The sequence below is a fragment of the Nocardioides aromaticivorans genome, assembly GCF_013408525.1.
Classification (GTDB): domain Bacteria; phylum Actinomycetota; class Actinomycetes; order Propionibacteriales; family Nocardioidaceae; genus Nocardioides; species Nocardioides aromaticivorans.
On the sequence record NZ_JACBZM010000001.1, the window covers coordinates 2377757 to 2827363 of the forward strand.

General features: G+C 72.7%; 438 protein-coding genes, 9 tRNA genes, 1 other RNA gene, 2 pseudogenes and 3 riboswitches (2 of these 453 only partly in view). Of the genes and pseudogenes, 291 read left to right on the top strand and 159 right to left on the bottom strand.

The window, feature by feature from the left end; all coding sequences use genetic code 11:
- From BJ993_RS25850 to BJ993_RS11220, 10 genes are all read right to left on the bottom strand, one after another.
- Positions 1-1100, bottom strand: the 5' portion of a protein-coding gene (locus BJ993_RS25850; RefSeq protein ID WP_179648862.1) for an SAM-dependent methyltransferase. The gene continues 367 nt to the left of window position 1, outside the view; the window shows 1100 of its 1467 coding nt (coding positions 1-1100); it begins with the start codon at positions 1098-1100; the stop codon falls past the left edge of the window.
- Complete coding sequence (locus BJ993_RS11180; RefSeq protein WP_179648863.1) at positions 1097-2374, bottom strand: class I SAM-dependent methyltransferase; 1278 nt, start codon at positions 2372-2374, stop codon at positions 1097-1099. Before BJ993_RS11180 ends, BJ993_RS25850 begins: the two co-directional genes overlap by 4 nt.
- The gene (locus BJ993_RS11185) at positions 2371-4497 is read right to left on the bottom strand and encodes an FAD-dependent oxidoreductase (protein WP_179648864.1); all 2127 of its coding nucleotides are present in this window, start codon (positions 4495-4497) and stop codon (positions 2371-2373) included. The genes BJ993_RS11180 and BJ993_RS11185 overlap by 4 nt, the downstream gene beginning before the upstream one ends.
- A gap of 1 nt (position 4498) precedes the next feature.
- Positions 4499-5269 carry an anti-sigma factor gene (locus BJ993_RS11190; protein ID WP_179648865.1) on the bottom strand — a complete coding sequence of 257 codons (771 nt, stop codon included), beginning with the start codon at positions 5267-5269 and terminating at the stop codon, positions 4499-4501.
- Positions 5266-5871, bottom strand: coding sequence for an ECF RNA polymerase sigma factor SigK (gene sigK / locus BJ993_RS11195; protein WP_036543641.1), 606 nt, complete (start codon positions 5869-5871; stop codon positions 5266-5268). The genes BJ993_RS11190 and sigK overlap by 4 nt, the downstream gene beginning before the upstream one ends.
- A 41-nt stretch (positions 5872-5912) precedes the next feature.
- A complete protein-coding gene (locus BJ993_RS11200; protein WP_179648866.1) occupies positions 5913-6590 on the bottom strand; it encodes a fasciclin domain-containing protein in 678 nt (225 codons plus the stop codon).
- Between the two features lie 101 nt (positions 6591-6691).
- Positions 6692-8191, bottom strand: coding sequence for a molybdopterin-dependent oxidoreductase (locus BJ993_RS11205; protein WP_179648867.1), 1500 nt, complete (start codon positions 8189-8191; stop codon positions 6692-6694).
- 42 nt (positions 8192-8233) lie between these two features.
- Positions 8234-8983 carry a hypothetical protein gene (locus tag BJ993_RS11210; protein WP_036543635.1) on the bottom strand — a complete coding sequence of 250 codons (750 nt, stop codon included), beginning with the start codon at positions 8981-8983 and terminating at the stop codon, positions 8234-8236.
- A 53-nt stretch (positions 8984-9036) separates the two neighbouring features.
- Positions 9037-9996: a succinylglutamate desuccinylase/aspartoacylase family protein gene (locus BJ993_RS11215; protein WP_218864675.1), complete on the bottom strand. Its 960-nt coding sequence runs from the start codon at positions 9994-9996 to the stop codon at positions 9037-9039.
- Positions 9983-10495, bottom strand: coding sequence for an ATP-dependent zinc protease family protein (locus BJ993_RS11220; protein WP_051932026.1), 513 nt, complete (start codon positions 10493-10495; stop codon positions 9983-9985). The genes BJ993_RS11215 and BJ993_RS11220 overlap by 14 nt, the downstream gene beginning before the upstream one ends.
- Positions 10496-10541: 46 nt before the next feature.
- On the opposite strand from BJ993_RS11220, the gene BJ993_RS11225 reads away from it, so the two are divergent.
- Both BJ993_RS11225 and BJ993_RS11230 read left to right on the top strand, forming a co-directional pair.
- Positions 10542-11729 carry a RimK family alpha-L-glutamate ligase gene (locus BJ993_RS11225; RefSeq protein ID WP_036543632.1) on the top strand — a complete coding sequence of 396 codons (1188 nt, stop codon included), beginning with the start codon at positions 10542-10544 and terminating at the stop codon, positions 11727-11729.
- 176 nt (positions 11730-11905) lie between these two features.
- Positions 11906-12667 (top strand): enoyl-CoA hydratase-related protein, encoded by a 762-nt coding sequence (locus BJ993_RS11230; protein ID WP_179648868.1) that lies wholly within the window; start codon positions 11906-11908, stop codon positions 12665-12667.
- Positions 12668-12670: 3 nt separating this feature from the next.
- On the opposite strand, the gene BJ993_RS11235 is transcribed toward BJ993_RS11230, so the two are convergent.
- Positions 12671-13255, bottom strand: coding sequence for an LOG family protein (locus BJ993_RS11235; protein ID WP_179648869.1), 585 nt, complete (start codon positions 13253-13255; stop codon positions 12671-12673).
- A gap of 9 nt (positions 13256-13264) precedes the next feature.
- Positions 13265-15202 (bottom strand): oxidoreductase, encoded by a 1938-nt coding sequence (locus BJ993_RS11240; RefSeq protein WP_218864677.1) that lies wholly within the window; start codon positions 15200-15202, stop codon positions 13265-13267.
- Positions 15203-15247: 45 nt separating this feature from the next.
- Here BJ993_RS11240 and BJ993_RS11245 point away from each other — a divergent pair, with 45 nt between their 5' ends.
- Positions 15248-16138: a TIGR03619 family F420-dependent LLM class oxidoreductase gene (locus tag BJ993_RS11245; RefSeq protein ID WP_218864678.1), complete on the top strand. Its 891-nt coding sequence runs from the start codon at positions 15248-15250 to the stop codon at positions 16136-16138.
- A gap of 12 nt (positions 16139-16150) precedes the next feature.
- On the opposite strand, the gene BJ993_RS11250 is transcribed toward BJ993_RS11245, so the two are convergent.
- The gene (locus BJ993_RS11250) at positions 16151-16771 is read right to left on the bottom strand and encodes a TetR/AcrR family transcriptional regulator (RefSeq protein WP_036543627.1); all 621 of its coding nucleotides are present in this window, start codon (positions 16769-16771) and stop codon (positions 16151-16153) included.
- 146 nt (positions 16772-16917) lie between these two features.
- Here BJ993_RS11250 and BJ993_RS11255 point away from each other — a divergent pair, with 146 nt between their 5' ends.
- Genes BJ993_RS11255 through BJ993_RS11270 form a run of 4 tightly spaced genes read left to right on the top strand, consistent with a single transcriptional unit; the run spans position 16918 to position 20607 of the window.
- On the top strand, positions 16918-19140 hold the full coding sequence (locus BJ993_RS11255) for a HelD family protein (RefSeq protein ID WP_036543625.1): 2223 nt from the start codon (positions 16918-16920) through the stop codon (positions 19138-19140).
- Positions 19141-19159: 19 nt separating this feature from the next.
- Positions 19160-20026: an oxygenase MpaB family protein gene (locus tag BJ993_RS11260; protein WP_036543623.1), complete on the top strand. Its 867-nt coding sequence runs from the start codon at positions 19160-19162 to the stop codon at positions 20024-20026.
- Between the two features lie 9 nt (positions 20027-20035).
- The gene (locus BJ993_RS11265; protein WP_051932021.1) at positions 20036-20257 is read left to right on the top strand and encodes a hypothetical protein; all 222 of its coding nucleotides are present in this window, start codon (positions 20036-20038) and stop codon (positions 20255-20257) included.
- A gap of 44 nt (positions 20258-20301) precedes the next feature.
- Positions 20302-20607 carry a hypothetical protein gene (locus tag BJ993_RS11270; RefSeq protein WP_179648870.1) on the top strand — a complete coding sequence of 102 codons (306 nt, stop codon included), beginning with the start codon at positions 20302-20304 and terminating at the stop codon, positions 20605-20607.
- A 75-nt stretch (positions 20608-20682) separates the two neighbouring features.
- Here BJ993_RS11270 and BJ993_RS11275 read toward each other — a convergent pair whose 3' ends face one another.
- Both BJ993_RS11275 and BJ993_RS11280 read right to left on the bottom strand, forming a co-directional pair.
- Complete coding sequence (locus BJ993_RS11275) at positions 20683-21081, bottom strand: arsenate reductase ArsC (RefSeq protein WP_179648871.1); 399 nt, start codon at positions 21079-21081, stop codon at positions 20683-20685.
- Positions 21078-21794, bottom strand: coding sequence for an aquaporin (locus BJ993_RS11280; protein ID WP_179648872.1), 717 nt, complete (start codon positions 21792-21794; stop codon positions 21078-21080). Before BJ993_RS11280 ends, BJ993_RS11275 begins: the two co-directional genes overlap by 4 nt.
- Positions 21795-21832: 38 nt before the next feature.
- Between BJ993_RS11280 and BJ993_RS11285 the strand changes: the two genes are divergently transcribed.
- A complete protein-coding gene (locus BJ993_RS11285) occupies positions 21833-22531 on the top strand; it encodes an arsenate reductase/protein-tyrosine-phosphatase family protein (RefSeq protein ID WP_179648873.1) in 699 nt (232 codons plus the stop codon).
- A gap of 34 nt (positions 22532-22565) precedes the next feature.
- Positions 22566-23390, top strand: a complete 825-nt coding sequence (locus BJ993_RS25395) for a sulfite exporter TauE/SafE family protein (RefSeq protein WP_218865043.1) — start codon at positions 22566-22568, stop codon at positions 23388-23390.
- A gap of 285 nt (positions 23391-23675) precedes the next feature.
- Here BJ993_RS25395 and BJ993_RS25855 read toward each other — a convergent pair.
- Positions 23676-24641: pseudogene (locus BJ993_RS25855) on the bottom strand (MFS transporter); the annotation flags it as partial.
- A complete protein-coding gene (locus BJ993_RS11295) occupies positions 24565-25899 on the bottom strand; it encodes an NAD(P)-binding domain-containing protein (protein WP_179648874.1) in 1335 nt (444 codons plus the stop codon). The gene BJ993_RS11295 and the pseudogene BJ993_RS25855, both read right to left, overlap by 77 nt.
- Positions 25900-25992: 93 nt before the next feature.
- Between BJ993_RS11295 and BJ993_RS11300 the strand changes: the two genes are divergently transcribed.
- The 3 genes from BJ993_RS11300 to BJ993_RS11310 all read left to right on the top strand — a co-directional run bounded on the left by BJ993_RS11300 (position 25993) and on the right by BJ993_RS11310 (position 28174).
- The gene (locus BJ993_RS11300) at positions 25993-26352 is read left to right on the top strand and encodes an ArsR/SmtB family transcription factor (protein WP_308645541.1); all 360 of its coding nucleotides are present in this window, start codon (positions 25993-25995) and stop codon (positions 26350-26352) included.
- A 176-nt stretch (positions 26353-26528) separates the two neighbouring features.
- Positions 26529-27980, top strand: coding sequence for a fatty acid desaturase (locus BJ993_RS26340; RefSeq protein WP_179648876.1), 1452 nt, complete (start codon positions 26529-26531; stop codon positions 27978-27980).
- Positions 27980-28174: a ferredoxin gene (locus BJ993_RS11310; RefSeq protein WP_036544220.1), complete on the top strand. Its 195-nt coding sequence runs from the start codon at positions 27980-27982 to the stop codon at positions 28172-28174. Before BJ993_RS26340 ends, BJ993_RS11310 begins: the two co-directional genes overlap by 1 nt.
- A 176-nt stretch (positions 28175-28350) precedes the next feature.
- Here BJ993_RS11310 and BJ993_RS11315 read toward each other — a convergent pair whose 3' ends face one another.
- From BJ993_RS11315 to BJ993_RS11325, 3 genes are read right to left on the bottom strand one after another with little or no spacing between them, the layout of a single operon-like run.
- Positions 28351-29586: a PucR family transcriptional regulator gene (locus tag BJ993_RS11315; protein ID WP_179648877.1), complete on the bottom strand. Its 1236-nt coding sequence runs from the start codon at positions 29584-29586 to the stop codon at positions 28351-28353.
- 18 nt (positions 29587-29604) lie between these two features.
- Positions 29605-31527: a linalool dehydratase/isomerase domain-containing protein gene (locus tag BJ993_RS11320; RefSeq protein WP_179648878.1), complete on the bottom strand. Its 1923-nt coding sequence runs from the start codon at positions 31525-31527 to the stop codon at positions 29605-29607.
- A complete protein-coding gene (locus BJ993_RS11325) occupies positions 31524-32105 on the bottom strand; it encodes a hypothetical protein (RefSeq protein WP_179648879.1) in 582 nt (193 codons plus the stop codon). Before BJ993_RS11325 ends, BJ993_RS11320 begins: the two co-directional genes overlap by 4 nt.
- A gap of 100 nt (positions 32106-32205) precedes the next feature.
- Here BJ993_RS11325 and BJ993_RS11330 point away from each other — a divergent pair, with 100 nt between their 5' ends.
- Positions 32206-32814 (top strand): TetR/AcrR family transcriptional regulator, encoded by a 609-nt coding sequence (locus tag BJ993_RS11330; RefSeq protein WP_179648880.1) that lies wholly within the window; start codon positions 32206-32208, stop codon positions 32812-32814.
- 11 nt (positions 32815-32825) lie between these two features.
- Here the strand turns inward: BJ993_RS11330 and BJ993_RS11335 are convergent, their stop codons facing one another.
- The 6 genes and pseudogenes from BJ993_RS11335 to BJ993_RS11360 form a co-directional block, all read right to left on the bottom strand.
- Positions 32826-33536 carry an alpha/beta fold hydrolase gene (locus tag BJ993_RS11335; protein ID WP_218864679.1) on the bottom strand — a complete coding sequence of 237 codons (711 nt, stop codon included), beginning with the start codon at positions 33534-33536 and terminating at the stop codon, positions 32826-32828.
- Positions 33533-33943, bottom strand: coding sequence for an SCP2 sterol-binding domain-containing protein (locus BJ993_RS11340; RefSeq protein ID WP_179648881.1), 411 nt, complete (start codon positions 33941-33943; stop codon positions 33533-33535). Before BJ993_RS11340 ends, BJ993_RS11335 begins: the two co-directional genes overlap by 4 nt.
- A 42-nt stretch (positions 33944-33985) precedes the next feature.
- Entirely contained in the window at positions 33986-35386 is a 1401-nt protein-coding gene (locus tag BJ993_RS11345; protein WP_179648882.1) for an aldehyde dehydrogenase family protein, read from the bottom strand.
- Positions 35387-35399: 13 nt separating this feature from the next.
- Complete coding sequence (locus BJ993_RS11350) at positions 35400-36227, bottom strand: SDR family oxidoreductase (RefSeq protein WP_179648883.1); 828 nt, start codon at positions 36225-36227, stop codon at positions 35400-35402.
- A 7-nt stretch (positions 36228-36234) separates the two neighbouring features.
- A complete protein-coding gene (locus BJ993_RS11355; protein WP_179648884.1) occupies positions 36235-37533 on the bottom strand; it encodes a wax ester/triacylglycerol synthase domain-containing protein in 1299 nt (432 codons plus the stop codon).
- Between the two features lie 7 nt (positions 37534-37540).
- A pseudogene (locus BJ993_RS11360) lies at positions 37541-38503 on the bottom strand (PDR/VanB family oxidoreductase); the annotation flags it as partial.
- A gap of 147 nt (positions 38504-38650) precedes the next feature.
- On the opposite strand from BJ993_RS11360, the gene BJ993_RS11365 reads away from it, so the two are divergent.
- The 14 genes from BJ993_RS11365 (at position 38651) to BJ993_RS11430 (ending at position 53778) form a co-directional block, all read left to right on the top strand.
- Positions 38651-39943, top strand: coding sequence for a cytochrome P450 (locus BJ993_RS11365; RefSeq protein ID WP_179648886.1), 1293 nt, complete (start codon positions 38651-38653; stop codon positions 39941-39943).
- A gap of 21 nt (positions 39944-39964) precedes the next feature.
- On the top strand, positions 39965-41515 hold the full coding sequence (locus BJ993_RS11370; RefSeq protein WP_179648887.1) for an acyl-CoA synthetase: 1551 nt from the start codon (positions 39965-39967) through the stop codon (positions 41513-41515).
- 25 nt (positions 41516-41540) lie between these two features.
- Positions 41541-42092, top strand: coding sequence for a TetR/AcrR family transcriptional regulator (locus BJ993_RS11375; protein ID WP_036543595.1), 552 nt, complete (start codon positions 41541-41543; stop codon positions 42090-42092).
- A 173-nt stretch (positions 42093-42265) separates the two neighbouring features.
- Positions 42266-44038: a GMC oxidoreductase gene (locus BJ993_RS11380; protein ID WP_179648888.1), complete on the top strand. Its 1773-nt coding sequence runs from the start codon at positions 42266-42268 to the stop codon at positions 44036-44038.
- Positions 44035-44895, top strand: coding sequence for an MlaE family ABC transporter permease (locus BJ993_RS11385; protein ID WP_257026863.1), 861 nt, complete (start codon positions 44035-44037; stop codon positions 44893-44895). The genes BJ993_RS11380 and BJ993_RS11385 overlap by 4 nt, the downstream gene beginning before the upstream one ends.
- A 7-nt stretch (positions 44896-44902) precedes the next feature.
- Complete coding sequence (locus BJ993_RS11390) at positions 44903-45721, top strand: MlaE family ABC transporter permease (RefSeq protein ID WP_242530442.1); 819 nt, start codon at positions 44903-44905, stop codon at positions 45719-45721.
- A gap of 7 nt (positions 45722-45728) precedes the next feature.
- Positions 45729-46919 carry an MCE family protein gene (locus BJ993_RS11395; protein ID WP_179648889.1) on the top strand — a complete coding sequence of 397 codons (1191 nt, stop codon included), beginning with the start codon at positions 45729-45731 and terminating at the stop codon, positions 46917-46919.
- Positions 46916-47971, top strand: a complete 1056-nt coding sequence (locus tag BJ993_RS11400; RefSeq protein WP_179648890.1) for an MCE family protein — start codon at positions 46916-46918, stop codon at positions 47969-47971. Before BJ993_RS11395 ends, BJ993_RS11400 begins: the two co-directional genes overlap by 4 nt.
- A complete protein-coding gene (locus tag BJ993_RS11405) occupies positions 47968-48960 on the top strand; it encodes an MCE family protein (protein ID WP_179648891.1) in 993 nt (330 codons plus the stop codon). The genes BJ993_RS11400 and BJ993_RS11405 overlap by 4 nt, the downstream gene beginning before the upstream one ends.
- Positions 48957-50030 carry an MCE family protein gene (locus BJ993_RS11410; RefSeq protein WP_179648892.1) on the top strand — a complete coding sequence of 358 codons (1074 nt, stop codon included), beginning with the start codon at positions 48957-48959 and terminating at the stop codon, positions 50028-50030. Before BJ993_RS11405 ends, BJ993_RS11410 begins: the two co-directional genes overlap by 4 nt.
- The gene (locus tag BJ993_RS11415; RefSeq protein ID WP_179648893.1) at positions 50027-51307 is read left to right on the top strand and encodes an MlaD family protein; all 1281 of its coding nucleotides are present in this window, start codon (positions 50027-50029) and stop codon (positions 51305-51307) included. Before BJ993_RS11410 ends, BJ993_RS11415 begins: the two co-directional genes overlap by 4 nt.
- Positions 51308-51315: 8 nt before the next feature.
- On the top strand, positions 51316-52665 hold the full coding sequence (locus BJ993_RS11420; RefSeq protein ID WP_179648894.1) for an MCE family protein: 1350 nt from the start codon (positions 51316-51318) through the stop codon (positions 52663-52665).
- A 1-nt stretch (position 52666) separates the two neighbouring features.
- Entirely contained in the window at positions 52667-53185 is a 519-nt protein-coding gene (locus BJ993_RS11425; protein WP_179648895.1) for an Rv1363c family protein, read from the top strand.
- A complete protein-coding gene (locus BJ993_RS11430) occupies positions 53182-53778 on the top strand; it encodes an Rv1363c family protein (RefSeq protein ID WP_179648896.1) in 597 nt (198 codons plus the stop codon). The genes BJ993_RS11425 and BJ993_RS11430 overlap by 4 nt, the downstream gene beginning before the upstream one ends.
- Positions 53779-53944: 166 nt before the next feature.
- On the opposite strand, the gene BJ993_RS11435 is transcribed toward BJ993_RS11430, so the two are convergent.
- From BJ993_RS11435 to BJ993_RS11450, 4 genes are all read right to left on the bottom strand, one after another.
- Positions 53945-54535, bottom strand: coding sequence for a GNAT family N-acetyltransferase (locus BJ993_RS11435; RefSeq protein ID WP_179648897.1), 591 nt, complete (start codon positions 54533-54535; stop codon positions 53945-53947).
- 349 nt (positions 54536-54884) lie between these two features.
- A complete protein-coding gene (locus BJ993_RS11440) occupies positions 54885-55802 on the bottom strand; it encodes a carbohydrate kinase family protein (RefSeq protein ID WP_036544189.1) in 918 nt (305 codons plus the stop codon).
- Between the two features lie 5 nt (positions 55803-55807).
- A complete protein-coding gene (locus BJ993_RS11445) occupies positions 55808-56473 on the bottom strand; it encodes a class II aldolase/adducin family protein (protein ID WP_179648898.1) in 666 nt (221 codons plus the stop codon).
- On the bottom strand, positions 56470-57144 hold the full coding sequence (locus tag BJ993_RS11450; RefSeq protein ID WP_179648899.1) for a TetR/AcrR family transcriptional regulator: 675 nt from the start codon (positions 57142-57144) through the stop codon (positions 56470-56472). The genes BJ993_RS11445 and BJ993_RS11450 overlap by 4 nt, the downstream gene beginning before the upstream one ends.
- A 70-nt stretch (positions 57145-57214) precedes the next feature.
- Here BJ993_RS11450 and BJ993_RS11455 point away from each other — a divergent pair, with 70 nt between their 5' ends.
- Both BJ993_RS11455 and BJ993_RS11460 read left to right on the top strand, forming a co-directional pair.
- Positions 57215-58714, top strand: a complete 1500-nt coding sequence (locus BJ993_RS11455; RefSeq protein ID WP_179648900.1) for a flavin monoamine oxidase family protein — start codon at positions 57215-57217, stop codon at positions 58712-58714.
- A complete protein-coding gene (locus BJ993_RS11460; RefSeq protein WP_179648901.1) occupies positions 58711-59748 on the top strand; it encodes an SMP-30/gluconolactonase/LRE family protein in 1038 nt (345 codons plus the stop codon). Before BJ993_RS11455 ends, BJ993_RS11460 begins: the two co-directional genes overlap by 4 nt.
- Before the next feature lie 126 nt (positions 59749-59874).
- Here BJ993_RS11460 and BJ993_RS11465 read toward each other — a convergent pair whose 3' ends face one another.
- On the bottom strand, positions 59875-61131 hold the full coding sequence (locus tag BJ993_RS11465; protein ID WP_179648902.1) for an MFS transporter: 1257 nt from the start codon (positions 61129-61131) through the stop codon (positions 59875-59877).
- Positions 61132-61210: 79 nt separating this feature from the next.
- On the opposite strand from BJ993_RS11465, the gene BJ993_RS11470 reads away from it, so the two are divergent.
- From BJ993_RS11470 to BJ993_RS11495, 6 genes are all read left to right on the top strand, one after another.
- Positions 61211-61723: a MarR family winged helix-turn-helix transcriptional regulator gene (locus tag BJ993_RS11470; protein ID WP_036543585.1), complete on the top strand. Its 513-nt coding sequence runs from the start codon at positions 61211-61213 to the stop codon at positions 61721-61723.
- 94 nt (positions 61724-61817) lie between these two features.
- The gene (locus BJ993_RS11475; RefSeq protein ID WP_036543584.1) at positions 61818-62138 is read left to right on the top strand and encodes a WXG100 family type VII secretion target; all 321 of its coding nucleotides are present in this window, start codon (positions 61818-61820) and stop codon (positions 62136-62138) included.
- A complete protein-coding gene (locus BJ993_RS11480; RefSeq protein ID WP_036543582.1) occupies positions 62138-62443 on the top strand; it encodes a WXG100 family type VII secretion target in 306 nt (101 codons plus the stop codon). Before BJ993_RS11475 ends, BJ993_RS11480 begins: the two co-directional genes overlap by 1 nt.
- Complete coding sequence (locus BJ993_RS11485) at positions 62440-63783, top strand: WXG100-like domain-containing protein (RefSeq protein WP_179648904.1); 1344 nt, start codon at positions 62440-62442, stop codon at positions 63781-63783. The genes BJ993_RS11480 and BJ993_RS11485 overlap by 4 nt, the downstream gene beginning before the upstream one ends.
- A gap of 2 nt (positions 63784-63785) precedes the next feature.
- On the top strand, positions 63786-64097 hold the full coding sequence (locus BJ993_RS11490; RefSeq protein WP_179648905.1) for a hypothetical protein: 312 nt from the start codon (positions 63786-63788) through the stop codon (positions 64095-64097).
- 6 nt (positions 64098-64103) lie between these two features.
- On the top strand, positions 64104-64388 hold the full coding sequence (locus BJ993_RS11495) for a hypothetical protein (protein WP_036543579.1): 285 nt from the start codon (positions 64104-64106) through the stop codon (positions 64386-64388).
- Positions 64389-64495: 107 nt separating this feature from the next.
- On the opposite strand, the gene BJ993_RS11500 is transcribed toward BJ993_RS11495, so the two are convergent.
- On the bottom strand, positions 64496-64777 hold the full coding sequence (locus tag BJ993_RS11500) for a LuxR C-terminal-related transcriptional regulator (protein ID WP_036543576.1): 282 nt from the start codon (positions 64775-64777) through the stop codon (positions 64496-64498).
- A gap of 46 nt (positions 64778-64823) precedes the next feature.
- A complete protein-coding gene (locus tag BJ993_RS11505) occupies positions 64824-65213 on the bottom strand; it encodes a hypothetical protein (RefSeq protein WP_036543575.1) in 390 nt (129 codons plus the stop codon).
- Positions 65214-65496: 283 nt separating this feature from the next.
- On the opposite strand from BJ993_RS11505, the gene BJ993_RS11510 reads away from it, so the two are divergent.
- The 3 genes from BJ993_RS11510 to BJ993_RS11520 all read left to right on the top strand — a co-directional run bounded on the left by BJ993_RS11510 (position 65497) and on the right by BJ993_RS11520 (position 67049).
- Complete coding sequence (locus BJ993_RS11510) at positions 65497-65907, top strand: hypothetical protein (RefSeq protein WP_179648906.1); 411 nt, start codon at positions 65497-65499, stop codon at positions 65905-65907.
- Between the two features lie 72 nt (positions 65908-65979).
- A complete protein-coding gene (locus BJ993_RS11515) occupies positions 65980-66570 on the top strand; it encodes an RNA polymerase sigma factor (protein ID WP_218864681.1) in 591 nt (196 codons plus the stop codon).
- Positions 66567-67049: a hypothetical protein gene (locus BJ993_RS11520; RefSeq protein ID WP_179648907.1), complete on the top strand. Its 483-nt coding sequence runs from the start codon at positions 66567-66569 to the stop codon at positions 67047-67049. Before BJ993_RS11515 ends, BJ993_RS11520 begins: the two co-directional genes overlap by 4 nt.
- 263 nt (positions 67050-67312) lie before the next feature.
- Here the strand turns inward: BJ993_RS11520 and BJ993_RS11525 are convergent, their stop codons facing one another.
- The gene (locus BJ993_RS11525; protein ID WP_179648908.1) at positions 67313-68749 is read right to left on the bottom strand and encodes a S8 family peptidase; all 1437 of its coding nucleotides are present in this window, start codon (positions 68747-68749) and stop codon (positions 67313-67315) included.
- Positions 68750-69177: 428 nt separating this feature from the next.
- Between BJ993_RS11525 and BJ993_RS11530 the strand changes: the two genes are divergently transcribed.
- From BJ993_RS11530 to BJ993_RS11545, 4 genes are all read left to right on the top strand, one after another.
- Positions 69178-71364 carry a CHAT domain-containing protein gene (locus BJ993_RS11530; protein ID WP_179648909.1) on the top strand — a complete coding sequence of 729 codons (2187 nt, stop codon included), beginning with the start codon at positions 69178-69180 and terminating at the stop codon, positions 71362-71364.
- Between the two features lie 162 nt (positions 71365-71526).
- The gene (locus BJ993_RS11535) at positions 71527-73443 is read left to right on the top strand and encodes an anthranilate synthase family protein (RefSeq protein WP_179648910.1); all 1917 of its coding nucleotides are present in this window, start codon (positions 71527-71529) and stop codon (positions 73441-73443) included.
- Between the two features lie 70 nt (positions 73444-73513).
- Positions 73514-74059: an anthranilate synthase component II gene (locus BJ993_RS11540; protein ID WP_179648911.1), complete on the top strand. Its 546-nt coding sequence runs from the start codon at positions 73514-73516 to the stop codon at positions 74057-74059.
- 15 nt (positions 74060-74074) lie between these two features.
- Positions 74075-75319 carry an anthranilate synthase component I family protein gene (locus BJ993_RS11545; protein WP_179648912.1) on the top strand — a complete coding sequence of 415 codons (1245 nt, stop codon included), beginning with the start codon at positions 74075-74077 and terminating at the stop codon, positions 75317-75319.
- Here the strand turns inward: BJ993_RS11545 and BJ993_RS11550 are convergent.
- The 6 genes from BJ993_RS11550 to BJ993_RS11575 all read right to left on the bottom strand — a co-directional run bounded on the left by BJ993_RS11550 (position 75309) and on the right by BJ993_RS11575 (position 80816).
- Positions 75309-75884: a hypothetical protein gene (locus tag BJ993_RS11550; RefSeq protein WP_179648913.1), complete on the bottom strand. Its 576-nt coding sequence runs from the start codon at positions 75882-75884 to the stop codon at positions 75309-75311. The genes BJ993_RS11545 and BJ993_RS11550 overlap by 11 nt on opposite strands.
- Positions 75881-77296, bottom strand: coding sequence for a sensor histidine kinase (locus BJ993_RS11555; protein WP_051931990.1), 1416 nt, complete (start codon positions 77294-77296; stop codon positions 75881-75883). The genes BJ993_RS11550 and BJ993_RS11555 overlap by 4 nt, the downstream gene beginning before the upstream one ends.
- 18 nt (positions 77297-77314) lie before the next feature.
- Positions 77315-78028, bottom strand: a complete 714-nt coding sequence (locus tag BJ993_RS11560) for a response regulator transcription factor (RefSeq protein ID WP_036543556.1) — start codon at positions 78026-78028, stop codon at positions 77315-77317.
- A 63-nt stretch (positions 78029-78091) separates the two neighbouring features.
- Positions 78092-79450 (bottom strand): hypothetical protein, encoded by a 1359-nt coding sequence (locus tag BJ993_RS11565; RefSeq protein WP_179648914.1) that lies wholly within the window; start codon positions 79448-79450, stop codon positions 78092-78094.
- Positions 79451-79475: 25 nt separating this feature from the next.
- Positions 79476-80342: a fructosamine kinase family protein gene (locus tag BJ993_RS11570; protein WP_179648915.1), complete on the bottom strand. Its 867-nt coding sequence runs from the start codon at positions 80340-80342 to the stop codon at positions 79476-79478.
- A 9-nt stretch (positions 80343-80351) separates the two neighbouring features.
- Positions 80352-80816, bottom strand: a complete 465-nt coding sequence (locus tag BJ993_RS11575) for a phage holin family protein (RefSeq protein ID WP_179648916.1) — start codon at positions 80814-80816, stop codon at positions 80352-80354.
- Between the two features lie 103 nt (positions 80817-80919).
- Between BJ993_RS11575 and nhaA the strand changes: the two genes are divergently transcribed.
- Positions 80920-82338 carry a Na+/H+ antiporter NhaA gene (gene nhaA / locus BJ993_RS11580; RefSeq protein WP_218864682.1) on the top strand — a complete coding sequence of 473 codons (1419 nt, stop codon included), beginning with the start codon at positions 80920-80922 and terminating at the stop codon, positions 82336-82338.
- On the opposite strand, the gene BJ993_RS11585 is transcribed toward nhaA, so the two are convergent.
- The 6 genes from BJ993_RS11585 to BJ993_RS11610 all read right to left on the bottom strand — a co-directional run bounded on the left by BJ993_RS11585 (position 82269) and on the right by BJ993_RS11610 (position 88412).
- Positions 82269-83045 carry a maleylpyruvate isomerase family mycothiol-dependent enzyme gene (locus BJ993_RS11585; RefSeq protein WP_218864683.1) on the bottom strand — a complete coding sequence of 259 codons (777 nt, stop codon included), beginning with the start codon at positions 83043-83045 and terminating at the stop codon, positions 82269-82271. The genes nhaA and BJ993_RS11585 overlap by 70 nt on opposite strands.
- A complete protein-coding gene (locus BJ993_RS11590; RefSeq protein ID WP_179648917.1) occupies positions 83042-83683 on the bottom strand; it encodes a TetR/AcrR family transcriptional regulator in 642 nt (213 codons plus the stop codon). Before BJ993_RS11590 ends, BJ993_RS11585 begins: the two co-directional genes overlap by 4 nt.
- A gap of 82 nt (positions 83684-83765) precedes the next feature.
- Positions 83766-84185: a pyridoxamine 5'-phosphate oxidase family protein gene (locus BJ993_RS11595; protein WP_308645542.1), complete on the bottom strand. Its 420-nt coding sequence runs from the start codon at positions 84183-84185 to the stop codon at positions 83766-83768.
- An 89-nt stretch (positions 84186-84274) separates the two neighbouring features.
- Positions 84275-86251, bottom strand: coding sequence for an acetate--CoA ligase (gene acs / locus BJ993_RS11600; protein WP_308645543.1), 1977 nt, complete (start codon positions 86249-86251; stop codon positions 84275-84277).
- Between the two features lie 137 nt (positions 86252-86388).
- Positions 86389-88029, bottom strand: coding sequence for a monocarboxylic acid transporter (locus BJ993_RS11605; RefSeq protein ID WP_179648919.1), 1641 nt, complete (start codon positions 88027-88029; stop codon positions 86389-86391).
- Positions 88026-88412 carry a DUF485 domain-containing protein gene (locus BJ993_RS11610; RefSeq protein WP_308645544.1) on the bottom strand — a complete coding sequence of 129 codons (387 nt, stop codon included), beginning with the start codon at positions 88410-88412 and terminating at the stop codon, positions 88026-88028. Before BJ993_RS11610 ends, BJ993_RS11605 begins: the two co-directional genes overlap by 4 nt.
- Before the next feature lie 259 nt (positions 88413-88671).
- Between BJ993_RS11610 and BJ993_RS11615 the strand changes: the two genes are divergently transcribed.
- From BJ993_RS11615 to BJ993_RS11685, 15 genes are all read left to right on the top strand, one after another.
- The gene (locus BJ993_RS11615; RefSeq protein ID WP_179648920.1) at positions 88672-90150 is read left to right on the top strand and encodes an alkaline phosphatase PhoX; all 1479 of its coding nucleotides are present in this window, start codon (positions 88672-88674) and stop codon (positions 90148-90150) included.
- Positions 90151-90258: 108 nt separating this feature from the next.
- Positions 90259-91737 carry a pyridoxal phosphate-dependent decarboxylase family protein gene (locus BJ993_RS11620; protein ID WP_179648921.1) on the top strand — a complete coding sequence of 493 codons (1479 nt, stop codon included), beginning with the start codon at positions 90259-90261 and terminating at the stop codon, positions 91735-91737.
- Entirely contained in the window at positions 91734-93044 is a 1311-nt protein-coding gene (locus BJ993_RS11625; protein WP_179648922.1) for a lysine N(6)-hydroxylase/L-ornithine N(5)-oxygenase family protein, read from the top strand. Before BJ993_RS11620 ends, BJ993_RS11625 begins: the two co-directional genes overlap by 4 nt.
- A complete protein-coding gene (locus BJ993_RS11630) occupies positions 93041-95431 on the top strand; it encodes a GNAT family N-acetyltransferase (protein ID WP_179648923.1) in 2391 nt (796 codons plus the stop codon). Before BJ993_RS11625 ends, BJ993_RS11630 begins: the two co-directional genes overlap by 4 nt.
- Positions 95428-97431 carry a penicillin acylase family protein gene (locus BJ993_RS11635; RefSeq protein ID WP_179648924.1) on the top strand — a complete coding sequence of 668 codons (2004 nt, stop codon included), beginning with the start codon at positions 95428-95430 and terminating at the stop codon, positions 97429-97431. The genes BJ993_RS11630 and BJ993_RS11635 overlap by 4 nt, the downstream gene beginning before the upstream one ends.
- A complete protein-coding gene (locus BJ993_RS11640) occupies positions 97428-97973 on the top strand; it encodes a GNAT family N-acetyltransferase (protein WP_179648925.1) in 546 nt (181 codons plus the stop codon). Before BJ993_RS11635 ends, BJ993_RS11640 begins: the two co-directional genes overlap by 4 nt.
- Positions 97974-98019: 46 nt before the next feature.
- Positions 98020-98511 carry a DUF6924 domain-containing protein gene (locus BJ993_RS11645; RefSeq protein WP_036543518.1) on the top strand — a complete coding sequence of 164 codons (492 nt, stop codon included), beginning with the start codon at positions 98020-98022 and terminating at the stop codon, positions 98509-98511.
- Positions 98512-98626: 115 nt separating this feature from the next.
- Positions 98627-99976, top strand: coding sequence for an HNH endonuclease (locus tag BJ993_RS11650; protein ID WP_179648926.1), 1350 nt, complete (start codon positions 98627-98629; stop codon positions 99974-99976).
- Between the two features lie 292 nt (positions 99977-100268).
- Positions 100269-101852, top strand: a complete 1584-nt coding sequence (locus BJ993_RS11655) for an MFS transporter (RefSeq protein WP_179648927.1) — start codon at positions 100269-100271, stop codon at positions 101850-101852.
- Positions 101853-101953: 101 nt separating this feature from the next.
- The gene (locus BJ993_RS11660) at positions 101954-104041 is read left to right on the top strand and encodes a molybdopterin oxidoreductase family protein (protein ID WP_179648928.1); all 2088 of its coding nucleotides are present in this window, start codon (positions 101954-101956) and stop codon (positions 104039-104041) included.
- A gap of 124 nt (positions 104042-104165) precedes the next feature.
- Complete coding sequence (locus BJ993_RS11665; RefSeq protein ID WP_179648929.1) at positions 104166-105713, top strand: FAD-dependent oxidoreductase; 1548 nt, start codon at positions 104166-104168, stop codon at positions 105711-105713.
- 3 nt (positions 105714-105716) lie between these two features.
- A complete protein-coding gene (gene nirB / locus BJ993_RS11670; RefSeq protein WP_179648930.1) occupies positions 105717-108299 on the top strand; it encodes a nitrite reductase large subunit NirB in 2583 nt (860 codons plus the stop codon).
- Entirely contained in the window at positions 108296-108685 is a 390-nt protein-coding gene (nirD, locus tag BJ993_RS11675; protein ID WP_179648931.1) for a nitrite reductase small subunit NirD, read from the top strand. Before nirB ends, nirD begins: the two co-directional genes overlap by 4 nt.
- 2 nt (positions 108686-108687) lie before the next feature.
- A complete protein-coding gene (locus BJ993_RS11680; protein WP_179648932.1) occupies positions 108688-109806 on the top strand; it encodes a uroporphyrinogen-III synthase in 1119 nt (372 codons plus the stop codon).
- Entirely contained in the window at positions 109803-110513 is a 711-nt protein-coding gene (locus tag BJ993_RS11685) for a sirohydrochlorin chelatase (RefSeq protein ID WP_179648933.1), read from the top strand. The genes BJ993_RS11680 and BJ993_RS11685 overlap by 4 nt, the downstream gene beginning before the upstream one ends.
- Here BJ993_RS11685 and BJ993_RS11690 read toward each other — a convergent pair.
- Positions 110503-111192 carry an LpqN/LpqT family lipoprotein gene (locus tag BJ993_RS11690; RefSeq protein ID WP_179648934.1) on the bottom strand — a complete coding sequence of 230 codons (690 nt, stop codon included), beginning with the start codon at positions 111190-111192 and terminating at the stop codon, positions 110503-110505. The two genes, BJ993_RS11685 and BJ993_RS11690, sit on opposite strands and share 11 nt — an antisense overlap.
- Before the next feature lie 108 nt (positions 111193-111300).
- Positions 111301-111747: a MarR family winged helix-turn-helix transcriptional regulator gene (locus BJ993_RS11695; RefSeq protein WP_036543505.1), complete on the bottom strand. Its 447-nt coding sequence runs from the start codon at positions 111745-111747 to the stop codon at positions 111301-111303.
- Positions 111748-111901: 154 nt separating this feature from the next.
- Between BJ993_RS11695 and BJ993_RS11700 the strand changes: the two genes are divergently transcribed.
- Together BJ993_RS11700 and BJ993_RS11705 are read left to right on the top strand one after the other, a co-directional pair.
- A complete protein-coding gene (locus BJ993_RS11700) occupies positions 111902-113092 on the top strand; it encodes an MFS transporter (RefSeq protein WP_179648935.1) in 1191 nt (396 codons plus the stop codon).
- 28 nt (positions 113093-113120) lie between these two features.
- The gene (locus BJ993_RS11705; protein ID WP_179648936.1) at positions 113121-113942 is read left to right on the top strand and encodes an aldo/keto reductase; all 822 of its coding nucleotides are present in this window, start codon (positions 113121-113123) and stop codon (positions 113940-113942) included.
- A gap of 84 nt (positions 113943-114026) precedes the next feature.
- On the opposite strand, the gene BJ993_RS11710 is transcribed toward BJ993_RS11705, so the two are convergent.
- Genes BJ993_RS11710 through BJ993_RS11725 form a run of 4 tightly spaced genes read right to left on the bottom strand, consistent with a single transcriptional unit; the run spans position 114027 to position 117781 of the window.
- Positions 114027-115544, bottom strand: coding sequence for a sodium/solute symporter (locus tag BJ993_RS11710; protein WP_179648937.1), 1518 nt, complete (start codon positions 115542-115544; stop codon positions 114027-114029).
- The gene (locus BJ993_RS11715; protein ID WP_179648938.1) at positions 115541-115918 is read right to left on the bottom strand and encodes a hypothetical protein; all 378 of its coding nucleotides are present in this window, start codon (positions 115916-115918) and stop codon (positions 115541-115543) included. Before BJ993_RS11715 ends, BJ993_RS11710 begins: the two co-directional genes overlap by 4 nt.
- Positions 115919-115931: 13 nt before the next feature.
- Positions 115932-116663 carry a LytR/AlgR family response regulator transcription factor gene (locus BJ993_RS11720; RefSeq protein WP_179648939.1) on the bottom strand — a complete coding sequence of 244 codons (732 nt, stop codon included), beginning with the start codon at positions 116661-116663 and terminating at the stop codon, positions 115932-115934.
- Positions 116660-117781, bottom strand: coding sequence for a sensor histidine kinase (locus BJ993_RS11725; RefSeq protein WP_179648940.1), 1122 nt, complete (start codon positions 117779-117781; stop codon positions 116660-116662). Before BJ993_RS11725 ends, BJ993_RS11720 begins: the two co-directional genes overlap by 4 nt.
- Before the next feature lie 132 nt (positions 117782-117913).
- Here BJ993_RS11725 and BJ993_RS11730 point away from each other — a divergent pair, with 132 nt between their 5' ends.
- Positions 117914-119524 carry a calcium-binding protein gene (locus BJ993_RS11730; protein WP_179648941.1) on the top strand — a complete coding sequence of 537 codons (1611 nt, stop codon included), beginning with the start codon at positions 117914-117916 and terminating at the stop codon, positions 119522-119524.
- A gap of 98 nt (positions 119525-119622) precedes the next feature.
- On the opposite strand, the gene BJ993_RS11735 is transcribed toward BJ993_RS11730, so the two are convergent.
- On the bottom strand, positions 119623-120573 hold the full coding sequence (locus tag BJ993_RS11735) for a class I SAM-dependent methyltransferase (RefSeq protein ID WP_036543488.1): 951 nt from the start codon (positions 120571-120573) through the stop codon (positions 119623-119625).
- A gap of 82 nt (positions 120574-120655) precedes the next feature.
- On the opposite strand from BJ993_RS11735, the gene BJ993_RS11740 reads away from it, so the two are divergent.
- Positions 120656-121390 carry an oxidoreductase gene (locus tag BJ993_RS11740; protein WP_179648942.1) on the top strand — a complete coding sequence of 245 codons (735 nt, stop codon included), beginning with the start codon at positions 120656-120658 and terminating at the stop codon, positions 121388-121390.
- Between the two features lie 292 nt (positions 121391-121682).
- Here BJ993_RS11740 and BJ993_RS11745 read toward each other — a convergent pair whose 3' ends face one another.
- Positions 121683-122492 carry an HAD family hydrolase gene (locus BJ993_RS11745; protein ID WP_036543483.1) on the bottom strand — a complete coding sequence of 270 codons (810 nt, stop codon included), beginning with the start codon at positions 122490-122492 and terminating at the stop codon, positions 121683-121685.
- A 130-nt stretch (positions 122493-122622) separates the two neighbouring features.
- On the opposite strand from BJ993_RS11745, the gene ssd reads away from it, so the two are divergent.
- From ssd to BJ993_RS11780, 7 genes are all read left to right on the top strand, one after another.
- Complete coding sequence (gene ssd, locus BJ993_RS11750; protein ID WP_179648944.1) at positions 122623-123711, top strand: septum site-determining protein Ssd; 1089 nt, start codon at positions 122623-122625, stop codon at positions 123709-123711.
- Positions 123711-124877, top strand: coding sequence for a TadA family conjugal transfer-associated ATPase (locus BJ993_RS11755; RefSeq protein ID WP_373366965.1), 1167 nt, complete (start codon positions 123711-123713; stop codon positions 124875-124877). Before ssd ends, BJ993_RS11755 begins: the two co-directional genes overlap by 1 nt.
- Positions 124877-125647, top strand: coding sequence for a type II secretion system F family protein (locus BJ993_RS11760; RefSeq protein WP_179648945.1), 771 nt, complete (start codon positions 124877-124879; stop codon positions 125645-125647). Before BJ993_RS11755 ends, BJ993_RS11760 begins: the two co-directional genes overlap by 1 nt.
- Positions 125648-125650: 3 nt before the next feature.
- Positions 125651-126376, top strand: a complete 726-nt coding sequence (locus BJ993_RS11765) for a type II secretion system F family protein (RefSeq protein ID WP_179648946.1) — start codon at positions 125651-125653, stop codon at positions 126374-126376.
- A gap of 170 nt (positions 126377-126546) precedes the next feature.
- Entirely contained in the window at positions 126547-126723 is a 177-nt protein-coding gene (locus BJ993_RS11770; RefSeq protein WP_179648947.1) for a DUF4244 domain-containing protein, read from the top strand.
- Complete coding sequence (locus tag BJ993_RS11775; protein ID WP_179648948.1) at positions 126720-127103, top strand: TadE family type IV pilus minor pilin; 384 nt, start codon at positions 126720-126722, stop codon at positions 127101-127103. The genes BJ993_RS11770 and BJ993_RS11775 overlap by 4 nt, the downstream gene beginning before the upstream one ends.
- Positions 127100-127462 carry an Rv3654c family TadE-like protein gene (locus BJ993_RS11780; RefSeq protein ID WP_308645546.1) on the top strand — a complete coding sequence of 121 codons (363 nt, stop codon included), beginning with the start codon at positions 127100-127102 and terminating at the stop codon, positions 127460-127462. The genes BJ993_RS11775 and BJ993_RS11780 overlap by 4 nt, the downstream gene beginning before the upstream one ends.
- A gap of 16 nt (positions 127463-127478) precedes the next feature.
- Here BJ993_RS11780 and BJ993_RS11785 read toward each other — a convergent pair whose 3' ends face one another.
- A complete protein-coding gene (locus BJ993_RS11785; RefSeq protein WP_179648949.1) occupies positions 127479-127805 on the bottom strand; it encodes a hypothetical protein in 327 nt (108 codons plus the stop codon).
- A gap of 172 nt (positions 127806-127977) precedes the next feature.
- The gene (gene sftH, locus BJ993_RS11790; RefSeq protein ID WP_373366951.1) at positions 127978-130362 is read right to left on the bottom strand and encodes a DEAD/DEAH box helicase; all 2385 of its coding nucleotides are present in this window, start codon (positions 130360-130362) and stop codon (positions 127978-127980) included.
- 146 nt (positions 130363-130508) lie between these two features.
- Between sftH and BJ993_RS11795 the strand changes: the two genes are divergently transcribed.
- The 9 genes from BJ993_RS11795 (at position 130509) to BJ993_RS11835 (ending at position 143699) form a co-directional block, all read left to right on the top strand.
- Positions 130509-130850, top strand: coding sequence for an STAS domain-containing protein (locus BJ993_RS11795; RefSeq protein WP_277987687.1), 342 nt, complete (start codon positions 130509-130511; stop codon positions 130848-130850).
- 198 nt (positions 130851-131048) lie between these two features.
- Complete coding sequence (locus BJ993_RS11800) at positions 131049-133388, top strand: sodium-translocating pyrophosphatase (RefSeq protein WP_179648950.1); 2340 nt, start codon at positions 131049-131051, stop codon at positions 133386-133388.
- A 34-nt stretch (positions 133389-133422) separates the two neighbouring features.
- Complete coding sequence (locus BJ993_RS11805; protein WP_179648951.1) at positions 133423-134916, top strand: DUF7059 domain-containing protein; 1494 nt, start codon at positions 133423-133425, stop codon at positions 134914-134916.
- Positions 134917-134947: 31 nt separating this feature from the next.
- A complete protein-coding gene (locus BJ993_RS25405) occupies positions 134948-136027 on the top strand; it encodes a DUF2510 domain-containing protein (RefSeq protein WP_218864684.1) in 1080 nt (359 codons plus the stop codon).
- A 284-nt stretch (positions 136028-136311) separates the two neighbouring features.
- On the top strand, positions 136312-139014 hold the full coding sequence (gene topA, locus BJ993_RS11815; RefSeq protein WP_179648952.1) for a type I DNA topoisomerase: 2703 nt from the start codon (positions 136312-136314) through the stop codon (positions 139012-139014).
- Positions 139015-139217: 203 nt separating this feature from the next.
- Complete coding sequence (locus BJ993_RS11820; protein WP_308645547.1) at positions 139218-140294, top strand: SLAC1 family transporter; 1077 nt, start codon at positions 139218-139220, stop codon at positions 140292-140294.
- Positions 140291-140953, top strand: a complete 663-nt coding sequence (tmk, locus tag BJ993_RS11825; protein WP_179648954.1) for a dTMP kinase — start codon at positions 140291-140293, stop codon at positions 140951-140953. Before BJ993_RS11820 ends, tmk begins: the two co-directional genes overlap by 4 nt.
- Positions 140950-142107, top strand: coding sequence for a DNA polymerase III subunit delta' (locus BJ993_RS11830; protein WP_036543453.1), 1158 nt, complete (start codon positions 140950-140952; stop codon positions 142105-142107). The genes tmk and BJ993_RS11830 overlap by 4 nt, the downstream gene beginning before the upstream one ends.
- 35 nt (positions 142108-142142) lie before the next feature.
- On the top strand, positions 142143-143699 hold the full coding sequence (locus BJ993_RS11835; RefSeq protein ID WP_179648955.1) for an alpha/beta hydrolase: 1557 nt from the start codon (positions 142143-142145) through the stop codon (positions 143697-143699).
- Between the two features lie 57 nt (positions 143700-143756).
- On the opposite strand, the gene BJ993_RS11840 is transcribed toward BJ993_RS11835, so the two are convergent.
- Positions 143757-144674, bottom strand: a complete 918-nt coding sequence (locus tag BJ993_RS11840) for a LysR family transcriptional regulator (RefSeq protein ID WP_179648956.1) — start codon at positions 144672-144674, stop codon at positions 143757-143759.
- 140 nt (positions 144675-144814) lie between these two features.
- Here BJ993_RS11840 and BJ993_RS11845 point away from each other — a divergent pair, with 140 nt between their 5' ends.
- Together BJ993_RS11845 and BJ993_RS11850 are read left to right on the top strand one after the other, a co-directional pair.
- Complete coding sequence (locus BJ993_RS11845; protein ID WP_036543448.1) at positions 144815-145030, top strand: hypothetical protein; 216 nt, start codon at positions 144815-144817, stop codon at positions 145028-145030.
- 68 nt (positions 145031-145098) lie between these two features.
- Positions 145099-145171 (top strand) — tRNA-Thr (locus BJ993_RS11850).
- Between the two features lie 34 nt (positions 145172-145205).
- Here the strand turns inward: BJ993_RS11850 and BJ993_RS11855 are convergent.
- Positions 145206-145793: a hypothetical protein gene (locus tag BJ993_RS11855; RefSeq protein WP_257026865.1), complete on the bottom strand. Its 588-nt coding sequence runs from the start codon at positions 145791-145793 to the stop codon at positions 145206-145208.
- A 124-nt stretch (positions 145794-145917) separates the two neighbouring features.
- Here BJ993_RS11855 and BJ993_RS11860 point away from each other — a divergent pair, with 124 nt between their 5' ends.
- The gene (locus tag BJ993_RS11860) at positions 145918-146487 is read left to right on the top strand and encodes a TetR/AcrR family transcriptional regulator (RefSeq protein ID WP_179648957.1); all 570 of its coding nucleotides are present in this window, start codon (positions 145918-145920) and stop codon (positions 146485-146487) included.
- 9 nt (positions 146488-146496) lie between these two features.
- Here BJ993_RS11860 and BJ993_RS11865 read toward each other — a convergent pair whose 3' ends face one another.
- Both BJ993_RS11865 and BJ993_RS11870 read right to left on the bottom strand, forming a co-directional pair.
- A complete protein-coding gene (locus tag BJ993_RS11865) occupies positions 146497-146865 on the bottom strand; it encodes a hypothetical protein (RefSeq protein ID WP_179648958.1) in 369 nt (122 codons plus the stop codon).
- 32 nt (positions 146866-146897) lie between these two features.
- Complete coding sequence (locus BJ993_RS11870; protein ID WP_179648959.1) at positions 146898-147260, bottom strand: nuclear transport factor 2 family protein; 363 nt, start codon at positions 147258-147260, stop codon at positions 146898-146900.
- A gap of 103 nt (positions 147261-147363) precedes the next feature.
- Here BJ993_RS11870 and BJ993_RS11875 point away from each other — a divergent pair, with 103 nt between their 5' ends.
- Entirely contained in the window at positions 147364-148476 is a 1113-nt protein-coding gene (locus BJ993_RS11875) for an acyl-CoA dehydrogenase family protein (protein WP_218864685.1), read from the top strand.
- Between the two features lie 46 nt (positions 148477-148522).
- On the opposite strand, the gene BJ993_RS11880 is transcribed toward BJ993_RS11875, so the two are convergent.
- Positions 148523-149851: an FAD-dependent oxidoreductase gene (locus tag BJ993_RS11880; protein WP_179648960.1), complete on the bottom strand. Its 1329-nt coding sequence runs from the start codon at positions 149849-149851 to the stop codon at positions 148523-148525.
- A 71-nt stretch (positions 149852-149922) separates the two neighbouring features.
- Here BJ993_RS11880 and BJ993_RS11885 point away from each other — a divergent pair, with 71 nt between their 5' ends.
- The 15 genes from BJ993_RS11885 (at position 149923) to BJ993_RS11955 (ending at position 165513) form a co-directional block, all read left to right on the top strand.
- Complete coding sequence (locus BJ993_RS11885; protein WP_179648961.1) at positions 149923-151557, top strand: MFS transporter; 1635 nt, start codon at positions 149923-149925, stop codon at positions 151555-151557.
- Positions 151554-152354: an SDR family NAD(P)-dependent oxidoreductase gene (locus BJ993_RS11890; RefSeq protein WP_179648962.1), complete on the top strand. Its 801-nt coding sequence runs from the start codon at positions 151554-151556 to the stop codon at positions 152352-152354. The genes BJ993_RS11885 and BJ993_RS11890 overlap by 4 nt, the downstream gene beginning before the upstream one ends.
- On the top strand, positions 152351-154342 hold the full coding sequence (locus BJ993_RS11895) for an oxidoreductase (RefSeq protein WP_308645549.1): 1992 nt from the start codon (positions 152351-152353) through the stop codon (positions 154340-154342). Before BJ993_RS11890 ends, BJ993_RS11895 begins: the two co-directional genes overlap by 4 nt.
- Before the next feature lie 107 nt (positions 154343-154449).
- Positions 154450-155238, top strand: a complete 789-nt coding sequence (locus tag BJ993_RS11900) for an enoyl-CoA hydratase/isomerase family protein (protein ID WP_179648963.1) — start codon at positions 154450-154452, stop codon at positions 155236-155238.
- Positions 155239-155304: 66 nt separating this feature from the next.
- On the top strand, positions 155305-155721 hold the full coding sequence (locus BJ993_RS11905; RefSeq protein ID WP_179648964.1) for a Zn-ribbon domain-containing OB-fold protein: 417 nt from the start codon (positions 155305-155307) through the stop codon (positions 155719-155721).
- Positions 155718-156872: a thiolase family protein gene (locus tag BJ993_RS11910; RefSeq protein WP_179648965.1), complete on the top strand. Its 1155-nt coding sequence runs from the start codon at positions 155718-155720 to the stop codon at positions 156870-156872. The genes BJ993_RS11905 and BJ993_RS11910 overlap by 4 nt, the downstream gene beginning before the upstream one ends.
- Complete coding sequence (locus BJ993_RS11915) at positions 156869-158062, top strand: acyl-CoA dehydrogenase family protein (RefSeq protein ID WP_179648966.1); 1194 nt, start codon at positions 156869-156871, stop codon at positions 158060-158062. The genes BJ993_RS11910 and BJ993_RS11915 overlap by 4 nt, the downstream gene beginning before the upstream one ends.
- The gene (locus tag BJ993_RS11920) at positions 158062-159054 is read left to right on the top strand and encodes a phosphotransferase family protein (protein ID WP_179648967.1); all 993 of its coding nucleotides are present in this window, start codon (positions 158062-158064) and stop codon (positions 159052-159054) included. Before BJ993_RS11915 ends, BJ993_RS11920 begins: the two co-directional genes overlap by 1 nt.
- A 43-nt stretch (positions 159055-159097) precedes the next feature.
- Complete coding sequence (locus BJ993_RS11925; RefSeq protein WP_179648968.1) at positions 159098-160321, top strand: acyl-CoA dehydrogenase family protein; 1224 nt, start codon at positions 159098-159100, stop codon at positions 160319-160321.
- Positions 160318-161073, top strand: a complete 756-nt coding sequence (locus BJ993_RS11930; RefSeq protein WP_179648969.1) for an SDR family NAD(P)-dependent oxidoreductase — start codon at positions 160318-160320, stop codon at positions 161071-161073. Before BJ993_RS11925 ends, BJ993_RS11930 begins: the two co-directional genes overlap by 4 nt.
- Positions 161073-161840: an SDR family NAD(P)-dependent oxidoreductase gene (locus BJ993_RS11935; protein WP_179648970.1), complete on the top strand. Its 768-nt coding sequence runs from the start codon at positions 161073-161075 to the stop codon at positions 161838-161840. The genes BJ993_RS11930 and BJ993_RS11935 overlap by 1 nt, the downstream gene beginning before the upstream one ends.
- Positions 161837-162919 (top strand): alcohol dehydrogenase catalytic domain-containing protein, encoded by a 1083-nt coding sequence (locus tag BJ993_RS11940; protein WP_308645550.1) that lies wholly within the window; start codon positions 161837-161839, stop codon positions 162917-162919. Before BJ993_RS11935 ends, BJ993_RS11940 begins: the two co-directional genes overlap by 4 nt.
- Entirely contained in the window at positions 162916-164430 is a 1515-nt protein-coding gene (locus BJ993_RS11945) for a class I adenylate-forming enzyme family protein (protein WP_179648971.1), read from the top strand. The genes BJ993_RS11940 and BJ993_RS11945 overlap by 4 nt, the downstream gene beginning before the upstream one ends.
- Positions 164431-164486: 56 nt before the next feature.
- Positions 164487-165107, top strand: coding sequence for a TetR/AcrR family transcriptional regulator (locus BJ993_RS11950; RefSeq protein ID WP_179648972.1), 621 nt, complete (start codon positions 164487-164489; stop codon positions 165105-165107).
- A gap of 79 nt (positions 165108-165186) precedes the next feature.
- A complete protein-coding gene (locus BJ993_RS11955) occupies positions 165187-165513 on the top strand; it encodes an EthD domain-containing protein (RefSeq protein ID WP_179648973.1) in 327 nt (108 codons plus the stop codon).
- A 14-nt stretch (positions 165514-165527) separates the two neighbouring features.
- On the opposite strand, the gene BJ993_RS11960 is transcribed toward BJ993_RS11955, so the two are convergent.
- Positions 165528-166277, bottom strand: a complete 750-nt coding sequence (locus BJ993_RS11960) for an SDR family NAD(P)-dependent oxidoreductase (protein ID WP_179648974.1) — start codon at positions 166275-166277, stop codon at positions 165528-165530.
- A 32-nt stretch (positions 166278-166309) separates the two neighbouring features.
- The gene (locus tag BJ993_RS11965; protein WP_179648975.1) at positions 166310-166786 is read right to left on the bottom strand and encodes a MaoC family dehydratase; all 477 of its coding nucleotides are present in this window, start codon (positions 166784-166786) and stop codon (positions 166310-166312) included.
- 138 nt (positions 166787-166924) lie between these two features.
- On the opposite strand from BJ993_RS11965, the gene BJ993_RS11970 reads away from it, so the two are divergent.
- From BJ993_RS11970 to BJ993_RS11990, 5 genes are all read left to right on the top strand, one after another.
- Positions 166925-167977 carry an extracellular solute-binding protein gene (locus tag BJ993_RS11970; RefSeq protein WP_179648976.1) on the top strand — a complete coding sequence of 351 codons (1053 nt, stop codon included), beginning with the start codon at positions 166925-166927 and terminating at the stop codon, positions 167975-167977.
- Between the two features lie 89 nt (positions 167978-168066).
- Positions 168067-169761, top strand: a complete 1695-nt coding sequence (locus BJ993_RS11975) for an ABC transporter permease (RefSeq protein ID WP_179648977.1) — start codon at positions 168067-168069, stop codon at positions 169759-169761.
- A 43-nt stretch (positions 169762-169804) separates the two neighbouring features.
- Positions 169805-170929 (top strand): ABC transporter ATP-binding protein, encoded by a 1125-nt coding sequence (locus BJ993_RS11980; protein WP_257026866.1) that lies wholly within the window; start codon positions 169805-169807, stop codon positions 170927-170929.
- 2 nt (positions 170930-170931) lie between these two features.
- Positions 170932-172239 carry a DUF1214 domain-containing protein gene (locus tag BJ993_RS11985; RefSeq protein WP_179648979.1) on the top strand — a complete coding sequence of 436 codons (1308 nt, stop codon included), beginning with the start codon at positions 170932-170934 and terminating at the stop codon, positions 172237-172239.
- Positions 172236-173594, top strand: a complete 1359-nt coding sequence (locus BJ993_RS11990) for a DUF1254 domain-containing protein (protein ID WP_179648980.1) — start codon at positions 172236-172238, stop codon at positions 173592-173594. Before BJ993_RS11985 ends, BJ993_RS11990 begins: the two co-directional genes overlap by 4 nt.
- A 6-nt stretch (positions 173595-173600) precedes the next feature.
- On the opposite strand, the gene BJ993_RS11995 is transcribed toward BJ993_RS11990, so the two are convergent.
- Genes BJ993_RS11995 through BJ993_RS12005 form a run of 3 tightly spaced genes read right to left on the bottom strand, consistent with a single transcriptional unit; the run spans position 173601 to position 175229 of the window.
- Entirely contained in the window at positions 173601-173879 is a 279-nt protein-coding gene (locus BJ993_RS11995; protein WP_179648981.1) for a DUF202 domain-containing protein, read from the bottom strand.
- Entirely contained in the window at positions 173876-174259 is a 384-nt protein-coding gene (locus BJ993_RS12000) for a YidH family protein (protein ID WP_179648982.1), read from the bottom strand. The genes BJ993_RS11995 and BJ993_RS12000 overlap by 4 nt, the downstream gene beginning before the upstream one ends.
- On the bottom strand, positions 174249-175229 hold the full coding sequence (locus tag BJ993_RS12005; RefSeq protein ID WP_179648983.1) for a zinc-binding dehydrogenase: 981 nt from the start codon (positions 175227-175229) through the stop codon (positions 174249-174251). The genes BJ993_RS12000 and BJ993_RS12005 overlap by 11 nt, the downstream gene beginning before the upstream one ends.
- A 59-nt stretch (positions 175230-175288) precedes the next feature.
- On the opposite strand from BJ993_RS12005, the gene BJ993_RS12010 reads away from it, so the two are divergent.
- The 5 genes from BJ993_RS12010 to BJ993_RS12030 all read left to right on the top strand — a co-directional run bounded on the left by BJ993_RS12010 (position 175289) and on the right by BJ993_RS12030 (position 180384).
- Positions 175289-176320: an NADP-dependent oxidoreductase gene (locus BJ993_RS12010; protein WP_179648984.1), complete on the top strand. Its 1032-nt coding sequence runs from the start codon at positions 175289-175291 to the stop codon at positions 176318-176320.
- A 45-nt stretch (positions 176321-176365) separates the two neighbouring features.
- Positions 176366-177133, top strand: a complete 768-nt coding sequence (locus BJ993_RS12015) for an SDR family NAD(P)-dependent oxidoreductase (RefSeq protein WP_179648985.1) — start codon at positions 176366-176368, stop codon at positions 177131-177133.
- 88 nt (positions 177134-177221) lie between these two features.
- Positions 177222-177328: riboswitch (glycine riboswitch) on the top strand.
- A riboswitch (glycine riboswitch) is annotated at positions 177329-177421 on the top strand. It abuts the riboswitch before it with no gap.
- 45 nt (positions 177422-177466) lie between these two features.
- Complete coding sequence (gene gcvT, locus BJ993_RS12020; protein ID WP_179648986.1) at positions 177467-178597, top strand: glycine cleavage system aminomethyltransferase GcvT; 1131 nt, start codon at positions 177467-177469, stop codon at positions 178595-178597.
- Positions 178598-178617: 20 nt separating this feature from the next.
- Positions 178618-178989 carry a glycine cleavage system protein GcvH gene (gene gcvH / locus BJ993_RS12025; protein ID WP_179648987.1) on the top strand — a complete coding sequence of 124 codons (372 nt, stop codon included), beginning with the start codon at positions 178618-178620 and terminating at the stop codon, positions 178987-178989.
- A gap of 24 nt (positions 178990-179013) precedes the next feature.
- Positions 179014-180384, top strand: a complete 1371-nt coding sequence (locus tag BJ993_RS12030; protein ID WP_179648988.1) for an L-serine ammonia-lyase — start codon at positions 179014-179016, stop codon at positions 180382-180384.
- Between the two features lie 12 nt (positions 180385-180396).
- On the opposite strand, the gene BJ993_RS12035 is transcribed toward BJ993_RS12030, so the two are convergent.
- Positions 180397-181284 carry a LysR family transcriptional regulator gene (locus BJ993_RS12035; protein ID WP_179648989.1) on the bottom strand — a complete coding sequence of 296 codons (888 nt, stop codon included), beginning with the start codon at positions 181282-181284 and terminating at the stop codon, positions 180397-180399.
- Between the two features lie 83 nt (positions 181285-181367).
- Here BJ993_RS12035 and gabT point away from each other — a divergent pair, with 83 nt between their 5' ends.
- The 12 genes from gabT to BJ993_RS12090 all read left to right on the top strand — a co-directional run bounded on the left by gabT (position 181368) and on the right by BJ993_RS12090 (position 187803).
- Positions 181368-182714, top strand: coding sequence for a 4-aminobutyrate--2-oxoglutarate transaminase (gene gabT, locus BJ993_RS12040; protein ID WP_308645551.1), 1347 nt, complete (start codon positions 181368-181370; stop codon positions 182712-182714).
- Positions 182711-183997: a Glu/Leu/Phe/Val family dehydrogenase gene (locus tag BJ993_RS12045; RefSeq protein WP_218864686.1), complete on the top strand. Its 1287-nt coding sequence runs from the start codon at positions 182711-182713 to the stop codon at positions 183995-183997. Before gabT ends, BJ993_RS12045 begins: the two co-directional genes overlap by 4 nt.
- Complete coding sequence (locus BJ993_RS12050; protein WP_036543424.1) at positions 183994-185460, top strand: NAD-dependent succinate-semialdehyde dehydrogenase; 1467 nt, start codon at positions 183994-183996, stop codon at positions 185458-185460. The genes BJ993_RS12045 and BJ993_RS12050 overlap by 4 nt, the downstream gene beginning before the upstream one ends.
- Before the next feature lie 237 nt (positions 185461-185697).
- Complete coding sequence (locus BJ993_RS25870) at positions 185698-185820, top strand: hypothetical protein (RefSeq protein ID WP_257026867.1); 123 nt, start codon at positions 185698-185700, stop codon at positions 185818-185820.
- Positions 185821-185943: 123 nt separating this feature from the next.
- A tRNA-Trp gene (locus BJ993_RS12055) sits at positions 185944-186016 on the top strand.
- A 167-nt stretch (positions 186017-186183) separates the two neighbouring features.
- Positions 186184-186270, top strand: a tRNA-Leu gene (locus BJ993_RS12060).
- 1 nt (position 186271) lies between these two features.
- Positions 186272-186354, top strand: a tRNA-Leu gene (locus BJ993_RS12065).
- Positions 186355-186512: 158 nt separating this feature from the next.
- Positions 186513-186875 (top strand): WhiB family transcriptional regulator, encoded by a 363-nt coding sequence (locus tag BJ993_RS12070; protein ID WP_179648990.1) that lies wholly within the window; start codon positions 186513-186515, stop codon positions 186873-186875.
- Between the two features lie 65 nt (positions 186876-186940).
- Positions 186941-187012, top strand: a tRNA-Arg gene (locus BJ993_RS12075).
- A gap of 115 nt (positions 187013-187127) precedes the next feature.
- Positions 187128-187201, top strand: a tRNA-Gly gene (locus tag BJ993_RS12080).
- 46 nt (positions 187202-187247) lie between these two features.
- Positions 187248-187697, top strand: a complete 450-nt coding sequence (locus tag BJ993_RS12085; protein WP_179648991.1) for an HNH endonuclease — start codon at positions 187248-187250, stop codon at positions 187695-187697.
- A 35-nt stretch (positions 187698-187732) separates the two neighbouring features.
- Positions 187733-187803 (top strand) — tRNA-Cys (locus BJ993_RS12090).
- A 37-nt stretch (positions 187804-187840) separates the two neighbouring features.
- Here the strand turns inward: BJ993_RS12090 and BJ993_RS12095 are convergent.
- A complete protein-coding gene (locus tag BJ993_RS12095) occupies positions 187841-188629 on the bottom strand; it encodes an IclR family transcriptional regulator (RefSeq protein ID WP_036543420.1) in 789 nt (262 codons plus the stop codon).
- Between the two features lie 140 nt (positions 188630-188769).
- On the opposite strand from BJ993_RS12095, the gene BJ993_RS12100 reads away from it, so the two are divergent.
- From BJ993_RS12100 to BJ993_RS12140, 9 genes are all read left to right on the top strand, one after another.
- Positions 188770-190152, top strand: coding sequence for an NAD-dependent malic enzyme (locus tag BJ993_RS12100; RefSeq protein ID WP_242530656.1), 1383 nt, complete (start codon positions 188770-188772; stop codon positions 190150-190152).
- Between the two features lie 14 nt (positions 190153-190166).
- Positions 190167-191765, top strand: a complete 1599-nt coding sequence (aceB, locus tag BJ993_RS12105) for a malate synthase A (RefSeq protein WP_179652225.1) — start codon at positions 190167-190169, stop codon at positions 191763-191765.
- Positions 191762-193015, top strand: coding sequence for a DUF6986 family protein (locus tag BJ993_RS12110; RefSeq protein ID WP_179648993.1), 1254 nt, complete (start codon positions 191762-191764; stop codon positions 193013-193015). Before aceB ends, BJ993_RS12110 begins: the two co-directional genes overlap by 4 nt.
- A gap of 61 nt (positions 193016-193076) precedes the next feature.
- Positions 193077-193544 (top strand): helix-turn-helix domain-containing protein, encoded by a 468-nt coding sequence (locus BJ993_RS12115; protein ID WP_036543408.1) that lies wholly within the window; start codon positions 193077-193079, stop codon positions 193542-193544.
- A 125-nt stretch (positions 193545-193669) separates the two neighbouring features.
- Positions 193670-194182 carry a 2-oxo-4-hydroxy-4-carboxy-5-ureidoimidazoline decarboxylase gene (uraD, locus tag BJ993_RS12120; RefSeq protein ID WP_179648994.1) on the top strand — a complete coding sequence of 171 codons (513 nt, stop codon included), beginning with the start codon at positions 193670-193672 and terminating at the stop codon, positions 194180-194182.
- A complete protein-coding gene (uraH, locus tag BJ993_RS12125) occupies positions 194179-194517 on the top strand; it encodes a hydroxyisourate hydrolase (protein WP_036543403.1) in 339 nt (112 codons plus the stop codon). The genes uraD (BJ993_RS12120) and uraH overlap by 4 nt, the downstream gene beginning before the upstream one ends.
- A 1-nt stretch (position 194518) precedes the next feature.
- Positions 194519-195424, top strand: a complete 906-nt coding sequence (gene pucL / locus BJ993_RS12130) for a factor-independent urate hydroxylase (RefSeq protein WP_179648995.1) — start codon at positions 194519-194521, stop codon at positions 195422-195424.
- Between the two features lie 10 nt (positions 195425-195434).
- A complete protein-coding gene (locus tag BJ993_RS12135) occupies positions 195435-196883 on the top strand; it encodes a nucleobase:cation symporter-2 family protein (protein ID WP_179648996.1) in 1449 nt (482 codons plus the stop codon).
- Between the two features lie 21 nt (positions 196884-196904).
- Positions 196905-197630 (top strand): IclR family transcriptional regulator, encoded by a 726-nt coding sequence (locus tag BJ993_RS12140; RefSeq protein ID WP_051931958.1) that lies wholly within the window; start codon positions 196905-196907, stop codon positions 197628-197630.
- On the opposite strand, the gene BJ993_RS12145 is transcribed toward BJ993_RS12140, so the two are convergent.
- From BJ993_RS12145 to BJ993_RS12170, 6 genes are all read right to left on the bottom strand, one after another.
- Positions 197631-198947 (bottom strand): guanine deaminase, encoded by a 1317-nt coding sequence (locus BJ993_RS12145; protein WP_179648997.1) that lies wholly within the window; start codon positions 198945-198947, stop codon positions 197631-197633.
- Positions 198944-199792: a xanthine dehydrogenase accessory protein XdhC gene (xdhC, locus tag BJ993_RS12150; protein ID WP_051931956.1), complete on the bottom strand. Its 849-nt coding sequence runs from the start codon at positions 199790-199792 to the stop codon at positions 198944-198946. The genes BJ993_RS12145 and xdhC overlap by 4 nt, the downstream gene beginning before the upstream one ends.
- A gap of 5 nt (positions 199793-199797) precedes the next feature.
- The gene (xdhB, locus tag BJ993_RS12155; RefSeq protein WP_179648998.1) at positions 199798-202188 is read right to left on the bottom strand and encodes a xanthine dehydrogenase molybdopterin binding subunit; all 2391 of its coding nucleotides are present in this window, start codon (positions 202186-202188) and stop codon (positions 199798-199800) included.
- On the bottom strand, positions 202185-203651 hold the full coding sequence (locus BJ993_RS12160; RefSeq protein WP_179648999.1) for a xanthine dehydrogenase small subunit: 1467 nt from the start codon (positions 203649-203651) through the stop codon (positions 202185-202187). The genes xdhB and BJ993_RS12160 overlap by 4 nt, the downstream gene beginning before the upstream one ends.
- Positions 203648-205588, bottom strand: coding sequence for a 2-oxo-4-hydroxy-4-carboxy-5-ureidoimidazoline decarboxylase (gene uraD, locus BJ993_RS12165; RefSeq protein WP_179649000.1), 1941 nt, complete (start codon positions 205586-205588; stop codon positions 203648-203650). Before uraD (BJ993_RS12165) ends, BJ993_RS12160 begins: the two co-directional genes overlap by 4 nt.
- Before the next feature lie 147 nt (positions 205589-205735).
- Positions 205736-207268 (bottom strand): PucR family transcriptional regulator, encoded by a 1533-nt coding sequence (locus BJ993_RS12170; RefSeq protein ID WP_179649001.1) that lies wholly within the window; start codon positions 207266-207268, stop codon positions 205736-205738.
- Positions 207269-207426: 158 nt separating this feature from the next.
- Between BJ993_RS12170 and BJ993_RS12175 the strand changes: the two genes are divergently transcribed.
- The 10 genes from BJ993_RS12175 to BJ993_RS12220 all read left to right on the top strand — a co-directional run bounded on the left by BJ993_RS12175 (position 207427) and on the right by BJ993_RS12220 (position 218443).
- Positions 207427-208152: an aspartate/glutamate racemase family protein gene (locus BJ993_RS12175; RefSeq protein WP_179649002.1), complete on the top strand. Its 726-nt coding sequence runs from the start codon at positions 207427-207429 to the stop codon at positions 208150-208152.
- Positions 208153-208188: 36 nt separating this feature from the next.
- A complete protein-coding gene (locus BJ993_RS12180) occupies positions 208189-209721 on the top strand; it encodes an NCS1 family nucleobase:cation symporter-1 (protein ID WP_179649003.1) in 1533 nt (510 codons plus the stop codon).
- A gap of 140 nt (positions 209722-209861) precedes the next feature.
- Positions 209862-210698: a hydroxypyruvate isomerase family protein gene (locus BJ993_RS12185; protein WP_179649004.1), complete on the top strand. Its 837-nt coding sequence runs from the start codon at positions 209862-209864 to the stop codon at positions 210696-210698.
- A gap of 25 nt (positions 210699-210723) precedes the next feature.
- A complete protein-coding gene (locus BJ993_RS12190; RefSeq protein WP_179649005.1) occupies positions 210724-211620 on the top strand; it encodes a 2-hydroxy-3-oxopropionate reductase in 897 nt (298 codons plus the stop codon).
- Position 211621: 1 nt separating this feature from the next.
- Positions 211622-213397 carry a glyoxylate carboligase gene (gcl, locus tag BJ993_RS12195; protein ID WP_179649006.1) on the top strand — a complete coding sequence of 592 codons (1776 nt, stop codon included), beginning with the start codon at positions 211622-211624 and terminating at the stop codon, positions 213395-213397.
- An 11-nt stretch (positions 213398-213408) separates the two neighbouring features.
- Positions 213409-214557, top strand: a complete 1149-nt coding sequence (locus BJ993_RS12200) for a glycerate kinase (protein ID WP_179649007.1) — start codon at positions 213409-213411, stop codon at positions 214555-214557.
- Positions 214554-215423: a fumarylacetoacetate hydrolase family protein gene (locus BJ993_RS12205; protein ID WP_179649008.1), complete on the top strand. Its 870-nt coding sequence runs from the start codon at positions 214554-214556 to the stop codon at positions 215421-215423. Before BJ993_RS12200 ends, BJ993_RS12205 begins: the two co-directional genes overlap by 4 nt.
- Positions 215424-215492: 69 nt before the next feature.
- Positions 215493-216836: an allantoinase AllB gene (allB, locus tag BJ993_RS12210; protein ID WP_242530459.1), complete on the top strand. Its 1344-nt coding sequence runs from the start codon at positions 215493-215495 to the stop codon at positions 216834-216836.
- A gap of 2 nt (positions 216837-216838) precedes the next feature.
- The gene (locus tag BJ993_RS12215) at positions 216839-217675 is read left to right on the top strand and encodes a bifunctional allantoicase/(S)-ureidoglycine aminohydrolase (protein ID WP_179649009.1); all 837 of its coding nucleotides are present in this window, start codon (positions 216839-216841) and stop codon (positions 217673-217675) included.
- 24 nt (positions 217676-217699) lie between these two features.
- Complete coding sequence (locus tag BJ993_RS12220; RefSeq protein WP_179649010.1) at positions 217700-218443, top strand: SDR family oxidoreductase; 744 nt, start codon at positions 217700-217702, stop codon at positions 218441-218443.
- Here the strand turns inward: BJ993_RS12220 and BJ993_RS26345 are convergent.
- Entirely contained in the window at positions 218385-219404 is a 1020-nt protein-coding gene (locus BJ993_RS26345) for a phosphatase PAP2 family protein (RefSeq protein ID WP_179649011.1), read from the bottom strand. The genes BJ993_RS12220 and BJ993_RS26345 overlap by 59 nt on opposite strands.
- Positions 219405-219553: 149 nt before the next feature.
- Here BJ993_RS26345 and BJ993_RS12230 point away from each other — a divergent pair, with 149 nt between their 5' ends.
- Both BJ993_RS12230 and BJ993_RS12235 read left to right on the top strand, forming a co-directional pair.
- Entirely contained in the window at positions 219554-219823 is a 270-nt protein-coding gene (locus BJ993_RS12230) for a hypothetical protein (RefSeq protein WP_179649012.1), read from the top strand.
- Positions 219824-219827: 4 nt separating this feature from the next.
- A complete protein-coding gene (locus BJ993_RS12235) occupies positions 219828-220544 on the top strand; it encodes a hypothetical protein (protein WP_179649013.1) in 717 nt (238 codons plus the stop codon).
- On the opposite strand, the gene BJ993_RS12240 is transcribed toward BJ993_RS12235, so the two are convergent.
- The 6 genes from BJ993_RS12240 to BJ993_RS12265 form a co-directional block, all read right to left on the bottom strand.
- Entirely contained in the window at positions 220531-221772 is a 1242-nt protein-coding gene (locus tag BJ993_RS12240) for an HNH endonuclease signature motif containing protein (RefSeq protein WP_179649014.1), read from the bottom strand. The genes BJ993_RS12235 and BJ993_RS12240 overlap by 14 nt on opposite strands.
- A 388-nt stretch (positions 221773-222160) precedes the next feature.
- Complete coding sequence (gene pyk, locus BJ993_RS12245; RefSeq protein WP_308645552.1) at positions 222161-223585, bottom strand: pyruvate kinase; 1425 nt, start codon at positions 223583-223585, stop codon at positions 222161-222163.
- A 38-nt stretch (positions 223586-223623) separates the two neighbouring features.
- Positions 223624-224811 carry a GAF domain-containing sensor histidine kinase gene (locus BJ993_RS12250; RefSeq protein ID WP_179649016.1) on the bottom strand — a complete coding sequence of 396 codons (1188 nt, stop codon included), beginning with the start codon at positions 224809-224811 and terminating at the stop codon, positions 223624-223626.
- Positions 224812-224815: 4 nt separating this feature from the next.
- Complete coding sequence (locus tag BJ993_RS12255; RefSeq protein ID WP_179649017.1) at positions 224816-225994, bottom strand: MFS transporter; 1179 nt, start codon at positions 225992-225994, stop codon at positions 224816-224818.
- A complete protein-coding gene (locus BJ993_RS12260) occupies positions 225991-226830 on the bottom strand; it encodes an alpha/beta hydrolase family protein (protein WP_218864687.1) in 840 nt (279 codons plus the stop codon). The genes BJ993_RS12255 and BJ993_RS12260 overlap by 4 nt, the downstream gene beginning before the upstream one ends.
- 4 nt (positions 226831-226834) lie before the next feature.
- On the bottom strand, positions 226835-227515 hold the full coding sequence (locus BJ993_RS12265; RefSeq protein ID WP_179649018.1) for a type 1 glutamine amidotransferase family protein: 681 nt from the start codon (positions 227513-227515) through the stop codon (positions 226835-226837).
- Between the two features lie 112 nt (positions 227516-227627).
- Here BJ993_RS12265 and BJ993_RS12270 point away from each other — a divergent pair, with 112 nt between their 5' ends.
- Entirely contained in the window at positions 227628-228257 is a 630-nt protein-coding gene (locus BJ993_RS12270; RefSeq protein WP_179649019.1) for a GTP pyrophosphokinase, read from the top strand.
- 2 nt (positions 228258-228259) lie between these two features.
- Here BJ993_RS12270 and BJ993_RS12275 read toward each other — a convergent pair whose 3' ends face one another.
- Both BJ993_RS12275 and BJ993_RS12280 read right to left on the bottom strand, forming a co-directional pair.
- Complete coding sequence (locus BJ993_RS12275) at positions 228260-228892, bottom strand: CoA transferase subunit B (RefSeq protein WP_179649020.1); 633 nt, start codon at positions 228890-228892, stop codon at positions 228260-228262.
- A gap of 1 nt (position 228893) precedes the next feature.
- Positions 228894-229658: a CoA transferase subunit A gene (locus BJ993_RS12280; RefSeq protein ID WP_036549897.1), complete on the bottom strand. Its 765-nt coding sequence runs from the start codon at positions 229656-229658 to the stop codon at positions 228894-228896.
- A 128-nt stretch (positions 229659-229786) separates the two neighbouring features.
- Between BJ993_RS12280 and BJ993_RS12285 the strand changes: the two genes are divergently transcribed.
- A complete protein-coding gene (locus tag BJ993_RS12285; RefSeq protein WP_308645553.1) occupies positions 229787-230608 on the top strand; it encodes an IclR family transcriptional regulator in 822 nt (273 codons plus the stop codon).
- On the opposite strand, the gene BJ993_RS12290 is transcribed toward BJ993_RS12285, so the two are convergent.
- Complete coding sequence (locus tag BJ993_RS12290) at positions 230565-231383, bottom strand: arylamine N-acetyltransferase family protein (protein WP_179649021.1); 819 nt, start codon at positions 231381-231383, stop codon at positions 230565-230567. The two genes, BJ993_RS12285 and BJ993_RS12290, sit on opposite strands and share 44 nt — an antisense overlap.
- Before the next feature lie 71 nt (positions 231384-231454).
- Here BJ993_RS12290 and BJ993_RS12295 point away from each other — a divergent pair, with 71 nt between their 5' ends.
- Both BJ993_RS12295 and BJ993_RS12300 read left to right on the top strand, forming a co-directional pair.
- A complete protein-coding gene (locus tag BJ993_RS12295) occupies positions 231455-232189 on the top strand; it encodes an SDR family NAD(P)-dependent oxidoreductase (protein WP_179649022.1) in 735 nt (244 codons plus the stop codon).
- A gap of 7 nt (positions 232190-232196) precedes the next feature.
- The gene (locus BJ993_RS12300) at positions 232197-233111 is read left to right on the top strand and encodes an LLM class flavin-dependent oxidoreductase (protein ID WP_218864688.1); all 915 of its coding nucleotides are present in this window, start codon (positions 232197-232199) and stop codon (positions 233109-233111) included.
- On the opposite strand, the gene BJ993_RS26350 is transcribed toward BJ993_RS12300, so the two are convergent.
- The 3 genes from BJ993_RS26350 to BJ993_RS12310 form a co-directional block, all read right to left on the bottom strand.
- On the bottom strand, positions 233095-233622 hold the full coding sequence (locus BJ993_RS26350; protein ID WP_179649023.1) for a gamma carbonic anhydrase family protein: 528 nt from the start codon (positions 233620-233622) through the stop codon (positions 233095-233097). The two genes, BJ993_RS12300 and BJ993_RS26350, sit on opposite strands and share 17 nt — an antisense overlap.
- Positions 233623-233648: 26 nt before the next feature.
- Entirely contained in the window at positions 233649-233783 is a 135-nt protein-coding gene (locus BJ993_RS25890) for a hypothetical protein (protein ID WP_257026870.1), read from the bottom strand.
- Between the two features lie 141 nt (positions 233784-233924).
- Positions 233925-234968: an enoyl-CoA hydratase/isomerase family protein gene (locus tag BJ993_RS12310; protein ID WP_218864689.1), complete on the bottom strand. Its 1044-nt coding sequence runs from the start codon at positions 234966-234968 to the stop codon at positions 233925-233927.
- Between the two features lie 76 nt (positions 234969-235044).
- On the opposite strand from BJ993_RS12310, the gene BJ993_RS12315 reads away from it, so the two are divergent.
- Both BJ993_RS12315 and BJ993_RS12320 read left to right on the top strand, forming a co-directional pair.
- The gene (locus BJ993_RS12315; RefSeq protein ID WP_179649024.1) at positions 235045-235881 is read left to right on the top strand and encodes an SDR family NAD(P)-dependent oxidoreductase; all 837 of its coding nucleotides are present in this window, start codon (positions 235045-235047) and stop codon (positions 235879-235881) included.
- Positions 235882-235913: 32 nt separating this feature from the next.
- Positions 235914-237305 carry a VWA domain-containing protein gene (locus tag BJ993_RS12320; RefSeq protein ID WP_257027393.1) on the top strand — a complete coding sequence of 464 codons (1392 nt, stop codon included), beginning with the start codon at positions 235914-235916 and terminating at the stop codon, positions 237303-237305.
- Between the two features lie 62 nt (positions 237306-237367).
- Here BJ993_RS12320 and BJ993_RS12325 read toward each other — a convergent pair whose 3' ends face one another.
- Entirely contained in the window at positions 237368-240172 is a 2805-nt protein-coding gene (locus BJ993_RS12325; RefSeq protein WP_308645554.1) for an FAD-binding and (Fe-S)-binding domain-containing protein, read from the bottom strand.
- Between the two features lie 205 nt (positions 240173-240377).
- Between BJ993_RS12325 and BJ993_RS12330 the strand changes: the two genes are divergently transcribed.
- Entirely contained in the window at positions 240378-241196 is an 819-nt protein-coding gene (locus BJ993_RS12330) for a crotonase/enoyl-CoA hydratase family protein (protein ID WP_036549910.1), read from the top strand.
- Here BJ993_RS12330 and BJ993_RS12335 read toward each other — a convergent pair.
- The 4 genes from BJ993_RS12335 to BJ993_RS12350 all read right to left on the bottom strand — a co-directional run bounded on the left by BJ993_RS12335 (position 241183) and on the right by BJ993_RS12350 (position 243844).
- A complete protein-coding gene (locus BJ993_RS12335) occupies positions 241183-241479 on the bottom strand; it encodes a DUF4031 domain-containing protein (RefSeq protein ID WP_179649027.1) in 297 nt (98 codons plus the stop codon). The genes BJ993_RS12330 and BJ993_RS12335 overlap by 14 nt on opposite strands.
- A 91-nt stretch (positions 241480-241570) precedes the next feature.
- The gene (locus BJ993_RS12340) at positions 241571-242134 is read right to left on the bottom strand and encodes a C40 family peptidase (RefSeq protein WP_179649028.1); all 564 of its coding nucleotides are present in this window, start codon (positions 242132-242134) and stop codon (positions 241571-241573) included.
- A gap of 379 nt (positions 242135-242513) precedes the next feature.
- The gene (locus BJ993_RS12345; RefSeq protein WP_036549912.1) at positions 242514-243215 is read right to left on the bottom strand and encodes a hypothetical protein; all 702 of its coding nucleotides are present in this window, start codon (positions 243213-243215) and stop codon (positions 242514-242516) included.
- 71 nt (positions 243216-243286) lie between these two features.
- The gene (locus BJ993_RS12350; RefSeq protein ID WP_179649029.1) at positions 243287-243844 is read right to left on the bottom strand and encodes a TetR/AcrR family transcriptional regulator; all 558 of its coding nucleotides are present in this window, start codon (positions 243842-243844) and stop codon (positions 243287-243289) included.
- 77 nt (positions 243845-243921) lie between these two features.
- On the opposite strand from BJ993_RS12350, the gene BJ993_RS12355 reads away from it, so the two are divergent.
- Together BJ993_RS12355 and BJ993_RS12360 are read left to right on the top strand one after the other, a co-directional pair.
- Positions 243922-244647: an SDR family NAD(P)-dependent oxidoreductase gene (locus BJ993_RS12355; RefSeq protein WP_179649030.1), complete on the top strand. Its 726-nt coding sequence runs from the start codon at positions 243922-243924 to the stop codon at positions 244645-244647.
- Positions 244648-244685: 38 nt separating this feature from the next.
- Entirely contained in the window at positions 244686-245741 is a 1056-nt protein-coding gene (locus BJ993_RS12360; protein WP_036549920.1) for an LLM class F420-dependent oxidoreductase, read from the top strand.
- A gap of 103 nt (positions 245742-245844) precedes the next feature.
- On the opposite strand, the gene BJ993_RS12365 is transcribed toward BJ993_RS12360, so the two are convergent.
- Complete coding sequence (locus BJ993_RS12365; RefSeq protein ID WP_036549922.1) at positions 245845-247284, bottom strand: glyceraldehyde-3-phosphate dehydrogenase; 1440 nt, start codon at positions 247282-247284, stop codon at positions 245845-245847.
- 123 nt (positions 247285-247407) lie between these two features.
- On the bottom strand, positions 247408-247905 hold the full coding sequence (locus tag BJ993_RS12370; RefSeq protein WP_036549924.1) for a VOC family protein: 498 nt from the start codon (positions 247903-247905) through the stop codon (positions 247408-247410).
- Between the two features lie 60 nt (positions 247906-247965).
- Between BJ993_RS12370 and BJ993_RS12375 the strand changes: the two genes are divergently transcribed.
- Positions 247966-248430, top strand: coding sequence for a MarR family winged helix-turn-helix transcriptional regulator (locus BJ993_RS12375; protein ID WP_036549927.1), 465 nt, complete (start codon positions 247966-247968; stop codon positions 248428-248430).
- Positions 248431-248449: 19 nt separating this feature from the next.
- On the opposite strand, the gene BJ993_RS12380 is transcribed toward BJ993_RS12375, so the two are convergent.
- From BJ993_RS12380 to BJ993_RS12405, 6 genes are read right to left on the bottom strand one after another with little or no spacing between them, the layout of a single operon-like run.
- Positions 248450-249991, bottom strand: coding sequence for an FAD-dependent oxidoreductase (locus BJ993_RS12380; protein WP_179649031.1), 1542 nt, complete (start codon positions 249989-249991; stop codon positions 248450-248452).
- A 19-nt stretch (positions 249992-250010) separates the two neighbouring features.
- Positions 250011-250961 carry a CobW family GTP-binding protein gene (locus BJ993_RS12385; RefSeq protein ID WP_179649032.1) on the bottom strand — a complete coding sequence of 317 codons (951 nt, stop codon included), beginning with the start codon at positions 250959-250961 and terminating at the stop codon, positions 250011-250013.
- A 38-nt stretch (positions 250962-250999) separates the two neighbouring features.
- Positions 251000-251122, bottom strand: a complete 123-nt coding sequence (ykgO, locus tag BJ993_RS12390) for a type B 50S ribosomal protein L36 (protein ID WP_036549929.1) — start codon at positions 251120-251122, stop codon at positions 251000-251002.
- Positions 251119-251304: a 50S ribosomal protein L32 gene (gene rpmF / locus BJ993_RS12395; RefSeq protein WP_036549932.1), complete on the bottom strand. Its 186-nt coding sequence runs from the start codon at positions 251302-251304 to the stop codon at positions 251119-251121. Before rpmF ends, ykgO begins: the two co-directional genes overlap by 4 nt.
- On the bottom strand, positions 251304-252365 hold the full coding sequence (locus BJ993_RS12400; protein ID WP_179649033.1) for a GTP-binding protein: 1062 nt from the start codon (positions 252363-252365) through the stop codon (positions 251304-251306). Before BJ993_RS12400 ends, rpmF begins: the two co-directional genes overlap by 1 nt.
- Complete coding sequence (locus tag BJ993_RS12405) at positions 252362-252619, bottom strand: type B 50S ribosomal protein L31 (protein WP_179649034.1); 258 nt, start codon at positions 252617-252619, stop codon at positions 252362-252364. The genes BJ993_RS12400 and BJ993_RS12405 overlap by 4 nt, the downstream gene beginning before the upstream one ends.
- A 75-nt stretch (positions 252620-252694) precedes the next feature.
- Here BJ993_RS12405 and rpmB point away from each other — a divergent pair, with 75 nt between their 5' ends.
- The 5 genes from rpmB to BJ993_RS12430 are packed head-to-tail and all read left to right on the top strand — an operon-like array spanning position 252695 to position 255764.
- Entirely contained in the window at positions 252695-252931 is a 237-nt protein-coding gene (rpmB, locus tag BJ993_RS12410) for a 50S ribosomal protein L28 (protein WP_036549941.1), read from the top strand.
- A gap of 1 nt (position 252932) precedes the next feature.
- On the top strand, positions 252933-253103 hold the full coding sequence (rpmG, locus tag BJ993_RS12415) for a 50S ribosomal protein L33 (RefSeq protein WP_036549943.1): 171 nt from the start codon (positions 252933-252935) through the stop codon (positions 253101-253103).
- A gap of 4 nt (positions 253104-253107) precedes the next feature.
- Positions 253108-253413: a 30S ribosomal protein S14 gene (gene rpsN / locus BJ993_RS12420; RefSeq protein WP_036549946.1), complete on the top strand. Its 306-nt coding sequence runs from the start codon at positions 253108-253110 to the stop codon at positions 253411-253413.
- Between the two features lie 18 nt (positions 253414-253431).
- Positions 253432-254673, top strand: coding sequence for a YibE/F family protein (locus BJ993_RS12425; RefSeq protein ID WP_179649035.1), 1242 nt, complete (start codon positions 253432-253434; stop codon positions 254671-254673).
- A gap of 59 nt (positions 254674-254732) precedes the next feature.
- Positions 254733-255764 (top strand): hypothetical protein, encoded by a 1032-nt coding sequence (locus BJ993_RS12430; RefSeq protein WP_179649036.1) that lies wholly within the window; start codon positions 254733-254735, stop codon positions 255762-255764.
- A 246-nt stretch (positions 255765-256010) separates the two neighbouring features.
- Here BJ993_RS12430 and eccCa read toward each other — a convergent pair whose 3' ends face one another.
- The gene (gene eccCa, locus BJ993_RS12435) at positions 256011-260069 is read right to left on the bottom strand and encodes a type VII secretion protein EccCa (RefSeq protein WP_308645555.1); all 4059 of its coding nucleotides are present in this window, start codon (positions 260067-260069) and stop codon (positions 256011-256013) included.
- A 186-nt stretch (positions 260070-260255) separates the two neighbouring features.
- On the opposite strand from eccCa, the gene BJ993_RS12440 reads away from it, so the two are divergent.
- The 6 genes from BJ993_RS12440 to BJ993_RS12465 all read left to right on the top strand — a co-directional run bounded on the left by BJ993_RS12440 (position 260256) and on the right by BJ993_RS12465 (position 266614).
- On the top strand, positions 260256-261608 hold the full coding sequence (locus tag BJ993_RS12440; RefSeq protein ID WP_179649037.1) for a hypothetical protein: 1353 nt from the start codon (positions 260256-260258) through the stop codon (positions 261606-261608).
- A 125-nt stretch (positions 261609-261733) separates the two neighbouring features.
- Complete coding sequence (locus BJ993_RS12445; protein ID WP_036549952.1) at positions 261734-262054, top strand: WXG100 family type VII secretion target; 321 nt, start codon at positions 261734-261736, stop codon at positions 262052-262054.
- A gap of 47 nt (positions 262055-262101) precedes the next feature.
- Positions 262102-262413: a WXG100 family type VII secretion target gene (locus tag BJ993_RS12450; protein ID WP_051932801.1), complete on the top strand. Its 312-nt coding sequence runs from the start codon at positions 262102-262104 to the stop codon at positions 262411-262413.
- 136 nt (positions 262414-262549) lie between these two features.
- Complete coding sequence (gene eccD, locus BJ993_RS12455) at positions 262550-263935, top strand: type VII secretion integral membrane protein EccD (RefSeq protein WP_179649038.1); 1386 nt, start codon at positions 262550-262552, stop codon at positions 263933-263935.
- Between the two features lie 13 nt (positions 263936-263948).
- Complete coding sequence (eccB, locus tag BJ993_RS12460) at positions 263949-265385, top strand: type VII secretion protein EccB (RefSeq protein WP_036549958.1); 1437 nt, start codon at positions 263949-263951, stop codon at positions 265383-265385.
- A complete protein-coding gene (locus BJ993_RS12465) occupies positions 265382-266614 on the top strand; it encodes a S8 family serine peptidase (RefSeq protein ID WP_179649039.1) in 1233 nt (410 codons plus the stop codon). The genes eccB and BJ993_RS12465 overlap by 4 nt, the downstream gene beginning before the upstream one ends.
- 20 nt (positions 266615-266634) lie before the next feature.
- Here the strand turns inward: BJ993_RS12465 and BJ993_RS12470 are convergent, their stop codons facing one another.
- The 3 genes from BJ993_RS12470 to BJ993_RS12480 all read right to left on the bottom strand — a co-directional run bounded on the left by BJ993_RS12470 (position 266635) and on the right by BJ993_RS12480 (position 269101).
- On the bottom strand, positions 266635-268095 hold the full coding sequence (locus tag BJ993_RS12470; RefSeq protein ID WP_179649040.1) for an NAD(P)/FAD-dependent oxidoreductase: 1461 nt from the start codon (positions 268093-268095) through the stop codon (positions 266635-266637).
- An 89-nt stretch (positions 268096-268184) separates the two neighbouring features.
- The gene (locus tag BJ993_RS12475) at positions 268185-268877 is read right to left on the bottom strand and encodes a CatB-related O-acetyltransferase (protein ID WP_051932803.1); all 693 of its coding nucleotides are present in this window, start codon (positions 268875-268877) and stop codon (positions 268185-268187) included.
- 139 nt (positions 268878-269016) lie between these two features.
- Positions 269017-269101, bottom strand: a tRNA-Ser gene (locus tag BJ993_RS12480).
- Positions 269102-269227: 126 nt separating this feature from the next.
- Here BJ993_RS12480 and ffs point away from each other — a divergent pair.
- The 7 genes from ffs (at position 269228) to BJ993_RS12515 (ending at position 275689) form a co-directional block, all read left to right on the top strand.
- An RNA gene (gene ffs / locus BJ993_RS12485) (signal recognition particle sRNA small type) lies at positions 269228-269318 on the top strand.
- A gap of 67 nt (positions 269319-269385) precedes the next feature.
- Positions 269386-271533 carry a DNA polymerase III subunit gamma and tau gene (locus BJ993_RS12490; protein WP_179649041.1) on the top strand — a complete coding sequence of 716 codons (2148 nt, stop codon included), beginning with the start codon at positions 269386-269388 and terminating at the stop codon, positions 271531-271533.
- A 53-nt stretch (positions 271534-271586) separates the two neighbouring features.
- Positions 271587-271994 carry a YbaB/EbfC family nucleoid-associated protein gene (locus BJ993_RS12495; protein WP_036549964.1) on the top strand — a complete coding sequence of 136 codons (408 nt, stop codon included), beginning with the start codon at positions 271587-271589 and terminating at the stop codon, positions 271992-271994.
- Positions 271995-272007: 13 nt separating this feature from the next.
- Entirely contained in the window at positions 272008-272604 is a 597-nt protein-coding gene (gene recR / locus BJ993_RS12500) for a recombination mediator RecR (RefSeq protein WP_036549966.1), read from the top strand.
- A gap of 17 nt (positions 272605-272621) precedes the next feature.
- Positions 272622-273266: a DUF5063 domain-containing protein gene (locus BJ993_RS12505; RefSeq protein ID WP_179649042.1), complete on the top strand. Its 645-nt coding sequence runs from the start codon at positions 272622-272624 to the stop codon at positions 273264-273266.
- Between the two features lie 102 nt (positions 273267-273368).
- Complete coding sequence (locus BJ993_RS12510; protein WP_179649043.1) at positions 273369-274649, top strand: aspartate kinase; 1281 nt, start codon at positions 273369-273371, stop codon at positions 274647-274649.
- Entirely contained in the window at positions 274646-275689 is a 1044-nt protein-coding gene (locus BJ993_RS12515) for an aspartate-semialdehyde dehydrogenase (protein ID WP_179649044.1), read from the top strand. The genes BJ993_RS12510 and BJ993_RS12515 overlap by 4 nt, the downstream gene beginning before the upstream one ends.
- A gap of 111 nt (positions 275690-275800) precedes the next feature.
- Here the strand turns inward: BJ993_RS12515 and BJ993_RS12520 are convergent, their stop codons facing one another.
- The 3 genes from BJ993_RS12520 to BJ993_RS26355 all read right to left on the bottom strand — a co-directional run bounded on the left by BJ993_RS12520 (position 275801) and on the right by BJ993_RS26355 (position 278084).
- On the bottom strand, positions 275801-276886 hold the full coding sequence (locus BJ993_RS12520) for a hypothetical protein (protein ID WP_179649045.1): 1086 nt from the start codon (positions 276884-276886) through the stop codon (positions 275801-275803).
- 94 nt (positions 276887-276980) lie between these two features.
- A tRNA-Pro gene (locus BJ993_RS12525) sits at positions 276981-277054 on the bottom strand.
- Between the two features lie 97 nt (positions 277055-277151).
- Positions 277152-278084 carry a metallophosphoesterase gene (locus BJ993_RS26355; RefSeq protein ID WP_179649046.1) on the bottom strand — a complete coding sequence of 311 codons (933 nt, stop codon included), beginning with the start codon at positions 278082-278084 and terminating at the stop codon, positions 277152-277154.
- Between the two features lie 36 nt (positions 278085-278120).
- Here BJ993_RS26355 and BJ993_RS12535 point away from each other — a divergent pair, with 36 nt between their 5' ends.
- On the top strand, positions 278121-278579 hold the full coding sequence (locus tag BJ993_RS12535) for a GatB/YqeY domain-containing protein (protein ID WP_036549977.1): 459 nt from the start codon (positions 278121-278123) through the stop codon (positions 278577-278579).
- Between the two features lie 80 nt (positions 278580-278659).
- On the opposite strand, the gene BJ993_RS12540 is transcribed toward BJ993_RS12535, so the two are convergent.
- Positions 278660-281002, bottom strand: a complete 2343-nt coding sequence (locus tag BJ993_RS12540) for a transglycosylase domain-containing protein (RefSeq protein WP_179649047.1) — start codon at positions 281000-281002, stop codon at positions 278660-278662.
- A gap of 249 nt (positions 281003-281251) precedes the next feature.
- On the opposite strand from BJ993_RS12540, the gene BJ993_RS12545 reads away from it, so the two are divergent.
- Positions 281252-281533: a WhiB family transcriptional regulator gene (locus tag BJ993_RS12545; protein WP_036549983.1), complete on the top strand. Its 282-nt coding sequence runs from the start codon at positions 281252-281254 to the stop codon at positions 281531-281533.
- Position 281534: 1 nt separating this feature from the next.
- Here the strand turns inward: BJ993_RS12545 and bagB are convergent, their stop codons facing one another.
- The 6 genes from bagB to BJ993_RS26360 form a co-directional block, all read right to left on the bottom strand.
- Positions 281535-282713 carry an ArsA family ATPase gene (gene bagB / locus BJ993_RS12550; protein ID WP_179649048.1) on the bottom strand — a complete coding sequence of 393 codons (1179 nt, stop codon included), beginning with the start codon at positions 282711-282713 and terminating at the stop codon, positions 281535-281537.
- A complete protein-coding gene (bagA, locus tag BJ993_RS12555; protein ID WP_179649049.1) occupies positions 282713-283711 on the bottom strand; it encodes an ATPase BagA in 999 nt (332 codons plus the stop codon). Before bagA ends, bagB begins: the two co-directional genes overlap by 1 nt.
- Before the next feature lie 36 nt (positions 283712-283747).
- Positions 283748-286171, bottom strand: a complete 2424-nt coding sequence (locus BJ993_RS12560; RefSeq protein WP_179649050.1) for an FtsX-like permease family protein — start codon at positions 286169-286171, stop codon at positions 283748-283750.
- A complete protein-coding gene (locus BJ993_RS12565; protein ID WP_179649051.1) occupies positions 286171-286953 on the bottom strand; it encodes an ABC transporter ATP-binding protein in 783 nt (260 codons plus the stop codon). The genes BJ993_RS12560 and BJ993_RS12565 overlap by 1 nt, the downstream gene beginning before the upstream one ends.
- A 126-nt stretch (positions 286954-287079) precedes the next feature.
- A complete protein-coding gene (locus BJ993_RS12570; RefSeq protein WP_036549989.1) occupies positions 287080-287751 on the bottom strand; it encodes a response regulator transcription factor in 672 nt (223 codons plus the stop codon).
- Entirely contained in the window at positions 287748-288908 is a 1161-nt protein-coding gene (locus BJ993_RS26360) for a sensor histidine kinase (protein WP_179649052.1), read from the bottom strand. The genes BJ993_RS12570 and BJ993_RS26360 overlap by 4 nt, the downstream gene beginning before the upstream one ends.
- A 113-nt stretch (positions 288909-289021) precedes the next feature.
- Here BJ993_RS26360 and BJ993_RS12580 point away from each other — a divergent pair, with 113 nt between their 5' ends.
- Positions 289022-289174 (top strand): hypothetical protein, encoded by a 153-nt coding sequence (locus tag BJ993_RS12580; RefSeq protein ID WP_179649053.1) that lies wholly within the window; start codon positions 289022-289024, stop codon positions 289172-289174.
- Positions 289175-289183: 9 nt separating this feature from the next.
- Here the strand turns inward: BJ993_RS12580 and BJ993_RS12585 are convergent, their stop codons facing one another.
- The gene (locus tag BJ993_RS12585) at positions 289184-289594 is read right to left on the bottom strand and encodes a hypothetical protein (RefSeq protein ID WP_036550587.1); all 411 of its coding nucleotides are present in this window, start codon (positions 289592-289594) and stop codon (positions 289184-289186) included.
- A gap of 64 nt (positions 289595-289658) precedes the next feature.
- Between BJ993_RS12585 and sp36 the strand changes: the two genes are divergently transcribed.
- From sp36 to BJ993_RS12610, 5 genes are all read left to right on the top strand, one after another.
- Positions 289659-289814 (top strand): Sp36 family protein, encoded by a 156-nt coding sequence (gene sp36 / locus BJ993_RS12590; protein WP_162851546.1) that lies wholly within the window; start codon positions 289659-289661, stop codon positions 289812-289814.
- A gap of 3 nt (positions 289815-289817) precedes the next feature.
- Positions 289818-290279 (top strand): RidA family protein, encoded by a 462-nt coding sequence (locus BJ993_RS12595; RefSeq protein ID WP_036549990.1) that lies wholly within the window; start codon positions 289818-289820, stop codon positions 290277-290279.
- Positions 290280-290344: 65 nt separating this feature from the next.
- On the top strand, positions 290345-291202 hold the full coding sequence (locus tag BJ993_RS12600; RefSeq protein ID WP_308645556.1) for an NUDIX hydrolase: 858 nt from the start codon (positions 290345-290347) through the stop codon (positions 291200-291202).
- Between the two features lies 1 nt (position 291203).
- A complete protein-coding gene (locus BJ993_RS12605; RefSeq protein ID WP_242530464.1) occupies positions 291204-292022 on the top strand; it encodes an MBL fold metallo-hydrolase in 819 nt (272 codons plus the stop codon).
- 62 nt (positions 292023-292084) lie between these two features.
- The gene (locus tag BJ993_RS12610; protein ID WP_242530465.1) at positions 292085-292852 is read left to right on the top strand and encodes a helix-turn-helix domain-containing protein; all 768 of its coding nucleotides are present in this window, start codon (positions 292085-292087) and stop codon (positions 292850-292852) included.
- Between the two features lie 56 nt (positions 292853-292908).
- Here BJ993_RS12610 and BJ993_RS12615 read toward each other — a convergent pair whose 3' ends face one another.
- Positions 292909-293586 (bottom strand): Crp/Fnr family transcriptional regulator, encoded by a 678-nt coding sequence (locus BJ993_RS12615; protein ID WP_036549995.1) that lies wholly within the window; start codon positions 293584-293586, stop codon positions 292909-292911.
- Positions 293587-293724: 138 nt separating this feature from the next.
- Between BJ993_RS12615 and nth the strand changes: the two genes are divergently transcribed.
- The 7 genes from nth (at position 293725) to BJ993_RS12650 (ending at position 299772) form a co-directional block, all read left to right on the top strand.
- Positions 293725-294441 carry an endonuclease III gene (nth, locus tag BJ993_RS12620; protein WP_179649055.1) on the top strand — a complete coding sequence of 239 codons (717 nt, stop codon included), beginning with the start codon at positions 293725-293727 and terminating at the stop codon, positions 294439-294441.
- Positions 294441-295076, top strand: coding sequence for a TlpA family protein disulfide reductase (locus BJ993_RS12625; protein ID WP_179649056.1), 636 nt, complete (start codon positions 294441-294443; stop codon positions 295074-295076). The genes nth and BJ993_RS12625 overlap by 1 nt, the downstream gene beginning before the upstream one ends.
- A complete protein-coding gene (locus BJ993_RS12630) occupies positions 295073-295816 on the top strand; it encodes an NUDIX hydrolase (protein ID WP_308645557.1) in 744 nt (247 codons plus the stop codon). The genes BJ993_RS12625 and BJ993_RS12630 overlap by 4 nt, the downstream gene beginning before the upstream one ends.
- The gene (locus tag BJ993_RS12635) at positions 295816-297000 is read left to right on the top strand and encodes a MarP family serine protease (RefSeq protein ID WP_179649057.1); all 1185 of its coding nucleotides are present in this window, start codon (positions 295816-295818) and stop codon (positions 296998-297000) included. Before BJ993_RS12630 ends, BJ993_RS12635 begins: the two co-directional genes overlap by 1 nt.
- Before the next feature lie 21 nt (positions 297001-297021).
- On the top strand, positions 297022-298284 hold the full coding sequence (locus tag BJ993_RS12640) for an acyl-CoA dehydrogenase family protein (protein WP_257026873.1): 1263 nt from the start codon (positions 297022-297024) through the stop codon (positions 298282-298284).
- A gap of 24 nt (positions 298285-298308) precedes the next feature.
- Positions 298309-299079, top strand: a complete 771-nt coding sequence (locus BJ993_RS12645) for an enoyl-CoA hydratase/isomerase family protein (RefSeq protein ID WP_179649058.1) — start codon at positions 298309-298311, stop codon at positions 299077-299079.
- A 120-nt stretch (positions 299080-299199) separates the two neighbouring features.
- Positions 299200-299772, top strand: a complete 573-nt coding sequence (locus BJ993_RS12650) for a hypothetical protein (protein ID WP_179649059.1) — start codon at positions 299200-299202, stop codon at positions 299770-299772.
- Here the strand turns inward: BJ993_RS12650 and BJ993_RS12655 are convergent.
- Entirely contained in the window at positions 299753-300676 is a 924-nt protein-coding gene (locus BJ993_RS12655) for an oxygenase MpaB family protein (protein WP_179649060.1), read from the bottom strand. The two genes, BJ993_RS12650 and BJ993_RS12655, sit on opposite strands and share 20 nt — an antisense overlap.
- Positions 300677-300736: 60 nt before the next feature.
- Here BJ993_RS12655 and BJ993_RS12660 point away from each other — a divergent pair, with 60 nt between their 5' ends.
- The 12 genes from BJ993_RS12660 to BJ993_RS12715 all read left to right on the top strand — a co-directional run bounded on the left by BJ993_RS12660 (position 300737) and on the right by BJ993_RS12715 (position 314691).
- Positions 300737-301942 carry an oxidoreductase gene (locus BJ993_RS12660; protein ID WP_308645558.1) on the top strand — a complete coding sequence of 402 codons (1206 nt, stop codon included), beginning with the start codon at positions 300737-300739 and terminating at the stop codon, positions 301940-301942.
- Positions 301943-302102: 160 nt separating this feature from the next.
- Entirely contained in the window at positions 302103-303215 is a 1113-nt protein-coding gene (locus tag BJ993_RS12665) for an NAD(P)H-dependent amine dehydrogenase family protein (protein WP_179649062.1), read from the top strand.
- On the top strand, positions 303212-304036 hold the full coding sequence (locus BJ993_RS12670) for an SDR family oxidoreductase (protein ID WP_179649063.1): 825 nt from the start codon (positions 303212-303214) through the stop codon (positions 304034-304036). The genes BJ993_RS12665 and BJ993_RS12670 overlap by 4 nt, the downstream gene beginning before the upstream one ends.
- A gap of 10 nt (positions 304037-304046) precedes the next feature.
- A complete protein-coding gene (locus BJ993_RS12675; protein WP_179649064.1) occupies positions 304047-305120 on the top strand; it encodes an MBL fold metallo-hydrolase in 1074 nt (357 codons plus the stop codon).
- Position 305121: 1 nt separating this feature from the next.
- A riboswitch (TPP riboswitch) is annotated at positions 305122-305228 on the top strand.
- On the top strand, positions 305220-306281 hold the full coding sequence (locus BJ993_RS12680) for a thiamine ABC transporter substrate-binding protein (protein ID WP_179649065.1): 1062 nt from the start codon (positions 305220-305222) through the stop codon (positions 306279-306281). Its footprint overlaps the riboswitch before it by 9 nt.
- 7 nt (positions 306282-306288) lie before the next feature.
- Positions 306289-307953 (top strand): ABC transporter permease, encoded by a 1665-nt coding sequence (locus tag BJ993_RS12685; RefSeq protein ID WP_179649066.1) that lies wholly within the window; start codon positions 306289-306291, stop codon positions 307951-307953.
- A complete protein-coding gene (locus BJ993_RS12690; RefSeq protein ID WP_179649067.1) occupies positions 307953-308783 on the top strand; it encodes an ABC transporter ATP-binding protein in 831 nt (276 codons plus the stop codon). Before BJ993_RS12685 ends, BJ993_RS12690 begins: the two co-directional genes overlap by 1 nt.
- Before the next feature lie 10 nt (positions 308784-308793).
- Positions 308794-309879 (top strand): phosphatase PAP2 family protein, encoded by a 1086-nt coding sequence (locus BJ993_RS12695; protein WP_308645559.1) that lies wholly within the window; start codon positions 308794-308796, stop codon positions 309877-309879.
- Between the two features lie 250 nt (positions 309880-310129).
- Positions 310130-311395 carry a C40 family peptidase gene (locus BJ993_RS12700; protein ID WP_179649068.1) on the top strand — a complete coding sequence of 422 codons (1266 nt, stop codon included), beginning with the start codon at positions 310130-310132 and terminating at the stop codon, positions 311393-311395.
- Positions 311396-311424: 29 nt separating this feature from the next.
- Positions 311425-313410, top strand: coding sequence for an acyl-CoA dehydrogenase family protein (locus tag BJ993_RS12705; protein ID WP_179649069.1), 1986 nt, complete (start codon positions 311425-311427; stop codon positions 313408-313410).
- 1 nt (position 313411) lies between these two features.
- Positions 313412-314101, top strand: coding sequence for a class I SAM-dependent methyltransferase (locus BJ993_RS12710; RefSeq protein ID WP_179649070.1), 690 nt, complete (start codon positions 313412-313414; stop codon positions 314099-314101).
- Positions 314101-314691, top strand: a complete 591-nt coding sequence (locus tag BJ993_RS12715) for a TetR/AcrR family transcriptional regulator (protein ID WP_179649071.1) — start codon at positions 314101-314103, stop codon at positions 314689-314691. Before BJ993_RS12710 ends, BJ993_RS12715 begins: the two co-directional genes overlap by 1 nt.
- 14 nt (positions 314692-314705) lie before the next feature.
- On the opposite strand, the gene BJ993_RS12720 is transcribed toward BJ993_RS12715, so the two are convergent.
- The 3 genes from BJ993_RS12720 to BJ993_RS12730 form a co-directional block, all read right to left on the bottom strand.
- The gene (locus BJ993_RS12720) at positions 314706-315095 is read right to left on the bottom strand and encodes a VOC family protein (RefSeq protein ID WP_036550023.1); all 390 of its coding nucleotides are present in this window, start codon (positions 315093-315095) and stop codon (positions 314706-314708) included.
- Positions 315096-315112: 17 nt separating this feature from the next.
- Positions 315113-315904: a helix-turn-helix transcriptional regulator gene (locus BJ993_RS12725; protein WP_179649072.1), complete on the bottom strand. Its 792-nt coding sequence runs from the start codon at positions 315902-315904 to the stop codon at positions 315113-315115.
- 112 nt (positions 315905-316016) lie between these two features.
- Positions 316017-316508, bottom strand: a complete 492-nt coding sequence (locus BJ993_RS12730; RefSeq protein WP_036550602.1) for an inorganic diphosphatase — start codon at positions 316506-316508, stop codon at positions 316017-316019.
- A 179-nt stretch (positions 316509-316687) separates the two neighbouring features.
- On the opposite strand from BJ993_RS12730, the gene dacB reads away from it, so the two are divergent.
- The 14 genes from dacB (at position 316688) to BJ993_RS12800 (ending at position 329265) form a co-directional block, all read left to right on the top strand.
- Positions 316688-318178 (top strand): D-alanyl-D-alanine carboxypeptidase/D-alanyl-D-alanine endopeptidase, encoded by a 1491-nt coding sequence (gene dacB, locus BJ993_RS12735; RefSeq protein WP_179649073.1) that lies wholly within the window; start codon positions 316688-316690, stop codon positions 318176-318178.
- Positions 318179-318214: 36 nt separating this feature from the next.
- Entirely contained in the window at positions 318215-319282 is a 1068-nt protein-coding gene (locus BJ993_RS12740) for an Rv3626c family coenzyme F420 biosynthesis-associated protein (protein WP_242530470.1), read from the top strand.
- 11 nt (positions 319283-319293) lie between these two features.
- A complete protein-coding gene (tilS, locus tag BJ993_RS12745) occupies positions 319294-320274 on the top strand; it encodes a tRNA lysidine(34) synthetase TilS (RefSeq protein ID WP_179649074.1) in 981 nt (326 codons plus the stop codon).
- Positions 320275-320279: 5 nt separating this feature from the next.
- Positions 320280-320831, top strand: a complete 552-nt coding sequence (gene hpt, locus BJ993_RS12750; protein ID WP_179649075.1) for a hypoxanthine phosphoribosyltransferase — start codon at positions 320280-320282, stop codon at positions 320829-320831.
- Positions 320832-321008: 177 nt separating this feature from the next.
- Positions 321009-323066 carry an ATP-dependent zinc metalloprotease FtsH gene (gene ftsH, locus BJ993_RS12755; protein WP_179649076.1) on the top strand — a complete coding sequence of 686 codons (2058 nt, stop codon included), beginning with the start codon at positions 321009-321011 and terminating at the stop codon, positions 323064-323066.
- Positions 323067-323116: 50 nt separating this feature from the next.
- Entirely contained in the window at positions 323117-323695 is a 579-nt protein-coding gene (gene folE / locus BJ993_RS12760; RefSeq protein WP_308645707.1) for a GTP cyclohydrolase I FolE, read from the top strand.
- A 213-nt stretch (positions 323696-323908) separates the two neighbouring features.
- Entirely contained in the window at positions 323909-324754 is an 846-nt protein-coding gene (folP, locus tag BJ993_RS12765; RefSeq protein WP_179652245.1) for a dihydropteroate synthase, read from the top strand.
- Entirely contained in the window at positions 324751-325158 is a 408-nt protein-coding gene (gene folB, locus BJ993_RS12770) for a dihydroneopterin aldolase (protein ID WP_179649077.1), read from the top strand. Before folP ends, folB begins: the two co-directional genes overlap by 4 nt.
- The gene (gene folK, locus BJ993_RS12775; RefSeq protein WP_036550036.1) at positions 325155-325724 is read left to right on the top strand and encodes a 2-amino-4-hydroxy-6-hydroxymethyldihydropteridine diphosphokinase; all 570 of its coding nucleotides are present in this window, start codon (positions 325155-325157) and stop codon (positions 325722-325724) included. The genes folB and folK overlap by 4 nt, the downstream gene beginning before the upstream one ends.
- Positions 325725-325742: 18 nt before the next feature.
- Complete coding sequence (locus tag BJ993_RS12780; protein WP_308645560.1) at positions 325743-326252, top strand: DUF3180 family protein; 510 nt, start codon at positions 325743-325745, stop codon at positions 326250-326252.
- Positions 326253-326410: 158 nt separating this feature from the next.
- On the top strand, positions 326411-327004 hold the full coding sequence (locus BJ993_RS12785) for a hypothetical protein (RefSeq protein WP_179649078.1): 594 nt from the start codon (positions 326411-326413) through the stop codon (positions 327002-327004).
- A gap of 65 nt (positions 327005-327069) precedes the next feature.
- Complete coding sequence (locus BJ993_RS12790; RefSeq protein ID WP_179649079.1) at positions 327070-328194, top strand: hypothetical protein; 1125 nt, start codon at positions 327070-327072, stop codon at positions 328192-328194.
- Positions 328187-328900 (top strand): glycosyltransferase family 29 protein, encoded by a 714-nt coding sequence (locus tag BJ993_RS12795; protein WP_218864690.1) that lies wholly within the window; start codon positions 328187-328189, stop codon positions 328898-328900. The genes BJ993_RS12790 and BJ993_RS12795 overlap by 8 nt, the downstream gene beginning before the upstream one ends.
- Positions 328897-329265, top strand: a complete 369-nt coding sequence (locus tag BJ993_RS12800) for a hypothetical protein (RefSeq protein WP_179649080.1) — start codon at positions 328897-328899, stop codon at positions 329263-329265. The genes BJ993_RS12795 and BJ993_RS12800 overlap by 4 nt, the downstream gene beginning before the upstream one ends.
- A gap of 95 nt (positions 329266-329360) precedes the next feature.
- Here the strand turns inward: BJ993_RS12800 and BJ993_RS12805 are convergent, their stop codons facing one another.
- The 4 genes from BJ993_RS12805 to pseB are packed head-to-tail and all read right to left on the bottom strand — an operon-like array spanning position 329361 to position 333885.
- On the bottom strand, positions 329361-330143 hold the full coding sequence (locus BJ993_RS12805; RefSeq protein ID WP_179649081.1) for an SDR family NAD(P)-dependent oxidoreductase: 783 nt from the start codon (positions 330141-330143) through the stop codon (positions 329361-329363).
- 1 nt (position 330144) lies between these two features.
- On the bottom strand, positions 330145-331758 hold the full coding sequence (locus tag BJ993_RS12810; RefSeq protein ID WP_179649082.1) for an aldo/keto reductase: 1614 nt from the start codon (positions 331756-331758) through the stop codon (positions 330145-330147).
- 8 nt (positions 331759-331766) lie between these two features.
- Positions 331767-332891, bottom strand: coding sequence for a DegT/DnrJ/EryC1/StrS family aminotransferase (locus BJ993_RS12815; protein WP_179649083.1), 1125 nt, complete (start codon positions 332889-332891; stop codon positions 331767-331769).
- 4 nt (positions 332892-332895) lie between these two features.
- Positions 332896-333885, bottom strand: coding sequence for a UDP-N-acetylglucosamine 4,6-dehydratase (inverting) (gene pseB, locus BJ993_RS12820; protein WP_036550045.1), 990 nt, complete (start codon positions 333883-333885; stop codon positions 332896-332898).
- Between the two features lie 104 nt (positions 333886-333989).
- Here pseB and BJ993_RS12825 point away from each other — a divergent pair, with 104 nt between their 5' ends.
- Genes BJ993_RS12825 through BJ993_RS12835 form a run of 3 tightly spaced genes read left to right on the top strand, consistent with a single transcriptional unit; the run spans position 333990 to position 337741 of the window.
- Positions 333990-335042 (top strand): PseG/SpsG family protein, encoded by a 1053-nt coding sequence (locus BJ993_RS12825; RefSeq protein ID WP_179649084.1) that lies wholly within the window; start codon positions 333990-333992, stop codon positions 335040-335042.
- A 12-nt stretch (positions 335043-335054) separates the two neighbouring features.
- Positions 335055-336728, top strand: coding sequence for a hypothetical protein (locus BJ993_RS12830; protein WP_179649085.1), 1674 nt, complete (start codon positions 335055-335057; stop codon positions 336726-336728).
- Positions 336725-337741, top strand: coding sequence for a hypothetical protein (locus BJ993_RS12835; RefSeq protein WP_036550050.1), 1017 nt, complete (start codon positions 336725-336727; stop codon positions 337739-337741). The genes BJ993_RS12830 and BJ993_RS12835 overlap by 4 nt, the downstream gene beginning before the upstream one ends.
- A gap of 159 nt (positions 337742-337900) precedes the next feature.
- Here BJ993_RS12835 and pseI read toward each other — a convergent pair whose 3' ends face one another.
- Both pseI and BJ993_RS12845 read right to left on the bottom strand, forming a co-directional pair.
- On the bottom strand, positions 337901-338956 hold the full coding sequence (gene pseI / locus BJ993_RS12840; RefSeq protein ID WP_179649086.1) for a pseudaminic acid synthase: 1056 nt from the start codon (positions 338954-338956) through the stop codon (positions 337901-337903).
- Entirely contained in the window at positions 338953-339489 is a 537-nt protein-coding gene (locus BJ993_RS12845; RefSeq protein WP_179649087.1) for a GNAT family N-acetyltransferase, read from the bottom strand. Before BJ993_RS12845 ends, pseI begins: the two co-directional genes overlap by 4 nt.
- 71 nt (positions 339490-339560) lie before the next feature.
- On the opposite strand from BJ993_RS12845, the gene BJ993_RS12850 reads away from it, so the two are divergent.
- From BJ993_RS12850 to BJ993_RS12895, 10 genes are all read left to right on the top strand, one after another.
- Complete coding sequence (locus BJ993_RS12850; RefSeq protein WP_036550057.1) at positions 339561-339812, top strand: phosphopantetheine-binding protein; 252 nt, start codon at positions 339561-339563, stop codon at positions 339810-339812.
- On the top strand, positions 339809-341035 hold the full coding sequence (locus tag BJ993_RS12855) for an AMP-binding protein (protein WP_179649088.1): 1227 nt from the start codon (positions 339809-339811) through the stop codon (positions 341033-341035). The genes BJ993_RS12850 and BJ993_RS12855 overlap by 4 nt, the downstream gene beginning before the upstream one ends.
- Positions 341028-341774 (top strand): SDR family NAD(P)-dependent oxidoreductase, encoded by a 747-nt coding sequence (locus tag BJ993_RS12860; RefSeq protein ID WP_036550059.1) that lies wholly within the window; start codon positions 341028-341030, stop codon positions 341772-341774. The genes BJ993_RS12855 and BJ993_RS12860 overlap by 8 nt, the downstream gene beginning before the upstream one ends.
- 70 nt (positions 341775-341844) lie before the next feature.
- Positions 341845-342297 (top strand): hypothetical protein, encoded by a 453-nt coding sequence (locus BJ993_RS12865; RefSeq protein ID WP_179649089.1) that lies wholly within the window; start codon positions 341845-341847, stop codon positions 342295-342297.
- A gap of 156 nt (positions 342298-342453) precedes the next feature.
- Complete coding sequence (locus BJ993_RS12870) at positions 342454-343407, top strand: Rossmann-like and DUF2520 domain-containing protein (protein ID WP_179649090.1); 954 nt, start codon at positions 342454-342456, stop codon at positions 343405-343407.
- Positions 343404-344294, top strand: a complete 891-nt coding sequence (panC, locus tag BJ993_RS12875; protein ID WP_179649091.1) for a pantoate--beta-alanine ligase — start codon at positions 343404-343406, stop codon at positions 344292-344294. The genes BJ993_RS12870 and panC overlap by 4 nt, the downstream gene beginning before the upstream one ends.
- 37 nt (positions 344295-344331) lie before the next feature.
- Positions 344332-344751 (top strand): aspartate 1-decarboxylase, encoded by a 420-nt coding sequence (gene panD, locus BJ993_RS12880; protein WP_036550064.1) that lies wholly within the window; start codon positions 344332-344334, stop codon positions 344749-344751.
- 13 nt (positions 344752-344764) lie between these two features.
- Positions 344765-346462: an L-aspartate oxidase gene (locus tag BJ993_RS12885; protein ID WP_179649092.1), complete on the top strand. Its 1698-nt coding sequence runs from the start codon at positions 344765-344767 to the stop codon at positions 346460-346462.
- Entirely contained in the window at positions 346459-347379 is a 921-nt protein-coding gene (gene nadC, locus BJ993_RS12890) for a carboxylating nicotinate-nucleotide diphosphorylase (RefSeq protein WP_308645561.1), read from the top strand. Before BJ993_RS12885 ends, nadC begins: the two co-directional genes overlap by 4 nt.
- A 3-nt stretch (positions 347380-347382) precedes the next feature.
- Positions 347383-348156 (top strand): type III pantothenate kinase, encoded by a 774-nt coding sequence (locus BJ993_RS12895; protein ID WP_179649093.1) that lies wholly within the window; start codon positions 347383-347385, stop codon positions 348154-348156.
- A gap of 37 nt (positions 348157-348193) precedes the next feature.
- Here the strand turns inward: BJ993_RS12895 and BJ993_RS12900 are convergent, their stop codons facing one another.
- Positions 348194-350296 carry an acyltransferase family protein gene (locus BJ993_RS12900; protein ID WP_179649094.1) on the bottom strand — a complete coding sequence of 701 codons (2103 nt, stop codon included), beginning with the start codon at positions 350294-350296 and terminating at the stop codon, positions 348194-348196.
- A gap of 156 nt (positions 350297-350452) precedes the next feature.
- Between BJ993_RS12900 and BJ993_RS12905 the strand changes: the two genes are divergently transcribed.
- Both BJ993_RS12905 and BJ993_RS12910 read left to right on the top strand, forming a co-directional pair.
- Positions 350453-350794 (top strand): histone-like nucleoid-structuring protein Lsr2, encoded by a 342-nt coding sequence (locus BJ993_RS12905; protein WP_036550068.1) that lies wholly within the window; start codon positions 350453-350455, stop codon positions 350792-350794.
- Between the two features lie 130 nt (positions 350795-350924).
- A complete protein-coding gene (locus BJ993_RS12910; RefSeq protein ID WP_036550071.1) occupies positions 350925-353489 on the top strand; it encodes an ATP-dependent Clp protease ATP-binding subunit in 2565 nt (854 codons plus the stop codon).
- Between the two features lie 72 nt (positions 353490-353561).
- Here BJ993_RS12910 and BJ993_RS12915 read toward each other — a convergent pair whose 3' ends face one another.
- Positions 353562-353888 carry a DMT family transporter gene (locus BJ993_RS12915; protein WP_036550075.1) on the bottom strand — a complete coding sequence of 109 codons (327 nt, stop codon included), beginning with the start codon at positions 353886-353888 and terminating at the stop codon, positions 353562-353564.
- An 80-nt stretch (positions 353889-353968) separates the two neighbouring features.
- Here BJ993_RS12915 and BJ993_RS12920 point away from each other — a divergent pair, with 80 nt between their 5' ends.
- On the top strand, positions 353969-354547 hold the full coding sequence (locus tag BJ993_RS12920; protein WP_179649095.1) for a TetR/AcrR family transcriptional regulator: 579 nt from the start codon (positions 353969-353971) through the stop codon (positions 354545-354547).
- Here BJ993_RS12920 and BJ993_RS12925 read toward each other — a convergent pair.
- Positions 354532-355425 carry an HhH-GPD family protein gene (locus BJ993_RS12925; protein ID WP_179649096.1) on the bottom strand — a complete coding sequence of 298 codons (894 nt, stop codon included), beginning with the start codon at positions 355423-355425 and terminating at the stop codon, positions 354532-354534. The two genes, BJ993_RS12920 and BJ993_RS12925, sit on opposite strands and share 16 nt — an antisense overlap.
- Positions 355426-355522: 97 nt before the next feature.
- On the opposite strand from BJ993_RS12925, the gene BJ993_RS12930 reads away from it, so the two are divergent.
- Entirely contained in the window at positions 355523-356314 is a 792-nt protein-coding gene (locus BJ993_RS12930) for a hypothetical protein (protein ID WP_179649097.1), read from the top strand.
- A gap of 242 nt (positions 356315-356556) precedes the next feature.
- Here BJ993_RS12930 and disA read toward each other — a convergent pair whose 3' ends face one another.
- Positions 356557-357630 carry a DNA integrity scanning diadenylate cyclase DisA gene (disA, locus tag BJ993_RS12935; protein ID WP_036550086.1) on the bottom strand — a complete coding sequence of 358 codons (1074 nt, stop codon included), beginning with the start codon at positions 357628-357630 and terminating at the stop codon, positions 356557-356559.
- Between the two features lie 97 nt (positions 357631-357727).
- Positions 357728-359167 (bottom strand): DNA repair protein RadA, encoded by a 1440-nt coding sequence (radA, locus tag BJ993_RS12940; protein ID WP_179649098.1) that lies wholly within the window; start codon positions 359165-359167, stop codon positions 357728-357730.
- Between the two features lie 65 nt (positions 359168-359232).
- Here radA and BJ993_RS12945 point away from each other — a divergent pair, with 65 nt between their 5' ends.
- On the top strand, positions 359233-360264 hold the full coding sequence (locus BJ993_RS12945; protein WP_036550095.1) for a LacI family DNA-binding transcriptional regulator: 1032 nt from the start codon (positions 359233-359235) through the stop codon (positions 360262-360264).
- Between the two features lie 49 nt (positions 360265-360313).
- Positions 360314-361843, top strand: coding sequence for a S8 family peptidase (locus tag BJ993_RS12950; protein ID WP_179649100.1), 1530 nt, complete (start codon positions 360314-360316; stop codon positions 361841-361843).
- Positions 361844-361885: 42 nt separating this feature from the next.
- Here the strand turns inward: BJ993_RS12950 and BJ993_RS12955 are convergent, their stop codons facing one another.
- The 3 genes from BJ993_RS12955 to BJ993_RS12965 all read right to left on the bottom strand — a co-directional run bounded on the left by BJ993_RS12955 (position 361886) and on the right by BJ993_RS12965 (position 364090).
- Positions 361886-362590: a class I SAM-dependent methyltransferase gene (locus BJ993_RS12955; protein WP_179649102.1), complete on the bottom strand. Its 705-nt coding sequence runs from the start codon at positions 362588-362590 to the stop codon at positions 361886-361888.
- A 10-nt stretch (positions 362591-362600) separates the two neighbouring features.
- Positions 362601-363239, bottom strand: coding sequence for a VOC family protein (locus BJ993_RS12960; RefSeq protein ID WP_036550101.1), 639 nt, complete (start codon positions 363237-363239; stop codon positions 362601-362603).
- A gap of 74 nt (positions 363240-363313) precedes the next feature.
- Positions 363314-364090: a DUF3109 family protein gene (locus tag BJ993_RS12965; RefSeq protein WP_179649104.1), complete on the bottom strand. Its 777-nt coding sequence runs from the start codon at positions 364088-364090 to the stop codon at positions 363314-363316.
- Between the two features lie 59 nt (positions 364091-364149).
- On the opposite strand from BJ993_RS12965, the gene BJ993_RS12970 reads away from it, so the two are divergent.
- The 5 genes from BJ993_RS12970 to BJ993_RS12990 are packed head-to-tail and all read left to right on the top strand — an operon-like array spanning position 364150 to position 368010.
- Positions 364150-365088 (top strand): Ppx/GppA family phosphatase, encoded by a 939-nt coding sequence (locus tag BJ993_RS12970; RefSeq protein ID WP_036550106.1) that lies wholly within the window; start codon positions 364150-364152, stop codon positions 365086-365088.
- A complete protein-coding gene (locus tag BJ993_RS12975) occupies positions 365085-365930 on the top strand; it encodes a sugar phosphate isomerase/epimerase family protein (RefSeq protein ID WP_036550108.1) in 846 nt (281 codons plus the stop codon). Before BJ993_RS12970 ends, BJ993_RS12975 begins: the two co-directional genes overlap by 4 nt.
- Positions 365927-366517: a TetR/AcrR family transcriptional regulator gene (locus BJ993_RS12980; RefSeq protein WP_179649106.1), complete on the top strand. Its 591-nt coding sequence runs from the start codon at positions 365927-365929 to the stop codon at positions 366515-366517. The genes BJ993_RS12975 and BJ993_RS12980 overlap by 4 nt, the downstream gene beginning before the upstream one ends.
- Before the next feature lie 27 nt (positions 366518-366544).
- Positions 366545-367267, top strand: coding sequence for an ABC transporter ATP-binding protein (locus BJ993_RS12985; protein WP_179649108.1), 723 nt, complete (start codon positions 366545-366547; stop codon positions 367265-367267).
- A complete protein-coding gene (locus BJ993_RS12990; protein WP_179649110.1) occupies positions 367264-368010 on the top strand; it encodes an ABC transporter permease in 747 nt (248 codons plus the stop codon). The genes BJ993_RS12985 and BJ993_RS12990 overlap by 4 nt, the downstream gene beginning before the upstream one ends.
- 51 nt (positions 368011-368061) lie before the next feature.
- Here BJ993_RS12990 and BJ993_RS12995 read toward each other — a convergent pair whose 3' ends face one another.
- Complete coding sequence (locus tag BJ993_RS12995) at positions 368062-369114, bottom strand: TerC/Alx family metal homeostasis membrane protein (protein ID WP_179649112.1); 1053 nt, start codon at positions 369112-369114, stop codon at positions 368062-368064.
- 243 nt (positions 369115-369357) lie between these two features.
- Here BJ993_RS12995 and BJ993_RS13000 point away from each other — a divergent pair, with 243 nt between their 5' ends.
- Both BJ993_RS13000 and proC read left to right on the top strand, forming a co-directional pair.
- Positions 369358-370290 (top strand): proline dehydrogenase family protein, encoded by a 933-nt coding sequence (locus BJ993_RS13000; protein ID WP_179649114.1) that lies wholly within the window; start codon positions 369358-369360, stop codon positions 370288-370290.
- Between the two features lie 13 nt (positions 370291-370303).
- Positions 370304-371104, top strand: coding sequence for a pyrroline-5-carboxylate reductase (proC, locus tag BJ993_RS13005; RefSeq protein WP_207008504.1), 801 nt, complete (start codon positions 370304-370306; stop codon positions 371102-371104).
- Between the two features lie 16 nt (positions 371105-371120).
- On the opposite strand, the gene BJ993_RS13010 is transcribed toward proC, so the two are convergent.
- A complete protein-coding gene (locus BJ993_RS13010) occupies positions 371121-371834 on the bottom strand; it encodes an HAD family hydrolase (protein ID WP_036550624.1) in 714 nt (237 codons plus the stop codon).
- 225 nt (positions 371835-372059) lie between these two features.
- Between BJ993_RS13010 and BJ993_RS13015 the strand changes: the two genes are divergently transcribed.
- The 4 genes from BJ993_RS13015 to BJ993_RS13030 all read left to right on the top strand — a co-directional run bounded on the left by BJ993_RS13015 (position 372060) and on the right by BJ993_RS13030 (position 375053).
- Positions 372060-372275, top strand: a complete 216-nt coding sequence (locus BJ993_RS13015; protein WP_036550118.1) for a helix-turn-helix domain-containing protein — start codon at positions 372060-372062, stop codon at positions 372273-372275.
- A 274-nt stretch (positions 372276-372549) separates the two neighbouring features.
- Positions 372550-372651, top strand: coding sequence for a 30S ribosomal protein bS22 (locus BJ993_RS13020; RefSeq protein ID WP_008356322.1), 102 nt, complete (start codon positions 372550-372552; stop codon positions 372649-372651).
- A gap of 61 nt (positions 372652-372712) precedes the next feature.
- Positions 372713-373774 carry an NAD-dependent epimerase/dehydratase family protein gene (locus BJ993_RS13025; RefSeq protein ID WP_051932846.1) on the top strand — a complete coding sequence of 354 codons (1062 nt, stop codon included), beginning with the start codon at positions 372713-372715 and terminating at the stop codon, positions 373772-373774.
- Positions 373767-375053, top strand: coding sequence for a lysophospholipid acyltransferase family protein (locus tag BJ993_RS13030; RefSeq protein WP_179649116.1), 1287 nt, complete (start codon positions 373767-373769; stop codon positions 375051-375053). Before BJ993_RS13025 ends, BJ993_RS13030 begins: the two co-directional genes overlap by 8 nt.
- 133 nt (positions 375054-375186) lie before the next feature.
- Here BJ993_RS13030 and BJ993_RS13035 read toward each other — a convergent pair whose 3' ends face one another.
- From BJ993_RS13035 to BJ993_RS13045, 3 genes are all read right to left on the bottom strand, one after another.
- Positions 375187-376284, bottom strand: a complete 1098-nt coding sequence (locus BJ993_RS13035; protein WP_257027403.1) for a DUF5667 domain-containing protein — start codon at positions 376282-376284, stop codon at positions 375187-375189.
- Positions 376285-376423: 139 nt separating this feature from the next.
- The gene (locus tag BJ993_RS13040) at positions 376424-377227 is read right to left on the bottom strand and encodes a sigma-70 family RNA polymerase sigma factor (RefSeq protein ID WP_036550122.1); all 804 of its coding nucleotides are present in this window, start codon (positions 377225-377227) and stop codon (positions 376424-376426) included.
- Between the two features lie 161 nt (positions 377228-377388).
- A complete protein-coding gene (locus BJ993_RS13045) occupies positions 377389-378276 on the bottom strand; it encodes an HAD family hydrolase (RefSeq protein WP_179649120.1) in 888 nt (295 codons plus the stop codon).
- 69 nt (positions 378277-378345) lie between these two features.
- On the opposite strand from BJ993_RS13045, the gene BJ993_RS13050 reads away from it, so the two are divergent.
- From BJ993_RS13050 to hemB, 13 genes are all read left to right on the top strand, one after another.
- Positions 378346-379956, top strand: a complete 1611-nt coding sequence (locus tag BJ993_RS13050) for a class I adenylate-forming enzyme family protein (RefSeq protein WP_179649122.1) — start codon at positions 378346-378348, stop codon at positions 379954-379956.
- On the top strand, positions 379953-380210 hold the full coding sequence (locus tag BJ993_RS13055) for a glutaredoxin family protein (RefSeq protein WP_036550129.1): 258 nt from the start codon (positions 379953-379955) through the stop codon (positions 380208-380210). The genes BJ993_RS13050 and BJ993_RS13055 overlap by 4 nt, the downstream gene beginning before the upstream one ends.
- A 30-nt stretch (positions 380211-380240) precedes the next feature.
- Positions 380241-380792 carry a hypothetical protein gene (locus tag BJ993_RS13060; RefSeq protein ID WP_179649124.1) on the top strand — a complete coding sequence of 184 codons (552 nt, stop codon included), beginning with the start codon at positions 380241-380243 and terminating at the stop codon, positions 380790-380792.
- On the top strand, positions 380789-382282 hold the full coding sequence (locus tag BJ993_RS13065; RefSeq protein ID WP_179649126.1) for a hypothetical protein: 1494 nt from the start codon (positions 380789-380791) through the stop codon (positions 382280-382282). Before BJ993_RS13060 ends, BJ993_RS13065 begins: the two co-directional genes overlap by 4 nt.
- 78 nt (positions 382283-382360) lie before the next feature.
- Entirely contained in the window at positions 382361-383416 is a 1056-nt protein-coding gene (locus BJ993_RS13070) for a glycosyltransferase family 2 protein (RefSeq protein WP_179649128.1), read from the top strand.
- 29 nt (positions 383417-383445) lie between these two features.
- Complete coding sequence (locus BJ993_RS13075; RefSeq protein ID WP_308645708.1) at positions 383446-383892, top strand: GtrA family protein; 447 nt, start codon at positions 383446-383448, stop codon at positions 383890-383892.
- A 117-nt stretch (positions 383893-384009) separates the two neighbouring features.
- Positions 384010-384708: a redox-sensing transcriptional repressor Rex gene (locus tag BJ993_RS13080; RefSeq protein ID WP_036550135.1), complete on the top strand. Its 699-nt coding sequence runs from the start codon at positions 384010-384012 to the stop codon at positions 384706-384708.
- Positions 384705-386012, top strand: a complete 1308-nt coding sequence (locus BJ993_RS13085; protein ID WP_179649130.1) for a glutamyl-tRNA reductase — start codon at positions 384705-384707, stop codon at positions 386010-386012. The genes BJ993_RS13080 and BJ993_RS13085 overlap by 4 nt, the downstream gene beginning before the upstream one ends.
- Positions 386009-387040 carry a hydroxymethylbilane synthase gene (hemC, locus tag BJ993_RS13090; protein ID WP_179649132.1) on the top strand — a complete coding sequence of 344 codons (1032 nt, stop codon included), beginning with the start codon at positions 386009-386011 and terminating at the stop codon, positions 387038-387040. Before BJ993_RS13085 ends, hemC begins: the two co-directional genes overlap by 4 nt.
- On the top strand, positions 387037-388698 hold the full coding sequence (locus tag BJ993_RS13095) for a bifunctional uroporphyrinogen-III C-methyltransferase/uroporphyrinogen-III synthase (protein WP_179649134.1): 1662 nt from the start codon (positions 387037-387039) through the stop codon (positions 388696-388698). The genes hemC and BJ993_RS13095 overlap by 4 nt, the downstream gene beginning before the upstream one ends.
- A 132-nt stretch (positions 388699-388830) precedes the next feature.
- Entirely contained in the window at positions 388831-389358 is a 528-nt protein-coding gene (locus tag BJ993_RS13100; RefSeq protein ID WP_179649136.1) for a SigE family RNA polymerase sigma factor, read from the top strand.
- Positions 389352-390701 (top strand): hypothetical protein, encoded by a 1350-nt coding sequence (locus BJ993_RS13105; protein WP_179649138.1) that lies wholly within the window; start codon positions 389352-389354, stop codon positions 390699-390701. The genes BJ993_RS13100 and BJ993_RS13105 overlap by 7 nt, the downstream gene beginning before the upstream one ends.
- Before the next feature lie 21 nt (positions 390702-390722).
- On the top strand, positions 390723-391718 hold the full coding sequence (gene hemB, locus BJ993_RS13110) for a porphobilinogen synthase (protein WP_179649140.1): 996 nt from the start codon (positions 390723-390725) through the stop codon (positions 391716-391718).
- A gap of 211 nt (positions 391719-391929) precedes the next feature.
- Here hemB and BJ993_RS13115 read toward each other — a convergent pair whose 3' ends face one another.
- Positions 391930-393174 (bottom strand): lytic murein transglycosylase, encoded by a 1245-nt coding sequence (locus BJ993_RS13115; protein ID WP_051932852.1) that lies wholly within the window; start codon positions 393172-393174, stop codon positions 391930-391932.
- 321 nt (positions 393175-393495) lie between these two features.
- Here BJ993_RS13115 and hemL point away from each other — a divergent pair, with 321 nt between their 5' ends.
- The 6 genes from hemL to ccsB are packed head-to-tail and all read left to right on the top strand — an operon-like array spanning position 393496 to position 399399.
- Entirely contained in the window at positions 393496-394830 is a 1335-nt protein-coding gene (hemL, locus tag BJ993_RS13120; protein WP_242530480.1) for a glutamate-1-semialdehyde 2,1-aminomutase, read from the top strand.
- Entirely contained in the window at positions 394827-395525 is a 699-nt protein-coding gene (locus tag BJ993_RS13125) for a histidine phosphatase family protein (protein WP_179649142.1), read from the top strand. The genes hemL and BJ993_RS13125 overlap by 4 nt, the downstream gene beginning before the upstream one ends.
- Positions 395522-396085, top strand: coding sequence for a TlpA disulfide reductase family protein (locus BJ993_RS13130; RefSeq protein WP_179649144.1), 564 nt, complete (start codon positions 395522-395524; stop codon positions 396083-396085). The genes BJ993_RS13125 and BJ993_RS13130 overlap by 4 nt, the downstream gene beginning before the upstream one ends.
- 13 nt (positions 396086-396098) lie before the next feature.
- On the top strand, positions 396099-396863 hold the full coding sequence (locus BJ993_RS13135) for a cytochrome c biogenesis CcdA family protein (protein WP_036550156.1): 765 nt from the start codon (positions 396099-396101) through the stop codon (positions 396861-396863).
- Positions 396860-398416, top strand: coding sequence for a cytochrome c biogenesis protein ResB (gene resB / locus BJ993_RS13140; protein ID WP_308645562.1), 1557 nt, complete (start codon positions 396860-396862; stop codon positions 398414-398416). Before BJ993_RS13135 ends, resB begins: the two co-directional genes overlap by 4 nt.
- Positions 398413-399399: a c-type cytochrome biogenesis protein CcsB gene (gene ccsB / locus BJ993_RS13145; RefSeq protein ID WP_179649146.1), complete on the top strand. Its 987-nt coding sequence runs from the start codon at positions 398413-398415 to the stop codon at positions 399397-399399. The genes resB and ccsB overlap by 4 nt, the downstream gene beginning before the upstream one ends.
- An 86-nt stretch (positions 399400-399485) precedes the next feature.
- Here ccsB and BJ993_RS13150 read toward each other — a convergent pair whose 3' ends face one another.
- Positions 399486-399722, bottom strand: coding sequence for a hypothetical protein (locus BJ993_RS13150; protein WP_036550166.1), 237 nt, complete (start codon positions 399720-399722; stop codon positions 399486-399488).
- 83 nt (positions 399723-399805) lie between these two features.
- Between BJ993_RS13150 and BJ993_RS13155 the strand changes: the two genes are divergently transcribed.
- Entirely contained in the window at positions 399806-400066 is a 261-nt protein-coding gene (locus BJ993_RS13155) for a DUF4229 domain-containing protein (RefSeq protein ID WP_036550169.1), read from the top strand.
- A 330-nt stretch (positions 400067-400396) separates the two neighbouring features.
- Here BJ993_RS13155 and BJ993_RS13160 read toward each other — a convergent pair whose 3' ends face one another.
- The 6 genes from BJ993_RS13160 to BJ993_RS13185 form a co-directional block, all read right to left on the bottom strand.
- Positions 400397-401278 (bottom strand): 1,4-dihydroxy-2-naphthoate polyprenyltransferase, encoded by an 882-nt coding sequence (locus tag BJ993_RS13160; protein ID WP_179649147.1) that lies wholly within the window; start codon positions 401276-401278, stop codon positions 400397-400399.
- 169 nt (positions 401279-401447) lie between these two features.
- A complete protein-coding gene (locus BJ993_RS13165) occupies positions 401448-402737 on the bottom strand; it encodes an MFS transporter (RefSeq protein ID WP_179649148.1) in 1290 nt (429 codons plus the stop codon).
- A gap of 10 nt (positions 402738-402747) precedes the next feature.
- Complete coding sequence (locus BJ993_RS13170; RefSeq protein ID WP_179649149.1) at positions 402748-403428, bottom strand: gamma-glutamyl-gamma-aminobutyrate hydrolase family protein; 681 nt, start codon at positions 403426-403428, stop codon at positions 402748-402750.
- Positions 403425-403820 (bottom strand): MAPEG family protein, encoded by a 396-nt coding sequence (locus BJ993_RS13175; RefSeq protein ID WP_036550175.1) that lies wholly within the window; start codon positions 403818-403820, stop codon positions 403425-403427. Before BJ993_RS13175 ends, BJ993_RS13170 begins: the two co-directional genes overlap by 4 nt.
- Entirely contained in the window at positions 403817-404803 is a 987-nt protein-coding gene (locus BJ993_RS13180) for an ATP-grasp domain-containing protein (RefSeq protein WP_179649150.1), read from the bottom strand. The genes BJ993_RS13175 and BJ993_RS13180 overlap by 4 nt, the downstream gene beginning before the upstream one ends.
- Entirely contained in the window at positions 404800-405777 is a 978-nt protein-coding gene (locus tag BJ993_RS13185; protein ID WP_179649151.1) for a glutamate-cysteine ligase family protein, read from the bottom strand. The genes BJ993_RS13180 and BJ993_RS13185 overlap by 4 nt, the downstream gene beginning before the upstream one ends.
- A 54-nt stretch (positions 405778-405831) precedes the next feature.
- Between BJ993_RS13185 and BJ993_RS13190 the strand changes: the two genes are divergently transcribed.
- On the top strand, positions 405832-406308 hold the full coding sequence (locus tag BJ993_RS13190) for a MarR family winged helix-turn-helix transcriptional regulator (protein ID WP_179649152.1): 477 nt from the start codon (positions 405832-405834) through the stop codon (positions 406306-406308).
- On the opposite strand, the gene BJ993_RS13195 is transcribed toward BJ993_RS13190, so the two are convergent.
- Positions 406271-407569: an MFS transporter gene (locus tag BJ993_RS13195; RefSeq protein ID WP_179649154.1), complete on the bottom strand. Its 1299-nt coding sequence runs from the start codon at positions 407567-407569 to the stop codon at positions 406271-406273. The two genes, BJ993_RS13190 and BJ993_RS13195, sit on opposite strands and share 38 nt — an antisense overlap.
- Before the next feature lie 37 nt (positions 407570-407606).
- On the opposite strand from BJ993_RS13195, the gene BJ993_RS13200 reads away from it, so the two are divergent.
- The 6 genes from BJ993_RS13200 (at position 407607) to BJ993_RS13225 (ending at position 414542) form a co-directional block, all read left to right on the top strand.
- On the top strand, positions 407607-408671 hold the full coding sequence (locus tag BJ993_RS13200) for an AMP-binding protein (protein ID WP_308645563.1): 1065 nt from the start codon (positions 407607-407609) through the stop codon (positions 408669-408671).
- 17 nt (positions 408672-408688) lie between these two features.
- A complete protein-coding gene (locus BJ993_RS13205; RefSeq protein WP_218865096.1) occupies positions 408689-409618 on the top strand; it encodes an o-succinylbenzoate synthase in 930 nt (309 codons plus the stop codon).
- On the top strand, positions 409615-411240 hold the full coding sequence (gene menD / locus BJ993_RS13210; RefSeq protein WP_179649161.1) for a 2-succinyl-5-enolpyruvyl-6-hydroxy-3-cyclohexene-1-carboxylic-acid synthase: 1626 nt from the start codon (positions 409615-409617) through the stop codon (positions 411238-411240). The genes BJ993_RS13205 and menD overlap by 4 nt, the downstream gene beginning before the upstream one ends.
- 5 nt (positions 411241-411245) lie before the next feature.
- Positions 411246-413117, top strand: coding sequence for a Na+/H+ antiporter (locus BJ993_RS13215; RefSeq protein ID WP_179649163.1), 1872 nt, complete (start codon positions 411246-411248; stop codon positions 413115-413117).
- Positions 413118-413147: 30 nt separating this feature from the next.
- A complete protein-coding gene (locus BJ993_RS13220) occupies positions 413148-413786 on the top strand; it encodes an MBL fold metallo-hydrolase (RefSeq protein ID WP_036550195.1) in 639 nt (212 codons plus the stop codon).
- A gap of 69 nt (positions 413787-413855) precedes the next feature.
- Positions 413856-414542, top strand: coding sequence for a hypothetical protein (locus tag BJ993_RS13225; RefSeq protein ID WP_179649165.1), 687 nt, complete (start codon positions 413856-413858; stop codon positions 414540-414542).
- Positions 414543-414573: 31 nt separating this feature from the next.
- Here the strand turns inward: BJ993_RS13225 and BJ993_RS13230 are convergent, their stop codons facing one another.
- The gene (locus tag BJ993_RS13230) at positions 414574-415551 is read right to left on the bottom strand and encodes a L,D-transpeptidase family protein (RefSeq protein ID WP_242530484.1); all 978 of its coding nucleotides are present in this window, start codon (positions 415549-415551) and stop codon (positions 414574-414576) included.
- A 64-nt stretch (positions 415552-415615) separates the two neighbouring features.
- Between BJ993_RS13230 and BJ993_RS13235 the strand changes: the two genes are divergently transcribed.
- The 19 genes from BJ993_RS13235 to BJ993_RS13325 all read left to right on the top strand — a co-directional run bounded on the left by BJ993_RS13235 (position 415616) and on the right by BJ993_RS13325 (position 434917).
- Complete coding sequence (locus BJ993_RS13235) at positions 415616-416305, top strand: demethylmenaquinone methyltransferase (protein WP_036550198.1); 690 nt, start codon at positions 415616-415618, stop codon at positions 416303-416305.
- 23 nt (positions 416306-416328) lie between these two features.
- Entirely contained in the window at positions 416329-416796 is a 468-nt protein-coding gene (locus BJ993_RS13240) for a hypothetical protein (protein WP_179649167.1), read from the top strand.
- A 262-nt stretch (positions 416797-417058) separates the two neighbouring features.
- Positions 417059-417415: an NADH-quinone oxidoreductase subunit A gene (locus tag BJ993_RS13245; RefSeq protein WP_036550201.1), complete on the top strand. Its 357-nt coding sequence runs from the start codon at positions 417059-417061 to the stop codon at positions 417413-417415.
- A gap of 19 nt (positions 417416-417434) precedes the next feature.
- Positions 417435-417992 carry a NuoB/complex I 20 kDa subunit family protein gene (locus BJ993_RS13250; protein WP_036550203.1) on the top strand — a complete coding sequence of 186 codons (558 nt, stop codon included), beginning with the start codon at positions 417435-417437 and terminating at the stop codon, positions 417990-417992.
- Positions 417989-418729 (top strand): NADH-quinone oxidoreductase subunit C, encoded by a 741-nt coding sequence (locus tag BJ993_RS13255; protein WP_036550205.1) that lies wholly within the window; start codon positions 417989-417991, stop codon positions 418727-418729. Before BJ993_RS13250 ends, BJ993_RS13255 begins: the two co-directional genes overlap by 4 nt.
- A complete protein-coding gene (locus BJ993_RS13260) occupies positions 418729-420069 on the top strand; it encodes an NADH-quinone oxidoreductase subunit D (RefSeq protein WP_036550207.1) in 1341 nt (446 codons plus the stop codon). Before BJ993_RS13255 ends, BJ993_RS13260 begins: the two co-directional genes overlap by 1 nt.
- Entirely contained in the window at positions 420066-420782 is a 717-nt protein-coding gene (gene nuoE / locus BJ993_RS13265) for an NADH-quinone oxidoreductase subunit NuoE (protein WP_179649169.1), read from the top strand. Before BJ993_RS13260 ends, nuoE begins: the two co-directional genes overlap by 4 nt.
- A complete protein-coding gene (gene nuoF, locus BJ993_RS13270; RefSeq protein ID WP_179649171.1) occupies positions 420775-422085 on the top strand; it encodes an NADH-quinone oxidoreductase subunit NuoF in 1311 nt (436 codons plus the stop codon). The genes nuoE and nuoF overlap by 8 nt, the downstream gene beginning before the upstream one ends.
- On the top strand, positions 422082-424517 hold the full coding sequence (locus BJ993_RS13275) for an NADH-quinone oxidoreductase subunit G (protein ID WP_179649173.1): 2436 nt from the start codon (positions 422082-422084) through the stop codon (positions 424515-424517). The genes nuoF and BJ993_RS13275 overlap by 4 nt, the downstream gene beginning before the upstream one ends.
- A complete protein-coding gene (gene nuoH / locus BJ993_RS13280) occupies positions 424514-425821 on the top strand; it encodes an NADH-quinone oxidoreductase subunit NuoH (protein ID WP_051932859.1) in 1308 nt (435 codons plus the stop codon). The genes BJ993_RS13275 and nuoH overlap by 4 nt, the downstream gene beginning before the upstream one ends.
- Positions 425814-426422, top strand: coding sequence for an NADH-quinone oxidoreductase subunit NuoI (gene nuoI / locus BJ993_RS13285; RefSeq protein ID WP_051932860.1), 609 nt, complete (start codon positions 425814-425816; stop codon positions 426420-426422). Before nuoH ends, nuoI begins: the two co-directional genes overlap by 8 nt.
- The gene (locus tag BJ993_RS13290) at positions 426419-427327 is read left to right on the top strand and encodes an NADH-quinone oxidoreductase subunit J (RefSeq protein ID WP_179649175.1); all 909 of its coding nucleotides are present in this window, start codon (positions 426419-426421) and stop codon (positions 427325-427327) included. Before nuoI ends, BJ993_RS13290 begins: the two co-directional genes overlap by 4 nt.
- Positions 427327-427626 (top strand): NADH-quinone oxidoreductase subunit NuoK, encoded by a 300-nt coding sequence (nuoK, locus tag BJ993_RS13295; RefSeq protein WP_179649177.1) that lies wholly within the window; start codon positions 427327-427329, stop codon positions 427624-427626. The genes BJ993_RS13290 and nuoK overlap by 1 nt, the downstream gene beginning before the upstream one ends.
- Positions 427627-427635: 9 nt before the next feature.
- Positions 427636-429582 carry an NADH-quinone oxidoreductase subunit L gene (gene nuoL, locus BJ993_RS13300; protein WP_179649179.1) on the top strand — a complete coding sequence of 649 codons (1947 nt, stop codon included), beginning with the start codon at positions 427636-427638 and terminating at the stop codon, positions 429580-429582.
- On the top strand, positions 429582-431114 hold the full coding sequence (locus BJ993_RS13305; protein WP_036550218.1) for an NADH-quinone oxidoreductase subunit M: 1533 nt from the start codon (positions 429582-429584) through the stop codon (positions 431112-431114). Before nuoL ends, BJ993_RS13305 begins: the two co-directional genes overlap by 1 nt.
- A complete protein-coding gene (gene nuoN, locus BJ993_RS13310) occupies positions 431114-432715 on the top strand; it encodes an NADH-quinone oxidoreductase subunit NuoN (RefSeq protein ID WP_179649181.1) in 1602 nt (533 codons plus the stop codon). The genes BJ993_RS13305 and nuoN overlap by 1 nt, the downstream gene beginning before the upstream one ends.
- Positions 432712-433734 (top strand): polyprenyl synthetase family protein, encoded by a 1023-nt coding sequence (locus tag BJ993_RS13315; RefSeq protein ID WP_308645564.1) that lies wholly within the window; start codon positions 432712-432714, stop codon positions 433732-433734. The genes nuoN and BJ993_RS13315 overlap by 4 nt, the downstream gene beginning before the upstream one ends.
- A 112-nt stretch (positions 433735-433846) precedes the next feature.
- Positions 433847-434359 carry a flavin reductase family protein gene (locus BJ993_RS13320; RefSeq protein WP_036550222.1) on the top strand — a complete coding sequence of 171 codons (513 nt, stop codon included), beginning with the start codon at positions 433847-433849 and terminating at the stop codon, positions 434357-434359.
- A 153-nt stretch (positions 434360-434512) separates the two neighbouring features.
- Entirely contained in the window at positions 434513-434917 is a 405-nt protein-coding gene (locus tag BJ993_RS13325; protein WP_036550223.1) for a hypothetical protein, read from the top strand.
- Positions 434918-434933: 16 nt separating this feature from the next.
- Here BJ993_RS13325 and rarD read toward each other — a convergent pair whose 3' ends face one another.
- From rarD to BJ993_RS13340, 3 genes are all read right to left on the bottom strand, one after another.
- On the bottom strand, positions 434934-435842 hold the full coding sequence (gene rarD / locus BJ993_RS13330; RefSeq protein ID WP_179649183.1) for an EamA family transporter RarD: 909 nt from the start codon (positions 435840-435842) through the stop codon (positions 434934-434936).
- Between the two features lie 373 nt (positions 435843-436215).
- On the bottom strand, positions 436216-437340 hold the full coding sequence (locus tag BJ993_RS13335; protein ID WP_179649185.1) for a 2-oxoacid:ferredoxin oxidoreductase subunit beta: 1125 nt from the start codon (positions 437338-437340) through the stop codon (positions 436216-436218).
- Positions 437337-439343, bottom strand: a complete 2007-nt coding sequence (locus BJ993_RS13340; RefSeq protein WP_051932948.1) for a 2-oxoacid:acceptor oxidoreductase subunit alpha — start codon at positions 439341-439343, stop codon at positions 437337-437339. The genes BJ993_RS13335 and BJ993_RS13340 overlap by 4 nt, the downstream gene beginning before the upstream one ends.
- 317 nt (positions 439344-439660) lie before the next feature.
- Here BJ993_RS13340 and BJ993_RS13345 point away from each other — a divergent pair, with 317 nt between their 5' ends.
- From BJ993_RS13345 to BJ993_RS13365, 5 genes are all read left to right on the top strand, one after another.
- Entirely contained in the window at positions 439661-440692 is a 1032-nt protein-coding gene (locus BJ993_RS13345) for an extracellular solute-binding protein (protein ID WP_036550231.1), read from the top strand.
- A complete protein-coding gene (cysT, locus tag BJ993_RS13350; RefSeq protein ID WP_036550233.1) occupies positions 440689-441558 on the top strand; it encodes a sulfate ABC transporter permease subunit CysT in 870 nt (289 codons plus the stop codon). Before BJ993_RS13345 ends, cysT begins: the two co-directional genes overlap by 4 nt.
- Positions 441551-442399 (top strand): sulfate ABC transporter permease, encoded by an 849-nt coding sequence (locus BJ993_RS13355; protein WP_036550239.1) that lies wholly within the window; start codon positions 441551-441553, stop codon positions 442397-442399. The genes cysT and BJ993_RS13355 overlap by 8 nt, the downstream gene beginning before the upstream one ends.
- Complete coding sequence (locus tag BJ993_RS13360) at positions 442396-443391, top strand: sulfate/molybdate ABC transporter ATP-binding protein (RefSeq protein WP_179649187.1); 996 nt, start codon at positions 442396-442398, stop codon at positions 443389-443391. The genes BJ993_RS13355 and BJ993_RS13360 overlap by 4 nt, the downstream gene beginning before the upstream one ends.
- Before the next feature lie 70 nt (positions 443392-443461).
- Positions 443462-443920: a hypothetical protein gene (locus tag BJ993_RS13365; protein WP_036550244.1), complete on the top strand. Its 459-nt coding sequence runs from the start codon at positions 443462-443464 to the stop codon at positions 443918-443920.
- Here the strand turns inward: BJ993_RS13365 and BJ993_RS13370 are convergent.
- The gene (locus BJ993_RS13370) at positions 443868-444356 is read right to left on the bottom strand and encodes an SRPBCC domain-containing protein (RefSeq protein WP_179649189.1); all 489 of its coding nucleotides are present in this window, start codon (positions 444354-444356) and stop codon (positions 443868-443870) included. The two genes, BJ993_RS13365 and BJ993_RS13370, sit on opposite strands and share 53 nt — an antisense overlap.
- Positions 444357-444396: 40 nt before the next feature.
- On the opposite strand from BJ993_RS13370, the gene BJ993_RS13375 reads away from it, so the two are divergent.
- Positions 444397-445431: a maleylacetate reductase gene (locus BJ993_RS13375; RefSeq protein ID WP_218864694.1), complete on the top strand. Its 1035-nt coding sequence runs from the start codon at positions 444397-444399 to the stop codon at positions 445429-445431.
- 19 nt (positions 445432-445450) lie between these two features.
- Here the strand turns inward: BJ993_RS13375 and BJ993_RS13380 are convergent, their stop codons facing one another.
- From BJ993_RS13380 to BJ993_RS13405, 6 genes are all read right to left on the bottom strand, one after another.
- A complete protein-coding gene (locus tag BJ993_RS13380; RefSeq protein WP_308645565.1) occupies positions 445451-446212 on the bottom strand; it encodes a lytic transglycosylase domain-containing protein in 762 nt (253 codons plus the stop codon).
- 24 nt (positions 446213-446236) lie between these two features.
- A complete protein-coding gene (locus BJ993_RS13385) occupies positions 446237-446881 on the bottom strand; it encodes a hypothetical protein (RefSeq protein WP_179649191.1) in 645 nt (214 codons plus the stop codon).
- 149 nt (positions 446882-447030) lie between these two features.
- Positions 447031-447411 (bottom strand): hypothetical protein, encoded by a 381-nt coding sequence (locus tag BJ993_RS13390; RefSeq protein ID WP_179649193.1) that lies wholly within the window; start codon positions 447409-447411, stop codon positions 447031-447033.
- Between the two features lie 135 nt (positions 447412-447546).
- The gene (locus BJ993_RS13395; RefSeq protein WP_179649195.1) at positions 447547-448644 is read right to left on the bottom strand and encodes an ABC transporter permease; all 1098 of its coding nucleotides are present in this window, start codon (positions 448642-448644) and stop codon (positions 447547-447549) included.
- 62 nt (positions 448645-448706) lie between these two features.
- Positions 448707-449372 carry an ABC transporter ATP-binding protein gene (locus tag BJ993_RS13400; protein WP_179649197.1) on the bottom strand — a complete coding sequence of 222 codons (666 nt, stop codon included), beginning with the start codon at positions 449370-449372 and terminating at the stop codon, positions 448707-448709.
- Positions 449369-449607, bottom strand: the 3' portion of a protein-coding gene (locus BJ993_RS13405) for a hypothetical protein (protein WP_179649199.1). The gene runs 139 nt beyond the window's last position; the window shows 239 of its 378 coding nt (coding positions 140-378); its start codon lies off the right edge, out of view; the stop codon is at positions 449369-449371. Before BJ993_RS13405 ends, BJ993_RS13400 begins: the two co-directional genes overlap by 4 nt.

A 449607-nucleotide genomic window follows, 5' to 3' on the forward strand; every position in this document is an offset into this window, starting at 1 on the left:
ACGAGCACCCGGCCGCCGGGGCGAACGGCGTCGTGCAGCACCTGCGCGTAGGTGGCGTAGTTGGCCTGTCCGACGTGCTCGCCCATCTCGAGGGAGGCGACGGCGTCGTACAGAGCCTCCGTCCCCCGGCGCCCGTCTGCTGCGCGCCGCGATGCGGGCGCGCTGACTGCGTTGCCGTCGGTCGACGGTGCAACCAGACCGCCTTCGCTCCGGCGCCTTGCCATCGCACCCGCCTCACGGCGCTCGCGACGACGATCGCCGGCGGACGGAGGCTCCGCGCCGCGGTGGGGCACCGCGTCGCGGTAGTCGCAGAGCCGGAACTCCACGAGGTCCGTCAGCCCGCGGCGGCGTGCGGCCGCCTCGGCGAAGCGCTTCTGCTCCGCCGAGATCGTCACGCCGACGACCCGCGCGCCGAACTGCTCGGCCGCGTGCAGCGAGAGCGAGCCCCAGCCGCAGCCCACGTCGAGCAGGCGCATCCCCGGCTCGAGGCCGAGCTTGCGGCAGACCAGGTCGAGCTTCGCGTGCTGCGCCTCGGCGAGCGGCTGGTCGGCGGAGGCGTGGTAGCCGCACGAGTACGCCATCGTCTCCTCGTCGAGGATCAACGAGTAGAAGTCGGCGGTCGTGTCGTAGTGGTGGCTGATCGCGCTGCGGTCGCGGTCCTTGCTGTGCAGCCGGCCGCGGATCCGTGCCTGGGTGGCCGGGGGAGCGGGCGGACGGCCGATGAGGTCCAGTCCGAAGGCCGTCCGCACCGCTCCGGCCAGGGCGCGCACCGGAGGACGGCGGCCCGACAGGCCCCGCTCCTTCGCGACGGCGAACGCGTGGGTGAGCGCGGCGTCGAGGTCGCCGGGCACGTCCAGCTCCCCGGTCACGTAGGCCTGCGCGGCGCCGAGCTCGCCGGGGTGCCACAGCAGGCGGCGCAGCGCCTCGGGGGAGCGCAGCTCCACCACGGGGGAGTCCTCGGGCCCGGCGACCGAGCCGTCCCAGGCGACCAGCCGGACGGGCAGGTCGCCGCCGATGAACGGCCGCAGCGCCTCCTCGAGCCGCGCCGCGACGCCGTCCGTCGCCGGGGCGTGCGGGCGGTGGTGCAGCACGCTGGTCATCGCGCCTCCCGGGTGAAGGTCAGCTGGTGGTCGTCGATGTAGCCGGCGGCGAAGCCTCCGCGGCAGTACTCCAGGTAGAAGTGCCACATCCGCACGAAGGTCTCGTCGAAGCCGAGCGCGGCCACCCGCTCCCGTGCGGCGAGGAAGGCGCGGTCCCACCGCTGGAGGGTCGGCGCGTAGTGGGCACCGAAGGCCAGCTCGTCGCTCACCCGCAGCGAGGTGTGGCGTCGTACGACGTCGTGGATCGCCTCGACCGACGGCAGCGCGCCGCCCGGGAAGATGTACTTGGTGATGAAGGTGTGCGTCGACCGGGTGGCGAGCATCCGGTCGTGCGGCATCGTGATCGCCTGGAGGGCGACCCTCCCGCCGGGCGCCAGGACGTGGTCCAGCGTGCGGAAGTACGTCGGCCAGAACTCCCAGCCGACGGCCTCGATCATCTCGACGGACACCACGGCGTCGTACCCGCCGGCGGGCTCGTCGAGCAGCGCCCGGTAGTCGCACAGGTCGACCCGCACCCGGTCGGCGTGCCCGGCCGCGGCGATCCGCTCGCGGGCCAGCTGCTGCTGCTCGACGGACAGCGTGATGCTGCGGACGTCGGCGCCGCGGGCGGCCGCACGGATCGCGAGCTCGCCCCAACCGGTGCCGATCTCGAGGAGCCGGGTGCCGGGGCCGACACCGGCCTGGTCGAGGAGCCGGTCGATCTTGCGGTGCTGGGCAGCCGCGAAGTCCTCGGTGAGCGCCGTCTCCAGGTCCTCGAAGAGCGCTGCCGAGTAGGACATCGTCGGGTCCAGGAAGGCGGCGAAGAGGTCGTTGGACAGGTCGTAGTGGTGGGCCACGTTGGACTGCGTGTTCTCCCGGGTCCCGCGGTGGCTGCGCGGCAGCCGCGGCGAGACGAGGGCCCGGAGGCGCTGCAGCGACGGCGGCACCAGGTGCGCGACGTCGGCGGCGAGCACGGTCAGGAAGTCGCCGAGGCTGCCGTCGCCGGGCACGCCGTCCTCCGACCAGGCGCCGGTCATGTAGGCCTCGCCGAAGCCGATCAGCTTGTCGCGGCCGATCCGGGCGAAGAGCTCGGCCGGCCGGTGCACCACGACGGCCGGGCCGCCGAGGCCGAGCTCCTCGGTGGTGCCGTCCGGGTGCGCGAGGCGCACGGTGACGTGGAGGCGGCCGATGGCCGAGCGGAACAGCCGCTCGGCGATCCGGGACGACAGGCCGCCGGTGGGCGGCTGACGGAGGCTGGCCCACGGGGCCGTCGTACGGGCGTCGGTGACGGTCATCGGAGGGGACCTTCCTGGAGCTCGCGGGCGGGGACATCGGTGCCGGTGGCGGTGCCGGTGGCGGTGCGGGGCTGCACGGGCAGGCGGCGCGCCCACAGCGCGATGCCGTGGGCCCGGATCAGCGCGGCGCCGCGCAGTCCGGCGAGGGGCAGCAGGGGCGGCGGCGCCGGCTCGCCGGTCAGCCCGGCGTCGAAGCGGGCGCCGTCGGCGGTCCGGAGCCCGACGGCCAGCCGCAGCTGCCCGGTGGTGGCGTCCGGCGGCGGGGCGACCACCTCGTAGTGCCCGTCGGTGCCGTGGAACGGCGAGACGTACAGCGCCTTGTCCACCACGGCGCGCCCCCGTTCGTCGGTGTCGAGCAGGTAGGCGTGCCGCCCGCCGTAGGTGTTGTGCACCTCGACGACGGTGGCTGCGGGACGGCCGCTGCCCTCCCGGTCCCAGCACCAGTGGACCGTGATCGGGTTGAAGCAGTGGCCGAGCATTCGGGGTTGCGCAGCCATCAGCGCGCGGCCGCCCCGCAGGTCGATGCCGTGCGCGGCCAGGAAGCGGTCGAGGCCCTCGCGCACGGTGGTGGTGTCGCCGTCGAAGTGGTCGCGGCCCAGGAACCGGCCGCGACCACCCGGGACACGCCCGCGCTGGTCGACGGCGTCGAGGTCGACGACCCAGAGGCGGGTCCGGTGCTCGAAGCGGTTCTCGATCGGCTCGCGCCGCTGGTGCACCAGGGTGGTCCGGTAGGCCTGGACGGCCTTCCCGCCGCGGATCGTCGCGGCGGCCGGGTTCGGGCCTGCCGGGTCCTCTCCTGGCTTCCCGGCAGGCCCGGGCGCTGGGCCGCCCCACAGCAGGCCCAGTCGTTCGGTGGCGCGCAGCCCGGAGCGCGCGCCGTCCTCGTGGAAGCCCCAGCCGTGGTAGGCCCCCGCGAAGACCAGCCGGTCGCTGTCGATCTCCGGGAGGTGGCGCTGCGCGGCGACCGAGGACGGCGTGTAGAGCGGGTGCGCGTAGTCGCGGCGCACGATGACCGAGTCGGGGTCGACGAGGTCCTCCCCGCCGAGCGTCACGAGGTAGCGGATGCCCGTGGGCAGGCGCTGCAGCCGGGTCATGTCGTAGGTGACGAGCACGCCGGCGCGCTCCGCGGCGGGTCGCCGGAAGTTCCAGGATGCGTGCGCGTCCTCGGCCCGCGGCATCAGGCGGGCGTCGGTGTGCAGCAGGGCGGTGTTGGCGCTGTACGGGATGGCACTAAGCACCTCGCGCTGCGCGGCGGTCGGCTCGGTCAGCATGCCGAGCGCCTGCTCCGGGTGGGCGGCGACGACCACGGCGTCGTACACCTCGGGGCCGGTGGGGGTGACCACCTCGACCCCGCCGGTCGTCTCCCGGACGGAGACGACCGGCGCGCCGGTGCGGATGTCGCCACCGCGCCCCCTGACCGCGGCGGCGATCGCATCGACGTAGGTGCGGGAGCCGCCGGTCACCGTGCGCCAGGTCGGCGATCCGAAGACCTGCAGCATCCCGTGGTGGGACAGGAACGAGAAGAGGTACGCCGCCGGGTAGTCCAGCGCCGTCTCCGGGTCGCACGACCACACCGCCGCCACCAGCGGCTCCATGAAGTGCCGCCGGAAGTACGGCGAGAAGCGGCCCCGGTCGAGGAAGGCGGCCAGGGTCGTCGGGTCGGCCGCCGGGTCCTCCGCCTCGGCGAGCAGCCGGCGCGCGCGCCGGTGGAAGCGCGGGACCTCGCGCAGCATCCGCAGGTAGGCGGGGTTGCGGTGGTTGCCCGCCCCGGCCGGGAAGATCCCGCGCCGGCCGAGCGCGCCGGCCCACTCCAGGCCGGTCACCTCGTCGCTGATCGACATCGACATCTCCGACTCCTGGGTCGGTACGCCGAGCTCGTCGAAGATCCGCAGCAGCACCGGGTAGGTGCGCCGGTTGTGCACGATGAAGCCGCTGTCGATGCGCAGGGTGCGCCCGGTCGCGTCGGTGACGTCGTGGGTGTCGGCGTGCCCGCCGAGCCGGTCGTCGGCCTCGAGGAGCGTGACGTGGGCGCCGTTGGCGGGGTCGGAGGCGACGTACGCCGCGGTGAGTCCGGCGACGCCGGAGCCCACCACGGCGATCCGCCGTGGTGTCGGGGTGGCCATGTCAGGCTTCCAGTGCCAGGACGGCGATCGGTGTGGTCGTCGGCAGCGGCGAGCCGCCGTCGGGCTCGACGGTGATCCCGACCGCCTTCGCCTCCGAGGCGTCCCCGTCGAGGAGGATCTCGTTGTCCGCCTCGTCGGGCATCAGCCCGGCCGGCACCATGGCGCCCTGCGGGGTCTGCAGCCACAGCTCGTAGACCTTGCCCGTCGGGGCGAGGGCCATGTCCTCGGTCTGGATCACGGCGCGACCCTCGCTGCGCGAGACCGTCACCGTGGCTCGGGAGCCGTCGGGGAACTCCTTCTCGACGCTCGTCGCGTCGGCGGCGGTGAGCACCCGGTCGATGGCAGACAGCCTCGGCTCGTCCGTCCGGTTGTCGGCCCACGGCCGCACCAGCGCGGTCCCGACCGCGAGCAGCAGCACCACGGCGGCGGCGACCAGGAGCGGCGTCCGGGCCAGGCGCTGCGCCAGCGAGCGACGGGTACGACGGGCGGCGAGCTCGTCGCCGGAGGTCGGGGTGGCCGTGGGTGTGGTCTCGGACGTGACCGGCGGGAGCGGACGGATCGACGCGATGCCAGCGAGGACGGAGTCCCGCACCGAGCTCGGGGGCTCGACCGGGTCGGTGCCGAGCAGGGCGGCCGCCTCCTGGAGGCTGGCCACCTCCTCACGGCAGTCGGCGCACGTGGCGAGGTGGGCCTCGAAGCGGGCCCGCTCGTCGGCGTCGAGGGCATCGACGGCGTACGCGCCGGAGAGCGCGTGCTGGTCGTGATCGGTCATCGTCCTACTCCGATCGAGTCGCGCAGCCTGATCAGGCCGTCACGGATCCTTGTCTTCGCGGTCCCGACCGGTAGGTCGAGGAGGGCGGCCACCTCCGTGTGGGTGTAGCCGCCGAAGTACGCCAGCTCGATCGCTTCGCGCTGGACGTCGGTGAGGTGGTCGAGGGCGGCGCGGACCCGCCGCGCCTCGAGCGATGCGTGCGCCGCCTCGGCGGTCACGTCGTGGTCGGGCACCTGGTTGCGCTGCTCGTAGGCGACGTCGCGCCGGGTGGCGGCCTCGGCGCTGCGGACCCGGTCGACCGCCTTGCGGTGCGCGATCGTCATCAGCCACGCCAGCGCGCTGCCGCGCGCGTCGTCGTACCGGCTGGCCTGGCGCCAGACCTCGAGGAACACCTCCTGGGTGACCTCCTCGGCCTGGGCCCGGTCGCGGACGACCCGCAGCACGAGTCCGTGGACACGGGCCGACGTGGCGTCGTACAGGGTGGCGAACGCGGCCTGGTCGCCGCGGGCGGACCGCTTCAGCAGGGCCGCCAGGTCGGCGACCGCGCCGGCCGGCGCCCCCTCGTGGGGAGCGCCGGCCGGGTTGCCGGGGACCGGATCCATGGTGCTGATCCTTCCGGAGGAGAGGTGGTCCTGACGAGGGGTCACTTGACCCCGGTCAGCACCTTGTCGATCACGTAGACGGTCGCGTTGGCGGTCGGGATGTTGCCGCACAGCACGTTGGCGGTGACGGTGCCGTCGGAGACGGTCATGCCGGACTCCGGGTCACCGGCGACGGTCAGCTTGTCGCCCGCGAGGGTGTCCTGCTTGCCGGCCACGGCGTCGGCCTTCTCGTTGGCGCCGACCACGTGGTGGGCGAGGATCTTGTAGAGGGCGCTCTTGTCGCCCTTCTCCTTGCCCTCCATGACCAGGCCGTTGAGGTCGGCCTCCGGGATCTCGGCGAAGGCGTCGTTGTACGGCGCGAACACGGTCAGCGCCTCGGCGCCGTTGAGGGTGTCGGCGAGGCCGTCGATGCTGGTGACGGCGGTGACCAGGGTGCTGAGCAGCGGGTTGTTGCTCGCGGCCGTGGCGACCGGGTCCTTGACCATGCCGTCGAAGGAGCCCTTGCCGGAGGTCGGGATCGCCGAGCAGCCGGGACCGAAGGTCTCCGCGCCGGCGCCCTCGGCCATCGGGCTGTCGGAGGAGTCCGACGACTGCGAGGACGTGTCGTCGGAGCCGCTGGTGGGCTCGTCGTCCTCGCTGCTGCACGCGGCGAAGGTGGCGCTCATGGCCAGGATCGCGATGCCGGCGCCGGCGGAGCGGCGGATCTTCTGGAGCTTCATGGTGGTGCCTTCCGTAGGGGGCGTTGGTGTGTCGTCGGGGGTGATTCGGTGCCGGTTCGGGCCCGGATTGCCCGGAAGTACGGTCTTTTTCGAGGTGCGCGTCACTTCACGGTGACGAGGAGCTCGTGGATGCCGCTGGCGCCGTTCGGGAACGGCTCGGCGCGGACGGCGGTCTGGGGCTCGCCGTCGCCGGAGACGGCGCGCACGGCGATCCGGTGCGACCCGGACTTCGCCGGCCACTTGTGGAACCACTGCCGCCAGTAGTCGTCGCCACCGTCCGGCCCGAGCTGCGCGTCCTCCCAGCCGCCGCCGTCGATGCGCACCTGCACCTTCGCGATCCCGCCGCGCTCCTGCGCCCAGGCGACCCCGCCGATGACCACGTCGCCGGGGTCGAGCTGCGCCAGCGCCTTGGGGGTGTCGATGCGCGCGGAGATCTTGATCGGGGCGTCCGTGGCCCAGTCCCGCTCCGTCCAGTAGGCCTTCTGGTCGTCGTACGTCGTCAGGGTGAGCCGGGTGACCCACTTGGTCGCGCTGATGAAGCCGTAGAGGCCCGGGATGACCATCCGCACCGGGAAGCCGTGCTCGCGGGGCAGCTGCTCGCCGTTCATGCCGACGGCGAGGATCGCGTCGCGCCCGTCGGTGGCGAGGTCGAGCGGGGTGCTGATCGTCATCCCGTCAAAGTCCGTCGAGAGGATCTGGTCCGCCTTCGTGCGGTCGATGCCGGCGAGGTCGAGCACGTCGGTGAGTCGTACGCCGAGCCAGCGGGCCCCGCCGACGTACGGGCCGCCGACGCTGTTGGAGACGCAGGTCAGCGTGATGTCGCGCTCGATCATCGGCATGTCGAGCAGCTCGTCGAAGGTCAGCGTGACCTCCTTCTGGACGTCGCCGTCGATGGTCAGCGTCCAGTCCTCGCTGCTGACCACGGGCGTGTCGAGGCGGGTGTCGACGCGGTAGAAGTCCTTGTTCGGCGTGCGGAACCTCGTGATGCCGGGGACCTGGTCGTCGAGGCCGCGCGGCAGCGCCTTCGCAGGCTCCGCGGGCGTCGGCAGGGCGATGTCCTCCGGCCGGGTCCGCAGCGAGGTGACCACCCGGCCGCCGAGGCCGCCGACCGCCGCTGCGGCGGTCAGTGCCGCGCCGGTCAGCAGCAGGGTGCGCCGGCTCCCGTCGGCCTCCGCCTGCTGGTGGGTCCGGGCCAGCAGGCGGAGGGCGACCGGCCCGATGACGGCGGCGACCAGGCTCGGGAGGAGGTCGAGGGGCTCGGCGCTGGGCCGGCTCAGGGCGGCCACCGCGGCGATGGCCACGAGGGCGAGCAGGATGCCGGCCCCGAGGGCCAGCCGGCGGCGGGCGACCAGGCCGGCCACCGCGGCGAGCAGGAGGACGCCGGCCAGCACGGAGCCGACGAGGATGGTCTTGTCGGCGCTCCCGAACTGCCGGATCGCCCATTCCTTCATCGGGGTGGGGGTCAGGTCGATCACGGTCGACCCGACGGCCAGCACCGGTGAGGCGGCAGGGTCGGTCAGGGCGGCGGCGAGGTGGGCGAGGCCCACGGCGACCAGGGTCGCCAGGACGCCGTACGCGGCCCAGGGGAGTCGTGCCTTCATGGGGGTTGTTCGGAGCCACCCCCGTCAGCGGATCGGTGCGGCTCAGCAGCGCTCGACGACGACCGGCGTCGCCGACTCCGTGACGCACACCGTGCCGAGGTCCTCGGCCACCAGCCGCGGGTCGAGGTCGTCCGTGCCGCCGCCCTCGCCGGGGCCGCTGACCGCCCAGCGGTAGAGCCGGTACTGGTCCGGCCTGCCGGTCGCGACGCGGGTGAAGGCCTGTCCGGCCGCGTCGAACCAGGTCCGGCGCGTCCCTCCCTCGGGGGTGAAGCCGCCACCGAGGTCGGGGTCGCCGGGCGTCGGGGTGGCGGGCACCAGCCTGCCGGCGCGGATCACGTACACCGTCAGCCGTGTGGAGTCGCCGCCCTCGTGGCCCACGACCCAGCCGGCGCCCGCCTGGCCGAGCTCGAGCTGCACGTCCAGGAGGTACGGCGTGTCCGCGTCCTCCGGGATCGTCGCCGTGACCACGTCGGAGCCGTTGCGGACCTGCAGCTGGTCGCGGCCGCCACGCTCGACGAGCTCGGCGGTGATCCCGGTGCCGTCGTCGGCGACGGTGGGGGAGCCCGCCCGGAGCTCGGCGACCTGCGCCTCGGTGAAGATCGCGACCAGGTCCGCGGGCCCCTCGACCGTGGGCGCCTGCGTCACCTGCGTCTCCTGCTCGCTGGCCGGGGTGGAGGCCTGCGTGGGCGACGGGTCGGGCGCGGCGGCGGGCTCGTCGCCGCAGCCGACGAGGCCGAGCAGGGCGAGGGACAGGACGGCGGTGAGGGCGGCAGGGCCGAGAGTGCTCTTCATGCCGGGGTGGACGCGCGAGCTCGCCCGCCGGTTGGCAACGCGTGCCGGCGAGCTCAGACCGGGGTCGCCACGTGGACGAGCGCGTCGCCCGCGTTGACGATCGGCGCCCGGGTCAGGCCGATCGCGATGCCGGGACGGTCCGCGTGCACGAGGCGCACCCGGCGGCCGAAGGTGTCCGACAGCCCGCCGAGGCGCTGGCCCTCCTCGACCCACTCGCCGAGGTGGACGTCGAGGTGCAGGATGCCGGTGCCGCGCGCGCGGACCCAGCTGCTCGCCCGGGCCTCGACCACCTCGACGGGGGCCTCGGTCGCCGGTTCGTCGTCGATCATGCCGAGCGAGGCGAGCACCCGTCGTACACCACGGACGCCGACGGCGATCGCGTCCTCGTCGAAGCGCAGCGCCTCACCGGCCTCGTAGAGCAGCACCGTCGCGCCGCGGTCGCGCGCGGCCTGGCGCAGCGAGCCGTCGCGCAGCCGGGCGTGCAGCATCACGGGCGCACCGAACGCCTCGGCCAGCCCACGGGTGCGGGGGTCGTCGAGGTCGGCGCGGATCTGCGGCAGGTTGGCGCGCCGGTCGGCCGCGGTGTGGAGGTCGAGGCCGACGTCGCACTTGCTGACGACCTCGGTCATGAACAGGTGCGCGATCCGGCTGGCGAGCGAGCCACGGGCCGAGCCGGGGAAGGACCGGTTGAGGTCGCGGCGGTCCGGCAGGTAGCGGTCGCCGGTCATGAAGCCCAGCACGTTGACGACGGGTACGGCGACCAGCGTGCCCCGGAAGGTACGGGCCGACAGCGTCGCCATCGCCTGGCGGATCACCTCGACCCCCATCACCTCGTCGCCGTGGATCGCCGCGTTCACCCACACGGTCGGGCCGTCCTCGCGGCCGTGCACGACACGGACCGGCAGGCTCACGTCGCCACCGGTGACCAGCCGCGTGATCGGGAGCTCGACCTCCTTGGTCGAGCCGGCGCGGACCCGGACGTTGCCGATCGCGAAGGACTCACGCAGTGCCACGCCCGGACCCTCCCGTCGCGACGCCGCGGTTCTTGCGGCGGACCTTCCGCGGCGGCCGGCCGCCGAGGTAGGAGTGACCGGAGTCGACGACGAAGCCCTGGCGCAGCGCCTCGCGGCCGACGAGCATCCGGAAGCCCATCTCGTCGCGGCGGGTCAGGGTCACCTCGGTCGTGATGGTGCGGCCGAGCAGCTCCAGCTCGGTGAGGACCACGAACCGCTCCTGGGTGTGGCCCGTGGAGCTCCGGATCGTCCGGCGGTCGTGGACCGGGCACTCGACGTACACGGCATCGTCGGCCGAGCGCTGCCACGGGTGCACGGAGAACCGCACCCAGGTGGCGCCGTCGCGCTCGAAGCGGGTGAGGTCGAACGCGTGCAGCGCGGAGGTGCGCGCGCCGGTGTCGAGCTTCGCCTTCACCGGCCCCACCCCGAGCGCCGGGAGCCGGACCCACTCTCGCCAGCCGGCGACCACCGGCGTGCTGCTTGAATGGGAGCTGACCACGTCACCATCCAATCAGGTCCCATCCGCCAGTCCGATCAGGTCGGGAATGAAGCTCGCGATCCTCTCCCGCGCTCCGCGGTCCTACAGCACGCAGCGCCTCCGCACGGCAGCCCTCGACCGGGGCCACCAGGTGAAGGTGCTCAACACCCTCCGCTTCGCCATCGACCTCTCCGGGGACGAGCCGGACCTACAGTTCCGCGGCAAGCAGCTCTCCGACTACGACGCCGTGCTGCCGCGGATCGGCAACTCGATCACGTACTTCGGCACCGCCGTCGTGCGGCAGTTCGAGCAGATGGACGTCTACACGCCGTGCACCGCCAACGGCATCTCGAACTCGCGCGACAAGCTGCGCGCCTCGCAGATCCTGTCGCGGCACAACATCGGCATGCCGGCGACCACCTTCGTGCGCGACCGGGCCGACGTGATCCCCGCGATCGAGCGGGTCGGCGGTGCGCCCGTCGTGATCAAGCTGCTCGAGGGCACCCAGGGCATCGGCGTCATCCTCGCGCCCAGCATCAAGGTCGCCGAGGCGATCATCGAGACCCTGCAGAGCACCAAGCAGCAGGTGCTGATCCAGCGCTTCGTCAAGGAGAGCCGCGGCCGCGACATCCGCGCGCTCGTCGTCGGCGACCGGGTCGTCGCCGCGATGCGCCGGGTCGCCCAGGGCGACGAGTTCCGCTCCAACGTGCACCGCGGCGGCAGCGTCGAGCCGGTCGAGCTCGACGAGGACGCCGAGCGGATCGCCGTACGGGCCGCGCAGATCATGGGCCTCAAGGTCGCCGGCGTCGACATGCTCGAGGCCGACGAGGGCCCGCTGGTCATGGAGGTCAACTCGTCCCCGGGCCTCGAGGGCATCGAGCAGGCCACCAAGCTCGACGTCGCCGGCGCGATCATCGACTACATCGACAACCAGGTCGCCTTCCCCCAGATCGACGTCCGCGAGCGGCTGTCCGTCTCGACCGGGTACGGCGTCGCCGAGCTCGTCGTCCACGGCGACGCCGACCTCGTCGGCAAGTCCATCGGCGACTCCGGCCTGCGCGACCGCGACATCACCGTGCTGACCCTGCACCGCGGCACGATCGTCATCCCGAACCCCTTCCCGCACCACGTGCTGGAGGCCGAGGACCGGCTGCTGTGCTTCGGCAAGCTGGAGGAGATGCGGTCGATGATCCCGGCGCGGCGGAAGCGGACCCGGGTGAAGAAGCTGCCGAAGAAGCCGATTCATTCCGATTAGCCGAGCGTGTCGCCGATCGCGGGCTGCGGACGGACCCTCCGGGCCCGCCCTTGCCCGCGATGCGCTGCGCGCGGGGCGCCACGCTGCCGGCTCGCGGTCGAGGCGGGCGACACCAGCGCTCGCCTGGCGGCAAGACGCCGGAGCGGTGGCGGAGCGTGTCCGGTTGAATGCATCTCATGACTGACGCACCTGCGGAGCTCGTCCACCTCGACGTCGCCGACGGCGTCGCGACGATCACGCTCGACTCGCCCCACAACCGCAACGCCCTCTCCCGCCAGCTCGTCACCGAGCTGGTCGCCCACCTCACCACGGTGGACGCGGCGGACGACGTGCGCGTGGTGCTGCTGAAGTCGTCGGGCCGGGTCTTCTGCTCGGGCGCGGACCTCTCGGAGGCCTCGACCGTCCCGATGCAGGAGGGGGCGCGGGCGATCGTCGGCGTGCAGCGCCAGATCGTGGCGCTCTCGAAGCCGGTGGTGACTGTCGTCGAGGGTGCGGCGCGGGCCGGCGGCATCGGGATCGTGGCCGCCTCCGACGTGGTCGTCGTCGCCGAGGACGCCACCTTCGCGCTGACCGAGGTCAAGCTCGGCCTCACCCCGGCCGTCATCTCGCTGACGGTCTTCCCCCGGCTCACGCCGCGCGGGCTCGCGTGGACGGCGCTGGGGGGCGAGGTGTTCACGGGCACGGAGGCGGTGGACTACGGGCTCGCCACCTTCGCCGTACCGGCCGGTGACCTCCAGGCCAGGGTCGACGACGTCGTCGCCAAGATCGCCACGGGCGCGGCCCAGGGCCTGCGCGAGACGAAGAGGCTCGTCGGCGCGGAGCTGCTCGAGCGGATCGACGCGAAGGGCGAGGAGCTCGTGGAGCTCAGTGCCCGGCTGTTCGGGTCCGACGAGGCCCGCGAGGCGATGATGGCGTTCCTCAGCCGCAAGAAGGGTTGAGGCTCAGGTCCCGCTGAGCTTGTCGACGTACGCCGCACCGGCCCGGTCCGCGAGGCCGGCCAGCGCGGCGTCGAGGTCGGCGGTGACGACGGCGTCGTCGAGCACCGCCTGGCGGACGAAGCCGGCGTCGACGAGGCCCTGGAGCGCGCCGAGCAGGGGCTGCCAGAACCCGCCCACGTCGTAGAAGCACACCGGGTCGGCGTGGAAGCCGAGCTGGCGCCAGCTCCAGACCTCGACGATCTCCTCGAGCGTGCCGATGCCGCCGGGGAGGCAGAGGAAGCCGTCGGCGAGCTCGGCCATCAGCGCCTTGCGCTCGTGCATGGTCTCGACGACGTGCAGCTCGGTCAGGTCGTCGCGACCCCACTCGCGCTCGACCATGCTCCGCGGGATCACGCCGACCACTTCGCCGCCCGCGTCGAGCGCGCCCTGCGAGACCGCGCCCATCAGGCCGTGCCCGCCGGCGCCGTACACGAGGCCGAGGCCGCGCTCAGCGAGACCGCGCCCGACGTCGTACGCCGCGTCCACGAGCGCTGGGTCGTTGCCGGGCGCAGATCCGCAGAAGACGGCGATCCGCCGCAACGTGGTCATGGCCCGAGGTTAGAGCGAAGCCACGAGTGCCGCCGCGGCAGCGGTCGCGCCGCGGATCAGGCCGAGCCCGTTCGCGTCCCCGACGGTCCGTACGTCGACGGCGGGCAGCTCCCGCGCCAGCTCCTCGGCCAGGGCCGGGTCGGCGACCACCTCGCCCGCGAGCACGACCGTGTCGGCGGGCAGCTCCCGAGGGGTGCCGTGGGCGGGCGTCCATGCGACGCCGGTGGGCGTGATCGCGGAGACGGTGCAGCCGACGTGGCTGGTGATCCCGAGCCGGTCGAACCGGTCCATGTGCTCCTTGCGCCGCTTGGACCCGAACTCGGGCGCGAGCTCGGGGCCGGTCGTCAGCAGCGCGACGAGTGCGCCCTCGCCGGCCAGCGTCTCGGCGAGCTCGACGGCCGCGCCCCGCCCGCCGACGACCACCACCCGGTGTCCGGCGGCGGGTGCGGCGGTGTCGATGCCGTGACGGACGTGCGGCAGGTCGGCGCCCGGCAGGTCGGGCAGCTCCACGCGGCCGCCGGTGGCCACGACCACCAGGTCGGGCTCGAGCGCCCGGACGACGGCGGCGTCGGCCGGCGCCGCCAGCCGCACGGAGACCGACGACGCGGCGACCTCGGCGAGCAGCCAGTCCAGGTAGGGCCGGTTCTCCTCGTGCACGACCGAGGCGTCGCACAGGGCGCCGCCGAGGCGGTCGCTCGCCTCCAGCAGGGTGACGTCGTGGCCCGCGGCCGACGCGCGGACCGCCGTCTCCAGGCCGGCCGGTCCGCCCCCGACCACGACCACCCGGCGGACCGCGGCCGCCGGGGCGGGCGCGGGAGCCCGGTCCAGGTCGTGCCCGGTCAGCGGGTTCACCGCGCACTCGGTCGACAGCTTCTCCTCGAGGGTGTCGATGCAGTTCTCGCACGAGATGCAGCGGCGCACCCCCGCCGCACCGCCGCCCCAGCCGCCCAGCTTGCGCGGCAGGTCGGGGTCGGCGAGCAGCGGCCGGCCGAGCGCGACGAAGTCGGCCCGGCCCTCGGCCAGCACCCTCTCCGCCAGCGCGGGGTCGTGCAGCCGCCCGACCGCGATGACCGGTACGTCGACGACCTCCCGCACCGCAGCGGCGCCGCCGACGTTGAGCCCGTCGCCGTCGTCGGCCGCGTTGACCATCCCGGTCACCAGCCGGTCGATGACGCCGCCGCTGACGTGGAAGGCGTCGACCCCGGCCTCGACCAGCAAGGGCGCCATGGCGGCGGTGTCCCAGACCGGCCGGCCGGCGGCGACCCGCTCGTAGCCGGAGATCCGCAGCGTCAGGGGGAAGTCCGCCCCGACCTCCGAGCGGATGGCGGCGAGCGCCTCGAGCACCACGCGGATCCGGCCCTCCACCGAGGTGCCGCGGTAGCGGTCGCCGCGCCGGTTGCGCTGCGGCGCCAGGAACGAGCCGAGGAACATGTACCCGTGCGCGGCGTGGAGCTCCAGACCGTCGTACCCGGCCTCGCGGACGCGGACGACCGCCGCGCGGAACTGGTCGAGGACCGCCGCGATCTGCTCCTTCGTCGCCTCGGCGGACGGCCGTCCGGTGAGGTACGACGGGATCACGGACGGTCCGAGCGAGGTGACGCCGAACATCTCCGGGCCCAGCCCGTCCGGGCCGGCGTGCACGACCTGCGGCTGGATCCGGGCGCCGTGCGCGTGGACCGCCTCGACCAGGCGCCGGTGGGCGGCCACGGCCGCATCGGTGCCGATCTGCAGCCCGCCGGGCGTCTCGGGGTGCTGCGGGTCGATCCCGGTCGCCCCGACGGTGACCAGCCCCGCGCCGCCTTCCGCGCGCCGGGCGAAGTGGGCGACCGTCCGGTCCGAGGGGTGGCCCTCCGGCGTGCCGTACATCGTCTCCATCGGCGACATGACGATCCGGTTGCGCAGCTCCATCGAGCCGATCCGGCCGGGCGCGAGCAGGTGGGAGAACACGCGATGAGGCTAGAACCTGTTCTATTTCCTGACTAGGGTCAGCCCGTGGACTTCGCGATGGTGACCGCCTACCAGCCGATCGACCAGCTGGTGGCGCTCGCGCGCGCCGCCGAGGAGGCCGGCTTCCGCGCGCTGAGCATCGCCGACCACGTGGTCGACCTCGAGACGGTGCGCACCCCCTACCCGTACACCCCGACCGGCGAGCGCCGCTGGACGCCCGACGTCGACTGGCCGGACCCGTGGGTCACCGTCGGCGCGCTCAGCCAGGTGACCACCCGACTGGAGTTCTTCACCTCGATCTACGTCGCCGCGATGCGCAACCCGTTCGTCGTCGCGAAGGCCGTCGGTACGGCGGCCGCCCTGTCCGGGGGCCGGGTCGCCCTCGGCGTGGGCGTCGGCTGGTGCCGGGAGGAGTTCGAGCTCCTCGAGCAGGAGTTCGCGACCCGCGGTCGTCGCACCGACGAGGCGCTCGACCTGATGAAGGCGCTCTGGGCGCCGGGCTGGACGGAGTTCTCCGGCGAGTTCTACAGGTGCGAGCGGCTCGCCATGAGACCGGAGCCGCCCGGTCCGGTGCCGGTGTGGGTCGGCGGCCTGTCCGACGTCGCGATGCGCCGGGCCGCGCGCCACGACGGCTGGGTGGGGGACATGGCGACGGTCGACGAGGCGATCGCGATCGCGGAGCGCCTCCGGCAGCTGCGCGTCGAGGCCGGCCGCGACCCGGGCGAGCCCTTCGACGTCGTACCGGCGCTCACGGACGCGCTCGCGCCCGAGGACTTCCTGCGCGCCGCCGAGGGCGGCGTCACGATGTGCATGACGATGCCGTGGATGTACTACGTCGGCCAGCACGCCCCGCTGGAGGACAAGCTCGCCGCCGTCCGGAGGTTCGGTGACGAGGTCATCGCGCCGGTCCGACAGCTGGCAGGCCTCGAGACCTAGCTGACATCACACCTAGCCCTCCAGGTAGGCCGTCAGCATCGTCACCATCGCCTGGTGCGCCCGGTCGATGTCGACGTGGGTGCCGAGCAGCTGCTCGTTGCGCAGGCTGCGCAGCATCGCCGGCATCACCTCGGACATGGCCGTCCGCCGCTCCTCGTCGAGGCCCTCCAGGCCGTCGAAGAAGTGGACGAACGCCAGCGAGGCGAGCTCGTCGAGGCGGCGGATCGACGCGGCCGTGCGCGGATGGGTCTCCGCGAGCACGTCGAGCGGGCGCGGGAGCGCCCAGCGCATCGTCTCCACGCTGACGGCGTACGGCGACTCGAGCACCGCGCGGTAGAGCTCGGCGATCTCGGCGACCCGTCCGGCGATGGTCGTGCTCGTCGGCTTCGCCCAGAGCTCCGGGCCCACCTCGGCGACCTGGTCGGCGACCGCGGACCAGAAGCCGTCGGAGTCCCCGAAGAGGTTCTGGACCGAGCCCCAGCTGAGGCCGGCCTCCTTGGCGACGAGGTTGATCGAGACGGACTCGGGCTTCCCCTCGCCCAGCAGGCGCAGGGCCGTGGACAGGAGCTGCTCCCGGGCCGCCACTCCTCGGCGGTTCGGCTTCCGTGTCGATGCTGCTGGCGTCGTTGTCATCTAGCCCCCCTAGCTGCGATGCCTCCCACCATCTAAGCACCCTTCTCAGCCCTGTAGAGTTGACTGCTTGCTGCGCGGGACCGAGCGGGACCAAGGTCCCCCGGGCGGCAGATCGGACAACGGAGCGGACGGCAGGGGTCACGTCGGTGGCAGACGAGCTGGTGGAGCGCGAGGTCGCGGCAGAGCAGGCCTTCGTCGACCGGGTCTACCGGCAGCTGGGTGAGGCCGGGAAGGCCGCACAGCAGCTGGCGAAGGAGGGGCACTCGCGCGGCCGGATGGGCCACGAGGGCGGCCTCGTCGAGCGCGACGCGATGGTCTTCCAGGCGGCGAAGCGGATCGCGCAGCTCGACGCCGCGCAGGAGGGCCTCGTCTTCGGGCGCCTGGACCTCGACGCGACCGTCGACGCCGAGCCGCGCTACGTCGGCCGGATCGGCCTGCGCGACGACAACCGCGACTCGCTCCTCATCGACTGGCGCGCGCCGGCGGCCGCGGTCTTCTACCAGGCGACGGCGGCCGAGCCGCACTCCGTCATCAGGCGCCGGGTGCTGCGCAGCGCCGGCCAGCGGGTCGTCGGCGTCGAGGACGAGCTGCTCGACGCGGAGGCGCTGAGCGCCGCCGAGGAGCAGGGCCGCGACCTGCCCATCGTCGGCGAGGGCGCGCTCATGGCGCAGCTCTCCCGCGCCCGCGACCGCTCCATGCACTCGATCGTGGCGACCATCCAGGCCGAGCAGGACAAGGCGATCCGCGCCCCCTCCAAGGGCGTCGTGAGCATCTCCGGTGGTCCCGGCACGGGCAAGACGGTGGTCGCGCTGCACCGGGCGGCGTACCTCCTCTACACCGACCGCCAGCGCTACGAGCGCGGCGGCGTGCTCGTGGTCGGCCCGTCCGGCGTCTTCATGCGCTACATCGAGCGCGTCCTGCCCTCGCTGGGCGAGACCGCCGTCGCGCTGCGCAGCCTCGGCGAGGTCGTCGACGACGTCCGCGCCACCCGCCACGACGAGCCGGCCGTCGCCGACGTCAAGGGCTCGGAGCGGATGGCCGAGGTGATGCGCCGGACCGCGCGCCAGCAGGTGCCGGGCAGCCCGCGCGAGTACCGCGTCTTCTGGCGCGACGACCGCCTCGTCCTCGACCGCGGGCGGCTCGGCCAGATCCGCCGCCAGCTGATGTCGCAGGGCCTGCGCAACAAGCAGCTGCCGCGCGTCTCCAACGCGCTGCTCGACGCGATGTGGCGCCAGGTCCGCGGCGAGCGCGGCCGCGAGCAGGGCCGCGAGAAGTTCAACGACGAGATGCTCTCGCGCCAGGACTTCCTCGACTTCGCCCACGGCTGGTGGCCGCCGCTCGACGCGCCCACCGTGCTGTGCTGGCTGCGCGACCCGGAGTTCGTCTCGCGGGTCGCCGACGGCGTGCTCTCGCCCGAGGAGCAGCGCCTCGTCGCCAAGTCGTGGAGCCACCTCGACCCCGAGCGCCCGATCGGCCCCCAGATCTCGATCGAGGACGTCCCGCTGCTCGACGAGCTGCGCTACGCCCTCGGCGACGTGCCGCAGAAGGCCGACGACGAGCGCGACGACCCGCTCGCGGTCATCGAGGGCGCGGTCAACGTGCAGGAGCTGATCACCGCCTCCGACCGCGAGTTCGCCACCGGCCCGGCGTGGCGGGCGCCGGTCAGCAGCATCGAGGACGACGGCTACGCCCACGTGCTCATCGACGAGGCGCAGGACCTCACGCCGATGCAGTGGCGGATGGTCGGCCGCCGCGGCCGTACGGCGTCGTGGACCATCGTCGGCGACCCCGCCCAGTCCTCGTGGCCGGCCCCCGCCGAGGCGGCTGCGGCGCGGGGTGCGGCGCTGGAGCGCAAGCAGCTGCACGAGTTCCACCTGTCCACGAACTACCGCAACTCCGCGGAGATCTACGCCCACGCGGCGGCCTACGCGGAGCGGGTCGGCCTCGGCGCCGACCTCCCGGACGCCGTGCGCCGCACCGGCGAGGAGCCGAAGGAGGTCGTCCTGCCGGCCGGCGGCGACCTCGAGTCGGCGACGCGCGAGGCCGTGCTGGAGCTGGCCGGCCGGGTCTCCGGCACCGTCGGCATCGTGGTCCCCGTCGCCCGCCGCTCCGAGGTCAACGCCTGGCTGGCGTCCTGGCCCGAGCTCGCCGACGACGCCCCCGGCGCCCGCGCCTCGGTCGACTCCTCGGTCACCCCCTCCGGGGAGGACCGCGTCGTCGTCCTGACCGGCCTGGACACCAAGGGACTCGAGTTCGACGGCATCGTCGTGGTCCGGCCGCAGGAGATCGAGGACGAGTCCGCGACCGGACGGGCGACCCTGTACGTCGTGCTCACGCGGGCGACGCAGCTGCTCACGACCATTTCCTGACCCCCGGCACACTGGGGGGATGACGGATCTCTCCGGTCTGCGCGACCGGCTCGGGGGCGCGATCTTCCACCGCGTCGCCGGGCCTGACGGCGCGCGGCACCGCGACCGGATCCACCACACGCCGGGGCCGCGGTGGTTCGAGCCGGGCAGCCCGATCGCGCAGGTGCACGGGGACGCCTCCATGTTCGTCGGCGGCATCCGGGCGCTGCTGCTGCAGAGCCTCCATCCGGCGGCGATGCGGGCGGTCTCCGAGCACTCCGGCTACCGCGGCGACATGTGGGGCCGGCTCGCCCGCACCAGCCGCTTCCTCGCCGTCACCACCTTCGGCACCGCAGCCGACGCGCAGCAGGCGGTGGACGCGGTGCGGGCGATCCACGACCGGATCACCGGCACGATGGCCGACGGGTCGTCGTACGCCGCGTCCGACCCGCACCTGCTGCTGTGGGTGCACGTCGCGGAGGTCGACAGCTTCCTGCGCGCGCACCAGGCCTACGGCGCCGAGCCGCTGGACCAGGCGGGCCGCGACCGGTATGTCGCGCAGACCGCGGAGGTCGCGCGGCGGCTCGGTGTCCTCGACCCGCCGACGACCGAGGCCGGGCTCGCCGACGTCCTCGCCGGCTTCCGGCCCGAGCTCCGCGGGACGCCCGAGGCACGCGAGGCGGTCGGCTACGTCCTGCTGAGGCCGCCGCTCCCGCTGCTGGCCCGACCCGCCTACGGGGTGCTCGCCGCAGCCGCCGTCGGGCTGATGCCGGCGTGGACCCGCGTCCCCCTGCGGCTGCCGTGGCTCCCGGTCGCGGAGCGGACCGTCGTCCGCGTGCTCGGTGGTGCGGCGGTCGGGACCATCCGCTGGGCGATGTCCGCGCCGGTGCCGCCCCCTGCGGCGTAGCCTTTCCGCATGGACCCGGAGGATGACGAGTCGACCGCGTGGGAGCGGGGTGACCACCTGCCCACCGACGCGCGGCGGATGGGCCTGAGCCCGCTCGTGCCCGACGGCGCGATCCTCGAGTTCGCCGGCTCCCTCGACAGCTCGAAGCTCTCGCACCGCCTCGTCGCCTGGGTGCTGCTCGTGGCGTTCACGCTGCCGGTGCTGTTCACGGTGCTGCGCCTGCTGGGCTGAGCCGTTCCCGTTTGAACAGGCCTGCCGTCGGCGAGGATGGGCGCGTGCACGTCTACATCCGCCCCGCCCAGCGCTTCCTCTCCTGCCAGGTCTGCGCGTGCCTCGTCTTCTCCCAGCGCGAGATCAAGATGACCACGACCGGGATGACCTTCATGGACCTCGACTGGCTGAACAGGTCCGCCGACGGGGCGATCTGCGTGCGCTGCGGGTTCGTCCACACGTTCATGGGCGACGCCCACCAGTGGGTCGCGCCGGAGGACGTGAAGGAGGGCGACCTGCCCGAGGACCCGCTCGCGGGTACGTCGATGCCGGTCAGCCCCGACGACCTGCGTGGTGGCCTGCTCGGCTGAGGTCGCCTGCCCGAGTCGTGTGCCTGGCACAGCGGACATGCGCTGCCTCGGGCACACGACCCGCCTGCGGGGAGCTCAGCCCACCAGCTCGGCGACCAGCGCCTCCACCCGTCCGCGGATCTCGTCGCGGATCGGCCGCACGGCCTCGATGCCCTGCCCGGCCGGGTCGTCGAGCACCCAGTCCTCGTAGCGCTTGCCCGGGAAGTAGGGGCACTCGTCGCCGCAGCCCATCGTGATCACGACGTCGGCCTCCTGGACGGCCGACGTCGTGAGCACCTTGGGCTGCTCGGACGCGATGTCGATGCCCTCCTCGGCCATCGCGGCGACCGCGACCCGGTTGACCTGGTCGGCGGGCTGGGAGCCGGCCGAGAGGACCTCGACCCGGTCACCCGCGAGGTGCTGGAGGTAGCCGGCGGCCATCTGGGAGCGGCCGGCGTTGTGGACGCAGACGAAGAGCACGGTGGGACGGGTCATCGGGACTCCTGGGTGACGGACGGGACCGGCGGTGCGGACGGGTGCAGCAGGCGTACGACGAGCAGGCCCGCCAGGCCGCCGAGGACCTGCATCGCCACGAAGGCGGGGACGGACGACGGGGCGATCCCGGCGAACGTGTCGGAGAGGGTCCGGGCGAGGGTCACGGCCGGGTTGGCGAAGCTGGTCGAGCTGGTGAACCAGTACGCCGCGGCGATGTAGCCGCCGACGGCGTACGCGACCGTCTCGACCCGCTCCGAGCGCAGCGCACCGAAGACGACCAGCACGAGGCCGAGCGTGGCGACCACCTCGGCGACCAGGAGGCCGGACCCGGTGCGGTCGTGGCCGGAGACCTCGACGGCGGGCAGCTCGAACATCAGGTTGGCGACGACGGCCCCGAGCGCGCCGCCCGCGAGCTGGGCGGCCACCAGCGCGCCCGCCTCGGTCGGCCGCACCCGCCCCAGGCCGGCCTCGACCAGGGTGACGACCGGGTTGAAGGACGCCGACACCGGCTGGAACGCGATGATCAGGGCGACCAGGGCGGCGCCCGTCGCGAGGCTGTTCTCGAGCAGCTGCAGCCCGGTGTCGCCCGGTGAGAGCCGCTGCGCGGCGATGCCGGATCCCACTACCGTGGCGACGAGGAAGGCCGTGCCGAGCAGCTCGGCCAGCAGGCGGCGCGACAGTCGGTGGGGTGCGGGAGTGCTCACGGCAGACATCTTGACGATCCGGAGATTACTCAGTCAACATTGAGGCAATGAACGCTGAGCGAACTGCCACGCTGCAGCAGCGCGCCGCCGTGTACGCCGCGCTCGCGGACCCGACCCGGCTGCAGGTGGTCGATGTGCTCACCGTCGGCGACGCGGCGTCCTCGGAGCTGTCCTCCCGACTGGGGACCCCGTCGAACCTGCTCGCCCACCACCTGAAGATCCTCGAGGGCGCCGGTGTGGTCGAGCGGCGCCGCTCGGAGGGTGACCGCCGGCGCAGCTACTGGCGGCTGGTCCACGGTGTCGTCGGCACGCTCGTCGGCCCGCTCACCGGGCCGGCGCTCAAGGCGCCCGGGCGGGTCGTCTTCGTCTGCACCGCCAACACGGCGCGCTCCCACCTCGCCGCCGCGCTCTGGCGGGCGACGAGCGACATCCCGGTGACCTCCGCGGGCACCCACCCCGGCGACCGCATCGCGCGAGGAGCGCTCGCGACGGCCGGCCGGCACGGTCTGGACCTCCCCGACATCGCCCCGCGGCGGCTGGACGAGATCGGCCGGCCGCCCCGTGGTGGCGACCTGCTCATCACCGTGTGCGACCGGGCGCACGAGGACCTCGCCGGGGCGGACGACCTGCACTGGTCGGTCCCGGACCCGGCGGCCGGCGGCACCCGCGCCGCCTTCGACCGTGTGCACGACGAGCTCGCCGACCGGATCCGGGTCACGACGCCACTGCTCCGCCGGGCGTCCTGAGCCCGCTGCGCCGGTCCGCCAGACTGACCCGGTGATGACGGGCGAGGAACCAGCGGCACCGGTCCGCGGGCGTCGTGACGGGGTCGCGTGGCCGCTGGCCGCGGGCGCCGCCATCGGCGTGCTGGGTGGCCTGATCGGCCTCGGCGGGGCGGAGTTCCGGCTCCCGCTGCTGATGGCGCTCTTCGGGTTCGCCGCACTGCAGGCCGTGATCGTCAACAAGGCGATGAGCCTCGTGGTCGTCGTCGCTGCCCTTCCGGCGCGCGCCTTCGCGGTCCCGTGGGGCGATGTGGCCGACCACTGGTGGATCGTGGTCAACCTGCTGGCGGGTTCGCTCGTCGGGGCCTGGCTCGCTGCCGGGTGGGCCGTCCGGTTGCACGCCCGCGCGCTCCACCGCACCCTGGCGGCATTGCTGGTCGTGATCGCCGTGGTCCTGGCGGGCACCCACTACGCCGAGCTCGGCACCCTGGACCTGCCCGTCGTCGTACGTGCCGTCGCCGGCGTGGTCGCGGGCGTGCTGATCGGGATGGTCGCCGCCTTCATGGGCGTCGCGGGCGGGGAGCTGCTGATCCCGACGATCGTCCTGCTCTTCGGGGCCGACATCCGGCTGGCCGGCAGCCTCTCACTCCTGGTCTCGCTGCCCACCATGCTGGTCGGCTTCGCCCGCTACAGCCGGGACAGCTCGTTCGAGGTGCTCCGCGGCAACCTCAGGTTCGTGCTGCTGATGGGTGCCGGGTCCGTCGCGGGTGCCGTCGTCGGCGGCGCGCTGCTGCCGTACGTCGCCGGGCCCGCCCTCATCGGCGCCCTGGCGCTGATCCTGCTCGCCTCGGCCGTCAAGGTGTGGCGCCACGCGGACGACTGAGCCCCGGCCTGCGGTCGCCGCCAGGCCGGCACTCGCCAGCGCGAGGAGCCCGAGCACGGCGAACAGCGCCGGGTGGCTGCCGGTCCAGGCCGCCACCGCGGCGCCGAAGGCCGGCGACAGGGCGGCCGCGACGCCGAGGGGCGCGTTGTAGACGCCGTTGAGGGCGGCGTACCGCTCCGTGCCCCAGTGCTCGCTGACGACCGTCGCGCTGACGAGGGTGAACAGGCCGCGGGCGGCGCCGCTGAGGACGGCCACGGCGACGAGGAGCGCGGCCGGGCCGGGGACGGCGGCCAGCAGGAGGAGGCTCGCCGCGAGCACGCCGATCACCAGCACGGCCCGGGCGTGCGGTCCGAGCCGGCGGTCGAGCCGCGGGTAGAGCAGTCGCCCGCCGACCTGCCCGGCGCCGCTCAGGCCGAGTGCCCAGGCGGCGAGCTGCACGTCGAGCCCGCGGTCGAGGAGCAGCGGGACGAGGTGGACGAGCGAGGTGTACATCGCGAGCGAGGCCAGCGCCCCGGACGCCGTGACCACGAAGAACGTCCGGCTGGTCAGGATCGTGCGGTCGGTGGCCCGCGCCGATGCCGGGCCCGGGCCGGCCGCGGGCCGCCACGGCCGGGCGAGCCCCACGGCGTGCGCGGGCCCGGTGGCCAGCAGGACGCCCGCCAGGACGCCGTACGCGCCGCGCCAGCCGAGCTGGTCGCCCAGGACCGCGGTGAGCGGGGCGAAGACGGTCGAGGCGAAGCCCGCCACGAGGGTCAGCGCGGTGATCGCGCGCACCCGGTGGGCGCCGTACCACTCGGTCAGGGCGGCGAAGGCCGGTGCGTAGAAGGTGCCCGCGCTCGCCGCCCCGGCGAGCAGCCAGCCGGCGACGAACACCGGGAGGGCCGGCGCCGTCGCGACCACCACCATCGCCGCCGCGCCGAGGACGCTGCCGGTCGTCATGACCAGGCGTGGCCCGCGGCGCTGCAGCAGCCGCCCGGCGACAATGCCCGCGACGGCGCCGAAGAGGCTGCCGGCCGAGAACGCCGTCGTGACCGCGGTCGTCGACCAGCCGGTGTCCTCGGCGATCGCGGGGGAGAGGACGGTGAAGGCGTAGTAGAGGACGCCGTACGCGACGGTGACCGTCACGCACAGCGTGACCAGCACCCGGCGCGCGCCGGCGTCCTCCGCGCGACCCTCAGGCGCCGACAGGAGCCCGGCCGATCTCGAGCAGCTCGGTCGGTGCGGCGACCGCGGGTGCGCAGCAACCGCCACCGGCGCTCTCCGGGTCGTCGAACACGCCGGCCCCGCCGCACACGCCGGTGTCGGGCAGGACCAGCTCGACCCGGGCCGCGGCCTCGTGGTCGCCCGCGAGGGCCGCCACGACGCTGCGCACCTGCTCGTAGCCGGTGAGCGCCAGGAAGGTCGGCGCCCGGCCGTAGGACTTCATGCCCACGAGGTAGAGGTCGGTCTCGGGCTGCGCGAGGTCCGCGGCGCCGGTGGCCTGCACCGACCCGCAGGAGTGGATGTTGGGGTCGATCTCCGCGGCGATCCGCCGCGGTGCCTCGAGGGTCGGGTCGAGGTCGAGGCGCAGCTCCGAGAGGAACGAGAGGTCCGGCCGGAAGCCGGTCAGCACGACGACGGTGTCGGCGGCCGGGAGCTCGCGCCCGTCCTCGCCGACCAGCACCGCCCGCTCGCCCTCGCGACGCACCTCCGCCGTCCGGAAGCCGGTCACGAGCTCGACCGCACCGGACTCCACCGCCCGCCTCGCCCGCTGGCCGAGCGCCCCGCGCTCGGGGAGCTGGTCGGCAGCGCCGCCGCCGAAGGTGCCGTCGCCGACCACCCGGCGGATCGCCCAGGTGACCCGCGTGCCGGGGTGCTCCTGCGCGACCTGCACCAGCTCGTGGATCGCGTTGAACGCCGAATCGCCGGCGCCGACGACCACGGTGTGCCGGCCGGCGTAGCGCTCGGGCGCCGACCGGTCGGGGACCTGGTAGGCGATGAGGTCCGCGGCCGCGCGCTCGCCGAGGGCCGGTACGCCGTCGGCGCCGGCCGGGCTGGGGCGGCGCCACGTGCCCGAGGCGTCGATGACTGCGCGGGCCTCCAGCCGCGACTCGCGCCCGAGCGCGTCGCTCACGTGCACGGTGAAGGGCTGCTCGGCCCGGTCGGCGTCGACCAGCCGGTCGCGGCCCTTGCGGGACACCGCGATCACCCGGGCGTCGTACCGCACCCGGTCGCCGAGGGCGGTGGCCAGCGGCGCGAGGTAGCGCTCGATCCACGCGGCGCCGGTCGGGTAGCCGGACTCCGGGCGCTGCCAGCCGGTCGGCTCGAGCAGGCGCGCGGACGCGGCGTCGACCAGCTCGGGCCAGGCCGAGAACAGCCGGACGTGCCCCCACTCGGCCACCGCCGAGGCGGGTCCGGCGCCGGCCTCGAGCACGAGCGGCTCCAGGCCGCGCTCGAGCAGGTGCGCCGCCGCGGCGAGGCCCTGCGGACCGGCGCCGATCACGACGACGGGGAGGGTGCTGTCGTTCATCTCGTCATTCCACCATTCGTATAGACGTTTGTCGATGGGTCAGATCCTGACCAACGCATCGACAAATGTCAATGGATGAGTCAGAATGGCCGCGTGCCCTCCCCGCTGCCGGTCCTCCAGCCCGACGAGCTCGCGGCCTGCTGCTCGCCGGTCACCGCCGGGGTGGTGTCCGACGACGCCGCGGAGGCGCTGGCGCGGATGTTCAAGGCGCTCGGCGACCCGACCCGCGTGAAGCTGCTGTCGATGATCGCCGCGGCGCCTGGGGGCGAGGCGTGCATCTGCGACATGACCGAGCCGGTCGGCCTCAGCCAGCCCACCGTGTCCCACCACATGAAGCTGCTCGTCGAGGCGGGCCTGGCGACCCGCGAGCAGCGCGGCCGGTGGGCCTACTACCGGGTCGCGCCGGAGGTGCTGCGCGCCCTGGCCGGCGCCCTGTCGCCGATCGCCGGCTGAGCCCGGGGGCTGCCCTCGGGCGGCACGCCGACCTGCGGCTCGACGCGTCGTGTTGTGCAGGCTGCCAACGACCATAACTCAACTTGTGCAGCACGCCCGAGACCCGGGAGGGCCTCCGGAAGCACCCTTGAGGGGTACCAGCGACCTAGTGGTCGCACCACCCGAGGAGGCATCCGATGGCGAAGTACGCAACACAAGGAGCTGACGGCCAGACCGTCGCGTGGCGCGACAAGAAGCGCTATCTGTGGGTCCTGGGACTCGTCGTCCCGCTGACCCCCATCGTCGGGATCGGCCTCTTCGAGGCGACCGACCACGCCCTCTTCTTCTGGCTGACGCCGGTCGTCTTCTTCGGGATCATCCCGCTGATCGACCTCGTCGCCGGGTACGACGACACCAACCCGCCCGACGACGTGATCGAGGCGCTCGAGAACGACAAGTACTACCGCTGGGTGACCTACCTCTACCTGCCGGTCCAGTACGGCGGCTTCGTCGCCGCGATCTGGTACCTCGCCACGACCGACATGTCGGTGCTCGCCAAGGTCGGCCTCGCGATCTCGGTCGGCGTCGTCGGCGGCGTCGCGATCAACACCGCCCACGAGCTGGGCCACAAGCGCGAGTCGGTCGAGCGCTGGGCGTCCAAGATCGCCCTCGCCCAGACCTTCTACGGCCACTTCTACATCGAGCACAACCGCGGCCACCACGTCCGGGTCGCGACCCCCGAGGACCCCGCCAGCGCCCGGATGGGCGAGAGCGTCTACCGCTTCTGGCCGCGGACCGTCGCCGGCTCGCTGAAGAGCTCGTGGGAGCTCGAGGCCAAGCGCTACCAGCGCAAGGGCACGCACCCGTTCCACCTCGGCAACGACGTGCTCAACGCCTGGCTGATGACCGTCGCGCTGTGGGGCGGCCTGATGCTCTGGCTCGGGCTCGCGTACGACGTCAACCCGCTCTCGCTGCTGCCCTATCTCGTGCTGCAGGCCGTCGTCGGGTTCTCCCTGCTCGAGGTCGTCAACTACATGGAGCACTACGGCATGGTCCGGCAGAAGGTCGGCACCCCGGGCAAGATGCGCTACGAGCGGGTCACCCCGGCGCACTCGTGGAACTCCAACAACATCGCGACCAACGTGCTGCTCTACCACCTGCAGCGCCACAGCGACCACCACGCGAACCCGACCCGTCGCTACCAGACGCTGCGCGACTTCAAGGACGCCCCGGTCCTGCCGACCGGCTACACCGGCATGATCGTCGTCGCGATGTTCCCGCCGGCCTTCCGGGCCCTCATGGACAAGCGCGTCATCGCCCACTACGACGGCGACCTGCGCCTGGCCAACCTCCACCCCGCGAAGCGCGAGAAGCTGCTGCGCACGTACCCCGTCCCCGCCGAGAAGCTGGCCGCCGAGGCCGGGCTCCGCGCCGACACCAGCGCCCACGAGTTCGAGGGCGAGGTGCTCGCCGCGCAGTGCCCGGGCTGCCAGTACACCTACGAGGTCGCCGAGGGCAACGAGCTCGAGGGCTTCGCCGCCGGCACCGCCTGGAAGGACATCCCGGACGACTGGTGCTGCCCCGACTGCGGCGTCCGCGAGAAGGTCGACTTCAAGGCCGTCGAGCCCCGTCACAAGGTCGGTGCGTGATGCACATCGTCGCGGACCTCGGGAAGTGCGAGGGCCTGGGGATGTGCGAGTCCATGGCCAACGACTACTTCGAGGTCGACGAGGACGAGGAGCTGGTCACCGTGCTCGACGCGAACCCGCCGGAGTCCGACCGGGCCCACGTGTACGCCGCCGTCCAGGCCTGCCCCGTGCTGGCCCTGACCCTCGAGGGCTGACCCCGCCCTCGACCTCCCGAACCACTGGGGACGTGCTCACCTGCCGGGCACGTCCCCAGTGCCGTTCCCGGTGCCGTCCCCGGTGCCGTCCCCAGTGCCGTCCCCGGTGGTCGAGGAGGTTGCGCAGCAACCGTCGCGAGACCCCGGCCCCGGGACGGCGACCGTGCCGGTCAGGCTCACGCGCCGCGGTCTCGGTGGAACAGCTCGTGGTGTCGCAGCGCCGTCGCGAGCTCGGGGCTGATCTTCGCCACCGGGCGGCCGAGCAGCTCCTCGGCCTGGCCGAGCCGGTAGCGGATCGTGTTGCGGTGGACGACCAGCGCCCGGGCGGCCTCCTCGGCGCTGCCGCCGCTGCCCAGGAAGGCGGTCAGGGTCTCGCGGATGCGGGCCATCGCCTCGTCGTCGCCGACGAGCGGGCCCAGCTGGCGGGCCATGAACCGGTCGACCTCCGGCGAGCAGCCGAGCAGCACGGGGAGCTCCACCTCGTCGTACCGGGTCAGCCAGGTGGTGTCGCCGGGGGCGGCGACGCGCAGGGCGCCCAGCGCCTCGCGGTGGCTGGCGACGAGACCGGCGATGCCGCTCGTCGAGGTCCCGACCCCGACGCAGGTGTCGACGCGGGCGGCCGAGGCGTTGGCCCCCGCGAGGCCGTCGAGGTCGAGCGGGTCGCGGGTGCCGATCCACATCCACAGCTGGCGGCCGCCGGGCTTGACGATGAGCGGGTTGCTGGCCCCGACGGCGCGGACCAGGTCGGCGGCGAGGGTCTCCAGGCCGCCGGCCCGCTCGGCGTCTCCGACCGACAGCACGAACGCCGTGTGGTGGACCGAGATCGGGTAGCCGCCGAGGGCCGAGGACGCCTCGCGGGCGTCGGTCAGCTCGCCGGCGAGGATCGCCTTCACCGACTCGTAGCGCTGGGCCGCGGCGCCGGCGAGCACCCGGCTGCGGGCGCCCTGGTAGATCTCGATCGACGCGCTGATCGACCTGTCGAGCCAGACGCCGGCGCGGTTCCAGAAGTACATGAGCAGGTCCGCGCGGTCGAAGTCGCTCGGTGGCAGGTCCTTGATGACCTCGCTGACGTAGTCCCAGACCTCCTGCTGCGCGACCCGGTAGAACTGGATCAGCAGCTCGAGCGGGATCTGCAGGTCGGCGACCAGCGTGGACAGCCGCTCCGCGGCGTCGACCAGGTGGAAGTGCTGCGCCGGCTGCGCGAAGTCGGCGAGGAAGGCCACCCAGTGCTCGCGGACGGTGATCCGCAGCAGCTCGTCGAGGCCGTCGAAGGCGCGGATGTCGGGCATCTCGGTGAGGATCGCGTTGGTGACCCGGTCGACCCACGCGTCGACCTGTGCCGGCTGGGCCTGCTCGGCGACGTAGGCCAGGAGCCAGGGCTCGATCCCGTTGGGCACGCCGTCGTTGCTCACGCGCCCAGACTAGGAGCCTCAGGTCGAGGGGCGCACCCGCACCGCCGTCCGCCCGCCGAGGTCCAGCTCGAGCTCCGCCCGGCCGGCCGCGTCGGCGACCAGCCGGTCGCGGGCCGCCCCCTCGACGTCGTACGACGCCCCGGGGCGCAGCTGCGCGAGCCGCAGCGTCGTGCGGACCGGCCCGGCGCCGGGCACCAGCACGAGGTCGAGCGCCGCACCGTCCGACACGGCCCGGGCCACCAGCACGTCCGGGTAGGCGGCCTCGTCCAGCACCGGTCCGTCGCGCCAGGCTGCGGGCGGCCCGAAGGCGACCAGGTCGCGCAGGCCGTCGTGCCGCCCGAAGCGGCCGAGGTTGAGATAGGAGTTGGCCAGGCCGCTGGCGTCCGCGAACCGCTCGGCGCCGTTCTCGACCTCGAGCCGCTCGCGCTCGGCGAGGGTCCGCTCCGCGGCGAGCGCCGTCTCCTCGTCGCCGATCTCCCGGGCGGCCATGGTCGTCACGGCGAGGCTGAAGGTGTCGCTGCGGATCTGGTAGTTGCCGGGGTCCAGGCGGCTGACCAGTCCGCGCGGCGTGCGCACCCGGCCGTCCTCGACCTGCAGCCAGCCGTCGCGGATCAGCCACCAGGTGCGGTGGGCGAGGTCGGGCATCCCGGGGTGCATCCAGTACGTCGTCGCGAGCTGGACCGACGGGCTGGACCAGAAGTTCCAGGACAGCCCGAGGTGGGACGACCGCACGCCGACGATGCGGCCGTCGGGGCGCAGGAACTCCTCCTCGTAGGCGCGCCGGAGCCGGGCGCGGACGTCGTCGGCCTCGTGCGAGGCCTCGAGCTGCTCGTCGACGAGCACGGTGTTGAGGCCGAAGGTGTTGCAGATCGTGTAGATCCAGTTGGGCTCGCACGGATAGAGGCTGAAGTCCGAGCGCCGCACGTTCTCGCGGACGTTGGCCGCCATGCCCTTGAGGTCGTGGGCGAAGGCCGTGTCCCGGTCCCAGCGGAAGGTGAGCGCGCCGGGCTGCCGGTAGCGGTCGTCGTTGAGGACGGAGTACATCCCGACCTGCAGGCCGTGGAAGCCGGTGAGCATCACGTTGCCGCCGAGCGGCACCGGGTCCTTGTCGCGACGCAGGTTGCCCCATGCGTTCTCGAGCGCCCAGTAGCCCCAGATGCGGCGGTCCAGGACCTTCTCGACCAGGTTGCGCTGCGCCTCGGCGAGGTAGCCGCGGAAGGCCGGCGTGCGGGTGAACTGCGCCATGGCGAGCCCGTAGCCGACGGCATTGATCTGGTACCGCAGGGCGCCCTCGCGGAACTGGTCGAGCCGGGTGAAGCCGGCCAGCCCGTCGACCGGCTGCAGCCCGATGTCGAGCGCCGCGCGCAGCCGGCGCAGGTCGGTGTCGGTGTGCTCGACGACCGGGACGCCGGTCGCGATGTCCGGCGGCCCGCTGATCGTGAAGGAGACCCGACGCAGCCGCTCGTTGATCGCCGCCCCACGACGGGCCTGCGCCCGGTGCCGCAGCGCATGGACGGCGAGCGAGCCCACCAGCAGCGCCGGTACGACGACCAGCACCGCCGTCGCACCACCGTCGCTCACCTCCGGCCGGTCCAGCAGCACCGCGGGCAGCACGGCACCGGCCACCCAGGCGAGCGGCGGCAGCACCGTCGGGCCGGCGGCCCACCACACGAAGACCGCCACCAGCAGCCCGGCCAGCACGAGCAGGCCGCCGACGACGTGGCCGGTCGCCAGCAGCCCGCCGCCGGGGAGCGCCAGCCCGAGGCCGGCGACCTGCCACCGGGCATCCAGCCCGAGCAGGAGCGGCAGCAGGGCGGCGAGCCACAGGACGGCGTACCCGGTGACGCTGCGGAGCATCGCCCGCCGGGTGGCCCGCGGCAGGAGCGGCAGGTCCTGCGGGAGCAGGACGGTGGTGCCGGTGGGGGCTGCGGTCGTCGTCATGCGGATGCCGCCTTCGTAGAGGGGTGGAGGGAGGGTCGGCGCCGGAGGAGGCGGGGGACCAGGACGGCCAGCACGAGGAGCCCGCTGCCGTGGAACAGGACGTCGAGCAGCACCGGGGCGGTGCGGAACTCGAACAGGCCGAGCACGTGCATGTCGACCAGGCCGAGCTCGGTCCAGGCCGCGGCGGCGCCGGCCAGCGCCCAGGACCGGTCGGCGCCGTCCTGCCGGGTGCGCAGGGAGCCGAGCGTCGCGGCGGCCGCGACGACGGCGAGCCCGGTCGCGCGCAGCGACCATGCTCCGTCGAGGGCCCGGGTCGCCGGGGTGGCGAGCAGGGCGGCCACCGCGACGGCGTACAGAAGGGTGCCGGCGGCGATGCCGGCCAGCAGCCCGGCGGTGCCCCGTCGTCCGCGGGACAGGGTGGCGGCCGGTGGGGCGGTCGCGACGAGGGGCCCGGCGCCGAGCGGGCGCCGGGCGGGCGGGGCGAAGCCGGCTTCGACCGGCCGGGCCCCGGGGACGACCCGGAACCACGCCGAGCGGAGCACGCCGATGACGAGCGCGATCGCTGCGCAGCAGGCCATCCGCCTCGCCTCCTCAAATCTGTTACGGCACCGTCACAGAATTTAGGACGGCGCGCGAGCCACGTCAATGGCCGCCGTGGCGGTGCGCGAGGATGGCCCCATGGCAGCGACCCCCCGCCCCTACGGCGGCATCAGCGCGGCCGAGCGCCAGTCGACCCGCCGGGCGCGGCTGCTCGAGGCCTGCCGCGACCTCGTCGGCCGCGAGGGCGTGGCCGGCGTGACGGTCGAGGCCGTGTGCGGCGAGGCATCGCTGGGCAAGCGGTACTTCTACGAGAGCTTCGCGACGCGCGACGAGCTGCTCCTCGCCGTCGCCGACGCCTTCTTCGTCGGCCTCCGCTCGCGGATGGAGGAGGCGCTCGCCGGTGTCGACCCCGCCGAGCGGCCGGTCGTGGTCGTCCGCACCCTCGTCGGTGCCCTGCGCGAGGACCAGCGCGAGGCGCGCCTGTACGTCGAGAGCCCGGCCGTGCCCGTGCTCGCCGCCCGCCGGGAGCAGGCCGTCGCCGACTACGCGGCGTTCGTGGCCGAGGTCGTGCTGCCCGACCCGCCGCCCGAGCAGCACGCGATCGTGCGCCGCCGGCTCGCCAGCCGCCTGCTGGTCGCGGGCACGACCGACCTCGTGACCAGCTGGCTCGCGGGGGACGTCGAGGGCGACGTCGACGACGTCGTCGACGCGATCGTCGCGGTCGGCCGGGGCGTCCTCTCCGCCTGAGCGGGGTCCGCCTAGGGGCTCGTCACCTCGAGGATCGTCCGCGCCACCAGACTGGGATCGTCGGTCATCGGCACGTGCCCGACGCCGCGCAGCCGGACCAGCTCCGCGCCCGGCACCAGCGTGCGGAACACCACGCCGTGGTGGCGCCACGGGATGGTGCGGTCGTGCAGCGGCCACGCGATCCGCGCGGGCACGCCGCCCACGTCGAAGGGCGCCAGCGGACCGTGCTGCTCCATCCAGCGCACCAGCGGCGGGAGCGCGGTGCAGGCGCGGGCGTCGGCGAGCAGCGGCGACAGTCGGGCAGCGCCCGGCAGCCGCGAGATGCCCGCGATCAACCGCAGCTTCGCCAGCAGCAGGTGGTACGACGGCCGCCCCGTCCAGGTGCCGGCAGGGGAGAACGCCACCACCGACGATGCCCGCCCGCGCCGCGCGAGCTCGAGGGCCAGCCACCCGCCGAGCGAGTTGCCGACGACGTGGGCCCGCTCCCAGCCCGCGGCGTCCATTCGCTCCTCGACCGCCTCGACCAGCGGACCGATCCCGATCCGGCCGGCCGGCCACGCCGGTCCGCCGCGGTGGCCGGCCAGCGTCGGTGCGAGCACCTCGTGGTGGGCCTGCAATCCGGCGAGCACGGGCTGCCACGCGTGCCACGACATGAACAGCCCGTGCAGCAGCACCAGCGGCGGACCGGAGCCTCCGCGGAAGGCGGGGCCGGTCGGGGTCACGCGATCAGGTCCGCCCGTCCGTCGGCGGCCAGCGTGGCGACGTACCGCTGCTGGATCGGCTTGGCGCTGGGCAGCAGCGCGATCAGCTTCGGCAGCGCGCCGCCGAGCTTGATCTGGCCGCGCGCGACGGCGAGCGGGACGCTGACCTTGCCCTGCCAGAACCGGTTGGCGGTGTCGGCGGTCAGGCCGAGGGTCATGTTCGCCTCGGGAGCCCCACTGTCGCTGTCGCCGGTGTGGATGGTCTGGTTGACGAGGTCGACGGTCATCACCAGTTCGGGCTCGGTGACGTCCATCCGCAGCACCAGCCCGGACTTCGCGAGCGCGGGACTGATCTCCGGGTCGTCGAAGCCCGCCTGGAAGACGCTGGCGAGGTAGTGCGTGGCGTCGGCGGTGTCGGTGAAGGGCATGGCGGTTCTCCTCGGTTTAGGGGGGGCGTTCGGGGACGGGGATCAGAAGATGAGGCGGAGCAGGCGCCGGGTGAGCGGTCCGTAGGGCGGGTAGACGACGCGCGGGTCGATCCGGGCCGATCGCGCGAGGTGCGCCTTGCGGTGGCTGAAGGCCTCGAAGCCCCAGCGCCCGTGGTAGGCGCCCATCCCGCTGTTGCCGACGCCGCCGAACGGCAGCTCCGGGCAGAGCACGTGCATCGCGGCGTGGTTGGTGACCACCGCCCCGGCCGGCACCTCGGCGCGGAAGAGTCGCTCCTCCTCGCCCGACTCGCTGAAGAGGTACGCCGCCAGCGGCTTCGGTCCCGCGTTGACCCGCTCCACGGCCTCGGTCACCGAGTCGACCGTCACGACCGGCAGGATCGGCCCGAAGATCTCCTCCTGCATCAGCGCCGCGTCGGCGGCCGGGTCGAGCACGACGGTGAGGTCGTGCCGCCGGTCGGCGGGAGCGGAGCCACCGCCGAGCAGGATCTCGCCGCCGTGGCCCTCGAGCAGGCCGGCGAGCCGGGCGGCGTGCCGCGCGGTGACGATCGGCAGGTCGCGCCCGCCCCTGCCGTCGGGCGCCATGTCGCGGAAGGCCCGCAGCAGGGCGGCGACGAACTCGTCGCGCACGGAGCGCTCGACGAGCACGTAGTCGGGCGCGATGCAGGTCTGGCCGGAGTTGAGCAGCTTGGTCCACGCGATCCGGCGCGCGGCGACGTCGACCACGGCGTCGGACGAGACCACCGCGGGGCACTTGCCGCCGAGCTCCAGGGTGACCGGCGTGAGGTGCGGCGCGGCAGCGGCCATCACGGCCTTGCCGATCTCCGGGCCGCCGGTGAAGAAGGCGTGGTCGACACCCTGCGCGAGCACGCCCTGGGTGACCTCGGGACCGCCGTTGAGCACGGTGAAGGCGTCGGGGTCGAGGTACCGCGGCACCAGCCGGGCGAGGGCGTCGGCGACGGCCGGCGCGTGCTCGGACGGCTTGAGGACGGCGCAGTTGCCGGCCGCGATCGCTCCGACGAGGGGTCCGAGGGTGAGGTAGACCGGGTAGTTCCAGGGCCCGATGACCAGCACCACCCCGAGCGGCTCGAAGTCGAACCATGCCCGGCCCGGTCGCTGCGAGAGGGGCAGGCCCACCCGCTGCGGCCGACGCCACCGCGCGAGCTTCCTCAGCGCGAAGCGCACCTCCGCCAGGGTCGGTGCGATGTCGCCGAGGAAGCTGTCGTTCGCGGGCCGGCCGAGGTCGGCGAGCAGGGCGGCGGCGAGCTCGGCCTCGTTGTCGACGAGGAGCCGCTCCAGGCCGCGCAGCTGGGCGAGCCGCCACTCGTCGGGCCGGGTGCGTCCGGCGCGGAAGGTGGCGCGCAGCCGGGCCACCTCGGTGACCTCGAGCGCGCCGTCCGGGGTGGTGGCGATGGATGTCGTCATGGCAGGACCCCCTTCAGGACTGGCTGATCCGGTCGTCGTAGCCCGCGCGCTGGCCACGGTCGAAGTGCAGGAAGGTGTCGTAGGCGCCGAGCCGGCGGCTCATCGCGTCGCGCAGGCGTCGGCCCAGCAGTGGCTGGGTCCGCAGCAGCGGGCCGATCATCCGGGGCACGAAGACGTCCTTGCGCCGGTGCACGATGGCCTCCGCGATCGCCGCCGCCACGTCCTCGGGCTGCACGACCGGGACCAGCCGGGTCGCGGTCGTGCCGGCGATCAGCTCGGTGTTGGTGAAGTGCGGCATCACGCAGGTGAAGTCGACCCCCGTGCCGTCGTACTCGACCCGCGCGGTCTCGGTCAGCGCCACCACCGCGGACTTCGTGGCGCAGTAGGCGATCCCACCCGGGACCGGGGTGCGCCCGGCGGTCGACGCGACGTTGACGACGTGCCCCGAGCCGCGCTCGACCATGGCGGGCAGCGCGAGCTGCAACCCGTTGAGGCAGCCGAGGACGTTGACGTCGAGCGCCCGGCGCAGCGTGGCGGGCGACTGCTCGACGAGCGGGCCGATCGGCATGATGCCGGCGTTGTTGACGAGCACGTCGAGCGGCCCGTCGACGGTCGCCGCCTCGAGGAAGGCGGCGTACGACGCGTGGTCGGCCACGTCCAGCGCGAGCCCGGCGACGTCCGGCCCGATGGAGGCGGCCGCAGCGGCCGCGATGTCGCCGTCGAGGTCGCCGACGACGACGGTGGCACCCCGATCGTGGAGCAACCGGGCGGTGGCCAGGCCGATGCCGCGCGCGGCTCCGGTGACGGCGATCCGCCGGCCGGCCAGGGAGTTGGTGGTCATCGATTCCTCATCTCTCGGGGGTGGGGTCGGCGGTGCTGAAGGCGGCGAGGAGGTCGTCGGCCGCCGCCCGGATGTCGTCGACGAGCCGGGTGCCGTCGGGCAGGCGGCGTGGGTCGGTGGTGACGGAGAAGGTGAGCCGGCCGGCGTAGCTGAGAACCGCCACGGTCAGCGCGTGCCTGCGGGTGAGCGGGGTGGCCCCGAGGATCAGCTCGAGCTCGCGGCCCAGGAAGTGCACCGGCACCGGCGGGCCGGGCACGTTGGTGACGGTCAGGTTGAACAACCCGGCCCGGAGCTGCAGGACGCGGTTGAGGACACCGGCCAGCGGCGCCGGCGCCAGGCCCAGCGCCGACATCAGCGTCGCCGTGGTCGACGGCTGGTGGCCGCGCACGGCCTCGGTGGAGGAGCGCTGGACGAGCGCCAGGCGCTCCCGGGCGGTCATCACCCCGACGGGCAGCGCCGGGTAGGTCATCGCGATCTGGTTGCCGAGCCGGCCGCGGTCGTCACTGGCGCGCCGGTTCACCGGGACGAACGCGTGCACCCGGTCGACCTCCTCGCCGCGCCGGTGGAGGTAGCGCTCGAGCCCGCCGGCCACGACCGTCAGCACCACGGTGTTGAGGCTGGCCTCGGCGGCCTGCTGCACCGCCCGGAGGTCGTCGAGCGGGAGCGTCGCGTAGCGCGTGCGCCGGGTGGGACCGGACGGGCCCGCGTTGAGCGCCGAGCGTGGCGCCTGGCCGAGCATGGCGAGGGTCCCGCCGACCCGGTGGCGCAGCGACGTGCCGGCGCGGGCGGCGGCGGGCCGCGACGTCCCGACGGGCCGCGCCACCACGGGCAGCGGGTCCACCAGCGCCCCGAAGATGTCCATGATCGACAGGCCGTCGACCATGCAGTGGTGCACCTTCAGCGAGATCGCGAAGCCGGCGCCGACGCCCTCGACCAGGCCCAGCTCCCACACCGGCCGGCGCAGGTCGAGCGGCGCGGTCGTCAGCTGGTCGATGTGCGCCTCGACCTCGGCCTCCCCGCCGGGAGCGGGGAGTGCGACGTGTGAGAGGTGGTAGTCGAGGTCGAAGGCCGCGTCCTCCACCCAGCGCGGACGACCGAGCCCGAGGACCGAGCCCGCCAGCCGCTGCCGGAAGCGGGGCAGGTCGAGGAGGCGCCCCGCGACGGCGGCCCGGAAGTCGTCGTACGACGGCGCGGGGCCCTCGAAGAGCAGCATGCCGGCGAGCTGCATCCGGTTCTCCGCGTCCTCGACCTGGAGGAAGGCCGCGTCGAGGGCGCTGAGCCGCTGGCTGGCGGGTCGGCCGGTCATCCCCGGCTCACAGGTCCAGCACGAGGCGGTCGGAGCAGGCCCGCGAGACGCACGGCATGAAGCAGCCCTCGGCGCGGTCGTCGTCGCCGAGCACCGAGTCGCGGTGGTCGGGCTCGCCGTCGAGCACGACGGTCTCGCAGGTGCCGCACACGCCCTCGCTGCACGAGCGCACGACGAACACGCCCTCCGCGGTGGCGACGTCGAGGATCGAGACGCCGGCGGGCACGGTCGCGGTCACGCCGGAACGGGCGAACTCGACCTCGAACTCGGTGTCGACCGTGTCCGGGTCGACGGCCCGCGGCGCGAACCGCTCGAGGTGGAGGCTGCCGGCCGGCCAGCTCGCGCAGTGCTGCTCGACCGCGTCGAGCAGGACCTCCGGGCCGCAGCAGTAGACCGCGGTGTCCTCGCGCGGGGTGCCGAGCACGGAGGCCAGGTCGAGCAGGCCGTCGGTGTCGGCGGGCTGCACCCTCACCCGGTCGCCGTACGACGCCAGCTCGGCCAGGTAGGCCATGGACGCCCGGCTGCGACCGCCGTACAGCAGGTGCCAGTCGGCGCCTGCGGCCTCGGCGGCGCGGACCATGGCGAGGATCGGGGTGATCCCGATGCCGCCGGCGATGAACTGGTAGCGGGGCGCCTCGACGAGCGGGAAATGGTTGCGGGGGCCGCGGACCTGCAGCGTGGTGCCGACCGCCAGCTCGTCGTGGACGTAGGCGGAGCCACCGCGGCCGTCGGTCTCGCGCAGCACGGCGACCCGCAGGTAGCGCCGGTCGGCGGGGTCGCCGCACAGGGAGTACTGGCGGGCCAGGTCGGGGCCGAGCAGGAGGTCGACGTGGGCGCCCGGTCCCCACGGCGGCAGCGTCGAGCGCGCCTTGAGGACCAGCTCGACGACGCCCTCGGAGAGCGGGCGCTTCTCCTCGAGGGTGAGGGTCAGGTTGAGCTCGGTGCTGGGCTGGACGGCCGGCGGGGCCGGGGCAGTGGTGGTCACGGTTGCTCCTCTCAGGGGCTGCTCGTGAGACATAACATAAGTTACATTACAATCCTCCTGTCAAGGGGTTGACGGATCCCGACGCAGATGTAATGTAAGTCGTATTACATTTGACTCGAGGAGGTGGCTCCCATGCCGACCCTTGCTCCGAACAGCGTCTCCGCGACTCCCGCCGGCGCCCGCCCGCACGACCCGATCGAGCTCTCGAGCGAGTCCTTCTGGGCGCAGACCGCCCGCCAGCGCGACGAGTCCTTCGCCGTGCTGCGCCGCGAGCGACCGGTCTCCTGGCAGCCGCCGGCGTACGGCTCCCTCATGCCGGACCCCGACGACACCGGCTACTGGGCCGTCGTCGCGCACGAGGACGTCGTCGCCGTCAGCAAGGCCCACGACGTCTTCTCCTCCGCGCCCGAGAACGGCGGCGTGATGTTCGAGGACGTCCCGGCGCCGCTGCTCGAGGAGACCCAGTCGATCCTCGCCATGGACGAGCCCCGGCACGGGATCACCCGCAAGCTGGTGCACGCCGCGTTCAGCCCGCGCCAGATCCGCCGGATCGAGGAGCAGATCAGGCAGCAGGCCGGGGCGATCGTGACCGACTTCCTCACCGAGGGGCCGCGCGACTTCGTCGAGCAGGTCTCGATGCGGTTGCCGCTGTGGACCATCTCCGGGATGCTCGGCGTGCCCGACGACCTGCGCGAGCGCATGGTCAAGGCGGTGGACGACATGGTCGGCCACAACGACCCCGAGTACATCGGCGAGTCCGGCGACCCGTTCACCTGCCTGCTCGGCGGCATCGCCGAGCTGCACGACATCGCGCAGACCCTGATCGACGCCCGCCGCTCGCACCCCACCGACGACCTGATCAGCGACCTGGTCGCCGCCGAGATCGACGGCCACCGGCTCACCGACGACGACATCCGGTCCTACTTCTGCCTGCTCGCCATCGCCGGCAACGACACGACCCGCAACACCACGAGCCACGGGATGAAGGCGCTCAGCGACCACCCCGACCAGAAGGCCCTGCTGACGGAGAACTTCGACCGCGCCATCCCCGGCGCGATCGAGGAGTTCGTGCGCTGGGGCAGCCCGGTGATGACCTTCCGTCGTACCGCCACGGTCGACGCGGTCGTCGGCGGCGTCGACGTGGCGGCCGGCGAGAAGGTCGTCCTGTTCTACTCCTCGGCCAACCGCGACGAGTCCGTCTTCGTGGACCCGTGGCGCTTCGACATCACGCGCAATCCCAACCCCCACGTGGGGTTCGGGGGCGGCGGGCCGCACTACTGCCTCGGCAACCACGTCGCCCGGCTGCAGCTGCGGGCGCTCTTCCGCGAGCTGCTGACCCGCGTCCCGACGCTGGAGCTCGGCGAGCCGGAGCTGGTCGGCGGCCACTTCATGCACGCCGTCAAGCGGATGCCCTGCACCTTCTGAGCCCCTGAGGAGTCCACACCGATGTATCCCGGCACCCACGCCCGGACCACCCCGGACAAGCCGGCCGTCGTGATGGCCGGCAGCGGCCGGGTCGTCACGTACGCCGAGCTCGACGACGGCTCGCGACGGCTGGCCGTCGCGCTGCACGACCTCGGGCTGCGCCGCGGCGACGTCGTCGCGATGCTCAGCGACAACGCCGCCGAGTGCTTCACCCTCTACTGGGCGGCGCTGCGCTCGGGCCTCTACCTGACGGCGATCAACCACCACCTGACCGCGGGCGAGGCGGCGTACATCGTCGACGACTGCGACGCCCGGGTCCTCATTGCGTCCGGCCGGCTGGCCGGCCTGGCGGCCGAAGTGCGGGCGCAGGCGCCACGAGTCGAGCACGCCGTCGCCTTCGGCGGCGCCGTCGACGGCTTCGGCTCGTACGACGACCTGCTCGCCTCCGCCGGCGAACGGCAGCTCGACGAGCAGCCGCGCGGCAGCGACATGCTCTACTCCTCGGGCACGACCGGCCGGCCCAAGGGGGTCAAGCCGCCGCTGCTGCCGATCGCCGTCGACGAGCCCGGCGACCCGCTGACCGGCCTCGCCGGCGCCGCCTTCGGCTTCGGCCCCGACGACGTCTACCTCTCGCCCGCGCCGATCTACCACGCGGCGCCGCTGCGCTGGTGCGGCGTCGTGCACGCCCACGGCGGGACGGTCGTGGTGATGGAGCGCTTCGACGCCGTCGAGGCACTGGCCGCGATCGAGTGGCACCGGGTCACGATCACGCAGATGGTGCCGACGATGTTCGTGCGGCTGCTCCAGCTCGACGAGGCCGACCGGGCGGCGTACGACGTCGGGAGCCTGCGGCTCGCGATCCACGCGGCCGCGCCCTGCCCGGTCGACGTGAAGCAGGCGATGGTCGAGTGGTGGGGGCCGATCCTGGTCGAGTACTACTCCTCGACCGAGAGCGCCGGACTGACCCTGATCACCACGCCCGAGTGGCTCGAGCGCCGGGGCTCCGTGGGCCGCAGCATGTTCGGCCCGGTGCACATCTGCGACGAGTCGGGCGCCGAGGTCCCGGCGGGCGAGGTGGGCGCGGTGTACTTCGAGCGCGAGGTGCGGCCCTTCGAGTACCACAAGGACCCCGACAAGACCCGCGCCGCCGAGCACCCCGAGCACCCGACCTGGACCACGGTCGGCGACCTCGGCCGGGTCGACGAGGACGGCTACCTCTACCTGACCGACCGCAAGTCCTTCATGATCATCTCCGGCGGCGTGAACATCTACCCGCAGGAGGTCGAGGACGCGCTCACCCTCCACCCCGCCGTGTACGACGTCGCGGTGATCGGTGTGCCGGACCCGGAGATGGGCGAGCAGGTGAAGGCCGTCGTCCAGCTCCGCGCGGGCGTCACCGGCACCGACGAGCTGGCCGCCGAGCTGGTCGGTCACGTCAGGGAGCGGCTGGCGTCGTACAAGGCGCCGCGGAGCGTGGACTTCGTCGACGACCTGCCGCGCACGCCGACGGGCAAGCTGGTGAAGCGGACCCTGGTCGAGCACTACCGCGCGCTCGCCGGCGCGGGCGCCTAGGTCGAGGTCGGGATAGCGTTGCGCCGTGCGACTGCTGGTGACCCGCGACGACTACTTCGCCTCGGCGATGGACCTGCTCGCGACCGAGGGCGCGGGCCGGCTGAAGATCGCCGTGCTCTGCAAGCGGCTGAAGGTCACCACGGGCTCCTTCTACGGCTACTTCGGCAGCTTGGACGGCTTCGTCGAGCAGTTCCTCGAGTACTGGGAGGAGGAGCAGACCAACCGCATCGAGCGGCTGGTGGCGGCCTCCGAGGACCCGCTCGAGCGGGTGCTGGTGATGAAGAGGCTCGTGGCCACGGTCCCGCACGCGGCCGAGGCGGCGATCCGCGGGTGGGCGCACACGAACGCCGCGGTCGACGTCGTGCAGAAGCGGGTCGACGAGCACCGGGTCCGGGCGCTGCAGGACGTGCTCGCCTCCGTCATCCCGGACGCCGCGGAGGCGCACCGGCTCGCCGTCATGGGCATCACGCTGCTCGTCGGCCTGCAGCAGTGGCGCTCGCCGGTCACCCCGGCCGACTTCGACCTCGTCTTCGACAGCTACGAGCAGATGGTGCTCGCCCGGGTCGCTCGCGGCTGATCCCCCGCGGGCCGCGCCTGTCGAGCCCGTTGTGCAGCCGGACAATCCGTCCGGCGAGCGTTGGACCTTCGCCACGAGCCTGTGACGGTCGTCTCCCGGTCTCATGGACCTCCACCGGAGATGGCGTCCGAGCAGGGGGACGTCGCCCGGCCAGCTCCGAAGGATGTGCCGCCGTGGCCCAGACGCGTGCCGACCACGACTACGACGTCCTCGTCGTCGGATCGGGCTTCGGCGGCTCGGTGACCGCCCTCCGGCTCACCGAGAAGGGCTACCGGGTCGGCGTCCTGGAGGCCGGCCGCCGGTTCGCGGACGAGGAGTTCGCCAAGACCTCCTGGGACGTGCGGAGGTTCCTCTACGCGCCGCGCCTGGGCTGCTTCGGCATCCAGCGGATCCGGCTGCTGCGCGACGTCGTCGTGCTCGCCGGCGCGGGCGTCGGCGGCGGGTCGCTCGTCTACGCGAACACCCTCTACGAGCCGGCGTCCGACGCGTTCTACAACGACCCCCAGTGGCGGCACATCACGGACTGGAAGGCCGAGCTGGCGCCGTACTACGACCAGGCGAAGCGGATGCTCGGCGTCGTCCAGAACCCCACCGTCACCGCCTCCGACGAGATCATGAAGGAGGTGGCCGACGAGATGGGCGTCGGCCACACCTACCGCCCCACCCCGATCGGCGTGTGCTTCGGCGCCGGCGGCGAGAAGCAGCCCGGCGCCGCCGTCCCGGACCCCTATTTCGGCGGAGCCGGCCCCGAGCGGCGCGGCTGCATCGAGTGCGGCGAGTGCATGACGGGCTGTCGCCACAACGCGAAGAACACGCTGCTCAAGAACTACCTCCACCTCGCCGAGAAGGCCGGTGCGGAGGTGGTCGAGCGGACCACGGTCGACGCGATCACGCCCCGCCCCGACGGTGGGTACGACGTCACGACCCACCGCTCGGGCCGCTCGGCCCGCCGCAAGCAGGTCCTCAGCGCCGGCCAGGTCGTCCTGGCCGCCGGCACCTGGGGCACCCAGGAGCTGCTGCACGGCATGCGCCGCTCGGGCGACCTGCCCGGGCTCTCGGACCGGCTCGGGTTCCTCACCCGCACCAACTCCGAGGCGCTGTGCGCGTCGAGCACGAAGATGCGCAACAAGGGCTCCTACGACTTCCACCACGGTGTCGCGATCACCTCGTCGATCCACCCCGACCCGGTGACCCACGTGGAGCCGGTCCGCTACGGCAAGGGCTCGGGCCTGATGGGCATGCTGCTCACGGTCATGACCGACGGCGGCGGCCGCACCCCGCGGTGGCTGCGCTGGATCGGGCAGGCGCTGCGCCACCCGCTCCTTCTGCTGTCCTGCCTGGGCGGCCTCGGCAGCTGGCCGGAGCGCACGATCATCGCGCTGGTCATGCAGACCAGCGACAACTCGATCACCGTCCGGCCCAAGCGCGGCCGCGCCGGCAAGCGGGCGCGGCTGACGTCGGAGCAGGGCCACGGCGAGCCGAACCCGACCTGGATCCCGGCAGGCAACGAGGTGGTCCGCAAGATCAGCGAGCGGATCGACGGCGGCTCGTACTCCACGGTCGGCGAGATCTTCAACATCCCCATGACGGCGCACTTCCTCGGCGGCTGCGCGATCGGGGAGAGCGCCGGGACCGGCGTGATCGACCCCTACCACCGGGTCCACGGCCACCCCGGGCTCCACGTCGTCGACGGCGCCGCGATCTCGGCCAACCTAGGCGTCAACCCGAGCCTGACGATCACGGCGCAGGCCGAGCGGGCCATGTCGCTGTGGCCCAACAAGGGCGAGCCGGACCAGCGTCCGGCGCCCGGCGCCGCCTACCAGCGGCTCTCGCCGGTGGCGCCCGTGCGCCCGGCCGTCCCGCCGACCGCGCCCGCGGCGCTGCGCCTCCCGCTGTACGTCGTCCCGAGCCCGGCCACGAAGCAAGCAACGGAGGCCACCGCATGACCCTCGCTCCCGAGCGTCCCGTCGAACCGAAGGGCGCCGGCCCGGCCGGCATGTCCCCGGGCTCGCGGAAGATGGCCGACGACGCGCTGCGCGGCACGCTGCCGTTCAAGGCGCTGTCGACCTTCGGCGACTTCTACACCTTCGTCGGCAAGGTCTTCCGGACTATGTTCACGACGCGCTTCCGGTTCGCGGAGTTCATCTCGCAGGCCTGGTTCGTGACCACGGTGTCCTTCGGCCCGGCGCTGCTGGTCTCGATCCCGTTCTGCGTCGTGATCATCTTCCAGGTCAACCAGCTGCTCATCCAGATCGGTGCGGTCGACCTCGCCGGCGCGGGTGCGGCGGTCGCGGTCGTCCGCGAGATCGGGCCCATCGTGTCGGTGCTCGTCGTCGCCGGTGCCGGGGCGACCGCCATCTGCGCGGACCTCGGCTCCCGCAAGATCCGCGAGGAGATCGACGCGATGGTGACCCTCGGGATCGACCCGATCGAGCGCCTCGTCGTACCGCGGATCGTGGCGTCGACCCTCGTCGGCGTGGCGCTCAACGGCATGGTGACCGTGGTCGGGCTCGTCGGCGGCTACTTCTTCTCGGTCGTGCTGCAAGGGGCCACACCAGGGCTCTACCTGTCGGACCTGACCCTGCTCGTCGGCCTCCCCGACTTCCTCGCCTCCGAGGCGAAAGCCGCGATCTTCGGCCTGCTGGCCGGCCTGACGGCCTGCTATCTCGGGCTCAACGCCAAGGGCGGCCCGAAGGGCGTGGGCGAGGCCGTCAACCAGACCGTCGTCTTCGCGTTCATGCTGCTCTTCGCCGCCAACAGCGTGATCAGCGCCCTGTTCCTCCAGATCAAGCTGGGAGCGTGAGGTAGTCGTGCCCATCAAGCAGCTCGCCAGGCCGACCACGGCCCTGCGCAACCTGGGTGACCAGCTGAGCTTCCACGGTGACGCCTACTCGCACATGCCGCGGGTCATGAGGCACTACCCGAAGGAGGTCGTGCGGCTGCTGGCCGAGGTCTCCCTCGGCACCGGTGCGCTCGCGCTCATCGGCGGCACGGTGCTGGTGATCGGCTTCCTCACCGCCGCCTCCGGGATCGAGGTCGGCCTGCAGGCCTACACGTCCTTCGACAACATCGGCGTCTCGACGCTCTCGGGCTTCTTCTCGGCGTACTTCAACACCCGCGAGGTCGCGCCGATCATCGCCGGCATCGCACTCACCGCGACCGTCGGCGCGGGCTTCACCGCGCAGATCGGCGCCATGCGGGTGAGCGAGGAGATCGACGCGCTCGAGGTGATGGCGGTGCACCCGGTGCCCTTCCTGGTCACCACGCGGATCATCGCCGGGATCATCGCGGTCGTCCCGCTGTTCGCCATCGCGCTGATGATGTGCTGGCTGGCGACGTACCTCGTCGTGACGGTCGGCTACGACCAGGCGCCGGGCACGTACCTGCACTACTTCGACACCTTCCTCATCCCGAGCGACCTCTTCCTCGCGATCATCAAGGTCGCGTTGATGGCGCTCGTGATCGTGTCGATCTGCTGCTACCACGGCTTCCGCGCGTCCGGCGGTCCGGCCGGCGTGGGCAAGGCGGTCGGCAAGGCGGTCCGCTCCGCGCTGATCTGCACGATGTTCATCGACCTGATCTTCGCGATCGCGATCTGGGGTGGGCCGTCGGTCCACATCGCGGGGTGAGCGGCCGATGAGCACCTCCTCCGCGGGCCACGCGCACAGGATCGACCGTCAGGTCGTCTACGGCTTCGTCTTCCTCGCCCTCATCGTCGCGCTCATCGCCGGCACGATCGCGAAGTACCGCGGCGCCTTCGCGGACACCGTCGAGGTCACCGTCCAGGCCGACCGCGCCGGGCTGACCCTCGCGTCCGGGGCGCCGATCAAGCTGCGCGGCGTCGAGATCGGCACCGTCAGCGACATCGAGACCGACGGCAGGCAGGTCACGATCACCCTCGAGATCGACAAGGACAAGGTCGACCGGGTGCCGGCCGACGTCACGGCGCAGATCGTGCCGCCGACCGCCTTCGGCGCGAAGTACGTCCAGCTCACGCCGGCGAAGGAGGGCGGCCCCACGATCGAGGCCGGCGCGGTCATCCCCGCCGACAAGGTGACCGTCGAGGTCGACGAGGCGTTCGAGAACCTCACCAAGGTCCTCGACGTCGCGCGGCCCGCCGAGGTCAACTCGGCGCTCACGGCGGTGGCCGGTGCCCTCGACCAGCGCGGCCGGCTGATCGGCGACCTGATCTCGCAGACCGACGCCTATCTCGTCTCCTTCAACCCGTCCCTGCGCACGCTCAGCGCCGACCTGCGGGTTGCCGACGACGTCGCCGACGTGTACGACGTCGCGCGGCCCGACCTCGTCGCGGCGCTCAGCCAGGCGGGCACCGTCTCGCAGACGCTGGTGCGCCAGCAGGCGTCGCTGCGGGCGCTCGAGCGCAGCCTCACGGGCTTCAGCGACGAGGCGGACTCGCTGCTCCGCAGCTCGCAGCAGGGACTCGTCACGACGCTCGAGCTGCTGGGCCCGGTGACCGAGGTGCTCGATCGGTACTCGCCCGAGCTGCCGTGCCTCGTGCTCGGCCTGGCCCGGACCAACGAGCTGGCGGAGGCGGCCGTGGGTGGTACGCACCACGGCATCACCACGATCACGCGGATCGTGCCCGGTCGGGACCCGTACACCTACCAGGAGAACCTGCCGCTCGTCGGCGACGACCGCGGCCCCGCCTGCTACGGGCTGCCGGTCATCAGCGCGAAGGAGGCGGCCCAGCAGCCGCCGCGCTTCCGCACCGGCGCCAACCCGTACGTCGGCCCGCAGCCCACGCCCGACCAGGCAGTCCTCGACACCCTGCTCGGCCTGATCAAGGGAGGGACGCAGCTCCGATGAGCCGTGCAGACCGGATCAGCCCGGAGAAGCGCCGCGAGCGCAACGACCTGATCAAGTTCAGCGCCTTCCTCGCGATGGCGGCCGCGTTCACCCTGTGGGTCGCCGCCGTCACCGGCGAGGTCCGGCCCGGCGACCGCGAGGACTACAAGGCCGTCTTCAACGACGTGTCCGGCCTCGCGGTCGGCGACGAGGTGCGGATCGCCGGCGTCGACGTCGGGAAGGTCCGCGAGATCGACGTCCAGCCCGACAACACGGTGCTGGTCACCTTCGACGTCCGCAAGGGACAGCGGCTGACGACCGGGACGCACGCGACGATCCAGTACCGCAACCTGATCGGCGACCGGGTGATCCAGCTGACCCGCGGCGAGGAGGACTCGGGGGAGACGCTCGCCGTCGGCGGCACGCTCCCCGCGGCCCAGACCGCCTCCGCGCTCGACCTCGACACCCTGCTCAACGGCTTCAAGCCGCTGTTCGCCGGGCTCAGCCCGACCCAGGTCAACGAGCTGTCCGGGCAGCTGGTGCAGGTGCTGCAGGGCCAGCAGTCCTCGGTGGCGACGCTCGTCGACAGCGTCGCGTCCTTCACGACCACCATCGGCAACCGCGAGGAGCTGATCGGCCAGGTGGTCCGCAACCTCAACAGCGTGCTCGGCACGGTCGACGACCGGAGGGCGACCGTCGGGCTGCTGCTCGACCGCCTCGACGCCCTGCTCACCGGGCTCGACAGGCAGGACACGCAGGTGCTCGACGCGGCGGCGCGGATCAGCGGCTTCGCCGACCGTACGGCGACGCTCGTCGCCCGGGCGAGGGGCGACCTCCGCTCGGACCTCCAGGGCCTGGCGGTCACCGCCCGCGGGCTCAACAAGCGCCGCGACACCCTCGACGCGCTGGTCAAGAAGCTCCCGAGCCACTACGAGACGCTGCAGAACACCGCGTCGTACGGCAACTTCTTCAACTTCTACCTCTGCGGGGTCCGCATCCAGACCGGCCTGTCGGCCGACCAGCCGGTCCTCACCCCCTGGATCTACTCCGACGCCCCGAGGTGCCAGCGATGAGCCGCGACATCACCCCCGACCGCCTCGCGGTCCGCGGCATCATCGGCACCCTCGTCCTGGTGCTCGCCGTGATGGCCGCGATGAACATCAACAAGCTGCCGCTGATCGGCAACAACGACGTCATCGAGGTCGACTTCGCCGAGGCCGGCGGCCTCAAGGGCGGCGACGCCGTGATGATCTCCGGCGCCCAGGTCGGCAAGGTCCGCGAGGTCGGCATCGACGGCGACCACGTCACCGCCGAGATCGTGCTCACCGACGACTCGGTGAAGCTCGGCGACCTCACCGAGGCGCGGATCATCACGATCACCCTCCTCGGCCGGGCCGCGGTCGAGCTCGAGCCGCGCGGCAGCGGTGACCTGCAGGCCGGTGACACGATCCCGGTCGAGCGGACGTCGTCGCCGTACAACCTGACCGCGACGCTCAACGAGCTGACCGAGACCACCGCCGAGATCGACAAGTCGCAGCTCGCCGCGGCGCTCGACCAGGCGTCGAGGACGCTCAACGCCAGCAGCCCCGACCTCGGTCCCGCGCTCGAGGGCATCACCGCCCTGTCCCGGGCGGTCTCCTCCAACGACGACGAGCTGCGCTCGCTGCTCGCCCACGCCAACGGGGTCACCGAGGTGCTGGCCGGCCGCGACGAGCAGATCGCCTCACTGCTCGGCTCCGGCCGCTCGCTGCTCACCGAGCTCGACGCCCGGCAGAAGGTCGTCACGAACCTGCTGTCCAGCGCCCGTGAGCTGTCGACGGCGCTGCGGACGCTGCTGAAGGACACCGACGACGTCCTCGGCCCGGCGCTCGACGAGCTGGACGGCGTGGTGGGCCTGCTGAACAGGAACCGGAAGAACCTGCAGGCGACGATCACCGGACTGCGCGGCTACGCGACCGCGTTCGGCGAGGCGGTCTCCACCGGGCCGTGGTTCGACGCCTACATCCAGAACCTCACCTCGCCCGCGACCCTCGCCCCGATCATCTCCGGAGTGATGCCATGAACACCCTCGTCACGGGCCGCCGCATCGTGACCCTCCTCGTCGTCGCGGCCGTCGCGCTCGGCCTCCTCGCGTGGAACCGCGACACCAGCAGTACGACGGTGCACGCGATGTTCTCCAGCGCCGAGGGGCTCAACAAGGGCGACGACGTGAAGGTGCTCGGCGTCCGCGTCGGTGAGATCACCGGCATCGAGAACAAGCCCGAGGGCGTGCTGGTCACCATGACGGTCGACTCCGGCCAGCCGATCCCGGCCGACGCGCACGCCGCGATCGTGTCGCCGAGCCTGGTCAGCGGGCGCTTCGTGCAGTTCGAGCCCGTCTACACCGGCGGCGACGAGCTGGAGGACGGCGCCACGATCGCGCTCGATAAGACGGCCGTGCCGGTGACCTTCGACGACGTCAAGCAGCAGCTGACCGACCTCGCCACCACCCTCGGCCCCGACAAGGGCAAGCGGAACGGCCCCCTCGCCGACGCCATCACCGCGATCGAGAAGGGCCTGCGCGACGGCAACTCGACCGACCTGCGGCAGGCGATCACCGAGCTGCAGGGCGCCGCGACCGCGCTGTCCGACGGCCGCTCCGACCTGTTCAGCACGATCCGCAACCTCAACACCTTCACGAAGAACCTCGCCCTCAACGACGCCGCCCTGCGCGGCGTCACCACCGAGCTCGACGACGTGAGCGGCGTGCTGGCGGCCAACCGCAGCAACCTGAGCGGCGCGATCCGCGACCTGGCCGCGGTCCTGCCCGTCGTGGAGAAGTACTTCAGGAAGCACCGTGGCCGGATCAGGGAGTCGGTCACCGACCTGAACACGCTCGCGGCCACGCTGGCCGACCGGTCCAACGAGCTGGCGGGCATCCTGCACCTCGCACCGCACGCGATCGTCGACCTGAGCAACACGATCGAGCACGAGGCCATCACCGGACGCGCGACGCTCAGTGGCCTGGACAGCGCCGCTCAGCTCCTCTGCGGAGCGGTCCTCGGTGCGGGTGGGACCAGCGAGCAGTGCACGCAGGCCCTCCAGCCGTTGCTCGGCCTGCTCGGACTCGACGACCTGGGGAGCGCGCAGTGAGCACGAAGGGGATGCGGGGCCGTCGTACCCGCGGGGCGGTCGGGGCGCTGCTGGTCGGCGCCGCACTGCTCGGCTCGGGCTGCGACATCCAGCCCAACGACAACACGCTGCCCGGCCAGGTCGCCGTCGGCGACGACGGCTACACCGTCACGGTCCACTTCGACCAGATCGAGAACCTGGTGCCGAACTCGACGGTCCAGAAGGACAACGTCGTGATCGGCACGGTCGGCGAGATCGACGTCGAGGGCTGGGAGGCGGTCGTCCAGCTGCACCTGCTCGAGGACGTGCCGCTCCCGAGGGACGCCATCTTCTCGATCGGACAGAAGACCCTCCTCGGCGCGCAGTACGTCGAGGTGTCGGTGCCCGGCTCGGGCGACGGCCGCTCCGACGTCGGCGCCGACGAGGTCGCGCTCGCCGCCGCCGACACCGGTGCGACCGGTCCGGTGCTCGGTGAGGGCGACGTGATCGGCGTGGAGCAGACCGGCACCTACCCGGCGACCGAGCAGGTCCTCGGCGCGGTCGCGCTGCTGCTCAACAACGGCGGCCTCTCCCAGATCAGCACGATCACCGGCGAGCTCTCCACCGCGCTGCGTGACAGGGTCCCGGACACCCGCGGCCTGATCCGTCACGCCAACGAGCTGCTGGCCGTCCTCGACGCCAACAAGGGCGAGATCGTGTCGGCGCTGGAGTCGCTCAACAGCCTGTCCGCGGGGCTCCGCAAGGACGAGACGACGATCGCCACGGCGATCGACCGGATCACGCCCGGGCTCGAGGTGCTCGAGACCGAGCGGGCGCGGCTGGTCAAGGCGCTCACCCATGCCGGCCGGGCGGGCGACCGCGCGGTCCGTGTCGTCGACGCCAGCGAGAGCGCGCTGCTCGCCAACCTGGACGCGCTCGGGCCGATCCTCAGGAACCTCGGCGAGGTCAGCGAGACCCTGCCGGACGCGCTGAAGATCGGCATCACCATGCCCTTCCCCGCCATGACGACCTCGGACGCCGTCCGCGGCGACTACGCCAACCTGTTCGCCACCCTCGACCTCACCACGACGGCGCTGTCGGGCACCTGGCTGGGCGGCGTCGCACCTGCCCTGCAGGCCGGCGACCCGGTCGAGAACCCGCTCGCCGAAGTGCCGGACGGTGCCGCCGCCGAGGGCAGCGACGGGGACCACGGCTCCGACGGTGCGGCTCCGTCCGACAGCGACGAGCCGGCGACCCCGGCACCGACCGACGAGCCGACGAAGAACGGCTGCCTGCTCTCGATCCTGGGCCTCTGTTAGGAACGCCGATGCTGCTCACACCCCTCATCAAGCGCCAGCTGCGCATCTTCGCGGTCCTCGCGACGCTCGCCCTCGGCCTCGCGTTCATCCACTACGCCCGGGTCCCCGCGATGCTCGGCGTCGGCGTGTACGACGTCACGGTCGACTTCGAGGACGCCAGCGGCCTCTACCCGAAGGCCGCGGTGACCTACCGGGGCGTCAACGTCGGCCAGGTCTCCGACTTCGACGTCACCGACAGCGGGGCCGTCGCGACCCTGCGCATCGACAACGGCACCGACATCCCCGCCGGCGTCTCCGCCGAGCTGCACAGCACGTCCGCCATCGGTGAGCAGTACGTCGACCTGGTGGACCCGTCCGGCAAGGACACGGGCAAGGACACGAGCAGTGGCGAGCTCCTCGCCGACGGCGCCGCGATCCCGCGCGAGCGGGCGGTCGGGATGCCCCAGATCACGCCCGTGCTCGACTCCCTCAACCGGCTCCTCGAGTCGGTGCCGAAGAAGGAGACGAAGGCCGTCCTGGACCAGGTCGACGAGGGCCTGGGCGGGTCCGGGCCCGAGCTCAGCGAGCTCGTCGACTCCTCCGGCAGGCTGCTGACCGAGGCGCAGGCGGAGATCGACGCGACCACGTCCCTGATCTCCGCGCTGGAGCCGGTCCTCGGCACCCAGGCCGACCTCGCGCCGGAGACGCAGGGCTACGCCGACTCCCTCGACAAGGTCACCGCCGCGCTGGCGAAGGGCGACAGCGCCGACCTGCGCGCCCTGCTGGAGCGGGCGCCCGGCGGGCTCGACGCGGCGACCGCGACGGTCACCGACCTGCAGCCGGTGCTGCCGATGATGCTCGCCAACCTGACGACCAACGCGCAGGTGCTCAACACCTACCTGCCACACGTCCGGCAGATCCTCGTGGTCTACCCCTCCGAGGTCGCCCGTGCCCTCACCGTGCTGCAGCCGCGGGCCGGCCAGGGCGACGTACAGCTCGACCTGCGCGGGGCGCTCAACAACCCGCCGTCGTGCCAGTCGGGCTATCTCGCGCCGACGCAGCGACGCAGCCCGCGGGTCACGACCACCCGCAAGGTCGACCGGCTCGCGCACTGCGAGGCGCCGGTGGACAGCCCGGTCGGCGTCCGGGGCGCGCGGAACGCGCCCTGCCCGCAGTCCAGCGCGCGCGGACCGCTCCCGGCGGCCTGCGGCCTGACCTTCCGCGGCGGGGTGTGGCCCGCCTCCAGCGGCACGGTCGCCTACGACCTGGCGGTCGGGCGCGGCGACGACACCGCCGCCAAGGACGTGACGACAGGCAGGTCGGCGAAGGCCGACGACCTCTGGAAGATCCTCGTGCTCGCACCCCTGGAGGCGAACTGACATGACCAGCCTGACCCGCGAGCGCCGCAGGATCGCGCTCCCCTCGATCAGTCGCGGCCTGGTGGCGACGACGCTCCTGGTGCTGGCGCTGCTGGCCCTCGCCGGCTGGCGTGGCCTGGCCTGGCAGGACGCCCGCGACCGGATCGCCGACGAGAACGCCGCGGCGGCGGCCGCCAGCGCCGAGGTCGAGGGCCTGATCGACATCAGCGGCGCCACCTCCGACGCCGACATGGCGAAGCTGCTCGACGGCGCCACCGCCGACTTCCGCTCCGAGCTCGAGGCCCAGGCGGACCGCCTGCAGAAGGCGCTCGCCGCCAACAAGGTCAAGGCCACCGGCGAGGCGGTCTCCACCGGCGTCGTGAAGCTGGACGGCGACAGGGCGACCGTGATCGTCGCAGCCACCGGCACCGTGCAGAACAAGAGCACCAAGGCCGCCGAGCCGCGCAACTACCGGCTGAAGATCGACCTGGTCAGGAGCGACGGCGACTGGCTCGTCTCGGGACTGGAGTTCGTGGCATGACCACCCTGACGAACCTGACGAACCCGACGAACGTGACGAAGGAGAGCGCCGTGGGCGACGGGACCACCGCGGACGGCGCGGTGCAGGACGGAGGGCCGGCCGGGAGGACGGCGACCAGCGCGGGTCGGGGGGCCCGCCTGGTCGCCGTGGGAGCCGTCCTGCTCGCCGCGGCCGCGGCCCTCCTCCTGGGCGTCCAGGCCCACCGGGCCGCCGCCGAGGCGGACGCCCGCACGGACGCCCTCGCCGCGGCCCGGGAGCGGGTGCCCGAGCTGCTCGGCTACGACAGCGCCACGCTCGACGAGGACCTCGCCGACGCGCTCGCCCAGACGACGGGAAAGTTCACCTCCGACTACGGCGCGATCCTCGACGACGTCGTGAAGCCGCAGGCGAAGGCGCGCCGGATCAGCACGGTGGCGCGGGTGAGCGCGGCCGGCGTGGTCCGCGGCGACGCCGACCGGGTCGTCGTACTCCTGTTCCTGACGCAGACCACGACCAGCGGCGGCGACGGCGAGACCGTCGCCGGCAGCCGGGTCGAGGTGACCATGGAGCGGGCCGGGGACGACTGGAAGATCGCCGGCCTCCGCCCGGTGTGACCCGGTCGTCGAGGAGGTCGCGCAGCGACTGCCCGGTCGTCGAGGAGGTCGCGCAGCGACTGCCCGGTCGTCGAGGAGGTCGCGCAGCGACTGTCACGAGACGCCTAGCTCCGGTGCACCCGCTGTGCCCATCACCCCGCCACACCACCCGGTCCGTGCGCCGGCCTCAGTCCGGCAGGTTGAACTCCACCTGCGCGAGCAGCGGGTCGCGCAGGCCGGTGGCGTCGTGCTCCCACCACACGTCGCGATAGACCACCCGCCCGGTCATCCACGGCTCGTGCCCCGGCAGAGCGACGACCTGGAAGGCCGGGCGGGGGATCCGCGGTGAGGGCGCCTCGATGCCGTACGACGACGCGGGCTGCCACCCGTGCCGGGCGTAGTAGCCGGGGTCGCCCTCGAGGACGACGACCGGTGCGCCGAGCCGCGCGGCCTCCTCGACCGCGGCCGCGAGCAGGGCCGCGCCGATGCCGGTGCGCTGGCGGTCCGGGGCGACGCTGAGCGGACTGAGCACCAGGATGTCGAGCAGCTCGGAGCGGGCGTCGAGCCAGCCGTGGCTGAGCCCGACGTGCCCCACGACCTCGTCGCCGTCGACGGCGACCAGCTGCGCCCGGTCGAGCCCGCGCGCCACGACGTCGGCCCACAGGTCGACGATCGCGCTGCCCTCGTCCCCGAACGCCGCCGCGATGACGGCAGCCGCCCCGCCTCGGTCCGCCTCGGTCAGGGGTCGCACGGCTGCGGTGCTGGTCGCTGCGCTCATGGGCCCAGCATGCCGGACCGTGGGAGTCGTCGCCCCCGCGTTGCGTCATGCGTTTCGGTCGTCGGGACGGCCGTTTCGTATGACGTCGACGGCGGGGCGACCTCGGCGCCTGTGTTGCGTCATGCGTTTCGGTCGTCGGGACGGCCGGTTCGTATGACGTCGACGGTGGGGCGACCTCGGCGCCTGTGTTGCGTCATGCGTTTCGGTCGTCGGGACGGCCGGTTCGTATGACGTCCCCGGTGGGGCGACCTCGGCGCCTGTGTTGCGTCATGCGTTCCGGTCGCTCGGGCGGCCGCTTCGTATGACGCAACCCCGACGCGAGCCCCCGGACCGCGCCGCAGGAGACAGCTCAGCGCGAAGCGGCGAGCTCCTGGACCGCCGCGAGGTCGTAGGACCCCGCATCCGTGCCGAGTCCCTGCGCGACCTGGGCCGCGGTCGCGCACCCGAGCCGGGCCGCCTCGGCCGGAGCCAGCCCGAGCGAGAGCCCCCGCAGGAAGCCGGCGGAGAAGGCGTCGCCGCAGCCGGTGGTGTCGACGACCTCGATCGGGAAGGCCGGCACCTCCACGACCCCCGAGGCCGTGGCGACGAGCGCGCCCTTCGCGCCCTGGGTGACCGCGACGCAGCCGACCCCGCGCTCGAGCAGGGCCTGCGCGCCCTCGGCGAGCGTGGCTGCGCCGGTGAAGCCCAGCACCTGCTCGTCGTTGGGCAGCAGGAAGTCGGTGTGGGGGAGGGCGTCTGCGATCCAGGCGAGCATGTCCGCGTCCCCCGGCGCGAGTACGTCGACCGAGGTGGTCACGCCCGCGGCGCGGGCCCTGCCGAGGAGCTGCCCGGCGGCCTCGCCGCCGAGGAACTCGGGGCCGCCGAGGTGGAGGTGGGTCACGCCGTCGAGCAGGTCCGCGGGCAGGTCGTCGAGCGTGAACGCGCCGTTGGCCCCGATGCAGTGCCACGCCGGGCGGTCGCCGTTCGGGCGCACGGGGAGCACGGACGCGGACGTCTGCGCCTCGGCCTTGCGCACCAGCCCGTCGACCTCGACGCCCTCGCGGGCGAGCAGTGCGAGCAGGGTGTCGCCGACGGGGTCGGTGCCGACGGCGCCGTACGACCGCACCTCGGCGCCGAGCCGCGCGAGCACCACCGCCGTGCCGCCGGCCGTCCCGGCGGGCGACATCCGGATGGTCTCGACGAGCTGGCCCTCCGAGCCGTCCGGGATCGACTCGATGCCGAGGACGTGCGTGTCGAGGACGTGCACGCCGACGGCGGCGACGGTCATGGTGGTCACTGGGGGTTCTCCTTGGTGGTGCCGTAGTCGCGCTCGATGGCGACCCGGATGACGTCGGCCTGCTGCTCGGCGGTGAGCACGCGCGGCGTGCCGAGCGCCGAGGCGCGGTGGTGGAGCTGGCAGAGCCACTCGAGCAGCACGGCGTTCTCGACCGCCTTCTCGAGGGTCGCGCCCACGGCGACCGAGCCGTGGTTGGCCATCAGCGCGGCGCTGCGGCCCTCGAGCGCGGTGCGGACCGAGGCGGCCAGTGCGTCCGTCCCGAAGGTCGCGTACGACGCCACGCGGACCTCGCCGCCCAGCGCGAGCTGCTGGTAGTGCAGCACCGGGAGCTCGTCGAGGACGCAGGCCACCGCGGTGGCGAAGGGCGCGTGCGTGTGGACGACCGCGGCGACGTGGGGGCTGTCGTCGTACACGCCGAGGTGGAGGGCGAGCTCGGAGGTGGGCGCCAGCCGGCCCTCGACGACGGCGCCGGAGCGCGAGACCACGGTGACGTCGTCGGTGGTGCAGGCGCCGAGCACGACGCCGGTGCCGGTCACGGCGACCAGGTCGCCCGCGCGGGCGCTGACGTTGCCGGCGGTGCCGACGAGGAGGCCGGCCTCGGCGAGCTGCCGGGCCGCCGCGGCGACACCGGCCCGGAGGTCCCCGGCCCGGGGGAGGCTCACCGGGCGGTGACCTTCTGGAGGTAGCCCGCGACCAGGTCGATGGCCTCGTCGATGAGGAACTCGTCGCCGTGCGGGTCGCGCTCGAAGGCCAGCTGGAAGGCGCGGTCGCCGAGCTCGACGGCGAGCTCGCCGATCGCGGTCAGCTCGGCGTCGGAGTAGCTGCCCTGGTCGATCAGGCCGAGGTCGGCGGCGTAGGCGAGCAGGTTCTCGGTGATGCGCTTGTTGTGGTGGCGGCCGTAGTCGTAGACCGCGGTGTTGGTGCGCCCCCGCATCCAGATCTGCATGAAGGCCGGGCGGCGGTGGTAGACCTTCACGAACGCCCGCATGGACGTCTCGACGAGGCCGGCCATCGTGAGCTCGCCGGCGGCGGCGAGGTCCTCGGCCACCTGCTCGTCCATCTCGGCCATGTCCCGCTCGCACAGGGCGAGGAGCACGGCCTCCTTGTCGGCGAAGTACTGGTAGAGCGAGGCCACCGGGAGGCCGGCGGTCTCCGCGATGGAGCGCGTGGTGAGTCCCTCGACGCCGTCGGCGACGACCAGCTGGGCGGCCGCGTCGAGGATCCGCTCGACCCGTTCGCGCGAGCGCGCCTGGGTGGGCAGCCGGCGACGGGTGGGCCCGACAGCACCCGGCACCGGGTCGGTCGTTGATCCCTCGACGCTGGCGGAAGTCATGGCCGCAGTGTAGCCTCCCAAACCAGAAACTGACACAGATTCACGTTTGTCGCCGGCGAAAGGTGTTCCCTTGCTCTCCTCCGACGCACTCGCCCTGGGTCGCCGCGGCCTGCTCGCCGGTGGCGCGGTCGCCCTCGGGGCCCTCGCCACGGACGCCCTCGAGGCCGAGGTCAACGCCGCCACCCTGAGCGGCTCGCTGCCCCGCAAGGTCGACGTCGTGGTCGTCGGTGGCGGCATCGCCGGCCTGGTGACCGCCGACCGGATCGCCCGCCGCGGCCGCTCGGTCCTCGTCGTCGAGGCCCGCGACCGGGTCGGCGGCCGGGTCCTCAACCACGGCCTGCGCACCGGCGGCACCATCGAGGCCGGCGGCGCCTTCATCGGCCCCACGCAGAACCACATCAAGGCGCTCGCCGACGAGCTCGGCATCGCCACCTTCAAGGAGTACGTCGACGGCAACAACGTCTACGTCTCGTCGAACCCGCTGGTGGGACGCCAGGAGTTCAAGGGCACCGTGCCGCCGGACCCGACGATCCTGCTCGACGCCGCGCTCGCGCTGACGCGGCTCGACGAGATGGCCGCCGAGGTGCCGGTCGACGCGCCCTGGGCCCACCCCAAGGCCGCCCAGTGGGACGCGATCACCCTCGGTCAGTGGCTCAGCAGCAACACCCTCAACAGCAAGGGCATCGACAACCTGATCAAGTCGTGGACCCAGCCCGGGTTCGGCGCCGACCCCGACCAGCTCTCGCTGCTCTACGTCCTGCACTACATCGCCTGCTCGGGCAACGAGACCCACGTCGGCACCTTCGAGCGCAACTCCGACACCGCCGGTGGCGCGCAGGAGAGCCGGTTCGTCGGGGGCTCCCAGCGGGTGCCGCTCGCCCTCGCGCGCAAGCTCGGCGACCGGGTCGCGCTGGCGGCCGCGGTCACGCGGATCGAGCACGTCGACGGCCGCGCCGTCGTGCACACCACGCGCGGGCGGGTCGCGGCCCGCCGGGTCGTGGTCGCCGCCCCGCCGAAGCAGGTGCTCGACATCGCCCTGCCCGGCATGCCGGCCGGGCGTCGTACCCTCCTGTCGAAGATGCAGATGGGTCGCCTGATGAAGTGCGACGCCGTCTACGAGAAGCCGTTCTGGCGCGAGGACGGGCTCAGCGGCTTCGGCCTCGCCGACTCCGGCGCGGTCCGGGTCGCCTTCGACAACGGCGTGCGCAACACCGGCCACGGCATCCTGCTGGCGTTCGTCGGCGGCTCGACGTGGCGGCAGTACGGCTCGCTCTCGCGCGCCGAGCGCCGTGCGGCCGTGCTGCAGGGCTTCGCGCGGATGTTCGGCGACAAGGCGCTCAAGCCCATCGAATACACCGAGCACGACTGGACCCACGAGCGCTGGACCCGCGGCGGCCCGGTCGCGATCTACCCGCCCCGCGTGATGGCGACCTACGGACACCACATCCACCGGCCCTACGGGCGCGTGCACTGGGCCGGCACCGAGACCTCGACCTACTGGACCGGCTACATGGACGGGGCCGTGCGCTCGGGCAAGCGTGCGGCCGTCGAGGTGCTGGAGAAGCTGTGATCCGTCGTACGACGCTGCTGGCCCTGCTCGCCGTGCTGGTCGCGGTCGGGCTGGTCCCCGCGCACGCCGCCGAGCGCGCGCCCGGCACCGCCCGGGTCTTCGCGAAGGTCCAGTCGCCCGGCTTCCCGGCGTACGTCCACGTCCACCCCAACGGACGCGTGTACGCCGGCACCTACACCAACCCGTCCGGTGACTCGATGCGCTCGCGGGTCTTCGAGTACACCGCGGGCGGCACGCTGCTGCGCTCCTGGACGGTCCCCGGCCAGGACCTCGCCAAGCCGCGCGGCGTCCAGGTCGCGGCCAACGACGCCCGCGGCCGGCTGGTCCTGCTGGAGAAGTCGCGGGCGCGGGTGCTGACCCTCGACGTGCGCACCGGCAGGTTCCAGGTGCAGGCGACGATCCCCGACCTCCCGGGTGGTGGGCACCCGATCCCCAACTACGCGACGTGGGGCCCGGGCGGGGCGCTCTTCGTCAGCGACTACGGCCAGGCCGTCATCTGGCGGATCCCGGCTGCCGGCGGCACGCCACGTGCGTGGTTCCGGTCGACCAAGCTGGAGGGCGTCGCCGGGTTCGGTACGACGGGCCTCGTCTACCAGCCCGCGACCCGGTCGTTCCTGGTCAGCCAGCAGACCAGCGGCGACCCGCTGGAGCTGTTCCGCGGCCACCTCTACCGGCTCGCCGTGCGCGCGGACGGAAGCCCGGGCGCGCTGTCGACGGTGTGGACCGCGGGCGGAGCGCTCGACCTGCCCGACGGCTTCGGTGTCGCCAGGTCCGGCAACATCTACCTCGCCCTGCTCGGCGCCAACAAGCTCGTCAAGCTCAGCCCCACCGGCAAGGTGCTCGCCCGGTGGTCCGCCACCGGGTCGGCGGTCCCCTTCGACAGCCCGTCGAACGCGACCTTCCTCGGCACCCGGGTGCTCGTCGCCAACCAGTCGGCGATCCTCGGCGAGGCCAGCCACCACGTGATCCTCGACGTGGAGGTCGGCGAGCGCGGCGCGCCGGTCGTCGTACCGAAGGGGTCCGTGCTGCGCTGACGGGCGGTGGGTGGGCTGCGATGTAACACGCTGTTCGGCCATCTGCCCGCCGCTCTTCAGGGCGATGGGGGCCGATTCACGGCGTGTCGCCCCTGACTTCCGCCGACCAGATCGACGAACAGCGTGTTACATCGACGCCGCCGGAGCCGCCCCAGCCGCCCCGGCCGCCCCAGCCGGATCGAGCTCCGGCCGGCGCCTCAGCCCGCGCACCGAGGGTGCTGCCAGCGCGGCCAGCGAGCTCACCCCCATCACGCCGGCGACCACGACCAGCCAGCGGTCGGTGCCCACGACGCCCGCGACGGGGCCGGTCAGCGCGAGCCCCAGCGGCCGGCAGACGAACGAGCCGACGAGGTCGAAGGCGTAGACCCGGGAGAGCTTGTCCTCGGCGACGTTCTCCTGGATGGCGAGGTCCCAGCTGACGCTGAACAGCTGCAGGCCGATGCCGTGCACGGCCGCGCCGGCGAGCACCAGCCAGAGCTGGTCGGCGAGCGCCATCGCCAGCGGGAACGCGGCGGTCAGCGACAGCAGGACCACGCCCGAGCGGAGCAGGTGGCGCGGGCGCCAGCGCAGCGCGACCAGCCCGCCGATCACGAAGCCCGCCATGAGTGCGGCCATCGCGCCGCCCCAGGCCTCCTCGCCCCAGGTGTCGCCGACGACGATCGGGCCGAGCACGCCCTGGGCGCCGCCGAAGCACAGGTGGTAGAGCAGCGCCTGCCCGATCAGCAGCCACAGCCAGGTGTGCCGCAGCACCTCGCGCGCGCCGTCGGCCAGCTCGGCCAGCAGCCGCTCGCCCCCGGCGGTCGTCGGGGCCGCGACCCGGATCATCGCGAAGCACCCCGCGGCGACGGCGTAGGTCAGCGCGTCGACCGCGATCGCCCAGCCCGGGCCCGCGGTCGCGACGACGATGCCCGCGAGCGCGAACCCGATCGCGTACGACGTCTGGCTGGCCAGGCTGCGCACGACCACCGCCCGCGGCAGCTGGGCCTCGGCCACGGTGAAGCGGGTCATCGAGTTGGACGCGGGCTGCGCGAGCGCCCCGAGGCAGCCGTTGACGACACCGATGAGGGCGAGGAAGAGGATCGAGCCGTGGTCGGTGACGAGCACCGTCGCGCAGATCGCCTGGCTGACGCAGGTGGCCGTGGCGGAGCCCTGCATCAGGAGCTGGCGGGGGAGCCGGTCGCCGAGTACGCCGCCGTACAGGGTCGTGACGACGTCGGCCAGGGCGAAGGCGGCGATCACGAGGCCGAGCTGGCTCGCCGACCCGCCGAGGTCGAGGACCGCGAACGCCAGCGCCACCGGGGTCATCGCCGAGCCGAGGCCACTGACCGCGATGCCGGACACGAGCCACCGGAAGTCGGGGGAGGTGAGCGGGGAGGCGGGCATGCCGACCAAGATAGTTCGCTGGCTAAGTATTCGACAACTAAGTATTCGCTGGCGAAGCGGTCGCCACTACCCTGACGCCATGCCCGAGGACTGGACCGACCGCCACGTCGCGCGGTGGCGGGACCACTGGCTCGACATCGCCTTCGACGACCAGGTCGAGGCGGCCTTCGTGCGGATCGGCCGGATCGACCGCTACCTGCGCCACGCCAAGCAGCACGCGGTCGCCGAGGTCGGCCTGACCGACTTCGAGTACGACACCCTCCACGTGCTGATGATCCGCGACACCCCGGGCTCGGCCTCGCCGACCGAGCTGGCCGCGGAGCTCGCCGTCTCCGGAGCCGGCATGACCGGCCGGCTGGACGGCCTCGAGAAGGCCGGCTGGATCCGGCGGATCCCGTCGGTCGACGACCGGCGCCGGGTGATCGTCGAGGTCACCAAGGCCGGCATCGAGATCTGGCGCCGCGCGATGGACATCCGCGGCGAGGCGGAGAACGACCTCGCCGACGCCCTCACCGAGCGGGAGCTCGCGACGCTCAACCGGCTGCTGAAGAAGGTCACCGTGCGCACCGAGGAGCGCGGCGCGGGCAGTTGATCTGCGCGGTGCCGGGTCGGCGCGTTTTCGGTCGGCGAGTCCGGGCAAGAGGGGAGTCCCCAGCCCACACCGACATGAGCCCTCGGGAGGACTCGTGAACCTCGGACTCGTCCATGCCGCCCTCGACCGGGGCAAGGAGGACATCGTCACCGCCGCGACCGAGCTGCGGGCCACCCGCGACCGCATCGACCGGAGGGTCCACGACCTGCTCGGGAAGGGATGGACCGGGGACGCCGCCGAGTCCTTCCTCCCGATCTGGGCGGACTGGCTGGCCGGAGCCACCGACGCGGAGGAAGGGCTGGTCGCGATGCGTGAGCTCATCGACGCCTTCCACCGCGACATCCGCCAGGAGGACGCCGAGAGCCAGGCCAACCTCGACCAGATCTCCGCCCACATCATCGAGCGGCTCGGCTGATGGAGAAGTCCGACCGGTACTCCCTCGACTCCGACGAGCTCGACGAGCTGGTCCGCGAGCTGACGACCTGCCACGCGAAGATCGACCGCAGCATCACCGACTTCCGCCGCCAGATGCGGATCCTGGAGTCGGAGTGGGAGGGTCTCTCCGCCGAGGCGCAGAAGCTCGCGCGCGCCGAGCTCGACAAGGGACTCGACGCGATGGCGCTGGCCCTCTCGGACCTGATCGCCGAGAACAACGACGCGCACGGCCTCTACGTCGCCGCCTGGCAGGCCAATGTCGACATGTGGCGGGCCGTCCAGTGACGCGCGTCGACGTCGGCGGCACGGGCTACGACGACGCCACCGAGGCGCTGATCTCCGTCAACCAGCGCGCGGCCATCCACTACGAGACGCTCACCTCCGACCTCGCGGGACACGGCGGGATGGCCGGCGACGACTCGACCTCGCACGACTTCGCCGTCGAGTACGACCCCGGTGCCCAGGGAGCGGTCGACGCGCTGCGCGACTTCGTGGACGCCGCCGGCAACCTCGGCGTCCTCACCGCCCTGTCGATCGAGAACCACCGCAAGGCCGACAACGGAGCCGTCTACGGCGCCCCGCCCCTCGTGTACGACGGCAGCCAGTCGCTCAGCGGAGCGGGCGAGATCGACGTACCGTCCTTCTCGGTGCCGTCCGCCGAGGGCGGCGACGCCGGCGGCGCACCGGAGTTCTGGGACCTCGTGGTGGACCACCTCGAGGGCTTCGTGTGGCCCAACGCCGACACCGGCAGGCTGCGCCAGGCGGCGAACACCTGGCGCACCGCACAGCGCTCGGTCGCCCTGCTCCCGGGCACCTGCGACAGCGCCATCGGGCTGCTGGAGGCGCAGAAATCGCCGGAGATCCCGCTGGCGGTCAACGCCGTCACCGAGCTGAAGGACGCCGCCGTCGACCTCGCCGAGGCGTTCGGCGAGCTGGCCTCGGCCTGCGACGGCTACGCCGACGTCGTCGACCAGCAGCGTGAGGTCATCAAGGGGATCCTCAAGGAGCTGGCGATCGAGCTCGGGATCACCGCCACCATCGGGGTCATCACCAGCTTCTTCACCTTCGGGGGCGGCGGCGCGGTGGCCGCCGGCGTCGCGACGGCCCGGGCCATCAAGTTCGCGAAGCGGATCATCAAGGCCATCGACGACATCCGTGACCTCGCGAAGGCAAGGGCCCTGCTCGCGCTCGGCCGGGTCGGCACGAAGGTGAAGGGCCTGGGACCCGTCCTGCGGCGGCTGGCGACCAAGTCCCGCAACTCCTTCAAGGGCTTCAAGGGCCCCAAGAAGCCCCCGAACGCCAAGGAGATCGCCGACATCGGCAAGAAGGTGAGCCGCCAGAAGCAGGCCCGCCACGTGAAGGACACCCCCGAGTGGGTCAAGCGCGGCAAGGGTGGCTACTTCAACAGCGAGAAGGACGCGCAGGACGTCCTCGACGCGCTGCACTCCGGGAAGGCCAAGATCGTCGGGTACGACAAGCACGGCCACCCGATCGTGCGCCACAACGACGTCACGGGGTACAACAACAACCCGCTGGCCGGCTACCACGACCAGCCGACCCACGTCTTCATCATCAAGGGCACGAAGCCGCCGAGCGTCGTACCGACCAGTCCCACCAAGGGGTGAGCATGAGCCAGCACCTGGATCTCGAGAACACTGTCGTCCTGGCCGCCGTGCAGGCACTGATCGGCGCGGTGACGCCGTCGATGGCGGCGATCTCCGTGGAGGTCGACGCCGAGGCCGAGACGGCGGTCCTCCACGTCGCCCTGCAGTACGCCGACAACACGATCGCCTCGTTGCTCGAGGAGGTCGCCGACGACATCAACCAGTACTCCGACGACGCGGTCGCCGTGTCCGTCACCACCTGGGTGGGCGAGGACTGGTCCGCCGACTGGCCCGGCCGGCACCACCGCATGGTCTTCGCGGCCTTCAGCAGGTAGGCGGACGTGGACACCTTCGAGGAGTACACCGGCGACCGCGCCGCCGCCCGGCAGATGCGGGAGGGCCTCACGGTCCTCGCCGGCCGGTACGCCGGCACCCCGCTCGGCGACCAGATCTCCGACACCCTGGCCGGCCGCACCTCGATGCGGGAGCTGGCCGACGACCCGGAGTTCGCCACCCTGGCCCTGCAGGGGGCGAGGGAGTACCTCGACGCCTGGCGGGAGCTGAGCCCCGAGCAGCGGGCCGAGATCAACCGGCAGGCGCGGGAGATCGACGCAGCGGACGACTGAGGCGGCCGGACGCGACAAGGGGTGGCCCGCCCCGGAAACGGACCACCCCTTGCGGTGTGCGTCATCAGGCCCCCCACTGGCCCGAGAACGCGGGAAGTGCCGCGGTCTCAGTGCGCCGCGTCCCGGGAGCGGGCTCCCGTGGCCCCGGCAGGGGCCTGGCGCAGGGTGAGGACCGCGAGCACACGCCGGCTGAGGTACGGCGAGGGCTCCAGCCCGAGCTTGTCGAAGATCCGCGTGCTGATCTCCTCGGTGGCCAGCGGCGAGAGGCCGAGCTGGCGCCCGATCGCGGCGTCGGACTGGCCGTGGGCGATGAGCTGGAGCACCTGGCGCTCCTGGATCCCCAGCCGGTCCAGCCGGCTGGTGGCGGCGACGTACGTGAGCTCGAGCATGGCGTCGTACCCCTTCTCGTCGGTTCCCGTCGGTCCGTGCTGCCGGTCAGACCGGCAGCACGGGGCCGCGGAGGTGCAACCGACGGGCCCGCGCGAGGGAGGGAGCGGGGCGCGGGCCCGTCAGTGTCAGGAGGTCCACCGCTGCCGCGGCCGCGTGGGCGGCGTCGGCGCGCTGGAGGATCGCGAGGATCGCGGACTGGGTGCGGCGCAGGCGCGTGTAGGCGTCCTGGAACTGGTCCTCGCCGTCCTGCACGTCGAGCTGGGCCTCGCACATGTGCTGCCAGCGGGCGCGGAGTGCGGCGACCAGGCCGTGCGGGCCGCTGAAGTACTGGTTCCACTCCTCCCGCCAGGGGAGGGCGCCGCTCATGTCGACCGCGGCGGCGGCCTCGACCTCGCGGATGATGCGGGTGCGTTCGTGGGTCTCGTTCCAGGTCATGACGATGTTCCTTCCGGGAGCTGCGCGGCGGGGAGTTCGCCGCTTCGGCTTGACGGAGGGAGGAGCGCTCGGGATCGGGTCCTGATACACGGGGACCCAGGAAAATTCCGGTGCTGGCGTACGCCGCCGGGCTCGGGGCAGGATCGGCGCCATGACCGATGCCGGCCCGCCGCCCTATCCCGCCCCGCCGTCGCACGACTTCGGTCCGCCGGCGCCCTTCGGCTCACCGGGGCCCGGATCGCCGGGTTCGTCCGGCTTCCCGGGCTCTCCGAGGCGCCGGTCGATGGTGTTGCGCCACATCGTCGGTCCTCTGGTCGCGCTCGTGGCCACGCCGATCGGGCTGGCCCTCGTGGACTACGGAGCCGAGAAGTACCTCCGCAACGTCTACGCCTTCGCCGACTCCGGCTGGTCCGCGGAGCTGTTGTGGCTGTTCGGCGGCGGGATCTTCCTGACCGTCGCGGCCCTGTCCGCCCGACTGTCCGGGCTCGGCCCGGTGCTCGCCGCGATCGTGTGGGGGCTCGCCCCGTTCCTGTGGTTCGTGTCCGACGCGGGCAGCTTCTACGACTTCTCCCAGGACCTGCCCTCGACCCACTTCTGGTTCGGCTACGCGCCGGTCGAGTTCCCGCTCCTCGGCGCCCTGCTGCTGGGCGCCGGGATCGCGGGGCGGTGGCGCGGGCGCGTCGTACCTGGCTGAGTACCTGGCTGAGGCGGATTCGACGTATCAGCGGTACTGGCTCGCGGGTCCTCGATGCGGGACGATGCAACCGTGCCAGAGCCGCTGTCCACGCTCGTCCCCGCAGCGCGGGAAGGAGACCAGCATGCGTGGGACGCGATCGTCGATCGTTTCCTGCCCCTGGTGGGCGCGATCGTTCGCGGCCACCGGCTCTCGGAGGTGGATGGGGACGACGTCAGCCAGACGGTGTGGCTGCGACTGGTGGAACACCTCGGTGACCTGCGGGAGCCGGACGCCCTGCCGGGCTGGATCCGTACGACGACCCGCAACGAGTGCCTGCGCCTGCTCGCCGCGCGGGGCCGGGTCCGCCCGGTCGACCCGCAGGAGGACGGTGCGGCCGGCGGCCTGGACGCCGTCGAGGACGACGTGGCCGGCGACGACCTGCTCGCCGCCGAGCGCCGCCAGCTGCTGCGCGACGCGCTCGACGAGCTCCCGGCGGGCCGTCGCGACCTGCTCCTCCTGCTGCTCGAGGACCCGCCGGTCGGCTACGAGGAGATCAGCCGCCGGCTCGGGATCCCGATCGGCAGCATCGGACCGACCCGCGCCCGGGCGCTCGACCAGCTGCGTCGTACCCGGTCCCTGCGGGGCCTGGGACCTGATCTCGTGGGAGGGGAGAGGTCATGAGTGAGTGGGACGACCTGAGCAAGCTCGACGACGACGCGCTGATGGCGCTGCTCGACGAGGCGGTCAAGGAGGCGGACGCCGTCCCGGACCGCCGCCGTGAGGCCGCCCGCGCCGCCTTCACCTGGCGCTCGGTGGACGACGAGCTCGCGGAGCTGCTGCACGACTCCGCACTGGACGCCGGTGCGGCCGTGCGCTCCTCTGCCGGTGCCCCACGCTCGCTGGCCTTCGGCCGCAGCGGGCTGACCCTCGAGGTCGAGGTCGACGGCGACCAGGTGCTCGGCGAGGTGATCGCCTCCGGCGTCGCCATGGAGGCCGAGGGACTCACGTCGGTGACCCTGCAGCGCCCGGAGGCCCCCGATGTCACCACCACCGTCGACGGAGCCGGCTTCTTCCGGTTCGCCGGGGTGGGGACCGGTGCGGCGCGGTTCGTGGTCGAGCGGGGTGGGTGGTCGCTCACCACGCCCTGGGTCACCCTCTGACCGCTCGGGATCTCGTTCGGCGCCTCGTGGGGCGGCTCGTTCGTGGATGGCCGGGTTTGCGTCATACGAAGCGCGCGCTGGGGCGGCCGTTTCGTATGACGTCCCGGGCTGGCCAGGTGGGTGCCGGCGGGGACGTCATACGAATCGAGCCTTCGAGCGACCGTTTCGTATGACGTCCCGCCGCGGCCTGCCTCAACGGTGGTCGAGGGGGTTGCGCAGCAACCGTCACGAGACCCCCGGGCCCGTGCGCCGGGCGCCACCACTCAGGTCAGCGGACCGACGATCTGGATGTCCTCACCGATCCGGGCGTCGTACTCGGTGATCGCGGTCTGCCGTACGACGTCCCACGCCGCTCGCGCGGTGAGGCCGTTGTCGCGCATCTCGGCGGCGATCAGCCCGGTGACGATCGGGGTCGAGAAGGACGTACCGCTCCACTGGGCGAGCCCGTCGAACTGCCGGACCTGCCCGGCGTTGGGCGGCTCGTGGCAGGTGTAGGTCCCCTTGGGGAAGGCATTCACCAGGTTGCGGCCACGGGCGTAGATCGATACCCAGTCCTTGCCGAAGTTGGAGAAGTCGGAGACCTTCTTGTCGGGGTCGACGGAGCCGACGGAGACCACCCAGTCGAAGGCGGCCGGCCAGAACGGCTTGTTGCTCGAGTCGTTGCCGGCCGCTGCGACGATCAGGACGTCCTCGCGCTCCGCAAGCTTGTTCTCGGTGCCGAGCACCTCGAACGCCACTGAAGTGAAGTCGTCCCGTGTGTGGGTGCCGGCAGAGATGCTGATGATCTGGGGATGGTCGTCGTCGTTGATCGCCTGGTGGAGCTGCTCGACGATCTCAAGCTCGAACACGGCGCCACCCTTCGTGAGCACGCCCTCGACCTCGACGCGGGTGTCTGGGGCGAGGCAGCTGATGACCCCGGCCACGAACGTGCCGTGGCCGGCGTACGGGTGGATGTTGTCGAAGTCGACTACCTCGACATCGTCGAGATCGGCGAGGACGTCGCCCTTCTCCAACCAAGGAGACTCCGGGCTGTCCAGCGCCTCGACCCACAAACCGGTGTCGACAACCGAAACACGAACTCGGTCCTTGTCGGCAACGTCTGTCCGAGAGCGTTTCGGCGGCGGCCACGGCGTAGCCCGGCGGGAGCGAGGTGTCTCGGGCTCGGTCGCGGGGCAGAGCTGTCCGCGCGGCGTCACGTAGACCACGTGGTCCGGCGTTGCGGAGCCGCGCTCCAGAACCTTGGATTCCTCCAGCTCGGCCAGCGTGGCGAGTACGTCGTCCCGTTGGTCGACTCGTGCCGGCAGAGCGGCCAGGACCAGACCGGGTACGCGGGTCTCGCGGCCTTCCAGGCGTCCGGTGAATCGTTCACGATTCTCATCCGCGCTGAAGTACTTCTCGAGCTTTCCGAAGTCTCTCCGTCGAACGAGTGCGTGCCCCGTCCGGTAGAGGTAGTGGACGTCGGCGTCGTCGGTCGGGGGTTCGATGCCCTCCACGGGACCGCCGGACACTGGTAAGCCGGCCTCTTCGAAGGCTCGGCGGACGATGCCGACCTGAATGCGCAATCTTTCCGCTGCGTCCTTGGAATCCGGCCGTGGTCCCCCTTCGCCGGGCCGAATTCCACCCGGGCGGGGAAACCGCCACTTCCGGATCAGGTCGCGCAGGATGCCGATGGGGAATGCGGGACGCGCAGGTTCTTCCATGACCGCTCCTCAGCGTGGAAACGGACGGCACGTGGCCGGCCGGCGGCGCTAACGTAGTGCTGCTCGGCCGGTCGCGTAAAGGAGCAGATCCTGTGGAGGAGCTGTTGGCGCTGGCGCTCGAGAATCCGGATGAAGCGGTGCTGCAGGCGGAGCAGGTTCTTGCCACGAGGGCGGACCCGTGGGCGCGGTCCTTTGCCAACCAGTGCCTCGGAATCGTCTACCGGGACAGGGGATTGACCGAGGAATCGGTGCGGAGACTCCGGGATGCGCTGTCGGACGCGGCCGCTGCCCACTCGCCAGACCGGCGACGGGATGTCCGCGCGACCTACGCCGGCGCGCTCGCATATGCCGGTCGGACCGCGGCCGCGCTCCACCAGTTCGCGAGGGCGTTGGACGGCGCGAACGGTGAGCTGGAAGCAACGATCCGGATGAGGAAGGCAGGCGTGCTGGCGCTCATCGGCCGCCACGCCGACGCGGTCCCCGAGCTGGTCCGCGCACTTGAAGTTTTGCCCGCGACGTCGAGCGTCGAATGGCAGGCCAGGACCCGGATCTGGCTCGGTTACCTGCAACTCTGCCTGGGTCATCTCGACGTTGCGGAACGGGAGGTGCTGCGCGCCAAGGAGATGCTCCGAGGTTCGGAAGCCAGCATGCTCAGGCTGACGGCAATCGAGAACCTCGCCGAGATCGCCGTCGCAGGGGGAAACCTGGCGCGGGGCCTCCAACTCTTCGGGGACGCGTTGGCCGAGTACGCGCAGGTGGGCGCAGTTCCTCGATTCGTGGTCGTCGACCTCCTGGCGGCGACCTACCTGTCCGCGGGGCTCGTTGCGGACGCAGCGGACCTGCTCGACAAGTTCGTCGGTACGCCGCTGCCGGTCGTTGAGCAGGCCGAGCTCCACCTCCGGCAGTCCAGCACTCTCCTGGCTGCTGGAGACCTCAGTCGAGCTCACGACATCGCAATCCGCTCGGCCGAGATGTTCCAGAAGCAGGGGCGTACTTGGTTCGAGCGAAGGGCACGACTCGTCGCGGCGGCTTCCGGGCACGATGACCCAGACCAGGTCATCTCCTTGGCTCGGGCGCTCGATGCAGAATCGGCGCGCGAGGCGCCGATGGCCCTGACGCTGGCCGGCCGCCTGTCCCGCCCGCAGGATCGCCTCGCGCTCTGGACCCGTGCGGCGTCGTACCGCACCCACCCCAACGCCCTCGTCCGAGCCGCCGCCTGGCACGCCCAGTCCCTCGCCCACGAGGAGCAGCACCACCGCGGCGGCGTCCTCCGCGCGGCCGCCGCGGGCCTCGACGCGATCGACGAGCACCGCCGCCTGATCGGGTCCTCCGAGCTCCGCGCCCTCGCCACCACCCACGGCCGCGACCTGACCACGATCGCCCTGCGCCATGCCGCCACCGACCCGCGCACGCTGCTGAGGTGGAGCGAGCGCACCCGCGCGACCGCCCTCGCCCAGCCGCCGGCGACCTCCGACGCGGCGACGATCCCCGCCTCCCTCGCCGCGCTCCGCGACAACGGCCGGCGGCTGGCGGAGGCGCGGGCCGAGGGGGAGCCGACGGACGCGCTCGAGCGCGAGCGGCTGCGGCTGGAGCGGGCGGTCCGCTCCGAGAGCCACACGCTGTCCGCGACGACCGCCGAGCAGCAGAAGCCCCCGACCGTCGAGGAGATCGTTGCCGCGGTCGGTGACGGGTGCCTCGTGGAGCTCGTCGACGTGGACGGGACCGTGCACGTGCTGGTCACCCACGCCGGCCGTGTACGACGAAAGGTGGCCGGCTCCACCGAGGAGATCGCCGCGCTGCTCGGCCCCACGCAGATGCTGCTGCGCCGGGCGTCCCGCGGCCGGGCGACCGACATGAGCGCGCTGGGCGGGCAGTTGCAGGAGGCGATCCTCGGCGACGCGGTGCGCCTCATCGCCGACGGACCGGTCGTGCTCGCCCCGACGGCGCGGCTCCACGGCCTGGCCTGGCCGTTGCTCCCGGTGCTCGGGGACCGGCCGTTCAGCGTCGTACCGTCGGCCGGGCAGTGGCTGCGCGCCCGCGCCACCCCCCGCCCGGCCGCCACGAGACGCCGGACGGTCCTCGTCAGCGGCCCCGGTCTCGCCACCGGCGGCGCCGAGGTGCCGCTGCTCGCTGCCAGCCACCCCGACGCGACGCTGCTGGCCGGCAGGGACGCGGCGCTCGAGCGGGTGCTGGACCAGCTCGACGGCGCCGACCTCGTCCACCTCGCCGCCCACGGCAACTTCCGCGCCGACAGCCCGCTGTTCTCCGCGCTCGACCTCGCGGACGGGCCGCTGACGGTGCACGACCTGGAGCGGGTGCGCCGGGCGCCGTACCGGGTCGTCCTGTCGGCCTGCGAGTCCGGGGTCCTCGCGCCGGTGGGGGCGGAGGAGCTGCTGGGCCTCGCCGCCGCCCTCTTCTCGCTCGGCACCGCCGGCCTGGTCAGCAGCGTCGCCGAGGTCAACGACACCGCCACCGCCGACCTGATGGTCGAGCTGCACGCATCCCTCGCGAGCGGTGCCGACCCCGCGACCGCCCTCCACCGGGCGCGCCGGCAGGCGGCCGACGACCCGGTCGCCGCCGGTACCGCCGCCGCCTTCCTCGCCCTCGGCGTCTGAGGCCCCTGTGCGGTAGTCCCTGACGAAAAGCACCGAGATCCTGCCGATTCCGGTGCTTTTCGTCAGGGACTACCGCAGCGGGGCGACGGGAGGGACCACCCCGAGCGGCCGCTGGGCGAAACTCCCTCCAGCCCTCCCGGCCGCCCCGCATAGGCTTCGCCCATGACTGAACAGCGCCTCACTGCCCGGGAAGCCATCACGGCCGTCCAGGGGCACGAGGCGTGGGCGATCATCCGGCGCTCCACCCGCGCGGGCGACCGCGACACCGTCGGCGTCCTCGGCGGCTCCCGCAGCGTGGTCGAGTCGATCATGGACATCCCGTTGGAGACCGGCGTGCCGGAGCCGGGGCACATCTGCGACCGGCTCGTCGCCGTCCCCTTCCGCCAGGTCTCCGAGCGCGGCTTCGAGGCCCACGACGACGGCACCCCGCTCGTGGTGGTCGACGTGCAGACCGAGCACGAGTTCTCCGTGGCCGAGGTGGTCGACGCGATCGACCCGGTGCCGGTCGAGTTCACCGACCGCGGTGGCTTCGAGACGAACGACGAGGACTACGGCAAGCTCGTCGCGCAGATCATCGGCGAGGAGATCGGCCAGGGCGAGGGCGCCAACCTCGTCATCGGCCGCAACTACCGCGCGGTCGTCGCCGACTTCGGCCCCGACGTCGCGCTCACCGTCTACCGCCGCCTCCTCGAGCGCGAGCGCGGTGCGTACTGGACCTTCGTCTTCTTCACCGGCGACCGCTTCCTCATCGGCGCCAGCCCCGAGCGGCACGTCTCCGTCCACGGCGGCGACGTCCGGATGAACCCCATCTCGGGCACCTTCCACCTGCGCCCGCCGGCCGGCGAGACCCGCAGCACGGAGGCGCGGATGCGGGAGTTCCTCAAGGACGAGAAGGAGATCTACGAGCTCTTCATGGTCGTCGACGAGGAGCTCAAGATGATGTGCGACATCTGCACGGAGGGCGGCCAGGTGCTCGGCCCGTTCCTCAAGCCGATGACCCACCTCATCCACACCGAGTACCTCCTCGCCGGCCGCACCAGCCGCGACGTCCGCGAGGTCCTCCGGGACACGATGTACGCCGCCACGGTCACCGGCTCCCCGGTGGAGAACGCCTGCCGGCTGATCAAGCAGTACGAGCCGGAGGGCCGCGGCTACTACGCCTCCGCGCTGGCCCTCTTCGGCCGCGACGAGGCCGGCGAGCCGGTCCTCGACAGCCCGATCATCCTGCGTACCGCCGACGTCTCGCCCGCCGGTGAGCTGAAGGTGACCGCCGGAGCCACGCTCGTGCGCGACTCCGACCCGGCGTACGAGGTCGCCGAGACGCACGCCAAGGCCGGCGGCATCCTCTCCGCCTTCGGCCTCGTGCCGCCGGCCCCGGTGCCGACGACGGACATCGCCACCCTCGTCGCCGACGAGGAGGTGCTGATCGCGCTCAACAGCCGCAACAACCGGCTCTCCAGCTTCTGGCTCGCCGACCAGGCCGGCACCCCCGTCGACCCGCGGCTGATCGGGAAGACCGCGGTCATCCTCGACGGCGAGGACGACTTCGTGAACATGCTGCGCCACATGCTCACCCGGATGGGCGTGAGCTCGTCGGTCGTCCGCCACGAGGAGTACGTCGACGGGGCGCTCGACGGCTTCGACCTGGTCATCGTCGGGCCGGGCCCCGGTGACCCCCGCGCCGACGACGACCCCAAGATGGCCAAGCTCCGCGCGGCCGTGCGGTGGCTGCTCGACAACGAGGTGCCGTTCCTCGCGATCTGCCTGGGCCACCAGGCGCTGTGCCACACGCTCGGCATCCCGCTGGCCTACAAGGACATCGTCTTCCAGGGCACCCAGGCCACCGTCCTGCTCGACGGCCGCCCGGAGAAGGTCGGCTTCTACAACACCTTCGTCGGCCGGGTCGGCGACGGCGTCGAGCTCCCCGAGGGCGTGAGCGTCGACGCGGACGCCGACACCGGCGACATCAACGCCGTGCGCGGCCCGCACTTCCGCGGCGTGCAGTTCCACGCCGAGTCGATCCTGACCGAGCACGGCTTCGTGATCGTGCACGACCTGGTGTCCGACGTCCTGCTGTGACCCGGCGCCCGGTGGTTTCGAGGCTCGCTGGCGCTCGCACCTCAACCAGCGGGCGCGAGGAGGTCGTGCGGTGAGCACGCCCGACGTGGTCGTGGTCGACCACCACGACTCCTACACGTGGAACCTGGTCCACCTCGTCGCGGAGGTCTCGGGGCGGCTGCCGACGGTGGTGCAGTGGGACGACCCGGTCGACCTGGCGGCGTACTCCCACATCGTGCTGTCCCCCGGGCCCGGGCACCCGGGCGAGTACCGCTGGGGCTTCGACGAGGGTCGGCCGACCCTGGGGGTGTGCCTCGGCCTGCAGGGGATGGTCGTCGCCTTCGGCGGCGAGGTCGGCCGCGTCGAGCCCGCGCACGGCACCGTCGAGCCGGTGACCCATGACGGGCGCGGGATCTTCGCCGGCGTACCCACCCCGTTGGACGCCGTGCGCTACCACTCCCTGGCAGCGGTCCGGTTGCCCGACGAGCTCGAGGCGACGGCGTGGGCGGCCGACGGCACCGTGATGGGCGCGCGCCACCGGTCGCTGCCCATCGAGGGCGTGCAGTTCCACCCCGAGTCGGTGCTCTCCGAGCACGGGGCGCGGCTGGTCGCCAACTTCCTCGCCATGGGACGCTGACCGGATGGTGTCCCGATGGTGACCCAGGGCGACCCGGTCGAGGCGTTCGCCCGGCTGCAGGCGCGCCACGCCCGCTGCGTGTGGCTCGACGGCGGCGGTGCGCGCGACTGGTCGCGCCGGCGCTCGATCCTCGGCTGGCTCGACGACGACGACGTCTCCCTGTCGTACGACGCCGCCGCGCGCGAGGTGACCCGCCACGCCGGCGGCCGGTCGACCGTCGTGGGCGACGACCCGTTCACCGTGCTCGAGCAGGAGCTGGCCGACGGCCGCCCGAGCGACCAGTGGTTCGGCTACTTCGGGTACGCCGCCCGCCCCGACCTGCCGGCCGATCCCGATCCCGACCTGCCCGACGCGGTGTGGCTACGGCCCTCCCACCTGCGCGAGTACGACCACCCGGTGCTGACCCCGGCGGCGACCGGCGCGCTCGGCGGCGCGCCCCTCGACGGGGTGCCGCCGACCTATGCCGCCGCCTTCGCGCAGGTCCAGGAGCACCTCCACGCCGGCAACTCCTACGAGGTCAACCTGACCTACCGCACGCGCACGCCGAGCACGCTGAGCCCCGCGGGGGCCTATCTCCGGCTCCGGTCGGCCAACCCGGCGCCGTACGCCGGCTTCCTGCAGCACGACGTGCCGGGCGCGCGCGCCTGGCTGCTGAGCTCCTCGCCCGAGCGCTACGCGCTGGTCACCGAGGACCGCGTCCTCGAGACCAAGCCGATCAAGGGGACGACGGCGCGGGGCGCCACGCCCGCGGACGACGAGGCGGCCCGGGCGCACCTCGCGGCCGACCCGAAGTTCCGCGCCGAGAACCTGATGATCGTCGACCTGCTCCGCAACGACCTCGCGATGGTCTGCGAGGTGGGCAGCGTCGAGGTGCCGGTGCTGATGGACGTCGAGTCCTACGCCTCGGTGCACCAGCTGGTCTCGACGGTGCGCGGCCGGCTCCGCGACGACGTCTCCACGGTCGGTGCGTTGCGGGCGCTCTTCCCCGCCGGGTCGATGACCGGCGCGCCGAAGCTGCGCACGATGGAGATCATCGGCGAGGTCGAGGCCACCCCGAGGGGTGCCTACAGCGGGGCGTTCGGCTGGATCTCCGGCGACGGGCGGGCCGACCTCGGTGTCGTGATCCGCACCCTCGTCACCGCGGGCGAGGACTACGTGCTCGGGACCGGCGGCGGGATCACGGTCGCCAGCGACGTGGACGAGGAGTGGGCGGAGACCGGCTGGAAGGCGGCGCGCCTGCTCGCGGCGGTCAGCCCGTAGGGCTGGCCGATGCCCGGCCGGCGTCCTTCGCGTCGGCGTGCTCCGCCAGCGCGGTCAGCGTGGCGGTCACGCCCCGCACGTCGCGCTCCTTGTCGAAGGGCGCGGGGTCGACGACGTTGACGACCTGGTAGAGGAACCCGGTCTGCACGAAGCCCGTGACGTAGAGCTGCTTCTCCACGACCGACACCACGATCCGGGCCGCGTCGGCGCCCTCGATCTCCGGCTCGCGGACGTCCGCGTCCTCGGGCTGGCCCATCTGCTTCCAGAGCTCGTCGAGCGTGCCGCCGTACTGCTGGTAGTTCGCCTGCACCACCGGCTCGCCCGAGGACTCCTCCGGCGCGAACCGGCAGTCCGGCGAGGTCGGCGTGCCGTCGTCCTCGGTGACCGTCGCCCCGAAGTGCTTCTTGATGAACGCCGCGTCCAGCGCGTCGCAGGGGTTCCACAGGGCCGGCGTCTCGCTCGGCAGGTCCGGCTTCGCCCCGGTCGCGCCGTCGTCGCCGCAGGCGGCCAGCGCCAAGGCGGGTACGACGACCAGCGCGGCCGCGCTGCGCAGTGGATGGGTCATGAGGGGTTGTTCTCCCGTCCCGGCAGGCGCAGCACGAGCCGTGCGCCGCCGCTGGCGTTCTCGGTGGCGTGCACGGAGCCGGAGTGGCGCTCGGCGACCTGGCGCACGATCGCCAGGCCCAGCCCCGACCCGGGCATGGTGCGGGCGTCGGGGGAGCGCCAGAACCGGTCGAAGATCCGGGCGCGGTCGGCCTCGGCGATGCCGGGGCCCTGGTCATCGACGGTGAGCACGCCGTCGCTGAGCCGCACCGTCACCAGACCTCCCTCCGGGCTCCACTTCGCCGCGTTGTCGAGCAGGTTGGTCACCGCCCGCTCCAGCTCCGCATCCTCGCCGATCACCCACCACGGCCGCGTGAAGACCTCGAACGTGAGACCGGGCGCGCGGCGTCGTACCCGCTGGACGGCGTGGTCGACGACGTCGGCGAGGTCGACGGGCTCGACCTGGACCCGGATCGGCTCGTCGCGCGCGAGCGCGGTCAGGTCGCCGATCAGCGTCGTCAACTCCTGGATCTGGGCCTGGACGTCGTCGAGGAGCTCGTCGCGGGCGTCGGCCGGCAGGCTGACGGCCTGGTCGCCGCGGGCGCTCATCGAGAGCAGCTCGACGTTGGTGCGCAGGGCGGTGAGCGGGGTGCGCAGCTCGTGGCTGGCGTCGGCCACCAGCTGCCGCTGCCGGATCCGGCTCGCGTCGAGCGCGAGCAGCATGTGGTTGAACGCCGTCGCCAGGCGGGCGATCTCGTCGTCGCCCTCGACCGGCATCGGCGTGAAGTCCTCGGTGCGCGCGATGTCCTCGACCGAGTCGGTGAGGCGCCGCACCGGTCGCAGGCCGTTGCTCGCGACGGTCCAGCCGGCCAGGCCGGCCACCAGGACGCCGAAGATCCCGAACGCGAGGGTCACCCAGCCGAGCCGCGCGAGGGTGCGGTCCTGGTCCTCCAGGGGCTGGGCGATGACGAGCGCGATGCCGTTCTGCTTCGTCGGTACGGCGACCACGCGGTAGCGCTCGCCCGCGATGGAGATCGTGCGCAGGCTCTGGTCCTCGTGGCCCCGGGCGACCTCGATCTCGGGCTGCCCGAACTCGATCGTCGGACCCCGGTCGAGGATGGCCGGGGTGCCCTCGTAGTCGACGAACGCGATCCGCACGTCACCGGCACCCAGCGCCCACGAGGGGATGCCGGCCGACCCGGCGCTGAGCAGGCTGTTGGACCCGGCGGCCTTCTCGGCGCGGTCGACGAGCGCGTTGTCGAGCGTGTCCTGCATCTGCACCCGGGCGGTGAGGTAGGCGCCGACCGCCACCAGGGCCACGGACATGCCGACGGCCATCGTGGTCAGCCAGATCACCCGGCTCGCCAGTGAGCGCCGGTAGTGCCAGCGTCCGTCCGACCCCTGTCCGAGCGCCGGGCCCTTCGCCTCGCTCACGCCCCGCTCACGCCTCGATCACGACGACTCGGGGGCGCGGAGGACGTACCCGATGCCGCGCACGGTGTGGATCAGCCGGGGCTCGTCCTCGGCCTCGGTCTTGCGGCGGAGGTAGCCGACGTAGACCTCCAGCGAGTTGGCGGTCGTGGGGAAGTCGTAGCCCCAGACCTCCTCGAGGATGAAGCTGCGGTCGAGCACGCGGCGCGGCCGGCGCAGGAACATCTCGAGCAGGGTGAACTCCGTGCGGGTGAGCTCGATGTGGCGGGTCCCGCGCACCACCTCGCGGGTGGTGACGTTCATGGTCAGGTCGGCGAACGAGAGCACCTCCTCCTCGCCGTCCGCCTCCACGGGCGAGACCCGGCGCAGCAGCGCCCGCAGCCGGGCCAGCAGCTCCTCCAGCGCGAACGGCTTCGTGAGGTAGTCGTCGGCGCCCGCGTCGAGGCCCTCCACCCGGTCGCCGACCGCGTCGCGCGCGGTCAGCACGATGACGGGGACGTCGTTGCCGGCCGCCCGCAGCGCGCGGGTGGCCTCGAGCCCGTCGAGCTTCGGCATCATCACGTCCATCACCACGACGTCGGGCGCGATGGCGCCGATCCCCGCGAGGGCCTCGGCCCCGTCGGAGGCCAGGTGGACGTCGTACCCGTTGAAGGCGAGGGAGCGCCGCAGCGACTCACGGACCGCGCGGTCGTCGTCGACGACGAGGACACGGGCGGGCGCAGCAGTACCGGACACGACCCCATCATGGCCGATCGGCCTGAGCAGCGGCTGAGAGCGCGCGGCAGGGCCGGTGGCGGGTCAGGTGATGTCGTCGGGGCAGTTGCGCGGCCGCGGGGTGGTCTGCAGGCAGTAGGCGTGGCTCGGGAGCGGCGGCGTCGGGTCCGGGCGCGGCAGCTGGAGGCGCCGGTCCTCGGCGATCTCGAGGAGCTGGTTGGCGCTCATCGCCACCTGGCTGCGGAACTGCGCGAGCGTCAGCCGGGCCGCGGGGTCGTCCAGGCGCTCGCCGACGATGACCTGGGGGATGCCCTTGTCGATGTCGGAGGGGATCGCGACGTTGTGCGAGGCGATGTCTGCGCCGGGGTAGCGATACCAGTACTCGAACGCGGCGCGCCCGTCACTGGTCGTCAGCTCGTTGCACTCGGTCTCGAAGTCGTCGCCGGACGTGAAGCTGTCGCAGGACCAGTCGAAGAACTTCCCCGCGTCGGACGGCTCGTGCTCGACCGAGATCGTGAAGGTCCGGTTGGTGGCCTCGGTGCGCACCGTCCACGACGTGGCGTCGTCGCGCTCGCCGACGGCGAGCTCGCGCGGGAAGCCGCTCTCGAGGTTGTCCGGGGCGACGCTCCAGGACTGGGCGGAGACCGACGGAGCGCCCCCACCGGGGAAGGACTCCGTCGCCACCGTGGTGAGCAGGGTCGCGATGGCGACCGGGTCCGCGTCGTCGAGCAGCCCGTCGGAGCCGCGGTCGGCGCCACCCGTGGCGGTCCCCTCGGAGGTCACGATCGCGATGGTCGGGTCGTCGACCGTCCTCGCCCGGGGCGGGTCGTCGGTGAGCACCACCGCGGCGACGATGCCGCCCGCGATGACGACGACGGCGAGCAGCACGGCCCCGACGACCCGTCCGGTACGACGGCGGGCGGGCGCCTGCGCGCCCGGGGGAGCCCAGGCGGGAGGAGCCGCGAGCGGGACGACCGGCGGTGGGCCGGCGGCGGGCGCGGCGGTCGGTCGCGGCGCGGTCGGCGGAGTGGCCGGGGTGGGCGGAGTCCGTGGCAGCGGGGGCGGCGGTGGCGACACCGGCGGCGCCGCCGTGTCCGGCGCTGCCTGCGCGTCGAGCACGTGACGGTCCACGGCACCCACGGCGTACCCGAGCAGGGCGACCGCCCACCGGCTCGGCCCGGCGTCGGTCGCCGCCCGGTCGCGGGCCAGCTGGTCGCCCGAGGCGATCACCGCACGGGCCGGGTCGCCGCCGTGCGCGATGTCGCGCAGCAGTCGCGCCAACGCGCCCTGCCGGACGGCGTCGACCAGCAGGTTCAGCACGCCGCGGCTCGCGGCCTCGGGCGAGACGTAGTCGTCGAGCGCCGCGCCGAAGCTGGTCGCGTCGTCGAGCACGCCGCGCCCGGCGTGCGCGACCAGGGCGGTCAGTTCGTCAGCGAGGGCCACCGCGTCAGTCTTGCACCGCGAGCGCTCAGACGTAGCGGGAGGCGACCCGGGCCGCGCGGGCGGCGTACTGGCCGCCGAAGAGGCAGGCGTGCACCAGCAGCGGGAAGAGCTGGTGGAAGCCGAGCCGGTCCTCCCAGCCGTCGGCGAGCGGCGCGGCCTCGTCGTACGCCGCCATCACCTGGGGCAGCTGGGGGAGGCCGAAGAGGGCCAGCATCGCGAGGTCGACCTCGCGGTGGCCGCCGTACACCGCCGGGTCGATGACGACGACCCGGTCGTCGCCGGCCCACAGGACGTTGCCGTTCCAGAGGTCGCCGTGGAGCCGTGCGGGCGGCTCCTGGGGGACGATCTCGGCGCCCTTCGCGACGGCGGCCTCGATCGTCGCGGCGTCCTCGGCCGTGACCATGTCCTTGTCGCGCAGCACCTTGAGGTACGGCGCGATCCGGCGCTCCGCCCAGAACTCGGCCCACGTGGGGAGGGCCCTGTTGAGCAGCGGCAGGCGCCCGATGTAGCCGTCGTCGGCGGCGCCGAAGCCGTCGGCCCCGGACCGGTGCGTCGCGGCGAGCGCGCGCCCGAAGGCACCCGCGGCCTCGGCCCCGGGACGGGCGGACTCGACCCAGCCGAGGATCAGCACGTCGTGGTCGACCGCGAGCACCTCGGGGGTGGCGACACCGCCGTCCGGGGTGGCCTCGGCCAGCCAGCGCAGGCCCGCGGCCTCCCGCTCGAAGAAGTGCGGCGGGGCGGCGGTCAGCGTCTTCAGGAAGGCGGTGCGGCCGTTGGAGAGGCGCAGCTTGACCGCGGTGGCGATGTCACCGCCGGCGACGGGCGCGGTCGCGACGACCGCCGAGCCGAGCAGCTGCTCGGCCCGCCCGGCGACGACCGGCTGCCTCGCCATGGGCTCGGGTCAGGCCCGGTCGAGCGTCTTGGCGAGGTCGGTCTGGGCTGCGGCGGCCTGGTGGGCCCCCTGACCCTTCAGGGCGCGCGGGATCTCCTTGCCCTGCTCGATCGCGCGCTCCGGTGCCTTCACCTTCTTGAAGCTGCGCACCGCGAGGAACAGCAGCAGCAGCGCCAGCAGCACGTAGGCGCCGAAGACGATCAGGAAGGCCCAGTGCAGGTCGAGTCCCGAGCCGTTCCAGTGGATCAGGTAGGCGAACGCCACCGACAGCATGATCACGGCGAGCAGCAGCAGGAACAGCGCCGCGCCGACGAGGCCCAGGCCGACACCGCCCGCGGTGACGCTGACCTTCAACTCCGCCTTGGCGAGCTGGATCTCCTTGCGCATGATCGTGGAGAGGTCGGTCTGCGCGTCCTTGATGAGGCGCCCGATGGTCGGCTCTTCACCGTTGACAGTGCGCGGTTCGATGGCCATGCGGCCGACCTTACCGATACCGATAGGCTGGCTGTAGGTGAGCCGGGAAGTCTGGTCGGCAGGCGAACGCCCCTGCCCGGACGACCCCGACGGAGAGATCCCCGTGACCGAACCGCCTTCCGCCCCCGACGAGCTGTGGCGCCGAGGCCCCGTCTGGACCGCCAGCGACCGCCCGTTGGCGCGCTATGTCGCCCGCCCGATCCGCGAGTTCCTGCACGTCGAGTCGGCGGGTTCGCTGCTGCTGCTCGCCGCCACGGTGGCCGCCCTGCTGTGGGTGAACCTCGGGATCAGCGGATGGGCCGAGGGCTACGACCACTTCTGGCACACCCCGCTCGCGCTGGAGGTCGGCGACTGGCGGATGGAGGAGTCGCTCCAGCACTGGGTCAACGACGGCCTGATGACGATCTTCTTCTTCGTCGTCGGCCTCGAGATCAAGTACGAGCTGGTCCACGGCGACCTCCGCGACCCCCGCACCGCCGCGCTCCCGATCGTCGCGGCCGTCGGCGGGATGGCCGTCCCCGCCCTGCTGTACGCCGCCATCGTGGGCGGCGGGCCGGACGGGGCGGGCGCCGGCTGGGGGATCCCGATGGCGACCGACATCGCGTTCGCCGTCGGTGTGCTCGGTGTGCTCGGCGACCGGGTGCCGTCGGCGGCGCGCCTGTTCCTGCTGACCCTCGCCATCGTCGACGACATCGGCGCGATCCTGGTCATCGCGGTCTTCTACACCGACGACCTCGCGCTCGGCTGGCTCGCCGTCGCGCTCGGCCTCCTCGCGGTGATGGCCGTGCTCCGGGCCGCCCGCGTGTGGGCGGTCCCGGTCTACGTCGTGCTCGGCGTCGCCACCTGGTTCGCGCTGCTGGAGTCGGGCGTGCACGCGACCCTCGCCGGTGTCGCGATCGGCCTGCTCACCCCGGCCGTCGCGCTGCTGCGACCCGACGTCGCGACCGGCTTCGCCGCCGATGCGCTGCGCGACAACGAGCTCGACGCGGACGAGCTGCACCGGCTGCGCTTCCTGGTGGGCGAGTCGGTGCCGATGGTCGAGCGTCTCCAGGCGCGGCTGCACCCCCTGTCGTCGTACGTCGTGCTGCCGGTGTTCGCGCTCGCGAACGCCGGTGTCGCGCTCGACGGGTTCGGCGACGCCGTGACCTCGGCGGTCGGCCTCGGGATCGGTGTCGGACTGGTCGTCGGGAAGCCGCTGGGCATCGTGCTGGCCTGCTTCCTCGCGATCCGGCTCGGGGTCGGCCGGATGCCGGCGGAGACGACCTGGGCCCACCTGCTCGGCGTCGGCGCCGTCGCCGGCATCGGCTTCACGGTGTCGCTCTTCATCGCCGGCCTGTCGTTCCCCGGCTCCGCGGCGCTGACCGACGAGGCGAAGGTCGGGATCCTGCTCGCGTCCGTGCTCGCCGCGGTGGTCGGCGTCCTCGTGCTGCTGCTCGCGACGCGGCGCTCAGGTCAGAACGGCACCTCGGTCGCGAGCAGCCCCGACCCCTCGCCGCGGCCCGAGAGCACCCGGCAGAACTGAACCGCGTCCATCTCGATCGTCTCGCCGCCCGTGCCGGCGCCCCACTCGCCGCCGGCCGGGCCGGTGAGGACCAGCCGGTACGGCTGGAGGTGGCGCCCGGCCCACTCGGCCACGACGTCGGCGACGATGGCGCCGTCGTGGTCGGGGGTCAGGACCATCGCGGTGCCGGTGGCCTCGGCGAGGTCGCTGCGGTGCATCCAGGTGTCGCGGGTCAGGATCACGTCGACCAGGAAGCCGAGCGCCCAGTGCTCGTCGACCCCCTGCACCGTCTGGGGGACCCCCATGTCGCGGCGTCGTACGAACGACGGCGTCATCCGGCGGCCGCGGGCTGCGCGCGGTCCCACCTTGCGCATGTCGTCGGTGAGCCGGGCGGGTGTGTGGTCGGCGCGCTCGCGCACCTGGACGTCGGTGAGGGCGTCGATGAACGCGATGCCCTTCGCCGCGGCGTCCGCCCCCGCGATCCGGCGCTGACGGGCGCCCTCCCGGAGGCCCGCCGCCATCTCGGCCATGCCGACCACGTGGGCGGTCAGCTGCCGCACGTCCCACAGGGTGCAGGCGGTCGGGCGGGTCCATGCCGCGGCGTCGAGGCCGGCGACGGTGTCGGCGAAGCGGGCGTACTCGTCGGCCGCGAGGGTCATGGCCGTCCGGTGGTCGAGGGCCGGGCGGCGCAGCGGCCGGCGGTTCTGGTCCTTCATGGTGGTGCTCATCTCGGGGTGCCTGCCTTCCGGCGGGTCGGGTGCTTCTGGGGGAGCGGTGGCATGCCGACGGCGTCCGCGAACATGTCGATGGCCCGTTCGAGCAGCCGCGAGAAGCGGTCACCACCCGGGTCGTTGGCGAGCTGCTGGTCGATCAGCCCGCCGATCAGCGAGATCCAGATGTCGAAGTCGGCGCGCTCCGTGACCCCTTGGGAGGCGAGGAACGCGATGCCGTGGTCGAGGACGCGCACGGCCGGCGCGTAGGCCTCGGCCGTCGGCTCGAACCCGGGGATGGTGCGCTGGTTCATCAGCTGGTGGCGCGCGAGGTCGGCCACCGCGAAGTCGAAGAACACCCGCCCGGCGCGGTGGATCGCCGCCCGCGGATGGGCGGGCACGTCGTCGAGCTGGGCGAGCGCGTGGGCCTCGTACTCCGCCCAGGCCTCGGCGTACATGGCGTCGTACACGGCGTTCTTGGAGTCGAAGTGCGAGTACAGCGACGGCGGCTGCATGCCGACCTCGCGGGCGATGTCGCGCAGCGTGATGTTCGCGATCCCCACCTCGCGGGCCTGCGCCCACGCGGCGTCGAGGATCTCGCGCCGGGTCGCCGCACGTCGTTCGGCGATCCTATCGCGCTTCGATTCTCCTAACATGGTTAGGAGAATGCGCCGAGGGGTGGTCGCCTGTCAAGCTGGGGTGAAGCTGGCGCGCGGTGCGTCGCCACCCGGGCAGCCCTCACGCCGGAGGCAGCACCTGCGACGACCCCAGGAACCGCTCGACGGTGATCCGCAGCGCCACCCGGTTCGGGTTCTCCCGCGGCGTCCGGTAGCGGGCGGCGTACCGCTCGCACGCACGCTCGACCGAGACGGCGTCGGAGAGCACCTCGGCGGTGCCGATGATCGTCGACCAGCGGGCGCCGTCGACCTGGCTGACGGCGAGCCGGCCGTCGCGGCGCAGGTTGGCCACCTTCTGCGAGCCGCCGTCGGTGATCACCCAGGCGCACTCGAGCTCGGGGTCGAGCACGGCGCCGACGGCGACGGCGTGCGGAGCTCCGTCGCGGTCGAGGGTGCTCAGCGTGCAGAGGTGCCGTTCGGTCCAGAACTCCGCCAGCGTGGGCGGGAGGGCGGTCCAGACGACGGGTTCCCAGACGGGCACGGCAGCTCCTCGGTGGCGGCGCGGGACGTCATACGAACCGGCCGCGGGAGCGACCGGTTCGTATGACGCTAGCGGACCCGACCGAGGGGTCAGTCCTCCGTGGAGGTGGCCTGCCCGGCGGAGATCAGGTCCATGATCGAGGCGTCGGCCAGGGTCTGGGTGTCACCCACGTCGCGGCCCTCGGCGACGTCGCGCAGCAGGCGGCGCATGATCTTGCCGGAGCGGGTCTTGGGGAGCTCGGGGACGATCATGATCTGCCGCGGCTTGGCGATCGGGCCGATCTCCTTGCGGACGTGGTCCGAGAGCTCCTTGACGATGTCCGGGCCGCCGTCGCCGGCCTCGTTGCGGAGGATGACGTAGGCGACCACGGCCTGGCCGGTGTCGGGGTCGGAGGCGCCGACGACGGCGGACTCGGCGACCTTGGGGTGCGAGACGAGCGCGGACTCGATCTCGGTGGTCGACAGGCGGTGGCCGGAGACGTTCATGACGTCGTCGACGCGGCCGAGGACCCAGATGTCGCCGTCCTCGTCCTTCTTCGCGCCGTCGCCGGCGAAGTAGTAGCCCTGCGCCTTGAAGCGCGACCAGTAGGTGTCGGCGTAGCGGTCGTCGTCGCCCCAGATGGTGCGCAGCATGGAGGGCCACGGCGAGGTGATGACGAGATAGCCGCCGGAGCCGTTGGGCACGGAGTTGCCCTCGTCGTCGACGACGTCGGCCTCGATGCCGGGGATCGCGGTCATCGCGGAGCCGGGCTTGCCGGCGGTCACGCCGGGGAGCGGGGAGATCATCACGGCACCGGTCTCGGTCTGCCACCAGGTGTCGACGATCGGGGTGCGGTCGCCGCCGATGACGTGGCGGTACCAGATGTAGGCCTCGGGGTTGATCGGCTCGCCGACCGAGCCGAGGATCCGCAGCGACGACATGTCGAACTTGTCGGGCACCTCGTGGCCCTGCTTCATGAACGACCGGATCGCGGTCGGGGCGGTGTAGAAGAGCGTGACGCCGTAGTCCTGGATGATCTTCCACCAGCGGCCCGGCTCGGGGGAGTCGGGCGTGCCCTCGTAGAGCACCTGCGTGACGCCGTTGGCGAGCGGTCCGTAGACGATGTAGGAGTGGCCGGTGACCCAGCCGATGTCGGCGGTGCACCAGTAGACGTCGGTGTCCGGCTTGAGGTCGAAGACCGCGTTGTGCGTGTACGACGCCCCGGTCAGGTAGCCACCGGTGGTGTGCAGGATGCCCTTGGGCTTGCCGGTCGTGCCGGAGGTGTACATGACGTAGAGCGGGTGCTCGGCGTCGAAGGCCTCGGGGGTGTGCTCGGTGGAGGCGCCGCCGACGGCGTCGTGCCACCACACGTCGACGTCGTCGTCCCAGGCGACGCCCTGCCCGGTACGACGCACGACGAGGACCTTCTCGATCTTGTCGGTCTTGGTGCGGGCCTCGTCGACGGCCGGCTTGAGCGCGGACGGGGCGCCGCGGCGGTAGCCGCCGTCGGAGGTGACGACGACCTTGGCCTCGCAGTCGTCGATGCGGGAGGCGAGGGCGTCGGCGGAGAAGCCGCCGAACACGACCGTGTGCGGGGCGCCGATGCGGGCGCAGGCGAGCATCGCGACGATGGCCTCGGGGATCATCGGCATGTAGATCGCGACCCGGTCGCCCTTGCCGACGCCCAGCGCGGTGAGCGCGTTGGCGGCCTGGGAGACCTCGTCCTTGAGCTGGGCGTAGGTGATGTCGCGGGTGTCGCCCTCGGGCTCGCCGACCCAGTGGATCGCGACCTTGTCGCCGCGGCCGGCCTCGACGTGGCGGTCGACGCAGTTGTAGGCCGCGTTGATCGTGCCGCCGACGAACCACTTCGCGAACGGCTTGTTCGACCAGTCGAGGACCTGGTCCCACTTCGTGGCCCAGGTCAGCCGCTCGGCCTGCTGCGCCCAGAAGCCCTCGCGGTCCGCCTTCGCGGCGTCGTACGCGTCGGCCTTGACGTTGGCGTCGGCGGCGAGCTCGGCCGGCGGCTCGAAGCGCCGGTCCTCCTTCAGCAGGTTGGCGAGGGTCTCGGCTGTCGACTGGTCGCTCACGGTTGTCTCCTGATCGAAAGGGGTGCCACAGGTCACATTAGGACCCACGGGAAGTGTGGTCACCAGGGGTTGCATCGGGGTTGCTCGTGCCAGAGGCCGGGACGGGATTCCCACCCGTCCCGGCCTCCGGAGATCCATCAGTGCTGGACGGCCTGCTCGGCGCCCGCGCCGGTGAGCGCACGGACCTCGAGCTCGGTGAACCGCTCCTCGGCCGACGGCTCCTTGGACGTGACCGTCCCGAGCCAGCCGAAGAAGAAGCCCAGCGGGATCGAGATCAGGCCGGGGTTCTCCAGCGGGAACCAGTGGAAGTCGACGCCCAGCGGGAAGAGCGCCTTGCTGATGACGTCACCGTCGGCGTTGACGGCGGTCTTGCCGGAGACGACCGGCGAGAAGAACACCAGCGTGATGGCGGAGATCAGGCCGCCGTAGATGCTCCACGTGGCGCCACGGGTGTTGAAGCGCCGCCAGAACATGTTGTAGACGATCGACGGCAGGTTGGCCGAGGCCGCGACCGCGAAGGCCAGCGCCACGAGGAAGGCGATGTTGAGGTTGCGGGCCGGGATGGCCAGCAGGATCGCGACGATGCCCAGGCCGGCGGCGGCGTACCGGGTCACCTTGATCTCCTCCGCCTCGGTCGCCTGGCCCTTGCGGATGACCGAGTTGTAGATGTCGTGCGCCACCGACGTCGAGGACGTCAGGGTCAAGCCGGCGACGACGGCCAGGATGGTCGCGAAGGCGACCGCGGAGATCAGGGCCAGCAGGACCGCGCCGCCGGTCGAGTCGGCGCCACCGCCGACCGCCTCGGCGAGCAGCGGCGAGGCCAGGTTGCCCTCGCTGTTGGCGACGTCGCTGCCGGCTCCGGTCTTGAGGAGCGCGGCCGCACCGAAGCCGAGGACCAGCGTGAACAGGTAGAAGACGCCGATCAGGCCGATCGCCCAGAGCACCGACTTCCGGGCGTCGCGCGAGGTCGGCACCGTGTAGAAGCGGACCAGGATGTGCGGCAGGCCGGCGGTGCCGAGCACGAGGGCCAGGCCGAGGCTGAGGAAGTCGAGCTTGTGGGTGAGGTCGGCGCCGTACTTCAGGCCGGGCTCGAGGAAGCCCTCCTTGCCCGAGTTGGCCTGGGCCGCGCCGAGCAGCTCGGAGAGGTTGAAGTCGAACTTGGCCAGCACGAGGACGACGATCAGCGCGGAGCCGGTCATCAGCAGGACGGCCTTGACGATCTGCACCCAGGTGGTGCCCTTCATGCCACCGACCGTGACGTAGACGATCATCAGCGCGCCGACACCGGCGATGACGGCGCTGATCGCGAGCGTGTTGGTCTTGTCGATGCCGAGGAGCAGGACGACGAGGCTGCCGGCGCCGACCATCTGGGCGAGCAGGTAGAAGATCGAGACCACGACGGTGGAGGTCGCTGCCGCGGTCCGCACCGGACGTTGCTTCATCCGGTACGCCAGCTGGTCGGCCATGGTGAACTTGCCCGAGTTGCGCAGCATCTCCGCCACGAGCAGGAGGGCCACCAGCCAGGCGACGAGGAAGCCGATCGAGTAGAGGAAGCCGTCGTACCCGGCCAGCGCGATGGCGCCGGAGATGCCGAGGAAGGACGCGGCGGACATGTAGTCGCCGCCGATGGCGAGGCCGTTCTGGAAGCCGGAGAACGAGCGGCCGCCGGCGTAGAAGTCGGAGGTGCCGCTGGAGTTGCGGCTGGCGCGGATCGTGATGAAGAGCGTCAGCGCGACGACGGCGAGGAAGAGTCCCGCGGTGAGGGCCTGGTTGTTCATCGGAGGTCCTTCCCGCCCGGCGCGCCCTTGGAGAGCGAGACGAAGCGCTCGTCGAGCTCGCGGGCGAGCGGGTCGAGCCGCTTGGTGGAGTAGTTGCTGTAGAGCCACGCGATCACGAAGGTCGTCGCGAACTGGAGGAGGCCGAGCACGAGGGCGACGTTGATATTGCCGACGACCTGCTTGCTCATGAAGCCGCCCGCCCACATCGAGAGCACGACGTAGGTGAGGTACCAGACCAGGAAGGCCGCGGTGGCAGGGAACGCGAAGCCCCGGTAGCGCCGCTTCAGCTCGGCGAACTCGGCGGAGGCGTGCAGGTCGTCGTACACGGGGTCGTGGCGTGCCGCGACCACATGCGGGTCGTGGGGTGAGAGGTCGGATGACACGGGTTCCTCCTCGGTCGTGCGGTGTGACCGCGATCACGGACTCCTCCGACGCTAGGAGTGACCGCGGTCACGTCGGCAGGGGTGCGGTCCGGCGCTGCGCCGAGTGGGGACGGGTTGTCGATGAACGGTCGGTGGGACGCGACGAACGGCGCTCCGGCGAGGGTCCGCCGGACGTTCACCCCGTGGTCGGCTGCTCGTCGCGGAGGGGCTGTTGGCTGAGCCGGTTGGACGCACACTCCTCCCGGAAGGACCCCCGAGCATGTCTTCTCCCTCTTCCCGCCGCTCCGTGATCGCCGGCGGCGCCGCCGCTGCCGCGGGCGTCGGCTTCGCCGTCACCGGCGCCATGCCCTCCCTCGCCCAGGGCAGCCCGGGCAACGACACCGCGAAGCCGAACGGCAAGGCCAAGGGCCAGGGCATCGTGCCCTTCCCGCCGCTGCAGGACGACCCGGACGGCCTCCTCGCGCTGCCCGCCGGTTTCTCCTACGCGGTCGTGACCCGCGCCGGCGTCTCGAAGCTCGACGAGGGCCAGCTGACCCCGAACGCGCACGACGGCACGGCCGTGTTCACGACCGGTCGCGGCCGGTACCGCCTCATCCAGAACCACGAGCTCAAGGCCGGCTCGCCGCTCGGCGTCCCGCACGTCGCAGGCACCGTGTACGACGAGGGCGCGATCGACGCCGGTGGCTGCACCGTCATCAGCACCGACAGCCGCGGCAACAACCTCGGCGAGTTCGTCGGCATCTCCGGCACCTCGACCAACTGCGCGGGCGGCCCGACCCCCTGGGGCACGTGGCTCACCTGCGAGGAGACCGAGGACCGCGCCGGGAAGGCGTGGAGCGGCAACGGCAAGAGCGGCACCTACGCCAAGAACCACGGCTACGTCTTCGAGGTCTTCCACGACGGCCGCCACAACCCCAAGCCGATCAAGGCGTTCGGCCGCTACGCCCACGAGGCGCTCGCGATCGACCGGGCCCGCAAGCACGTCTTCCTCTCCGAGGACGCCTCGGGCCCGAACGGCCTGTTCTACCGCTGGACCGCGCCCGAGGGCTTCGAGATGGGCGCGAACCTCGCCGACCGGCTCGGCGACACCGACGGCGTCCTCGCCGCGATGCAGATCCTGATGCCCGACGGCTCCGTGCTCCCCGACGTCGCCTACCTGACCTCGGCCCAGCTCGGCCTGCCCTTCCCGGTGCGCTGGAAGGAGGTCCCCGACCGCGACGCGACGACCACCTCGGTGCGCAAGCAGTTCGCCGACGGCGAGGTCACGCGCGGCAAGAAGTTCGAGGGCGTCTGGGGCACCGACGAGGGTGCGTACGTCGTGAACTCCTTCGCGTTCTCCGACGGCGACCTGCCGGCCGACGCGGTGCCGCACGACGGCATGGTCTGGTTCTACAACTACAAGAAGGAGACCATCCAGCTCGTCGCCTACTTCCCGCACCAGAAGACCGGCGCCTCCGGCGCCGCCGCGAGGTACGACGACCTCACCTTCGACGGCCCGGACAACGTCACGGTCACCCCGTGGGGCTCGCTCGTGCTCGCCGAGGACGGCGTGGGCGCCTCGCACGTGCTGTCCGCGACGCCGTACGGCCCGACGCAGGCGATCGCCCGCAACCAGCTCAACGACTCGGAGTTCACCGGCCCGACGTTCTCCGACGACGGCAAGGTGCTCTTCGTGAACATGCAGACCCCGGGCCTGACCTTCGCGATCACGGGTCCGTGGGAGAAGTACCTGGGCTGAGCCGGACGGGCCGGCGGGGTGTGACCTGCAGCACTCCGGACCGGGGTGACAGGCTCTCCTCCGAAATGATTAGGTAAGCCTTACCTGATCTCGGAGGAGAGCCTTCCCGTGTCACAGCTTCCGTTGCACCACGTGTTCCACCCCGACCACGCCGACCACTACGCCGCGGCGATCGGCACCGGCCTCGACCACCTGCTCGCCCACCTCAAGGGCGTCAGCGGTCCCGCGACCGGGCTCCAGCCCGACGAGGCGTCGGCGCGGGTCGCGGCCGTCGACCTCGACCGCCCGCTGGCCGGCGTCGACGCCGTCCTCGCCGAGATGTCCGACCTGTGGCTGAACGACGCGGTCTGGTTCCACGAGAAGCGGTACGCCGCCCACCTGAACTGCCCGGTCGTCGTACCGGCCCTGCTGGCGGAGCTCTTCGTGGCCTCCGTCAACAGCTCCCTCGACACCTTCGACCAGAGCGTCGGCGGCACGTTCATCGAGCGGCGGCTGGTCGACTGGACCGCCGAGCGGATCGGCTTCGGGGCCGACGCCGACGGCGTCTTCACCAGCGGTGGCAGCCAGTCCAACCTGCAGGGCCTGCTGCTGGCCCGCGGTCGCCACGAGCGGGTCCCGGCCGAGCGGCTGCGGATCCTCGCGTCCGCCGAGAGCCACTTCTCGGTGCAGAAGTCCGCCCGGCTGCTCGGCCTCGGCGACGAGTCGGTGGTCAGCGTGCCGACCGACGAGCGGCACCGGATGGACCCGGCCGCGCTCGAGCGCTCGCTGGCCGCCTGCACCGCGCTCGGCCTGCGCCCGATGGCGATCGTCGCCACCGCCGGGACGACGGACTTCGGCGCGGTCGACCCGCTGCCGGCGATCGCCGACCTGGCCCGGGCCTACGACGCGTGGCTCCACGTGGACGCGGCGTACGGCGGCGGGCTGCTCGTCTCGCCCACCCGGCGCTCGCGGCTCGAGGGGATCGACCGGGCGGACTCGGTGACGATCGACTTCCACAAGACCTTCTTCCAGCCGGTGTCGTCGAGCGCGATCATCGTGCGCGACCGGGCGACCCTGCGCCCGGCGACCTGGCACGCCGACTACCTCAACCCGCGCGAGGCGACCACGCCCAACCAGGTCGACAAGAGCCTGCAGACCACCCGGCGCTTCGATGCGCTGAAGCTCTGGCTCACCCTGCGCACGATGGGCCCCGACCTCGTCGGGCAGTACGTCGACGCGGTGATCGACCTCGCCGGCGAGGTCCACGAGCGGCTGGCCGGCGCCGCGGACCTCGAGTTCGCGGCGGCGCCGGAGCTGAGCACCCTTGTCTTCCGCTACCTGCCGGCCGGCGGCGGGCTGGACGACGCGGCGCTCGGCGCGCTGAACACGACGATCCGGGCCGAGCTCTACGCGAGCGGCACCGCGATGGTCGCGGCCACCCGGGTCGACGGCGTGCACTACCTCAAGCTCACGCTGCTCAACCCGATGGCGAGCGCCGACGACATCGTCGGGATCCTCGACACGGTGCGGGCCTTCGGCGAGCGGATCGCGTCCCGTGACGGTCGCTGCACGACCTCCCCGACCACCGGCGTGGGGGTGGCGCGGTGATCACGCACGACTTCGTGGCGATCGGGCTCGGCCCGTTCAACCTGGGCCTGGCCTGCCTGACCGACCCGCTGCGCGGCACCGCCGAGTCACCGGGGCTCGACGGCGTCTTCCTCGAGGCCCGCGACCGCTTCGACTGGCATCCGGGGATGCTGCTCGACGACGCGACCCTCCAGGTGCCCTTCCTCGCCGACCTGGTCACCATGGCCGACCCGACGTCGCGCTGGTCCTTCCTCAACTACCTCAAGCAGGCCGGCCACCTCTACCCGTTCTACATCCGGGAGAGCTTCTACCCGCTGCGCCGCGAGTACGACGACTACTGCCGCTGGGCGGCCGAGTCCCTGCCCGGCATCCGCTTCGGCCAGCCCGTCACGGCGGTCGAGCACGACGGGGCGGCGTACACGGTCAGCACGGGGGCGGGGGAGACGTTCCGGGCCCGGCGGCTCGTCCTGGGCGTCGGCACGTCGCCGCGCGTCCCCGAGTCGCTGCGTCCGGTCGTGGGCCGGCCCGGCGTCACCCACTCCGCCGACTACCTCGCCCACCGCGAGGCGCTGCAGGCCCAGGAGCGGATCACGGTGGTCGGCAGCGGCCAGAGTGCGGCGGAGATCTACCTCGACCTGCTCGCTGCCGCGCCCGAGCACGGCTACGAGCTGGTGTGGCTGACGCGCAGCCCGCGCTTCTTCCCGATGGAGTACACCAAGCTCACCCTCGAGATGACCTCCCCGGAGTACGGCGCCTACCACCGCGCGCTGCCGATGGAGACCCGCGACCGGCTGGCCCGCGACCAGCGCCACCTCTTCAAGGGGATCAGCGCCGACCTGGTCGACGCGATCTTCGACCTGCACTACCAGCAGCGGGTCACCGGCGACGGGCCGCGGACGACGCTGCTCACCAACACCGAGGTGCGCGCGGCGCGACCCGTGGAGGGCGGGTCCGAGCTGGACCTGCTGCACACCGAGACCGGCGAGGCCTTCTCCCTGTCGACCGGTGGACTGGTGCTCGCGACCGGCTACGGCCCGACCGTCCCGGGGTTCCTGGACCGGATCGAGCACCGGATCCGCCGCGACGCACGCGGTCGCTACGACGTCGCCGACGACTACTCCGTCGACGTCGCCGGTGGCGAGGTCTTCGTCCAGAACGCCGAGGAGCACACCCACTCGCTGCTCGCACCCGACCTCGGGATGGGGGCCCACCGCAACTCGGTGATCATCGCGGCGATGCTCGGTCGTGAGGTCTACCCCGTCGAGAAGCGGATCGCGGTGCAGACCTTCGGGGTGCCGGACAGGTTCCGTCAGGAGGTCGCCCGATGAGCCGCTCCCTGACGTCCCGGATCACGATCGAGCCGCTCGACCTGTCGCGCGACGTCGGGCTCCTCCACGCCTGGGTCACCCACCCGCGCTCGGCGTTCTGGATGATGCAGGACGCATCGCTCGACGACGTCCGCACCGAGTACGCCGCCATTGCCGCCGACCCCCACCACGACGCCTTCCTCGGCCGGATCGGCGGACGCCCCACCTTCCTGGTGGAGACCTACGACCCGGCGCACGCCACCGGGATGGGTGATCTGCCCGAGCGGCGGCCGGGCGACCTCGGCATGCACGTGCTCGTCGCACCTCCCGAGGGCGCGCCCGTCCCCGGCCTGACGACGGCGGTCTTCGACGCGGTGATGGCCTTCTGCTTCGCCGACCCGGCCGTCGAGCGGGTCGTCGTCGAGCCCGACGTCCGCAACCACGCCATCCGCGCCAAGAACCTCGCCGCCGGCTTCACCGAGCTCCGCGAGATCCCGCTGCCCGGCAAGACGGCCATGCTCTCGGTCTGCCCGCGGGCGGACTGGAACGCCCCGGAGCTCGTCCGCCTCCCCGACCCGCCCGGCGCGGTAGTCCCGGACGAAAAGCACCGTCCGGGGGCCGACCTCGGTGCTTTTCGTCAGGGACTACCGTCCAGCGAGCACCTGACCCCCGACCTGATGGCGCGCGCCCAGCGGCACCTGGTGGCCAAGGCGCTGTCCGAGTTCAGCCACGAGCGGATGATCGCGCCGGTCGCCGAGCCGGGGCGAGGGGGACGCTGGCGGGTGGAGACCGACCGGTCGTCGTACACGTTCGCGGCGCGGGTGAAGAGGCTCGAGCACTGGGTCATCGACGCGGACTCGGTCGAGCGGACCGTCGACGGCGAGCCGCGCGAGCCCGACGCGCAGGAGCTGGTCGCCGAGCTGGCGCCGGTGCTGGGCATCCCGGACTCCCTGCTGCCGACCTATCTCGAGGAGATCGCCTCCACCCTCGCCTCCCACGCCTGGAAGCTGAGGCACCGGGCGGTGCCGGTCGCCGAGCTGGTCGACGCGGACTACCAGGAGATCGAGTCGGCGATGACCGAGGGCCACCCGGCCTTCGTCGCCAACAACGGGCGGATCGGCTTCGGGCTCGACGACTACACCGCGTTCGCACCCGAGACCGGCGCCGCCGTGCGCCTGCACTGGGTCGCCGCGCGGCGCAGCCTCACGCACCTGTCGCTGGGTGCGGACCAGACCGAGCAGGCCCTGTACGACGCCGAGCTGGCCCCCGCCGTCCGCGACCGCTTCCGCGCGCGGCTCGGAGCGCTGGGCCTGGCGGCCGACGACTACCTGTTCCTGCCGGTGCACCCGTGGCAGTGGCGCAACAAGCTGGCGATCACCTTCGCGCCGGACGTCGCGCGCCGCGACCTCGTCCACCTCGGCGAGGGCGACGACGAGCACCGACCGCAGCAGTCGATCCGCACCTTCTTCAACGCCAGTCGGCCCGAACGGCACTACGTGAAGACGGCGCTCGCGATCCAGAACATGGGCTTCGTGCGGGGCCTCTCGCCGAAGTACATGGAGGCGACGCCGGCGATCAACGACTGGGTCGCCTCGCTCGTGCACGCCGACGAGGAGCTGCAGGCGTGCGGCTTCGAGGTGCTGCGCGAGCTGGCGGCGATCGGCTACACGGGCGACGCCTTCCACCGGCTGGCCGGCACCTCCCCCTACCGGAAGATGATCGCGGCGCTGTGGCGGGAGAGCCCCGTGCCGCGGACTCCGGCAGGGGAGCAGCTCACCACCATGGCCGCGCTGCTGCACCGCGACGCCGACGGCGACGCACTCGTGACCGCGTGGATCAAGGCCTCGCCGGTCGACGCGGCGACGTGGGTGGCGGCGTACCTGCGCGCTTACCTGCGCCCGCTCGTGCACTGCCTGTACGCCTACGACCTCGCCTTCATGCCCCACGGCGAGAACCTCCTGCTGCGGCTGCGCGACCACGTGCCGGTGGGCGCCTTCATGAAGGACATCGGCGAGGAGATCGCGGTGATGGGTGAGCTGGACCTGCCGGAGGAGGCGGAGCGGGTCCGTGGCAGCTTCCCCGACGACGTCAAGGCGCTGGCGATCCACACCGACGTCCTGGACGGGGTGCTGCGCCACGTCGCCGCGATCCTCGACGAGGACGGGATCCTGCCCGAGGACGAGTTCTGGGCGATCGCCCGGCAGACCATCGAGCAGCACGCGGCCGACCACCCCGAGCTGGCGGAGGCCGCCGCGCGCTACGACCTGCTCCGCGAGCGGTTCCGCCACAGCTGCCTCAACCGGCTGCAGCTGCGCAACACGTTGCAGATGGTCGACATCGCCGACCAGGCCGAGTCGCTGATCTTCGCCGGGACCCTGGCGAACCCGGTCAGTCCCGTGGCGCCGTGATCACCCGGGATGCGTGGGGCATCCCGCACGTCACCGGGGCCTCTGTCCTCGAGGTCGCCCGGGAGCAGGGGCGCGCCACCGCGCAGGACCGGTCGTGGCAGCTCGAGGTGGAGCGGCGTCGTGCCGAGGGGACCTGCGCGGAGCTCTTCGGTGCCTCGGCCCGGGAGTGGGACGTGCTGGCCCGGCGGGCGCTGCTGGTCGACGTGGCCCGTCGCGCGCACGCGGCGCTGGCGCCGGAGAGCCGGGCCTTCGTCGACGCGTACGTCGACGGCGTCAACGACGTCGTCGGTGGTCGAGGAGGTCGCGCAGTGACCGTCACGAGACCCTGGCAGCGCTGGACGCCGCTCGCCGTCTTCGCCGTGCAGCACCTGCTCTTCTCCCGCTTCCCCGGCAAGCTCTGGCAGCACCACGTCGCGTCCGTCCTCGGCGACGACGCCGCCGAGGCGCTCGACGTGCTGCGCACCGAGGGCCTGCCCGGCGGCAGCAACGCCGTCGCCGTGGCGGGCTCCCTCACGGCGAGCGGGCTGCCGATCGTCGCCGGCGACCCGCACCGGGTCATCGAGGCCCCCGGCTGCTACGCCCAGGTCCGGCTCACCTGCACCGACCCCGAGGACCCCTTCGACGTCGCGGGCCTGACGTTCGCGGGCGTCCCCGGCGTCCAGCACTTCGGCCACGCCGGTTCCGTCGCATGGGGCGTCACCAACGCGGTCGCCGACGACGAGGACGTGTACGCCGAGGAGCTGGTCCGCCACCGCGGCGCCGTCATCGCGCGCGGCGCCACCGGCTGGGAGCCGGTCGCGCGCCGGTTCGAGGTGGTCCGGGTCCGCACCGCCGAGGACGTGTACGACGCCGTGCCGGTCGAGGTCCTCGTCACCGAGCGCGGTCCCGTGGTGACCGGCGGACCGGGGCGGCCCGACACCTTCAGCCTGCGCAATCCCGCGTCCGTGCTGGGGAATCTCGGCTTCGACACCCTCCTTCCCCTGCTGCGCTCGAGGTCCGCCACGGATGTCGCCGCGGCGTTCGCCCACTGGGTGGGCCCGGTCGACAACCTCCTCGTCGCCGACGCGGCCGGCATCGAGCACCGCGTCGTCGGCCGCGTGCCCACGCGCGGTGCGGACGGAACGTGGACCGGCTGGGTCGAGGACCTGCCCCGCCGGACCGGCGAGGTGCTGGTCACCGCCAACGACCGCGCCACCGACGACTTCGCGCGGATCGGCGACGACTTCGCGCCCCCGCACCGGGCACACCGGCTGACCGAGGTCGTCGACGGGCTGGTCGCTGCCGGCCCGGTCACGCCGGAGGCGCTCGGCGGTGCGTTGGCCGACGACCGGCAGGTCGCGGGGGAGGCGCTGCTCGACCTCGCCGCCACCCTGGTCGACCTGTCCCCGCCGGCAACGGTTCTGCGCGACCGGCTGCTCGCCTGGGACCGCCGGATGGCCGTCGACAGCGTCGAGGCCGCCCTCTTCGCCACGGTCCGGGCCGCGGTCGTCGAGGCCTACGCGACCGCGCCCGCCCTCGCCGGGGTCGACGCCTCGCCGTTCGGCGAGCTCTACGCCCCCTGGTTCGACCTCCGCGGCCGGCTCCGGCTGGCGCTCCCGACGCTGCTCAGCGCGCAGAAGGCCTTCGGTGTCGACCCGCTGCAGGCCGTCGCCGACGCGCTCGAGGTCGTCGCCCACGCGCCCGAGCCCGCGCCGTGGGGGAGCGCGCACGTCGTCGTACCACTGACAGCGGCGCAGCAGTTCGGCCTCGCGGCTCCCGACGGCCACGCCCCGCCGTGGCCGCCCGTCGCGGGCGACGACGACTGCGTCCTGGCGACCCGGGCGCTCGGCGGCACCGGCGCCTGTGTGCACGGCCCGGTCGCCCGCTTCGTGTGGGACCTCGCTGGTGACTCGCGCTGGGTCGTGCCGCTCGGCGCGTCCGGCGACCCGGCCTCACCCCACCACCACGACCAGCAGGCGGCGTGGGCCGCCGGCCGCACCATCCCCCTGGAGGACCGATGACCGTCGTCGTACGACCCGTGGAGCCCGCGGCCGATGCCGCCCTGATCACCGGCTGGGTGAGCGTCGAGCGCGCCTCCTTCTGGGGCATGGCCGGGCTGGGCCGGGCCGAGGTCGAAGAGATCTACACCTACATCCAGGAGCAGGAGCACCTCGCGGCGTACCTCCTCGTCCTCGACGACGTTCCCGTCGGCCTGTTCCAGACCTACGACCCGCAGGTCGATGAGATCGGCGGGTTCTACGACCGCCGTGAGGGCGACGTGGGCGTCCACCTGCTGCTCGCGGACGACGAGCGCCGGAGCGGCCGTACGGCGGAGGTCCTCGCCGCCGGGCTCGACTTCGTCGCCCACCTCCCCGGCTGCCGGCGGATCGTCTTCGAGCCCGACGCGCGCAACCACGCCTCCATCGCGCTGATGGAGCGGCTGGGCGCGGAGCGCGGTCCGCTGGTGGACCTCCGGACGTCGATCTCGGAGAAGCCGGCGCAGTTCTTCTTCCTCGACCGGGACCGGGCGCTGGCGCTGGTTGGGAGGAGCCCGCGCAGTTGAGGAAGAGCCGGGACGGGCGACCGGTCGGCATGAGAAGGTCCGGTCTGTGCCTGGCATCGATGGACTCACCACTGTTCTCGAGGCCGCATTGCCTAGAGAACGCCTCCCCCTGATCCGGGTGGACTTCAGCGACCCGAAGGCCTGGCGGCGTCTTGCGAAGGCCGTCTCAACGCCTGTCGATTTCAGCAGTCCGATCGACAACGACCCGGACGACTTCGACCCGGGCTACTCGGTCCCGCTCGACGTGATTGACGACCCGGCCTTCGCAGGCATCACGGCCGCCGACCTGGTCGACGCGGCGGAGCTATCTGAAGCGGCAGGTATGCGGGGCTACGCGATCCTCGTCGACACCCGCAGCGTCGCGGAGGCGGCAGGCGACGGCGGACTCGCATCAGTCGAGATCGTCGACCTCGCCAGGATCCCCGGTCAGACTTTCCGGTGCCTGGCCACCAGCGTGGCGACCGTCCACGCCAATCTGAGCACCGGCAATCTGTTCTTCGACGAGTTCACCACTGGTGACGAGGTCTTCGACGGATAGGTGACGATCTGCTCGGCCGTCTCCCCCGGCTAGTGCCGATGGGCATGCGCGCGTCCCCAGGAAGTCGGTTGTGGACAGCGTGGCGTTCGAACATGCGTTCGAGTATCATATGGGTATGGCAGCGCAGCTCACGGCGGAGGAGGTCCGATCCTTCGTTGACCGGATCACCGGTAGTGCCTGCCCGGAGCACCCTGCTGCGCAGGTCGACGTGGTCGCGGCGTTGGAGGTGTTGAAGTCGGCCGCGGCTGCGGTGCAGGCCGAGGTGTCGGTGGTGTACGACGCCCGCCGCCGCGCCGACGAGGCAGCGGCCGGTGTCCGGGCGGCCCGCCAGGGCCGCGGTGTCGCCTCCGAGATCGCCCTGGCCCGCCGCGAGTCACCCCACCGCGGGCAGGTCCTGCTCGGTCTGGCGAAGGTCCTTCACGCCGAGATGCCGCACACCCTGGCCCGGCTCCGCGACGGCTCCCTGTCCGAGTTCCGCGCGATGCTGCTGGCCCGCGAGACCGCCTGCCTGCCGCTTGAGCTACGGATGTTCGCCGACGAGGAGACCTGCGCCGACCCTGCCGCCCTCGCCGGGGTCGGGACCCGGGAACTGATCGGCCGGATCCGCCGGCTCGTGGCCGAGCTCGACCCCGCTGCGGTCGCTCGCCGGGCCCGCAAGGCCGCCAGCGAACGCAACGTCACGGTCCGGCCGGCACCCGACACGATGACCTACCTGACCGCGCTGGTCCCGGTCGCCCAAGGGGTCGCGGCCTACGCCGCGCTCCGCAAGGCCGCTGAGGCGGCCCGTGCCGCCGGCGACCCCAGGTCCCTCGGTCAGCTGATGAGCGACCTGCTCGTCGCCCGGATCACCGGGGTCGCCGACATCGGCACCCCCGAGGCAGCGCCGGCCGTGCCGGTCACGGTCGACGTGGTGATCTCCGACGAGTCCCTGGCCGGTGGCCACGCCCCTGCGGAGGTCTCCGCGGACGGCGTACCGGCCGAGGTGGTGCCGGTCGAGGTCGCCCGCAACCTCCTCGCCCAGGCCATCGACCAGCCGGCTGACAGCGAGGTGATCAACTGGTTCCGGTGCCTGTACCGCAACCGCTTGGGCCGGCTGGTCGCGATGAGCACCCGCAGCAGGTTCCACACCGAGGCGATGGGTGAGTTCCTCGCCCTGCGCGGGGCCGGGATCTGCGCCACCCCGTTCTGTGATGCGCCCATCCGGCACAACGACCACATCACCCCCGTCGCCGACGGTGGCGAGACCACGGCCGACGACGGCCAGGGCCTGTGCCAGGCGTGCAACCACGCCAAACAAGCCCCGGGCTGGCGACAACACCAGGTCGGGCACCCCGTCGACCGTCACCAGGTCGAGACGATCACCCCGACCGGCCACCGCTACACCGCCACCGCGCCCGCCCCACCCGGCTGGCGAGAACCCCGCTACGTCCAGACCGGCCCCGGCCGCTACCAGCTCATCGCCTGATCAGCTCCGCAACAGCAGGTCCACGCTGCCGATGTCCTGGAGTCGATCCACTGGCCGGTGCTCGGCCTCCGCGTTCGCAGTGAGGTCCGGATGACCGCCGACACGGAACGCACCGGAGGTGAGTCCGTGAGGTGCGTGAGCCCGTGAGATCGAGTTGACGCAAGGAAATCTCGCAACACGATGGGGCGAAACGAGGGGCGCACAGGATCGGGTCCACCATCCGACATCCCCGCGTCTCGTGACGCTTGCTGCGCAAGCTCCTCGACGACCGGGTAACGCCAGGAGCCCGAGAATGACACTGACCACCAACAACGGCCCGGACGAGTCGCTCGCCACCGCGCCGAGTCCGACCAAGGCCCACCGATCCGGGCGGTGGATCGAGGACTGGAGGCCCGAGGACAAGGAGTTCTGGGAGACCACCGGTGCGCCGATCGCCAAGCGCAACCTGATCTGGTCGATCTTCGCCGAGCACCTCGGGTTCTCGGTGTGGCTGATCTGGAGCGTCTCGTCGGCGTTCCTGGTCGCGCAGGGGTTCACCTTCACGCCGCAGCAGCTCTTCTTCCTCATCGCCATCCCGAACCTCGTCGGCGCGCTGATTCGGGTGCCCTACACCCTGGCGGTCGGCAAGTTCGGCGGTCGCAACTGGACGATGGTCAGCGCGGCCCTGCTGCTGATCCCGACCCTGTCGTTCGCCTACTTCGTGACGCAGCCGGACACGCCGTACTGGACCTTCTGCGTGATCGCGGCGACCGCCGGCTTCGGCGGCGGCAACTTCGCCAGCTCGATGGCCAACATCAACTTCTTCTACCCGGCGCGCCTCAAGGGCGCCGCGCTCGGCCTCAACGCCGCGGGCGGCAACCTGGGTGTCGCGATCATCCAGTTCTTCCTGCCCGTGATCGTCGGCGGCGCCGGCATCTTCGGCCTGGTGAAGGCCTCGCAGGGTGGCATCCACCTCGAGCGCGCTGCCTGGGTGTACGCCGGCCTCGCGGTCATCGCGGTGCTCGCCGCGTTCTTCTTCATGGACAACCTGTCCAACGCCAAGACCGACACCAAGCAGCAGCTGAGCGTGCTGAAGCACAAGCACACGTGGGTCATGTCGTTCCTCTACATCGGCACCTTCGGCTCGTTCATCGGCTACTCCGCCGCGATGCCCCTGCTCATCAAGCTGAACTTCTGGCGCCAGCCGGTCCCGGCGGTCGAGGGCATCGGCATCAACTTCGCCTTCTACGCGTTCCTCGGTGCCCTCGTCGGCTCGGTCGCCCGTCCGCTCGGTGGCTACCTGGCCGACCGCTTCGGCGGTGCCCGGGTCACGCTGCTCGCCTTCTCGGGCCTGGTCGTCGGCACGCTCGGCATCCTCTTCACGCTGAGCCAGCTGCAGGAGCTCCCGCCGCCGCCGGACAAGGCCAAGCTCGCGGAGATCGCCGCCGACCCGGCCGCCTTCCAGTACCCCGACGCCGTGCGGGCCGCGGTCGAGTCCAACGCCGACATCTTCCCGCTCTTCCTCGGCATCTTCCTGTTCGTCTTCGCCTGCACCGGCATCGGCAACGGCTCGACGTACAAGATGATCCCGGCGATCTTCCGCAAGGACGCCGTCGTCGCGACCGGTGAGGGCACCCCCGAGCGTGAGCTCGCCGTCCTCGACGCCACGAAGAAGTCGTCCGCCGCGGTCGGCATCATCGGCGCGGTGGGTGCGCTGGGCGGCTTCCTGATCCCGATCACGTTCAACAGCCCGTGGGTGACCGCGCCGCTCGACGCCACCAAGAGCGCCTTCACCATCTTCACGGTGTTCTACGTGGTCTGCGCCCTCGTGACCTTCACCGTCTACCTCCGCAAGCGCTCCGGCGCCAAGGCGGACACCGGGTACGTCGGGGTCTGAGTCGCCGCGCAACTACCGGATTCGTCGCGAGACCGCCGGGTCCGCGACGAATTCGGTAGTTGAACCGGAGCCACAACCGCCCGAGAACTGGAAGGGACGACATGACCGAGACCGCCGACCGCAGCCCCGTGAAGACGCACTGCCCCTACTGCAGCCTGCAGTGCGGCATGGCGATCTCGCGGAAGGGTCGCGCGGGCATCGAGATCGGTGCCTGGGAGGAGTTCCCGGTCAACGAGGGCGCGATGTGCCGCAAGGGCTGGACGTCCGGGGAGCTGCGCGGCAGCCGGGATCGGCTGACCACCCCGATGGTCCGCGACCGCGCCACCGGCGAGCTCCGAGCCGCCGAGTGGGACGAGGCCCTCGACCACATCGCCCGCCGGCTCGCGGTCCTGCAGGCCGAGCACGGCAACGACGCGGTCGCGGTCTTCGGCGGCGGCGGCCTGACGAACGAGAAGTCCTACCAGCTCGGCAAGTTCGCCCGGGTCGCACTCGGCACCAGCCAGATCGACTACAACGGCCGCTGGTGCATGAGCTCGGCCGCGAGCGCCGGCAACCAGGCCTTCGGCGTCGACCGCGGGCTGCCCTTCCCGCTGGTGGACATCGAGCAGGCGGACGTGGTCGTGCTCGTGGGCTCCAACCTGGCCGAGACGATGCCGCCCGCCGCCCGCCACCTCGACCGGCTCCGCGAGCGCGGCGGCAAGGTCGTGGTCATCGACCCCCGCCTGACCTCGACGGCCGAGCGTGCCGACCTCTTCCTGCAGCCGGTGCCCGGCACGGACCTGGCCCTCGCGCTCGGCGTCCTGCACCTGCTGGACGCGCGGGGCGCCGTCGACGAGGAGTACGTCGCCCGCCGCACCACCGGCTTCGACGAGGTCCGCCGCTCGGTGGCCGCCTGGTGGCCCGAGCGCGTCGAGCGCACCACCGGGGTGGCGACCGACGAGCTGCGGGCGCTGGTCGACCTGCTCGCCGGCAACGAGAAGGTGATCGTGCTGACCGCGCGCGGTGCCGAGCAGCACGCCCAGGGCACCGCGACCGTGCTCGGCTGGCTCAACGTGGCGCTCGCGCTGGGCATGCCCGGCAAGCCGTCGTCCGGCTACGGCTGCCTCACCGGCCAGGGCAACGGCCAGGGCGGCCGCGAGCACGGCCAGAAGGCCGACCAGCTGCCGGGCTACCGGATGATCGACGACCCCGCGGCGCGTGCGCACGTGGCCGGTGTCTGGGGCGTGGACCCGGACACCCTCCCCGGCAAGGGGAGGTCCGCCTACGAGTTGCTCGAGTCGCTCGGCGACGGCGGTGGCCCGAGGGCGCTGCTCGTCTTCGGCTCCAACATCGTGGTGTCCGCGCCGCACGCCACCCACGTCACCCAGCGACTGGAGTCCCTCGACCTGCTGGTCGTCTGCGACATCGTGATGTCCGAGACCGCCGCGCTCGCCGACGTCGTCCTGCCGATCACGCAGTGGGCCGAGGAGAGCGGGACCATGACCAACCTCGAGGGTCGCGTCATCCTGCGCCGGCGCGCGATCACGCCGCCGGCCGGGGTACGCAGCGACCTCGACGTCATCGCCGGCCTCGCCTCGCGCCTCGGCGCCCCCATCGACTTCTCGACCGACCCGGAGGAGATCTTCGAGGAGCTCGGTCGCGCGTCGGCCGGCGGCAAGGCCGACTACTCCGGCATCACCTACGCGCGGATCGCCGAGGAGAAGGGCGTCTTCTGGCCCTGCCCGGCGACCGATGGCGACGCCGCGCCCCACCCCGGCACGCCGCGGATGTTCACCGAGTCCTTCCCGACCCCGGACGGCCGGGCACGCTTCCTGGTGCAGGAGTTCGCCGGCGCGGCCGAGCAGCCCGACGCGTCGTACCCGGTGCACCTGACGACGGGCCGCGTGCTGGCGCAGTACCAGTCCGGCGCGCAGACCCGCCGGATCAAGGGGCTCACCGACGAGGGCGCGTTCGTCGAGATCCACCCGATGCTCGCCGACCGGATCGGCGCGCACGACGGCGATCCCGTCCTGGTCCGCACCCGGCGCGGCGAGATGAAGGCGCCGGCGCGGGTCGTGACCACCATCCGACCCGACACGGTCTTCGTGCCCTTCCACTGGGTCGGCGCCAACCGGCTCACCAATGACGCCCTCGACCCGTCGAGCCGGATGCCGGAGTTCAAGGTCTGCGCGGCCGAGGTCCTCGTCTGATTAACGCCCTCGTGACCGTCGCGACGGCGTGATGCCGTGAGGACGGTGAGGCCGTGAGGACTAGTTGACCTCGGGGTCCATCACGGGCGCGGGACGTGAAATCTCCGGCCAGCAGCATGGACACATGACCGAGAGCCACCGCCCCGACCAGCCGCTGCGGCGGCTCGTCGTCGTCGGCTCCGGCATGGCCGCGACCCGGCTCGTCGAGGAGCTGGTGGCCCGCCGGGCCACCGAGCTGTACGCGATCACCGTCCTCGGCGACGAGCCCGTGGCGCCGTACAACCGGATCCTGCTGTCCGCCGTCCTCGAGGGCACGCACCGCGCCGAGGCGCTCACGCTCCGCTCACCCGAGTGGTACGACGAGCACGGCATCGACCTCCGTCTCGGTGCCCGCGTGCTGGGGGTCGACCGCGACCACCGCGACGTGATGCTCGTCGACGGCACCCTCATCGAGTACGACGTCCTGGTGCTCGCCACGGGCAGCATCCCCACGCTCCCGCCGATCCGCGGCCTGGTCCGCATGGACGGCTCGCTCCACGACGCGGTGCACGCCTTCCGCAGCCTGGCCGACTGCGAGCGGCTGCTCGACGCGATCACCGCGACCGACGAGGACGGCCGTCCGGTCAACCGCCGCGCGGTGGTCGTCGGTGGCGGCCTGCTCGGCCTGCAGGTCGCCCGTGCGCTGGGCGCCCGCGGCCTCGACACGGAGATCGTCGAGGGTGCCGAGCACGTGCTCCACCAGCAGATCGACACCGCCGCGGGGCGCATCCTCGCCCGCGACCTGAAGAAGCTCGGCGTCGCGGTCTACACCGGCTCGCGGGCGATCCGGCTCGACTCGGAGGACGGTCCGCTGGGCCGGGGACGGGTCCGCGTCCTCGACCCGCTGCCGCGCAACCCCGGCCGGGTCTCGCTGCGCCTCGACAACGGCTTCACCCTCGACACCGACCTGTTGGTCCTCACCGCCGGCGGTCGCCCGTCGACGGCGCTGGCCCGCGGCGCCGGCCTCGAGGTCCGTCGCGGCATCGTCGTGGACGACCGGCTCGCCAGTGTCACCGACCCGAGCATCCACGCCCTCGGCGACTGCGTCGAGCACGGTGGTCGCACGACGGGCTTCGTCCCGCCGGCATGGGAGCAGGCCGGGGTCCTGGCGGGCATCCTCTGCGACGAGCCCGTGACGTACGACGGCGCCCGCATCGTCGCCCGTCTGCGGGCCACCGACCTCGACGTCGCCGTCCTGGGTGACGCCGAGCGGGAGATCGCCACCGGCGGCGAGGTCGTCGAGGTCTCCAACCCGATCTCCGGCTCGCACCGCCGCCTCGTCGTCCGCGACGGCCGGATCGTGGCCGCCACCCTGGTCGGCGACCTCTCGCGCGTCGGCCTGATCACCCAGCACTTCGACCGGCAGACGGTCCTCGGGCCGCGCGAGCCCGGGAACCTCCTCATGCCGGAGCGCACCGGGGAGGAGCGCAGCGCCGCGCTCACCCTCCCCGACGACGCCGAGGTGTGCGCCTGCGCCGGCGTCACCGCCGGCCGGATCCGCGGCTGCTCGTCGTACGAGCAGGTCCGCGACACCACCCGCGCGACCACCGGATGCGGTGGCTGCGCCAGCACCGTCCGCCAGCTCCTGCAGAGCCGCAGCAGTGACCCCGCCCTCGCCACGAAAGGTGCCTGAACCATGGCTCCTCACCTCCGCAAGCAACTCGTCGTGGTCGGCCACGGCATGGTCGGCCACCGCTTCGTCCAGGCCGCGATCGAGCGCGGGCTGACCGAGACCCACGACATCGTGGTGCTCGGCGAGGAGCCGCGCCCGGCGTACGACCGCGTCGCCCTGACCTCCTTCTTCGAGGTGGGCGCGGAGGCGCTCTCCTTCCTCCCCGAGGGCGTGTACGACGACCCGCGGGTCAGGCTGCTGCTCGAGGCCGAGGTCACCCACATCGACCGGGACGCGCAGGTCGTGACCCTCGCCGACGGCGACACGGTCCGCTACGACGAGCTGGTCCTCGCGACGGGTGCGGCGCCCTTCGTGCCGCCGGTGCCGGGCAAGGACCTCGACAACGTCTTCGTCTACCGCACCATCGAGGACCTCGAGGCGATCCGCGAGGCGTCGCGGGGCGCGCGGGCCGGTGCGGTGATCGGTGGCGGCCTGCTCGGCCTGGAGGCCGCGAACGCGCTGCACCAGCTGGGCGTCGCGACGCACGTGGTCGAGATGGCGCCGCGGCTGATGGCCGTGCAGGTCGACGACGCCGGCGGCGCGACCCTCAAGCGGCACGTCGAGGAGCTCGGCCTCACCGTCCACACCGGCGTGCTGACCGAGCTGATCGACGGGGACGCCGACGGGAAGGTCAGCGGCATCAAGTTCAAGGACGAGGACACGCTGCCCCTCGACATCGTCGTCTTCTCCGCGGGCATCCGCCCCCGTGACGCGATCGCCCGCGAGGCCGGCCTCGACATCGCCGAGCGCGGCGGCGTCCTGGTCGACGAGCAGTGCCGCACCTCCGACGAGAACATCTGGGCGATCGGCGAGTGCGCCGCCCCGGGCGGCCGGATGTACGGCCTGGTCGCGCCCGGCTACACGATGGCCGAGGTCGTCGTCGACACGCTGCTCGGTGGCGAGGCGGGTGCGTTCACCGGCGCCGACATGTCCACCAAGCTCAAGCTGCTCGGTGTCGACGTGGCGTCCTTCGGCGACGCCTTCGGCAGCACCGACGACTGCCTGGAGCTGGTCTTCGCCGACGCGGTGGCGGGCATCTACAAGAAGCTCGTCGTCAAGGAGAACGACAAGGGCGGCTTCGAGCTGCTCGGCGGCATCCTGGTCGGCGACGCCTCGGCGTACGGCGTGCTGCGGCCGATGGTCGGCAGTGGCATGGAGCTGCCGGCCAACCCGGAGGAGCTGATCCTCCCGGCCGGGCGCGGCGGCGGCGTCGAGCTCGGGCTGCCGGACGAGGCGCAGGTCTGCTCCTGCAACGACGTCACCAAGGCCGAGATCAAGGCGGCCGTCTCCGACGGGGCGACCCTCAACGACGGAGGCCCCTGCACCGACGCCGGCTGCGTCACCAAGTGCACGAAGGCCGGCTCGACCTGTGGGTCGTGCAAGACGGTCGTGAAGAAGATCGTCGAGGACCACTTCGCCGCGACCGGCAAGGTCGTCGACAAGTCGCTGTGCGAGCACTTCGCGATGACCCGGCAGGAGCTCTTCGAGGTGGTCGCCGTCCACGGCTACAACCGCTTCGACGACATCATCGAGGGCCACGGCAGGGGTCGCGGCTGCGACATCTGCAAGCCCGCGGTCGCCTCGATCCTCGCCAGCCTGCTCAACCACCACGTGCTCGACGGCGCCAACGCGACGCTGCAGGACACCAACGACGCGTATCTCGCCAACCTGCAGAAGAACGGCACCTACTCGGTCGTCCCGCGCATCCCCGGCGGCGAGATCACGCCCGACAAGCTGATCGTGATCGGCCAGGTCGCCAAGGAGTTCGGCCTCTACACCAAGATCACCGGTGGCCAGCGGATCGACCTCTTCGGCGCCCGCATGGAGGACCTTCCGGCGATCTGGAAGAGGCTCGTCGACGCCGGCATGGAGTCCGGGCACGCCTACGGCAAGTCGCTGCGCACGGTGAAGTCCTGCGTCGGCTCCACCTGGTGCCGCTACGGCGTGCAGGACTCCGTCGGCATGGCGATCGAGCTGGAGCTGCGCTACCGCGGCCTGCGCTCGCCCCACAAGCTCAAGGGCGGCGTCTCGGGCTGCGCCCGCGAGTGCGCGGAGGCGCGGTCCAAGGACTTCGGCATCATCGCCACCGAGAAGGGCTGGAACCTCTACGTCTGCGGCAACGGCGGCGCCATCCCGGCCCACGCGCAGCTGCTGGCCGGCGACCTGTCCCGCGAGGAGCTGATCCGCTACCTCGACCGGTTCCTCATGTACTACATCCGCACCGCCGACCGGCTCCAGCGCACGTCGTACTGGATGGACGCCATCGGCGGGCTGGACCGGATCCGCGAGGTCGTCGTCGACGACAGCCTCGGCCTCGGCGCCGAGCTGGAGGCCGCCATGGCCCGCCACGTCGACTCCTACTTCGACGAGTGGAAGGCCACGATCGAGGACCCGGAGAAGCTCGCCCGCTTCGTGTCCTTCGTCAACGCGCCCGGCACGCCCGACCCCAACATCACCTTCCGCGAGGAGCGCGGCCAGATCCAGGCCGCCAACAACGACGGGCCGGTCTCGCTCGGCGCCACGATCCCGGTGGGAGGCCCCCGATGACGCACACCGCCGAGCAGGACGCGACCGCGATGGAGACCGCCGTCTGCCGCCTCGAGCAGATCCGGCCCGAGTCGGGCGTCACCGCGCTCGTCGACGGCGAGGCCGTCGCCGTCTTCCGGACGTACGACGACCAGGTGTTCGCGCTCTCGAACTTCGACCCGTTCGGCCGCGCCTCCGTCCTCTCCCGGGGGATCGTGGGCACGAAGACGGTCCGCGCCGGCGATGCGGAGGAGCAGGTGCCCTTCGTGGCCAGCCCCCTGCTGAAGCAGCCGTTCGACCTCCGCACGGGCGCCTGCATCGACGACCCGGCGGTCGTCGTACCGACCTGGGACGTCCGCGTCGCCGACGGGATGGTGCTCGTCGGCGCGCGGCGCGAGACACTGTGACGGTGCCGACCAGCGAGCAGCCCCTCCTCGGATTCCGGATCGGGGTGACGGCTGCCCGCCGGGCCGACGAGCAGGTCGCGCTGCTGGAGCGCCGTGGCGCGGAGGTCGTGCACGCGCCTGCGCTGTCCGTCGACCCCAACCGGATCGACGAGGTCGGGCTGCTGGCCGCGACGAAGGACGTGCTGGCCCAGCCGGTCGACATCTTCGTCGCGACGACCGGCATCGGCCTCAAGTCGTGGTTCACCGCTGCCGAGCGGTGGGGGCTGCTGGACGACCTGACCGCCCACCTCGGCGGCGCCGAGATCCTCGCCCGCGGGCCCAAGAGCGTCGGTGCGCTACGCCGGTTCGGGCTGCGTGAGCTGTGGGCGCCGGAGTCGGAGGAGTTCGAGGACGTGCTCGCGCACCTGCGCGGGCGCGACCTCCACGGCGTGCGGATCGTGGTGCAGGAGCACGGCCAGTCGCTGTCGATGGCCGCGCACGCGCTGCGCCGGCTCGGCGCCGAGGTCACCACGGTCGCCGTCTACCGCGTCGAGGGAGCGGCCGACCCGGAGCCGATGTTCGCGCTGATCGAGCAGATCGCCGAGCGCCGGGTGCACGCGGTGACCTTCACCGCCGCCCCCGCGATCGCCGCGATGATGGAGGCCGCGACGTCCACGGGCCACCGCGACGAGGTCGTCACCGCCTTCCAGGCCGACGTCGTCGCGTCCTGCGTCGGTCCGGTCACGGCCGCCGCCTTCGAGATGTGGGGCGTGCCCTCGATCTACCCCGAGCGCTCGCGTCTCGCCGCGATGGTCAAGCAGCTCGAGACCGAGCTGCCCTCCCGCGCGGCCGGTACGTCGCTCGAGGTCGCCGGCCACACCCTGCTGCTCCACGGCGACGACGTGCTGCTCGACGGGGTCGAGGTCAAGCTGTCGCCGGCGCCGTACGCCGTCCTCCAGGCGCTGCTCGTCAACCCCGGCACCGTCGTCTCGCGTCGCGACCTGCTCGCCGCGCTCCCGTCCGGCACCGCCGGTTCGGAGCACGCCGTCGAGATGGCCGTCGCCCGGCTGCGGGCGGCGCTCGGCACCCGCTGCGTCCAGACCGTCGTCAAGCGTGGCTACCGGCTGGCGGTGACGCCATGAGGCTGGTCACCGTCGCCCACGGCACCCGCACCGCCGCCGGCAACCTCGTCGCGGCCGAGCTCACCGCGGCCGCCGGCCTGCGGCTCGGCGTCGAGGCCACGACGTCGTACGTCGAGCTGTGCGCGCCGCTCTTCGCCGACGTCGCCGCGGCGACGACCACCCCCACGGTGGTCGTCCCGCTGCTGCTGTCGACCGGCTACCACCTGCGCCACGACCTGCCCGCCGCCGTCGAGGCTGCTCCCCGCGCCGACCTCGTCCACCTCGGCGGCGCGCTCGGCCCGGACCCGTTGCTCGCGTCCGCCCAGGTCGACCGGCTCCGCGAGGCCGGCGCGACGCCCGGCCAGCCGGTCGTCCTCGTCGCCGCCGGCTCGTCCGACCCGCTCGCGACCGCCGACCTCGAGGGCGCCGCGACCCTGCTCGCCCATGCCTGGGGCGCGCCGGTCCGGCTCGCGACGCTGTCCGGTCTGGGTCAGCGGCCCGAGGCCGTCGTGCGGGCGGGCGATGCCGTGTCGCCGTACCTGCTGGCGACCGGGCACTTCCACCGCAAGGCCCGGCACGACGCCCTCGCCGCGGGCGCGAGCGTGGTCGCGGACGTCATCGGCCCGCACCCGCTGCTGGTCGACCTGGTCTGCGCGCGGGCCGTGACCCGGTGGTCGAGGAGGTTGCGCAGCAACCGTCACGAGACCCCGGCGGCCCTCACGGCGTGATCGTCGTGGTCGCGTCGATCTGCTGCAGCGCGGTCACGAGCACGTCGGTCTCCGCGGGCGGCGCGTAGGCGTTGAGCTGGAGCACGTAGAGGTCGTCCCCGTCGGGGATGACCACCGTCTTCTGCGCGATGGTGAGGTCCTGCCCGCCGTTGGAGTACGCGCCGAAGACCTGGACCGCGTCGTAGGCGCCCAGCGTGCTGGCCTCGCCCTCCTCGGAGGCGGTGAAGCCGTCGAGGCCGAGCAGCTCGCCGGGCGCGAGCTCCAGGATCCGCGCCGGGTCGGCCGGGCCCTCGACGCGGGCGAGCAGCGACAGGACCCGCGGTGGCTGGGTCGTGTCGGCCGCGGCGTCGTACACGAGGGCGCCGTACGACGCCTCGCTGCTGTAGTCGTCGCTCTCGCTCCAGCCGTCGAGGACCGGCAGGTCGACGACCGGGCCGTCGTCGTCGGGGCCGAGCGCGGTCTGGGCGATGCCCTCCTGCTCGAAGTACTCGAGGATCGTGGCCGGTGGGCCGGCCTGCTCGGTGGTGGCGTCGGAGGGCGTCTCGGTCGGCGTGCCCTCGGTGGCGGACGGGCTGTCGGACGACCTCTCCCGGCGGTCCGGCTCCTCGCCCCCGCAGGCGGCGATGCCGAGGGCGAGGAGCAGCACGGCGGGTGCGGCGAAGCGGGCAGGGTGGTTCACGGGAGGTCCTCCACGGATCGGTGACGGTGCGGGGAGGACGCTAGGCAGCGGCGCTTGGAGTTCGCTTGCGGTCGGCTGGGGCGGCTGGGGTCGGCCGTCGGAGCAGCCTCAGTCGACCGCGACCGAGCCCACGAAGCGGGCGAGCGCGGCCAGCTCGGGGATGTCGCCGGCCTCCTCGAGGGTCGTGCGCAGCACGTCGTCGTGGAGCGGCCGGGCCTTCTCGAGCAGCGCCCGGCCGGCGGGGGTGAGCTCGGTGTAGATGCCGCGCCGGTCGTCGGCGCACAGGATCCGGGTGAGCAGGCCGCGGTTCTCGAGGCGGGTCACCAGCCGGGTGGTCGCGGAGGCGGAGAGGGCGGCGGCGCGGGCCAGCTGCTGCATCCGCATGTGCCAGCCGTCCTGGCGGCTGAGCGCGTCGAGCACCGTGAACTCGACGACCGAGAGCTGGTGCTCGGCCTGCAGCGCCTTCTCCAGCGCGGCCTCGATCAGGCCGTGCACGGCGGCCAGCGTGCGCCAGCCCTGCGCGCGGATCTCGACGGCGTCGTCGGCGATGCCCATGGGTCCTCCTCGGTCAGTGACCACCAGCATACCCGGGTTGCGCGGGTAGTGCGCGTGTGCAACTATCAATACGAGGCGCGTGCAACTAATGCACGCGCCGACTATCGACAGACGCAACCCGTCTCCGCACCGTCCCCACCCAGGAGCAACTTCCATGCCCGTCGCACTGCTCGCCCTCGCGATCGGAGGGTTCGGCATCGGCCTCACCGAGTTCGTGATCATGGGCCTGCTGCCCGAGGTCGCCGACGACTTCTCCGTCACCGAGACCACCGCCGGCTACCTGATCTCCGGCTACGCCCTCAGCGTCGCGGTCGGCGCCGTCGCGCTCACCCTCGCGCTGACCCGCATCCCCCGCAAGACCGCGCTGCTCGGCCTGATGGTCCTCTTCATCCTCGGCAACCTGATCTCCGCGATCGCCCCCGACTACGGCACGATGATGGCCGGCCGCGTGGTCGCCGCCCTGTGCCACGGCGCCTTCTTCGGCATCGGCTCGGTCGTCGCCGCGCAGCTGGTCGCCCCCGACCGCAGGGCGAGCGCCATCGCCTTCATGTTCGGCGGGCTCACCCTCGCCAACGTCCTCGGCGTCCCGCTCGGCACCCTGCTCGGCCAGGCCGCCGGCTGGCGCTCGACCTTCTGGGCGATCACCGTCATCGGCGTCGCCGCGTTCGTGGGCATCGCCGCGCTCGTCCCCGCTCGCACCGGTTCCGGCGAGGCCGCGTCGGCCGGCGTGCGCGCCGAGCTGTCGGCGTTCGCCAGCCCGCAGGTGTGGCTCTCCATCGCGGTCACCGTGCTCGGCTACGGCGGCATGTTCGGCGGCTTCACCTACATCGCGTTCACCCTCACCGAGGTCAGCGGCTTCGCGTCGGGTGCCGTCCCGCTCCTGCTGGTGCTCTTCGGTGTCGGCCTCTTCGTCGGCAACCTGTACGGCGGCCGCGCCGCCGACCGCGACCTCGTCCGCACCCTGCAGGTCGCCCTCGCCGCGCTGACCGCCGTGCTCGCCGTGTTCGCCCTCACCGCCGGCAGCCAGGTGCTGACCGTCGTCATGCTGGTCCTCATGGGCGCCGTCGGCTTCGGCACCGTGCCCGGCCTGCAGATGCGGGTGATGGCGTACGCCGACCGCGCACCCACGCTCGCCTCCGGCGCCAACATCGCCGCCTTCAACGTCGGCAACGCGCTCGGTGCCTGGGTCGGCGGCCTGACCCTCGCCGCCGGGCTCGGCTACACCTCCCCGCTGTGGGCCGGCGCCGGCGTGACCGCGCTCGGCCTCCTCGTCCTGCTCGTCGCGGTCCGGGCCCCGGGCGGCGAGCGCCGCGCGGTCCCCGTCCCGGTCGCGGCCGCAGCCTGACCGTCGTACCCCTGAAGGAGAGAAGAACATGAGCACCATCCCCACCGTCACCCTCGCCAACGGCGTCGCCATGCCGCAGGTCGGCTTCGGCGTCTTCCAGGTGCCCGACGACGACACCGAGGCGGCCGTGAGCGCCGCGCTCGAGGCCGGCTACCGCAGCATCGACACGGCCGCCGTCTACGGCAACGAGCGGGGCGTCGGCCGCGCGATCGCGGCGTCCGGCATCGCGCGCGACGAGCTGTTCGTGACCACCAAGCTGTGGAACTCCGACCACGAGCGCCCGCTCGAGGCCTACGAGCGCAGCGTCGAGCTGCTCGGCCTCGACCCCGACCTCTACCTCATCCACTGGCCCACCCCCGGCCGCGACCTCTACGTCGCCGCGTGGCAGGGCCTCGAGGAGCTGTACGCCGCCGGCCGCGTCCGCGCGATCGGCGTCAGCAACTTCCTGCCGGAGCACCTCGACCGGATCGTCGCCCTCGGCGGCACGGTCCCCGCGGTCAACCAGGTGGAGCTCCACCCGGCGCTGCAGCAGCGCTCGGTCCAGGCCGCGGACGCTCGCCACGGCATCGTCACCGAGGCCTGGAGCCCGCTCGCGCAGGGCGCCGTCCTCGCCGACCCCGCCATCACCGGTATCGCCTCGAGGCTCGGTCGCACGCCCGCCCAGGTCATCCTGCGCTGGCACCTCCAGCAGGGCCGCGTCGTGATCCCGAAGTCGGTCACGCCGTCGCGGATCGCGGAGAACCTGGACCTGTTCGGCTTCGAGCTCACCGACGCCGACCTCGGCGCGATCGATGCGCTCGAGCGCGACGGCCGCACGGGTCCGCACCCGGCGGAGTTCGACGCGGCGTGACCGGTCCTGGTTTGCCACGCAACTACCGAAATTGTCGTGGATCGGCCCTGAGCACCACGAATTTGGTTGGTGCGTGACCCCCCCTCAGGAGCCCCCGCGTCCGGCGCCCAGCGTCTCCGGGGTGTGCAGCCGGACCAGGAACCGCCGGGCGTGCGCAGGTGCGCGCCCGGCGGTGGCCAGCGAGACGACGACCATCACCGCGAAGGCCAGCGGCACGCTCCACGCCGCGGGCTGGGTGAGCAGGGCTCCGCTCCAGCCGGACGCGTCGACGCCGGCGAGGTTGAGCACCGCGGCGCCGCCGGCGCCGAAGCCGCCCGCCGCGAGGCCGGCCAGCGCTCCCGCGTCGGTGAGGCCGCGCCACCAGATCCCGAGCACCAGCAAAGGGCAGAAAGTCGACGCGGCCACGGCGAAAGCGAGCCCGACAGACTGGGCGACGCCGACCTCGCCGACGACCAGCGCCACCAGCAGGGGTACGACGACCGCCACCGCCGCCGCGAGCCGGAAGGCCGTCGCGACGGAGGCCCGCTCCCCGACCAGCCGGTTGGTCACGTCCTGCGTCACCACGCCGGAGACCGCGATCGCCAGGCCGGACGCGGTCGACAGGAAGGCCGCGAAGGCGCCGGCGGTCACCAGGCCGGTGAGCAGCTCGCCGCCCCAGCCGTGCAGCATCAGCCGCGGCAGCTCCAGCACGAGGACGTCGGCGTGGCCCTCGCGGACCAGCCGGTCGCCGTACACGCGGCCCAGGGCGGCGTACACGGGCGGCCAGAGGTAGAAGAGGCCGAGCAGCGCCAGCACGGCGAGGGTGGTGCGGCGGGCGCCGCGGCCGTCGGGGTTGGTGTAGAAGCGCACGACCACGTGGGGCAGGCCCATCGTGCCGAGGAAGAGCGCGATGACCAGCGAGTACGTCGAGTAGAGGCCGACCGCGCCGCCACCGGCGACCGGGTCCGACCACTCGCCGCCGACGCCCGCGCCCGTCGGCCGGCCGTCGCCCCACCACACGACGAGCAGCACCATGGCGGGGACGAGGATCGCGGTCAGCTTGAGCCAGTACTGGAAGGCCTGGACGAAGGTGATCGACCGCATCCCGCCGGACATCACGTTGACCAGCACCACCAGCCCGACGATCACCGGACCGACCCACTCGGGCGCGCCGATCGCGGACTCCAGCGTGATGCCGGCGCCCTTGAACTGCGGCACGAGGTAGAGCCAGCCGACACCGACCACGAGCAGCGAGGACGCCGCCCGCACCCAGCGGGAGCCGAGGCGCGCCTCGGCGAAGTCGGGCAGCGTGTAGGCGCCCGAGCGGCGCAGCGGAGCGGCGACCAGCACGAGCAGGACGAGATAGCCGGCGGTCCAGCCGACGGGGTACCACAGCACGTCGGCGCCGCCGAGGAGCAGCAATCCGGCGACGCCGAGGAAGGATGCGGCGGAGAGGTACTCCCCGCCGATGGCCGACGCGTTGAGCCGCGGGCGCACGGTGCGCGAGGCGACGAAGAAGTCGCTCGTCGTACGGGAGAAGCGCAGTCCCCACGTGCCGATCGCGACCGTCGCGACGGTGACCGCGAGGACCGCGACCAAGCCGGGGACGGCGTCGGTGCTCACGACGACTCCTCCGAGCCGCCCTGGACCAGGTCCGCGAAGTCCTGCTCGTTGCGCTCGACGCTGCGCACGTAGCGCCAGCCGAGCAGCAGCAGGAACGGGTAGACGACGACGCCCAGCAGCAGCCACGCGAGCGGCGCGCCCGCCACCTCGACGTCCACCAGGCCGGGCCACAGGTGGAAGGCCAGCGGCAGGAGGCCGAGGGTCAGCCCCAGCGCCGTGAGTACGGCGAGGGCGAGGCCGAGCTGCTCGCGCAGCAGCGAGCGCAGGTAGACGTCGCCCAGCGCGGTCTGCTCGTGGACGTCGCCGAGCCGGCTGGCCGGCCGGCCGGACGTGGTGTGCCGGGGCGGCCCGGTGACGCGGACCCGCTCGGTCATGGGCCGGCCATCCTCAGCCCCCGGCCCGGGCGCGGCGGACCAACACGTCGCGCAGGGCGCGGGTGTGCCGTCGGCTGACCGGCAGCTCGGTGTCGCCGACCATGACCGACGTGCGCCCCGACTCCGTGCGGACCTCGGTGACGTGGGCGAGCGCGACCAGCAGGGAGCGGTGGATCCGGTGGAAGCCGGCCTCGGCCCACTGCTCCTCCAGTGTCGTCAGCGGCACCCGCACCAGGTAGGCCTCGCCGGCGCTCGTGTGGAGGCGGGCGTAGTCGCCCTGCGCCTCGACGTGGGTGATGTCGCCGCGGTCGACGAAGCGGGTGACCCCGCCGCGCTCCACCGCGACCTGGGTGTCGGGGGCGGCCGGGGGCGGCGCGCCGGCGGCGAGGACGCGGCGTACCGCCTCGGCGAGCCGCTCCGGGCGCACCGGCTTGAGCACGTAGTCGACGGCGTGCAGGTCGAAGGCGTCGACCGCGTGCTTCTCGTGCGCGGTGACGAAGACGACCGGCGGCGGCTGCTTGAACCGGCCGAGCACCTCGGCCAGCTCGAGCCCGCTGAGGCCGGGCATCTGGATGTCGAGGAAGACGCAGTCGACCTCGCGCTCGCGCAGCAGCCGCAGGCTGTCGGTCGCCGACTGGCACGCCACCACCTCGCCCACCCGCGGGTCGGCGTCGAGCAGGTAGGTCAGCTCGTCGAGGGCGGGCCGCTCGTCGTCCACGACGAGGACCCGCAGGCCCGCGCTCACACGGTCACCCCCGCCGCGAACTTCGGCACCCGCACGATCACCTTGGTCCCGGCACCCGGAGCGGTCTCCACGACGAGACCGTAGTCGTCGCCGAAGGTCGCGCGCAGCCGCGCGTCCACGTTGCCCAGGCCGATGGAGTCGAGCGAGGCGTCGCCGGCGAGCGCGCGGCGTACCCGCTCGGGGTCCTCTCCGACGCCGTTGTCCTCGACCTCGATCACCGCCTCGTGCCCGCGGTCGTGGGCGTTGATGGTGAGCAGGCCGGTCTGGTCGGCGCCCTCGAGGCCGTGGCGGACGGCGTTCTCGACGAGCGGCTGGATGCACAGGAACGGTACGACGACCGGCAGCACCTCCGGCGCCACGTTGAGCGTGACCTGGAGCCGGTCGCCGAAGCGCGCCTGCTCCAGCAGGAGATAGCGCTCGATCGAGTTCAGCTCCTCGGCGAGGGTGGTGAACTCGCCGTGCCGGCGGAAGGAGTAGCGGGTGAAGTCGGCGAACTCGAGCAGCAGCTCGCGGGCCCGGTCGGGGTCGGTGCGCACGAAGCTGGCGATCGCGTTGAGCGAGTTGTAGACGAAGTGCGGGCTGATCTGGGCCCGCAGCGCACGCACCTCGGCCTCGATCATCCGGTTGCGGTGGGCGTCGAGCTCGGCGAGCGCGAGCTGTCCCGACACCCACTCGGCGACCTCCTCGGTCGCCCGCACCAGGCCGGCCGTCGGCGTCGGCGAGAAGGCCTGCACCGTCCCGAGCACCCGGCCCTCCACCACCAGCGGGCTCACCACGCCGGTGCGCACCGGGCAGCCCGCCTCGGTGCAGCCGAGCTGGGCGCGGTCGACCGTGCGGGTGCTGCCCTTCTCGATCGCGAGCAGCCCGACCGCGGCGGCCTGGTCGACGTGGTGGCCGCCGACGCCGTCCCACGCGAGCACCGCCTCGGTGTCGGTGATCGCCAGGGCGGGCGTGCCGAGCAGGGTGCGCAGGTGGCGGATCGCCCGCTCGGCGCTGGTCGTGGTCAGGCCCTCGCGCAGGGCCGGGGAGGCGAGGGAGGCCTGGTGCAGCGCGCGGAACGCGGCCCGGTCGGCATCGCTGCCGAGGTGCCCGCGTCGCCACAGCCGTCCGCCCCGCATCCCCCCATCCTGCCGCGCGGACGGCGCATTGCTCACGCGCGGCGCGCGATTACTCATCCCGGCGCCCGTTGCCTACTCAAACGGCCCGTTGGGTAATGACGGTGGTCCTCCGGCGCCCCTAGCGTCCCGGGCATGCTCAAGCTCCTGGCCCCGGCGGCCACCCTCGCCGCCGCCCTCGTCCTCGTCCCGGCGACCGCCGACGCCGCCCCGACCTGCGGTGGCAAGGCGGTGACCATCGACCTCAACGTCACGCCCGGCGCGGCTGCCACGGCCGGCGACGACGTCATCCTGGGCACGCCGGAGGTCGACACCATCCTGGGACTCGGCGGCAACGACACGATCTGCGCGGGCGAGGGCGACGACCACGTGTTCGGCGGCCCCGGCACCGACCTCCTGGCCGGCGGCACCGGCGCGGACCAGGTGAGCGGCGACGAGGGTGACGACCTGCTCGACGGCGGCACCGGCGGGGACCGGGTGTACGGCGGGAGCGATGCCGGGGCCGACCAGCTGCGCGGCGGCAGCGGCAACGACGTCCTGTGGGGAGGTCTTGGCGACGACACGGTCGACGGCGGCATCGGCGAGGACGAGGCCAGCTACGAGGGTGCTCCCCAGGGAGTGATCGCGACGCTGGCCGAGGGCCGCGTCGTCGGCGGCCACGGAGTCGACACCGTGAGCTCGGCCGAGGCCTACCTCGGGACGGGCTACAGCGACACGTTCTACGGCTCGGACCGACCGGAGCGGATCGACGGCGCGGGCGGGGGCGACTACCTCTTCTCCTACGGCGGCGACGACGTCGTCGCGGGCGGCACCGGCAACGACCAGATCGGCGGCGGGGACGGGGCCGACGTCCTGATCGGCGGTCCGGGGGACGACGGGATCTCCGGGGACCAGGGCATCGACCTCGCGTCCTACGAGCGGGCCACGGCCGGGGTCTTCGTCAACCTGGGTGCCGGCACCGCCGCCGCGGGCGGGGACGGGTCGGACCAGCTGTTCTCCCTCGAGGGCGTGATCGGCTCGGCGTTCGGCGACCAGCTCTACGGCTCCGACAGCGCCGACCGGCTCTACGGCCGAGGTGGCGACGACGGGGTCGCCGGGTTCGGCGGGGACGACCTGGTCGACCTCGGTGACGGTGACGACTCCGCCAATGCCGGGGCCGGCGACGACACCGTGCGCGGCGGTGCCGGTGACGACAGCGTGTCCGGCTACGAGGGCGCCGACCGGCTCCACGGCGGTGCTGGGCACGACGTCCTCGCCGGCGGCGTCGGCAACGACGTGCTCGTCGGCGAGGCCGGTGGCGACGAGCTCGCCGGGGCCGACGGCAACGACAGCCTGACCGGCGGATCCGGCGCGGACAGCCTGCTGGGAGGGCCCGGCGACGACCTCGTGGCACCGGGCGCCGGAGAGGACGACGCGGACGGCGGCAGCGGGACGGACGTGCTGTCCTACGCCGACGCGACCGCTGGTGTGGCCGTCGACCTGCGCCGGACGAGCCAGGCGACCGGCGGATCCGGCACGGACGCGTTCGTCCGCTTCGAGCGACTCACCGGATCGCGCTACTCCGACCGCCTCCACGGGACCAACGCCGCCAACCTGCTGCGTGGCGGCGCCGGCAACGACCGGCTCTACGGGCTCGGCGGCGCCGACCGGCTGTACGGCGAGGCGGGCAACGACCTCCTCGACGGCAGCACCGGCACCGACACCTGCTCGGGCGGGACGGGGACGAACACGCTGCGCTCGTGCTGACCCGGCCGCTGACCGGTCAGTGGGGGCCGGTCAGTGGGGGCCGGTCAGCGGGGGCCGGTCAGCGGGGGCCGGTCAGCGGGGGCCGGTCAGCGGGGTCATCAGCGGAAGTCGATGAGCAGCATGCCCGAGTCGTCGTCGGCCGGCGGCTCGACGGCGGGGGGCATGGCGGGGCCGGCCGCGGCGGTGGGGGCGGCGGTGCCGGCGGTCAGCGGCACGGTGTCCTCGCCGACGTACTCCGCCGGCAGGGTGGGGGACGCGTCGGCGGCACCGGGCGTCGTACCGGCGTCCTGGCGGATGGTCTTCGGCTGGATGCCGACGACGGCGCGGAAGCACTCGGTGACCCAGGGCAGCTGCATGCCGTCCATGCCGCGGCCGAAGTCGTCGTAGAAGGAGACGACCTCGCGGACGCGGGAGTCCTGCCCGGTGCGCTCGAGCGTCGCGACGTCGGGCAGCGAGCGGACGAGGTCCTGGACCGAGTCGCGGTGGATGACCTGCCACTGCTTGAAGGAGGCGTCCTCGGCCGGGCCGAAGTAGGGGGAGGCCTCGATCGCCTCGCCCATGCCCTCGCCGGTCGTGTGGTGGCCGATCAGGTTGCCGAGCCGCTTGACCCACGGGATCCGCTCGTCGCGGACGTTGCGGATGAGGGCGAAGGTGCCGCCGCGCTTGAGGACGCGCGCGATCTCGGGCAGCGCCTTCTCGGCGTCGAAGTGCTCGAAGGCGTCGGCGACGACCACGAGGTCGTAGGTCGCGTCGGCGGCGGGGATCTCCTCCGCGGCGGTCTGCGACACCCGCATCTCCGGCAGCCGCAGCGCGAGCCGGTCGAGCATCCGCGGGTCGGGGTCGGTGGCGTGCACGTCGTGGCCCAGCGCGACCAGGTGCTCGGTGAGCTTGCCGGTGCCGGCGCCGAGCTCGAGCACGGTCAGCGGCTGCTCGCCCGTCAGCCACTCCACGGCCTCGCGCGGGTAGCCGGGGCGACCGCGGTCGTAGGCCTCGGCCACCGCGCCGAAGCAGAGCGCGGCCGGGGTCGGGGTGGTGTCGTCGGTAGCCATCGAGCCGAGGGTACGGCGGCAGGCGGTCCGTGCTGCGGAGGCACGCCTGAGCCCGGGCGCACGCCTCAGTACCGTTGGGCCGGTGAGCACCGATCCCCACGCCTGGCTGATCTCCCTCGAGGGCGTGCCCTCCGGCTTCGCCGGCGCCCGCGACGGGATCGACGTGCTGCTGCGCGACCGCGGCCTGCGCCGCACCAGCCCCGAGCTGACGGGGGAGTCGCTGCTGCGGGGCGCCCACGCGAGCGCCGTGCTGGAGGGCTCTGCCTCCTCGCTGGCCGAGGTCCGCGCCGGGGAGGGTGACGAGATCGCGGCCGACGCGGTGCGGGTCTCGACCGAGCTGCTCTCGCTGGTGCCGGTGCTGCGCCGCCAGCCGCTCCAGGCCTTCGCCCGGATGCACACCCTGGCCGCCCGCGGCGTGCTGCCCGACGAGCTGCTCGGCCGCCCACGCGACGGCGAGGCCGCCGCCTCCCTGCGCGCCATCGCCACGCTGGTGACCGCCCCGACCGAGGCGCCGGCGCTCGCGGTCGCCGCCGTCGTGCACGCCGAGTTGGTGAGCGCCGCGCCGTTCGGCTCCCACAACGGCATCGTGGCCCGCGCGACGGAGCGGCTGCTGCTCGCCGCCCGCGGCGTCGACGAGAAGTCGCTCGTCGTACCGGAGGCGGCGCACCTGGCGCTGCGGCCGCAGTACGAGTCCAACCTGCGCGGCTGGGCCACCGGGGGTGCGGCCGGCCGGCACGCGTGGCTGCTCTACGCGACCGAGGCGTACGCCGCGGCGGCCGAGGCGAGCCCACTGGTGCGCGACGCGGAAACACCCTGAACATGCAGGTGGCACCCGAGCCATCGAGTGTCTCGGGTGCCACCGCTGACACGTGAACCATTGGCTACCAGGCGTGCACCGTCAATTGCTGCCCCGGATGTGTTCCGAGCGCCAGCGCCCTGTTAGGAAGGGTGGATCGCCGCGTGGGTACCGGGATCACGTGTTGCTCTTGAGTTCTTGATGTCCTTTGTACGCCGCCCGGCGGCCACCTTCAAGGGTTGTCTTTTGGTGCCATCCGGGGAACAGTGGCCGGTTGGGACGGGCCTTCATCCAGGCCCGGCCGGCAACGGGATCAGGCGCTGAGCGAGCGCTTGCGAGCCCCGATCCAGACCGCCGCACCGACCGCGACGACACCGCCCACGGCGAGCGCCGCGAGCGTCGGCTTCGGCGGCGGCAGGTGCAGCCGCGACTGCAGCTCGACCGGCCGGTTGAAGACCAGGACCGGCCAGCCGCGGGCGGCCGCGACCTTGCGCAGCTCCTTGTCCGGGTTGACCGCGTGCGGGAAGCCGACGGCCTCGAGCATCGGCACGTCGGTGACCGAGTCGGAGTAGCCGTAGGAGCCCTCGAGGTCGTAGCCGACGGTCTCGGCGAGCGCGCGGATCGCGTTGGCCTTCTCCTCGGCGTAGGCGTAGTAGTCGATCTCGCCGGTGTAGCGGCCGTCCTCGACCTTGAGGCGCGTGGCGACGACGCGGTCGGCGCCGAGGAGCTGGCCGATCGGCTCGACGACCTCGCTGCCGGACGTGGAGACGATGACGACGTCGCGGCCGGCGGCGTGGTGCTCGTCGATGAGGCGGACCGCCTCGTCGTACACGAGGGGGTCGACGACGTTGTGCAGGGTGTCGGCGACGATCTCGCGGACCGTGGCGACGTCCCAGCCGGCGCACAGCTGCGACATGAACTGGCGCATCTTCTCGACCTGGTCGTGGTCGGCGCCGCCGACCATGAAGACGAACTGGGCGTACGCCGAGCGCAGCACCGCCCGGCGCGAGATGAGCCCGCCGGCCTGGAAGGGCTTGCTGAACGCCAGCACGCTCGACTTGGCGATGATCGTCTTGTCGAGGTCGAAGAACGCCGCCGTGGGCGCCCTACCCGGTCGGGCCATGGAGTCATCGTAGGGAACGCCTGTCACGGGAAGGGCCATCCGTGGTCCACAGCGGGGTGTCCGGTCGTCTTTGTCCACCGTCGTCGCTGGCCGGGGCGTGGTCCTGTCGGACCGTGGCGACAACCTCGCCATGTCCCGACACACACCCCCGCCCCCGTCCGCACCCGTCCTGGTGGTGACCGCCGATGAAGCCCTGCTCGCCGCGCTGCTGCCGCTCGCCGCCGCGGCCGACGTCACGCCGACCGTCGCCCGCGACCCGCTGACCGCGCTCCGGTCCTGGGCGCGCGCACCCGTCGTCCTCGTCGGCGCCGACCTGGCCGACGAGATGCTCCGCTACACCCCCGAGCCGCATCCGCGCTCCTATGTCGTCACCCACCTGCCCGCCCCGCACGAGCTGTTCCGGACGACGCTGCGGCTCGGCGCCGAGCAGGTCGTCGAGCTGCCCGTCTCGTCCGGGTGGCTGGTCGAGCTGCTGGCCGACCTGACCGAGCGGCAGCCCGGCCGGGGGCGGGTGGTCGGCGTCATCGGCGGCACCGGTGGCGCCGGCGCCACGACCTTCGCCTGCGCCCTCGGCCAGTGGGCGGCCCGCTCCGCCCCGGCCGTCGTGATCGACTGCGACCCGCAGGGGCCCGGCCTGGACCGGATGCTCGGGGTCGAGCGGCGCGAGGGCTTCCGCTGGGACGCGCTGTGCCAGACGACGGGCCGGCTCTCGGCGCGGGCGCTGCGCGAGGCGCTGCCGCGCAGCGGGCGGCTCGGCGTGCTCTCCTGGTACGTCGACGGGCGGGTCCAGAGCCTCCAGGCGTTCGCCGCCCGCGAGGCGCTCTCCGCCGCCCGCCGGGGCCACGCCGTGGTGGTGGCCGACCTGCCGCGCTCGCCCGACCCGCTGGTCGACGAGATCGCCGCCCGGTGCGACCTGCTGCTGGTGATGACCGTCGCGAGCGTGGTCGGCGTCGCCGGGGCGGCGCGGATGCGGGCGCGCTTCGCGGAGCACGCCGACGTGGGCGTCGTACTCCGGGGGGAGGCGTTCGGCCCCGAGGAGGTGCAGCGCGCCACCGGGCTCCCGGTGGTGGTCCAGATGCGCGACCAGCGTGGGCTGGCCGAGGCCGTCGACCTCGGGCTCGGTCCGCTGCGCACCTCACGCGGTCCGCTCGCGCGGGCGGTCGCGCAGGTGCTCGGCGAGTCCGTGGACCCGCAGGCCGACAGTCAGGCGGCGGCGTGATCCCCGACGACCTGGCCGCGCTGGTCGAGGAGGTCCGGCGCCGCCTGGCGGCCGAGCCGGGGGCGCTGACGCCGCACCGGGTCGCCGACGCGCTGCGTGCCGCGGGCCGCCCGGTGGGTGACGCGACCGTGCTCGCCGTCTACGAGTGGCTGCGACGCGAGGTCGTCGGCGCCGGGCCGCTCGAGCCCCTGCTGGACCTGCCGGGCGTCACCGACGTGCTCGTCAACGGCCCGGGCCCGGTGCGGATCGACCGGGGGAGCGGGCTGGAGGAGACGTCGGTGGTGCTCGGGTCGGAGGAGGAGTGTCGCCGGCTCGCGCAACGCCTGGTCGCGAGCGGCGGCCGGCGTATCGACGACGCCGCGCCGTGGGCCGACGTACGACTCCCCGACGGCACCCGGTGCCACGCCGTCCTCGCACCGATCGCCCAGCCGGGCACGGCGATCTCGCTGCGCGTGCCGCGCCGGGGTGGGTTCTCCCTGCCCGACCTGTATGACGCCGGCGCGCTCACCGACGAGGGTCGCGACCTGCTCGGCCAGGTCGTCGCCCGCCGCCTCGCCTTCCTGGTCTCGGGCGGCACAGGCACGGGCAAGACCACCTTGCTGTCGGCGCTGCTCGGCAGCGTCGACCCGGCCGAGCGGATCGTCGTCGTCGAGGACGCAGCCGAGCTGCGGCCCGACCACCCGCAGGTCGTGGGCCTCGAGGCGCGACCGCCCAACCTGGAGGGTGCCGGCGCGGTGGCGCTGCGCGACCTGGTGCGTCAGGCCCTGCGGATGCGGCCGGACCGGCTCGTCGTCGGCGAGGTCCGCGACGCGGCGGTCGTCGACCTGATGGCGGCGATGAACACCGGCCACGAGGGTGGCTGCGGCACGCTGCACGCCAACTCCGCGGCGGACGTGCCGGCCCGGGTGGAGGCGCTCGCCCTCACCGCAGGGCTCGGCCGGGCCGCGGCGCACAGCCAGCTGGCGTCCGCGCTCGACCTGGTGCTGCACCTGGCGCGGGACCGGGCGACGGGCCGACGGCGGCTGGCGGAGATCGCCGTCCTCGTCCGGGACGACGCGGGCTGGGTCCGCACGGAGGTGGCGGTCGCGTTCGGGGCTGACGGCCTGCTGGTGCCCGGCCCGGGGTCGCGCCGCCTCTTCGACCTGCTCGACGGCAGGGCGCCGTGATGGCCGCCGTCCTGCTGGTGGCCGCGGCGGTGGGCCTGCTGGTGCCCGGATCGCGACGGGTCGCGGCCGGTCCCGGGTCCCGGACCGGCCGGCGGTGGCCGCGGTGGTGGCCGGTGCTGCCGGCCGCAGCCGCCGGGCTGGTCGCCGGCTCGCCGCGGGGTGCGACGCTCGCCGTCGTCGGTCTGGGGGTCGCCCTCGGGGCCGCGCGGCTGGTCCGCCGTGCCCGGGCCGCACGCGCGGCGTCCGCGAACCGCACCCGGGCGGTCGAGCTGTGCGACGCCGTGCAGGCCGAGCTCGCCGCCGGCCAGACCGCGGGCCTGGCGCTCGACCGGGCCGCGGCGGACTGGCCGCTCGTCGGGCCCGCCGCGCGCGCCGCCCTCGCCGGGGGCGACGTCCCCGCGGCCCTGCGCGAGCTGGCCGCCGAGCCGGGGGCGGGCTCGGCGCGGGTCGTCGCGGCCGCCTGGCAGGTCGCCCACCGCACCGGTCACGGACTCGCCGACGCCCTCGGACGGGTCGCGGACGACCTCCGGGCCGCCGAGCAGACCCGCCGGATCGTGGCCGGCGAGCTCGCCTCCGCCCGCGCCACCGCCCGCCTCCTCGCCGGCCTCCCGTTCCTCGCGCTGGCGATGGGGGCGGGCGCCGGGGCCGAACCGTGGGCCTTCCTGCTCGGCGAGCCGGCCGGCCTCGCCTGCCTGGCGACGGGGCTCGGCCTCGCCTACGCGGGACTCGCCTGGGTCGAGGCGCTCGCCCGCGGCGTCGACGGGGGCTAGGCCGTGACGCTGCTGGTCGTGCTCCTCGCCGCCGGGGTCGCGGAGCTCGTCGTCCCCGCCCGGTCGCAGGTCGTGCCTCCCTCTGCGCCGGTCGCCGTGCCGGGTCCGACCACGCCGGAGCCGGAGGGACTGCTGCGTCGCGGGCGATGGTGGTGGGCCCTGCTCGCCGGTGCCGGTGCGGCCGCCTTCGTCGGCGGTCCGCTCGCGCTGCCGGCAGGGCTGGTGACCGGCACCGTCGTCCTCGTGGTCGCGCAGCGGATCGAGCCCGCCGTCGTACGCGCGCGACGGGAGGAGGTACGCCGCGACCTGCCCCATGTCGTCACCCTGCTCGCCGCCGCCCTGCGGTCCGGGGCGGCGCCGGCCGACGCCGTCGACCTGGTCTGCCGGTCCCTTCCCGGGGCGGCTGCCGAGCGGTTGGTCCCGGTCGCCGCCCGGCTCCGGCTCGGTGGCGACCCGGTCGCGATCTGGACCGCCCTCGGCGGCGACCCGGAGCTCGCCCCGCTGGGCCGCACCCTTGCCCGCGCGCAGCGCACCGGTGCCCCGATCGTCGGCGCGGTCGAGCGCCTCGGCGAGGAGCTCGCCCGGCGGGGGCGCGCGGAGGTCGAGGACCGCGCCCGGGCGATCGGCGTGCGTGCGGCCGTGCCCCTGGGGCTGTGCCTGCTGCCCTCCTTCCTGGTGCTGGGCATCGTCCCGCTGGCGGTCTCGCTGGCGACGACGATCACCGGATGAGGGTCGGGTCGTGTCCCACGGTTCACCGCGCCGGCCACCTGCCGCGCGGGTCCCTGTGGACGACGGGTGCCCGTCCACAGGCACGACCTGCGCGGGGCCGGGACGTCGTGGGCCGGGCGCAGGCTCCTCGCAGCGGCCGCACCCGGTGGCCACCGATGAAGGGAGACTCCATGTCCCGACCGACGACCCGTTCCGAGCGCGGGGTCACGACTGCCGAGTACGCCGTCGCCACGGCTGCCGGTGCCGGCTTCGCGGGGTTGCTGTTCAAGCTGCTCAGCGGCGGGTTCGGCGACCACCTGATCAAGACCCTGTTCGACCACGTGCTGGGTCTGCTCGGGCTCCGATGACGGGCCTGCGCAGGTCGCGGCGCGGCGAGCGGGGCGCGGTCACCGCGGAGCTGGCCGTGGCCCTCCCCGTCCTGCTCGCCGTGACCGCCGGCCTGGCCTGGCTCCTCGCGGTCGCGATCGGGCAGGTCCGCACGGTCGACGCCGCCCGCGAGACCGCCCGGGCGCTGGCCCGCGGCGACGACGAGGCGGCTGCCCTCGCCGTGGGCCGCCGGGTCGCGCCCGAGGGCGTCGCGCTCGTGGTCCGCCGTGACGGCGATCGCGTGGTCGTGCACGCCAGCGGCCGGATGGATGGTCCGGGCGGGTTGTTCTCGGTGATCCCGGGCGCCCGCCTGGACGCCGAGGCGGTCGCCTTGGCCGAGGGTGAGGGGCCGCCGCCGTGACCGCGGCGGGCGCGGCGGGCGAGCGGGGAGCGGCGACGGTGCTGGTCGTCGCGATGGCCGGCCTGCTGATGCTCGTCGGTGCCGCCGCGGGCGTGGTCGGCGCGATCGTCGCGGCCCACCGTGCCGCCCAGTCCGCCGCCGACCTCACGGCGCTCGCCGGTGCTGCGACGCTCGCCGACCACGCCGGGCGCGACCCCTGTGCAGCCGCTGGCAAGGTCGCCGTCGCCAACGGCGCCACCTTGGCGAGCTGCACCGTGGAGGGCTCGGACGTGGTCGTGGAGGTGACGGTCGGCGGGCCCCGCTGGCTCGGCCAGGACCAGGACCTGTCGGCTCAGGCCCGGGCCGGACCGGTCGGGTGAACGGGCAGGGGCGGGATCAGCTGTCGTCGTCGCGGCCGGACAGGTCCTCGCGCCGCCGCTCCGCCTCGACCTCGTCGAGCTTCTGGGAGAGCTCGTTGAGCCGCTTCTGCTCCTTGCGCCGCTTCCAGCCCTGCTTGGCGCCGGCCTTCATGAACCACAGGCCCGCGATGACCAGCAGGCCCGAGACGACGCCGATCAGGAAGAGCACCTCGGGGTCGACGTTGATGCCGATGATCTCGGTCGTGCGGCGGTCCTTGCCATCGACGTCGTAGTCGCTGCCGAAGACACCCGCGAGGATGGCCAGCACGCCGACGAGGAGCAGGATGAGCCCGATGATCACCATGTCGGCACCTTAGCCTCAATCCACCGACTTCCCGCTGCTGCGCGGGCCCCATATGGGCACGCTGGCTGCGTTGCCGACGCTCGACAGACGTCCAGTCTGGCTTCGCGCCGGGCGCCTTGCCATCGCACCCATCTGGTGCCGCTCGCGACGCGGCAACTCGGTGGATTGAGGCTTAGCCCGGATCGACGGGCGCCCCGGCGAGCAACGCGTCGAGCAGGGCGACCGCCCCGCGCTTGTCGAGCGGGTCGTTGCCGTTGCCGCACTTGGGGGACTGGATGCAGGACGGGCACCCGGACGCGCACTCGCAGGCAGCGATCGTCGCCCGGGTGGCGCGCAGCCAGGCGGCAGCCGTGCGGTAGCCGCGCTCGGCGAAGCCGGCGCCGCCGGGGTGGCCGTCGTGGACGAAGACGGTGAGCACGCCGGTGTCGGGGTGGCGGGCGGTGGAGACGCCGCCGATGTCCCAGCGGTCGCAGGTCGCGAAGAGCGGCAGCAGGCCGATCGAGCAGTGCTCGGCGGCGTGCGCCGCGCCCGGCAGGTCCGCCACCTCCAGCGCGGCGGACGCGAGCATCGGGGCCAGCACGGCGTCCGGCACCGTCCACCAGACGGCGGTGGTGGCGAGGGTCCGGGGTGGCAGGTCGAGCGGCGTCTCGTCGATGACCTCGCCGGTGCGTGCCCGCCGCCGGAGGTACGACGTCACCTGGCTGGTCACCTCGACCCGGCCGAGCGAGACCCGGCAGGGCCCCCAGTCGGCGTACTCCTCCTCGGCGACGATGGTGATGTCGGTGACCTCGCGGGCCGACGTCGTGTGGTCGACCTCGGTCCGGCGCAGGGTCGCGACGTGCTCGTCGAGGTCGAGCTCCTCGACGAGCCAGGTCTCCCCGCGGTGCAGGTAGATCGCGCCGGTGTGGGCCGTGCCGTGGGCGCGGCCGCCGTCGACGGTGCCGACGACACGGCCGGTGCCGGCCTCGACCAGGGCCACCTGCCGGTCACCGGTCGAGCGGATGTCGGCGAGGTCGGCCGCGCGGGAGCGGTCGGTCCAGAACCAGCCGGCCGGCCGTCGCCGCAGCAGCCCGCGCTCGACGAGCGAGGCGAGCACCTCGCGGGTCCGCGGGCCGAACATCGCGAAGTCCGCGGCCGTGATCGGCAGCTCCTGCGCGGCGGCGCACAGGTGCGGACCGAGGACGTAGGGGTTGTCGGTGTCGAAGACGGTGCCCTCGACCGGGCGGCCGAGCAGCGCGTCCGGGTGGTGCACGAGATAGGTGTCGAGCGGGTCGTCACGCGCCACGAACATCCCCAGCGCGCCACCGCCGTCGCGCCCCGCCCGGCCGACCTGCTGCCAGAACGCGGCGCGGGTGCCGGGGTAGCCGGTCACCAGCACGGCGTCGAGGCCGCTCACGTCGATGCCGAGCTCGAGCGCGTTGGTGGCGGCCATGCCGAGCAGCCGGCCGCTGCGCAGCGCGTCCTCGAGGTCGCGCCGCTCCTCCGGCAGGTAGCCGCCGCGGTAGGAGTCGATCCGCCCGGCCAGCGACGGGTCGACCTCCGCCACCAGCTCGCCCGCCCGCCGGGCGACCGTCTCGACGCCGGTGCGGGAGCGGACGAACGCGAGCGTCCGCACGTCCTCGACCACGAGGTCGGCCAGCAGGTCGGCGGTCTCCGCGGTCGCGGGCCGGCGCACCGGGGCCCCGTTCTCCCCCGTGTACGACGTCAGCGGCGGCTCCCACATCGCGACCGCGACGTCGCCGCGGGGCGAGCCGTCGGCCGTCACCGTGGTCACGTCGAGCCCGGTCATCCGGCGCGCGGTGACGTCGGGGTCGGCGACCGTCGCGGACGCGAGGATGAACGTCGGGGACGCGCCGTATGCGGCGCAGATCCGGCGCAGCCGTCGCAGCACCTGGGCCACGTGGGCGCCGAACACCCCGCGGTAGTGGTGGCACTCGTCGACGACCACGAACCGCAGCGACCGGAAGAACTGGGTCCACCGCTCGTGGCCGGGCAGCAGCGAGCGGTGCAGCATGTCGGGGTTGGTGAGCACGTACTCCGCGTGGTCGCGGGTCCACTCCCGCTCCTCGGTCGTGCTGTCGCCGTCGTGGGTGGAGGTGCGCACGTCGAGCCCGAGCGCATGGATCGCCGCCCACTGGTCGTGCGCCAGCGCCTTGGTGGGCGCGAGGTAGAGCACCAACGCGCCCCGCTGTCCCCGCGGGCCGCGCGCCGCCCTGATCGCCGACAGCGTGGGCAGCAGGTAGGCGAGCGACTTGCCGGACGCCGTACCGGTGGAGACGACGACGTGCTCTCCACGGTGGGCCGCCTCGGCGACCGCGACCTGGTGCGCCCAGGGGCGCACCACCCCCTTCCCCGTGTACGACGCCAGCAGGGTCGGGTCCGTCCAGGCCGGCCAGTCCGCGGTGACCGCGGGGCGGGCCGGCAGCTGCTCGAGGTGGGTCAGCCGGTCGGCCCGGCCGGGCAGCGCGGTGAGCCGGCCCAGGACCGCCGCGGGGTCGCGCCGCGCACGGGCGGCCGACGGCACGGCCGACGGTGCGGGGCGGGACTCGACACTCACCCCACGATTGTCGCAAGGGGGCCCGACACGAGCGATGCGCGGCACCGGTTCCGATGACGCCGGAGAGCCCTCTCCACCAGTCTTCGTGCGCGGCCGGGGTCGGCATGGTTTGATGGGCTCCGCAGACGTAGGTATGACATCCCGGGGTGAGTTCGTTGAATCTGACACTGTCGACGCGCGAGGTCGGTGGTCGCACCGTCGTTGCCGTGGGTGGCGAGATCGACGTCTACACCGCGCCCAAGCTGCGCGACACCATCACCGAGCTCGTCGCCGCCGGCACCTACCAGCTCGTCATCGACATGCAGGGCGTGGAGTTCCTCGACTCCACGGGCCTCGGTGTCCTCGTGGGCGGACTCAAGAAGGTCCGCGCCCACGACGGCTCCCTCGAGCTCGTCTGCAACGCCGACCGGCTGCTGAAGATCTTCAAGATCACCGGCCTCGCCAAGGTCTTCGTCATCCACGAGACCCCAGAAGCGGCGCTGGCCTGACGTTCCGCGGCGCGCGCGGCGCGCCGTACCCGCGGTCCCTGGCGCGACCGCGCTCCTTCGGCGACCCTTCGCCGGATTGCCCTGTGACTCGCGTCACAACCTCCGTGTGTTCTGCATCACAGGCTGCGTAGACTCCGGGCCACGAACTCAGACCTGGGTCCCTCGACCCGTACCTGAACTCCCCCAGGAGGCACTTGCATGCCCCGTCCGTTGCTTGCCGACATCGAAGTCTCCGGGGGCGACCTCGCCCTCGTGGTCGTCGTCGCCGCCATCGCCCTCGTCTCCCTCGCCATGGCCACGATGTTCAGAGCGGAGGTGCTGCGTGCCGGCGAGGGCACCCCGAACATGCAGCGCATCGCGCAGGCCGTGCAGGAGGGTGCGAGCGCCTACCTGACCCGGCAGTTCCGCACCCTCTCGATCTTCGCGGCCATCGCCTTCGTCGTCCTGCTGGCCCTCCCGGCCGACGCGGCCGACGGCGCGAGCGGGCTCCAGTCGGAGTGGGCCGTGCGGATCTTCCGCTCGGTCTTCTTCCTCGTCGGCGCGGCCTTCTCGGCGGCGATCGGCTACCTGGGCATGTCGCTCGCCGTGCGGGCGAACCTTCGGGTGGCGGCGGCGGCCAACGAGCAGGGGCGTGACCCCGCGATGAACATCGGCTTCCGCACGGGTGCGTTCGTCGGCATGGCGACGGTCGGCCTCGGCCTGCTCGGCGCCAGCGTGGTCGTGCTCGTCTTCCAGGACGCCTCCCCGAAGGTCCTCGAGGGCTTCGGCTTCGGCGCGGCGCTGCTCGCGATGTTCATGCGTGTCGGCGGCGGCATCTTCACCAAGGCGGCCGACGTCGGCGCCGACCTGGTCGGCAAGGTCGAGCAGAACATCCCCGAGGACGACCCGCGCAACGCCGCGACCATCGCGGACAACGTCGGCGACAACGTCGGTGACTGCGCCGGCATGGCGGCCGACCTGTTCGAGTCGTACGCCGTCACCCTCGTCGCGGCGCTGATCCTCGGCTCGCAGGCGTTCGGTGACCAGGGCCTGGTCTTCCCGCTGATCGTGCCGGCCATCGGTGCGCTCTCCGCGATCGCCGGCGTCTACCTCACCAAGCCGCGGGCCGGCGAGAGCGGCCTGAAGACGATCAACCGGTCGTTCTACCTCTCGGCCGCGGTCGGCGCGGTCGCCAGCGCGATCGCCGCCTTCGTCTACCTGCCCAACGACTGGAGCGACCTCTCCAACGCCAGCGGCGACACGGCCGACCTCGGCCCGGCCGCGTTCGCGGCGGGCGCCGTCGTGATCGGCATCGTCCTCGCGGCGGCGATCCTCGCGCTGACCGGCTACTTCACCGGCACCGAGCACCGCCCGGTCAAGGACGTCGGCAAGACCTCGCTGACCGGCGCGGCGACCGTCATCCTGTCCGGCCTCTCGGTCGGCTTCGAGTCGGCCGTCTACACCGCCATCGTGATCGGCGCCGCCGTCTACGGTGCGGCCCTGCTCGCGGGCGGCGCGACCACGCTGGCGCTGTTCGCGGTGGCCCTCGCGGGTTGCGGCCTGCTCACCACCGTCGGCGTCATCGTCGCGATGGACACCTTCGGCCCGGTCTCCGACAACGCCCAGGGCATCGCGGAGATGTCCGGCGACGTGAGCGAGGAGGGGGCGCAGATCCTGACCGAGCTCGACGCCGTCGGCAACACGACCAAGGCGATCACCAAGGGCATCGCGATCGCGACCGCCGTCCTCGCGGCGAGCGCCCTGTTCGCGTCGTACACGCAGTCGGCCTTCGAGTCCTTCGCCGACGCCACCGACGACGAGTCGGGCCTCGGCTCGCTCGACCTGCTCGGCGACTTCATCGTGTACGACGCCAAGCTGATCGTCGGCGCGCTGCTCGGCGCCGGCGTGGTGTTCCTCTTCTCGGGCCTGGCGATCAACGCCGTCGGCCGCGCGGCCGGTGCCGTGGTGATGGAGGTACGCCGCCAGTTCCGCGACATCCCCGGGATCATGGAGGGCACGGCGCGCCCGGAGTACGGCCGCGTCGTCGACATCGTGACCCGCGACTCGCTGCGCGAGCTGGCCACGCCCGGCATCCTCGCGATCCTGAGCCCGATCGCGGTCGGCTTCGGCCTCGGCGTCGGCCCGCTGGCCGGCTTCCTGGTCGGCGCGATCGCGACCGGCACCCTGATGGCGGTGTTCCTCGCGAACGCCGGTGGTGCCTGGGACAACGCCAAGAAGCTCGTCGAGGACGGCCACCACGGCGGCAAGGGCTCCGAGGCCCACGCGGCCACGGTCATCGGCGACACCGTCGGCGACCCGTTCAAGGACACCGCCGGACCGGCGATCAACCCGCTGCTCAAGGTGATGAACCTCGTCTCGCTGCTCATCGTCGGCGCGGTGATCAGCCTGTCCTACGGGGAGAGCGAGAACGACCTGGTGCGGATCCTGATCGCCCTCGCGGCGGCCACGGGCATCTTCGCCGCGGTCTTCATCTCCAAGCAGCGCTCGTCGTCGATCTCCGACGAGGCGCCCGAGCCGGTGGCCGTCGACAAGGGCTGATCCTGGCGACGGGCAGCACCACTACCGTTGACCCGTGCTGCCCGTCGCCCTCGCCGCCCCCCTCCGCGAAGCCCTGCTGACCGCGGACTTCACCTACGACGCCGTCAGCGCGCTGCTCGGCCCGCAGGCGCACGAGGCGCTGTCGCGCAACGAGACCACCCCCGGCGTCCGTCGTACGACGGACGGGAGCCCCTTGGCGACGCTGGCCCGGCTGTTCCTCCTCCAGACCGCTGTCCCGGCCACGGACGCCGAGCGAGCCCTGCCGGGCGGGCTGGTCGACCGGCTGGTCAACGCCGGCGCGCTGGTGCAGAGCATCGGCGAGGTCGCGGCCCGGCTCGACGTGCGGCCCTACGCCACCGAGGAGGGCGACCTCTGGGTGGTCAGCGACCTGACGCCCGGCCTCAACGGGATCGCCACCAGCGTCACCGGCGACTACGTGCTGGGCATCAGCCCGGCCTCGTCCTCCCTCGCCCAGCTGACCCTGCGCCACGACGTCGGGACGTCGCTCGACCTCGGCACCGGCTGCGGCGTGCAGGCGCTGCACCTGGCCACCCACAGCGACCGGGTCGTCGCGACCGACGTCAACCAGCGGGCGCTGGCGATCGCCCGCTTCAACGCGGCCCTCAACGACGTCGACGACAAGGTCGACGTGCGCGACGGGTCCTTCTTCGCGCCGGTCGCGGGCGAGCGGTTCGACCTGATCGCCACCAACCCGCCGTTCGTCATCTCGCCCGCGACGGGAGAGCGCCTCGTCTACCGCGACTCCGGGCTGCCCGGCGACCAGGTCGTCGAGCACATCGTCCGCACGGCCCCCGACCACCTGACCGACGGCGGCTGGTGCCAGGTCCTCGCCAACTGGGTCATCGACCGTGACCGCCCTTGGGACGAGCGCCTCGCCACCTGGCTGCCCGACGACTGCGACGCGCTGGTCGTCCAGCGCGAGGTGCTCGACCCGGCGTCGTACGTCGAGCTCTGGCTCAAGGACGCCGGCCACCACCCCGCCACCGGCGGCGACCCCGCCGCCTACGTCCAGCGCTACGACACCTGGCTGTCGTGGCTGGAGGAGCAGGGCGTCGGCGGGATCGGCTTCGGCTGGATCAACCTGCACCGCACCGGTGGCTCCACCCACGACCTCCTCGAGTGGCCCTACGACGTCGAGCAGCCGATCGCGCCGGCGATCGCCGGCTGGGCGGAGTCTGCGGCGGCCGCCCGCGCCGTCGGGCCGGACACGCACCTGGTGCTCCGAGAGGACGTCGTGCAGGAGACCACCGGCCCGGTCGGTGCGGAGGACCCGGCGGCCATCGTGCTGCGCCAGCAGCGTGGCTTCCGCCGCGCGCGTCAGGTCGACACGGTGAGCGCGGCCGTCGTGGGCGCCTGCGACGGCGAGCTGCCGCTCGAGCCGCTCGTCGACGCGGTCGGGCAGCTGCTGGAGCGGGACGCCGCGAGCCTGCGCGAGGTCTACCTGCCCGAGCTCGCCGAGATGGTTGCCGAGGGCTTCCTCGCCCCCGTCGACGCACCAGCGCCCTAGACCACTCGGGTCGTTCGGGCAGACTGTCCCCGTGACGAACGCAGGCTGGTACCCCGACCCCGCTGGCGCGCCGGACACCTACCGGTACTGGGACGGTCAGGCGTGGAGCCAGATGACCACGACCACGCCGCCGGTCGGCAACGCCCCCCAGGCCCCGCAGCAGCCCCAGCAGCCGGCCCAGCCGCCCCAGCAGCCGCCGGCCCAGCCGCAGACCGTGTACGGCGCCGTACCGCCCGTCGCGCAGCCGCCGGCCGGTGGCTACGGCCAGCCCCCGGGCGGCTACGGCCAGCCCCAGCCCGGCGGCTACGGGCAGCAGCCGTGGAGCCCGGCCCCGCAGCAGGGCGGCGGCGGCAAGGGCAAGGTCGTCGGGATCGTCATCGCGGCCGTGCTCGTGCTCGTCCTGATCGGCGTCGGCGGCTTCTTCGGCATCCGCGCCCTCACCGGCGACGACGACAAGGACAAGAAGGCCGACGACGACACGTCGCAGAGCACCGACGAGTCCGGCTCCACCGACGCCACCGACGAGCCGACCGACGGCACCTCCAGCACGGTCCGCCCGACCGGCATCCAGTGCACCGGCGGCAGCCCCGAGCCGGCGAAGCCGCCTGCCACGAGCGCGACGTCCCTCACCGGCGGCGGCCTGACCATCCCGGTGCTGAGCGGCTACACGGTGGAGCCGCGCTCGGCCGCGGCGCACTCCTTCGCCGACAGCGTCCAGGTCGAGTACAAGGAGGTCATCCCCGACAAGTGGATCTCCGAGTACGCCGTCGGCGGGCTCGCCAAGGCCAACGACTTCACCAGCCCGGAGCAGGCCGCCGAGATCGTCATGCAGTGCCTGACCGCGAGCGACCAGTTCTACGAGGGCTTCACCGGCCGCAAGGACCTCAAGCGCGAGGAGGTGACCGTCGACGGCAAGACCGGCTACCGGATCACCGCCGAGCTGCGGGTCTCCGACCCGGAGGTCACCTACGGCGGCGACCAGACCACGGTGATCGTCGTCGACACCGGTGACGCCGACAGCTACGGCATGTTCCTGGGCGTCGTACCGCTCGGTGAGTCGTCCTACGAGGCCCAGCTCGAGAGCACCATCTCGGGCATCGAGGTCGGCTGAGGCACACCTCACCGGACCGCCCACGCTGGACTCCGGACAGCAAGGGACTGGACAGCACGCGCTACCTCCCGGCAGCGCGTACTGCCCAGCGCCTGCTGCGCGACGCCCAGAGCGTCCGTCCGCGGCGTTGTCGTCGGTCGTCGGGACTCCGTCCCGCCTCCCTCCTCCGCCTTGCGGGCCGACCACTCTGGACGCCGCTCGCGACGGCGCTGGACAGCACGCGCTACCGTGATCGGCCGTAAGCCCGGTTCATCCACAAGCTCGTCCAGCAAGAAGGTCCAGAAGTGGCACACAAGTTGGTGATCGTCGAGTCGCCGGCCAAGGCCCGCACCATCGGCGGCTACCTCGGCAGCGGCTATGTCGTCGAGTCCTCCATCGGCCACATCCGTGACCTCCCGAACAACGCCGCGGACACCCCGGCGAAGATCAAGGACAAGCCGTGGGGCCGGCTCGCGATCGACGTGGACAACGGCTTCGAGCCCTACTACGTCGTCCCGCGCGACAAGAAGAGCCACATCTCCAAGCTCAAGCAGCTGCTCAAGGACGCCGACGAGCTCTACCTCGCCACCGATGAGGACCGCGAGGGGGAGGCCATCGCCTGGCACCTGCTCGACGAGCTGAAGCCGAAGGGCATCCCGGTCCACCGGATGGTCTTCCACGAGATCACCAAGGCCGCCATCCAGGAGGCCGCCGCCAACCCGCGCGAGCTCGACATGGACCTCGTCGAGGCCCAGGAGACCCGCCGGATCCTCGACCGCCTCTACGGCTACGAGGTCTCGCCGGTGCTGTGGCGCAAGGTGATGTCCGGGCTGTCCGCCGGCCGCGTGCAGTCGGTGGCGACCCGGCTCGTGGTCGACCGCGAGAAGGAGCGGATGGCCTTCAAGGTCGCCTCCTACTGGGACCTCGAGGGCACCTTCGACGCCGGCTCGAAGCACGACCAGCGGATGTTCCCGGCCAAGCTGCACTCGATCGACGGCACCCGCGTCGCGTCGGGCTCCAACTTCGGCCAGGACGGCCAGCTCAAGGCCAAGGCCGACGTCGTCCACCTGGACAAGCGCCGGGCCGAGGACCTCGTCGCGGCCCTCGCCGACACGTCGTACGACGTCCGGTCGGTCGAGGCGAAGCCCTACCGCCGCTCGCCGTACGCCCCCTTCCGCACGACCACGCTGCAGCAGGAGGCGAGCCGCAAGCTCGGCATGAGCGCGTCGGTGACGATGAGCGTCGCCCAACGCCTCTACGAGAACGGTTTCATCACCTACATGCGTACCGACAGCACGACGCTGTCCGGCAACGCGGTCGCGGCGGCCCGCGCCCAGGTCCAGGAGCTGTACGGCGCCGAGTACCTCCCCGACGCCCCCCGCACCTACGCCAGCAAGGTCAAGAACGCCCAGGAGGCGCACGAGGCGATCCGCCCGGCGGGCGACTCGTTCCGCACGCCGGCGCAGACCGGGCTCACCGGCGACCAGTTCCGCCTCTACGAGCTGATCTGGATGCGCACCGTCGCCTCGCAGATGAAGGACGCCGTCGGCCAGTCGGTCACGATCCGGCTCGGCGGCGCGGCCGGCACGGGCGAGGACGTCGTCTTCTCCGCGTCGGGTCGCGTGATCACCTTCCACGGCTTCCTCAAGGCCTACGTCGAGGGCACCGACGACAACGCCGCGAAGGACGACCAGGAGACCCGGCTGCCCAACCTGCAGGAGGGGGACCCCGTCTCGGCCGCCTCCCTGTCGGCCAACGGCCACGAGACCAAGCCGCCGGCCCGCTACACCGAGGCCACGCTGATCAAGGAGCTCGAGGACCGCGAGATCGGCCGCCCCTCGACGTACGCCTCGATCATCGGCACGATCCTCAACCGCGGCTACGTCTACAAGAAGGGCACCGCCCTGGTGCCGGCGTGGATCGCGTTCTCCGTGGTCCGGCTGCTGACCGAGCACTTCACCCGGCTCATCGACTACGACTTCACGGCGCTGATGGAGACCGTCCTCGACGACATCGCCCGCGGTGAGAAGGACCGGGTCAGCGAGCTCAGCGAGTTCTACTACGGCTCCGAGCGGCTCGCCGGCCTGCAGCGGCTGGTGACCGAGCTCGGCGACATCGACGCCAAGGAGCTGGCGACCTTCCCGGTGCTCGACGACGACGGCGCCGAGTCCGGGATCGACCTGCGGGTCGGCAAGTACGGCCCCTACCTCGAGGGCCCCGACGACGGCTCCGGCACGCGCGTGCGCGCCAACGTGCCCGACGACCTGCCGCCCGACGAGCTCACCGTCGAGAAGGCGAAGGAGCTGCTCGCCAACCCGGCCGGCGAGGAGATCGACCTCGGCGTGCACCCGGAGACGGGCCTGCAGGTCGTCGCGAAGAACGGCCGCTTCGGCCCCTATGTCACCGAGGTCCTCCCGGAGGACGCGCCCAAGGGAGCCAAGGCCCGCACCGGCTCGTTGTTCAAGTCGATGTCCCTCGACACGGTCACCCTCGACGACGCGGTCAAGCTGATCTCGCTGCCGCGGATCGTCGGCGTCGGTGAGGACGGCGAGGAGATCACCGCGCAGAACGGCCGCTACGGTCCCTACCTCAAGAAGGGCACCGACTCCCGCTCGCTCACCAGCGAGGACCAGATCTTCGGCATCACCCTCGACGAGGCGCTGAAGATCTACAGCCAGCCCAAGCAGCGTGGCCGCGCCGCCGCGGCGCCGCCGCTCAAGGAGCTCGGCAACGACCCGGTCTCCGGGCAGCCGGTGGTCGTGAAGGCCGGCCGCTTCGGCGAGTACGTCACCGACGGCGAGTACAACGCCACCCTCCGCAAGGACGACTCGGTCGAGTCGATCACCATCGAGCGGGCGGCCGAGCTGCTCGCCGAGCGGCGCGCGAAGGGCCCGGCGAAGAAGGCCGCCAAGAAGGGCGCGAAGAAGACCGCCGCGAAGAAGACCACGGCCAAGAAGAGCGCTGCCAAGAAGGCGCCGGCGAAGAAGGCCGCCGCCAAGAAGAGCTGACCAGGTCGTCGAGGAGGTCGCGCAGCCCGGTCGTCGAGGAGGTCGCGCAGCCCGGTCGTTGAGGAGGTCGCGCAGCGCGGTCGTCGAGGAGGTCGCGCAGCGACCGTCACGAGACGCCCGGGGCCCCTCTCACAACCCAACCTTGTGAGACCCCAGCGACGACCTCGTTCCGCCGACGGCGCCCAACCGGCACCGTGGAGGACGTGATCCCCCACGGACCCAACTGGTACGCCGCCGTCATGGGCACCGGCATCCTCGCCGTCGTCCTGACCGACCTCCCCTTCGACCTGCCCGGGGCGTCGTACGCCGCCACGGCGGTATGGCTGCTCGCGCTGGCCCTGCTGGTCGCGATCACCGTGGTCGGCGCACGATCCGGACGCCCGTTCAGCCACCTCGGGGACCCGGTGCTGGCGCACTTCTACGGCGCGACCGCCATGGGCCTGATGACGGCCGGCGCGGCCACCGGGGCCGTCGGTGGCCGATGGCTGGGTCCGCTGGCGCTGCCGCTGGAGACCGGGCTGTGGGTCACCGGCACCCTGCTCGGCCTGGCCACGGCGGTCGTCGTGCCCTACTGCGCGATCACGCGCCACGAGGTCCGTGACGACAGCGCCTTCGGTGGGTGGCTGATGCCCGTGGTCCCGCCGATGGTGAGTGCCGCGACCGGCACCGCCCTGCTCGACCACCTGCCGGCGGGCGAGCCGCGGGCCACGCTGTTCGTGCTCCTGTGCGCGGGCTTCGGGATCGCGCTCATCGGGACCTTCCTGGTGCTGCCCGCGATCTGGCAGCGGGTGCTGCGCCACGGTCCCGGCGCGCCGGCCCTGGTGCCGACGCTGTGGATCGTGCTGGGGCCGCTCGGCCAGTCGGTGACGGCGGCGTACCACCTGACCGGGGCGGCACCCCTCGCGCTGCCCGGCCAAGACCCGACGGTCCTCCGGATGCTCTTCCTCGCCTTCGGGTTGCCGGTCTGGGGCTTCGCGCTGCTCTGGCTGGCCCTCGCCGGTGCGCTCACCCTGCGCCAGGTGCGGGCCGGGCTGCCGTTCGCCCCGACCTGGTGGTCGTTCACCTTCCCGGTCGGCACCCTCGTCACCGGTACGACGGCGCTGGCCCACGCGACCGGGCTGGTCCTCCTCGCCGCCGCCACGGGTGTCCTGCTGGCGCTGCTCGTGGTCGCGTGGACCGTCGTCGCGGTGGCGACCGCCCGCGCGTTCCTGCCGGCCGGTCCCGTCACGCGACCCGCCCGCGACAACGGTCGGTCCCGTCTCGTAGGTTCGTCCCCGTGACCTCCGCCTCCAGCCGGCCCGGCCTGTTCACCGACACCGGCGTCTTCATCTGCTTCGAGGGCGGCGAGGGTGGCGGCAAGTCGACGCAGTCGCGCCTGCTGCGCGACGCGCTGGCCGCCGAGGGCTACCGGGTACTGCTCACCTTCGAGCCCGGCGACACCCCCGTCGGCAAGGAGATGCGGCGGATCGTGCTCAGCCCCGAGACGGGCGCGCTGGCGCACAAGACGGAGTTCCTGCTCTACCTCGCCGACAAGTCCGAGCACGTCGAGACGCTCGTGCGACCCGCGCTCGACCGCGGCGAGGTCGTGATCACCGACCGCTACGTCGACTCGACGCTGGCCTACCAGGGTGCCGGCCGCGCGCTCGACGCCGGCGAGCTCGAGGAGGTCGCGGCCTGGGCCACCGGCGGCCTGCGCCCGCACCTGACCGTCGTCCTCGACCTCGAGCCGGAGGCCGGCCTGGGCCGCTTCGAGGGGCGCGACCGGATCGAGGGCGAGTCGCTGGAGTTCCACCAGCGGGTTCGGCAGTCCTTCCTCGACCTCGCGGCCCGCGACCCCGAGCACTACCTCGTCCTCGACGCGCGCGACTCGATCGAGGAGATCGCGGCCGCGATCGGCGCCCGCGTCGCCCCGCTGCTCGACCGGGCGGTGCGCGGATGACCGCTGGCGTCTGGGGCACGCTCGTCGGCCAGCGGCCGACCATCGACCTGCTCCAGCGGGCCGTGTCCGGCCACGGGATGACCCACGCCTGGCTGTTCACCGGCCCGCCCGGCTCCGGTCGCAGCAACGCCGCGATCGCCTTCGCGGCCGCGCTCCAGTGCCCGCAGCAGGGCGTCGGCCCCGACTGCCCGGACGGCTGCCACGCCTGCCACACCGTGCTCGCCGGCTCGCACGCCGACGTCTCCGTCATCCGCACCGAGAAGCTCTCGATCGGCGTCGACGAGGTCCGCGACCTGGTCCGCCGTGCGTCCCTGAGCCCGATGGGCGACCGCTGGCAGATCATGATCGTGGAGGACGCCGACCGGCTGACCGAGCAGGCGTGCAACGCGCTGCTCAAGGCGATCGAGGAGCCCAACGGCCGCACCGTGTGGATGCTCTGCGCCCCGACCGTCGAGGACGTGCTGCCCACGATCAGGTCCCGCTGCCGGCTGGTCACCCTCTCGACGCCGACCACCCCGGAGGTCGCCGGCTTCCTCGTCTCCCGCGGCGTCGAGGAGCGGCTGGCGTCGTACGCCGCCCGCGCGAGCCAGGGCCACATCGGCCGGGCCCGGGCGCTGGCCTTCGACGAGGCGGTGCGCACCCGCCGGCAGGAGGTCGTCGCCATGCCTGCCCGGCTGACCAACCTGGGCCGGTGCATGGATGCCGCGACCCGGCTGGCGACGACGGCCAAGGAGGAGGCCGACGCGATCACGGCCGAGCTCGACGCCCGCGAGAAGTCGGACCTCGACACCGCCTACGGGGTGGTCGAGCGCGGGCGCCGGCCGCGGGAGTACGCCCCCGCGCTGGCCGCGCTCGAGAAAGGGCAGCGCACCCGCGCGAAGCGCCGCCACCTCGACGTCGTCGACCGTGGCCTGACCGACCTGGTGTCGGTCTACCGCGACGTGATCGCCGTCGCCACGGGGGCGCCGGGCGCGCTGGTCAACGAGGAGATCCGCGACCAGGTCGAGGAGATCGCCTCGACCACCTCGCCGGAGCTCAACCTGCGCCGGATCGGGTGGATCTTCGCGGCGCGCGAGCAGATGCTGGAGTTCAACGTCCCCGTGGCCTTGGCGCTGGAGTCCATGATGGTGGCACTCAAGGCGCCGCAGCGCTGATCGAGGCCGAGGGTTCGACGAAGGGGAGTGCTCGGGTGAGCAAGAAGCTGATCGTGTCGGTGGCCGTGATCTGGGCGCTGGTCGTGGCCGGCGCCATCGGGATCGGCGTCATCGTCCTCACGGGGGACGACGACGGCGGTGACGACAAGGCGGACCGCGACACCTCCGCCACCGACGGGGCGTCCCGCGAGCCCGACAACCGCACGCTCGAGGACTTCTACGACCAGGACATCTCCTGGAAGGCGTGCGGCGAGGACGAGTGCGGCACGATCGAGGTGCCCATCGACTACCAGGACCCGGGCGCCGGCTCGATCCAGCTGGCCGTCGAGCGCCGCAAGGCGAGCGGCGACCGGATCGGCTCCCTCGTCGTCAACCCGGGCGGACCCGGCGCCGGCGGCACCTACCTCGCCGAGCAGGCCGACGGCTACTTCGCCGAGCCGCTGCTGGCGGCGTACGACATCGTCGGCTTCGACCCGCGCGGCACCGGCGACTCCTCGCCGGTCGACTGCCTGACCGACGACGAGCTGGACGCGTGGGTCGCCGCCGACCCCGACCCCGACACCCCGGAGGAGGTCGAGGAGGGCAAGGAGAACTCCGAGGAGTTCTGGAGCGGCTGCGAGGCGAAGTCCGCCGATGTCGCCGGCCACGTGAGCACGGTCGAGGCCGCGCGCGACATGGACGTGCTGCGCGCCGCGCTCGGCGAGGACAAGCTCGACTATCTCGGCTTCTCCTACGGCACCCGCCTGGGCGCCACCTACGCCGAGCTCTACCCCGACAAGACCGGACGGCTGGTCCTCGACGGCGCCATCGACCCGTCGCTGTCGGCGCGCGAGGGCTCGCTCAGCCAGGCCGGCGGCTTCGAGACCGCGTTGCGCTCGTACGTGAAGGACTGCGTCGACGGCGGCGGCTGCTTCCTCGGCGACAGCGTCGACGCGGGCATCGCCACGATCAAGGACCTGATCGACTCGATCGACAAGAAGCCGCTCCCCACGAAGGACCCGGAGGGCCGCGAGCTCACCGTCGGGCTCGCGTTCTACGGCCTGATCACCCCGCTCTACAGCGAGGACAACTGGACCTACCTCGACGACGGCCTGAAGAAGGCCCTCGACGGCGACGGGAGCACGCTGCTCCAGCTCTCGGACTTCTACGGCTCCCGCGAGGGCGGCAAGTACGTCGACAACAGCCTCGAGGCGATCTCCGTCATCAACTGCCTCGACGACCCGTGGTCGATCACGACCGACGAGGTGCCGGACCAGTTCGCCGACTTCGAGAAGGCGTCCCCGACCTTCGGCAAGGTCTTCGCGTGGGGCCTGACCACCTGCCACGGCATCCCGTTCACCTCGACAGACGAGCCCGACCTGAAGATCGACGGCTCGGGCGCCGCCCCGATCGTGGTCCTCGGTACGACGCGCGACCCCGCGACGCCGTACGAGGAGGCCGTGGCGATGGCCGAACAGCTCGAGTCGGGCGTCCTGGTCAGCCGCGACGGTGACGGTCACACCGCCTACAACAAGGGCAACGACTGCGTCGACGACGCGGTCCACGGCTACCTGATCGACGGGAAGGTGCCGGAGGACGGCCTGAAGTGCTGACTCCCCCGGTGGTCGAGGAGGTCGCGCAGCGACCGTCACGAGACCCCGGGCCCTGAGTCACACCGGCTCGAGGATCACCTGGATCCGCTGCGTCGCCAGCTCGATCATGAGCCGCGCCGCCGGTGAGAGCGTCGCGCCGGCGCGGTGCACGATCGCCATCGTGTCGTAGACGCGGGGCCGCAGCGGCACCCAGCCGGCGTTCGGTGCCAGCCGGGGGAGCAGCTGCACCGCCGCGCCCTTGTTGGTGACCGTGTCGGCGAGCCCGCGGCCCACGAGCTCGACGGCCGTCTCGACGTCCTCGACCTCGATCCGCGTGGTCGGGTTGTAGCCGGCCTCGTGCAGCATCCGTCGCAGCACGATCCGCGCTGAGTCGGCGTCGCGGTAGGTGCTCTCGGGCATCACCAGCCGCGCCTCGGCGAGCCGCCTCGCGGTCACGGGGGACCGCAGCCGGTCGGGGTCGGCGGAGAGGTACACCAGCTCGTCGCGGGCGATCGGCGTGATCGCCATGCCCTCGCTGGAGAGCCCGGCGACGGCGATCATCGCGGCCTCGAGCCGCCCGCGCCGCAGGTCCTCCTGGACGTCGCGCGAATGCCGCCCGACGAGCTCGACCCGGACCCCGGGGTAGCGGGCGAGCACGTCGGCGACGAGCTCCGCGCCGCCGTACAGACGCGCGACGCCGAACATCCCGAACCGGATGGTGCCGGTCTCGAAGGACTTGATCCGGGTGACCGCCTGCTGCGCGTCGTCGGCCGCGGCCAGCACCTTCTCGGCATGGGGCCGGAAGGTGTCGGCCGCCGTGGTGGGTACGACGCCGCGCCCGACCCGGCGGAACAGCTGCACCCCGAGCGACCTCTCCAGGTTGCGGATCTGCTCCGAGACCGACGGCTGTGCGTAGCCGAGCTCGTCGGCGGCCCGGGTCAGCGAGCGGTGCTCGTAGGTCGCGAGGAAGCAGGTCAGCTGGTGGAGCGAGAGCATCGCGAGACCTCCGTCACAGCCATAGGTCTTCCCTAGGGATCCAACTGGAAAGAGAGGCTACCCCTTGATCCGTGGCCGGCGCACCATGGAAGCAACCCGATGGCTCCCCGATGGATCCGCCGGTTCGAAGGAGGCCCGCCATGTTCACGCACACCTGCTCCGCCTGCCACCGGCGCGAGCTGATCTTCCCCAGCCAGGTCACCGGCATGGAGAACACCGACCACGGCATCGTCGTCACGTTCACCTGCTGGTGCGACGCCGAGCAGACGATCGTCACCGGCCTGAAGGCGACCCAGCCCGTCGCCCCCGCCGCCGAGGCCGCTGTCGAGCCGGCCCTCGCCCCCGCCGCTGCCTGACCCGGATTCGCTCCGCGGTCACCCCGCTGGGTATGCTTCCGCGGTCGCCGACGCACGCGTCGTCGTACGCCGCCTTAGCTCAGTCGGTAGAGCGAATCACTCGTAATGATTAGGTCGTCGGTTCGATTCCGACAGGCGGCTCGGACACAGAGGCCCTGACCTGCGCACACGCGGGTCAGGGCCTCTGCCGCGTCCGGGACAGCCGGACCGCGGAGGCGAGGAAGAAGATCCCGCCGAGCAGCGCGTAGCCGCCGAGGCCGCCGAGCGCGGGATCGCTGCCCGCGGCCGTGGCGACGAAGCCCCCGCCGGCCAGGACCGAGATGCCGCCACTGAGGATCATCGGCCACTGTCCGCCCAGGCCGCGGCGACGCAGCGCGACGACGAGCTGGACGGCTCCCGCGGCGATGGCCCAGGCGCCCCAGGTGCGGAGCACGGCGGGCGCTCCGGACGCCGCTGCCACCGCGAGGCCGGCTGCGGCGAGCCCGCTGAGCGCCATGTTGACCCGCAGCAGGCCGCCCGCACGGATGCCACCCGAGGCGCGGTGGTCGACGACGGCGGCGGCGAGGTCGAACAGCGGGTAGGCGACGAGGAGCACCGCGACGGTCGTCGTGACGTCGGAGCCGTCCCGGGTGGCCAGCAGGAGGGCGGCCGCCCAGGCGAGTGCGAAGCCGAAGCGCACGCCGTACAGCGCTCGCAGCGCCTGCCGGGCCCTGCCGGCCTCGGCTCCGATGGTGGGGGAGGTGGTCGTGGGCGCCGCGGTCATGGAGATCTCCTTCTGGTGGGTAGACAGGTCTGTCTCTTTGGGTACGACGGTCTCCCGGAGAGGGTCGTGTTGTCAAGACAGACCGGTCTACCTGCTAGGTTCGCCACGAGCAGGAGGTGGACGGATGTCGGAAGCGCGCAAGCGGCTGGTGGACACGGCGAGCCGGCTGTTCTACGCCGAGGGTCTCCATGCCGTCGGCATCGACCGCGTCATCGCCGAGGCGGGCGTCACGAAGGCGACGCTGTACCGCCACTTCCCCAGCAAGGACGACCTGGTGGTCACCTACCTGAGCGTCGCGGACGACGCGCTCCGGGCGCGTGTCGACGAGGCCCGTGCGCGGGGGCGGGCGGCCGACGACGTCCTGCGCGAGCTGGCCGAGTCCATCGCGGAGGACATCCGGCGACCGGGCTTCCGTGGGTGCGCGTTCCTCAACGCCGCCGCGGAGTACCCCGATGCTGCCCACCCGGTGCACGCAGCGGTCCTCCGGCACCGCGACTGGTTCTTCGCGACGACCGCTGAGCTGTTCGCCGAGACCGGCAAGCCGGACGCCGAGCCGGCCGCACGGCACTTCGTGATGCTGCGCGACGGCGCGATGGCCGCCGGCTGCCTGTCCGACCCCGTGCTCGTCGGGGAGACCTTCCTGCGCGGCGTCGCGGGCCTGCTGACCTATCGCAGCGGGATGGGCGACGACTAGCTGCGGGCGTCAGTCGGTGAAGCGCACCCTGGGGCTCCGGCAGATCAGGAGGCGTCGCACCTTCGCGCCGTCCTCGGTGAGCTGCGCGCTCGCGTTGAACGACGCCTCGAAGGCGCCGTCGCGACGTGTCTCGCCGAGCACGATCTCCGTGCCGTCGACCGCGGCGCCGCTCAGGATGTGGTGGGTGAGCACGCTGACCTCGCGCTGGGCGAGATAGACCTCGAGCCCGGCGCGGTCGCCCTCGAACTCGGCGGCGCCGTCGCCCGTGGAGAAGAGGATCGAGAGCCGGAAGTCGTCGGTGATCCGGTCGAGCACCCGCTCGGGCGTCGTCGAGTCCATGATCTCGAACCAGGCCTGCAGCAGGGGGGTCGTCGTCATCTGAGGGGCCTCCGGGGTGTGGGCGGACGTGCTCATGCGTCGGGCAGCAGGGACAGCTCGGTGTCGAAGGCGACCTGGTAGGCAGCGATCAGGCCCGCCTCGTCGATCCGCACGGAGGCGAGGAAGTAGCCGGTCGTGGTGCCCTCGTCCTCCACGACCTTGCCGTATACGAACTCGAGATCGCCGTCGGTGGTCTGTCGCAGCGGGACATGGCGGCGTACGACGTCGCCGCGCCCGGTCAGGTAGTCGCGGAGTGCCTGCCGGTCCTCGCCGCGGACGGCCCGGCCGGGCAGCAGGATGGCCGAGCGCACGTCGGGCGCGAGGAGGGCCATGGCGCCGTCGAGGTCGCCCGCGTCGACGGCTGCGTAGTAGCGGGTGAGGGTGACGCTGCTCATGAGTTGAACTTAGTTCAGTTGAGAGACGGCTGTCCAGCGTTCTTGCCCGGATGCGGCCACGGACTTAAACTGAACTCACTTCAATACGATTCGGAGGATCCCCGTGAACCCGTGGCCCGAGCTCGATCCCGCACTGATGGCGCCCGTCGCGGAGCGTGAGGAGCTGCGCCAGGTCGTCCGCGCCCTGCTCGAGAAGGAGGCCGGCCACGAGGCCGTCCGGGCGGCGGCGGACTCCTCCGGAGGCTGGTCGCCGGACCTGTGGCAGCGCCTGAACGCAGAGCTCGAGATCGGCAGGCTCGCCGTGCCGGAGGACCTCGGCGGGCATGGCTACGGGTTCGCCGAGCTGGGCGTCGTCCTGGAGGAGTGCGGCGCTGCGCTGCTGCCCGAGCCGGTGCTGGGGTCGGCGGTGCTCGGCTGCCAGGCGCTCGCCGCCGCCGACGACCCCGCGTCCGTGGCGGACCTCCGCGAGCCTGCGCTCGCAGGTGACCTCGTCGTCGCCGTGTCGGTCGGCGGCGAGGAGGTCGTCGCGGACCGGACGGCCGACGGCGGCTGGACCGTCTCGGGCCTGCGGACCCGCGTCCTGGACGGCGCCGCGGCCGACGTCCTCGTCATCGACGCCGCGGCGGCGGACGGTCCCCTGCTCCTGGGGGTCCGGCGCGAGGACCTCGAGGTGACGAGCCGTACGACGATGGACCTGACCCGCCGACAGGCGGACGTCCGGAGCGCGTCGGCCCCCGCCCGGCTCGTGGTCGGGCCCGCGCGCTTCGCGGAGGTGGCCGAGCGACTTCGCCTGGTCGCCGACGCGGCCGTCGCGGCCGAGCACGCCGGCATCGTCGGGGAGCTCCTCGACCAGGTCGTGGGCCACGTGACCCAGCGCGAGCAGTTCGGACGTCCCATCGGCTCCTTCCAGGCGATCAAGCACCGCCTCGCCGACGTGCTGGTCGATCGCGAGCGCGCGCGCTCCGCGTCGCGGTACGCGATGGCAGCGCTCGACGCAGGGGGCGCGGATGCCGCCCTCGCGGTGGCGGTCGCCTCCGCGGTGTGCGCCGACGCGGTCGTGCGCACGGCGCACGAGACCGTGCAGCTGCACGGGGGGATCGGGTTCACCTGGGAGCACCGCGCGCACTACTACCTCCGCCGTGCCCTGGGCGACGAGGGCCTCTTCGGTGGCAGCCGCGGGCAGCGGGCGCGGGTCGCCGACCTCGTCGGCGTCTGACCCGGACCCGCCGCGCGGGCCACGCCGGGCCGCGCCGGGCCACGCCTCAGGCGGTGACCCGCGCGGCCGCGGTCGCTGCGGCGGCCAGCCCGAACACGAGGGCGGGGGCGAGCCCGCCGGCGTAGGCGCGGTGGTAGAGCCCGCCGCTGTCGGAACCGGCGCAGAGCAGCCCGAGGAGGGGAAGGCCGTCGGTGCCGAGGACCCGGGCCCGGTCGTCGGTCCGGATGCCGTGGAAGGTGAAGGTCACCGCCGGCTCGCACTCGATGACGTACCACGGGCCCTCATCGATCGGCGCTGCGTCGTTGCGCCGGGCCGGCTCGAGGGGCTCGCCGGCGGCGGCCGCGCGGTTGAACTCCTCGATCGCCTTCGCGATCGCGGCGCCGTCGTACCCCCACTCCTCGGGCAGGTACTCGAGCTCGTCGAGGGTCTCGGCCAGGCCCACGCGCCCGCCGCGGCGGCTGGCGATCGCGAACTTGTCGACGGCGACGGCGCCCTCGACGTACGACGCGACGATCCAGTCGCGGTGCACGCGGGCGTCGCAGACCAGCAGGCCGCGGGCCTCCGGCTGCTCGAGCAGGGCCATGGTGGTGAGGTGGTCGCCGAGGGTCTCGTCGGTGAAGCGCCGGCCCTCGACGTTGAGCAGGAGGGCGTGCTCGCTGTAGTAGAGCGACAGGTCCACGAAGTCGGACGGGTCCGCGAACGGCACACCGCTCGGCACGAGGTGGCCGTAGAAGCCGGCGTCCTCCGGCCCCGTGGCGGCACCGACCGCGGTCGCCAGCCGGTAGCCGGCACCTGAGCTGTGCGGGTTGGCGCGCAGCTGCAGGTCGCCGGCGCGGGGGTGGACCTTCTCGCGCAGCATCTCGGGGTCGCCCTGGAGGCCGCCCGTCGCCAGCAGTGTCCACGTCGCCCGCACTTCCGCGGGTCCGTCCGGACCGGTCAGCTCCGCTCCGACGACCCGGCCGTCCTGCGTGAGCAGCCGGGAGGTCTGTGTCCGCAGGCGGACCTCGCCGCCGGAGCGGACCACGAGCTGGCGGCACAGGTCGACGTACTGGTTGGTGTCGAACTGGTGGCCGCGCCCGAAGCCGAGGAGCGGGACGGGGTCCTTCGCCTCCACGCCGAGCGAGCGGATCCACTCGATGCCGTCGGCGAACCGGTCGACCAGCGCGTGCCGGAGCGCCCGGTCGCCGCGGGGGTTCACGGCGTCCATCACCTCGTGCGAGGGCGCCGTCCAGGCATAGCCCGCGAAGCGGGCGGATCCGCCGACGTCGTCGCCGATCTCCACGACGACGACCCGGAGGCCGTCCTTCGCCGCTCGGGCGGCCGCGGTCAGGCCGGCCATCCCTCCGCCGATCACCAGCAGGTCCGTGTCGACCATGTCCGCCTCTCCCGTCGTCCTGTGATGTGCGTTACCCTAAACCAAACTCACTTCAGTTCAAAGGAGATGGCGTGGCCGAGGCAGGTGCGGACCGGCCGGGCGCGGGCGCCGCCCTGCGCGTGCGCGCCTTCCGCCTGCTGCTGTCGGTGCAGCTGGTCAACGCGGTCGCGGTCTGGGTCCACGTGGTCGGCGTCCAGTGGCTGCTGACCGAGCGCGGCGAGCCGGCGACCGTGGTCGCGCTCGCCCCGGCCGCGATGGCGCTGCCCTTCATCCTGCTGGCCCTCCCCGTCGGCGTCGTGGTCAGCCATGCGGCGAGGGAGCGGCTCCTCGTGCGGGCCGCGGTCGCCTCGACGCTCGCGTCCCTCGCGGCTGCGGGACTGGTGGCGACCGGCGCCGACGGTGCCGTCCCGCTCCTCCTCACCGTGCTCGTCGTCGGCGGCGCCCTGGTCGTGGTCGGCGTCTCCTGGCAGTCGATGGTGCCGGAGCTGGTGGAGCGTGCGCTGGTCCCGGCGGCCGTCCTGCTCGACGGGGCGGTCTTCAACATGGCCCGCGCCGTCGGGCCGCTGCTGGCCGGCATCGTGCTCGGGCTGGCCGGGCCGCTGCAGCTGTTCGCGGCGATCTCCGCGATGTTCGCCGCGTGCGTCGCCCTCCTCCTCCTCGCGGGGACGCCGACGGCGACCCGACCGGGACGGACGGAGTCGGTGCCGGCCGCGATGCGCGGTGCCCTCTGGTTCGTCCGCCACTCGCCGTGGACGACCGGGCTGCTGGTCCGGATGATCGCGTTCGGCCTGCCGGCGAGCGCCCTCTGGGCGCTGGTGTCGCTCGCCGTGCACGACCGTCTGGAGCTCGGCTCCGCCGGCTTCGGCGCGACGATGGCCGTCCTCGGTGCCGGATCGGTCGCCGCGGCGCTGACGCTCGGCCCGGTCCGCGAGCGGGTGCGCGTCCACACCTTCGTCGCGGTCCTCGCCGGCGGCTACGCGCTCACCCTCGCTGCGCTCGGCTCCCTGGACGCCCTGGGCGTCCTGGTGCCCTTCCTCGTCCTCGGCGGCGTCGGCTGGGTCGCCGTGCAGAGCACCTGGATGATGCTCGCCCACCAGGCGCTGCCCGAGTGGGTCCGCCCGCGGGTCGTCGCGCTCCTGCTGATGCTCTTCCAGGGCACCCAGGCGGTCGGCGCCCTCCTGTGGGGCGCCGTCGCCGACGTCCTCGGCGTCGGACCCGCCCTGCTCGTGGCGGCCGCCGTCCTGGCCGCCTACTCCGTCGTCCTGCTCGGCGTGGGGATGCGGTCCAGCGCCGGCATCGAGCCGCTGCTCGCGACCCCCGACCCGGCGGTCGAGGCCCTCGTCGGCGAGGCCGGCGAGGGCGAGCTCCTCGTCCGCCACGAGTACGTCGTGGCCGCCGCCGCGCGCGACGACTTCCGGCGCGCGATCGACGCCCTCCGGCTCTCGCGCCTGCGCACGGGCGCCCGCTCGTGGGAGGTCGTGCCCGACCCGGAGCGCCCGGGCACCTGGCTCGAGACCTACCTCGTCCGCGACCGTGACCTCCTGCGCGAGCAGGAGACCTCGCGCCTGACGGTTCCCGAGCTGCGGCTGCGGGACGCCGTCCGGTCCACCACCACTCGATCCGCGGGTCCGACGCTGATCCTGGCGCCGCCCGCGGAGCCCCACCGCAGGCCGGCGTCACGCCGGCGCAGAGGAGGACGCGCATGAATCACCACGCCCCCGACCCACGCCGGTTCGCCGGGTGCACGGCACTCGTCACCGGTGGCGGCTCCGGCATCGGAGCGGCCGTCGTACGACGCCTGGCGGCCGAGGGTGCGCGCGTGCACGTGGCGGACGTGGTCGCCGACAACGCGACCCGTGTCGCAGAGTCCGTCGGAGGTGCGGCGTACCCGGTCGACGTCACGGACGGGGCCGCCGTCGACGCGGTCGTCGACGCGGTGGTCGCGACCGCGGGGAGCCTGGACGTCGTCGTGCACACGGCCGGGGTCGACGACCCCGTGGCGAAGGGGTGGCTCCAGGAGGCCCGTGAGGCGGGCGCCCGCGTGGATGTCGTCTCGCGGCTCGCCGACGACCAGTGGCGCCGGGTGGTGGCGGTCAACCTCGACGGCACCTTCCACGTGCTGCGCGCCGCTGTGCGGGTGATGAAGCAGCAGGGGAGCGGCTCGATCGTGACCGTCGGTTCGTCGGCGTCCTTCGACACGCTCGTGGGCTACCCGCACTACGCCGCCTCGAAGGCCGGCGTGCACGCGCTGACGCAGTCGGTGGCCAAGGAGGCGATCGCGTACGGGGTCCGGGTCAACACCGTGGCGCCGGGACCCGTCGACACGCCGATGGCCGGTCGCACCCCGGCGTCGGTGCGGGCCGCGATGGAGGCGACCGGCGCCGTCGGCTACGCCAGCCCCGAGGAGCTCGCCGACAACATCTGCTACCTCGCCTCCCCGGGGGCGAGCAATGTCGTGGGCGCGGTCCTGCTGAGCAATGGCGGAAGGTTCACGGTCTCGTGACCGGGCAGGCGGGCCGCGACGCGCTGAGCGGCAACGAGACCTTCCCGTACGCCTTCTCGCCCTTCACCATCGGCCCGATGACGGTGCGCAACCGGCTGGTCGCCCTGCCGGCCGGCACCAGCATGGTCGAGCGCGGCGTGCCGACCCACGGCGACGTGGAGCACTTCGAGCGGCTCGCCGCCGGCGGCGTCGGGATGATCGTCGGCGGGGCGATCGTGGTCCACCCGACCACGACCCTCCGTTCGCGCAAGCTCGTCGAGGCGTACGCCGACGAGGTCGTCCCCGCCCTCCGGGACAAGGTCGAGGTGGTCCACCGCCACGGCGCGAAGTTCGTCGGGCAGCTCGTGCACCTGGGGCGCGAGTTCATCGGCGGCGAGTCCGACCGGCCCCCGGTGGCGCCGTCGGCGATCAAGACGCCCCGGGACGCCTACCCGCCGCACGAGCTCACCGTCCGCGAGATCGACGACATCGTCGAGGGCTGGCGGGTGTCCACGGCGAACCTCGTCAAGGCCGGGCTCGACGGTGTCGAGATCCACGCCGCCCACGGCTACCTCGTCGCGCAGTTCTTCTCGCCGCTGACCAACCACCGCACCGATGCCTTCGGCGGCAGCTTCGACAACCGGATGCGCTTCGCCCACCTGGTGGTCGAGGCGATGCGCTCGGTCATGCCCGACGACTTCGTGCTCGGCGTCAGGCTGAGCGGCGAGGAGGAGATCCCCGGGGGGATGGGGATCGACGACTGCGTGCGGATCGCCGAGGACCTCGCCGGTCTCGGGGTCGACTACTTCAGCATCACCCACGGGACCCGCGGGAAGTACGTCAAGGACTCGAGCAACGCCGACGCGGTCGCCGTACCGTCGGCAGCACGGGTGCGGGCCGCGACCGGGGTGCCAACGCTCGTCGGCCAGCGGATCCGTGACGTGGCCACCGCCGACGCCGTCGTACGGGCGGGCCACGCGGACCTCGTCGGCATGGCCCGGGCCCTGATCGCCGACCCCGAGCTCCCGCTGAAGTCGGCGACGGGACGCCTGGACGAGGTGCGCGGCTGCCTGGGCATCAACCAGGACTGCCGGGCCTTCGACCCGCACCTGCACTGCGCGGTCAACGCCGAGATCGGCCGCGGACGCCACCCCGCCGTGGGAGTCCGGGTGGCGACCCCGAAGCAGGTCTACGTGATCGGGGGCGGGCCGGCGGGGCTCGAGGCGGCGCGGGTCGCCGCGGGTCGTGGGCACGCCGTGACCCTCTTCGAGGGGGCGGGGCAGCTCGGCGGCGCGGTCCGGGTCGCGGCCGCGGCGCCCCACCGCGCCACCCTCATCGACGTGGTCGACCACCTCGAGCGGGAGCTCAAGCGGCTGCGCGTCGACGTCAACCTCGGCGCGTCCATCGATGCGGAGGACCTCGCCGAGATCCGGACGATGGCCGACCACGTGGTCGTGGCGACCGGCTCCCGACCGGCCGACCTGCCTTCGCCCTCGCCCGGCTCGACGGTCGTGACGGTCGACGACGTCCTGCTCGGCCGCCTGCCCGACCTGCCCGACCCCGCCGGCCGCCACGCGCTCGTGTACGACGAGGACGACGGCTTCTGGCCGGCGTACAGCGCGGCCGAGGCACTCGCCCGCGCGGGCTGGCGGACCCGGCTGGTCACGCCCCTGACGGCCCTCGCGTCGCGGATCCCGGCCGAGAGCGTCGGACCGCTGCTCGGCCGGCTCGCGACCGCGGACGTCGACCTCGTCGTCGGGCACCGGCTGCACATGGCACCGGACGGTCCCCTCCTCCTGAGTGGCGCGTTCGGCGGCGAGCCGGAGGAGATCGCGCCGGCCCTCGTCGTGTGGCACCAGCCGCGGGTGCCGGTCCTGCCCGGCGGCCTGACCGACCCTGCGGCGGCGGAGGGCGAGCCGGCACCGGTCAGCGTGATCGGCGACAGCCTGGCGCCGCGCCGGACCGGCCACGCCATCGCGGAGGGCTACCGCCTCGGCGCCGAGATCTGAGCTCCCGGGCGGCGTGCCGGACGAGATTCCCGCACATCCCTTGACAGGTGTACTGAACTCAGTTCAAACTAAACTGAATCCAGTTCGGTTCTGAAAGGACAACGACCATGGTGGACACCGACCACGTTCTTCTCGAGAAGGACGGCGACGTCGCCCGGGTGTGGCTCAACCGCCCCCACAAGAAGAACGCCGTCACGGTGGAGCTGCTGCACCGCCTCGACGAGATCATCAAGGAGGTCGACGCCGACCCCGACCTGAAGGTCCTCGTCCTGCGCGGCGTGCAGAACCAGTTCTGCTCCGGCTTCGACCTCGACGAGCTGCTCTCCGACTTCATCGGCACCACCACCGCCATGGACGTCGCCGTGCTGAGCGCGCAGGTCTGTGACCGGCTCTACTCGATGAACACCCCGTCGGTCGCGGTGCTCGAGGGCTATGTCACCGCCGGTGGCTTCGAGCTGATGATCTCGTGCGACTTCGCCATCGCCTCCGACGACGCGAAGATCGGCGACTTCCACATCCGCCGCGCGCTCTTCGGCGGCGCCGGCCCGATCTACCGCCTGCCGCGGATGATCGGCCTGCGCAAGACCAAGGAGCTCATGCTCACCGGCAAGCTCCTGTCCGGCCAGGAGGCCAAGGACTTCGACCTGATCAACGACTCGGCGCCGGCCGACCAGCTCGACCAGCGCGTCGACGAGTTCATCGGCACCCTCACCGACAAGTCCCCCTTCATGATGAAGCTGACGAAGATGGCCATCAACCAGGGCCTCGACGCCGACGTGAAGTCGCTGATGATCATGGAGCACCTCGCCGTCGGCAACGCGCTGCAGTCCGAGGACGGCAAGGAGGGCGTCCAGGCCTTCCTCCAGAAGCGCGAGCCCAAGTGGGTCGGTCGCTGACCTGATGCCCGTCCGCCGGATCGACCGATCCGGCAACTGCGCTGGATCCTGCGAGGAGCTGTAGCCATGACCGTCGACACGACCGTGCCCGAAGCACCCACGCTGAGGGGCAGCCGATGCACCGAGTGCGGCAACGTCGCCTTCCCCGAGGCGACGGGCTGCCAGCGGTGCGGAGGGACCCGACTGTCCTCCGTCGACCTGGCCGGGCGCGGCACCGTCTGGGCCCACACCGTCCAGCGGTTCGCGCCCAAGTCTCCTCCGTACGTGCCGCCGGCGGAGGGCTTCACGCCCTTCGCCGTCGGGTACGTCGAGCTGCCGGACGGCGTGAAGGTCGAAGCCGTCCTCGAGGCCACCACGGTCGACGACCCGGCCGAGCTCGCCGGGGCCGAGGTCACCCTCGTCGCGGTCGACCCCGTCCCGCGCTTCGCCACCGACCCGTGGCTGCGGAGCTCGGGGCGCACGGCCGAGGGGGCCGGCCGATGAGCGGCGAGGTCTCCATCATCGGGGCCGGCCTCTCCAGGTTCGGTCGCCAGCCCGGTGTCACCGGCCGCCAGATGGCGGTCCAGGCCGTCCACGCCGCCCTGGCCGACGCCGGCATCGCCTGGCCCGACGTGCAGGTCGCCTTCGGCGGCAGCGACGGCGCCGGGCTCGCCGACACCCTGGTGGCGGAGCTCGGCCTCACCGGCATCCCGTTCACCAACGTCAAGAACGGGTGCGCCACCGGCGGCAGCGCACTCGTCGCCGCCGTCAACGCGATCCGATCCGGCGCAGCGGAGATCGCGCTCGCCGTCGGCTTCGACAAGCACCCCCGGGGCGCCTTCGACCCCCGCCCCGAGGACTGGGGCCTGCCCGTGGGCTACGGCGAGGCCGGCCTGATGGTCACCACCCAGTTCTTCGCCGTGAAGATCGCGCGCTACCTCCGGCAGCACGACCTGCCGGAGAGCCTGCTCGCGTCGATCGCGGCCAAGGCCTACCGCAACGGGGCGCTCAACCCCAACGCGTGGCGCCGCGAGCCGATGACCGAGGAGCAGGTGGCCGGCGCCGCGATGGTCAACGACCCGCTCACGCAGTACATGTTCTGCTCCCCGGGCGAGGGCGGGGCGGCGATCGTCGTCGCGACGCCCGCGGTCGCGAAGCGGCTCGGCGCGCGGGCGGTGAAGCTGCTCGCGGTCGCTCCCCGCACCCGCGGCTTCGGCACCTTCGAGGTCTTCAGCCCGGCGATCCAGGGCGAGGGCGCGCCGACGAGCGTCAGCACCGTCGCCGCGCAGGCCGCGTTCGAGATGGCCGGTGTGGGACCCGAGGACATCGACGTCGCCCAGCTCCAGGACACCGAGGCCGGTGCCGAGCTCATGCACCTGGCCGAGACCGGCTTCTGCGCCCACGGCGAGCAGGAGAAGTGGATCGCCAACGGCGACACCGAGATCGGCGGCCGGCTCCCGGTCAACACCGATGGCGGCTGCATCGCCAACGGCGAGCCCATCGGTGCCTCCGGCCTGCGGCAGGTCCACGAGATCGTCACCCAGCTCCGCGGGGAGGCCGGGGCCCGCCAGGTCCCCGGCGACCCGCGCCTCGGCTTCACCCACGTCTACGGCGCGCCGGGCATCAGCGCCTGCGCGGTCCTGGAGGCGTCATGACCACCCCCGAGCTCGACGCGTTCGTCGCCGACGCCCGCGCGTGGCTCTCCTCCGTCGCGGCTCCCCGCACCCAGCGCCCCTGGGGCGAGGGCAGCGACGCCGTCGCGGTCTTCGAGAACTGGACCGAGGACGAGGAGCGCGCGGAGACCGATCGCATCCGCGCCTACGAGCAGGCCAAGTACGACGCCGGCTTCGGGGCCATCACCTGGGGCCCGGAGTACGGCGGCCGAGGCCTCCCGGTGTCGTACCTGCTGGCCTTCCGGCGCGCCGAGGCCGAGTACGACGTCCCGCGGCGCACCGAGATGTTCCCCGTCACCCAGCAGCTGATCGCGCCGACGATCGCGCAGTGGGGGACCGAGGAGCAGCGCTCGACGTACGTCCGGGCGATGCTGCGCACCGACGTGATCGCCTGCCAGCTGTTCTCCGAGACCGAGGCCGGCTCCGACCTGGCGGCGGTCCGCACCCGTGCCGTCCGCGACGGCGACGGCTGGCGGCTGGACGGCCACAAGGTCTGGACGTCCGGTGCCCGCGTCGCCGACTACGGCGTCGCGATCACCCGCACCGACCCGGGGAGTGCGAAGCACGCCGGCCTGACGGCCTTCATCGTCCCGATGGACGCGCCGGGCGTGACGGTCCGCCCGATCCGCCAGATGACCGGGGGCTGCTCGTTCAACGAGGTCTACCTCGACGGCGTGCACCTCGACGACGCGCATCGGCTCGGTCCCGAGGGCGCGGGCTGGAAGGTCGCGCTGACCGTGCTCGCGTCCGAGCGCCTGGACTCCGGCAGCCTGGGCCTCGAGAACGCGGACCAGGCCGTCGAGCTCGCTCGCCATCTCGGCCGGCCGCTGACCGAGCTCGAGCGGGACGCGGTCGCCGACCTGGTCACCCGCAGCTACGTCCAGCGGCTCACCGGCATGCGCGTGGCCGCCGCGGTCGTCGCCGGCGCCGACGCCGGGCCGGAGGCCTCCGTCGGCAAGCTGCTCGCGACCGACACGATGGCGCGCACCTCCGAGGTCGTGCGCCTGCTGCTCGGCCCGGACCTCACCGTCCAGGGCGACCGCTGGGGCAGCTGGGCGTGGACCGAGCACGTGCTCGGCGCGCCGGGCTACCGGATCGCCGGCGGCACCGACGAGATCCAGCACAACATCCTCGCCGAGCGCGTGCTCGGCCTCCCGAGGGAGCCCCGCTGATGGCCACCGACACGCGGCCCACCCCGGCCGAGCTGCACGCCCTCGACCTCCAGGAGCGGGTCGTCGCCGGCCTCCGGGCCAGCGGGTACGACGGCGTCGCGACCGCGCTGGAGCCGATGCTCGGCGGGCACTCGGGCCTCACCTACAAGCTCGCCGTCGACGACCAGTGGTTCGTCGTCAAGGCGGTGCCGCCCGGCCAGCGCTCGATTGGCCGCCACGACATGCTGCGCCAGGCGCGGATCATGGCCGCGCTCGCCGGCACCGACGTCCCGGTTCCGCGGATCTGCGCCACCGACGAGGTCGAGCCGGCGTGGTTCGCGATGGAGCTGGTCGCCGGCGAGTCCCTCGAGCCGGTGCTGGACGACCCCGCGGTCGAGCCCGCCCTCGCCGCGGCCCGGATGCTGCGCGCCGCCGAGATCCTGCCGCGGCTGCACCGGCTGCCCCTCGACGGGCTGCCCGTCGACGGCGAGCCGCTGTCGCCGGGTGACGAGCTCGCCCGCTGGAGCCGCACGATGGGCGCCGTACCGCCCGAGCTGGTGCCGGGTGCCGCCGAGCTCGAGCGATTGCTCGCCGCGTCGGTCCCCGAGGCCGTCGCGCCGGTGCTGGTGCACGGTGACTACCGCCTCGGCAACATCCTGTCCCGCGGCACCGAGCCCGCGGCGCTGATCGATTGGGAGATCTGGAGCCCCGGCGACCCGCGGGTCGAGCTGGGCTGGTTCCTGGTCTTCGCCGACGGCGACAACTTCCCGGGCGTCGGCCGCCACGTCCCCGGCCTGCCCTCCGTCGAGGAGCTGGTGAGCCGGTACGCCGCCGGGGGACCCGCGCCGCGCGAGCTCACCTGGTTCGACGCACTGGGCCGCTTCAAGATGGCGGCGATCATGGGCCACAACCTGCGTCGCCACCGCGAGGGCCGGCACCACGACCCGGACCAGGAGAGGCTGCCGGCCACCATCGCCCGGCTCATCGAGACCGGCACCGCCCGGCTCGGCTGAGCCTCGATCGACTCCACCGCAACGACGCGAGAAGGAACCCCCTGTGGACTTCGAATTCACCGCCCGCACCGCCGACCTCGCGGCGAGGCTCGAGACGTTCATGGCCGAGCACGTGCTCCCCGCCGAGGCCGTGTACGACGCCCAGGTCGCCGCGAACGCCAACCCCCACGAGCAGCCGCAGGTCATGCGCGACCTGCAGCGGGTGGCGCGCGAGCAGGGCCTGTGGAACCTCTTCATGACCCACGGCGACCGCGGCGCGGGGCTCACCAACCTCGAGTACGCGCCGCTCGCCGAGATCGTCGGACGCTCGATCATCGGCAACGAGGCGATCAACTGCTCGGCGCCCGACACCGGCAACATGGAGATCCTCGCCATGTACGGCACCGAGCAGCAGCAGAAGGAGTGGCTGGACCCGCTGCTCGCCTGCGAGATCCGCTCCGCCTTCGCGATGACCGAGCCGGCGGTCGCGAGCTCGGACGCCCGCAACATCACCTCCACGATCCGCCGCGACGGCGACCACTACGTCATCAACGGCCGCAAGTGGTACACCTCCGGCATCCTCGACCCGGACTGCCGGCTCATCATCTTCATGGGCAAGTCCGACCCCGAGGCGCCGACGTACCGCCAGCAGAGCATGATCCTGGTCCCGGCCGACGCCGACGGCGTCGAGGTGGTCCGCGACCTCCCGATGTTCGGCTACCACGACCGCCTCGGCCACGGCGAGGTCACCTTCACCGACGTGCGGGTGCCCGCCGAGAACATCCTCGGCGAGGAGGGCGGCGGCTTCGCCATCGCCCAGGGCCGGCTGGGCCCGGGCCGGATGCACTACGCCATGCGCGCGATCGGGATGGCCGAGCGCGCGCTGCAGCTGATGTGCCAGCGGGCCGCGAGCCGGGAGGCCTTCGGCGGGCCGCTCGCCGAGCAGGGCGTCGTGCGGGAGTGGATCGGGCGCAGCCGGATGGAGATCGACCAGATCCGCCTGCACACCTTCAAGGCCGCCTGGCTGATGGACACCCGTGGCAACGCCGCCGCCCGGACCGAGGCCGCGGCCATCAAGGTCGCCGCGATGGAGGTCGCCCACCAGGTCGTCAACCGCGCCGTCCAGACCTGGGGCGCCGCCGGGGTCAGCGACGACACCGTGCTCGCCCGCCTCTACGCCCTCACCCGGGCCCTGCAGGTCGCCGACGGTCCGACCGAGGTGCACCTGCGCAGCATCGCGCTGCAGGAGCTCAAGAAGTACGACGCACCGAAGGAGGCGCGCGCGTGAGCGGGCAGCTCGACGGCAGGGTCGCGCTGGTCACCGGAGCCACCCGCGGCCTCGGCCGCGCGATCGCCGAGGCGATGGCGGTGGCCGGGGCGACCGTGGTCGTGTCCAGCCGCAAGGCCGACGCGTGCGAGCGGGTCGCCGCCGAGATCACCGCGTCGACCGGCGTCAAGGCCTTCCCCCTGCCGCTGCACGTCGGCGACTGGGACGCGATCGAGCCCGCCGTCGACGCCGTCGTGGCCGAGCACGGCCGGATCGACGTCCTCGTCAACAACGCCGGCATCGCCCCGCTCGCCCCGTCGGCGAAGGACGTGACCGAGGCGCTCTTCGACAAGACGATCGACGTCAACCTCAAGGGCCCCTTCCGCCTGATGGCGGTGGCCGGTGCCCACATGTACGCCGCGGGTCGCGGCTCGATCATCAACATCTCGAGCATCGGCGCGGAGCGTCCCAGCCCGCCCGAGGCGACGTACGCCGCCTCGAAGAACGGGCTCAACGCACTCACCCGTGCCTTCGCCCAGGAGTACGCACCGCACGTGCGGGTCAACTGCGTGATGCCCGGCGCGTTCGCGACCGACATGGCCGGCGACTGGGACGACGAGTTCATCGGCCTGGTCACCGACCGGCTCCCGGCGGAGCGCCTCGGCGACCCGAGGGAGCTCGCCGGCATGGTCGTGCACCTCGCCTCGGACGTCGCGGGCTACACGACCGGCGCGCTGATCCCGGTGGACGGTGGCCGGACGGCGGTCTACTGATGGCCACCTCGCCCCTGTCCATGTTCGACCTGAGCGGGCGGGTCGCCGTCGTCACCGGCGCCTCCTCGGGCCTGGGCGACGGCTTCGCGCGGGCGTTGGCCGCGGCCGGTGCCACCGTCGTCGCCGCCGCCCGGCGGGTCGAGCGCCTCGAGGCGCTGGCCGCCGACGTACCGGGTCTGGTGCCGGTGGCCTGCGACGTCACCGATGCCGGCGACCGCGAGCGCCTGGTGGCGACGGCCGCCTCGATCAACGGCGGGATCGACGTCCTCGTCAACAACGCCGGCATGCCCGGACCGCCGGACGCGCTGACCGAGACGCCCGAGGAGCTGGACGCGATCCTCGCCCTCAACCTCACGGCCGGCATCCGGCTGGCGGTCGAGACCGTGCGCGCCCTCCCCGAGGACCGCGGTGCCTCGATCATCAACATCTCCTCCGTGGTCGGCCTGGTCTCCACCGCCCCGATCGGCGGCGCGGGGTACGCCGCGTCGAAGGCCGCGGTCATCGGCGTCACCCGGGAGCTGGCGGGCCAGTGGGGACGGCGCGGGGTTCGTGTCAACGCGCTGGTGCCGGGCTGGTTCGATACCGAGATGACCGACGGCCTGTTCACCAACGAGAAGTCGGCCGGCTGGGTGCGCCGCAACACCATGCTCGGACGCGGCGGCCGGACCGGCGAGGTCGACGGCGCGCTGCTCTTCCTCGCCTCGGACGCCGCGAGCTACGTGACCGGGCACGTCCTGGCTGTCGACGGCGGATGGACCGCACGGTGAGCGCGCTGCCGGAGACGATGCGCGCGCTGCGCCTCCACGCCTGGGGCGCCGCTCCGGAGCTGGTCGAGGTGCCGGTCCCGGTGCCGGTCGGTGCCCAGCTCCTGGTCCGCGTCGAGGCGGCCGGCCTGTGCCACTCGGACCTCCACATCATGGATGCCGCTCCGGGGCAGCTGCCCTACGAGCTCCCGTTCACCCTCGGCCACGAGGTCGTCGGCACGGTCGTCGCGGCGGGCGACGCCGTCGACCCGGCGTGGCTCGGGCGCCGGGCCGCCGTGCACGGCATCTGGTCGTGCGGGCGCTGCCGGCAGTGCCGGCGAGGCCGGGACAACTACTGCTTCGAGCTCACCGGGCCCATCGGCAACGGCATCGGGTACGACGGCGGGCTGGCCGACTACATGCTCGTCCCCGGCGTGCGCCAGCTCGTGCCGGCCGACGGCGTGGACCCGGTGGCGCTCGCGCCGCTGACCGACGCCGGCCTGACCGCGCAGCACGCGCTGCGGACCGTCGGCGCCGACCTGGCGGGGGCCACGGTCCTCGTCATCGGGATCGGCGGCCTGGGCCACCTCGCGCTGCAGCTGCTCGCGCGCCACGACCCCGTGTGCGTGGTCGCGGTCGACCCGCGTGCCGAGGCGCGCGCCCTCGGGCTCCGGCTCGGCGCCGACGCGGTCGTGGCGAGCACGATCGACGCCGCCGAGTGGCTCGAGGGCGGCCACCACGGGTCCGGGGCCGACGTGGTCCTCGACTTCGTCGGCTCGCAGGACACCATGGACGCGGCCACGCAGGTGCTCGCGCCCGGCGGCCGCATCGCCGTCGTCGGGTCCGCCGGCGGTCGCCTCGAGGTCGCCAAGGGCGGTGACCTGCCGCGCGGCTGGGGAGTCGCCGCGCCGTTCTGGGGCTCGGCCGGCGACCTCGCCGACGTGGTCGGCCTCGCGGGCGCGGGTGTCCACGCCCGCACCGAGACCCATGCGCTGTCGGGCGCGCTGACCGCCTACGACCGGCTGCGCCGCGGCCTGGTCCAGGGCAGGGCCGTCGTGGTGCCGACCGCGAGGACAATCGACGTGGAGGAGACGAAGGCATGAGGAAGCTGGCACAGGAGCTGGTCGAGCGGGCCGGGCAGAGCCCCGACGACGTCGCCGTCATCGACGCGGAGGGAGCCCACACCCTCGGTGAGGTCGTCGCCCGGGCCGGCGAGATCGCGGACCTCCTGGACCGGTCGCTGGCGGGCGCGCCCACGGTGCTCGTCCAGGCCGACAACACCTGGCGCACCCTCGCCGCCGCGATCGCGGTCGGGCTGCGGGGCGGGCTGGTCGCGGTCATCAGCGGGCACGCCGCCCGCTCGGAGTACGACCTCGCCCTCGAGGACATCCAGCCGGACGCCGTCATCGCCTCGCCCCACGCGGTCGAGACCTGGCAGGTCGACGACGCCGGGCTGCCGGTGGTGGGGGAGGCCTTCCCGGGCTGGTCGCTGCGCGCGGCCGCCTCCCGTCGTACCCGCGGTGTCGAGCGGTGGCGCGGCGGCGTGGCCATCGCGATGACCTCGGGGTCGACGGGTCGTCCGAAGTGCGTCGTGCAGTCCGAGGAGTCGATCCGGTACGCCGGCGAGGCCACGATCGCCGCCGTCGGCCTCCGGCCGGGGGACCCGGTCGGCGCCTTCGTCCCGTTCTCGAGCGTCGCCGCGTTCTGCTTCGGGCTCTACCTCCCGGCGCTCCTGGGCGGCCCGGTGGTGTGCCTGGACAAGTGGAGCCCCGAGGACGCGGTCGTGCTGCTGCGCGACGAGAAGGTCGCCTGGACGATGCTGGTGCCGACGATGGCCATGCAGCTCTCGCTGGTGCCCGGGTCGTCGGGAGCGCTCACGTCGCTGCGCGCGATGACGGTCGGCGGTGGACCCATGAACGCCCGCTCGCTGGAGTCCGCCGAGCGTCATCTCGGGACCCGCTTCCTGCGGGTGTTCGGCATGTCCGAGTGCCTGGGCCACACCACCCCGCTGCCCTCCGAGCCGCCCGAGGTCCGCCTCGGCCGCGACGGACGTCCCTTCCCCGGCACGGAGCTGCGCGTGGTCGGCGACGACGGCGCCGCCCTGCCCCTCGGGGAGGTCGGCAACGTCCAGGTGCGCGGCCCCTCGCTGTTCGTCGGCTACGCCCGCAACGGCGCGCCGGTCCCGCCGGAGCTCACGCCCGACGGCTTCCTGCCGACCGGCGACCGGGCCCGCATCAACGACGACGGCACCCTCAACATCCTCGGCCGTGAGAAGCAGGTCATCATCCGGGGAGGCCGCAACATCGACATCAACGAGGTCGAGGCCGCCGTCGCCGCCATCCCGGGCGTGGCCCAGGTGTGCGTCGTACCGGTCTCCGACGACCTGCTCGGTGAGCGGGCGGCGGCGCTCGTGGTCTGGTCGGGCGACCCCCTGGACATCGACGGGGTACGACGGGAGCTCGCCGCCGCCGACTTCCCCAAGTTCAAGTGGCCCGAGTTCGTCTACCCGGTCCCGCACCTGCCACAGAACCGGGTGGGCAAGCTCGACCGGTCCGGTGCCGTGTCGCTCGCGTCGTCGCTCGTGGGCGGCGATGCGGCCGCGGAAGCCCGATGAACCACGGTTCCGGCGCTACGCTGATCTGAATTCACTTGGCGACAAGGACGGCTCCCATGACAGTTGACGAGCAGACCCGTACCGAAGGCCCGCGCTCCAAGCGGCGCAGGATCCTCGACGCCGCCATCGACAACTTCGGCGGGGTGGGCTTCGAGCACACCAAGTGGGCGACCATCGCCGACGAGGTGGGGATCGGGCAGACCGCCCTCTACCACTACTTCGAGTCGAAGGTGCACTGCCTGCTGACCATCATGAGCAACGAGCTGGAGCGCTCCCTCGAGCGGACCCGCGCGGTCACCGCCGAGGTGAGCGAGCCGGACGACAAGATCCGCGTCGCCGTGGCGGCGGCCTTCGACGTCACCGCGCGCGAGGCGCTCCAGGAGCGGATCCTGATGAGCCACCAGGACCTGCTGGTCGGCGAGCGCTCGTCTCAGCGCGAGGAGGCCGAGCGCCAGCGGGCGCGCGAGCTGGTGCGCGAGATCGAGCACGAGTGGGCCGCGCTGCTGAAGGCCGGCATGGACGCCGGCGTGTTCGCGAAGCAGGACGAGGTCGTCCTCGCCCGGCTGATGCTCGGCCTGATCAACGGCGTGTGGCGTTGGTACCGCCCGAAGGGCGCCCACACCCTCGCCGAGATCTCCGACCAGGTCGTCGCGGCCTGCGTGCGCCTGGTCCACTGACCGAACCCCGACTCCCGGGCGGGAGCGCCGGACCGGCATGTCCGCCACCCATGAACCAAATTCAACTCAGGAGCGTGTGATGTACAACCTGATCGTGCTGGCGTCGAAGCCGAGCGGCTGGACCCACGAGCAGTTCATCGACTGGTGGCGCGGCGAGCACGCCGACGTGACCTACCCGCTGCCCGGGCTGCGCCGGTGGCTGCACACCGAGGTCCTGGAGGGGATGGACGACAAGCGCTCGGCGGGCTGGGACGGCATGTCGGTCCTCAGCTTCGACAGCAAGGAGGCACTCGACGCGGCCCTCGCCAGCGACGAGTGGAAGGCCGCCGTCGCCCACGTGGGCACGATGGGTGGCCGCAGCATCATCGTCACCGGCGACGAGCGGGTGATGGTGCCCCAGGCCTGAGGTACCACGAGGCGCTAGCGCGCGGTCCAGCCGCCGTCGGCGTACAGCTCGGTGCCGGTCAGGTAGCCGGCGTCGTCGCTGCCCAGGAAGGCCACGGCGCCCGCGATCTCCTCGGGCCGGCCGAGCCGGCCCATCGGGGTGTTCGCGAGCATCGCCCGGTGGCGCTCTGAGCCGGCGTAGCGCTCCAGCAGCTGCGGGGTCTCGATGAAGCCGGGGTGCAGCGAGTTGACGCGGACGCCCCGGGTGGCCCAGTGGATCGCGGCGTTCTTCGTCATGGTGCGCACCGCGCCCTTCGCGGCGTGGTAGGCGACGCTGTTGCCGAGGCCGCCCGTGCTCCCGAGGATCGAGGCGACGTTGACGATCGCGCCGCCGCCCGTGCGCTCGATGAGCGGGCCGGCGTGCTTCATCCCGAGCCACACCCCGGTGGCGTCCACCGACATCACCCGGTCCCAGTGCTCGCGCTCCTCGTCCTCGACCGTCCCGATGCTGCCGATGGCCGCGTTGTTGACGAGGACGTCGAGCCCGCCGAGCTTCTGGTCGACCCGGGCGACCGCGGCGCGCCACTGCTCCTCGTCGCTGACGTCCAGGTCGAGCGCGACGTGCCCGCTCCCGGGCAGGGCTGCGCGTGTCTCCTCGAGGGCGGGCGAGGGGAGGTCGGCCAGGGCGAGCACGGCGCCCTCGGCGGTGAGCCGGCGGCAGATCTCGGCCCCGAGCCCTCCGGTCGCGCCGGTGACGAGGACGCGGCGGTCGGTGTAGCGATCCATGCCGGTCACCCTGCCACCAAACTGAATTGAGTTCAACTGGTCTCGGGCGGCAGGACCAGCATCAGTGCCTCGAGCACGCAGGCGGGACGCTCGCGGTCCTCGATCTCGATCGTGTAGCGCACCCGACCGAGTGTGCCGCGTCCATCGGGTCCGGCGGGCGTCACGTCGACCACCGCTCCCCGCGCACGGATCCGGTCGCCGGGCCTGACCGGCGCAGGGAAGCGCACCTTCTCGACGCCGTAGTTGACCGCGCGTCCGATGCCGTCGAAGTCGAACAGTCCTGCGCTCAGGCGGGGGACGAGGGCGAGGGTCAGGTAGCCGTGGGCGATGGTGCTGCCGAGCTCGCTGCGGGCTGCGCGAGCCTGGTCCACATGGATCCACTGCCAGTCCTCGGTGACATCGGCGAACTGGTCGATGCGTGCCTGGGTCATCTCGAACCAGGGGCTGTGGCCGAGATCGAGCCCGGTGGCGGCCGCGAACTCGCCGACACCGTTGAAGAGGTGGGTCATGGCCCCAGCCTTGCTGCTGGATTGAAGTCAGTTCAAGTTTCCGGCCGGTATCTCTTGCCCTCTGGTGACGCACGTCATACAGTTCCAACTGAACCAACTTCAATTCGGTGGCTGGCCCACCTCACCTAGGAGACGTTCATGACATCGAAGCGACTTGCCGCTGCTCTGGCCGGCGGTCTCTTCTCCGTTGCTGCGCTCGCTGGCTGCGGCAGCGACTCGGGCGGCGGAGAATTGGCGGGCAGCTGGGACGGGATCGTCGAGGCTGCGAAGAAGGAAGGCGAGGTCGTCATCTACGGCACTGTCGCCCCGGACAACCTCGAGCTGCTGAAGAAGGCGTTCGAGAAGAAGTACCCGGACATCGAGCTGACCTACGTGCGCGGCACCGACGCAGACCTGCTGCCGAAGGTCGAGATCGAGAACCAGACGGGCCGCGGCACCGCCGACGTCCACATGACCACCGACGCCGGCTGGATCGACCGGAGCGCCGACGGCGGCTACTCGGTCGACATCGTCGGTCCGTCCTTCGACAACGAGGACTACGACCGGTCGAACAGCGTCATCGACGACCAGTGGTTCCTGACCAGTGCGACCGTCTTCGGACTGGGCTGGAACACGCAGAAGCTGCCGAACGGCGTCACCTCGCCCGAGGACCTCCTGGCCGCGAACCTCAAGGGGGGCAAGCTCGGCGTCACCAACCCGGCCGGCATCCCGACGTACGTCGACATGTACCGCACCATCGACGAGGACTTCGGTACGGACTACGTCGACCGCCTCGCCGCGATGGACCCGCGCGTCTACGACAGCGCCGTCGCCATCGGCCAGGCGATCGCCTCGGGTGAGATCTGGGCATCGCCGACGATCGGCAGCACGATCCTGACCGAGAAGGCCAACGGAGCTCCCGTCGAGTTCATCATCCCGGAGAAGCCGTTCGGCGTCCCGTGGTACAGCCACGTCCTCTCGTCGTCGCCGCACCCCAACGCTGCCCAGGTCCTCGCCGACTTCCTCGTCACGCCCGAGGGCCAGGCCGCGATCTCGCACGATTTCGTCCCGGCGCTGCCGGACATCGAGGGCACCGGCGTTGCCGGCTCCGACCTGCTCGCGCAGGAGATCCCCCTCGGCGACCCCGACGAGCTGTCCGGGGACTCGGTCGCCGCTTATCAGGAGGAGTGGGAGAAGCAGTTCCTCGACTGAGGAGCGCAACCTCCCGTCCACGTCCTACCGTGGTGGCAGGTCCGGGACCTGCCACCACGGCCTCCCCCGATTCCCCGAGGTGATCTGAGATGGCCGTGACCCGGGCACTTCCCTTGCTCGACGTCGACGCACGCGTGTGGCGCGGGCGCCTCTTCTACGGCGCCGTCGTCGCCGCCCTTGCCTACCTGGTCGTCGTCCCCGTCTGGCGGCTGCAGTCCCTGGCGTTCGAGAACGGCGGAGCGGGTTACGAGTCGCAGTACGGCCGCTCCGACATCGGGGACACGTTGCGCACGACCGTGCAGCTGGCCCTGGCCTCGCTGGTGATCGCCATGGTGCTCGGAACGCTGCTGGCCTTCGCCGTCACCCGACTTCCCCACCGCGCCGGATTCCTCCGCGTCATCCCGGTGCTGCCCATCGTGATGCCGTCCGTGGCCAACGTGGTCGGCTGGGCCTTCCTCCTCTCGCCGGGCCCCGGCTACCTGAACGCGTTGATGCGCCAGCTGCCGTGGTGGAACGACCTCGATTCCGGGCCCGTGAACGTCTACTCATCGACCTGGGTCATCATCATCACCGGCTTCGGCCTGACGTCCTTCGTCTACCTCTTCGTCAGCGCCGGCATGCAGAACATCAGCTCCGAGCACCTCGAGGCGGCGCAGTCGGCCGGCTCCTCGCAGCTCGGTGTCTTCTTCAAGGTCGTGCTCCCGTTGCTCCGGCCCTCGCTCGTGTACGGCGGCGGCGTCGCGCTGCTCCTGGGCCTGGGCCAGTTCACCGGTCCCCTCCTGCTCGGGCAGAACGAGGGGATGAAGGTGCTCACGACGGAGATGTACCGCCGTACGGCCGAATCCCCGGTGAACTACGCCGCGGCTGCGGCGGCGGCGTCGCCGCTCGTCATCCTCGGGCTGCTCGTCGTCTTCGGCCAGCGTTTCCTGCTCGGCAACCAGAGCCGGTTCGTCACCCACGGAGGCAAGTCGTTCGCCCCGGTGGGTGGCCGCTCGTACTGGGCCGCGGCCTTCGTGGCGGGCTACGGCCTGGTGGCCCTTGTGCTGCCGCTCGTCGGCGTCCTCATCGTGTCGCTGTCGCCGTTCTGGTCGGAGAATCTCAGCTGGGACTTCCTGACGCTCGACAACTACCGCGAGCTGTTCAGCACCCCCGGCATCACCGAGTCCGTGACCACGAGCGTGGTCACCTCGCTCGCCGCCGTCGCGGTCTGCGTGCCGGTCGGGCTCGCCACGGCGATGCTGGTGGTCCGCAACCGCCATCTCAAGGTGATCCGCCTGCTGGGGGACGTCATCAGTGCGCTGCCGCTGGGCATCCCGTCCGTGATCTTCGGCGTCGGGTTCCTCCTCACCTACACCCAGCCGCCGTTCATCCTCTACGGGACGAAGTGGGTGATCATCCTCGTCTACATCGTGCTGATGATCCCCTTCGCGACCCGGATGCAGATGACCGCGCTGATCTCGATGGGCGACACCTACGCGGAGGCGTCGGCGGTCAGTGGCGCGAGCCCCCTGGTGACCGCACTGCGCGTGACCCTGCCGATGCTGAAGCCTGCCGTGCTGAGTGCGGTGGCGCTGATGTTCATCCTGCTGACCCACGAGTTCGCGGCGTCACTGATGGTCCGCTCGGCCACCACCCAGGTGATGGGCACGCTCCTCTACGACCACTGGAGCAACGGCTCCTACACCCTCGTCGCCGCCATGGCGATCCTGATGTCGGCTGTCACGACGGCGGGCGTCGCGATCGCGATGATCGTCGGCGGACGCAACGTGCTCGACAACCTCTGATGTCCCCATCCCCGACCCGGCCGAACTACGCGAGAGGTGCATGATGGCCAGCTTCCGAATCTCCGGTCTCACCAAGTCCTACGGCTCCAACGTCATCGTCGACGACCTGGACCTCGAGATCGAGGAGGGTGAGTTCCTCGTCCTGCTCGGCCCCAGCGGCTGCGGCAAGACGACCACCCTGCGCTGCCTCGCAGGCCTCGAGACGCCCGAACAGGGGCGCATCGAGTTCAAGGGCAAGGCGGTCTTCGACGCGGCAGAGCGGATCAACGTGCCGGCGCACAAGCGCAGCATCGGCATGGTGTTCCAGTCGTATGCACTGTGGCCCAACATGACGGTCCGCAAGAACATCGCCTACCCGCTCAAGGTGCGCAGGATGAAGGAGGCGCTGGCGGCGGGCCGCGTCGAGGAGGCGGCCGGCATGGTCGACTGCGGCCACCTCCTCGACCGCTATCCCTCCCAGCTGAGCGGCGGCCAGCAGCAGCGGATCGCGGTCGCCCGCGGGCTCGCGGCCCAGCCGGACCTGGTCCTCTTCGACGAGCCGTTGAGCAACCTCGACGCGCGCCTCCGTGACCAGGTCCGCACCGAGATCCACCGCCTGCACGAGAGCCTGGGCTTCGGTGCCGTCTTCGTGACCCACGACCAGTCCGAGGCCTTCGCGCTCGGCGACAAGATCGCCATCATGCGGGCCGGCCGGATCGAGCAGCTCGGGACGCCGGTCGAGGTCTTCGACAACCCGGCCACCGACTACGTCGCGGAGTTCATCGGCATGTCGAACCGGCTGGAGCTCGTCCGGACCGCGACGGGCTGGCAGAGCGCCGACGGCGTGGAGATGTCCATCCAGCGCAGCCTTCCCGACTCTCCCGCGCTGATCGCACGGATCTGGCCGGACGACGTCCGCCTGCACCGGTCGGCCACCGAGGCGCCGGCCGATGCCGTGCGGCTCGAGGCCACACTGCTCGCCTCCGAGTTCGGTGGCCGCCACTACGACGTCACGGTGGCCGCCGGAGCCGAGCAGTTCCGGCTGCGTGCTGACGCGGCCTCCCACGGGGCGTGGCTGCGCAGCGCGCACGAGGGCGAGCCCGTCGTCATCAGCTTCCGGCCCGAGGCGATGCAGGTGTACCCGGGCGGAGCGGCGACCGGGTCGCGCGAGCTGATCGCTGCCTCGTGAGCGTGGCCCCGGACGACGTACGACGGTCCGCAGCCCGGCTTCAGGTGTGGGCCTACCCGCTGGTGCTCGCGCAGCGGCTGCGGTTCAACTTCACCCTCCCCGGCGATCCCCTCGCGCCGCGGCCCGCCGTGTCGGCCGGCGCTCCAATCGGCCGGTTCGGGCACGCGCGGGCCCTCGCCGACCCCGATCTCCGGGTCGGGGTGGCGCCGAACGTCGACACCCTCTACTCCGTGGCGTGGCTGGACCTCGCCCGCGGGCCGCACGCGGTCCAGCTGCCGACCGTGGGCGATCGGTACTTCAGCCTCCAGGTGGGCAAGTCCGACACCACGAGCCCGGTCGTCATCAGCGGCCGGACCCACCCCGGGCAGCCGCCGCACGTCGTGGTGGAACCCGGGGAGCCGGAGGTGGTGGACCACGGTGACCTGGTGCGGGTGGCGACGCGGGACCGGTGGCTGACGCTCGTCGGTCGGACGGCGGTCGATCCGGACAGCGACGAGGACCTCCGTGCCGCGCACGCCGTGCAGGACCGCCTGGTGGTCTCGAGCCAAGGCAGTCCGCATGCGGGGACGGTCGTGGACGACGTCGACGTCCGGCTCGCCGCCGTCGCCCGGGAACGTGAGGTCTTCGAGCCCGGCGCCTTCGCCTCCGCCGTGCTCCGGGTGCTCGACACCGGGGGTGAGTCGATCGAGAGCCGCGGACTGGAGCGACTGCTCGCGGACGTGGGGATCGACGAGCTCGCCCGGAATCGTGCCGCGCCGGCTGTCGTGTCCGCTGTCGCCGACGGCCTCCGGGACGGCCATCGGGCGATCGAGCAACGGGTTCGCACTCTCGGCCGGACCGCCGCCGGCTGGGCGACCAACGAGACCGTGGCCTCCTTCGGCGACGACCACCTGCTCCGTGCGGCGGTGGCGCACGCCCAGATCTACGTGAATCCACCCGAGGAGGCGAGCTATCCGGTGTGCGAGGTCGACGCCGAGGGACGGCAGCTCGACGGCAGTGTCGCCCGGTATCGGGTCCGGCTCCCCGCCGGTTCCCCGCCGGCCGCGGCCTTCTGGTCCCTGACGATGTACCACGCCGCGGGAAATCTCGTTGCCAACGACCTCGGGCGGTACGCCGTCGGAGATCGCACCCCCGGCCTGGTGCGGTCCGACGACGGATCGCTGGAGGTCGACATCAGTGCTGGCCCGCCGCCGCGAGGGGTGAGCAACTGGCTTCCGGCGCCAGAGGGCCCGTTCCGGCTCATGCTGCGCCTGTACTGGCCGCTCGAGGCGTCGTGGCGTCCTCCGGCGGTGATGCGGGTGCCGGCGTGACGGGGTACGCCGCCCTCGACGTCGGAGACGTCGACCAGCGGCAGGTCTCCACGCGTGCGGACCTCGTGCCGAGGGACGGCACAGCGCGGCGTTCCGTGGCCCACGCGGCAGCCTTCGATGCGGTGGTCTACGGGCTCCCGGCCGCCTACCAGTACGCCCAGATGTGCCGGCAGTACGCCGAGACCGGTGTCCCCACCGGCCAGTTCGTCCACGAGCGGCGCCTCGCCGCTCCCGGGTTCGCCGCCTTCCGGGTGCCGAACGTGGACACCCTGTACTCGAACGCGTGGCTCGACCTGCGGGAGGGGCCCGTGGCGATCGACCTGCCCGACTTCGGGGATCGCTACTTCACGCTGAACCTGCTCGACGCGTTCGGCAACGCCTCCAACATCAGCCGGCGGACCGTCGGACCGGCACGCGAGGTCTGGTTGGTCGCGCCGGGTGACGACGCCGGCGTGCCGGACGACGCCGTCCGGCTCCGTGTCGCCTCCCGCCTGATGTGGGTGCTGATGCGGATCCAGGTCCGGGGGGACGACCTTGCCGAGATCCACCGGCTCCAGGACTCGGTGCTCCTGCGTCCGGTCCGGGGCGGCCGTGGCGTCGCCGCGGGTGCGACGAGCGTGGTCGGGGAGGTCGTCGACCCCGACGCCGTCGTCACCGACTGGGAGGCCTTCTTCCACGCGATGGACGGTGCCCTCCGTCTCGGCGGGGTGCCCGCGGACGAGACGGCGCTCGTCCGTCGCTTCGCGGTGCTGGGGTTGGCGGGGACCGCTGCGTTCCGACCCGGGCTCCTGGACGAGGAGACGCGGGCGGGGGCCGCGAGCGGGTTCGCCGCGGCCATGGGTGTCATCGACGCCTGCCGGCCGCAGCTCGGAGAACCGGTGCCGACCGGCTGGACGAAGGTCTGCGACAAGGGCGCCCACGGCGCCAACTTCCTCAGCCGGGCGGTCATGAACCACGTCGGTCTCGCCGCCAACGTCGTCGAGGAGAACACCTCGTTCAACACCTACGTGGACGGCGAGGGACGGCCCCTCGGCGGGGCGGCGGGCGGCTACCTGCTGACGATGGAGCGTCCGCCGCCGGCGGGGGCGTTCTGGAGCGTCACCCTGTACGACGACAGCGGATTCCTCGTGCCGAGCGCCATCGATCGCTCCTCGGTCGGCAGCGCCACGCCGGGCCTCCTGCTGGACGTCGACGGCTCGGTCACCGTCTCCATCAGCGCCGAGGACCCCGGTGTCGGGGCGAACTGGCTCCCGGCGCCACGCGGGCGCTTCTTCCTGGTGCTGCGCATCTACGAGCCGCTCGCGGACGCGCTCAGTGGCGCCTGGCTGCCCGGTCCGGTGCGTCCCGTGGCGTGAGGGCTATCAGCCGCGAACGACGGTGACCAACGCGCAGGCGGCGATCATGACGGCGGTGAGTGACTGGGCCGCCAGGCGCACCCCGGTCGAGTCCCGCAGCAGGGGAGCGGCTCCGGTCGAGGCCGCCAGTGCGACGGCCGCCAGCAGGACCGGCCCGATGGGCGCGGAGGGGGCGGTCAGGTGGAGCAGAGCCAGCGTTGCGGCGCCGGTGCTGAGCATCGTCCGCGTGCCGGCGAGGCGGGTGCGCTCCGCCTGGAGGCCCGGATCCCGTGGAGGGTCGCTCACCGCACCAGCACCAGGAACGCGGCGGTCGTGGCCACGGCCACCAGGACGGCGCAGGCGGCGGCCCCGGCCCGGAACCCGGGGAGCGGCTCGCCTCTCCGAATGGCACGTTCGCCCGCACTCCAGCGTGCCCACGCCAGGACTGCGCCCGCTCCGCCCAGCGCCACCAGAGCCCCGGCGACTGCCTGGACGACCGGCCGGGGATAGCCCGTCGCGAAGGCGTCGAGCGCGACGGCACCGGCCACCAGGGCCATCGACGTCCGCAGCCACGCGAGGAACGTCCGCTCGTTCGCGAGGGAGAATCGGTAGTCGGGCTCGGCGCCGGTGCCGTAGACGCGGGCGGGCCACCGCTGTCGTCGTGCCGGCCCGGACTCAGCGCCCATCGTGCTGCCCGCCCTCGAACACGACGACCAGCCGCCCCCGTACGTCGCCGGCGCGCAGGCGCTCGATCCCGCGCGGGACGTCGTCGAAGCCGATCCGCTCGACGGTCGGTGCCAGCGCGCCGCTGGCCAGGTGCTGGTAGACCGCGGCGATGTCGTCGCGGGTGCCGCCCGACGAGCCGTGGATCCGTGCCTTCTGGTGGATGACGTCGGCGGTGGTCAGCGTGGTGTGCTCGGCGCCCAGGCCGACCATCACGACGTCGCCGCCGACGCGGATCGCCTGCACGGCCGCCTCGGTGGTCGTGCCGAAGCCCGCGAAGTCGATGACGACGTCGAGGCCGAGGCCGCGCAGGTCCTCGGCCCGCTCGTGGAGCCCGGCGAGGCCCCATCCGGCCGCGAGGGAGCGTGCCGCCGTACTCGTGTCGGCTCCGTGGACCTCGGCGCCGAGGTGGACGGCGAGCTGGGCGCCGAGCTGGCCGAGGCCCCCGAGGCCGATGACGCCGACGCGGCTGCCCGCGCGGACGCCGCCGACCACCGCGACCGCGTGGTACGACGTCATGCCGGCGTCGGTGCCGGTGGCGGCGAGCTCGTCGCTCAGCCCGTCGGGCACCGCGACGAGGTCACCGGCCGGGGCCAGGTGGTGGCTCGCGTAGCCGCCGTCGCGGCTGTAGCCGGGAACGGTGCTGCCCTGCGGATGGACGCCGACCCGCTGGCCCGTCGTCCAGCCGGTGACATCCGTGCCGACGGCGACGACCTCGCCGGCGATCTCGTGCCCGAGGGTGATCGGGTTGCGCGTGATGTTCACGGCCCATGAGGGCTCGTCGAGCTCGCCCACGTCCGAGTGGCACATGCCAGCAGCGCGCACGCGCACCAACACCTCGTCGGGACCGGGAGCGGGCACCGGGACCTCGTGGAGCTGGAGCGGACGTCCGGTCCCGGTCCAGCGCCAAGCCGACATCATCGGAGTCTTCATAAACTGAATTTAGTTCAGTACAGTCGCGGGTGTCCACACACCGAGTGCCGAGGAGAGACATGAAGAGCCGTGCGCTGCAGGTCGCTGCCCACCCGCGGGGCGAGGTCGGGCCCGAGCACTTCGAGGTCGTCCCCGTCGAGCTCCCCGACCCCGACCAGCTCGCCGCAGGCTCGGTGCTGGTCCGCAACACCTGGACCTCCGTCGACCCCGGGATGAGGCTCCGGCTGCGTCCCGCGGCACCCGACGGCTACTTCACCGCCTTCGACCTGCACGCGCCGATGGACGGCGTCCTCACGATCGGTGAGGTCGTCGCGTCCCGGGCCGACGGGTTCGAGCCGGGCGACGTCGTCTGGCACTCCCTGGGCTGGCGGGAGCACGCCGTGGTGCGCGCGGGCGAGAGCGCCATGAACGGCGTCGGGACGCTGCGCGTGCTCGACCCGGGCGACGCGCCGCACCAGCACTTCCTCGGGCCGCTCGGGCCGATGGGCCTGACGGCGTACGCCGGCCTCGCGGTCGTCGACGGCCTCAGCGGCGGGCGGGTCCTGTGGGTGTCGGCGGCCGCCGGAGCCGTCGGCTCCCTGGTCGTCCAGATCGCCCGCAACCTCGGCCACCGGGTGGTCGCGAGCGCCGGATCGGACGAGAAGGTCGCCTGGCTGCGCGACGACCTGGGCGTCGCGGCGTTCAACCACCGGTCCGAGCCGTTGGGGGAGGCGCTGGCACGCCTGGCCCCCGAGGGCATCGACCTGTACTTCGACAACGTCGGCGGCGAGCACCTCGAGGCGGCGCTCGACGCGATGACCATGCACGGGCGCATCGCCCTGTGCGGCTCGATCTCGGACTACGAGTCGGAGCCCACCGGTCCGCGCAACATCTTCCTCGCGACCGCCAAGCACCTGACGCTGTCCGGCTTCCGCGGCAGCCTGCACCTCGACCTGCTCGAGGAGATGCAGCAACGGATGGCCGGCTGGATCCGCGACGGCCGGCTGGTCGCACCCGAGACCGTCTACGACGGCCTCGAGCAGGCCCCGCGCGCGATGGCGGACATGCTCGCGGGCCGCACGACCGGCAAGACGCTGGTCCGCCTCGGCTGAGTCGACCTCGACCGGCCGCCACCACCAACGAGAGGAAGCACCACCATGGGTCGTTTCGACGGGCGAGTCGCCGTCATCACCGGAGCAGCGCGCGGGATCGGGTTCGGCACCGCCACCCGGTTCGCCGAGGAGGGCGCGTCGGTCGCGATCGTCGACCTCGACGAGACCGCGGCCGCCGAGGCCGCCGCGAAGCTGCCGCTCACCGAGGGTGCGAAGGCCATCGGCGTGGGCGCCAACGTCTCCGACGGCGCGTCGGTCGACGCCGCCATCGAGCGGGTCGTCACCGAGCTGGGTGGGATCCACGTCCTGGTGAACAACGCGGGCATCACCCGCGACAACCTCCTGTTCAAGATGACCGAGGAGGACTGGGACCTGGTGATGGGGGTGCACCTCAAGGGTGCGTTCTTGATGACCAAGGCCGCGCAGAAGCACTTCGTGGAGCAGAAGTACGGCAAGGTCGTGAACATCTCCTCGATCTCGGCGCTGGGCAACCGGGGGCAGGCCAACTACTCGGCCGCGAAGATGGGCGTGCAGGGCTTCACCCGCACCCTGGGCATCGAGCTGGGCCCGTTCGGGATCAACGTCAACGCGGTCGCGCCGGGCTTCATCGCGACCGAGATGACCGACGCCACCGCGGCCCGGCTGAAGATGGACGTCGACGAGTTCCGCCGCCTCAACGCCGACGCCGTCCCGGTCAGGCGGGTCGGTCAGCCGGACGACATCGCGGCCGCGGTCACCTTCCTGTCGGCCGACGAGTCGTCGTACGTCACTGGCCAGACGCTCTACGTCGACGGCGGCGCCAGCATCGGCTGACGCAGGCGTGCCGTCCGCGCCGGAGGGGAATGGGACCCGGGCGGCCACGACCTGTAGCCTCGCCGCACACAACTCCACACCGGCCGTTCGAAGCCGCAGCAGGAGAGACCCCGCCTGACCCGATGGGTCGCGACGGGGCGCCGTAGGAGCAACTCTCCCCGAGAAACTCTCAGGCCCCATCACTGCGCGGCGAGGCAACTCTGGAAAGACAGGACCCATGTCCTGCGCCCACGGTGCAAGCCGCTCGTCGCGGTGAAGCTCTCAGGCACCCATGACAGAGCGGGGAGGCAGACCAGCAGGGTGCCGTGCACCCTCGACCCCGGGAGCCTCCGCATGGCAACGAACGACCCCACCCCGCGCACCACCCCGCTGCACGCGGTCCACACCGCACTGGGCGCCAACTTCACGGACTTCGCCGGCTGGCAGATGCCGGTCCGCTACAGCTCGGAGCTCGCCGAGCACCGGGCCGTGCGCACGACGGCGGGCCTCTTCGACCTCACCCACATGGGCGAGATCGAGCTGACCGGCCCGGGTGCCGGCGCCGCGCTCGACCACGCCCTCGTCGGTCGTCCGTCGGCGATCGGCGTCGGCCGCGCCCGCTACTCGATGATCTGCGCCGAGGACGGCGGGATCATCGACGACCTCGTCGTCTACCGCCTCGCCGAGGAGCACTACCTCGTCGTCGCGAACGCCAGCAATGTCGCCGTCGTCGCCCCCGAGGTGGCCGCCGGCGCCGACGGGTACGACGTCGAGGTCCGCGACACGTCGGAGGAGTGGGCGCTGCTGGCGGTCCAGGGCCCGGCGTCGGCCGCGATCGTCGCGGAGCTGACCGAGCTCGACGTGCCGTCGCTGAGGTACTACGCCATCGACGCCGGCACGGTCGCTGCCCCTGACGGCGCAGTCGAGGTGCTGCTCGCGCGGACGGGCTACACCGGCGAGGACGGCTTCGAGGTCTACTGCCGGCCGTCCGACGCGGAGGCCGTCTGGGCCGCGCTGCAGCAGGCGGGGGAGCCGCACGGCCTCGTCCCCGCGGGCCTCGCCTGCCGCGACACGCTGCGCCTGGAGGCGGGGATGCCGCTCTACGGCCACGAGCTGAGCCGCGACACGACGCCGTACGAGGCCAACCTGGGCCGGGTCGTCGTCCTCGACAAGCCGGACGGCTTCGTCGGGCACGAGGCGCTCGCGAAGCGCAAGGAGCAGGGCCCGGAGCGCGTGCTCGTCGGGCTGGTCTCCACCGGCCGCCGCTCGCCGCGCGCGGGCTACCCGGTCGTCGACCCGGCCACCGGCGCCGAGGTCGGCGAGGTCACCAGCGGCGCGCCGTCGCCGACGCTGGAGAAGCCGGTCGCGATGGCCTACGTGCCGCCGCACCTCGCGGCGCCCGGCACCCGGGTCTCCGTCTTGCTGCGCGGCTCCCTCGAGGACGCCGACGTCGTCGAGCTCCCCTTCTACACCCGCAACCGCTGACCCACCTCGAGGAGAAGACGATGAGCAACCCCACGAACCTCCAGTACTCCGCCGAGCACGAGTGGGTCGCCCTCGACGGCGACACCGCGCGTGTCGGCGTGACGGCCTACGCCGCCGACGCTCTCGGCGACATCGTGTACGTCGACCTGCCGGCCGTCGGCGACACCGTCACCGCGGGCCAGACCTGCGGCGAGCTCGAGTCCACCAAGTCCGTCAGCGACCTCTACTCGCCGGTGACCGGCGAGGTCGTCGAGGTCAACGAGGACGTCGACGGCGACCCGAGCCTGGTCAACAGCGACCCCTTCGGCCGCGGCTGGCTCCTCGTCGTCAAGGTGACCGCCACCGTCGACCTGCTCGACGCTGCCGCGTACGACGCGCTGCTCGAGGCCTGAGGTGCTCGAGCGGGAGGTCGCGTCGTGCCCCTGAGCACCTTCGACCTCTACTCCATCGGCATCGGTCCGTCGTCGTCACACACGGTGGGGCCGATGCGCGCCGCGAAGACCTTCGTCGACGGCCTCGTCCACGACAGGCTCCTCGATGCGACCGTACGGGTGAAGGCCGAGCTGTTCGGGTCGCTGGGGGCGACCGGGCACGGCCACGGCTCGGAGGGCGCCGTCGTGCTCGGGCTCGAGGGGGAGCTGCCGGCGACCGTGGACGTCGCCGCCGCGCGCGGCCGGCTCGACGTCGTACGACGCGACGGGGCGATCGACCTCGCCGGCAGGCGGACCGTCCGCTTCGACGCCGCCGAGGACCTCGTGCTGCACCGGCGCCGCTCGCTGCCCGCGCACCCGAACGGGATGACCTTCACGGCGTACGGCATCGAGGGTGCCTTCCGCGAGCGGACCTACTACTCGGTCGGCGGTGGGTTCGTCGTCGACGAGGACGCGGTCGGTGCCGACCGCGTGGTGGTGGACCGGACGGAGGTCCGGTACCCCTTCACCACCGGCGCCCAGCTGCTCGCCATCTGCGAGGAGACCGGGCTGCGGGTCAGCGACGTGATGCTCGCCAACGAGCTGTCGTGGCGCAGCGAGGACGAGGTGCGCGCCGGGCTGCTGGAGATCTGGGCGGTCATGCAGGAGTGCGTCCGCGCCGGCTGCAGCGCCGAGGGCCTGCTCCCCGGCGGGCTGAAGGTGCCGCGCCGCGCGCCGGGCCTGCACGCCGACCTCTGCGCCCGGGCCGAGGGCGGCGACCCGCTCGACGTCATCGACTGGGTCAACCTGTTCGCGCTCGCGGTGAACGAGGAGAACGCCTCGGGTGGTCGCGTCGTCACCGCGCCCACCAACGGCGCGGCGGGGATCATCCCGGCGGTGCTGCACTACTACGTGCGCTTCGTCCGGGGCGCGGACGACGACGGGGTGGTGCGCTTCCTGCTCACCGCCGCCGCCGTCGGGATCCTGTTCAAGGAGAACGCCTCGATCTCGGGCGCCGAGGTCGGCTGCCAGGGCGAGGTCGGGTCGGCCTGCGCGATGGCCGCCGGTGCGCTGTGCGAGGTGCTCGGCGGGACGCCGACCCAGGTCGAGAACGCCGCCGAGGTGGGCATCGAGCACAACCTCGGGTTGACCTGCGACCCGATCGGCGGGCTGGTGCAGATCCCCTGCATCGAGCGCAACGCGATCGCCTCGGTGAAGGCGATCAACGCCGCCCGGTTGGCGATCAACGGGACCGGCCACCACAAGGTGTCGCTGGACAAGGCGATCAGGACCATGCGCGACACCGGTCGCGACATGCACGTGAAGTACAAGGAGACCTCGCGCGGAGGTCTCGCCGTCAATGTCATCGAGTGCTGACGAGGCGAGGCACTACCCGGCCAGCGGCGGGTACCGCTCGCTGCAGAACGCCTCCAGCCGCTCGGCCAGCCCGGCCAGCACGGTCGCCGCGTGGTGCCGGGGATCCCAGGCCGCGACGAGGGTGAGGGTCAGTGGCGCGCCCGCGTCGTCGAGGACGAGGGTGCGCTCGAGGTCGAAGCGCGGGTCGTCGGAGACGACGGCGATGCCGCGGCCGGCGGCGGCCAGGGCCTGCGCGACCTGGGGGTTGCTGCAGGCGATCACCTCGGAGGCCGCCGCACCGGCGCGGGCGAGCGCCTCGTCGAGCAGGGTGCGCGGTCGGGCACCGGGCTCGAGCGTGATCAGCCGCTCGTCGGCGAGCTCGGCGACGGGTACGGCGGACCGGCCGGCGTACGGGTGGTCGGCGCGGACGTAGGCCCACACGGGCAGCCGGGCGACCGGCGCGCTGCTCAGGTGCCGCGGCGGCGGCACGGTGAGGACGGCGAGGTCGAGGTCGTCGCCGAGCCCGTCGATCGCGTCGGCGGCGTTGGCCTCGTGCACGGTGATGAGCGGGTCGTCGGGGCCGAGGGTGGCGAGGAAGGGCGCGACCACGTCGGTCAGCGTGGTGGTCGGCGCGGCCGCGCGGACCCGCTCGAGGCGGCCGGCGGCGAGCGCCTCGGCGAGCGAGCGGGCCGCCTCGGCGCTGGTGAGCACGTCGCGCGTCGCGGCGAGGAAGGTGTGGCCGGCGGCGGTCAGGCTGAGTCGCCGGTGGTGGCGGTGGAAGAGGGTGACACCGGTCTGCCGCTCGAGCTGCTGGAGCTGGCGCGACAGGGCCGGCTGGGTGACGTGCAGCGCCTCCGCGGCGGCGCTCACCGAGCCCAGCTCGGCCACCGTGCTGAAGGTGGTCAGGAGGCGCAGGTCCACCCGCCCACTGTATGCCGCAGCGGCATCCAAATCCCAACAGAAAGGCATTGGACGACATGCAGGGCGCGGAGCACGATAGGAGGGTGACCACCGAGACCTCCGCCCCCGCCGTACGCCAGGCACGCCGCCTGGTCACCCCCATCCCCGGCCCGAAGTCGGTCGAGCTGATGGCCCGCAAGACGTCGGCCGTCGCCTCCGGCGTCGGTACGACGATGCCGGTCTTCACCGCCCACGCCGGCGGCGGCCTGCTCGAGGACGTCGACGGCAACATCCTCATCGACCTCGGCTCCGGCATCGCCGTCACCACCGTCGGTGCGGCCGAGCCGCGCGTCGTCGCGGCCGTGCAGGAGCAGGTCGCGGCGTTCACCCACACCTGCTTCATGGTGACGCCCTACGAGGGCTATGTCGCCGTCGCCGAGCACCTCAACCGGCTCACCCCGGGCGACCACGAGAAGCGCACCGCGCTCTTCAACTCCGGCGCCGAGGCGGTCGAGAACGCCGTCAAGATCGCGCGCCACCACACCGGCAAGGACGCGGTCGTCGTCTTCGACCACGCCTACCACGGCCGCACCAACCTGACGATGGCGATGACCGCCAAGTCGATGCCCTACAAGCACGGCTTCGGCCCGTTCGCCTCCGAGGTCTACCGCGCGCCGCTGTCCTACCCCTACCGCGACGGCGGGCTCGACGGCGCCACGGCCGCCGCCCGTGCCATCGACGTGATCGAGAAGCAGGTCGGCGCCGACAACCTCGCCGCCGTCGTGATCGAGCCGATCCAGGGCGAGGGCGGCTTCATCGTCCCCGCCGCCGGCTTCCTGTCCGCGCTGGCCGAGTGGTGCACCGCCAACGGCGTCGTCTTCGTCGCCGACGAGGTGCAGAGCGGCTTCGCCCGCACCGGTGCGATGTTCGCGTGCGAGCACGACGGCGTCGTACCCGACCTGATCGTGACGGCCAAGGGCATCGCCGGCGGCCTGCCGCTCTCCGCGGTCACCGGCCGCGCCGAGATGATGGACGCGGTCCACGTCGGCGGCCTCGGTGGCACGTACGGCGGCAACCCGATCGCCTGCGCCGCGGCGCTCGCGGTCATCGAGACCATCGAGGCCGACGGCCTGGTGGAGCGCGCCCGGCAGATCGAGGAGCTCGTCGTCGGCCGGCTCCGCGCGATCGGCGAGCGCGACAGCCGGATCGGCGACGTCCGCGGCCGGGGCGCCATGCTCGCGGTCGAGCTGGTCGAGGCCGGCACCGACACGCCCGACCCCGTCCTGGCCAAGGAGATCGCGACCCGCTCCCACGCCGAGGGCGTCATCGTCCTGACCTGCGGCACCTACGGCAACGTGCTGCGCTTCCTCCCGCCCCTGTCGATCACCGACGAGCAGCTCAACGAGGCGTTCGACGTGGTCGAGGCAGCGCTCGCGGCGGCCGGGCAGTGAGCGTCGACGTCCTGCCGGGGACGTCGACCACCGAGGAGGTCCGCAAGGACCCGCTCGGCGACGCCCACCGGCAGCTGCGCGCTGCCTGCGACCGGCTCGGCCTGGACGAGGGCACCTTCGCGATGCTCGCCACGCCGCGCCGCGAGATGACCGTCAGCATCCCCCTGCGCCGCGACAGCGGCGAGGTCGAGGTGCTCATCGGCCACCGGGTGCAGCACAACTTCTCCCGTGGCCCGGCCAAGGGCGGCCTGCGCTACAGCCCGGAGGTCGACCTCGACGAGGTCCGCGCCCTGGCGATGTGGATGAGCTGGAAGTGCGCCCTGCTCGACGTGCCGTACGGCGGCGCGAAGGGCGGCGTGCGGATCGACCCGCGCGACTACAGCCAGGCCGAGCTGCAGCGGGTGACCCGCCGCTACGCCAGCGAGATCAGCCCGATCATCGGCCCGGCGCACGACATCCCGGCCCCCGACATCGGCACCGACGAGAGCACCATGGCCTGGATCATGGACACCTACTCGGTGAGCAGCGGGCACACCGTCCTCGGTGTCGTGACCGGCAAGCCGATCAGCCTCGGCGGCTCGCTCGGCCGCGCGATGGCGACCTCCCGGGGCGTCGTCGAGGTCGCGCTCGCCGCGATCTCCAGCACCGGACTCGACCCGCGCGGCACGACGGCCGCCGTCCAGGGCTTCGGCAAGGTCGGCCGCGGCAGCGCGGTCCTGCTCGCCGAGGCCGGCGTGCGGGTCGTCGCCGTCAGTGACCAGTACGGCGGCGTGCGCGACCCGCAGGGCCTCGACATCGCGGCCCTGTGCGCCCACGTGGACGCCACCGGCAGCGTGGTCGGCTTCGGCCGGCTCACCGAGATCAGCAACGAGGACCTGCTCGAGCTCGACGTCGACCTGCTCGTGCCGGCCGCCGTCGAGGGCGTGATCCACGAGGGCAACGCCGACCGGATCCGCGCGCGCCTCGTCGTCGAGGGCGCCAACGGCCCGACGAGCACCCGCGCCGACGAGCTCCTGCGCGAGCGGGGCGTGCTCGTCGTACCGGACATCCTGGCGAACGCCGGCGGCGTGGTCGTCTCCTACTTCGAGTGGGTGCAGGCCAACCAGGCGTACTGGTGGTCCGAGGACGAGGTGAACCAGCGCCTCGCCGAGCGGATGCTCCTCGCCTGGCAGCGCGTCCACGAGCGCGCCACCACCGACCAGACCACCCTCCGCGAGGCGGCGACCTGCATCGCCGTCGAGCGGGTCGCCGCAGCCCACCAGCAGAGAGGCCTCTACCCGTGACATCGCTCGACCAGCTCATCGCTTCGCTCGCCCCCGCCAACGGCATCCACGTCGGTGGCCGCTGGGAGGCCGGCGAGCTCGGCACGTACGACGTCGACGACCCCGCCGACAAGGCGGTGCTCGCCGCGGTGGCGAACGCCGGTGCCGCTCAGGCGACGGCCGCGGTCGACGCCGCCGAGGCCGCCGCTGCGGAGTGGGCCGCGACCAGCCCGCGCCGCCGCTCCGAGATCCTGCACCGGGTCTTCGAACTGATGCACCGCGACGCCGACGACCTCGCCGCCCTGATCTGCGCCGAGAACGGCAAGTCCGCCACCGACGCCCGCGCCGAGGTCGGCTACGCGGCGGAGTTCTTCCGCTGGTTCGCCGAGGAGGCCGTGCGCATCGACGGCAGCTACGGCTCGGCGCCGGCCGGCGGCGTCCGCACCGTCGTCACCCGTCGTCCGGTCGGCATCGCCGCGCTCGTCACGCCGTGGAACTTCCCGGCCGCCATGGCCACCCGCAAGATCGCCCCGGCCCTGGCCGCCGGTTGCACGGTGGTGCTCAAGCCGGCGGCGGAGACCCCGCTGACCGCGCTCGCCGTGGCCCGCCTGCTCGCCGAGGCCGGTGTCCCGGCGGGCGTCGTCAACGTCGTACCGACCACGGAGCCGGAGGAGGTCGTCGGCACCTGGCTGGCCGACCCGCGGGTGCGCAAGGTGTCCTTCACCGGGTCCACCGGCGTCGGCCGCCACCTGCTGCGCCAGGCCGCCGACCGGGTCCTCAACGCCTCGATGGAGCTGGGCGGCAACGCGCCCTTCATCGTGACCGAGGACGCCGACGTCGCCGCCGCCGTCGAGGGCGCGATGATCGCGAAGTTCCGCGGGGGCGGGCAGGCCTGCACGGCCGCCAACCGGCTCTACGTCCACGCCGACGTCGCCGAGGAGTTCACCCGCCTGCTGGCCGAGCGCGTCAACGCGCTGGTCGTCGGCCGCGGTGCCGACGCGAGCACGCAGATCGGCCCGCTCATCAACGAGCGCGCCGTGCACCGGGTCGCCGGCCTCGTCGACGACGCCGTCGCCGGCGGCGCCCGCGTGGTCGCGCAGGCCGAGCTGCCGGCCGACCTGAGCGGCTACTTCTTCGCGCCGACGGTGCTCGCTGACGTCGTACCGGATGCCCGGGTGGTGCAGGAGGAGATCTTCGCGCCGGTCGCGCCGATCGTGACCTGGACCGACGAGGCGGAGCTGCTCGCGCTGGTCAACGAGAGCGAGATGGGCCTCGCCGGCTACCTCTACTCGGGAGACCTCAAGCGCGCGCTGCAGCTCGCCGAGCGGATCGACAGCGGCATGATCGGCATCAACCGCGGCCTCGTCTCCGACCCGGCCGCGCCCTTCGGCGGCTTCAAGCAGAGCGGCCTCGGGCGCGAGGGTGCGCACGAGGGCATCGAGGAGTACCAGGAGACGCAGTACTTCAGCGTCGACTGGAGCTGATCGAGCGGGACCCAAGGCAGCGTGATCGGGACCGATCACTGACGGCATTCGTCAGTGATCGGTCCCGTTCCGCTTTTCCGACCCATCCGGAAAAGCGCTTGGCCGGTTCGCGTGCCGGCACCTACCGTTGACGACCGACAGGGCCGGAGCGACCGGCCCGAGCAGATGAAGGACGGACCCGTGCGCAGCCATCGCAGCAGCTCCAGCGCCACGATTCGCAGGTTCGCGGATCGTGCGATGTGTGCTGCCCTCGCGCGCCCCGCCAACGAACTGCCGTCGCCGACCATCGTCCTCGGCGGTGAGCAGGGCAAGCGCCACGCGTGGCTGCTGCCGGCCGCCAAGGAGCCGCTCCTGACCTAGGTGCACCCGCACCTGGACCCGTACGGGCAAGGGCCGCTCCAGCCGAGGCAGACGTCTCGCGGGGCGGCCCTTCTGCATGTCCGGACCGTTCCGGACCGTCCTCAACTCAACAGCAGCAACCGAATGGGTGTGGCGCAACGTCAAGCGCTCCGGTCTCCAAAACCGGCGGTTGGGGGTTCGAGTCCCTCCACCCATGCGAACCGTGGAAGGTCCCACGGGCACCGGACCAGCGCCCTCGCCGAGAGGCCAGGGCGCAATGGCACCGGGCTGACGGTCACTCGGCCGTGGGGCACCTCTCCCGACCCAGACCTCCCGCCGGACGGCGGGCGGAGTGGGGGCGAACTCAACAGTGGACAGCATCAAGCTCACCTGCCGGAACAGGTAGACGGGCCGCGTTGAGGGCGCGGTGTCCTGCGGGACGTGAGGGTTCGACTCCCTCGGTGAGCACCACGCCCGCCTGGCGGAACAGGTAGACGCGCACGGCTCAGGACCGTGTCCCTTCGGGGGGTCCCGGTTCGAGTCCGGGGGCGGGTACGCAGCCGACGTCGTACGACGTCGCACGAAGCGGGTGTCGGGAGACGCCTTGGGCCTCATGAGCCCGACGGCCCACGTTCGACTCGTGGCCCCGCTACTGGCCGCACGGCCTGCCGGAGTGCTGCCGGCACACCACGACGAGGAGGAGGTGACAGCACATGGAGAAGCGAAACGGACGGATGCGTGCCGAGACGGTCGCGGTCCCGAAGGACGAGGTTGCGGACCGCATCCTCACCACCCAGGGCGTCACCGTCGCCTACGCGCACCCGACGCCGCTCGATGCCACCCTGCGGTGGCGGTGCGCCGACCACGAGGACCCGGAGCTCTTCGACCCGGTCGACGAGGCGACCCTCGCCGAGGCGCGGGCGTTCTGCGGCGGTTGCGAGGTCAGCAGCCTCTGCCTCCGACTCGGCACGAGCCGCGCCGAGTGGGGTGTGTGGGGCGGCGTGCTCCTCGAGGGCGGCAAGGCCGTCGACAAGGTCCGGCAGCGCGGACGGCCGAAGAAGGTCGTCGCCGCCTGACCACCACCGCACCGGCTGCGTGCGGGACGCCCGAGGCGTCGAAGGGCCCGAGCCCGGCAGCCAGACCCGCCGTGGTCCAACGGACACGACGCGACGCTACGAACGTCGAGACGGAGGTTCGACTCCTCCCGGTGGGACGGTGACCGATGGGCAACGGCTGCTCGCCAGGACGTGGCCCTGGTTCCCTCGCGGTGCAGCGGGTTCGACTCCCGCCGGTCGCCCTCCGCCGGTGGCGCGCGCCACCGGCTCCCTGCGGGTGAAGTGTTACGGCAGCACCCCTGGCTTCCACCCAGGTCGCGCGGGTTCGACTCCCGCCGCCCGCACCAGCATCGACGACGCCCGACGTACCCGACCAGAGAGGAGGTGTCAGCGATGACCGCAACGACCGTCACCCTGCTGAACGCCTCCTACGAGCCGCTCGGCAAGGTGTCCTTCCAGCAGGCCGTCCGGATGGTCGCCCGGAAGGTGGCCGCCGTCGAGGAGGCCGTCGAGGGCCGGATGGCCGGGCCCTGGCCGTGGCCGCGCGTGATCCGGCTGCTGCGCTACATCAGCCCGAAGTGGCTCTACCGACCGGCCGGCTGGCACCGCGGTGGCGTGTTCATCCGCGACGGCCACCGGTGCGCCTACTGCGGCGCGAAGGCGACCACGATCGACCACGTCCTGCCGCGCTCGCGAGGCGGCGAGTGGTCGTGGCTCAACTGTGTCGCGGCCTGCCGCTCGTGCAACGAGCGGAAGGGCAACCGGACGCCGGAGGAGGCGCGGATGAAGCTCCGCTTCCAGCCGTTCGTGCCCACCCGCGCACAGCTCGCCGCGCGGGCCTGACCGCCGAGGACCTCGGTGGTCGGGCCCGTCGGCACCGCCCCTTGGCCGAGTGGTGAGGCACGCGGCTGCAACCCGCGCAACGCCGGTTCGAGTCCGGCAGGGGCGTCTCCCGGTGCTGTCCGCTGTCGGCGTCGGACCGGTCCTCAGCCGAGGTCGGCGGCGAGCTGCTTGCCGGCCTCGGTCAGGAGCGGCACCGCGCGCCCGATCAGCTCGTCGCTCATCCGCCCGGTCGGGCCGCTGACGGAGATCGCCAGCCGCGAGCCGAAGCCCGGCACGGTGACGGCGACGCAGCGCACGCCCTCCTCCTGCTCGCCCTCGTCGAGGGCGTAGCCGTGCTCGCCGACCCACTCGAGCTGCTCGAGGTAGGCGTCGGGATCGGTGATCGTGGTGTCGGTGTGGCGCACCATGTCGGTGCGCTTGAGGATGTCGCGCACCTGGTCCGGCGCCATCCCGGCGAGGATCGCCTTGCCGACGGCCGTGCAGTGCGGGGAGACCCGCCGGCCGACCTCGGTGAACATCCGCATCGACTGGCGCGACTGCGCCTGGGCGACGTACACGATCTGGTCGCCGTCGAGCATGGCCAGGTTGGAGGACTCGCCGAGCTCGTCGACGAGGCGCGCGAGGTGCGGGCGCGCCCACGTGCTCAGCATGTGCGACGAGCTCTCGCCCAGGCGGATCAGCTTGGGGCCCAGGACGTACTGCCGGTTGGGCTCCTGGCGCAGGTAGCCGAGGTCGACGAGCGTGCGGACCAGCCGGTGGATCGTGGGCAGCGGCAGCCCGGAGGCGGTGGCGAGCTGGGACAGCCCCATCATCCCGCCGGCGTCGGCCATGGTCTCGAGCAGGCCGAAGGCCCGCTCGATCGACTGCACGCCGCCCGCACGTCCCTTGGTCGCGGTGGCGGCTTCGGGGGTGACGCTGTCGGTGTCGCTCATCTGCACTCCTCGTTGGTCCGGCATCACTTCCGGATGACGGAAGTCTAGCGTCGAAAAGAGGAAAGTCGCGGGTGGTTGCACGAGCAGTGTGACGGGGACTACTATCCACAATGCGAAAGTAAGCATCCATGGAGAGGAAAATCGTGGCGACTCCGAGCCCCGGCTACGCCCTCACGGTCCGTGTCGAGACCCCGTCCTCCGCCGGTGCCACCGGCAGCCTCGTGGCGGCGGTCGCCGCTGCGGGCGGATCGGTGACCGCCCTCGACGTCGCGGAGTCCCACGCGGACACGCTCGTCGTCGACCTCACCTGCGACGTCGTCGACGTCGGCCACGGGGAGACGGTCACCGACGCGCTCGCCGCGGTCCCGGGCGTCACCGTGCGCAAGGTCAGCGACCGCACCTTCCTCATGCACCTCGGCGGCAAGCTCGAGGTCGTCCCGAAGGTCCCTCTCAAGCACCGCGACGACCTGTCCCGCGCCTACACGCCCGGCGTCGCGCGGATCTGCCGCGCCATCGCGGAGAACCCCGACGACCTGCGCCGGCTCACCATCAAGCGCAACACGGTCGCCGTCGTGACCGACGGCTCCGCCGTCCTCGGCCTCGGCAACATCGGCCCCGGCGCGGCCCTGCCGGTGATGGAGGGCAAGGCGGCGCTGTTCAAGCAGTTCGCCGACGTCGACGCCTGGCCGGTGTGCCTGGACACCCAGGACACCGAGGAGATCATCAGCATCGTCAAGGCGATCGCCGTGTCGTACGGCGGCGTCAACCTCGAGGACATCGCCGCACCGCGCTGCTTCGAGATCGAGCGGCGGCTCCGCGCCGAGCTCGACATCCCCGTCTTCCACGACGACCAGCACGGCACCGCGATCGTCGTCCTGGCCGCGCTGACCAACGCCCTGCGCGTCGTGCGCAAGGACCTCGGCAACGTGAAGATCGTGGTCAGCGGCGTGGGTGCCGCGGGCCACGCGATCATCAAGCTGCTGCTCGCCCAGGGCGCCAAGGACGTCGTCGCGTGCGACCGGCACGGTGCGGTGCACGGTGGCCGGGAGGGCCTCGACCCCGACCGTGCCTGGCTCGCGGCGAACACCAACCAGGCGGGCTTCACCGGCTCCCTCAAGGAGTCGCTAGCCGGTGCCGACGTGTTCATCGGCGTGTCCGCGCCCGACATCCTCGACGGCGACGACATCGCGACGATGGCCGCCGACGCCATCGTGTTCGCGCTCGCCAACCCGGACCCCGAGGTCGACCCGGCGGCGGCCGGCGAGCACGCGGCCATCGTCGCGACCGGCCGGTCCGACTACCCCAACCAGATCAACAACGTCCTTGCCTTCCCGGGGCTGTTCCGCGGGATGCTGGACGCGGGCGCGCACGAGATCACCGACGAGGTGATGCTCGCCGCGGCCCGGGCGATCGCCGACGCGGTGAATCCCGACGAGGTGAACGCCAGCTACATCGTGCCCTCGGTCTTCGACCCGGCGGTGGCGCCGGCCGTGGCCGCGGGGGTGCGGGAGGCCGCACGATGAACGCAACGAAGGAGATGGAACCCGTGGACATTCAGATCGCCGGTGACGAGGTCGAGCGCGGCGGGGAGATCCTGACGCCCGAGGCCCTCGCGTTCGTGGCGTCGCTGCAGCGGCAGTTCGGCGCCCGCCGCGACGAGCTGCTCGCCGCCCGCCGCGCGCGCCGCGAGGAGGTGGTCCGGACCGGTCGCCTCGACTTCCTGCCGGAGACCGCCGACGTGCGCGCCGGTGACTGGAAGGTCGCGCCCGCGCCGGCGGACCTGCAGGACCGCCGCGTCGAGATCACCGGCCCCACGGACCGGAAGATGACGATCAACGCCCTCAACTCGGGCGCCCGCGTGTGGCTCGCCGACATGGAGGACGCCAGCACCCCGCACTGGTCCAACGTGGTCGGCGGCCAGGTCAACCTGTACGACGCCATCCGCCGCCAGATCTCGTTCACCTCGCCCCAGGGCAAGACCTACGAGCTGAAGCAGGACCAGCGCCTGGCGACCATCCTGATGCGCCCGCGCGGCTGGCACTTCGACGAGCAGCACCTGCTCGTCGACGGAACCCCGGTCGTCGGCGCCCTGGTCGACTTCGGCCTCTACTTCTTCCACAACGCGGAGGAGCTGGTCGAGCGCGGCAGCGGGCCGTACTTCTACCTCCCGAAGATGGAGAGCCACCTCGAGGCGCGCCTCTGGAACGACGTCTTCACCTTCGCCCAGGCCGAGCTCGGCATCCCCCACGGCACCGTGCGCGCGACCGTGCTCATCGAGACCATCCCGGCCGCCTTCGAGATGGACGAGATCCTCTACGAGCTGCGCGACCACATCTCCGGGCTCAACGCCGGCCGCTGGGACTACCTCTTCAGCGTCATCAAGTACTTCCGCGACTCGGGCCCGTCGTTCGTGCTTCCCGACCGGGCGTCGGTGGGCATGACGTCGCCCTTCATGCGCGCCTACGCGCAGCTGCTCGTGAAGACCTGCCACCGCCGCAACGCGCACGCGATCGGCGGCATGGCGGCGTTCATCCCGAGCCGCAAGGACGAGGAGGTCAACGCCCGCGCCTTCGCGAAGGTCCGCGAGGACAAGGAGCGCGAGGCCGGCGACGGCTTCGACGGCTCGTGGGTCGCCCACCCCGACCTCGTGCCCGTGTGCCGCGAGGTCTTCGACGGCGTCCTCGGCGACCGGCCCAACCAGGTCGAGCGCCAGCGCGACGACGTCGAGGTGTCCGCCGACGACCTGCTCGACGTCGCCTCCACCCCCGGCTCGATCACGGCCGAGGGGCTGCGCGACAACGTCGAGGTCGCGCTCCTCTACCTCGAGGCGTGGCTGCGCGGCCTCGGCGCCGTCGGCATCCACAACCTGATGGAGGACGCCGCCACGGCCGAGATCTCGCGCTCGCAGATCTGGCAGTGGGTCCACAACGAGTCGAAGCTCGACGACGGCACCGTCGTCACCGCCGACCTCGTGCGGCAGGTGCTCGACGAGGAGATGGCCACGATCCTCGCCGGTGCCGACGGCACCGACCACCGCTTCGCCGACGCGCGGCGGATCTTCGAGGAGGTCGCTCTCGCCGACGAGTACGTCGACTTCCTCACCCTCCCCGCGTACGACGCCGTGGTGGCCTCATGAGCCACCTCGACGACCTGGTGACGCAGCTCGACGGCTCGCTCGCGGACGCCGACGCCGCCCTCGCCGCGGGCTACCCCGGTGACCGCGGCGTGCGCCAGCCGGTGCACACCGTCTACGTCCCCGGCGATCGCTACGGCGCGAACACCGTGGCCGAGTGGTCCGAGGACGCCCGCAGCGTGCTGGCCCTCCACGGCCGCTCGGCGATCGAGGTGGCCGAGGCGCTCGACCTGCGCCCCAGCCTGGCCGCCGAGGTCTACGACCGGGTCACCGCGAAGCTCGAGGCCGAGCCGATCGAGGACCTGCGCATCGACTTCGAGGACGGCTACGGCGTCCGGCCCGACGCCGACGAGGACGCCGCGGTGCTCGCCGCCGCGCGGGTGCTCGCCGCGACCGTCCGCGACGGCAGCGCGCCGCCCTTCCACGGCGTGCGGATCAAGTCGTTCGAGGCGCCCACCCGCCACCGCGGGCTGCGCACCCTCGACCTCTTCCTCGGCGAGCTCGCCCGGGAGGGCGGGATCACCGACGGCTTCGTGATCACGCTGCCGAAGGTCACCTCCGTCGAGCAGGTCACCGCCATGGTCACCGCCCTCGAGACGCTCGAGGCCGCGCACGACATCCCCGCAGGCAGCCTCTCCTTCGAGATCCAGGTCGAGACGCCGCAGGCGATCCTCGGGCCCGACGGCACCGCCCTCGTCGCCCGCATGATCACCGCCGGCGGCGGGCGGGTCACCGGGCTGCACTACGGGACCTACGACTACTCGGCCTCGCTCGGCGTGGCTGCGGCGTACCAGTCGATGGAGCACCCGGTCGCCGACCACGCCAAGGACGTCATGCAGGTCGCGGCCGCCGGGACGGGCGTCTTCGTGTCCGACGGCTCGACCAACGTGCTGCCCGTCGGCGACCGCGAGGCCGTCCGCGCCGCCTGGCAGCTGCACCTGCGGCTGGTGCGCCGGTCGCTCGCCCGCGGGATCTACCAGGGCTGGGACCTCCACCCGGCCCAGCTCCCCAGCCGATACGTCGCGACGTACTCCTTCTTCCGGGAGGGGCTCGAGAGCGCGGCCGCGCGCCTGCGGGCCTACGTCCACGGTGGCCAGTCCAGCTATCTCGACGAGCCGGCCACGGCCGCGGCGCTGGCCGCCTTCGTCCTGCGCGGCGTCGAGTGCGGCGCGGTCACCGTCGAGGAGGTCGACAAGCTCGCCGGCGTCGACCAGCGCAAGCTGGCCGAGCTGGCCCGGCGTCCCGTCGCCTGACCCGACGGCTGTTCCTGCGCGCGTGGCGGCGGGCTCTGCCCGCCGTGGGTAGCCTGCCGCCATGCGCGTCGAAGCCGAGTTCACCACCGAGCCCTTCAAGGGCGAGGGCGAGCCGCCCGAGCACGCGACCGCCGCGCTCGAGGCGGCCCGCGAGGCCGGGCTGGAGTGCGAGTTCGGCCCACTCGGCACGTCCGTGCGCGGCGAGCGCGACGCCGTCCTGGCGACCCTCGCCGCCATCGCCGCCGCCGGCCTCGACCACGGCGCCGACCAGATCACCTTCCAGGTCCGCCTCGAGGGCCGGGCCGCCCCCCGTCGTACCGCCTCCGGCCTCGACGCCCTCCTCGCCGACGTCGCCGACGAGCTCGGCGGCGACCTGCGCACCCTCGACCGCCCCGCCAAGCAGCGCGCCGTGCGGGTGCTCGAGGAACGCGGTGCGTTCGAGTTCCGCAAGAGCGCCGAGATCGTGGCCGAGGCCCTCGGCGTCACCCGGTTCACCGTCTACAACTACCTGAACCGCGAGCGCGACTGACGCTCCCGTCGCGGTCATGCGATCGCAACAAGAAGTTTTCAACAAACTGTTGACGTGACCCGGGTCACAATGTCACGCTCCTCGCATACGGAATCACTTTTCCGCACAGCGAGAGAGCAGGGGACATGGACCTCGAACTGTTCAACACCGCACCGACGGACGTCGTCCGGCCCGCGCTGCAGGCCTGCTGCGACGTGCCGAGCTGGGTCGAGGCCGTCCTCACGGCCCGTCCGTACGACGACCGGGCGGCGGTCCTGCGCACGGCTGACGAGGCCGCGCGGCGGTTCACCCCGGCCGACGTCGAGCGGGCCCTGGCCGCCCACCCGCGCATCGGCGAGCGCGCCGAGGGGGAGCACGCCGAGGCCGCGTGGTCGCGCCGCGAGCAGGCCGGTGTCAGCACCGTCGACGCCACCGCGCAGGCCCTCGCCGAGGGCAACCGCACCTACGAGGAGCGCTTCGGCCGGGTCTTCCTGATCTGCGCGTCCGGCCTCTCCGCCGACCGGGTCCTCGCCTCGCTGCGCGAGCGCCTCGACAACGACCCGGCCACCGAGGCGGCCGTCGTCGCCGACGAGCTGCGCAAGATCGCGCTGCTGCGCCTGGAGCGGGTCCTCACCGCCGACGAGGAGATCTCCGCATGAGCCACCGCAGCGCCATCACCACCCACGTCCTCGACACCGCGCTCGGCCGCCCGGCCGCCGGTGTCCCGGTCCGGCTCAGCCGGATCGACGACGAACCTGCCGTCCTCGCCGAGGCCACCACCGACGACGACGGCCGGGTGGCCGAGCTGGGACCCGACCAGGTCCCCGCCGGCACCTACCAGCTCCGGTTCGACACCGCCGCCTACTGCGCGGCGTCCGGTCAGGAGTGCTTCTACCCCGAGGTGACCGTCACCTTCGCCGTCACCGACCAGCGCCACCACCACGTGCCGCTCCTGCTGAGCCCGTTCGCCTACTCCACCTACCGAGGGAGCTGACATGCCCATCCGACTTGGACCGAACCAGTACGGCAAGGCCGAGAACCGCGTCGTCCGGATCGTCCGCGACACGCCCCGCCACCAGATCCGCGACCTGAACGTCTCGACCGCGCTCCGCGGCCGCTTCGAGGACGCCCACACCACCGGCGACCAGAAGGACGTCCTGCCGACCGACACGCAGAAGAACACCGTCTTCGCCTACGCCAAGAAGATCGGCGTCGCGTCGATCGAGGAGTTCGCCCTCGCCCTCGCCGACCGCTACCTGGAGGCCTGCCCGGCCGCCGACGGCGCCCGCGTCGAGGTCGACGAGTACGCCTGGGACCGCATCCAGGTCGACGGCACCGGCCACGACCACTCGTTCGTCCGCTCGGGAGGCGGCGTACGCACCACCGTGGTCAACGTCGACGGCCGCGGCGCCGACCGGGTCGCCCACGTCGTGTCCGGCATCAAGGACCTCGTCGTCCTCAAGTCGACCGGCTCGGAGTTCCACGGCTTCCTCAAGGACGAGTACACGACCCTGCAGGAGACCACCGACCGGATCCTGGCGACCTCGCTCGTCGCCCGCTGGCGCTACGACGGCACGTCGGTCGACTGGGACAAGTCCTACGACTCCATCCGCGCCCTGCTGCTGCAGCGGTTCGCGGAGATCCACAGCCTGGCGCTGCAGCAGACCCTGTACGGCATGGGCACCGCGGTGCTCGAGCAGCACCCGGACGTCGCCGAGATCAAGTTCTCCGCACCCAACAAGCACCACTTCCTCTCCGACCTGTCGCCGTTCGGGCTCGACAACCCGGGCGAGGTCTTCTTCGCCGCCGACCGTCCCTACGGCCTGATCGAGGCGTCCGTCGTCCGCGACGAGGCATCCGACGCAGGGAACGCCTGGCACGCGATCCCGGGATTCTGCTGAGGAGGCGGCCATGCTCGGACTGCGACTCGGGCGCAGGAAGAAGGACGGCACACCCGTCTCCACCCGGCCGGAGGACGAGCGGCACCCGCCCGCGCAGCTCCTCGCCTACGGCACGCAGCACATCCTGACGATGTACGGCGGCGTGATCGCGCCCCCGCTCATCGTCGGCGGCGCCGCGGGCCTGTCGGGCACGGACCTGGCGCTGCTGGTCACGGCGGGCCTGTTCGTCTCGGGCCTCGCGACGCTGCTGCAGACCCTGGGCCTGGGCCCGTTCGGCAGCCGGTTGCCCATCGTGCAGGGCATCTCGTTCGCCAGCGTGTCGACGATGGTCACGATCGCCAGCGAGGACGGGCTGCGGCCGGTCTTCGGCGCGATCATCGTCGCCGGCGTGATCGGGCTGGTGCTGTCCTCGTTCTTCGCCCAGCTGGTGCGGCTGTTCCCCGCGGTCGTCACCGGCACGATCATCACGGTCATCGGCCTGTCGCTGATGCCGGTGGCGTTCCGCTGGGCGATGGGCAACAACGACAAGGCGCCGGACTTCGGCTCGACGACCAACATCGGGTACGCCGGCCTGACGCTCCTCATCATCCTGGTGATCAGCCGGGTGTTCCAAGGGGCGATCTCGCGCCTGTCGATCCTCATCGGGCTCGTCGTCGGCACGGTCGTCGCGGCCCTCGCCGGCAAGGCCGACTTCTCGTCGGTCGGCGACGCCGACCCGGTCGCGCTGCCGCCGGTGCTGCACTTCGGCAGCCCCACGTTCGAGATCGGCGCCATCGTCTCGATGACCATCGTGATCCTCGTGATCATGACCGAGACGACGGCCGACATCCTCGCGATCGGTGAGATCGTCGAGACCGACGTCGACGCGAAGCGCGTCGCCGGCGGCCTGCGCGCGGACATGGCGGCCACGACGGTCGCGCCGCTGTTCGGCACCTTCCCGTGCAGCGCCTTCGCGCAGAACGTCGGCCTGGTCGCCCTCACCGGCGTCCGCAGCCGCTTCGTCGTCGCCACGGGCGGCCTCGTGCTCCTGCTGCTCGGCCTGCTGCCGGTGGTCGGCGCGGTCGTCGCCGCGATCCCGTACCCCGTCCTCGGTGGCGCCGGCATCGTGCTCTTCGGCTCGGTCGCCGCCAGCGGCATCCGCACCCTGTCGCGGGTGGACTACCAGGACAACCTCAACATGGTGATCGTCTCGGTGGCGATCGCGGTCGGCATCATCCCGATCGCGGCGCCGACCTTCTGGGACGAGTTCCCCGAGTCGTTCGGCGTGATCATGCACTCCGGCATCAGCGCGACCGCCCTGGTCGCCGTCGTGCTCAACGTGCTCTTCAACGAGATCACGGTCGGCAACCGGTCCGGCGCCTCGGTGTTCGCCGCGTCCGAGGACCGGCGCGACAGCTTCGGCGCCCGGCTCGACGACGACATCGCCCGGCACGACGACACCGCGAAGCACCAGGTCTAGGCCCCGGGTTCAGGAGAGTCGATGGACACCACGCAGCGCCCGCTCCAGTCACTGGGGCGGGCGCTCGGCCTTCTCGAGCACGTCGCCGACGCCGGCGAGCCGATCGGGCTGAGCGACCTCGCCGCCGCCTGCGGCACCCCGGTCTCGACGGCGCACCGGATGGTGCGCTCGCTCGTCGCCTCCGGCTACCTCCACCAGGACCACGACCGCCGCTACCGGCTCGGGCCCCGCCTGGTCGCCCTCGGCGGCCTCGCGCTGCACCCCGTCGGCCCGGCGCTGACGCCGTGGCTGCAGCGCCTCGAGCGCGCGACCGGCGAGACCGCCAGCGCCGCCACCCTGTGCGGCGACGCGGTCCTCTACGTCGCCCAGGTCCAGTCCGCCCACCCGATGCGCACGTCCACGACGCCGCACCACCGCACGATGGCCCACTGCTCGGCGGTGGGGAAGGCGATGCTCGCGCAGCTGGCCGACGACACGGTCGTGGAGCTGGTCCGTCGTACCGGGCTCCCGCGGCGCACCAACCACACCGTCGGCACCGTCGACGAGCTGATCACCGACCTCGAGGGCGTCCGCAGCCGCGGGTTCGCCCTGGACGACGAGGAGGACGAGTACGCCGCCCGCTGCGTCGCGGTGCCCGTGCTGTCCGCCCCCTTCCCGCTGGCCGTGTCCGTGTCCGGGCCGACGACGCGGGTCGTGCGGGAGCGGGTGCCGGAGATCGCGGAGGAGCTGCTGCGCGTGGTGCGCTGATCAGACCACGCGCAGCGCCGACGCCGCGTCGCGCGTCTCGCCCGAGACCAGCGCCCCGTCGATCCACACGCCCCGCACGTCCGCCGGCGTGCCGAGCGCGAACACCCGCGCCAGCGCGTCCTCCGACGAGGCGGCGTGGGCGAGGCCGACGTCGAGCGGCGTGCCCTCGGCGGGCTGCACCCACTGGGCGTCGAAGCGGCGGCCGACGGAGAAGTCGCCCACCTGGTCGGCCAGGCCGAGCGCGTCGGCGCCGGCGGCGGTGGCGAGGTGGAGCAGGTGGGCCGGCGCCAGCGCCACACCGCGCTCGCCGAGGAGCTGCTGCACGAAGTACGCCTGCAGGCCCTCCTTCAGCAGCGAGAAGCCGGTGCCGGCGCCGACGTCGGAGCCGAGCGCGACCCGCACGCCGTGCGCGCGGTGCCGGGCGAGCGGGAAGAGCCCGCTGCCGAGGGCGGCGTTGCTCGTCGGGCAGTGCGCGACGGCGGCGCCGCGCTCGCCGAGCAGCGCGAGGTCGGGGTCCGTCGGGTGCACGTCGTGGGCGAGCACCGTGCTGCGACCGACCAGTCCGTGCCGGTCGTACGACGCCACGTAGTCGCAGCCGTGGAGGTCGCGGACGGTCTCGATCTCGCGGACGTTCTCGTTGACGTGCGAGGTGAGCATCGCGCCGGGCGCGGCGGCGAGCGCGTCGGCACACGCGGCGAGCAGGTCGTCGGTGCAGGAGAGGGAGAACCGCGGCGTCACGGCGTAGCGGGCACGCCCCGTGCCGTGCCAGCGCCCGGCGAGCGCGACCGACTCCTCGAGGGCACGCTCCGGTGAGGTCAGCAGGTCCTCGCGCAGCAGCCGGTCGCTGACGACCAGGCCGCTGGTGATCCGCAGGCCGACCCGTGCGGCCTCGGTGAAGACCGCGTCGACCGCGCCGGCGAAGTGGCTGCCGAAGACGAGCGCGGTGGTGGTGCCCGCGCCGACCAGCCCGCGGACGAAGTCCGTCGCGACGCCGGCGGCGTACGACGTGTCGGCGAGCCTGGCCTCCTCGGGCAGGGCGCACTGCTCGAGCCAGTCGAGCAGCGGCATGCCGAGGCCGCCGATCACGCGCACCTGCGGGAAGTGCACGTGCGTGTCGACGAAGCCGGGCAGCACGACGCCACCGAACAGGTCGACGACCTCCTCGTCGCGGTGCCGGGCGCGGACCTCGGCGAAGGCGCCGCGGGTGACGATCACCCCGTCGTGGACGACGATCGCGCCGTCGTCCTCGGCGCGCAGCGCGCCGCCGGCGAAGGGGTCGGCGGGGGTGTCGAGGAAGGTTCCCCGGAAGAGCGTCACTGGGTCACCTCGGGTCGGGTGGCGGAAGTTCGGGTGGAGGGGGTGGCCTCGCGCGCGAACGCCTGCAGCAGCCAGGCCGCGACGCTGACCGCGATCGTGGCCGGCTCCTTGCCGGGCAGGTCGGGCAGGCCGATGGGGGTGGTGATGCGGGCGATCGCCTCGGGGGAGTGGCCCTCGTCGGCGAGCTTGGCCTTGAAGCGGGTCCACTTCGCGCTCGACCCGATCAGCCCGATCGTGGCGAGGTGGCTCGACCGGATCGCCGCGTCGCACAGGGCGGCGTCCTCGGCGTGGTCGTGGGTCATGACCAGGACGTGCGTGCCCGCGGGCAGCTCGCCGACGACGAGCTCGGGCAGCACCGGCACCCGGTGCACGTGAACCCCGGCCACGGCGTCGTCGAGGGCGCGCAGCTGGGCGGGCTCGAGCTGGTCGGCGCGGGAGTCGACGAGGTGGAGCTCGATGTCGTGGCGCGCGAGGATGCGTGCCAGCTCGAGGCCGACGTGGCCCATGCCGAAGATCGCGACGGAGGGTACGACGGGCAGCGGCTCCAGCAGCAGCTCGACCTCGCCGCCGCAGCACTGCACGCCGTGCTGGTAGGGGGCCTTGTCGGAGAGCGAGCACTCGACGCTCTCCGGTGTCGTCGCGCCCGAGGCGAGCATCGCGCGGGCGCGCTCGATGGCGACGGCCTCGAGGTTGCCCCCGCCGACACTGGCCCAGGTGCGGTCGGCCGCGACGACCATCTTGGCGCCGGCCTCTCGCGGCGAGTGGCCGCGCACGGACGTGAGCGTGACCAGGACGCCGGGCACCCGCTGCTCGCGCAGCCGCTGCACCGCCTTGAGCCACTCCATCTCCGTCACCTCCCGCCGGCGAGCACCGGCTCGGCGGTGCCGGTGTCGGTGCCGGGCTCGGGCGTGGCCGGCGTACGGGCGCGCTCGATCGCCCAGAAGACCGCTTCGGGCGTGGCGGGGCTGGCGAGCTCGACGCTCGTGCCGGCCGGGCCGAAGGCGGCCGCGGCCTCGCGCAGCGCCTCGCGGACCGAGAAGGCGAGCATGAGCGGCGGCTCGCCGACGGCCTTCGAGCCGTAGACCGCACCCTCCTCGTGGGCCTTCTCCAGCAGGGTCACCCGGAAGACCTCGGGCATCTCGGAGAAGCTCGGCAGCTTGTAGGTGCTCGCCGCCTGCGTCGCCAGCCGGCCACGGTTCGGACCGTCGGAGGCGTCCCAGCGCAGGTCCTCCAGGGTCAGCCACCCGGCGCCCTGCACGAAGCCGCCCTCGATCTGGCCGATGTCGATGAGCGGGCTGAGGCTGTCGCCGACGTCGTGCACGATGTCGACGCGGCGCAGCGTGTAGGCGCCGGTGAACCCGCTGACCTCGACCTCGGCGGCGGCGACGCCGTAGGCGAAGTACTTGAACGGCTCGCCGCGCATGCTGGCGGCGTCCCAGTGCAGGCCCTCGGTCCGGTAGAAGCCGGCCGCCCAGAGCTGGACGCGCTGGTGGTAGGCCGTGTTGACCAGCTCGTCCCAGCCGATCGAGCCGGACGCGACGGAGATGCCGCGCACGGTGCCGGCCTCGAAGCGCACGTCGTTGGGGCTGATCCCGAGCCGGCCGCCGGCGACCTGCGCCAGCCGCTCGCGGATCTGCTCGCAGGCGTTCTTGATCGCGGCGCCGTTGAGGTCGGCCCCCGAGCTGGCCGCGGTCGCCGACGTGTTCGGCACCTTGTCGGTGCGCGTCGGCGCGAGCCGCACCCGCTCCAGCGGCACGCCCAGCGTGGTCGCGGCGACCTGCAGCATCTTGGTGTGCAGGCCCTGGCCCATCTCGGTGCCGCCGTGGTTGATGAGCACCGAGCCGTCCTTGTAGACGTGCACGAGCGCGCCGGCCTGGTTGAAGGCGGTGAGGTTGAACGAGATGCCGAACTTCACCGGCGTCATCGCCAGACCCCGCTTGGAATGGGGGTTCTGACGGTTGAACTCCGCGATCTCGGTACGACGCCGGGCGACCTCGCCCGACTCCGCGACCTGGTCCCAGCACGCCTCGAGCCGGTCCGCGTGGCGCACCGGCTGGCCGTAGGGCGTGGTGTTGTGGGACCGGTAGAAGTTGCGCCGCCGCAGCTCGATCGGGTCGATCCCCAGCAGGGGCGCGCAGCGGCCGAGCAGGTCCTCCATGACGAGCATCCCCTGCGGGCCGCCGAAGCCGCGGAACGCGGTCTGCGAGGTCTTGTGGGTCCGCGCGATCCGGCCGTCGACCCGCACGTTCGGGACCCAGTAGGCGTTGTCGATGTGGCACAGCGCCCGCGCCAGGACGGGCTCCGACAGGTCGAGGCTCCAGCCGCCGTCGGCGGTCAGGGTGGCCTCGAGCGCGACGAGCAGGCCGTCGGCGTCGAAGCCGACCCGCCACGTGCTGTGGAAGCCGTGCCGCTTGCCGGACATGGTCATGTCCTGGGTGCGGTTGAGGCGCAGCCGCACCGGCCGGCCGGTCAGCGTGGCGCCGAGCGCGGCGATGGCGGCGTACCCGTGGGGCTGCATCTCCTTGCCGCCGAACGCGCCACCCATCCGCAGGCACTGCACGGTGACGGCGTGGCTCGGCAGGCCGAGCACGTGGGCGACGATCTCCTGGGTCTCCGAGGGGTGCTGGGTGCTGCTGTGCACGAGCACCTGCCCACCCTCGTCGACGAGGGCGAGGGAGACGTGGGTCTCGAGGTAGAAGTGCTCCTGGCCGGCGAACTCGAACTCGCCCTCGAACACGTGGGCCGCGTCGTCGAGCGCCCCCGTCACGTCGCCGCGCTCGAGGTGCGGGCGGGCTCCCTGGAAGCTCTCGGCCGCGATCGCCTCCGGCACCGTCACCAGCGACGGCAGCGGCTCGTAGTCGACCTCGACCGCGGCGGCGCCCAGCCGGGCGGCCTCCTGCGTCTCCCCGAGCACCCAGCAGACCGCGTGGCCGTGGAACATCACCTCGGTCGGGAACAACGGCTCGTCGTGCTTCACGCCGGCGTCGTTGACACCGGGCACGTCCGCGGCCGTCAGCACGCGCACGACGCCCGGGACGTCGTACGCCGGCTCGGGGCGCAGTCCGGTCACCAGGGCGTGCGCGTGCGGGGCCTGGACGGGCCAGGCGTGCAGTGCGCCCGCGGTGCGGCCGACGAGGTCGTCGGTGTAGAGCGCCTCGCCGGTCACGTGCAGGGCGGCGCTCTCGTGGGGGAGCGGGATCCCGACGACGGGGTTCTCGGGACGCTCGGACAGGTGGCTCATGCCGGCACCTCCTCGCGGTCGGCGTGGTCGTGGAAGAGGCGCAGCAGCGACTGGCCCAGCATCGCCGAGCGGTACGCCGCACTCGCGCGGTGGTCGTCCATCGGCGTCCCCTCCCCGGCGAGCACGGCCGCGGCGCGGCGCACCGTGTCCTCGGACCACGGCCGGCCCACGAGGGCGTCCTCGGTCGCGACGGCACGCAGGGGGGTCGCCGCGACGCCGCCGAGCCCGATCCGGGCGCGGACCACGGTGCCGCCGGTGACGTCGAGCGCGTAGCCGACGGCGACGCTGGAGATGTCGTCGAAGCGGCGCTTGGCGATCTTGTGGAAGCCGGTGACGGGCGCGAGCGGGAGGGGGAGGCGGACCGCGCGGATCAGCTCGTCGTCGGCGCGGACGCTCTGGCGGTAGCCGGTGAAGTAGTCGGCGAGGGCGACGACCCGCTCCCCGCGCGGGGAGGCGAGCACGACGTCGGCGTCGAGGGCGAGCAGGGCGGGCGGGGTGTCGCCGATGGGGGAGCCGGTGCCGATGTTGCCGCCGATGGTCGCGCTGTTGCGGATCAGGCGGGACGCGAACTGCGGGAACACCTCGGCCAGCAGCGGGACCCGGCCGTCGAGGCGGCGCTCGATCTCGGTCAGCGTCAGCGCGGCGCCGATCTCTACGTGGTCCTCGGCGAGGGTGAGCCCACGGAGCTCGGGGAGCCGGTCGACCGCGACCACCAGCGGTGCGCGGACGCCGCGGATGTTGACCTCGACGCCCCAGTCGGTGGAGCCGGCGACGACCTGCGCCTCGGGCCGCTCGACCAGCAGGTCGAGCGCCTCGGCCAGGGTCTCCGGCCGGACGAACTCGGCACCGCCGACGGCGATCCGGGTCGGTCGCGGTGCCGGCGGCGCCTCGGCCTGGCGGGCCGCGAAGGCGTCGCCGGGCTCGGGCGAGCCGAGCGCGAAGGCCGCGTCGCGGATGGGTCGGTAGCCGGTGCAGCGGCACAGGTTGCCGCTCAGCGCGTGCAGGTCCACGCCGTTGGGGCCGTGCTCGTGGTCGCAGGCGCCGTCGCCCGTACGGGTCGGGCGGTAGAACTCCGCGGCCAGGCTGCACACGAAGCCGGGCGTGCAGTAGCCGCACTGCGAGCCGCCGCGCACGGCCAGCTCCCGCTGGACGGGGTGCAGCTCGCTGCTGGTGCCGAGGCCCTCGCTGGTGACGACCTCCTGGCCGTCGAGCGCGGCCACCGGCACGAGGCACGCGTTGACCGCGGTCCACTCGGTGGCGGCACCGGACTCCGGGTCGGTGCCCGGCCGGGCGACGAGCACCGAGCAGGCGCCGCACTCGCCCTCCGCGCAGCCCTCCTTCGCGCCGGTGAGGCCGCGGCCGCGCAGCCAGTCGAGCGTCGTGGTGTGGGCGGCGATGCCGTCGAGCGGCACCTCGTCGCCGTTGACGGTGATGCTCGCCGTACACGGGATGGGCTGGCTCATCGCTGGCTGCTCCAGGGGGTGCGGGTGCGTGCGCTGTGGATCGGGTTGGCCTCGCGGAGGAAGTCGTCGAAGCGGTGGCCGGCGATCTTGGCGATCTCGATCAGGGCCGCGGCGTGCTCCTGCCGCTCACAGTTTCCCAGCCGCTCGCGGCCTTCGGCGAGGATTCGGTCGAGAGAGCTCGCGTCGCGCACCGAGATCACCAGCGGGAAGCCGAAGCGCTCGCGGTAGGCGTCGGTGAGGGAGGTCAGCGCCTCCTGGTCCGGCTCGGCCAGGTGGGTGAGGCCCCGCGAGGACTGGTCGCGCAGCGACTCCTCGCCCACGATCCCCTCCGACACCAGCCGCGAGCCGAGCTCGGGGTAGGCCTCGATCAGCTCGCGCTGCTCCTCCGGCGAGCCGCTGAACAGGGCCTCCTGGAAGGCGCGGCGCAGCGCGTGGGTGTCGGCGAAGGGGCGCTGGTCCCAGGCCCGCTCGACCATCCAGCGCGGGCCCTGGAAGAGGCCGGCGAAGGTCTCGACGAACTCGGCGCGGCCCATCTCGTTGACCTGGTCGAGGCGGATCGTGTCGCCGGGCATCCCGGCCACGGCGGGGCCGAAGTCCTTGCCGACGTGGTGGAAGACGATGTTGAGCACGATCGCGGTGAGGCTGCCGAGGGTGATGCCGCTGCCGAAGATGATCTCGGCCCAGTCCGGGACGGCCTGGGAGACCTGGGGCTGCGCGGTGACGTACATCGCGAGGCCGACGCTGGTGGCGACGATGACGACATTGCGGTGGTCGTGGAAGTCGACCTTCGTCAGCGTCTGGAAGCCGACGACGGCCACGGTGGCGAACATGGCGAGCGCGGCGCCGCCCAGCACCGGGTGCGGGATGCCGGCGACGATGGCGCCGGCCTTCGGCAGCAGGCCGAGCAGGACCATGATCAGGCCGGCCGTCGCGACGACCCAGCGGCTCTTGACCTGGGTGAGCCGGACCAGGCCGACGTTCTCGGCGAAGCAGGTGTAGGGGAAGGAGTTCAGGGTGCCGCCGAGCGTGGTGGCGAGGCCGTCGGCGCGCAGGGCGCGGGCGATGTCCTCGCGGCCGACCCGCTTCTCGACGATCTCACCGGTCGCGAACACGTCGCCGGTGGTCTCGACCGCCGTGATCAGCATGACCACGATCATCGAGACGATGGCGGCGAAGGAGAACTGCGGCCAGCCGAAGTGGAAGGGCGTCGTCACGCCGACCCAGCCGGAGTCACTGACCGCGCCGAAGTGCGCGTCGCCCAGCGCCCAGGCCACGAGGGTGCCGACGACCAGGCCGACGAGCACCGCGACGGTGGCCATGAAGCCCTTGAACACGCGCTGGATCACGACGATCAGCGCGAGGGTGCCGAGCGCGTAGGCCATGTTGCGACCGCTGGTCGGGTCGGACGTCGGGCCGGCGCCGCCGGTGGCGTCCGCGGCCGCGACGGGCAGCAGCGCGATGCCGATGATGGTGATCACCGAGCCGGTGACGACCGGCGGGAAGAACCGGATCAGGCGGCTGAAGAAGGGCGCGATGAAGAAGGTCGCGAGGCCGGCCACGATGACGGCGCCGTAGATCACGAGCAGGCCGTCGGTGCCGCCGCCGGCGGCGAGGCCGATCGCGATCATCGGTGACACGGCCGTGAACGTGACGCCCTGGAGCAGCGGCAGCCGGACCCCCACCTTCCAGAAGCCGACCGACTGGATGATCGAGGCGATACCGCACGTGAAGAGGTCGGCGTTGATGAGGTGGACCAGCTGGTCCGTGCTGAGCCCGATCGAGTTCGCGAGCAGGATCGGCACGATCACCGCGCCGGCGTAGAACGCGAGCACGTGCTGCATGCCGTAGACCGCGAGCCTGCCCGCGGGGAGCACCTCGTCGACCGGGTGGACGGCGGCTCGACCCGGCTGGGGAGCCTTCTTCTTCGACACCTTCATGGCCTCAGACCTTTCTCGGGGCGCACGGGGGCGGGCCCTCACCGTGATCCGCGACACAGCATCACTCCGGAAGGTGGCACCGGGGCACCCGCCGATCCTCCGAAGATGGGACCGTCCGTCCCGATCGCCTTGTGCGATCCTCCAAGGTCAGAGCGACTTCAGCGCCAGGAAGACGTCGACCCGGTCCTCCAACGTCGACAGGTCGCGACCGGTCAGCTCCTCGACCCGGGCGATCCGGTAGCGCACCGTGTTCACGTGGAGGTGGAGCGACTCCGCCGTCCGGGTCCACGAGCCCGAGCACGCCAGGAACTCCGCGAGCGTCGCCACCAGCTCGCCCCCGCCGCGCTGGTCGTGGTCGAGCACCTGGCCCAGCACCCGCTGCGCGTAGGTGCGGCGTACGTCGTCGGGGACCGTGGCGAGGAGGAGCACGTGCGAGGTGACCTCCTCGGAGCCGACCAGGGCGACCGCACCGCCCCCGGAGCGCGCGACGCGGTGCGCGAAGCGGGCCTCCTCGAGCGCGCCGGCCAGCGCCTCGAGACCGCTCTCGCCGCTGAGCCCGACCGACAGCGAGCCGCGGTGGAGGCCCGGCGCCAGCCGCGTGAGCGAGCGGCGCAGCTGCTCGGTCAGGCCGGGGCCGGCGGGCAGGAAGGCGACCACGCTGCCGTCGCGCGCAGACGCCACCACCGAGGCGCCGACGCCGAGGGCGACGTCCTCCAGCACGGCGGCGGCCACCTCGGCGGACCCGCCGCCCGCGAGCTCGGCGACGGCGAGAACGAGGGGACGGTCGGGGTGGAGGCCGGTCTGGCGCAGGCGCGTCGCGAGCTCGGTGGGCGTCGCGCCGGCCTCCACCTGCGCCAGGGTCTCGGCCGCCAGCGGTCGCAGCACCCGCAGCCCCTCGTCGCGTCGCGACCGGTCCAGCGCGGCGATCGCGCCGAGCTCGTGGATCGCGTCGAGGTCGTCCTGCGGCCAGGTGCGGTGGTCGCCCTCGACCACCAGGGCCCAGCCGGTGAGCCGGTCGGCGAGCCCCGATCCAACGGAGAGCAGGGAGTACGTCGTACCGGCTGACTCGGCGACGGCCGGCAGCAGGTCGGCGGTGAGGAAGCAGCGGGTCAGGGCGTCGACGGTGGCTGCCTCCAGCTCGCCGGGACCGGGCACGACGTGGCGGCCGCTGGCGGTCAGCACGCGGCACGGGTGGCCGACCTCGGCCGAGACGCGGGCGGCCAGCTCGTCGAGGCTGCGGCCGGACGCGATGGCCGAGAGCAGCTGCCGCTGGCGGACCAGGCTGGCCGACAGGCGTGCGCTCGCACCGGCTGCGCCCGCGGCGGCGACGTGCTCGGTGATGTCGGCGAAGGGGACGTCGACCGGCACCTCGACCAGGGCCAGGTCGTGGCGCCGGCAGGCCTCGACGAGGTCGTCGGGGATGCCGCCGAGCAGCGCGGCTCCGGCCAGCAGGCTGGCCGCGCCGCGGGACGCGATCGAGGCCACGAAGGTCTCGCTGTCCTCCGGGCCGCGTCGCCACACCAGGCCGGTCAGCACGAGCTCGCCCCCGGTCAGGAAGCGCCCCGGCTCGAGCAGGTCGATGGTGATCGTGCGCCCGACCGGCCGCTCCAGCGAGCCGGGTGGCGCGTGCAGCACCCGCAGCCCGAGGCCGGGTGTCTCCAGCAGCTCCGCCAGCAGCACCGCTCCACCCCCTCGCCGGCCTGGTTCTTGGAGGAAGGTACAACGCGCGACGCCTTCCGCGGCAGGTCTCTTGACACTTCTGTGTGACCCGGACCACACTTCCTGTAGTCGGAAACCGACTTCCGCAATACGGAATCAATCATCGGAAAGGGCCCGCGATGCCGACGATCCTCGTGGTCAACGTCAACACCACCGCGACGATGACGGACGCGATCGCCGCCTCCGCTCGTGCGGCGGCGCGTCCCGGCACCGAGATCGTCGCGCTCACCCCGCGCGTCGGCCCCGCGTCCTGCGAGGGCAACTTCGAGAGCTACTTCGCGGCGCTGGCCGTGATGAACGAGGTCGTCGCGTACGACGGCCCGTACGACGCCGTGGTCCAGGCCGGCTTCGGCGAGCACGGCCGCGAGGGCCTGCAGGAGCTCCTCGACGTACCGGTCGTCGACATCACCGAGGCGGCCGGCCACGTGGCCTCGCTGCTCGGTCACAAGTACTCCGTGGTCACCACCCTCGACCGCGCCGTCCCCCTGATCGAGGACCGGCTCATGCTCGCCGGCCTCGACCGGAGGTGCGCCTCCGTGCGATCCAGCGGCCTCTCCGTCCTCGAGCTCGACGAGGACCCGGAGCGGGCCGTGAAGGCGATCGTCGCGGAGGCCCAGCTGGCCGTCCAGGACGACAAGGCCGAGGTCATCTGCCTCGGCTGCGGCGGCATGGCCGGCCTCGACGAGGCGGTGCGCGCCGCCACCGGGGTCCCGGTGGTCGACGGCGTCGCCGCAGCCGTCCAGCTCGCCGAGAGCCTGATCGCCCTCGGCCTGCGCACCAGCAAGGTCCGCACCTACGCCCCACCGCGCCCGAAGCCGCTGACCGGCTGGCCCCTGAAGCCCTGATCCTCCCGAGATCCGGCACCCCACCCGAGGAGAGACATGAACCACGACGCCACCGACCACCCGGCCGGCGAGAGTGTCATCAAGCGGGACTACCACCCGCGCCTGACCAACGAGGACCTCGCCCCGCTGAAGAAGCAGACCTGGGGCTCCTACAACATCTTCGCCTTCTGGATGTCCGACGTGCACAGCGTCGGCGGCTACGTCACGATGGGCGCCCTGTTCGCGATCGGGCTGACGGCCTGGCAGGTCTTCGTCTGCCTGATCGTCGGCATCGTGATCGTCCAGTTCTTCTGCAACCTGGTCGCGAAGCCGAGCCAGATCGCGGGCGTTCCCTATCCCGTGACCTGCCGAGCGTCCTTCGGCGTGCTCGGGGCGAACATCCCGGCCATCATCCGCGGCCTGATCGCCGTCGCCTGGTACGGCGTCCAGACCTTCCTCGCCGCGCAGTCGCTCAACATCGTCTTCCTCAAGCTGTGGCCCGGGTTCGCGCAGCCGCTCACGGAGCACGAGTTCCTCGGCCTCTCGCTGCTGGGCTATCTCAGCTACGCGATCCTCTGGGTGCTGCAGGCGCTGCTGTTCTGGCGCGGCATGGAGATGATCAAGCGCTTCGTCGACTTCGCCGGCCCGGCCGTCTACGCGGTGATGCTCGTGATGTGCGTCTACATGCTGTTCAAGGTCGACTTCGACATCGACCTCAACCTGACCGAGGCGCACCTCAGCGGCTGGGCCTTGGTATGGGCGATGTTCGGCGCGGTCGCCGCGGTGGTGTCGTACTTCTCCGGCCCGATGCTCAACTTCGGTGACTTCTCCCGCTACGCCAGCTCGTTCGAGAAGGTGAAGCGCGGCAACTTCCTCGGCCTGCCGATCAACTTCATCGTCTTCTCGCTGCTGACCGTGCTCACCGCCGCCGCCACCGTCCCGCTGTACGGCGAGCTGATCACCGACCCGATCGTCACGGTCGAGAAGCTCGACAACACCTTCGCGATCGTCCTCGGCGGCGCCACCTTCGTGATCGCCACCATCGGCATCAACATCGTGGCGAACTTCATCAGCCCGGCGTTCGACTTCTCCCACGTCAGCCCGCAGCGGATCAGCTGGCGGATGGGCGGCATGATCGCGGCGGTCGGCTCGGTGATCCTGACGCCCTGGAACTGGTACAACAACGACGAGGCGATCTTCTGGACCCTCGGCATCCTCGGCGCCCTGATCGGCCCGCTGTTCGGCATCCTGATCGCCGACTACTACCAGATCCGCAACCAGAGGATCACCGTCGACGAGCTGTTCACCATGGAGGAGGACGGCGAGTACTGGTACACCCGGGGCACCAACTTCGCCGCCGTCTACGCGCTGCTCATCGCCGGTGCCTTCTCGCTCGGCTCGGTGGTCGTGCCGAAGCTCTGGGGCCTCATGGGCGACGGGTCGTCGCCGATCGACTGGATCACCAACTACAGCTGGTTCATCGGCTGCGGCATCGGCTTCACGGCGTACTACTTCATCGCTCGGGCGATGGACGTCGCCGGCGCCTCCCGGTGCAACGAGGAGAGGGCGCCCGTGCCGGCGACACGCTGATCCGCCCTGCTGCCCCGCCCTCGCCGGACTCCCGGCGGGGGCGGGGTTCTTTTCGTCCTGCGGGGGTTGACGTGATCGCGATCACGTCCGTAACATTCCGTGTATCAGAAAATAGATTCCGCATTACGGAAGGACGAGAGATGACGCACCAGCTCCGGTACGAGGTGAACTGCTCGATCCTGTTCACCGAGCTGCCCCTCCTCGAGCGCCCCGCGGCCGTCAAGGCGGCCGGCTTCGACGCCGTCGAGTTCTGGTGGCCGTTCGCCGAGGCCGTGCCGGCCGACAAGGACGTCGACGCCTTCGTCGCGGCCGTCCGGGACGCCGGCGTCCAGCTCGTCGGCCTCAACTTCTTCGCCGGCGACATGCCCGCCGGTGACCGCGGCCTCGTGTCCTGGCCGGCCCGGTCGGCCGAGTTCCGCGACAACGTCGACGTCACCGTCGGCATCGGCGAGCGGCTCGGCTGCACCGCCTTCAACGCGCTCTACGGCAACCGGCTCGAGGGCGTCGCCCCGGAGGCGCAGGACGAGCTGGGTGCGGAGAGCCTCGCCCTGGCCGCCCGAGCCGCCGCCCGGATCGGCGGCACCGTCCTGGTCGAGCCGGTGAGTGGCGCCGAGCGCTACCCGCTGCTGACTGCGGCCGACGCCCTGGCCGTGATCGCCCGGGCCGTCGTCGCGGGAGCCGGCGAGGAGAACATCGGCCTCCTGGCCGACCTCTACCACCTGGCCGTCAACGGCGACGACGTCGACGCGGTGATCGCCCAGCACGCCGCCCGGGTCGCCCACGTGCAGATCGCCGACGCCCCCGGCCGCAACGAGCCCGGCACCGGCAGCCTCCCGCTCGAGCGCCAGCTCGCCGCCCTCGAGGCCGTCGGGTACGACGGCTGGGTCGGCCTCGAGTACAAGCCCGCCACGACGTCCGCCGACAGCTTCGCGTGGCTCCCGCGCGAGCGCCGCGCCGCCACCGCCACCACCCGCTGACCACCTCAGGAGAGGACCTCTTCCCATGAGCAAGATCGCCTTCATCGGCCTCGGCATCATGGGCAGCCCGATGGCTGTCCACCTCGCCAACGCCGGCCACTCGGTCGCCGGCTACAACCGCACCCCGGACAAGGCTCAGCCGCTCGTCGAGGCGGGCGGCCGCGCCGCCGACTCGATCGCCGACGCCGTCCAGGGCGCCGACGTCGTCTGCGTGATGGTGCCGGACTCCCCGGACGTCGAGGCCGTCCTCGCCGGTGAGGGCGGTGTCTTCGAGAGCGCCGCTCCCGGTGCGCTGGTCATCGACTTCTCCAGCATCCGTCCCGATGTCACCGCCGCGCTCGCCGAGCAGGCGGCGGCCAAGGGCTTCCGCCTCCTCGACGCCCCCGTCTCGGGCGGTGAGGCCGGCGCCCGCAACGCCGCGCTGTCGATCATGGTCGGCGGGTCGGCCGACGACTTCGAGGCTGCCCGCGAGGTCTTCGACGTGGTCGGCAAGACCGTCGTCCACGTCGGCCCGAGTGGTGCCGGCCAGACCGTGAAGGCCGCCAACCAGCTCATCGTCGCCGCCAACATCCAGGCGCTCGCCGAGGCCGTCGTCTTCCTCGAGGCCTACGGCGTCGACACGAAGGCCGCCCTCGAGGTCCTGGGCGGCGGCCTCGCCGGCTCGGCCGTGCTCAACCAGAAGAAGGAGAACATGCTGACCCGCTCCTTCCAGCCGGGCTTCCGCATCGAGCTCCACCACAAGGACCTCGGCATCGTCACCGCCGCCGCCCGCGAGGCGGGCGTCGTCGCTCCGCTCGGCGCGCTGGTCGCCCAGCTGATGGCGAGCGCGAGGGCCAACGGCGACGGCGGCCTGGACCACTCCGGCCTGCTGCGGGGCGTCGAGCGCCTCAGCGGCCGCACCTCCGAGAACGGGGAGAACTGACATGGCACGCATGCGCGCGGTCGACGCCGCCGTCCTGATCCTGGAGAAGGAGGGCGCCACGCAGCTCTTCGGACTGCCGGGTGCCGCGATCAACCCCTTCTACAGCGCGATGCGCAAGCACGGTGGCCTCAAGCACGTGCTCGCCCGCCACGTCGAGGCGGCCTCGCACATGGCCGAGGGCTACACGCGGGCGAAGGCCGGCAACATCGGCGTCTGCATCGGTACGTCGGGCCCGGCCGGCACCGACATGGTCACCGGTCTCTACTCGGCGTCCGCCGACTCGATCCCGATCCTGTGCATCACCGGCCAGGCGCCGGTCGCGAAGCTGCACAAGGAGGACTTCCAGGCGGTCGACATCGCCTCCATCGCCCGGCCGCTGACCAAGATGGCGGTCACCGTGATGGAGCCCGCCCAGGTCCCCGGCACCTTCCAGAAGGCCTTCCAGCTGATGCGCGAGGGCCGCCCCGGCCCGGTCCTGATCGACCTGCCGATCGACGTCCAGCAGACCGAGATCGAGTTCGACATCGACACCTACGAGCCGCTGCCGGTCTCGAGGCCGGCCGCCAGCCGGGCGCAGGCGGAGAAGGCGCTCGACCTGCTCGCCGCGTCCGAGCGGCCGCTGATCGTCGCCGGCGGTGGCATCGTCAACGCCGACGCCGCCGACCTGCTCGTCGAGCTCGCCGACGTCACGGGCGTCCCCGTCGTGCCGACCCTGATGGGCTGGGGCACCATCCCGGACGACCACCCGCTCAACGCCGGCATGGTCGGCCTGCAGACGTCGCACCGCTACGGCAACGCGACCATGCTCGCGAGCGACTTCGTCCTGGGCATCGGCAACCGGTGGGCCAACCGCCACACCGGGTCCGTCGAGACGTACACGAAGGGCCGCACCTTCGTGCACATCGACATCGAGCCGACCCAGATCGGACGCGTCTTCGCGCCCGACTACAGCATCGTGTCCGACGCGAGGGCCGCGCTCGAGGTGCTCGTCGAGGTCGCCCGCGAGCGCGCCGCGGCCGGCTCGATGGCGGACCGTTCCGACTGGGCCGAGGACTGCGCCGAGCGCAAGCGCACGCTGCAGCGCAAGACGCACTTCGAGGACATCCCGATCAAGCCGCAGCGCGTGTACGAGGAGATGAACCGCGCGTTCGGTGCTGACACCCGCTACGTCACGACCATCGGGCTCTCGCAGATCCAGGCGGCCCAGCTGCTGCACGTCTACAAGCCGCGGCACTGGATCAACGCCGGCCAGGCCGGCCCGCTGGGCTGGACCCTGCCCGCCGCGCTGGGCGTCGCGACCGCCGACCCCGAGGGCCAGGTCGTCGCGCTGTCGGGCGACTACGACTTCCAGTTCCTCGTCGAGGAGCTGGCGGTGGGTGCCCAGTTCAACATCCCCTACATCCACGTCGTCGTGAACAACTCCTATCTCGGCCTGATCCGCCAGGCCCAGCGCGGGTTCGAGATGGACTACTGCGTGCAGCTGTCCTTCGACAACGTCAACAGCCCCGAGGTCAACGGCTACGGCGTCGACCACCTCAAGGTGGCCGAGGGCTTGGGGTGCAAGGCGCTGCGGGTCACCGACCCGGCCGACCTCGGCGCGGCCTTCGAGAAGGCCAAGGCGCTGATGGCGGAGTACCGCGTCCCCGTCCTGGTCGAGGTGATCCTCGAGCGCGTCACCAACGTGTCGATGGGCCTGGAGATCGACGGCGTCGTCGAGTTCGAGGACCTCGCCGAGCGCGGCGAGCACGCCCCGACCGCGCTGGTCCCGCTGGACTGAGCGGAGTCCCCGTGCAGCCGCGCGTGCTGGTCGCCTCCGACAAGTTCAAGGGATCGCTCACCGCCGCCGAGGTCGCGGCGGCGGTGGGCGCGGGTGTACGACGCGTCCTCCCCGACGCCGTCGTCGACGCGGCCCCGGTCGCCGACGGCGGCGACGGGACCCTCGCCGCGGCGGAGGCCGCGGGCTTCGCGCTGGTGCCCGTCACCGTCACCGGTCCGACGGGCGAGCCGGTCCGCACGTCGTACGCCCGCCGCGGCGACCTCGCGGTCGTCGAGCTGGCCGACGCCGCCGGCCTGGTGCGCCTGCCCGGCGACCCGGACCCGTTGCGGGCCTCCAGCCGCGGCGCCGGCGAGGCGCTGGCCGCCGCGGTCGACGCGGGCTGCCGCGAGGTCGTGCTCGGCATCGGCGGCAGCGCGAGCACGGACGGCGGGGCCGGCCTGCTGCGCGGACTCGGCGCGCGGCTGCTCGATGCGGATGGTGCGGACGTCGCCGACGGCGGCGGGTCCCTCCACGAGGCGGCGCGGGTCGAGCTCGACGACGTGCGCCGCCGGATCGCCGGCGTGGTCGTCACCGTGGCCTGCGACGTCGACAACCCGCTCACCGGTCCCCGCGGCGCCGCCGCGGTCTACGGGCCGCAGAAGGGCGCCACCCCCGACGACGTACGACGCCTCGACGCCTCTCTCGGCCACTGGGCCGACCTGCTGGCGACTGCCACCGGGGCCGACGTCCGCGACCACCCGGGTGCCGGCGCGGCCGGCGGCGTCGGCTTCGCGGCGCTCGCGGTGCTCGGCGCCGAGCTGCGCTCCGGGATCGAGCTCGTGCTCGACCTGGTGGGCTTCGAGAACCTGCTCACCGGGGCCGACCTCGTCGTCACCGGCGAGGGCGCCCTGGACGAGCAGACCCTGCACGGCAAGGCGCCCGCGGGTGTCGCGGCCGCGGCCGGGCGGGCCGGCGTGCCCGTGGTCGCCGTCTGCGGGGTCAACCGGCTCGACCCGGCCCGGATGCGCGCGGCGGGCATCGAGGCGGCCTACGCGCTCGCGAACATCGAGCCCGACCTGCAGCGCTGCCTGACCGACGGCATCCCCCTGCTCCACCAGCTCGGCGAGCGCATCGCCGCCGAGCACCTCGTCCCGGCCCTCCGGACCAAGGAGAACGCATGAAGCTGCTCCGAGTGGGCCCGCCCGGCCGTGAGCGGCCCGCGGGCCTCGACGCCGACGGCGTGCTGCGTGACCTGTCGCCGGTCGTGCCCGAGATCGACGGCGACCTGCTCGGCGACCCGGTGCGGCTGCGCGTCGTACGGGAGGCGCTGGCGGCGGGCGTGCTGCCGCTGGTCCCGGACGGGACCCGGATCGGGCCCCCCGTCGCGCGGCCCGGCAAGGTCATCGGCATCGGGCTCAACTACGAGGACCACGCGGAGGAGGCCGGGGCGCAGATCCCCGACGAGCCGGTGGTCTTCCTCAAGCCGTCGACCTCCGTCTCCGGTCCGTACGACCCGGTCGAGCTGCCGCCCGGCTCGACGACGAGCGACCACGAGGTCGAGCTCGGCGTCGTGGTCGGCCGGCGGCTGACCCGGTGCGCCTCCGTCGAGGAGGCCCTTGCCGCGGTCGGTGGCTACCTGACCGCCGACGACCTCAGCGAGCGCTCGCGGATCGCGGCCGGCCCGACCTGGGCGAAGGGCAAGTGTGCGGACACGTTCACGCCGATCGGTCCCTGGCTGGTGACCCCCGACGAGGTCGCGGACCCGCAGGCGCTCAGCCTGGAGCTGTGGGTCGACGGCGAGCGCCGGCAGTGCGGCTCGACCGCCCGGATGGCCCACGGCGTGGGCGCCCTGCTCGCCTACGTGAGCACCCTGATGACCCTCGAGCCCGGCGACCTGCTGCTGACGGGCACGCCCGGCGGCGTCGCCGCCGGACGGCCCGAGCCGCGGCCCTTCCTCCGGGAGGGGCAGGTCGTGGAGGCTGAGGTCCAGGGCCTGGGGCGCCAGCGCACGCCGGTCGTGGAACCAGCCTTGACCGGCGCGCGATGACCGGCGTAACTTTTCTCACAACAGAAATGGCTTTCCATGATGCGGAATGACGAGTCCGGAGGTGAGGACGTGGGTCGCGACCTGGACCTGGTGATCCGCGCGCAGCGGGTGGTGGCCCGGCACGGTGAGGTCGCACGCTGCATCGGCGTGCGCGACGGCAAGATCGTCGCGATCGAGCCGATCACCTCCGACCTGGACGCGCCCGAGGTGCTCGAGCTCGGCCCCGACGAGGTGCTCATGCCCGGCGTCGTCGACTCGCACGTGCACGTCAACGACCCCGGCCGCACCGAGTGGGAGGGCTTCTCGTCCGCCACCCGGGCCGCGGCCGCCGGCGGCGTCACGACGATCGTCGACATGCCGCTCAACAGCATCCCGCCGACCTGCGACGTACCGGCCCTGGAGCTGAAGCGGAAGACCGCGGAGAGCCAGGCCTTCGTCGACGTCGGTTTCTGGGGCGGCGCGATCCCGGGCAACGTTCCGGAGCTGCGCGCGCTGCACGACGCCGGTGTCTTCGGCTTCAAGTGCTTCCTGTTGCACTCGGGCGTCGACGAGTTCCCGCACCTCGACCCCGAGCAGCTCGAGGAGGCGATGCGCGAGATCCAGTCCTTCGATGGGCTGATGATCGTGCACGCCGAGGACACGCACGCCATCGAGCGCGCGCCCGACCCGCACGGCGAGACCTACGAGGACTTCCTGCACAGCCGCCCGCGCGGCGCCGAGAACCTCGCCGTCGCACAGGTCATCGAGCTCGCGCGCTGGACCGGCTGCCGGGTCCACATCCTCCACGTCTCCAGCTCCGACGTGCTCGCGATGCTCGCCTCGGCCCGCCGCGACGGCGTGAAGATCACCGCCGAGACCTGCCCGCACTACCTGACCTTCTCGGCCGAGGAGATCCCCGACGGCGCGACGCAGTACAAGTGCTGCCCGCCGATCCGCGAGGCCGCCAACCGCGAGCTGCTGTGGCAGGGCCTGCGCGACGGCGTCATCGACCTCGTCGTCTCCGACCACTCGCCGTCGACGCCCGACCTGAAGTGCTTCGACACCGGCGACTTCGGTGTCGCGTGGGGTGGCATCTCCTCCCTCCAGCTCGGCCTCTCCGCCGTGTGGACCGAGGCGCGCCGCCGCGGCTTCACCCTCGTCGACATCGCCCGGTGGATGTCCCAGGCGCCGGCCGTCCAGGCCGGGCTGCGCGGCAAGGGCCGCATCGACCTCGGGTACGACGCCGACTTCTGCGTCTTCGCCCCCGACGACGCCTTCGTGGTCGACGTCGCCAAGCTGCACCACAAGAACGCAGTCACGCCGTACCACGGCCGGCCGCTCGCGGGCGTCGTCCGCTCGACGTGGCTGCGTGGCGAGAGGATCGACATCGACGCCGCCCCGAAGGGCCGGCTGCTGACCCGAGGAGGAGCCTGATCGTGACCGACCAGCCCCGCTACTACGCACCGACCGGCGGCCACCCGGACCAGCGTGAGCTGACCACCGACCGCGCCGTCTTCACCGAGGCCTACGCCGTCCTCCCGCGCGGGACGATGCGCGACATCGTCACCAGCAACCTGCCCTTCTGGGAGGGCACCCGGCTGTGGGTGATCGCCCGGCCGCTGTCCGGCTTCGCGGAGACCTTCTCGCAGTACATCGTCGAGGTCTCGCCCGGCGGCGGCAGCGACAGGCCGGAGCTCGACCCGGGCGCCGAGGGCGTGCTCTTCGTCGTCGAGGGTGCGCTGACGCTGGCGATCGAGGGCGAGAAGCACGAGCTCGCGCCCGGCGGCTACGCCTTCCTGCCGCCCGGCTCGGCGTGGACGCTGCACAACACCAGCGACCAGGTCGCCCGCTTCCACTGGATCCGCAAGGCCTACCAGCGCGTCGACGGCATCGACGTGCCCGAGGCGTTCGTGACCAACGAGGTCGACGTACCCGGGGGCGAGATGCCGGGCACCAACGGCGCCTGGCGCACGCAGCGCTTCGTCGACCCGGGCGACGTGCGCCACGACATGCACGTCAACATCGTCAGCTTCGAGCCCGGCGGCGCGATCCCGTTCCCGGAGACGCACGTCATGGAGCACGGCCTCTACGTGCTCGAGGGCAAGGCCGTCTACCTGCTCAACAAGGACTGGGTGGAGGTGCAGGAGGGTGACTTCATGTGGCTGCGCGCCTTCTGCCCGCAGGCCTGCTACGCGGGCGGCCCGGGACGCTTCCGCTACCTGCTCTACAAGGACGTCAACCGCCACGCGGTGCTCTCGCGCCAGTTCGTCTGACGGTCGACCGGGGGTGCTCGTCTGATGCCGGTCGCCGTCGTCACCGGGGCCGGCTCCGGCCTGGGCCGGGTGATCGCCGTCGCCCTCGGCGAGGCCGGGTACGACGTTGCGCTGCTCGGCCGCACCCGCGACTCGCTCGAGGGCACGGCGTCCGCGCTGGGGTCGGGCGGGTCGGCGCTGGTGCTGCCCACCGACGTCGCCGACACCGCCCAGGTCGACGCCGCCTTCGCGGCGGTCGTCGAGGCCTGGGGGCGCGTGGACCTACTGGTCAACAACGCCGGCACCTTCGGGCCGTCGGGGGACGTCGACGAGCTCGCCGTCGAGGACTTCGCGGCGACCCTGGCGGTCAACGTCACCGGCTCCTTCCTCTGCGCCCGGGCCGCCTTCGCGCAGATGAAGCGGCAACAGCCTCGCGGTGGGCGGATCATCAACAACGGCTCGATCTCCGCGCACGTGCCGCGCCCCGGCAGTGCGGCGTACACGACCTCGAAGCACGCGATCACCGGGCTGACGAAGGCCCTCGCGCTCGACGGCCGCGCCCACGACATCGCGGCCGGGCAGGTCGACATCGGCAACGCCGCCACGGAGATGACGGCCGGCATCGCGGTCGGTGCCCGTCAGGCCGACGGGTCCGTGCGCGCGGAGCCGACCTTCGACCCGCAGCACGTGGCCGACGCGGTGGTCGCGATGGCACGGCTGCCGCTCGGGGTCAGCGTGCCGGCGATGACGATCCTTGCGACGGGGATGCCGTACGCGGGTCGGGGCTGAGCTCCTCCCCGTCGGCCAGGGCCGTCTTGCGCCGTCGGTCCCACAGCGCCCAGCCGACGACCACGACCGCGACGAGGAGCCCGCCGGCGATCTCGTCGACGACATAGTGCTCGGCGTAGTAGACGAGCGAGAACAGCATGCTCGCGGGGTAGAGCAGCACGGTCCAGCGCCACGGGCTGCGGAAGTGGCTGACCACCCACCACGCGATGAAGATCGCGAGCGCGGAGTGCAGCGAGGGCATCGCCGCGACCTGGTTGCCGATGGACGAGAGGTCCTGCTGCGCGGTCGTCGCGTGGGTCGCCGTCGTGGAGCGGGTCGAGGCGGTGAGGTCGAACCAGCCGCGCCCGGTGATCCGGGCGACGTCGCTGGTGAGGTACCCGTCGCGCGCGGCCATCCACGGCGGCGCCATCGGGTAGAGGATGTAGCCGGCGACCGAGAGCAGCATGATCGCCAGGTAGCGCCGCATGTAGCCGGTCCACGCCGTGCGGTTGCGCTTCCACAGCACGGCGCCGATGGCGAGCGCCGCGAAGAAGTGGGAGTAGTAGACGGTGGTCAGCACGACGTCGTACCAGGCGGGGGCCATGGACTGCCGGCACGGGACGCCGCAGAGGTGCTCCTGGAGGAACTCCGTCGGCAGGGTCCCGCCGAAGAGCCACCGGTCGGCATCGATCGGCCACTGGTAGCTGACGCTGAGGATGCCGAGGTTGTCCGAGACGCCGCGGCTGTAGAGGTAGAGGAGCAGTACGGCGAAGGGCGGCCACCAGTCCCGCAGGAACACCAGGTGCTCGCGCACCGGCCGCCGCACGTCCCACGCCACCGTCGCCAGCCACAGGATGATCACGACCTGGTAGCCCTGCCGGGGCAGCCCGCGGGTCTCCAGCCAGGTCGCCAACCCGGCCACGAAGAGCAGGGCTCCAGCGATGCGGGCGGCATCGATCCGCGCCAGGGCGGGCTGAACCACCGCCGCTTCCGCGTCGCCGCCTGTCATCCGGACCTCCCGCAGGGGAGGGTATCGGGCGCCGCCGACAGGTTGCGAGAGGGTTTGCCAGTTCGAGCTCGGGTTCGGCTGTTTCCCGGCCGGTCAGGAGTGCTCCGTCGTACCGTCACGGCATGCGGTACTCGACCGAGGTCGAGAAGGTCTGCTTCGTCGTCACCCTCACGCTGTCCGGCGCGGCGCTCTTCGTCGTGCTCCTGCAGGTGGGCGGTGACGGGCCGACCTGGTGGTACCTCGTGCCCTTCGCGATCCCCGCCGTCGTCGCCGTGGTCGTCGCGAGCCGGAACCGCCACCTGGCGACGTCGATCCTGGTCGGGGCACTGATCGGCGCGGGTGCGGTGCTCGTCGGCATGTTCGCGCTCCTCGCGATGATGATGACCAGCTAGGCCAATGGAGGACGGCAATCGGCCGAGCGTGGGGTCGCAGTGGTGGATCGGGCTGGACTCCTGGGTCCTGCAGGACGGCAACTACACCGACTTCGTGGTCGGCCAGCGTCGACAGTTCGCACTCGAGTTCGGCTACCGGCGGGGTGCTCGCCTCACGGTGACCGAGGCCCGTCAACGGGCCTGCGTGCACACCGGGCAGAGCATGACCTACGCCGTAACGGGCGAGCTCGTCCGTGCGCCGCGGGAGCGTGAGCTCAACGCGTTCGTCCTCGACTTCGGCCTGCGCGCGTACGACGAGTGGATGGTCCTCGATGACCTGGAGCCGCCGCCGCCGGGTTCGTGGCTCCAGGGGGAGATCTCCCTCCATGTCGACCACTTCACCTACATGGATGTCCTTGCCCGGGTGCCAGGCATGCCTCCTCTCATCCACGCATGGCGCATCGATGACATCCAGGTCGACACCTCGCCTGTCATCTGGATCGACGCGTCCCATCCGGACTACGTCGGGCCCGACGAAGGCCCGTCGCCGATGCGTGACCCTGATCGGGAGAGCTGGCGCTCTGTGCGCCGCACCCGCACGTGGGAGCACGGCGGAGGGTACCGGCTCCTCTGCACCTTGCTCGACGAGACGCCGGTCTCGACGATGTCCGCATCCGGGACGCGCTCGCGCTACGGACCGTTGCGAGGAAGACGGCTCCGACTGCCCTCTAGGCGGCGGTGACCTTGCGTGTTCCGGTCTGGTCGACCAGGTAGTGGGCCCCGTGTGGGTCTCGCCAGATGACGATCCCGGGGAAGGGTTGTCGGACTTGCCAGCCGGCGTGGGTCTTGATCCGGTGGTGGGTGCGGGTGAGGGGGCCCAGGTTGTCGGTCGACGTCGGTCCGCCCTCGGCGTAGGGGATCTGGTGGTCGAGGTCGACGTTCTTCGTCGTGTTGGCGGCGAAGGGGAACGTGTCGCCGGGGTGGATCAGGTGCACCGCTTCGCGGAGCCGGTGCGGGATCTCGTAGGCGTCGACGGCGGCGCCCTGGTTGAGATTGATGACCGGCTGGACCTTGACCTGGCTAGCGAAGTGGGCGACCAGGTGGCGGACGTACTCGATCGTCAGGGGGCCGTGGCCCTCCATCCGGGCGATGGCCGAGTCGGGGGTGCAGTGCAGCCGGATCAGGACCTTCGGCTTCACCGGCCCGACCGAGAGATCGACGTGGGCCTCAGGGTTGGTCAGCAGTGCGAACGCCGCCAGGCGTCGTTCGGTCTTGGTGGCGTCGGGCATCTGGTCCTTCAGCCCGTCGGCGGTGGCGTCGATGCCGGCCTCGGAGCCGAGGATCACGGCGGCGTGGTTGCGGATGGTCATCGTCATGATGCCGTGCTTGTCGACGCGGGAGCGGCGGATGAAGGTGTCCTTCGCTGCCGCTTCCTCCTTCGCCTTCGCGAGCTCGGGGGAGGCTGCGGCGACCTTGCCCTCGACCACGGCCTCGAACCGGGCCCAGGCCAGGCGGCCGTCGGCGATCTCGACGACCTCGGCGTCGACCCAGGCGGCCTCGTCCGCGGTGAGTTCGCGGGTGGCGTCGGCGACATGCCGGGCGTGGGTGGAGCGCACCTGGCCGGCTTTCACGCCGGCCCAGAGCTTCGGGAGCCGGTGAACGAGGTCGACGGCGTCGGCGATCAGCCGTTTCGCGCCGTACGGGCTGGTCTGGATCCGGGCGCCGAAGGTTGCGGCGGCGTGCTCGGTGATCCGCGGCGTACCGGCTGCGCCGGCGGGCTTGGCCCGCTCCCGACCACGCTTGTCAGCAGGAGGAAGCGCGTCCGGTGAGTGCAGGACGGCCCACTGGTAGGCCGCTTCCAGGATGTCGCGTTCGGCGTCGAGCCGGACTGCGTGGCGCTGCTCGGCGAAGGACAGCACCGCATCGGCGGACATGTCCGCGAGCTGGTGGCGTCGGTCCCGAGTGGCCATACGTGTATTGGATCACGGGGTGCCGACACAACCAGCCGGCCCGGAACCCGCCTGTGAACAACCACGCTCCCACCGGGCCTTGTGGACGACAACTGGCGCAAGGAGTGACTCGACGAGGCCGCCGGACCGCACCCGACAACCGAACCCAGCTACCTGCCCGCCGTCCTCGTCGCTGCGCTTGAAGACCCGACCGCCGACCAACCGCAGGGCACAGCAGGTGCACCAGAGCAGGGGGTCTCGTGACGGTCGCTGCGCGACCTCCTCGACCACCGGGTCGCTGCGCGACCTCCTCGACCACCGGGTCGCTGCGCGACCTCCTCGACCACCGATCGCGCCCCCAGTGACGACAACCCCTCCCGGGCTCGCGTGAAGCCGAGGGAGCGGCCTGTCAGTCGACGTCGACCGCGTCGCCCAGCCGGTGCACCTTCAACGTGTTCGTCGACCCCGGGGTGCCGGGCGGCGTACCGGCGATGATCACGACGAGGTCGCCGCGCTCGACGGCGCCGCTCGCGATCAGCGCCCGGTCCACCTGGCGGATCATCTCGTCGGTGTGGTCGGCGTGCTCGACGACGTGGGTCTGCACGCCCCAGGTCAGGCCGAGCTGGTCGCGGACCAGCGGGATCGGCGTGAAGGCGAGGACCGGCACCGGGGAGCGGTGGCGGGCCAGGCGGCGGGCGGTGTCGCCAGAGGTGGTGAAGGCGACCAGGCAGCGGGCGCCGAGGCGATCGGCGACCTCGACGGCGGCCTTGGCGATGACGCCTCCGTTGGTGCGCGGCTGCCAGTCGATCGGCGCCATCCGGTCGAGTCCGTTGTCCTCGGTGGACTCGATGATCCGCGCCATCGTGCGCACGGCCTCGACGGGCCAGGCGCCGACGCTGGTCTCGCCGGACAGCATCACGGCGTCGGCGCCGTCGAGGACGGCGTTGGCGACGTCGGAGGCCTCGGCGCGGGTCGGGCTGGGCGCGGAGATCATCGACTCGAGCATCTGGGTCGCGACGATGACCGGCTTGCTGTCGCGGCGGGCGGCGTCGATGACCTGCTTCTGCAGGAAGGGCACGTCCTCGAGCGGGCACTCCACGCCGAGGTCGCCGCGGGCGACCATGAAGGCGTCGAAGGCGTCGATGACCTCGGCGAGGTTGGCGACGGCCTGGGGCTTCTCGATCTTGGCGACGACGGGCCGGTGGATGCCCTCCTCGCGCATGATCGCGCGCACCTCCTCGGCGTCGGCGGCGTCGCGGACGAACGACAGCGCGACCAGGTCGACGCCGAGGTGCAGCGCGAAGCGGAGGTCCTCGCGGTCCTTCTCCGACAGCGCCGGCACGGACACGGCGACGCCCGGGAGGTTGAGGCCCTTGTTGTCGCTGACCGGACCGGGGACGACGACGCGGGTGTGCACCTCGGGCCCGTCGACGGAGGTGACCTCGAGGACCACCCGGCCGTCGTCGACCAGCACGCGGTCGCCGGCGGCGACGTCGCCCGGCAGGCCGTCGTACGTCGTCGAGCAGCGTCGCGCGTCGCCGGGCACGTCCGCGGTGGTGATCGTGAAGTCGGCGCCCGCCTCGAGCCGGACCGGGCCGCCGGGGACCTTGCCGAGCCGGATCTTGGGGCCCTGGAGGTCGGCGAGGATCGCGATGCCGCGCCCGGCCCGCTCGGCCGCCTCGCGCACGAGCTGGAAGGTCTTCGCGTGGTCGCCCTGGCTGCCGTGGCTCATGTTGAGCCGGGCCACGTCCATGCCGGCCTCGACGAGCTCGGCGATCACGTCCGGCGTGGACGTGGCGGGTCCCAGGGTCGCGACGATCTTTGCTCTGCGCACGGGGCAACCGTAGCAAAGCATTCCGGAATGTGGAAGAACTATTCCTTATCGTGAATGTCTGGCAGTACCAGCCACACCACGGCGCCGCCCGTCGGGGCGTCGTCCACCCCGATCCGACCGCCGTGCGCCTCCACCGCGCGGCGTGCGGTGGCGAGGCCGATCCCCGAGCCCTGCACCGACCGGTCCCCGCGGGCGTGGAGCGCGAAGACCTGGTCGCGGTCGGCCGGCGGGATGCCCCGCCCGTTGTCGGTGACGGTGACCCGCCACCCGTCGCCGTCCCGTGTCGCGGCGACCTGCACCTCCGGCGTCCGGTCGGGCGGGGTGAACTTCACCGCGTTGGCGACGAGGTTCTGCAGCACGGTGTAGAGCAGGGTCGGGTCGCCCACGACCTCGGGGAGCGGGGCGCGCGCGATCCGCGCGGATCGCTGGGCGAGGACCGGGCCGAGGTCGTCGAGGACGTGGTCGAGCACCTCGTCGAGCGGTACGACGCTGCGCTCGATCTCGGACCCGACCCGGGCGTAGCCGAGGATCGTGTCGATCAGCCCGGCCATCCGGCGACCGGCGTCGTACGTCGCGGTCACCAGTTCGCTCACGGCCGGATCGGCGACCACCGCCGGCTCGGACGCCAGGAGCTCGGTGTTGGCGAGGATCGCGGTCAGCGGCGAGCGCAGGTCGTGGCTCACCTGGCCCGCGAAGAGGGTCAGCAGCTCGTTGGAGCGGGAGAGCTCGGCCTGGGACAGCTCCAGCTGGCGGCTGCGCAACCGGAGCTCGAGGACGTCGACCACGCGCTGCGCCACCACCTCGAGGACGGCGGCGCGCTCGGCCGCCAGCTCGTGCGGCTCGGTGTCGAACACGCAGAGCCGGCCGATCGTCGTCCCCTCGGGCGTCACGAGGGGAGCCGAGGCGTAGAACCTGACGGTGTCGATCTCGCCGGACACGAAGGGGTTCTCGGCGAAGCGCGGGTCGACGCTGGCGTCGGGCGCCACGACGGGGGCGGGGTCGTCGAGGACCACGGCGCACATCGAGTCCTCGCGCGAGCAGACCGACGGGTCGATCCCGGCCGCGGCGACCTGGTGCTGGTGGTCGCGGGTGATCAGGTTGATCGCGGCGTTCGGCACGCCGCACACGAGGGCCGCCAGCTCGGCGAGGGCCTGCAGGTCGCGACCGCCGGGCTCCTCGAGGACCCGGTAGCGGGCGATCGCCTGGTCGGCAGAGGGAGTCACCACGAGGTCAGCGTAGGTGCGACGGGTCGGGGCGCAGCTGGAACGCGCGCAGCAGCGCGGCCGCCAGGGCCAGGCCGGTGAGGACGAGCAGCGGGGCGGTCGTGCCCACGCCGGCCCGCAGCGCCTCGAGCAGGACCGGCAGCCCGAACCCGAGATAGGTGCAGACGTAGTAGATGCCGACCGTGACACCCCGGTGCTCCGGCGGGGTGAGGCGCTCGACGTCGACCAGGCCGGCGCGCAGGCAGAGCCCGTACGCCGACCCGAGCACCACCGACGTGACGACGAAGAGCGCCACGCCCGGGTGGGCGTCGACGCGCGCCGCGACCGCGAAGCCGGCGGCCGCGAGGAGCGCCCCGACGACGCCCGCCCGCGGACCCCAGCCCGCGCGGCGGGCGGCGACCTGGACGGCGACACCGGTCCCCAGCGCCAGGGCGGAGGCGAGCCCGGGGACCAGCGGTCCGCTGAGGTCGCCGCCGAGCCGGCCGGCGAGGACGACAACCGGGACCGTGACCGCCGAGAACACCCACAGGGCCATCGGCACCGAGCGCACCAGCGCGCGGCCGATGCTCCGCTCGACGGTCGCGGGCGCCCCTGCCGCCGGGGTGGGGGCAGGGGCGTGCGTCGGTGGAGCGGCCGGCGTCGTACGGACGACGGCGAGGAGGACGGATCCCACCGACAGGCCGATGGCGACCGCGAACGGTGCCCTGACCGCGGCGCCGGACGGGACCGCCTCCGCGACGATGCCGGACACGAGCGGGCCGCAGGCGAAGCCGGCGGTGAGGGTGGCGCCGGCGACGGTCGTGCCGCGCGCGCCGCCGAGGTCGGCCGCCCAGGCCGTGCCGCCGCTGATCGCGAGGCCGACGCCCACGCCGACGACGAGCCGTCCCGTGTAGACGCCGGCCGCCGGGTGCCAGGCGAGCATGAGCGCGTTGCCCGCGGCCGCGACGACGCTGCCGGTGAGCACCACCGACCGGCGGCCGATCCGGTCCGACAGGGCACCGCCACCGAGCAGGCCCGGCAGCAGGCCCAGCGCGTAGACGCCGAAGGCGCCCGCGAGCACCGTCGCCGAGAGGTGCTCGGTCTCGCGCAGCACCGGGATGACCGCCGCGAAGTGGTTGGTCGCCCATCCGGCGACGAGGAGGACGACGAGGACGACCCGCAGCTCCCGGCCCTTCGGCCGGTTCATCCGATCGTGTCGAGGATCGCGAGCTGTCGCGTCCACGCCTGCGAGCCCGGGTCGATCACCGTGAAGTGGTCGCCGTCGACCTCGACCAGCGTCGCCTCCGCCCCGGCCGCGGTCGCCCGCTCGACGTAGTCCACCGACTGGCTGAACGGCACGTTGGCGTCGGCCCGGGCGTGCACGCACCAGACGGGTACGTCGAGGGGGAGCTGTTGCGCCGGGTCGAACCGCGCATCGGCGCTGGTCGCCGGGTGGCCCAGGAGCCGCGCGACCGCGCCGCCGCCGAGGCCGTCGCGGTCGGCCGCGCGCAGGTCGAGCACGCCCGCCTGGCTGACCACGTGCGTCACCGGGACCTGCTCCGCCCAGCCGTGCCGGCCGCGGGCGGCGGCCCAGGTCGCGAGGTGCCCGCCGGCGCTGTGGCCGAGGGTGACGACCGTGGAGGTGTCGACGTCGAGGCGGGCGAGGTGGTCGATGCCGGTGGCGACGTCGTCGAAGGTGCGCGGCGCGCCGCCGCCCCCGCCGGGACCGGTGCCGACGCGGCGGTACTCCAGGTTCCAGGCCGCCCAGCCGGCTGCTGCCAGCGCCTCGGCGAGCGGGAGGCCGAGCGAGTCGGCGTCGTACTCGCTCTTCCAGAAGCCGCCGTGGACCACGACCACGACGCCGCGGGGCGTGCCGTCGGGGAGGAGCAGGTCGCCGTACTGGCTGGGGTCCTCGCCGTAGGTGTGTCGACTCATCCTCGTTCTCCGCTCCGTCTCCTTGGCTTCGTCGTGGCCACCGCACGCTGCCGCCGCGGCGCCGAGGGCGGCGAGGCCGGGCAGGCCCAGCACGGTCCGGCGGCGCACGGCCTCAGCGCACCAGCACGCCGTCGCCGCTCGGCGTCACCGCCAGCGCCTGGCCGGCGCCGTGCACCGCCACCGCGCCGTCGCTGACGACGACCGCGGTGTGCTCGTCGACCGCCCGCGCCTCGGGCACCAGCCCGGCGGCCACCGCCGCGACCGCGCGCGGCAGCGTGCCCCACTGGGCGGCGTGCACGTCGACGGCGAACGGCACCCGGCCCAGGCCCGGGACGACGGTGACCTCGTCGAGGTCCTCACCGGCGTCCTCGCCGCAGACCGGCCGGCCGCCGAGACGCCAGCCGCCGACGATCGCCCGCTCGGCCGCGATCGCCGCGCCCGCGGAGAAGCCGGCGTAGGGCAGGCCGGCCAGCAGCTCGCGCTGGGGGACCACGAGCTCGGCGTAGAGCGGGGTCAGCCCGCCGGCGACGAAGACGCCGGCCACGCCGTCGAGGTCCGCGGCCTGCAGCGGCCGGCCCGGGGAGAGCACCACGTCGCGGACCGAGGCCGCGTCCGCCAGCAGCCCGCGCCAGCGCGGGAGGTCGACGCCCTCGCCGTCGTCGACGACGACGCTCGCGACCTCGCCGCCGCCACGACCGGACACGGCGGTCGTGAACGGCGCGAGCAGGCGGCGTACCTGCTCCTCGTCGCGGCCCCCGCCGATCAGCACCGTCAGCATGCTCGCCTCACCCATGGCCGCGACCCTAGTCCCCTCGTCCGACGTCAACCGGAGACCCGGCACACTGGTGGGGCCGACCCCTCCGTACCCCGCACGACACCGCCGGCCGAGACCCGCCAGGAGCACGATGAGCACCGTGAGCCCGTTGCCCGAGGAGGCGCGCGCGCAGGAGATCGGGCAGTTCCTGCTGAACTACAAGTTCGGCCTCGACGAGATGCTGACCAAGATCAACATCCTGCGCGAGGAGCTGGCGTTCCGCGGCACGGGCAACCCGATCGAGCACGTCAGCTCGCGGCTCAAGTCGATCGAGAGCCTCCGCGCCAAGGCCGAGCGGATCGGCTGCCCGCTCGAGCTCGACGCCATCGCCGAGCAGATCACCGACATCGCCGGGGTCCGCATCGTGTGCGCGTTCATCGCCGACGCCTACCAGGTCCTCGACATGCTCACGACCCAGCCGGACGTCACCGTCCGGGTGATCAAGGACTACGTCGCGCGCCCGAAGCCCAACGGCTACCGCAGCCTGCACGCGATCGTCGAGATCCCGGTCTTCCTGTCCGACGACGTACGACGGGTGCCGATCGAGCTGCAGATCCGCACCGTCGCCATGGACTTCTGGGCGAGCGTCGAGCACAAGATCTACTACAAGTACGCCAAGGACGTCCCCGGCGAGCTGGTCGCCGAGCTCGCCGCCGCGGCCCGGGTCGCGCACGACCTGGACCAGCGGATGGGCGAGCTCCACCGCACCGTGCACGGCTGACGTCAGCCCGCCAGCACCTCGGGCTCGGTCTTCTCCCGCACCTCGTCGAGGGTCACGTCCGGTGCGAGCTCGACGAGGCGCAGCCCTTCCGGCGTGACGTCGAGGACGCACAGGTCGGTGATGATCCGCTGGACGACCCCCCGGCCCGTGAACGGGAGCGAGCACTCGCCGACGATCTTGTAGGAGCCGTCGCGCGCGACGTGCTCCATCAGCACGACGACCTTCTTCGCGCCGTGCACGAGGTCCATCGCGCCGCCCATGCCCTTGACCATCTTGCCGGGGATCATCCAGTTGGCGATGTCGCCGCCGGCGGAGACCTGCATCGCGCCCAGGATGGCGGCGTCGATCTTGCCGGAGCGGATCATCCCGAAGCTGGTCGCGGAGTCGAAGAAGCTCGCGCCCTTGCGGACGGTGACCGTCTCCTTGCCTGCGTTGATCAGGTCGGGGTCGACCTGGTCCTCGGTCGGGTAGGCGCCCGTGCCGAGGATGCCGTTCTCGCTCTGCAGCACCAGCTCGACGTCGTCGGGGACGTAGTTGGGTACCAGCGTCGGCAGGCCGATGCCGAGGTTGACGTAGTCGCCGTCGGAGAGCTCCGCCGCGGCGCGCGCCGCCATCTGCTCACGATCCCACGCCATGTCAGCGCACCGTCCTCTTCTCGATCCTCTTGTCTGCTGCCTGCTCCGGCGTGAGCGGTACGACGCGGTCGACGTACACGCCGGGGAGGTGGACGTCGTCCGGGGCGATCTCGCCGGGCTCGACGAGCTCCTCCACCTCCGCGACCGTGATCCGGCCGGCCATCGCCGCCGGGGGGTTGAAGTTGCGCGCGGAGGCCTTGAAGACGAGGTTGCCGTGCCGGTCGCCCTTCCAGGCGCGGACCAGGCCGAAGTCGGAGACGATCGCCTCCTCGAGCACGAACTCCTGCTCGCCGTCGCGGGTCTCGAAGGTCATCACCGGCTTCTGGGGCGAGGTCTTGACGACATTGCCCGCGTCGTCGTACTTCCACGGCAGGCCGCCCTCGGCGACCTGGGTGCCGACACCGGTGCGGGTGTAGAAGGCCGCGATGCCGGAGCCGCCGGCGCGCATCCGCTCGGCGAGCGTGCCCTGCGGGGTGAGCTCGACCTCGAGCTCACCGGAGAGGTACTGCCGTGCGAACTCCTTGTTCTCCCCGACGTACGACGCCACGACGCGCCGCAGCCGGCCGGCGGACAGCAGCAGGCCGAGCCCCCAGTCGTCGACGCCGGCGTTGTTGGAGACCACCTCGAGGTCGGTCGTGCCGGCCTCGAGCAGGGCGTTGATGAGCACGGAGGGGATGCCGCACAGTCCGAAGCCGCCGACGGTGAGGGTGGCGCCGTTCGGGATGTCCGCCACGGCCTCCGCGGCCGAGGAGAAGACCTTGTCCATGCCCCGACGGTCCTCCAGCCGCGCTGGTGCGGTCAACAGGTGAGCGCGATTCTCCGCCTGATTGCTCAGCGTCCGGGCAGTAATGTCAGCGGACGTCCATTGAGTGGACGCAGCGCTAGAGTGGCTGCGTGGCCGGTGCCGTGGAGAGTGGAGCGACCGTTGTGGGCCGGGTCGGCGCGCTGCTGCGCGCCCTCGCCGCGCGTGAGCCGGACGGGGGGAGCACGACCGGCCTCGCCGCCGCCGTCGGCCTGCCGCGCCCGACCGTCCACCGGCTGCTGTCGGCGCTGCGCGACGAGGGCATGGTCGAGCGTGACGAGGCCAGTGCGGCCTGGCACCTGGGACCGGAGTGCTTCCTGCTCGGCGCGGCCGCGACCAGCCGGCACGACATCGCGCCGGTGGCCCGCGAGGCGGTGCTGCGGATCGCCCGCGAGACCGGCGAGAGCGCCTACTTCTCCGTCCGTCGCGGCGACGAGACCGTCTGCCTGCTCCGCGAGGACGGCAGCTTCCCGATCCGCTCGCACGTGCTGCACGAGGGCATCCGGTTCCCGCTCGGCGTCGCCTCGGCGGGCCAGGTGATCCTCGCGTTCCTCCCCGAGCGCGAGCGCGAGGCCTACCTGCGGCGCGCGGACCTCGTCGCCGCGCACGGCAGGCAGCACTCCAGCCGCGCGCTGCGGGCCCGGGTCGCGCAGACCCGCGAGCTGGGGTACGCCGTCAACCCGGGCCTCATCGTCGCCGGCAGCTGGGGCATCGGCGCTGCGGTCTTCGACGCGCACGAGGAGCCGCGCTGGGCGTTGAGCATCAACGGCATCGAGGCCCGGATCGCGCCGCCGCGGCAGGACGACCTGGGCCAGCTGCTGCTGCGCGAGGCGCACCTGCTGGGCGCGCGGATGGCCCGGCCCCAGGCTCCTAGGCCAGCCTGGCCAGCAGGCGCTGCTCCTCGTCGTCCGTGAGCGGTACGGCGAGCGCGCGCAGCCACCCCGCGAGCTCCCCGTCCTCGAGCTCGCGGTGCTCGGTCGGCTCGCCCGGGCGTCGTACGGTCACGGTGGTGGCGGTGAGCGACACGTGCCGGCCCTCCTCGTGCTTGGTGACCATCAGGCCGCTGCGGAAGTGCGACGAGGGGAAGGTGCTCGTGTAGTGGTGGCCAATGACGACGTCCACCGGGCGGACGGGCAGCTCGTCGGTGGTGTGGGTCAGCTCCCAGCCGGCCTCGCGCAGGCGGAGGAGGCCCCAGGTGCCGTCGGCATTGCCGACCACCCGGTAGGGCCACCCGCGCTGGTCGGACTCCGCGCCGTCGGCCAGCGGGACCGGGCGGACCAGGCTCATCCCGAAGCCCGGGTCGCAGAGCAGGCGCTCGCCGTCGAGCGCCACCTCGACGGTCATGTGGGTGCGGCCCTGGACGGTGCCGGTGGCCGGGTCGCCCACGCGGCCGAGGTGCCGTCGGACGTCGTACCCGAGGCGCTCGAGGGCGGCCGCGAAGACGCTCGCGTGCTCGAAGCAGTAGCCGCCGCGGCCCCGCTCGACGAACTTCGCGTTGAGCGCCTCCATGCCGACCCCGGGGTGCTGGTCGAGGAGGACGTCGATGTTGTCGAACGTGAACGTCCGCACGTGCGCCTCGTGGAGCGCGTCGAGGGTGGCCCGGTCGGGCGCCGGCCCGGCGGGGACGCCCAGGCGGGTGAGGTAGCCGTCGAGGTCGAGCTCCTCGGCCTGCCAGCCGTTGTCGGTCATGGGGTGAGCGTAGGAGCAGACAGGAACTAGAACGCGTTCTATTGTGGGGCAGCCGATCCACAGGAGGACCCATGACCACCGCCCCCGCCCGCGCCCAGCGGTTCACCGACCGCCGCGTCGTCGTCACCGGAGCCGCCGGCGGCGTCGGCCAGGTCGTCGCGGACCTGTTCCGCGAGGAGGGGGCGCGCGTGGTCGCGACCGACGTGGCCGCGGCGGACGGCGTCGTACCCTGCGACCTTGCGGACGACGCCGCCCGCGACGCCTTCGTGGCGGACGCGCTGGCCGAGCTCGGCGGCCTCGACGTGCTGTGCAATGTCGCCGGCATCCAGCAGTTCGCGGAGATCGGGAGGATCACCGCCGCGGGCCTGCGCCGTCACCTCGACGTCAACGCCGTCGCGCCGCTGCTGCTCGCGCAGTCGTTCGCCGACGCGCTCGTCGAGAGCAAGGGCAATGTCGTGTCGGTCGCGTCGATCTCGTCGGTGATGGGGCAGCCCTACAACGCGCAGTACTGCGCCTCGAAGGCCGCACTGCTCCTCGGCATGCGCTCGCTCGCCGTCGAGCTCGGCACCAAGGGCGTGCGGGTCAACTGCGTCTCGCCCGGCGGCATCGCGACCCCGATGGTCGAGGCGGCCGCGGCCGGCCTGCCGCAGGACGTGAACTGGGACCTGATCGCCAAGAGCACCTCGGTCATCCCGGGCTTCATGCCGCCCGCCGACGTCGCGGAGTCGCTGCTCTTCCTCGCCTCCGACGCGGCCGCGTCGATCACCGGCGCCAACCTGGTCGTCGACCGCGGCGTGGTCTGGTGACGCCGCGATGACGATGGACGTCGGGATGACGCTGCCGGTGATGGAGCCGGACGTCGACCCGGCGCTGCTGCGCGAGTGGGCCGAGCGGATCGACGCGGGTCCCTACGGCTCGCTGTGCTTCGGCGAGCGGATCGCCTTCGACAACCCCGACATCCTCACCCTGCTCGGCGCGGTCGCGGCGTGGACCTCGCGGGTGCGGCTGAGCGCCACGGTCGTCGTACCGCAGCTGCACGACCCGGTGCACCTCGCCAAGGCGCTCGCCACCGCCGACCGGCTGTGCGGCGGCCGGCTCTCGGTCGGCCTCGGCGTCGGCGGGCGCGAGGAGGACTACGCCGCCGTCGGCGCCGACTGGGGCACCCGCACGATGGCCGGGCTGGCCGAGCGGGCCGCGGTGCTGCGCCGTGTCTGGGCCGGCGAGAACCTCACCGGAGCCACGCGCCCCGTCGGCCCACGGCCGCACCGCCCGAACGGGCCGGAGCTGCTGGTCGGCACGCTCGGGCAGCGTACGACGCAGCACGCGGCGCGATGGGCCGACGGGCTGGCCGGGATGACCCTCGGCGCCGACGTGGACGAGACGGCGGCGCTCTTCGACGTCGCCCGGGCCGCGTGGGCGGACGCCGGACGACCGGCGCCGCGGCTGACGACGTCCTTCTGGTTCGCGCTCGCCGAGGCGAGCGACGACCCGCGGGCGCAGGTGCACGCGCACCTGCGGCACTACATGAACTGGCTGCCCGTCGAGCTGGTCGACGCCCTGGCGCCGACGGCCGGCTTCGCCGGGACGCTGGCCGAGCTCGACGAGCTCCTGGACCGGTTCGCGGAGATCGGCACCGACGAGGTGCAACTGATCCCGACCGGGGGCGACCCGCGCCAGGTGGACCTGGTCGCCGATCTCGTCGCCGGTCGGCTCAGTCGACGGGCGTGATGCCCTCGCGGTGCCGCTTCGCCAGCTCGGCGTAGTAGGGCGCGTTCGTCTCGACCCAGAAGGCCGCTCCGGTGCCCTCGATCGGCTTCTTGACCTGCGCCGGGCTGCCCGCCGCCAGGACGCCGTCGGGGATCTCGGTGCCGGGCGCGACGAGCGAGCCTGCCGCCACGAGGGTGCCGGCGCCGATGCGGGCGCCGTCGAGGACTGTGGTGTCGTTGCCGATCAGGCCCTTCTCGCCGAGCGAGTCGCCGTGGAAGACGCACGCGTGGGCGACCGTGGAGTGGGCCCCGATCTCGACGGTGACGTCGGGTCCGCCGTGCACGACCGAGTTGTCCTGGATGTTCGCGCCCTCGCGCACGATGATCGTGCAGATGTCGCCGCGGAGGACGGCGCCGTACCAGACGCTGGCGCCCTTCTCGATCCGTACGTCGCCGATCAGCGTGGCGGTCGGGGCGACGAACGCCTCGGGGTGGACCTGCGGGGACTTGCCCTCGAACTCGTACGCGAACACGCCCAGCAGGCTAGGTCAGAGCGTCTTCACAGCGTGAACCAGGTGACGAGCAGGCCCTCGGAGCAGCGCTGGCAGCTGGCCACGGTCCCACCGCAGTGGCGGATGTGGGTGATCAGCAGCTGGAGCTGGTCCCGGGTCGTCGTCGAGGTGTGCCAGGTCATCGCCCACCCCTCCTTCCGGTCCCTGTGCTCGCCGTCGAGCACACTTCGATGGTGCACCTCGCGCACGCCGTTCCACCTCCCCCGTACCGGTGGACGGGATAGTCCGTTCGGGGGACCAAGGTCCCCTCCGTCCGGAGGGGCTCAGCCCGAGAGCCCCAGCTCCCGCTCCCCGGCCGACGCGAAGTACGACGCCACGGTGGCGTCGTCGACGTCGCGCACGTGCGGCGGCTGCCACCGCGGGTTGCGGTCCTTGTCGACCACCTGCGCGCGCACGCCCTCGACGAAGTCGTGGGAGGTGTGGAAGCGAAGGGCGAGCCGGTACTCCAGGTCGAGGGCGGGCGGCAGCGTCTCGAAGCGGGCGGCCTCGCGCAGCGCGCGCAGGGTGACCCGGACCGACGTCGGCGACTTCGCCTCGATCGTCGCGGCGGCCCTGGTCGCCTCCTCGGTGCCGAGCGCCCGCAGCCGGTCGAGGATCACGAGCACGTCGTCGCCGGCGTAGGCGTCGTCCAGCCAGGTCCGTGCCGCCGCCAGCGGGGACGGCGGCGCCGGCTGCTCGAGCGCCGCGATCGCCTCGTCGGCATCGTCGGTCGCCAGCGCCGCGAGCAGTGCGGGCAGGCGGTCGGTGGGCACGTAGTGGTCGGCGAAGCCGATCGCGATCGCGTCGCCCGCGCCGATCGAGCCTGCGGTGAGGCCGAGATGGGTGCCGGTCTCGCCGGGCGCGTGGGAGAGCAGGAAGGTGCCGCCGACGTCCGGCAGGAAGCCGATGCCGGTCTCCGGCATGCCGATCGACGAACGCTCGGTCACCACCCGCTGCGGCGCGTGCGCCGACAGGCCGATCCCGCCGCCGAGGACGATGCCGTCCATGACCGCGACGTAGGGCTTGGGGTAGGCGGCGATGGTCGCGTTCAGGCGGTACTCGTCGGCCCAGAAGCCCGCACTCTCGGTGCCTCCCGCCTTCGCGTCACGCCACATCGCGACGATGTCGCCACCCGCGCAGAGCCCCCGCTCACCGGCGCCCGTGAGCACGACGGTCCGCACCGTGTCGTCGTCCCTCCACTCCTCGAGGGCGGCGGTGATGATGCCGACCATCTCGTGGGTGAGGGCGTTGATGGCCCGCGGCCGGTTGAGGACGATGTGGGCCGCGTGGCCGTCGCGTCGCAGCAGGACGGGGGGCTCGCTCGTCATGGCGGTCATTGTGCCGAGGCCGCCGGCGGCGGCGGACATCGTGGCCACCGAATAGAACTGGTTCTACTGTGGGGCCATGCCTGCTCCCGCCCGTCGTGCCGTCGTCACCGGCGCCGGTCCCGGCTCCATCGGCGAGGCCGTCGCCGCCCGGCTCGCCACCGACGGCTGGGACGTCGTGGTGACGACCCGCGCCACGCCCGTCGCGGGCCGCGATTGGCACCCGCTCGACCTCGCCGACCGGGCCTCCGTCGCCGCCTTCGCCGGGTGGTACGCCGACCGGTCGGACCGCCTCGACCTGCTCGTCAACAGCGCCGGGATCCATCTCGACCTCGGGTCGCGCTGGACCGAGCCGCAGCTCCTCGACGGCCACGAGATCCACTGGCGGACCAACTACCTCGGCACCGTCGACCTGACGACCGCGCTGCTGCCGGCCCTGCTGACCGCCGCCGACGCGACCGGCGACGCCCGCGTGCTGCACGTCGTCTCGCAGCTGCACGAGCGGGGGACGGTCGACGCGATGCTCGGCCGGCCGGTCGACTACGACTCGTGGGCGGCCTACGGCACGTCCAAGCTGGCGCTGGTCCACCACGCCGCCTCCCTCGTCGAGGAGTACGGCGACCGGGGGCTGCGCGCGATCCCCGTGCACCCCGGCGCGGTGTCGACCAATATCGCGAACCGCGGCCTCGAGACCCGGCCCGTGCTGCGGCGGCTGCGCAACCTCGCCCGGCCGCTCGAGCGTCGCGTCCTGATGACGCCGACCGCCTCGGCCCGGGTGCTGGTGGGGCTGGCGACGGACCCGGCCACCCCGTCGTCGTACCACCACAAGGCGCACGCGACGGAGCCCTCGGAGGCGGCCGGCGACCTGGTCGCGCGGGCCGAGCTGGCCCGTACGACGGCCTCGTGGCTCGGGTAGGCGCCGTCCGTACGATGTGACCCGTGACCCACATGTTGACCCGGGGCGGCAATGTCGGAGTGACCCAGGCCGGGCTGTCGGCCCGCGTGGTGGTGACCCTGACCTGGGACACGAAGGACGGGGTCGACGCCGACCTCTCGGCCTTCCTCTGCACCGCCGCCGGGAAGGTCCGCTCCGACGACGACTTCATCTTCTACAACCAGCCCCGCGGCGCCGGTGGTGCGGTCACCCACCTCGGCAAGGGGCCTCGCGGGTCCGGCACGGTCGACCGCGTCCAGGTCGACATGTCCGCCCTGCCGGCCGACGTCGACAAGGTCGTCATCGGCGCCTCCCTCGACGGCAGCGGCAGCTTCGGCGCGCTGACCGGCCTGGGTGTGGAGGTCGCCGCCGACGAGAGCGCGCCCGCCGCCGTCCGCTGCGAGATCCCGGCCACGAGCGAGACCGCGATGGTCTTCGCCGAGGTCTACCGCCGGGGCGGGGAGTGGAAGATCCGCGCCGTCGGGCAGGGCTACACCAACGGCCTCGCCGGCCTCGCCGGCGACTTCGGGGTCGACGTGGCCGAGGAGGCGCCCGCGCCGGTCGCAGCCGCGACCCCGCCGCCCCCGCCGCCGCCCCCGGCTGCTCCGGCTGCTCCGGCTGCTCCGGCTGCTCCGGCGACCCCCGCGATCAGCCTCGAGAAGAGGCGCGTCGTCGACCTCGAGAAGAAGCTCTCGGGCAAGGGCGACACCGCGATGCTCTCGCTCGTCAAGAGCGCCGGCGTCTCGCTGGAGAAGAAGGGCCTCGCGGAGCACACTGCGCGCGTCGCGCTCGTCCTCGACATCTCCGGCTCGATGTCCTCGCGCTACTCCAAGGGCCTGGTCCAGCGCCTCGCGGAGCGGGTCCTCGCGCTCGGCCTGCGCTTCGACGACGACGGCGCCGTCGACGTCTTCCTCTTCGGCAACGCGGTGCACCAGCCGGAGCCGCTGACCCTCGACGGCTACCAGCAGTACGTCAAGGGCATCACCAAGCAGTACAAGCTCGAGTACGCCACCAAGTACGGCGCCGCGATGTCCGCGATCCGCAAGCACTACTTCGGGCACTCGGGCGACCGTGGCGAGCCGGTCCCCGACACGACGCCCGTCTACGTCATGTTCATCACCGACGGGGCGCCGACCGACAAGGCCGTCGCGACCAAGCAGATCCGCTCGGCGTCGTACGAGCCGATCTTCTGGCAGTTCCTCGGCATCGGCTCGGACCGGTTCGAGTACCTCCAGCGCCTCGATGACCTCGACAACCGCTACACCGACAACGCGGACTTCTTCGCCGTCACCGACGACGAGCTGATCGGGCGCAAGCCGATCAGCGACGACGCACTGTTCGAGCGGCTGATGACCGAGTACCCCGACTGGCTGCGCCGGGCGCGCGGCAACGGCTTGCTGCACTGACCGGTGGTCGAGGAGGTCGCGCAGCGACCGTCACGAGACCCCCGCAACCCACGCGCCGGACGTCACCGCCCGGCGAGCAGCTCCGCGAGGTGCTTCGGCCTCGCCGTCGGCGCCAGCTCGTCGAGCTGGGTGCGGCACGAGAAGCCGTCGGCCAGCACGACCGCGCCCTCCGGTGCCTGCCGGACGGCGGGCAGCAGGTTGGCCTCGGCGACGGCGAGGGACACCTCGTAGTGGCCCTGCTCGACGCCGAAGTTGCCCGCCATGCCGCAGCATCCGGCGACGGCCTGGACCGCCGCGCCGGCGCGCACGAGCAGCGCCCGGTCGGTCTCCCAGCCCATCACCGCGTGGTGGTGGCAGTGCGGCTGCGCGACGACCGTGACGCCGGACAGGTCCGGCGGCGTCCAGCCGTCCGTGCGGGTCAGCAGCTCGGCGAGGGTGACCGTGGCGGCCGCGACCGCGGCAGCGTCCTCGCCGGAGACCAGCTCGGTGAGCTCGTGGCGCAGGACGGCCGTGCACGAGGGCTCGATGCCCACGACGGGCAGCCCGGCCTTCGCGTCGGCGGCCAGCGCGTCGACCATCGAGCGCAGTCGTCTGGCGGCACCGTCGAGCTGGCCCGTGCTGATCCAGGGCAGGCCGCAGCACTCCTGCTGGCGGGTGATCCGCGGTGCGTAGCCGGCCTCCCGCAGCACCTGTGCCGCAGCGTCGGCGACCTGCGGCGCGAAGTGGTTGGTGAAGGAGTCGACGAAGAGGACGACGGGCCTGCCGGTCTGGTCCGACGCGGCGGAGAAGGTACGACGGAAGGTGCGCCGCGCGAAGGTCGGCATCCGCCGACGGGTGTCCACCCCGGAGGCCTTCAGCGCCAGGGTGCGGACCCAGTCGATGTCCATCGACCTGTTGGCCAGCCTCGGCGTCAACGAGCCGACCTTCGCCCAGCGCGGAAGCCAGCCGACGACGTAGTGCGAGCGAGGGCGCAGCCTGCGCTTGTAGGTCTGGTGCAGCACCTCGGCCTTGTAGCTGGCCATGTCGGTGCCGGTCGGGCAGTCCGACGCGCAGCCCTTGCAGGCGAGGCAGAGGTCGAGCGCCTCGTGCACGGCGGGCGAGCCCCACGAGATGTCGCTGTCGCCGTTGACGATCTCCTGCAGCAGGCGCGCGCGGCCGCGGGTGGAGTGGATCTCCTCCTTGGTCGCCTGGTACGACGGGCACATCACCCCGCCCGAGCCGGTGTTGTCGGCGCGGCACTTGCCGACGCCGGTGCAGCGGTGCACGGCCTGGCCGAAGTCGCCGCCGTCGCTGGCATAGGCCATCGCCAGGCCCTTGGTCAGCTTCGCCGTCGAGGTGTAGCGCAGGTCGGCGGTCAGCGGCGCGGCATCGACGATGATGCCCGGGTTGAGGAGGTCGCCGGGGTCGAAGGCCTTCTTGATGCTGGACATCAGGGCGAGCGCCTGCGGCGAGTACATGCGCGGCAGCAGCTCGCTGCGGGCCCGGCCGTCGCCGTGCTCGCCGGACAGCGAGCCGCCCAGCGAGGAGACCAGGTCGGCGGCGTCCTCGACGAACGAGCGATAGCGGTCCGGCCCGTCGGGGGAGTCGAACGCGAAGTCCATCCGCACGTGCACGCAGCCCTCGCCGAAGTGCCCGAACGGCATGGCGGTCAGCCCGTGCTTGTCGAGCAGCGCGTCGAAGCTGGTGAGGTAGGTGCCCAGCCGGTCGGGGGGTACGGCGGCGTCCTCCCAGCCGGCCCACGCGGGACGGCCGGAGGGAGCCCGGCCCGCCAGCCCGGCCCCGTCGGCCCGGATCTTCCAGAGCCGGTCGGCGGTGCGCGGGTCGTCGACGACCAGCGCCGAGACACCGAGGCCGGCGCTCGCGAGCAGGTCGGCCTGGCGTCGTACGTCCTCGGGGGAGTCGCCGGACAGCTCGACGAACATCCACGCGTCACCGGCCGGCAGGGGCGGCACGGCGCCCGGCCCGCGGCGCTCGAGGATCACGTCGACGATGCGCCGGTCGATGCCCTCGCAGGCCGAGGGCGCGAACGCCAGCACCTGCGGGGTCGCGTGGCCCGCGGTGGGGAAGTCGGGGAAGCCGAGGACGACCATCAGCGAGACGGGCGGGTTGCGGACCAGCCGGACCGTCGCCTCGGTGATGACCGCGAGGGTGCCCTCGGAGCCGACGAGGGCGCGGGTCGGGTCGAAGCGCTCGGGCAGCAGGTGCTCGACGGCGAGGCCGGACACGTGCCGTCCGAAGGTGCCGAACTCGGTCCGCGCGGTCGCCAGGTCCTTCGAGACGATCTGCTCGACCCGGCCCAGCACGTCGCTGTCGGCCGACCAGCCGTCGGGCCCGGTGACCAGCTCGGTGCCGTCGGCGAGCAGCGCCCGCAGGCCGAGCGTGTTGTGCGAGGTCCGGCCGAAGGCCAGCGAGCGCGCGCCGCACGCGTCGTTGCCGATCATCCCGCCGATGGTGCAGCGGGTGCTGGTCGACGGGTCCGGGCCGAACTTCAGCCCGTGCGCGGCGACCGCCTTCTGCAGCTGCGCCTGTACGACGCCCGGCTGGACGACCGCCGTACCGGCCTCGGCGTCCACTGACAGCACCTGGTTCATGTGGCGGCTGAAGTCGAGGACGATGCCCGGGCCGATCGCGTTGCCCGCCACGGACGTACCGGCACCGCGCGCGGTGATCGGGACGCCGAGCTCACGGGCGGCGGCCAGCGCGGCCCGCACCTCGTCGGCGGAGCGCGGGAACACCACCGCCGCGGGCGGGACGCGGTAGAGCGAGGCGTCGGAGGAGTACGCGGCGAGGACGGCCGCGTCGTCGCTGACGTCGGTTGCTCCGTGCCGCCGGACCTCGGAAGCGATCTGGGAAGAGGGGCCGGGCACGGACCGAAATCTATCGGGTCCGCCAGACACTAGGTCGTGTCTCCCATTCCTCGGTGGATGCCCGGGGCGTCCAGCGCGTGCGATGGCAAGGCGCCGGCGCGCTGGCATGCTGGGCGCACGTCGAGCGTCGGCAACGCCGCCAGCGTGCGTGCTGGGCGGGCCGGGCGCCGCCAGGGAATGGGAGACACGGCCTAGGCTCCGCAGCATGACTGACGAGAAGCGCTTCACCGTCACCCGCGACGGTCACGTCGCCACCGTCGGCCTCGCCGGCCCCGGCGGGAAGGCCGTGATGGACGAGCGGTTCTTCGGCGAGCTCACGGAGACCTTCACCGCCCTCGACGCCGACGACGAGGTCCGCGCGATCGTCGTGACCGGTGCCGGCCCGCACTTCTCGTTCGGCCTGGACCTCGGCGCCGCTGCGGCGACCTTCGCGCCGCTGCGGAGCGCGACCGACGCCGGCGCCCGCCAGGAGCTGCTGGCCCTGATCCGCCGTTGGCAGGCCGCGCTCGACGCGGTCGCGGGCGTCCGCAAGCCCACGGTCGCAGCCGTCACCGGCTGGTGCATCGGCGGCGGCGTCGACCTCGCCGTCGCCTGCGACGTGCGGGTCGCCTCCGCCGACGCGCAGTTCAGCGTGCGGGAGGCCAAGGTGGGCATCGTCGCCGACCTCGGCAGCCTCCAGCGCCTCGTCGGCGTCATCGGCGACGGCCACCTGCGCGAGCTCGCCCTCACCGGCGACGACATCGGTGCCGACCGGGCAGCGGCGATCGGCCTGGTCAACCACGTCCACCCCGATGCCGACGCGACCCTGGCCGCCGCCCGCGAGCTCGCCGGCCGGATGGCTGCGAACTCGCCGCTGGTCCTGCGTGGCATCAAGGACGTCCTGGACGCCGAGCGAGCGCCCCGGGTCGAGGCCGGCCTGCGCTACACCGCGGTCTGGAACGCCGCCTTCCTGCTGAGCAACGACCTCGACGAGGCGATGCTGTCGTTCGTCGAGCGGCGCCCGCCGGAGTTCACCGGCCGCTGACCGCTCGCTTCGCCATGGTGATCCGGGCGACCTCGCGGCCGTAGCGGATCGGCGTGGCCCCGAGGGCGAGCGCGCGCTGCCGGGTCGGCTCGGTGACGTCGAAGTGCTCGGTGGCGGTGCCCTCGTTCTGGATCCACCGCGTCTCCAGGCCCAGCCGGCGCGCGAAGTCGAGCAGCTCGGCGTGGCCCTCCTCGCCCGGCAGGTCCGACAGCAGGTGTGACCAGACGCCCTCGACCGGCCCGACCGTCGCGGGCAGGCGCATGTCGTCGATGTAGATGGTCACGCCCCGATGATCCCGCACCCGGGAAGGCGACGACCGCCGGTCCCTCCCCATACGGGGGACCGGCGGTCGTGGCGGCTGTGGTGCCGGTGGGTCAGCGGACCCGGCCGTAGAAGACCGACGAGGTCCAGATCCGCTCCTTGGCGACCGGGTGGCCCGGACGCGAGGCGTGCCAGAGCATGTGGTGCCCGGCGTAGATGCCCACGTGGTAGACGTTCCCGCCGTTGTGGAAGAAGACGAGGTCGCCGCGGCGGGGGTGGCGCACCCGGCGTACGGCGCCGGCCTGGGCGTCGGAGGTGCGGGGCAGGCGCTTGCCGACCTTGCCGTAGACCCACTGGGTCAGGCCGGAGCAGTCGAAGGCGTGCGGGCCGGTGGCGCCGTACACGTAGGGGCTGCCGGCGCGGCTGCGCGCCTTGGCGATGACGCGGTTGGCGAAGCGCTTGCGCTGCGCGGCCCGCTGGGCCCGGGCCTCGGCGCGACGCTCGGCGGCCGTCGGCTCCTGCGTCGTGGTGGTCGTGGTGGCACCGGTCTCCGCGTTGGTCGTGGTGACGACCACGGTCTCGGCGTGCGACGCCGGGGCCGGCGTGGCGAGGAACACCGACGTGGCGAGCGGGATGACGACGAAGCGCGCGGCAGCGCGCGTGAAGGTGGTGGACATCGGAGGTTCTCCGCAGCGACGCCTGCGAGAGATGACCTGTCGGGCTAGGGCTGCTGGTGCCCTGGAACCTGCGGTTCCTTCGCCCCGAGCCGTCCGTCCCCGTGGATGGGGCGGGCCGGCGTACTGCTCGGGTCTCCCGTGCCCGTGACTACTTTCATCGTTGTGCGATGTCGCTCCACGTCGTCACGGGCCTCGGCGCGCGTGGGCGGCCTTCCCGGTCGGGAAGGTCTCTACCCCACCAGTACGCCATGCTTGCAATAGTTAGCGCAGTGGCGCCGGTCACCTTCGCGGCGTGGCGATGGTCACCCGGAAGTGGCGTAACGCAGGCGGTCTCCGGTGCCTGCAAGGTGTAGCTTGCCGCAGCTAGCGGAGCGTCCTGTCACTCCTCGGCGGCGGGGCCGTCGAGGTGCGGGTCGGCGAGGAGGTACTGCGTGATCCGACCCTCGCGGGAGCGGTGCGGACGCACCGGCTCGGGGACCATCCGCCCCTCTGCGGTGTCCCAGAAGCGGTCCACCCGCATCGCGACCCCGCGCGCCACGCGGCCCGGCACCCCCTGATGGGGAAGGTAGGGATGCGGCCGCGTGGGCACGTGCTTCTCGGCGCGGAAGAGGCGCTCGGCGATCGCGTCGCGGTCGGCCGTCGAGGTGGTGGCCGTGAGGTCGTCGACGAGGCCCTGCTCGAGCCGCCACCACGCGTCGAACTCCTCGGTCACCTCGTCCCAGATCGAGCTCCACGGCCGTCGTACGACGAACGTGGAGCCGTAGAGCTTGGCCTTGGTCTGGAACAGCGCGCCCTCGAGGCGCCGGCTCTGCTGCGCGAGGTCGTGCGCGCGACGGCGCCCGTCGGGGAGGTGCCGGCGGGCGGCCGGGCCGAGGACCGCGCACGCCGCCTGGACGTGGCGGCTGGTGCTCGCCAGGAACGGGTCGGTCGCCCGCAGCCGGTCGCGTGGCCGCTCCCGGGTGGGGCGGCACGACTCCGCCTCGGCGAGCCGCCTGCTGAGCACGTCGTGGGTCTCGGAGACGGTGTCGGCGAGGGTGTCGACGCCGGCACCGGTGGTGTCGTCCAACTGGTTGTCGGTCATGGTCCGCGTCCTTCCCGAGGGACCCCCCAAGGCCAGTGTGCGCCCGGGTACGACGGACCACAAGGGAGCCGTCAGCGGCTCGCCCCGGCAGCAGCCAGCACCTGCTCGAGCGACCACACCAGCTGCTCCCGGTCGTGGCCGTCGGCCAGCATCTCGAAGCCGACGAGGGTGCTCAGCGCCCAGCTCGCGTAGCGGGGTGCGAGCTCCGCGCCGACGGTCTCGACGAGCGCCGCGTGGACGACCTGGTAGCGCTTCTCGTCCACCTGGCGCTGGATCGCGCCGACCCGCTCGTCGACGCCGGCCCAGACCCGGATGGCCGCCTCGGTGCGGTGCAGCAGCCGGGAGCTGGCCTCGGCGAGCATCAGCAGCCGGTCGACGGGATCGGCGTGCTGGTTGACGATATCGACCGTCTGCTGCGTGCGCTGCTCGAGCCACGCGTCGAGCAGGGCGTCGGTGAAGTCCTGCCAGTTGTCGAACGAGTGGTAGAAGGAGCCGGTGGTGACGCCGAGCCGCTGGCACAGGGGGGCCAGCTTGAGGGCGCCGTAGCCCTGGCTCGCGAGGATCTCGTTGGCGGCCTGGAACCACGTGTCGCGCAAGGACCCGTTGCGTCGTACCTGGCGCTCGGTCACGGCTGCCTCCCTCCTCGCTGGCCTCATCGTAGGGTGCCGTCGCGCCGCTGGCCGGTTGCGCTTGGCAGGATTCGCGCATGCCACTCACCATCGTCACCGGAGGGACCCGCGGGATCGGGGCGGCCGTCGCGGCCCGGCTCGCAGCGGAGGGCCACGACCTCGTCCTCGGCCACCGCAGCGACGCGGCCAGCGCTGCCGCCGTCGTCGCGCGGCTCGAGGCCGTCGGCGTCCGGTGCGTCGCGGTGCCGGGGGACCTGACGACCGACGAGGGCATCGACGCGCTGTACGCCGCCGCGGACGACCTCGGCGCCCTGACCGGCGTCGTCAACAACGCCGGCGCCACCTACCGGTTCGCCCCGCTCGCCGACACCCCGGCCGACGAGGTGCGTCGCACCATCGACGTGAACCTGACCGCCCCGATCCTCGTCGCGCGGGCCGCGGTGCACCGGCTGGGGCGCGGCGGCGTGATCGTGAACATCACCTCGGGCGCCGCGACGATCGGCTCGCCGGGGGAGTACGTGCACTACGCCGCCGCGAAGGCCGGCCTCGACCTGCTGACGCGCGGCCTCGGCCTCGAGCTCGCCGACCGCGGCATCCGCGTCGTGGCCGTCGCTCCCGGCCTGATCGAGACCGAGCTGCACACGACGACGGGGGACCCCGGCCGGGTCGCGCGGATGGCGCCGCAGATCCCGCTCGGCCGCGCCGGGCAGCCGGAGGAGATCGCGGGTGCGGTCGCCTGGCTGATGAGCGAGGAGGCGTCGTACGTCACGGCGACGACGCTGCGCGTGGCCGGCGGTCGGTAGTCTCGCCGACCACCAGAGCCCAGGAGAGAAGGAGCGCCATGCGCCTCGGAATGATCATCGACTACTCGGGCGGCTTCGCCGAGACCGTCGAGCTGCTGCAGGAGTACGAGCGCAACGGCCTCGAGCTGGTGGCGATCCCGGAGGCCTACTCCTTCGACGCCGTCAGCCAGCTCGGCTACATCGCCGCGCGCACCGAGAAGCTCGAGCTGATGTCGGCGATCTTCCAGATCTACACGCGGACCCCGTCGCTGACCGCGATGACCGCCGCGGGCCTGGACTTCGTCTCGGGTGGCCGGTTCACCCTCGGCCTCGGCGCGTCCGGCCCGCAGGTCATCGAGGGCTTCCACGGCGTCAAGTACGACGCCCCGCTCGGTCGCACGCGCGAGGTGATCGAGATCTGCCGGCAGGTCTGGCAGCGCCAGCCCGTCGAGTACCGCGGCCGCCACTACACGGTGCCGCTGACCAAGGACGACGGCGGGTCGGGCCTGGGCAAGCCGCTCAAGATCATCAACCACCCGGTCCGCAGCGAGATCCCGATCTCCGTCGCCGCGCTCGGCCCGAAGAACGTCGCGCTGGTCGCCGAGCTCGCGAACGGCTGGCAGCCGCTGTTCTTCCACCCGCACAAGGCACAGCGGGCGTGGGGGGAGTCGCTGGAGGAGGGCTTCGCCAAGCGCGACCCGGCCCTCGGCGAGCTCGACATCCAGCTCCAGATCGCCTTCCACCTCGGCGAGCCGTCGCCCGAGGCCGTGCAGGCGATCCGCAACCAGCTCGCGCTCTACATCGGCGGCATGGGTGCGCGCGACAAGAATTTCTACAACCAGCTGGCCCGCCGCTACGGCTACGAGTCCGAGGCCGCGGAGATCCAGGACCTCTACCTCGACGGGCGCAAGGCGGAGGCCGCGGCCGCCGTACCCGACGACCTGGTCGACGCGGTGAGCCTGCTGGGCGACGAGGACGCGGTCCGCCAGCACGTCGTCGACCTCCACGCCGCGGGCGTGCGCACGCTGCTGCTCAACCCGCTGGCCGCGACCGACGAGGAGAAGGTCGCGCAGGTGCGCCGGCTCTCCGAGATCGTCGCGGAGACGTCCAGCTAGTTCGTCGAGGAGGTCGCGCAGCGACCGTCTCGAGACGCCGCGAGCCGGTGCTGGGACTGTGGACTCACAGTTCCGGCACCGGCTCGCCCGGTCTCGTGACGCGTCAGGCCTGCGGGAAGGTCTTGTACTCCACGCCCGAGATGTACTGCACGGTGCGCAGCACCTGGCAGGAGTAGCCGAACTCGTTGTCGTACCAGACGTAGAGGATCGCCGAGTCGCCGTCGACGATCGAGGCGCCGCCGTCCACGATCGAGGCCGCGCGAGCGCCGATGAAGTCGGTCGAGACCGCGTCGGTCGCCGTCGTGTAGTCGAGGTTGCGGGCCAGCGGGCCGACGAGCGAGGCCTGGCGCAGGTGCTCGTTGACCTCCTCGCGGGTGGTCTCGCGCTTGAGCTGCAGGCTCAGGATGGCGATCGAGACGTCCGGCGTGGGGACGCGGATCGAGTTGCCGGTGATCTTGGCGTCGAGGTCGGGGAGGACCTTGGCGACGGCCGAGGCGGCGCCGGTCTCGGTGATGACCAGGTTGAGCGGCGCGGAGCGGCCGCGGCGGTCGGCCTTGTGGTAGTTGTCCAGCAGGTTCTGGTCGTTGGTGAACGAGTGGACGGTCTCGACGTGGCCGCGGCTGATGCCGAACGCGTCCTCCATCGCCTTCAGCGGCGGGACGATCGCGTTGGTGGTGCAGGAGGCGCAGGAGAGCACCTTCTCGTCGAGGTCGACGCCGAGGTGGTTGACGCCGTGAACGATGTTCGGGACGTCGCCCTTGCCCGGCGCGGTCAGCAGGACCTTGGCGATGCCGGGGCGCAGGTGCTGCGAGAGGCCCTCGCGGTCGCGCCAGATGCCGGTGTTGTCGATGAGGATGGCGTCGTTGATGCCGTACTCGGTGTAGTCGATCTCGGCGGGCGAGTTCGAGTAGATCACCTGGATCACGTTGCCGTTGGCGATGATCTGGCTCTTCTCCTCGTCCACCGTGATCGAGCCGTTGAAGGCTCCGTGGATCGAGTCGCGGCGCAGCAGCGAGGCGCGCTTCTTGAGGTCGTCGCCCTTGCCCTTGCGGACGACGACGGCGCGCAGGCGCAGGCCGTTGCCCGAGCCGGACTTCTCGACGAGCAGGCGCGCGACGAGGCGGCCGATGCGACCGAAGCCGTAGAGGACGACGTCCTGCGAGCCCGGGCCGGGGACCTTGTTGTCACCCGTCGCCTCGGCCAGCGCCTCGGCGGTGAACGCGGCGACCGAGTCCGGCTCGCCGGCGGCGCGGTAGGCGCGGATCAGCAGTGCGAGGTCGATCTTGGCGGCGCCGAGGTCGAGGCCGGCGATCGCCTCGAGGAAGGGGAAGGTGTCGGTGACGGAGAGCTCGACGCCGTCGATCTGGCGCGCGTAGCGGTGCGTCTTCAGGATGTCGATGACCGACTTGTTCACCAGCGAGCGGCTGTGGAGCAGGATCGTGACGTCCTTCTCGCGGTGCAGCTTGCCGACGATCGGGATCATCGCCTCCGCGAGCTCCTCGTGGTGCTTCCAGCGGTCGAACTTGTCCTCGATGACGCTCAACGAAATCCCCTATAGCAGAGTCGACAAAAGCCGGTCGATCGTAGGCCCGCCGACCCCACGGGGGGCCAATCCGGCCGCCCTCTGGGACGAGTGCAATACGTCACACGAGGCGCTCGGCCCGGCTCAGAGGACCTTCGTGCCGTACATCTCGCCGAGCGGGTCGGCCAGCAGCTCGAGGCGCTCGCCGTCGGGGCCGGGGAAGTAGAGCGACACCTTCGACTCGAGGTGGTAGTCGATGCCCGCGTCGTCGAGCTTGGCCCGCAGGTAGTCCCACTTCTCCCGGGTCACCGAGATCGCGAGGTGGTGGTGGCCGCCGAGGACCTCGCGGTAGGGGCCGAGGTCGAGGCCCGGCAGGGTGAAGAAGGCGAGCAGGTTGCCGGCGCCCACGTCGAAGAAGAAGTGGTCGGAGCCGGCGTAGTCGCGGTTCTCGAAGATCTCGGTCAGGGGGAACTCCAGGAGCCCCTGGTAGAAGTCGACGGTACGCCGCACGTCCGACGAGAGCAGGGCCGCGTGGTGGATCCCGCGGGCGCTGCTGGCGGGCCGCTCGCCCTCCGGGGCGAGGTACTCCCTCTTGATCCGCTCGCGGTCCTTGGTGATCGCGTCGATGTCGATAGTTGCCATGTCAACCACCATGCTCCCGAAGTCGTGGATATGTCAACATTCTCGGCTAGAATCGGCGTGATGGGAACGACGAACTGGCTGGACGACGAGGAGCAGCGCGCGTGGCGCGGCTTCCTCGACGTGCACGCGCAGCTGAATGCCGTGATCAACCGCCAGCTCCAGTCGACGACGGGCCTCTCGCTCTCCGACTACGCCATCCTCGTCGAGCTCACCTCCGAGCTGGCTGACGACGGGTCCCTGCGGATGTTCGAGCTCGGCGAGCGCCTCCAGTGGGAGAAGAGCCGGGTCTCGAAGCAGGTGTCCCGCATGGAGGCCCGCGGCCTCGTCGAGCGCCGCCACTGTGCCGACGACCGCCGGGGCGCGTTCGTCGACCTGACCCCCGAGGGCCGCGCGGCGATCGAGGCGGCGGCTCCCGCCCATGTCGAGCTGGTCCGCGACCTCTTCTTCGAGGGTGCGAGCCGCGAGCAGGTGCTCGCGCTCGGCGACTTCACCGAGCGGGTGCTCGGGCGGATCAGCTCCCGCTGACCCACGCGACGAGCGCGGCTCAGCGCAGCATGTCCTCCACCGCGAGCGACGCGAACGCCATCGCCGCGCCCAGCGGCGCGCCCGGGCCGGGGTAGGCCGACCCGAAGACCGATGCCGTCGAGTTGCTGGCGGCGTACAGGCCGGGGAGGGGGTCGCCCGCCTCGTCGAGCACGCGGCCGGACGCGTCGGTGACCAGGCCGCCCTTGGTGCCGAGGTCGGACAGCACGAACTGCGCGGCGTGGAAGGGGCCCTGTGCGACCGGGACGAGTGCCTTGTTCGGGCTGCCGGCGGAGGCGAAGAAGGTGTCGTACTCGTCGGTGCCCCGGCCGAAGTCCTCGTCGACGCCGGTCGCGGCGAAGCCGTTGAAGCGCTCCACCGTCGCGGTGAGTACGACGGGGTCGAGCCCGGCGGCGACGGCGAGCTCCTCGATGGTGTCGGCCTGGACCCAGGTGCCGGCGGCGAGGTGCTCGGCCGGGTCGCCCTCGGGCATCGCGATCGCCGGCAGTCGGCCGCCCTCGCTGGAGTCGAAGACGAACCACGACGGGGTCCGCTCGGGCGCCGCCGCCATGACCCGGCCGAACCGGTCGTAGGGCAGGCACTCATTGCCGTAGCGCTGCCCGGTCTGGTCGACCATCAGCCCGCTGCGGAAGCCGAGGGTGAAGGTGCCGCTGCCGTCGGGCTGGAGCAGGCCGGGGCAGAACCAGCCCTCGCCGGACCAGTCGGTCGCCGCGCCGATCGCCGCGGCGGCGTCGATGACGTCGCCGGTGTTGGTGCCGCGCGGCGCCATCGACCACTCGGCGCGGCCGGGCGTGCCGTGCAGCGAGCGGCGCTCGGCGCTGCCCTCGAAGCCGCCGGCGGCGACGAGGATCCCGCGCGTCGCGCGCACCTCGACGGGGCCGTCGGGCCCGGTCGAGAGCACCGTCGTCACGCGGCCGGACTCGTCACGACCGAATCCGCTCACGTCGTGGCCGACCGCGATCGTGCCGCCGTCGCGCAGCGCCATCGCCGCGAGCCGGCCGATCAGCGCCTGCCCGCCGGACAGTGTCGAGCGGCCCGGCCGGCCGGCGCGGTCGCGCTCGACCGGCGGCCGCAGGATCGCGCCGACCCGTGGGTCGAGCTCGTCGCGCCGGATCGCCTTCGGCTGGATCGAGCGGCCCATCGGCACCCGGCCGGGGGCGTCGTAGTACTCCGAGAAGGGGATCCACTCGAACTCCATGAGCGGGTCGGCCTCCAGTGCGGAGACCAGCCTCGGCGCCTGGGTCAGCAGCGCCTCGACCCGGTCCTGGTCCGGCTTCTCGAGCACTGCCGCGAGATAGGCCCGCGCGCCCTCGGTGGAGTCCGGCAGACCGGCCCGCTGCTGCACCTCGGTGCCCGGCAGCCAGCATGCGCCGCCCGAGTACGCCGACGTGCCGCCGATCAGGGGCGTCCGCTCGAGGACCAGCGTCCGCAGCCCGGCCTTCGCCGCGAGCGCGGCCCCGGTCAGGGCCCCGCCGCCGGAGCCGACCACGACGACGTCGTACTCGGGGAGGAGGGGGGTGCTCGCGGCGGCGGTCTCGCTCATGGCGAAACGATAACGTGTTCTAGTTTGGTTGGGCAGGGCTGAGTCCCGCTGCCAGCGCCGGCCGGGCCGCCTCGGGGTCGAGGTGCAGCCCGATGGCGACCAGCGTGCTGCGCTCCGGCGGCGGGCACGGCTCCACGTGCACCTGCCGGCCGACCACGTGCACGACGTGCCCGCGCAGTCGCCTGCCGTGGCGGGTCGTGACCGTGCCCTTGATCCGGTAGGCGCCCTCGGGAGGTGCGGCCAGCAGGGCATCGAGCGCGGCCGGGTCGACCGGCTCGTCCGCCGTCACGGTGACCGACGCGGCGTGCGCGTGGCCGTCCGCCGCCGGGCGCTCGGCGCGGAGCAGGGCGGCGAGCGGAAGCTCGTCCTCGGGCTCCTCGACCGACGCGACGTCGTACACGAGGGCGGGGTCGACCCGCCCGCCCGTCGTGCGTAGGACGTGCACGCGCGGGTTGATCTCCCGCACACGCGCCTCGATCCGGCGCAGCGTCTCCTCGTCCGCGAGGTCGCACTTGTTGAGCACCACCAGCGTGGCGACGCTGAACCGGGCCGGTGGCAGGCCGCCGCCGTCGACGGTGTCGAAGTACTCCACCGCGTCGACCACGTCCACGACACCGCCGGGGCGGACGTTCGGCGCGGCACTCGCCCGGATCATCTGCGCCAGCGCGCCGGGCTCGGCGATGCCGCTCGCCTCGACGACGATCACGTCGAGCCCACGCCGCGGCTGGGCCAGCTTCTCCAGCGCCCCGTCGAGGCCGCCGGCGTCCTCGAGGCAGCACAGGCACCCGCCGGCGATCGACGCCGGCTCGTCGACCTGGCCGCTGACCAGCGCCGCGTCGACGTTGATCGCCCCGAAGTCGTTGACGACCACGCCGACGCGCGCGCCGGGCTGGCGGAGCAGGTGGTTGAGCACGGTCGTCTTGCCGGCGCCGAGGTGGCCGGTGAGGGCGACGACGGGGACGCGGGGCACCGCGGCATCGTAGGACGCCGACTGCCCGGGGCGACCGCTCAGCCCTGCCGTCCCTTCATCCGCGGGTTCTGCTTGTTGATCACGTAGATCCGGCCCCGGCGGCGGACGACCTGCGCGCCGGGCTGGTTCTTGAGCGAGCGGATCGAGTTGCGGACCTTCATCGCGTCCTCCTCCCGGTGCGGGGATCGACGAGGCCGTCCATGACCGCGCCGACGAGGCGGCGCGGCACCCGGAACCGCTCGCCGTCGATGGTGACCGGCACGAGGTCCGGCGCGGTGGCCTTCCACTGAGCGCGGCGGTGCCGGGTGTTGCTGCGCGACGTACGCCGCTTCGGGACCGCCATCACGCCACCTCCCGGATCGGGCCGAGCCACGGTTCGAAGCCGTCCTCGGTCGCCGAGCGGCCGGCCTCGCCGGGGACTGCCAGCAGCGCCTCGAACGACGGGCGCAGGTGGGCCGGCGCGGCGCCGACGCCGGTGAGCACCACTCGCGTGAAGGGCGTACGCCGCCCCCACGCGCCGTGGTCCCCGATGCTGAGCTGGCCCCCCGCGCCGTCCCACTCGAGGATGCGGCCCGGTCGCGTGGGGAGCCAGAAGCAGCCCCGCGAGCGGTGCGCCCCGGACCCCAGGCTCTCCAGCGACTCCAGGAGCCGCTCGGGGTGGAACGCCCGCGTGGACTGGAGGTCGAGGCGCCACACGCCCTCGGTCGTGATGTCCGGAAGCGCGTCGCCGCGGGCCGGGTCGGTCCACGCGTCGGTCCGGGCGTGCTGGTGCAGCCGCCCGGTGAGCGCGGCTCCGTCGAGCCCGTGCCCGCCCTGTACGACGACCACGCCGGGCCGCGCGAGGGCGGCGACCAGACCCGCCGCGACCGGGTCGACGGCGTCGTCGAAGGCCACCACGTCGGCGTACTCCACCATCGCGGCGAGCACCTCGCCGACGCCGCGGCGGTCGTCGTGCGAGCACTGGCGGCCCCGGTCGGCGAGCAGGTCGTCGCCGAGCAGGTCGCGGACCGGGTGCCGCGAGGAGACGGCGGCCACCACGGCGGACACCCGCAGGAAGCGGGCGAGCCGGGTGTCCCACGTCAGCACCGAGCACAGGTGCGCGGCCTCGGCGCCGACGGGGAGGTGGGCGACGATGCTCTGCCACCGACCGTCGGCGGCGAGCCGCTCGAGGGTCGGCAGGATGTCCTCGCGGATCGCGCAGCTCACGCACGCGTGCTCGAGCAACGTCTCGTGGGACTCGACGACGCCGGTGAGGTCGCTGACCGTGCGGGTGAGCACGCCGCGCTCGACGTCGATGTGGTGGCGGACGGCGACGGCGCCGGGCAGGTCGAACTGCAGGCCGACCATCGCGGAGGCCATCGCGTCGGGGTCGACGCCGGCGACCAGGACGGCGGGAACCCTCATCGCGCACCCTTTCCGTAGCGCCTCTCGAACGCCTCGACCCGGCCCTCGCTGTCGAGCACGCGGCCCTTCCCCGTCCAGAAGGGGTGGCTGTGCACGGAGACGTCGACGTCGACGACCGGGTAGCTGCGTCCGTCGACCTCGACCGCCTCGGCCGCCGGCCGGGCGGCGAGCGTCGACCGGGTGAGGACGAGGTCGCCCGTCGCCCGGTCCCGGAACGCCACGGCGCCGTACTCGGGATGGATTCCTGGCTTCACGGTGTTGCCCTCCTGTTGTGGTTAGAATGAGAATCGTTCTCAATCATGGCACACGCACGACCGGAAGGAGAAGGCATGGCACGCACCTGCCAGGTGACCGGCGCCCAGCCGGCGTTCGGCAACCACGTGTCCCACTCGCACCGCCGCACCCGGCGGCGCTTCGACGTCAACGTCCAGCGCAAGCGCTACTGGGTGCCGTCGCTGGGGCGGCACGTGACGCTGCGGGTCAGCGCCCGCGGCATCAAGACCATCGACCAGCGGGGGATCGAGGCCGTCGTGGCCGACCTCCGCGCCCGAGGAGAGAGGTACTGACATGGCGAAGAAGGGCAGCGACGTGCGGCCGATCGTGAAGCTGCGGTCCACCGCAGGCACCGGCTACACCTACGTCACCCGCAAGAACCGGCGCAACGACCCCGACCGGCTCGTGCTCAGCAAGTACGACCCCGTCGCGCGCCGGCACGTCGACTTCCGCGAGGAGCGCTGACGACGTGGCGAAGCAGTCGAAGATCGCCGCCGAGGCGCGCCGCCGCGCGACGGTCGAGAGGTACGCCGCCCGGCGGGCCGCGCTCAAGGACGCGGTCCGCCGGGCGGAGCCCGGATCGACCGAGCTGGCCGAGGCGGTGCAGGCGCTCGGCCGCCTGCCGCGCGACGCCTCGCCGGTCAGGCTCCGCAACCGCGACCAGGTCGACGGCCGACCGCGGGGGTACCTCCGCAAGGCCGGGCTCTCGCGCATCCGCTTCCGCGAGATGGCCCACCGGGGTGAGCTGCCCGGGGTGACGAAGTCGAGCTGGTGACCTGAGAGGCTGGTGCCCATGGGTCACGGCCACTCCCACCGGGCGACGAACGGCATCGACGACGAGATCCGGGTCGGTACGACGGCGCGCGCCGTCCTGCTCGCGAGCCTCGGTGTCGCCCTGCTGCTCACGCTGGTGGGGCTCGTCGTCTGGTGGCCGGCGGGCGACGCGATCGACCGTGCGGTGAAGTCCGGTGGCGAGGCTGCGCAGTTCGCCGCGCCGGGGGTGACCTTCCCCAGCGGCGAGGTCGTGGAGGTCGCGCCGCGGTGCCCCGGCGATGGCCTCCCCGACAACTCGGGCTGCAGCACGTTGAGCGTGGAGATCGAGGGCGAGGACGAGCCGGTCGTCGTACCCGTGCTCCCGGACGTGCTCGACTCCGGGATCGGCAAGGGCGACCGGGTGGAGCTCCAGCGCACGCCGACGCCCGAGGCGCAGGACGGCGAGGAGGTGTCGTACTCCTACTTCGCGACGGAGCGCAACGGCACGCTCGCGTGGCTGGCGGTCGCCTTCGTCGCGGTGGTGCTGTCGATCGCGCGGCTGCGCGGCCTGTTCGCACTGGTCGGCCTCGCCTTCGGCGGCGGCGTCGTGTGGTGGTGGTTGCTGCCCGCCCTGCTCGACGGGGCTCCCGGCGTCGGTGTCGCCCTCACCAGCGCGGCCGCGATCATGTTCGTCGTCCTGTACATGACCCACGGCGTCTCCCTGCGCACGAGCGTGGCGCTGGCCGGCACGCTCGTCGGCATCGTGCTCACGGCCGGGATCGGCGTGATCGCGATCGGGGACGCCCTCCTGACCGGCATCAGCGACGAGAGCGGCCTGATCGTGGCCCAGTTCGGTGCGCTCGACTTCCAGGCCCTGCTCGGGTGCGCGATGGTGATCGTCGGCCTCGGTGTCCTCAACGACGTCACGATCACCCAGGCCTCCGCCGTGTGGGAGCTGCGTGCGGCGAGCCCGGAGGCCTCCCGCGGTGAGGTGTTCGCCGGCGCCATGCGGATCGGCCGCGACCACATCGCCTCGACGATCTACACGATCGTCTTCGCCTACGTCGGCACCGCCCTGATCCTGCTGATGCTGCTCCGCGTCTACGACCGCCCCCTGCTCGACCTGCTCTCGACCGAGCAGCTCGCCGAGGAGGTCGTGCGCACGTTGGTGACGTCGATCGGCCTCGTGCTCGCCGTCCCCGTGACCACCGGCCTCGCCGCGCTGATCGCCTCGCCCCGGCCCGGCCACGGGGCGCACGCCGGGACCGCACCTCCCGAGTGAGGGTCGTCTCCCGGCTACGGTGATGGCGGACCTCAGCCACGACTTTCGGGAGAACGCTGATGAGGATGCTGGAGCACCGGACCGCCAAGGGCACCGGTGAGGCCGTCAAGGCCAGCTACGAGACTGCCTGGGAGCGCACGCGCGCCCGGATCGACCGCGAGATCGCCACCGGGGACTCGCTCTTCTCGATCCTCGCCCGGATGAACCGGCTCGCCCTCGGCGACCACGAGGTCGACTTCTGGCGCAAGCAGCCCGGCGTCGCCCCGCTCGCGCGCCGCGTCCTCGACGCCTGGGACGTCGACGTCGACGAGCGCCCCAGCCCCTACATCCCCGCCGTCATCAACGGCCGGTACGGCGTCCGGACGGCCTTCAGCCCGATGCGCTACCTCGCGGAGCGGATCGGCGACGCCAACGTCGTGGTCGAGTTCGGCTCCGGTTGGTCGGCCAACCTGTTCCAGCTCTACCTGCTGCTCGGCAACCAGCGCAGCGAGGGACTGAAGTACATCGGCGCCGAGTACACCGAGGCCGGCCGCGGCGGCGGCAGCGTGCTGGCGGCGCACGACGGCCGCATCGACTACACCGCCGTGCCCTTCGACTGGACGCAGCCGGACCTCTCCTTCCTCGCCGACCTGCCCCGCCCGCTCAAGGTGGTCGCCTTCTCGCACCACTCGATCGAGCAGGTCGAGCGGATCAGCGAGGAGTTCCACCCCGGCCTGCGCGCCATCGCCGACGAGCTCACCGTCGTCCACTTCGAGCCGGTCGGCTGGCAGCGCGACGCCGAGCTCCTCGAGCGCCGCGTCGCCGACGACGCGGACTACTACCGCAGGCTCGCCCACGACCTGGGCATGTACCCGAAGCGGGTCCGCAACGCCCCGCGCTCCGACCTCGACATCACCACGGTCGAGGCCCAGGTCCGGGGCGCCGCCTGGTGGTCCTTCACCCGCCGCTACAACATCAACCTGCTCGAGATCGTCGACGGCCTCAGGCCGCGTGACTGGGAGGTCGAGGACGTGCTCTTCGACTACGACTCGCTGCGCAACCCGCTCAACCCGTCGACGCTGCTGACCCTGCAGGCCAAGCCGAAGGGGTGACCTCGGCCGGCTCGGCCGCTCCTGCGGGTCGCCGCCGGTTTGCGTCATACGAATCGAGCGCTCCGACGACCGCTTCGCATGACGTCCCCCGACCCGACCGGCCCGGCCGCGGTTGCGTCATACGAATCGAGCGCTCCGACGACCGCTTCGTATGACGTCCGGACGGCCGACCCCGGTCGCCGACCGGCCTCAGGCGGCACCCCTCAGGCGGCACCCCTCAGGCGGCACCCCCTCAGGCGGCACCCCTCAGAGCGACGGGTCCGTCCACGCCAGCTGGACCACCTCGGCGCCCCGGTCGCGCGACACCACCCGGCCGCGGCCCGGCTGGGCCGGACCCGGCCGGAGGTTGCCGATGAGCACGCCCTCGTCGCGGTTGCCGGACAGCAGGATCCCGGGCATCGCGAGGTCGCGCAGGGTCTGGATGACCGGCTCGTAGATGGCCCGCGAGGCGCCACCCGACCTGCGGGCGATCACCACGTGCAGGCCGACGTCGCGCGCCTGCGCGAGCAGCGGCTGCAGCAGCGCGATCGGCGAGCTCTGCTGGGTCGCGACGAGGTCGTAGTCGTCGACGACGACGAACACCTCGGCGCCCGACCACCAGGACCGGTTGCGCAGCTGCTCCGGCGTCACGTCCGGGCCCGGCAGCCGGTTCTGGAGGTACGTCGCCAGGTCGGTCAGCGCGGGCTGGGCCTGGGTCGCCGAGGTGAGGTAGTTGAGCAGGTACTCCTCGGGCACCTCGCCGAGCAGCGACCGGCGGTAGTCGACGACGACGATCTGGGCCTCGGCCGGGGTCCGGGTCCGCATGATCTCCTGGCAGTAGGTGCGCAGGAAGTTGGACTTGCCCGACTTGCCGTCGCCGAAGAGCAACAGGTGCGGCTCGGCGTCGACGTCGAAGGCGACCGGCGCGAGCTCCTTCTCGTTGATCGCGAGCAGCAGGCCACGCGCCGGCGGGGTGGCGGCCAGCGCGCGCACCTCATCGAGCGAGATCCGGTCGGGCAGCAGCCGCAGTTTCGGGCCGGCCGGTCCACGCCAGGCCTTCGCGACCGCGGAGATCAGGTTGTCGACGCCGTCGCCCAGCGTCGCGGCCGACGGGTCGCTGTCGATGCGCGGCAGGCCGCCGAGGAAGTGCAGCTTGCCGGGCACCAGGCCGCGCCCGGGCCGGTTGGCGGGCACCAGGGCGGCGACCTTGCGGTCGATCTCGGAGTCGATCGGGTCACCGAGGCGGAGCTCCAGCTTGGTGCCGATCAGGTCGCGCATCGCGGCGCGGAAGTCGGGCCAGCGGGTGGAGGAGGTGACGATGTGGAGGCCGAAGGTCAGGCCGCGGCCGGCGAGCTGCTGGATCTCCAGCTCGAGGTCGTCGAAGTCCGAGCGGAGCGTGCCCCAGCCGTCGATGACGAGGAAGACGTCGCCGTACCCGTCGTCGGCGCGGCCCTGCGTGCGCCGGCTGCGGTAGGTCTCGATGGAGTCGATGCCGTGCTGGCGGAAGTACGCCTCACGCCGGTCGACGATGCCCCTGACCTCGGCGAGGATCCGGCGCACCACCTCGGGCTCCGAGCGGCTCCCGACGCCGGCGACGTGCGGCAGCGCCGACAGCGGGGCGAAGGTGCCGCCGCCGAAGTCGAGGACGTAGAACTGCGACTCGAGCGGCGTCGACGTCAGGGCCAGGCTGGTCACGATCGTGCGCAGCAGCGTGGACTTGCCGCTGCGCGGTCCGCCGACGACGCCGACGTGGCCGGCCGCGCCGCTGAGGCTGATCGTCAGGGTGTCGCGGCGCTGCTCGCGCGGCCGGTCGACGGTGCCGATCGGGATCGTGAGGCTCCCGGCCTGGCGCCACCGCAGCGACACGAGGCCGAGGTCCGGGTGGGCGGCGAGGTCGGGCATCAGCTGGTTGAGCGTGTCCGGCTCGTCGAGCGGCGGCAGCCACACCTGGTGGGCCGCCAGGCCGCGGCCCTCCATCCGGGCGACCGCGATGTCGAGCAGCGAGGCGCTCTCGCCCGACTGCGGCGACGGGGTGGCGTCCGTGGCGTCGCTGTCGTCGACGCCCGGGTCGTCGAAGGTCTGCACCTCCGAGATCGTGAACGGCAGGATGCCGACGACCTTGCCGCCGCCGTCGCGCGTCACGCGGCGACGACCCGTCTCCGGCGGTCCCGAGACGTACGCCGCCTTGAACCGCGTCAGCTGCGTCGGGTCGGGCTTCAGGTAGCCCAGGCCCGGCACCGCCGGCAGCTCGTAGGCGTCGGGGACGCCGAGCACCGCACGCGACTCCTGGGCGCTGAAGGTGCGCAGGCCGATCCGGTAGGACAGGTGCGACTCCAGGCCGCGCAGTCGACCCTCCTCCAGGCGCTGCGACGCGAGCAGCAGGTGCAGGCCGAGCGAGCGCCCGAGGCGGCCGATCGCGACGAAGAGGTCGATGAACTCCGGCTTCGCGGTGAGCATCTCGGAGAACTCGTCGACGACGATGAACAGCGACGGCAGCGGGGACAGCTGGGCGGTGGCCGGGTCGCCCGACGTACGGGCCTTCTCGTAGTCGCGGATCGATGCGAAGTTGCCGGCCTCGCGCAGCAGCTCCTGGCGGCGCACCATCTCGCCGGACAGGGCGTCCTGCATGCGGTCGACGAGGGTGAGCTCCTGCGACAGGTTGGTGATGACCGCCGACACGTGCGGCATCTCCGACATGCCGGCGAAGGTCGCGCCGCCCTTGAAGTCGACGAGCACCATGTTCAGCTGCTCGGGCGAGTGGGTCATCGCGAGCCCGAGCACGAGGGTGCGCAGGAACTCCGACTTGCCGGAGCCGGTCGCACCGATCACCAGGCCGTGCGGGCCCATGCCCTGCTGGGCGGACTCCTTGATGTCGAGGTGGATCGGCGCGGCCGAGTCGCCGACGCCGATCGGCACCCGCAGCCGGTCACGCGCGGGACGCGAGCGCCACGCGGCGTCGGGGTCGAAGGCGAAGACGTCGCCGAGGCCGAGCAGGTCCATGAAGTCCGTCGGTGCGGTGATGTCGACGGTGTCGTCGCCGACCGCCGCCCCCGCGCTCGGCGTGAACAGCGGCGTGAGCCGGCGCGCCAGCGCCTCGGCGGTGGCGATGCTGCACTGGTCGCCCTTCGCCCGCACCGGGTCGGTGCGCAGCCGGACGGCCATGAGGGGTACGCCGCCGTCCGCGGTCGGCCGGTCGGCCAGCTCCAGCCGGAGCGCCGTCGGGCTGTCGAGCTCGCCCCAGTGCGCCGGCAGGTCGATCACGGTGACGCCGTGGAGGCCGTCGGGCGGGATCACGTGGTTGCCCGGAGGCAGCTCGGCGCCGTCGGTGATCAGCACGATGTGCGGGATCGCGGGCCGCTCGTCGGCGCCGAAGCGCGGTCGCTCGCTCAGGTCCGGCGGCAGCATCCCGGCGAGGTCGGTGAGCGACGTCGTCACCATCCGGGCCGGGCCGACCGCGTCGTTGTGGTGCTGGCTGTGCGCGTGCGGGAGCCACTTCACCCAGTCCCAGTGGGCGAGCGTCGCGTCGGTGGCGAGGACGGCGACCTGGAGGTTCTCGGGGGACTGGAAGGTCGTCGCGGAGGTGAGCAGCGCCCGCGCCATCGAGCGAGCCTCCTCCTCGCCACCGCAGACCTCGATCCGGTCGAAGGCACGCAGGTCGATCGACGCCGGCAGGTCGGGCTGGAGGCGGTGGACCACCAGCAGGCGGTGCAGCGCGGAGGCCGATGCCGGGTCGACGTCGTCGATCGGGGCACCCTCCGGTGGCACGAGCTCGAGCGCGAGCGGCTGCGCGCACACGCCGTACCGCACCTGCAGGAAGGCCGGATCGGCCGACGAGCGCTCCCACACGCGGCTGCGGTCCTCGGCCAGGGACGGGAGCGCGGTCGGGTCGGGGTGGATCCAGGTCAGCGCGCGGCGCTGCTGGTCGGCGGCGTCGCGGGCGATGCTGCGGACCGAGGAGAGGTAGCGCAGGTACTCGGTGCGCGAGCCGGTCACCTGCTGCTGGCGCTGCTTCCGCTGCCGGTCGATCTGCACGACGATGAAGCCGAGGGTCGCGAAGAGGAACATGCCGGCGGCGATGTAGCGCAGCGCCTGGTTCTGCGCGCTGCCGCTCAGGCCGGCGACCAGCACGATCGAGCCGAGGCTGCCCAGCATCGGGATCGCGTTCATCGCGACACCGGCGGCGCCCTCGCTCGGCTGGAGCTGCGGCGGTGGCTGGATCTGGAGCTGGCCCCCGGGCAGCTCGGGGCGCTCGCCCCTGCCGCCGCGTTGGGTCAGGCTCCCCGGAGAGGCCGCCCGTCGTCCGGTGCTGCCCTGGGTCACGGTCACGCTGCGGTCCCCTGTCGTCGACGCCCGATCGTCGCGATGCGACGCGGACGATGATAGGCCGGGCACGGGGCGGGTAGGAGAGTCCGCATGACGTCGAGGACTACCCTGCGGGCAGGACCATCAATCTCGGGAGGCCCGATGTCCGGTACGGGGGCCCGGCCGCCTGTGGCCGGCACGGTCACCGCGGTGACCGTCCACGGACCGCGCGGGGTGCTCGACCTGACCGTCCCGACCGGCGCCACGCTGAGCGACGTGGCCCGCACCTACGCGGCCGAGGCGGGCCTGCCGGCGCCCCTGCCGTTCGTCACCCGGACCGGCGCGCCCCTGCGGATGACCGACGAGGTCGGCGCCGTGGGGCTGGTCCCCGGCTCGATGCTCGTCGCGGTCGACCCCGCGGCGATCCCGCCGCCGACCCGCCGCCGCACGATGGCGGGCGACTCGGCGCCACCGGTCGTGGTCGGTACGGCGTCCGCCACCTGGCTCTGCGTCGCCGTCGGCGTCGCGGTCGTCGCGGGCCTGTGCACCGCGCTGCTGCCCGAGGACGACCGCTGGCCGGCGGTGGCCGTGCTGCTGGCGACCGCCCTCGTCGGCTGCCTGCCGTTCGGCGCGCTCGCCGCGCAGCGGGTCGTCGCGGCCCCGGTGTTCGCGGCCGCGGCGATCCTCGCGGTCGTCTGGGACCCCCTTCCCGAGCGACTGCCGACGGTGCTCGGGACCGCCGCGCTCGCCGGGGCGGTCACCGCCGCCATCGGTCGTGCGCTCTCCGAACCGGACAGCCGTGCCGAGCAGGCCCTGCGGACCTGGCTGGTGGTCGGCGCGGCCTGGTTCGTGCTGGCCGGCGTCGCGGCGCTGACGAGCACGTCGCCGCAGACGGTGTGGGCGGTCCTGTTCCTGGTCGCCGTGCTGGGAGCGCGCTTCGTGCCGGAGGTCGCCGTCGACGTCCCGGACCAGTACCTCCTCGACCTCGAGCGCCTTGCCGTCACCGCGTGGTCCGCACGTGAGCGCCCGACCGGACGTCGCGGGCGGATCGTCGTACCGGAGCGGGCGGTGGGCGACGTCGCCAGCCGCGGCACCCGCACCGTGCGGGCGGCGACGACCGCGATCTTCGTGGTGGTGCTGCTGTCGGCCCCGCTGCTGCTGTGGACGGCCGATCTCCCGCTGGACCGCATCGGCGCCCGCTGCCTCGTCGGCTTCGGCGGTGCCGCCCTGTTGTTCGCCGCCCGCAGCTACCGCCATGCCCTGGCGCGCCGGCTGCTGCGGCTCTCCGGTGTCTACGCCCTGGCCCTCGTCTCCGCCGTGATGCTCGGCGTGCTGCCCGGCGGTCCCGGGTCCGGGAGCAGCCTCCCCGGGCTGGTGGCCTTCCTCGCCGTGGGCGTTGCCGCGCTGCTGGTGCTGGTCGCCGTGCTCGTCGGACGTGGGTGGCGGTCGGCGTGGTGGTCGCGACGGGCGGAGATCGCCGAGGCCGTCAGCGGTTCCTTCGCGGTCGGGTCCCTCGTCGTCGCGGTGGGCTTCTTCCGCTACCTGTGGGAACTCACGAGTTGATGTTTAGCCCCCGCCGGAGCACGGGTACCAAGCAGCGCATCGGCTCTTTGGCAGCACTCGGGAGCCAACAAAGGGAAAGTCAACCGAGGGGCGCGACCCGCCCCATCTGACCAAGGAGCATCAGAATGTCGAATGTCGAGTTCGGCCACGCAGAGGGCGCGCTCAAGCAGATCGCCGATCGCGTCGTTCAGGCCAAGCAGGAGTTCGGACAGCACTCCGCCACCATGGAGTCCCAGCTCGAGGGCATGCGGAGCGCCTGGGTGGGCTCGGGCGGTCTCTCCTTCCAGCAGCTGAAGGACGCCTGGATCGAGAAGCACAAGGTCGTCGTCACGGCGCTGGACAAGTTCCACGCCTCGCTGACCGAGACCGAGAAGGACAACACGGCCGTCGACGAGCAGGCGGGTGCGGGCATGAACACGCTGCTCAACCGCCTCGGCAGCCAGTGACCTCCCCCCACCCCCACGACGACTTCACGAACTGAGGAGACAAGATCATGAGCGCTGACTTCGGTGCACTCGACGGCCTGCGGGTTCGTCACGGCGAGCTCGACGCCGCCGCTGAGGCGATGTACAACACCGTCAAGAAGATGGACGACAGCCTGAACAGCCTGGAGAGCGATGTCGCTCCCAAGGTGGCGACCTGGTCCGGTGACCAGCAGGAGGCCTACAAGTCCGCGAAGGCCGCCTGGGACTGGGCGATGCAGGAGCTCAAGGACCTGCTCGACCGCAGCCACCAGACCGTCTACCAGTCGAACGCCGAGTACCTCGCCGCCGACAAGCGCGGCGCGAGCCGCTTCGACTTCTGATCGAGCCGGTCGGTTCGATTGCTGGTCAACGGAAGGGCCGACGCCACGCGTCGGCCCTTCCGCCATGTCCCGGCCCGTACGGGCCGCAACCGCCGTGCCACGATGGCACCTCGGTCTCTCGGGAAGGTGTGAGCAGATGACACAAGCTGGTCGGGCGCCGGGGGCGGTCGCCTCCGGACTGGTCCGGGTCACCGTCACCTCGGGCACCCGTCGGGTCGACCTCGTGCTCCCCGGCGCGGTCCCCGTCGCCGAGCTGCTGCCGGAGCTGGCGCGCAGCGTCGGCCTGCTCGACCCGGCCACCGTGCACGGTGGCTACCGGGTCGTCACCGCGGACGGGCGACGGCTGGTGCCCGACACCGGGCTCACCCTCCAGGGCGTCGAGGACGGTGGCCTCCTCACGGTCACGGCCGGCGTCGACGACCCGCCGCCGCGGGTCTACGACGACGTCGTGGAGGCGATGTCGGACGTCGTCGAGAACGACCTCAAGCCCTGGCAGGCGTCATCCGGGCGTCGTACCGCCCTGTTCGCGGCGGGGCTGTTCCTCGCCCTCGGCGCCGCCGCGCTCCTGGTGCAGCGCGGCTCCGACCTCGCCGCTGCCGCGACCGCCGTGGTCGCGCTGGCCCTCTGCGCCGGCGCCGTGGTGCTGTCCCGTGCCCAGCACGAGCCGGAGGCCGCGGTCGGCGTCGCCTGGCTCGGAGCCGGGTACGCCGCCGTCGCGGGCGTGATGTTCGCGCCGCAGGACACCGCGCTGCTGGGACAGCCCCTCGCCTTCGCCGGAGCGGGCGCGCTCGTCGCCGGCCTGGTCTGCGTGATCGGCCTGGGTGCCGGCCGAACCCTCGTCTTCCCGCCGGTCGTGATCGGTGCGCTGGGGCTCGCGATCGGTCTCTACCTCGACTCGCGCGACGGCGGCGGCTTCGGCGCGGCCGAGCTGCTGACGGTGGTGCTGTGCCTGGTCGTGCTCGCGGGCAGCGTTTTCCCGTGGCTCGCCCTGGGCGCGACCTCGACGCGGATCGACCAGATCTACTCGACCGCCGACCTCACGGCCGACCCGGACGACATCGAGCGCGACCAGGTCGCCGCCGATGCCCGGATCGCGCACGAGATCCTGCTCGCGATCACCGGCACGGTCGGCGTGCTCATCGTGCTGGTCGCGCCGCTGGCCGTCAGCCTGGGCGTGACCGGCACGTTGCTGGCCGTCGACGCCTGCCTGATCGTCATGCTCCGCACACGCCAGTACCGCACCGGCAGCGAGGTCCTGGTCGGCCTGACCGCCGGCATCGCCGGACTGGCCACCACCGCGCTGGCGGTCCTCGCCCTGCACGGCGACTGGCGCCCGACCCTCGCGGTCGTGCTGGCCGTCGCCGGCGCCGTGCTCCTCGCGGCGACCCTGACGCCGTCGGCGCCCTCCGTGCGCCGCGGCCGCCTGGGCGACGTCCTCGAGTCGACGGCGCTGATCGCCCTGCTCCCGCTGCTCGTCGTGGCCGTCGGCCTCTTCGAGACCGTGCACAAGGCGCTCGACTGATGGGGCTGCGCTGATGGCGACCAAGAAGGACCTCGTCGAGGCCTACTCGTTCAGCCGGCGCCGGTTGGTGACGGCCTTCGTCTCGGGCGCGCCCGGCGGCCGGGAGGTCGAGCCGGCGCGCCCCGGCCGGATGATCGTCGGCGGCGTCGCGCTGGCCATCCTGCTGATCGCAGGCGCTGCCGTGGCCGGCGCGCTCACGAAGCGCCCGACCGTCGACTGGGACAGCCCGGGCCTGGTCACCGACGACCACGGCGCGCTCTACGTCATCCTCGACGAGGAGCAGTCGCAGGGCCAGGAGCAGCTGCGGCCGGTGATCAACGTGACCTCCGCGCAGCTCATCCTCGGTGCCGACGTGAAGACCAAGAGCGTGCCGGACGACGTCCTCGCCGAGCGCAAGAAGGGCCCGTCGATCGGCATCCTCGACGCACCGCCGACCGTTCCCGGCGCGGGCAACCTCCTCAACAGCGGCTGGGTGTCGTGCACCGCGACCGGCAAGGGCGTGCAGACCGAGGTCCGCCCCGGTCGGTCGGTCCAGGAGACCCCCGAGCTCGGCTTCGTGGTCCGTGGCGAGCCGAGCGGCAAGCGCTACCTGATCGCCCAGGCCGAGGTGCCGGGCCACCCGGTGCGCGCCTACAGCTACGCCGCGCCCGCCAACCCCGACGGCCTGTACGCCGACCTCAAGGTCGAGGCCAGCGACGAGATCGTCGTGCCCGACGCCTGGCTGGGGCTCTTCCCGACCGGCGGCGCGCTGACCGAGGCCGGCCTGGGATTCGACGACTGGGGCCAGCGGGTCCCCCTGCCCGGCTACACGACGGCGCGGGTCGGCGACTACTACGAGCGCAGCGGCCAGTTCTACGCCGTCACGAAGAAGGGATTCGTGCAGCTGAGCGAGTTCGCGTTCGCGGTGCTGCGCAGCACCCCGATCGGTGACGACATGCCGCGACCGATCAAGCAGGTCGGCGAGGGTGGCGCGTTCAAGGTCGTCGCCGCTCCCTACGACGCGTCGTCGTGGCCCGAGGACGCCATCGCCGGGGGTTCCGCCCGCCGCACCGACACTGTCTGCGGCGTGCTGAAGACCGGCGAGGACGAGGAGCCGGCCGTGCTCCTCGCCACCTTCCCGTCGGGCTCGGCGATGATCGGCGACGTCAGCGCCGGCCAGAGCAATGTCAGCGTCGAGGCCGGGTACGGCGCCGTGGTGCGCTCGGCCGACTGGGACACCTCGAGTGGTGGCACCGTCCACCTGGTCGACGACGGCGGTCGCAGCTACTCCATCGCCGGCATGACCGAGGTCGACAACCTCGGCTACGGACGCGTCCCGGAGGTCGTCGTACCGTCCACCTGGCTGCAGCTGTTCACGCCGGGCCCGGACCTGTCGCTCCTCGACGCGCTCTGCCCGCCCCGGACGCCCTCCGAGGACGTCGGCGACTCGGTCGGTCCGGCGTGCGCGTGAGCGGCCGGGCCGGCGCGCGGCTGGCGGTGCTCGCCGTGGCCGCGCTGGCGGTGCCGCTCGCGCCCGGAGCGCCGGCGTCGGCCGTGCCGGCCGCTGCCGCGGCCCTCGCCGAGGGACCGGACTGCCTGGCCACCGGCGAGGACGCCGACCGCAAGGTCAAGGGCGTCAACGAGGCCAGCGAGGCGCTGCAGGTGCCGGAGGCGAGCGCCATCGCCGCCCGTGCGGACCGCCGTCCCGGACAGGGCGTGCGGGTCGTGGTGGTCGACACCGAGATCCCGGGTGGGGCTGCCCTGGGGGCGCGTCCGGACCTCGCCAGCGCCCACGGGCTGACCGCCGCGGGGATCGTCGGTGGGCAGCCCCAGACCGACCCGTCGGTCGATGCCGGCATCGCGCCCGCCGCCGACGTCGTCCCGGCGAAGTTCTACGACGTGCCGCGCGGCCAGGAGAGCGACGGCGAGAGCACGCCCTCGTCGGGTGCCCTGGCGAGGGCGCTCGACGAGGTCGACGTCCGGGGGCGCACCATCGTGCTCGTCCCTGCCGTCGTGGCCGGCTCGGACGACCTGCAGGACGCCCTCGCCCGCCTGCACCGCGCGGGCGCGCTGGTGATCGCCCCGGCGGGCGACGTACCGGCGGAGGGAGCGGGCTTCCTCGAGGAGTACGCCGAGGTGAAGCCCGGTCAGGACGCCGCGGCCGACGTCTGGCCGGCCGCCGACCCCGACGTCGTCGCCGTCGGGATCTCCTCGCCCGAGTGGCAGGCCCGGGCGCTGCGCAACTCGGCCGTGGACCTCGCGGCCCCCGGCGCGGGATCCGTGTCGATCGGCGTCCAGGGCGGCTGGTGCGTCGTCACGGAGGGATCGACGGAGTGGGCAGCGGCCCAGGTCGCCGGCGTGGCCGCGCTGGTCTGGTCGGTCCACGACGACGACACCGCCGACGAGCTGCGCAAGCGGCTGGAGGCCACCGCCAGCGGCAACGGCCAGGCCAGCCCGCTCACCGGCTTCGGCGTGGTCCAGCCGGTCGAGGCGCTGCAGCGTCCGGTCGAGAGCATGGCGGGCCAGGCCCGCCGCAACGAGGTCGTGCCACGCGGGACGGTGCCGGCGGAGCGTGCCGACCTGCTCGCGGGCACGCGGCGCGACGCGGTCTGGTGGGGTCTCGGCGGGGGAGGCGCGCTGGTCGTGCTGCTGGTCCTGCGGCCGGTCCTGGCGCGACGGCGCGGGCGTTCCTCCACCTGACGACATCGCCCTCGCCGGGCTCAGGCCCCGGTGGCGGCGTGGGTCAACGGGCCGCTGCGCACGCCGAAGCGGGTGGCGATCGTGTCGAGCGTGCGCTGGTCGTGGCGTCGCTTGCGGTGATGGGTGGCAAGGAAGCGGGCCACGCCGGCGACCTGGCGCGGGACGGGGTACCACAGGTTGAAGTCCAGCCCGCACTGCATGATGACCCGCTTCGGCAAGGTGTCGACCAGCAGGCTCAGGTTGTGCATCGTGAGGACCATGGAGGCGTAGATGACCACCGACGGCGCCTCCCGCTGCAGCTGGGCGAGGTCCAGCTCGTAGAGCGGGAGGTCGTGGAGCCGGCCATGGAACATCAGGTGGGTCATGTAGTAGCCGGCGAAGGCGGTGAAGCCGCCGAACGTGCTCGAGCGCATCTGGATGGACAGCACGTTCCCCGTGGCCGAGGTGTACGGCTCGTAGGGATGGACCTCGCGCAGGAGGGAGCCGGTGCAGTTGAGGATCCAGCTGCCGGGCGCCGTCTGCCGGGAGCGGCCGTCACGGTCCACGACGTCCACGTCGCCGTCGTCGCGGTCGACGGCGTCGGCGAAGTAGGTGCGTTCGGCGGTGCGGAGCCCGTCGGTGATGACCCGGTTCTCCGCCTCGGACAGGTAGGCGCTGAGGTAGTTGACGGCATCGGCGACGGGACCAGTGCCGTACGTCGACCGGAACCAGTCGCTCACCGCGACCTCGTTGGTGCCGTCGTAGCGGTCGCTGACCTGGCGGACCATGGTGTTGATCGGTGTGCCGCCCCACCAGCGTCGGGCGCCGGTGGGGAAGAAGGTGTCGCGCCGCGCGAAGATCGTGCCGGGGCCGGCCAACAGGTGGACCTCGCGACCGGGGGCCTCCGTGAGGATGCGGTGGGCCGCGTCCATCGCGGTCTTCCCCCCGCCCACGATCCACACCGGCTCGTCACCCCTCCGGACGGCGTCCAGGTCGAGGGTCTCCGGCGTGATGCTCCGGACCCGGGAGCTGGTGGTCGACAGGGGAGGATTCGGCTGCACCTGATGGCCGAAGGCCTTGACCAGGCGGCGGGTGATGACCGTGTGCTCCGTGCTGTCCGGCCCCTGCAGCCTCACCTCGACGAGGCCGTCGGCCTCCGTGTGGCCGGTGTAGGCCCAGCCGAACCGCTCGTCGAGGGTGAGCTTCCGCCCCGCGACGTCGAGGCAGTGGCGCAGGTGGTCGAGGACCTCCGTGCGCGATGCCAGGTGGCTCGGTGGCGCATCGAGCTGCCACTTGATGTTGCCTGCCGTGAAGATCGGGTGCGGCTGGTGGAGCCGGACGTAGTCGTAGGTGTCGACCCACATCCCGCCGGGACGCGGGCGGACGTCGACGACGACTGCCGGGGCGTTGCGGGGCAGGTGGCCGGCCGCGACGACGAGCGCGTTCAGGCCACTGATCCCCGCGCCGACGACGCAGACCTCGTGGATGGTCGGGTCGGCCACGGCGGCTCCTCGGGTCGGGCGCCGCCCCGAGCTCGCCGCGTCGTGAGCCTAGGAATCCGGCCGCGACCTGTCCACTGTCGCTTTCGGCGTCAGCTGTAGACGGCGTCCCCGACCTTGGGGGCCGGTACGGCGCCGGCGGCCTGCCGCTCGCGGGCGTAGGCGATGAACCCGTCGATGTCCTCGCTGGCGAGCAGCGGGACGGCGGCCCGGACCTCGTCCTCGGGCCAGTCCCACCAGGCGATCTCGAGCAGCGCCTCGATCTGCTCCGGCGAGAAGCGGTAGCGGATGACCTTGGCGGGGACCCCGCCGACGACGGCGTAGTCCGGGACGTCCTTGGTGATGACGGCGCCCGAGCCGATGCAGGCACCGTGGCCGATGCGGACGCCGCCGTGGACGATCACGCCGTGGTTGAGGTAGACGTCGGACCCGATGAAGCTGTCGGCCGTCTTGCGGGGGAAGCCGTCCTGGCCCGCGCCCTCCATGCCGAACAGGATCCGGTGGGGGTAGGTCGTCACCGTGGTGATCGGGTGGCCGCCGCCGACGATGACATAGGCGTCCTCGGCGATCGAGCTGTAGTCGCCGATCGTGAGGCGGGTGTCGTCGTGCGGGAGCAGGCGGATCATCGGGATGCCGTTGAGCCGGGAGTGCGGGCCCATGGTGACCCGACCCTGCTTCTCGCCGGCGCGGAGGCGGGCGTGGTTCTCGCCCTCGATCGCCCACATCGCGCGGCGGATCAGGTGCTTGAGCCAGAGGACGAGGATCCGGAGCTTGCTCGACTGCATCGTGCCCTTCCGAGGCCGGGGGTTCGCTGGGAGGCACACGCTATCCCAGCCCTCGGATCCGCTGCATGGACATCCGGAAAGGCGCAGGGGGACGGAACGACAGGAGCCCCGGTCCAGCGGACCGGGGCTCCTGTGACGGCGGAGGTAGGGGGATTCGAACCCCCGAGGGCGTTAACCCAACACGGATTCCAGCCGTGCGCCATAGGCCACTAGGCGATACCTCCGCCGAGGAGGTTACCGGTCGCCGACCGGCAGCCGGAAATCGCGTGGCCCGCCGGTGGCCGCGGGGGAGTGGTCGTCGGTGGTGCCCGGAGTTCGGAGCGCCCGGGAGGGTCGTCTAGAGTGGGGGCAACCCCCCGCGCGGCGGTATCTCACCCAACTCCCCCAGGGCCGGAAGGCAGCAAGGGTAAGTGAGCTCTATCGGGTGTGCGGGGGGCCTCTTCGTCTCCGGGGGCCGTTCGGGGCCGCCGCCCTGTCGGGTGTCGGGGCCGCTCGTTAGTGTTCAGGGGTGGACTCCCCGCTCGCGCTCTACCGCCGCTACCGGCCCGAGACCTTCGCCGAGGTGATCGGCCAGGAGCACGTGACCGAGCCGCTGCGGGCTGCGCTCGCCGGCAACCGGGTCAACCACGCCTATCTCTTCTCCGGCCCACGCGGCTGCGGCAAGACCACGAGCGCCCGGATCCTCGCCCGTGCGCTCAACTGCGAGCGGGCGCCGATCGCCGACCCGTGCGGCGAGTGCGAGAGCTGTCGCGACCTGGCCCGCAACGGCCCGGGCTCGATCGACGTCATCGAGATCGACGCCGCGTCCCACGGTGGCGTGGACGACGCCCGCGACCTGCGCGAGAAGGCCTTCTTCGCGCCCGTGAAGAGCCGCTACAAGGTCTACATCATCGACGAGGCCCACATGGTCACGACGCAGGGCTTCAACGCCCTGCTGAAGCTCGTCGAGGAGCCGCCGCCGCACCTGCGCTTCATCTTCGCGACCACCGAGCCCGAGAAGGTCATCCCGACCATCCGCTCGCGCACCCACCACTACCCGTTCCGGCTGATCCCGCCGCGGCTGCTGACGTCGTACCTCACCGAGCTGTGCGACCGCGAGGGCGTCTCCATCGAGGCGGCCGCGCTGCCGCTCGTCGTCCGCGCCGGCGCCGGCTCCGCGCGCGACACCCTCTCGGTGCTCGACCAGCTGCTCGGTGGCGCCGGCCCCCAGGGCGTCACCTACGAGCTGGCCAGCGGGCTGCTCGGCTACACCCCCGACACCCTCCTCGACGACGTCGTGTCGGCGTTCGCGAGCGGCGACGGCTCCGCCGTGTTCGGCGTCGTCGACAAGGTCATCGAGACCGGCCAGGACCCGCGCCGGTTCACCGAGGACCTGCTGCGCCGGCTGCGCGACCTGGTGATCCTCTCCGCCGTCCCGGACGCCGCCGCCTCCGGCCTGCTCGACGTGTCCGGCGACCAGGCCGACCGCCTGGTCGCGCAGGCCGCCGCGTTCGGCCGAGCCGAGCTCACCCGCGCCGCCGACCTGGTCGCCGCCGGCCTCACCGACATGCGCGGCGCGACCGCGCCCCGGCTGCTGCTCGAGCTGATCTGCGCGCGGATCCTGCTGCCGGCCGCCGACCACACGACCGAGGGTGTGATGGCCCGCCTCGACCGGCTCGAGCGCCGCGCGTCGATCAGCGGTACGACGTCCGCTGAGTCCGCCCCCGTCGCCGCCCCGGTCGCGCCGGCCCAGGACCGGCCGGCGCCGTCCCGCGCCGAGCGGGCCGCGCCCGAGCGGACCGAGGACCGGCCGGCCCCGGCTCCGACCCCGGCCGCCAGCCCCGTCGCCGAGCCGGAGCCCGTGGCCCAGACCCCGGTGGCCCCGACCCCGTCCGCCCCGACCCCGGTGGCCCCGACCCCGGTGGAGCGCCCGGTGGAGCCGGAGCCGGCTCCGGAGCCCGTGGCCGCCGCCCCGGCCCCGACCCCGGCCGCGCCCGCTCCCGCCCCCGCCGCTGCGGCGCCGTCCGGCGGACTCACCCTGGTCGACATCCGCCGGCTCTGGCCGGCGGTCATCGACCGGGTCAAGGGCGTCAAGCGGGTCACCTGGATCCACCTGACCCAGAACTCCCAGGTCGTCGGCTTCGACAACAACGTCATCGCGCTCGGCTTCCAGTCCGACGGGCCGCGCCGGTCCTTCGAGTCCGGCGGGCACTCCGACATCGTCCAGCAGGCGGTGATCGACGAGATCGGTGCCAAGGTCCGCATCGACGCGATCATCGACCCGTCGGCGGTCCCCGGCGGGACCCCGCCCCCGGCCGCCCCCGCGGCTCCGGCCGCGCAGCAGGCGCCGGCCGCTCCCGCCGCCGACGCGCGCGCGGCGGCGCCGGCCGACGACGGCTGGGCATCGGCGCCCCCGCCGTCCGACGACCCGCCGCCGTGGGCCGTCCCGGGCGACCAGGCGCCGCCCGCGGACGCCGCGCCGTCGGAGCCGACCCCGCGCCGTCCCCGGATGGCCGACATCCAGGCGCGCGAGGGCGAGCTCGCCGACGCCCCGCCCGAGGACCCCGACGCGCACGCCCGCTTCGACGACGCCGACGTCGACGCCGAGTCCAGCGCCGAGCTGCTCGCGCGCGAGCTCGGCGCCCAGATGATCGAGGAGATCCCGCGCGGCGGCTGAGCCGCCGGGACCGCCCGCCACCGACCCACGCCACCCACCGAGAAGAGACGAAGATGAGCCAGAACCCGTTCGACGCACTGGGCGGAGGCGGCGGCCTCGACCTGGGCGCGCTGATGCAGCAGGCGCAGCAGATGCAGCAGCAGCTGGTCGAGGCGCAGCAGCGCCTCGCCGAGGCGACGGTCGACGGCTCCGTCGCCGGCGGCGCCGTGAGCGTCACCATCACCGGCGCCGGCGAGCTGACCGCCGTGACGATCAAGCCCGAGGCCCTCGACAGCACCGACGCCGACGCGCTGGCCGACCTCGGCGACCTGGTCGTGGCGGCCTTCCGCGACGCCCGCGCCAAGGCGGACGAGCTGGCGGAGGAGCTGATCGGACCGTTCGGCGCGCTCGGCGCCGACCTGGGTGGCGGCCTGCCGGGCCTGGGCGGACCGGGCGGCGCGCCCGGCCAGCTCGGCTTCTGAGCGGGGTCCACCGGTGTACGAAGGCGTCGTCCAGGACCTCATCGACGAGCTCGGCCGCCTGCCGGGCGTGGGTCCGAAGAGCGCCCAGCGGATCGCGTTCCACCTGCTCCAGGCCGACCCGGTCGACGTACGACGCCTGGCGGACGTGCTGATCGAGGTCAAGGACAAGGTCAAGTTCTGCAGCATCTGCTTCAACGTGGCCGAGGACGACCAGTGCCGGATCTGCCGTGACCCGCGGCGCGACCCGTCGGTGCTGTGCGTCGTCGAGGAGTACAAGGACGTCGTCGCGATCGAGCGCACGCGCGAGTTCCGCGGGCGCTACCACGTCCTCGGCGGCGCGATCTCGCCGATCGACGGCATCGGACCCGAGCAGCTGCACATCCGCGAGCTGCTCACCCGGCTCGGCGACGGGGCCGTCACGGAGGTGATCCTCGCGACCGATCCCAACCTCGAGGGCGAGGCGACGGCGACGTACCTCACGCGCATGCTCGGACCGCTGGGCTTGCGCGTGACACGTTTGGCCAGTGGACTTCCGGTGGGAGGAGACCTGGAGTACGCCGACGAGGTCACCTTGGGTCGGGCATTCGTGGGAAGGCAGACAGCGACATGAGCGGGACGAACGGGAACATGAGCGACAACACCAGCACCGAGCAGCTCCCGGGCCTGGCGGCCCTCGAGGCGCTGATCGCCGTGGAGACCGAGACCGTGCGCCTCGCGGACGACATCGCCGCGTCGGTCACCTCCTTCCTCGAGGGCCTGCGGGTCGTGGCGGCGGAGGCGACGGGCGGCCAGGCCGTGTCCCTGCTGCTGCTCCAGATCAGCCAGATCTCGCTGACGGGCGCCCGGCTGGGCGTGCAGCGCGACTTCGCGCCGCGCGACGAGTTCCAGCCCGACGACGGACCGGACCCGGAGGACGTCGACGAGCTCCGCCTCCAGCTGGCCGAGCTCCTCGGCGACCTGGACACCTACAGCTACGTCTTCGACCCCTACCAGCCCGAGATCGTCGAGGGCCTGCTCTCCGACGACCTCACCAGCATCGCCGCCGACCTCGCGATCGGGGTGCGCCACTACGAGGCGGGCGACGTGGAGGAGGCGCTTTGGTGGTGGCAGTTCTCCTACGTCTCCTCGTGGGGCACGCTCGCCGGCGCGGCCATGAAGGCGCTGCTCTCCGTGGTGGCCCACGACCGGCTCGACGTCGACCTCGACACCACCCAGGAGCTCGCCCTGGTCGAGGCCGCGGCCGCGGTGCTGGACAGCGCCGAAAACGCCTAGCGTCGCTCGGTAGAATCAGCCCCGGAGCAAGACTCCGGGGCCCGGCGGCCGTGGTCGCGAGGGGCCTCGTCCCTTCCCCCGAACCGCCAGGAGTGAGCCCCCGTGGGCATTGTCGTGCAGAAGTACGGCGGCTCGTCGGTCGCCGATGCCGCCGGCATCAAGCGCGTCGCGCAGCGCATCGTCAACACCAAGAAGGCCGGCCACCAGGTCGTCGTCGTGGTCTCGGCGATGGGGGACACGACGGACGAGCTGATCGACCTCGCCAACGAGGTCTCCCCGCTCCCGCCGGCCCGTGAGCTCGACATGCTGCTGACGGCCGGCGAGCGGATCTCGATGGCCGTGCTGGCCATGGCGATCCAGAACCTCGGCCACGAGGCGCGCTCCTTCACGGGCTCGCAGGCCGGCGTGATCACCGACGCCGAGCACGGCCGCGCGAAGATCATCGACGTCACGCCGGGCCGCATCGAGGCCGCGATCGGCGAGGGCGCGATCGCGATCGTCGCCGGCTTCCAGGGCGTCTCGCAGACGACCAAGGACATCACCACGCTGGGCCGCGGCGGCTCCGACACGACCGCCGTCGCGCTCGCGGTGGCGCTCGAGGCCGACGTGTGCGAGATCTACTCCGACGTCGACGGCATCTTCACCGCCGACCCCCGCATCGAGCCGCGCGCCCGCAAGGTGCCCCGGATCTCCTACGAGGAGACCCTCGAGATGGCCGCGCAGGGCGCCAAGATCCTGCACCTGCGGTGCGTCGAGTACGCCCGCCGCTACGGCATGCCCATCCACGTCCGGTCCTCCTTCTCCGAGAAGGAGGGCACCTGGGTCGTCAAGGCCGAGGATGTTGTTCAGGAGGAAGGCTCCATGGAAGCCGCAATCATCACCGGGGTCGCCCACGACCGCAGCCAGGCCAAGATCACCGTGGTCGGGGTCCCGGACAAGCCGGGCGAGGCGGCCGCGATCTTTCGCGCCGTCGCCGAGGCGCAGATCAACATCGACATGATCGTGCAGAACGTGTCGGCCGCGGCGACCAGCCTCACCGACATCTCGTTCACGCTGCCGCGCGGCGAGGGCCAGACCGCCATGACGGCGCTCTCCCGCCTCCAGGAGACCGTCGGCTTCGACAGCCTCCAGTACGACGACAGCGTCGGCAAGGTGTCCATCGTGGGCGCCGGCATGAGCTCCTCGCCGGGCATCTCGGCGCGCTTCTTCGAGGCGCTGTCGGAGGCGGGCGTCAACATCGAGATGATCTCCACCTCGGAGATCCGCGTCTCGGTCGTCGTGGCCGAGACCCAGGTCGAGGCGGCCGTCAACGCCGCCCACGCCGCCTTCGACCTCGGCTCCGACGAGATCGAGGCCGTGGTCTACGGAGGTACCGGACGATGAGCATCAACATCGGCGTCGTCGGCGCGACCGGCCAGGTCGGCGTCGCGATGCGCCAGATCCTCCTCGAGCGGAACCTCCCGGTCGGCGAGATCCGCTTCTTCTCCTCGGCCCGCTCGGCCGGCAAGGTGCTGCAGTTCGGCGACCGCGAGGTCGTCGTCGAGGACGCCGAGACCGCCGACCCGACCGGGCTCGACGTCGCGCTGTTCTCCGCCGGCGCCACCGCGTCGCGTGCCCTGGTGCCCCGGTTCGTCGACGCCGGCGTGATCGTCGTCGACAACTCCTCGGCCTTCCGCAAGGACCCCGCCATCCCGCTGGTCGTCTCCGAGGTCAACCCGGAGGCCGCCGCCGAGGTGATCGCCGCCGGCCGCGGCATCATCGCCAACCCCAACTGCACCACCATGGCCGCGATGCCGGTCCTGAAGCCGCTGCACGAGGAGGCCGGCCTGGTCCGGCTGATCGCGTCGACGTACCAGGCCGTCTCCGGCTCCGGCATCGCCGGCGTCGAGGAGCTGGCCACCGGCGTCGCCGCGGCCGGCGACAAGGCCCGCGAGCTCGCGTACGACGGCGAGGCGGTCGCCTTCCCCGAGCCGGGCGTCTACAAGAGGACCATCGCCTACAACGTGCTGCCGTTCGCCGGCAACCTCGTCGACGACGGCCTCAACGAGACCGACGAGGAGCAGAAGCTCCGCAACGAGTCCCGCAAGATCCTCGGCATCCCCGACCTGCGGGTCTCCGGCCTGTGCGTCCGCGTCCCCGTCTTCACCGGCCACTCGCTGGCGATCAACGCCGAGTTCGAGCGGCCGCTGACCCCGGCCCGCGCGCAGGAGCTGCTCGCGACCGCGCCGGGTGTCGAGCTCGCCGAGATCCCGAACCCGCTCGCCGCCGCCGGCAAGGACCCGTCGTACGTCGGCCGGATCCGCCAGGACCCGGGCGTGGACGGCGACCGGGGCCTCGCACTGTTCGTCTCCAACGACAACCTGCGCAAGGGTGCCGCGCTCAACACGGTGCAGATCGCGGAGCTGATCGCGGCGTCGCGCTGAACGGGAGTTTCACCGGCCGGCCGGTGAAACTCCCGCGCTTGGACGAGAAAACTCACGCCTGGACGATGAAGCTTCGTCGTCCAGGCGTGAGTTTCGTCGTCCAGGGTCCGATCAGGTGTCGACGGGCTCGACGAAGGTCTTGGTGACCCAGACCGACGCCAGGTAGCCCCCGATGCTCAGCGCCGGGATCACGACCAGCATCGACCAGTTGTCGAGGAAGTCGATCAGGAACAGCAGCGCCACCACGGCCACCAGGCCGACCGCGAGGAAGCTGCTGCTGCCCGGGTCGGGGATCTGGAAGGTCTTGAGCAGCTGGCTGCCCAGCAGCACGCACAGCGCGAAGGTCGCCACGAGCAGCAGGAAGCCGGGACCGCCGCCGCAGGACGACGTGCCACGCACGGCCTCGCACCCGCGCAGCGACAGCCAGGTCAGCACCACCATCGCGGCGCCGACGACGAGACCGGTGACGGCAGCGGCACGGTACGACGTCAGGAGCGGTCCCTGGGCGCTCAGGGCCGCGATCTCGGCGTCCTCGAGGTCCGCGTCGTTGACCGGCTCGGGCTCGACGATCACCGGCTTCTGAGCCGGCTCGGGGGCCGGCTTGGGCGCCGGCCTCGGCTTCACGGCCGCGGGCTTCTCGACCACCGGCGCGGCTGCGGGCTTCTCGGTCGACACGGGGGCGACCGGCTGGGGCTCCGGCTCCGGCTCGGGCTCGGGCTCCGGCTCGGGCTCGGGCTCCGGCTCGGGCTCCGGCTCGGGCTCCGGCTCGGGCTCGGGCTCGGGCTCGGGCTCCACGACCGGCTCGGGCTCCACGACCGGCTCGGGCTCCACGACCGGCTCCGGCTCCACGACCGGCTCCGGCTCCGGCTCCGGCTCCACGACCGGCTCGGGCTCGGTGACCGCCTCGAGCACCGCGGTCGGGTCGGACGCAGGCGTCAGCTCCGCGTCGAGCCGGGTCGCGACGCTCTCCTCGACCTCGACCTCCGGCTCAGGCGCAGCAGCCACGGGCTTCTCCGCCGGCTTCGGGGCGGCCTTCGGGGCGGCCTTCTCCGCTGGCTTCGGGGCCGGCTTGCGAGCGGCAGGACGGGCCGGCTGGGCAGGCTCGGAGGACGCGGCCGGCTCGGCCGCCTTCTTCTTGCGCCCGAACAGCTTGGGCGCCTCCAAGCTGAGCTTCAGCTTGTCCTGCTCGTCAGACATGGGGGCAGTCTGTCACGACAGCAGCACCGATCGGCGGCTGGTCGTTCTCCGAAATGACAGCAGGTGGACCCCGGGGGATCCACCTGCTGGTCGGTCGGGCTGACAGGATTTGAACCTGCGGCCTCCTCGTCCCGAACGAGGCGCGCTACCAAGCTGCGCCACAGCCCGCCGTTCAGCGCCCTCCGAAGAGGTCCACTCAACAGCAGGGGAGCATAGCGGAGCGGACCGGCGCAGCCCGAATCGGGGTCCGCGCCGGCGCCCGTCCTCAGCCCACCGGCAGCAGCGTCAGGAGCACGGCCTCGGGCCGGCAGGCGATCCGGACCCGGCTGTAGGGGTTCGTGCCGATGCCCGCCGACACCTCCAGCCACGACGACCCGGGGTCGCCCGGACGCGAGTCGGCCGGGTGGCGGCTCAGCCCGCGGGCCCGGGCGGGCTCGAGGTCGCAGTTGGTGGCGTACGCGCGGGAGCCGCCGGGCAGGGGCAGCCGGACCTGGCCGCCGTGGGTGTGGCCGGCGACGATGGCGTCGTACCCGTCGGCGGCGAACTGGTCCAGCACCCGCAGGTACGGCGCGTGGGCGACCGCGAGCCGCAGGTCGGCCGTGGCGTCGGCGGGGCCCGCGACGGCGGGCAGGTCGTCGTAGGACAGGTGCGGGTCGTCGACGCCCGCGAAGGCGAGCGTCGCCTCACCGACGGTGAGGCCCGCGCGGCGGTTGGTCAGGTCCAACCAGCCGGCGCCGGCGAGGCCGGCGCTGAGCTCGCGCCAGGGCAGCTGGGGCGTGTGGTCGTAGCGCTTGCCGTCATCGGGCAGCAGGTAGCCGAACGGGTTGCGCAGGCCGGGCTCGAAGTAGTCGTTCGAGCCGTGCACGAACACCCCGGGGACGTCGAGCAGCGGCCCGAGGCTGTCGAGGACGACGGGCACCGCGCGCCGGTGGGCGAGGTTGTCGCCGGTGTCGATGACCAGGTCGGGGGAGAGGGCCGCGAGCGAGCGCAGCCACTCCTGCTTGCGGGTCTGGCCGGGCGTCATGTGGATGTCGGTCAGGTGCAGCACGCGCAGTGGCTGCATGCCGGCGGGCAGCACCCGGACGTCGTACCTCCGCACGGTGTACTGCCGCGCCTCCCACAGGGCGTACGACGTCACCCCGGCGCCGGCGAGCCCGCCCAGCGCGGCGGTGCGGAGCAGCGCGCGCACGAATCCCATGAGGCCACTCTCCCGCAGACCGGGCAGAATCGAGGCATGAGCACCCTCAAGGACCGCCTCCGCACCGACCTGACCACCGCCATGAAGGCTCGTGACGACGTCCGGTCCTCGACCCTGCGGATGATCCTCACCGCGGTGACGAACGCCGAGGTCGCCGGCAAGGTCGCCAAGGAGCTCACCGACGACGAGGTGCTGACCGTGCTGTCCAGCGAGGCGAAGAAGCGCCGCGAGGCCGCGGTCGCCTTCGAGGAGGGCAACCGGCCCGAGAGCGCCGCGAAGGAGCGCGCCGAGGCCGCGGTCATCCAGGACTACCTGCCCGAGCAGCTCGGCCCCGAGGAGATCGCCGCGGTCGTCGCCGCCGCCGTCGAGAAGCTCGGCGCCGCCGGTGCCGGCCCGAAGGCGATGGGCCAGGTGATGGGCATCGTCACGCCGCAGGTCAAGGGACGGGCCGACGGTGCGGCCGTCGCCGCGGAGGTACGCCGCCAGCTCGGCTGAGCGCCCACCCAACGCCCGAGGGGCTGACCGGATCGGTCAGCCCCTCGTTGCGTCGGTGCTCGCGTCAGTCGGTGCTCGCGTCAGCCGTTGCCGCGGCCGTTGTTGCCGTCGCCGGGCTTGCCGCCACCGGGCTTGCCGCCACCGCCGCCCTTGGGCTTGCGCTCCTTCTTCGGGCCGCTGGAGATGTAGAGCGTGATCGTGTCGCCGGCACCGGCGCGGTCGCCGGGGTAGGCGTAGGCGACGAGGCCCCGGGCGACGCCGGAGGTGCGGGACGGGCCGCGGACGGCGGTGAACCCGGCCGCCTCGACCCGGGCCTTGGCGTCCTCGTAGCTGAGCCCGCTCACCGACGGCACGGGGATCAGCAGCCCGGCCACGTCGGAGGAGGACGGACGGGTGAAGTCGTCGTCCGGCAGCCACTGGGCGATCGCCTTGAAGGTGTCACCCCAGATCGGGCCCGCCGTGGTCGACCCGGACGAGGTGTAGAGCGTCTGGCCGCCGACCGACTTGTAGTCGAGCGACTCCGGGTGACCGGCCTTGTTGACCCCGGCGACGACGGCGGCGCCGGCGAGGTTCGGGGTGTAGCCGGAGAACCAGACCGCCTGGTTGCCGGTCGTCGTACCGGTCTTGCCGGCTGCCGGCTGGCCCGGGTTGAGGGCGGATCCGAAGCCGCCCTCGATGACGCCGCGGAGCACGTCGTTGACCGCATCGGCCACCGGGCTCGGCAGCGCCTGCGTGCACTGCTTCTCGTACTCCTTGAGCACGTTGCCGTCGGTGTCCTCGATCTGGGTGACCGGGCGGGGCGAGCAGTGGAGGCCGCGGCCGGCGAACGTCGCGTAGGCCTGGGCCATGTCCAGCGGGCTGACGTCGGCGATGCCGAGCGTGAACGCCGGCTTCTGCCACTCCTTCGCGAGGTCGATGCCCATCGCGCGGGCCAGCTTCCACGGCTCGCAGATGCCGGTCTCCTGCTCGAGCGCGGCGAAGAAGGTGTTGACCGACTTCTGCGTGCCCTCGTAGAGGTTCGGGTTGGCCGACGCGCTGGTCGAGTTGTGGACGGTCCAGGTGGCGCCGCTCTGGTAGGGGCCGTCGCAGGTCTCGAAGCTGTTCTCGGCGAAGCCACGCTCGCTCGGCGCCGGGAAGGTGCGGGTCAGCGGGATGTCCTGGTTGACCGCGGCCGCCAGCACGAACGCCTTGAAGGTCGAGCCCGGCTGGAAGCCCGAGGCGTCGCCGTACCTCTTGGGCACCGTGTAGTTGAGGAAGGTCTCGCCCTTGCCCTTGCCCATCGGCCGCGACTGGGCGAGGGCCCGGACGTTGCCCGTCCGTGGCTCGACCAGCGCCAGGCCGCCGATGGCGGCGTCGCCCTTGAAGACGTGGGCACTGACGGAGTCCTGCGCCGCGCGCTGGAAGCCCATGTCGACGGTCGTCTTGATGGTGAGGCCGCCGTTGAAGATCAGCCGCTCGCGCTCGTCGGCCGTCTCGCCGAGGGCGGGGTCGGTCATCAGCCAGCGCACGACGTAGTCGCAGAAGAACTGGGCGCGGGAGTTCACGCAGCCGTTGGGCTGGTCCTGGACCTTGAGGCCCAGCTTCATCGCGACGGTCTTGTCGGCCTCGGCGTCGGTGATCACGCTCAGCTGGGCCATCCGCTGGAGGACGACATTGCGGCGGACCTTGGCCTGGGCGGCGTTGCGGGTCGGGTTGTAGGCCTCGGGGCTCTGCACGAGACCCGCGAGCAGGGCGGACTGGCGAAGGTTCAGGTCCTTGGCGTTGGTGCTGAAGTAGTGCTGCGCGGCCGCCTGGACGCCGTACGCACCGTCACCGAAGTAGGCGGTGTTGAGGTAGCGCTCGAGGATCCAGTCCTTGCTGTGGCGCTTCTCGAGGGCGATGGCGTAGCGCAGCTCCTTGAGCTTGCGGCCGTAGCTGTCCTCCTTGGCGGCCTTGATGGCCTCCTCGTCACCGTTGGCCTGGGTGATGAGGGTCAGCTTGACCAGCTGCTGGGTGATCGAGGAGCCACCCTGGGTCACGCCGCCCGCGGCCTGGTTGGTGAAGAGCGCCCGCAGCGTGCCCTTCAGGTCGAGCGCGCCGTGCTGGTAGAAGCGGTAGTCCTCGATCGCGACGATCGCCTCGACCATGGTCCGCGAGATCTGGCGGAGCGGGACGTTGACGCGGTTCTGGTCGTAGAGGGTCGCGATGACCTTGCCCGACTTGTCCTGGATCTCGGTGCGCTGCGGCAGCTGCTCGGTCTCGAGCTCCTGCGGCAGCTCGTCGACCGACTCGGCCACGTTGCGCGCGCTGAACCCGGCGACGCCGGCGAAGGGGATCGCGAGCCCGGAGACGACCACGCCGAGCACGGCGGACACCAGCAGCATCACACCGAGGTGGGAGAGCACCTTGCCGGGCGGCAGGCCGTCGAACCGCGTCTTGGACATGCGGTCAGGGTACGTGACACCCCTGTGCCCGCCGGATTCGTCGGCGGGGACCGGGACGGGGAGCGCGCAGGTGCCGCCGGGGGCGGGCGCGACCGGGTCGGGAGCCTCCGGTCTAGTCCGATGTGACTAGACAGGTTGGGCCCAATGAGCCGTGGTCGTGGGCGTCGCTTTCCTTTACTTTGATCGGGACGGGAAGACCAAGCGCTGTGGGGGTGCTGGCTTCCCGAGTGGGAACCACAAGGGGACAACATGTGGGTTGATGATTGGGCGCCTCGTGCCGCTTGCCGTGAAGGCCAGCCGGACCAGCTCTTCGTGAGGGGCGCAGAACAGAACAAGGCAAAGCAGGTGTGCGCGGGTTGCGCCGTCCGCACGGAGTGCCTCGCCGAGGCGCTCGACAACCAGATCGAGTGGGGTGTCTGGGGTGGCATGACGGAGCGGGAGCGCCGCGCGCTGCTGCGCCGCCGCCCGAGCGCGTCGTGGCGCAAGGTCCTGGAGGACGCGCGCGACCGCCAGGGCACCGCGACCGTCTGAGCTAGACGCCTTCGGCAAGCAGGGTTCCGACCCTGCGCAGGCCGTCGAGGTCGTGCACGTCGCCAGCGAGGGCCGGTACGACGACCGTCTCCACCTGCGGGTGGGCGGTCGCGAACCGGTCCCTCAGCGTGCGCTCGCGCTCGACCATGCGCACCCGGTCGGCGTGCAGGCGCAGCAGCCCGGCGGCGACCGACGTGCCGTCGGCGCGCCGCAGCCGCTCGACGGCCGTCATCGCCTCGTCCGCCGACAGGTCGCCGGCAGGCTCCGGGCTGGCCCGGTTGATCACCAGCCCGGCCAGGGGCATGCCGTCCTCGCTGAGCCGCTCGACGAAGTACTCCGCCTCCCGCAGGGCGTCCGGCTCCGGGGCGGCCACCACGAGGAACGCCGTACCGTCGGCCTTGAGCAGCGAGTAGGTCTGCTGCGCGCGCTGGCGGAAGCCGCCGAAGACGGTGTCGAGCGCGGTCACGAAGGTCTGCAGGTCCTTGAGGAACTGCGCGCCCAGGATCCGGGTCAGCGCGTTGGTGATCAGGCTGAACCCGGCCGTCATCAGCTTCGCCGGGCCCTTGGCCGGCGCGAGCAGCAGCCGCACGAACCGCCCGTCGAGGAAGCTCGAGAGCCGCTCCGGGGCGTCGAGGAAGTCCAGCGCCGAGCGCGACGGCGGGGTGTCCACGACGATGAGGTCGTAGGTGCCGGCGGCCTGCGCGTCCCGGTGGATCTGGCCCAGCTTCTCCATCGCCATGTACTCCTGCGTCCCCGCGAAGGAGCTCGACAGCGCGATGTAGAACGGGTTGGCCAGGATCTGCTTCGCCTTCTCCGGGCTGGCCTGCGAGAGCACCACCTCGTCGAAGGTGCGCTTCATGTCGAGCATCATCGCGTCCAGCGCCCCGTCGCCCTCGACGCCGGTCACCGGGCGGGGGGTGTTGTCGAGCTGCTCGATCCCCATCGACTGAGCCAGCCGCCGCGCCGGGTCGATGGTCAGTACGACGACCTTCCGGCCCCGCTCCGCCGCGCGCAGCGCGAGCGCGGCACTCGTCGTGGTCTTCCCGACCCCGCCGGAGCCGCAGCACACGATGATCCCCGTGGTCGGGTCGTCGAGCAGGGCGTCCACGTCGAGGGCGCCGGCCCGCTGGGTGCTGGCGGGGCCGACCCGGGTGGGCCGCTGGGTGTTGCTGCGCGCCATCAGGCCATCCCCTGCTCTCGGAGGAGTGCGGCGAGCTCGTAGAGCCCGCCGAGGTCGATGCCACCGGCCATCCGGGGCAGCTCGTAGGAGGGGACGCCGAGCTCGGCGACCAGCGTCCGCTGGGAGTCCTCCAGGGCGCGCCGCTCGGCGTGGTCGGCGGCCTCGTGGAGCAGGCCGGCGACCAGCTCGGGAGTGACCTCGATCCCGCCGGCGGCCAGGTCGGCCTCCAGGGCGGCGCGGTCGAGGGTGCCGGACCGGGCCGCGGCGAGCTGCTCGGCGGACAGGTCGCGCGGACGGACCAGGTTGACCACGACGCCGCCGACCGGCAGCTGGGCGGCGCGCAGCTCGGCGATGCCGTCGGCGGTCTCCTGGACGGGCATCTCCTCGAGCACGGTGACCAGGTGCACGGCGGTCCGCGGGGAGCGGAACAGGGTCATCATCGTGTCCGACTGGGACTTGATCGGCCCGACCTTGGCCAGCCCGGCGAGCTCGTTGCTGACGTTGAGGAACTGGGTGATCCGGCCGGTCGGCGGGGCGTCGAGCACGACGGCGTCGTACTCGATGGCGTTCTTGTTGCGGCTGTTGCGCTGGACTGCCTCGTAGACCTTGCCGGTCAGCAGCACGTCGCGGACGCCGGGGGCGATGGTCGTGGCGAACTCGATGACGCCGAACCGGTCGAGCGCCTTGCCGGCGCGGCCGAGCCGGTAGTACATCGCGAGGTACTCCAGCAGCGCGGACTCCGCGTCGATGTGCAGCGCGTGGACGACCCCGCGACCGCCGTCGGCGTCGGGGAGGCCGGTGGTGAGCCGCCGCTCCTGGTAGGGCAGCGGGTCCACGTCGAACATCCGGGCGATGCCCTGGCGTCCCTCGACCTCGCAGAGCAGCACGTTCTTGCCGCGGGTCGCCAGCGCGAGGGCGAGCGCGGAGGCGACCGTCGACTTGCCGGTGCCTCCCTTGCCCGTGACCACGTGCAGGCGGACCTTCCCCCAGTCACTCACGTGCGCAGCGTAGCGAGCGACCGGGGGGAGGGTGGGTCACTCCATCGCCAGGCCCGCTGCCGGGGCCGTCCGCGACGCGCGCCGCGCGGGCAGGACCGCCGCCAGGAGGCCGGCGGCCGCGGCCAGCGCCACGACCAGGCCCAGCTGGGTCCACGGCAGGACCAACCCGGCCCCGGACACGACCGGATCCACGAGGGACCGCACGCCGAGCCACGCGAAGGTGACGCCGAGCGCGGTGCCGAGGACGGTCGCGACGAGGGCGAGCAGGACCGCCTCGGTGGCGAGCATCCGGCGCACCTGCCGGCGGGTCAGGCCGAGCGCGCGCAGCAGGGCGTGCTCCCGGCCGCGCTCGAGCACCGACAGGCCGAGGGTGTTGGCGATGCCGACCAGGGCGATGACGACCGCGATCGCCAGCAGGCCGACGACGCCGCCGCCGAGCACGTCGAGCTGGAGGTCGACGTACGCGCGGCGGGCCAGGCCGTTCTCGATCCCGGCGTCGAGCGGCCCGGCGATCGCCTCCATCGAGCCGGCGAGGTCCTCGGGATCCGCGTCGCGATCGGCCCGCACCCAGACCGCCTGGGCGCCGGCGTCGGGGGCCAGCCGGGCGAGCGTCGACGGCTGCACGAGCGCGGCGTCGCCCCAGCCCTCGCCGGCGCGCACCCGCAGGGTGAGCGAACGGTCGCCGACGACGACCGCGACCCGGTCGCCCTCCTCGACGTCGTCGCCGAGCAGGTCCCACGGGACGAGCACCTCGCGCGGCCGCGCGTGCGGCAGCCTCCCGTGCAGGACCGGTCCCGCGTCGTGGCCGGGCGCGAGCAGGGGCAGCTGCTCGCCCGCGACCGTGGCCGGCGCGCCGGGGACGGTCACCGTGGCCGCCACCCCGTCGACGGTGGCCGCCCGCTCCGCCACGTCGTCCGGCAGCGGGTCGGCGCCGGTGAGGGCGATGTCGATCGGGTGCTGCTCGTCCATCTCCGCCGCCAGCGCCGAGCGCGAGCTGGCGAGGCCGGTGAGGACCGCAGTGGTGAGCGTGACGCCGACGAGGAGGGACGCGGTCGTCGCAGCGGTACGCCGCGGGTTGCGGACCGCGTTGCCCGCTGCCAGCCGGCCGGCGGGTCCCATCGCCCGGCCGGCCACGCGGGTGAGGGCGCGGACCAGCGCCGGGACGACCACCGGGCCGAGCAGCACCACGCCGAGGAAGGTCGCGGTCCCGCCGGCCACCAGCGCAGCCGGCACGGCCGAGCCCACCGCGACGACGAAGGCGGCGCAGCCGGCGAGCACGAGCAGGATGCCGAGGCCGACGCGGGCCCGGCCGGTCGTCGTACGCAGCCGGGTGCTGTCGTCGGGCCGCAGGGCCGCGAGCGGGCTGACCTGCACCACGCGGCGGGTGGGCAGCCACGCCGCGACGAGGGGGACGCCGACGGCCAGCGCGGCCGCGACGAGGAGCCACGAGGCGCCGATGTCCGCGTCGCCCAGGCGGGCGCCCGGCCAGCGGTCGTGGATGAGGGCGACCAGCCCGTGGCCCGCAGCGAGGCCGGCGGCGGTGCCGACCACCGCCGCGACGACGCCGAGGACCAGCGACTCCGTGCGGACCGACCGGACGACCTGGCGGCGCGTGGCGCCGACGCAGCGCAGCAGCGCGAAGTCCCGGCTGCGCTGGGCGAAGAGGATCGCGAAGGTGTTGTTGATGACGAGGACCGCGACCAGCAGCGCGACGGCCGCGAAGAGCAGCGCGATGATCGCGATGACGTCGACGCCGCTGTTGATCTCGGCCTGCAGGTCCTGGACGAAGGCGTCGACGGCCTCCGGCTCCGCACCCGGTACGACGTCGCGGATCGCCTCCCGCGCCGGACCGAACCCGTCCCCGCCGGCCCATGCGACGCTGCTGGCGTAGAGCTGGTCCTGCCACCGCGACAGGTCCGCCCACAGCACGTAGACCGAGGCGATGGAGAAGGTCGACGGAGAGTCCGCGAGGCCGACCACGGTGACGTCGAGGGCGTCGGCGCCGGTGCCGATCCGCAGCCGGTCGCCGACCGCGATGTCGTCCGCCTTGGCGGCGTTGGTGTCGACGAGCGCCTCGCCGGGGGAGGCCGGGAAGCGGCCGTCGACCAGCTCCTGCCAGCGCCGGTCGGGCCGGTCGGGGACCTGGCCGATGTCGGCGTCGGTCGCGACGACGGAGCCGTCGTGGCTGAGCTGCTGCAGGGTCCAGCCGATCAGCCACGCGTCGGCTCCCCGCTCCGGAGCGGCCTCCAGCAGCCGGACCGCGTCGTCGGTGGCCGGCCGGTCGAGTACGGCGTCCGCGCCGTCGTACGGCTGGTCGAGGCCGGAGGTCAGCCCGTCGCGGACGGCCGAGGAGAGGGCGGCGGTCACCACGACGAGGACGACGCCGACCACGACCGCCAGCAGGGCGGCGCCGTAGCGCCGGGTGTGGGTGCGCAGGGAGGCGAGCAGGACGGTGCGCATCAGGCGGCTGCCGGGTTCAGCGCGGCGACCAGGTCGGCGGCGGTGGGCTCGACGAGCCGGTGGGTGATCCGGCCGTCGGCGAGCACGACGACGTCGTCGGCGTACGCCGCGGCCTCGAGCTCGTGGGTGACCATCACGACGGTCTGGCCGAGCTCGCGCACGGAGCCGCGCAGGAAGGACAGCACCTCGGCGGACGCGGTCGAGTCGAGGTTGCCGGTCGGCTCGTCGGCGAACACGATCGCCGGACTGCCGACGAGCGCACGCGCGATGGCGACCCGTTGCTGCTGGCCGCCGGAGAGCTCGGCAGGCCGGTGGCTGAGCCGGTCGGCGATCCCGAGGGTCGTCACGATCCGCTCGAAGCGGTCGCGCAGGTCCGTGCGCGAGCGGCCGGCGAGCTCGGTCGGCAGCCAGATGTTCTGCTCGGCGCTCAGCATCGGCAGCAGGTTGAACGCCTGGAAGACGAAGCCGACGTGGTCGCGGCGGAAGCGGGTGAGCGCGTCGTCCGACAGGCCGTCGAGCGCCTGCCCGGCCACGCTGACCGTGCCGCCGGTGGGCTGGTCGAGCCCGGCGAGGCAGTGCATGAGCGTGGACTTGCCGGAGCCCGACGGCCCCATGATCGCGGTGAACCGGCCGGCGGGCAGGTCGAGGTCGACTCCGCGCAGCGCGTGGACGAGGGTGTCGCCGCGTCCGTAGGTGCGGGCCAGGCCGCGGGCCGTCGCGGCGAGGGCGGGGGCGTTCCGGGGAGCGGGGGCGGGAGGGGGCGTGGTCTGCGTCGAGGACATGCCCCGAGCCTCGTCGGGATCGCGGCCCCGATCGTCAGGCCACGGGTTGATCCCCGTGTACGACGCCGGGCTGACCCGGGAGGACCGGGTGGTCGAGGAGGTCGACGACCGGGCGGTGGCGCGACGTCAGGGCGTGACGAGCCCGGTCTCGTAGGCCAGCACCACGAGCTGCACCCGGTCACGGGAGCCGGTCTTGGCGAGCAGGCGGCTGACGTGCGTCTTCACCGTCGCCTCCGACACCACGAACTCGGCGGCGATCTCGCCGTTGGACAGCCCGCGGCCCACGAGCACGAGGGTCTCCTGCTCACGCTCGGTGAGGGTGGCGAGCCGCTCGTCGGGGGAGGGGACGGCCGGGTCGGGCAGTGCGGTGGCGAAGTGCTCGAGCAGGCGCCGGGTGGTGCTCGGCGCGACCACGGAGTCGCCCGCGTGCACGGTGCGGATCGCGCCCAGCAGGGTCGCCGGCGTGGCGTCCTTGAGCAGGAAGGCGGCCGCGCCGGCGCGGATCGCGGCGAAGGCGTACTCGTCGAGGTCGAAGGTCGTCAGCACGATCACCTGCGGTGCCCCGGGCCGCTCGGCCAGCAGCCGCGTGGCCTCCACCCCGTCGAGACGGGGCATCCGCACGTCCATCAGCACCACGTCGCAGCCGGTGACGGCCAGGCGCTCGAGGGCCTCGCCGCCGTCGCCGGCCTCGCCCACCACGGTGAGGTCCGGCTGGCTGTCGATCAGCATCCGGAAGCCCGCGCGCACCAGCTCCTGGTCGTCGACGAGGAACACCCGGATCGGCTCGGAGGCAGTCACCGGGGGATCCTCGCGCACACGGCGAAGCCGCCTCCCGGCGCGGGTCCGGCGGCCAGCGTCCCGCCGTGCGCGGCCACCCGCTCGCGCATGCCGGTCAGGCCCAGGCCGCGGCCGTCGTCGTACGCACCGGCGCCGCGACCGTCGTCACGGACCTCGACCACCATGTCGGCACCCTCGGCGCGCACGGCCACGGTCGCGGCGGCGCCGGGGCCGGCGTGCCTGCGCACGTTGCTGAGCGCCTCCTGGACGATCCGGAAGACGGTGAGCGCCACACCGTCGGACACCGCCGGTGGCTCCGCGAGCTCCCAGTCGACGGGGGTGCCGGCCGCGCGGACCTCCTCCAGAAGGCCCGGCAGGTCGGTCAGCCGCGGCTGCGGCGCGGGCACGCCGGCCTCCTCCGAACGCAGCAGGCCGAGCATCCGCCGCAGCTCGGCGATCGCCTCGCGGCCGGTGCCGGCGATCGTCTCCAGCGCGGGTACGGCGACCGCCGGGTCCTGCTGCGCCGCCGCCCCCGCGCCGTCGGCCTGCACCACGATCGTGGTCAGGCTGTGGGCGACGACGTCGTGCATCTCGCGGGCGATCCGGTGCCGCTCCTCCATCGCCGCGAGGGCTGCCTGCTGGGCGGCTTCGCGCTCGAGCCGTTCGCCGCGCTCGACCAGCGCGTCGACGTACGCCTGGCGGGTGCGGCCCAGGGTGCCGAGCGTCCACGCGACGACGACGAAGAGCGCGATGGTGACGGCGTAGGCGGTGACGTTCTGCGCGGTGAGCTGGTCGGCGCCGTACCCGCGCAGCCAGTCGAGCGCCGCGACGACCGCCCCGGCGAGGCCGACCGCGAGCGCTGCCGCGGCCCGCGTGGGTGGCGCGTACCGGGCGACGGAGTAGGTCGCGACGGGGAACGCCAGCTGGCTCCACAGCGGGTAGTCGGTCAGCAGCCACTGCAGCGCGCTGCCGCTCGCGACCACGGCGAAGACGACGACCGCGTGGCGTCGGCGCCACAGCAGCGGCACGATCTGCGCGGTCATCAGCCCGGCGTCGAGCGGCGAGACCGCGAGCAGCACGACCGGGACCGGCAGCAGTAGGAACAGGGTCAGCCCGAGGTCGAACCACCGCTCGCCGCGCGGGCCGAGCCGCAGCGGCTGCCTCTCCTGACGCGCCACCGCACCACCGTAGAGGGGCAGGCCCGGTGCCACGTCAGACCACGGGATGATCCGCGATCACCTTCCGGGCGGACCGGTGCCGACGTACGCTCGAGGCGTCGGAAGGAGTCGTCATGGCCGAGCACCCGAGCGCCCAGCGCTTCAGGCACCTGCCGCCGCCCGTGGACCCGGCGACCCTGCGCACGACGCAGGACGTCGACCCGCCGCCGCCCGAGGAGGACGACGCCTACCGCGAGCTGCTGTGGGTCGTGAACCGCTACGGCTGAGCCGACGGGTCAGCCCAGCTTGTCGGCCAGCACGACCCAGGTGAAGAAGCTGATGCCGAGCAGCATCCCGACGTGCCCGAGGATCGACAGCGCCGGGCCCTCGCCCCAGCTGTCGCCGGTCGTCGCCGTCGCGTGCTTGCCGGAGCCGGACATCCAGCGGGCGAGGATCAGGATCCCGATGAGCACCTCGATCCACCACACGACCAGGGCCACCGCGCCGAGCGCGCCGCCGGGCGAGGACAGGTAGGCGATCCAGACCGCCAGCGCGACGACGCCGACCAGCGTGTGGGCGTTGACCACGGACTTCGGCACGAGGGCGTGCCCGGCCTGGGACTGCTCCGAGGCCAGCCGCATCCTGGTGAGGAGTACGACGACCGCGGCCAGCCCGGTCAGCAACCACACGGCGTTGTCGAGGCTCACGGGCCGCATCGTCGCACACGATGTGACGGCGACCACAGCATCGTGCCTGAGTATCGTGCTCGGCATGACCAAGTGGGAGTACCAGGTGGCGCCCGTCCTCAACCATGTCGCGGCGCAGATCCTCAACAACTTCGGCCAGGACGGCTGGGAGCTCGTCACCCTCGTCCCGGGCCAGGGCGGCAACGACATCGCGTACTTCAAGCGCCCGGCCGAGGGCTGAGCGGTGGCCTCCCCCGAGGAGCGGCTCGCCGAGCTCGGCCTGAGCGTCCCGGAGGTCGTCCCGCCCGTGGCGGCGTACGTCCCGGCGGTCCGCAGCGGAGCCCACGTGTTCACGGCCGGCCAGATCCCGATGCGTGAGGGCGCGCTCGTCGCGACCGGCAAGGTCGGCGACACCGCGACGCCCGAGCAGGCGACCGAGGCGGCGCAGCAGTGCGCGCTCAACGCGCTCGCGGCGATCCGCTCGGTGACCGGCACGCTCGAGGGCATCCGGATCGTGAAGGTCGTCGTGTTCGTCGCCTCCACGCCCGACTTCACCGGCCAGCCGGCGGTCGCCAACGGTGCCTCCGAGCTGCTCGGCCAGGTCTTCGGCGACCTCGGCGTGCACGCCCGCTCCGCCGTCGGCGTGGCTGCCCTGCCCCTCGACGCGACCGTCGAGGTCGAGGTCGTCGCCGAGGTGCTGGGGTGACCTCGCCCGGCGGCGCTGGCGGAGACGCGCTCGGGCCGATCAATCGGCGGATTCCGCTGCCGCCGGTGCCGCTTCCGGAGCAGCTCGCCTCCGTCGCGCGGGAGTACGCCGCCGGCACGCGCCAGGCAGCCGAGCCCCGTGACGCCGCGACGGTCGTCCTGCAGCGGCCGGGGCCCGACGGCGCACCGGAGGTCTACCTCCTGCGCCGGCACGTGACGATGGACTTCGCCGGCGGGATGTGCGTCTTCCCCGGCGGCGGCGTGGACCCGCGCGACTACGACCACGAGGTCGCCTGGGCCGGCCCGACGCCCGCCGAGTGGGCGGCCCGGCTCGGCACGACCGAGGACGTCGCGCGGGCGCTGGTGTGCGCGGCCGTGCGGGAGACCTTCGAGGAGTCCGGCGTGCTGCTGGCCGGCACCTCCGCCGACGACGTCGTCGCCGACACCACCGGCGACGACTGGGAGGCCGACCGGGTCGCGCTCGAGTCGCGCGAGCTCTCGTTGACCGACTTCCTCACCCGGCGCGGGCTCGTCCTGCGCACCGACCTGCTCGGCATCTGGAGCGGCTGGCTCACCCCGGTCTTCGAGCCCAAGCGCTACCGCACGTGGTTCTTCGTGGCCCAGCTGCCCGAGGGTCAGGTGACGCGCGACGTCTCGACGGAGTCGTCGGAGGTGGTCTGGCTGCCGGCCGCCGAGGCCGCCGACCAGGCGGACCGCGGCGAGCTCGCGATGCTGCCGCCGACGTACCTCACGTGCCTGGAGATCGGCACCCTCGGTGCCGTCGACGGCGTCGACGGGGTGCTCGCGGCCAGCGCGGAGCGCAGCGTCACGATGTTCATGCCCGAGGTCGAGCCGCTGGGCGACGGGTTCACGCTGTCGATGCCCGACGAGCTGCGCCCGCTGGTCGCGGCGCGGAGGGCGTGACGTGGAGCCCTGGCACGGCGGTGAGTACGGCGACCGCGGCCGCTGCGTGCTCGCCCCCAACCCGGGGCTGATGACCCTCGACGGCACCAACACCTGGATCCTGCGCGAGCCCGGCTCCGAGCGCTCGATCGTGGTCGATCCCGGCCCCTTGATGGACGAGCACCTCGACGCGGTCGCGGAGGTGGCCGGCACCGTCGACCAGGTCGTCGTGACGCACCACCACCTCGACCACACCGAGGCGGCGCGCTCGTTCGCCGAGCGGATGGGCTGCGGCGTGCGCGGCCTCGACGCCCAGCAGTGCTGGCGGGCCGACCCGCTGCGTGACGGCGAGGTGATCTCCGTCGGCGGCCTCGACGTGGAGGTGCTGACCACGCCGGGCCACACGACGGACTCGATCTCGCTGCTCGTCGAGGCCGACAAGGCGCTGCTGACCGGTGACATGGTGCTGGGTCGCGGGACGACCGTGATCGTGCACCCCGACGGCGACCTCGGCTCCTACTTCGACTCCATCGCCCGGATGCGCGCCCTCGTGACGGACGGCCGCGCGGCGTCACTGTGGCCGGCCCACGGTCCGGTGCTGCCCGATGGCGCTGCCGTCCTCGACCACTACGTCGTCCACCGCCGCGAGCGGCTCGCGCAGGTCGAGGGCGCGCTGGCGCGGCTCGGGCTGTCCCGCGCGACCCTGCCGCCCGACGTCGCGGAGGACCCGACGCTGCCGCGCCAGGTCGTCGAGGTCGTGTACGCCGACGTCGACGAGTCCCTGTGGGGCGCGGCCGAGTGGTCGGTCCGCGCGCAGCTGGCCTACCTCGCCGCCCGCTGACCCACCCCCCATGACCCCGGAGGTCATGGCCAGCCCGCAGCGCGCTGGCTAGTTTGGCGAGCGTGAACGCCCCCGCCGGAACCCTCATCCGTGAGTGGCGGCAGCGCCGCCACCTCTCTCAGCTCGAGCTGGCCAGCCGCGCCGACGTCTCGACCCGCCACCTCAGCTACATCGAGACCGGCCGCTCCCGCCCGACGAGCGCGATGGTGATGCGGCTGTGCGACTTCCTGGAGGTTCCGTTGCGCGAGCAGAACCAGGTGCTGCTGGCGGCCGGCCACGCGCCCGCCCACCCCGAGCTGCAGCTCTCCGACCCGCCGATGGCCGAGGCCAACGCCGCGCTGGAGACGATCCTGCGCGGCCACCTGCCCTACCCGGCGCTCGTCGTCGACCGGCACTGGGAGCTGGTCGCCGCCAACGACGCCGCCTACGCCTTCCTCGACGGCATCGACGCCGACCTCCTCGAGCCGCCGATCAACGTCGTCCGGCTCTCCGTCCACCCCCGTGGCCTGGGCGGTCGGCTGGCCAACCTGCAGGAATGGCGGGCCCACCTCGCCGAGCGCCTCCGCCACGAGTACGACGCCAGTGGCGACCCGGAGCTGGGCGCGCTCCTCGCGGAGGTCAGCGAGGGGGGAGTCGAGCCCGTGACGTCGTCGGCGCTCGTCGTACCCATGGACCTGCGGATGCCGGACGGCAACGTGCTGTCGTTCATCTCGACCACGACGGTCTTCGGGACGCCGCGGGAGGTCACCCTGAGCGAGCTGGCGATCGAGGCGTTCTACCCGGCCGACGAGGCGACGCGGGCGTACCTGCAGAGCCGGCCGCTGGCCTGAGGACGACGAACGCCGCCGGACCCCGTGGGCTCCGGCGGCGTTCGGGTCGAGCGGGGTCAGCGCGCGCGGCGCGACATCCGCTCCATGTCGAGGATCACGACGGAGCGGGGCTCCAGGCGCAGCCAGCCGCGCGAGGCGAAGTCGGCGAGCGCCTTGTTGACCGTCTCGCGGGAGGCGCCGACCAGCTGGGCGAGCTCCTCCTGGGTGAGGTCGTGGTGGACGTGCACACCGTCGTCGGCGGTGCGGCCGAAGCGGTCGGCGAGGTCGAGCAGCGCCTTGGCGACGCGGCCGGGCACGTCGGAGAAGACGAGGTCGGCGACGACGTCGTTGGCCTTGCGCAGGCGGCCGGCGAGCTGGGCGAGCAGGCCGCGGGCGACGACCGGACGGCCCTCGAGCCAGCGGAGCAGGTCCTCGTGCGACAGCGAGGCGAACTCGGCGTCGGTGACGGCCGTGACGGTCGCGGACCGCGGGCCGGGGTCGAAGAGCGAGAGCTCCCCGAACATCTGGCCGGGGCCCATGATCGCCAGGAGGTTCTCGCGGCCGTCGGACGACGTACGCCCGAGCTTCACCTTGCCCTCGAGGACGACGTACAGCTTGTCGCCGCTGTCTCCCTCGTGGAACAGAACCTCACCGCGGCGCAGCCGCGTCGTGGCCAGCGACGTGCGCAGCGCTGCCATGGCCTCGTCGTCGAGGGCACTGAACAGTGGCGCCTGACGGAGTACGTCGTTGTCCACGCTTCCTCCAAAGTCACATAAATCCCGGTCGGCGGCATCCTAGCCAGTGCGGCATGTCACACCTAGCGCCGCGTCCGGCATGTCCCCTTGCGACTGGCGCGGATCCGGCTGTCGGCAGCGCCCCGTAGGGTGGCTCCCGTGCGGCCGATCGACACCACCGAGGAGACGTCGACCCAGTTGGTGCGGCGGGCCCGCAAGATCGACCGGGTCCTCGGCGAGACCTACCCGGACGCCAAGGCGGAGCTCGACTTCGACAACCCGTTCCAGTGCCTCGTCGTCACCGTGCTGTCCGCGCAGACGACCGACAAGCGGGTCAACCTGGTGCGGCCGATCCTCTTCGCGGCCTACCCCGACCCGGCGTCGATGGCGGCCGCCGACCGCGCCCACCTGGAGCAGATCGTCGGTCCGCTGGGCTTCTTCCGGGCCAAGACCGAGTCGCTGCTCAAGCTGAGCGCGGCCCTCGTCGAGCGCTACGACGGCCAGGTGCCCGCCCGGCTCGAGGACCTGGTGACGCTGCCGGGCGTGGGCCGCAAGACCGCCAATGTCGTGCTCGGCAACGCCTTCGACATCCCCGGGATCACCGTCGACACGCACTTCGGCCGGCTCGCGCGCCGCCTCGGCTGGACCGACGAGACCGACCCGGTGAAGGTCGAGCACGCCATCGGCGCGCTCTTCCCCAAGCGCGACTGGACGATGCTGTCGCACCACCTGATCTGGCACGGCCGGCGCCGCTGCCACGCCAAGAAGCCCGCCTGCGGTGCCTGTCCCGTCGCGCGGTGGTGCCCGTCGTACGGCACCGGTCCGACGGACCCGGTCGAGGCGGAGAAGCTCGTCCGCACCGAAGGCCCCAACTGATGCGGGGTGCGCGGGCGGCCCGGGCGGCCCGGGTGGTCGGGCTGGCGGCGGTCGCCGTGCTGCTGACCTCCTGCGACGGCAGCGGGCCGGCGGCGCTGGCCTGCAAGGTCGACGTCGACACCCCCGACCTGGTCAGCGACCGCGAGGCAGCGGGGATCGCCGACTGCACCGAGCTGCCCACCGCGGCGGGCGCCTCCGACCTCCCCGACATCTCGCTGCACTGCCTGGGCAGCACCGCCTCGATGTCGCTGGCCGACGTGAAGGGCCCGGCGATCATCAACTTCTGGTCGACGACCTGCGGCCCCTGCCGCGAGGAGATGCCGGTCCTGCAGCAGTTCCACGAGAAGTACGGCGACCAGGTGCCCCTGCTGGGCGTGAACTTCCTCGACACCTACCCCGGCGCCGCGATCGACTTCGCCCGGATCAAGGGCGTCACCTACCCGTCGGCGGCCGACCCGTGCGGCGACCTGCAGGAGAGCGACCTCGTGCTGCAGGTCCTGCCGCAGTTCGTGTTCGTCAGGGCCGACGGCTCGTTCGAGCAGAGGGCCGGCGGCATCGACTCGCTCGCGGAGATCGTCACGATGGCCGAGGACAACCTCGGCATCGAGCTCACCGCAGCGGGGAGGGCGTCGTGACCGGGCTCCCGACCGACGTGCCGGCCGAGCTGCCCGCCGACCTCCCCGACTGGCTGCTGCCGGTCGCCGAGGGCGCGCGGTCGATCGAGGGCAGCGACCTGACCGCCTTCCTCCCGCCGCCGGGCCGCGAGGTCCGTCGCGGCGCGGTGCTCATGCTGTTCGGTGACCGCGACGTGCTGCTCACCGAGCGCGCCCACGACATGCGCTCCCACCCGGGTCAGGTGTCCTTCCCGGGTGGCAGCATCGACCCGGGGGAGACCCCGGTGGAGGCGGCGCTGCGCGAGGCCGACGAGGAGATCGGCGTCGACCCGTCGGGCGTGGCCGTCTTCGGCAAGCTGCCCGAGCTGTGGCTGCCGCCGTCCAACTTCGCCGTGACGCCGATCCTCGGCTGGTGGCGCGAGCCCGGGCCGATCCGCGTCGCCTCCCCGGAGGAGGTGCACGCCATCCACCGGGTGCCGCTGACCGAGCTCTTCGACCCCGAGCACCGGATCCAGGTCCGGCACCCGGGCGGCTGGACCGGTCCGGGCTTCCTGATCGGCCCCGACAAGGACGTGATCCTGTGGGGGTTCACCGGCGGCATCCTGACCCGGTTCTTCGACTTCCTCGGGTGGCTCCCACCAGTGGCGGACCCGCCGGTGCATGATCTCCCCGACTACATGCTCGCCGAGTACGTCCGCCGGACGTCCGCGCCGAGCGCGGACGGGGACGACGGCATGGACATCCTGGAGCCCGAGCGCTGATGAACGTCCTCGACTGGCTCCTGGTCCTCCTGGTCCTCGCCTACGCCCTCTCCGGCTACTGGCAGGGCTTCGTCACCGGCGCCTTCGCGACGATCGGCCTGCTGGCCGGTGGCCTCGCCGGGATCTTCCTGGCGCCACTGCTGCTGAGCCGGCTCGAGCCGTCGCTGGCGGTCTCGCTGGGCGCGCTCTTCATCGTCATCCTGTGCGCCTCGCTGGGCCAGGCCCTCCTGCAGTACGCCGGCGCGCGGGTCCGCGAGCGGATCACCTGGCAGCCCGCGCGCGCCCTCGACGCGGTCGGCGGCGCGCTGCTGAGCGCGCTCGCGGTGCTGCTCGTGGCCTGGGCGCTGGGCGTCGCGATCAGCGGCACCCGGATCGGTTCGGTCACGACGATGGTCCGCAGCTCCGTGGTGCTCGGCAAGGTCAACGACGTCCTGCCCAAGTCGGCCCCGAACGCGCTGCAGGCCTTCAACAACGTCGTCGGCACGGGCTTCTTCCCGCGCTACCTCGAGCCCTTCGCGCCCGAGCGGATCGTGGAGGTCCAGCCCGGACCGGCCAACCTGCCGAAGTCGGCCGCCGTCCGCGCCGTACGCCCCAGCGTGGTGAAGATCCGCGGGGCCAACAAGTGCGGACGCGGCGTCGAGGGCACCGGCTTCGTCTTCGCCCGCAACCGGGTGATGACCAACGCCCACGTCGTCGCCGGCGTCGAGGACCCCACGGTCAGCATCGGCGACGGGGAGGAGTTGGCCCGGGTGGTGCTCTACGACCGCGAGCTCGACATCGCCGTCCTGGCGCTCGACACGGGCGACGCCCCGGTGCTGGACTTCGACGACACCGCCCAGGCCGAGGATCCGGTCGCGATCATCGGCTACCCGCAGGACGGGCCGTTCGACGCGCAGACCGGCCGCATCCGCGCGATGCAGAACCTCCGCTCGCCCGACATCTACGGCTCCGGCACGGTGGTCCGCGAGGTGTTCTCGCTGCGCGGCCTGGTCCGGCCGGGCAACTCCGGCGGCCCGATCGTGACGCCGCGGGGCAAGGTCGCGGGCGTGGTGTTCGCCGCGTCCGTCACCGACCCCGAGACCGGCTACGCGCTGACTGCCAAGCAGGTCGAGGACAGCGCCGAGGCCGGGACGGCGCCCGGGACCGACGATCGCGAGGCGGACACCGGCAACTGCGCCGCGTGAGCCGTGGGCCATAGTGGGCCCATGACCGGCACGGCGATGTACCCCGCGTTCCCGGCGCCCAGCGACCAGGCCCTGCGGGGCTTCGCGGAGATGAAGGCCTTCCTCGCCGAGGACGTGTTCCCCGCCGAGGAGTCCTACGCCCGGTACCGCGAGGAGAAGGGCCCCGACGACCACACCGTGCCGCCGGTCGTGGAGGAGCTGAAGGTCCGCGCGCGCGAGCGGGGCCTGTGGAACCTCTTCCTGCCGAGCGAGTCCGGGCTGACCCAGCTCGAGTACGCCACCATCGCCGAGCTCTCCGGCTGGAGCCTGGAGCTCGCGCCCGAGGCCATCAACTGCCAGGCGCCCGACACGGGCAACATGGAGCTGCTGCACCTCGTCGGCACGCCCGAGCAGCAGGCGCGGTGGCTGCAGCCACTGCTCGACGGCGAGATCCGCTCGGCGTTCGCGATGACCGAGCCGGCCGTCGCGTCGTCCGACGCCACCAACATCGAGACGTCGATCGTGCGTGACGGCGACGAGTACGTCATCACCGGCCGCAAGTGGTGGATCACCGGCGCCGCCGACCCGCGCTGCAAGGTCCTCATCGTCATGGGCAAGACGGACCCGACGGCGCCCACGCACCGCCAGCAGTCGATGGTGATCGTCCCGGTCGACACCCCCGGCGTGGAGATCAAGCGCTCCTACCCGGTCTTCGGCCACCAGGACCAGCACGGCCACTGCGTCATCGAGTTCGCCGAGGCCCGCGTCCCGGTGGGCAACCTGCTCGGCGAGGAGGGCGGGGGCTTCGCCGCCGCCCAGATGCGGCTCGGCCCGGGCCGGATCCACCACGTGATGCGCGCGCTCGGCGCCGGCGAGCGGGCGCTGGCCATGATGGTGGCGCGCTCGAAGTCGCGTACGGCGTTCGGTGGCCTGCTGGCCGAGCAGTCGGCCGTCCGCGAGAAGATCGCGGAGTCCCGCATCGAGCTCGACCAGGCGCGGGCGCTGTGCCACCTGGCGGCGTACACGGTCGACGCGGAGGGCAACAAGGCCGCGCGCCACCTGATCGCCGCCGCCAAGGTCGCCGTGCCGCGTGCGGTGCTCTCCGTCATCGACCGCGCGATCCAGCTGCACGGTGCGGCCGGCATCAGCGACGCGACGCCCCTGGCCGCCCTGTGGGGCTGGCACCGCGCGATGCGGATCTTCGACGGCCCCGACGAGGCCCACCTGACCACGCTCGGCCGCGCCGAGCTGATGCGGGACCCGCTCTTCGAGCTCCCCGCCGCCCTGCACGACCAGTTCCGCTGAACCGATCGACCGAAGGACCCACTCATGACTTTCGTCCGCTACGAGCACGCCGACGGCGTCGCCCGGATCACCCTCGCCGACGGCGGCAACGGCAACCCCGTCCACCTCGACTCCGTCGCCGAGCTCCACGCCGCCGTGCGCAGCGCGCAGCGTGACGGCGCCCGGGTGGTCGTGCTGGCCGCCGAGGGCCGCTTCTTCTCGGTCGGCGGCGACCTCGGGGCCTTCGCCGGGGCCGACGACGTCCAGGCCTTCATCGACGACCTCGCCGAGGCGCTGCACCGCGTGGTCAGCGAGCTGGTCCGCTCCGAGGCCATCGTCGTGACCGTCGTGCAGGGCACCGCCGCCGGCGCCGGCTTCCCGCTCGCCGCCGTCGGCGACATCGTGCTCGCCGCGGACTCCGCGAAGTTCAGCCTCGCCTACACCAAGGTCGGCCTCTCGCCCGACGGTGGCAGCTCGCTGCTCGTGCACAGCCTCGGCCTCCACCGCACCCTGCGCCTGGCGATCCTGGGCGACCTGCTCACCGCGCAGGAGGCGTACGACGCCGGCCTGGTCGCCCGCGTCGTCCCCGCCGACGAGCTGGCGGCCACCGCCGAGCAGGTCGTCTCGACCCTCGCCGCCGGCTCCGCCTCCGCCAACGCCGCCGCCAAGCGGTTGCTGCGCGAGGTCGTCGCGCCCGCCCCGGAGACCGCGCTGCGCAAGGAGTCCCTCTCGATCCGCGCCCTGGCCGGGTCGCCCGACGGGCGCGAGGGCGTGGCCGCGTTCGTGGAGAAGCGGGCGCCGAAGTTCGGCGGCTGATCCCGGGCCGAGTCGCGGGAGCGTCGTCAGATGCGGTCATCCGGGAGGGGTGGCCGCCGGCGTGCGTGGGATGATCCCGCGGTCGCCGACGCTCGGGTCGGCCCGTCTCGGGGGTAGTGCATGTCATCGCAGAGCAACGAGCCCAAGGCCGCTACCGTCGCCCGCCAGGTCCTCGCCCTGGTCTTCCTCGTCGCCATGATCGGGGCGCCGGTGGTCTGGCTCGTCGGGTTGGACCAGGAGCGCACGGACCTGCGGGACCTGCCGGCCTGCGGGGCCACGGTGAGCAGCGACTGCCTCGAGCTGCGTCCGGGCACCGTGGAGTTCAAGTCCACGAGGAGCCGGAAGGAGCGGAAGAAGGGCAAGGCCACCTTCGAGGCCGCGGACGGCGAGCGCGACGGGCTGCGGCTGGAGTGGGGCCCGAGCGTGGACGGCGACGTGCACGGGATCTACCACGACGACCACATCATCGGCGTCCAAGGAGAGGACGGCCGCCGCTGGGCCAAGGCCGGGCTGGGGGGCGTGTTCGGCCTGCCCCCGCTCGGCCACGTGGGCATCTCGGTGCTGCTCGTCCTGATCACGGTCGGGTCCGGGTTCGCGATCCACGTGCTGAACCGCCGGGACCCGGGCGGTCAGGCCGCCCGTGAGGCCAAGGCGGCCGCGGCGCGGGAGAAGCTCAACCGCCGCTTCGGCTGACGGTCGGGTCCGCCGGGGTCGTGGCCTCCGCGTGCCGCACCGGGCAGCCCGCGACGCCGGGCACCGGGAAGGTCCCGAGCTCGCCGAGGGCGTAGCCGCCCGGATAGCTCTTGATCCGCGGCAGGTCCGCGGTGAAGGTCGGGACGCGGTTGGACGGGGTGAGCCGCAGCAGCCTCGCACGGGCCCTCATCGCGGCGCGGCTGAGCCGACGGGCGAGCGGGCCCGGGTCGACGTACGCGAAGGCGTCGAGCAGCGGCTCGTCCATGAGGGCGCGGCTGAAGACCTCGACCGGCCTGCGCACGGGGCGCGGGTAGAAGGTCGTCATCAGGCGCAGGGTCGCGTCGGCGACGCGGCGCCCACCCGCGTCGAAGTCGAAGTGGGCGCGCTCGTAGTCGTCCATCAGGTGCATGAAGCCGTCGTAGGTCTCCGGGACGTCCTTGATGCCCATGTGGCGGCCGAGCGCGCGGTAGTAGTTGACGCTGGCGCGCAGCTCGGTGTCGGTGAGCGGGCGCCAGCCGTAGTCGTCGAGCCAGCGCTTCGGTACGACGACGAAGGTCGACAGTACGTAGCGCATGTCGTCGTTGGAGATGTCGTAGGCCTTGTGCATCTGGTTGATCCGGCGCAGCGCGGTCTTGCCCGCCGCGCTGTCGAAGCCGTGCACGAAGGGCGCCTCGAGCAGGAGCGCGGTGTCGTCGTACCGCTTCTGGACCTGGCCGGTGAAGGCACCGGTCTGGTCGAGCAGCCGGCCGATGCTGGGCACCGCGTAGGTGCGGAACAGGGCGAAGCTGAGCGACTGGGTGAGGTCCCAGGTGAACTCGTAGAGCGCGAGGTTCTGGTAGATCTCGACGTAGTCGGTCTCCGGGTCGAGCGCGTCGTTCCGGTCCCGCCACAGCGACTTGGCCATGGTCGAACGATACGACCCGGTGACTAGAACGCGTTTCAGTTTGGCCCTACAGTGCGATGCGTGAGCGCACCTGACGTCTTCGCCCCCGTCGACCTCGGCCCGGTGCGGCTGCGCAACCGGACGGTGAAGGCCGCGACCTTCGAAGGACGCACCCCGCACGGCGAGGTGACCGACGAGCTGATCGCCTACCACCGGGCGCCCGCCGAGGGCGGGGTCGGCCTGACGACCGTCGCCTACCTCGCGGTCGCGCCCGACGGGCGCACGCACGCGGAGCAGATCGTGGTCTCCGAGCGCACCCTGCCCGGACTGGCCCGGCTCGCCGACGAGATCCACGCGACCGGCGCCGCGATCGCCGGCCAGGTCGGCCACGCCGGCCCGGTCGCCAACGGCCGCTCCAACGGCGTCCCCGCGATCGCGGCGAGCCGGATGCCCAGCCCGCTCTCGATGCAGATGATCCGCTCGGCGTCGGAGCGGGACCTGACCCGGGTGACGAAGGCGTACGTCGACACGGCCCGCCTCCTGGTGCGCGCCGGCTTCGACGTGCTCGAGCTGCACATGGCGCACTCGTACCTGATCTCGTCCTTCCTCGCGCCCGCGCTCAACCGCCGCCGCGACCGCTGGGGTGGCCCCCTCGAGCGGCGCGCCCGGCTCGCGCGGCAGGTGGCGCGCGTCGTACGGGAGGAGGTCGGGGACGCCGTCGCGGTGACCGCGAAGATCTCGGTGTCCGACGGCTTCGCCGGCGGGGTCACGACCGAGATCGGCCTCGACCTGGCCCGGCTGCTGCAGGGCGACGGCCACCTCGACGCGCTCCAGCTCTCGGGTGGCTCGTCGCTGATGAACCCGATGTACCTCTTCCGCGGTGCCGCGCCGGTGTCGGAGTTCGCCGACACCATGCCGCCGCTGGTGCGCTGGGGGATGAGGACGCCGGTGGGGCGGAGCTTCCTGAAGGAGTACCCGTTCGAGGAGGCGTACTTCCGCGAGAAGGCGATGGAGTTCCGCCGCGAGCTCGCGATGCCGCTCATGCTGCTCGGCGGGATCAACCGGCTCGACACCATGCAGCAGGCGATGGCGGACGGCTTCGACTTCGTGGTGATGGGGCGGGCGCTGCTGCGGGAGCCGGACCTGGTCAACCGGCTGCAGGCGGGGGTCGCCCGGAAGGGGATCTGCATCCACTGCAACCGGTGCATGCCGACGATCTACTCGGGGACGCGGTGTCCGGAGTGGGCGGCGGGGGAGATCATCCCGGTGGTGCGGCGGGGGGAGTGAGTTTCACCGGCCGGCCGGTGAAACTCTCGCGCTTGGACGACGAAACTCACGCCTGGACGACGAAACTTCGTCGTCCAACCATGAGTTTCACCGGCCGGCCGGTGAATCTCCCGCGCCCGCAACCCTTCCCCAAAACTAGAACTCGTTCTAGTCTCCTCCCATGTCACAGGTCATCCCCGAGAAGCCGCTGCGTGTCGTCGTCTGGTCGACCGGGACCATCGGCCGGCACGCCATCGTCGGCGTCGACGCCCATCCCAACCTCGAGCTCGTCGGCGTGTGGACCTCCACCCCGGACAAGCACGGCAAGGACGCCGGCGAGCTGGCGGGGCTCGGCCGCGAGCTCGGCGTCAGGGCGACCACGGACCGCGACGAGCTGATCGCGCTCCGGCCCGACTGCATCGTGCACGGGGCGATGACCGACGACCGGGTCTTCGAGTCGATCGAGGACCTGACCGGGTTCATCCGCGACGGCGTCAACGTGGTGTCGTCGGGACCGGTGATCCTGCTGCACCGCGACGGGACGCTGCCGCCCGAGATGATCGAGGCGATCGACGAGGCGGGCCGGCAGGGCGGCGCCAGCCTGCACGTCAACGGCATCGACCCGGGCTTCGCCAACGACGTCCTGCCGCTCGTGATGACCTCGCTGTCCCAGCGGATCGACCACGTGAAGGTCAGCGAGATCGCGGACTACTCGACCTACTACCAGCCTGTCGTGATGCGCGACCTGTTCGGCTTCGGCCAGCCGCTCGACGCGAAGCCGCTGCTGTGGGAGCCCGGCATCCTGACCACCGCCTGGGGCCCGGTCGTGCGGATCATCGCCGACGGCCTCGGCGTGACGCTCGACGAGCCGCTCGTCGAGGAGGTCGACCGCCGCCCCGCCCCGCGCAGCGTCAGCACGGTCTCCGTCGACGTCGAGGAGGGGACGATGGGCTCGGTGATGTTCCGGGTCGTCGGCACCGTCGACGGCGTCCCGCGGGTCACCCTCGAGCACGTCACCCGCACCGACGCGACCGCCGAGCCGGACTGGCCGACGCCCAACGAGGGCGACGGCTGCTACCGGATCGAGATCACCGGCGAGCCGTGCATGAAGGTGGAGTTCACCCACCACGGCGAGAACGGCGACCACAACGTCTCCGGGATGATCGTCACCGCGCAGCGGCTCATCAACGCTGTCCCCGCGGTGGTCGCGGCCCAGCCCGGTCTGCGCTCCGCGCTCGACCTCGGACTGGTCACCGGTCGCGGCCTCGTGACCGGCACGAAGGCGGAGCGATGAGCATCCTCGACCGCTTCACCCTCACCGACCACGTCGCCGTCGTCACCGGCGCGGGTCGCGGCATCGGCGCCGCGACCGCCGTCGCGCTGGCCGAGGCTGGCGCCGACGTGCTGATCTCCTCGCGCACCGAGGCCCAGCTGCTGGAGGTCAAGGAGCGGGTCGAGGCGACCGGCAGGCGAGCGGTCGTCGTACCGGCGAACCTCGCGCACACCGACGAGGTCGCCGCGCTGGCGCAGGCGGCGTACGACGCCTTCGGCCGCCTCGACGTCGTCGTCAACAACGTCGGCGGCACCATCCCGAACGCCTTCCTCGACACCGACGTGGCCTATCTCGAGGAGTCCTTCCACTTCAACGTCGCGACCGCGCACGCGCTGAGCCGCGCGGCCGTCCCGCTGATGCTCGCGTCGGCGGGCGAGGGCCGGCAGAAGTCGATCACCTCCATCAGCTCGATGATGGGTCGGACCGCTGCCCGCGGCTACCTCGCGTACGGCGTCGCCAAGGCCGCCCTCGCCCACTGGACGCGGCTCGCGGCGACCGACCTGGCCCCGTCCGTCCGCGTCAACGGCGTGTACGTCGGATCGGTGATGACCAGCGCGCTGGAGTTCGTCGCCGGCGTACCCGCCATGAAGCAGCAGATGGAGGAGGCGACACCCCTCGGCCGGATCGGCGAGGCGGAGGACATCGCCGCCGCGGTGGTCTACCTGTCCTCGCGCGCGGGCCAGTTCGTGACGGGCAAGCTGCTCGAGGTCGACGGCGGGATCCAGCAGCCCAACCTCGACCTCGGCCTCCCCGACCTCCAACCCGAGACGGCCCCTCTCTAAGGTCGGGGTCATGAGCACCAAGGGCGTCGCGACCGGTCATGCCATCTCGCCGGACTCCGGCGAGCACTGGGCCAACGAGGGCGCCTGGAAGGTCGCGGACGGCATCCACCGCATCCCGCTGCCGCTGCCGATGGACGCCCTCAAGGCGATCAACGTGTACGTCGTCGAGGGGGACGACGGGCTCACCCTCATCGACGGCGGCTGGTCCATCCCGGTCGCCCGCGAGCTGCTCGACAAGAGCCTGCGCTCGATCGACTCCGGCTTCGGCGACATCAAGCGCTTCCTCGTGACCCACGTCCACCGCGACCACTTCACGATGGCCACCGTCCTCGGCCACGAGTACGGCGCCGAGGTGGCCCTCGGCGTCGACGAGAAGCCCGCGCTCGAGCTGCTCCACCGGGCCTCCCTCGGCGAGATCAAGGGCAGCCCGTTCCTCGAGGTGCTGCGCACCGCCGGCGCCGCGGACATCGCGGACCTGTGGGAGGCCGGCCACGACGGCGAGCTGCCCGACGCGGCGGACTGGGCCTTCCCCGACCTCTGGCTGGAGGGCGACCGCAGCTTCGAGGTCGGCCACCGCGTCATCGACGCGGTGCACACCCCCGGTCACACGCCGGGCCACTACGTCTACGCCGACCGGGCCGAGGGCGTGCTCTTCGCCGGCGACCACGTGCTCCCGACGATCACCCCGTCGATCGGCTTCACCGTGCCGGCCGTCGAGCAGCCGCTGGGGCAGTTCATGGCCTCGCTGGCGCGGGTGCGCCAGCTGCCCGACCTGCGGATCCTCCCGGCCCACGGGCCGGTCGCCCCGTCGTCGTACGAGCGTGTCGACGAGCTGCTCGCCCACCACGAGGAGCGTCTCGAGCTGTGCCTCGCCTCGCTGCGGGCGCGCGGCACGGTCACCTCGCTCGTGGTCGCGAAAGACCTCGGCTGGACCCGCCACGAGCGGGCCTACGACGAGCTCGACGTCTTCAGCCAGGGAATGGCTGCGATGGAGACGAAGGCCCACCTCGACCTGCTCGTCGCGCGCGGCCAGGCGACGTCGGCGGACCGGGCCGACGGGGTGGAGTACACCGCCGTAAACTAGGGCGGTCAGACAGGGGAGCCCGCGCCACGGGCTGAGAGTGCGGTACGCCGCAGACCCTCCGAACCTGATCCGGTTAGCACCGGCGAAGGGAGTCCACCCATGCGTGCGCGCGCACTCACCACGATCACCGGTCTCACGGCGGCGACCCTCCTGGCGGGCGGCTGCTCGCTCGTCGGGCAGGAGGACGACGACAAGGCGGGGGTGCGGAACACCGAGGTCACCCTGGTGACCCACGAGTCCTTCGCGATCCCCGAGGAGCTGGTCGAGCAGTTCGAGAAGGACACCGGCTACCAGCTGACGATCAGCAAGCTCGCCGACGCGGGCGCGCTGACCAACCAGCTGGTGCTCACGAAGGACGACCCGATCGGCGACGTCGTCTTCGGCGTCGACAACACCTTCGCGACCCGGGCCGTGGACGAGGGCGTCTTCGACGCCTACGCCCCCGAGCTCCCGGACGGTGCCGAGGCCTACGAGCTGCCGGGCGACGACGACGACGCGCTCACGCCCGTCGACACCGGCGCGGTCTGCGTCAACGTCGACTCGGCGTGGTTCCGCAGCAAGGGGATCGCCGAGCCGCAGACCCTCGCTGACCTGACCGAGCCCGCCTACAAGGACCTGCTCGTCGTCCCGGCCGCGAGCACCAGCTCGCCGGGCCTGGCCTTCCTTCTGGCCACGATCGGCCGCTACGGCGACGGGTGGCAGGGCTACTGGAAGGACCTCGCCGCCAACGGCGCCAAGGTCGTCAAGGGCTGGACCGAGGCCTACTTCGAGGACTTCACCTTCTCCGGCGGTGACCGCCCGATCGTCGTCTCCTACGACTCGTCGCCGGCCTTCACGCTCAACAAGGCCAAGACCCGGACGACGACGAAGGCGCTGCTCGACGGCTGCTTCCAGCAGGTCGAGTACACCGGCGTGCTGAAGGGCGAGGACACCAACACCGAGGGCGCGCACGCGGTCATCGACTGGCTGCTGTCGCCGGAGGTGCAGGCCGCGCTGCCGCCGTCGATGTACGTCTTCCCGGTCGCCGACGGCGTCGAGCTGCCCGCCGACTGGGCGAAGTTCGCGAAGCGCCCCGAGGAGACCGAGACCGTCGACCCGGCCGAGATCGCCGAGCAGCGGCAGTCGTGGCTGGAGGAGTGGACGGACATCGTCTCGAAGTGAGCTGGAGATGAGCACGGCCGTCGGCGGGGCGAGGGGGCGGACGACGGGACGCATCGCGTACGTCGTCCTGGCCCTGGTCCCCGTCGCGGTGGTGACCGTCTTCTTCGTGCTGCCCGTCGGCGCCATGCTGCACCGCGGGCTGTGGCCCGAGGGCCGCTTCGATCCGGGCGCCGTCCTCGACGTGCTGCGGCGACCACGGACCGGCCGGGTGGTGTGGTTCACCGTCTGGACCAGCACCGTGGCCACCACGGTCGCGGTCGCCCTCGGCCTGCCGGCGGCGTACGTCCTGCACCGGCTGCGCTTCCCGGGCCGCTCGGTGGTCCGTGCCGCGCTGCTGGTGCCCTTCGTGCTGCCGACCGTCGTCGTCGGGCTCGCGGTGCGCGAGCTGATCGCCCCGGCGGGCGTGCTCGGCTTCCTCGGACTCGACGGCACAGCGGTCGCGATCATCATCGGGCTGGTCTTCTTCAACGTCGCCGTCGTGATCCGCACCGTCGGCGTCGCCTGGGAGTCGCTCGACCGTCGACCCGCCGAGGCGGCCGCGGCGCTCGGAGCGACGCCGTGGCAGGTCTTCCGGACCGTCACCTTCCCGGCGCTGCGGCCGGCCGTCGTGTCCGCCGCGAGCGTGGTGTTCCTCTTCTGCGCGACCGCGTTCGGCGTGGTACTGATCCTCGGCGGGGTGCGCTACTCCTCGGTGGAGACCGAGATCTACCTGCTGACCGCCGACCTGCTCGACCTGCCGGCGGCTGCCGCGCTGTCGCTGGTGCAGATGCTCGCGGTGGTCCTCCTGCTCGTCGTGGTCGGCCGGCTGCGGGCCGTCCCGGACCCGACCGTACGACGGTCGGTCGCCCCCGCCGCGCGCCCGCAGTGGCGCGACGCCCCCGCGATCGTGGTGACCGTCGCGACGCTCGCGGCCGTCGCCCTGCCGGTCCTCGCCCTCGTCGCCGGGTCGTTCCGTCGCGACGGCGGCTGGTCCCTCGACCACTACCGCGCCCTCGGCGGGTCGGCCGACGGACTGTTCCCGGTCTCGGTCGCGGAGGCGCTCGGTGCCTCGCTGCGGATCGCCGTCGACGCCACGTGGATGTCGCTGCTGCTCGGCCTGGTGGTCGCCTTCGTGGTGACCCGGCGGGTGCGCTCGCGTGCCGGCCGCCGGGCCCGGGCCGCCCTCGACGGCTTCTTCATGCTGCCCCTGGGCGTCTCCGCGGTGACCCTCGGCTTCGGCTTCCTCATCGCGCTCGACGAGCCTCCGCTCGACCTGCGCTCGAGCCCGCTCCTCGTCCCGATCGCGCAGGCGCTGGTGGCCCTGCCGATCGTCGTACGGACCCTCGTGCCGGTGCTGGCCGGCATCGACGACCGGCAGCGGCAGGCCGCCGCGTCGCTGGGCGCCGGTCCGCTGCGCACGCTGCTGACCGTCGACCTCGCGGTGGTGTGGCGCCCGGTCCTCGCCGCTGCGGGCTTCGCGTTCGCCGTGTCGCTGGGGGAGTTCGGCGCCACGTCCTTCATCGTGCGGCCCGCCGAGCCGACCCTGCCGGTCGTGATCTACCGGCTGCTCGGCCACCCCGGGCCGCTCAACCACGGGACCGCACTGGCCGCCTCCGTGGTGCTGGCCGCGGTCACCGCGGCCGTGATCCTCGTCGTCGAGCGCCTGCGGGTGCCCGGAACAGGAGCCTGGTGATGCTCGAGCTCTCCGACCTGACCGTCGCCTTCGACGGCACCGTCGCCGTCGACGGGGTGGACCTCACCGTCGCCGACGGCGACGTGCTGGCCGTCCTGGGCCCCTCCGGGTGCGGCAAGTCCACGCTGCTGCGTGCGATCGCCGGCCTCGAGCCCGCCGTCGGTCGGGTCGCCTGGGACGGCGCCGACCTCGCCGGCACACCGACCCACCGGCGCGGCTTCGCGCTGATGTTCCAGGACGGCCAGCTCTTCGACCACCTCACCGTCGCCCGCAACGTCGGCTACGCGCAGCGGCTGCGCGGCGCCGACCGCCGCGCCGTCCGCGCCGAGGTCGACGACCTGCTCGCGCTCGTCGGCCTGGCGGGCTACGGCGAGCGCCTGCCCCGCACGCTGTCCGGCGGGGAGCGCCAGCGCGTCGCCCTCGCCCGCTCGCTCGCCGCCCGCCCCCGGCTGATCCTGCTCGACGAGCCGCTCAGCGCGCTCGACGCGGGCCTGCGGGTCCGCCTCGGCGCCGACCTGCGCCGGATCCTCGTCGAAGCCGGTACGACGGCCCTGCTGGTCACCCACGACCAGGACGAGGCCTTCGCCGTGGCCGACCGGGTGGCCCTCATGCGCGCCGGCCGGATCGTGCAGGAGGGGCCCGTCGCCGAGGTGTGGGCGCAGCCGGTGGACGACGAGGCGCGGGACTTCCTGGGCGCCCGGCGCAGCTTCGGCGGGCCCGACGCCGCGCGGATCCTGGCGGCCGCCGGGCTGCCCGACGAGGACGGTGTGACGATCGTCGTACGGCCTTCGGGCAGCGGAAGTGACAGTGGAACTGGCACCGTCTCCTAGACTCCGTCGGGTGTACCGCCGCGCCTATACCCTCCTCATCGGCACGGCCGCGCTCATGCTGGGCCTCGCAGTGTTCGCCGCCGTCAAGCTCGACCGGCGGCTGCTCGACCCGGAGGGCAGCTTCCTCGGGCCGTCGTACATCCGCCTCCCGCTGCTCCTGGTCGGGGCCCTGCTCCTCGACCTGCTGCCGCTGACGCTGTGGCGCGCGCGGGGGCGTCCGAACCGGGTGCTGCCGATCGCGAAGCACCGGCTGAAGACGCACTGGACCAAGGAACGGGCGACGCTCGTCGGCATCGGCGTCATCAGCTTCTACCTGACCTACGTCAGCTACCGGAACCTCAAGTCGTTCCTGCCCTTCGTGCGCTCCGCGCCGGACGCGACGGCGGACAAGCCGAGGGCGCTGTCGTACGACCGCGAGCTGCACCTGCTCGACAAGGTCATCTTCTTCGGCCACGACCCGAGCGAGGTCCTCCACGGGATCTTCGGCACGACGTTCACCGCCGAGATCCTGTCGCCGATCTACCTCATGTTCCTGCCGCTCGTGCCGCTCGGCGTCACGGCGTGGCTGGTCTGGTCGCGCAACATGTCCTTCGGCTACTGGTTCGTCACGGCGCAGTGCCTCGCCTGGTCGCTGGGCACCCTGTCGTACTACCTGCTGCCGACCCTGGGACCCGGCATCGCCTACGCCTCGCTGTACTACGGCGTCGACGGCCTCACCCACACCGGCACGACCGACCTGATGAACTCGATCGTCCGGGCCCGCGGCAACGTGCTGTACGGCGGCGCGACCGGGTCCGTGAACTCGATCGCCGGCTTCGCCAGCCTGCACTGCGCGATCACCCTGCTGTTCGCGCTGATGGTGCAGTACACGCTGCGCTCGAAGATCCTGAAGTGGATCTTCTGGGTCAACTTCGGCCTCACCGTCATCGCGACCCTCTACTTCGGCTGGCACTATGTCGCCGACGACCTCGCCGGCATCGCGATCGCCATCGTGTCCTTCTACGTGGGCGGCGTGGCGAGCGGGCAGAAGTTCGACAGGCACGGGCACTCGCACCCGACGACGACCACGTCGAAGGTGCCGGTCGACGTCGACTGACGTCGCTGACTGCTGCCGTCTGGGAGTTTCACCGGCCGGCCGGTGAAACTCACGCTTGGACGACGAAACTTCATCGTCCAAGCGTGAGTTTCGTCGTTCAAGCGCGCCAGTTTCACCGGCCGGCCGGTGAAACTGGCGGCGACTTCTAGGAATTACAACGATGTAGTTCGTCAAGCCGACACGCCGACAACTCCTGAGAATCTTGGGATTTTTGTTTCCAATGTGACGAAATCGCACTACGGTGACGCGAGTGCGTACGCCAACTCTCGGGACCGGACTGCTCGCGCTCGTGCTGACCGCGGGGGTGGTCGCGCCGGCGATCGCCGACCCGGACGGGGCCGGCGGCGGCTCGGGGAGCAGCACCCCCAGCGCCGCCGACGTCCGCGCGGCCAAGGAGCGTGCGGCCGACGCGCGGACCGACGTCGACGGGATCCAGGAGCGCCTCGCGGCCGCCGACGACGCCCTCGACGCCGCGTCCGTCCGGGCCGCGAAGGCGGCCGAGGCGTGGAACGGCGCCCGCTGGGAGGCGCAGCAGGCGCGGGTCCGGGAGCGGACGGCGACGGCCGCGTCGGCCCGCGCCGACAAGGCTCTGCGGGCGCAGAAGGCGGCGTACCGCGACGTCCTGATCACGACCAGCGGCGCGGGCACCGACCTCGCCGCCGCCAACGCGATCCTCGCCGCGGACGACATGCAGGCGCTGCTGGAGGAGACCGCGAGCAAGGACCGGGTCGACGACCTGCTCGATCAGCAGCGCGCCGAGTACGACGCCGCGGCCGGCGCCGCCGCGAAGGCGGAGGAGTCGGCCACGGCCGCGGCCGACGAGGCCGAGCAGGCCCTGGCGAAGGCCCGGACGGCACGCGACGCGGCGCAGGCGGAGGCCGACGCCGCGGCGGCGACGGCCCGCCGGGTCGGTCGCCAGAGGGTGCGCCTGGTCGCGACCCTGGCCCGGCTGCAGGGCGTCAGCGTCGCGGTTGCCCAGCGACGCCAGGACGCGCTCGAGTCGGAGACCCGCCGGGCACGGGCGGCCGCGACCCCCGACCCGGAGCCCCGGCCGGATTCGCAGCCCCAGCCCGCCGACGGCGGCCCCGCTCCCGCGCCCGCTCCCGACCCCGCGCCCGCGGACCCCGCGCCCGCGGACCCGCCGGCTCCCTCCGGGGGCGCCCAGGCCGCGATCGCCTTCGCCCGCGCGCAGCTCGGCGAGCCCTACCAGTGGGGCGCGGCCGGACCCGGCTCGTGGGACTGCTCGGGCCTGACCTCGAAGGCGTGGGCCGCCGGCGGCAAGAGCCTGCCGCACTACTCCGTCGCCCAGTACGACGTCTCGACGCCGATCTCCGCCGGCCAGCTCCGCCCGGGCGACCTCGTCTTCTGGGGCGACAACGGCAGCCCGTCGTCGATCTACCACGTCGCGCTCTACGTCGGCGGCGGCCGGATCATCCACGCCCCGCGCACCGGTCGCCCGGTGACCGAGGAGTCGATGTACTACTGGCGGACGCCCGACTTCTACGCGCGGCCCTGATCCGCCCGCCGATCCACTAGGTTCGGCCCATGGCCGAGGAGTCCACCACCAGCGCGCCGCCGGTCCTCACCGTCGACGTCCCCGCGCTCACCGAACTGCTGGACGGCCGGTACGCCGACGTCCGCCGCACCGTGCGGGCGCTGCTCCCGACGTACGCCTCCGTGCTCGAGGATGCCGAGACGATGCCGCGCGAGGAGTTCCGCGAGCGGGTCAAGGAGGTCGTCCTCGAGATCGCGAGCACCGGCGCGGTCGGCATGGGCTTCCCCGAGGAGTACGGCGGAGGTGGCGACATCGGCGCCTCGATCGCGGCCTTCGGCACCCTCGCCTACGGCGACCTCTCGGTGCTGGTGAAGGTCGGCGTGCAGTTCGGCCTGTTCGGTGGCGCGATCCTGCAGCTCGGCACGAAGCGGCACCACGACGCGTACCTGGCCGACCTGATCGCGGGGCGCCTGCTCGGCTGCTTCGCGATGACCGAGACCGGCCACGGCAGCAACGTGCAGGCCCTCGGCACGGTCGCCTCCTACGACCCGGAGGCGGGGGAGTTCGTCATCACGACGACGACGCCCGAGGCCGGCAAGGACTACATCGGCAACGCCGCGAAGCACGCCCGAGTCGCGGTGGTGTTCGCCCAGCTCGAGGTGGCGGGGGAGGAGCACGGCGTGCACGCGCTCGTCGTACCCCTGCGCGACGAGGCGGGCGCCACGCTGCCGGGCATCCGGATCGAGGACGACGGCCACAAGATGGGCCTCAACGGCGTCGACAACGGCCGGATCTGGTTCGACGGGGTGCGGGTGCCGCGGGAGGCGCTGCTCAACCGGTTCGCCGACGTCACCGAGGACGGCACGTACGTCAGCGAGATCGAGAGCGCGGGCCGTCGCTTCTTCACGATGCTCGGGACGCTCGTCCAGGGCCGGGTCTCGGTCGGCGCGGCCGGGGTCAGCGCCGCGAAGGTCGCCCTGACGATCGCGGTCCGCTACGCCCTGCAGCGACGCCAGTTCGAGACCGGTGCCGGCGAGGGCGCGGACGGCGAGAAGGAGCAGCTGCTGCTCGACTACGGCCTGCACCAGCGTCGCCTGCTCCCGCGGCTGGCGCGCACCTACGCACTGCACTTCGCGCAGGAGGTGCTCGCCGCGCGCCTCCACGACGTGTTCTCGGGCATCACGACCGACGAGGAGTCGCGGCGGCTGCTGGAGTCGCGGGCCGCCGGGACGAAGGCGCTGTCGACCTGGCTGGCCACCGACGTGATCCAGGAGTGTCGCGAGGCGTGCGGCGGGGCCGGCTACCTGTCGGTCAACCGGTTCGCCGCGCTCAAGGCCGACACCGATGTCTTCACGACCTTCGAGGGCGACAACCACGTCCTGCTGCAGCTGGTCGGCAAGGGCCTGCTCACGGACTTCGCGAGCGACTTCTCCGACCTCGACCAGCTCGGCATGGTGCGTTTCGTCGCCGGCCTCGCGGTCGACACGGTCCTCGAGAAGACCCGCGCCCACCGCCTGCTGCAGAGCATCCGCGACGCGCTGCCGTCGGGCGGCAACGACAGCTGGTCGACCGACGCGGGACTGCGCGACCCGGAGTACCACCTCGCGATGTACCGCTTCCGCGAGGAGCACCGGATCGGCGGTGTCGCCCGGCGCCTCAAGCGCGGTGTCGACTCCGGCATGAACCCCGGCGAGGTCTTCTCCCGCGTCCAGGACCACGTGATCGCCGCGGCCCGAGCCCACGTCGAGCGCATCGTGCTGGAGGCCTTCGTCGAGCAGGTCGCCGCGATGGAGGACGGCGACCTCAAGCTCGCCCTCAACGCGCTGTGCGACCTGCACGCGCTCTCCGGCATCGAGGCCGACGCCGCGTGGTTCATCGAGCACGACCGCCTGTCCACCCAACGGTCGAAGGCGATCACCCGTGACATCGGCGACCTGTGCCGCCGGCTCCGCCCGGTCGCGCGGGAGCTGGTCGACGCGTTCGCCGTCCCCGAGCCGCTGCTCCGAGCCCCGGCCCTGGTCGAGGGAGGTGCCTGAGATGCCCACCCACCTCGTGCGCGCTGCCGTGTCGAAGGTCCCCGGCCTCGGCGGCTGGTCCGACGACCCGCTGTGGGCGTCCTTCTACGACTGGACGGTCGAGCACCCGCGTGCGGGCGGCGCGATCTGGCGCGTCGGCATCCAGAGCGACCTGCGCCTCCTCTACCGCGCGGCGGCCGAGATCGGTCGGCAGCCCGCCGGCGCGCGCATCCTCGACATCCCGTGCGGTGGTGGTGTCGCCCTGCGCGGGCTGAAGCCCGGCCAGGGCGTCGAGTACGTCGCCGCCGACATCGCGCAGGCCATGCTGGACCGCACGATGGAGGCTGCGCAGGAGCGCGGCGTCGCCGACCAGGTCGAGCCCCGCATCGCCGACGTCGGCGACCTGCCCTTCGCGGACGCGTCCTTCGACCTCGTGGTCACCTTCACCGGCCTGCACTGCTTCCCCGACCCGGCCCGGGCGGTCATCGAGATGGCGCGCGTGCTCCGGCCGGGCGGCGTACTCACAGGCAGCGCGCTGCTCAACGACTCGGTGCGCTACGCGCCGCTGCGCAAGGCCGGCCGGATCGCCGGCCTGCTCGGACCGGGCTGCACCAGCGACGACCTCGAGGGGTGGCTGGCCGGCCAGGGCATCGCCGACGTCGTGATCGAGAAGAGCGGCGCGATCGGCTACTTCCGCGGGGTCAAGCGCTGATGCAGGTGCCCCGGGCGCGACGCAGGACGGCCTCCGAGCGGAGCGCGGCGGTCTTCGACGCCCTGCGCAACCTGCTGCTCGAGCACCCCTGGGGCGACGTCACCCTCGAGGCCGTCGCCCGTGACGCGGGCGTGAGCCGGCAGACCCTCTACAACGCGTTCGGGTCGCGCTACGGCCTGGCCCAGGCCTACGCGCTGGCCCTCGCCGACGCGCTGTGCGACCTGATCGCGGTGACCATCGCCGAGCACGCCGACGACCCGCGGGCGGGCCTGGAGGCCGCGCTGACGCTGTACCTCGAGACGTCCGTGCAGGACCCACTGATCCAGCGGGTGCGCTCCGGCGACGCCCACCACGACCTGGTCCGGGTGGTCACGACCGATGCGGCGCCGTTGCTGGGGCGGGTCGCGGAGCGCTTCGAGGAGGTCGTCCGCAGCACGTGGCCGGTCGTCCCGGCCGAGCGTGCGCAGGTGCTGGCGCGCACGCTCGCCCGGATCGCGGTCAGCTATGTCACCATGCCGCCCGAGCACGACGAGCCGCCGGCCGCGCTGGCCGCCGGGCTCGCCGCGCTGCTCGCGCCGACGATCGACTGAGCCCGGGCCGGGCCTCAGGCCGGTGGCGCGAAGATCCCGAAGAGCTGGCCGTCCGGGTCGCGCAGGTAGGCGAACGTCGGCACGCCGGGGGCGACGTCGAGGTGCCGGCTGACCACGCTGCCGCCGAGCGCCTCGGCCTGCGCGCAGGTCTCCGCGACGTCGGCGACGACGATCGAGAACACGGCGTGCCCGGGCAGCCGGCCGCCGGTCGCGAACAGCCCGCCCATCGGGGCGGAGCTCCCGGCCGCGGTGATCCGCCGGTAGTCCATGCTCTCCGACACCGGGCCGTCGTCGGCGAAGCTCCAGTCGAACAGCCCGCCGTAGAACTTCTCGGCACGCTCCGGGTCGTCGGTCGCGACCTCGAACCAGGCGAGGCTGCCGGGGGCGGGTGCGGTGGCGGTCATGGGGGTCTCCTTCGTCCTCACCCGCCCTGGTGGCGGGTCGTCGGAACCACCGTCGCGCCGGTTCGCGACAACCCTGTGTCGGTGTTTGCGAAGAATTCCTCCGGGTGGCGGACCGCGTCCGGCATCCGCCTGCCGCGACCGCTCCCCACCGGGACGCCGGGCGGTCCGGGCTTGCGCGGCGGCGACGGGTCCCGCTCCGCCCGGGTGACCCGGTCCATCCGGAACACCCGGTCGTCACGGCGCAGCCGGCACCACGCGGTGAGGTAGGAGCCGCGCGGGCCGACGACGACCTGCTGCGGCTCGACCAGCCGCTCGGTCTCGACGCCGTCGCCGTCGACGTACCCGATCCGGAGCACGTGGTTGTCCCGCACCGCCCGCCAGATGGTCTCGGCGACCGCGACGTCCGGGTCGGGGACCTCGGGCACGACCAGCCGGACCTTGGCGGCCGCCGCCCGGGCCTCGGCGATCGCGGGCTCCGGCATGGCGGCGAGGATCTTGTGCAGCGCGCTCCGGGCGTCGCGCGCGAACAGCGGGTGCACCGTGCTGGTGAGCGCGACCGCCACCGCGGTCGCCTCGCCGGGCGTGAAGTTCAGCGGCGGCAGGGTCATCGACCGGTCGAGGCTGTAGCCGCCGTTGCGGCCCTGCCGCGTCGCCAGCGGGACGCCGGCCTGGCCGAGCGCGCTCAGGTCGCGCTCGACGGTCCGCACGCTGACCTCGAAGCGGGCGGCGAGCCAGCTCGCCGTGCGGCCCCGCGGCCCGGCGGCCCGCAGCTCCTCGACGAGCGCGTAGAGCCGGTCGGTGCGGTTCATGGCCGCGACCCTAGGCGCCACCACGGACAGTGCCGCCCGGGTACGACGAGAGCCCGGCCGCTCACGCGACCGGGCTCCCGGATGTCGTTGCTCCCGCGAGGCGGGTGGGGGCTCAGTGGCCGCCGTCGGACTTGAACCGCTCGAAGGAGGCCTGGATCTCCAGCTCGGCGTCGCCGCGGCCGACCCAGTCGGCGCCCTCGACGGACTTGCCGGGCTCGAGGTCCTTGTAGACCTCGAAGAAGTGCTGGATCTCGAGGCGGTCGAACTTCGCGACGTGGTTGATGTCGCGGATGTGCTCCATGCGCGGGTCGCCCGCGGGGACGCACAGGACCTTGTCGTCGCCGCCGGCCTCGTCGGTCATGCGGAACATGCCGATCGCGCGGCACTTGATGAGGCAGCCCGGGAAGGTCGGCTCCTGCAGCAGGACGAGGGCGTCCAGCGGGTCGCCGTCCTGACCCAGGGTGTCCTCGATGTAGCCGTAGTCGGCGGGGTACATCGTCGAGGTGAACAGGAAGCGGTCGAGGCGCATCCGACCGGTCTCGTGGTCGACCTCGTACTTGTTGCGGCTCCCCTTGGGGATCTCCACGAGGACGTCGAACTCCAGCACTGGCTTCCTCCACACACTCATTCGTTCGCCCGCGGCGGCGGGCCGGCCGGGCGCTGGTGATCCGTTGGAGGACCCGCCCCGCGCCGTTGTCCGCAGCATTGTCCCGCACAATGTCCCCGAACGCGCAGTCGGGAGCCAGTCGTGGACCGGTCCTGTCCGTTCGGAGAGGGAGGCCAGTGGGCAAGCGTGAGGCCGTCCGGGAGGACGACGCCCGTCCGCGGCGCGCCCGGAAGGTGGTCGCCGGCCTCCTCGGGGTGGCCCTGCTCGCGGGCGGCGGCGTCGCCTGGCGGACGGGCACCGCGGAGGAGTGGTGGCACGACCTGCGCGGCGACGGCGCGGAGCAGCCCGCCGATCCCGCCGCGGTCGCCCCGCCGCCGGAGGTCGACGTACCGGACGTCGTACGTCCGAAGGCGCTGGCGCGACCGGCAGCCGGGGCGGGTGCGCTGGACCGCGCGGCGATCGCCGCCGCGCTGCGGCCGCTGGCCGACAAGGACCTCGGCAAGCACGTCCTCGCGGCGGTCGGCCCGCTCGACGGCACCGCCATCTCCTACCGGGCGACCGAGGGTGCGAGCGTGGCGATGCCCGCCTCGACCACCAAGCTGGTGACCTCCGCCGTCGCGCTCTTCCTGCTCGGACCGGACCGGACCTTCGACACCACCACAGTGCTCGACACGTCGGGGCCCACGCCGCGGCTCGTCCTCGTGGGCGGCGGCGACCCCTTCCTGACCCGCACCCCCGCCGCAGCCGGCGACGCGTCGAGCCCGACCTACGAGCCCCACCGCGCCGACATCCGCACCCTCGCCCGCAGCACCGCCCGCGCGCTGCGCACCGACGGCGTCCGCACCGTGCAGCTCGGCTACGACGACTCCCTCTTCTCCGGCCCGGACTTCAGCCCGCGCTGGCGGCCGGACTACTTCCCCTCGGAGGTGGCGCCGATCAGCGCGCTCTGGGTCGACGAGGCGCGCACGCCGGACGGCAGCACGAAGGTCACCAACCCGGCTCCGACCGCGGCCGCGGAGTTCCGCAAGGAGCTGGTCCGCGCCGGCATCCGGGTCGCCGGCGGCACCCTCCACGGCCGCGCCGCGGCGACGAGCACGCCGGTCGCGGAGGTCACCAGCCCCACCGTCGCGCAGATCGTGCAGCGCCTGATCGAGGTCAGCGACAACAACGCCGCCGAGGTGCTGCTGCGCCAGATCGGCCTCGCCGACCAGGGCACCGGCTCCTTCGAGGCGGGCCAGGCGGCCGTCGAGCGGGTCCTGGCGGCCAACGGCATCGACCTCGGCTCCTCGGTCCTGTACGACGGCAGCGGGCTCTCGCGCGACAACCGGCTCTCGCCCGACGTGCTCGTCGAGGTGCTCCGCTGGGCCGCGTCGGACGACCACCCGCAACTGCGCCCGCTGCTGGCCGCGCTGCCGGTCGCGGGCTACACGGGCTCCCTCGCCAACCGGATGGACCACGGCCCCGCCGCCGGGCGCGGCCGGGTGCGCGCGAAGACCGGCACCCTCACCGGGGTGTCCTCGCTCGCCGGCATCGCCGTCGACCGCGAGGGCAACCTGATGGTCTTCGCGCTGATGGCGGACCGGGTGCGGCCGGACCGGAGCGGGCTGGCCCGCACGGCGATGGACGACGCCGCCGCCGGGCTGGGCGCCTGCAGCTGCGGTCGCTGACGCGGCAGCGCTGGGGCCACGGCCTACGCTTCCCCCATGCCCGCATCGAGCCACTCCAGCGCGTCCGGCGCCGAGCTCCCCCAGATGATCGACTGGCGGCTCGCCGTCGCGCTGGGCAGCCGCCTGGCGGGCGAGGGGCCCGTGGTCAGCCGCGCGGAGGCCGATGAGGCCGTGGCCGAGCTGCGGGCGGGCGCCAACCGCTCGACCGGCCTGGTCCGGGAGTTCACCGGCCTCGACGCCCCCGACGGCACCGCGCCGATCCTCGTCGTCGACCGGCCCGGCTGGGTGCAGGCCAACGCGGAGGGCTTCGCCGTCGCCACCCGGCCGATGGTGGAGAAGCTGGTCGCGCACAAGCCGCCGTCCGGGCTGGCGCTCAAGGTGGGCTCGAAGGTCACCGGCGCCGAGGTCGGCGGCCTGCTGGGCTTCCTGGCCGGCAAGGTGCTGGGCCAGTTCGACCCGTTCCACGCGCCGCACGGCCGGCTGCTGCTGGTCGCCCCCAATATCGTCCACGTGGAGCGCGAGCTCGACGTCGACCCCCACGACTTCCGGCTGTGGGTCTGCCTGCACGAGGAGACCCACCGGGTCCAGTTCACGGCGGTGCCGTGGATGCGCGACCACCTCTTCTCCGAGATCGAGGCGCTCAGCGACACCGTCGACCCCGGCGGCCTGCTCGACGGCGGCGTCGAGCGGATCGCCGAGGCGCTCAAGGCGGCCCGCGGCGGCGGCAGCATCGTCGACATGTTCAGCACCCCCGAGCAGCGCGACGTCCTCGACCGCGTCACCGGGATGATGTCGCTGCTCGAGGGCCACGCCGACGTGGTGATGGACGACGTCGGCCCGACCGTGATCCCCAGCGTCGCCGAGATCCGCAAGAAGTTCACCAAGCGCCGCCAGGGCGTCGGTGCGCTCGACCGCGTCCTGCGTCGGCTGCTGGGCCTCGAGGCGAAGATGGCGCAGTACCGCGACGGCGCCCAGTTCGTCCGGGCCGTCGTCGACAAGGTCGGCATGGAGGAGTTCAACGCCGTGTGGGCGGGCCCGGAGAACCTCCCCGGCAAGGCCGAGCTGGCCGACCCGGAGGGCTGGATCCGCCGCGTCCTCGCCTGAGGCGCCGGGTCATGGGCCTCCACCCCGCCGTCGCCGCCGTCCGTCACGGTGTACGACGGGCGATCGCCGGCCTCGAGCGTGACCACGCCGTCCTGGTCGCCTGCTCGGGCGGTGCCGACTCGCTCGCCCTGCTCAGCGCCACGGTGTTCGAGGCGCGCAGGCCCGGCGTCCGGGTGATCGGCGTGACCGTCGACCACGGCCTGCAGGAGGGCTCCGCGGCGCACGCCGCCCGCGTCGTGGACCAGATGGCGGCCCTCGGCGCCGACGAGACCGCCACGGCGCGGGTGCACGTCGACCCGGCCGGTCTCGGCATCGAGGCGGCGGCCCGTCGCGCCCGGTACGACGTGCTCGAGCAGATGCGCGTGCACTTCGACGCGCGGAGCGTGCTGCTCGGCCACACCCGCGACGACCAGGCCGAGACCGTGCTGCTCGGGCTGGCCCGCGGCTCCGGCGGCCGCAGCATCGCCGGGATGCGCCGCAGCTTCGACCACTACGACCGGCCGCTGCTCGACGTCGCCCGCGCCGACACCGTCGCCGCCTGCCTGGCCGAGGGCATCGAGTTCTGGGACGACCCCCACAACAGCGACCCCGGCTTCGCGCGGGTCCGGGTCCGCCAGCGCGTCCTGCCCGTGCTGGAGGACGAGCTGGGGCCGGGTGTCGCGGCGACGCTGGCCCGCACCGCCGACCAGGTCCGCGACGACGTCGAGGCGCTGGACGGGATCGCGCTGGCGTCGTACGAGCGGATCGGCGGGCCGGAGGGGCTGGACCGGGAGGAGCTGGAGGAGCTGCCCCGGGCGGTCGCGACCCGGGTGCTGCGGCTGGCCGCGCTGGCCGCAGGCGCCCGCGACAGCGAGCTCTTCCACGTGCACGTCACGGCCCTCCACCAGCTCGCGCTGGGGGCGATCAACGGCGAGGTCCAGCTTCCGGGCCACGTCACGGCATACCGCGACGGCTCCCGGCTGCTTTTCAGGCCCACGGCTGTGGCAGGCTGACGCCCATGCAGGCAAGCGACGTCGCGGACGACCTGGTCGAGGTCCTCTTCACCGAGAAGCAGATCCAGGACCGGGTCGCGGAGCTGGCGGCCGACATCGAGCGGGACTACGAGGGCAAGGAGCTCGTCCTCGTCGGCGTCCTGCGTGGTGCCGTGATGATCATGGCCGACCTCGCACGCTCGCTGAACAAGCACGTGGAGATGGACTGGATGGCGGTGTCGTCCTACGGCTCCGGCACCAAGTCGTCCGGCGTGGTGCGGATCCTCAAGGACCTCGACGCCGACATCGCGGGCCGGCACGTGCTGATCGTCGACGAGATCATCGACACCGGCCTCACCCTGTCGTGGCTGACCTCCAACCTCGGCTCGCGTGGTCCGGCCAGCGTCGAGATCGCCACCCTCCTGCGCAAGCCGGAGGCGCTCCAGATGCCCGTCACGCCCAAGTACGTCGGCTGGGACATCCCCAACGAGTTCGTCGTCGGCTACGGCCTCGACTACCGCGAGCGCTACCGCAACCTGCGCGACATCGGCACCCTCTCGCCCTCCGTCTACTCCTGATCGGCCGAGCGCGATTCCGGCCCTCCGGGAACCCGGACCCCGCCCCGCCCGTTGGGCTCCCCGGGGCGTACAGGCGCCTCCGCTGGATCCGGTCACCATGGACCGGACAGAATGGGGATCGTGGCGGCGTGTACCGTCGTCTGATCCTGTCGTGGAATATGGGGAGCGGGTAAGTACGTGAAGCGCGTGTTCAGGGGCCCCTGGCTCTGGATCGTGGTGGCGGTCGTGACCGTCGTCCTCGCCCTCGAGTTCCTCGCGCCCGGAGGCGGGTACGACGAGATCCCCACCTCCCGGCTCGAGAAGTACATCGCCGAGGGCCAGGTCAAGGACATCACCTTCATCGACGGTGACCAGTCCATCGAGGCCACCCTCGACGACGGCACCCGTGACTCGGGCGACAAGGTGCTCTCGCACTACATCCAGGGCGAGCAGGAGACGCTCCTCGCCGCGGTGAAGGAGCAGGTCGACAAGGGCACGATCAAGGAGTCCAACTCCAAGAACCCGCAGCCCAGCCTGCTCGGGTCGCTGCTCGCGACGCTGCTGCCCTTCGCGCTGATCATCCTGCTGTTCGTCTTCCTCATGAACAACGTCCAGGGCGGTGGCCGGGGCGTCATGCAGTTCGGCAAGTCCAAGGCCAAGATGATCAGCAAGGACATGCCGAAGACCACCTTCGCCGACGTCGCCGGGTGCGACGAGGCGATCGAGGAGCTCGGGGAGATCAAGGAGTTCCTCCAGGAGCCCGGCAAGTTCCAGGCCGTCGGCGCCAAGATCCCCAAGGGCGTGCTGCTCTACGGCCCGCCGGGCACCGGCAAGACCCTGCTCGCGCGCGCCGTCGCCGGTGAGGCGGGCGTCCCCTTCTACTCGATCTCGGGCTCCGACTTCGTCGAGATGTTCGTCGGCGTCGGTGCCTCCCGCGTGCGCGACCTGTTCGAGCAGGCCAAGGAGAACGCTCCCGCGATCGTGTTCATCGACGAGATCGACGCCGTCGGCCGCCACCGCGGCGCCGGCATGGGCGGCGGTCACGACGAGCGCGAGCAGACCCTCAACCAGCTCCTCGTCGAGATGGACGGCTTCGACGTCCGCGGCGGGGTCATCCTGATCGCGGCCACCAACCGTCCCGACGTGCTCGACCCGGCCCTGCTGCGCCCGGGCCGCTTCGACCGCCAGATCCAGGTCGACGCGCCCGACCTCGCCGGCCGCAAGCGGATCCTCGACGTCCACTCGCGGGGCAAGCCGCTCTACGAGGACGTCGACCTGCTGGCCGTCGCCCGTCGTACCCCCGGCTTCTCCGGCGCCGACCTGGCCAACGTCCTCAACGAGGCCGCGCTGCTGACCGCCCGCAACGGCAAGAAGGTCATCACCGCCGAGATCCTCGACGAGGCGATCGACCGTGTGATCGCGGGTCCGCAGCGTCGTACCCGCCTCATGACGGAGAAGGAGAAGCTGATCACCGCCTACCACGAGGGCGGCCACGCCCTCGTCGCGGCGGCGCTGCCGGGCACGGACCCGGTCCACAAGATCACGATCCTGCCGCGCGGCCGGGCGCTGGGCTACACGATGGTGCTGCCCGACGAGGACAAGTACTCCCAGACCCGCTCCGAGATGCTCGACAAGCTCGCCTACATGCTGGGCGGCCGGGCGGCCGAGGAGCTGATCTTCCACGACCCGACCACGGGTGCCGGCAACGACATCGAGAAGGCCACCTCGCTGGCCCGCGCGATGGTCACGCAGTACGGCATGACCGAGCGGCTGGGCGCGATCAAGCTCGGTGAGTCCAACTCGGAGCCCTTCCTGGGCCGCGACCTGGGCCACTCGCGCAACTACTCCGAGGACGTCGCCGCGATCGTCGACGAGGAGACGAAGAACTTCCTCGCCGCCGCGCACCAGGAGGCCTTCGACATCCTGGTCGAGAACCGCGACGTGCTCGACGCGCTCGTGCTCGCGCTGCTCGACAAGGAGACGCTCGACAAGGAGGAGGTCGCGGAGATCTTCACCGCCCTCCGCCTGCGCCCCGTCCGTCCCGCGTGGACCGGCTCCCCGACCCGCATCCCCTCGGACATCCCGCCGGTGGAGATCCCCGAGGAGATCCGCCGTCGCGCCGAGCAGAACGGCCAGCAGGTCGACCTGGGCAAGGAGGGCGGAGCGATCCTGACCCCGCCCGGCCCGGGTGGCGACGTGTACGGCGGCTCGCCGTCCCCGTCGACGGACCCGCAGCCGCCGAACCCGGGTGCCTGAGGTCGGTCGTGGCTGACCCGATCACCGTCCCCGCGCGGGGTCCCGAGGACGTGCCCGCCTTCGACCAGGCGCGCGCCGAGGCGGCCGTCCGCGAGCTGCTCATCGCCATCGGCGAGGATCCCGAGCGCGAGGGACTCCTGGAGACGCCGGCCCGCGTCGCCCGGGCCTACGCCGAGCTGACGGCCGGCCTGCGGATGTCGGCCGAGGACGTGCTGACCACGACCTTCGACATCGGCCACGACGAGATGGTCCTGGTCCGCGACATCGAGCTGTGGTCGATGTGCGAGCACCACCTCGTCCCGTTCACGGGGGTCGCCCACGTCGGCTACATCCCCGCCGAGAGCGGCAAGATCACCGGCCTGTCCAAGCTGGCCCGCCTGGTCGACGTCTACTCCAAGCGTCCGCAGGTGCAGGAGCGGCTGACCACCCAGGTCGCCGACTCGCTCATGGAGATCCTCGAGGCCCGCGGCGTGATCGTCGTGATCGAGGCCGAGCACCTCTGCATGACGATGCGCGGCGTGCGCAAGGCCGGCGCCCGCACCATCACCTCGGCCGTGCGCGGGATCATGCACAACCCCGCCACCCGCGCCGAGGCGATGGCGCTGATCCACAGCGGCCCCCGCGGCTGACCCACCCCCCGCCGTCCGCCGGCTTGCCGTCTTTTCGGGTCGACTTGCCACTTTGCCGCGTCGACTTGCCGTTTCGGTGGCGGCGCCGCCACCGAAACGGCAACTCGATCGGGCGAACTGGCAACTCGACCCGGAAAAGCGGCAACTCGGCCGAGGGGCCAGACGGTCGGAGGAGTCGATAGGGTCACCCGCGTGACTGCACTGCCGCTCGTGATGGGGGTCGTCAACGTCACGCCCGACTCGTTCTCCGACGGCGGGCGGTACGACGACCCCGAGCGCGCGATCGCGCACGGGCGCCAGCTGCTGGCCGACGGGGCCGACATCCTCGACGTCGGCGGTGAGTCGACCCGGCCCGGGGCGACCCGGCCGCTGCTCGAGGAGGAGCTCGACCGCGTCGTACCCGTCATCGAGGCGCTGGCCGCGGACGGGGCGAGGGTCTCGGTCGACACCATGCGCGCCGAGGTCGCGGCGCGGGCCGTCGAGGCCGGCGCGAGCATCGTCAACGACGTCTCCGGCGGGCTCGCCGACCCCGCGATCCTCGACGTCGCGGCGCAGACCGGGGCGACGTACGTCGCGATGCACTGGCGGGCGCACAGCGCGACGATGCAGCAGTTCACCGAGTACGACGGCGGCGTGGTCCCCGTCGTGGCCGCGGAGCTCGCGCAGCGGGTCGCGGCGATCCGCGCCGCGGGGGTGGCGGACGACCGGATCGTGCTGGATCCCGGGCTCGGGTTCGCGAAGCTCGCGGAGCACAACTGGGAGCTGCTGCGCCACCTCGGCGAGGTCGGCCTGGGGTTCCCGCTGCTGGTCGGTGCGAGCCGCAAGACCTTCCTCGGCCGGCTGCTCGCGGACGCGCACGGCGAGCCGCGGCCGGTGGGGGAGCGGGAGGCGGCGGGCGTGGCCCTGACCGCGCTGCTCGCGGCCGGGCTGGGCGGTGCGGACGTGTGGTGCCTGCGGGTCCACGATGTGCGCGCCCACCGCGACGCCTTGGCCGTTGCGGCACAGTGGACCGGACACACCGCTGATCGGGCAGCGGGGCGAGAGGAGCGCGACGCGTGACCGACGAGCTGAGCATCCTCGGCATCGAGTGCTTCGCACACCATGGCGTCTTCGACCACGAGCGCCGCGACGGACAGGTCTTCAGGATCGACCTGGTGCTGGGTGTCGACACCCGGCCGGCCGCCGCGAGCGACGACCTGGCCGAGACGGTGGACTACGGCGGTCTGGTGGACCGGGTCGTCGCGGCCGTGGAGCGGGACCCGGTGGACCTCATCGAGACCCTCGCCCAGCGGATAGCCGATGTCGCTCTGTTGGACAGTCGTGTTGAATGGACGCGTGTGACGGTGCACAAGCCGGACGCGCCCATCCAGGCGACGTTCGCTGACGTGCGCCTGACCATCACTCGCCGCCGAGCGGGAGAAACAGCGGGAAACCGAACCGGCAAGGAAGAGGCCCCAGCATGACCGAGACCCCCAACCCGAACATCATCGACGCGGACACCCTCACTGGGGAGATGCGCCCGATCCGTCGGGTCGTGATCGCGCTCGGCTCCAACCTCGGCGAGAGGTTCGCCAACCTCCAGGGCGGTGTCGACGCCCTCGCCGACACCCCGAACGTGTGGGTCACGGGCGTCTCGCCGGTCTACGAGACCACGCCGGTCGACTGCCCGCCGGACTCGCAGACCTTCTTCAACGCCGTCGTCCTCGCCGACACCACGCTGTCGGCGCACCGCCTGCTCGACCGCGCGCTCGCGATCGAGGACGCCTTCGACCGCCTGCGCAGCGACGTCAAGAACGCCCCGCGCACCCTCGACGTCGACCTGATCGTCGTCGGCGACCGCCGCAGCGACAAGGAGGAGCTGAGGCTCCCGCACCCGCAGGCCCACGAGCGCGCCTTCGTGCTGCAGCCGTGGCTCGACCTGGAGCCCGACGCCGAGTTCCTCGACCGGGGCCCCGTCGCGGAGCTGCTGGCCAAGGTCGGCACCGACGGCCTGACCCCGCGCCCCGACCTCGTCCTCGAGATCGAGTGACCCCACGGTGACCGCACGGTGAGCCGGGAGGGCGACGGCAGGGAGCCCGACCGGGACCCCGCAGAGCCTCCGTCCGGCTCGCTGCGCCCCACGCCGCCGCTGACCCTGGTCGGCTGGGCGGCCGTGGGCCTGGTCGGCGGCTGGGCCGTGAAGCCGCTGGCCGACCGGATGGGCTTCGTCCCGCCGCTGGTCAGCCTCGGCCAGCCGCTCGCCCTGCTGCTGCTGGCCGCGATCCTCGGGTACGTCGCCTGGGTGACCCATCGCGCGGTCCACGTCCGCCACGAGCGGCTCGAGGCCCACCAGGCGGTCAACCGGCTCGTCCTCGCGCGCGCCAGCGCGCTGGTCGCGGCGCTCGTCGCGGGTGGCTACGCGGGCTACGCGCTGAGCTGGATCGGCGACCCCGCCGAGCAGGCCGACGAGCGGATCATCGGCTCGGTCGCGGCCGGCGGCTGTGCCGTGCTGGCGGTGGTCGCGGCGGTGCTGCTCGAGCGGGCCTGCCGGGTCCGCGACGACGACCCGACGCCCTGACCCTCCTGCCCCGCTGCGGTAGTCCCGGGTCAAAAGCACCGAAAACGCCCGCGTCCCGGTGCTTTTGGCCCGGGACTATCGTGCGGATGTAACCACTGTGACAGGTGTGACGAGCGTGTCGTCGGTCCCAGGAGCCTCCCGAGGCATAACGTGCTGGTATGACTTCCCCCGTCGGCAACCGTCGTCGCCAGCGGTCGACCCGTCTCGTGGTCGCCGCGCTCATGATCGTGGTGTCGGCGGCAGCCGTCGTCGCCACGGCCCTGACCGGATCCTGGCTGCTCGTCACCGTCGCCGGGCTGGTGGCGGTGCTGCTCGGCGCCACGGCCACCAAGATCACCCACTCCGAGCTGCTGGACTCCCGTGAGGAGGCGGCCCGCGACCGCGCCCAGCAGGCGCGCGCGTACGCCGACCTCACCGAGGTCCGCACCGCCGAGAACGTCGAGTTCGCGGCCGACATGACCGGCAAGGTCGCCAAGCGCGACGCGACGATCTCCCGGCTCGAGAAGCGCCTCGGCGACGCCGCGGCCGAGCTGGCCGACGCCCGCCGCGACCTCAGCGAGGCCCGCGACGAGGCAGCCGAGGCCCGGCGGGAGACCGAGCGGCTCAACGGCCGCCTGGCCGACGCGGAGGAGCGCGCCCACCACGCCGTCGTACGCATGGCGGAGCTGGAGGCCGAGCTCGACGTCGTCACCAGCGAGCTGCAGGCCGAGCGGGCCGCCGCGGGCAAGTGGCAGAAGGGCAAGACCGCCTGACCCGCCGCCCTCGTGCCCTCTCCTAGGATGGCTGCACGCCGCCCGACCGAGAAGGACCCGCCCCGTTGACTGCCAGCGCCATCTACCTGCACATCGGGGCCCCCAAGACGGGGACCAGCTTCCTCCAGCGGATGATCTGGCTGAACAAGGAGGAGCTCCGGGCGCAGGGCTTCTTCTTCCCGCCCGGCAACCGCCGGATGCAGTTCGACGCCGTGGCGGACCTGCGCGGCGGCATCTGGGCCGACAAGGAGCTCGCGGCGACCTGGGACCTCGTCGTCGAGCGGGCGCACCTCAACGAGGGTGTCGCCCTGATCAGCGAGGAGCTGCTCTGCGGCACCCCGCCCGAGCAGATCGAGCGGATCGTCAGCTCGCTCGCGCCCATCCCGGTCCACGTCATCCACGCCGCGCGTGACTTCGCCCGGCAGGTCCCGGCGGAGTGGCAGCAGTCGCTGAGGGCACGCTCGTCGATCACCTACGAGCACTACCTCGACCGGCTGCGCGACGAGCCCGAGCAGGCGTTCTGGCAGGTGCAGGACCCGGTGCAGGTCTACCGGCGCTGGGGCGAGTTCCTCGAGCCCGGCCGGTTCCACGTGCTGACCGTGCCCCCGCCGGGCGCGGACCCGAAGCTGCTGTGGCACCGCTTCTGCTCGATCGTCGGCTTCGACCCCGACGTCCCGAACGCCCCCGAGGGCATGCAGAACCCGTCGCTGGGCCTGGCCGAGGCCGAGCTGCTCCGCCGGTTCAACGACCGCCTGGGCGACCGCTTCCCGATGCGGGACCGCTACATCCGGGTCGTGCGCGACAACCTGATGCGCGACGGACTCTTCACCGCGCCGAACCCCGGCAAGATCGGCGTCCCGGCGCCGTACGTGCCGTGGGTGACCGAGCGCTCGCAGCAGATGGTCGACCAGCTGGCCGCCCTGTCCGGCGAGGTCGACGTCGTGGGCGACCCGGCCGACCTCGCCGCCAATGTCGTCGACGCCGTGCGACTGCCCTCGGAGATCTCCGACTCCGAGCTGCTCGACGCCGCCCTGGAGGCCCTGATCCGCCAGCACGAGGCGATCGAGCAGCGGTTGGACGAGCGCGCCCAGCGTCGCGCCGAGGAGGCGGTCGCGCAGGCGCTCCCGCCCGCGCCCCGCCCGCTGCCCGCGCGGGTGCGCGGCGCGATCGCCCGGAGGCTCCGTGGTTGATCCGCGGCTGGTGCCGCTGCGCGACCTCTTCGCGTCCTACGCCCGGCCCGGTGGCCCAGCGGGCTCCGGTGGTCCAGGGGCCCCCGGCGAGGTGCGGTCGATCGCGGTCGTCGGCAACGCGCCGATGGTTCCCTCCCCGGCCCGCGCCGCGATGATCGACGGCTGCGACCTGGTGCTGCGCACGAACAGCTTCGTGCTCGACCAGCCGGGCGGTGACCCGGTCGCCGGGCGTCGTACCAGCGTCGTGCTGTGGGGGCGCATGGTGCGGGCCACGCCCTCGTCCTTCGCCGACTACCCGTCCCGGCTCTACGTCCTGCTCGAGCCGATGCGGATGTTCCACCGCCCCGAGGTCTGGCCGGGCTCGTGGCCCGCGGACCTCGGCCTGGTCGTCGCCCGCAACGACGCCGTCGCCGTCCCGCTGCTCGAGGAGCTGGGCGTGCCGTGGCGTGAGGAGGGCATCGCCCCGACCACCGGTACGACGGCCGCCTGGCTCGCCCGGGTGCTGTTCCCCGAGGCGCAGGTCCACCTGACCGGCCTGTCCTACGTCGCCGACCCCTCGCCCGAGCGGTGGGACTACCAGTCCGGTGCCCGCGGCCGGATCGGCCCCGAGCACCGGATCTCCGCCGAGGGCGCGCTCCTGCAGCGGTGGTGGAAGGACGGGCAGGTACGGTTCTGGCCGACCGACTCCGAGGAGGAAGCAGCATGAGCCGACCCGGTCCGAAGGACGTGGTGCGGGCGCTGCGCCGTGCGCACCGCCTGCCCGACGACGTCGGGCCGCGGATGGCCGACCTCGAGCGCCGGCTCGCCGACGCCGTCCGCGAGCTGGGCCGGATGGGTCCGCAGCTCGCGGCCCTCGAGACGAGGGTCGAGGAGCTGGCCGCGCGCCTCGCTCCCTCGCCCACCGGCGATGCCGCCGACGTCGAGGCCGCCCGCAACGTGCTCGAGGAGGTCCGGGCCGAGCACGCCCGGGTCCGGGCGCGGATCAGCGCCGCGACGGTGTTCGAGGAGCGCCTGCGGGTGCTCGAGGAGAGGGCCGGCGTCGACTCGGCAACGGGCCTCGACAAGGCCTGAGCGGGCCGGTCGGTTGGCCACGCAACTACCAGAATTGTCGTGATCGCCCAGCAGGGACGACAAATTCGGTAGTTGAACGGGAAGACCGGCTCGCCTCAGCGGGCGGTCCAGCCCCCGTCGACCTCGACCGTCGACCCGGTCACGAACGACGAGGCGGGGGAGGCCAGGAAGAGCAGCGCGCTCATGACCTCCTCGGGCTGCCCGACCCGGCCGAGGAGGGTCAGGCCGGCGATCCTCCCGAGCAGCTCCTCCGCCTCCGGCGTGCCCGGCTCGCCGGGGAACGGGCCGAGGACCAGCGCGTTGACGCGGATCCCCTCGGGGCCGAGCTCGGCGGCGGCGTACCGGGTCAGCTGGAGCATCGCGGCCTTGGCGGTGCCGTAGAACGGCGGGTTGCGGTGGGCCTCGGCGGCGTAGATCGAGAGGTCGGGCGCGACGACGCCGTACATCGACGACACGTTGACCACCGACGCCGGGCCGCCGGCCGCGGCGGAGGCGGCGAGGGCCGGGCGGGCGGCGTTGATCGCGCGCGCGGAGGCGGTGACGGCCAGGTCGAAGGCCTCGCGGTAGTCGTCGTCGGTGGAGGTGCGCATCGAGCCGCCGCGGGCGACGTGCGCGTTGTTGACGAGTACGTCGAGCCGGCCGTGCCGCTGGGCGACGTCGGCCACCAGGGCAGGCCACTCGTCGGAGGTGATGTCGCAGGTCGCGAGCTCGACGCCGGGGACGTCCCCGACCGCTTCGGCGAGGCGGGAGGAGGAGCGGCCCACGGCGACGACGGTGGCGCCCGCGCCGGCCAGCGCGGTCACCATCGCGGGGCCGAGCCGGCCGGAGGCGCCGCTGACGATCGCGACGGTGCCGGTCAGGTCGAACAGGGACGACATGTCAGCTCCAGTTGCTCGGGTCGACCAGCGCGACCGGGCCGGGCGCGACCAGCGCGTGCACCCGTTCGATCTCGTCGGGCGTGAGGGCGGGACGGTGCACCAGCGCGGCGGTGTCGTCGACCTGGTCGGCCGTCTCCGCGCCGACGACGATCGAGGTCACCCACGGGTGGCCGAGGACGTAGGCGACGCAGAGGTCGGCCCGCGACGTCCGGCCCAGCTCCTCGACGGCCCGGTCCAGCGAGGCGGTCACGGCCGACCCGTCGACACCGGGCAGGGCGGGCCAGCGGGCGTCGGTGCCGGCGGCGAGCAGCCCCTGCAGGTAGACCGAGCGGACGGTCACGACGACGTCGGGGCGGGCCGCGAGCGCCGACTGGACGTCGGGTGCGAGCCAACGGCGGTCGAGGGCGTTGAAGGGCAGCTGCACGTAGCCGCAGCGCGGGTCCGCCAGCAGCGTGACCAGCTCGTCGGGGGAGGAGATGCTGGCTCCGACCACGGCCGCGGTGCCGGCCGCGGCCAGACCCGCCAGCGCGTCGGCCACGCCGGGGCGGTGCCAGTCCGCGGCCCGGTGCACGAGCAGCGCGGCCACCGACGACGACCCGAGCGCGCGCAGGCTGGTATGCACCGATGCCTCCACCGCGGCGGCGCCGTCGCCCTCGGCCAGCGGGATCACCTTGGTGACCACGCCCGCGTGCTCCGACAGCCCGCGTCGCAGGGCGACGCCGAGGCGCTGCTCGGAGCGGCCGTAGCCACGGGCGGTGTCGAGGTGGGTGATCCGGTTGCGTCGTACCGCGGCCAGCACGTCGGCCACGACGGCGTCGGACGGCAGGCCGCCGGAGTTGGCGGCGCCGTACTCGACGCCGAGCTGGACGGTGCCGAGCACCAGCGCGGACTGGCCGAGCGGGTTGTCGCGGACCGGCAGCGGGGGACGCAGGTCGGATGCGGCGGCGACCAGTTCGCAGACCGTCCGCCAGTCCGTCCCGACGGGATCGCCCACCCCGGCGAGGATCCGGGCGACCGCCACGAAGTCGTCGAAGGTGTCGACCGTGCAGCGCAGCCCGGCCCAGTCGCCGATGCCGGTCAGGGAGGTGCGCAGGTCGCCCTCGCGCTCCCGCATCCACGGCGTCACGTGCTCGCGCTCGAAGGGTGTCACCGCCGCGGCGTCGGCCTCGCGGAGCAGGCCCGCGGTGAACGCCTCGGCCGCCACGCCGTAGGGCAGCGCTGGGTCGTCGCCACCGAGTCGGGCGTAGCGCCGGCCCGAGGCCTGCAGGGCGGCGACCAGCTGGCCCACGACGTCGCCGTCGGGCACCACGTTGTCCGCCGTCAGCCGTACGACGACGTCGGCGTCCTCGAGGCCCGAGGCAGCCAGCAAGAAGCGGGCCAGCGGGTCGTCCAGCGGCCCCCGGACCACCGCGACCCCGGCGTCGGCGCAGGCCAGGGCGATGACGTCGTCCTCGGGCTGGTCGCTGGTCGCGACCAGCACCGGGTGCCCGGCGTTGCCGGCCCGCTGCGCGGCGAGGACGACCATCGGCCGGCCCGCCACGGACAGCAGCGCCTTGCCCGGCAGCCGTGAGGAGCTGAGCCGCGACTGGAGCACGACCTGGACGCGCGCGGTCATTGCGAGCCTCAGCCCAGGACGTCGATCAGGGTCTCGATGACGCGGTCGACCTCGGCGTCGGTGAGGTCGGGGAAGAGCGGCAGCGACAGCTCCTCGGCGTAGAACGCCTCGGCGTTGGGGCACATGCCGCGCTGGTAGCCGGCGTCGGCGTACACGGGGTGCCAGTAGACCGGGATGTAGTTGACCTGGACGCCGATGCCGCGCTCGCGCATCTTGTCGAACACCTCGCGGCGGCGGCCGTCGAGGATGCGGGCGCAGTAGAAGTGCCACACGGGGTCGACGCCGTCGCGCTGCACGGGGATCCGCACGCCGTCGACGTCGGTGAGGGCGGCGTTGTAGCGGGCCCAGATCTCCGCGCGCCGCTGCTTGAAGGCCTCGAGCCGCGCGAGCTGGGACAGCCCGAGCGCGCACGCGACGTCGGTCAGCCGGTAGTTGAGGCCGGCCTCGTGGACCTCGTACCACCACGCGCCCTGGTCGGGGTTCTTGAACCGGTCGGCGTCGCGGACCATGCCGATGAAGTGGAACTCGTGGGCGCGCTGGGCGATCGCGTCGGACTTGGCCACCACGGCCCCGCCCTCGGTCGTCGTCATGTTCTTGGTCGGGAAGAACGAGAACGTCGTGATGTCGGCCAGGTCGCCCACCGGCCGTCCTCCGGCCGAGCCGCCGATGGAGTGGGCGGCGTCCGCGAGGGTGAGCGCGTCGACCCGGTCGGCGATCGGCTGCAGCGCGGCGTAGTCGGCGGGGTGACCGGTGTAGTCGACGGCGGCGACGACCTTGGTGCGCTCGGTGACGAGCGCGTCGACGGCGGCCGGGTCGATCAGGCCGGTGTCCTCCTCGGTGTCGGCGAAGACGACCTTCGCGCCGAGGATCGAGGCGCCGGACGCCGTGGCCACGAAGGTCATCGGCGTCGTGACGACCTCGTCGCCCGCGCCGACGCCGGCACCGGCGTAGGCCATGTGCAGCGCGGCGGTGCCCGACGTGCACGACACGGCCCGGTGGCCGCCGGCGAGCGCGCCGATGGCCTCCTCGAACCGGGTGACGGTCGGACCGGTCGTCAGCCAGTCACCGCGGAGGACCTCGGCGACCGCCTGGACGTCGTCCTCGGTGATCGACTGGCGACCGTAGGGGAGCATCGGCTCAGATGCCCGACTCGAGCACCTTGCGGAGGTCCTCGACGCCCCACCAGATGTCGTTCTTGTCCGAGGCGCAGTGGAAGCCCTCGGGCACCGGGACGGCGTCGGCGATCGGCTTGTAGCCCCACTGCGGGGTCTCCGGCTCGATCACGTAGTACTTGCCGCCCTGGATGATCACCGCGCGGCGACCCTCCTCGGGGCTGATCATCTCCTCGTGGAGCTTCTCGCCCGGGCGCAGGCCGATGTCGACGAACTCGGCGTCCGGCACGACCGCGTGCGCCAGGTCGACGACCTTGTGCGAGGGGATGTGCGGGACGAGCAGCTCGCCGCCCTGCATCAGGTCGAAGGTGTCGACGACCATCTGGACCGCCTGCGGCAGCGTGATCAGGAAGCGCGTGCAGCGCAGGTCCGTGATCGGCAGCTTCTCGCCGCGCTCGGCCATCGCCTTCCACTTCGGGATGATCGAGCCGCGCGAGCCGGTGACATTGCCGTAGCGGACGACGGCGAAGCGGGTCGGGTACGACGCCGCGTAGTTGTTGCCGAGGATGAAGATCTTGTCGGCGGTGAGCTTCGTGGCGCCGTACAGGTTGATCGGCGAGGAGGCCTTGTCGGTCGACAGCGCGACGACCTTCTTCACGCCGGAGTCGATGGCCGCCTCGACGACGTTCTGCGAGCCGAGGACGTTGGTCTTGATGAACTCGAACGGGTTGTACTCGCCGGTGTCGACCTGCTTGAGGGCGGCCGCGTGGACGACGTAGTCGACGTCGTGCATCGCGCGGGTCAGCCGCTCGCGGTCACGGATGTCACCGATGAACCAGCGCAGCCGGGGGTCGTCGTTGAACATCTGCCGGCACTCGAACTGCTTGAGCTCGTCGCGGCTGATGATCACCAGGCGGCGCGGGTTCAGGTTGTCGAGGGCGTAGCGGATGAAGGCCTTCCCGAACGAACCGGTGCCACCGGTGATCAGGATGCTGGACCCCTGGAGGATGGACACGCGGACGCCTTCCGTCGGGCGGGGGCGGGGCCCGTCCCCGCCACGATGAATCGGACCGACGATACCGTTGCGCGCGGTCACGGCCGGAATTGAGGTGGTTGAGGGTGTCGCAGGGCACAACCAGCGGGACCGTCGTCGTCTGGTGCGACCTCGGACCCGACATCGGGGTCGGCCACCTGATGCGCTGCCTCGCGCTCGCCGAGGAGCTGCACGCCCGCGGCCGCGACGTCCGCTTCCTCGTCGATGCGTCCGCCGTCCCGTTCGCGGCCGCGCAGCTCGCCGCTCGGGGCTTCGCCTCCGTCCCGCCCGCGCCGACCGTGGAGGAGCAGCTGCGCCAGGTCGACGAGCTCGCGCCCGAGGCCGTCGTCATCGACTCCTACCGCCTGCCGCCCACCGTGTACGACGCCGTGCGGGCGTCGTACCGGACGCTGGCGTTCGTGGACGGCGACCTCGGTGGCCGGGTCGCGGACGTCTTCCTCGACCAGAACATCGGCGCCGAGGACGACCGTCGCGCGCTGCCGGAGGGAGCGGTGCGGCTCGCGGGGCTGCGCTACGCCTTGATGCGCGACGAGGTGCTGCGCCACCGGCCGGCCACGCCGGAGGTGCCGGCACCGACCGGCCCGCCGCGGGTCTTCGCCTTCTTCGGCGGCACCGACGCCTACGGTGCGGCGCCCGTGCTGACCGATGCGCTCGTCGCGACCGGTCGCCCGTTCCGGCTGTCCGTGGTCGCCGCCACCGACGAGAGCCGCGCCGCGCTGGCCGCGGTCCGGCCCGCCGAGGGCCAGGAGATCGAGGTGATCCCGCCCACGGACCGCCTCGCCGAGCAGGTCCGCGCGGCCGACTTGGTGGTGAGCGCCGCCGGCACGTCGAGCTGGGAGCTGCTCTGCCTGGGGGCTGCGGTCGCCTTCGTGTGCGTCGCCGACAACCAGGTCGAGTCCTACGGGCGCGTCGTCGACGGAGGGCTCACGTTCCCGCTCGGCCTGCTGGACGTCGTACGACAGGAGCCGGAGGCGGCGACCGCTGTCCTCGGCGCGGCCCTCGACGACGCCGACGCCCGCAACCGGCTGCGTCGCAAGGGCTGGGAGCTGGTCGACGGACAGGGCCGGAGCCGCGTCGTGGAGAGCCTTCTCGAGACCGGGGAACCGGCCTCCGGTTGATATAACTGCGGGGTGCGCGAGCTGACTGACTTCCGGCCGTTCCTGCGGACCTCCACCGTCTTCTGGCGCAACAACGTCCCGCCCCCGTCGGAGCGGATCATCCTCGTCGAGGCGATGAGCCAGGACCTCCGGGTGACCCTGCGCAATCTCACGGTGGCGAACGCGCTGCGCCGGATGGAGCCGGCCCGGATCGTCGTCTACAGCGGCGCCGACGAGGACTGGAACCAGATCATCTGGACCTACTTCAACCTCGAGGAGATCTCGGCGATGGCCACGGCGTACGGCGCCGAGGCGGTCTTCGACGCCCACGCGCTGGTCGACGCCCGCGTCGCCGGCACGGCCGAGCCGATGGAGATCGCCGGGGTCGACCTCGGCGGCGACCTCCCGGACTCCGGCATCCCCGCCGACAAGCTCGACGAGATCGTCTACGCCACCACCTGCCGGATGGCGCTGGTCGCCCGCCTCGACGACTCCCCGGAGATCCAGGCGAAGAAGGACCAGGTCACCGCGCGCAGCGTCGAGTTCGCGAAGATCTACGACGCCCTGCTGGCCAACAACGACGTCGTCGCGCTGATCTCGAGCCACGTCGACTACAACAACTTCGGGCTCGCGGTCGAGGCGGCGATCCGCCACGACGTACCCGTCCTCTTCCCGCAGTCCACGGGCGGCCTGAAGGTCTACGGGCTGTTCCCGGAGAAGCTGCCCGCCGGGGCGCCGATCCGCGCCGGGCTGACCACGCAGCTCGGCGAGTTCTTCGAGAAGCACGTGTGGCCCAACCGCGAGCTGCTGCACCGCAGCTCGGAGCTCACCCAGGCCCGTGCCAAGGCCACCCTCGGCCGACCGTCGTGGTGGCGCGCCGGCGCCGACTTCTCCAGCGTCGAGCTGCGCACGCCCGCCGACCGGGCCGCCGTCCGGGTGCCTGCGGGCCGCCGGGTCGGCCTCGACCCCTCGAAGCCGACGATCTCGGTCTTCAACCACGCGGTGTCCGACGCGCTCGGCACCAACTGGGAGGTCTTCGAGGACCTCGGTGACTGGATCGAGAAGACCGCGGCCTGGGCGGCCGAGCACGACGAGGTCAACTGGCTCTTCCTCGACCACCCCCACCAGCACATGTACGACGCCACGGGGTTCTTCGACGGCGTCGCGGCCCGCTACGCCGACCAGCCGCACATGAAGTTCATGCGCAGCCTCGACCTCTCGAAGAACTACCTGACGGCCCTGACCGACCTCGTGCTCACCGTGCGCGGCAGCGTCAGCAGCGAGTACCCCGCCCTCGGCATCCCCGCCCTCCAGTGCGGCTGGTCGGAGTGGAGCGCCTGCGGGTTCACCACCGTGACCGAGTCGGTCGAGGAGTACTTCTCCGAGCTCACCCGCCACATCGAGGGCCTGCTCGCCGGCGAGGTGCTGATCACCCCCGACCAGGTCGAGCGCGCCCGGCTGTGGATGTGGTTCTACCGCTGCGCCAGCGACGTCCCGTCCGGCCTGGTCCAGCAGTGGCCCGTCGGCGAGGGCGACCGGCTCTTCGAGATCCTCTCCATCAACATGCTGCACGTCGAGGCCGACGGCGAGCCGGCGTTCGCGGCCGTGCAACGGATGTGGCGGCGCCGTGAACCCTTCCTGTCACGGTTCGACTGGGAGGTCTCACCCGACGCGCTGGCGATCCAGCTCGGGGCGGTGACGGCATGACCCAGCAGCCCAAGGTCTTCGAGCTCCCGTCGCTCCACGTCGCGACCGACTTCGACAAGGAGTCGGTCAGCCACGAGCTGCCGATCAGCCTCGACCAGAACGTGCCCGGGGCGGTCGCGCTGATCGACGGTGCCGTCCGGGCGCCGCACCGGCTCGCCCGCGTCGTACGGCCCTCGGGCCTGCTCGGGCTGTCGATCGTGCCCACCACCGAGGTGCTCACGGTGCAGGTCGACCTCCGCGTCGACGCGCTGTCGAACCGGATGTGGCACGACCACCTGATCGGCACCCGCGCGAAGATGAAGCGCAACGACGACAAGGACGCCGAGGTCGAGATGCCCGACGTCTCCGGCCGTCACCGCTCGCTGCGGATCACCGCTCAAGGCCGGGCCGTCGCCGGCGCCGTGCTCGGCCTCCGTCCGCTCGACGGCGAGGCGAGCACGGAGCGCGTGGTCTTCCAGGTGACCCCCGACCAGATCGGCGAGGACGGCCTGCTGATGATCGGCCTCGAGTCGACCCGCGCCGACGACCGCGCCTGGCCCAACGGCGCGGCGATGGAGGACGGCGCCGTGGGCGTCGCGATCTCCCGTGTCCACCTGCGCCTGGGCGCCGAGCCCGTCAAGCCGCGCGTCGCCGTGGGCCGGCGCGACGACCAGGGTGCGCTCGTGCTCGGCCAGAGCGGCGTCCTCGTGGTCAACCCCGGTGAGCCCGACCGGGGCAGCCGGGTCGAGGTCGCCGTCCGCGGGATCGGTGGCGACCGCCTGCGCGGCCGCCGCGCCCGGGTCAAGCACCCCGGCCGCGCCGTACGCGAGCTCGCCCAGGACCGCACCGTCGACCGCACCCACGGCATCGCCCTGAGCGTGCTCACGCTCGACGGCGACGAGGTCCCCGGGGCCCGGATCGACGGCCCCGTCCTCGAGCTCCCCGCCGGCACCGGTCCGGTCCTGGTCCGACTGCAGAAGTCCACCCCCGGCGGCGCCCCGTCCCTGGTCGACTGGGCCGTCACCGTCCGCTGACGGGACCAGCCAACGGCTGAGGATCCGCCGAGGTTGCGGCGGGCTTGCCGCCAGACCTCGTGTGGGCCTACGGAGGACAACCGCGGCGCGGCAGCGCGACGGGAGCCGCCTCCCGGCAGCTTGCTGCCGCCCTGGCGGCGGAGCCGCGCTCGCGCAGTGCTACAGCAGGTCCAGCGACATCGGGGTGCCCAGGGGGACGTCCTCGCGGAAGACCCGGCCCTCGATGTCGCGGAACGAGTCCGGCGGCATGCCGTCGGCGGGGCGGACCGAGCGGACGTTGTCGGCGGAGACCTTCTCGCCGGCCTTGACGTCGCGGGAGACGAAGAGGGAGCGGCGGAAGCGCAGGCCCTCGGCCTCGATCTCCTTGGGGCCGATCCGGGCCTCGCCCATGGCCTGCCAGGCGATCTTCGTCTCGCGGACGAGCGAGGCGAACTCGCCGGGGTCGAGCGAGAAGTCGGCGTCGACCCCGCCGTCGGCGCGGTCGAGGGTGAGGTGCTTCTCGATCACGGTGGCACCGAGGGCGACCGCCGCGACCGAGGCGCCGATGCCGAGCGTGTGGTCGGAGAGGCCGACCTGGACGTCGAGCGCGTCGCGCAGGACCGGGATGCCGCGCAGGTTGGACGCCTCCGGCGGCGCAGGGTACGACGCCGTGCAGGCCAGCACCACGAGCCGCTCGTTGCCCGTCTCGCGCGCCGCACGGACGGCCGCGTCGATCTCGCCCATGGTGGCGGTGCCGGTGGAGATGATCGTCGGCAGCCCGGTGGCGGCGATCGAGCGGATCAGCGGCAGGTCGGTGATCTCGCTGGAGGCCGACTTGATCATCGGGACGCCGAGGCCGTGCAGGAAGTCGACGGCGGTCGGGTCGAAGGGGGCGCTGAAGCCGAGCATGCCGAGCTCCTGGGCGAGCGCGAAGATCGGCTCGTGCCAGTCCCAGGGGGTGTGGGCCTCGGTGTAGAGGTCGTAGAGCCGGCGGTTGGGCCACAGCGGGTGGTCCGCGCTGAGCCGGAACATGGGGGAGTCGACGTCGAGGGTGATCGTGTCGGCGGTGTAGGTCTGGATCTTCACCGCGTGCGCGCCGGCGTCGGCGGCGGCCCGGACGATGTCGAGGGCCCGCTCGAGGTCGCCGTTGTGGTTGCCCGACATCTCGGCGATCACGAACGGCTCGTGGTCGGGGCCGATCGTGCGGGTGCCGACCTGGATGGCCTCGAGGCTCATCGGGTGCCTTCCTGTGCAGTGGTCTTGCGGGCACCGCGGCGGTCCTCGCGGCGCAGGCTGATCGGGTGGACGGTGAGGGTGCGCTCACCGTTGCTGCGGGTCTCGGCGGGCCCCTCGACGAAGCGGAAGCGGCGGTTCATCGAGCGGACCGCCTCGTTCTCGCTGAGCACCTCGCCGTGCAGTACGTCGACGCCCAGCTCGTCGAAGGCGTAGGCGGTCGCCTCCTTCATGACCTGCATCCAGGCGAGGAGCGCGAGGCCCTCGGCCTCCACGGTCTCGCTGTCGAGGTAGAAGCCCCACGAACATCGGGAGCGGTCGTCGGCGATGTCGAAGTAGTTCACGATGCCGAGAGGGCGGTCGGCGTACTCGAAGACGAGGGTGAGCCGGGTCGGGTCCCTCCGGGTGCGCTCCCACCACGCCTCGTGCTCCTCGGCGGTGATGACGTGGTCGTTGATGCTGACGGCGCGGTTGGCCGGCTGGTTGCGCCACACACGCATGGCGTCGACGTCGCCGTCGGCGGCGGGACGCAGCATGGTTTCCTCCTCGACCAGCAGGGACCGCTGGGAGTGCGGTCTCGTCCGGGGCTAACGGTAGTCTGCCCGACATGACGACGGTTCCCCGCAATCGCCTTCGTGAGCTGATGGGTGAGGTCCTGGCCGCCCAGGACAAGACGCTGCCGGACAGCGACGACGCGCTGCTCGCCGACATCGGCTTCCGCTCGCTCGACTTCAGCGAGCTGGCCCTCCGGGTCGAGGACGAGATCGACGAGGAGCTCAACTTCGACGCGGCCGGCCTGCGCCAGATCACGACCGTCGGCCACGTGCTGGACCTGCTGACCGAGATCCAGGCCGCGTGAGCCTGCGCCACCCGTCCAACCGCCTGACCGACGCCTCGACCGGCGAGCAGGTCACCTGGGGCGACCTCGAGCCGCTGGACTACCCGGCGCCGGCCGCGGTGGTCGTCGACTCGTCGTACGCCGCCCTGCGCGCGGTCAAGCAGCACGCCGAGACCGGGGCGGAGTTCCTGGTCGTCGCGGCGGGCCGGATGGAGGCCAACCTGCGCGCCGAGCTGCGCGCCGCCGGCTTCAACATCGTCGACCCGGACGGCTCGGTCGAGCTCGCCTCGGTGACCCGCGAGCCCGAGCCGGGTCGGCTGTGGCTGCTCACGTCGGGCTCGACCGGCCGCCCGAAGCAGATCGGCCACACCCTCGACTCCCTGACCACGGTCGCCGGCGACATGGCGCCGCGGACCTGGCTGTGCCCCTACTCGCCCGGCACCTACGCCTGGTGGCAGGTGGTCACCCTCGGCCTCGGCTCCGCGGGCCAGGACCTCGTCGTCGTCGACCCCTCGCGGCTGGACGAGTGGGTCGCCGCCGGCATCGAGCACGGCGTCACGGCCGCCTCGGGCACCCCGACCTTCTGGCGGCAGACCACGATGTCGCAGGCCGACGACCTCGCGAAGGTGCCGCTGCAGCAGGTCAGCCTCGGCGGCGAGCCCGTCGACCAGGCGATCCTCGACCAGCTGCGCACCTTCTTCCCCGACGCCCGCATCTCCTGGCTCTACGCCTCCTCCGAGGTCGGCGCGTCGATCGTCGTCCACGACGGCCGCGCCGGGTTCCCCGTCGAGTGGCTGGGCCGCGAGGCCGAGGGCCGGCCGCGGATCGACGTCGTCGAGGGCGAGCTCGTCATCACCTCCCCGCACCACGGCGAGGGCCTCGGCGGCCCGGTCCGCACCGGTGACGCCGTGGTCGTCGAGGACGGTCGCGTGCTGATCACCGGTCGCCTCGACTCCGACGAGATCAACATCGGCGGCGCCAAGGTGTCGGCGGGCGTCGTCCGCGCGGTCCTGCAGTCGCACCCCGACGTCGCGTGGGCGCACGTGCGGGGGCGCAAGGCCCCGCTGGTCGGCAACCTCGTGGTCGCCGACGTCGTCCTCACCTCGGGCGAGACGACCGCCCCCGACGTGCTGGCCGAGCTCAACCGCTGGTGTGCCGAGCGGCTGCCGGAGTACGGCGTCCCGCGGCGGATCAAGCTGCTGGCCGCCATCCCGACCAAGGAGACCCTGAAGAGCGATGTCTGAAGCCACCCTCGTCCCGCCCGCCGGCGTGGTCCTCATCTCCGGCGCCTCGCGCGGCCTCGGCCTCGCCATGGTCACCGACCTCCTCGAGCAGGGCGTCAAGGTGGCCGCGTTCGCCCGCACCGTCACGCCGGAGCTCGACGCGCTCGCCGCGCGCTTCCCGGACACCAGCCACTTCGGCTCCGTCGACATCACCGACGCCGCGGCCACCCAGGCCTTCGTCAAGGAGGTCGAGGCGAAGCTCGGCATCATCGACGGCCTCGTCAACAACGCCGCCGTGGGCCAGGACTCGCTCCACGTCCACACCTCCGCCGACGAGATCGCGCGGATCATCGAGACCAACCTGACCGCGCCGCTCGTGCTCACCCGGTTCTGGCTGCGCCGGCTGATGGGCAAGGGCCGCAAGGGCCGGCTGGTCAACATCACCTCGATCTGCGGCCAGCGCGGCTACCAGGGCCTGGTCGCCTACTCCTCGACGAAGGCCGGCCTCGACGGGGCCACCCGGGCCATCGCCCGCGAGATGGCCGGCCGGGTGCTCGCCAACTCGGTCGCCCCCGGCTTCTTCGCCTCGGAGATGTCGGCGGTGCTGGGCGCCAACCAGCTCGAGTCGATCGTCCGTCGTACCCCCTCCGGCGCGATGACCTCGCCCGAGGACGTCGTGCCCGTGGTCCGCACGCTGCTGCTGGACCAGACCAACATCAACGGCCAGGCGATCGTCATCGACGGTGGCGGCTCCATCTAGGCGCCGACCCGGCGCTGGACCCCTGCTGCGCGCCGCCATCCGGGCGCGCTGGCTGCGTTGCAGACGCTCGATGGTGCAACCAGACCGCCGTCGCGCCTGCGCCTTGCCATCACACCCGCCTGACGACGCTCGCGACGGCGCCCAGCGCCGGGTCGACGCCCTGCAGCTGCTCCGCGTCGGCACCGACGCGGAGCTGAGCCGGTACGCCGCCCGCTCGCACCTCTCGGACGGTCGCGTGGTGGCCTGGACGGGACCCGTCGACCGCGCGGTGGCCGTCGACGCCGAGATCGACCGACCCGTCCCGCCGGCGTTGGCCGCCCGGCACGGCGAGGCGGGGTTCTGGGAGCGCTGGACCCGGCTGGAGTGCCTGGCGAAGCTGACCGACGTCCCCGTGGTGCTCCTCCAGCGCGGCGGCCTGGACGCGGACGCCGGCCCCGGCATCGAGTTGGTCACCGGCCGCCTCCACCCCGAGCCGGGCACGACGGTGGTCGTCAGCGTCGCCCGCAACCGTTCGGCCGTGTGACCCATCCCACCGACCCGAACCGTTTTCGCGGCCCCGCGCACCGGCGTACGGTTGAACCGTCCCGGAACCCCGGGGCGCCCATGAGCACAACGTCCGGTACCCACACCGGCTGCCCGCGAGGGCAGTGGTCGGCGGGACCGGAACGAAAGGTTCACGATGTCCCACACGCTCAGCGTGGGTGTCGTCGGCGCGGGTCGCGTCGGCGCCGTCCTGGCCGCGGGTCTCCGCGCTGCCGGTCACCCCGTCGTCGCCGCTGCCGGTGAGTCCGACGCCTCGCGTCGCCGCGCCGCCGAGCTCCTGCCCGGCGTCCCGCTGCGCAAGCCGAGCGACGTGTCCCGGGCTGCTGACCTGCTCCTGCTGACCGTCCCCGACGACATGCTCCCCAACGTGGTGCGCGTGCTGGCCGACAGCGGCGCGATCCGCGAGGGCCAGGTCGTCGCGCACACCTCGGGCCGGCACGGCCTCGCCGTGCTCGCGCCCGCCGCGGCCGTCGGCGCGCGCGTGATCGCGCTGCACCCGGCGATGACCTTCACCGGCACGGCCGTCGACATCGACCGGCTCCGGGGCTGCGTCTTCGGCCTGACCGCCGGCGAGGGCGAGCGCGAGCTCGCCGCCGGCCTCGTCGCCGACCTCGGTGGCACGGCCAACTGGGTGCCCGAGGAGATGCGCACCCTCTACCACGCGGGCCTCGCCCACGGCGCCAACCACCTCGTCACCCTCGTCAGCGAGGCGATGGGCCTGCTGGCCGCCGCCGGCGTCGACGACCCGGCCGGCACCCTGCGCCCGTTGCTGGACGCGGCGCTCGACAACGCCCTCGCGCACGGCGACGCCGCGCTGACCGGCCCGATCGTCCGCGGTGACGTGAAGACCGTCGCGGCGCACCTGAAGGACATCTCCGCCAACGCGCCCGACACGCTGCCGTCGTACGTCGCGATGGCGTGGGCCACCCTCGACCGCTCGGTCACCGACGGCCGGCTCCTCCCGATCCAGGGCCAGAAGATCGCCACCGTGCTCAGCGCGTACGGCGAGCGCCGGATCCTGCCGTCGCGGGTGGAGCACACGGAGCACATGGAGCGCACGGAGCGCACGGAGCGCTCGGAGCAGGCATGACCGTCGCCACCACCCCGGCTGTCGCGCGCAGCCGGTCGGACCTCGACGCGCTGGTCGCGCCGCGCCGCGGCCGAGGCCCGGTCGTGTTCGTGCCGACCATGGGCGCGCTGCACGAGGGCCACGCGACGCTGCTGCGGATCGCCCGTGAGCGCGCGGGTGCCGAGGGCACGGTGGTGCTGTCGATCTTCGTCAACCCCCTGCAGTTCGGGGCCGGCGAGGACCTCGACCGCTACCCGCGGACCTTCGACGCCGACCTCGACATGGCGGGTCAGGAGGGTGTCGACGTGGTCTTCGCCCCGGTCGTCGCCGAGATGTACCCCGACGGCGTCCCGCACGAGGGCGTCGCCTCGGAGGCCGTCACCGTCCAGCCCGGCCCGCTGGCGGACCGGTTCGAGGGCGCCAGCCGTCCCGGGCACTTCCGCGGCGTGCTCACCGTCGTCGCCAAGCTCTTCGGCCTGGTCCGACCCGACGTCGCGGTCTTCGGCGAGAAGGACTACCAGCAGCTCGCGCTGATCCGCCGCATGGTCGCCGACCTCTGCCTGGGCATCGAGATCGTCGGCGGCGCGACCGACCGCGAGCCCGACGGCCTGGCCCGCTCGAGCCGCAACCGCTACCTCGACGCGGAGCAGCGCCAGGTCGCCGCCGTGCTGAGCCGCGCGCTGCGCGCCGGCCAGGACCGCGCGGAGTACGGCGTCCCGGCGGCCCGCTGGGCGGCGATGGGCGTGCTCAAGGCCGAGCCCGGCATCGAGCTCGACTACCTCGCCCTCACCACGACCGGCCTCGGTGAGCTGCCGGACTACCCGGAGAGCGGCACCGAGGGCCGGATCCTCGTCGCGGCCCGGGTCGGCACGACCCGGCTCATCGACAACATGCCCCTGCATTTCTGAAGCAGTTCCGAGCAGTACTGAACCCAGGGAGACTCCCATGCTGCGCACCATGATGAAGAGCAAGATCCACCGCGCCACCGTCACGCAGGCCGACCTGCACTACGTCGGCTCCGTGACGGTCGACGAGGACCTGCTCGACGCGGCCGACCTGCTGGCCGGCGAGCTCGTGCACATCGTCGACATCACCAACGGCGCCCGCCTGGAGACGTACACGATCGCCGGCGAGCGGGGCAGCGGCGTGATCGGCATCAACGGTGCCGCCGCCCGCCTTGTGCACCCGGGCGACCTGGTGATCCTGATCGCCTACGGCCAGATGAGCACCGAGGAGGCGAAGGAGTACCAGCCGCACGTGGTCTTCGTCGACGCGGACAACAAGATCATGGCGACCGGCTTCGACCCCGCCGAGACCTTCGGCGACCCGACGCTCTCCCGGGGCGACGTCACGGCCGGTCGCTGAGTAGCCTGCTCGGATGCCACAGGACCAGCAGCGCCTGCCCGGGCGCCTCACCGCGCCGAGCCCGGGGTGGACGACCCGCGCCGACGTCGTCATCGTCGGCTCCGGCATCGCCGGGCTGACCGCTGCACTGCGTCTGCGCAAGGAGGTCGGCAAGGTCCTGGTCGTCACGAAGGACGTGCTGGCCGCCGGCTCGACCCAGTGGGCGCAGGGCGGCATCGCCGCCGCGCTCGGTGACGGCGACACACCGGAGGAGCACGAGCTCGACACCCTCGTCGCGGGCGCCGGCGCCTGCGACCTCGACTCCGTGCGGATCCTGGTCAACGAGGGCCCCGAGGCGGTCCGCGAGCTGATCGCCCTCGGCACCAACTTCGACCACACGGCCGACGGCGAGCTGTCGCTGACCCGGGAGGGCGGGCACCACCGCGACCGGATCGCGCACGCCGGCGGCGATGCCACGGGTGCCGAGATCCAGCGGGCCCTCATCGCCGCCGTCCAGGCCGCCCCCGACATCGAGGTCATCCAGCACGCGCTGGCCGTCGACCTCCTGCTCGGCGAGGACTCCTCGGGCGCGACCGGTGTCGCGGGGCTGACCCTGCACGTCATCGGCGAGGGCGAGCGCGACGGCGTCGGCGCCGTCCTGTGCCGGGCCGTGGTGCTGGCCAGCGGCGGCTTCGGGCAGGTCTTCTCGCAGACCACCAACCCGGCGGTCTCGACGGGCGACGGCATGGCGCTCGCGCTGCGGGCCGGTGCGACCGTGCGCGACCTGGAGTTCGTGCAGTTCCACCCGACCGTGATGTACCTCGGCCCCGACTCGCGTGGCCAGCAGCCGCTGATCTCGGAGGCGGTCCGCGGCGAGGGCGCCTTCCTCGTCGACGACGACGGCAACCGGTTCATGCAGGGCGTCCACGAGCTCGCCGACCTCGCCCCGCGCGACGTCGTCGCCAAGGCGATCATGAAGCGGATGCTCGACACCGGCCGCCCGCACATGTGGCTCGACGCCCGCCACCTCGGCGCCGAGTTCTGGGAGCGCCGCTTCCCGACGATCCTCGCCACCGCCCGCTCGCACGGCGTCGACCCGGTGGTCGACCTGATCCCCGTCGCGCCGGCGTGCCACTACGTGTCGGGCGGCGTCCACACGGACCTGGACGGGCGCAGCGACCTGCCGGGTCTCTACGCCAGCGGCGAGGTCGCCTGCTCCGGCGTCCACGGCGCCAACCGCCTCGCGTCGAACTCCCTGCTCGACGGGCTGGTGTTCTCCCGCCGCATCGCGAAGGTGCTGCCCGGTGAGCTCGGGGAGTGGCGCGAGCCGTCGGCCGACGAGCGCGCGCCGGGCCTGATCGCCGGTGCTGCCCGCAAGGAGCTGCAGGAGACGATGACGTCGCGTGCCGGCGTGCTCCGCTCCGCGGCCGGGCTCACCGCGGGCGCGGACGTGCTGGCCGGGCTCGCGGGCCGGGCCGCCACCGCCGTCGACCAGGAGTCGTGGGAGACCAGCAACCTGCTCACCATCGCGACCGCCCTCACCATGACCGCCCGGCTCCGCCAGGAGACCCGCGGCTCGCACTGGCGTGAGGACTTCGCCGAGCGCGACGACGACCTGTACGCGGGCCACTTCGACGTCCGGATGGCCGACGGCGCCGTCGCCGCGGAGTTCGTGCCGTCGCCGCAGACCGATCCATCCGTCGGCCCCGTCGCCGGGGTGGTGGCGCCGTGATCGCCCGGACGCCGTACGACGCCCTGCCGGCCGCGCTCGTCGAGGAGATCGCCGCCGCGGGGCTGGACCCGCGGGCCGTCTACGACCACGTCGTGCTCGCCTTCGAGGAGGACCTGCCCGGTGGCGCCGACGACGTGACCAGCGCGGCGATGCCCGACATGGGCGAGGCGGTCGCCGACTTCGCCGCCCGCGAGCCCGGTGTGGTCGCGGGCCTCGCGATCGCCGAGCTCGCCTTCGCCTACGCGCTCGGCGACACCGTCAAGGTCACCGGCCGGGTGCCGGACGGCACCCACGTGGAGCCCGGCGACGTCGTGCTGACGGTCTCCGGTCCCGTGCAGGGCGTGCTGACCGCCGAGCGGACCGCCCTCAACTTCGCCTCGCACCTGTCCGGCGTCGCGACCGCGACCGCGCAGTGGGTCGAGGCGCTCGCCGGCACCCGCGCCCGCGTCCTCGACACCCGTAAGACACTCCCCGGCTGGCGCGCGCTGCAGAAGTACGCCGTGCGCTGCGGCGGTGGCGTCAACCACCGCTTCAGCCTCGTCGACCGGGCCATGGTGAAGGACAACCACGCGGTCGCCGCCGGTGGCGTGGTGGCGGCGTACGAGGCGGTCGTCGCGGCCAACCCGGGCCTGCGGGTCGAGGTCGAGGTGATGGACCTCGACGAGCTGCGCGCCGTGCTGGCCGCCGGCTGCACCGAGGTCCTGCTCGACAACATGTCGACCACCGACATGGCCGAGGCAGTGCGGATCAACGCCGCCGCCGGCGGGCACGCCACCCTCGAGGCGTCCGGCGGGTTGACCCTCGAGCGGGCCCGCGAGGTGGCGGAGACGGGGGTCGACTTCATCTCCGTCGGCGCGCTCACGCACTCGGTCAACGTGTTCGACCTCGGGCTGGACTTCCGGACCACCGGAGGCTGAGCCATGAGCCTGCTCGCCGCCGACATCGGCAACGCCCACACCGTCCTCGGGCTGCTCGAGGACGGTGAGGTCGTCGCCGACTGGCGGGTCTCCACCAACGAGCACCGCACCGCCGACGAGTGGGGCGTGCTGCTGCGCGGCCTGCTCGGCCGCGAGGAGGACACCGTCAGCGGTGTCGCCGTCTGCTCGACCGTGCCCTCGGTGCTCAATGCGTGGCGCGAGATGCTGGCCGCGCACTTCGGCGACGTCCCGCGGGTGATCGTCGAGCCGGGCATCCGCACCGGCGTCCCGATCGTCGTCGACAACCCGCGCGAGGTCGGCAGCGACCGGATCATCAACGCGCTCGCCGCCGCGTCGGACTACTCCGGCCCCGCCATCGTCGTCGACTTCGGCGGCACCGCCACCACCTTCGACGTGGTCGACGCGGCCGGACGGTACGTCGGTGGCGCGATCACCCCCGGCATCGAGATCTCCCTCGACGCGCTCAGCCGCGGCGGCGCCCAGCTGCGCATGGTCGAGCTGGTCCGCCCGCGCGGCGTCATCGGCAAGAACACCGTCGAGGCCCTGCAGTCGGGCATGGTCTTCGGCGTCGCCAGCCAGGTCGAGGGCATGGTCGAGCGCCTCGTCGCCGCCCTCGGCGCCCCGGTCGAGGACGTCGCCGTGATCGCCACCGGCTACCTCGCGCCGCTCGTGATCGACGAGTGCCGCTGCTTCACCGACCACGCGCCGTGGCTGACCCTGCGGGGGCTCGGTCTGGTCTACGCCCGCAACACCTGACGTCACCCGTCGGCGCCGCGACGCGGCTGCCCCGACGTCAGCTGGGCCGCGACCGGCCCGCGGCCAGGGCGTCGAGCACGGCCGGCTCGAGGTACGGCGCCAGCGTGTGCGCGTACGTCGCCGTGATGTGGTGCCCGTCGAAGTAGGTGATCACGTTGCCGTTGACGGCCCGGCACTCGGTGCGGCCGCAGAACCGGTCGGTGAGGTCGACCAGGCGCAGCAGCGGGTCGTGGGCCGCCGCCACGACGTCGACCACCGGGTCCTCGGGCAGCCAGGTCCGGCGGGGTCCGGCGCAGGCGTCGTAGTCGTCGCGCTCCGAGGCGACGCAGTCGGGGATGCTGCGCCCCGGGGCCGGGGTGTCGCGGATGGCGAGCACCGGGATCCCGGCGTCGGCGATCCCGCCGAGCACCCGGGCGTAGCCCTCGCGGTAGGCCTCCGCGGTCCCCGCGTCGTCGAGACCGACGGCCTGCGCCTGCATCCGGTTGGAGACGACCACGAGGTCCGGCTTGGTCTCCACCAGCTCGGCGGCCGTCCGTCGTACCCAGTCGGCGCAGGTCCCGACGGCCTCCGGCTCGTCGAAGTCCTGCTCGATGTCGGCGCTCGCGCAGCGGGAGGCGAGCCGGGTCTCGATCCGCCAGCCGTGGTCCTGGGCGAGCGCCTGCAGCGCGGGCAGCCACTGGCCGGCGTGGGAGTTGCCGAAGAGGGCGACCGTCACCGTGCCGTCCGCGTCGCCGAAGGTGCACGGGACGTCGGCGAAGTCGGGCTCCGCGCTCCAGCAGCTGCGCGGACCGACGTCGCCGTAGGCCTCGGCCTTGTCGTCGGCCGCGACCGCGGCGGCGGGCACCAGGTCGTCGTACGACGCCTCGGGGCAGCGGCGCCCGACCGCGGCCGCGCCGAAGCACGGCCCGCCGTCCTGGAGGGCGGCCGCGAGCTGCCGGGCGGCCTCGTCGGAGCGGCGCTGCACCTCGACCAGCTGGACGGAGGCGAGCGCGACCACCACGCCCATCGCGAGCGCGCCGACGGCGTAGGTCCGCCGGACCTGCAGCGAGAGCCGCGGCGCCCGGAAGGGCCGCTCGACGAGGCGCTCGGTGCCGGCGGCGAGCAGCAGGGTCGCGACCAGGACGGCCGCGCCGGTGCGGGGACCGATCTCGTGACCGGTCACGGCGACGGTGATGACCACGAGCGGCCAGTGCCACAGGTAGACCGAGTAGGACACGTCGCCGAGCCACTGCACCGGCCGCAGCGCCATGAGGCGGCCGGGCCCCAGACGGCTCTCGCGGGGGGCGCCGCAGGCGATGAGCAGCACCGCGCCGAGCACGGGGAGCGCGGCGTGGTGGCCGGGGAAGGGCGTGGCGGCCGAGTACGTCGCCGCCGCGAGCCCGATGAGGGCGAGGCCGGTCCACGCGCCCAGTGCGGGCAGGGCGCCGGGGGAGCGCTCGGCGGCCCGCTTGCCGCGCTGGTGCCGGTCGGTCAGCCAGGCCGCGACGAGTCCACCGGCGGCGAGCTCCCACACCCGCGCGGGCGTCACGAAGTACGCCGCGGCCGGGTTGACCCGGGTCAGGTGCACCGACCAGGCGAAGGACGCCGCGGTGACCACCGCGAAGGCGGCCACGAGCGCGGTGCGGGTGCTGACCCCGCGCCGGCGCGCGAGCAGCACGACGCCGGCCACGAGCAGTGGCCACAGGAAGTAGAACTGCTCCTCGACCGAGAGCGACCAGAAGTGCTGCACCGCGGTCGGGGCGTCGTCGGAGGCGAGGTAGTCGACGGCCCGCCCGGCCAGCGCCCAGTTCACGACGTAGAGCGCGGCGGCGCGGGCGTCGGAGGCGGTCGCGGCCCACATCGTCTCCGGGGCCAGCAGGCGGGTCGCGACCAGGCTGGCGACCAGCACGAGCAGCGAGGCCGGCAGCAGGCGGCGGATCCGGCGCCCCCAGAAGGCGCCGAGGTCCCGGGCGCTGCGCGGCGGCCGGGCCACCAGGTGGGCGGTGATCAGGAAGCCGGAGATCACGAAGAAGACGTCGACGCCGACGAACCCGCCCGGCACCGCCGCGGCGTGCAGGTGGTAGACGACCACGAGCGCGACGGCGAGAGCGCGCAGGCCCTGGATGTCGGTGCGCAGCACCGTCCCCTCCCGCGCACTCATGACCCTGCCAGCCTGACACGGAATCGGCGCCGGGCGTTAGTCGGAAATACCTTTCGCTGTTCGAGGTGGCGCGCTTGCCCCATTCCCGAATTTCGTTAATATCCGATTATCCAAATATCCGAATCGTCGGATATCGCGAATATCGAGGAGAAAATCATGGCCCAGCGCGTCAACATCGTCCTGGTGGACGACATCGACGGCAGCGATGCGACGCAGACCGTGGCCTTCGGCCTCGACGGCGCCAGCTACGAGATCGACCTGAACGACGACAACGCCGCCGCCCTGCGCGACGCCCTGGCGCCCTACGTCGGGCACGGCCGCAAGGTGGGTCGCGGCGGCGGTGGCGCGAAGCGCGGCGGCGGCCGGGCTGCTGCCTCCTCGGGAGCCGGCGCCTCGGCGAAGGAGATCCGCGAGTGGGCCCGCGACAACGGCCACGCGGTGCCCGAGCGCGGCCGCATCCCCGCCGACGTGCGCGAGGCGTACGACGCCGCCCACTGAGACCCTCCCGTGCCGACCTGATCCGGGCTGTTCGCTGACAGCGGACGGCCCGGATCCGTTTCGGCGGAACGCGTAGGGTGTGAGCGGGGTTGTATCCCGTGAACACCCCAGGACGTGTGAGGAGCGTGCAATGTTCGAGCGGTTCACTGACCGAGCCCGCCGGGTGGTCGTGCTGGCCCAGGAAGAGGCCCGCATGCTCTCCCACAACTACATCGGGACCGAGCACATCCTGCTCGGCCTCATCCACGAGGGCGAGGGCGTCGCCGCGAAGGCGCTGGAGTCGCTCGACATCTCCCTCGAGGCCGTGCGCGCGCAGGTCGAGGAGATCATCGGCCAGGGCCAGCAGGCGCCGTCCGGCCACATCCCCTTCACCCCGCGCGCCAAGAAGGTCCTCGAGCTGTCCCTGCGCGAGGCGCTGCAGCTCGGCCACTCCTACATCGGCACCGAGCACATCCTGCTCGGCCTGATCCGCGAGGGCGAGGGCGTCGCCGCCCAGGTGCTGCAGAAGCTCGGCGCCGACCTCAACCGCGTCCGCCAGCAGGTCATCCAGCTGCTCTCCGGCTTCCAGGGCAAGGAGACCGGCGCCGCCGCGTCGACCTCGGGCTCCACGAGCGGTGGCGACGCCCCGTCGTCGTCGCTGGTGCTCGACCAGTTCGGCCGCAACCTGACCCAGGACGCCCGCGAGGGCAAGCTCGACCCGATCATCGGCCGTGCCGCGCAGATCGAGCGGGTCATGCAGGTGCTCTCGCGCCGCACCAAGAACAACCCCGTGCTCATCGGTGAGCCCGGCGTCGGCAAGACCTCGATCGTCGAGGGCCTGGCCCAGGACATCGTCAAGGGCAACGTGCCCGAGACGCTCAAGGACAAGCAGATCTACACCCTCGACCTGGGTGCGCTGGTCGCCGGCTCCCGCTACCGCGGTGACTTCGAGGAGCGCCTCAAGAAGGTGCTCAAGGAGATCCGCACCCGCGGCGACATCGTGCTGTTCATCGACGAGATCCACACCCTCGTCGGTGCCGGTGCGGCCGAGGGCGCCATCGACGCCGCCAGCATCCTCAAGCCGATGCTGGCCCGCGGCGAGCTGCAGACCATCGGCGCGACCACCCTCGACGAGTACCGCAAGTACCTCGAGAAGGACGCCGCGCTCGAGCGCCGCTTCCAGCCGATCCAGGTGCCCGAGCCCTCGATCGCCGACACGATCGAGATGCTCAAGGGCATCCGCGACCGCTACGAGGCGCACCACCGGGTGACCATCACCGACGAGGCGCTGGTCTCCGCGGCCACCCTCGCCGACCGCTACATCTCCGACCGCTTCCTGCCGGACAAGGCCATCGACCTGATCGACGAGGCCGGCTCGCGCCTGCGGATCCGCCGGATGACGGCGCCCGCCGACCTGCGCGAGTACGACGACAAGATCGGCGAGGTCCGCCAGCGCAAGGAGGCGGCCATCGACGGGCAGGACTTCGAGGCCGCGGCCCGCCTGCGCGACGAGGAGAAGCAGCTGATCCTCGCCAAGTCCGAGCGTGAGAAGCAGTGGCGCTCGGGCGACATGGACGAGGTCGCCGAGGTCGACGAGGAGCTGATCGCCGAGGTGCTGGCGGTCGCGACGGGCATCCCGATCGTGAAGCTCTCCGAGGAGGAGTCCACCCGCCTGCTCAAGATGGAGGACGAGCTCCACAAGCGCGTCATCGGCCAGGACGAGGCGGTCAAGGCGCTGTCGCGGGCGATCCGTCGTACCCGCGCGGGGCTGAAGGACCCGAAGCGTCCCGGTGGCTCGTTCATCTTCGCCGGCCCGTCCGGCGTCGGTAAGACGTGGCTGTCCAAGACGCTCGCGGAGTTCCTCTTCGGCGACGAGGACGCGCTCATCCAGCTCGACATGTCGGAGTTCGGCGAGAAGCACACCGTCTCGCGGCTCTTCGGCTCGCCTCCGGGCTATGTCGGCTACGAGGAGGGCGGCCAGCTCACCGAGAAGGTGCGCCGCAAGCCGTTCTCGGTCGTGCTCTTCGACGAGGTCGAGAAGGCCCACCCCGACATCTTCAACAGCCTGCTGCAGATCCTGGAGGAAGGTCGCCTGACCGACTCCCAGGGCCGGGTCGTGGACTTCAAGAACTGCGTCATCATCATGACCACCAACCTCGGCACGCGCGACATCGCCAAGGGCATCAACCTGGGCTTCAACCAGGCTGGCGACGCCGCGGGCTCCTACGAGCGGATGAAGGGCAAGGTCTCGGAGGAGCTGAAGCAGCACTTCCGTCCCGAGTTCCTCAACCGTGTCGACGAGATCATCGTGTTCCCGCCGCTGTCGCAGGAGCAGATCATCGCGATGGTCGACAACATGATCGCCGCGGTGGAGGTCCGCCTGAAGGACCGCGACATGCGGATCGAGCTCACCCAGGCCGCGAAGAACCTGCTCGCCGAGCGGGGCTTCGACCCGGTCCTGGGCGCCCGCCCGCTGCGTCGTACCGTCCAGCGCGAGATCGAGGACATCCTCGCCGAGAAGATGCTCTACGGCGAGGTCGGCCCGGGCCAGATCGTGCTCGTGGGCGTCGAGGGCGAGGGTGCCAACGCCAAGTTCACCTTCGAGGGCCAGAAGGTCGGCGAGCTGCCGGACCTGCCGCCGCTCGAGACGGTCGTCGAGGGCAAGGCCCCGGCCGAGGGCGCGGAGATCGCGCCCGACGACTCCGAGACCGCCTGACCCGATCCACCACACCGACCCGCCCGGTCCTCCGGGCGGGTCGGTGTGCTTTTCGCGGGCGCGCGGAGCGCGTCAGTGCGCGCCGGAGAGGTTGAGCAGGACGACGCCGCCGACGACGAGCGCGAGGGCGAGCACCTTGAGCGGGTCCATCTGCTCGTCGAGGAACAGGTAGCCGACGACCGCCATGCCGGCCGTGCCGAGGCCGGCCCAGACGGCGTACGCGATCGAGACCGGGACCTGCCTGACGACCAGGGCGAGCAGCCAGATCGAGGCGGCGTACCCGGCGAGCACGACCGCGGTCCAGACCGGGTCGCGGAAGCTCTCGGTGCGCGGCAGCGCGGCGCTCGCCGCGACCTCGACGCCGATGGCGGCGAGCAGGAGTGACCAGGCGATCACCATGACATGTCCCTTCGATGTAGCAACTGCTACAACTGTAGCACCTGCTACATTGAGTGCGCTCATCGGCGGAGGGGGGACGTGTGGCCACGGACGGGGAGCGCCGGCGCCAGCTCGCCGAGGCCGCCACCGACTACGTGCTCGACCACGGCCTGATCGAGCTCAGCCTGCGCCCGCTCGCGGCGGCGCTGGGCACCAGCGACCGGATGCTGCTCTACCACTTCGACGGCAAGGACGACCTGGTCGCCGCGGTGCTGCACACCTCCAACGAGCGCTCGATCGCCCACCTGCGCTCGCTGCCGGCCGCGCCGTCGGTGCGCGAGGCCGTGCTCGTCCTGTGGCGGGCGTCGAGCGACGGCGGCCAGCTCGAGCGGTGCCAGCGCCTGTACGTCGAGGCGGCGGCGCTCGGCCTCTTCGGCCGCGAGCCGTGGGCGGGCGTGGTCCGGGACGCCAACCGGGCCTGGCTGCAGGCCCTCGCCGACTGGCTGGTCTCCGCCGGCTGCAGCGCCGAGCTCGCCCCACGGGCCGCCAACCTGCTCGATGCCGCCCTCATGGGGCTGCACCTCGACCTGCCGCTGGAGCGGGGGACCGACGCGCTCGACGGCTCGGTCGTCGACCTCGCCGGGGCCGTCGCCGCGATCGCCGGTCAGGGCAGCGCGTAGAGCCCGTCGGAGGTGCGGACGACCAGGCCGTCGTCGAGGAGCGAGCCCAGGGCGCGCTCGCGTTGCTCGGTCACGTCCCAGGCGGCGTCGAGGCGCTCCTTGCCGACGGCCCCGGGGGCGTCGCGCAGCACCGCGAGCAGCCGGCCCCGGCACTGGCGGTCGGTGCCGGCCCAGGCCTGGACGGGGCGCGGCGGTCCGTCGTACGCCGGGGCGCCCGCGGCCTGCCACGCGCAGGCGGCCCTGACCGGGCAGCTGTCACAGCGCGGCCGGTCGGCGGTGCACACGAGGGCACCGAGCTCCATGACCGCGACCGACCAGGTCGCGGCGGTGGGCGGGTCGGCCGGCAGCAGCGCGGCGCCCAGGTCGCGCTCGGCCCTGGTGACCGAGCGGGGCGGGAACTCGACACCGCTGACGGCGCGGGCGAGCACCCGTCGCACGTTGGTGTCGAGCACCACCTGCCGCTGCCCGTGGGCGAAGGCGGCGACGGCGGCCGCCGTGTAGTCGCCGACGCCGGGCAGGGCCAGCAGGTCGTCGTACGACGACGGCACCTCGCCCCCGTGCTGCTCGGTGATCGCGGTGGCGGCGGCGTGCAGGCGCAGCGCCCGGCGCGGATAGCCGAGCCGGCCCCAGGCCCGGACCGCCTCACCCGACGAGTCCGCCGCGAGGGCGGCCGGCGTCGGCCACCGCTCCAGCCAGGCCTCGTGCACCGGGAGGACGCGGACCACCGGCGTCTGCTGCAACATGAACTCGCTGACCAGCACCGACCAGGCCGACGCCTCGGGCCGGCGCCACGGGAGGTCGCGGGCGTTAGCGTCGTACCAGTCCAGGATCGGCTGGACGAGGTCGGTCGCGGGATCGGCGGTGGGTTCGGCGGTCATCGCAGGACATTGTCGCCTCGGGTGTGATGTCGTCCGAGTTCGGGCCCGTCCGGCGGGTCAGCCCGCTTCGCGCGCGGGCGCTGACTACCGTCGTCCCATGCCCGCCGCGCCCCGTCGTCCCGCGCCCACGCGCGGTCGTACGACGCGCGGACCGCTACCGGCCGGCGTCTACTGGCGGCGCCGGGTGTTCGTGCTCGGCACGGCGTTCGCGCTGGTCTTCGTCATCGCGCGCTGGCTGACCGGGAGCAGCGACGGCAGGTCCGAGGACGCCGGCGTCGCCGAGCAGGCCGGAGCGCAGGTGCAGGCCACGGAGACGGTGACCGCCGGCCAGTCCACGGCCACCGCCACGACGACCGCGTCGCCGACCGGCCGGAAGGGCGCCTCGGCGACACCCACCCTCGCCGCCCCCGAGGGCACCTGCGAGGCGTCCGATGTCATCGTCACGCCGAGCGTCGCGAAGGGCGCCGAGGCCGGCGACGAGGTGACGCTCCGCCTCTCGCTGCAGACCCTGGAGTCCGAGGCCTGCACCTGGCAGGTCTCCCGCAACAGCATCACGGTGAAGATCTCCGACGGCTCCGACGAGCTGTGGACCACCCAGCAGTGCCCGGCCGTGGTGCCGACCGAGTCCGTCGTCGTACGACGCGACGTCGCTACCGTCGTCGAGCTCACCTGGAACGCCCGCGAGTCGGCTGCCCGGTGCACGCCGCGGACGGCATGGGTGCTGCCGGGCGACTACACGATCGCCGCCGCCGCCCTGGGTGGCGAGCCCGCGGAGGCGGAGTTCACCCTCGTCCGGCCCACGGCGCGGACGGTCGAGGTGACGCCGAGCTCGACCGCGACGTCGAAGGCGACGGACAAGCCGAAGAAGTCGAAGACGCCCGTCAACTGACCTCCGGTCGTCGAGGAGGTTGCGCAGCAACGCCCGGTCGTCGAGGAGGTTGCGCAGCAACCGTCACGAGACGCCTGGCCTCGGTGCAGCGACCGTAGGCCTCCGCATCGCACTCGCGACGGCCTGGGGTCTCGTGACGCGTCGCTCAGCCCCTCGCTGCGCTCGGGCCGGAGCGGACGCTCCTCGACCTCCTCGCAGATCGACGGCCCCGCTCGTGCCTCGCGGTGCCGTCGCGCTCGGACTCAGACGTAGCGCTCGAGGATGGTCGACTCGGCGAGCCGGCTGAGGCCCTCGCGGACGCTGCGCGCCCGCAGCTCGCCGACGCCCTCGACGGCCTGGAGGTCGTCGATGCCCGCGGAGAGCAGCTTCTGCAAAGTGCCGAAGTGGTCGACGAGGCCCTCGACGACGTTGGACGGCAGCCGGGGGACCTTGGTGAGCAGGCGGTAGCCGCGCGGGGCGACGGCGCCGTCGAGGTGCTCGCCCGTGCCGATGCCGAGCACCTTGGCGACGGCGGAGGGGTCGACCAGGTCGGTGGCGGAGAGCTGCTCGAGCTTGCCGAGGAGCTCCAGGGGGTCGCGGCTGCGGCGCCGGGACGGGACGTAGTCGCGGATCACCAGCTCGCGCTCGGTGTCGACGCCGGTGACCAGCTCCTCGAGCTGGAGGGCGAGCAGGCGGCCGTCGGTGCCGAGCTCGAGGACGTAGTCCTCGATCTCGCGGGCGATCCGGGTGACCATCTCAAGCCGCTGCGCGACGACCGCGACGTCGCGGACCGTGACGAGGTCCTCGATCTCCAGGGCCGACAGCGTGCTCGACACCTCGTCGAGGCGGAGCTTGTAGCGCTCGAGGGTCGCCAGCGCCTGGTTGGCACGGGACAGGATCTGGCCGGAGTCCTCCAGCACGTGGCGGGTCTCGCCGACGTAGGCGGCGATGATCTGCATCGACTGCGAGACCGAGATGACCGGGTGGCCGGTCTGCTTGGCCACGCGGTCGGCGGTGCGGTGGCGGGTGCCGGTCTCCTCGGAGGGGATCGACTGGTCGGGCATCAGGTGCACGGCCGCGCGCGCGATCCGGGTGAGGCTGCTGTCGACGATGATCGCGCCGTCCATCTTGGCCAGCTCGCGCAGGCCCGTGGCCGTGAACGGCACGTCGAGCTCGAAGCCGCCGGTGCACAGGCTGTCGACCAGCCGGTCCTGGCCGATGACGATCAGCGCGCCGGTGCGGCCGCGCAGGATGCGCTCCAGCCCGTCGCGCAGGGGCGTCCCGGGGGCGATGGACGCAAGGGTCTCGCGAAGTCGGGGATCGGCCGACGTGACCACCTGCGCTCCTCACTCTGGTTGGACGGACGCTCGTACCTTATCCGCGCAGGCGGCGCGCCATGCCTGAATATCGGTGCAAGAACCCGGGTGATCCGTCCTAGTCGGCGCCCTCGACCACCTCCAGGGCGTGCTTGGTGCGCCGGTCGAGGTTGAGCAGGCGCAGGGCCGACAGCACGTCGGGGGCCTCGATCACGCGCATCCCGTCGATGTCGCGGTCACGGGCCGGACCCCGCTGGCCCTGCGCCTGGCCGGGATCGGCCGGCACCACGGCCATCTCGAAGCCCAGCCGGGCGGCCTCCGCGAGGCGCTGGGGCAGGTCGCGCACCCGGCGCAACTCGCCCGACAGGCCGATCTCGCCCATCGCGACCACGCCGGCCGGTGGGGCGCTGACGAAGGTCGACGAGGCCAGCGCGACGGCGAGCGCAAGGTCGCTGCCGGGGTCGGTGAGCCGGGCGCCGCCGACCGTGGAGGCGAACACGTCGTGCTGGTGGAGCTTGATGCCGCAGTGCTGCTGGAGCACGGCGAGGATCATCGCGAGCCGTGAGGAGTCCAGCCCGGACGTCGTACGACGGGGGCGCTCGGCCGGCGAGAGGGTGACCAGTGACTGCACCTCGGCCAGGAGCGGGCGGCGGCCCTCCATGGTGACCGCGATGCACGTCCCGGGGACGCGGCCGTGGTGGCGCTCGGTGAAGAGGCCGGTCGGGTCGTCGACGGCGCGGATGCCGTCGGGGCCGAGGTCGAAGCAGCCGACCTCGTCGACCGGGCCGAAGCGGTTCTTGACCGCGCGGACCATCCGGAAGCGGGAGTCGCGCGAGCCCTCGAAGTGCAGCACGACGTCGACGAGGTGCTCGAGCACCCGCGGCCCGGCGATCCCGCCGTCCTTGGTCACGTGGCCGATCATCACCACGGTGATGTCGCGGCTCTTGGCCATCCGCACCAGCGCCTGGGCGACCTCCTTGACCTGGGTGACGCCGCCGGGCACCCCGTCGACCTCGGCCGCGCCGATGGTCTGCACCGAGTCGACGACCACCATGCGAGGGCGGACCTGCTCGATGTGCGTGAGCACGGCGCCGAGGTCGGTCTCGGCCGCCAGGTAGAGCTCGTCGTGGACGGCGTCCGTCCGGTCGGCCCGCAGCCGGACCTGGGCCGCCGACTCCTCGCCGGTGACGTAGAGCGTGCGCTGCGAGCGCTGCGCCGTGCGGGCCGCGACCTCGAGGAGCAATGTCGACTTGCCGACACCGGGCTCCCCGGCGAGGAGCACCGCCGCGCCGGGGACCAGGCCGCCGCCGAGGACCCGGTCGAGCTCGGGGACGCCGGAGGCCACGTGGATGGCGTGGTCGGCCGGGACCTGGCCGATCGGGACCGCCTTGCGCGTCACGGGCGCGGCCGTCGTACGGCTCGTCGTCGCGCCGCCCGCGGCGGCGACCTCCTCGACCGAACCCCACGCCTGGCACTCGCCGCACCGGCCCACCCACTTGGCGGTGGTCCAGCCGCACTCGCCGCAGCGGTAGTTCGAACGTGTTTTCGAAGCAGCCATGCTCCGAAGGTAGGGCACCCGTCCGACAAATCCACGACCGGACCCGGCGTGGCAGGATCTTCGCTGTGGAGAACCCCCGCCCGCCGGCCACGCTGGCCGACGTCGCCGAGCGCGCCGGTGTCTCCCGCCAGACGGTCTCCAACGCGATCAACAACCCGGACCTGCTGCGCCCGGACACCCTCGCGCGGGTCCAGCAGGCGATCGACGGCCTCGGCTACACGCCGAACCAGGCGGCCCGGCACCTGCGCACCCGCTCGTCGCGGCTCGTCGGCCTGCGGCTCACGCCTGCGCAGGAGTTCACCGCCAACATGGCGATGGACCGCTTCGTGCGGGCGCTGGTCGAGGCGGCCCGCGAGGTGGGCTACCACGTGCTGCTCTTCTCGGGCGGCCCGGTCGAGGAGGGCGAGCTCCCCGACCCGCTCGGCGGGTACGACGACCTGTTCCGCTCCACCGCCGTCGACGCGTTCGTGGTCACCGACACCTACCTCGGCAACCCGGTCGCGGTCGAGCTGACCCGCCGCCGGGCGCCGTTCGTGGCCTTCGGCCGTCCGTGGGACGACCCGGTCGCGAGCCACCCGTGGGTCGACGTCGACGGGGCGGCCGGTGTCGCGGCGGCGACCGAGCACGTCCGCGACCTCGGCCACGAGCGGATCGCCTGGCTGGGCTGGGAGCCGGGCTCGCGGATCGGCGAGGACCGCCGCGCCGGCTGGCACCGGGCGATGGTGGCGGCGGGCCTGTCGACGGCCGGCCTGGAGGCCGCGGTCGCCGACACCGTCGACGCCGGCCGGCAGGCCGCGGCGCGCCTCCTGGACACCACCGCCCCCACCGGGTTCGTCTGCGCGTCCGACACCCTCGCGGTCGGCGTCCTGCACACCCTGCGCGAGCGCGGGCTCCACGCCGGACCGGGTCTCCCGGTCGTCGGCTTCGACGACTCGCAGGTCGCGCAGGTGATGGGCCTGACCTCCGTCCGGCAGCCGCTGGAGGAGGTGGCCGTCGAGCTGATCGGCGCCCTGGCCGACCTCCTGGCGCCGACCGAGCGGACGACGCACGGAATTCTTCTCGCGCCGACCCTCGCCATCCGGCAGACCTCCGTGTGAGGATGACGGCCGCAGGAAGACCTGCGCCACATCCCGGGAGGAATCACCCATGTCCTTGCGCAGTTCCCGGCGGCTCCGAGCCGCTGCCCTCTCCGTCGCGACCGGCCTGACCGTGGCCGGCCTGGCGGTGGCCGGAGGCGGAGCCACCGCCGCCCCGGCCGACCCGGTGTCCACGCCGGTGCCGCTCAGCACGCCCGACGGCGTCGTCTCCGCCTACCTGCTCAATGCGGCCAAGGCCAACCCGGGCCAGACCCGGCTCGTCGAGCGGGCGGTCCGTGCGGCGGGCGGCGTGGTCGTCCAGACCTGGCCGCAGATCGGCGTCGTGGTCGCCCACAGCGACCGCGCGGCCTTCCGTGACGACGTACGACGTCTCGCCGGCCACGCGCTGGAGTCGGTCGGCGCCACCCGCTCCGTCCCGGTCACCGAGGGGACGCCCGACGGCCTGCCCGCGCCCTGGGGTCCCGGCAAGGGCCAGGTCCGCAAGGGTGCCGCCGTCGACCGCAGCGAGGACTCGACCGGTGCCGAGGCGACGCTCGCGACCACGCCCGACCCGCGCGAGTCGGAGCAGTGGGACCTCGCGATGATCAAGGCCGACCGGGCCCACGAGATCACCGACGGCTCGCGCGACGTGGTCGTCGGCGTGCTGGACAGCGGCATCGACCCCGACCACCCCGACCTCGTCGCCAACATCGACGTCGAGGACTCCGTCAACTGCACCGACGCCGGCCGCCCGGACACCTCGCCGACCGGCTGGGCGCCGACCACGAGCGACCATGGCACGCACGTCGCGGGCACCATCGGCGCCGCCCGCAACGGCACCGGCATCGTCGGCGTCGCGCCGGGCGTGCGGATGGCCTCGGTGAAGGTCGTCAACGACGACGGCTTCATCTACCCCGAGTACGCCGTCTGCGGCTTCGTCTGGGCCGGCCAGCACGGCATGGACGTCACCAACAACAGCTACTACGTCGACCCGTTCCAGTTCTACTGCGAGGACCAGCCCGACCAGTACGCCGCCAAGGAGGCCGTGCGCCGGGCCGTCGAGTGGTCCACGGACCAGGGCGTCGTGCACGCGGCGGCGGCCGGCAACTCGTCGTACGACCTGGCGAACAAGACGACCGACGCCACCAGCCCCGACGACGGCACGACCGTCGAGCGCACGATCAACAACGCGTGCCAGGACATCCCGACCGAGCTCGACGGCGTGGTGACCGTGTCGTCGCTGGAGCGCTTCCCGGCCGGCACGCTGGAGAACCGCCTCTCGGGCTTCAGCAACCGCGGCCTCGGCGTCATCGACGTCGCGGCTCCCGGCTCGCGGATCCTGTCCACCGTGGTCAAGGACAACGGCTACGGCCTCAAGTCCGGTACGTCGATGGCGTCCCCGCACGTCGCCGGCGTCCTCGCGCTGATGAAGTCGGTCCACCCGGACTGGACCCCCGCGCAGATGGTCGCGAAGCTGCGGGCGCAGGCCGACGACCACGCGTGCGTGGTGGCCACCGCGGGTGCGCCGTGCGTGGGCACCGACGCGGAGAACAGCTACTACGGCGACGGTGTCGTCGACGCGCTGGACGCGGTGCAGTGACCTCGGCTGGGGCGGCCGGTCCGGATCTCCGGGCCGGCCGCCTCAGTGCGTCCTGCTCCAGAGGTTGACCGCGTAGTCGACCTCGAGGCCCTCGTGGTGCCGGACGATCTCGTCGGCGACCTCGGGCTTGAACTCGATCCGCACGACCGCCTCCAGGTCGGCGCGCGACGCGAAGCGCCAGCCCATGTCGACCCGGTCGAGGGTCCAGCCGCGGATGCTCCAGAACCGCTCGGTCTCGGTGGGGGAGTCGAGGTGCGGGTAGCCGCGCCGGAACCACGCGCCGAAGGTCGACCGGGACCCGTCGTTGTCGATGACCAGCGCGGTCCCGCCGGGACGGAGCACCCGGTCGAGCTCGACCAGGCCGGGCTCGCAGCCGCGGCCGAAGAAGTACGCCCACCGCGCGTGCACGACGTCGACCGAGGAGTCCGGCAGCGGGATCTCCTGTGCGGTGCCCGATCGCACCTCGGCGCCGCTCACCCCGTGGGTGCGGAGCCGCCGCTCGGCCAGCCGGCACAGGCCGGGGTGCGGCTCGACGCCGATCACCCTCGACGCCCGCTCCGCGAAGCGCGGCAGGTGGAAGCCGGTGCCGCAGCCGAGGTCGAGCACGACCCGGTCGGTCCAGTCGGCCCGCGCCTCCATGGCCGCCCAGAGCCGGCCGTCGGGGTCGGCCGCGCGGTTCTCGAGCTCGTAGGTCGCCGTGTGGTGCCAGATGTTCGGGCTGGGGATCGCTCCCGCGACCGGCTTCACCGCGGCGAGCTCAGATCCTGACGATGCCGTTCGGCGTGAGGACCTGCGCGGCGAGGATGCCGGGCGTGCCGTGCGGGGCGACCCACTCGACCTTGACGTCCTCCAGCGGCGCCTCGACGGTCTCGCCGAGCCACTCGCTGACCCGCTGCGGGTCGCCGGCGATCTCGATGCCGGCCAGCGACACCGTGCCGTCGGCGCCACGCGAGGGGTGCAGCTCGGCGGGGGTGTCCCACTGCAGGAAGAAGGGCAGCTGCGGGTCGGCGATCAGGCCGTTGATGCCGATCTGCTGCCAGCGCAGCTCGGCACCGTCCGGGCGGTGGCGCGAGCCGGGGACGGCCGAGCGGCCCAGGCGCTGCTCGATGACCGAGATGTCGGGGACCGCGACGGCCCAGCCGAGCCAGCCGCCGCCGAGGGCGGAGCGGGCCTTCACGGCCTGGCCGAAGGGCGCCTTGTCGGACGCCGGGTGGTCGAGTGCCTCGACGACCTCGATGTAGGTGTCGTCGGTCAGCGGGAGGATCATGTTGCGGGTGCCGAAGCGGGGGTGGACACCACCGTCGGTGAAGTCGCGCCCGAGGGCTGAGCCGAGGCGCGCAGCCGTGCTCGCGAGTCCGTCGGGTCCTGCCGCGTAGGAGAGATGATCCAGGCGCATGTCAGACATTCTGAACATGCGCTGAGGAAAGCGGTGAATCGGGGTGGGTTCCTCTTGACGTCGAGAGGTAGTCGTCACCTCGGGTCGGCGGGGTGCAGCGCCAGCGCCGACCGCGAGCGCAGGTGCGCCTCGCAGTGGAGCACCAGGGCGTCGTACCCCTTGCGGCCCATGAGGGCGACCAGCTCGGCCTCGTTGGTGACGTAGACCGGCTCGACGCCGACGTGCGCCTCGGTGTTGCCGGAGCAGTACCAGTCGAGGTCGTGGCCGCCCGGCCCCCAGCCGCGGCGGTCGTACTCGGTGATGGTGACCTCGACGTACGACGTGCCGTCCATCCGCTCGACCTCGCGGAAGGTACGACGGATGGGCAGCTGCCAGCACACGTCGGGCTTGGTCTCGAGCGGGTTGCGCCCCTGGTCGAGGGCGAGCCCGTGCAGCGCGCACCCTGCTCCTCCCCCTCCCGACGGGGGAGCGAAGTCGGCGCGGTTGGCGAACACGCAGGAGCGCTGGCCGTCGACCTCGTGCATGCGGGTCTTCCGCTCGCCGTCCTCGTCCTTCTCCACCCAGTCGCGCTTCTTGACCTTGCGGCCGGGGTGGTGCTGCCAGTGCTCGGGCGTGAGCTGCTCGACGAACGCCTCGACGCGGCGCTCGTCCTCCTTGTCGGCGAAGTGGGCGCCGAGGGTGCAGCAGCCGACGTCGGGGGAGTCGGCGTAGATGCCGGCGCAGCCGCTGCCGAAGATGCAGGTGAAGGACGACGTCAGCCAGGTGAGGTCACACTTCAGGACCTCGTCCTCGTCGGCGGGGTTGACGAATTCGACCCACGCACGCGGGAAGTCGAGCGACACCTCTGGCACTTGACGATCGTAGTCGGTCGCGTGCACCGGGCGCGCGCGGCTGCTAGTACCGTGGACGCATGCGTCTGGGCGTCCTGGACATCGGCTCCAACACCGGTCACCTGCTCGTGGTCGACGCCCATGGTGGCGCCGCCCCGTTGCCGGCCTTCTCCTACAAGGAGCCGCTGCGACTCGCGGAGCACCTCGACGCCAGCGGCGACGTCTCGCCGACGGGGATCGCGGCGCTGTCCGCCTTCACCGCGCAGGCGCTGCGCGTCGCGGAGGAGAAGGGCTGCGAGGAGATGCTGTCGTTCGCGACCTCGGCGGTCCGCGACGCCGGCAATTCCGAGGAGGTGCTGGCCCACGTCGAGCGCGAGACCGGCGTCCGCATCGAGGTGCTGCCCGGTGAGGACGAGGCGCGGCTGACCTTCCTCGCCGTACGCCGCTGGTTCGGCTGGTCGGCCGGTCGGCTCGCCGTGTTCGACATCGGCGGCGGCTCGCTCGAGATCGCGGCCGGCTCGGACGAGCGGCCCGACGTGGCCTGGTCGCTGCCGCTGGGTGCGGCCCGCCTGGCCCGGGCCGACTTCGCGGAGCGGCCCGACGAGGAGCGACTGCGCCAGATCCGCCGCCGGATCCGCGCCGACATCGCCCGCGATGCCGGCCACCTCCTGCGCGCCGGTACGACGCACCGTGCGTCGGCCACCTCCAAGACCTTCCGCTCGCTCGCCCGCATCTGTGGTGCGGCGCCGTCGGGCGAGGGCCAGCTGGTCCCGCGGGTGCTGCCGCTCGCCGAGCTGCGCCAGTGGATCCCCAAGCTGGTGGCGATGACGCCGGAGGAGCTCGCGGAGCTGCCGGGTGTCTCGCCGAGCCGCACCCACCAGATCGTCCCCGGCGCGCTCGTCGCCGAGGCCTGCATGGACATCTTCGACCTGTCCGAGCTCGAGATCTGCCCGTGGGCGCTGCGCGAGGGCGTGATCCTCGAGCGCATCGACAAGCTCAGCGTCAACGACGAGTCATGAGTGCGGGGGCCGGCTCGGGCAACCGGCCGCGGATCGGGCTGTCGTCGAGCTCGGTCTACCCCGAGTCGACGGCGCACGCGTTCTCCTGGGCGGCCGCGATCGGCTACGAGGCCGTCGAGGTGATGGTCGGCATCGACGCCCTCTCCCAGCAGGCCGACGCGGTGCGCCAGCTGTCCGAGCACCACCAGGTCCCGGTCAGCGCGATCCACGCGCCGTGCCTGCTGTTCACCCAGCGGGTCTGGGGCGTCGAGCCCTGGGGCAAGCTCGAGCGGTCCGCCGAGATGGCCCGTGCCGTGGGCGCCGGAGTGGTCGTCGTGCACCCGCCGTTCCGGTGGCAGCGGGAGTACGCTCGCGACTTCGTCAACGGGATCGCGGCGCTGGAGGAGTCGTCGGGCATCGCGTTCGCGGTGGAGAACATGTACCCGTGGCGGGCCTCGCGTCGTCACCTCGAGATGTACCTCCCCGGCTGGGACCCCTCCGAGGAGCCGTACGCGAACACGACCATCGACCTCTCGCACGCCGCCATCGCGCGCGCCGACGTCGTCGCGATGGCCGAGCGGCTGGGGCCGCGGCTGCGCCACGTCCACCTCACCGACGGCACGGACTCGGCCAAGGACGAGCACCTGGTGCCCGGCCGGGGCGACACCGGCGCCGCGGAGTTCCTGCACCACCTGGTGCGCTCCGGCTTCGCCGGCGAGGTCGTGCTGGAGATCAACACCCGTCGCTGCACGACCCGCGAGGAGCGCGAGGCGGACCTGCGCGAGTCGCTGGAGTTCGCGGTCGAGCACCTGTCGGTCGGCGCCGCCGACGGCCAGCCGGTCGGGCCGGGCGCCGAGGGATGACCGCCCAGCCCCGAGGGCGCCGGCGCGGCAACCCGGACACCCGCGCCGCGATCCTCGCCGCCGCGCGCGAGCGGTTCGCCGCCTCCGGCTTCGGGGGTACGACGATCCGCTCCATCGCCGGCGCCGCGGGCGTCGACCCAGCGCTGGTCCACCACTACTTCGGCTCCAAGGACGACCTGTTCGTCGCGGCGCTGGAGCTCCCCGTCGACCCGCGGGCGGTGATGGCCCAGCAGGTCGTGGGCCCGCTCGAGGGTGCGGGGGAGCGGCTGCTCCGGGCCCTGCTGGGCGTGTGGGACGACCCGCAGGTGCAGCCGGCGCTGCTGGCGATGGTGCGGCGGCTGGTCGAGCCGGGCGGGGACGCGCTCTTCCGCGAGGGCTTCCTGCCCGTCGTACTCCTCCCGCTGGGGCAGGCCCTGGGGGTGGAGCGGCCGGAGCGCCGGATGCCGCTGGTCGCCAGCCAGGTCATCGGGGTGATCCTGCTCCGCTACGTCGTCCGGGCCGCGCCGCTCGCCGACTGGGACGCCGACCTGGTCGTCGCGACCTACGCGCCCGTGCTCGACGGCTTCCTCGCCGGCCCCTTGCCCTGAGCAGCCGACAGGCGCATTATTCATCACATGATGAATTCCGTGGTCGCGATCGACGGACTCCGCGTCGTGCGCGGCGGGCGCCCGGTCCTCGACGGCCTCGACCTCGCGGTCGGGCCCGGCGTGACCGGCCTGCTCGGCCCGTCCGGCTGCGGCAAGTCCACGCTGCTGCGCAGCGTCGTCGGCGTGCAGCGGGTGGCCGGTGGCACGGTCACGGTCCTCGGCGAGCCGGCCGGGAGCCCGCCCCTGCGCGACCGGGTCGGCTACCAGACCCAGTCCTCCAGCGTGTACGACGACCTGACGGTCTCGGAGAACCTCCGCTTCTTCGCCCGGGTGCTCGGGCGGCCGGCCGCCTCCGTCGAGGAGGCCGTGACGGCGGTCGACCTGACCGGTCACCACGGCCAGGTCGTCGGCCGGCTCAGCGGCGGGCAGCGCTCCCGCGTCGGGCTGGCCGTCGCGCTGCTCGGCAGGCCCGACCTGCTGGTGCTCGACGAGCCGACGGTCGGCCTCGACCCGGTGCTGCGGCGGGACCTGTGGGCGCTCTTCCACCGGATCGCCGGCGCGGGCACGGCCGTCCTCGTCTCGAGCCACGTGATGGACGAGGCCGAGCGGTGCGACCAGCTGCTGCTGATGCGGGAGGGCCGGATCATCGCCCAGGACACCCCGGCGGCGATCAAGGCGCAGGCCGGCACCGACGACGTGGAGGGCGCCTTCCTCGCGCTGGTGGAGCGGGCCGGAGGTGCCGCCGCATGACCACCGCCGTCACGCCCCGGGTCACCCTCGCGGTCGCCGCCCGCGTGCTCACCCAGCTGCGTCGAGACCACCGCACGCTGGCGATGCTGCTCGTCCTGCCCTGCCTGCTGCAGGCGCTGCTGTGGTGGATCTTCGAGTCGACGCCGCTGGTCTTCGACCGGATCGGCCCGGCCCTGCTGGCGATCTTCCCGTTCTTCGTGATGTTCCTCGTCACCAGCATCACCACGCTGCGCGAGCGCTCCAGCGGCACGCTGGAGCGGCTGTTCACGATGCCGATGGGCCGCCTCGACTTCCTCTCCGGCTACGCCCTCGCCTTCGGCGCGGTCGCCGCCGTCCAGGCCGCCGTCGCCGCATCGGTGGCGCTGGTGCTGCTCGACCTCGACGTCCGCGGGCCCGCTGTCCTGCTGGGGGTGGTCGGCGTGGCGGACGCGGTGCTCGGCACCGCCCTCGGCCTCTTCGTGTCGGCCTTCGCGCGCACGGAGTTCCAGGCCGTGCAGTTCCTGCCGGCGATCGTGGTGCCGCAGATCCTCCTCTGCGGACTGCTCGTGCCCCGCGACGACCTGCCACGGGTGCTCGAGGTGGTCTCCGACGTGATGCCGCTGTCCTGGGCGGTCGACGCCATGGAGCAGCTCGCGACCACCAGCGCCACGGGACAGGTGTGGCGCGACATCGCGGTGGTGGCCGGCTTCGCCGTGGCCGCGCTCGCGCTCGGGGCGGCGACCCTGCGGCGTCGTACCGACTGACGGCGCGGCGCCCGCAGGCCGTGGGCCTGCGGGCGCCGGTGCCGCCGTGCGTCAGTGCGTGGGCAGCTCGTCGCCGTCCGTCGCGCCGGCCTGCGCCGCCGCCCGCTCCTCGCGTCGTACGGCGATCAGGCTGGTGACCGTGGTGACGGCCAGGACGCCCACGACGACGGCGAGGGAGGTGCGGTTGCCGATCCCGGGGACGCCGTCCCACTGGGTCTGGGCCCAGTGCAGGACCAGCTTGACGCCGATGAAGCCGAGGATGACCGACAGGCCGTAGGACAGGTGGACCAGCTTGGCGAGCAGGCCCTCGATCACGAAGTAGAGCGCCCGGAGGCCGAGCAGGGCGAAGGCGTTGGTCGCGAAGACCAGGTACGGGTCGGCGGTGATGCCGTACACGGCGGGCACCGAGTCGACGGCGAAGACGATGTCGGTCATGAACACCGCGACGGTCACCAGGGCCAGCGGGGTCAGGGCGCGACGTCCGGCCTGCTTCACCGTCATCCGCGTGCCCCGGTAGTCCTCGGTGACCGGCCAGAAGCGGCGCAGGACCTTCACCACGCGCATGTCGTTAGGGTCCGGCTCCTCCTCGGCCTCACCGCTGAGGGCGTCCTTGAGCAGCTTCGCGCCCGTGGCCAGCAGGATGACGCCGAAGATGAGGAAGACAAAGGTGAACGCCGAGAGCGCGGCCGCGCCGAGCGCGATGAAGATGCCGCGGAGCACCAGCGCCCCGATGATGCCGAACAGCAGCACCCGCTGCTGCAGGGCCTTCGGGACGGCGAAGGCGGAGAGCAGCAGCATGAAGACGAACAGGTTGTCGACGCTCAGCGACTTCTCGACGATGTAGCCGGTGTAGTAGCCGACCCCGATCTCGCTCCCGTGGGCCTTGAGCACCCAGACGCCGAACGCGACCGGCAGCGAGATGTAGAACAGCGACCAGAGCGCCGCCTCCCGCATCGACACCTCGTGCGGCTTGCGGGTCGCGAGGAAGTCGAGGGCCAGGAGGCCGATGACGGCGGCGATGGTGAGCGCCCAGAGCGTCGGCGTACCGATGCTGTCGAGGCCGGTCGCGACCGTCTCGGTGGCGGCAAAGGGGGTGATGGACACAGGAATCTCCTCGTGCTTGTAGGCACGAGGTCTCCCTCACCGCTCGGACCACGACGTGGACCGCACGGCCTCCACCCGGGGAACCGGTTGCGGCTCCGTACTGACCGGGGAAGAGTCTCGAGGTACTCCCCTCACCGAGAAGGATACCTGCCCACCCAAGGAGACCAGAAGTCGTCGCGCGAGGGACTCCCTCGTCAGGGACCCACCCGCCCCGCCGACCGGCTTCGCCGTAGATTCGGGGGCATGAGACCGGTCCGGGAGGCGCTCCTCCTGCTGTCGCGCAGCGGTGCGGTGAAGGGACTCGTCTCGACCCTGCCGATCTCGTCGGCGATCGTGCGCGGCTACGTGCCCGGCGAGACGGTGCGCGAGGCGCTCGACGTCGTCGCGACGCTGGCCGCCGAGGGGATCGACACGACGATCGACCACCTCGGCGAGGAGACGCTCGACGAGGCGCAGGCGACCGCGGCCGTGCAGGCCTACCGGATCCTGCTCGACAAGATCGCCGACGCCGGGCTCGGCGGGCGGGCCGAGGTCTCGGTCAAGCTCACCGCGATCGGCCTGCGGCTGCCCGACGGCGAGCGGATCGCGCTCGAGAACGCCCGCAAGATCTGTCGTGCCGCCGCCGGTGCGGGCACCACGGTCACCATCGACATGGAGGACCACACCACGACCGACGCCACGCTCGCGATCGTGCGCGCGCTGCGCGAGGACTTCCCCGGCACGGGCGCCGTGCTGCAGGCCTACCTCCACCGCACCGAGGCCGACTGCCGCTCCCTCGCGTACGACGGCAGCCGGGTCCGCCTCTGCAAGGGCGCCTACGACGAGCCCGCCGAGGTCGCGTTCACCGACCCCGGCGACGTGGACCGCTCCTACGTCCGTTGCCTCAAGGCGCTCTTCGCCGGTGACGGGTACCCGATGGTCGCGACCCACGACCCCCGGCTCATCGAGATCACCGCCGCGCTCGCCAGCCGCTACGGCCGCGCGCCCGGCACCTACGAGTTCCAGATGCTCTACGGCGTGCGGCCGGCCGAGCAGCGTCGGCTGGCCGCCGCCGGCGAGCGGGTCCGTGTCTACCTGCCCTACGGCGCGCAGTGGTACGGCTACCTCGTGCGGCGACTGGCGGAGCGTCCCCGGAACCTGTCACTCTTCCTGACGTCCCTGGTCTCCAAGAAGTGAGCGAGTCACCGCAGTGAGCAAGCGCACCGCCGTCATCGGTGCCGGTGTGATGGGGGAGACGCTGCTCTCCGGCCTCATCCGCGCCGGCCGCAGCGCCGAGGACCTGGTCGTCGTCGAGAAGCGCGAGGAGCGCGCCGCCGAGCTGGCCGCCAAGTACGGCGTCCCGGTGGTCGCCGACGTCGCGGCCGCCGCCGAGGCCGACACCGTGCTGCTGGTCGTCAAGCCGCAGGACATGGCCGACGTGCTCGCCGAGATCGGCCCCGCGCTGCGCCCCGGCCAGCTGCTCGTCTCGCTCGCCGCCGGCATCACCACCTCGTTCATCGAGTCCCGGGTGCCCGCGGGCGTCGCGGTCGTGCGCGTCATGCCCAACACCCCGGCGCTCGTCGACGAGGGCATGGCGGCGATCTCGCCCGGCACCCACTGCGACGAGGGGCACCTCGTCGAGGCCGAGGACCTGCTCACCTCGGTCGGCCACGTGGTGCGCGTGCCCGAGAAGCAGCAGGACGCGGTCACCGCGATCAGCGGCTCCGGCCCCGCCTACATCTTCTTCGTCGTCGAGGCGATGATCGAGGCAGGCGTCCACCTCGGCCTGCCCCGCACGATCGCCCACGAGCTGGCCGTGCAGACCGTCGTCGGCTCGGCCGCGATGCTGCGCGAGACCAACGAGCACCCCGCGGTGCTGCGCGAGCAGGTCACCTCGCCCGGAGGTACGACGGCCGCGGCGCTGCGCGAGCTCGAGGTGCACCGGGTGCGGGCGGCCTTCCTGGCCGCCCTGGAGGCGGCCCGGGACCGGTCCGCCGAGCTCGGCAGCTAGGACCTCGCGAGCGGCGTCAGCTCGCCGCTGCCGCCTGCCAGGCCAGCTCGGCCAGGCCGCGCACGGCCACCACGCCGGGCGGGGTGCGGCGGGCGTCGTACCGTCCGTGGCGGTCGAGCAGCCGCGCCTGAAGGCCGGCCTCGCGCGCGCCGAGCACGTCGTGGCGCAGCGAGTCGCCGACCATCAGGGTGCGTGCCGGGTCGGCGCCGAGGCGCGCGCACGCGGTGAGGTAGGAGCGCGGGTCGGGCTTGGCCGCCGGCAGGCTCGAGGAGGCGAAGACGGGGACGTCGGCGCGCAGGAGTCCGGTGCGGCGCAGCTTCTCGGTCTGGATCGCCTGGTCGCCGTTGGTGAGGATGCCGACCGGGAGCCCGGCGCGCAGGGCGCGCTCGATCGTGGCCGCGGCGTCGGCGAAGGCCCGCCACGCGGCCTGGTAGCAGCCCAGGAAGCCGGCGAAGACGTCGTCGGCCAGGGCGTCGTCGGCCAGGTCCCAGCCGGGCAGGAACTCCCGGATCCGCACCCGGCGCTGCTCGGCGTGGGTCAGCTCGCGGCGCTGGGCGCGCTCGTAGTGGCGCGCCTCGAGCACGAACCACCGCTCGACGAGCTCCTCGAGGGCGGCGGGGGAGTCGGCCAGGCCCAGCCCGGACAGCCACGTCCGCAGGCCGCGGTCGGCCGCGCCGCGGTGGTCCACCAGCGTGTCGTCCAGGTCGAGCAGCAGGGCCTGGATCGTCATGACGAGCAGTCTGCCAGCGACCGCCGACAGCACCACGACGGGATGACAACCGTGTAGTTCACGAGGGTCGGATCCGGCCGGGTCAAGCCGACACGCCGCGCCCCAAAAGTTTCACAGGTCAAACTCTTCCCCACGAGTCACATCCGGCCCTATTCTCACGCAGAGGCGTCCGCAGGGTTCACAGCTGGGGAAGGCGGTGACGGACGCGCAGAAAGCGTGGTTGTCATGGCTCCTACGTCGCGCGAGCGCACCGAGTCCCTCCCAGACCCGAAGTTCCTCACCATCGCCGAGGTCGCCTCGGTGATGCGGGTCTCCAAGATGACGGTCTACCGCCTGGTCCACAACGGAGAGCTCCCCGCGGTGCGGGTCGGCCGCTCGTTCCGGGTCACCGAGGACAACGTCAACGAGTACCTCCGCAAGTCGTTCTACTCCGCCGGCTGACGGCGGTTCGCGGAGCTGCATGAATCCCCGGTCGACCGGGGATTCATGCACTTGTCGGGCGTTGCAACACCTGACAAGTGCTGGAGTTCCCGGTCGACCGGGGATTCATGCAGCAGGCCGCACCGACCGCCGTGATGCGATCTTCATCCCATCGCAGCCGCTGATTCACCGCGCCCCGCGGGGGCCCGATAGGCTGACCCGGAGCTCCGGGGTGTGCCCGGAGCGTCGTAGCACCGTCGGGCGAGCCTCGTCCGACGCTCTGGAGAGGTTCCACGTGGGTTCTGTCATCAAGAAGCGTCGCAAGCGCATGGCGAAGAAGAAGCACCGCAAGCTGCTGAAGAAGACGCGCGTCCAGCGTCGCAAGCTCGGCAAGTAACGCCAGCCTGCCGTCGCCGGTGCGCGCCTCGCGCACCGGCCGCACCCTGAGGAGTCAGCGGATGGGCACCGGTCGCACGGTCCTGGTCACCGGGGTCTCGCGAGACCTCGGCCGGACCTTCGCGCGCACGCTCGCCAATGACCCCGGGGTCGACCGCGTCGTCGGTGTCGACGTGGTCCCGCCGCGAGGCGACCTCGGCGACGTCACCTTCGTGCGTGCCGACATCCGCAACCCGGTGATCGCCAAGGTGATCGCCAAGGAGGACGTCGACACGGTCGTCCACATGAGCGTCATCGCCACGCCCGGCTCCGCCGGCGCGCGCGGCACGATGAAGGAGCTCAACGTCATCGGGACGATGCAGCTCCTCGCGGCCTGCCAGAAGTCCGAGCAGGTCCGCCAGCTCGTGGTGAAGTCCTCGACGACCGCCTACGGCGCGAGCAGCCGCGACCCCGCGATGTTCACCGAGGACATGGAGCCGCGCCGGCCCCCGCGCAGCGGCTACGCCAAGGACGTCAACGAGGTCGAGCGCTACGTGCGCGGCTTCGCGCGACGTCGCCCCGACGCCACGGTCACCCTGCTGCGCTGCGCCAACGTGATCGGGCCCCGCGTGGTGAGCCCCCTGGCGTCGTACTTCCGCCTGCCGGTGATCCCCACCGTCCTCGGCTTCGACCCGCGCCTGCAGTTCCTGCACGAGACCGACCTCAACCGGGTGCTGCGGCACGCGGTGCTGAGCAACGTCCCCGGCACGTTCAACATCGCCGGCGACGGTCTCCTGATGCTCTCCCAGGCCCTGCGCCGGATGGGTCGCACCAGCGTCCCCCTCCCGGGCCCCGCCTTCGGCGGCGTGGGCGGGATCCTCAAGTCGGCGCGGATGGCCGACCTCTCGCCCGAGCTGGTCGCCTTCCTGACCTACGGCCGTGGCGTCGACACGACCCGGATGCGCACCGAACTCGGCTTCGAGCCGACGTACTCGACGGCGGCGGCGTTCGCCGAGTTCGTCGCCACGATCCCGCCGGGCTCCCGCCGCACCGACCGTGTGCTGGGCGCCCTGGCCGACCACCTCCCGCCGGTCGACGACGACCGTCCCGCCCAGCTCACCGTTGCCGGAGGCAAGGATGGCTGACGCCGAGATCATCCCGATCGGTACCCGCGGACGTCCCGGACGCGGCACCGGCACCCGCCCGTCGTCGGCGGCCCGCGGCCTCGCGCCCAAGTCCGGTACGCCGCGCAAGCCCGCCTCGGACGCCCCCGCCACCGCGGACGCCGCGAAGCCCGCGTCGCCGGCCGCGAAGCAGGCGTCCGAGCAGGCCTCGAAGCAGCCGACGGCGCCGCGCCCCGCACCGGCCGCGAAGAAGCCGGCCCCGCGCAAGCAGGCCGCCCCGAAGCCGGTGGCGCCCGCCCCGGAGCCGGTCATCGCGACCGCTTCCCTGCTCGACGGCCTCGGCCAGGACGCGCCGTCGACGGTCCCAGCGGCCCGCACCGAGGAGCGCGGCCTCAGCCCGCTGGCCGGCATCCCCGTCGGCGACTGGCTGGCCGCCTTCCAGCACGCCGCGCGCGAGCTGTTCGGCGACCAGTGGGAGCCGCAGCTCGCCCGCTTCCTGGCCTTCCTGCGCCGGCGCCTGACCGGCGACTACACCGTCGACGAGTACGGCTTCGACGCCGAGGTCACCGAGCGCTTCTTCATGGCGGCGCTGCGCCCGATCGCGCAGAAGTGGTTCCGCATCGAGGTGCGCGGTGTCGAGAACATCCCCACCGAGGGCGGGGCGCTGGTCGTGTCCAACCACTCGGGCACGATCCCGGTCGACGGCCTGATGACGATGGTCTCGATCCACGACCACGCCGGGCGCCACCTGCGCCCGCTCGGCGCCGACCTGGTCTTCCGCCTGCCCGTCGTCGGCTCGCTCGCCCGCAAGGGCGGCGCAACGCTGGCGTGCAACGAGGACGCCGAGCGGATGCTGCGCGGCGGGGAGCTCGTCGGTGTCTGGCCCGAGGGCTTCAAGGGCATCGGCAAGCCGTTCTCGGAGCGCTACAAGCTGCAGCGCTTCGGCCGCGGCGGCTTCGTGTCCGCCGCGCTGCGCACCGGCGTCCCGATCATCCCGCTGTCCGTCGTCGGGGCCGAGGAGATCTACCCCCTCGTCGGCAACATCCCGTCGCTGGCGCGCCTGCTCGGCGTCCCGTACATCCCGATCACGCCGTTCTTCCCGCTCCTCGGCCCGCTCGGCCTCGTGCCGCTCCCGTCGAAGTGGCTGCTGGAGTTCGGCGAGCCGATCCGGACCGACGAGTACGACGACGGCGCGGCCGAGGACCCGATGCTGGTCTTCAACGTGACCGACCAGGTCCGCGAGACGATCCAGCAGACGCTCTACAGCCTGCTGATGCAGCGCGAGAGCGTGTTCAAGTAGCAGGAAGTCCTGCTGCGCGACCCAGCTGGGTCTCGTGACGCGTCGCGATCTCGCTTGCTCCGCCGCGCGAGCTCGCCGACGCTCCTCGACCTTCGGCGGTCATCCGCGCCTTAGCGAGCTCAGGCGCGGAGCGTCACTTCAGCAGGCCGCCGAGGACGCCGCCCAGGCCGTCCAGCACGTTGCCGATGACCGTGTCGGTCGTCGGGGTCGTCGGCTTCGGCCCGGTGGTGGAGCCGCCGCCGAGTCCGCCGGTGATGTCGTCGATCGCGCCGCCGACCTTGTCGGTCAGGTCGTCGACCGGCCCGGTCGTGGTCGGTGCGTCGCTGGGCGCGGCCCCGTCCGTCGACTGCTGCGCGGGCTTGTCGCGCTTCGGCCGGTCCTTCGGCGGGGCGGTCGCCTCGGCCTGGTCGATGACCGGGACGTTCAGCAGGGCGCGGACCTGCTCGAGGGCAGCGATGTCGGGCAGCTCGGCGATCCCGCCGTCGGCGCACGTCGGGCACGCCTCCCATGCCGCCGCGTCGACCTGGCGCACCGTCTGGGTGGCCGTGATCAGCGGCGAGCGCAGCTCCTCGGGCACGAGCGGGCCGAGCGCGCCGAGCACGTCCATGCTGTCGGCGGCGAAGGCGCGGAGGTCGGCGATCCCGTCGGTCTTGCCGGTCTGGGAGAAGTCGTCGAGCGCCAGCTCGGAGGCCTGCGTGGTCTGGTCGGTGAAGTCCTGCAGCGTCGAGGCGATGACGTCGCTGTCGGCGTCGCGGGCCGTGAGCTCCTGGACCTCCTCGAGCCGCGCCTCCGCGTGCGAGAGCAGGGAGTCGGCCTTCCCGGCGTTGTCGGACTGCAGGTTGGTCTGCGCGTTCTCGATCGCCCGCTTGACCGGGTAGAGCACGTCGCCGGGCAGGGAGTCCTGCGCGGCCATCGCCATCGAGCCGGTGGCCGAGACGACTGCGAAGCCGCCGACGAGGGCCGCGATACGGCGCTCCCGGGAGCCGCGACGCTGGCGCGGCGTGAGCCGCGCGGCCAGGTCGTCCTGAGCGACGGCCGGCGCGCGCTCGGCGGCGGCGACCAGCTGCGTGCGCAGCGAGGAGACGAACTCCGGGCGGGCCGTCACGGGGGGCACGGAGCGCAGGGCGGCGACCAGCTCGAGCAGCTCCGCGTGCTCCGCGCCGTCTCCGGCGCGTCCGGAGACCAGCGCGTCGAACTCCTCCGCGCCGCGCGACCAGCCGTTCCCGCGCATCACAACGTCCGTCCTCGTGTCCAGGGGGCCGTGTGGCCCGGAATGCCCTTGCAGACATCCAACGACCTGGGGGCCCGGCTGGTTACGGTCCGAATGACCATGCTGGAGTAGTCCGAATTGACCATCGGTCGCCGCGCCGTCATCGGATCCCCTCCGGCATCAGCTTGGCGAGGTTGCGCACGCCGCGGAGCTGGAGCTGCTTGATCGCCCCGTCGCTGCGGCCGAGGGCGGCCGCCGTCTCGGCGATGCTCATGCCCTGCAGGAAGCGCATGATCAGGCAGTCGCGCTGCTCGTTGGGCAGCTTGGTGAGCGCGTCGAGGAGGATCTCGTTGGTCAGGCTGGCCAGGACGGCGTTCTCCGGGCCCTCGGTCGCGTCGTCGTGCTGGCCCATGTCCTCGGTGGTCAGCTCGAGGCGGGTGCGGCCGGCCTTGAAGTGGTCGGTGGCCAGGTTGCGGGCGATCGTCATCAGCCAGGCGCCGAAGTCCTTGCCCTGCCACCGGAACGACGGCATGTTGCGCAGCGCGCGGAAGAAGGTCTCCGAGCACAGGTCCTCGGCGACCACCACGGAGCGGGTGCGGTAGTAGAGGAAGCGGTAGACCGACGGCTGGTAGTGGTCGTAGAGCAGGCCGAACGCCTCGGCGTCGCCGCCGCGGGCGAGCTCGACGAGCCCGATCAGCCGCTCGCGCTCCTCGGGGGAGTCCTCCGACGAGGTCGCCAGGGTCGAGTCGTTGTAGCCGGAGCCGGCCGAGCCGCGCTCGAAGGAGTCGTCGCGCTCGGCGTGCGCCTCGCTGAGCAGCCAGGCGTCGGTACGACGGCCCGGTGCGGCGGCGTACGGGCCGCCGGCGACCGCGAGGGCCGGGGTGGGCTCCAGGGTGAGCGCAGCGACGACAGCGGCACGCAGGGCGTCCAGCCCGCGCGCGACATCGCTCCGATCCCAGGTCATACCCGGTCCCCTCCCTTGTGCCCCCGCACGGGATCCTACGGCGGATCCTTTCGCAGTGGTACCGGAACGCGATAACCGAGCGACCCGGAAATACGCCCGTGAAGTAGTCATTTCGGACCAGATCCGGTCACGTCGTGACCACATCCGGTGCCACCCCCGGCTCAGCCCAGCCTCTTCTTCACCTGGCGCCGCACGAAGGTGCCGGCGACGGCTGCGCCAGTGGCGGCGGAGCCCACCACGAGGCCGGCCCGTGCGGCCTTGCGCCCGGTGCGGTAGTCCCGGATCCGCCAGCCGTGGGAGCGGGCGTAGGACCGCAGCTTCGGGTCCGGGTTGATCGCGCAGGGATCCCCGACGAGGCTCAGCATCGGCAGGTCGTTCGCGGAGTCGCTGTAGGCCGAGCACGCGGCGAGGTCGAGGCCCTCGCGCTCGGCGAGTGCCTGCACGGCGATCGCCTTGGCGGGCCCGTGGAGCATGTCGCCGACGAGCCTGCCGGTGTAGACCCCGTCGACGTGCTCGGCAACCGTGCCGAGGGCGCCGGTGAGGCCGAGCCGACGGGCGATCAGGTTGGCGATCTCGATGGGCGCCGCCGTGACCAGCCACACCCGCTGCCCCTGGTCGAGGTGCAGCTGGGCGAGGGCGCGCGTGCCCGGCCAGATCCGGTGCGCCATCGCCTCGTCGAAGATCTCCTCGCCGATCTCCTCGAGCTCCTGCACGGTGTGGCCGGCGATGAACGCGAGGGCGGAGTTGCGGGCCTCGGCGACGTGCTCGGGGTCCTCGACGCCGACGAAGCGGAAGTACGCCTGCTTCCACGCTGCGCCGATCAGGTCGCGGGTCGTGAAGAAGTCCCGCCGGTAGAGGCCGCGGGCGAGGTGGAAGATGCTGGCGCCCTGCATGACGGTGTTGTCGACGTCGAAGAAGGCTGCCGCATGGGGGTCCGCCGGCTGCGCCAGCGCGGTCTCGACCTCGGCTGCGGCAGCGGCCGCTTCCCCGGCGAGCTTGGAGCGCTGCTGGAGGTTGAGGCGGCGAGGCCGTTCGGCCGACGATCCCATGGCTCCACTCTAGGGATTCCGTGTTTCCTGCGGGTTCCCGTCCCGCAACCACGCCGTAGGATCGCCCCCATGCCCGAGACGGACCACGCCCGCGTCGCTCCCGACGTGGCGGCGCTGGTCGAGGCCGCGGCCCAGGACCTGCCGGACCGCCTCGCGGTCGTCGAGGCGGGTGGCCGCGGGCTGACCTGGTCGGGCCTGGACGACGAGGTCGACCGGGTCGCCTCAGGCCTGGGCTCCCACGGCATCCTCGCCGGCCACCGGGTGATGATCGCGATGGGCAACCGGATCGAGTTCGTCACGACGTACCTCGGCATCCTGCGCGCTCAGGCGGTCGCGGTCCCGGTCAACCCGGGCTCGACGGTGACCGAGCTCGCCGCGATGCTGGTCGACTCCGGCGCCCGTGCCGTCGTCGTCGACGCCGACACCGTCGACGCGGCCCGCGAGGCCGTCGACCGCACCGAGGTCGTGGCCGCCGCCCGCGACGAGGGCCGTCCGGTGCCGCGCCTGGTCGTCGTCGGCGTCGAGGCGGCCACCGCCGAGATCGGGTACGACGACCTGCGCGCCTCCGACGTCCGGCCGGTGCCGCCGCTGCCGGACCCCGAGAAGCTCGCCGTGCTCCTCTACACCAGCGGCACCTCCGGGCGCCCGCGCGCCGCGATGCTCACGCACCGGGCGCTGCTCGCCAACGTCGAGCAGGTGGCGACGGTCGAGCCGCCGATGATCAGTCCCGACGACGTCGTCCTCGGTGTCCTCCCGCTCTTCCACGTCTACGGCCTCGGAGCCGTCCTCGGCGGCGTGATCCGCCACCGCGCGAAGCTGGTGCTGACCGACCGGTTCGACCCCGAGGGCACCCTCGACCTGATCGAGGACGAGGCGTGCAGCGTGGTCCCGGTCGCACCGCCGGTCTTCGCCGCCTGGCGCGGCGTCGACGCGCTCGCCGAGCGGCTCGGTCCGGTGCGGATGATCCTGTCCGGCTCCGCGCCGCTGTCCGCCGAGGTGGTCGAGGAGTTCACCGCGCTGGTCAAGGTGCCGGTTCACCAGGGCTACGGGCTGACCGAGGCGGCTCCGGTCGTCACGACCACGCTGCTCTCCGCCGACGCGAAGCCCGGCTCGGTGGGCGCCGCGCTGAGCGGCATCGACCTCCGCCTCGTCGATGACGACGGCCACCCGCTCGAGGGTGCCGAGGCCGACGACGCCGGCGAGATCCAGATCCGCGGCCGCAACCTCTTCAGCGGCTACTGGCCCGACGGCGCCGACGGGCCCGGTGCGGACGGCTGGTGGTCCACCGGCGACGTGGGCTTCCTCGACGCCGACGGCGACCTCTTCCTCGTCGACCGGGTCAAGGAGCTGGTCATCGTCTCCGGCTTCAACGTCTACCCGACCGAGGTCGAGGCGGTCGTCGGCCAGGTCGACGGGGTCCGGCAGGTCGCGGTGCTCGGCACGCCCGACGAGCGCACCGGCGAGGCCGTCGTCGCGTACGTCGTCCCGGCGGACGCCGAGGCCGACGCGGACGCCCTCGTGGCAGCGGTCCACGCGCTCGCCGAGGAGCGGCTGGCGCCGTACAAGCGACCGGGGCGGGTCGAGGTGGTCGACGCGCTCCCACGAACCGTCACCGGCAAGATCCGCAAGGGCATGCTGCGCGGCTACGAGCGCCGCAAGGCGCTGGGGATCCTCGAATGACGGAGCAGTCCGCGCAGCCCGCCCGCGTCACCCTCTACGGCCGTCCGGGCTGCCACCTGTGCGACGACGCCCGGGCCGTGATCGAGGCCGTCTGCGCCGAGCTGGGCGAGAGCTACGTCGAGGTCTCGATCGACGACGACCCTGAGCTCGCCGACCGCTTCGCCCACGAGATCCCGGTGACCTTCGTCGACGGCCGGCAGCACGACTTCTGGCGGGTGAGCCCGGACCGGCTGCGCCGTGCCCTCCGCGGGTAGCGCCCGGCCCCCGACTATCCTCTGCGGATCATGCTTCCGCACCTCCATCCGCGACAGCGCCGGATCGGCATCGCGGTCGGTGCGCTGGCCGTTCTCGTGCTGCTCCTGCTGAGCCACTCCTTCGGCCGCGCCGTCCCCACCAACAACTACCGCCCGCTCATCACGACCGACGCGATCGCCAGCGGCTGCTACCCGCTGCCGGGCAACGCACGGCTCGACCTGCCCTACCAGGTGCGGTGGGACGGGGACGTGGAGACCGCGCAGGGGGAGCGGCGGATCCTGCGCGGGCAGTACGACCTGGTGGACCTCGACGAGGCAGTCGAGCGACTGGTCGCGTCCTTCACCGCGGTCGGGTTCGCGCCCGACCCGTCCGAGCATTCCGCCCTGCCGTCGGACGACTCGCTGACGCTGTCCAAGGGCGCAGAGCGCGTCACCATCACCGTGACCGAGCTCCCCGGCACCAGCGCCGAGACCCTCGTCCGCGGCACCTTCGTCCTCGACCTGCCGGTCGCGGAGCCGGCCCGGCCGGACGACCCGGTGTGCGCGGACCCCAAGTCCACCAAGCGCTGGGGGGATCGATGAGCCGCCTGACGACGCTCGCCCACCGGCTGCCCCCGGCCCCGGTCCTGCTCGGCTGGCTGGTCGTCGCGCACGTGCTGCTGAAGGTCGCCCTCTTCCCCGTGGTGATGTCCGCGCCGCCGCACGGCGACGAGCAGGCCTACCTCAACGGCAGCATGGCGCTGTCCAACGCCATCCGCGACCTCTTCTCCTTCACCAGCCCCGACCGGGCCGAGCTCGACCGCAATGTCGTCGCGTCCGGGTGGTTCATGCCCGGCATGTCGATCGTGGTCGCCCCGCTCTACGTCGTGTTCCCCGACGCGGGTCCGGCCCTGGTCCGCGGCTACTGCGGCATCGTGACCCTCGCGCTCTACGTCGTGGCCCTGCGCAGCGTCGTGCGCGTGCTCGGTCACCGCTGGGCGGTCGCCCTGGCCGTCTTCCCCGGCCTGGTGCCGATGTGGGTCTACTTCGGGTACGGCGCCTGGGGCGACCTCAACGCGGGCCTCGTCCTCCTGCTGGTCGTCCTGCGCCTGGTCGAGATGTTCCGCACGCTGCGGCGGGGGGAGGCGCCGACGGTCCGGGACGGACTGGTCCTCGGGCTGCTGTCGGTGGTCACGCTCTACCTCCGCTCGAGCACCTCGGTGCTGCTGGCGGGGCTCGGCGTGGTCGCCCTGGCCACGGCGGTCGTGCTCCTCCGTGGCGCGCCCCGCTGGCGGGCGGTCGGGTCCGCGGCGGTGGCCGGCGTCGTGTTCCTCCTGCTCCTGGCCCCGTGGTCGGCGTACGCGTCGCACGTGCTCGACGCCCGCGTGCTGACGACGACCACGGTCGCCACGTCGAAGGCCAACACCTTCGGTGACCGTGAGCAGGTGTGCTTCGGTCCCTGCGACCCGGACAGCACGCTGTGGTTCCGGCCGTTGCGCTACGCCCGCGAGGTCGGGCGCGCCACCGGGACGAGCGAGGTCGACGTCCTCAAGGAGATGTCCGCCTACGCCCGGCGCGATATGACGATCCACGGCTACCTCGACCAGGTCGGCCACAACCTCGCCGCGTACTCCCTCCAGCCGGCCGTCTTCGTCGACCACGTGGTGCCGGAGGACGAGCGCGGGCCGGCGGGCTCCGCTGCGGCCTGGACCGTGAAGGTGACGACCTGGCTGGTGTACTTCCCGGCCCTGCTGCTGGTCGTCGCGGCACTGCTCTCGGTCGTCCGGCGCAGCCTCGAGGCGCGGCTGGTCGACGTCCTGGTGAAGCTGTGCCTCGGAGCTCTGCTCGTCCAGCCCTTCGTGCACGTCGCCGGTGGGCGCTACTGGACCACGGCCGCACCCTTCTTCGGGCTCGCCGCGGCGACCTTCGTGGTCGAGCGGCTGGTCCGTGCCGGCCGGCTCCCCGCCCCCGCGACGGGAGTCGTCACCGACGGCGATCGCACGGTGGAGCGGTGGCTCAACCGGATCCAGGTCGTGCTGGCAGCCGCGGTCGCGATCGTGGCGGTCGCGGTCCTCGCCGCCGTCGTGCTCTAGTTCGCGTCCGGCATCCGCGGCGGCGGCCCGGCCGCCCATCCACCGAGGACGACCGGACATGGCCTAGGGTCGGTGGCCATGCACGACCGCGACCCCTCGAGCGCCCCACGTCGGGTCGCCTACGTCCTCCCCGTCTACAACGAGGAGGAGAACATCGCGGTGTTCCACGCCGCGCTGGTGGAGGCGACGGCCGCCCGTCCCGACCTCGACTTCGAGTTCGTGTACGTCGACGACGGCAGCCGCGACGCGTCGCTGGAGCGCCTCGTGGAGCTGCGCGCGAAGGACTCGCGGGTCACGGTCGTCCAGTTCTCCCGCAACTTCGGCCACCAGCTGGCCGTGACCGCCGGGCTCGACCTCGTCGCGGAGAGCGGCGACGCGGACGCGGTGATCGTGATGGACACCGACCTGCAGGACCCCCCGCGCGTCAGCCTGGAGATGATCGAGCGCTGGGAGGAGGGCGTCGAGGTCGTCTACGCCCAGCGTCGTACCCGCAAGGACACGCCCTTCAAGCGGGCGACCGCCTGGGGCTTCTACTGGGTGCTCGACCGGCTCGCGTCGATCCAGATCCCGCGCAATGTCGGCGACTTCCGGCTCATGGACGCCCGCGTGGTCGCCGAGATCTCGCGCTACCGCGAGCACGACCGCTTCCTGCGCGGCATCGTCGCCCACGTCGGCTTCCGCCAGGAGGCGCTCCTCTTCGACCGCGACGAGCGCTTCGCGGGCGAGACCGGCTACCCGCTGAAGAAGATGCTCAGCTTCGCCGCGAGCGGCATCCTGGGCTTCTCGACCACGCCGCTGAAGCTCATCTCCCGCTTCGGCTACGCGATCTCGCTCTTCAGCGTGCTGCTGGCCTGCTACGTGCTGTTCATCCGGGTCTTCAGGCCGGAGGAGTCCGTGCCGGGCTGGGCGTTCCTCGGCGTCGGCATGTTCATGCTCAGCGGCATCCAGCTGGTGATGATGGGCGTGATCGGCAGCTATCTCGGCCGTGTGTACGTCGAGGCCCAGGACCGCCCGCTCTACACGTTGGCGATGGTCGCGCGCGACCGCGGCGCCGACCCGGAGTCCGGGACCGGCCGGAGCGGGCCGCGCCGCCACCGCGACATGGGCGCCCTCGACCCGGGGGCCGAGTCCTGAGCGACCCGGGCAGCCACCGCGGCGCGGCGATCCGGTTCGCTGCCGTCGGCGTCTGCAACACGGCGATCGACGCGGTGCTGTTCGTGCTGCTCCACGACCACCTGGGCATCACCCTGGCGAACTTCGTCTCGAGCAGCGCGGGCATGGTCTTCAGCTTCGTCGTGAACGGCCTGTTCACCTTCCGGGCCGAGAGGCTCACGCTGCGGCACGCGGCCCTCTTCGTCGCCTCGACGGGCCTGGTCATGTGGGTCGCCCAGCCGCTGCTGATCCACGGCTGGCTGTGGGTGCTGGAACAGGGACCGGACGTCGCCCTGGGCGGGATGTCCGCCGGCGACGTACGGATCTGGCTGGCGAAGCTCGCCTCGATCGCGTGCAGCCTCGTGCTCAACTTCCTGGCCTACCGCTACGTCGTGTGGCCCGTGGAGCACCGCGGCGAGGAGCACGCGCCACAGGCGTCGTCGGGCGAGGGTGTGTGACGCATCTCCGACCGCCCGAACTTGCACTCCCGCCGGTTTTGTTCTCACGTTCACAAACTCCTACAGTGATCGAGTCGCGCCCCTCCGGACTGCTGGGCGTGGCTGGAAAGTGGAGCTGTGACCGCACGGAGTTCGACGGATGCCAACCGGGTCATCCCGGAGGCCACGGTCGCCCGCCTGCCCGTCTACCTGCGGGCGCTGACGGCCCTGGCCGACCAGGGCATCCGCACCTGCTCGAGCGAGGACCTCGCGTCCGCCGCCGGCGTCAACAGCGCCAAGCTCCGCAAGGACCTGTCCTACCTCGGCAGCTACGGCACCCGCGGCGTCGGGTACGACGTCGACTACCTCCGCTACCAGATCGCCCGTGAGATCGGGGTGACCCAGGACTGGCCGGTCGTCATCGTCGGCATCGGCAACCTGGGCCACGCGCTCGCCAACTTCTCCGGCTTCCGCAGCCGCGGCTTCCGGGTCGTCGCGCTGCTCGACGCCGACCCGGCGCTGGTCGGCCAGACCGTCGCCGGCGTGCAGGTGCGGCCCTTCGACGAGCTCGAGGAGACCGTGCGCACCAACGACGTCGCCATCGGCGTGATCGCCACCCCCGCCGTCGCGGCGCAGGACGTGGCGGACCGCATGGTCGCGACGGGCATCACGAGCATCCTCAACTTCGCGCCGGCCGTGCTGGCCGTCCCCGAGGGCGTCGACGTGCGCAAGGTCGACCTGTCGATCGAGCTGCAGATCCTCGCCTACCACGAGCAGCGCAAGGCGGGCGGCGCCGACCCGGCGACTGTCGTCGGCGCGGACGGAGGTGCTGCATGAGCGTGCTGGTCGTGGGGATCTCCCACAACTCCGCCCCGATGGCGCTGCTCGAGCGGGTCGCCCTCGACGAGGACGGCGTGCAGAAGCTCGTCGCCGACGCCGCCTCCTGCGAGCACGTCACCGAGGCGACCGTGATCGCGACGTGCAACCGGCTCGAGATCTACACCGAGGTCGAGCGCTTCCACGGCAGCATCGAGCAGATCTCCAAGCTGCTCGTCGACCGGGCCGGCGAGGGCGTCGAGGCGATGCTCCCGCACCTCTACGTCCACTACGACGACGGCGCGATCTCGCACCTCTTCCAGGTCGCCGCGGGCCTCGACTCGATGGCCGTCGGCGAGGGCCAGATCCTCGGCCAGACCCGGGAGGCGCTGCGCCGCGGCCAGGAGCTCGGCACGGTCGGCCCCGCCCTCAACCTGCTCTTCCAGCAGGCGCTGCGGGTCGGCAAGCGCACCCGCGCCGAGACGGAGATCGACCAGGTCGCCCCGACGCTGGTGAGCGCCGCGCTCGACGAGACCACCCGGGCCGTCGGCGACGTCGCCGGCAAGTACGTCGTCGTGGTCGGCGCCGGCGCGATGGCCGGCCTCGCCACGGCCACCGTCAGCCGGCTCGGCGCCGGGCACCTGACCGTGGTCAACCGGTCGAGCGACCGCGGGGAGCGCCTCGCCGCGCAGTACGACGCCCACGCGGTCCCGCTCGAGCAGCTGGTCGCCGAGCTCGGCCGCGCCGACATCGTCATCTCCTGCACCGGCTCGGCCGGCGCGATCATCGACGCCCCGGCGCTCGCCGCGGCGCGGGCCGGCGTCGACCGCCCGATCGGGCTGATCGACCTGGCCCTGCCGCACGACATCGACCGCGGCGTGCGCGACCTGCCGGGCGTCTCGCTCGTGGGCCTCGCCGACCTCGCGGAGGTGCTGCAGGGCGGCGCCACCGGCCAGGAGGTGCTCGAGGTCCGGCGGATCCTCGGCGAGGAGGTCACCGCCTTCCTCGCGGCCCGCCGCCAGGCCAGCGTCACCCCGACCGTCGTCGCGCTCCGCTCGATGGCCACCAATGTCGTCGACGCGGAGATGAGCCGGCTCGAGAGCCGCCTGCCCGACCTCGACGACGTCACCCGCCGCGAGATCCAGCACACGGTGCGCCGGGTCGCCGACAAGCTCCTCCACGAGCCGACGGTGCGCGTCAAGGAGCTCGCCAACGAGCAGGGCGCCGTCTCCTACGCCGCCGCCCTCGCCGAGCTCTTCGCGCTCGACCCCGAGGCCGTCGACGCGGTCACCCGTCCCATCGGTGTCGAGGAGGCGGGCGCATGACCGCTCCTGCGAAGCTGAGGATCGGCACCCGCCGCAGCGCCCTCGCCACGACCCAGTCCGGCCACGTCGCCGACGCCATCACCGAGCTGACCGGCGTCGAGACCGTGCTGGTCGAGATCACCACCGACGGTGACCGCAGCCAGGCCGCGGGCACCCCGCTCACCGGGGCTCCCTCGACCGGTGTCTTCGTCAGCGCGCTGCGCGACGCACTGCTGTCGGGCGAGGTCGACGTGGCCGTCCACTCGCTGAAGGACCTCCCCACCTACGCCGCCGACGGGATCACCCTGGCCGCCGTACCTCCCCGCGAGGACCCGCGCGACGTGATCGTCGCGCGCGACGGCCTCACCCTCGGCGAGCTGCCCGTCGGCAGCCGGCTCGGAACCGGGTCCCCGCGCCGGGTCGCGCAGGTCGAGGCGCTCGGCCTGGGCCTCGAGATCAGCGGGGTGCGCGGCAACGTCGACACCCGCATCGGCAAGGTCCGCTCCGGTGAGTACGACGCCGTCGTGCTCGCCCGCGCCGGCCTGGCCCGCCTCGGCCGGCTCGAGGAGGCGACCGAGGTGCTCGACCCGCTCCAGGTGCTGCCGGCCCCCGGCCAGGGCGCGCTGGCGGTGGAGTGCCGCAGCGACGACGCCGCCACGCTCGCCGTGCTCGCCCGGCTCGACGACGCCGGCACGCACGCCGCCGTCACCGCCGAGCGGGTCGTCATGGCCCGGCTCGAGGGTGGCTGCGCCGCCCCGATCGGCGCCCTCGCCGAGCTCGCCGAGGGCGAGGACGGCCCCGAGATCTGGCTGCGCGCGGTGGTCCTGTCCACCGACGGTGCCCTGTCCGTGCGCCGCTCCGCCTCCGCCGAGCTCGGTGCCGACCCGGCGGGCTGGCCTGCCGCGGCCGCCGCCCTGGGGGAGGCACTCGCCGCCGAGATGCTCGATGACGGCGCCGGGGACCTCGTCGGGCCACCCGCTCCCGGCGACCCCACCACTGAGACCCCAGTCCACCCATCCGCACGATCTGCAGAGGTGCACAACGCATGACGCGAGCCACGACAGCCAAGTCGGCTGCCCCGACTCCCGCCGCCCAGGTCAAGCCCGGCGGCGTCGCCTTCGTCGGCACCGGCCCCGGTGACCCCGACCTGCTGACAGTGCGCGCCGTCAGGCTCATCGAGGACGCCGACGTCGTCATCACCGAGGACCCCGGTCACGCCGACCTGGTCCGCGTGGTGCGCGCCCGCGCCGCGGTCGTCGGGGAGGAGACCACCGACGAGGTCGAGTTCGTCGACGGCGGGTTCGGCGAGGACGGCCAGCCCCTCACCCACGCCGCCCGCGCCAAGGTCGTCGTCAAGCAGGCCAAGCGCGGCCTGCGCGTCGTCCGCCTGCTCGGTGGCGACCCGTTCCTCTACGCCTCGGGCCCGGAGGAGGCGCAGGCCGTCGCCAAGGCCGGCATCGGCTTCGAGGTCGTCCCCGGCGTCTCGTCCGTCGGCGCCGTCCCGGCGTACGCCGGCATCCCGCTGACCACCAAGGACCACCGCGAGGTGGCCGTGGTGACCTGCGGCGACAAGGTCGACTGGTCCCGCTACGCCGACACCCCGACGCTCGTCCTGCTCTCCGCCGTCGGCCAGATCGCCGACATCGCCAAGCAGCTGATCGCGATCGGCCGCTCGCCGGAGACCCCGGTCGCGATGACCCGGGTCGGCACGACCACCGAGCAGCAGACGGTCACCTCGACCCTCGAGCGGATCGCCGCCGACGCCCGCGCCGCCCGGATCGCCCCGCCGGCGATCACGGTCATCGGCTCGGTCGTCGACCTGCGCGAGAAGCTGTCGTGGTTCGAGACCAAGCCGCTCTTCGGCTGGCGGGTGCTGGTGCCGCGCACCAAGGAGCAGTCCGCCTCGCTGTCCAACCGCCTGCGCGAGTTCGGTGGTGTGCCGGAGGAGGTCCCGACGATCTCGGTCGAGCCGCCGCGCAACCCGCAGCAGATGGACAAGGCCGTCCGCGGCCTGGTCGAGGGTCGCTACGAGTGGATCGCGTTCACCTCGGTCAACGCGGTCAAGGCCGTGCGCGAGAAGTTCGAGGAGTACGGCCTCGACGCCCGCGCCTTCTCGGGCCTCAAGATCGCCGCGGTCGGCGACAAGACCGCCCAGGCGATCGCCGCCTGGGGCCTGCGCGCCGACCTGGTGCCGTCGGGCGAGCAGTCCGCCGCCGGCCTGCTCGAGGACTGGCCCGAGTACGACGAGCAGCTCGACCCGATCAACCGGGTCTTCCTGCCGCGCGCCGACATCGCGACCGAGAACCTCGTCGCCGGCCTGATCGACCTCGGCTGGGAGTGCGACGACGTCACCGCCTACCGCACCGTCCGGGCCGCCCCGCCGCCGGCGCCGACCCGCGACGCGATCAAGACGGGTAAGTTCGACGCGGTCGTCTTCACCTCGTCCTCGACCGTGCGCAACCTGGTCGGCATCGCCGGCAAGCCGCACCCGTCGACGGTCATCGCGGTGATCGGCCCCGCCACGGCCAAGACCGCCGAGGAGCACGGCCTGCGCGTCGACGTGATGGCGCCGCAGCCCGACGTCGACCTGCTCGTCGAGGCGCTCGCCGGCTTCGGTGCCGACCGCCGCGCCGCGATGCTGGAGGCCGGTGACCCGGTCACCAAGCCGAGCGACCGCAAGCCGTCGGCCCGCCGCAAGAAGGCCTGAGGACTCCCTGTCCGACTCGTGCGCCTGAGACCCTCGACATCCGGGGTCTCAGGCACACGACTCGTTTTCGGCGCCTCCGTGCAACCTGACCTCCGGCTCACCGCGTTGAGCAGGACATGGAGCGAGTGATCGATGCGTGAACGGGACGAGGCCGAGTTCGTCGCCTTCGCGCAGGGCGCCCGGGAGCGGTTGCGGCGTACGGCCTTCCTGCTGTGCGGCGACTGGGACCGGGCCTCGGACCACGTCCAGGAGGGCCTGATCCGGGTCTACGCGGCGTGGCCGCGTCTCGAGCGGGCCGGGCGCGAGTACGCCTACGCCCGCAAGGCCGTGGTCAGCGCCGTGCTCGACCACGCCCGGCGGCGTTCGAGCACCGAGCTGGTCATCGAGCCGGACCCCGAGCGTCCCGCCGACGGCGACTTCGTCGACACCCTGACCGCCCGGGCCGCGCTGATGGAGGCCCTGGCGGGCCTGCCGCCGCGCCAGCGGGCGTGCGTGGTGCTGCGCTACTTCGAGGACCTCAGCGTCGCCGACACGGCGACCGCCCTCGGGTGCAGCCAGGGCAACGTCAAGAGCCAGACCGCCCGTGCGCTCGATCGCCTCCGCTCCGTGTTCGAGGACTCGCCGCTCGGCGAGCTGACCCTGGGAGCGACGTCATGGTGAACGAACTGCGGGACCTCATGCAGCAGCTGGTCGCGTCCCCGCCGGAGGGCGACAGCGACCTGGGCGCGGTGCTGGCCGGTGGCCGGAGCCGGGTACGCCGCCGGCGCCGTGGCCTGGCCACGGTGGTCGCGGCAGCGGCGACGGTCGCGGCCGTCGCGGGCACCGCGCTGGTGGCCGGTGGGGGCGACGACGCTGACGACCAGGTCGCCAACCGCACCGTGCCCCGCCCGGACGGGCCCGTGCTGCACCTCGGCGACGCCACGCCGGCGGCCGAGGGCACGGACTACGACGTGCTGGCGTCGTACACGAACGAGGACCTGGACGCCGCCAACGGGCAGTACTACGACGGTGTCACCGACGACGGGCTGATCCTGTTCCGCGACGGCCCGCACGGCGTCGACAACAGCTTCCGCCTCGCGCTCCTGGACCCGGCGACGGGCGACAAGGACTGGCTGCCCGCCCACGACCTCGGGAGCCAGCCGCAGCCGGTCGCCCTCGGCCGCGACCGGCTGGTGCTCGTCACCTGGGTGACCGACCAGGGTGAGGGCATGCGGGCGGTGGCCTTCGACCGCGGCACCCGCCGCTGGTCGGACCTGACCTGGCCGGACCTCCCGGAGAGCGCCAACGCGTGGTCGGCGAAGCTCGGCCCCGACGGCCGGCTGTACGTGGGCGTGCCGGCGACCGTGGGCTCCCCGCCGCCGGGCGGCTGGCCCACGGGCAAGGACGGCGAGGCCGACGACTCGGCGGCGGAGGGCGACACCTACGACCTCTGGTCGGTGTCGCTGGACGACACGGCCGACGTGCGCGACGAGCGCCTGCGCGTCGGGAGCTTCGCCTTCGCCGACGACTCGCTGGTCTGGACCGCGCGGACCAATGGCACCAACGACCGGATCCACGTGCGCGACCTCGCGACCGGCGAGGAGCAGGACTTCGACCCCCGCTCGGGCGAGCGGTGCAACGTCCTGTCCTTCGGCGTCGTCGACGACAAGGTCGTGCTGAGCGAGTACTGCGGCGACTACGACGACGGCCGCGACGACCGGGTGCAGGTGCTCACGACCGCCGGCGAGCCGGTGACGACGATCCAGGGCAACGGCCTCGACGGCTATGTCACGGGCGGGCTCGTCAAGGTGACGGCGTACGCCGGGCGCACGGCCGGGAGCTACGTCTACGAGCCCGACAGCGGCCGGTTCGTCCGCGTCAGCGACGGCGTGTCGTCGTACGCCCTGGGAGGCGGTCCGCTGCCCGACGGCTACCTGATGTGGGAAACCCCCGTCGGGAAGGCCAGCGACCCGCAGGAGCCGATCCCCGGCGCCACCCAGTGGCTGGTCCGCTGGCGCTCCTGACCCGCTCCTAGACTCGGAGCCATGAGCGACATCCAGCGTCCCGTGGTCCGCCCCCGCCGCCTGCGCACCACGGCGGCGATGCGGGACCTGGTCGCCCGGACCTCCCTGCGGCCCGAGCAGCTGATCCTGCCGGTGTTCGTCCGCGAGGGCGCGAGCGAGCCGACGCCGATCAGCTCGATGCCCGGCGTCGTCCAGCACACCCGCGACACGCTGCGCAAGGCGGCCGTCGAGGCCGCCGAGGTGGGCCTGAAGGGGATCATGCTGTTCGGGATCCCGGAGACCAAGGACGCCGACGGCTCGGGCGCCACCGACCCCGACGGCATCCTCAACGTCGCCCTCGCCGACGTCGCCGCCGAGGTCGGCGACGCGCTCGTCGTGATGGGCGACCTGTGCCTCGACGAGTTCACCGACCACGGCCATTGCGGCGTGCTGGCGCCGGACGGCCGCGTCGACAACGACGCCACCCTCGCCCGGTACGCCGACATGGCGGTCGTGCAGGCCGAGGCCGGCGCCGCGCTGGTCGGCCCCAGCGGCATGATGGACGGGCAGGTGCGGGTCATCCGAGAGGCGCTCGACGCCGCGGGCCACACCGACACCGGCATCCTCGCCTACTCGGCGAAGTACGCCTCCGCCTTCTTCGGGCCCTTCCGCGAGGCCGTCGACAGCTCGCTGGAGGGCGACCGGCGCACCTACCAGCAGGACGGCCGTCGCGACGGCCGCGAGGGCGTGCGCGAGGCCCTGCTCGACATCGAGGAGGGGGCCGACATCGTCATGGTGAAGCCGGCCCTGGCCTACCTCGACGTGCTGCGCCAGGTGGCCGACGCCGCCGGCGAGCTCGGCGTCCCGGTGGCGGCGTACAACATCTCGGGGGAGTACGCCATGGTCGAGGCCGCCGCCGCGAACGGCTGGATCGACCGCGAGCCGGCCATCCTCGAGACGCTCACCTCGATCCGCCGGGCCGGGGCGGACATGATCCTGACCTACTGGGCCACCGAGGCCGCCCGCCTGTTGCGCTGACGAAGTGTGACTGTTTCTCCGCCGAAGTGGCGGAGTTTCTCCTTCGAGGTGTGTGGGTTTCTCCTGGTCAGAACCGCCTCGACGAGCAGTCGCCGCACCTGGCCGGAGAAACACTCACACTTCGAAGGAGAAGACCACACACTTCGCGGGACATGACAAGAGCCCCGGCCTGGGGGGTGTGGCCGGGGCTCTTGCGGGTCGTGCGTGGGTGCTACTTGCCGAGGCCGTAGCTCAGCAGGCAGTTGAGCAGCTGGACCGTCTGCGTCAGCTTCGGGTAGGTGCTCTGGCAGGCGCTCTGCGCCTCGGCCTTGGTCAGCGGGCCGAGGAGGCCGCTGATCAGGTTGGAGGTCACGGTGCCGACGCCCTTGTCGACGGTCTCGACCGTCTCCTTGACCGCGTCCGTGCCGCCCTTGATCGGGTCGCTGCCGCCGCCGGTGCCGCCGTCACCACCACCGGTGCCGCCGTCGCCGCCGCCCGTGCCGCCGTCGCCACCGCCGGTGCTGCCACCGTCGGAGCCGCCGGTCGAGCCGCCGGTGCTGCCACCGGTCGAGCCGCCGCCCGTGGTCGTGCCGCCGTGGTTGCGGCCCTTCGTGCCCTTGGGGCCGCCGACGTTGAAGCTCGGCGGCTCGGGGACGACATAGCCCGCGGCGGTCGAGTTGTTCGGCACCGAGGTGAAGTCGCCCTCGAGGTAGGCGTTCATGATCTTGAGGACCAGGTCGACGTAGGCGTCGCTGTGGTTGTAGCGGTAGACCGCCGCGCGCTGGCCGGCCACCGTGGAGAGGTCGCCGTCGCCGGAGCAGAGGTAGACCGCCGCGGCGAGCGCAGCGTCGTCGATGTCCTGCGGGTTGCGGGAGGCGTCGTCGTCAGCGTCCACGCCCACGACCTGCCAGGTCGACGGGATGAACTGCATCGGGCCGACCGCGCGGTCCCACTGGGTGTCGTTGTCGTAGACGCCGGCGTCGGTGTCGGAGACCGCCTTCGTCTTGTTCTTGCCGTTGAGCGGGATGCCGTAGATGCCCGGGGTCGCCACACCGTCGTCGTTGAGGACGTTGCCGCCGAAGCGACCGTGGTTGGACTCGACGCGGCCGATCGCGGCGATCAGCTGCCAGGTGATCTTGCAGCTCTTGTCGGCGGAGTTGATGACCGTCTCGGCGCGCTGGTACGCCGCCAGCGCGGCAGCCGGGATCGCGTTGGTCGACGCCGCGTTGACGATGCCCGCCGCGTTGCCGCCGTTGAGGCCCTCCACCTCGGCGGGGTCGGACAGGCTCGCCGGGTCGTCGATCGACTCCTCGGGCACGCTCGTGCCGTCGGTGACCTGACCCGGATTCTCCGCCGCGACGACCGGAGCCGCCACGCCGCCGATGCCGGCGACGGACGCCGTCCAGGCAGCCGACAGCAGCGCGAGCGGAATGATGGTGGCGACGCGTTGCAGCCGCCCCAGACGCTTCCTCGACATGTCCCGTCTCTCTCCCCTGGCCATCACTGGCCGTCTCGCGTGGGCCGCTCCCTCTAAGCCCCCACCTGTGCGCCGGCCGCGTGCGTCCGACCCACGAGGCGTGGACCGGCGTACGGCACGGCTCCTGGTCAACGAATCGTGACACACCGAAGTTATGGGTGTCACATGATCCGGACCACAATGCGGTCCCCGTGGTATGTGCACGCGGCACAAAGACGCCGGATGTGACACCACTCCCTCCCGGGAGCCCGGCCGCTCAGGTGGCTCTCAGGAAGGGACCGCGATGAGGGGCGCCGCGGGGGGATCGGTGACAATGCTGGAGTGCCCGACCTCGTGACCACCGGCCCGACCACCGGCTCCGACGACCTCTTCGCCCGGGCCCGCGCCGTGACCCCCGGTGGGGTGAACTCCCCGGTCCGGGCGTTCAACGCCGTCGGCGGCACCCCGCGGTTCATCCGCTCGGCCTCCGGCCCGTGGCTCACCGACGTCGACGGCAACACCTATGTCGACCTGGTCTGCTCGTGGGGGCCGATGCTGCTCGGCCACGGCCACCCCGCCGTGGTGGAGGCGGTCCAGGCGGCGCTGTCGCGCGGTACGTCGTACGGCACGCCCACGGAGGGGGAGGTGGCCCTCGTCGAGGCGATCGTCGCCCGCACCCCCGTCGAGCGCCTGCGCCTGGTGTCGTCGGGCACCGAGGCGACCATGTCGGCGATCCGGCTGGCGCGCGGCTTCACCGGGCGCGACGTCATCGTGAAGTTCGCCGGCTGCTACCACGGCCACGTCGACTCGCTGCTCGCCGCGGCCGGGTCCGGGCTGACCACCTTCTCCATCCCGGGGACGCCGGGCGTGCCGGCCAGCTCCACCGAGCTGACCCTGGTGCTGCCGTACAACGACCGCGAGGCGGTCGCCGCCGCGTTCGCCGAGCACGGCGACCGGATCGCCTGCCTGATCACCGAGGCCGCGCCCGGCAACATGGGCGTGGTCCCGCCGGCACCCGGCTTCAACCAGTTCCTCGCCGAGACCTGCCGCGCCCACGGTGCGCTGTTCATCAGCGACGAGGTGATGACCGGCTTCCGCGTCTCGAAGGCGGGCCAGTGGGGCACCGACGGTGCCGTCGAGGGCTGGGTCCCCGACCTGATGACCTTCGGCAAGGTGATGGGCGGCGGCCTGCCCGCCGCGGCCTTCGGCGGCCGCGCGGACGTGATGGGCCACCTCGCCCCCGAGGGCCCCGTCTACCAGGCCGGCACACTCTCGGGGAACCCGGTCGCGACCGCAGCCGGCCTCGCCACGCTCGATGCCGCGACCGACGAGGTCTACGCCCGGCTCGACGTGGTCGCCGACGCGCTGCGGGCCGGGGCCGCCGAGGCGTTCACCGCCGCGGGCGTCCCGCACGTCATCCAGTCGACCGGCTCGATGTTCTCCGTCTTCCTCACCGAGGACCCGGTCACCGACTACGCCGAGGCGCAGCGGACCGACGTGCCGGCGTACGCCGCCTTCTTCCACGCGATGCTCGACCACGGCGTGCACCTGCCGCCGTCCGCCTTCGAGGCGTGGTTCGTGTCGTCGTCCCACGACGACCGCGCGGTCCAGCAGGTCCTCGACGCCCTTCCGGTGGCCGCCCGCGCCGCCGCCGAGACCTTCGGAGCGAGCAAGTGACCGGCATCCCCGACACGATCGTCCACCTCGTCCGCCACGGCGAGGTCCACAACCCGCAGGGCATCCTCTACGGACGCCGTGACGGCTTCCACCTGTCGGTGCGCGGGCGGGCCATGGCCGACCGCGTGGGCGAGGCGCTCAAGGGCAACGACATCACCCTGATCCGGTCCTCGCCGCTCGAGCGCGCGCAGGAGACCGCGGCCCCGCTCGCGTCGGCGCTCGGCCTGGAGGTCGGCCTCGAGCCGCGGGTCATCGAGTCGCAGAACCGGTTCGAGGGCCTCACCTTCGGCAAGGGCAACAACGCGCTGCGCAACCCGCTGCTGTGGCGCCACCTCTACAACCCGTTCAAGCCGTCGTGGGGCGAGCCCTACCGGGCGATCGTCGAGCGGATGATGACGGCCGTCCACGACGCCCGCCGCGACGCCGCCGGCCACGAGGCGGTGCTGGTCTCCCACCAGCTGCCGATCTGGACGACCCGCCTCGCCGCGGAGAAGCGGTCCTTCCTGCACGACCCGCGCAAGCGGCAGTGCACCCTGTGCTCGATCACCTCCTTCGGGTTCGCGGGCGACGAGCTCGTCGAGATCTCCTACGCTGAGCCGGCGATCGACCTGATCCCGACCGGCGACATCGCCGCGCCGTTCTCGGCCGGTGACGCCCCCGAGGAGAACAAGCCGGAGGGGACACCGCCCGCATGATCCGTCGCGCCCTGGCCGGCCTGGCCGTGCTCGTCCTGACGTCCGGCTGCTCGGGCGTCAAGGGCACCGACGACCTCGAGTACGTCGGCGGCGACGGCAAGGTCGTCGAGGTCGCGAAGGACAAGCGCGAGGACCCGGTCGAGATCAGCGGGGAGACCGTGCAGGGCGAGCCGCTCGACATCAGCGACCTGCGCGGCAAGGCGGTCGTGCTCAACGTGTGGTGGTCCGGCTGCGGGCCGTGCCGCTCCGAGATGCCGATGCTGGTCGACGCCGAGGAGGAGCTGGGCAAGGACGAGGTGGCCTTCGTCGGCATCAACATCCGCGACCTGGCCCCCGAGAACGCCGCCGCCTTCGAGGACGACCGCGGCGTCGACTACCCCTCGCTCTACGACCCGGGCAGCGAGACCCTGGGCTCGCTCGGCAAGTACGAGACCCGGTCCGTGCCGGCGACGTACGTCCTCGACACCGAGGGCCGGGTCGCCGCGCTGATGAACGGTCCGGTGCCCTCGAAGAGCACCCTGGTGACCCTTGTCCGGGACGTCCTCGCGGAGAAGGGCTGAGGGTGGCGGGCTGATGGGTGAATGGTTCCAGGAGCAGGCCGCCGCCGGGTCGCTCGGCCTGGCCGTGCCGGTCGCCGCGATCGCCGGGCTGGTCTCCTTCTTCTCCCCGTGCGTGCTGCCGCTGCTGCCGGGCTACCTCTCCTACGCGACCGGGCTGTCCGGCGCGGACCTCGCCGCCGGTGAGGCCGGGAAGCGGCGCGGCCGGATGCTGCTCGGGTCGATCCTGTTCGTGCTCGGCTTCGCCGTCGTCTTCGTCTTCTACGGCACGGCCTTCGGCTCCATCGGCCAGCCGCTGCGCCGGTGGCAGGACGAGCTGCAGCTCGGCCTCGGCGTCGTCCTGATCGTGCTGGGCCTGGTCTTCGCGGGAGTCCTCTCGATCTTCCAGCGCGACCTGCGCATCCACAAGGTGCCCGCGGTCGGGCTCGGCGCCGCGCCCCTCATCGGCGCCCTCTTCGCGATCGGCTGGACGCCCTGCGTGGGTCCGACCTTCGGCGTGATCCTCAACCTCACCTTCGCCGACGGCGCCACCGCGGCCCGCGGTGGCCTGCTGGCGCTCTGCTACGCGCTGGGCCTCGGGCTGCCCTTCATCATCGTGGCCGTCGCCTACAACCGGCTGTCGAACGCGCTCGGCTGGGTACGCCGCCACCAGGTCGCCTTCATGCGCGTCGGTGGCGCCTTCCTCGTGGTCATCGGCGTCCTGATGGTCACCGGCTGGTGGGACCACGTCGTGCAGTGGGCCCAGCTGCAGACCGTGGACTTCGGGGAGACCATCCTGTGAGCACCGAGCCTGCGGGCACCGGCCGGAAGGCCGGCGAGCTCACCGCGCGCGAGCTGCTGCGCTGGGTGTGGCGCCAGGTCACCTCCATGCGCACCGCGCTGATGCTGCTCCTGCTGCTCGCGCTGGCCGCCATCCCCGGCTCGGTGATCCCGCAGGCCGACGTCGACTCCCTGGCGGTGACCCGCTGGAAGAGCGAGCACCCCAAGCTCACGCCCCTCTACGAGAAGCTCGACCTGTTCTCGGTCTACTCCTCGCCGTGGTTCTCGGCCGTCTACCTGCTGCTCGTCATCTCGCTCGTGGGCTGCATCGTTCCCCGGCTGTTCGTCTACTACCGCGCCCTGCGGGCCCAGCCCCCGGCGGCTCCCCGCCACCTCGGTCGCATGCCCGTGCAGGCGGCGTACACGACGGAGCGGAGCGCCGAGGAGGTGCTGGAGCAGGCGCGGACGGTGCTCGGCCGCCGGCACCGACTGCGGCCGGTCGCCGACGGCGACGACTTCGTCGCCGCCGAGCGCGGTTACCTCCGCGAGGCCGGCAACCTGCTCTTCCACCTGTCGGTGCTCGTGGTGCTGGCGGGCTTCGCGGTCGGTGGCCTGTGGGGCTACCAGGGCGGCGTGATCCTCGTCGAGGGCAGCACGTTCAGCAACAACCTCACGCAGTACGACGACTTCAAGCCCGGCGGCCTGTTCCGCCAGCAGCAGATGCAGGACTTCCGGTTCACGGTCGAGGACTTCGACGTGGACTGGCTGACCAAGGGGCCGCGGGCGGGACAGGCCCGCAAGTTCGAGGCGCACCTCAGCTACCACACCACGAAGGACGCCCCGGAGAAGGAGTACGACCTCCGGGTCAACCACCCGCTGGAGATCGACGGCACCGACGTGTTCCTGATCGGGCACGGCTACGCGCCCGTCGTGACCGTGCGCGACGGCGACGGCAAGGTCACCTACACCGGCCCGACGCCCTTCCTCCCGCAGGACGCGAGCTTCCTGTCCTTCGGCGTGATCAAGCCGCCCGTGGTCGACCCGCAGATCGGCCTGGAGGGCCTGTTCTACCCGTCCTTCGACATGCGCGACGGCAACCCGGTCACCGTCTTCGGCGACGACCTCAACCCGACCCTGTCGATGCTCGCCTACACCGGCGACCTCGGCTACGAGTCGGGCCGTTCGCAGTCGGTCTACGTGCTCGACAAGACCAACGCCAAGCCGATCCAGAAGGACGGCAAGCCGGTCCGTGTCGACCTGCAGGTCGGCGACACCTTCACGCTGCCCGACAACCTCGGCACGGTCACCTTCGACCGGGTCGACCCGTGGATCCGCGTGCAGATCAGCCAGACGCCCGGCAAGGGTGTCGCGCTGATCGGCATGATCATGGCCCTGATCGGCCTCTGCGCATCGCTCTTCATCCGGCCGCGCCGGGTGTGGGTGCGGGCGGTGCCCGGCACAATGACCGACGACGGCGCGACCCGGGTCGAGGTCGCCGTACTCGACAGGTCCGGCAACGGTGAGATGGACGAGGTCCTCGCCACCCTGCTCGGCCAGCTCAAGGAGAAGCAATGACCGACCTCAACTGGGAGAACCTCAGCAACCAGGCCGTCGCGGTGGCGGGCGTCCTCTACTTCATCGCGCTGCTGGTGCACCTCGCCGAGTGGGCCTCGCTGCGCCAGCCGGCCGCCGACCGCGAGCTGGTGGGCTCCGGCGGCGTCGACCTAGCCAAGGACTCCGCTCCGGTGGAGGAGCCGGAGCGGACCGCCTTCCTGGGCCGGCTCGGCTTCCTGCTGACCTGCTTCGCGTGCGTGGTGCACTTCGTGTCCCTCGTCGGCCGCGGCATGGCCGCGGACCCGAACCGGGTGCCGTGGGGCAACATGTACGAGTTCACCCTGACCGGCACGTTCGTCGTGACGCTGCTGTACGTCGCCCTCTACCGCCGCTTCGGCCTCGGCTGGATGGGCCCGCTCGTCGTCGGCTTCGTCGTCACCACGCTGATGGTCGCGGTGATCTGGCTGCACGACGAGGTCGCGCCGCTCACCGAGGCGCTGAACTCCCCGTGGCTGGTCATCCACGTGATCTCCGCCGTCATCGCGACCGGCGCGTTCACCCTCGGCGGCATCGCCTCGGTCATGTACCTCGTCCGGATGCGTGCCGAGCGCCGGGCCGAGGCGTCCGGCCGCCAGCTGCGCGGCTGGATCGCCCGGGTGCCGCAGCTCGACGCGCTCGACCGGCTCGCCTACCGGGTCCACGCCTTCGCGTTCCCGGTGTGGACCTTCGCGGTCCTCATCACCGGACCGATCTGGGCCCACGAGGCGTGGTCGCGCTACTGGAACTGGGACCCCAAGGAGGTCTGGGCGTTCATCACGTGGGTCGTCTACGCCGGCTACCTGCACGCCCGGGCGACCGCCGGCTGGAAGGGTCGCCGCGCCGCGATGCTCGCGCTCGTCGGCGTCGCCACCCTGTGGTTCAACTTCATCGGGATCAACTACTTCTCGACCGCGAGCCAGCACTCGTACGCCGTCGAGCGCCCGGCGTTCATCGACCAACGCTGACGACCGACCGCCCGTCGTACCGGACCCAGTGGCTGCCGGAGGCCCGCACCCACGACCACTGGGTCCGGTACGACGGCAGTCGGGCCTCAGCCGTCGGGCTGGTCCGGTGGGTTCTTGTGCTGCCGGCGCTCCTGCTGACGGCGCTGCCAGTCCAGGTCGCGCAGGAACGACTCGTCGTCGTCGGGCGCGACCGGCCGGGTCGGCGGCTTCGGCCGGGAGGGCCGCCGCGGCATCTGCTCGCCCCCGAGCCCGCGGTCCTGCATCCAGCGGACCGCGAGGTAGGTGACCGCCGCGAAGATCACGACGACGAGCAGCAGCTTCACTCCACCAGAGTAGAGCGGGGCTGGTGATCCCGCGCCCGGTCCCCGGGTCTCGATCCGGCAACGCTGCGACTTACCCTTGGACGGTGAAGGAGTTCTGGATCTACACCGCCCTGCGCGCCGGTCTGTTCGTCGGCGCGTTCTGCATCGTGTTCGGGGTGTGGTTCCTCGTCGCCGACTCGGTCAACCTGCTGTGGGTCTTCGTGATCGCGTTCCTGGTGAGTGGCGCGGCGTCCTACGTCCTCCTCGAGCGGCAGCGCGCTGCGTTCGCCGTGAAGGTCGAGGGCCGCGCAGGCCGGATCACCGAGAAGTACGAGGAGATGCGCGCCAAGGAGGACGAGGACTGATCGTCCTCACCCCTGCGCGAGTTGCCACTCTGACGGGTCGAGTTGCCGATTTGGCCGGTTGAGTTGCCCCTCGGGTCGCGCGCCGCGCACCAAGGTGGCAAGTCGACGGGCCGAGGTGGCAAGTCGACGGGCCAAGGTGGCAAGTCGACGGACCAAGGTGGCAAGTCGACGGACCAAGGTGGCAAGTCGACGGACCAAGGTGGCAAGTCGACGGGCCAAGGTGGCAAGTCGACGGGCCAAGGTGGCAAGTCGACGGGCCAAGGTGGCAAGTCGACGGGCCAAGGTGGCAAGTCGACGGGCCAAGGTGGCAAGTCGACTCGAAGTGGCAGGTCAGGCGAGCACGAGGCCGAGTCCGGCCAGGACCGCCCAGCCGAGCTCGGCGATGCCGGTCTGCTGCAGGACGGGGATGAGCGCCGGGCCGCCGGCGCCACCGAGCACGATCCGCGCGGCCCTCGTGGCGGGCAGCAGGAAGCCCAGGCCGAGCAGCGCCCACCATGACGTCAGCGCGGCGAGCACGACCACGGCCGCGGCGGAGACGCTGACCAGGACCGCGTAGAACCCCCGGGTACGACGATCGCCGAGCCGCACGGCCAGGGTGATCTTGCCCGAGACGGTGTCGGTGGGGATGTCGCGCAGGTTGTTGGCCACGAGGATGGCGCACGCCAGGGCACCGACGCCGGTGCCGGCGGCGACCGACGCCCAGCCGATCTCCCCCCAGCGCTCGGTCTGCACCCAGGTGGTGCCGACGACGGCGACGAGGCCGAAGAAGATGAAGACCATCACCTCGCCGAGGCCGAGGTAGCCGTAGGGCTTCGAGCCGCCGGTGTAGAACCAGGCGGCGAGCACGCTGACCGCGCCGACGGCGAGCAGCCACCACGCGGTCGTGGCGGCGAGGGCGATGCCGGCGACGGCGGCGACCCCGAAGGAGAGGAAGGCCGCCCGCTTCACCGCGGCCGGGGTGGCGAGGCCGGAGCCGACCAGGCGCAGCGGGCCGACTCGCTCGTCGTCGGTGCCGCGGATGCCGTCGGAGTAGTCGTTGGCGTAGTTGACGCCGACCTGGAGGGCGAGGCTGACCACGAGGGCGAGCAGTGCCTTCCACCAGACCGCGCTGTCGTCGTACACGGCGACGGCGGTGCCGACGAGGACCGGGGCGACGGCCGCGGGGAGGGTGCGGAGTCGGGCGCCGGCAATCCAGTGCTTCGCGGTGGCCATAGCCGTCGATCTAACCTCATCCCGCCGAGCTGCGACGAGTTGGGCGGGTCCAGATGGGTGTGATGCAGGCGCCCGGCGCGACGGCAGTCTGGCCGACTGTCGAGCGTCGGCAACGCAGCCAGCGCGCCCCTGTGGGGCCGCCCGGCCGTCGCAGGGCGGCGCGATGAGGTCAGGCAGGCTCGGGGGCCGGCACTCCCATCCGGGTCAGGTGTCGTTCGGCGGCCCGGGCGGCGGGGTGGATCAGCACGGCGGCGAGGAGCACGATCGCGGCGATCACCAGCCAGCCCTGGGCACCCCAGTGCATGGCCAGGAAGGTGTAGAGGGCGGGCGCCCAGACCGTGCCGAGGGTGTAGCCGAGCTGGGAGACGCCCTGGTACTCGCCGCGGCGGGCGGGGTCGGAGAGCTCGGCCTGCAGGCCCCACTCGCCGGCCGACTGGAAGAGCTCGGCGCCGGTGACCGTGACGTGGCCGACCCAGACCAGCACGATCGTCACCCAGCCGACGGTGTCGTGGGTGACCAGCACGATGCCGCAGGAGAGCACGAAGAAGAAGGCGCCGCGGCGCTGGGCGCGCAGCGAGTCGGCGACCGTGGTGATGCCGCGGGCCGCCGCCACCTGCAGCAGCACGGCCATCACGGTGTTGGTGCCGAACAGCCAGGCCAGCAGCACGCGCGGGGCGTCGGTCTCCTCGACCAGCCACAGCGGGATCACCACGTTGAGGAGCACCTGGTGGGTGCCGAGGACGCCGCCGAGGACGGCCATGGCGACGTAGCCGCGGTTGCGCAGGGCGCTGCGCTTGTCGCCCTTCCCGCCGTCCAGCACCGTCTCGAGGGCGGCCTCGAGTGGTGCCTCCTCGGTGTGGTGGATGACGGACGGCATCCGGGAGACGAGGACGGCGTTGAGGACGAGGAGGGCGGCGGTGGCGACCGGGACGGCGCGGATCATGGCGTCGTCGTTGGTCGCGAGCGCGACGCCGGCGAGCAGCGCGCCGAGGGTGTAGCCGACATTGCGGGCCGCGCGGAAGTAGGCGTTGGAGGAGACCCGCTCCTCCCGCGGGAAGATGTCGAAGCGGTAGGCGTTGCGGGCGGACCGGCTCGTCGTCACGACCAGCTCGAGGACGACGAGCATCGCGACGAAGGTGGCGAAGCCGCCGACGGCGAGCCAGGCGAGGTAGAGCAGCGCCTCGACGAGCGAGGCGAGCGCCCAGACCCGCTTGGCGCCGAACCGGTCGCTGAGCTTGCCGAGCGGCACCGCGAGCAGGAAGGTGACGGCTCCGGCGATCGAGAGGCCGAGGCCGACCCGGGCCGCGGAGAGCCCGACGATCTGGGTGAAGAAGACCGCGCTGCCGGTGAGGAAGACGCCGTCGCCGAACGCCGAGAGCACCGACTGCGCGGACAGCCGCCGGACCAGGGGAGTGGGGCCGGCCAGGCGGGCGATGCGGTCCGAGATATATCTTGACATCAAGACAATTCTACGCGCGCCGTCGGGCTCCTGTCGAACCATTTTCGGCGAGCCGCACCAGCCAGGCGAAGACCGCCGGCCCGGTGGGGTCCTGGGGAGCATCGTTCCAGAACAGCTCGGGGTGCCACTGCACGCCCAGGGCGGGGAGCGCCGGATCGGTCGCCTCGATCGCCTCGATCGTGCCGTCCATCGCCCACGCCGTCGCCCGCCAGTGCCGTCCGGGAGCTGCGACGGCCTGTCGGTGCAGGGCGGTGGTCGTCACGGCCGCGCCGACCAGGCCGTGCACCACGGAGCCGGGCCGTGTCGTCACGGCGTGGCCGGCCGCCGGCCGGCAATGGCCGGTCACGTCGTCGAGGACCCCGCCGAGGGCGACCGCCATCACCTGCAACCCGCGGCACGCGCCGAGCAGCGGTACGCCGGCGGCCACGACCGCGCGGACGAGCGCCGTCTCGTCCGCGTCGCGGGCGGGGTCCGCCCCGACGTCGTCGCCGCCGGTGAGCACCACGCCGTCGAGGACGTCCAGCAGGCCGGGCCCGGCGCCGGGAGGTACGACGACGGGCCGGCCCCCGCACGCGGTGACGGCGGCGGCGTACGCCGCGGCCGCGCCGTGCACCGGCAGCTCGCCGAACGGTCGCGGGACGAGCTGGTGGTGGCCGGCGATGCCGATCACCGGGCGTCGTACGCCGCTCACATCGCGACGAGTGCCGTGACGCCGAGGGCGATGCCGGAGGCGTAGGTGAACATCGCCCCCGAGTCGCGCACCGGGCCGTGCGCGGCGAGGGTCTTCGCCGACAGCATCCCGTAGGCGTGCAGGAGGCGGGCTGCCGCGGCCACGATCGCCAGGGCGTCGAGCCACCACCCGTCGGTGAGCGTCGAGCAGACGACGAGCAGGACGACGAGGGTCGGCACGTACTCGGCGGCGTTGCCGTGGGCGCGCTGGGCGATGAGCAGGCGGTCGGCCGGGTCGGTCGGCATCTGCGGCCCGTTCGCGCCGCGCATCGCGCGGTGTCGGGTGACGTTGGCGCCGAGGACGAACAGCAGGATGCCCATGAGGGCGATGCAGGTGATCACGGTGGTGCTCATGACGCGGCCATCACTTTCTGTCGGGTGGAGCTCTCGAGGTGGAGGAGCCGGCGCACGTACGCGCCGGACAGGTCGGTGCCGAGCAGGGCGTCGGCCTTGGCGGTGCCGCCGGGGCAGGTCACGTTGACCTCGATCAGGCGGCCGTCGATCACGTCGAGCCCGGCCATCGCGACGCCGTGCCGGGCGAGCAGCGGGGCGATTGCGGCGACGATGCGGCGGTCGGCGTCGTCGACGACCGCAGGCGCGGAGGGGGCGTCGATCCGGAAGTCGCCGGGCGACGGGTGGCGCAGCACCGCGCAGACCACCTCGCCGTCGAGCAGGAAGAGCCGCTTGTTCCCCTCCTGTACGGCGGCGAGGTACTCCTGCGCGACCACGTGCCGTCGTCCGCCGCCGGTCGCCGACTGGGCCAGCGCCAGCGCCGCACCGTCGTCGCGGAGCAGCCACACGTCCAGGCCGCCGAAGCCGTCGACCGGCTTCACGACCGCGGCCCCGTGCGCGGCGACGAAGCGCCGCACCTCCGCCGGGTCGGCGGTCACGAGCGTCGCCGGGCAGAGCTCCGGGAAGTGCAGGGCGAGGAGCTTCTCCTGCAGGGCCCGCACCCCGGCGGGCCGGTTGACGACCCGGGTGCCCGCGGACTCGACGAGGTCGAGCAGGTGGGTGGTGCGCAGGTAGCGGTCGTCGACGGGCGGGTCGATGCGGAGCAGGACGAGCTGGACGGCGTCGGCGACGTCGACGACCTGCGGCGTGCCGAGCCGCGACCACGGGGTGCCGACCAGCCAGCGGTGGTCGGCCCCGCGGGCACGCGGCCCGAGGGTCACCGGCCTCGCGGTCGCGCGCACCCGGCCGGCGACCACCGAGAGGTCCTCGGGGGTGCAGACCCGCACGGCCACACCGAGGTCCTGGGCCGCCGCGACCAGCCCGACGGTCGCGTCGATGGACGGGTCCAGGCCGGCCCACGGGTCGGCGACGACGAGGATGCTCATGATGCCTCCCGGAGCACGTCGGGGTGCCAGTCGAGCAGGGCCAGGCCGCGCTCCACGTCGCCGGTCCCGGCCGCGGCCGCAGCCCAGTGGTCGGCGAGCCGCCGCTGCTCGCCCGCGAGCGAGGCGAGGGCGGTACGACGCCGGGCGTCGTCGTACAGGAGGGCGGCGAGGGCCTGCAGCAGCCTGCCGACGCGGCGGGTCGGCTGGGCGTCGGGGAAGCGGACCTCCAGGTAGCGCCCACGGGGCCGGACGGGCGGGAAGAGGGTGCTGAGGTGGGCGGGGTCGCCGTCGACGAAGCGGGTCGCTCCCGCGGCGAACTGGGCGTAGGCGGCGACCGGGTCGTCGCCGTGGAGCAGCCGGTCGTCGAAGGCCGTGCGGCCGGGGTCGACGGCGAGCCAGGTGGTCAGCCGCCCGGTCGGACCGGTGCTGCGTGCCGTGGCCGCGGCGATGAAGGGGGCCGCCAGGAGCAGGAGCCGCCACTGCTCGCGGCCGGCCTGCCCGGGCCACCAGTCCAGGCAGGGCTGGGTCGAGGCGGTGGACCGCATCATCCGGCGTCCGGCCGGGCCGATCGTGTCGAGGTGGTGCTCCATGGCGTCGTACCGGGGAGTGCGGAGGTGGCGCGGTGTCGCCGGGTCCGCCGCCCGGACCGGGAGCGAGGAGAGGACGACGCCGTCGCCCTGCAGGTCGCGGGCGAGCGCGCAGGTCGCCGCGACGAGGTGGGTGCCGGCCTGCTCCGCCGATGCGGCCGGCGGCAGGCTCAGCTCGACCTGGCCGCCCGGCTCGAACGCCAGCCAGGGCTCGTAGGGGCGCCCGGCGCTCGCGCGGCGCACCCGGTCGGGGGCGGCGCTGCTGCCGTTGAAGAGGTCGAGGGCGAAGAGCTCCTGCTCGACTGCGACCCGGGTGGTGCGGTGCCGCGGGCGGAACAGGCGGGCGACCTCGGCGGCGACCGGTGCGGTGCGGGTCTGGGTGTCCATGGCATCTCCTGATAAAGTAAGGCTGCCTGTCGATTATTGGAAGGTAGCCTGTCAATGTCAAGAGCCTCCGAGCAGCCGGATCTCGAGCGACCGCACTTCGAGCCGTTCATCGCGCTCGCGGACAAGTGCGCCCGGGCGCTGCGCAACGACATGCTCACGAGCGCGCACGCCCGCGGCTTCACCGAGCTCGCGGGAGCCCACGACGCCGTCTTCGCGACCCTCCCGCCGGAGGGCGCACGAGCCGCTGACATGGCGACACGAGCGGGGATCACCCGTCAGTCGATGGGCGAGGTGGTCCGCGACATGGCCCGGCTCGGGATCGTGGAGATGGTCCCGGACCCGTCCGACCGGCGCGCCAAGATCGTGCGGTACACCGACTACGGACGGAAGGTCGCCCAGGGCGGCTTCGACCACATCCTCGAGGTGGAGGACATGCTGCGTGAGGAGTTCGGCGAGGAGGACCTCGCCACGACCCGGCGCGTGCTCGCCCGGGTCAGGGAGCTGCTGGCTGGGTCTCCGGCTCCGGACTGACCGGGAAGTGCTGGTCGCGGAAGCGCACGGCCAGCCCGAGCGACGGACCGGTCAGCACGGTGGCGGCGGTGACGATCGCGGCGATCACCAGCCAGCCCTCCTCGCCCCACTGCATCGCGAGGAAGGTGAACAGCGCAGGCGCCCACATCGAGCCCATCGCACGGCTGACGTCGGCGACGCCCTGGTACTCCCCGCGCCGCTTCGGGTCCATCAGCTCGGCCTGGAAGGACCAGCTCGCGCCGGAGATGAACAGCTCGGCGCCGGTCACCGTCACGTGGCCGAGCCACACCAGCAGCACGGTGACCAGGCCGACGGTCGAGTGGGTGACCAGCGTGATCAGGCAGGACACGACGAAGAAGGCGGTCGAGATCCAGACGTAGCGCATCGCGTCGCGCAGGTCCTTCACCCCCTTCGACGTGTACGCCGGCAGGAAGATGCACAGCACCGTGTTGGTCCCGAACAGCCAGGCCAGCAGCACGTGCGGTGCGTCCGTCGCCTCGACCAGCCACAGCGGGATCACCACGTTGAGCAGAGTCTGGTTGGTCCACAGGACGCCGAGGCAGAAGGTCACCAGGATCCAGCCCGGGTTGCGCAGCGGGCCGGGACCCGTCGGCCGCACCCGCGCCTCGCCGCTCGCGACGCGCAGGTCGTGCGGAGCCGCCGGCAGGCGCGCGATCCAGAACCCGTTGAAGCCCATCAGCACCGCCGCGAAGAGCGGCGACCAGCGGATCACCTCGAGGCTGTCGGTCGCCAGCGCGATGCCACCGATGATCGCGCCCAGGGTGAAGCCGAGGTTGAGCGAGGAGTAGAGGTAGGCCTGGGTCTCGACGCGCTCCTTCGGCGGGAGCACGTCGACCACGTAGGCCTGGTAGCTGGAGTGCCCGGCCGAGCCGAACAGCGCGAAGAACATGCCGACCGCGACGTACTCACCGAAGGAGCCGACGAAGGGCAGTGCCGCGAAGCAGGCCGCGCGGCCCCAGGTCGTCGCGGCCCAGACCCGCTTCGGGCCGAGCCGGTCGACCAGCCGGCCGGCGGGGTAGGCCATGAGGAACTCGGCGACGTTGACGATCGTCAGCGCGAGACCGACCTTGCTCGCCGACATCCCGACGACCTGGGTGAGGAAGACCGCGCTGCCGGTGTTGAACGCGCCCTCGCCCGTCGAGAAGAGGATCGACTGCGTGGCGAGGCGCCGCGACATCGGGGTCGGTGGGACCAGGCGCCGCCAGAACCCCTGCTTCGTCGCTTCGGCCGAGATGCTCATCGCCGGACATCTTCTCCCTGGCACTAGGTTTTGTCGCGTGGATTTCTGGGTCCCCGGCGGTTCTCCCGCCGATGTCGCCGCTCAGGCGCGCGCCTGGCTGGGTGGACCCGGCGACGTCCCGCTTCTCATCGCGACCTCGGGGTCCACGGGGACGCCGAAGCGGGTCGTGCTGCCACGCGACGCCGTGCTCGCCTCGGTCCGCGCCTCGGCGGCCCGGCTGGGCGCGAGCGGACCGTGGGTGCTGGCCCTGCCTCCGTCGTACGTCGCCGGGGTGCAGGTCGTGCTCCGCTCGCTCGTCGCCGGCCACGAGCCGACCCTGCTCGAGCGGGACGGGTGGCCGGCCGGCGAGGGCTGGTTCACCTCGCTGGTCCCGACCCAGCTGACCCGGATGCTCTCGTCGCCGGCGGACGTCGCGGCGCTGCGCCGCGCGCACACGGTGCTGCTCGGCGGCGGCCCGATCGGCGCCACGCTGCGCGCGCGGGCGGAGGAGGCCGGGGTGCACGTGGTCGCGACCTACGGCTCGGCCGAGACCGCCGGAGGGTGCGTGTACGACGGCGTCCCGCTCGACGGCGTCGCGGTCGCCCTCGGCGCCGGTGGCCGGGTGCGGATCGCCGGGCCCACCCTGTTCTCCGGGTACGACGGCCAGCCGGACCTGACCCGCGAGGTGCTCGTCGACGGGTGGTTCCTGACGTCCGACGCCGGCCGCTTCGACGAGGACGGCCGGCTGGCGCTGATCGGCCGGCTGGACGACGTGATCGTGACCGGCGGGCTGAACGTGCCGGGACCGGCGGTGGCGGAGCGGCTGCGCGCGCACCCGGCGATCGGGGAGGTCGAGGTGCTCGGCGTACCGGACGACGAGTGGGGCAACCGCGTCGTCGCCTTCGTCGTCCCCGGGTCCCCGGTGGCCGAGGAGGTCGACCAGCGACCGTCACGAGACCCCCGGCCGTCCGTCGACGAGCTCCGCGACTGGGTCGCCGGCGCCCACCCGCGGGCCTGGGCGCCGCGCCAGTGGGTGGTGCTCGACGCGATCCCGCTGCTGCCCAACGGCAAGCCCGACCGGCAGGCCCTCCGGGCGCTCGCCCTCGAGGACACCGCGTCGTGAAGGTCGTCGCCATCCCGATGCGCACTCGCTTCCGCGGCATCACCGTGCGGGAGGTCGCGCTGCTGCGCGGTCCCGCGGGCTGGGGGGAGTGGAGCCCGTTCCTGGAGTACCCCCCGGACGTCGCCGAGCCGTGGCTGCGCTGCGCCGAGGAGGCGATGGCGGGCGACTGGCCGGCGCCACTGCGCTCGTCGGTCCCGGTCAACGTCACCGTGCCCGCGGTCGGGCCCGAGCGCGCGCACGAGATCGTGCTCGCCGGCGGCTGCCGCACCGCGAAGGTGAAGGTCGCCGAGCCGGGCCAGACCACCGCCGACGACGAGGCGCGCGTCGAGGCCGTGCGCGACGCCCTCGGCCCCGGCGGCCACGTGCGCGTCGACGCCAACGGCGGCTGGTCCGTCGACGAAGCGGTCGCCGCGATCGGCCGGCTGGACCGTGCCGCCGGCGGCCTGGAGTACGTCGAGCAGCCGGTCGCCTCCGTCGAGGACCTCGCCCGCGTCCGCCGCCGCGTCGACGTGCCGATCGCCGCGGACGAGTCGATCCGCCGGGCCGAGGACCCCTACCGCGTGCGGGACCTCGAGGCCGCCGACATCGCGGTGCTCAAGGTCCAGCCCCTCGGCGGGGTGCGCGCCTGCCTGGAGATCGCCGAGCGGATCGGGCTCCCCGTCGTCGTGTCCTCTGCGCTGGAGACCTCGGTCGGGATCGCGGCGGGGGTCGCGCTCGCCGCCGCCCTGCCGTCGCTGCCGCACGCGTGCGGGCTGGCCACGGTCCAGCTGCTCACCGCGGACGTCGTGTCCGAGCCGCTCCTGCCCGTGGACGGGGCGCTGCCGGTACGACGGCCCGCGGTCGACGTACACAAGGTGGCGGGGGTGGGCGCGGCGCCGGATCGGGTCGCGCACTGGGAGGCCCGGCTCGCCGCCGTGCGGGCGTTGCGGGAGGATCGTCGGCCATGAGCACCGACGCGGACAGCGCTGCGGCCCTCGCCGAGGCGTGCGTGGCCTGGCTGGCCCGCGCCGGCGTGACGGACGTCGTCCTCGCACCCGGGTCGCGCAACGCGCCGCTCCTCCTCGCGCTCTGGTCGGCCGCGCCGGCCGGCGGCCCGCGCCTGCACACGCGGATCGACGAGCGCACCGCGGGCTTCCTCGCGCTCGGGCTCACCAAGTCGGGCGCCCGGGCAGCGGTCGTCACCACGTCCGGCACCGCCGTCGCCAACCTCCACCCCGCCGTCCTCGAAGCGGTCCACTCCGGCATCGACCTCGTCGTGGTCTCCGCCGACCGGCCGGCCCGGCTCCGCGGCACCGGCGCCAACCAGACCACCGACCAGGTCGGCATCTTCAGCCCCTTCGTCACCACCCACGACCTCGCGTCGGTGGCCGCCCTCGACGCCGTCCCCGTCACCGCCGCCGGCCCGCTCCACCTCAACCTGCAGCTCGACGCGCCCCTCGTCCCCGCCGCTCCTGTTGGCCACGCAACTACCGAATTCGTCGTGGAAACGGCGGATTCACGACAAGAATGGTTGGTGAACGGCGAACCGGCCGACCTGCAGAAGGGGCCGCGGACGGTGGTGGTCGCCGGGGACGACGCCGGTCCCCGGGCGCGCCAGCTGGCCGAGGCAGCGGGCTGGCCGCTGCTGGCGGAGCCGAGCAGCGGCGCGCGCACGGGCGACCACGCGCTGCGCACCTACCGGCTCCTGCTCGGCACGGATCTCGGCGCGCGCGTCGAGCGGGTCGTCGTCCTCGGTCGGCCGAGCCTGTCGCGGCCGGTCACCCGGCTCCTCGAGCGCGAGGACGTCGAGGTGCTGGTCGTGCCCTGCCCCGGCGTCTGGCCGCCGGCGCCTCCCGGCTCGACCGCCATCGGCGCACCCCGCTGGGTCGGCGACGGGCCGGACGACCCCGCCTGGCTCGACGAGTGGCGTACGGCGGACCGCGCGCTGGCCCGCCGGGTCGACCGGTTCCTCGCGGAGCAGCCCGCCCTGACGCCGTACGACGTCGCGGCGGCCACGCACGCAGCGCTCCCCGCCGGCGGGTTGCTCGTCGTCGGCGCCTCGAGCCCGATCCGGGACCTCGACCTGGTGGCCCGGCCGACCCCGGTCGGCAGCCGGCGCAAGGTGATCGCCAACCGCGGGCTGGCCGGCATCGACGGCACCATCAGCACGGCCGTGGGCGCGGCGCTCGGCCGTCAGGGGTCGACCCGGAACCTCGCCCTGATGGGCGACCTGACCTTCCTGCACGACCAGACGGCGCTGGTCCTCGGCCCGGACGAGCCCCGTCCGGACCTGACGATCGTGGTGCCCAACGACGACGGCGGCGCGATCTTCTCGATGCTCGAGCAGGGCGCACCCGAGCACGCGGCCTCCTTCGAGCGGCTCTTCGGGACGCCCCACGGCACCGACCTCGCCAGCCTCTGCGCGGCGGCGCGGGTCCCGCACCTGAGGGTCACCTCGCGGCCCGAGCTGGAGCAGGCGCTCGCCTCGCCGAACGGCGGGATCGAGGTCGTCGAGGCGGTCGTCGGACGGGCCGACCGCCGGCAGCTGGACGCGCGGATCCGATCCTTCGCGACCGACCCGGAAGAATAGGTCCCGTGGAGATCGCGTTCCTGCTCGTCGCCATTGCGGTCGTCGTCCTGACGGTCACCGCCCTGTCCGAGCGGGTCGAGATCCCCGCGCCCCTGACGCTGGTCGTCGTCGGCGTCGCGGCGTCGTACGTCCCGGGCGTGCCGGAGCTGCGGCTGGAGCCCGAGGTCGTGCTGCTGGGGCTGCTGCCACCGCTGCTCTACTCGGCCGCCGTCAACACGTCACTCGTCGACTTCAACGCCAACCGCGGACCGATCCTGCTGCTGTCGGTCGGGCTCGTCGCGTTCACGACCGTCGGCGTCGGAGCCGTGGTGAAGCTGGTCATCCCCGACCTGCACTGGGCGCTGGCGCTGGCCATCGGCGCCGTCGTGGCGCCGCCGGACGCCGTGGCCGCGACCGCGATCGGGCGCCGGATCGGCCTGCCGAGGCGGGTCGTGACGATCCTCGAGGGGGAGTCGCTGCTCAACGACGCCAGCGCGCTGGTGGCGCTGCGGACGGCCGTCGGCGCGCTCAGCGCGACGGTCGCGGCGTGGGAGGTCGGCCTCGACTTCGTGATCGCCGCCGGTGGTGGCGCCGCGATCGGCGGCGTGGTGTTCCTGGTGGTCGGCTTCATCCGCAAGAAGGTCACCGACCCGCTGCTCGACACCGCCATCTCGCTGGTGATCCCGTTCGCGTCGTACATCGTGGCCGAGGAGATCCACGCCTCCGGCGTGGTCGCGGTCGTCGTCGCGGGCCTGCTGCTCGGGCACGTCGCGCCCATCCTGCAGAGCGCGCAGTCGCGGATCGCCGAGCGCACCAACTGGCGCACCATCGCCTACGTCCTGGAGAACACCGTCTTCCTGCTGATCGGGCTGCAGGCCGACTGGCTGCTCGGCGAGGTCGGCGAGAGCGAGTTCGGGGCCGGCACCATCGCGATCGCCTGCGCGGCCGCCCTCGCCACCTGCGTGGTGCTGCGCCTCCTCTGGGTCTTCGCCGCCAGCGGACTGCTGCTGCGCCGTGGCCCCGAGGCCCGCACCGGTGAGCCGATGCCGATGCTGTGGCGCAGCTCCTTCCTCATCGGCTGGGCCGGCATGCGTGGCGTGGTCACCCTCGCCGCGGCGTTCACGGTCCCCGAGGACACCGAGCACCGCGAGGTGCTGCTGATCATCGCCTTCGCCGTCGTGGCGGGGACCCTGCTCGGCCAGGGCATGACCCTGCCCGCCCTCGCCCGCACCCTGCGGGTTCCGGGGCCCGACGCCCAGGACGACGCGCTCGCCCGCGCGACCCTGCTGCAGCAGGCGGCCAAGGCGGGCATCAAGAAGCTCGATGCCCTCGCGGCCGAGGACGAGGACCCGCTGCAGGTGCGGGACCTGATCATCCAGCGCATCGAGCAGCGCAACTTCGCCGCGTGGGAGCGGCTCGGCACGACCGCCGACCTCGAGAGCCCCAGCGACCTCTACGCCCGCTGGCGCGGCGCGATGATCGAGGAGGAGCGGCGCCGCGTGCTGGAGATCCGCTCCACCGGCAAGGTGCCGTCGGAGATCGTCAGCGAGGTGCTGGCGATGCTCGACGTCGAGGAGTCGATGCTCGACCACGCCGCCGCCCAGCGCGCGGAGATCAGGGCCGCCGCCAGCCGCCCCATCGCCGGCGGGTGCGAGCACCTGCAGTCCACGCCGCTGCTCGACCCGCCGCCCGCCCTCGCGTGCGCGCAGTGCCTCGCCGACGGGACCCAGTGGGTGGCGCTGCGGATGTGCCTGACCTGCGGGACGATCGGCTGCTGCGACTCCTCGCCGGGACGCCACGCCACTGCGCACTTCCGCGAGACCCAGCACCCGGTGATCCGTTCGGTGGAGCCGGGCGAGGACTGGCGCTGGTGCTACGTCCACCACCAGACCGGCTGAGCTCCTGAGCCCTCCGGCTACGGTGGGCACATGCGCCTGACCAAGTTCGGCCACGCCGCCGTCCGGATCGAGCACGACGGCACGACCCTGGTCCTGGACCCCGGCATGTGGAGCCAGCGCGAGTCGGTGGAGGGTGCCGACGCGGTGCTGATCACCCACGAGCACCCGGACCACTACGACGCCGACCACCTCCGCGCCACCGACGCCCCGATCTTCACGATCGCCGCCGTCGCGGCGCAGATCCGCGAGTCGGCACCCGACGTCGCGGAGCGGGTGCGCGTGGTCGCGCCCGACGAGACGTGGAGCATCGGCGGGATCGGCGTGCGCGCGATCGGCGAGCTGCACGCGGTGATCCACCCGGACCTGCCGCGCTTCCACAACAGCGGCTACCTGATGACGGTGGGGGAGGAGTCGGTCTTTCACCCGGGAGACGCCCTCACCGTTCCGGGCGTGCCGGTCGACGTACTCCTCGCGCCGGTGTGCGCACCGTGGATGCGGGCCAGCGAGGGCATCGACTTCGCCCGTGCCGTCGGCGCCGGTCGCAATGTCGCCATCCACGACCGCGTGTACTCCGCCGAGGGCCTCGGCATCGTCGACATGCAGTTCGGGCGGCTGCTCGGCGCCCGCGGGCTCGACTACGTCCGGCTCCCCGACGGCAGCGACCTGTAGGCGGCGCCGGTCGTCTCGACCGTCAGGCCCCCTCGGCAGGCTCTCAGGAACGACAGGCATGATGGCCGAATGCCGATCGCACGCTCCACCTACGCCGGTGTCGCCACCGGCGCCGTCCTCCTCGCCGGTGCCGTCGGGTTCGGCGTCGGCCTGCCGAAGGCCGTCGACGACCCGGGCACCTCGGTGTCCGCCGGGGACCTGCCGAAGCTGCCGGACCGGATCGACGACCGGTTCGTGGCGCTCGGCGCCGTGACGGCCGAGGAGGCGGGCGCGACCGCCGAGCAGGCGACCGAGTTCGAGACCGTCGCGAAGAACGCCGCGACCGGTGACGCCGATGCCGCGAGCAACCTCTCCGCGATCTACGACGCCGCGGTCACCCGCTCGTACATCGACGTCAAGGCGATGGGCCAGATCGCGCAGACCCAGGTGCGTCCCGCCCAGTTCGCCGTCACCGTGGTGCCCGGCGACGCGGGCCTGGTGATCCCCAGCGGCCCGTTCCAGGCCTCCCAGCAGGGGACCCACTACGAGCTCAAGGTCATCGACGGCTACCGCTGCTCGCTGATCTGGGCCGAGGCGGTCGACCCGACCACCGGGGCCCCCACGGGCGAGAAGCCGACCGGGTCGAACTACCAGCAGGTCGAGTGCCGCGCCGAGCGCGACGGCCTCACCTACGACCTGTTCGGCAACGGGCTCACGCCCGACGAGGTCGTCCACTACCTCGAGCTGGTCCTCGGCAAGACGGGCAGCGAGGACTGATCCTCGCCGCCCGCTCCTGTCCGGGCGGAGCTCAGCTCCAGTAGATGACGACCTTGTCGCCGACGTTGACCTGGTCGTAGAGCCAGGCCACGGCGTCGTGGTCACGGACGTTGACGCACCCGTGCGAGGCGCCGTTGTAGCCACGGGCCGCGAAGTCCGGTGAGTAGTGCACCGCCTGCCCGCCGGAGAAGAACATCGCGAACGGCATCGACGTGTGGTAGATCGTCGAGACGTGGTCGCGGCTCTTGCGCTGGATCGAGAAGACGCCCTCGCGGGTCGGCAGCTCGGCCGAGCCGAAGCGCACGTCGACCGTCTTGCGCACGTCGCCGTCGACGACCCAGCGCAGCGTGCGGCTGGACTTGTCGATGCACAGCACGCGGCCGGTGGTGCAGCGCGCGTCGAGCGGGCCGGGGGTGTTGCCGCCGTCGCCCGGAGGGGGCTGGTTGGTCAGCTCCGCCTTCGTCGGCTGGCGGGTCATCTCGTGCAGCCGGTCCAGCGTGCGCTGGTCGACCTCGCCGGTGACCTGGAAGCCGCGCTTGGCCTGGAAGCCGCGCACCGCCTCGGTCGTCACGTCGCCGTAGTTGTCGGTCACGTCGCCGCTGAACCAGTCGATCTGCTTCAGCCGCGCCTGGAGGTCGCGGACCTCCGGCCCCTTGTCGCCGGGGGACAGCAGCGCCGGGCCGGCCGGGGGCGGGCCGGGCTCCTTGCTCGGCTCGGGCTCCTTCGTCGGGTCGGGCTCCTCGCTCGGGTCCGGCTCGTCGGACGGCGTTGCCGACGGGTCGTCGGACGTGTCGTCCGACGGGTCGTCCGACGGCGTGGCCGTGCCGTCCTCGTGGGGCATCGCCACCGGCTGGTCGTCGCGCTGCTGGGCGGCCGCCGGGTGCGAGTCCTCCCAGGGCAGTGACTCGCCGCGCACGGCCCAGCCGACGCCGTACGCCATGACGGAGCAGACGGCCGCGATCACGGTGAGCAGGGTGATCCGGCGGGCGATGCGGGCTTTGGTGTTCATGCCCTTGTAGACGCCACGACCCACCGGTTGGTTGCGCGCGATTTTCCGCCGATACCCTTCCGGGGTGGCCCGCGCAGAGCTCGACAAGCAGCCCGCCGACGTCCGACGCATGTTCGATGCGGTCGCTCGGCGCTACGACCTGACCAACGACATCCTCTCGTTCGGGCAGGACCGGCGCTGGCGCAAGGAGGTGCTGGCCGCCGTCGACCCGTCGTACGGCGACCGCGTGCTCGACCTCGCGGCCGGGACCGGTACGTCGAGCCAGCCCTTCCAGGACGCCGGCGCGACCGTCATCCCGTGCGACTTCTCCGTCGGCATGCTGCAGGTCGGCAAGCAGCAGCTGCCGCACCTGCCGTTCACCGCGGGCGACGGCACCAGGCTGCCCTTCCGTGACGACACCTTCGACGCGGTCACGATCTCCTTCGGCCTGCGCAACATCGTCGACCCGGTCGCGGGCCTCGCGGAGATGCGCCGGGTCACCCGGCCGGGCGGCCGGCTGGTCGTGTGCGAGTTCAGCCACCCGACCTGGGCGCCGTGGCGCACGGTCTACCTCGAGTACCTCATGAAGACGCTCCCCGCCGTGGCGCGCGCCGTCTCCTCGTCGCCGGACGCCTACGTGTACCTCGCCGAGTCGATCCGCGCCTGGCCCGACCAGGCGGGACTCGCGGAGATGATCAAGGACGCCGGCTGGACCGGCGCGCAGTGGCGCAACCTCTCCGGCGGCATCGTCGCCCTGCACCGCGCGACCGCCTGAGCGGCTCGTGTGATCATTCCTGCGTGCAGCAGGAATGGACGCCGACCGAGCCCGAGCTGGACGCGCTGGTCCGCGCGACCGCGCGCCACCACTGGCGGGCCGTCGCCATCCCGGGCTCGGTCCTCGTGGTCGGCATCGGCTTCGTGGCGGCTGCGCTCAGCGGTGGCGGCCTCGGGCTCCTGCTGCTCGCCGTCGGCGCCCTGTGGCTGGGCTGGTCCGGCTACTCGGCACTGCGCGGCGCGCGCGAGGTGCTCGGCACGGCGTACCCGGTCGGTACGACGGTCTCGGCGGAGGCCACCGATGACGGCCTCGTCCTGCACACGGCCCGTGGTCGCGCGGAGTTCGCCTGGGAGCGCTTCGGCCGCCCGCGCCTCGGCCCGGTCGTCCTGATCGCTCGCGACCGCGTCACCAAGCGCTGGCTGATGGTCCCGCGCCAGCTGTTCCCGGAAGCGTGGCTGGACCGCGTGGGCGCGGCGGCGCGCGACGCCTGATCCCCGGGCTCTCGGCCCTGGCTCGATCTCGTGCGTGCCCACTCGACGGGGTCAGGTCACGGCTTGCCGGCCGCGAGCCGACAGGCGTACCGAGGCCGCCGATTTTCGCAACCCTCTCATGCGTTAAATCCGCAGGTCAGACGGTGGATCGACGTCCCGACGTGGTCTGCGCCACCCCCCTGTGCGCTCGCATCCGGGGAGTGGCAGGATGTGTGCCACGCCACTAGTGATTCTGTTCACAAGATCACGAGAGGGAGGCTCAGTGGAGCTCTACACACCGGTCCTGGTGCTCGCCGCTCTCGCCGCGTTGTTCGCGGTCGGCTCGGTCGCGATGAGCACGATGGTGGGCCCGCGCCGCTACAACCGCGCGAAGATGGACTCCTACGAGTGCGGCATCGAGCCGACGCCGCAGGCCCTCAGTGGCCGCTTCCCGGTGAAGTACTACATCACCGCGATGCTCTTCATCGTCTTCGACATCGAGATCATCTTCCTCTACCCGTGGGCCATGCAGCTGGACAACATGGCGTGGTTCGGGCTGGTCGAGATGGTCCTCTTCATCGCCACTGTCTTCGTCGCCTACGCCTACGTGTGGCGTCGCGGCGGGCTCGACTGGGACTGACCCGGAGGAACACGCACCCATGGGTATCGAGGAGAAGCTCCCCAGCGGAGTCCTGCTGAGCACGGTCGAGGGCCTGGCCGGCTACATGCGCAAGGCCAGCTTCTGGCCGGCGACCTTCGGCCTGGCCTGCTGCGCCATCGAGATGATGACCAGCGGCGGCCCCAAGTACGACCTCGCCCGCTTCGGCATGGAGGTCTTCCGCGCCAGCCCCCGCCAGGCCGACCTGATGATCGTCGCCGGCCGGGTGAGCCAGAAGATGGCCCCGGTGCTGCGCCAGATCTACGACCAGATGGCCGAGCCCAAGTGGGTGCTCGCGATGGGCGTGTGCGCCAGCAGCGGCGGCATGTTCAACAACTACGCGATCGTCCAGGGCGTCGACCACGTCGTCCCCGTCGACATGTACCTCCCCGGCTGCCCGCCGCGGCCGGAGATGCTGATCGACGCGATCCTCAAGCTGCACGACAAGGTCCAGCACGACACCCCCTTCGGCAAGAACCGCGAGGCCCAGATCCGCGAGCTCGAGGCCGAGGCCCTCGTCACGCTGCCGACCGGCGACCAGCGAGGACTCCTCCGATGAGCGACGAGAAGCCGGCCGAGAAGCAGGGCCCCGACAAGGCCGTCGAGCAGCCGGCCACCGAGCAGTCGCCCGAGAACGCCCCCGAGGCGCTGGGCGAGCCGGGCCTGGAGGTCCGCGCCGTCGGCGAGCGCCACGGCATGTTCGGGGTGAAGGGCAGCGGCGACACCAGCGGGTACGGCGGACTGGTCGCCCCCGTCGTACTGCCGGGCGCCGCGCAGCGGCCCTACGGCGGCTGGTTCGACGCGGTCGCCGACAAGCTCGACCCGCTGATCGAGCAGGTCGTCATCCACCGCGGCGAGATCACCTTCCACGTCCACCGCGACAACCTGGTCGCCGTGATGAAGCTGCTGCGCGACGACGCGGCGCTGCGCTTCGAGTTCCTCTCCGGCGTCAACGGCGTGCACTACCCCGGCGACGCGGGCCGCGAGCTGCACGCGGTCTACCACCTGGCGTCGTACACGTGGAACCGGCGGATCCGGGTGGAGACCAGCGCTCCCGACGCCGACCCGCACGTCCCGTCGGTCGTCGCGGTCTACCCCGCCGCCGACTGGCACGAGCGCGAGACCTGGGACATGTTCGGCCTGCAGTTCGACGGGCACCCGGCCCTGACCCGGATCCTGATGCCCGACGACTGGCCCGGCCACCCGCAGCGCAAGGACTACCCGCTCGGCGGCATCCCGGTCGAGTACAAGGGCGCCACCGTCCCGCCGCCGGACCAGCGGAGGAGCTACAACTGATGAGCACCGACTTCTACGCCGACCCGGCCGCCGACACCAGCGACGGCAAGGTCTTCACGGTCACCGGCCAGGACTGGGGCGACATCGCCTCCGGCCTCGGCGAGGGCGACGCGGCCGAGCGGGTCGTGGTCAACATGGGCCCGCAGCACCCGTCGACGCACGGCGTGCTCCGGCTGATCCTCGAGATCGAGGGCGAGACGGTGACCGAGGCCCGCTGCGGCATCGGCTACCTCCACACCGGCATCGAGAAGAACATGGAGTTCCGCACCTGGACGCAGGGCGTCACGTTCTGCACCCGGATGGACTACCTCTCGCCGTTCTTCAACGAGATGACCTACGTGCTGGGCGTCGAGCGGCTGCTCGACATCGAGGACGACATCCCGGAGAAGGCCCAGGTCATGCGGGTCCTGCTCATGGAGCTCAACCGGATCTCCTCGCACCTGGTCTGCATCGCGACCGGTGGCATGGAGATCGGCGCGCTGACGGTCATGACGATCGGCTTCCGCGAGCGCGAGCTGGTCCTCGACCTGTTCGAGCTGATCACCGGCCTGCGCATGAACCACGCGTTCATCCGCCCCGGCGGCGTCGCGCAGGACATGCCCCCGGGCGCGCTCGACCAGATCCGCGACTTCGTCGCGCTGATGAAGAAGCGCCTCCCGGAGTACGCCGCCCTCTGCAACGCGAACCCGATCTTCAAGGCCCGCCTGGAGAACGTCGGCCACCTCGACCTCGAGGGCTGCATGGCGCTCGGCCTCACCGGGCCGGTCCTGCGCAGCACCGGCTACGGCTTCGACCTCCGCAAGGCGCAGCCCTACTGCGGCTACGAGACCTACGACTTCGACGTGCAGACCTGGGACACCGCCGACTCCTACGGCCGCTTCCGGGTGCGCCTCAACGAGATGCACGAGTCGCTGAGGATCATCGAGCAGGCCGCCGACCGACTGGCCCGCCTCGAGGGCGCGCCGGTGATGGTGGCCGACAAGAAGGTCGCCTGGCCGAGCCAGCTCTCCATCGGCAGCGACGGCATGGGCAACAGCCTCGACCACATCCGCCACATCATGGGCGAGTCGATGGAGGCGCTGATCCACCACTTCAAGCTGGTGACCGAGGGCTTCCGCGTCCCGGCCGGCCAGGCCTACGTGCCGGTCGAGTCGCCGCGCGGCGAGCTCGGCGCGCACGTCGTCTCCGACGGCGGCACGCGCCCGTTCCGGGCGCACTTCCGCGACCCGTCGTTCAACAACCTCCAGGCGATGGGCGTGATGAGCGAGGGCGGCCAGATCGCCGACGTCATCGTCGCCATCGCGAGCATCGACCCCGTGATGGGAGGCGTCGACAGGTGAGCACCCCACCGATTGACGACAAGACGATCGGCGAGCTGCGCGAGATCGCGGCCCGCTACCCGGAGGCCCGCTCGGGCCTGCTGCCGATGCTGCACCTCGTGCAGTCGGTGCAGGGGCGGATCACTCCCGAGGGCATCGAGGCCTGCGCCGCGATCCTCGACATCAGCCCCGCCGAGGTCAACGGCGTCGCGACCTTCTACACGATGTACAAGAAGCACGGCGTCGGCGACTACCACGTCGGTGTGTGCACCAACACGCTGTGCGCGGTGATGGGCGGCGACGAGATCTTCGCCCGGCTCAAGGACCACCTCGACGTCGGCAACGACGAGGTGGCCGTCCAGCGCCAGGGCGACTCGCGCACGGTGAGCCTCGAGCACATCGAGTGCAACGCGGCGTGCGACTACGCCCCGGTCGTGATGGTCAACTGGGAGTTCATGGACAACCAGACCCCGGACTCGGCGGTCCAGATGGTCGAGGCGCTGCGCGCCGGCCACGACGTGAGCTCGACCCGCGGCCCGAAGCTGTGCACCTGGCGCGAGGCCGAGCGGGTGCTCGCCGGCTTCCCGGACGGCCGCGTCGACGAGGGCCCGACGGCGGGCCCGGCGTCGCTGGTGGGCCTGGAGATCGCCCGCGAGCGCGGGTGGAGCGCCCCTGACGCGGTCACGACCCCGGCCGTCGAGGCGGAGAAGAAGGCGGAGGGCTCCGATGGCTGACACCTTGACCCCGGTCCTGTCGGACACCTGGGACGCCGAGCAGGGCTGGAAGCTCGCCACTTACGCCGCCAGGGGCGGGTACGACGCCCTCGACGCCGCCTTCGCGATGAGCCCCGACGACGTGATCGCCGCCGTCAAGGACAGCGGCCTGCGCGGCCGTGGCGGCGCCGGCTTCCCGACCGGCATGAAGTGGTCCTTCATCCCGCAGGACAACCCGAAGCCGAAGTACCTCGTCGTCAACGCCGACGAGTCGGAGCCGGGCACCTGCAAGGACATCCCGCTGATGATGGGCAACCCGCACGTCCTCGTCGAGGGCGTGATCATCAGCTCCTACGCCATCCGCGCCAACAAGGCGTTCATCTACATCCGCGGCGAGGTCGTCCACGTGATCCGCCGGGTGCAGGCCGCGGTCGCCGAGGCCTACGCCGCCGGTCACCTCGGCAAGGACATCCACGGCTCGGGCTACGACCTCGACGTCGTCGTCCACGCCGGCGCCGGTGCCTACATCTGCGGCGAGGAGACGGCCCTGCTGGAGGGCCTCGAGGGTCGTCGCGGCCAGCCCCGCCTGCGCCCGCCGTTCCCCGCCGTCGCCGGCCTCTACGCCAGCCCGACGGTCATCAACAACGTCGAGTCCATCGCCTCGGTCCCCGCGATCGTGAAGAAGGGCGCGGCCTGGTTCGCGTCGATGGGCACGGAGAAGTCCAAGGGCCACGGCATCTTCTCGCTGTCGGGCCACGTGCAGAAGCCCGGCCAGTACGAGGCGCCGCTCGGCATCACGCTGCGCGAGCTGCTCGACCTGGCCGGTGGCATCCGCGAGGGCCACCAGCTGAAGTTCTGGACCCCCGGCGGCTCGAGCACGCCGCTGCTCACGGCCGACCACCTCGACGTACCCCTCGACTTCGAGGGCGTCGGCGGGGTCGGCTCGATGCTCGGCACCCGCGCCCTGCAGCTGTTCGACGAGACCGTGTGCGTCGTGCGCGCCGTGCTGCGCTGGACGGAGTTCTACAAGCACGAGTCCTGCGGCAAGTGCACGCCCTGCCGCGAGGGCACGTGGTGGCTGGTGCAGGCGCTCACCCGGCTGGAGAACGGCCAGGGCAGCGAGGCCGACCTCGACCAGCTGCTCGACCAGTGCGACAACATCCTGGGCCGCTCGTTCTGCGCGCTCGGCGACGGTGCGACGAGCCCGATCTCCAGCTCGATCCAGCACTTCCGCGACGAGTACCTCGCGCACCTCTCGCACGGCGGCTGCCCGTTCGATCCCGCGAAGTCCACGGCCTGGGCCGGGCAGGAGGTGTCGGCATGACGGTTTCGACAGGCTCGACCACCGGTGGTGTCGAGAGGACCGACCTGGTCACCCTCACCATCGACGGCGTCGAGGTCAGCGTCCCCAAGGACACCCTGGTCATCCGCGCCGCCGAGCAGATCGGCGTGCAGGTGCCGCGCTTCTGCGACCACCCGCTGCTCGCCCCGGTCGGTGCCTGCCGCCAGTGCCTGGTCGACGTCCCCGACGCGGGCAACGGCCGCGGCTTCCCGAAGCCGCAGGCCTCCTGCACGCTGCCGGTGGCCGAGGGCATGGTCGTCAGCACGCAGGTCACCAGCCCGGTCGCCGACAAGGCGCAGCAGGGCGTGATGGAGCTGCTGCTCATCAACCACCCGCTCGACTGCCCGGTCTGCGACAAGGGCGGCGAGTGCCCCCTGCAGAACCAGGCGATGTCCAACGGCCGCGGTGAGTCCCGCTTCTCCGACGAGCGCAACCGCGGCGTGAAGCGCACCTTCCCGAAGCCGATCAACCTCTCGCCGACGGTGCTGCTCGACCGCGAGCGCTGCATCGTGTGCCAGCGCTGCACCCGCTTCGCCGAGGAGATCGCGGGCGACCCGTTCATCGCGCTCGTCGAGCGTGGCGCCCAGCAGCAGATCGGCATCGCCGAGGACGCGCCCTTCCTGTCGTACTTCTCCGGCAACGTCATCCAGATCTGCCCGGTCGGCGCGCTCACCTCGGAGCAGTACCGCTTCCGCTCGCGCCCCTTCGACCTGGTCTCCTCGCCCGGCATCGCCGAGCACGACGCCTGCGGCTCGGCGATCCGCGTCGACCACCGCCGCGGCAAGGTGCTGCGCCGGCAGGCCGGCAACGACCCGGCGGTCAACGAGGAGTGGATCACCGACAAGGACCGGTTCGCCTTCGCCTACACGCAGGCCGACGACCGGCTCGGCTACCCGCAGGTGCGCGACGAGGACGGGACCCTCCGCCCCGCGTCGTGGCCCGAGGCGTTCGTGGTCGCGGCCCGCGGCCTCGCCGCCGCGAAGGCGGCCGGCGGCGTCGGCGTGCTCACCGGCGGCCGGCTGAGCGTCGAGGACGCCTATGCCTACAGCAAGTTCGCGCGCGTCGCGCTCGGCACCAACGACATCGACTTCCGGGCCCGTCCGCTGTCCGCGGAGGAGACCTCCTTCCTGGCCAGCCACGTGGTCCTCACCGGACCGGCCGGCGGCGCCGTGACGTACGACGACCTCGAGTCCGCCGCGAAGGTCGTCCTCGTGGGCCTGGAGCCCGAGGACGAGTCCGGCGCGGTGTTCCTGCGCCTGCGCAAGTCGGTCCTCGCGGGCGGCACCGAGGTGGTCAGCCTGGCGCCGTACACGACCCGCGGGCTGGCCAAGCTCGCCGCGCGCCTGGTCCCGACCGCGCCCGGCGACGAGCCCGCCGCGCTGCAGGCCCTCGCGGGCGAGCTCGACGCGACCAGCGTGCTGCTCGTGGGCGAGCGGCTCGCGACCGTGCCCGGCGCGCTGAGCGCCGCCGCCTCCGTCGCCGCCAGCAGCGGTGCCCGGCTGGCCTGGGTGCCGCGCCGTGCCGGTGACCGCGGTGCGCTCGAGGCCGGCTGCCTGCCGACCCTGCTGCCCGGTGGCCGTCCGGTCGCCGACGCGGCCGCCCGCGTCGACGTCGCCACGGCCTGGGGCGTCGACGCGCTGCCCGAGGCCGACGGTCGCGACGCCGACGGCATCGTCGCCGCGCTCGCGTCCGGCGAGCTCGGCGGCCTGGTCGTCGCGGGCGTCGACCCCGACGACACGGCCGACCCGGCCGCGACCCGGGCCGCCCTCGCGGCGGCGCCCTTCGTGGTCGCCTTCGACATCCGCCGCACCGAGGTCACCGACGCCGCCGACGTCGTCTTCCCGGTCGCCCCGACCTCGGAGAAGTCCGGCACCTTCGTCAACTGGGAGGGCCGCGTCCGGTCCTGGGAGGCCGCGCTGCACCAGCCGTCCTCGCTGCCCGAGCTGCGCGCGCTCTCCGGCATCGCCGACGAGCTGGGCGCCCCGCTCGGCTTCCGCACCGTCGACGAGGTCCGCGCCGAGATGGGCCAGCTGGGTCCGTGGGACGGCGAGCGGGTCGCAGCGGCGGTCGAGGAGGTCGCGCAGCGACCGTCACGAGACCCCGGCACCCTCGCGCTCTCCACCTGGAAGCAGCTGCTCGACAACGGCTCGCTCCAGGACGGCGACAAGTACCTCAAGGCCACGGCCCGCACGCCCGTCGCGCTCGTCACCCGGGAGGTGTACGACGCCCACGGGCCCACCGTCACGCTCACCGGTGACCGCGGCGCGATCACGCTGCCGGCCGAGATCGCCGACGACCTCGTCGAGGGCGTCGTGTGGGTGCCGGCCAACTCGGTCGGCAACGGCGTGCTCGCCGACCTGGCGTCGCCCGGGACGACGGTCACGATCAGCGGAGCGGAAGGGACGCACGGATGAACACGGCACTCAGCGCGTTCGGCAACGACGTCTGGTGGATCGTCCTGGTCAAGACGCTCCTCGTCTTCGTGGTCCTGGTCCTCCTGACGCTGTTCAACATCTGGTGGGAGCGCCGGGTCGTGGCCCGGATGCAGCACCGCATCGGCCCCAACGTGCACGGCCCCTTCGGCCTGCTGCAGTCGCTGGCCGACGGCGTGAAGCTGGCGTTCAAGGAGGACCTGATCCCGAAGGCCGCCGACAAGGTGGTCTTCGTGCTCGCGCCCGTCATCTGCGTGGTGCCGGCGTTCGTGACCTTCAGCGTGATCCCGTTCGGCCCGGAGGTGACGCTCTTCGGTGAGCGCACACCGCTCCAGCTGACCGACATGCCGGTGGCGGTCCTGTTCGTGATGGCGATCGCGTCGATCGGCATCTACGGCATCGTCCTCGGCGGCTGGTCCAGCGGGTCGACGTACTCGCTGCTGGGCGGGCTGCGCTCGAGCGCGCAGATGATCTCCTACGAGGTCGCCATGGGCCTGGCCCTGGTCGCGGTGTTCATGTACGCCGGGTCGATGTCGACGAGCGAGATCGTCGCCGCCCAGGACGACCTGTGGTTCGGCCTGATCCTGCTGCCGTCCTTCGTCATCTACGCGATCGCGATGGTGGGCGAGACCAACCGTGCGCCCTTCGACCTCCCCGAGGCCGAGGGCGAGCTGGTCGGCGGCTTCCACACCGAGTACTCCAGCCTGAAGTTCGCGCTCTTCTTCCTCGCCGAGTACATCAACATGGCGACCGTCTCCGCGCTCGCCACGACGCTCTTCCTCGGCGGCTGGCACGCGCCCTTCTGGATCGACGAGTTCTGGGCGGGCGCCAACGAGGGCTACTGGCCGGTGCTGTGGTTCTTCGGCAAGGTGCTGTCCTTCATCTTCGTCTTCATCTGGCTGCGCGGCTCGCTCCCGCGGCTGCGCTACGACCAGTTCATGGCGTTCGGCTGGAAGCGGCTGATCCCGATCTCGCTGGTCTGGATCGTCGCCGTCGCGACCATGCGGGTCGCCCGCAACGAGGGCGCCTTCGAGGACGGCTTCAGCGGCAACCCGCAGTTCTGGATGATCATGATCGGCGTCGTCCTCGTGGTGCTGCTGGTGACCTTCCTGGTGCCGGAGAAGACGCCCGAGGCCCCGACCCAGGTCCGTACGCCGCGTGCCGGCGGCTTCCCGGTCCCGCCGATGCCGACGGGCGGCGCCGTCCGCGGTGCGGCCGCGCCGCTGGTGTTCCGCACCGACCACACATCCGTCCAGCCGACCGATGCAGGGGTGAGCAATGGCTGAGCAGCCGGGGCAGTCCGGGCCGAAGGGCCCGTCGCTCAAGGAACAGCTCTGGGACCCGGTCGCCGGGTTCGGGGTCACCTTCCGGACGATGTTCCGCAAGGTCGTCACCGAGCAGTACCCGAAGGAGAAGCTGCCGACCGCGCCGCGCTTCCACGGCCGCCACCAGCTCAACCGCTGGCCTGATGGCCTGGAGAAGTGCGTCGGGTGCGAGCTGTGCGCGTGGGCGTGCCCCGCGGACGCGATCTACGTCGAGGGCGCCGAGAACCGCGACGACCTCGCCGACGGCGAGTCCGGTCGCTACTCCGCCGGCGAGCGCTACGGCCGCGTCTACCAGATCAACTACCTGCGCTGCATCCTCTGCGGCCTGTGCATCGAGGCCTGCCCGACCCGGGCGCTGACGATGACCAACGAGTACGAGCTGGCCGACGACAGCCGCGCCAGCCTGATCTACGAGAAGTCCGACCTGCTCGCCCCGCTGCTGCCCGGCATGCAGGAGCCGCCGCACGCGCAGCTGCTCGGCAACGACGACGCCTACTACCGCGGCGACTTCCAGCAGCCGGTCCCCGTGCCGGCCGTCCCGGGCGAGGGGGCGGGCAAGTGACCGCCTTCTGGATCCTCGCGCCGATCATGGTCGTCGCGGCGCTGGGCCTGCTGTTCGTCCGCAAGGCCGTGCACGCCGCGCTGCTGCTGGCCGTGGTGATGATCAGCCTCGCCGTGCTCTACGCGGTGCTCGAGGCGCCCTTCCTGTTCGCGGTGCAGATCATCGTCTACACCGGCGCCATCCTGATGCTCTTCCTGTTCGTGCTGATGCTCGTCGGCGTCGACGCGTCCGACTCCGTCGTCGAGACGATCAAGGGCCAGCGCGCGCTCGCCTGGTTCACCGGCCTGGCCTTCGTCGTCGTGCTGGTCGTCGGGTTCACGCAGCTCACCTTCGGCACGGCGGTCGGGCTCGACGAGGCGAACGAGGGCGGCAACGTCCAGGCCCTGGCCAACCTGCTGTTCTCCCGCTACGTCTTCATCTTCGAGGTCACCAGCGCGCTGCTGATCACCGCGGCGGTGGGGGCGATGGTGCTCGCGCACCGTGAGCGGCTCACGCCGCGTCGTACCCAGGCGGACATCGCGGCCGACCGGATCCGGGCCTACGCCGAGACCGGCGCCCACCTCGGACCGCTGCCGCCACCGGGTGTCTACGCCCGGCACAACGCCGTCGACACCCCGGCCCTGCTGCCCGACGGCAGCCCGGCCCCGGCGTCGGTGTCCCGCGTGCTCGCCGCGCGCGGCACGATGCAGGCGACCGGCCTCAAGGACATCGAGGCGATCAAGGACCAGCTGGGCGTCGAGCCCGCCGAGGCGCCCGAGACCGCCGGCAGGACGGCCGCCAGCGGCTCCACGGAGGAGAACGCCGCGCCCATCGGCACGGCCAGCTTGTCCCCTGGCGACGACCCGACCGGGCCCGGTGCTGCGAACGGCACCGTGACTGAAGGCTCTCAGGGAGGTGACCACTGATGGAACTGACGCCGTACGTCGTCCTGTCAGCCATCCTCTTCACGATCGGCTCGATCGGGGTGCTCACCCGGCGCAACGCCATCGTCGTGTTCATGTGCGTCGAGCTGATGCTCAACGCCTGCAACCTCGCCTTCGTCGCCTTCGCCCACCAGCACGGCAACCTCGACGGCCAGGTCGCCGCCTTCTTCGTGATGGTGGTCGCCGCGGCCGAGGTCGTGGTCGGACTGGCGATCATCATGACCATCTTCCGCACCCGACGCTCGGCCTCGGTCGACGACGCCAGCCTGCTGAAGTTCTGAGGACGCCCCATGCACGCACTCTCCGCACTCGCGCTCGCCTCGAGCGAGACGCACGTCCCGGTGGTCGCCCCCGCCGAGGCCGACGGTGTCCTCAACCTGCTCTGGCTGGTCATCGCGCTGCCCCTGGCCGGCGCGGCCGTCCTGCTGCTGCTGGGCAACCGGCGCAGCCAGGGCTACGGCCACTGGATCGGCCTGGGCACCATCTCGGTGTCCTTCCTGCTCAGCCTGGTCTCGTTCGTCACGCTGCTCGGGCGCGACGAGGGCGACCGGCAGGTCGCGAAGCACCTGTGGACCTGGATGGAGGCCGGCCGTCTCGACGTCGGCTTCGACATCCTCTACGACCCGCTGTCGGCGCTCTTCCTGCTGCTGATCACCGGCGTCGGCTCGCTGATCCACCTCTATTCGGTGGGCTACATGGCGCACGACCCGCGCCGGTCGCGCTTCTTCGCCTATCTCAACCTCTTCGTCGCCGCGATGCTCACGCTCGTCCTCGCGGAGAACTACGTGGGGCTGTTCCTGGGCTGGGAGGGCGTCGGCCTGGCGTCGTACCTGCTCATCGGGTTCTGGCAGCACAAGCCCTCCGCGGCCGCTGCCGCCAAGAAGGCCTTCGTCATCAACCGCGTCGGTGACATGGGCCTGGGCCTGGCGATCTTCCTGATGTTCGCGACCTTCGGCACCACCAGCTTCAGCGGCATCAGCGCCCTGTCGAGCGGCGCGACCGAGACGACCCTCAACTGGATCGGCGTGCTCCTGCTCGTCGGTGCCTGCGGCAAGTCCGCGCAGGTCCCGCTGCAGGCCTGGCTGCTCGACGCGATGGAGGGCCCGACCCCGGTGTCGGCGCTGATCCACGCGGCGACCATGGTCACCGCCGGGGTCTACCTCGTGACCCGCTCCAACTTCATCTTCGAGCTGGCGCCGGCCGCGCAGACCGCCGTCGTCATCGTCGCCACCGTCACGCTCCTGTGGGGCGCGATCATCGGTTGTGCCAAGGACGACATCAAGAAGGGCCTCGCGGGCTCCACGATGAGCCAGATCGGCTACATGATGCTCGGCGCCGGCCTCGGCGTCGCCGGCTACGCCTTCGCGATCTTCCACCTGCTGACCCACGGCTTCTTCAAGGCCAACATGTTCCTGGGCGCCGGCTCGGTGATGCACGCGATGGACGACGACGTCGACATGCGCCACTACGGCGCGCTCAACAAGGCGCTGCCCGTCACCTTCGCGACCTTCGCCCTCGGCTTCCTCGCGATCATCGGCGTCCCGCCCTTCGCCGGCTTCTGGTCGAAGGACAAGATCATCGAGACCGCGCTGGTCGAGAACCCCGTCGTCGGCATCTGCGCCCTGCTGGGTGCCGGCATCACCGGCTTCTACATGACCCGGATGATGCTGATGACCTTCTTCACCCAGAAGCGGTGGGAGAAGGGCGTCCACCCGCACGAGAGCCCGAAGGTCATGACCATCCCGCTCATCGTGCTCGCGGCGCTGTCCGCCCTCGGCGGCCTGATGCTCGCCGGCAACTGGATCGTCGACTGGCTGAGCCCGGTCGTCGGCCACGCCGAGCACGAGGAGCCGCCGATCCCGGTCATCCTCATCACGCTCATCACCATCGCGGTGGTCGCCGCCGGCGTCGCGCTCGCCTGGTTCCTGGTCGGCAAGCAGGAGGTGCCGCGGGAGGCCCCGGCCGACGTGTCCTTCGCGACCAAGGCCGCCCGTGCCGACCTGTACGGCGACGCGATCAACGACACCCTCGTGGTCAACCCGGGCCTGGCGACCGTCCGCGGCTCCGTCGGCGCCGACCGCACCCTCGTCGACGGGCTGTTCACCGGGGGAGCGACGATCGTCGCCGGCACCGGTGAGCTGCTCCGGCGGCTGCAGAACGGCTACGTCCGCTCCTACGCGCTCGGCATCCTCGGTGGCGCCGTGCTCCTCGTCCTGACCCTGGTGGCGGTGAACTGATGCTGTCGTTCCTGATCTGGCTCCCGGTCGTCGGAGCGGCGGTGGTCGCGTTCGCGCCCCGCTCGCTCAGCAAGACGCTCGGGCTCGGCATCGCGCTGGCGACCCTGGTCGTCGCGGTCGTCGCCGCTGTCCAGTACGACGTCGACGGCGGCCGCCAGTTCGTCGAGGAGGTCGAGTGGATCGAGGCCTTCGGCGTCCACTACGCCCTCGGCCTCGACGGCCTCGGCCTGCTGATGGTCCTGCTGACCGTGCTCCTGGTGCCGCTCGTCCTCGGCGCCGAGTGGTTCAAGGCCGACGACCCCGCCGGCGGCGGCGCCCGCGCGTTCGTGGCCTGGGCGCTCGCGCTGGAGGGCCTCTCGCTCGCGGTGTTCTGCGCGACCGACGTCTTCCTCTTCTACGTCGTCTTCGAGGCCACCCTGATCCCGGCCTACTTCCTCGTCGGCAGCTTCGGCCGCGAGGGCCGGGGCGCGGCGGCGCTGAAGTTCCTGATGTTCCAGCTCGCCGGCGGCCTGATCCTGCTGGCGTCCGTGATCGGTCTCTACGTCGTCTCCTCGCAGGCCGGCGAGCCGTCGTACCTCCTCTCGGACCTGGAGAAGCTCGACATCGGCACGGAGGCCGGCCGCTGGCTGTTCTTCGGCTTCTTCATCGCGTTCGCGATCAAGGCGCCGCTGTTCCCGGTGCACACCTGGCTGGCCGACACCACCGAGAAGGCGACGCCCGGCACGGGCGTGCTGCTGGTCTGCATCCTCGACAAGATCGGCACCTTCGGGATGCTGCGCTTCTGCCTCGGGATCTTCCCGGAGGCCTCGCAGTGGGCGACCCCGTTCGTGATCACCCTGGCGCTGATCTCGGTGGTCTACGGCGCGCTGCTCGCCATCGGCCAGGACGACGTCTTCCGCCTGATCGGCCTGACCTCGCTCAGCCACTTCGGGCTGATCACGCTCGGCATCTTCACGATGAGCACCCAGGGCGGCACCGGCTCGATCCTCTACATGGTCAACCACGGCCTCGGCACGGCGGCGCTCTTCCTCGTCGCGGGCTACCTCTACGACCGGCGCGGCACCTCGCTGATCAGCGAGATGGGCGGCATCGAGAAGGTCGCCCCGGTCCTGGCCGGGCTCTTCCTGGTCGCCGGCCTCGCCACGCTCGGCCTGCCGGGCCTCTCGCCGTTCGTCAGCGAGTTCATGGTGCTGCTCGCCGCCTTCGGCTACGCCTGGTACGTCGGCGCGATCGCCATCACCGCCGTGGTGCTGGCCGCGATCTACGTGCTGTGGATGTACCAGCGCACCATGACCGGGCCGACGCCGGCCGACGTGGAGGGCACCGCGGACCTCGGCCTGCGCGAGATCGCAGCCGTCGCCCCGCTGGTCGTGGCGCTGGTGTTCCTCGGCTTCTACCCGGCCCCGCTGACCGACGTCAGCAACCCCACCGTCGGTGAGCTCCTGCACGAGCAGGTGGGCGTCGACGACGACCCGCCGACGGTGGATCCGACCGATGTCGAGCACGACGAGCAGGAAGCGGAGGCGCACTGATGGAGTTCGTGAAGCCCGAGCTCGAGTACGCCGAGCTCCTGCCGCTGCTGATCGTCCTCGGCGCCGCGTGCGTGGGCGTCCTGTTCGAGGCGCTCCTGCCGCGCGACCTTCGCCGCCTGCCCCAGGTGGCGCTCAGCCTCGCCGCCCTGATCTCCGCCCTGGTCGCCACGATCCTCGTCGGGGCCGACCTCGACGAGCACACCGGCATCGCCGGCGCCGAGGGCAAGGGCCTCGTCGGCGCGATGGGCTCGGTCGTCGTCGACGGCCCGACCGTCTACCTCTGGGGCCTGCTGCTCGTCTTCGCCATCGGCGGGGTCGCGCTCTTCGCCGAGCGTCGCCTCGAGGGCGGGGTCTCGGCGTTCACCGGCCAGGCGGCCGCGCTGCCCGGCACGGACACCGAGCGCGACGCGTCGACCCGCGGGCTCGAGCACACCGAGGTCTACCCGCTGCTGCTCTTCGCGGTCGGCGGCATGCTGCTCTTCCCGGCCTCGGGCGACCTGCTGACGATGTTCGTCGCGCTCGAGGTCCTCTCGCTGCCGCTCTACCTGCTCTGCGGGCTCGCCCGCCGGCGCCGCCTGCTGAGCCAGGAGGCGGCCATGAAGTACTTCCTGCTCGGCGCCTTCGCCTCCGGCTTCTTCCTGTACGGCGCCGCGCTGGTCTACGGCTACGCCGGGTCGGTCACCTTCGCCGGGATCAACGAGGCGGTCCGTGCGGGCGGGGCCAACCACGGCCTCCTGCTCGCCGGCATCGCGCTGCTCTCGGTCGGCCTGCTGTTCAAGGTCGGTGCCGCCCCGTTCCAGGCCTGGACGCCGGACGTCTACCAGGGCGCCCCGACTGCGGTCACCGCGTTCATGGCCGCCGGCACGAAGGTCGCCGCCTTCGGCGCCCTGCTGCGCCTGCTCTACGTCGCGTTCGGCGGCGAGCGCTGGAGCTGGCAGCCGATGCTGTGGGTCGTCGCGATCGCGTCGATGGTGCTGGGCGCCGCGCTGGCCGTCGTACAGAACGACGTCAAGCGGATGCTGGCCTACTCCTCCGTCGCGCACACCGGCTTCCTGCTCGTGGGCGTGCTGGGCGTGCAGAGCGCGGGCGACCTGGCCGAGGGCCAGTACACCTCGCTCGAGGGCGTGCTGTTCTACCTCACGACCTACGGCTTCGCGATGATCGGCTCGTTCGCGGTCGTCACCCTGGTGCGCGACGCGGGCGGCGAGGCGACCCACTACGACCGCTGGGCCGGGCTGGGCAAGCGCTCGCCGCTGGTGGCCGGTGCCTTCGCCTTCTTCCTGCTGTCGATGGCGGGCATCCCGCTGACTGCCGGCTTCATCGGCAAGTGGGCGGTCTTCACCTCGGCGATGTCCGCCGGCGCCTGGCCGATCGTGCTCGTGGCGATCGCGTCGAGCATCGTCGCGATCACCTTCTACGTGCGCCACATCCGGCTGATGTTCTTCACCGAGGCGCACCCGGACGGTGGTGGCGCGGTCACGACGCCGTCGCTGCTGACCTCGGTGACCGTCGTCGTCTGCCTCGCGGCGACCCTCGTCCTCGGCGTGGTGCCGGGCCCGGTTCTCGAGCTGGTCACCCATACGGGAGACTTCATCAGGTGACGAGTGCTCCATCGCCCGCTGAGCTGGCCCTCCCGATCCTCGACGAGGCGCTGGCCGAGCGTCTGCGCGGCCGGATGGCCACGGTCGAGGACGCCCTCTACGCCCACGCGTCCAGCCGGGCGCCGTACGTCACCGAGGCGGCGCGGCACCTGCTCGCCGCCGGTGGCAAGCGGTTCCGCCCGCTGCTGGTGCTGCTGGCGGCCGAGGCCGGGCCGCGCCCCGACGCCGACGAGGTGCTCACCGCGGCGTGCGTCGTGGAGATCACCCACGTGGGCTCGCTCTACCACGACGACGTGATGGACGAGGCGGAGCTGCGTCGCGGCGAGGACTCCGCCAACGCGCGCTACGACAACCTGGTCGCGATCCTCACGGGCGACTGGCTCTTCGCGAAGTCGTCGGAGCTCACCGCCCAGCTCGGCCCCGAGGCCGTCCGGATCCAGGCGGAGACCTTCACCCGGCTGGTCGAGGGCCAGATCCTCGAGACGGTGAAGCCGGGCCCCGACGAGGACGCGCTCGCCCACTACCTCGAGGTCGTCGCCGGCAAGACCGGCTCGCTGATCGCGACGTCGGCCCACTACGGCGCGCTCTTCTCGGGTGCCGCCCCCGAGGTCGTCGCCGCCCTCACCGCGTACGGCGAGCTGGTCGGCACCGCCTTCCAGCTCTCCGACGACATCCTCGACATCGCCTCGGAGAGCGAGGAGTCCGGCAAGACGCCGGGCACCGACCTCAAGGAGGGCGTGCCCACGCTGCCGGTGCTCATCGCCCGTGCCTCGACGGACCCGGCCGACGCCCGGCTGCTGGAGCTGCTCGACCCCGAGCGCTCCGACCTGGCAGGTGACGCCGAGCTGCACGCCGAGGCGCTGGACCTGCTGCGCAAGCACCCGGCGATGGCGGAGGCCCAGGCCTACGTCGTCGCCCGTGCGCAGGAGGCCAAGCGGTTGCTCGAGGTGCTTCCCGAGGGCTCGGTGCGGAGCGCCCTCGAGGCGTTCGCGGACGTGGTGGCGGTCCGCTCCGCCTGAGCTGCGCGGCGCCGCCCGGCACAGGCTGATCGGCGACGCCTTCCATGGGCTCGGCCGTTCCGTCTCGGCGTACCCTCGGCAATCTGTACCAAGTCAGTTAAGTTTGATTGTCATGAGCACGATGGCCACCAACCAGGACCTCGACCCGGTCGCGCTGCGACAGGCGTTCGGGGTCTTCCCGACCGGGGTGGTCGCGCTCGCTGCCGAGATCGACGACGAGCCGGTCGGCCTCGCCGCCAGCTCGTTCACCTCGGTCAGCCTCGATCCACCCCTGGTCTCCGTCTCGGTCGCGCGCACGTCGAAGACGTGGCCCGACCTCCGCCGGGCGCGCCACTTCGGCGTGACCGTGCTGGCCGACCACCACGGAGCCGTCTGTCGCCAGCTGTCCGGGCCCGTCGGCGAGCGCTTCGCCGGCATCGACGTCACCGTCACCGACGAAGGAGCGGTCACCCTCGACGAGGGCCTGGTCCGCTTCTCCTGCTCGCTCTACCGCGAGGTCGACGCCGGCGACCACGTCATCGTCCTGCTGCAGGTCCACGCGGTCGAGCACGGCGCCGAGGACGACGCCGGCCACCCCCTCGTCTTCCACCGCAGCGGCTTCGGCCGCCTCGAGCGGAGCGCCTGACCAGGCGGCTCCCCCCTCGATCGCCTCGTGCGGCAGCGACGTGCACCCCGTCCGCTGCCGCACGAGGCCTCCATGCACGGGTTTCCCCCGGTGCGCCACGGGGCAGGAGGCCCGGCGCACGCACCGTTGATTCGATCTCGAGGGGGATCACCCATGCGCATGACCCGTTTCGCCACCGCTCTTCTCGCCGTCGTCATCGCGACGATCGTCGGCCTCACCGCCACCACCGACGCCCGCGCCGCGGCGCCGGTCGCCGAGAAGGCCCTGCCGCGGCACACCGTCGCCAACCTGCGGACCTTCGAGTCCGCTCGCGACGGCATCTTCTACACCAAGGGCAATGTGACCTCGCAGCCCGGCATCCGCGTCTGGCTGCAGGCCCACAAGAACGGTGGCCGCCCCGGCTACCAGGGCGTGACCTCGGTGGTCTCCGCCCGCACCAACGGCGCCTTCTCCATCCGCTTCGTCGGCCGGTGCAACACGACGTACCGGATCGTGCTGAAGCCGACGGTGAACTACACCTACCTGGTGCGCCAGCTCGGCACGGTCACCTGCAGCTGACCTCGCGCGACCTGCTTCAGACGGCGGACGCCTCGGCCACCAGGCCGAGCGTCCGCCGTCTGTGCTGCAGGGCCTCGAACGTGAAGACCGCGAGTGCCAGCCAGACCAGCGCGAAGCCGACCCAGCGGCCCGGGGGCATGTGCTCGCCGAGGACGGTGATGCCGAGCAGGAACTGCAGGACCGGCGCGAGGTACTGCAAGAGCCCCAGCGTCGTCATCGAGACGCGGGTGGCCGCAGCGCCGAAGCAGAGGAGGGGGACGGCCGTCACGACGCCGCTCGCGACCAGCAGCGCCACGTGGCCCGCGCCCTCGCCGGTGAAGTGGCCATCGCCGGTGCTGCCGAGCCACACCAGGTAGGCGAGGGCGAACGGCGCGATCACCGCCGTCTCGAAGGCCAGGCTCTCGAAGGTGCCGACGCCGGCCGACTTCTTCGCCAGGCCGTAGGTGCCGAAGGAGAAGGCGAGCACGAGCGCCACGACGGGCGGGCGTCCGTAGTCGACGGTCAGCACGGCCACCGCGACGAACCCGAGCCCGAGCGCCCACCACTGCGCGGGCCGCAGCCGTTCACCGAGCACGAGGACCCCCATCAGCACCGTCACCAGCGGGTTGATGAAGTAGCCCAGCGACGTCTCGACCACCCGGTCGTTGTTGACGCCGTAGATGTAGGTGCCCCAGTTGGACGTGATCGTGATCGCGGCGACCACCAGCAGCAGCGTCGTACGACGGTCGCGGAGGATGTCGCGCAGGGCGGCACCCCGGCGCAGCGCCACGACGAGCACACCCATGACGACCACGGACCACACGATCCGGTGGGCCAGGATCTCGACCGGCCCGCTCGGCTCCAGCAGTGGCCAGTAGAGCGGGAACGCACCCCACAGCACGTAGGCGGTGACGCCGAGCAGGAATCCCCGTCGTGCGTCAGCCACCCGGCGAGGTTAGCCCTCCGTGAAGAGACCTCACCAATCGAACCGTTCGTCGAGGAGGTCGCGCAGCGACCGTCACGTTCCGTCGTTCGTCGAGGAGGTCGCGCAGCGACCCTCACGTTCCGTCGTTCGTCGAGGAGGTCGCGCAGCGACCGTCACGTTCCGTCGTTCGTCGAGGAGGTCGCGCAGCGACCGTCACGAGACGCCTCGCTCCGGTGCACCTGCTGTGCCGTTGCCATCTCGCCGCGCAACAGGCTCCGGGCTCGTGACGCGCCATGCCCTCGCTTGCTTCGCTGCGCGAGTGCGTCGGCGCTCCTCGACCTCCTCGCTGATCAGCGACCGTGCTCGTTCCTCGCACGGTCGCTGCGCTCGGACCTCAGTCGATGGTCCAGGTGTCGCCGGCGTTGATGAGCGCGGTGAGGCGCTCCTCCGGCGAGCCCTGGGCGGCGACCGCCTCGGACGCGGTGGCGACCTGGGCGCGGGCCTGGTCGTCATACGTCGGGCGCTCGACCTGGCGGAAGATGCCGATCGGGCTGCGGTTGAGGTAGCCCGCGTCGGTCAGCCGCGAGATCGCGAAGGCGGTCGACGGGTCGGGGTTCTGTGCGTCGTGGACGATGATCGCCTCGGCTGCGACGGAGGCGGTGTCGGCGACCTCGACGGCACCGCCGGCGCCGCGCACGAGGGCCTTGTCGCCGAGCCCGGTCGCCTCGTCGCGCACGCCGAAGGTGATCGGCTGGTCGTGGGTGAGCGGGATCAGCGCGTGGGCGTTGTCGCGGTCCTTGATCGCGTCGAACGCACCGTCGTTGAAGATCGGGCAGTTCTGGTAGATCTCGACGAACGACGTGCCGCGGTGGGCAGCGGCAGCGGCGAGCACCGCCGTGAGGTGCTTGCGGTCGGAGTCGATGGTCCGCGCGACGAAGGACGCCTCGGCGCCCAGCGCGAGGGAGACCGGGTTGAACGGGTGGTCGAGCGAGCCCACCGGGGTGGACTTGGTGACCTTGCCGACCTCGGAGGTGGGGGAGTACTGGCCCTTGGTGAGGCCGTAGATCCGGTTGTTGAACAGCAGGATCGTCATGTTCACGTTGCGGCGCAGGGCGTGGATCAGGTGGTTGCCGCCGATGGACAGCGCGTCGCCGTCACCGGTGACGACCCACACCGAGAGGTCCTCGCGGGCCGTGGCGATGCCGGTCGCGATCGACGGCGCGCGGCCGTGGATCGAGTGCATGCCGAAGGTGTCGAGGTAGTACGGGAAGCGCGAGCTGCAGCCGATGCCCGAGACGAAGACGATGTTCTCGCGGCGCAGGCCCAGGTCCGGCAGGAAGGACTGCACGGCCTTGAGCACGGCGTAGTCACCGCAGCCGGGGCACCAGCGGACCTCCTGGTCGGAGGAGAAGTCCTTCGCGGTCTGGGTCTCGCCCTCGGCCAGGGTCGGGACGAGCGCGGTGCCCCCCGAATGAACAGTGGGCATGGGGAGATCGGCGCTTGTCGTAGGGGTGCTCATCGGAGCGGAGCCTCCTCGTGGTCGGCAGGAAGGTTGAGGCCGTGCTCGCCGAGGTCGACCTCGCGGCCCTCGGCCTCGCCGACGAGCACGCCGATGGCCTCGGCGAGCTCGGCGGCCTTGAGCGGCAGCCCGTAGACGTGGTTGTAGCCCTGGGCGTCGACGAGGTACTCGGCGCGCAGCATCTTGCTCAGCTGGCCGAGGTTCATCTCGGGGACGAGGACCTTGTCGTAGCCCTTGAGGATCTCGCCGAGGTCCTTCGGGAACGGGTTGAGGTGGCGCAGGTGGACCTGCGCGACGTCGTACCCGGCGCGGCGGACGCGGCGGCACGCGGCACCGATCGGTCCGTACGTCGACCCCCAGCCGATCACGAGGACCTTGGCCTCGCCGGACGGGTCGTCGACCTCGAGCGGCGGGAGGGAGTCGGCGATGCGCTGCACCTTCTCCTGGCGGATCCGGACCATCTTGTCGTGGTTGGCCGGGTCGTAGGAGATGTTGCCGTGGCCCTCGCCCTTCTCGAGGCCGCCGATGCGGTGCTCGAGACCGGCGGTGCCGGGGACGGCCCACGGGCGGGCGAGCGTCTCGGGGTCGCGCAGGTAGGGCCAGAAGTCCTTCGTGCCATCGCCCTTGTCGTGGTTGGCCTCGGTGGCGAAGTCGGCCTCGATCACCGGCAGCTCGTCGACGGACGGGATCGCCCACGGCTCGGAGCCGTTGGCGAGGTAGCCGTCGGAGAGCAGGAAGACGGGCGTGCGGTAGGTGACCGCGATCCGGGCGGCCTCGACGGCGGCGGCGAAGCAGTCGCCGGGCGACTGCGGCGCCACGATCGGAACCGGCGCCTCGCCGTTGCGGCCGTACATGGCCTGGAGCAGGTCGGCCTGCTCGGTCTTGGTCGGCAGGCCGGTCGAGGGGCCGCCGCGCTGGACGTTGACGACGACCAGCGGCAGCTCGGTCATCACGGCCAGGCCGATCGCCTCGGACTTGAGCGCGATGCCGGGGCCCGAGGTGGTGGTGATCGCGAGCTGCCCGGCGAACGAGGCGCCGATCGCGGCGCCGATGCCGGCGATCTCGTCCTCGGCCTGCAGCGTGGTGACGCCGAAGGCCTTGTGCTTCGAGAGCTCGTGCAGGATGTCGGAGGCCGGGGTGATCGGGTAGGACCCGAGGAACACCGGCAGCTTGGACCGGACGCCCGCGGCGACGAGGCCGTAGGACAGGGCCAGGTTGCCGGTGATGTTGCGGTAGGTGCCCGCGTGCATCTTGGCGGGCTTGATCTCGTACTGGACGACGAAGGTCTCGGTGGTCTCGCCGTAGTTCCAGCCGGCCTTGAAGGCGGCGATGTTGGCGCCGAGGATGTCGGCGACCTTGGCGAACTTCTTCTCGAGGAAGGCGATCGTCGGCTCGGTCGGGCGGCCGTACATCCACGACAGCAGGCCCAGGGCGAACATGTTCTTCGCGCGGGCGGCGTCCTTGCGGGAGAGGCCGAACTCCTTGACCGCCTCGACCGTGATGCCGGTCAGGTCGACGGGCTGGACCTGGAAGCCGGCGAGGATGTCGTCGACCTCGCCCAGCTTGTCGAGCGGGTTGGAGGAGTAGCCCGCCTTGTCCAGGTTGCGCTTGGTGAAGTCGTGGGTGTCGACGATGATCGTCGCGCCCTTCGGCAGGTCGCCCAGGTTGGCCTTGAGGGCGGCAGGGTTCATCGCGACCAGCACGTCGGGCCGGTCGCCCGCGGTGAGGATGTCGTGGTCGGCGAAGTGGATCTGGAACGAGCTGACACCCGGGATCGTGCCCTGGGGCGCCCGGATCTCGGCCGGGAAGTTCGGCAGCGTCACCAGGTCGTTGCCGAAGACGGCCGACTCCTGGGTGAACCGGTCACCGGTCAGCTGCATGCCATCACCGGAGTCACCCGCGAACCGGATGATCACCCGGTCCAGCTGCTTGACCTGCTTGGTCTGGCTCACGTTCGGTCCAACTCTCTCGCACGACGGTCGCGGCGCCCGCGCCGTCCCGATGCCGACGGCGGGCGCTGCTGATTCTACGGCCAAATCTAGAACGCGTTCCACTTTTGGTGGACACCTGTCCAGTTCGGCCGGGCGGACCCCGCGGTCCGCGACCTCCCCACGATAGACGGCCGACTGCGACCGACCCATCCGGCGCCGCCAGATGGGCGGCCCGAGGGGCCGTGGGTGACGTGACCTGCGCCACTCCGGGGTGGCCTCTGTCTCAAAGTGTGTCGAGTAACTCGCCAATGTGTATTATTCCACTCGAATTTAGTGCGACCTTGCAGGGTGCGAGGCGTGACAGACCGGGACAGCAAGGAATGGGTGCAATGAAGCGAGTGATCAAGGCGGCAGCCCTGGCAGTGACGGGCGCTCTGGCGCTGACGGCCTGCGCCAGCGCTGACGGTGGCAGTGACGACGCGGGCAAGACGATCAACATCGTCGGCTTCGCCGTTCCCGAGGCGGCCAACAAGGCCGCTGCCGAGAAGTTCAACGAGACCGACGCCGGCAAGGACGTCACCTTCTCCGGTTCGTACGGCGCCTCCGGCGACCAGAGCCGCAAGGTCGTCGACACCAAGGGCAAGGACACCGACTACGTCGTGTTCTCGCTCGAGCCCGACATGACCCGCCTGGTGGACGCCGGCCTCGTCGCCGAGGACTGGAACCAGGGCGAGAACAAGGGCATCGTCTCGAGCTCCGTCGCGGTCATCGCCACCGAGGCCGGCAACCCGCTCGGCATCAAGGACTGGGACGACCTGACCCGCCCCGACGTCAAGATCGTCACCCCCGACCCGGCCAGCTCCGGCTCGGCGAAGTGGAACATCCTCGCCCTCTACACCTACGCGAAGTCGACCGGCGCGACCGAGGCCCAGGCCGACGAGTTCCTCAAGAAGGTCTTCAAGAACGTCACCACCTGGGCCGCCAGCGGCCGTGAGGCGACCGAGGCGTTCAAGAAGGGCGTCGGCAACGTGCTGCTGACCTACGAGAACGAGGCCATCCTGGCCAAGCAGAACGGCGAGGACCTCGACTACATCGTCCCGGACCACACCTTCAAGATCGAGAACCCGGGCGCCGTCCTGAAGGACGCCGCTCCCGTCGCCACCGACTGGCTCGACTTCATCCTCAGCGACGAGGGCCAGCTCGCCTTCGTCTCCAAGGGCTTCCGCCCCGTGACCGACGTCGACATCGCCGGTGTCGAGGTCGACGGTGCCAACGACCCGGCCAACCCGTTCCCGGCGGTCAAGGACCTCAGCACGGCCGCGGACCTCGGTGGCTGGTCGGCCATCAACAAGGAGTGGTTCGGCAAGGACGGCGAGAAGCTGCGCTTCGACAAGCTGTACGCCGAAGCCACGAAGCAGTGACCGACACGCTCGTGTCACCCGCAGGGCCGGCTCCGTCACGGGGCCGGCCCTCGGGCCGTGGAAAGGGCAGCTCCGGCCGCTTTCCGCTGACCCCCGCCTCGGGCATCGGCCTGGGCGTGGCGCTGGTGTGGTTCAGCATCCTGGTGCTGATCCCGCTGGCGGCGGTGGTCGGCGCGGCTGCGGCCGGGGGGTGGTCGAACTTCTGGGACACGCTGACCGATGCCCAGACCTTCGCCGCCCTGAGGCTGACGGTGGTCGAGGCGCTCCTGGTGACCCTCGCCAACGCCGTGATCGGCACGGTCGTGGCCTGGGTGCTGGTCCGTGACCAGTTCTTCGGCAAGCGGATCCTCGACGTCGTCATCGACATCCCGTTCGCGCTCCCGACGATCGTCGCCGGCCTCATCCTGCTCAGCCTGTGGGGGCCGGACAGCCCGGTCGGCGTCAACATCGTGAACACCCGGCAGGGCATCTTCCTGGCGCTGCTGTTCGTGACGTTGCCGTTCGTCGTCCGCACCGTCCAGCCCGTGCTGATCGAGCTGGACGCGGACGTCGAGGAGGCGGCGGCGTCGCTGGGTGCCTCGCGGTTCACGACCTTCCGCCGGATCATCCTGCCGAGCCTGGTGCCGGCGATCGCGGCCGGTTCGTCGCTGGGCTTCGCCCGTGCGATCAGCGAGTTCGGCTCGCTGGTGCTGATCTCGGGCAACACGCCGTACGAGACCGAGGTCGCGTCGCTGAAGATCCTGAAGTTCCTCGAGGGTGACAACCAGGACGGCGCCGCTGCGGTCGCCGTCCTGCTGCTCATCGTCGCCGTGGTGACGATCGTGGCCCTGGACGTGATCTCGCGAAGGGTGGCGCGCCGTGGCTGACACCCGACAGATCCGGGCCCGCCGGGGCCCCGTCGCCTACGCGCTGCGCGTGTTCGTGATCGTCTACCTCACGGTGCTGGTCATCTGGCCGCTCTACGAGGTCGGCAAGCAGACGTTCGCGCCGACCAAGAAGGGGGCGGAGGCCGGGTTCGGTGCGTTCATGGACCGGCTCACCGACCCCTCGGTGACCTACGCCTTCAACCTGACCGGGACCGTGGCGTTCTGGGCCGTGGTGATCAACACCGTCTTCGGTGTGGGCATCTCGCTGCTCATCGTGCGCTACCAGTTCCCCGGTCGGCGGATCCTGTCCGTGCTCGTGGACCTGCCGATGTCGGTCTCGCCGGTCGTCGTCGGCCTCGCGCTGGTGCTGGCCTACAGCACCGGCAAGGGCTGGTTCGGGGAGGCGCTGGAGTCGATCGGCTTCTTCGTCATCGGTACGACGCCGGGGCTGATCATGGCCACCGCCTTCGTCAGCCTGCCGCTGGTGATCCGCGAGATCGTCCCCGTCCTGGAGGAGATCGGCACCGACGCCGAGATGGCCGCCAGCAGCCTCGGGGCCAGCGGCTGGCAGACCTTCCGGCGGATCACCCTGCCGAGCATCAAGTGGGCCGTGATCTACGGCGTGGTGCTCAGCATGGCCCGCTCGCTCGGGGAGTTCGGCGCGGTGAAGATCGTCAGCCCGGGCGCCGAGCGCCGGGGCGAGACCGCCACCCTCCTCATCCAGAACCGCTACACCAACTACGAGGAGCCCACGGCGTACGCCGCCGCGTTCGTGCTCGTGCTCGCCTCCGTGCTCGCCCTCGTCGTCGTGTCCCTGATCCGCAAGGAGGATCACGCATGAGCATCGAAGTAAGGGGTGTCGGCAAGCGCTACGGCGACTTCGTCGCCCTCGACGACATCAACGTCTCCCTGCCCACCGGCCAGCTCACCGCCCTGCTCGGGCCGAGCGGTGGCGGCAAGTCGACCCTGCTGCGGATCATCGCCGGCCTGGAGAGCGCCGACGGCGGCTCGGTGGAGATCGAGGGCGTCGACGCGACCAAGCTCCCGCCGCAGAAGCGCAACGTCGGCTTCGTCTTCCAGCACTACGCCGTCTTCAAGCACATGACGGTCGCGAAGAACGTCGCCTTCGGGCTCGAGATCCGCAAGCGGCCCAAGGCCGAGGTGAAGGCGAAGGTCGCCGAGCTCCTGGAGCTGGTGCACCTCTCGCAGTTCGCGCACCGGCTGCCCTCGCAGCTCTCCGGTGGCCAGCGCCAGCGCCTCGCCCTGGCCCGCGCCCTCGCGGTCGAGCCGTCGGTGCTGCTGCTGGACGAGCCGTTCGGTGCCCTCGACGCGAAGGTCCGCAAGGAGCTGCGCGACTGGCTGCGCCGGCTGCACGACGAGGTCCACGTGACGACCGTGTTCGTCACCCACGACCAGGAGGAGGCCCTCGAGGTCGCCGACGAGATCGTCGTCATCAACGAGGGCCGGATCGAGCAGATCGGCACGCCCGACCAGCTGTACGACGAGCCGGCCAACGACTTCGTCATGGGCTTCCTCGGCGAGGTGACCCAGCTGGGTGGCGTGCGACTGCGGCCGCACGACATCGACCTGGCCACCACCCCCGGTGCCCCGGACGCGGTCGCCGGCCGGGTCGTCCGGGCGCTGCGGGTGGGCTTCGAGGTCCGCTTCACCGTGGACGTCGAGGGCCAGGCCGAGCCGACGCTCGTCGTCCTGTCCCGCACGCACGCGCGAGCGCTGGACCTCGACGTGGGCGCGCAGGTGTGGCTGCGGCCGACGACCGGTGCGACCTCGGTGCCGGTGCTGGGGTCCCCGGCCACGAAGGCGCTGGCCTGATCGACGCGTCGGTGGGGGGGTGCGGGCCTGGTCCCGCGCCCCCCACTGCCCGTCTCCTAGTCTGGGACCCGTGAGCTATCTCCGGGCGACCAGGATCGTGTGCTGGCTGCTCGGCGCCGCGTTCGTGGTGTCGGTCGTCCACTACGTCGACAACTACGTCAACTACGACGACTACCCGGTCCAGCCGGCCGACTCGGCGCTGCCGACGGTCACCAAGGACCTGGTGGCGATCAGCTGGTTCGTGTTCACCGCACTGGGCGGCATCGGGCTGCTGCTGTGGTTCCGCCGCCACATCACCACCTCGGCGGTCTTCCTGACCGCCTACTCCGTCTCCGGCCTCATCGGCATCGGCCACTACACCGTGGCCGGCGCTACCGACATGGTCTGGTGGCGCCAGACGCACGTCGTCCTCGACATCGCCTGCGGCGCGGCGGTCCTGGGCTTCGCGCTGTGGGCGGCCCGCAACTCCAGCGAGCTCATCCCGCCGGCTGCGAAGACCCCGGCGAGCGCTCCTCAGCGCGACGCTTGAGCCCCTCCGCGTGCCGCCGGAAGCCGTCGGCCACGCGCCCCGGCCCGGCCAGCCGCACCAGCGGGCCGCGGAACTCCTCGACCGTCTCGTACGACGTCGGGCCGCCGGGTCGCTGCGTGAGGGCCTGGTGGCGCACGCCGCGCACCAGCCCCAGTCGTGACGGCAGGCCCTCGTAGACGTAGGACATCCGCGCGGTCGTCGTACCGGAGGCGTCGGTGGTGGGGCCCTCGAGCGCGGTGATCCGCTCGGGGGAGCGGGTGCGGGAGCCGTTGGCCCACACCACGTGGAGCACGATCGGGTTGCCGACGGCCGCCGGCTGCGCGGTCTCCGCGCGCTCAACGAAGGGGTTCCACTCGCCGTAGCGCTCCGTGTCGAGCATGATCGCCCAGACCTGGTCGAGCGGGGCGTCGATGTCGATGCTGGCCGACGGGTTCATGGCGCGATCATGCCGGACGAGGGGCCGGTACGGTCGGGGCATGGTGGTCGTCCACGAGACCGTGGCCTCACGGGTCCTGCTCGGCGCGGGTGCCCGGCACTCCGTCCCCGAGGAGGTCCAGCGGCTCGGTGCGACCCGGGTCCTCCTCGTCGCGACCGGGTCGGCCCGCGCGGCCCGCGACGAGCTCGAGGCGGCGCTGGGGGAGCGGGCGGTGGCCCGCTTCGACGGCGCCGTGGTGCACACGCCCGTCGCCGTGACCGGGCAGGCGATGGCCGTCGTCGAGGAGGCCGCCGCCGACGCCGTGGTGACGATCGGCGGCGGGTCGGCGATCGGGCTGGGCAAGGCGATCGTCGCCCGCGCCGGCATCCCGCACCTGGCGCTGCCGACGACCTACGCCGGCTCGGAGGTCACGCCCGTCCTCGGCGAGACGACCGACGGCGTGAAGCAGACCCGCCGCGACCCGGCGCTGCTCCCCGGCACCGTCGTGTACGACGTCGAGCTGACCCTGCGGATGCCCTTCGGCCTGACCCTGACCAGTGCCGTCAACGCCCTCGCGCACGCGGTGGAGGCGCTCTGGGCGCCGGATGCGACGCCGGTCAGCGACGCCCTCGCCACGGAGGCCTCCCGGCTGCTCCTGGAGGCGCTCCCGACGGTGCTCGGCGACCCCGCCGGCCTCCCGGCGAGGACCGCGCTGCAGGAGGGCGCCTGGCTCGCGGGCACCTGCCTGGCCACGGCGCGGATGGGCCTGCACCACCAGCTCGCGCACGCCCTCGGCGGCACCTTCGACCTGCCGCACGCCGAGCTGCACACGATGCTGCTGGCGCACGTGCTGCGCCACAACCTGCCACACGCCCCGACCGCCGCCCACCGGCTGCGCGCGATCACCGGGGACGACCCCGTCGCGGCGGTCGCCGCGCTGGCGGCGGCGTACGACGGGCCGCGGCGGCTGCGCGACCTCGGGGTGCCCGCCGACGGCCTGGCCGCGGTCGCGGAGCGGGTCGCCGCGGCGCCGTACCCGAACCCGGGTCCGACGGACGCGGCCTCGGTCGAGGCGGTGCTCCGCGCCGCCTGGTGAGGCTGCGTGGGGCCCGGGCTCAGCCGGCGCGCTGGGCGTAGGTGTTGGCGAGCCCCGCGATGTCGTTCACGTAGGCGTCGGAGTGGTTGAAGCTGAAGACCGCCCGGCGCCAGGCGGCGGCACCGGTGAGCTCGCCGCTGTGGCACAGGTAGCGGCCCGCGGCGAGGGCCGCGTCGTCGATCTGGTTGGGGTCGGCGACGCCGTCGCCGTTGGCGTCGGCGGCCCAGGTCTCCCACGTCGAGGGGATGAACTGCAGTGGACCGACCGCACGGTCCCACCGCGTGTCACCGTCGAGGGAGCCGCCGTCGGTGTCGTGGACCGCGCCGAACGCACCGCCGTCGAGGGCCGGGCCGCGGATGGCCGGCCGCGGCAGGCCGTCGGCGCCCAGCACCGAGCCGTTGACCGACCCGTGGCGCGACTCGACGCCGCCGAGCGCGGCGATGGTGTTCCACGCGACCTTGCAGTCCGGCTGCTCGGCGGCGACCTGCAGGTGCGCCCGCGCGTACGCCGCCAGCGCCCGGACCGGGATCTGGGTGCGGGCGGCCGTCGTCTCCAGCCAGGTGGGGTCGGGCAGGTAGGGGTCGGCGACCGGGGCGTCCGCCTGCTGCTGGGCGCCACCGACGGTGGCGGCCGCGGTGGGCGCGGCCGTCTCCGTCGTGGGTGGCTGGGGCAGCGGGCCGCCCTGCCCGGCGTACGCGACGGCGACGGCCAGGCCGATGAGCACCGCCAGCCCGGCCGCCACGACGCCGATCGCCGCGGCGAGTCCGCGATGGTGGGTCACCGACGCAGTGTGCCTGATGGAAGGTCAGGGGACGTAGCCGGCGGCGACGAGCTCGGCTGCGAAGTCGTCAAGGGTCTCGCGGTTGCGGTCGATGAACCTCGGACGCGATCTCTGCAGCTCCTTGCGCAGGGTCGAGAAGTAGTCCTGGGCGCAATCCGCGTAGAAGACGCCGAGATCCAACAGCCTCGATTCGCTGGCACCACCGGCGTTCTCGTCGTTGACCTGCTTGAGGTAGTCGTTGACCGGGTCTGCGACGGAGATCTTCGAGCCGGACTTCTCGCTCAGGCATCGGGCCAGACCGGGCTTCTTGTCCTGCACCGCTGCGGACTGCTCGGCGGACAGGACCACCTCGTACCAGGAGTCCGACGCCTGGCGCCACCCGGCGTAGTGCGGGAGGTCCGGCTCCAGGTCTGTGCAGTCGGCGTCGAGACCCTCGAGGCGCTTGTCCTCGTCCTCGACGGCGTCCTGCTCGAAGAACCCCTTCTCGCGGATGAGGTCGAGGTCGGCGAACCTGCTCTGATCCTCGCGGTTGTAGGTGCCGTCGACGGCACCGGGCTCGCCGCCGCACTCCTCGATCCCGAGGTTGCGCGTGAACTGCAGGACGCGCATGGCACGGCGCATCTGGCCTCCGGGCATCTCGAAGGCAGCGGAGATGACGTCTTGGAGCACCTGCGGCTCCACCGTGGCAGGAAGCGTTCCCAGGGTCCGCGACGGCTCCGAGCTGCCGGGCTCTCCATCTTCAGTGGAGTTGCAGGCGGTGCACGCCGCCAGAGCGGCGAGGAGAGCGATCCGGGCTGCCGATCGAGTCAGCACGACCTTCAGTAGGCGTAGCCGACTTGCTGGATGACGACCTTGGCCTGGCCCTTGATGTCGCGTCCGGTGATCGTGTTGCCCACGACCATGTCGACCACTCCGTCATCCCCGCGGTTGACCCGAGTCCAACCGAGGCTGCTGATCTTCCACTCGCCGTCCTTGTAGTAGCGGCCGCGGATGTCGTCGGCGCGCTGTGTCGTGCCCGTGGCGAAGACGCCCTCGCAGTCGGAGGTCGCCTTGAAGTTCTGGGACGCCCCGAGACTCACGTGGGTCATCTTGGGGGCGAGGGCGCACGTGAAGGTGCCGGCCTCGGCTGCCGGGGAGACAGTGGCGAGGCTGGCGATCGCGAGGCCGGCCGTGACGGCGCACTTGACGAGAGTGTTCATGGATTCCTCCGAGCTGTGACATGAACCACAAGGGGCGGCTGCAGCGTAACAGCGGATTCGGCGACAGATCGGTGAATCTTCTCAAGAACGAGAATTTTGCCGAGCGGAGGACGGGCGTCGACGCGACGGCACTCGTCAGCTGCGCAAGGCCTCCATGGGTGAGATGGAGCCCGCCTGGATTGCGGGAAGGATGCCCCCCAGGCCCGCGGCCCCCACCCCGCCCGTGATCGCGGCCAGTACCCAGCGTGGGTCGACGATCAGCTCCAGGCCTTGGCCGGCACACCACAGCGACAACCCGAGCAGCCCGACCGCCGCGCCGATGACCGAGGCCAACGCGCCTGCCAGCAATGACTCCACCAGGATAAGGCCGGCGAGCCGACGTCGGGACCAGCCCAGCGCGGAGCGTAGGCCCAGCTCGCGTATCCGGTAGGCCACCGTCATGGCCAGCGTGTTGGCGACTCCGATGAGACCGACCACGCCCACGAAGACGCCGAGCCCGATGCCGAGCATGCGCAGCTGGTCGCCCACCTGCTGGGGTAGCCGGGCCGAGTCGGGCGGGGTCGCGTTGTGCAGCAACATCACGTTTCCGGGATCGAGTGCCGAGAGGGCGAACGCCGCCACCGGCGCGGCCGAACCAGGGCGTACTCCGATCAACAGCCGGACGTTCTCCCCAGCGCCGAGAGCGGCGTCGGCGGCAGGTCGGGTCATGATCACGCTGCTGTTCACGTAGGCATAGGTCGGGGGCGCCTCGAGGATGCCCCGGACGTCGTACTCCCGGCCGTCGACCTCGACGCGGTTGCCGCCATCGAGGTCCAGGCCCACCCCCAGTCGGGCGGCGGCGTCCTGCCCGAGCCAGACACCGGCCGGCGCCTGGCCGAACGCCGCACCTGCGGTCGACCGGGCTCGGATGAGGTCCAATCCGGGCGCGTCGGCAACCACCACCGGGACGACGGTCGTGGTGTCGGACGCGCCCGCACGCGCGACGGCGACGTTGTCGCGCCAGATCGACAGCTCCCCGGCCCCGGCGGTGACCGACAGCGAGAGGACCTGCTCCCGGCCTTCCTCCGGGAAGCCGGACTCGGGGACATTGCGCCCCGCGATCACGACGGTGCTGGCACGTTGCTGGTCGAAGGCCCGGTCCACCTTGACCTGCTGGGTGTCGGCGAGTGTCACCGCACTGACGACGGTCGCCACACCGATCAGGATCCCGAACATCAGGGCGACGGTCCGCATCGGCTTGACCGTGAGCGAGGCGTAGGCGTCCCTCGCTAGCAACGCAAGTGGATACGGGGCGCTCACGCGGACACCCGGCCATCCACCACGCGGACCACCCTCGCGGCGTAGTCGGTGATGCGCGGGTCGTGGGACACGACGATCAACGTGACACCGTCCGCGGAGAGGCCGAAGAGCAGCTCCAGAACGGCGGCTCCGGTGGCCTGGTCCAACGAGCCGGTGGGCTCGTCGGCGATCAGGAGACGCGGTGCCTTGACCAGTGCGCGAGCCACCGCGACGCGTTGGCGCTCGCCACCAGAGAGGGTGGCGGCCCGCTGGCCGACACGTTGCTCGAGCCCGACCTTGGCCAGCGCCTCCTCCGAGCGCTGCACCACCACCTTGCGGGACACGGAGGTCGACACCACCCCCAAGGCGACGTTCTCCAGCACCGTTCGCTCGTCCATCAGGTGCGCCGACTGAAAGACGAAGCCCACGTTCGTGGCGCGGAAGGCGGCGAGCCCCCTGGGCGACCGGGCGGTCATCGGTTCGCCGTCGAAGAGGTAGTCGCCGGTCGACGGGCTCTGGAGTCCGCCGATGATCGAGGCCAGCGTTGTCTTGCCGGCGCCTGACGGACCTGTGATCGCGATCTGCTCGCCGGTACCGATCTGCAAGGACGTCGGATGGAGCACGGTGCGCGAGACTTCCCCGGACACCTCGAAGCCGACGTCGCCCAGCTCGATCAGGCTCATCGGTCCTGCCCCAGTCCGACGTAGGCCCCGAGCTGGACGCGGAGCCCGTCGGACAGTCCGTCGCCGGACACGACCACGGTCCCGTCACGTTCCTCGACGACTGTCACCGGGACGTCCGGCCCGCCGTCCGCGGGGCGCACTGCACGATCACCACTCGGGGCGTCGAACAGGGCCAGCGACGGTACGGCGAAGTCGCCCGCCGACTCGGCGACCACCGTCGCCGTCGGTGAGCCCA

Coding starts and splice junctions, on each gene's coding strand:
- BJ993_RS11310 (WP_036544220.1), top strand. CDS start 27,980: ATGCACATCGTCGCGGACCTCGGGAAGTGCGAGGGCCTGGGGATGTGC.
- BJ993_RS11235 (WP_179648869.1), bottom strand. CDS start 13,255: ATGACCACGTTGCGGCGGATCGCCGTCTTCTGCGGATCTGCGCCCGGC.
- BJ993_RS11425 (WP_179648895.1), top strand. CDS start 52,667: ATGACCAGCCTGACCCGCGAGCGCCGCAGGATCGCGCTCCCCTCGATC.
- BJ993_RS12295 (WP_179649022.1), top strand. CDS start 231,455: ATGACCACCGCCCCCGCCCGCGCCCAGCGGTTCACCGACCGCCGCGTC.
- BJ993_RS13360 (WP_179649187.1), top strand. CDS start 442,396: ATGAGCATCGAAGTAAGGGGTGTCGGCAAGCGCTACGGCGACTTCGTC.
- sp36 (WP_162851546.1), top strand. CDS start 289,659: ATGACCAAGTGGGAGTACCAGGTGGCGCCCGTCCTCAACCATGTCGCG.
- BJ993_RS11410 (WP_179648892.1), top strand. CDS start 48,957: ATGAACACCCTCGTCACGGGCCGCCGCATCGTGACCCTCCTCGTCGTC.
- ssd (WP_179648944.1), top strand. CDS start 122,623: ATGTCCCGACACACACCCCCGCCCCCGTCCGCACCCGTCCTGGTGGTG.
- BJ993_RS12310 (WP_218864689.1), bottom strand. CDS start 234,968: ATGACGAGCGAGCCCCCCGTCCTGCTGCGACGCGACGGCCACGCGGCC.
- BJ993_RS12905 (WP_036550068.1), top strand. CDS start 350,453: ATGGCCCAGCGCGTCAACATCGTCCTGGTGGACGACATCGACGGCAGC.
- BJ993_RS11180 (WP_179648863.1), bottom strand. CDS start 2,374: ATGACCGTCACCGACGCCCGTACGACGGCCCCGTGGGCCAGCCTCCGT.
- BJ993_RS11250 (WP_036543627.1), bottom strand. CDS start 16,771: ATGACAACGACGCCAGCAGCATCGACACGGAAGCCGAACCGCCGAGGA.
- BJ993_RS11405 (WP_179648891.1), top strand. CDS start 47,968: ATGAGCCGCGACATCACCCCCGACCGCCTCGCGGTCCGCGGCATCATC.
- uraD (WP_179649000.1), bottom strand. CDS start 205,588: ATGAAGGTGTCGAAGAAGAAGGCTCCCCAGCCGGGTCGAGCCGCCGTC.
- BJ993_RS12655 (WP_179649060.1), bottom strand. CDS start 300,676: ATGGCCAAGTCGCTGTGGCGGGACCGGAACGACGCGCTCGACCCGGAG.
- BJ993_RS11730 (WP_179648941.1), top strand. CDS start 117,914: ATGCTCAAGCTCCTGGCCCCGGCGGCCACCCTCGCCGCCGCCCTCGTC.
- BJ993_RS11350 (WP_179648883.1), bottom strand. CDS start 36,227: ATGACCACCAACTCCCTGGCCGGCCGGCGGATCGCCGTCACCGGAGCC.
- BJ993_RS11975 (WP_179648977.1), top strand. CDS start 168,067: ATGGCCGTGACCCGGGCACTTCCCTTGCTCGACGTCGACGCACGCGTG.
- BJ993_RS12895 (WP_179649093.1), top strand. CDS start 347,383: ATGAGCCTGCTCGCCGCCGACATCGGCAACGCCCACACCGTCCTCGGG.
- BJ993_RS12665 (WP_179649062.1), top strand. CDS start 302,103: ATGTCACAGGTCATCCCCGAGAAGCCGCTGCGTGTCGTCGTCTGGTCG.
- BJ993_RS12715 (WP_179649071.1), top strand. CDS start 314,101: ATGCAGGTGCCCCGGGCGCGACGCAGGACGGCCTCCGAGCGGAGCGCG.
- BJ993_RS12675 (WP_179649064.1), top strand. CDS start 304,047: ATGAGCACCAAGGGCGTCGCGACCGGTCATGCCATCTCGCCGGACTCC.
- BJ993_RS12650 (WP_179649059.1), top strand. CDS start 299,200: ATGTCATCGCAGAGCAACGAGCCCAAGGCCGCTACCGTCGCCCGCCAG.
- BJ993_RS11935 (WP_179648970.1), top strand. CDS start 161,073: ATGGCCACCTCGCCCCTGTCCATGTTCGACCTGAGCGGGCGGGTCGCC.
- gcl (WP_179649006.1), top strand. CDS start 211,622: ATGGCACGCATGCGCGCGGTCGACGCCGCCGTCCTGATCCTGGAGAAG.
- BJ993_RS11705 (WP_179648936.1), top strand. CDS start 113,121: ATGAGCACCATCCCCACCGTCACCCTCGCCAACGGCGTCGCCATGCCG.
- BJ993_RS12860 (WP_036550059.1), top strand. CDS start 341,028: ATGTCTGAAGCCACCCTCGTCCCGCCCGCCGGCGTGGTCCTCATCTCC.
- BJ993_RS12900 (WP_179649094.1), bottom strand. CDS start 350,296: ATGAGTGCGCGGGAGGGGACGGTGCTGCGCACCGACATCCAGGGCCTG.
- BJ993_RS13175 (WP_036550175.1), bottom strand. CDS start 403,820: ATGAGCACCACCGTGATCACCTGCATCGCCCTCATGGGCATCCTGCTG.
- BJ993_RS12865 (WP_179649089.1), top strand. CDS start 341,845: ATGGTGCAACCAGACCGCCGTCGCGCCTGCGCCTTGCCATCACACCCG.
- pucL (WP_179648995.1), top strand. CDS start 194,519: ATGCCCATCCGACTTGGACCGAACCAGTACGGCAAGGCCGAGAACCGC.
- BJ993_RS12910 (WP_036550071.1), top strand. CDS start 350,925: ATGTTCGAGCGGTTCACTGACCGAGCCCGCCGGGTGGTCGTGCTGGCC.
- BJ993_RS11840 (WP_179648956.1), bottom strand. CDS start 144,674: ATGCTCTCGCTCCACCAGCTGACCTGCTTCCTCGCGACCTACGAGCAC.
- BJ993_RS13335 (WP_179649185.1), bottom strand. CDS start 437,340: ATGAGCACCCCTACGACAAGCGCCGATCTCCCCATGCCCACTGTTCAT.
- BJ993_RS12725 (WP_179649072.1), bottom strand. CDS start 315,904: ATGAACCGCACCGACCGGCTCTACGCGCTCGTCGAGGAGCTGCGGGCC.
- BJ993_RS13105 (WP_179649138.1), top strand. CDS start 389,352: ATGGTGAACGAACTGCGGGACCTCATGCAGCAGCTGGTCGCGTCCCCG.
- BJ993_RS13000 (WP_179649114.1), top strand. CDS start 369,358: ATGAGACCGGTCCGGGAGGCGCTCCTCCTGCTGTCGCGCAGCGGTGCG.
- BJ993_RS12835 (WP_036550050.1), top strand. CDS start 336,725: ATGACCCAGCAGCCCAAGGTCTTCGAGCTCCCGTCGCTCCACGTCGCG.
- bagB (WP_179649048.1), bottom strand. CDS start 282,713: ATGGCGCGCAGCAACACCCAGCGGCCCACCCGGGTCGGCCCCGCCAGC.
- gcvH (WP_179648987.1), top strand. CDS start 178,618: ATGAGCAACCCCACGAACCTCCAGTACTCCGCCGAGCACGAGTGGGTC.
- BJ993_RS12160 (WP_179648999.1), bottom strand. CDS start 203,651: ATGAGCCAGCCCATCCCGTGTACGGCGAGCATCACCGTCAACGGCGAC.
- BJ993_RS11660 (WP_179648928.1), top strand. CDS start 101,954: ATGACCGAGACCGCCGACCGCAGCCCCGTGAAGACGCACTGCCCCTAC.
- BJ993_RS12290 (WP_179649021.1), bottom strand. CDS start 231,383: ATGACCGACAACGGCTGGCAGGCCGAGGAGCTCGACCTCGACGGCTAC.
- BJ993_RS12400 (WP_179649033.1), bottom strand. CDS start 252,365: ATGAGGGTTCCCGCCGTCCTGGTCGCCGGCGTCGACCCCGACGCGATG.
- BJ993_RS11520 (WP_179648907.1), top strand. CDS start 66,567: ATGAGTGAGTGGGACGACCTGAGCAAGCTCGACGACGACGCGCTGATG.
- BJ993_RS11865 (WP_179648958.1), bottom strand. CDS start 146,865: ATGACGACGACCCCCCTGCTGCAGGCCTGGTTCGAGATCATGGACTCG.
- BJ993_RS11185 (WP_179648864.1), bottom strand. CDS start 4,497: ATGGCCACCCCGACACCACGGCGGATCGCCGTGGTGGGCTCCGGCGTC.
- BJ993_RS11470 (WP_036543585.1), top strand. CDS start 61,211: ATGCCCGAGGACTGGACCGACCGCCACGTCGCGCGGTGGCGGGACCAC.
- BJ993_RS11745 (WP_036543483.1), bottom strand. CDS start 122,492: ATGGCCCGACCGGGTAGGGCGCCCACGGCGGCGTTCTTCGACCTCGAC.
- BJ993_RS13045 (WP_179649120.1), bottom strand. CDS start 378,276: ATGGGATCGTCGGCCGAACGGCCTCGCCGCCTCAACCTCCAGCAGCGC.
- BJ993_RS11265 (WP_051932021.1), top strand. CDS start 20,036: ATGGACCCGGAGGATGACGAGTCGACCGCGTGGGAGCGGGGTGACCAC.
- BJ993_RS12265 (WP_179649018.1), bottom strand. CDS start 227,515: ATGGGTGAGGCGAGCATGCTGACGGTGCTGATCGGCGGGGGCCGCGAC.
- BJ993_RS12540 (WP_179649047.1), bottom strand. CDS start 281,002: ATGTCCAAGACGCGGTTCGACGGCCTGCCGCCCGGCAAGGTGCTCTCC.
- BJ993_RS11845 (WP_036543448.1), top strand. CDS start 144,815: ATGTTCACGCACACCTGCTCCGCCTGCCACCGGCGCGAGCTGATCTTC.
- BJ993_RS11880 (WP_179648960.1), bottom strand. CDS start 149,851: ATGGTCGACACGGACCTGCTGGTGATCGGCGGAGGGATGGCCGGCCTG.
- BJ993_RS11275 (WP_179648871.1), bottom strand. CDS start 21,081: ATGACCCGTCCCACCGTGCTCTTCGTCTGCGTCCACAACGCCGGCCGC.
- BJ993_RS12635 (WP_179649057.1), top strand. CDS start 295,816: ATGAACGTCCTCGACTGGCTCCTGGTCCTCCTGGTCCTCGCCTACGCC.
- nuoK (WP_179649177.1), top strand. CDS start 427,327: ATGGAACTGACGCCGTACGTCGTCCTGTCAGCCATCCTCTTCACGATC.
- BJ993_RS12220 (WP_179649010.1), top strand. CDS start 217,700: ATGCCGGTCGCCGTCGTCACCGGGGCCGGCTCCGGCCTGGGCCGGGTG.
- BJ993_RS11530 (WP_179648909.1), top strand. CDS start 69,178: ATGAGGAAGGCAGGCGTGCTGGCGCTCATCGGCCGCCACGCCGACGCG.
- BJ993_RS13135 (WP_036550156.1), top strand. CDS start 396,099: ATGGGTGAATGGTTCCAGGAGCAGGCCGCCGCCGGGTCGCTCGGCCTG.
- BJ993_RS12235 (WP_179649013.1), top strand. CDS start 219,828: ATGGAGGACGGCAATCGGCCGAGCGTGGGGTCGCAGTGGTGGATCGGG.
- BJ993_RS11230 (WP_179648868.1), top strand. CDS start 11,906: ATGACTGACGCACCTGCGGAGCTCGTCCACCTCGACGTCGCCGACGGC.
- panC (WP_179649091.1), top strand. CDS start 343,404: ATGACCGTCGCCACCACCCCGGCTGTCGCGCGCAGCCGGTCGGACCTC.
- BJ993_RS12925 (WP_179649096.1), bottom strand. CDS start 355,425: ATGACCGCCGAACCCACCGCCGATCCCGCGACCGACCTCGTCCAGCCG.
- BJ993_RS11980 (WP_257026866.1), top strand. CDS start 169,805: ATGGCCAGCTTCCGAATCTCCGGTCTCACCAAGTCCTACGGCTCCAAC.
- rpmF (WP_036549932.1), bottom strand. CDS start 251,304: ATGGCGGTCCCGAAGCGGCGTACGTCGCGCAGCAACACCCGGCACCGC.
- uraD (WP_179648994.1), top strand. CDS start 193,670: ATGGACCTCGAACTGTTCAACACCGCACCGACGGACGTCGTCCGGCCC.
- BJ993_RS12850 (WP_036550057.1), top strand. CDS start 339,561: ATGACGACGGTTCCCCGCAATCGCCTTCGTGAGCTGATGGGTGAGGTC.
- BJ993_RS12985 (WP_179649108.1), top strand. CDS start 366,545: ATGATGAATTCCGTGGTCGCGATCGACGGACTCCGCGTCGTGCGCGGC.
- panD (WP_036550064.1), top strand. CDS start 344,332: ATGCTGCGCACCATGATGAAGAGCAAGATCCACCGCGCCACCGTCACG.
- eccD (WP_179649038.1), top strand. CDS start 262,550: ATGACACAAGCTGGTCGGGCGCCGGGGGCGGTCGCCTCCGGACTGGTC.
- BJ993_RS13345 (WP_036550231.1), top strand. CDS start 439,661: ATGAAGCGAGTGATCAAGGCGGCAGCCCTGGCAGTGACGGGCGCTCTG.
- BJ993_RS12270 (WP_179649019.1), top strand. CDS start 227,628: ATGAGCACCGTGAGCCCGTTGCCCGAGGAGGCGCGCGCGCAGGAGATC.
- BJ993_RS11260 (WP_036543623.1), top strand. CDS start 19,160: ATGACGGATCTCTCCGGTCTGCGCGACCGGCTCGGGGGCGCGATCTTC.
- BJ993_RS11490 (WP_179648905.1), top strand. CDS start 63,786: ATGAGCCAGCACCTGGATCTCGAGAACACTGTCGTCCTGGCCGCCGTG.
- tilS (WP_179649074.1), top strand. CDS start 319,294: ATGGGCCTCCACCCCGCCGTCGCCGCCGTCCGTCACGGTGTACGACGG.
- BJ993_RS11205 (WP_179648867.1), bottom strand. CDS start 8,191: ATGAAGGCACGACTCCCCTGGGCCGCGTACGGCGTCCTGGCGACCCTG.
- BJ993_RS12520 (WP_179649045.1), bottom strand. CDS start 276,886: ATGTCTGACGAGCAGGACAAGCTGAAGCTCAGCTTGGAGGCGCCCAAG.
- xdhC (WP_051931956.1), bottom strand. CDS start 199,792: ATGGAGTGGCTCAAGGCGGTGCAGCGGCTGCGCGAGCAGCGGGTGCCC.
- BJ993_RS13130 (WP_179649144.1), top strand. CDS start 395,522: ATGATCCGTCGCGCCCTGGCCGGCCTGGCCGTGCTCGTCCTGACGTCC.
- BJ993_RS11905 (WP_179648964.1), top strand. CDS start 155,305: ATGACCGTCGACACGACCGTGCCCGAAGCACCCACGCTGAGGGGCAGC.
- BJ993_RS13395 (WP_179649195.1), bottom strand. CDS start 448,644: ATGCGGACCGTCGCCCTGATGTTCGGGATCCTGATCGGTGTGGCGACC.
- BJ993_RS11535 (WP_179648910.1), top strand. CDS start 71,527: ATGACTGAACAGCGCCTCACTGCCCGGGAAGCCATCACGGCCGTCCAG.
- BJ993_RS13115 (WP_051932852.1), bottom strand. CDS start 393,174: ATGTCGAGGAAGCGTCTGGGGCGGCTGCAACGCGTCGCCACCATCATT.
- BJ993_RS12810 (WP_179649082.1), bottom strand. CDS start 331,758: ATGACCGCGCGCGTCCAGGTCGTGCTCCAGTCGCGGCTCAGCTCCTCA.
- BJ993_RS13185 (WP_179649151.1), bottom strand. CDS start 405,777: ATGGACACCCAGACCCGCACCGCACCGGTCGCCGCCGAGGTCGCCCGC.
- BJ993_RS11860 (WP_179648957.1), top strand. CDS start 145,918: ATGTCGGAAGCGCGCAAGCGGCTGGTGGACACGGCGAGCCGGCTGTTC.
- BJ993_RS11950 (WP_179648972.1), top strand. CDS start 164,487: ATGACAGTTGACGAGCAGACCCGTACCGAAGGCCCGCGCTCCAAGCGG.
- BJ993_RS11770 (WP_179648947.1), top strand. CDS start 126,547: ATGTCCCGACCGACGACCCGTTCCGAGCGCGGGGTCACGACTGCCGAG.
- BJ993_RS13325 (WP_036550223.1), top strand. CDS start 434,513: ATGCGCATGACCCGTTTCGCCACCGCTCTTCTCGCCGTCGTCATCGCG.
- BJ993_RS12340 (WP_179649028.1), bottom strand. CDS start 242,134: ATGTCCACCACCTTCACGCGCGCTGCCGCGCGCTTCGTCGTCATCCCG.
- BJ993_RS13085 (WP_179649130.1), top strand. CDS start 384,705: ATGAGCGTGCTGGTCGTGGGGATCTCCCACAACTCCGCCCCGATGGCG.
- BJ993_RS11505 (WP_036543575.1), bottom strand. CDS start 65,213: ATGACCTGGAACGAGACCCACGAACGCACCCGCATCATCCGCGAGGTC.
- BJ993_RS13320 (WP_036550222.1), top strand. CDS start 433,847: ATGAGCACGATGGCCACCAACCAGGACCTCGACCCGGTCGCGCTGCGA.
- BJ993_RS12360 (WP_036549920.1), top strand. CDS start 244,686: ATGCGCCTCGGAATGATCATCGACTACTCGGGCGGCTTCGCCGAGACC.
- BJ993_RS11970 (WP_179648976.1), top strand. CDS start 166,925: ATGACATCGAAGCGACTTGCCGCTGCTCTGGCCGGCGGTCTCTTCTCC.
- BJ993_RS11500 (WP_036543576.1), bottom strand. CDS start 64,777: ATGCTCGAGCTCACGTACGTCGCCGCCACCAGCCGGCTGGACCGGCTG.
- BJ993_RS11550 (WP_179648913.1), bottom strand. CDS start 75,884: ATGACCCATCCACTGCGCAGCGCGGCCGCGCTGGTCGTCGTACCCGCC.
- nirB (WP_179648930.1), top strand. CDS start 105,717: ATGGCTCCTCACCTCCGCAAGCAACTCGTCGTGGTCGGCCACGGCATG.
- BJ993_RS11285 (WP_179648873.1), top strand. CDS start 21,833: ATGAACGCTGAGCGAACTGCCACGCTGCAGCAGCGCGCCGCCGTGTAC.
- BJ993_RS12720 (WP_036550023.1), bottom strand. CDS start 315,095: ATGACCGCCACCGCACCCGCCCCCGGCAGCCTCGCCTGGTTCGAGGTC.
- BJ993_RS12805 (WP_179649081.1), bottom strand. CDS start 330,143: ATGTCGTCCCTGTTCGACCTGACCGGCACCGTCGCGATCGTCAGCGGC.
- BJ993_RS11440 (WP_036544189.1), bottom strand. CDS start 55,802: ATGACCGTCGCCGCCGTCGGCGTGCACGTCCTCGACACGCACGTCCTC.
- BJ993_RS11450 (WP_179648899.1), bottom strand. CDS start 57,144: ATGACTTCCGCCAGCGTCGAGGGATCAACGACCGACCCGGTGCCGGGT.
- BJ993_RS12190 (WP_179649005.1), top strand. CDS start 210,724: ATGAGCAAGATCGCCTTCATCGGCCTCGGCATCATGGGCAGCCCGATG.
- BJ993_RS13100 (WP_179649136.1), top strand. CDS start 388,831: ATGCGTGAACGGGACGAGGCCGAGTTCGTCGCCTTCGCGCAGGGCGCC.
- BJ993_RS12380 (WP_179649031.1), bottom strand. CDS start 249,991: ATGAGCGAGACCGCCGCCGCGAGCACCCCCCTCCTCCCCGAGTACGAC.
- BJ993_RS12005 (WP_179648983.1), bottom strand. CDS start 175,229: ATGAAGACTCCGATGATGTCGGCTTGGCGCTGGACCGGGACCGGACGT.
- BJ993_RS12070 (WP_179648990.1), top strand. CDS start 186,513: ATGGAGAAGCGAAACGGACGGATGCGTGCCGAGACGGTCGCGGTCCCG.
- nuoL (WP_179649179.1), top strand. CDS start 427,636: ATGCACGCACTCTCCGCACTCGCGCTCGCCTCGAGCGAGACGCACGTC.
- BJ993_RS12680 (WP_179649065.1), top strand. CDS start 305,220: ATGCGTGCGCGCGCACTCACCACGATCACCGGTCTCACGGCGGCGACC.
- BJ993_RS13370 (WP_179649189.1), bottom strand. CDS start 444,356: ATGAACCCGTCGGCCAGCATCGACATCGACGCCCCGCTCGACCAGGTC.
- BJ993_RS11900 (WP_179648963.1), top strand. CDS start 154,450: ATGGTGGACACCGACCACGTTCTTCTCGAGAAGGACGGCGACGTCGCC.
- BJ993_RS13400 (WP_179649197.1), bottom strand. CDS start 449,372: ATGAGCCTGATCGAGCTGGGCGACGTCGGCTTCGAGGTGTCCGGGGAA.
- BJ993_RS12205 (WP_179649008.1), top strand. CDS start 214,554: ATGAAGCTGCTCCGAGTGGGCCCGCCCGGCCGTGAGCGGCCCGCGGGC.
- BJ993_RS25395 (WP_218865043.1), top strand. CDS start 22,566: ATGACGGGCGAGGAACCAGCGGCACCGGTCCGCGGGCGTCGTGACGGG.
- BJ993_RS11605 (WP_179648919.1), bottom strand. CDS start 88,029: ATGAACAACCAGGCCCTCACCGCGGGACTCTTCCTCGCCGTCGTCGCG.
- BJ993_RS11855 (WP_257026865.1), bottom strand. CDS start 145,793: ATGACCGCGGCGCCCACGACCACCTCCCCCACCATCGGAGCCGAGGCC.
- BJ993_RS12255 (WP_179649017.1), bottom strand. CDS start 225,994: ATGAACCGGCCGAAGGGCCGGGAGCTGCGGGTCGTCCTCGTCGTCCTC.
- rpmB (WP_036549941.1), top strand. CDS start 252,695: ATGGCACGCACCTGCCAGGTGACCGGCGCCCAGCCGGCGTTCGGCAAC.
- BJ993_RS11700 (WP_179648935.1), top strand. CDS start 111,902: ATGCCCGTCGCACTGCTCGCCCTCGCGATCGGAGGGTTCGGCATCGGC.
- radA (WP_179649098.1), bottom strand. CDS start 359,167: ATGGCTGCTTCGAAAACACGTTCGAACTACCGCTGCGGCGAGTGCGGC.
- BJ993_RS12175 (WP_179649002.1), top strand. CDS start 207,427: ATGCCGACGATCCTCGTGGTCAACGTCAACACCACCGCGACGATGACG.
- BJ993_RS11735 (WP_036543488.1), bottom strand. CDS start 120,573: ATGGCTACCGACGACACCACCCCGACCCCGGCCGCGCTCTGCTTCGGC.
- BJ993_RS12670 (WP_179649063.1), top strand. CDS start 303,212: ATGAGCATCCTCGACCGCTTCACCCTCACCGACCACGTCGCCGTCGTC.
- BJ993_RS12990 (WP_179649110.1), top strand. CDS start 367,264: ATGACCACCGCCGTCACGCCCCGGGTCACCCTCGCGGTCGCCGCCCGC.
- BJ993_RS11695 (WP_036543505.1), bottom strand. CDS start 111,747: ATGGGCATCGCCGACGACGCCGTCGAGATCCGCGCGCAGGGCTGGCGC.
- BJ993_RS13060 (WP_179649124.1), top strand. CDS start 380,241: ATGCTTCCGCACCTCCATCCGCGACAGCGCCGGATCGGCATCGCGGTC.
- xdhB (WP_179648998.1), bottom strand. CDS start 202,188: ATGAGCCACCTGTCCGAGCGTCCCGAGAACCCCGTCGTCGGGATCCCG.
- ccsB (WP_179649146.1), top strand. CDS start 398,413: ATGACCGACCTCAACTGGGAGAACCTCAGCAACCAGGCCGTCGCGGTG.
- BJ993_RS13390 (WP_179649193.1), bottom strand. CDS start 447,411: ATGAACACTCTCGTCAAGTGCGCCGTCACGGCCGGCCTCGCGATCGCC.
- BJ993_RS13230 (WP_242530484.1), bottom strand. CDS start 415,551: ATGAACACCAAAGCCCGCATCGCCCGCCGGATCACCCTGCTCACCGTG.
- BJ993_RS11715 (WP_179648938.1), bottom strand. CDS start 115,918: ATGACCGAGCGGGTCCGCGTCACCGGGCCGCCCCGGCACACCACGTCC.
- BJ993_RS13375 (WP_218864694.1), top strand. CDS start 444,397: ATGGTGGTCGTCCACGAGACCGTGGCCTCACGGGTCCTGCTCGGCGCG.
- BJ993_RS12450 (WP_051932801.1), top strand. CDS start 262,102: ATGAGCGCTGACTTCGGTGCACTCGACGGCCTGCGGGTTCGTCACGGC.
- BJ993_RS13180 (WP_179649150.1), bottom strand. CDS start 404,803: ATGAGCATCCTCGTCGTCGCCGACCCGTGGGCCGGCCTGGACCCGTCC.
- BJ993_RS12535 (WP_036549977.1), top strand. CDS start 278,121: ATGAGCACCCTCAAGGACCGCCTCCGCACCGACCTGACCACCGCCATG.
- BJ993_RS13030 (WP_179649116.1), top strand. CDS start 373,767: ATGGCTGACGCCGAGATCATCCCGATCGGTACCCGCGGACGTCCCGGA.
- BJ993_RS13255 (WP_036550205.1), top strand. CDS start 417,989: ATGAGCGACGAGAAGCCGGCCGAGAAGCAGGGCCCCGACAAGGCCGTC.
- BJ993_RS11655 (WP_179648927.1), top strand. CDS start 100,269: ATGACACTGACCACCAACAACGGCCCGGACGAGTCGCTCGCCACCGCG.
- BJ993_RS11830 (WP_036543453.1), top strand. CDS start 140,950: ATGACCGCTGGCGTCTGGGGCACGCTCGTCGGCCAGCGGCCGACCATC.
- hpt (WP_179649075.1), top strand. CDS start 320,280: ATGCAGGCAAGCGACGTCGCGGACGACCTGGTCGAGGTCCTCTTCACC.
- hemC (WP_179649132.1), top strand. CDS start 386,009: ATGACCGCTCCTGCGAAGCTGAGGATCGGCACCCGCCGCAGCGCCCTC.
- BJ993_RS11320 (WP_179648878.1), bottom strand. CDS start 31,527: ATGACGACGACCGCAGCCCCCACCGGCACCACCGTCCTGCTCCCGCAG.
- BJ993_RS12320 (WP_257027393.1), top strand. CDS start 235,914: ATGTTGACCCGGGGCGGCAATGTCGGAGTGACCCAGGCCGGGCTGTCG.
- BJ993_RS11200 (WP_179648866.1), bottom strand. CDS start 6,590: ATGAAGCTCCAGAAGATCCGCCGCTCCGCCGGCGCCGGCATCGCGATC.
- BJ993_RS12950 (WP_179649100.1), top strand. CDS start 360,314: ATGTCCTTGCGCAGTTCCCGGCGGCTCCGAGCCGCTGCCCTCTCCGTC.
- BJ993_RS12135 (WP_179648996.1), top strand. CDS start 195,435: ATGCTCGGACTGCGACTCGGGCGCAGGAAGAAGGACGGCACACCCGTC.
- BJ993_RS11430 (WP_179648896.1), top strand. CDS start 53,182: ATGACCACCCTGACGAACCTGACGAACCCGACGAACGTGACGAAGGAG.
- BJ993_RS12300 (WP_218864688.1), top strand. CDS start 232,197: ATGACGATGGACGTCGGGATGACGCTGCCGGTGATGGAGCCGGACGTC.
- BJ993_RS12085 (WP_179648991.1), top strand. CDS start 187,248: ATGACCGCAACGACCGTCACCCTGCTGAACGCCTCCTACGAGCCGCTC.
- BJ993_RS12140 (WP_051931958.1), top strand. CDS start 196,905: ATGGACACCACGCAGCGCCCGCTCCAGTCACTGGGGCGGGCGCTCGGC.
- BJ993_RS12315 (WP_179649024.1), top strand. CDS start 235,045: ATGCCTGCTCCCGCCCGTCGTGCCGTCGTCACCGGCGCCGGTCCCGGC.
- BJ993_RS26340 (WP_179648876.1), top strand. CDS start 26,529: ATGGCGAAGTACGCAACACAAGGAGCTGACGGCCAGACCGTCGCGTGG.
- BJ993_RS11525 (WP_179648908.1), bottom strand. CDS start 68,749: ATGGAAGAACCTGCGCGTCCCGCATTCCCCATCGGCATCCTGCGCGAC.
- BJ993_RS12275 (WP_179649020.1), bottom strand. CDS start 228,892: ATGGCGTGGGATCGTGAGCAGATGGCGGCGCGCGCCGCGGCGGAGCTC.
- BJ993_RS11725 (WP_179648940.1), bottom strand. CDS start 117,781: ATGCGGGGCGGACGGCTGTGGCGACGCGGGCACCTCGGCAGCGATGCC.
- BJ993_RS12495 (WP_036549964.1), top strand. CDS start 271,587: ATGAGCCAGAACCCGTTCGACGCACTGGGCGGAGGCGGCGGCCTCGAC.
- BJ993_RS11575 (WP_179648916.1), bottom strand. CDS start 80,816: ATGGCCATCGAACCGCGCACTGTCAACGGTGAAGAGCCGACCATCGGG.
- BJ993_RS11340 (WP_179648881.1), bottom strand. CDS start 33,943: ATGCCCTTCACCGACACCGCCGACGCCACGCACTACCTCGCCAGCGTC.
- BJ993_RS12625 (WP_179649056.1), top strand. CDS start 294,441: ATGCGGGGTGCGCGGGCGGCCCGGGCGGCCCGGGTGGTCGGGCTGGCG.
- BJ993_RS13050 (WP_179649122.1), top strand. CDS start 378,346: ATGCCCGAGACGGACCACGCCCGCGTCGCTCCCGACGTGGCGGCGCTG.
- BJ993_RS12970 (WP_036550106.1), top strand. CDS start 364,150: ATGCGTCTGGGCGTCCTGGACATCGGCTCCAACACCGGTCACCTGCTC.
- BJ993_RS11955 (WP_179648973.1), top strand. CDS start 165,187: ATGTACAACCTGATCGTGCTGGCGTCGAAGCCGAGCGGCTGGACCCAC.
- BJ993_RS12885 (WP_179649092.1), top strand. CDS start 344,765: ATGCCACAGGACCAGCAGCGCCTGCCCGGGCGCCTCACCGCGCCGAGC.
- nuoI (WP_051932860.1), top strand. CDS start 425,814: ATGGCTGAGCAGCCGGGGCAGTCCGGGCCGAAGGGCCCGTCGCTCAAG.
- BJ993_RS11910 (WP_179648965.1), top strand. CDS start 155,718: ATGAGCGGCGAGGTCTCCATCATCGGGGCCGGCCTCTCCAGGTTCGGT.
- BJ993_RS13220 (WP_036550195.1), top strand. CDS start 413,148: ATGCGCCTGACCAAGTTCGGCCACGCCGCCGTCCGGATCGAGCACGAC.
- BJ993_RS12185 (WP_179649004.1), top strand. CDS start 209,862: ATGACGCACCAGCTCCGGTACGAGGTGAACTGCTCGATCCTGTTCACC.
- BJ993_RS12690 (WP_179649067.1), top strand. CDS start 307,953: ATGCTCGAGCTCTCCGACCTGACCGTCGCCTTCGACGGCACCGTCGCC.
- BJ993_RS11345 (WP_179648882.1), bottom strand. CDS start 35,386: ATGACGACATCCATCGCCACCACCCCGGACGGCGCGCTCGAGGTCACC.
- BJ993_RS13055 (WP_036550129.1), top strand. CDS start 379,953: ATGACGGAGCAGTCCGCGCAGCCCGCCCGCGTCACCCTCTACGGCCGT.
- BJ993_RS13040 (WP_036550122.1), bottom strand. CDS start 377,227: ATGACCTGGGATCGGAGCGATGTCGCGCGCGGGCTGGACGCCCTGCGT.
- BJ993_RS13015 (WP_036550118.1), top strand. CDS start 372,060: ATGGCTCCTACGTCGCGCGAGCGCACCGAGTCCCTCCCAGACCCGAAG.
- BJ993_RS12475 (WP_051932803.1), bottom strand. CDS start 268,877: ATGCAGTCGAGCAAGCTCCGGATCCTCGTCCTCTGGCTCAAGCACCTG.
- BJ993_RS11945 (WP_179648971.1), top strand. CDS start 162,916: ATGAGGAAGCTGGCACAGGAGCTGGTCGAGCGGGCCGGGCAGAGCCCC.
- BJ993_RS12000 (WP_179648982.1), bottom strand. CDS start 174,259: ATGGGCGCTGAGTCCGGGCCGGCACGACGACAGCGGTGGCCCGCCCGC.
- BJ993_RS13165 (WP_179649148.1), bottom strand. CDS start 402,737: ATGTCAAGATATATCTCGGACCGCATCGCCCGCCTGGCCGGCCCCACT.
- BJ993_RS11760 (WP_179648945.1), top strand. CDS start 124,877: ATGGCCGCCGTCCTGCTGGTGGCCGCGGCGGTGGGCCTGCTGGTGCCC.
- BJ993_RS11785 (WP_179648949.1), bottom strand. CDS start 127,805: ATGGTGATCATCGGGCTCATCCTGCTCCTCGTCGGCGTGCTGGCCATC.
- BJ993_RS12230 (WP_179649012.1), top strand. CDS start 219,554: ATGCGGTACTCGACCGAGGTCGAGAAGGTCTGCTTCGTCGTCACCCTC.
- BJ993_RS25870 (WP_257026867.1), top strand. CDS start 185,698: ATGTGTGCTGCCCTCGCGCGCCCCGCCAACGAACTGCCGTCGCCGACC.
- BJ993_RS11685 (WP_179648933.1), top strand. CDS start 109,803: ATGAGGCTGGTCACCGTCGCCCACGGCACCCGCACCGCCGCCGGCAAC.
- BJ993_RS11365 (WP_179648886.1), top strand. CDS start 38,651: ATGCCGACCCTTGCTCCGAACAGCGTCTCCGCGACTCCCGCCGGCGCC.
- ykgO (WP_036549929.1), bottom strand. CDS start 251,122: ATGAAGGTCCGCAACTCGATCCGCTCGCTCAAGAACCAGCCCGGCGCG.
- BJ993_RS12845 (WP_179649087.1), bottom strand. CDS start 339,489: ATGCTGCGTCCCGCCGCCGACGGCGACGTCGACGCCATGCGTGTGTGG.
- BJ993_RS12560 (WP_179649050.1), bottom strand. CDS start 286,171: ATGCGCACCGTCCTGCTCGCCTCCCTGCGCACCCACACCCGGCGCTAC.
- BJ993_RS12685 (WP_179649066.1), top strand. CDS start 306,289: ATGAGCACGGCCGTCGGCGGGGCGAGGGGGCGGACGACGGGACGCATC.
- BJ993_RS11665 (WP_179648929.1), top strand. CDS start 104,166: ATGACCGAGAGCCACCGCCCCGACCAGCCGCTGCGGCGGCTCGTCGTC.
- BJ993_RS12015 (WP_179648985.1), top strand. CDS start 176,366: ATGGGTCGTTTCGACGGGCGAGTCGCCGTCATCACCGGAGCAGCGCGC.
- BJ993_RS12640 (WP_257026873.1), top strand. CDS start 297,022: ATGACCGGCACGGCGATGTACCCCGCGTTCCCGGCGCCCAGCGACCAG.
- BJ993_RS12515 (WP_179649044.1), top strand. CDS start 274,646: ATGAGCATCAACATCGGCGTCGTCGGCGCGACCGGCCAGGTCGGCGTC.
- BJ993_RS11385 (WP_257026863.1), top strand. CDS start 44,035: ATGACCCTCGCTCCCGAGCGTCCCGTCGAACCGAAGGGCGCCGGCCCG.
- BJ993_RS12095 (WP_036543420.1), bottom strand. CDS start 188,629: ATGAGCGACACCGACAGCGTCACCCCCGAAGCCGCCACCGCGACCAAG.
- BJ993_RS11615 (WP_179648920.1), top strand. CDS start 88,672: ATGTCTTCTCCCTCTTCCCGCCGCTCCGTGATCGCCGGCGGCGCCGCC.
- BJ993_RS11325 (WP_179648879.1), bottom strand. CDS start 32,105: ATGGCCTGCTGCGCAGCGATCGCGCTCGTCATCGGCGTGCTCCGCTCG.
- BJ993_RS12800 (WP_179649080.1), top strand. CDS start 328,897: ATGAGCCGACCCGGTCCGAAGGACGTGGTGCGGGCGCTGCGCCGTGCG.
- BJ993_RS11570 (WP_179648915.1), bottom strand. CDS start 80,342: ATGGCGAGGCAGCCGGTCGTCGCCGGGCGGGCCGAGCAGCTGCTCGGC.
- BJ993_RS11920 (WP_179648967.1), top strand. CDS start 158,062: ATGGCCACCGACACGCGGCCCACCCCGGCCGAGCTGCACGCCCTCGAC.
- BJ993_RS25890 (WP_257026870.1), bottom strand. CDS start 233,783: ATGACCTGGCACACCTCGACGACGACCCGGGACCAGCTCCAGCTGCTG.
- BJ993_RS13160 (WP_179649147.1), bottom strand. CDS start 401,278: ATGGCCACCGCGAAGCACTGGATTGCCGGCGCCCGACTCCGCACCCTC.
- BJ993_RS12915 (WP_036550075.1), bottom strand. CDS start 353,888: ATGGTGATCGCCTGGTCACTCCTGCTCGCCGCCATCGGCGTCGAGGTC.
- BJ993_RS12975 (WP_036550108.1), top strand. CDS start 365,085: ATGAGTGCGGGGGCCGGCTCGGGCAACCGGCCGCGGATCGGGCTGTCG.
- BJ993_RS12815 (WP_179649083.1), bottom strand. CDS start 332,891: ATGCTCCCCTACGGTCGCCAGTCGATCACCGAGGACGACGTCCAGGCG.
- BJ993_RS12355 (WP_179649030.1), top strand. CDS start 243,922: ATGCCACTCACCATCGTCACCGGAGGGACCCGCGGGATCGGGGCGGCC.
- BJ993_RS13065 (WP_179649126.1), top strand. CDS start 380,789: ATGAGCCGCCTGACGACGCTCGCCCACCGGCTGCCCCCGGCCCCGGTC.
- BJ993_RS12330 (WP_036549910.1), top strand. CDS start 240,378: ATGACTGACGAGAAGCGCTTCACCGTCACCCGCGACGGTCACGTCGCC.
- BJ993_RS12010 (WP_179648984.1), top strand. CDS start 175,289: ATGAAGAGCCGTGCGCTGCAGGTCGCTGCCCACCCGCGGGGCGAGGTC.
- BJ993_RS11585 (WP_218864683.1), bottom strand. CDS start 83,045: ATGAGCACCACCATGAAGGACCAGAACCGCCGGCCGCTGCGCCGCCCG.
- BJ993_RS12580 (WP_179649053.1), top strand. CDS start 289,022: ATGGCCGAGCACCCGAGCGCCCAGCGCTTCAGGCACCTGCCGCCGCCC.
- BJ993_RS12280 (WP_036549897.1), bottom strand. CDS start 229,658: ATGGACAAGGTCTTCTCCTCGGCCGCGGAGGCCGTGGCGGACATCCCG.
- BJ993_RS11435 (WP_179648897.1), bottom strand. CDS start 54,535: ATGAGCGCAGCGACCAGCACCGCAGCCGTGCGACCCCTGACCGAGGCG.
- BJ993_RS12425 (WP_179649035.1), top strand. CDS start 253,432: ATGGGTCACGGCCACTCCCACCGGGCGACGAACGGCATCGACGACGAG.
- BJ993_RS11545 (WP_179648912.1), top strand. CDS start 74,075: ATGGTGACCCAGGGCGACCCGGTCGAGGCGTTCGCCCGGCTGCAGGCG.
- BJ993_RS13195 (WP_179649154.1), bottom strand. CDS start 407,569: ATGAGCATCTCGGCCGAAGCGACGAAGCAGGGGTTCTGGCGGCGCCTG.
- BJ993_RS13225 (WP_179649165.1), top strand. CDS start 413,856: ATGCCGATCGCACGCTCCACCTACGCCGGTGTCGCCACCGGCGCCGTC.
- BJ993_RS13035 (WP_257027403.1), bottom strand. CDS start 376,284: ATGCGCGGGAACGGCTGGTCGCGCGGCGCGGAGGAGTTCGACGCGCTG.
- BJ993_RS11775 (WP_179648948.1), top strand. CDS start 126,720: ATGACGGGCCTGCGCAGGTCGCGGCGCGGCGAGCGGGGCGCGGTCACC.
- BJ993_RS11280 (WP_179648872.1), bottom strand. CDS start 21,794: ATGTCTGCCGTGAGCACTCCCGCACCCCACCGACTGTCGCGCCGCCTG.
- BJ993_RS12785 (WP_179649078.1), top strand. CDS start 326,411: ATGACTTCCCCCGTCGGCAACCGTCGTCGCCAGCGGTCGACCCGTCTC.
- BJ993_RS12565 (WP_179649051.1), bottom strand. CDS start 286,953: ATGTCCTCGACGCAGACCACGCCCCCTCCCGCCCCCGCTCCCCGGAAC.
- BJ993_RS11395 (WP_179648889.1), top strand. CDS start 45,729: ATGAGCACCTCCTCCGCGGGCCACGCGCACAGGATCGACCGTCAGGTC.
- nirD (WP_179648931.1), top strand. CDS start 108,296: ATGACGCACACCGCCGAGCAGGACGCGACCGCGATGGAGACCGCCGTC.
- BJ993_RS26355 (WP_179649046.1), bottom strand. CDS start 278,084: ATGGGATTCGTGCGCGCGCTGCTCCGCACCGCCGCGCTGGGCGGGCTC.
- BJ993_RS11590 (WP_179648917.1), bottom strand. CDS start 83,683: ATGTTAGGAGAATCGAAGCGCGATAGGATCGCCGAACGACGTGCGGCG.
- BJ993_RS11960 (WP_179648974.1), bottom strand. CDS start 166,277: ATGGATCGCTACACCGACCGCCGCGTCCTCGTCACCGGCGCGACCGGA.
- hemB (WP_179649140.1), top strand. CDS start 390,723: ATGAGCGACATCCAGCGTCCCGTGGTCCGCCCCCGCCGCCTGCGCACC.
- nuoH (WP_051932859.1), top strand. CDS start 424,514: ATGAACACGGCACTCAGCGCGTTCGGCAACGACGTCTGGTGGATCGTC.
- BJ993_RS11225 (WP_036543632.1), top strand. CDS start 10,542: ATGAAGCTCGCGATCCTCTCCCGCGCTCCGCGGTCCTACAGCACGCAG.
- BJ993_RS12870 (WP_179649090.1), top strand. CDS start 342,454: ATGTCCCACACGCTCAGCGTGGGTGTCGTCGGCGCGGGTCGCGTCGGC.
- BJ993_RS11330 (WP_179648880.1), top strand. CDS start 32,206: ATGGCAGCGACCCCCCGCCCCTACGGCGGCATCAGCGCGGCCGAGCGC.
- uraH (WP_036543403.1), top strand. CDS start 194,179: ATGAGCCACCGCAGCGCCATCACCACCCACGTCCTCGACACCGCGCTC.
- BJ993_RS11870 (WP_179648959.1), bottom strand. CDS start 147,260: ATGAGCAGCGTCACCCTCACCCGCTACTACGCAGCCGTCGACGCGGGC.
- BJ993_RS11630 (WP_179648923.1), top strand. CDS start 93,041: ATGAGCCGCTCCCTGACGTCCCGGATCACGATCGAGCCGCTCGACCTG.
- BJ993_RS12545 (WP_036549983.1), top strand. CDS start 281,252: ATGTGGGTTGATGATTGGGCGCCTCGTGCCGCTTGCCGTGAAGGCCAG.
- BJ993_RS12740 (WP_242530470.1), top strand. CDS start 318,215: ATGCCCGCATCGAGCCACTCCAGCGCGTCCGGCGCCGAGCTCCCCCAG.
- BJ993_RS11210 (WP_036543635.1), bottom strand. CDS start 8,983: ATGAAGAGCACTCTCGGCCCTGCCGCCCTCACCGCCGTCCTGTCCCTC.
- eccB (WP_036549958.1), top strand. CDS start 263,949: ATGGCGACCAAGAAGGACCTCGTCGAGGCCTACTCGTTCAGCCGGCGC.
- BJ993_RS13275 (WP_179649173.1), top strand. CDS start 422,082: ATGACGGTTTCGACAGGCTCGACCACCGGTGGTGTCGAGAGGACCGAC.
- BJ993_RS12705 (WP_179649069.1), top strand. CDS start 311,425: ATGGCCGAGGAGTCCACCACCAGCGCGCCGCCGGTCCTCACCGTCGAC.
- BJ993_RS12370 (WP_036549924.1), bottom strand. CDS start 247,905: ATGGCAACTATCGACATCGACGCGATCACCAAGGACCGCGAGCGGATC.
- BJ993_RS12345 (WP_036549912.1), bottom strand. CDS start 243,215: ATGACCGACAACCAGTTGGACGACACCACCGGTGCCGGCGTCGACACC.
- BJ993_RS11480 (WP_036543582.1), top strand. CDS start 62,138: ATGGAGAAGTCCGACCGGTACTCCCTCGACTCCGACGAGCTCGACGAG.
- folP (WP_179652245.1), top strand. CDS start 323,909: ATGGGGGTCGTCAACGTCACGCCCGACTCGTTCTCCGACGGCGGGCGG.
- gcvT (WP_179648986.1), top strand. CDS start 177,467: ATGGCAACGAACGACCCCACCCCGCGCACCACCCCGCTGCACGCGGTC.
- BJ993_RS11640 (WP_179648925.1), top strand. CDS start 97,428: ATGACCGTCGTCGTACGACCCGTGGAGCCCGCGGCCGATGCCGCCCTG.
- BJ993_RS11915 (WP_179648966.1), top strand. CDS start 156,869: ATGACCACCCCCGAGCTCGACGCGTTCGTCGCCGACGCCCGCGCGTGG.
- rpmG (WP_036549943.1), top strand. CDS start 252,933: ATGGCGAAGAAGGGCAGCGACGTGCGGCCGATCGTGAAGCTGCGGTCC.
- BJ993_RS12375 (WP_036549927.1), top strand. CDS start 247,966: ATGGGAACGACGAACTGGCTGGACGACGAGGAGCAGCGCGCGTGGCGC.
- BJ993_RS11965 (WP_179648975.1), bottom strand. CDS start 166,786: ATGACCCACCTCTTCAACGGTGTCGGCGAGTTCGCGGCCGCCACCGGG.
- pseI (WP_179649086.1), bottom strand. CDS start 338,956: ATGAGCCTCGAGGCCATCCAGGTCGGCACCCGCACGATCGGCCCCGAC.
- BJ993_RS13260 (WP_036550207.1), top strand. CDS start 418,729: ATGAGCACCGACTTCTACGCCGACCCGGCCGCCGACACCAGCGACGGC.
- BJ993_RS12430 (WP_179649036.1), top strand. CDS start 254,733: ATGAGGATGCTGGAGCACCGGACCGCCAAGGGCACCGGTGAGGCCGTC.
- BJ993_RS11400 (WP_179648890.1), top strand. CDS start 46,916: ATGAGCCGTGCAGACCGGATCAGCCCGGAGAAGCGCCGCGAGCGCAAC.
- BJ993_RS13070 (WP_179649128.1), top strand. CDS start 382,361: ATGCACGACCGCGACCCCTCGAGCGCCCCACGTCGGGTCGCCTACGTC.
- nuoN (WP_179649181.1), top strand. CDS start 431,114: ATGGAGTTCGTGAAGCCCGAGCTCGAGTACGCCGAGCTCCTGCCGCTG.
- BJ993_RS11295 (WP_179648874.1), bottom strand. CDS start 25,899: ATGAACGACAGCACCCTCCCCGTCGTCGTGATCGGCGCCGGTCCGCAG.
- BJ993_RS12240 (WP_179649014.1), bottom strand. CDS start 221,772: ATGGCCACTCGGGACCGACGCCACCAGCTCGCGGACATGTCCGCCGAT.
- BJ993_RS13010 (WP_036550624.1), bottom strand. CDS start 371,834: ATGACGATCCAGGCCCTGCTGCTCGACCTGGACGACACGCTGGTGGAC.
- BJ993_RS13305 (WP_036550218.1), top strand. CDS start 429,582: ATGCTGTCGTTCCTGATCTGGCTCCCGGTCGTCGGAGCGGCGGTGGTC.
- BJ993_RS13205 (WP_218865096.1), top strand. CDS start 408,689: ATGCGCACTCGCTTCCGCGGCATCACCGTGCGGGAGGTCGCGCTGCTG.
- BJ993_RS12980 (WP_179649106.1), top strand. CDS start 365,927: ATGACCGCCCAGCCCCGAGGGCGCCGGCGCGGCAACCCGGACACCCGC.
- BJ993_RS13025 (WP_051932846.1), top strand. CDS start 372,713: ATGGGCACCGGTCGCACGGTCCTGGTCACCGGGGTCTCGCGAGACCTC.
- BJ993_RS12645 (WP_179649058.1), top strand. CDS start 298,309: ATGACTTTCGTCCGCTACGAGCACGCCGACGGCGTCGCCCGGATCACC.
- folK (WP_036550036.1), top strand. CDS start 325,155: ATGACCGAGACCCCCAACCCGAACATCATCGACGCGGACACCCTCACT.
- BJ993_RS12445 (WP_036549952.1), top strand. CDS start 261,734: ATGTCGAATGTCGAGTTCGGCCACGCAGAGGGCGCGCTCAAGCAGATC.
- nuoF (WP_179649171.1), top strand. CDS start 420,775: ATGGCTGACACCTTGACCCCGGTCCTGTCGGACACCTGGGACGCCGAG.
- sigK (WP_036543641.1), bottom strand. CDS start 5,871: ATGGATCCGGTCCCCGGCAACCCGGCCGGCGCTCCCCACGAGGGGGCG.
- BJ993_RS12180 (WP_179649003.1), top strand. CDS start 208,189: ATGAACCACGACGCCACCGACCACCCGGCCGGCGAGAGTGTCATCAAG.
- BJ993_RS12505 (WP_179649042.1), top strand. CDS start 272,622: ATGAGCGACAACACCAGCACCGAGCAGCTCCCGGGCCTGGCGGCCCTC.
- BJ993_RS11465 (WP_179648902.1), bottom strand. CDS start 61,131: ATGCCCGCCTCCCCGCTCACCTCCCCCGACTTCCGGTGGCTCGTGTCC.
- BJ993_RS13250 (WP_036550203.1), top strand. CDS start 417,435: ATGGGTATCGAGGAGAAGCTCCCCAGCGGAGTCCTGCTGAGCACGGTC.
- aceB (WP_179652225.1), top strand. CDS start 190,167: ATGGAACCCGTGGACATTCAGATCGCCGGTGACGAGGTCGAGCGCGGC.
- BJ993_RS11890 (WP_179648962.1), top strand. CDS start 151,554: ATGAATCACCACGCCCCCGACCCACGCCGGTTCGCCGGGTGCACGGCA.
- BJ993_RS13190 (WP_179649152.1), top strand. CDS start 405,832: ATGTCAAGAGCCTCCGAGCAGCCGGATCTCGAGCGACCGCACTTCGAG.
- BJ993_RS12960 (WP_036550101.1), bottom strand. CDS start 363,239: ATGCGCCTGGATCATCTCTCCTACGCGGCAGGACCCGACGGACTCGCG.
- menD (WP_179649161.1), top strand. CDS start 409,615: ATGAGCACCGACGCGGACAGCGCTGCGGCCCTCGCCGAGGCGTGCGTG.
- BJ993_RS11420 (WP_179648894.1), top strand. CDS start 51,316: ATGCTGCTCACACCCCTCATCAAGCGCCAGCTGCGCATCTTCGCGGTC.
- BJ993_RS11190 (WP_179648865.1), bottom strand. CDS start 5,269: ATGACCGATCACGACCAGCACGCGCTCTCCGGCGCGTACGCCGTCGAT.
- BJ993_RS12110 (WP_179648993.1), top strand. CDS start 191,762: ATGAGCCACCTCGACGACCTGGTGACGCAGCTCGACGGCTCGCTCGCG.
- BJ993_RS11650 (WP_179648926.1), top strand. CDS start 98,627: ATGGCAGCGCAGCTCACGGCGGAGGAGGTCCGATCCTTCGTTGACCGG.
- BJ993_RS13095 (WP_179649134.1), top strand. CDS start 387,037: ATGACGCGAGCCACGACAGCCAAGTCGGCTGCCCCGACTCCCGCCGCC.
- BJ993_RS11355 (WP_179648884.1), bottom strand. CDS start 37,533: ATGACCGGCCGACCCGCCAGCCAGCGGCTCAGCGCCCTCGACGCGGCC.
- BJ993_RS12115 (WP_036543408.1), top strand. CDS start 193,077: ATGCGCGTCGAAGCCGAGTTCACCACCGAGCCCTTCAAGGGCGAGGGC.
- BJ993_RS11510 (WP_179648906.1), top strand. CDS start 65,497: ATGGTGTTGCGCCACATCGTCGGTCCTCTGGTCGCGCTCGTGGCCACG.
- BJ993_RS11370 (WP_179648887.1), top strand. CDS start 39,965: ATGTATCCCGGCACCCACGCCCGGACCACCCCGGACAAGCCGGCCGTC.
- BJ993_RS12710 (WP_179649070.1), top strand. CDS start 313,412: ATGCCCACCCACCTCGTGCGCGCTGCCGTGTCGAAGGTCCCCGGCCTC.
- BJ993_RS11800 (WP_179648950.1), top strand. CDS start 131,049: ATGCCCCGTCCGTTGCTTGCCGACATCGAAGTCTCCGGGGGCGACCTC.
- BJ993_RS12930 (WP_179649097.1), top strand. CDS start 355,523: ATGCCCGCCGCGCCCCGTCGTCCCGCGCCCACGCGCGGTCGTACGACG.